Annotated in this window: 402 protein-coding genes, 1 tRNA gene, 1 pseudogene and 2 riboswitches (2 of these 406 running past the window's edge); of the genes and pseudogenes, 239 read left to right on the top strand and 165 right to left on the bottom strand. The window is 49.4% G+C overall.

All coding sequences use genetic code 11. From position 1 onward, the window contains the following. Window positions 1-1,013 carry the 3' portion of an alpha-L-fucosidase gene (locus ACQ4MZ_RS03640; RefSeq protein WP_430843048.1) on the top strand. It extends 451 nt beyond the left edge of the window, so 1,013 of the gene's 1,464 nt are visible here — the last part of the coding sequence; the start codon falls outside the window, past its left edge; the stop codon is at window positions 1,011-1,013. 182 nt (window positions 1,014-1,195) lie between these two features. Here ACQ4MZ_RS03640 and ACQ4MZ_RS03635 read toward each other — a convergent pair whose 3' ends face one another. Both ACQ4MZ_RS03635 and ACQ4MZ_RS03630 read right to left on the bottom strand, forming a co-directional pair. After that, on the bottom strand, window positions 1,196-1,441 hold the full coding sequence (locus ACQ4MZ_RS03635) for a hypothetical protein (RefSeq protein ID WP_430843046.1): 246 nt from the start codon (window positions 1,439-1,441) through the stop codon (window positions 1,196-1,198). A gap of 41 nt (window positions 1,442-1,482) precedes the next feature. Continuing rightward, window positions 1,483-2,559 carry a glycoside hydrolase family 76 protein gene (locus ACQ4MZ_RS03630; RefSeq protein WP_430843044.1) on the bottom strand — a complete coding sequence of 359 codons (1,077 nt, stop codon included), beginning with the start codon at window positions 2,557-2,559 and terminating at the stop codon, window positions 1,483-1,485. Window positions 2,560-2,775: 216 nt separating this feature from the next. Here ACQ4MZ_RS03630 and ACQ4MZ_RS03625 point away from each other — a divergent pair, with 216 nt between their 5' ends. The 5 genes from ACQ4MZ_RS03625 to ACQ4MZ_RS03605 all read left to right on the top strand — a co-directional run bounded on the left by ACQ4MZ_RS03625 (window position 2,776) and on the right by ACQ4MZ_RS03605 (window position 11,012). Beyond that, a complete protein-coding gene (locus ACQ4MZ_RS03625) occupies window positions 2,776-3,387 on the top strand; it encodes an RNA polymerase sigma factor (RefSeq protein ID WP_430843042.1) in 612 nt (203 codons plus the stop codon). A gap of 77 nt (window positions 3,388-3,464) precedes the next feature. After that, on the top strand, window positions 3,465-4,544 hold the full coding sequence (locus ACQ4MZ_RS03620) for a FecR family protein (protein WP_430843040.1): 1,080 nt from the start codon (window positions 3,465-3,467) through the stop codon (window positions 4,542-4,544). 184 nt (window positions 4,545-4,728) lie between these two features. Further along, window positions 4,729-8,307, top strand: a complete 3,579-nt coding sequence (locus ACQ4MZ_RS03615) for a SusC/RagA family TonB-linked outer membrane protein (protein WP_430843038.1) — start codon at window positions 4,729-4,731, stop codon at window positions 8,305-8,307. A 46-nt stretch (window positions 8,308-8,353) separates the two neighbouring features. Further along, a complete protein-coding gene (locus ACQ4MZ_RS03610; protein ID WP_430843036.1) occupies window positions 8,354-10,018 on the top strand; it encodes a RagB/SusD family nutrient uptake outer membrane protein in 1,665 nt (554 codons plus the stop codon). Window positions 10,019-10,061: 43 nt separating this feature from the next. Beyond that, on the top strand, window positions 10,062-11,012 hold the full coding sequence (locus ACQ4MZ_RS03605) for a sugar phosphate isomerase/epimerase family protein (protein WP_430843034.1): 951 nt from the start codon (window positions 10,062-10,064) through the stop codon (window positions 11,010-11,012). A gap of 139 nt (window positions 11,013-11,151) precedes the next feature. Here the strand turns inward: ACQ4MZ_RS03605 and ACQ4MZ_RS03600 are convergent, their stop codons facing one another. Then, complete coding sequence (locus ACQ4MZ_RS03600; protein ID WP_430843032.1) at window positions 11,152-12,318, bottom strand: substrate-binding domain-containing protein; 1,167 nt, start codon at window positions 12,316-12,318, stop codon at window positions 11,152-11,154. Between the two features lie 342 nt (window positions 12,319-12,660). Here ACQ4MZ_RS03600 and ACQ4MZ_RS03595 point away from each other — a divergent pair, with 342 nt between their 5' ends. The 18 genes from ACQ4MZ_RS03595 (at window position 12,661) to cobA (ending at window position 40,056) form a co-directional block, all read left to right on the top strand. After that, window positions 12,661-15,684, top strand: a complete 3,024-nt coding sequence (locus tag ACQ4MZ_RS03595; protein ID WP_430843030.1) for a SusC/RagA family TonB-linked outer membrane protein — start codon at window positions 12,661-12,663, stop codon at window positions 15,682-15,684. A gap of 41 nt (window positions 15,685-15,725) precedes the next feature. Further along, window positions 15,726-17,219, top strand: a complete 1,494-nt coding sequence (locus ACQ4MZ_RS03590; RefSeq protein WP_430843028.1) for a RagB/SusD family nutrient uptake outer membrane protein — start codon at window positions 15,726-15,728, stop codon at window positions 17,217-17,219. A 225-nt stretch (window positions 17,220-17,444) separates the two neighbouring features. Beyond that, the gene (locus tag ACQ4MZ_RS03585) at window positions 17,445-18,377 is read left to right on the top strand and encodes a hypothetical protein (protein ID WP_430843026.1); all 933 of its coding nucleotides are present in this window, start codon (window positions 17,445-17,447) and stop codon (window positions 18,375-18,377) included. A 179-nt stretch (window positions 18,378-18,556) separates the two neighbouring features. Then, on the top strand, window positions 18,557-20,308 hold the full coding sequence (locus ACQ4MZ_RS03580; RefSeq protein WP_430843800.1) for an FAD-dependent oxidoreductase: 1,752 nt from the start codon (window positions 18,557-18,559) through the stop codon (window positions 20,306-20,308). A 57-nt stretch (window positions 20,309-20,365) separates the two neighbouring features. Then, window positions 20,366-21,361 (top strand): FAD:protein FMN transferase, encoded by a 996-nt coding sequence (locus tag ACQ4MZ_RS03575; protein ID WP_430843024.1) that lies wholly within the window; start codon window positions 20,366-20,368, stop codon window positions 21,359-21,361. Further along, on the top strand, window positions 21,358-23,940 hold the full coding sequence (locus ACQ4MZ_RS03570; protein ID WP_430843022.1) for a glycerophosphoryl diester phosphodiesterase: 2,583 nt from the start codon (window positions 21,358-21,360) through the stop codon (window positions 23,938-23,940). The genes ACQ4MZ_RS03575 and ACQ4MZ_RS03570 overlap by 4 nt, the downstream gene beginning before the upstream one ends. A gap of 87 nt (window positions 23,941-24,027) precedes the next feature. Then, window positions 24,028-25,737: a sodium:solute symporter family protein gene (locus ACQ4MZ_RS03565; RefSeq protein WP_430843020.1), complete on the top strand. Its 1,710-nt coding sequence runs from the start codon at window positions 24,028-24,030 to the stop codon at window positions 25,735-25,737. 284 nt (window positions 25,738-26,021) lie between these two features. Then, complete coding sequence (locus tag ACQ4MZ_RS03560; RefSeq protein WP_430843018.1) at window positions 26,022-28,097, top strand: glycoside hydrolase family 2 protein; 2,076 nt, start codon at window positions 26,022-26,024, stop codon at window positions 28,095-28,097. Window positions 28,098-28,153: 56 nt separating this feature from the next. Continuing rightward, window positions 28,154-30,427, top strand: coding sequence for an FAD-dependent oxidoreductase (locus ACQ4MZ_RS03555; RefSeq protein WP_430843016.1), 2,274 nt, complete (start codon window positions 28,154-28,156; stop codon window positions 30,425-30,427). A 127-nt stretch (window positions 30,428-30,554) separates the two neighbouring features. After that, the gene (locus ACQ4MZ_RS03550; protein WP_430843014.1) at window positions 30,555-31,733 is read left to right on the top strand and encodes a TSUP family transporter; all 1,179 of its coding nucleotides are present in this window, start codon (window positions 30,555-30,557) and stop codon (window positions 31,731-31,733) included. An 81-nt stretch (window positions 31,734-31,814) separates the two neighbouring features. After that, the gene (locus ACQ4MZ_RS03545) at window positions 31,815-33,002 is read left to right on the top strand and encodes a trans-sulfuration enzyme family protein (RefSeq protein WP_430843012.1); all 1,188 of its coding nucleotides are present in this window, start codon (window positions 31,815-31,817) and stop codon (window positions 33,000-33,002) included. A gap of 26 nt (window positions 33,003-33,028) precedes the next feature. Next, window positions 33,029-33,256: a UPF0175 family protein gene (locus ACQ4MZ_RS03540; protein ID WP_430843010.1), complete on the top strand. Its 228-nt coding sequence runs from the start codon at window positions 33,029-33,031 to the stop codon at window positions 33,254-33,256. Window positions 33,257-33,547: 291 nt separating this feature from the next. Beyond that, window positions 33,548-33,712 (top strand): DUF3368 domain-containing protein, encoded by a 165-nt coding sequence (locus tag ACQ4MZ_RS03535; protein WP_430843008.1) that lies wholly within the window; start codon window positions 33,548-33,550, stop codon window positions 33,710-33,712. Then, window positions 33,709-34,410, top strand: coding sequence for a phosphoadenylyl-sulfate reductase (locus ACQ4MZ_RS03530; protein ID WP_430843006.1), 702 nt, complete (start codon window positions 33,709-33,711; stop codon window positions 34,408-34,410). The genes ACQ4MZ_RS03535 and ACQ4MZ_RS03530 overlap by 4 nt, the downstream gene beginning before the upstream one ends. Window positions 34,411-34,528: 118 nt before the next feature. Beyond that, entirely contained in the window at window positions 34,529-35,482 is a 954-nt protein-coding gene (gene cysD / locus ACQ4MZ_RS03525) for a sulfate adenylyltransferase subunit CysD (RefSeq protein ID WP_430843004.1), read from the top strand. A gap of 92 nt (window positions 35,483-35,574) precedes the next feature. Then, window positions 35,575-36,819, top strand: a complete 1,245-nt coding sequence (locus tag ACQ4MZ_RS03520; protein ID WP_430843002.1) for a sulfate adenylyltransferase subunit 1 — start codon at window positions 35,575-35,577, stop codon at window positions 36,817-36,819. Between the two features lie 136 nt (window positions 36,820-36,955). Further along, a complete protein-coding gene (locus ACQ4MZ_RS03515; RefSeq protein ID WP_430843000.1) occupies window positions 36,956-39,184 on the top strand; it encodes a nitrite reductase in 2,229 nt (742 codons plus the stop codon). 107 nt (window positions 39,185-39,291) lie between these two features. Further along, complete coding sequence (cobA, locus tag ACQ4MZ_RS03510; RefSeq protein ID WP_430842998.1) at window positions 39,292-40,056, top strand: uroporphyrinogen-III C-methyltransferase; 765 nt, start codon at window positions 39,292-39,294, stop codon at window positions 40,054-40,056. On the opposite strand, the gene ACQ4MZ_RS03505 is transcribed toward cobA, so the two are convergent. Next, a complete protein-coding gene (locus ACQ4MZ_RS03505; RefSeq protein ID WP_430842996.1) occupies window positions 40,053-40,394 on the bottom strand; it encodes a hypothetical protein in 342 nt (113 codons plus the stop codon). The genes cobA and ACQ4MZ_RS03505 overlap by 4 nt on opposite strands. Before the next feature lie 209 nt (window positions 40,395-40,603). Here ACQ4MZ_RS03505 and ACQ4MZ_RS03500 point away from each other — a divergent pair, with 209 nt between their 5' ends. The 10 genes from ACQ4MZ_RS03500 (at window position 40,604) to ACQ4MZ_RS03455 (ending at window position 53,774) form a co-directional block, all read left to right on the top strand. Further along, window positions 40,604-41,518, top strand: a complete 915-nt coding sequence (locus ACQ4MZ_RS03500) for a lysophospholipid acyltransferase family protein (protein ID WP_430842994.1) — start codon at window positions 40,604-40,606, stop codon at window positions 41,516-41,518. Then, on the top strand, window positions 41,511-42,500 hold the full coding sequence (locus ACQ4MZ_RS03495; protein WP_430842992.1) for a glycosyltransferase family 9 protein: 990 nt from the start codon (window positions 41,511-41,513) through the stop codon (window positions 42,498-42,500). Before ACQ4MZ_RS03500 ends, ACQ4MZ_RS03495 begins: the two co-directional genes overlap by 8 nt. A gap of 42 nt (window positions 42,501-42,542) precedes the next feature. Continuing rightward, window positions 42,543-43,457 (top strand): carbon-nitrogen hydrolase, encoded by a 915-nt coding sequence (locus ACQ4MZ_RS03490; protein ID WP_430842990.1) that lies wholly within the window; start codon window positions 42,543-42,545, stop codon window positions 43,455-43,457. Window positions 43,458-44,229: 772 nt separating this feature from the next. Beyond that, entirely contained in the window at window positions 44,230-47,385 is a 3,156-nt protein-coding gene (locus tag ACQ4MZ_RS03485; protein WP_430842988.1) for a SusC/RagA family TonB-linked outer membrane protein, read from the top strand. A gap of 39 nt (window positions 47,386-47,424) precedes the next feature. Further along, window positions 47,425-48,903 carry a SusD/RagB family nutrient-binding outer membrane lipoprotein gene (locus tag ACQ4MZ_RS03480; RefSeq protein ID WP_430842986.1) on the top strand — a complete coding sequence of 493 codons (1,479 nt, stop codon included), beginning with the start codon at window positions 47,425-47,427 and terminating at the stop codon, window positions 48,901-48,903. A 33-nt stretch (window positions 48,904-48,936) separates the two neighbouring features. Beyond that, a complete protein-coding gene (locus ACQ4MZ_RS03475; protein WP_430842984.1) occupies window positions 48,937-49,419 on the top strand; it encodes a hypothetical protein in 483 nt (160 codons plus the stop codon). A gap of 106 nt (window positions 49,420-49,525) precedes the next feature. After that, a complete protein-coding gene (locus ACQ4MZ_RS03470) occupies window positions 49,526-50,713 on the top strand; it encodes a pyridoxal phosphate-dependent aminotransferase (protein WP_430842982.1) in 1,188 nt (395 codons plus the stop codon). Window positions 50,714-50,893: 180 nt separating this feature from the next. Beyond that, the gene (locus tag ACQ4MZ_RS03465) at window positions 50,894-51,994 is read left to right on the top strand and encodes a hypothetical protein (RefSeq protein WP_430842980.1); all 1,101 of its coding nucleotides are present in this window, start codon (window positions 50,894-50,896) and stop codon (window positions 51,992-51,994) included. 12 nt (window positions 51,995-52,006) lie between these two features. Beyond that, on the top strand, window positions 52,007-52,591 hold the full coding sequence (locus ACQ4MZ_RS03460; protein ID WP_430842978.1) for a hypothetical protein: 585 nt from the start codon (window positions 52,007-52,009) through the stop codon (window positions 52,589-52,591). A gap of 124 nt (window positions 52,592-52,715) precedes the next feature. Beyond that, entirely contained in the window at window positions 52,716-53,774 is a 1,059-nt protein-coding gene (locus ACQ4MZ_RS03455; protein ID WP_430842976.1) for an agmatine deiminase family protein, read from the top strand. A 73-nt stretch (window positions 53,775-53,847) separates the two neighbouring features. On the opposite strand, the gene ACQ4MZ_RS03450 is transcribed toward ACQ4MZ_RS03455, so the two are convergent. The 3 genes from ACQ4MZ_RS03450 to ACQ4MZ_RS03440 form a co-directional block, all read right to left on the bottom strand. Then, window positions 53,848-54,195, bottom strand: a complete 348-nt coding sequence (locus tag ACQ4MZ_RS03450) for a hypothetical protein (protein WP_430842974.1) — start codon at window positions 54,193-54,195, stop codon at window positions 53,848-53,850. Window positions 54,196-54,309: 114 nt separating this feature from the next. Continuing rightward, window positions 54,310-54,729: a hypothetical protein gene (locus ACQ4MZ_RS03445; protein WP_430842972.1), complete on the bottom strand. Its 420-nt coding sequence runs from the start codon at window positions 54,727-54,729 to the stop codon at window positions 54,310-54,312. A gap of 57 nt (window positions 54,730-54,786) precedes the next feature. After that, entirely contained in the window at window positions 54,787-55,593 is an 807-nt protein-coding gene (locus ACQ4MZ_RS03440) for a glycoside hydrolase family 25 protein (protein WP_430842970.1), read from the bottom strand. A 157-nt stretch (window positions 55,594-55,750) separates the two neighbouring features. Here ACQ4MZ_RS03440 and ACQ4MZ_RS03435 point away from each other — a divergent pair, with 157 nt between their 5' ends. After that, window positions 55,751-56,131, top strand: coding sequence for a carboxypeptidase-like regulatory domain-containing protein (locus tag ACQ4MZ_RS03435; RefSeq protein WP_430842968.1), 381 nt, complete (start codon window positions 55,751-55,753; stop codon window positions 56,129-56,131). A 76-nt stretch (window positions 56,132-56,207) separates the two neighbouring features. Here the strand turns inward: ACQ4MZ_RS03435 and leuS are convergent, their stop codons facing one another. Next, window positions 56,208-59,015 carry a leucine--tRNA ligase gene (gene leuS, locus ACQ4MZ_RS03430; RefSeq protein ID WP_430842966.1) on the bottom strand — a complete coding sequence of 936 codons (2,808 nt, stop codon included), beginning with the start codon at window positions 59,013-59,015 and terminating at the stop codon, window positions 56,208-56,210. Window positions 59,016-59,295: 280 nt separating this feature from the next. Between leuS and ACQ4MZ_RS03425 the strand changes: the two genes are divergently transcribed. From ACQ4MZ_RS03425 to ACQ4MZ_RS03415, 3 genes are all read left to right on the top strand, one after another. Then, window positions 59,296-59,967 (top strand): porin family protein, encoded by a 672-nt coding sequence (locus tag ACQ4MZ_RS03425; protein WP_430842964.1) that lies wholly within the window; start codon window positions 59,296-59,298, stop codon window positions 59,965-59,967. Window positions 59,968-60,133: 166 nt separating this feature from the next. Next, window positions 60,134-61,624, top strand: coding sequence for a helix-turn-helix domain-containing protein (locus ACQ4MZ_RS03420; RefSeq protein WP_430842962.1), 1,491 nt, complete (start codon window positions 60,134-60,136; stop codon window positions 61,622-61,624). 189 nt (window positions 61,625-61,813) lie between these two features. Beyond that, window positions 61,814-62,812, top strand: coding sequence for a sterol desaturase family protein (locus ACQ4MZ_RS03415; RefSeq protein WP_430842960.1), 999 nt, complete (start codon window positions 61,814-61,816; stop codon window positions 62,810-62,812). On the opposite strand, the gene ACQ4MZ_RS03410 is transcribed toward ACQ4MZ_RS03415, so the two are convergent. From ACQ4MZ_RS03410 to ACQ4MZ_RS03400, 3 genes are all read right to left on the bottom strand, one after another. Beyond that, the gene (locus tag ACQ4MZ_RS03410) at window positions 62,805-63,968 is read right to left on the bottom strand and encodes an acyl-CoA dehydrogenase family protein (protein WP_430842958.1); all 1,164 of its coding nucleotides are present in this window, start codon (window positions 63,966-63,968) and stop codon (window positions 62,805-62,807) included. The two genes, ACQ4MZ_RS03415 and ACQ4MZ_RS03410, sit on opposite strands and share 8 nt — an antisense overlap. Window positions 63,969-63,975: 7 nt before the next feature. Next, on the bottom strand, window positions 63,976-64,188 hold the full coding sequence (locus ACQ4MZ_RS03405) for a type II toxin-antitoxin system HicB family antitoxin (RefSeq protein ID WP_430842956.1): 213 nt from the start codon (window positions 64,186-64,188) through the stop codon (window positions 63,976-63,978). Between the two features lie 280 nt (window positions 64,189-64,468). After that, the gene (locus ACQ4MZ_RS03400; RefSeq protein ID WP_430842954.1) at window positions 64,469-65,392 is read right to left on the bottom strand and encodes a sugar phosphate isomerase/epimerase family protein; all 924 of its coding nucleotides are present in this window, start codon (window positions 65,390-65,392) and stop codon (window positions 64,469-64,471) included. 240 nt (window positions 65,393-65,632) lie between these two features. Here ACQ4MZ_RS03400 and ACQ4MZ_RS03395 point away from each other — a divergent pair, with 240 nt between their 5' ends. The 7 genes from ACQ4MZ_RS03395 to ACQ4MZ_RS03365 all read left to right on the top strand — a co-directional run bounded on the left by ACQ4MZ_RS03395 (window position 65,633) and on the right by ACQ4MZ_RS03365 (window position 74,713). After that, the gene (locus ACQ4MZ_RS03395; protein WP_430842952.1) at window positions 65,633-67,216 is read left to right on the top strand and encodes an NAD(P)/FAD-dependent oxidoreductase; all 1,584 of its coding nucleotides are present in this window, start codon (window positions 65,633-65,635) and stop codon (window positions 67,214-67,216) included. Between the two features lie 72 nt (window positions 67,217-67,288). Further along, window positions 67,289-67,522 carry a DUF4160 domain-containing protein gene (locus ACQ4MZ_RS03390; protein WP_430842951.1) on the top strand — a complete coding sequence of 78 codons (234 nt, stop codon included), beginning with the start codon at window positions 67,289-67,291 and terminating at the stop codon, window positions 67,520-67,522. Beyond that, the gene (locus ACQ4MZ_RS03385) at window positions 67,512-67,787 is read left to right on the top strand and encodes a DUF2442 domain-containing protein (RefSeq protein ID WP_430842949.1); all 276 of its coding nucleotides are present in this window, start codon (window positions 67,512-67,514) and stop codon (window positions 67,785-67,787) included. The genes ACQ4MZ_RS03390 and ACQ4MZ_RS03385 overlap by 11 nt, the downstream gene beginning before the upstream one ends. 61 nt (window positions 67,788-67,848) lie before the next feature. Beyond that, window positions 67,849-68,490: an NUDIX hydrolase gene (locus tag ACQ4MZ_RS03380; protein ID WP_430842947.1), complete on the top strand. Its 642-nt coding sequence runs from the start codon at window positions 67,849-67,851 to the stop codon at window positions 68,488-68,490. A 165-nt stretch (window positions 68,491-68,655) separates the two neighbouring features. Next, complete coding sequence (locus ACQ4MZ_RS03375) at window positions 68,656-71,436, top strand: DNA gyrase/topoisomerase IV subunit A (protein ID WP_430842945.1); 2,781 nt, start codon at window positions 68,656-68,658, stop codon at window positions 71,434-71,436. A 155-nt stretch (window positions 71,437-71,591) separates the two neighbouring features. Then, the gene (locus ACQ4MZ_RS03370; protein ID WP_430842943.1) at window positions 71,592-72,197 is read left to right on the top strand and encodes a SanA/YdcF family protein; all 606 of its coding nucleotides are present in this window, start codon (window positions 71,592-71,594) and stop codon (window positions 72,195-72,197) included. Then, entirely contained in the window at window positions 72,194-74,713 is a 2,520-nt protein-coding gene (locus ACQ4MZ_RS03365) for a DUF5686 family protein (RefSeq protein ID WP_430842941.1), read from the top strand. Before ACQ4MZ_RS03370 ends, ACQ4MZ_RS03365 begins: the two co-directional genes overlap by 4 nt. Before the next feature lie 6 nt (window positions 74,714-74,719). Here the strand turns inward: ACQ4MZ_RS03365 and ACQ4MZ_RS03360 are convergent, their stop codons facing one another. Together ACQ4MZ_RS03360 and ACQ4MZ_RS03355 are read right to left on the bottom strand one after the other, a co-directional pair. Then, window positions 74,720-75,697 carry an ABC transporter ATP-binding protein gene (locus tag ACQ4MZ_RS03360; protein ID WP_430842939.1) on the bottom strand — a complete coding sequence of 326 codons (978 nt, stop codon included), beginning with the start codon at window positions 75,695-75,697 and terminating at the stop codon, window positions 74,720-74,722. Window positions 75,698-75,699: 2 nt separating this feature from the next. Then, window positions 75,700-76,278 (bottom strand): nitroreductase family protein, encoded by a 579-nt coding sequence (locus ACQ4MZ_RS03355; protein WP_430842937.1) that lies wholly within the window; start codon window positions 76,276-76,278, stop codon window positions 75,700-75,702. 171 nt (window positions 76,279-76,449) lie between these two features. Between ACQ4MZ_RS03355 and ACQ4MZ_RS03350 the strand changes: the two genes are divergently transcribed. After that, window positions 76,450-76,770, top strand: a complete 321-nt coding sequence (locus tag ACQ4MZ_RS03350; protein ID WP_430842935.1) for a heavy metal-binding domain-containing protein — start codon at window positions 76,450-76,452, stop codon at window positions 76,768-76,770. A 51-nt stretch (window positions 76,771-76,821) separates the two neighbouring features. On the opposite strand, the gene metF is transcribed toward ACQ4MZ_RS03350, so the two are convergent. Further along, window positions 76,822-77,778: a methylenetetrahydrofolate reductase [NAD(P)H] gene (gene metF, locus ACQ4MZ_RS03345; RefSeq protein ID WP_430842933.1), complete on the bottom strand. Its 957-nt coding sequence runs from the start codon at window positions 77,776-77,778 to the stop codon at window positions 76,822-76,824. Window positions 77,779-78,164: 386 nt separating this feature from the next. After that, window positions 78,165-78,623, bottom strand: a complete 459-nt coding sequence (locus ACQ4MZ_RS03340) for a GNAT family N-acetyltransferase (RefSeq protein ID WP_430842931.1) — start codon at window positions 78,621-78,623, stop codon at window positions 78,165-78,167. Window positions 78,624-78,739: 116 nt separating this feature from the next. Here ACQ4MZ_RS03340 and ACQ4MZ_RS03335 point away from each other — a divergent pair, with 116 nt between their 5' ends. After that, window positions 78,740-79,453: a YebC/PmpR family DNA-binding transcriptional regulator gene (locus ACQ4MZ_RS03335; protein ID WP_430842929.1), complete on the top strand. Its 714-nt coding sequence runs from the start codon at window positions 78,740-78,742 to the stop codon at window positions 79,451-79,453. Here the strand turns inward: ACQ4MZ_RS03335 and ACQ4MZ_RS03330 are convergent. After that, window positions 79,450-79,977: a transcription elongation factor gene (locus tag ACQ4MZ_RS03330; RefSeq protein WP_430842927.1), complete on the bottom strand. Its 528-nt coding sequence runs from the start codon at window positions 79,975-79,977 to the stop codon at window positions 79,450-79,452. The two genes, ACQ4MZ_RS03335 and ACQ4MZ_RS03330, sit on opposite strands and share 4 nt — an antisense overlap. 97 nt (window positions 79,978-80,074) lie before the next feature. Between ACQ4MZ_RS03330 and ACQ4MZ_RS03325 the strand changes: the two genes are divergently transcribed. Beyond that, window positions 80,075-80,995 (top strand): aspartate carbamoyltransferase catalytic subunit, encoded by a 921-nt coding sequence (locus ACQ4MZ_RS03325; protein ID WP_019940609.1) that lies wholly within the window; start codon window positions 80,075-80,077, stop codon window positions 80,993-80,995. Here ACQ4MZ_RS03325 and ACQ4MZ_RS03320 read toward each other — a convergent pair whose 3' ends face one another. Next, entirely contained in the window at window positions 80,996-81,706 is a 711-nt protein-coding gene (locus tag ACQ4MZ_RS03320) for a DNA alkylation repair protein (RefSeq protein WP_430842925.1), read from the bottom strand. Between the two features lie 84 nt (window positions 81,707-81,790). Between ACQ4MZ_RS03320 and ACQ4MZ_RS03315 the strand changes: the two genes are divergently transcribed. From ACQ4MZ_RS03315 to rlmB, 3 genes are all read left to right on the top strand, one after another. After that, window positions 81,791-82,681 (top strand): SDR family oxidoreductase, encoded by an 891-nt coding sequence (locus ACQ4MZ_RS03315; RefSeq protein ID WP_430842923.1) that lies wholly within the window; start codon window positions 81,791-81,793, stop codon window positions 82,679-82,681. 150 nt (window positions 82,682-82,831) lie between these two features. Then, a complete protein-coding gene (locus tag ACQ4MZ_RS03310) occupies window positions 82,832-84,046 on the top strand; it encodes a GWxTD domain-containing protein (protein ID WP_430842921.1) in 1,215 nt (404 codons plus the stop codon). Then, window positions 84,022-84,795, top strand: coding sequence for a 23S rRNA (guanosine(2251)-2'-O)-methyltransferase RlmB (rlmB, locus tag ACQ4MZ_RS03305; protein ID WP_430842919.1), 774 nt, complete (start codon window positions 84,022-84,024; stop codon window positions 84,793-84,795). The genes ACQ4MZ_RS03310 and rlmB overlap by 25 nt, the downstream gene beginning before the upstream one ends. A 93-nt stretch (window positions 84,796-84,888) precedes the next feature. Here rlmB and ACQ4MZ_RS03300 read toward each other — a convergent pair whose 3' ends face one another. The 4 genes from ACQ4MZ_RS03300 to ACQ4MZ_RS03285 all read right to left on the bottom strand — a co-directional run bounded on the left by ACQ4MZ_RS03300 (window position 84,889) and on the right by ACQ4MZ_RS03285 (window position 89,009). Further along, window positions 84,889-85,275 (bottom strand): hypothetical protein, encoded by a 387-nt coding sequence (locus tag ACQ4MZ_RS03300; RefSeq protein ID WP_430842917.1) that lies wholly within the window; start codon window positions 85,273-85,275, stop codon window positions 84,889-84,891. Between the two features lie 84 nt (window positions 85,276-85,359). Continuing rightward, a complete protein-coding gene (gene mnmA, locus ACQ4MZ_RS03295) occupies window positions 85,360-86,466 on the bottom strand; it encodes a tRNA 2-thiouridine(34) synthase MnmA (protein WP_430842915.1) in 1,107 nt (368 codons plus the stop codon). 122 nt (window positions 86,467-86,588) lie between these two features. After that, window positions 86,589-87,890 (bottom strand): T9SS type A sorting domain-containing protein, encoded by a 1,302-nt coding sequence (locus ACQ4MZ_RS03290; RefSeq protein ID WP_430842913.1) that lies wholly within the window; start codon window positions 87,888-87,890, stop codon window positions 86,589-86,591. Between the two features lie 75 nt (window positions 87,891-87,965). Next, the gene (locus tag ACQ4MZ_RS03285) at window positions 87,966-89,009 is read right to left on the bottom strand and encodes a hypothetical protein (RefSeq protein WP_430842911.1); all 1,044 of its coding nucleotides are present in this window, start codon (window positions 89,007-89,009) and stop codon (window positions 87,966-87,968) included. A 49-nt stretch (window positions 89,010-89,058) separates the two neighbouring features. Here ACQ4MZ_RS03285 and mobA point away from each other — a divergent pair, with 49 nt between their 5' ends. The 5 genes from mobA to ACQ4MZ_RS03260 all read left to right on the top strand — a co-directional run bounded on the left by mobA (window position 89,059) and on the right by ACQ4MZ_RS03260 (window position 94,053). Then, window positions 89,059-89,652 carry a molybdenum cofactor guanylyltransferase gene (gene mobA, locus ACQ4MZ_RS03280; protein ID WP_430842909.1) on the top strand — a complete coding sequence of 198 codons (594 nt, stop codon included), beginning with the start codon at window positions 89,059-89,061 and terminating at the stop codon, window positions 89,650-89,652. A 1-nt stretch (window position 89,653) separates the two neighbouring features. Continuing rightward, window positions 89,654-90,481 carry a formate dehydrogenase accessory sulfurtransferase FdhD gene (gene fdhD, locus ACQ4MZ_RS03275; RefSeq protein ID WP_430842907.1) on the top strand — a complete coding sequence of 276 codons (828 nt, stop codon included), beginning with the start codon at window positions 89,654-89,656 and terminating at the stop codon, window positions 90,479-90,481. A 2-nt stretch (window positions 90,482-90,483) separates the two neighbouring features. Continuing rightward, a complete protein-coding gene (locus tag ACQ4MZ_RS03270) occupies window positions 90,484-90,846 on the top strand; it encodes a DUF7009 family protein (RefSeq protein ID WP_430842905.1) in 363 nt (120 codons plus the stop codon). A gap of 3 nt (window positions 90,847-90,849) precedes the next feature. Continuing rightward, a complete protein-coding gene (locus tag ACQ4MZ_RS03265) occupies window positions 90,850-93,162 on the top strand; it encodes an FdhF/YdeP family oxidoreductase (RefSeq protein ID WP_430842903.1) in 2,313 nt (770 codons plus the stop codon). A gap of 120 nt (window positions 93,163-93,282) precedes the next feature. Then, window positions 93,283-94,053 (top strand): glycerophosphodiester phosphodiesterase, encoded by a 771-nt coding sequence (locus ACQ4MZ_RS03260; protein WP_430842901.1) that lies wholly within the window; start codon window positions 93,283-93,285, stop codon window positions 94,051-94,053. 96 nt (window positions 94,054-94,149) lie between these two features. On the opposite strand, the gene ACQ4MZ_RS03255 is transcribed toward ACQ4MZ_RS03260, so the two are convergent. After that, window positions 94,150-95,202: a homoserine O-acetyltransferase family protein gene (locus tag ACQ4MZ_RS03255; RefSeq protein ID WP_430843799.1), complete on the bottom strand. Its 1,053-nt coding sequence runs from the start codon at window positions 95,200-95,202 to the stop codon at window positions 94,150-94,152. A gap of 131 nt (window positions 95,203-95,333) precedes the next feature. Beyond that, window positions 95,334-95,442: riboswitch (SAM riboswitch) on the bottom strand. 148 nt (window positions 95,443-95,590) lie between these two features. Between ACQ4MZ_RS03255 and ACQ4MZ_RS03250 the strand changes: the two genes are divergently transcribed. The 3 genes from ACQ4MZ_RS03250 (at window position 95,591) to ACQ4MZ_RS03240 (ending at window position 99,045) form a co-directional block, all read left to right on the top strand. After that, entirely contained in the window at window positions 95,591-96,532 is a 942-nt protein-coding gene (locus tag ACQ4MZ_RS03250) for a M20/M25/M40 family metallo-hydrolase (protein WP_430842899.1), read from the top strand. A 45-nt stretch (window positions 96,533-96,577) separates the two neighbouring features. Then, window positions 96,578-98,128, top strand: a complete 1,551-nt coding sequence (gene treA, locus ACQ4MZ_RS03245) for an alpha,alpha-trehalase TreA (RefSeq protein ID WP_430842897.1) — start codon at window positions 96,578-96,580, stop codon at window positions 98,126-98,128. A gap of 128 nt (window positions 98,129-98,256) precedes the next feature. Continuing rightward, window positions 98,257-99,045 (top strand): PhzF family phenazine biosynthesis protein, encoded by a 789-nt coding sequence (locus ACQ4MZ_RS03240; protein WP_430842895.1) that lies wholly within the window; start codon window positions 98,257-98,259, stop codon window positions 99,043-99,045. A 51-nt stretch (window positions 99,046-99,096) separates the two neighbouring features. On the opposite strand, the gene ACQ4MZ_RS03235 is transcribed toward ACQ4MZ_RS03240, so the two are convergent. Further along, window positions 99,097-99,981: a DMT family transporter gene (locus ACQ4MZ_RS03235; protein ID WP_430842893.1), complete on the bottom strand. Its 885-nt coding sequence runs from the start codon at window positions 99,979-99,981 to the stop codon at window positions 99,097-99,099. A 73-nt stretch (window positions 99,982-100,054) separates the two neighbouring features. On the opposite strand from ACQ4MZ_RS03235, the gene ACQ4MZ_RS03230 reads away from it, so the two are divergent. Beyond that, entirely contained in the window at window positions 100,055-101,452 is a 1,398-nt protein-coding gene (locus ACQ4MZ_RS03230; RefSeq protein ID WP_430842891.1) for an OmpA family protein, read from the top strand. A 590-nt stretch (window positions 101,453-102,042) separates the two neighbouring features. On the opposite strand, the gene pth is transcribed toward ACQ4MZ_RS03230, so the two are convergent. Further along, a complete protein-coding gene (pth, locus tag ACQ4MZ_RS03225) occupies window positions 102,043-102,603 on the bottom strand; it encodes an aminoacyl-tRNA hydrolase (protein ID WP_430842889.1) in 561 nt (186 codons plus the stop codon). 63 nt (window positions 102,604-102,666) lie between these two features. Between pth and pyrR the strand changes: the two genes are divergently transcribed. Continuing rightward, a complete protein-coding gene (gene pyrR, locus ACQ4MZ_RS03220; protein WP_229211073.1) occupies window positions 102,667-103,209 on the top strand; it encodes a bifunctional pyr operon transcriptional regulator/uracil phosphoribosyltransferase PyrR in 543 nt (180 codons plus the stop codon). A 19-nt stretch (window positions 103,210-103,228) separates the two neighbouring features. On the opposite strand, the gene ACQ4MZ_RS03215 is transcribed toward pyrR, so the two are convergent. Beyond that, a complete protein-coding gene (locus ACQ4MZ_RS03215; protein WP_430843798.1) occupies window positions 103,229-104,749 on the bottom strand; it encodes a hypothetical protein in 1,521 nt (506 codons plus the stop codon). A 174-nt stretch (window positions 104,750-104,923) separates the two neighbouring features. On the opposite strand from ACQ4MZ_RS03215, the gene argS reads away from it, so the two are divergent. From argS to ACQ4MZ_RS03195, 4 genes are all read left to right on the top strand, one after another. Then, a complete protein-coding gene (gene argS / locus ACQ4MZ_RS03210; protein WP_430842887.1) occupies window positions 104,924-106,702 on the top strand; it encodes an arginine--tRNA ligase in 1,779 nt (592 codons plus the stop codon). A gap of 109 nt (window positions 106,703-106,811) precedes the next feature. Further along, window positions 106,812-107,396 carry a glutathione peroxidase gene (locus ACQ4MZ_RS03205; RefSeq protein ID WP_430842885.1) on the top strand — a complete coding sequence of 195 codons (585 nt, stop codon included), beginning with the start codon at window positions 106,812-106,814 and terminating at the stop codon, window positions 107,394-107,396. An 81-nt stretch (window positions 107,397-107,477) separates the two neighbouring features. Continuing rightward, the gene (locus ACQ4MZ_RS03200) at window positions 107,478-107,861 is read left to right on the top strand and encodes a DUF5618 family protein (protein ID WP_430842883.1); all 384 of its coding nucleotides are present in this window, start codon (window positions 107,478-107,480) and stop codon (window positions 107,859-107,861) included. Between the two features lie 26 nt (window positions 107,862-107,887). After that, window positions 107,888-108,781, top strand: a complete 894-nt coding sequence (locus ACQ4MZ_RS03195) for a 1,4-dihydroxy-2-naphthoate polyprenyltransferase (protein WP_430842881.1) — start codon at window positions 107,888-107,890, stop codon at window positions 108,779-108,781. A 3-nt stretch (window positions 108,782-108,784) separates the two neighbouring features. Here ACQ4MZ_RS03195 and ACQ4MZ_RS03190 read toward each other — a convergent pair whose 3' ends face one another. The 7 genes from ACQ4MZ_RS03190 to ACQ4MZ_RS03160 all read right to left on the bottom strand — a co-directional run bounded on the left by ACQ4MZ_RS03190 (window position 108,785) and on the right by ACQ4MZ_RS03160 (window position 117,710). Next, window positions 108,785-110,569 (bottom strand): SGNH/GDSL hydrolase family protein, encoded by a 1,785-nt coding sequence (locus ACQ4MZ_RS03190; protein ID WP_430842879.1) that lies wholly within the window; start codon window positions 110,567-110,569, stop codon window positions 108,785-108,787. Between the two features lie 73 nt (window positions 110,570-110,642). Then, the gene (locus ACQ4MZ_RS03185; protein WP_430842877.1) at window positions 110,643-111,086 is read right to left on the bottom strand and encodes a DUF4920 domain-containing protein; all 444 of its coding nucleotides are present in this window, start codon (window positions 111,084-111,086) and stop codon (window positions 110,643-110,645) included. A gap of 75 nt (window positions 111,087-111,161) precedes the next feature. Next, on the bottom strand, window positions 111,162-114,623 hold the full coding sequence (locus ACQ4MZ_RS03180; RefSeq protein WP_430842875.1) for a gliding motility-associated C-terminal domain-containing protein: 3,462 nt from the start codon (window positions 114,621-114,623) through the stop codon (window positions 111,162-111,164). A gap of 21 nt (window positions 114,624-114,644) precedes the next feature. Further along, window positions 114,645-115,265, bottom strand: a complete 621-nt coding sequence (locus ACQ4MZ_RS03175; RefSeq protein ID WP_430842873.1) for an ABC transporter ATP-binding protein — start codon at window positions 115,263-115,265, stop codon at window positions 114,645-114,647. Between the two features lie 24 nt (window positions 115,266-115,289). Continuing rightward, window positions 115,290-116,180, bottom strand: coding sequence for a class A beta-lactamase, subclass A2 (bla, locus tag ACQ4MZ_RS03170; RefSeq protein ID WP_430842871.1), 891 nt, complete (start codon window positions 116,178-116,180; stop codon window positions 115,290-115,292). A 28-nt stretch (window positions 116,181-116,208) separates the two neighbouring features. Beyond that, window positions 116,209-117,417, bottom strand: coding sequence for a hemolysin family protein (locus ACQ4MZ_RS03165; RefSeq protein WP_430842869.1), 1,209 nt, complete (start codon window positions 117,415-117,417; stop codon window positions 116,209-116,211). Further along, the gene (locus ACQ4MZ_RS03160; protein ID WP_430842867.1) at window positions 117,414-117,710 is read right to left on the bottom strand and encodes a hypothetical protein; all 297 of its coding nucleotides are present in this window, start codon (window positions 117,708-117,710) and stop codon (window positions 117,414-117,416) included. The genes ACQ4MZ_RS03165 and ACQ4MZ_RS03160 overlap by 4 nt, the downstream gene beginning before the upstream one ends. 239 nt (window positions 117,711-117,949) lie before the next feature. Between ACQ4MZ_RS03160 and fbaA the strand changes: the two genes are divergently transcribed. Then, window positions 117,950-119,029 carry a class II fructose-bisphosphate aldolase gene (gene fbaA / locus ACQ4MZ_RS03155; RefSeq protein ID WP_430842865.1) on the top strand — a complete coding sequence of 360 codons (1,080 nt, stop codon included), beginning with the start codon at window positions 117,950-117,952 and terminating at the stop codon, window positions 119,027-119,029. 70 nt (window positions 119,030-119,099) lie between these two features. Here the strand turns inward: fbaA and ACQ4MZ_RS03150 are convergent, their stop codons facing one another. Beyond that, window positions 119,100-119,465, bottom strand: coding sequence for a winged helix-turn-helix transcriptional regulator (locus tag ACQ4MZ_RS03150; RefSeq protein ID WP_430842863.1), 366 nt, complete (start codon window positions 119,463-119,465; stop codon window positions 119,100-119,102). Window positions 119,466-119,569: 104 nt separating this feature from the next. On the opposite strand from ACQ4MZ_RS03150, the gene ACQ4MZ_RS03145 reads away from it, so the two are divergent. The 3 genes from ACQ4MZ_RS03145 (at window position 119,570) to ACQ4MZ_RS03135 (ending at window position 123,923) form a co-directional block, all read left to right on the top strand. Next, window positions 119,570-120,205: an NAD(P)H-dependent oxidoreductase gene (locus ACQ4MZ_RS03145; protein WP_430842861.1), complete on the top strand. Its 636-nt coding sequence runs from the start codon at window positions 119,570-119,572 to the stop codon at window positions 120,203-120,205. A gap of 242 nt (window positions 120,206-120,447) precedes the next feature. Next, window positions 120,448-121,155, top strand: a complete 708-nt coding sequence (locus ACQ4MZ_RS03140) for a DsbA family oxidoreductase (RefSeq protein ID WP_430842859.1) — start codon at window positions 120,448-120,450, stop codon at window positions 121,153-121,155. Window positions 121,156-121,358: 203 nt separating this feature from the next. Next, window positions 121,359-123,923 carry a DUF5686 and carboxypeptidase regulatory-like domain-containing protein gene (locus ACQ4MZ_RS03135; protein WP_430842857.1) on the top strand — a complete coding sequence of 855 codons (2,565 nt, stop codon included), beginning with the start codon at window positions 121,359-121,361 and terminating at the stop codon, window positions 123,921-123,923. Here the strand turns inward: ACQ4MZ_RS03135 and ACQ4MZ_RS03130 are convergent, their stop codons facing one another. Beyond that, window positions 123,924-125,780: a M1 family metallopeptidase gene (locus ACQ4MZ_RS03130; RefSeq protein ID WP_430842855.1), complete on the bottom strand. Its 1,857-nt coding sequence runs from the start codon at window positions 125,778-125,780 to the stop codon at window positions 123,924-123,926. Between the two features lie 90 nt (window positions 125,781-125,870). Here ACQ4MZ_RS03130 and ACQ4MZ_RS03125 point away from each other — a divergent pair, with 90 nt between their 5' ends. Then, a complete protein-coding gene (locus ACQ4MZ_RS03125; RefSeq protein ID WP_430842853.1) occupies window positions 125,871-126,461 on the top strand; it encodes a Uma2 family endonuclease in 591 nt (196 codons plus the stop codon). Between the two features lie 144 nt (window positions 126,462-126,605). Next, window positions 126,606-126,770, top strand: a complete 165-nt coding sequence (locus ACQ4MZ_RS03120; RefSeq protein WP_019940565.1) for a DUF1328 family protein — start codon at window positions 126,606-126,608, stop codon at window positions 126,768-126,770. Between the two features lie 58 nt (window positions 126,771-126,828). On the opposite strand, the gene guaA is transcribed toward ACQ4MZ_RS03120, so the two are convergent. Then, a complete protein-coding gene (gene guaA / locus ACQ4MZ_RS03115) occupies window positions 126,829-128,358 on the bottom strand; it encodes a glutamine-hydrolyzing GMP synthase (RefSeq protein ID WP_430842851.1) in 1,530 nt (509 codons plus the stop codon). 311 nt (window positions 128,359-128,669) lie between these two features. Here guaA and ACQ4MZ_RS03110 point away from each other — a divergent pair, with 311 nt between their 5' ends. Then, a complete protein-coding gene (locus ACQ4MZ_RS03110) occupies window positions 128,670-131,111 on the top strand; it encodes an outer membrane beta-barrel protein (protein ID WP_430842849.1) in 2,442 nt (813 codons plus the stop codon). 123 nt (window positions 131,112-131,234) lie between these two features. Here ACQ4MZ_RS03110 and ACQ4MZ_RS03105 read toward each other — a convergent pair whose 3' ends face one another. Next, entirely contained in the window at window positions 131,235-132,425 is a 1,191-nt protein-coding gene (locus tag ACQ4MZ_RS03105; protein WP_430842847.1) for a phosphoglycerate kinase, read from the bottom strand. A 342-nt stretch (window positions 132,426-132,767) separates the two neighbouring features. Here ACQ4MZ_RS03105 and ACQ4MZ_RS03100 point away from each other — a divergent pair, with 342 nt between their 5' ends. Next, entirely contained in the window at window positions 132,768-134,495 is a 1,728-nt protein-coding gene (locus ACQ4MZ_RS03100) for a VRR-NUC domain-containing protein (protein WP_430842845.1), read from the top strand. Here the strand turns inward: ACQ4MZ_RS03100 and ACQ4MZ_RS03095 are convergent. Continuing rightward, the gene (locus ACQ4MZ_RS03095; RefSeq protein ID WP_430842843.1) at window positions 134,482-135,279 is read right to left on the bottom strand and encodes an endonuclease/exonuclease/phosphatase family protein; all 798 of its coding nucleotides are present in this window, start codon (window positions 135,277-135,279) and stop codon (window positions 134,482-134,484) included. The two genes, ACQ4MZ_RS03100 and ACQ4MZ_RS03095, sit on opposite strands and share 14 nt — an antisense overlap. A 159-nt stretch (window positions 135,280-135,438) precedes the next feature. Between ACQ4MZ_RS03095 and ACQ4MZ_RS03090 the strand changes: the two genes are divergently transcribed. The 3 genes from ACQ4MZ_RS03090 to ACQ4MZ_RS03080 are packed head-to-tail and all read left to right on the top strand — an operon-like array spanning window position 135,439 to window position 139,079. After that, on the top strand, window positions 135,439-136,761 hold the full coding sequence (locus ACQ4MZ_RS03090; protein WP_430842841.1) for a M16 family metallopeptidase: 1,323 nt from the start codon (window positions 135,439-135,441) through the stop codon (window positions 136,759-136,761). 23 nt (window positions 136,762-136,784) lie between these two features. Beyond that, entirely contained in the window at window positions 136,785-138,161 is a 1,377-nt protein-coding gene (locus ACQ4MZ_RS03085; protein ID WP_430842839.1) for a M16 family metallopeptidase, read from the top strand. A 60-nt stretch (window positions 138,162-138,221) separates the two neighbouring features. Next, window positions 138,222-139,079, top strand: coding sequence for a sugar phosphate isomerase/epimerase family protein (locus tag ACQ4MZ_RS03080; protein ID WP_309987079.1), 858 nt, complete (start codon window positions 138,222-138,224; stop codon window positions 139,077-139,079). 110 nt (window positions 139,080-139,189) lie between these two features. Here ACQ4MZ_RS03080 and ACQ4MZ_RS03075 read toward each other — a convergent pair whose 3' ends face one another. The 4 genes from ACQ4MZ_RS03075 to ACQ4MZ_RS03060 all read right to left on the bottom strand — a co-directional run bounded on the left by ACQ4MZ_RS03075 (window position 139,190) and on the right by ACQ4MZ_RS03060 (window position 146,583). Continuing rightward, window positions 139,190-141,085: a RagB/SusD family nutrient uptake outer membrane protein gene (locus ACQ4MZ_RS03075; protein WP_430842836.1), complete on the bottom strand. Its 1,896-nt coding sequence runs from the start codon at window positions 141,083-141,085 to the stop codon at window positions 139,190-139,192. Between the two features lie 15 nt (window positions 141,086-141,100). Then, complete coding sequence (locus ACQ4MZ_RS03070; protein ID WP_430842834.1) at window positions 141,101-144,598, bottom strand: TonB-dependent receptor; 3,498 nt, start codon at window positions 144,596-144,598, stop codon at window positions 141,101-141,103. Between the two features lie 164 nt (window positions 144,599-144,762). Continuing rightward, entirely contained in the window at window positions 144,763-145,902 is a 1,140-nt protein-coding gene (locus tag ACQ4MZ_RS03065; RefSeq protein WP_430842832.1) for a FecR family protein, read from the bottom strand. A gap of 93 nt (window positions 145,903-145,995) precedes the next feature. After that, on the bottom strand, window positions 145,996-146,583 hold the full coding sequence (locus ACQ4MZ_RS03060; RefSeq protein ID WP_430842830.1) for an RNA polymerase sigma factor: 588 nt from the start codon (window positions 146,581-146,583) through the stop codon (window positions 145,996-145,998). Window positions 146,584-146,801: 218 nt separating this feature from the next. On the opposite strand from ACQ4MZ_RS03060, the gene ACQ4MZ_RS03055 reads away from it, so the two are divergent. From ACQ4MZ_RS03055 to ACQ4MZ_RS03015, 9 genes are all read left to right on the top strand, one after another. Further along, entirely contained in the window at window positions 146,802-147,758 is a 957-nt protein-coding gene (locus ACQ4MZ_RS03055; protein WP_430842828.1) for an isopenicillin N synthase family dioxygenase, read from the top strand. Between the two features lie 57 nt (window positions 147,759-147,815). Beyond that, window positions 147,816-148,958, top strand: a complete 1,143-nt coding sequence (gene chrA / locus ACQ4MZ_RS03050) for a chromate efflux transporter (protein WP_430842826.1) — start codon at window positions 147,816-147,818, stop codon at window positions 148,956-148,958. A gap of 77 nt (window positions 148,959-149,035) precedes the next feature. Next, window positions 149,036-149,308 carry a UPF0175 family protein gene (locus ACQ4MZ_RS03045; protein ID WP_430842824.1) on the top strand — a complete coding sequence of 91 codons (273 nt, stop codon included), beginning with the start codon at window positions 149,036-149,038 and terminating at the stop codon, window positions 149,306-149,308. Window positions 149,309-149,333: 25 nt separating this feature from the next. Further along, entirely contained in the window at window positions 149,334-152,315 is a 2,982-nt protein-coding gene (locus tag ACQ4MZ_RS03040) for a glycoside hydrolase family 3 N-terminal domain-containing protein (RefSeq protein ID WP_430842822.1), read from the top strand. Between the two features lie 66 nt (window positions 152,316-152,381). Further along, window positions 152,382-152,702, top strand: a complete 321-nt coding sequence (locus ACQ4MZ_RS03035; RefSeq protein WP_430842820.1) for a DUF721 domain-containing protein — start codon at window positions 152,382-152,384, stop codon at window positions 152,700-152,702. Between the two features lie 55 nt (window positions 152,703-152,757). Next, window positions 152,758-152,976, top strand: coding sequence for a DUF2683 family protein (locus tag ACQ4MZ_RS03030; protein ID WP_430842818.1), 219 nt, complete (start codon window positions 152,758-152,760; stop codon window positions 152,974-152,976). A gap of 26 nt (window positions 152,977-153,002) precedes the next feature. Further along, a complete protein-coding gene (locus ACQ4MZ_RS03025) occupies window positions 153,003-153,272 on the top strand; it encodes a Txe/YoeB family addiction module toxin (protein ID WP_430842816.1) in 270 nt (89 codons plus the stop codon). A 5-nt stretch (window positions 153,273-153,277) separates the two neighbouring features. After that, the gene (locus tag ACQ4MZ_RS03020; RefSeq protein WP_430842814.1) at window positions 153,278-154,210 is read left to right on the top strand and encodes a S66 peptidase family protein; all 933 of its coding nucleotides are present in this window, start codon (window positions 153,278-153,280) and stop codon (window positions 154,208-154,210) included. 9 nt (window positions 154,211-154,219) lie between these two features. Continuing rightward, window positions 154,220-155,020, top strand: a complete 801-nt coding sequence (locus ACQ4MZ_RS03015; RefSeq protein WP_430842812.1) for an SDR family oxidoreductase — start codon at window positions 154,220-154,222, stop codon at window positions 155,018-155,020. A 1-nt stretch (window position 155,021) separates the two neighbouring features. Here the strand turns inward: ACQ4MZ_RS03015 and ACQ4MZ_RS03010 are convergent, their stop codons facing one another. From ACQ4MZ_RS03010 to ACQ4MZ_RS02990, 5 genes are all read right to left on the bottom strand, one after another. Next, window positions 155,022-156,365, bottom strand: a complete 1,344-nt coding sequence (locus ACQ4MZ_RS03010) for an amidohydrolase (RefSeq protein ID WP_430842810.1) — start codon at window positions 156,363-156,365, stop codon at window positions 155,022-155,024. A 114-nt stretch (window positions 156,366-156,479) separates the two neighbouring features. Then, entirely contained in the window at window positions 156,480-156,980 is a 501-nt protein-coding gene (locus ACQ4MZ_RS03005; protein WP_430842808.1) for a lipid-binding protein, read from the bottom strand. A gap of 11 nt (window positions 156,981-156,991) precedes the next feature. Beyond that, entirely contained in the window at window positions 156,992-157,600 is a 609-nt protein-coding gene (locus tag ACQ4MZ_RS03000; RefSeq protein ID WP_430842806.1) for a DUF5011 domain-containing protein, read from the bottom strand. 49 nt (window positions 157,601-157,649) lie between these two features. Then, window positions 157,650-159,128 (bottom strand): SusD/RagB family nutrient-binding outer membrane lipoprotein, encoded by a 1,479-nt coding sequence (locus ACQ4MZ_RS02995; protein ID WP_430842804.1) that lies wholly within the window; start codon window positions 159,126-159,128, stop codon window positions 157,650-157,652. Window positions 159,129-159,139: 11 nt separating this feature from the next. After that, window positions 159,140-162,346: a SusC/RagA family TonB-linked outer membrane protein gene (locus tag ACQ4MZ_RS02990; protein WP_430842802.1), complete on the bottom strand. Its 3,207-nt coding sequence runs from the start codon at window positions 162,344-162,346 to the stop codon at window positions 159,140-159,142. A gap of 777 nt (window positions 162,347-163,123) precedes the next feature. Here ACQ4MZ_RS02990 and ACQ4MZ_RS02985 point away from each other — a divergent pair. The 6 genes from ACQ4MZ_RS02985 (at window position 163,124) to ACQ4MZ_RS02960 (ending at window position 174,963) form a co-directional block, all read left to right on the top strand. Beyond that, window positions 163,124-166,378, top strand: a complete 3,255-nt coding sequence (locus tag ACQ4MZ_RS02985; RefSeq protein ID WP_430842800.1) for a SusC/RagA family TonB-linked outer membrane protein — start codon at window positions 163,124-163,126, stop codon at window positions 166,376-166,378. 5 nt (window positions 166,379-166,383) lie between these two features. Continuing rightward, complete coding sequence (locus tag ACQ4MZ_RS02980) at window positions 166,384-167,820, top strand: SusD/RagB family nutrient-binding outer membrane lipoprotein (protein ID WP_430842798.1); 1,437 nt, start codon at window positions 166,384-166,386, stop codon at window positions 167,818-167,820. Window positions 167,821-168,026: 206 nt separating this feature from the next. Then, window positions 168,027-171,245 (top strand): SusC/RagA family TonB-linked outer membrane protein, encoded by a 3,219-nt coding sequence (locus ACQ4MZ_RS02975; RefSeq protein WP_430842796.1) that lies wholly within the window; start codon window positions 168,027-168,029, stop codon window positions 171,243-171,245. Between the two features lie 28 nt (window positions 171,246-171,273). Continuing rightward, complete coding sequence (locus ACQ4MZ_RS02970) at window positions 171,274-172,722, top strand: SusD/RagB family nutrient-binding outer membrane lipoprotein (RefSeq protein WP_430842794.1); 1,449 nt, start codon at window positions 171,274-171,276, stop codon at window positions 172,720-172,722. A gap of 164 nt (window positions 172,723-172,886) precedes the next feature. After that, window positions 172,887-174,131, top strand: coding sequence for a pyridoxal phosphate-dependent aminotransferase (locus tag ACQ4MZ_RS02965; RefSeq protein ID WP_430842792.1), 1,245 nt, complete (start codon window positions 172,887-172,889; stop codon window positions 174,129-174,131). Window positions 174,132-174,174: 43 nt separating this feature from the next. Beyond that, window positions 174,175-174,963, top strand: coding sequence for a queuosine precursor transporter (locus ACQ4MZ_RS02960; protein ID WP_430842790.1), 789 nt, complete (start codon window positions 174,175-174,177; stop codon window positions 174,961-174,963). Between the two features lie 4 nt (window positions 174,964-174,967). On the opposite strand, the gene ACQ4MZ_RS02955 is transcribed toward ACQ4MZ_RS02960, so the two are convergent. Then, the gene (locus ACQ4MZ_RS02955; RefSeq protein WP_430842788.1) at window positions 174,968-175,729 is read right to left on the bottom strand and encodes a TrmH family RNA methyltransferase; all 762 of its coding nucleotides are present in this window, start codon (window positions 175,727-175,729) and stop codon (window positions 174,968-174,970) included. A gap of 32 nt (window positions 175,730-175,761) precedes the next feature. On the opposite strand from ACQ4MZ_RS02955, the gene ACQ4MZ_RS02950 reads away from it, so the two are divergent. The 6 genes from ACQ4MZ_RS02950 (at window position 175,762) to secG (ending at window position 182,865) form a co-directional block, all read left to right on the top strand. Further along, window positions 175,762-178,191, top strand: a complete 2,430-nt coding sequence (locus ACQ4MZ_RS02950; RefSeq protein ID WP_430842786.1) for a BamA/TamA family outer membrane protein — start codon at window positions 175,762-175,764, stop codon at window positions 178,189-178,191. Window positions 178,192-178,285: 94 nt separating this feature from the next. After that, the gene (gene miaB, locus ACQ4MZ_RS02945) at window positions 178,286-179,755 is read left to right on the top strand and encodes a tRNA (N6-isopentenyl adenosine(37)-C2)-methylthiotransferase MiaB (RefSeq protein ID WP_430842784.1); all 1,470 of its coding nucleotides are present in this window, start codon (window positions 178,286-178,288) and stop codon (window positions 179,753-179,755) included. A 75-nt stretch (window positions 179,756-179,830) separates the two neighbouring features. Next, window positions 179,831-181,126, top strand: coding sequence for a sigma-54 interaction domain-containing protein (locus ACQ4MZ_RS02940; protein WP_430842782.1), 1,296 nt, complete (start codon window positions 179,831-179,833; stop codon window positions 181,124-181,126). Continuing rightward, entirely contained in the window at window positions 181,116-181,628 is a 513-nt protein-coding gene (locus ACQ4MZ_RS02935; RefSeq protein ID WP_430842780.1) for an LptE family protein, read from the top strand. The genes ACQ4MZ_RS02940 and ACQ4MZ_RS02935 overlap by 11 nt, the downstream gene beginning before the upstream one ends. A gap of 60 nt (window positions 181,629-181,688) precedes the next feature. After that, window positions 181,689-182,342 carry a hypothetical protein gene (locus ACQ4MZ_RS02930; RefSeq protein ID WP_430842778.1) on the top strand — a complete coding sequence of 218 codons (654 nt, stop codon included), beginning with the start codon at window positions 181,689-181,691 and terminating at the stop codon, window positions 182,340-182,342. A gap of 112 nt (window positions 182,343-182,454) precedes the next feature. Then, a complete protein-coding gene (gene secG / locus ACQ4MZ_RS02925) occupies window positions 182,455-182,865 on the top strand; it encodes a preprotein translocase subunit SecG (RefSeq protein ID WP_430842776.1) in 411 nt (136 codons plus the stop codon). Between the two features lie 76 nt (window positions 182,866-182,941). On the opposite strand, the gene ACQ4MZ_RS02920 is transcribed toward secG, so the two are convergent. Beyond that, window positions 182,942-183,649: a hypothetical protein gene (locus ACQ4MZ_RS02920; protein WP_430842774.1), complete on the bottom strand. Its 708-nt coding sequence runs from the start codon at window positions 183,647-183,649 to the stop codon at window positions 182,942-182,944. Between the two features lie 228 nt (window positions 183,650-183,877). Between ACQ4MZ_RS02920 and ACQ4MZ_RS02915 the strand changes: the two genes are divergently transcribed. Together ACQ4MZ_RS02915 and groL are read left to right on the top strand one after the other, a co-directional pair. Further along, window positions 183,878-184,174: a co-chaperone GroES gene (locus tag ACQ4MZ_RS02915; protein WP_015812198.1), complete on the top strand. Its 297-nt coding sequence runs from the start codon at window positions 183,878-183,880 to the stop codon at window positions 184,172-184,174. A 53-nt stretch (window positions 184,175-184,227) separates the two neighbouring features. After that, entirely contained in the window at window positions 184,228-185,859 is a 1,632-nt protein-coding gene (gene groL, locus ACQ4MZ_RS02910) for a chaperonin GroEL (protein ID WP_430842771.1), read from the top strand. 79 nt (window positions 185,860-185,938) lie between these two features. Here the strand turns inward: groL and ACQ4MZ_RS02905 are convergent, their stop codons facing one another. Next, window positions 185,939-186,610, bottom strand: coding sequence for an ABC transporter ATP-binding protein (locus ACQ4MZ_RS02905; RefSeq protein WP_430842769.1), 672 nt, complete (start codon window positions 186,608-186,610; stop codon window positions 185,939-185,941). Between the two features lie 85 nt (window positions 186,611-186,695). Here ACQ4MZ_RS02905 and sucC point away from each other — a divergent pair, with 85 nt between their 5' ends. After that, window positions 186,696-187,919 (top strand): ADP-forming succinate--CoA ligase subunit beta, encoded by a 1,224-nt coding sequence (gene sucC / locus ACQ4MZ_RS02900; protein ID WP_430842767.1) that lies wholly within the window; start codon window positions 186,696-186,698, stop codon window positions 187,917-187,919. A gap of 684 nt (window positions 187,920-188,603) precedes the next feature. Here sucC and ACQ4MZ_RS02895 read toward each other — a convergent pair. The 3 genes from ACQ4MZ_RS02895 to ACQ4MZ_RS02885 form a co-directional block, all read right to left on the bottom strand. Further along, window positions 188,604-189,938 carry a GntP family permease gene (locus ACQ4MZ_RS02895; RefSeq protein WP_430842765.1) on the bottom strand — a complete coding sequence of 445 codons (1,335 nt, stop codon included), beginning with the start codon at window positions 189,936-189,938 and terminating at the stop codon, window positions 188,604-188,606. 2 nt (window positions 189,939-189,940) lie between these two features. Continuing rightward, a complete protein-coding gene (locus ACQ4MZ_RS02890) occupies window positions 189,941-191,092 on the bottom strand; it encodes an alpha/beta hydrolase family protein (protein ID WP_430842763.1) in 1,152 nt (383 codons plus the stop codon). Window positions 191,093-191,385: 293 nt separating this feature from the next. Then, on the bottom strand, window positions 191,386-192,282 hold the full coding sequence (locus tag ACQ4MZ_RS02885) for a diacylglycerol/lipid kinase family protein (protein WP_430842761.1): 897 nt from the start codon (window positions 192,280-192,282) through the stop codon (window positions 191,386-191,388). A gap of 45 nt (window positions 192,283-192,327) precedes the next feature. On the opposite strand from ACQ4MZ_RS02885, the gene ACQ4MZ_RS02880 reads away from it, so the two are divergent. The 6 genes from ACQ4MZ_RS02880 (at window position 192,328) to ACQ4MZ_RS02855 (ending at window position 201,340) form a co-directional block, all read left to right on the top strand. Further along, the gene (locus tag ACQ4MZ_RS02880) at window positions 192,328-193,365 is read left to right on the top strand and encodes an App1 family protein (protein ID WP_430842759.1); all 1,038 of its coding nucleotides are present in this window, start codon (window positions 192,328-192,330) and stop codon (window positions 193,363-193,365) included. An 87-nt stretch (window positions 193,366-193,452) separates the two neighbouring features. Then, window positions 193,453-194,139 (top strand): response regulator transcription factor, encoded by a 687-nt coding sequence (locus ACQ4MZ_RS02875; protein ID WP_430842757.1) that lies wholly within the window; start codon window positions 193,453-193,455, stop codon window positions 194,137-194,139. Window positions 194,140-194,145: 6 nt separating this feature from the next. Beyond that, window positions 194,146-195,513: an ATP-binding protein gene (locus ACQ4MZ_RS02870; protein ID WP_430842755.1), complete on the top strand. Its 1,368-nt coding sequence runs from the start codon at window positions 194,146-194,148 to the stop codon at window positions 195,511-195,513. 89 nt (window positions 195,514-195,602) lie between these two features. Continuing rightward, a complete protein-coding gene (locus tag ACQ4MZ_RS02865; RefSeq protein WP_430842753.1) occupies window positions 195,603-196,850 on the top strand; it encodes a TolC family protein in 1,248 nt (415 codons plus the stop codon). Between the two features lie 53 nt (window positions 196,851-196,903). Continuing rightward, window positions 196,904-197,992: an efflux RND transporter periplasmic adaptor subunit gene (locus tag ACQ4MZ_RS02860; protein WP_430842751.1), complete on the top strand. Its 1,089-nt coding sequence runs from the start codon at window positions 196,904-196,906 to the stop codon at window positions 197,990-197,992. 240 nt (window positions 197,993-198,232) lie between these two features. Continuing rightward, window positions 198,233-201,340, top strand: a complete 3,108-nt coding sequence (locus ACQ4MZ_RS02855; RefSeq protein ID WP_430842749.1) for an efflux RND transporter permease subunit — start codon at window positions 198,233-198,235, stop codon at window positions 201,338-201,340. Between the two features lie 129 nt (window positions 201,341-201,469). Here ACQ4MZ_RS02855 and ACQ4MZ_RS02850 read toward each other — a convergent pair whose 3' ends face one another. The 6 genes from ACQ4MZ_RS02850 to ACQ4MZ_RS02825 form a co-directional block, all read right to left on the bottom strand. Then, window positions 201,470-202,333 (bottom strand): hypothetical protein, encoded by an 864-nt coding sequence (locus ACQ4MZ_RS02850; RefSeq protein ID WP_430842747.1) that lies wholly within the window; start codon window positions 202,331-202,333, stop codon window positions 201,470-201,472. Window positions 202,334-202,416: 83 nt separating this feature from the next. Next, complete coding sequence (locus ACQ4MZ_RS02845; RefSeq protein WP_430842744.1) at window positions 202,417-203,847, bottom strand: ATP-binding protein; 1,431 nt, start codon at window positions 203,845-203,847, stop codon at window positions 202,417-202,419. Window positions 203,848-203,867: 20 nt separating this feature from the next. Further along, complete coding sequence (locus tag ACQ4MZ_RS02840; protein WP_430842742.1) at window positions 203,868-205,331, bottom strand: sigma-54-dependent transcriptional regulator; 1,464 nt, start codon at window positions 205,329-205,331, stop codon at window positions 203,868-203,870. Window positions 205,332-205,360: 29 nt separating this feature from the next. Continuing rightward, the gene (gene rpoN / locus ACQ4MZ_RS02835) at window positions 205,361-206,803 is read right to left on the bottom strand and encodes an RNA polymerase factor sigma-54 (protein ID WP_430842740.1); all 1,443 of its coding nucleotides are present in this window, start codon (window positions 206,801-206,803) and stop codon (window positions 205,361-205,363) included. A gap of 446 nt (window positions 206,804-207,249) precedes the next feature. Then, window positions 207,250-207,561, bottom strand: coding sequence for a hypothetical protein (locus ACQ4MZ_RS02830; protein WP_430842738.1), 312 nt, complete (start codon window positions 207,559-207,561; stop codon window positions 207,250-207,252). 11 nt (window positions 207,562-207,572) lie between these two features. Next, a complete protein-coding gene (locus tag ACQ4MZ_RS02825) occupies window positions 207,573-207,824 on the bottom strand; it encodes a YtxH domain-containing protein (RefSeq protein WP_430842736.1) in 252 nt (83 codons plus the stop codon). A 166-nt stretch (window positions 207,825-207,990) separates the two neighbouring features. Here ACQ4MZ_RS02825 and ACQ4MZ_RS02820 point away from each other — a divergent pair, with 166 nt between their 5' ends. After that, window positions 207,991-208,368, top strand: coding sequence for a response regulator (locus ACQ4MZ_RS02820; RefSeq protein ID WP_430842734.1), 378 nt, complete (start codon window positions 207,991-207,993; stop codon window positions 208,366-208,368). A 126-nt stretch (window positions 208,369-208,494) separates the two neighbouring features. On the opposite strand, the gene ACQ4MZ_RS02815 is transcribed toward ACQ4MZ_RS02820, so the two are convergent. The 3 genes from ACQ4MZ_RS02815 to pgmB all read right to left on the bottom strand — a co-directional run bounded on the left by ACQ4MZ_RS02815 (window position 208,495) and on the right by pgmB (window position 213,874). Continuing rightward, window positions 208,495-210,771 (bottom strand): tetratricopeptide repeat protein, encoded by a 2,277-nt coding sequence (locus ACQ4MZ_RS02815; RefSeq protein WP_430842732.1) that lies wholly within the window; start codon window positions 210,769-210,771, stop codon window positions 208,495-208,497. Between the two features lie 140 nt (window positions 210,772-210,911). Beyond that, window positions 210,912-213,227 (bottom strand): glycoside hydrolase family 65 protein, encoded by a 2,316-nt coding sequence (locus tag ACQ4MZ_RS02810; protein ID WP_430842730.1) that lies wholly within the window; start codon window positions 213,225-213,227, stop codon window positions 210,912-210,914. Beyond that, window positions 213,224-213,874, bottom strand: a complete 651-nt coding sequence (pgmB, locus tag ACQ4MZ_RS02805) for a beta-phosphoglucomutase (protein WP_430842728.1) — start codon at window positions 213,872-213,874, stop codon at window positions 213,224-213,226. Before pgmB ends, ACQ4MZ_RS02810 begins: the two co-directional genes overlap by 4 nt. Window positions 213,875-214,006: 132 nt before the next feature. Between pgmB and ACQ4MZ_RS02800 the strand changes: the two genes are divergently transcribed. The 3 genes from ACQ4MZ_RS02800 to ACQ4MZ_RS02790 all read left to right on the top strand — a co-directional run bounded on the left by ACQ4MZ_RS02800 (window position 214,007) and on the right by ACQ4MZ_RS02790 (window position 217,786). Next, window positions 214,007-215,746: an alpha-amylase family glycosyl hydrolase gene (locus tag ACQ4MZ_RS02800; protein WP_430842726.1), complete on the top strand. Its 1,740-nt coding sequence runs from the start codon at window positions 214,007-214,009 to the stop codon at window positions 215,744-215,746. 134 nt (window positions 215,747-215,880) lie between these two features. Then, the gene (locus ACQ4MZ_RS02795) at window positions 215,881-216,699 is read left to right on the top strand and encodes an N-acetylmuramoyl-L-alanine amidase-like domain-containing protein (protein ID WP_430842724.1); all 819 of its coding nucleotides are present in this window, start codon (window positions 215,881-215,883) and stop codon (window positions 216,697-216,699) included. Between the two features lie 7 nt (window positions 216,700-216,706). Beyond that, window positions 216,707-217,786: a mechanosensitive ion channel family protein gene (locus tag ACQ4MZ_RS02790; RefSeq protein WP_430842722.1), complete on the top strand. Its 1,080-nt coding sequence runs from the start codon at window positions 216,707-216,709 to the stop codon at window positions 217,784-217,786. A gap of 287 nt (window positions 217,787-218,073) precedes the next feature. On the opposite strand, the gene ACQ4MZ_RS02785 is transcribed toward ACQ4MZ_RS02790, so the two are convergent. From ACQ4MZ_RS02785 to ACQ4MZ_RS02775, 3 genes are all read right to left on the bottom strand, one after another. Continuing rightward, window positions 218,074-219,444, bottom strand: a complete 1,371-nt coding sequence (locus ACQ4MZ_RS02785) for a HAMP domain-containing sensor histidine kinase (protein WP_430842720.1) — start codon at window positions 219,442-219,444, stop codon at window positions 218,074-218,076. Then, window positions 219,441-220,118: a response regulator gene (locus ACQ4MZ_RS02780; RefSeq protein WP_090156860.1), complete on the bottom strand. Its 678-nt coding sequence runs from the start codon at window positions 220,116-220,118 to the stop codon at window positions 219,441-219,443. Before ACQ4MZ_RS02780 ends, ACQ4MZ_RS02785 begins: the two co-directional genes overlap by 4 nt. 211 nt (window positions 220,119-220,329) lie before the next feature. Continuing rightward, window positions 220,330-220,890, bottom strand: a complete 561-nt coding sequence (locus ACQ4MZ_RS02775) for a DinB family protein (protein ID WP_430842718.1) — start codon at window positions 220,888-220,890, stop codon at window positions 220,330-220,332. Window positions 220,891-221,214: 324 nt separating this feature from the next. Between ACQ4MZ_RS02775 and ACQ4MZ_RS02770 the strand changes: the two genes are divergently transcribed. From ACQ4MZ_RS02770 to ACQ4MZ_RS02760, 3 genes are read left to right on the top strand one after another with little or no spacing between them, the layout of a single operon-like run. Then, on the top strand, window positions 221,215-221,823 hold the full coding sequence (locus tag ACQ4MZ_RS02770) for a DUF4136 domain-containing protein (protein WP_430842716.1): 609 nt from the start codon (window positions 221,215-221,217) through the stop codon (window positions 221,821-221,823). A gap of 5 nt (window positions 221,824-221,828) precedes the next feature. Then, a complete protein-coding gene (locus ACQ4MZ_RS02765; RefSeq protein ID WP_430842715.1) occupies window positions 221,829-222,488 on the top strand; it encodes a hypothetical protein in 660 nt (219 codons plus the stop codon). Window positions 222,489-222,498: 10 nt separating this feature from the next. Continuing rightward, the gene (locus ACQ4MZ_RS02760) at window positions 222,499-224,667 is read left to right on the top strand and encodes a hypothetical protein (protein ID WP_430842713.1); all 2,169 of its coding nucleotides are present in this window, start codon (window positions 222,499-222,501) and stop codon (window positions 224,665-224,667) included. Between the two features lie 74 nt (window positions 224,668-224,741). Here ACQ4MZ_RS02760 and pheA read toward each other — a convergent pair whose 3' ends face one another. Further along, entirely contained in the window at window positions 224,742-225,815 is a 1,074-nt protein-coding gene (gene pheA, locus ACQ4MZ_RS02755) for a prephenate dehydratase (RefSeq protein ID WP_106597153.1), read from the bottom strand. Between the two features lie 154 nt (window positions 225,816-225,969). Further along, the gene (locus ACQ4MZ_RS02750; RefSeq protein WP_430842711.1) at window positions 225,970-227,841 is read right to left on the bottom strand and encodes a DNA topoisomerase IV subunit B; all 1,872 of its coding nucleotides are present in this window, start codon (window positions 227,839-227,841) and stop codon (window positions 225,970-225,972) included. A 275-nt stretch (window positions 227,842-228,116) separates the two neighbouring features. Here ACQ4MZ_RS02750 and ACQ4MZ_RS02745 point away from each other — a divergent pair, with 275 nt between their 5' ends. The 18 genes from ACQ4MZ_RS02745 (at window position 228,117) to nagA (ending at window position 247,797) form a co-directional block, all read left to right on the top strand. Then, window positions 228,117-230,657 carry an SLBB domain-containing protein gene (locus tag ACQ4MZ_RS02745; protein ID WP_430842708.1) on the top strand — a complete coding sequence of 847 codons (2,541 nt, stop codon included), beginning with the start codon at window positions 228,117-228,119 and terminating at the stop codon, window positions 230,655-230,657. 2 nt (window positions 230,658-230,659) lie between these two features. Then, window positions 230,660-231,751 carry a hypothetical protein gene (locus tag ACQ4MZ_RS02740; RefSeq protein ID WP_430842706.1) on the top strand — a complete coding sequence of 364 codons (1,092 nt, stop codon included), beginning with the start codon at window positions 230,660-230,662 and terminating at the stop codon, window positions 231,749-231,751. A 2-nt stretch (window positions 231,752-231,753) separates the two neighbouring features. Then, window positions 231,754-232,587 carry an ABC transporter permease gene (locus ACQ4MZ_RS02735; protein WP_106597149.1) on the top strand — a complete coding sequence of 278 codons (834 nt, stop codon included), beginning with the start codon at window positions 231,754-231,756 and terminating at the stop codon, window positions 232,585-232,587. Between the two features lie 17 nt (window positions 232,588-232,604). Then, window positions 232,605-233,861 (top strand): ABC transporter ATP-binding protein, encoded by a 1,257-nt coding sequence (locus ACQ4MZ_RS02730; protein WP_430842704.1) that lies wholly within the window; start codon window positions 232,605-232,607, stop codon window positions 233,859-233,861. After that, entirely contained in the window at window positions 233,854-234,936 is a 1,083-nt protein-coding gene (locus tag ACQ4MZ_RS02725; protein WP_430842702.1) for a DegT/DnrJ/EryC1/StrS family aminotransferase, read from the top strand. Before ACQ4MZ_RS02730 ends, ACQ4MZ_RS02725 begins: the two co-directional genes overlap by 8 nt. A gap of 4 nt (window positions 234,937-234,940) precedes the next feature. Next, window positions 234,941-236,998 carry an ArnT family glycosyltransferase gene (locus ACQ4MZ_RS02720; RefSeq protein ID WP_430842700.1) on the top strand — a complete coding sequence of 686 codons (2,058 nt, stop codon included), beginning with the start codon at window positions 234,941-234,943 and terminating at the stop codon, window positions 236,996-236,998. 8 nt (window positions 236,999-237,006) lie between these two features. Beyond that, on the top strand, window positions 237,007-237,705 hold the full coding sequence (locus tag ACQ4MZ_RS02715; RefSeq protein WP_430842698.1) for a WbqC family protein: 699 nt from the start codon (window positions 237,007-237,009) through the stop codon (window positions 237,703-237,705). Window positions 237,706-237,707: 2 nt separating this feature from the next. Continuing rightward, window positions 237,708-238,364 carry an acetyltransferase gene (locus tag ACQ4MZ_RS02710; RefSeq protein ID WP_430842696.1) on the top strand — a complete coding sequence of 219 codons (657 nt, stop codon included), beginning with the start codon at window positions 237,708-237,710 and terminating at the stop codon, window positions 238,362-238,364. 41 nt (window positions 238,365-238,405) lie between these two features. Then, window positions 238,406-239,629, top strand: coding sequence for a glycosyltransferase family 4 protein (locus tag ACQ4MZ_RS02705; protein ID WP_430842694.1), 1,224 nt, complete (start codon window positions 238,406-238,408; stop codon window positions 239,627-239,629). Beyond that, entirely contained in the window at window positions 239,626-240,609 is a 984-nt protein-coding gene (locus ACQ4MZ_RS02700) for a glycosyl transferase (protein WP_430842692.1), read from the top strand. Before ACQ4MZ_RS02705 ends, ACQ4MZ_RS02700 begins: the two co-directional genes overlap by 4 nt. Continuing rightward, window positions 240,609-241,361 carry a DUF5672 family protein gene (locus tag ACQ4MZ_RS02695; protein ID WP_430842690.1) on the top strand — a complete coding sequence of 251 codons (753 nt, stop codon included), beginning with the start codon at window positions 240,609-240,611 and terminating at the stop codon, window positions 241,359-241,361. The genes ACQ4MZ_RS02700 and ACQ4MZ_RS02695 overlap by 1 nt, the downstream gene beginning before the upstream one ends. Before the next feature lie 6 nt (window positions 241,362-241,367). Next, window positions 241,368-242,321: a hypothetical protein gene (locus ACQ4MZ_RS02690; RefSeq protein ID WP_430842688.1), complete on the top strand. Its 954-nt coding sequence runs from the start codon at window positions 241,368-241,370 to the stop codon at window positions 242,319-242,321. Between the two features lie 18 nt (window positions 242,322-242,339). After that, window positions 242,340-243,218, top strand: a complete 879-nt coding sequence (locus tag ACQ4MZ_RS02685) for a glycosyltransferase family 2 protein (RefSeq protein WP_430842686.1) — start codon at window positions 242,340-242,342, stop codon at window positions 243,216-243,218. Continuing rightward, window positions 243,215-244,561: a hypothetical protein gene (locus tag ACQ4MZ_RS02680; protein ID WP_430842684.1), complete on the top strand. Its 1,347-nt coding sequence runs from the start codon at window positions 243,215-243,217 to the stop codon at window positions 244,559-244,561. The genes ACQ4MZ_RS02685 and ACQ4MZ_RS02680 overlap by 4 nt, the downstream gene beginning before the upstream one ends. Window positions 244,562-244,612: 51 nt before the next feature. Further along, window positions 244,613-245,662: an acyltransferase family protein gene (locus tag ACQ4MZ_RS02675; protein WP_430842682.1), complete on the top strand. Its 1,050-nt coding sequence runs from the start codon at window positions 244,613-244,615 to the stop codon at window positions 245,660-245,662. Between the two features lie 90 nt (window positions 245,663-245,752). Further along, window positions 245,753-246,049 carry a thioredoxin gene (gene trxA / locus ACQ4MZ_RS02670; RefSeq protein ID WP_090375102.1) on the top strand — a complete coding sequence of 99 codons (297 nt, stop codon included), beginning with the start codon at window positions 245,753-245,755 and terminating at the stop codon, window positions 246,047-246,049. 15 nt (window positions 246,050-246,064) lie between these two features. After that, entirely contained in the window at window positions 246,065-246,628 is a 564-nt protein-coding gene (locus ACQ4MZ_RS02665; protein ID WP_430842679.1) for a pentapeptide repeat-containing protein, read from the top strand. Between the two features lie 59 nt (window positions 246,629-246,687). Then, on the top strand, window positions 246,688-247,797 hold the full coding sequence (gene nagA / locus ACQ4MZ_RS02660) for an N-acetylglucosamine-6-phosphate deacetylase (RefSeq protein ID WP_430842677.1): 1,110 nt from the start codon (window positions 246,688-246,690) through the stop codon (window positions 247,795-247,797). Window positions 247,798-247,800: 3 nt separating this feature from the next. On the opposite strand, the gene ACQ4MZ_RS02655 is transcribed toward nagA, so the two are convergent. Then, a complete protein-coding gene (locus ACQ4MZ_RS02655) occupies window positions 247,801-249,999 on the bottom strand; it encodes a B12-binding domain-containing radical SAM protein (protein ID WP_430842675.1) in 2,199 nt (732 codons plus the stop codon). Window positions 250,000-250,092: 93 nt separating this feature from the next. Between ACQ4MZ_RS02655 and ACQ4MZ_RS02650 the strand changes: the two genes are divergently transcribed. Then, window positions 250,093-250,866, top strand: coding sequence for a Fic family protein (locus ACQ4MZ_RS02650; RefSeq protein WP_430842673.1), 774 nt, complete (start codon window positions 250,093-250,095; stop codon window positions 250,864-250,866). Window positions 250,867-250,910: 44 nt separating this feature from the next. Further along, on the top strand, window positions 250,911-251,060 hold the full coding sequence (locus ACQ4MZ_RS02645; protein WP_430842671.1) for a hypothetical protein: 150 nt from the start codon (window positions 250,911-250,913) through the stop codon (window positions 251,058-251,060). Between the two features lie 31 nt (window positions 251,061-251,091). Here ACQ4MZ_RS02645 and ACQ4MZ_RS02640 read toward each other — a convergent pair whose 3' ends face one another. Continuing rightward, the gene (locus ACQ4MZ_RS02640) at window positions 251,092-252,342 is read right to left on the bottom strand and encodes a serine hydrolase domain-containing protein (RefSeq protein ID WP_430842670.1); all 1,251 of its coding nucleotides are present in this window, start codon (window positions 252,340-252,342) and stop codon (window positions 251,092-251,094) included. Window positions 252,343-252,438: 96 nt separating this feature from the next. Between ACQ4MZ_RS02640 and ACQ4MZ_RS02635 the strand changes: the two genes are divergently transcribed. Beyond that, window positions 252,439-253,842, top strand: a complete 1,404-nt coding sequence (locus tag ACQ4MZ_RS02635) for a metallophosphoesterase (protein WP_430842668.1) — start codon at window positions 252,439-252,441, stop codon at window positions 253,840-253,842. Between the two features lie 124 nt (window positions 253,843-253,966). Here the strand turns inward: ACQ4MZ_RS02635 and ACQ4MZ_RS02630 are convergent, their stop codons facing one another. Genes ACQ4MZ_RS02630 through ACQ4MZ_RS02620 form a run of 3 tightly spaced genes read right to left on the bottom strand, consistent with a single transcriptional unit; the run spans window position 253,967 to window position 259,648 of the window. Next, window positions 253,967-256,951 carry a glycosyl hydrolase family 28-related protein gene (locus ACQ4MZ_RS02630; RefSeq protein WP_430842666.1) on the bottom strand — a complete coding sequence of 995 codons (2,985 nt, stop codon included), beginning with the start codon at window positions 256,949-256,951 and terminating at the stop codon, window positions 253,967-253,969. 6 nt (window positions 256,952-256,957) lie between these two features. After that, the gene (locus ACQ4MZ_RS02625) at window positions 256,958-257,734 is read right to left on the bottom strand and encodes a ThuA domain-containing protein (protein ID WP_430842664.1); all 777 of its coding nucleotides are present in this window, start codon (window positions 257,732-257,734) and stop codon (window positions 256,958-256,960) included. Between the two features lie 42 nt (window positions 257,735-257,776). Further along, a complete protein-coding gene (locus tag ACQ4MZ_RS02620; protein WP_430842662.1) occupies window positions 257,777-259,648 on the bottom strand; it encodes a CocE/NonD family hydrolase in 1,872 nt (623 codons plus the stop codon). A gap of 123 nt (window positions 259,649-259,771) precedes the next feature. Between ACQ4MZ_RS02620 and ACQ4MZ_RS02615 the strand changes: the two genes are divergently transcribed. The 3 genes from ACQ4MZ_RS02615 to ACQ4MZ_RS02605 all read left to right on the top strand — a co-directional run bounded on the left by ACQ4MZ_RS02615 (window position 259,772) and on the right by ACQ4MZ_RS02605 (window position 261,761). Then, a complete protein-coding gene (locus ACQ4MZ_RS02615; RefSeq protein ID WP_430842660.1) occupies window positions 259,772-260,878 on the top strand; it encodes an MBL fold metallo-hydrolase in 1,107 nt (368 codons plus the stop codon). Between the two features lie 71 nt (window positions 260,879-260,949). Continuing rightward, window positions 260,950-261,144, top strand: coding sequence for a hypothetical protein (locus tag ACQ4MZ_RS02610; protein WP_430842658.1), 195 nt, complete (start codon window positions 260,950-260,952; stop codon window positions 261,142-261,144). Window positions 261,145-261,173: 29 nt separating this feature from the next. Further along, the gene (locus ACQ4MZ_RS02605; RefSeq protein WP_430842656.1) at window positions 261,174-261,761 is read left to right on the top strand and encodes a hypothetical protein; all 588 of its coding nucleotides are present in this window, start codon (window positions 261,174-261,176) and stop codon (window positions 261,759-261,761) included. A 65-nt stretch (window positions 261,762-261,826) separates the two neighbouring features. Here ACQ4MZ_RS02605 and ACQ4MZ_RS02600 read toward each other — a convergent pair whose 3' ends face one another. After that, the gene (locus tag ACQ4MZ_RS02600; RefSeq protein ID WP_430842654.1) at window positions 261,827-262,042 is read right to left on the bottom strand and encodes a hypothetical protein; all 216 of its coding nucleotides are present in this window, start codon (window positions 262,040-262,042) and stop codon (window positions 261,827-261,829) included. 69 nt (window positions 262,043-262,111) lie between these two features. Beyond that, window positions 262,112-262,465 (bottom strand): hypothetical protein, encoded by a 354-nt coding sequence (locus ACQ4MZ_RS02595; protein WP_223403888.1) that lies wholly within the window; start codon window positions 262,463-262,465, stop codon window positions 262,112-262,114. A 204-nt stretch (window positions 262,466-262,669) separates the two neighbouring features. On the opposite strand from ACQ4MZ_RS02595, the gene ACQ4MZ_RS02590 reads away from it, so the two are divergent. Further along, window positions 262,670-262,825 (top strand): hypothetical protein, encoded by a 156-nt coding sequence (locus tag ACQ4MZ_RS02590; protein ID WP_430842652.1) that lies wholly within the window; start codon window positions 262,670-262,672, stop codon window positions 262,823-262,825. Between the two features lie 69 nt (window positions 262,826-262,894). Here the strand turns inward: ACQ4MZ_RS02590 and ACQ4MZ_RS02585 are convergent, their stop codons facing one another. Together ACQ4MZ_RS02585 and ACQ4MZ_RS02580 are read right to left on the bottom strand one after the other, a co-directional pair. Next, a complete protein-coding gene (locus ACQ4MZ_RS02585) occupies window positions 262,895-265,075 on the bottom strand; it encodes a T9SS type A sorting domain-containing protein (RefSeq protein ID WP_430842650.1) in 2,181 nt (726 codons plus the stop codon). Window positions 265,076-265,607: 532 nt separating this feature from the next. After that, window positions 265,608-265,679: transfer RNA gene (locus ACQ4MZ_RS02580), tRNA-Glu, on the bottom strand. Between the two features lie 253 nt (window positions 265,680-265,932). On the opposite strand from ACQ4MZ_RS02580, the gene ACQ4MZ_RS02575 reads away from it, so the two are divergent. Next, on the top strand, window positions 265,933-268,419 hold the full coding sequence (locus tag ACQ4MZ_RS02575; RefSeq protein ID WP_430842648.1) for a M14 family zinc carboxypeptidase: 2,487 nt from the start codon (window positions 265,933-265,935) through the stop codon (window positions 268,417-268,419). A gap of 186 nt (window positions 268,420-268,605) precedes the next feature. Here ACQ4MZ_RS02575 and aroQ read toward each other — a convergent pair whose 3' ends face one another. Beyond that, entirely contained in the window at window positions 268,606-269,022 is a 417-nt protein-coding gene (gene aroQ, locus ACQ4MZ_RS02570) for a type II 3-dehydroquinate dehydratase (RefSeq protein WP_430842646.1), read from the bottom strand. Window positions 269,023-269,056: 34 nt separating this feature from the next. On the opposite strand from aroQ, the gene xerD reads away from it, so the two are divergent. Next, a complete protein-coding gene (xerD, locus tag ACQ4MZ_RS02565; RefSeq protein ID WP_430842644.1) occupies window positions 269,057-269,953 on the top strand; it encodes a site-specific tyrosine recombinase XerD in 897 nt (298 codons plus the stop codon). 4 nt (window positions 269,954-269,957) lie between these two features. On the opposite strand, the gene ACQ4MZ_RS02560 is transcribed toward xerD, so the two are convergent. Both ACQ4MZ_RS02560 and ACQ4MZ_RS02555 read right to left on the bottom strand, forming a co-directional pair. Beyond that, window positions 269,958-270,164, bottom strand: a complete 207-nt coding sequence (locus ACQ4MZ_RS02560) for a hypothetical protein (RefSeq protein WP_430842642.1) — start codon at window positions 270,162-270,164, stop codon at window positions 269,958-269,960. Beyond that, window positions 270,165-270,674 (bottom strand): SixA phosphatase family protein, encoded by a 510-nt coding sequence (locus ACQ4MZ_RS02555; RefSeq protein ID WP_430842640.1) that lies wholly within the window; start codon window positions 270,672-270,674, stop codon window positions 270,165-270,167. Window positions 270,675-270,874: 200 nt separating this feature from the next. On the opposite strand from ACQ4MZ_RS02555, the gene sppA reads away from it, so the two are divergent. Beyond that, entirely contained in the window at window positions 270,875-272,641 is a 1,767-nt protein-coding gene (gene sppA, locus ACQ4MZ_RS02550) for a signal peptide peptidase SppA (RefSeq protein ID WP_430842638.1), read from the top strand. A 63-nt stretch (window positions 272,642-272,704) separates the two neighbouring features. Here sppA and ACQ4MZ_RS02545 read toward each other — a convergent pair whose 3' ends face one another. The 4 genes from ACQ4MZ_RS02545 to metH all read right to left on the bottom strand — a co-directional run bounded on the left by ACQ4MZ_RS02545 (window position 272,705) and on the right by metH (window position 279,695). Beyond that, window positions 272,705-273,631 carry a YihY/virulence factor BrkB family protein gene (locus ACQ4MZ_RS02545; RefSeq protein ID WP_430842636.1) on the bottom strand — a complete coding sequence of 309 codons (927 nt, stop codon included), beginning with the start codon at window positions 273,629-273,631 and terminating at the stop codon, window positions 272,705-272,707. Between the two features lie 157 nt (window positions 273,632-273,788). Then, a complete protein-coding gene (locus tag ACQ4MZ_RS02540) occupies window positions 273,789-275,027 on the bottom strand; it encodes a NupC/NupG family nucleoside CNT transporter (protein ID WP_430842634.1) in 1,239 nt (412 codons plus the stop codon). Between the two features lie 95 nt (window positions 275,028-275,122). After that, entirely contained in the window at window positions 275,123-275,671 is a 549-nt protein-coding gene (locus ACQ4MZ_RS02535; RefSeq protein ID WP_430842632.1) for a nuclear transport factor 2 family protein, read from the bottom strand. A 199-nt stretch (window positions 275,672-275,870) separates the two neighbouring features. Then, the gene (gene metH, locus ACQ4MZ_RS02530; RefSeq protein WP_430842630.1) at window positions 275,871-279,695 is read right to left on the bottom strand and encodes a methionine synthase; all 3,825 of its coding nucleotides are present in this window, start codon (window positions 279,693-279,695) and stop codon (window positions 275,871-275,873) included. A 189-nt stretch (window positions 279,696-279,884) separates the two neighbouring features. Between metH and ACQ4MZ_RS02525 the strand changes: the two genes are divergently transcribed. After that, window positions 279,885-280,361, top strand: coding sequence for an Lrp/AsnC family transcriptional regulator (locus ACQ4MZ_RS02525; protein WP_106597110.1), 477 nt, complete (start codon window positions 279,885-279,887; stop codon window positions 280,359-280,361). A 75-nt stretch (window positions 280,362-280,436) separates the two neighbouring features. Here the strand turns inward: ACQ4MZ_RS02525 and ACQ4MZ_RS02520 are convergent, their stop codons facing one another. Then, a complete protein-coding gene (locus ACQ4MZ_RS02520; protein ID WP_430842627.1) occupies window positions 280,437-281,054 on the bottom strand; it encodes a PepSY-like domain-containing protein in 618 nt (205 codons plus the stop codon). A gap of 221 nt (window positions 281,055-281,275) precedes the next feature. On the opposite strand from ACQ4MZ_RS02520, the gene ACQ4MZ_RS02515 reads away from it, so the two are divergent. The 3 genes from ACQ4MZ_RS02515 (at window position 281,276) to ACQ4MZ_RS02505 (ending at window position 284,359) form a co-directional block, all read left to right on the top strand. Further along, window positions 281,276-281,890 carry an RNA polymerase sigma factor gene (locus tag ACQ4MZ_RS02515; protein ID WP_430842625.1) on the top strand — a complete coding sequence of 205 codons (615 nt, stop codon included), beginning with the start codon at window positions 281,276-281,278 and terminating at the stop codon, window positions 281,888-281,890. A 73-nt stretch (window positions 281,891-281,963) separates the two neighbouring features. Further along, the gene (locus tag ACQ4MZ_RS02510) at window positions 281,964-283,382 is read left to right on the top strand and encodes a hypothetical protein (protein ID WP_430842623.1); all 1,419 of its coding nucleotides are present in this window, start codon (window positions 281,964-281,966) and stop codon (window positions 283,380-283,382) included. 92 nt (window positions 283,383-283,474) lie between these two features. Next, complete coding sequence (locus ACQ4MZ_RS02505; protein WP_223403925.1) at window positions 283,475-284,359, top strand: Ppx/GppA phosphatase family protein; 885 nt, start codon at window positions 283,475-283,477, stop codon at window positions 284,357-284,359. 40 nt (window positions 284,360-284,399) lie between these two features. Here the strand turns inward: ACQ4MZ_RS02505 and ACQ4MZ_RS02500 are convergent, their stop codons facing one another. The 7 genes from ACQ4MZ_RS02500 to ACQ4MZ_RS02470 form a co-directional block, all read right to left on the bottom strand. After that, window positions 284,400-284,768 (bottom strand): SxtJ family membrane protein, encoded by a 369-nt coding sequence (locus ACQ4MZ_RS02500; RefSeq protein ID WP_430842621.1) that lies wholly within the window; start codon window positions 284,766-284,768, stop codon window positions 284,400-284,402. Window positions 284,769-284,868: 100 nt separating this feature from the next. Next, window positions 284,869-285,018 carry a DUF5989 family protein gene (locus tag ACQ4MZ_RS02495; RefSeq protein WP_015812275.1) on the bottom strand — a complete coding sequence of 50 codons (150 nt, stop codon included), beginning with the start codon at window positions 285,016-285,018 and terminating at the stop codon, window positions 284,869-284,871. A gap of 73 nt (window positions 285,019-285,091) precedes the next feature. Next, window positions 285,092-286,213 (bottom strand): SGNH/GDSL hydrolase family protein, encoded by a 1,122-nt coding sequence (locus tag ACQ4MZ_RS02490; RefSeq protein WP_430842618.1) that lies wholly within the window; start codon window positions 286,211-286,213, stop codon window positions 285,092-285,094. A 26-nt stretch (window positions 286,214-286,239) separates the two neighbouring features. Then, complete coding sequence (locus ACQ4MZ_RS02485) at window positions 286,240-288,105, bottom strand: carbamoyltransferase family protein (protein ID WP_430842616.1); 1,866 nt, start codon at window positions 288,103-288,105, stop codon at window positions 286,240-286,242. Window positions 288,106-288,425: 320 nt separating this feature from the next. Then, a complete protein-coding gene (locus ACQ4MZ_RS02480; protein ID WP_430842614.1) occupies window positions 288,426-288,809 on the bottom strand; it encodes an acyl-CoA thioesterase in 384 nt (127 codons plus the stop codon). 222 nt (window positions 288,810-289,031) lie between these two features. Beyond that, a complete protein-coding gene (gene metE / locus ACQ4MZ_RS02475; RefSeq protein WP_430842612.1) occupies window positions 289,032-291,353 on the bottom strand; it encodes a 5-methyltetrahydropteroyltriglutamate--homocysteine S-methyltransferase in 2,322 nt (773 codons plus the stop codon). A 221-nt stretch (window positions 291,354-291,574) separates the two neighbouring features. Continuing rightward, window positions 291,575-291,799, bottom strand: a riboswitch (cobalamin riboswitch). Window positions 291,800-291,954: 155 nt separating this feature from the next. Continuing rightward, window positions 291,955-292,686, bottom strand: coding sequence for a 6-phosphogluconolactonase (locus tag ACQ4MZ_RS02470; protein ID WP_430842610.1), 732 nt, complete (start codon window positions 292,684-292,686; stop codon window positions 291,955-291,957). A 147-nt stretch (window positions 292,687-292,833) separates the two neighbouring features. On the opposite strand from ACQ4MZ_RS02470, the gene fumC reads away from it, so the two are divergent. The 12 genes from fumC (at window position 292,834) to ACQ4MZ_RS02410 (ending at window position 302,379) form a co-directional block, all read left to right on the top strand. Further along, window positions 292,834-294,234: a class II fumarate hydratase gene (gene fumC / locus ACQ4MZ_RS02465; protein ID WP_430842608.1), complete on the top strand. Its 1,401-nt coding sequence runs from the start codon at window positions 292,834-292,836 to the stop codon at window positions 294,232-294,234. Between the two features lie 77 nt (window positions 294,235-294,311). Then, a complete protein-coding gene (locus ACQ4MZ_RS02460) occupies window positions 294,312-294,827 on the top strand; it encodes a hypothetical protein (protein WP_430842606.1) in 516 nt (171 codons plus the stop codon). 101 nt (window positions 294,828-294,928) lie between these two features. Further along, window positions 294,929-295,870, top strand: coding sequence for a D-2-hydroxyacid dehydrogenase (locus ACQ4MZ_RS02455; protein ID WP_430842604.1), 942 nt, complete (start codon window positions 294,929-294,931; stop codon window positions 295,868-295,870). Between the two features lie 16 nt (window positions 295,871-295,886). Further along, a complete protein-coding gene (locus ACQ4MZ_RS02450) occupies window positions 295,887-297,074 on the top strand; it encodes a galactokinase (RefSeq protein ID WP_430842602.1) in 1,188 nt (395 codons plus the stop codon). Window positions 297,075-297,108: 34 nt separating this feature from the next. Further along, window positions 297,109-298,251 carry an aldose epimerase family protein gene (locus ACQ4MZ_RS02445; protein ID WP_430842600.1) on the top strand — a complete coding sequence of 381 codons (1,143 nt, stop codon included), beginning with the start codon at window positions 297,109-297,111 and terminating at the stop codon, window positions 298,249-298,251. Between the two features lie 112 nt (window positions 298,252-298,363). Further along, window positions 298,364-298,666, top strand: coding sequence for a DUF4160 domain-containing protein (locus tag ACQ4MZ_RS02440; RefSeq protein WP_430842598.1), 303 nt, complete (start codon window positions 298,364-298,366; stop codon window positions 298,664-298,666). Further along, complete coding sequence (locus ACQ4MZ_RS02435) at window positions 298,663-298,908, top strand: DUF2442 domain-containing protein (RefSeq protein ID WP_430842596.1); 246 nt, start codon at window positions 298,663-298,665, stop codon at window positions 298,906-298,908. The genes ACQ4MZ_RS02440 and ACQ4MZ_RS02435 overlap by 4 nt, the downstream gene beginning before the upstream one ends. 36 nt (window positions 298,909-298,944) lie before the next feature. Further along, on the top strand, window positions 298,945-299,607 hold the full coding sequence (locus tag ACQ4MZ_RS02430; RefSeq protein WP_430842594.1) for a hypothetical protein: 663 nt from the start codon (window positions 298,945-298,947) through the stop codon (window positions 299,605-299,607). Window positions 299,608-299,745: 138 nt separating this feature from the next. Continuing rightward, window positions 299,746-300,369, top strand: coding sequence for a PspC domain-containing protein (locus ACQ4MZ_RS02425; protein WP_430842592.1), 624 nt, complete (start codon window positions 299,746-299,748; stop codon window positions 300,367-300,369). 32 nt (window positions 300,370-300,401) lie between these two features. Continuing rightward, on the top strand, window positions 300,402-300,587 hold the full coding sequence (locus tag ACQ4MZ_RS02420) for a LiaI-LiaF-like domain-containing protein (RefSeq protein WP_430842590.1): 186 nt from the start codon (window positions 300,402-300,404) through the stop codon (window positions 300,585-300,587). A 4-nt stretch (window positions 300,588-300,591) separates the two neighbouring features. Continuing rightward, window positions 300,592-301,623, top strand: coding sequence for a LiaF transmembrane domain-containing protein (locus ACQ4MZ_RS02415; RefSeq protein WP_430842588.1), 1,032 nt, complete (start codon window positions 300,592-300,594; stop codon window positions 301,621-301,623). Between the two features lie 60 nt (window positions 301,624-301,683). After that, a complete protein-coding gene (locus ACQ4MZ_RS02410) occupies window positions 301,684-302,379 on the top strand; it encodes a M15 family metallopeptidase (protein WP_430842586.1) in 696 nt (231 codons plus the stop codon). A 5-nt stretch (window positions 302,380-302,384) separates the two neighbouring features. Here the strand turns inward: ACQ4MZ_RS02410 and ACQ4MZ_RS02405 are convergent, their stop codons facing one another. Further along, entirely contained in the window at window positions 302,385-303,104 is a 720-nt protein-coding gene (locus ACQ4MZ_RS02405; protein ID WP_430842584.1) for a head GIN domain-containing protein, read from the bottom strand. Window positions 303,105-303,275: 171 nt separating this feature from the next. Here ACQ4MZ_RS02405 and ACQ4MZ_RS02400 point away from each other — a divergent pair, with 171 nt between their 5' ends. The 3 genes from ACQ4MZ_RS02400 to ACQ4MZ_RS02390 are packed head-to-tail and all read left to right on the top strand — an operon-like array spanning window position 303,276 to window position 306,804. Beyond that, window positions 303,276-303,896, top strand: a complete 621-nt coding sequence (locus ACQ4MZ_RS02400; protein WP_223404055.1) for an RNA polymerase sigma-70 factor — start codon at window positions 303,276-303,278, stop codon at window positions 303,894-303,896. A gap of 2 nt (window positions 303,897-303,898) precedes the next feature. Then, window positions 303,899-304,966 (top strand): FecR domain-containing protein, encoded by a 1,068-nt coding sequence (locus ACQ4MZ_RS02395; protein ID WP_430842582.1) that lies wholly within the window; start codon window positions 303,899-303,901, stop codon window positions 304,964-304,966. Between the two features lie 20 nt (window positions 304,967-304,986). After that, complete coding sequence (locus ACQ4MZ_RS02390; RefSeq protein WP_430842580.1) at window positions 304,987-306,804, top strand: hypothetical protein; 1,818 nt, start codon at window positions 304,987-304,989, stop codon at window positions 306,802-306,804. A gap of 2 nt (window positions 306,805-306,806) precedes the next feature. On the opposite strand, the gene ACQ4MZ_RS02385 is transcribed toward ACQ4MZ_RS02390, so the two are convergent. The 3 genes from ACQ4MZ_RS02385 to nadE are packed head-to-tail and all read right to left on the bottom strand — an operon-like array spanning window position 306,807 to window position 309,463. After that, on the bottom strand, window positions 306,807-307,142 hold the full coding sequence (locus tag ACQ4MZ_RS02385) for a type II toxin-antitoxin system RelE/ParE family toxin (RefSeq protein ID WP_430842578.1): 336 nt from the start codon (window positions 307,140-307,142) through the stop codon (window positions 306,807-306,809). After that, the gene (locus ACQ4MZ_RS02380; protein ID WP_430842576.1) at window positions 307,139-307,354 is read right to left on the bottom strand and encodes a hypothetical protein; all 216 of its coding nucleotides are present in this window, start codon (window positions 307,352-307,354) and stop codon (window positions 307,139-307,141) included. Before ACQ4MZ_RS02380 ends, ACQ4MZ_RS02385 begins: the two co-directional genes overlap by 4 nt. A gap of 48 nt (window positions 307,355-307,402) precedes the next feature. After that, window positions 307,403-309,463, bottom strand: a complete 2,061-nt coding sequence (nadE, locus tag ACQ4MZ_RS02375; protein WP_430842574.1) for an NAD(+) synthase — start codon at window positions 309,461-309,463, stop codon at window positions 307,403-307,405. A gap of 137 nt (window positions 309,464-309,600) precedes the next feature. Here nadE and ACQ4MZ_RS02370 point away from each other — a divergent pair, with 137 nt between their 5' ends. Beyond that, window positions 309,601-310,836: an ABC transporter permease gene (locus tag ACQ4MZ_RS02370; protein ID WP_430842572.1), complete on the top strand. Its 1,236-nt coding sequence runs from the start codon at window positions 309,601-309,603 to the stop codon at window positions 310,834-310,836. Here the strand turns inward: ACQ4MZ_RS02370 and ACQ4MZ_RS02365 are convergent. From ACQ4MZ_RS02365 to ACQ4MZ_RS02350, 4 genes are all read right to left on the bottom strand, one after another. Next, window positions 310,826-311,308, bottom strand: a complete 483-nt coding sequence (locus tag ACQ4MZ_RS02365; protein ID WP_430842570.1) for an RES family NAD+ phosphorylase — start codon at window positions 311,306-311,308, stop codon at window positions 310,826-310,828. The genes ACQ4MZ_RS02370 and ACQ4MZ_RS02365 overlap by 11 nt on opposite strands. Continuing rightward, window positions 311,305-311,739: a type II RES/Xre toxin-antitoxin system antitoxin gene (parS, locus tag ACQ4MZ_RS02360; RefSeq protein ID WP_430842568.1), complete on the bottom strand. Its 435-nt coding sequence runs from the start codon at window positions 311,737-311,739 to the stop codon at window positions 311,305-311,307. The genes ACQ4MZ_RS02365 and parS overlap by 4 nt, the downstream gene beginning before the upstream one ends. Window positions 311,740-311,814: 75 nt before the next feature. After that, on the bottom strand, window positions 311,815-312,975 hold the full coding sequence (locus tag ACQ4MZ_RS02355) for a methionine aminotransferase (RefSeq protein ID WP_430842566.1): 1,161 nt from the start codon (window positions 312,973-312,975) through the stop codon (window positions 311,815-311,817). 99 nt (window positions 312,976-313,074) lie between these two features. Further along, window positions 313,075-313,686, bottom strand: coding sequence for a peroxiredoxin family protein (locus tag ACQ4MZ_RS02350; protein WP_430842564.1), 612 nt, complete (start codon window positions 313,684-313,686; stop codon window positions 313,075-313,077). A gap of 121 nt (window positions 313,687-313,807) precedes the next feature. Here ACQ4MZ_RS02350 and ACQ4MZ_RS02345 point away from each other — a divergent pair, with 121 nt between their 5' ends. Continuing rightward, window positions 313,808-315,976, top strand: a complete 2,169-nt coding sequence (locus ACQ4MZ_RS02345) for a TIM-barrel domain-containing protein (RefSeq protein ID WP_430842562.1) — start codon at window positions 313,808-313,810, stop codon at window positions 315,974-315,976. Here ACQ4MZ_RS02345 and ACQ4MZ_RS02340 read toward each other — a convergent pair. After that, window positions 315,963-316,454: an NUDIX hydrolase gene (locus ACQ4MZ_RS02340; RefSeq protein WP_430842560.1), complete on the bottom strand. Its 492-nt coding sequence runs from the start codon at window positions 316,452-316,454 to the stop codon at window positions 315,963-315,965. The two genes, ACQ4MZ_RS02345 and ACQ4MZ_RS02340, sit on opposite strands and share 14 nt — an antisense overlap. Before the next feature lie 19 nt (window positions 316,455-316,473). Continuing rightward, window positions 316,474-317,508 carry a LacI family DNA-binding transcriptional regulator gene (locus ACQ4MZ_RS02335; RefSeq protein ID WP_430842558.1) on the bottom strand — a complete coding sequence of 345 codons (1,035 nt, stop codon included), beginning with the start codon at window positions 317,506-317,508 and terminating at the stop codon, window positions 316,474-316,476. A gap of 267 nt (window positions 317,509-317,775) precedes the next feature. Here ACQ4MZ_RS02335 and ACQ4MZ_RS02330 point away from each other — a divergent pair, with 267 nt between their 5' ends. From ACQ4MZ_RS02330 to ACQ4MZ_RS02305, 6 genes are all read left to right on the top strand, one after another. Beyond that, complete coding sequence (locus tag ACQ4MZ_RS02330) at window positions 317,776-318,546, top strand: SDR family oxidoreductase (RefSeq protein WP_430842556.1); 771 nt, start codon at window positions 317,776-317,778, stop codon at window positions 318,544-318,546. Window positions 318,547-318,586: 40 nt separating this feature from the next. Beyond that, window positions 318,587-319,417 (top strand): 5-dehydro-4-deoxy-D-glucuronate isomerase, encoded by an 831-nt coding sequence (gene kduI, locus ACQ4MZ_RS02325; protein ID WP_430842554.1) that lies wholly within the window; start codon window positions 318,587-318,589, stop codon window positions 319,415-319,417. Continuing rightward, on the top strand, window positions 319,417-319,773 hold the full coding sequence (locus tag ACQ4MZ_RS02320) for a cupin domain-containing protein (protein ID WP_430842552.1): 357 nt from the start codon (window positions 319,417-319,419) through the stop codon (window positions 319,771-319,773). Before kduI ends, ACQ4MZ_RS02320 begins: the two co-directional genes overlap by 1 nt. 357 nt (window positions 319,774-320,130) lie before the next feature. Next, a complete protein-coding gene (locus ACQ4MZ_RS02315; RefSeq protein ID WP_430842550.1) occupies window positions 320,131-321,666 on the top strand; it encodes a tagaturonate reductase in 1,536 nt (511 codons plus the stop codon). Then, a complete protein-coding gene (locus tag ACQ4MZ_RS02310; protein WP_430842548.1) occupies window positions 321,647-322,963 on the top strand; it encodes an MFS transporter in 1,317 nt (438 codons plus the stop codon). Before ACQ4MZ_RS02315 ends, ACQ4MZ_RS02310 begins: the two co-directional genes overlap by 20 nt. A gap of 100 nt (window positions 322,964-323,063) precedes the next feature. After that, window positions 323,064-323,498: a nuclear transport factor 2 family protein gene (locus ACQ4MZ_RS02305; RefSeq protein ID WP_430842546.1), complete on the top strand. Its 435-nt coding sequence runs from the start codon at window positions 323,064-323,066 to the stop codon at window positions 323,496-323,498. A 29-nt stretch (window positions 323,499-323,527) separates the two neighbouring features. Here ACQ4MZ_RS02305 and ACQ4MZ_RS02300 read toward each other — a convergent pair whose 3' ends face one another. Next, window positions 323,528-324,589 carry a PDDEXK nuclease domain-containing protein gene (locus tag ACQ4MZ_RS02300; RefSeq protein ID WP_430842544.1) on the bottom strand — a complete coding sequence of 354 codons (1,062 nt, stop codon included), beginning with the start codon at window positions 324,587-324,589 and terminating at the stop codon, window positions 323,528-323,530. 138 nt (window positions 324,590-324,727) lie between these two features. Here ACQ4MZ_RS02300 and ACQ4MZ_RS02295 point away from each other — a divergent pair, with 138 nt between their 5' ends. Beyond that, on the top strand, window positions 324,728-325,168 hold the full coding sequence (locus ACQ4MZ_RS02295) for an SRPBCC family protein (protein WP_430842542.1): 441 nt from the start codon (window positions 324,728-324,730) through the stop codon (window positions 325,166-325,168). Further along, the gene (locus tag ACQ4MZ_RS02290; protein ID WP_430842540.1) at window positions 325,165-325,497 is read left to right on the top strand and encodes an ArsR/SmtB family transcription factor; all 333 of its coding nucleotides are present in this window, start codon (window positions 325,165-325,167) and stop codon (window positions 325,495-325,497) included. Before ACQ4MZ_RS02295 ends, ACQ4MZ_RS02290 begins: the two co-directional genes overlap by 4 nt. A gap of 3 nt (window positions 325,498-325,500) precedes the next feature. Here the strand turns inward: ACQ4MZ_RS02290 and ACQ4MZ_RS02285 are convergent, their stop codons facing one another. The 3 genes from ACQ4MZ_RS02285 to ACQ4MZ_RS02275 all read right to left on the bottom strand — a co-directional run bounded on the left by ACQ4MZ_RS02285 (window position 325,501) and on the right by ACQ4MZ_RS02275 (window position 329,883). After that, the gene (locus ACQ4MZ_RS02285; protein WP_430842538.1) at window positions 325,501-326,715 is read right to left on the bottom strand and encodes an ATP-grasp domain-containing protein; all 1,215 of its coding nucleotides are present in this window, start codon (window positions 326,713-326,715) and stop codon (window positions 325,501-325,503) included. A gap of 138 nt (window positions 326,716-326,853) precedes the next feature. Further along, window positions 326,854-328,242, bottom strand: coding sequence for a leucyl aminopeptidase family protein (locus ACQ4MZ_RS02280; protein WP_430842536.1), 1,389 nt, complete (start codon window positions 328,240-328,242; stop codon window positions 326,854-326,856). 75 nt (window positions 328,243-328,317) lie between these two features. After that, complete coding sequence (locus ACQ4MZ_RS02275; RefSeq protein ID WP_430842534.1) at window positions 328,318-329,883, bottom strand: M20/M25/M40 family metallo-hydrolase; 1,566 nt, start codon at window positions 329,881-329,883, stop codon at window positions 328,318-328,320. Window positions 329,884-330,028: 145 nt separating this feature from the next. Between ACQ4MZ_RS02275 and ACQ4MZ_RS02270 the strand changes: the two genes are divergently transcribed. Then, window positions 330,029-330,952, top strand: coding sequence for a UbiA family prenyltransferase (locus ACQ4MZ_RS02270; RefSeq protein WP_430842532.1), 924 nt, complete (start codon window positions 330,029-330,031; stop codon window positions 330,950-330,952). Between the two features lie 2 nt (window positions 330,953-330,954). Then, a complete protein-coding gene (locus ACQ4MZ_RS02265; protein ID WP_430842530.1) occupies window positions 330,955-331,641 on the top strand; it encodes a class I SAM-dependent methyltransferase in 687 nt (228 codons plus the stop codon). On the opposite strand, the gene ACQ4MZ_RS02260 is transcribed toward ACQ4MZ_RS02265, so the two are convergent. After that, window positions 331,579-332,478, bottom strand: coding sequence for an EamA family transporter (locus ACQ4MZ_RS02260; protein WP_430842528.1), 900 nt, complete (start codon window positions 332,476-332,478; stop codon window positions 331,579-331,581). The two genes, ACQ4MZ_RS02265 and ACQ4MZ_RS02260, sit on opposite strands and share 63 nt — an antisense overlap. 174 nt (window positions 332,479-332,652) lie before the next feature. On the opposite strand from ACQ4MZ_RS02260, the gene ACQ4MZ_RS02255 reads away from it, so the two are divergent. After that, complete coding sequence (locus ACQ4MZ_RS02255; protein ID WP_430842526.1) at window positions 332,653-333,360, top strand: outer membrane beta-barrel protein; 708 nt, start codon at window positions 332,653-332,655, stop codon at window positions 333,358-333,360. A gap of 67 nt (window positions 333,361-333,427) precedes the next feature. Continuing rightward, window positions 333,428-334,225 carry an HAD family hydrolase gene (locus ACQ4MZ_RS02250; protein ID WP_430842524.1) on the top strand — a complete coding sequence of 266 codons (798 nt, stop codon included), beginning with the start codon at window positions 333,428-333,430 and terminating at the stop codon, window positions 334,223-334,225. A 9-nt stretch (window positions 334,226-334,234) separates the two neighbouring features. On the opposite strand, the gene fabF is transcribed toward ACQ4MZ_RS02250, so the two are convergent. The 9 genes from fabF to ACQ4MZ_RS02205 form a co-directional block, all read right to left on the bottom strand. Beyond that, window positions 334,235-335,485 carry a beta-ketoacyl-ACP synthase II gene (fabF, locus tag ACQ4MZ_RS02245; RefSeq protein WP_430842522.1) on the bottom strand — a complete coding sequence of 417 codons (1,251 nt, stop codon included), beginning with the start codon at window positions 335,483-335,485 and terminating at the stop codon, window positions 334,235-334,237. A gap of 36 nt (window positions 335,486-335,521) precedes the next feature. Beyond that, on the bottom strand, window positions 335,522-335,755 hold the full coding sequence (locus tag ACQ4MZ_RS02240) for a DUF2798 domain-containing protein (protein ID WP_430842520.1): 234 nt from the start codon (window positions 335,753-335,755) through the stop codon (window positions 335,522-335,524). A gap of 49 nt (window positions 335,756-335,804) precedes the next feature. Further along, a complete protein-coding gene (locus ACQ4MZ_RS02235; RefSeq protein WP_430842518.1) occupies window positions 335,805-336,566 on the bottom strand; it encodes an SDR family oxidoreductase in 762 nt (253 codons plus the stop codon). A 216-nt stretch (window positions 336,567-336,782) separates the two neighbouring features. Next, window positions 336,783-338,036 carry a PQQ-dependent sugar dehydrogenase gene (locus tag ACQ4MZ_RS02230; RefSeq protein ID WP_430842516.1) on the bottom strand — a complete coding sequence of 418 codons (1,254 nt, stop codon included), beginning with the start codon at window positions 338,034-338,036 and terminating at the stop codon, window positions 336,783-336,785. 83 nt (window positions 338,037-338,119) lie between these two features. Then, a complete protein-coding gene (locus ACQ4MZ_RS02225) occupies window positions 338,120-338,563 on the bottom strand; it encodes a hypothetical protein (RefSeq protein ID WP_430842514.1) in 444 nt (147 codons plus the stop codon). A 54-nt stretch (window positions 338,564-338,617) separates the two neighbouring features. Then, window positions 338,618-339,172, bottom strand: coding sequence for a DUF2911 domain-containing protein (locus ACQ4MZ_RS02220; RefSeq protein WP_430842512.1), 555 nt, complete (start codon window positions 339,170-339,172; stop codon window positions 338,618-338,620). A gap of 96 nt (window positions 339,173-339,268) precedes the next feature. After that, entirely contained in the window at window positions 339,269-339,811 is a 543-nt protein-coding gene (locus ACQ4MZ_RS02215; RefSeq protein ID WP_430842510.1) for a VOC family protein, read from the bottom strand. Between the two features lie 9 nt (window positions 339,812-339,820). Beyond that, the gene (locus tag ACQ4MZ_RS02210) at window positions 339,821-341,020 is read right to left on the bottom strand and encodes a C10 family peptidase (RefSeq protein ID WP_430842508.1); all 1,200 of its coding nucleotides are present in this window, start codon (window positions 341,018-341,020) and stop codon (window positions 339,821-339,823) included. Window positions 341,021-341,156: 136 nt separating this feature from the next. Continuing rightward, a complete protein-coding gene (locus ACQ4MZ_RS02205) occupies window positions 341,157-342,749 on the bottom strand; it encodes a serine hydrolase domain-containing protein (protein WP_430842506.1) in 1,593 nt (530 codons plus the stop codon). Between the two features lie 120 nt (window positions 342,750-342,869). Between ACQ4MZ_RS02205 and ACQ4MZ_RS02200 the strand changes: the two genes are divergently transcribed. Continuing rightward, on the top strand, window positions 342,870-344,027 hold the full coding sequence (locus ACQ4MZ_RS02200) for a DEAD/DEAH box helicase (RefSeq protein WP_430842504.1): 1,158 nt from the start codon (window positions 342,870-342,872) through the stop codon (window positions 344,025-344,027). A 3-nt stretch (window positions 344,028-344,030) separates the two neighbouring features. On the opposite strand, the gene ACQ4MZ_RS02195 is transcribed toward ACQ4MZ_RS02200, so the two are convergent. From ACQ4MZ_RS02195 to ACQ4MZ_RS02175, 5 genes are all read right to left on the bottom strand, one after another. Beyond that, the gene (locus tag ACQ4MZ_RS02195) at window positions 344,031-345,143 is read right to left on the bottom strand and encodes a sialidase family protein (protein ID WP_430842502.1); all 1,113 of its coding nucleotides are present in this window, start codon (window positions 345,141-345,143) and stop codon (window positions 344,031-344,033) included. A gap of 58 nt (window positions 345,144-345,201) precedes the next feature. Continuing rightward, complete coding sequence (locus ACQ4MZ_RS02190) at window positions 345,202-346,209, bottom strand: NAD(P)H-dependent glycerol-3-phosphate dehydrogenase (protein ID WP_430842500.1); 1,008 nt, start codon at window positions 346,207-346,209, stop codon at window positions 345,202-345,204. A 132-nt stretch (window positions 346,210-346,341) separates the two neighbouring features. Further along, the gene (locus tag ACQ4MZ_RS02185; RefSeq protein WP_430842498.1) at window positions 346,342-347,775 is read right to left on the bottom strand and encodes an efflux RND transporter periplasmic adaptor subunit; all 1,434 of its coding nucleotides are present in this window, start codon (window positions 347,773-347,775) and stop codon (window positions 346,342-346,344) included. A 51-nt stretch (window positions 347,776-347,826) separates the two neighbouring features. After that, window positions 347,827-349,311, bottom strand: coding sequence for a TolC family protein (locus ACQ4MZ_RS02180; protein ID WP_430842496.1), 1,485 nt, complete (start codon window positions 349,309-349,311; stop codon window positions 347,827-347,829). 116 nt (window positions 349,312-349,427) lie between these two features. Continuing rightward, window positions 349,428-350,663, bottom strand: a complete 1,236-nt coding sequence (locus ACQ4MZ_RS02175) for a nucleoside recognition domain-containing protein (protein ID WP_430842494.1) — start codon at window positions 350,661-350,663, stop codon at window positions 349,428-349,430. A gap of 135 nt (window positions 350,664-350,798) precedes the next feature. On the opposite strand from ACQ4MZ_RS02175, the gene ACQ4MZ_RS02170 reads away from it, so the two are divergent. After that, a complete protein-coding gene (locus tag ACQ4MZ_RS02170; protein WP_430842492.1) occupies window positions 350,799-351,278 on the top strand; it encodes a hypothetical protein in 480 nt (159 codons plus the stop codon). Between the two features lie 50 nt (window positions 351,279-351,328). Here ACQ4MZ_RS02170 and ACQ4MZ_RS02165 read toward each other — a convergent pair whose 3' ends face one another. The 9 genes and pseudogenes from ACQ4MZ_RS02165 to ACQ4MZ_RS02125 all read right to left on the bottom strand — a co-directional run bounded on the left by ACQ4MZ_RS02165 (window position 351,329) and on the right by ACQ4MZ_RS02125 (window position 358,524). Then, window positions 351,329-351,847, bottom strand: coding sequence for a hypothetical protein (locus ACQ4MZ_RS02165; protein WP_430842490.1), 519 nt, complete (start codon window positions 351,845-351,847; stop codon window positions 351,329-351,331). Between the two features lies 1 nt (window position 351,848). Next, window positions 351,849-352,403 (bottom strand): hypothetical protein, encoded by a 555-nt coding sequence (locus tag ACQ4MZ_RS02160; RefSeq protein WP_430842488.1) that lies wholly within the window; start codon window positions 352,401-352,403, stop codon window positions 351,849-351,851. 37 nt (window positions 352,404-352,440) lie between these two features. After that, window positions 352,441-352,908, bottom strand: a pseudogene (locus ACQ4MZ_RS02155) (Spi family protease inhibitor); the annotation flags it as partial. A gap of 410 nt (window positions 352,909-353,318) precedes the next feature. Further along, a complete protein-coding gene (locus ACQ4MZ_RS02150; protein ID WP_430843797.1) occupies window positions 353,319-353,597 on the bottom strand; it encodes a T9SS type A sorting domain-containing protein in 279 nt (92 codons plus the stop codon). Between the two features lie 102 nt (window positions 353,598-353,699). Further along, window positions 353,700-354,680, bottom strand: coding sequence for a hypothetical protein (locus tag ACQ4MZ_RS02145; protein WP_430842486.1), 981 nt, complete (start codon window positions 354,678-354,680; stop codon window positions 353,700-353,702). Window positions 354,681-354,852: 172 nt separating this feature from the next. Beyond that, the gene (locus tag ACQ4MZ_RS02140) at window positions 354,853-355,524 is read right to left on the bottom strand and encodes a hypothetical protein (protein WP_430842484.1); all 672 of its coding nucleotides are present in this window, start codon (window positions 355,522-355,524) and stop codon (window positions 354,853-354,855) included. Between the two features lie 90 nt (window positions 355,525-355,614). Continuing rightward, entirely contained in the window at window positions 355,615-356,196 is a 582-nt protein-coding gene (locus ACQ4MZ_RS02135; RefSeq protein ID WP_430842482.1) for a Crp/Fnr family transcriptional regulator, read from the bottom strand. Window positions 356,197-356,316: 120 nt separating this feature from the next. Further along, complete coding sequence (locus ACQ4MZ_RS02130) at window positions 356,317-357,225, bottom strand: sugar phosphate isomerase/epimerase family protein (RefSeq protein ID WP_430842480.1); 909 nt, start codon at window positions 357,223-357,225, stop codon at window positions 356,317-356,319. A gap of 39 nt (window positions 357,226-357,264) precedes the next feature. Then, a complete protein-coding gene (locus ACQ4MZ_RS02125; protein WP_409014504.1) occupies window positions 357,265-358,524 on the bottom strand; it encodes a Gfo/Idh/MocA family protein in 1,260 nt (419 codons plus the stop codon). Between the two features lie 256 nt (window positions 358,525-358,780). Between ACQ4MZ_RS02125 and ACQ4MZ_RS02120 the strand changes: the two genes are divergently transcribed. Next, complete coding sequence (locus ACQ4MZ_RS02120; protein WP_430842478.1) at window positions 358,781-360,376, top strand: Na+/H+ antiporter; 1,596 nt, start codon at window positions 358,781-358,783, stop codon at window positions 360,374-360,376. Here the strand turns inward: ACQ4MZ_RS02120 and ACQ4MZ_RS02115 are convergent, their stop codons facing one another. Then, entirely contained in the window at window positions 360,377-361,903 is a 1,527-nt protein-coding gene (locus ACQ4MZ_RS02115) for a S8 family serine peptidase (protein WP_430842476.1), read from the bottom strand. It lies immediately after the preceding gene. Window positions 361,904-362,068: 165 nt separating this feature from the next. Here ACQ4MZ_RS02115 and ACQ4MZ_RS02110 point away from each other — a divergent pair, with 165 nt between their 5' ends. The 10 genes from ACQ4MZ_RS02110 (at window position 362,069) to ACQ4MZ_RS02065 (ending at window position 372,862) form a co-directional block, all read left to right on the top strand. After that, window positions 362,069-363,361 carry an aminopeptidase P family protein gene (locus ACQ4MZ_RS02110; RefSeq protein WP_430842474.1) on the top strand — a complete coding sequence of 431 codons (1,293 nt, stop codon included), beginning with the start codon at window positions 362,069-362,071 and terminating at the stop codon, window positions 363,359-363,361. Window positions 363,362-363,415: 54 nt separating this feature from the next. Further along, complete coding sequence (locus ACQ4MZ_RS02105; protein ID WP_430842473.1) at window positions 363,416-363,814, top strand: DUF5618 family protein; 399 nt, start codon at window positions 363,416-363,418, stop codon at window positions 363,812-363,814. Between the two features lie 76 nt (window positions 363,815-363,890). Further along, the gene (locus tag ACQ4MZ_RS02100; RefSeq protein ID WP_430842471.1) at window positions 363,891-364,520 is read left to right on the top strand and encodes an MgtC/SapB family protein; all 630 of its coding nucleotides are present in this window, start codon (window positions 363,891-363,893) and stop codon (window positions 364,518-364,520) included. A gap of 199 nt (window positions 364,521-364,719) precedes the next feature. Continuing rightward, the gene (locus ACQ4MZ_RS02095) at window positions 364,720-365,568 is read left to right on the top strand and encodes an EboA domain-containing protein (protein WP_430842469.1); all 849 of its coding nucleotides are present in this window, start codon (window positions 364,720-364,722) and stop codon (window positions 365,566-365,568) included. Between the two features lie 4 nt (window positions 365,569-365,572). After that, window positions 365,573-366,601, top strand: a complete 1,029-nt coding sequence (locus tag ACQ4MZ_RS02090) for a TatD family hydrolase (RefSeq protein WP_430842467.1) — start codon at window positions 365,573-365,575, stop codon at window positions 366,599-366,601. Window position 366,602: 1 nt separating this feature from the next. Beyond that, window positions 366,603-367,472: a UbiA-like protein EboC gene (gene eboC / locus ACQ4MZ_RS02085; RefSeq protein WP_430842465.1), complete on the top strand. Its 870-nt coding sequence runs from the start codon at window positions 366,603-366,605 to the stop codon at window positions 367,470-367,472. Window positions 367,473-367,679: 207 nt separating this feature from the next. Further along, window positions 367,680-368,840, top strand: a complete 1,161-nt coding sequence (locus ACQ4MZ_RS02080) for a 3-dehydroquinate synthase (protein WP_430842463.1) — start codon at window positions 367,680-367,682, stop codon at window positions 368,838-368,840. Next, a complete protein-coding gene (eboE, locus tag ACQ4MZ_RS02075) occupies window positions 368,837-370,039 on the top strand; it encodes a metabolite traffic protein EboE (protein ID WP_430842461.1) in 1,203 nt (400 codons plus the stop codon). The genes ACQ4MZ_RS02080 and eboE overlap by 4 nt, the downstream gene beginning before the upstream one ends. Then, window positions 370,032-371,396: an alkaline phosphatase family protein gene (locus tag ACQ4MZ_RS02070; protein WP_430842459.1), complete on the top strand. Its 1,365-nt coding sequence runs from the start codon at window positions 370,032-370,034 to the stop codon at window positions 371,394-371,396. The genes eboE and ACQ4MZ_RS02070 overlap by 8 nt, the downstream gene beginning before the upstream one ends. A 209-nt stretch (window positions 371,397-371,605) precedes the next feature. Then, on the top strand, window positions 371,606-372,862 hold the full coding sequence (locus tag ACQ4MZ_RS02065; protein ID WP_430843796.1) for a saccharopine dehydrogenase C-terminal domain-containing protein: 1,257 nt from the start codon (window positions 371,606-371,608) through the stop codon (window positions 372,860-372,862). Between the two features lie 81 nt (window positions 372,863-372,943). Here the strand turns inward: ACQ4MZ_RS02065 and folB are convergent, their stop codons facing one another. From folB to ACQ4MZ_RS02050, 3 genes are all read right to left on the bottom strand, one after another. Next, window positions 372,944-373,294 carry a dihydroneopterin aldolase gene (gene folB / locus ACQ4MZ_RS02060; protein ID WP_019940367.1) on the bottom strand — a complete coding sequence of 117 codons (351 nt, stop codon included), beginning with the start codon at window positions 373,292-373,294 and terminating at the stop codon, window positions 372,944-372,946. 9 nt (window positions 373,295-373,303) lie between these two features. Then, complete coding sequence (locus ACQ4MZ_RS02055; protein ID WP_430842456.1) at window positions 373,304-374,362, bottom strand: DivIVA domain-containing protein; 1,059 nt, start codon at window positions 374,360-374,362, stop codon at window positions 373,304-373,306. 107 nt (window positions 374,363-374,469) lie between these two features. Next, entirely contained in the window at window positions 374,470-375,369 is a 900-nt protein-coding gene (locus ACQ4MZ_RS02050) for a WD40 repeat domain-containing protein (protein WP_430842454.1), read from the bottom strand. A 30-nt stretch (window positions 375,370-375,399) separates the two neighbouring features. Between ACQ4MZ_RS02050 and ACQ4MZ_RS02045 the strand changes: the two genes are divergently transcribed. Beyond that, on the top strand, window positions 375,400-376,029 hold the full coding sequence (locus ACQ4MZ_RS02045) for a 4'-phosphopantetheinyl transferase family protein (RefSeq protein ID WP_430842452.1): 630 nt from the start codon (window positions 375,400-375,402) through the stop codon (window positions 376,027-376,029). A 3-nt stretch (window positions 376,030-376,032) separates the two neighbouring features. On the opposite strand, the gene ACQ4MZ_RS02040 is transcribed toward ACQ4MZ_RS02045, so the two are convergent. Further along, window positions 376,033-376,881 (bottom strand): transglutaminase-like domain-containing protein, encoded by an 849-nt coding sequence (locus ACQ4MZ_RS02040; protein WP_430842450.1) that lies wholly within the window; start codon window positions 376,879-376,881, stop codon window positions 376,033-376,035. Window positions 376,882-377,038: 157 nt separating this feature from the next. Here ACQ4MZ_RS02040 and galE point away from each other — a divergent pair, with 157 nt between their 5' ends. Genes galE through ACQ4MZ_RS02005 form a run of 7 tightly spaced genes read left to right on the top strand, consistent with a single transcriptional unit; the run spans window position 377,039 to window position 384,186 of the window. Next, window positions 377,039-378,052 carry a UDP-glucose 4-epimerase GalE gene (gene galE, locus ACQ4MZ_RS02035; protein ID WP_430842448.1) on the top strand — a complete coding sequence of 338 codons (1,014 nt, stop codon included), beginning with the start codon at window positions 377,039-377,041 and terminating at the stop codon, window positions 378,050-378,052. A 3-nt stretch (window positions 378,053-378,055) separates the two neighbouring features. Continuing rightward, window positions 378,056-379,111, top strand: coding sequence for a dTDP-glucose 4,6-dehydratase (rfbB, locus tag ACQ4MZ_RS02030; protein ID WP_430842446.1), 1,056 nt, complete (start codon window positions 378,056-378,058; stop codon window positions 379,109-379,111). 35 nt (window positions 379,112-379,146) lie between these two features. Continuing rightward, window positions 379,147-380,013: a glucose-1-phosphate thymidylyltransferase RfbA gene (gene rfbA / locus ACQ4MZ_RS02025; RefSeq protein WP_430842444.1), complete on the top strand. Its 867-nt coding sequence runs from the start codon at window positions 379,147-379,149 to the stop codon at window positions 380,011-380,013. Window positions 380,014-380,051: 38 nt separating this feature from the next. Then, window positions 380,052-380,693, top strand: coding sequence for an O-methyltransferase (locus ACQ4MZ_RS02020; RefSeq protein ID WP_430842442.1), 642 nt, complete (start codon window positions 380,052-380,054; stop codon window positions 380,691-380,693). Between the two features lie 33 nt (window positions 380,694-380,726). Then, the gene (locus ACQ4MZ_RS02015; protein ID WP_430842440.1) at window positions 380,727-383,258 is read left to right on the top strand and encodes a LysM peptidoglycan-binding domain-containing protein; all 2,532 of its coding nucleotides are present in this window, start codon (window positions 380,727-380,729) and stop codon (window positions 383,256-383,258) included. Window positions 383,259-383,270: 12 nt separating this feature from the next. After that, a complete protein-coding gene (locus ACQ4MZ_RS02010) occupies window positions 383,271-383,870 on the top strand; it encodes a DUF3109 family protein (RefSeq protein ID WP_430842438.1) in 600 nt (199 codons plus the stop codon). After that, window positions 383,854-384,186, top strand: coding sequence for an MGMT family protein (locus ACQ4MZ_RS02005; protein WP_430842436.1), 333 nt, complete (start codon window positions 383,854-383,856; stop codon window positions 384,184-384,186). Before ACQ4MZ_RS02010 ends, ACQ4MZ_RS02005 begins: the two co-directional genes overlap by 17 nt. Window positions 384,187-384,239: 53 nt before the next feature. Here ACQ4MZ_RS02005 and ACQ4MZ_RS02000 read toward each other — a convergent pair whose 3' ends face one another. The 3 genes from ACQ4MZ_RS02000 to ACQ4MZ_RS01990 form a co-directional block, all read right to left on the bottom strand. Beyond that, complete coding sequence (locus ACQ4MZ_RS02000; protein ID WP_430842434.1) at window positions 384,240-384,638, bottom strand: hypothetical protein; 399 nt, start codon at window positions 384,636-384,638, stop codon at window positions 384,240-384,242. 252 nt (window positions 384,639-384,890) lie between these two features. Further along, window positions 384,891-385,463: a hypothetical protein gene (locus ACQ4MZ_RS01995; protein WP_430842432.1), complete on the bottom strand. Its 573-nt coding sequence runs from the start codon at window positions 385,461-385,463 to the stop codon at window positions 384,891-384,893. 199 nt (window positions 385,464-385,662) lie between these two features. Beyond that, entirely contained in the window at window positions 385,663-387,129 is a 1,467-nt protein-coding gene (locus ACQ4MZ_RS01990) for a sodium:solute symporter (protein ID WP_430842430.1), read from the bottom strand. A gap of 106 nt (window positions 387,130-387,235) precedes the next feature. Here ACQ4MZ_RS01990 and ACQ4MZ_RS01985 point away from each other — a divergent pair, with 106 nt between their 5' ends. The 3 genes from ACQ4MZ_RS01985 (at window position 387,236) to ACQ4MZ_RS01975 (ending at window position 388,946) form a co-directional block, all read left to right on the top strand. Beyond that, entirely contained in the window at window positions 387,236-387,511 is a 276-nt protein-coding gene (locus ACQ4MZ_RS01985; protein WP_430842428.1) for an ATP-dependent Clp protease adaptor ClpS, read from the top strand. An 80-nt stretch (window positions 387,512-387,591) separates the two neighbouring features. Beyond that, on the top strand, window positions 387,592-388,206 hold the full coding sequence (gene recR / locus ACQ4MZ_RS01980; protein ID WP_430842425.1) for a recombination mediator RecR: 615 nt from the start codon (window positions 387,592-387,594) through the stop codon (window positions 388,204-388,206). Between the two features lie 23 nt (window positions 388,207-388,229). Beyond that, window positions 388,230-388,946 (top strand): superoxide dismutase, encoded by a 717-nt coding sequence (locus ACQ4MZ_RS01975; RefSeq protein ID WP_430842423.1) that lies wholly within the window; start codon window positions 388,230-388,232, stop codon window positions 388,944-388,946. Window positions 388,947-389,085: 139 nt separating this feature from the next. On the opposite strand, the gene ACQ4MZ_RS01970 is transcribed toward ACQ4MZ_RS01975, so the two are convergent. Beyond that, on the bottom strand, window positions 389,086-390,429 hold the full coding sequence (locus tag ACQ4MZ_RS01970; protein ID WP_430842421.1) for a tetratricopeptide repeat protein: 1,344 nt from the start codon (window positions 390,427-390,429) through the stop codon (window positions 389,086-389,088). 139 nt (window positions 390,430-390,568) lie between these two features. On the opposite strand from ACQ4MZ_RS01970, the gene ACQ4MZ_RS01965 reads away from it, so the two are divergent. Further along, complete coding sequence (locus ACQ4MZ_RS01965; RefSeq protein WP_430842419.1) at window positions 390,569-391,102, top strand: TlpA family protein disulfide reductase; 534 nt, start codon at window positions 390,569-390,571, stop codon at window positions 391,100-391,102. Window positions 391,103-391,158: 56 nt separating this feature from the next. Here ACQ4MZ_RS01965 and azu read toward each other — a convergent pair whose 3' ends face one another. Further along, window positions 391,159-391,656 (bottom strand): azurin, encoded by a 498-nt coding sequence (gene azu, locus ACQ4MZ_RS01960; RefSeq protein WP_430842417.1) that lies wholly within the window; start codon window positions 391,654-391,656, stop codon window positions 391,159-391,161. Window positions 391,657-391,752: 96 nt separating this feature from the next. Further along, window positions 391,753-392,355, bottom strand: coding sequence for a hypothetical protein (locus tag ACQ4MZ_RS01955; RefSeq protein ID WP_430842415.1), 603 nt, complete (start codon window positions 392,353-392,355; stop codon window positions 391,753-391,755). Between the two features lie 103 nt (window positions 392,356-392,458). On the opposite strand from ACQ4MZ_RS01955, the gene sucD reads away from it, so the two are divergent. The 8 genes from sucD (at window position 392,459) to gldN (ending at window position 401,695) form a co-directional block, all read left to right on the top strand. Beyond that, entirely contained in the window at window positions 392,459-393,337 is an 879-nt protein-coding gene (gene sucD, locus ACQ4MZ_RS01950) for a succinate--CoA ligase subunit alpha (protein ID WP_106597013.1), read from the top strand. Between the two features lie 56 nt (window positions 393,338-393,393). Beyond that, window positions 393,394-394,575, top strand: a complete 1,182-nt coding sequence (locus ACQ4MZ_RS01945) for a DUF4271 domain-containing protein (protein ID WP_430842413.1) — start codon at window positions 393,394-393,396, stop codon at window positions 394,573-394,575. Window positions 394,576-394,616: 41 nt separating this feature from the next. Beyond that, window positions 394,617-395,399, top strand: coding sequence for a uroporphyrinogen-III synthase (locus ACQ4MZ_RS01940; protein WP_223400264.1), 783 nt, complete (start codon window positions 394,617-394,619; stop codon window positions 395,397-395,399). Window positions 395,400-395,538: 139 nt separating this feature from the next. Then, on the top strand, window positions 395,539-396,516 hold the full coding sequence (locus ACQ4MZ_RS01935; protein WP_430842411.1) for a PorP/SprF family type IX secretion system membrane protein: 978 nt from the start codon (window positions 395,539-395,541) through the stop codon (window positions 396,514-396,516). A 367-nt stretch (window positions 396,517-396,883) separates the two neighbouring features. Next, window positions 396,884-397,957 carry an SUMF1/EgtB/PvdO family nonheme iron enzyme gene (locus ACQ4MZ_RS01930; RefSeq protein WP_106597010.1) on the top strand — a complete coding sequence of 358 codons (1,074 nt, stop codon included), beginning with the start codon at window positions 396,884-396,886 and terminating at the stop codon, window positions 397,955-397,957. A 119-nt stretch (window positions 397,958-398,076) separates the two neighbouring features. Continuing rightward, window positions 398,077-398,892 (top strand): gliding motility protein GldL, encoded by an 816-nt coding sequence (gldL, locus tag ACQ4MZ_RS01925; RefSeq protein ID WP_430842408.1) that lies wholly within the window; start codon window positions 398,077-398,079, stop codon window positions 398,890-398,892. A gap of 110 nt (window positions 398,893-399,002) precedes the next feature. Then, window positions 399,003-400,595, top strand: coding sequence for a gliding motility protein GldM (gene gldM, locus ACQ4MZ_RS01920; RefSeq protein ID WP_430842406.1), 1,593 nt, complete (start codon window positions 399,003-399,005; stop codon window positions 400,593-400,595). 38 nt (window positions 400,596-400,633) lie between these two features. Further along, complete coding sequence (gene gldN, locus ACQ4MZ_RS01915) at window positions 400,634-401,695, top strand: gliding motility protein GldN (RefSeq protein WP_430842404.1); 1,062 nt, start codon at window positions 400,634-400,636, stop codon at window positions 401,693-401,695. Window positions 401,696-401,913: 218 nt separating this feature from the next. On the opposite strand, the gene ACQ4MZ_RS01910 is transcribed toward gldN, so the two are convergent. Further along, on the bottom strand, window positions 401,914-402,534 hold the full coding sequence (locus ACQ4MZ_RS01910; protein ID WP_430842402.1) for a hypothetical protein: 621 nt from the start codon (window positions 402,532-402,534) through the stop codon (window positions 401,914-401,916). A gap of 115 nt (window positions 402,535-402,649) precedes the next feature. Then, the gene (locus tag ACQ4MZ_RS01905) at window positions 402,650-403,318 is read right to left on the bottom strand and encodes a DUF4230 domain-containing protein (RefSeq protein WP_430842400.1); all 669 of its coding nucleotides are present in this window, start codon (window positions 403,316-403,318) and stop codon (window positions 402,650-402,652) included. A 44-nt stretch (window positions 403,319-403,362) separates the two neighbouring features. Here ACQ4MZ_RS01905 and miaA point away from each other — a divergent pair, with 44 nt between their 5' ends. After that, window positions 403,363-404,283, top strand: coding sequence for a tRNA (adenosine(37)-N6)-dimethylallyltransferase MiaA (gene miaA / locus ACQ4MZ_RS01900; protein WP_430842398.1), 921 nt, complete (start codon window positions 403,363-403,365; stop codon window positions 404,281-404,283). A 39-nt stretch (window positions 404,284-404,322) separates the two neighbouring features. On the opposite strand, the gene ACQ4MZ_RS01895 is transcribed toward miaA, so the two are convergent. The 4 genes from ACQ4MZ_RS01895 to ACQ4MZ_RS01880 form a co-directional block, all read right to left on the bottom strand. Beyond that, window positions 404,323-404,622: a rhodanese-like domain-containing protein gene (locus ACQ4MZ_RS01895; RefSeq protein WP_090374863.1), complete on the bottom strand. Its 300-nt coding sequence runs from the start codon at window positions 404,620-404,622 to the stop codon at window positions 404,323-404,325. A 26-nt stretch (window positions 404,623-404,648) separates the two neighbouring features. Continuing rightward, on the bottom strand, window positions 404,649-406,511 hold the full coding sequence (locus tag ACQ4MZ_RS01890) for a T9SS type A sorting domain-containing protein (protein ID WP_430842396.1): 1,863 nt from the start codon (window positions 406,509-406,511) through the stop codon (window positions 404,649-404,651). Further along, a complete protein-coding gene (locus ACQ4MZ_RS01885) occupies window positions 406,489-407,283 on the bottom strand; it encodes a PASTA domain-containing protein (protein ID WP_430842394.1) in 795 nt (264 codons plus the stop codon). Before ACQ4MZ_RS01885 ends, ACQ4MZ_RS01890 begins: the two co-directional genes overlap by 23 nt. Before the next feature lie 71 nt (window positions 407,284-407,354). Next, window positions 407,355-407,948 carry a riboflavin synthase gene (locus tag ACQ4MZ_RS01880; protein WP_430842392.1) on the bottom strand — a complete coding sequence of 198 codons (594 nt, stop codon included), beginning with the start codon at window positions 407,946-407,948 and terminating at the stop codon, window positions 407,355-407,357. 145 nt (window positions 407,949-408,093) lie between these two features. Between ACQ4MZ_RS01880 and hisB the strand changes: the two genes are divergently transcribed. From hisB to ACQ4MZ_RS01860, 4 genes are all read left to right on the top strand, one after another. Further along, window positions 408,094-409,218: a bifunctional histidinol-phosphatase/imidazoleglycerol-phosphate dehydratase HisB gene (hisB, locus tag ACQ4MZ_RS01875; RefSeq protein WP_430842390.1), complete on the top strand. Its 1,125-nt coding sequence runs from the start codon at window positions 408,094-408,096 to the stop codon at window positions 409,216-409,218. Window positions 409,219-409,551: 333 nt separating this feature from the next. Then, window positions 409,552-409,851, top strand: a complete 300-nt coding sequence (locus ACQ4MZ_RS01870; RefSeq protein ID WP_430842388.1) for a hypothetical protein — start codon at window positions 409,552-409,554, stop codon at window positions 409,849-409,851. Between the two features lie 115 nt (window positions 409,852-409,966). Then, a complete protein-coding gene (can, locus tag ACQ4MZ_RS01865) occupies window positions 409,967-410,614 on the top strand; it encodes a carbonate dehydratase (RefSeq protein WP_430842386.1) in 648 nt (215 codons plus the stop codon). A 55-nt stretch (window positions 410,615-410,669) separates the two neighbouring features. Next, on the top strand, window positions 410,670-412,247 hold the full coding sequence (locus ACQ4MZ_RS01860) for a SulP family inorganic anion transporter (protein ID WP_430842384.1): 1,578 nt from the start codon (window positions 410,670-410,672) through the stop codon (window positions 412,245-412,247). Between the two features lie 81 nt (window positions 412,248-412,328). Here the strand turns inward: ACQ4MZ_RS01860 and ACQ4MZ_RS01855 are convergent, their stop codons facing one another. The 8 genes from ACQ4MZ_RS01855 to ACQ4MZ_RS01820 all read right to left on the bottom strand — a co-directional run bounded on the left by ACQ4MZ_RS01855 (window position 412,329) and on the right by ACQ4MZ_RS01820 (window position 419,330). Then, the gene (locus tag ACQ4MZ_RS01855; RefSeq protein ID WP_430842382.1) at window positions 412,329-412,793 is read right to left on the bottom strand and encodes a hypothetical protein; all 465 of its coding nucleotides are present in this window, start codon (window positions 412,791-412,793) and stop codon (window positions 412,329-412,331) included. A gap of 18 nt (window positions 412,794-412,811) precedes the next feature. After that, on the bottom strand, window positions 412,812-413,252 hold the full coding sequence (locus ACQ4MZ_RS01850) for a hypothetical protein (RefSeq protein ID WP_430842380.1): 441 nt from the start codon (window positions 413,250-413,252) through the stop codon (window positions 412,812-412,814). Between the two features lie 54 nt (window positions 413,253-413,306). Then, entirely contained in the window at window positions 413,307-413,849 is a 543-nt protein-coding gene (locus tag ACQ4MZ_RS01845) for an RNA polymerase sigma factor (RefSeq protein ID WP_291196084.1), read from the bottom strand. Window positions 413,850-414,274: 425 nt separating this feature from the next. Next, entirely contained in the window at window positions 414,275-415,228 is a 954-nt protein-coding gene (locus ACQ4MZ_RS01840) for a transketolase family protein (protein ID WP_430842378.1), read from the bottom strand. 53 nt (window positions 415,229-415,281) lie between these two features. After that, the gene (locus ACQ4MZ_RS01835) at window positions 415,282-416,139 is read right to left on the bottom strand and encodes a transketolase (RefSeq protein ID WP_223400246.1); all 858 of its coding nucleotides are present in this window, start codon (window positions 416,137-416,139) and stop codon (window positions 415,282-415,284) included. A 105-nt stretch (window positions 416,140-416,244) separates the two neighbouring features. Then, window positions 416,245-416,703 carry a thioredoxin-dependent thiol peroxidase gene (gene bcp, locus ACQ4MZ_RS01830; protein ID WP_430842376.1) on the bottom strand — a complete coding sequence of 153 codons (459 nt, stop codon included), beginning with the start codon at window positions 416,701-416,703 and terminating at the stop codon, window positions 416,245-416,247. Window positions 416,704-416,706: 3 nt separating this feature from the next. Next, the gene (locus ACQ4MZ_RS01825) at window positions 416,707-418,665 is read right to left on the bottom strand and encodes a M23 family metallopeptidase (protein ID WP_430842374.1); all 1,959 of its coding nucleotides are present in this window, start codon (window positions 418,663-418,665) and stop codon (window positions 416,707-416,709) included. Window positions 418,666-418,718: 53 nt separating this feature from the next. Next, window positions 418,719-419,330, bottom strand: coding sequence for a fumarylacetoacetate hydrolase family protein (locus ACQ4MZ_RS01820; RefSeq protein WP_430842372.1), 612 nt, complete (start codon window positions 419,328-419,330; stop codon window positions 418,719-418,721). A 225-nt stretch (window positions 419,331-419,555) separates the two neighbouring features. Between ACQ4MZ_RS01820 and ACQ4MZ_RS01815 the strand changes: the two genes are divergently transcribed. The 3 genes from ACQ4MZ_RS01815 to ACQ4MZ_RS01805 all read left to right on the top strand — a co-directional run bounded on the left by ACQ4MZ_RS01815 (window position 419,556) and on the right by ACQ4MZ_RS01805 (window position 423,195). Further along, the gene (locus tag ACQ4MZ_RS01815; protein ID WP_430842370.1) at window positions 419,556-420,212 is read left to right on the top strand and encodes a C40 family peptidase; all 657 of its coding nucleotides are present in this window, start codon (window positions 419,556-419,558) and stop codon (window positions 420,210-420,212) included. 119 nt (window positions 420,213-420,331) lie between these two features. Beyond that, window positions 420,332-421,546 (top strand): hypothetical protein, encoded by a 1,215-nt coding sequence (locus ACQ4MZ_RS01810; RefSeq protein ID WP_430842368.1) that lies wholly within the window; start codon window positions 420,332-420,334, stop codon window positions 421,544-421,546. Then, complete coding sequence (locus ACQ4MZ_RS01805; RefSeq protein ID WP_430842366.1) at window positions 421,543-423,195, top strand: hypothetical protein; 1,653 nt, start codon at window positions 421,543-421,545, stop codon at window positions 423,193-423,195. The genes ACQ4MZ_RS01810 and ACQ4MZ_RS01805 overlap by 4 nt, the downstream gene beginning before the upstream one ends. 20 nt (window positions 423,196-423,215) lie before the next feature. Here ACQ4MZ_RS01805 and ACQ4MZ_RS01800 read toward each other — a convergent pair whose 3' ends face one another. Then, window positions 423,216-423,872: an HAD family hydrolase gene (locus ACQ4MZ_RS01800; RefSeq protein ID WP_430842364.1), complete on the bottom strand. Its 657-nt coding sequence runs from the start codon at window positions 423,870-423,872 to the stop codon at window positions 423,216-423,218. A gap of 247 nt (window positions 423,873-424,119) precedes the next feature. Between ACQ4MZ_RS01800 and ACQ4MZ_RS01795 the strand changes: the two genes are divergently transcribed. Together ACQ4MZ_RS01795 and ACQ4MZ_RS01790 are read left to right on the top strand one after the other, a co-directional pair. Beyond that, a complete protein-coding gene (locus tag ACQ4MZ_RS01795; RefSeq protein ID WP_430842362.1) occupies window positions 424,120-424,572 on the top strand; it encodes a hypothetical protein in 453 nt (150 codons plus the stop codon). Window positions 424,573-424,584: 12 nt separating this feature from the next. Further along, window positions 424,585-425,040, top strand: coding sequence for a hypothetical protein (locus ACQ4MZ_RS01790; RefSeq protein WP_430842360.1), 456 nt, complete (start codon window positions 424,585-424,587; stop codon window positions 425,038-425,040). Between the two features lie 73 nt (window positions 425,041-425,113). Here the strand turns inward: ACQ4MZ_RS01790 and ACQ4MZ_RS01785 are convergent, their stop codons facing one another. After that, window positions 425,114-425,584: a Dps family protein gene (locus tag ACQ4MZ_RS01785; RefSeq protein WP_106596983.1), complete on the bottom strand. Its 471-nt coding sequence runs from the start codon at window positions 425,582-425,584 to the stop codon at window positions 425,114-425,116. 205 nt (window positions 425,585-425,789) lie between these two features. On the opposite strand from ACQ4MZ_RS01785, the gene ACQ4MZ_RS01780 reads away from it, so the two are divergent. The 3 genes from ACQ4MZ_RS01780 to ACQ4MZ_RS01770 are packed head-to-tail and all read left to right on the top strand — an operon-like array spanning window position 425,790 to window position 427,921. Further along, window positions 425,790-426,230 (top strand): hypothetical protein, encoded by a 441-nt coding sequence (locus tag ACQ4MZ_RS01780; RefSeq protein WP_430842358.1) that lies wholly within the window; start codon window positions 425,790-425,792, stop codon window positions 426,228-426,230. Window positions 426,231-426,249: 19 nt separating this feature from the next. Beyond that, on the top strand, window positions 426,250-426,753 hold the full coding sequence (gene ispF, locus ACQ4MZ_RS01775; protein WP_430842356.1) for a 2-C-methyl-D-erythritol 2,4-cyclodiphosphate synthase: 504 nt from the start codon (window positions 426,250-426,252) through the stop codon (window positions 426,751-426,753). 28 nt (window positions 426,754-426,781) lie between these two features. Beyond that, entirely contained in the window at window positions 426,782-427,921 is a 1,140-nt protein-coding gene (locus ACQ4MZ_RS01770; protein ID WP_430842354.1) for an amidohydrolase family protein, read from the top strand. Between the two features lie 10 nt (window positions 427,922-427,931). Here ACQ4MZ_RS01770 and ACQ4MZ_RS01765 read toward each other — a convergent pair whose 3' ends face one another. Further along, complete coding sequence (locus ACQ4MZ_RS01765) at window positions 427,932-429,050, bottom strand: tetratricopeptide repeat protein (RefSeq protein ID WP_430842352.1); 1,119 nt, start codon at window positions 429,048-429,050, stop codon at window positions 427,932-427,934. 139 nt (window positions 429,051-429,189) lie between these two features. Here ACQ4MZ_RS01765 and ACQ4MZ_RS01760 point away from each other — a divergent pair, with 139 nt between their 5' ends. Then, window positions 429,190-430,431: a M16 family metallopeptidase gene (locus tag ACQ4MZ_RS01760; RefSeq protein ID WP_430842350.1), complete on the top strand. Its 1,242-nt coding sequence runs from the start codon at window positions 429,190-429,192 to the stop codon at window positions 430,429-430,431. 115 nt (window positions 430,432-430,546) lie between these two features. On the opposite strand, the gene ACQ4MZ_RS01755 is transcribed toward ACQ4MZ_RS01760, so the two are convergent. Next, window positions 430,547-431,839 carry a M16 family metallopeptidase gene (locus ACQ4MZ_RS01755; RefSeq protein WP_430842348.1) on the bottom strand — a complete coding sequence of 431 codons (1,293 nt, stop codon included), beginning with the start codon at window positions 431,837-431,839 and terminating at the stop codon, window positions 430,547-430,549. A 90-nt stretch (window positions 431,840-431,929) separates the two neighbouring features. Between ACQ4MZ_RS01755 and ACQ4MZ_RS01750 the strand changes: the two genes are divergently transcribed. Then, a complete protein-coding gene (locus ACQ4MZ_RS01750; RefSeq protein ID WP_430842346.1) occupies window positions 431,930-433,048 on the top strand; it encodes a glycosyltransferase family 4 protein in 1,119 nt (372 codons plus the stop codon). On the opposite strand, the gene ACQ4MZ_RS01745 is transcribed toward ACQ4MZ_RS01750, so the two are convergent. Next, window positions 433,049-434,455, bottom strand: a complete 1,407-nt coding sequence (locus ACQ4MZ_RS01745; protein ID WP_430842344.1) for a tetratricopeptide repeat protein — start codon at window positions 434,453-434,455, stop codon at window positions 433,049-433,051. It lies immediately after the preceding gene. A 76-nt stretch (window positions 434,456-434,531) separates the two neighbouring features. After that, window positions 434,532-435,530, bottom strand: coding sequence for an NAD-dependent epimerase/dehydratase family protein (locus tag ACQ4MZ_RS01740; protein WP_430842343.1), 999 nt, complete (start codon window positions 435,528-435,530; stop codon window positions 434,532-434,534). Between the two features lie 146 nt (window positions 435,531-435,676). On the opposite strand from ACQ4MZ_RS01740, the gene metG reads away from it, so the two are divergent. Then, a complete protein-coding gene (gene metG / locus ACQ4MZ_RS01735; RefSeq protein ID WP_430842341.1) occupies window positions 435,677-437,752 on the top strand; it encodes a methionine--tRNA ligase in 2,076 nt (691 codons plus the stop codon). Between the two features lie 46 nt (window positions 437,753-437,798). Here the strand turns inward: metG and ACQ4MZ_RS01730 are convergent, their stop codons facing one another. The 4 genes from ACQ4MZ_RS01730 to ACQ4MZ_RS01715 form a co-directional block, all read right to left on the bottom strand. Continuing rightward, a complete protein-coding gene (locus ACQ4MZ_RS01730; protein ID WP_430842339.1) occupies window positions 437,799-438,128 on the bottom strand; it encodes a hypothetical protein in 330 nt (109 codons plus the stop codon). A gap of 254 nt (window positions 438,129-438,382) precedes the next feature. Beyond that, the gene (locus ACQ4MZ_RS01725) at window positions 438,383-438,805 is read right to left on the bottom strand and encodes an Hsp20/alpha crystallin family protein (protein ID WP_223400226.1); all 423 of its coding nucleotides are present in this window, start codon (window positions 438,803-438,805) and stop codon (window positions 438,383-438,385) included. Window positions 438,806-439,063: 258 nt separating this feature from the next. Further along, window positions 439,064-439,339 (bottom strand): SelT/SelW/SelH family protein, encoded by a 276-nt coding sequence (locus ACQ4MZ_RS01720; protein WP_430842337.1) that lies wholly within the window; start codon window positions 439,337-439,339, stop codon window positions 439,064-439,066. Window positions 439,340-439,472: 133 nt separating this feature from the next. Beyond that, window positions 439,473-439,910: a hypothetical protein gene (locus ACQ4MZ_RS01715; protein ID WP_430842335.1), complete on the bottom strand. Its 438-nt coding sequence runs from the start codon at window positions 439,908-439,910 to the stop codon at window positions 439,473-439,475. Between the two features lie 487 nt (window positions 439,911-440,397). Here ACQ4MZ_RS01715 and ACQ4MZ_RS01710 point away from each other — a divergent pair, with 487 nt between their 5' ends. The 4 genes from ACQ4MZ_RS01710 (at window position 440,398) to ACQ4MZ_RS01695 (ending at window position 443,793) form a co-directional block, all read left to right on the top strand. After that, the gene (locus tag ACQ4MZ_RS01710) at window positions 440,398-440,799 is read left to right on the top strand and encodes a hypothetical protein (RefSeq protein ID WP_430842333.1); all 402 of its coding nucleotides are present in this window, start codon (window positions 440,398-440,400) and stop codon (window positions 440,797-440,799) included. A gap of 715 nt (window positions 440,800-441,514) precedes the next feature. Beyond that, a complete protein-coding gene (locus ACQ4MZ_RS01705) occupies window positions 441,515-442,378 on the top strand; it encodes a sensor histidine kinase (RefSeq protein WP_430842331.1) in 864 nt (287 codons plus the stop codon). Between the two features lie 4 nt (window positions 442,379-442,382). Next, the gene (locus ACQ4MZ_RS01700; protein WP_019940293.1) at window positions 442,383-443,042 is read left to right on the top strand and encodes a response regulator transcription factor; all 660 of its coding nucleotides are present in this window, start codon (window positions 442,383-442,385) and stop codon (window positions 443,040-443,042) included. 70 nt (window positions 443,043-443,112) lie between these two features. Then, window positions 443,113-443,793 carry a type 1 glutamine amidotransferase domain-containing protein gene (locus tag ACQ4MZ_RS01695; protein ID WP_430842329.1) on the top strand — a complete coding sequence of 227 codons (681 nt, stop codon included), beginning with the start codon at window positions 443,113-443,115 and terminating at the stop codon, window positions 443,791-443,793. A gap of 9 nt (window positions 443,794-443,802) precedes the next feature. Here ACQ4MZ_RS01695 and rfbC read toward each other — a convergent pair whose 3' ends face one another. After that, window positions 443,803-444,348, bottom strand: coding sequence for a dTDP-4-dehydrorhamnose 3,5-epimerase (rfbC, locus tag ACQ4MZ_RS01690; RefSeq protein ID WP_430842327.1), 546 nt, complete (start codon window positions 444,346-444,348; stop codon window positions 443,803-443,805). 98 nt (window positions 444,349-444,446) lie between these two features. Here rfbC and pyrF point away from each other — a divergent pair, with 98 nt between their 5' ends. From pyrF to ACQ4MZ_RS01655, 7 genes are all read left to right on the top strand, one after another. Continuing rightward, the gene (gene pyrF, locus ACQ4MZ_RS01685; RefSeq protein WP_430842325.1) at window positions 444,447-445,271 is read left to right on the top strand and encodes an orotidine-5'-phosphate decarboxylase; all 825 of its coding nucleotides are present in this window, start codon (window positions 444,447-444,449) and stop codon (window positions 445,269-445,271) included. A 39-nt stretch (window positions 445,272-445,310) separates the two neighbouring features. After that, window positions 445,311-446,540 (top strand): diaminopimelate decarboxylase, encoded by a 1,230-nt coding sequence (gene lysA, locus ACQ4MZ_RS01680; protein WP_430842323.1) that lies wholly within the window; start codon window positions 445,311-445,313, stop codon window positions 446,538-446,540. A 137-nt stretch (window positions 446,541-446,677) separates the two neighbouring features. Next, window positions 446,678-447,142, top strand: a complete 465-nt coding sequence (locus tag ACQ4MZ_RS01675; RefSeq protein ID WP_430842321.1) for a YciI family protein — start codon at window positions 446,678-446,680, stop codon at window positions 447,140-447,142. A 123-nt stretch (window positions 447,143-447,265) separates the two neighbouring features. Beyond that, the gene (gene clpB / locus ACQ4MZ_RS01670) at window positions 447,266-449,869 is read left to right on the top strand and encodes an ATP-dependent chaperone ClpB (protein WP_430842319.1); all 2,604 of its coding nucleotides are present in this window, start codon (window positions 447,266-447,268) and stop codon (window positions 449,867-449,869) included. 213 nt (window positions 449,870-450,082) lie between these two features. Continuing rightward, window positions 450,083-450,634: a type 1 glutamine amidotransferase domain-containing protein gene (locus tag ACQ4MZ_RS01665; RefSeq protein ID WP_430842317.1), complete on the top strand. Its 552-nt coding sequence runs from the start codon at window positions 450,083-450,085 to the stop codon at window positions 450,632-450,634. A 114-nt stretch (window positions 450,635-450,748) separates the two neighbouring features. Then, on the top strand, window positions 450,749-452,251 hold the full coding sequence (locus tag ACQ4MZ_RS01660; protein WP_430842315.1) for an ATP-binding cassette domain-containing protein: 1,503 nt from the start codon (window positions 450,749-450,751) through the stop codon (window positions 452,249-452,251). 62 nt (window positions 452,252-452,313) lie between these two features. After that, the gene (locus tag ACQ4MZ_RS01655) at window positions 452,314-452,841 is read left to right on the top strand and encodes a dihydrofolate reductase family protein (protein WP_430842313.1); all 528 of its coding nucleotides are present in this window, start codon (window positions 452,314-452,316) and stop codon (window positions 452,839-452,841) included. A 9-nt stretch (window positions 452,842-452,850) separates the two neighbouring features. On the opposite strand, the gene porQ is transcribed toward ACQ4MZ_RS01655, so the two are convergent. Further along, the gene (gene porQ / locus ACQ4MZ_RS01650; RefSeq protein WP_430842311.1) at window positions 452,851-453,942 is read right to left on the bottom strand and encodes a type IX secretion system protein PorQ; all 1,092 of its coding nucleotides are present in this window, start codon (window positions 453,940-453,942) and stop codon (window positions 452,851-452,853) included. Between the two features lie 79 nt (window positions 453,943-454,021). Here porQ and ACQ4MZ_RS01645 point away from each other — a divergent pair, with 79 nt between their 5' ends. The 5 genes from ACQ4MZ_RS01645 to ACQ4MZ_RS01625 form a co-directional block, all read left to right on the top strand. After that, a complete protein-coding gene (locus ACQ4MZ_RS01645; RefSeq protein WP_430842309.1) occupies window positions 454,022-455,581 on the top strand; it encodes an acyl-CoA carboxylase subunit beta in 1,560 nt (519 codons plus the stop codon). A 168-nt stretch (window positions 455,582-455,749) separates the two neighbouring features. Continuing rightward, window positions 455,750-457,027: a Gfo/Idh/MocA family oxidoreductase gene (locus tag ACQ4MZ_RS01640; protein ID WP_430842307.1), complete on the top strand. Its 1,278-nt coding sequence runs from the start codon at window positions 455,750-455,752 to the stop codon at window positions 457,025-457,027. A 53-nt stretch (window positions 457,028-457,080) separates the two neighbouring features. Further along, a complete protein-coding gene (locus tag ACQ4MZ_RS01635) occupies window positions 457,081-460,518 on the top strand; it encodes a family 16 glycoside hydrolase (protein ID WP_430842305.1) in 3,438 nt (1,145 codons plus the stop codon). Between the two features lie 235 nt (window positions 460,519-460,753). Beyond that, entirely contained in the window at window positions 460,754-460,885 is a 132-nt protein-coding gene (locus tag ACQ4MZ_RS01630; protein ID WP_430842303.1) for a hypothetical protein, read from the top strand. A gap of 167 nt (window positions 460,886-461,052) precedes the next feature. Then, window positions 461,053-461,373, top strand: partial view of an RNA recognition motif domain-containing protein gene (locus tag ACQ4MZ_RS01625; protein WP_430842301.1) — the 5' end (the start) only. Its footprint extends 348 nt past the window's final position; 321 of the gene's 669 nt are visible here — the first part of the coding sequence; its start codon is at window positions 461,053-461,055; its stop codon lies beyond the right edge, outside the window.

The following is a 461,373-nucleotide window of genomic DNA, read 5'->3' as shown; positions in this document are numbered from 1 at the left end:
AATACGGTACACCGGAATACATTAAAATTTACCGTGAACAGCTTCGCGAATTGTACACCAATTACGGCGAGCTATTTATGTCGTGGCACGACGGCGCGAATGGCGGCGACGGCTACTACGGCGGCGCGAGAGAAAAACGTTCGATCGATAATACCACCTACTACCAGTGGGATTCTACCTGGACCAACTACACCCGCAAACTGCAACCGAACGCGAATATTTTCAGCGACATCGGCTGGGACGTCCGCTGGGCAGGTAACGAGGATGGCAGCGTAAACCCGACTTCATGGGCGACATTAACACCAAAGCCCTCCGAAGGCCAGAATGTGGCCGTACCGGGCCAGGCTAATGCCACCGAGAACCCTGGCGGAACCCGCGGCGGCAAGTACTGGATCCCCGCTGAATGCGATGTTCCATTGCGCAAAGGCTGGTTCTATCACGCAAATGAGAAGCCGAAAACACCCGAAAAGCTGTTTGACCTTTACCTGAAAAGTGTAGGACGCGGCGCAGCGCTGGACCTTGGCCTTGCACCCGACACCCGCGGCCAACTGCATAACGACGACCTCGTAGCCCTCAAAACGTTCGGCGACCATGTCAAAAACACTTTCGCGACAAACCTCATCGGTCGTGCGTCGTCGAAAGCGGTGAATGTGCGTGGTTACAACTCCGTTTACAGCGCCAAAAACCTGCTCGACGGCAAACCGGACACCTATTGGGCAACCGACGACGATTTCAAAACGCCGGAAGTGGTAATCGAAATGAATCAGCCGATCGTGTTCGACATCATCAGTTTGCAGGAATACATTAAACTGGGCCAGCGGATTGAAGAATTCGCCGTTGATGCCTGGATAGGAAACGAATGGAAGGAGGTATACAAAGGTACCAGCGTGGGTGCAAAGCGCCTTGCGAAACTCGACGTACCCGTCACTTCCAATAAGGTACGTCTCCGCATCACCAAATCGCCGGTTAGTATCGCAATCAGCGAGTTTGGGGTTTATAAGGATACTGAGTAGCGCATGCAATTATACAAAAGCGCCGGTTGAAAAATCATCAACCGGCGCTTTTGCTTTTATAACAGTGTAATTCTCAAATTTGTAAATGACTTTATTCTGGATATACGCCCTGCCAGATCGTGCTTATCCAGATTTTGTTGTATCAAAAAATTAACAAAAACATCTGTATCGAGATAGCATACTTAAATAATTACATCATTGGAATCATCTGCTAGTCTGGACAAATCGATGTTCTCATCTACTTTAAGCGATGGGTATTGTCTCTGTAAAGCCTTCATTTGAAGATACACGTCGTGTTGGTTCTTAGAAGCGGCACCTTCAATCTCTTCCACTGTTACCCTGATTCTCTTTTGTCCAAACATCGACAGAACTCTCTTCCAGAAACCTTCTGCCCATTCTTCCGGACTTACTTCGAATGTCGTTTGCATAGCTCATCAGGATTGTTTTTATACAAAAATAATACTATATCCTATTCCTTCACAAGCCGCTCCAACCGCGCGTACATTTCCAGCATCGCGCCCTGGTCGATGAGCGTTTTTACCGGTTTGCGGCCCAAGAGGTTTTTGCTGTCGCGCTCATCTTTCCAGATCCGCTCGGCATCTGCGATGAAGATTTGATAGTCGCCGGCCTGTGGATCAATTTTGTGGAGTTCTTCAAAACCGCGCAGCAACACCACATTGAACCAATAGTTGTCCGGCAACTTGTTGTTCTTGTAAAAATGCCTCTTTGAACCTTCCGCTAATGCCCTGGCTTCGTCCAGGTATTCCTTTTTACCTGTGATATTGTGCAGCAAAACCGCCGATTGCAGCATGGTGCCTGTATTGTAGGAGTATTTGGCCGAATCTATTTTCAGTGACGGTACTTTGATGGCGTCATAATAGGTCCCATCGCTTGCGCGCAGGTTCTTTTTAGTCCAATCGTAGAGGCTGATCGCCGTTTTCAGGTATTCGGGATCCTTTTTGATCTGATATAACTGCAATGCCACCAGTATTCCGGGGCCATTCGAGCAGGTATTTTTCGTATTCTTTTCATCCTCCTTCCAATAAAGGCCTCCGCCCGCCTGGTCGTCGTAGCCGGTCATCATGAACCGGTAAATTTCTTCGGCGATGCTCAGGTAATCCTTTTCGCCTGTGCGGTTGTACGCGTCCAGGCACGCGATCGCGATCCATTGGTTGTCGTCGTAGAAACGGGAGTCCTTTTGCTCACTCGTCACATACGCCTGATAACCCGGGGCAGGTGCACTGGTATTGTAATATTGCCGTATGGCGCCCAAAACCGGCTTCATGTATTGCTTGCCCGGGCTTACGGCCTCCGATTCGGTCGCGGCCTGGAGCAATGCACAGAGCGGCCACAGATAAGAATGCGGCTTTTCATTCTTGCCATTGGTTTCAATGAAAAGGCCCGTCGCCGACTCGTAAAATACGCCTTCGATGTTGTGAAGAATCTGCCCGCGCCGCGATTTGTAGTCGGGCGCGGATTGGGATACGGCGAAGTCGAAGCGGGCCATGCCGAGCAAAATCAGCACCGTTGTGTACATACTTTTCATAAATAGTTTCGATTTTTTTGAGTAGAAGGAGGCTCTGAGAGGTTCTCTACTTGAAAGATCCTCCTTCAATCGCCGGCCCTAAAATCGCTACCAGCGGCATTTTATCAAAATAGAATAATAAAATTTGGTTATTCTAATAATATACAAAACACTATTTTATATCCAGTTCCCATCCCCTATTTTTGATTAAATCCCCCATTAACCTGGCTGATCTTCTTGACCGCATTGGACAAACATACCGACGATGCCTTGCTCTGGAATTCGTTCCGTGGTGGGGACGAGCACGCATATACGGAGCTCGCCAGGCGCTATTACCGGACGCTTTTCCAGTACGGCCAGCGGTTCACGCATAATATGCAGTTGATCGAAGATGTGATCCAGGACCTGCTGGTACATTTATGGCTGCACCGTACGACCATCAATGAGACGCCGTCAGTGAAGTTTTACCTTATGAAGGCATTCCGCCACCGAATGCTGAAAACCATTAAACCGTTGTCCGAAGAAACCGGACTGACCGACGAATGCGATAACCTGCTGTCCGAATTTTCCAGCGAAGAGGACTGGATTAGCCGGGAAAACGATCTGGTGCTGAAAAAACAAGTCCATACGGCGATCCACCAATTGCCGGCGCGACAGCAGGAAGTCATTTACCTGCGTTTTTTTCAAAACCTGATGCCCGAGGAAATCGGCGGGCTTCTGGCCATCAACGCACAGTCGGTCAGCAACATCATTCAGCGGGCATTATCCAACCTGCGCGGGCTCTGGCGCACGCCTCCCTCCATTTCGGTTGTCCTCTGCTCTTTTTGCCAAATTTCCTCCTTGTTCTGATTTAATTTAAAAAAATACAGCCTAACCGAGTATTCCGGCGGAATAAATGGATAATGTAAAAAAAACCGCATCACTCCATGCTTCACGACCGGTCCGATCATTTACTGCAATCACTGCTCGAAAATTCCGCATTCAGATGCTGGGCAGAGGGCAGATCTGCCGAAGATGGGGCCGTTTGGCAGAAATGGGCGGCGGAGCATGAACACGGGCATGCTATTCTCCGCCAGGCTGTCGAAATTGCGCGTGCGGTACCTGTACGCGACGAGCATCTGACAGACGAATACATCCAGCACAAGATCAATGACGCATTGCAAGCAGCGAAACGACAAGAGCAAGTGGGGAACAGCCGGAAAAAAGAATCGTTTTTCCCTGTTTTCCTCTCGGGATGGAACGTAGCGGCAAGCCTGCTGATCGTTGCCGGGCTTTGCTTGGCATTGTTCCGCATCTACTACGGACATCCTGCTCCAAAAGCGGCACATACAGTCTCATCTGCAAATGCCTTGAAAGAAGTAGCTAATACGGAACGACCGTTCAAATATGTGCAGCTTCCCGACGGCAGCTCCGTGGTACTGCACCGCAACAGCACGCTCAAATACCCCCCCGCATTCAAGGGCAAGAAACGGGAAGTATACCTTACAGGCGAGGCATTTTTTGAAGTGACCAAGAATCCCGAACAGCCGTTTTTTGTATATGCGGAAGAATTGGTCGCTAAAGTGCATGGTACCAGTTTTAGCATCAAGGCCATTGCCGATGAAAAGGAGATTACCGTTGCGGTCAAAACAGGTAAAGTCTCTGTTTTCAGCGAGCGGGCCTCTCCGCCCCTCCTTCTCACCTGCAACCAACAGGCCACATTCGAGCGAGCACATGCGAAGTTCGTACGATCGGCGCTTAAAAGCCCTGTCCTGCTGAATATCCCTATTGAAAACCAGGAATTTACTTATTCAGAAACACCTGCGGCAGCCGTTTTCGACGCGCTCGCCCAAGCTTATGGCGTGAACATGGTATTCGACCGGAACAGTCTAGCGAATTGCAGCATTACCGCAACACTCGGCGACGAGCCGCTCGAAAACAAGCTGAAATGGCTGTGCACCATCCTTGAAGCCAAATACACGATTACCGAAGACAGCATCACCATTACCGGAAACCCATGCAACTGATTATTCACTTCAAAACCCGACTATTTGGATAAAAACAACAAAAGGTGAACGATGCTACCAACATCATTCACCCGTACGAAATCCCCTCTTTCTGTGCTGGCGCTAAGAAGATCCCCCGACTGGAAGTCTGTGGGACACGGGAATTATTTTGCCGATTTTTTAAACCTACAAAACAGACAAAAGTATGAAAAAAACCTTTGACCGGCAGAGTTACCTGCTCAAAATTATGAGAATCAGCCTCATACAATTGTTCATCATCATCCAGTTCTCCGGGCTTGCCGTCGCCTTCGATGGCTTCGGGCAGGAGGTACTCAACCGTCGCCTGACAATCAACATCCGCGAACAGAAAATCGGTGCGGCCCTGGAACAGATCGGCAAGTTATCGGGCGTGCATTTCATGTACAGCCCGGAGCTCATCCGCTCGCAGCGCAAAGTCACTTTCAGCGCCCGCGAGGAGAAACTGGAATCCATCCTCGATAATTTCCTGACACCCTTGCAGGTTTCCTATGAAGTTTCGGGAAAACAAATTCTGTTGAAAAGGGCTCCTTCCAAGCCCGCCTCCAACTTGCCTGAAGGCACAGGTACGTCCATTAAAACGATCCAGTCCATTGATTTTCAGGTTAAGGGCACCGTAAAAGACGCTACGGGCGGCACGATTCCGGGCGCCACGGTCGTCCTTAAAGGCAGCTCATCCGTAGGTACCACCACCGATGCCGACGGCGGATTTTCCCTGAACGTGCCTGATGGCAGCACTACGCTGGTGGTTTCGTCCATCGGTTTCCTCACCCAGGAGATTGATATTGCCAACAAAACGATGGTGGAGGTTACGCTTCAATCTGACATCAAGTCGCTAAGCGAGGTGGTAGTAACGGGTTATTCGTCCCAATCGAAACGCGATATTACCGGCGCGGTGTCGACCGTTGACGCTACCGAGCTCACCAAGGTAGCTGCCCCGAACGTGGCGCAGCAATTGCAGGGACGTGTGGCGGGGGTAACCGTTACGTCCAACAACACGCCGGGAGGTGAGGCGACCGTCCGCATCCGCGGTTTTGGTACGATCAACAACAACGACCCGCTTTACGTCATCGACGGCGTGCCTACCAAAGGCGGCCTGAACAGCATTAACCCGAACAATATCGAGTCGATGCAAGTATTGAAGGATGCTTCTTCCGCTTCTATCTACGGTTCGCGCGCTGCCAATGGGGTGATTATCATTACTACTAAAAAAGGAAAAGTAGGCGCGCCCAGATTTACATTCAATTCCCGCGCAGGCTTCCAGACCGGCAAAGTAGACCTGGGCCTGATCAAAGACCCACAGCAATTCGGCGACCTCTTGTGGACGCAACGGAGAAATGCAGGCGTGCTGACGAACGGCAACCCCTCGCACCAGCAATATGGCAACGGCCCTACCGCCGTGGTACCTGATTACATTCTGGCAGGATCCAGCTACGGCCTTTTTGAAGGCGATCCAAAGACTGACCCTTCCCTTTACAACTACAACCGAACCGGATTTTACCAGATCGTAAAGGCCAACAAACAAGGCACCGACTGGCACAAGGAAATCCTGCGCCCGGCGGCCATTCAGGAATATAATATCGGTGCAAATGGTGGTACCGAGAATGGCCGCTATGCCATCGCGCTCAACTATTTCAAACAGGATGGTGTACTGATCCATACTTCGTTCGATCGCTACTCGATCCGCTCGAATACCGAATTTACTTTCAAAAAACGCATCCGCCTCGGGGAGAACCTGGAACTGAGCTACACTGAAAACAAAGGCTATTATAACGCGAACGGTACGGCCAGCACCACCAACAACCAGGACGGCAACCCGATCGGTAACGGTTACCGCATTCCTTCAATCATTCCGGTGTACGACATTATGGGCAATTTCGCTGCTACCCGTGCCGCCGGTCTGGGCCCAGCCACCAACCCCGTCGCGCAGCTATGGAGAAGCCGCAACAACCAGACCAACACGTTGCGCGCATTTGGTAATGCATACCTCGAAGTGGATATCCTGAAAGACCTGACCGCCAAATCCAGCATCGGTATCGACTTCATCAACGCTAACCGCGTGAGCTATACCCTGCTTGACCTTGAAGAAGCTGAAATCGAAGCAGCCAATGCGATGACGAACGGAAATGCTTACGACATCAACTGGACGTGGTCGAATACATTGAATTATACCAAAAACCTGGGCACGTCGCACAAAATCAGCGTACTGGCGGGTACTGAGGCCATTAAAGGTACCGGCCGCGACTTCTCTGGAACGCGGACTACGTTTTTCTCGGAAGACCCGTTATATATGTACCTCAACTCCGGCACCGCGGGCATTGCCAACACCGGCGCCGGATACAAGTGGGCCTTGTTCTCCATTTTCGGAAAAGCGAACTACTCATTCAAGGACCGCTACCTGTTAGAAGCTACGGTACGCCGCGATGGTTCCTCGCGCTTCGGGCAAAACAACCGCTATGGTACATTCCCGGCATTCAGCGCGGGATGGCGCTTGTCGGAAGAAAGTTTTATGAAAAGCATTCCCTGGCTGGATGATCTCAAACTACGTGCGGGCTGGGGACAGACCGGTAACCAGGAGATTGGAAACTACAATGGTTTCAGCACCTACCGTTCGAGCCTGAGCCAGTCGTCGTACGCGATCGACGGATCAAACAATGCGGTACAGCCGGGCTTCGATACCGAGGCTTTCGGTAACCAGAATGCGAAATGGGAAACCACGACGCAGACCAACGTGGGTATCGACGCGACTTTCCTGAAAGGGATGTTCGGTCTGAACCTCGATTTGTACAACCGTACTACTTCCGACATGCTTTACCAGGTGGCATTGCCTGCAACACAGGGGGTTGCAACGATTCCTTTCGTGAATGTGGGCGAAATGAACAACAAGGGTATCGACCTCGGCATCGACTTCCACAACAAAGCATTGAACGGCGACCTGACCTACTCCGTGGGCGTCAATTTCTCTACCTATAAAAACGAGGTCAAAAAGCTGAACAACAGTGCCACCGCTGTGCTCCTGGGGCCTTCGATCCGCAGTTACACCTGGACACGCTCGGTGGCTGGTATGCCATTGTACTCATTCTATGGCTTGCAGATCGACGGCATTTACCAGAACCAGGGCGAAGTGGACAACGGTCCGAAATATCCTGGCTATGCGGCTGTGGGTAAATACAAATACCACGATACTGACGGCGACGGCACCATTACCGACAACGACCGCAAGTTCCTCGGCAACCCGCACCCAGACTTCACTTACGGTATCAATCTGAATGTAGGCTACAAAAACTTCGACCTCTCGGCATTCTTCCAGGGCGTGAAGGGCAACCAGATTATCAACATGGTGAAACGCTGGGTAGATTTCAATAACCAGGCCGGTAACCGCAGCCTCCGCATGCTCAACGACTCCTGGACGCCTGAAAACCCGGACGCCGTATTACCGATCCTCGATGCGAACGACAGCCGCAGCCAACAGCCTTCGAGCTATTTCATCGAGGACGGCTCCTACCTCCGCATGAAAAACCTGACGCTTGGCTACACATTACCTGCCGGTGTGTTGTCCAAAATCGGTTTCGAGAGCGCACGCGTGTATTTGCAGGCGCAAAACCTTTTCACAATCACCAAATACAGCGGCATCGATCCCGAAGTTACCTCGGTAGGTTCTACCCCAGGCAGCACGGTTTTGGGCGTGGATCAGGGCAATTATCCCAATTCGAAGATGTATCAGATCGGTATCAATTTCGGGTTCTAGTTTGGTTTAATAAATCTTTAACACGGCATCATTCTCATTATTAAATATGAAAAAGAGCGTATTAGCATTAACAGCAATGGTCTGCGTGGGCGTACTCACCTCCTGCGGAGACAGTTTTCTCGAAACCACGCCGCTGGGGGTGGGCAACGAGGCCATGCTTGCGAATAAAACCGGCGTCAACGCCGTATTGATCGGCGCATACAGTTTGCTCGACGGCGTTGGTTCAGGACCGGTAAATACTTCGTCGGTCAGCAACTGGATTTACGGTTCCATCGCCTCCGACGATGCCTATAAAGGCAGTGACGTGGGCGACCAGGCGCAAATCACGACCATCGAACGCTACATTGCCCAAGCCGACATCGGGGCTTACAACGACAAATGGGTGTCCGTTTACGACGGCGTTTCGCGGTCTAACAACGTGATTAACCTGATCGCCAAGGCTACTGATATGACCGCGGCCGAAAAAGCGCAAGCCCTCGGCGAGGCCCGCTTTCTGCGTGCATGGTATCATTTCGAAGCGAAAAAGCTCTGGAATATGGTGCCTTACGTGGACGAAACCGTCACCGACTACATCAATCTGCCCAATGACAAGGATATCTGGCCGAACATTGAGGCGGATATTCAATTCGCAATCGACAATATGTCGGCGACGAAGGCGCAGGTAGGCCGTGCGAGCAAATGGACTGCCAAGGCGTTACTCGCCAAAGTCCATATGTACCAACGGGATTACCTCGCCGCCAAGCCTTTGCTCGACGACGTGATCAGCAATGGCCCGTTCTCGCTCGTGAACAGCTTTCATGACAACTTCCGTATTGCCACGGAGAACAACTCGGAATCCATTTTTGAAGTACAAATGTCTGTTGCCGATGGCGGCGCGGGCCAAAACGGAAGCTGGGGCGATAACTACAATTTCCCTTACGGCTCGGCTCCCGGCGGTTGCTGCGGGTTTTTCCAGCCTACCCAAAATCTTGTGAATGCATTCAAGACCGACGCCAGCGGGCTTCCATTGCTGGATACTTTCAATGATGTGGATGTGAAGAATGACGAAGGGCTTTCTTCTACCGATGCATTTACGCCGTATGAAGGCACCCTGGACCCGCGCCTTGATTGGACCGTGGGCCGTCGTGGACTGCCATTCCTGAACTGGGGCATTCACCCGGGTAAAAACTGGATCCGCGACCAGAGCTTTGGCGGGCCTTACACTTTCAAAAAGTTCTTCGCTTACAGCGGTGAAAATGCAGGCGCCGAGTCGCCCCGTGCCAATGCGAACAACTACCGCGCCATTCGCCTGGCCGACATTCTGCTGATGCGCGCCGAAGTGGCCGTGGAAGACAACGATCTCGCAACCGCATTGAAACTCGTGAATCAGATACGCACCCGCGCAGCCAACGTAGTGGTGCTCGATGCGGCGAACAAACCTGCCGCAAATTACCTTGTAAAACCTTACCCAGCATTTGCGAACCAGGAATACGCCCGGAAAGCGGTGCGTTTCGAGCGGCGCCTGGAACTCGCCATGGAGGGCCACCGGCATTTCGACCTGGTACGCTGGGGCAATGCGGATGTGGTGCTGAATGCCTACCTGACCAAGGAAAGCAAGAAACGAACCTATCTCGCCGGTGCCACTTTCGTGAAAGGTAAAAGCGAGTATTTCCCCATTCCCCAGGCGCAGATAGATATCATGGGTGCAAACGTTTTGAAGCAAAATCCATAAAAGTGACAAATTTTTAATATTATTATCCAAAAATTATCACTCAATGACGCCTCACGAACAGGATAATACTTCACGGCGCGATTGGCTTAAAACCATCGCACTCGGCGGCGCGGCGGCGATGACCGGCCACGTTGCACAAGCGGAAACAGCCCCGGCACCCGCTGCACGCAGGATTCCTATTGCCGTCTCAACCTACTCCTACTGGCACTTCCAGGAACAGAAGTACCCGATCGACAAAGTGATCGAGGACGCGGCCAGGCTTGGCTTCGACGGCGTGGAAATCCTGCACCGGCAAATGGATAACGAGACCATCCCCTACATGAACAAGCTGAAAAGGCTTGCATTCGATAATGGATTGGCGCTTCCGCTTCTCTCTATCCATCAGAGCTTTGTGCAGCCGAAGCCGGAAGATCGAAAAAAGGACATTGAACATACCTTAAAATGTATTAACCTTGCGACCCAAATGGGGATTCCGGCGATCCGGATGAACACGGGGAGCTGGCGGACGGTGAAGCGCGATGCCAACTATTACAAAGATGGCAAAGAGCCGCCGATCCAGGGTTTCACGGATCAGGACGCCATCAAATGGTGTATCGAATCGATGCAGGAATGCCTGGTGGCCGCCGAGAAAGCGGGGATCGTGCTTGCGATCGAAAACCACTGGGGGCTTTCGTCGAACATCGATTACCTGCTCGAAATCTATAAGCCGCTGGCCTCATCTCCGGCGATGGGTATGAATGTCGATACCGGTAATTTCGTAGGCGATCCCTATCCGCAGTTCGAACGCCTGGCGCCCTACGCGACGATCGTTCAGGCCAAGACCTATTACGGCGGAGGCCATTATTACGACCTCGATCTGGATTACAAACGGATCGCGGGCATTTTAAGGAAGGCGAATTTCAAAGGTTACGTATCGCTCGAAATGGAAGGGAAAGAAGACCCGGCCACAGCGGTGCCCAAAAGCCTGAAGGTATTAAGAGAGGCGCTGAGTTAGCCTTTTCAAGATTTTCATAATTATATTCTGTAGTTAATAAAGTGCTGCTTCTCTGGGGCCGCACTTTTTGTTTTTAATAATGCCACCAAGACACGAATAAACACGAATAGGATCTTCGTGTTTATTCGTGTCTTGGTGGCTAATTACATCGCCGCGAAGAACCTCTCACAATCAGCTCCGTATTCAAAACCCGCTTCTCATTGACGATAATTTCCTCCGCATCTACCAACTGCAAAATCCATTCTGCGGTAGTGCGACCGATTTGCATGGTGGGCTGGCGAACGGTAGTAAGGCCGGGGCCAATGTAAGCGGACTCCGCATTGTCGCTGAAACCTACTACGCCGAGTTCGTCGGGAATGGAAATACCTTTTTCCATGGCCATCAGCATGATTTCAATGGCCGAAGAATCGTTGACGGCGAAGATCGCGTCGGGGCGGTCGATGAGGTCGAGGAGGTACTGGCCGTAAATGCGGGCTTTCTGCTGCGTGAGCATGCCCTGAATGATCATATGGTCCTGAACGGGCTTTCCATATTTCTCCATCGCCGCCCGGTAACCGCGTAACCGCTCCTGGCTAACCTGCAGCGTAAGCGGCCCGCCGAGGTGCGCAATGCGTTCGTAGCCGTTCAAAATCAGATGCTCCACGGCTTTAAACGATGCTTCGAAATCGTTTACGACCACTTTCGGTACGTCGATCTGATCGCAGACGCGGTTGAACTGGATGAGCGGGATTCCGCGCTTGGCGAAAAGACTAAGATGATCGAAATTGTTGGTTTCCTGCGTAAGCGAAATAAGCAGTCCGTCGATCCGGTTCGCCAGCATTGCCTTCGTATTCGATATCTCGACCTGGTACGATTCATTACTCTGCATGATGGTCAGGTTATACCCGGCCCCGGTCAGCACTTCGTGGGCACCGATGATCACATTCGGAAAAAATTGGTTCTGAAATTCTGGAACGATCATTCCAATTGTATTCGTCCTGCTTTTGACAAGATTATACGCCAGCTGGTTAGGCTGGTAATCGAGTTGGGCGGCTTTGTCGAGTACAGCCTGGCGCGTCTCCGGGCTGATGTCCGCATGCCCGTGCAAGGCGCGCGAGACAGTCGAATTGGATACTCCCAGCGATTTGGCGATATCGATGATCGTCGTCTGGTGCCGTTTGCGTTTAACCAGCGACGCAATCGAATCGTCCTTCTCTGAATGCGTAAAATAGTAGTTGCACCATTTGCACAGGTACCGCTGCTTACCTCTCACATAGCCCGCCTTCATGATGCCATCTACCTGCGCGCACTTCACACACTGAATCATATAATCTTTGTACTTTTTAAATAAACCGCTCTTCGAATACTTTATCGGAATCTTCATCCGGCTCTCTTCGCAAAAATATGAAAATCTCCTATTAATCATCCGCAAAACCATATATCGGTATCGTTTCCGCAAACGTTACCGATACTTTTTGTTCAATTCCCGGAAATTTATGGGCTAAAACCCATTCGGCATCGCCTCATCGGGCGACTATATTTAGGTAAAAACCGCATTTCAGCAGGGGTATTCAAAAGTATAGTCCCCCACCGCTAACGCTGTTTCGATACAATAAAATTGTACTATTTCAATTTTACCACTTTGAATCAAACCCTAATTTTTACCTACATGAAGAAAAAAATACGTGACCTGTTCCTGCTCAGCCTCCTGTGTCTGGGCATTGCGCAGTCGCTGCTCGCACAGAATGTGACAGTGAAAGGCAAAGTGACCGACGAAAAGGGCGAAATGATTCCCGGTGCAAGCGTGACTGTAAAAGGTTCTCAGCAAGGAACATTGACAGACGCCGAAGGTATGTACTCCATCGACGTGGCAAGTAATGCGACGCTCGTGTTCTCATTCCTTGGCTATCTGAAAGAAGAAGTGGCCGTATCCAACCGCTCGACCATCGACGTTTCGCTCAAAGCTGACACCAAGGCGTTGGAAGAGGTAGTCGTAGTCGGTTACGGAACACAACGCAAGGTGGAAACCACCGGCTCGATCGCCTCGGTGAAGGCAGCGGACCTGGTACAGACACCGGTCGCGAATATCGCGCAGGGTTTGCAGGCACGTGTTGCGGGGGTACAGATCAACCAGAACTCTGGCTCACCGGGTGGTAACATCAGCGTGAGGATTCGTGGTACCAACTCCATCAATGGTTCTTCCGAACCGCTCTATGTTATAGATGGTATTCAGGTTTCAAATGGTGGTGGAATAACGAATGTAAGCCCGCTTTCAACGATTAACCCCAATGATATTGAGTCGGTTGAAGTATTGAAAGACGCTTCCGCTTCGGCTATTTATGGTGCCAGAGCTGCCAACGGCGTAATCCTGATTACTACCAAACGCGGTAAAAATGGCGGTACACGGGTAACATACGACGGTTACTACGGCTCGCAAAAGGTGAACAAAACGCTGGATGTCCTCAATGCTTCACAGTTTGCAGAACTGGAAAATGAGGTATTCAAAAATAACTACTATCCCGACCCAGCCTCACTCGGCGAAGGTGTTAACTGGCAAAAACTGATTTTCCGTAAGGCGCCAATCCAAAACCATCAGCTATCCATAAACGGTGGCAGTGAAAAGACGCAGCTAGCCATGTCACTTAACTATTTCGACCAGGACGGGACGCTGATCGGCTCGCAATTCCAGCGTTATTCCTACCGCCTGAACCTCGACCATCGCATCAGCAAAAATGTTAAAGTAGGCACGAGTATCCTGGGCAGCTATTCCATCGCGAACGGTATCCAAACGGGCGGCACCAACATTGGCGACGGCGGCGCGGTACTGTCGTCCGTTCTCGGAGCGGCTATCGGCGCCCCTCCGACTCTCCAACCTTACCGCGCCGACGGTAGTATTTTCCCCTTTGGCGAACAAGCCGGCGGCCAGTATCGCGAAGTTGTCAACCCATTGAATTTTTCGGCTGTCCTCAACAAACGTTCGATCAAACGGACGCTCGCTAACATTTACGGCGAAATCTCGCTTTTGAAAGGACTCACCTACCGCGCGTCATTCAATCTCGATCAGAAAGGCGAACTTTTTGATGGCTATTCGCCTCGCTCGATCGTTAACAAAAGCGACCTGAACGACAATTCCGGCTCCGGTACCAAAGCGAACTCCAATTATCTCGCATTGCTCCATGAAAGCATCCTGACGTACAGCACCACTTTTGCTAAAAACCATTCATTCAAGGCCACAGCCGTATTTGGTACCCAGCTTGAACAAGGCAATTCCAACACCATGAATGCCTCAGGCTTCCCGAACGACGCGACGAAAAACGAAGCCATGCAACTCGCATTGACCCGCACCATCAGCAGCGGCAGGAGCAGCCAGCGGCTCGATTCGTATATGGCGCGAGTAAATTATGGTTTCAAAGACAAGTTTTTCCTTGACATTACTGCCCGCGCCGATGGTTCGAGCAAGTTCGGGGCCAATCATAAATACGGGGTATTTCCAGCAGTATCAGCCGCGTACCGGATCATCGAGGAGCCATTCATGAAGGATATCAGTTGGCTTTCGGATTTCAAACTGCGCGGTAGTTACGGTATCACAGGGAACGCAGGGGGGATCGATCCTTACCAATCGCTGTCCACTGTGGCTTCCGGCAACAGCTACATGATTAACCACACCTATGTTACAGGCATTGAACCCACAGGCATCGCCAACCCGGACCTGCGCTGGGAACGGTCCAAACAGGCCAACATCGGGATCGATATCAGCCTGCTGAACAACCGCATCAGCGTTATCGCCGATGTGTACCACAAGAAAACGGATGACTTGCTCTATGTAAAAACGCTTCCATTGAGCTCCGGTTATGGCGCTATTACCGGGAACTTCGCCGCACTGCAAAACAAAGGGCTCGAACTGGCTGTCAACGCGCGTATCCTGGACGGCAAACTGAAATGGGATGTTTCAGCCAATACGACAATCAACCGCAACAAGGTGCTGGGTCTCGATGGCGGCATTACCACCGAGCGCTTCATGACAACCTACACCATTCTCAAAGTGGGACAGCCGCTGGGTATGTTCAAAACCTATGTTTTCGATGGGGTTAATCAAACCGGCGAAACCATTTTACCGGGATACGATGGTCGCGTGGGTGGTCATAAAGTAAAAGACGTAACCGGCGACGGCCAGATCACGGCAGCAGACCAGGTTATCGTGGGCAACCCGAATCCGAAATTCATCTATGGCTTTTCCACCAATTTATCCTACGCCGGATTCGACTTTGCGGCATTTATCTCAGGCTCGCAGGGCAACGATATCTACAACGCCAGCCGCCTGTCGTTTGAAAATCCGCTGGGACAGCGCAACCTGTTGGCGGGAGTGGCCAATCGCTGGTCACCTACCAATCCCAGCAATCAGTATGTCAGCGGCTTCCAGGGAGGCCGACTGCCTATCAGTAACTACGTGGTGGAAAACGGCTCCTACCTCCGCTGCAAAAACATTACGCTGGGCTACACGGTGCCGCGGTTCAAGGGTGTACAAGGCATTCGCCTGTACGTGAGTGCAAATAATCTTTTCACAATTACCAAATACAGCGGCTATGATCCAGAAGTGAATACCTACGCAGGCTCGAACACGATCATCGGGGTCGACAACTTCGTGTACCCGCAGTCCAAATCGTTCCTGGGCGGTATCCAGGTTACATTCTGATTCATGCAAAATCCTCTTGCCGACTTCGAGTCCCATTTGATATGAAAAAGCTACTGAAAATAACGACATACCTCAGCGCTGCCGGCGTAGCGCTGCTCACTCCTTCCTGCCAGCTGGACGAAACAATTTACTCAGCCATTTACACGGAAGATTTCTATAAAACCGCTGCCGACGCCGAAAAAGGGCTCGTTTCCGTTTACGGCGCATTGGGCGGCCTGGGAGGCGGCCCAGCGCTGACACTGGTTGCGGATTTCAGTGACGATCAGACCTACCCGCGCGGGGTTGTAGGCCGCAACACGCTAACGCTATTCACCTATGATGTGAATTATACGACGCAGAAAAGTAATGCCCGGACCAACGAATCGCCCCAGCAGATCTGGGCATCGTGCTACAATGGCATTGAAAAGGCCAACTGGGTAATTGCCAAAGTACCGGGCGCGAATATGGACGAAATCCGTAAGAAACAGATCCTCGGCGAGGCGTACTTCCTGAGAGCGTTTTACCATTGGCTCCTGAGTAAGAATTTCGGGGATGTTCCGGTTAAAATCACCCCGAGCTACACCGAAGAGGAAGCTTTGACCGCCAAAAGCCCGAAGGCTGACGTATACAAACAGATTTACGCCGATCTCGACCAGGCGTTGGCGGCAGGGTTGCCGTCGTACCCCAATGTCGATAAAGGTCGTGTTGCGAAGGAGGTCGTGAACGCATTGTACGCGAAAGCCGCACTTTATAATGAGGACTGGGCGAAGGCCTTGGAAAAGGCCAAAGAAGTGATCAACTCCGGCAAATATTCGCTGATGCCGGATGTTCGGGATGTTTACAAATATGACAAGGAAGATGCCGCACGCGTGGAAAATATGTGGGCGTACGAGGCCGATCCGGTCTCTCCCGGTCTCGGCCATCAATTGACAGGCCTCTGCGGCCCTCCGGGAAGTGCCGGGCCCGAATTTGCCCGCACTTCCTTCGGTTCCATGTTCGCGTACCAGGCTTTTTTCAACTCGTTTGATCCCACGGATAAACGTCGCACGTTGCTGGATACGAACTATGTAAATAAAGCAGGCGCTATTGTACCGCAAAAAAGCATTACGCCCATTACTACCAAAGGTGTGCTGATCAAGAAATATCAGGATCCGGTTTCGACTGTCGGTCTGATCCCAAACATTCCGATCTTCCGGCTCCCCGACATGTACCTCATTGCCGCCGAAGCAGAGGCAAGACTGAACGGCGCTACGACGGTTGCGTATGACTTCATCAATCCGGTCAGGAAACGTGCAGGCCTGGCTGACTTGAAAACCGGCCTCACCAAAGACGCATTCATTGAAGCAGTCTTACAGGAACGCGCCTGGGAATTCTTCGCTGAGGGCGACCGCTGGTACGACCTCACGCGCACTGGCAAGTTCCTGACGGTGATTCCGAAAGCGGTGAACGATGTTTACCCGACCCGTAACGTCACTGCTAAAAACAAATATTTCCCTATTCCGCAGGACGAAATCAACGCCAATCCCAAGCTGGAACAAAATCCGGATTGGAAATAGCAAGGGTGCAAAAGGAGGCTCGTCCGGAGCCGAAATAGGCTGAACGAACATGATTGCTATAAACAGGTTATCCCTACGGAATTTGGGAGTTCTGAAAAGATCAGGCGATACCCTATAAGGCATTGCAATGTCCCGACGGGACGTCCTGTTTATAGCAAACAGTTATTCATCTGATTAAACGAGCCCCGGAGGGGCCTCCTTCGGATAGCAAAAGGAATGTAAACGATGATTCAAGTAATGCTTTTGTTCTCGCTATGCTGTACTTCTCCGAACCGGGAAGAGCGCATTCGTGAATACAAAATCACCGAAAACGACACGCTCAGCTACACCCTGAAATTAGCATTTGACGAAAAAGGACAACCACAATACTTTTTCAGAAACATCTTCACACCGGTTTGCTACACCAACGAATGCAAACCGGTGTATATCAACTTCTATTGGGATTTGCTGGGCAACTATCAGCGCTACGACCTGCCCGAAGGCAAAGTGCTCACGAAAGTCGATCATGACGAGTTCAAAGAGGAGGATTACCAGAAATTACAAGACATCCTCGCCCAGAACAACTCCATTTTCGCAGACCTCAAAATGGAAGACCTGATCACGAAAGGCACTGATAACCTGACGGACTCCGTCGATGCGAAAGCCGGCGCGACGCTGAAAACCATTAAAAACCAGGTGATCGACGGAGCGGTTTATACCTGCTACACCCTCTGGCATATTGCATACGGCAAGGCGGTACCCGAAATGAAGAAAATCATCGAAACCTATTCGAGCGACGCATTGCTGCACCGGTTTCTGAAAAGCCAAAACCATCATTATCAATATTGGGCGATGGCAAAGGTGATGGACGAAAACGGAGGAATTAAAAAGCCTTTCGAAAAGGACATTGAGGCGATCATTGCGGGAAAGAACGGCTTCATCGCCAAATATGCCTTGCAGCAGGTTGGAAATGATTTTTTCAAAACGGAACAGCGACAAGACTGGCTTTGGGATACCTACCGGAAAACCGGTTATACCATGCAGATAGCCATATTGAAAAAGCTCGGTACAGGTACAATAAGCATCTCCAACGCCCTGGCTTCAAACCTGCAATCCAGCCTGTCCAATGCCAATGAAGAACAAACTCTATTAATCCAAAAAATCCTGCAAAAACAATGAACATCCTCCCCAACCCAAGGCTTAAGCCTTGGGCTCCCGACGCCAGGGGCACAGACATCCTGGCCACAGACGCCCGGGGCACGATCGCCCGGGGCTCGATGGCTCGGGGCACGATCGCCCGGAACCTCGCCGTCTGGGCCAGCGCCATTCTGGTCATAGCGCTCCTCGCCCTCCCTGCCATGGCTCAGAACCACCTCCTGATCGAGACAGAATCTTTCGAGGACAAGGGCGGCTGGGTGATCGACCAGCAATCTTTCGTGGTCATGAATTCGTCCTACATCATGGCGCATGGTATGGGCAGGCCTGTGAAGGATGCTACCACAACCGTCAAATTTCCGAAAACCGGCAAGTATCATTTATGGGTACGTACCAAAGACTGGGCGCCTTTTCCGAAAGGGCCGGGCAAATTTCAGGTGCTCGTCGATGGCAAATCCGTTGGTCAGACCTTCGGGGAAAGTGGCTCGGATGCCTGGAAATGGTACGACGGCGGTGTGATCGACATTAAGAATGCGACCACCAAACTTGCTTTGAAAGACCTTACGGGATTCAACGGTCGTTGCGATGCATTGCTTTTCACCGACGACCTGAAATTCAGCCCGCCGAATGAGCTGGAAGCGTTGACCACCTTCCGCAGGAAACTCCTGAACCTGACCGATAAACCCCAGGACGCTGGCCGGTATGACCTGGTGGTGGTAGGCGGCGGCATTGCGGGCACCTGCGCGGCCATTTCTGCGGCGCGAATGGGCCTTACCGTGGCATTAATCCAGGACCGTCCCGTGCTTGGCGGTAACAACAGCTCGGAAGTACGGGTGCATTTGATGGGTGATGTGGATAAAAACCATTATCCCAAACTCGGCCGCATCGTGCGTGAAATGGACAATGGCGACCCTGGCAACGGTAACCCGGACGCGAAAGAATATGGTGATGCCCGAAAAATCTCCATCGTGAAAGCCGAAAAGAACATTTCACTATTCCTGAACACCCACGTTTTTAAAGTAGAGAAAGAGAATGACATCATCACGGCGGTAGTCGGCCGTGACATTGCTACCAATCAGGAGCGCCGCTTTTCCGGCTCGTTCTTCTCGGATTGCACCGGCGATGGAACAGTTGGTTTCCTCGCGGGCGCGGAGTTCCGCATGGGCCGTGAGAGCAAAGCCGAAACCGGCGAATCGCTGGCGGCAGACCAGAGCGATGATTTTACATTAGGCACCTCTAATCTCTGGGCTTCCGTGGACCGCGACACTGTTTCCTCCTTCCCTGAAACGCCCTGGGCAATGCAATTTTCGGATGAATACCATATCGACGAACCGAAATCGGACTGGCAATGGGAAACCGGTTTCGGCAATTTCAACACCATTACCCAGGCCGAACAGATCCGCGACCATAACCTGCGCGCCATTTATGGCAACTGGTCGTATTTGAAAAATAACAAGGCGGCCAAATACGGCAAGAAAGAGCTGGCGTGGGTGGCCTACATCGGTGGAAAACGGGAATCGCGCCGCATTATCGGTGATTATGTTTTAAATCAAATGGATATTCAGGAAGGCAAGTTCTACCCCGACGGTTCGGTTACCGCCACCTGGACAATCGACCTGCATTTCCCCGATGCCAAGAACAGCAAGTATTTTGAAGGCCAGGAGTTTTTCGCGGGTACGAAGCACATCAAAGTGGCGCCCTACACGATTCCATACCGCTGCCTTTATTCTAAAAACATCCAAAACCTGTTCATGGCCGGCCGCAATATCAGCACCACTCACGTGGCGTTCGGGAGTACCCGCGTAATGCGCACGTGCGGGATGATGGGCGAGGTCGTGGGGTTTGCCTCGTACATCGCAAACAAATACAAAACCACCCCGCGCGGCGTGTACAAAGACCATTTGCCCGAGCTGACCAGTATCCTCAAAGGCGAAACACTTGCCCCACAACCCTGATTTTCATTGAATAAGCTTGTGACACATATTGCCGGAGTAATATCCACCCTCTTCTGCATGCTGCCGTTGGTAACAATGGCAGCAGCCGTTGAGAGGGATACGGCTATGATTTCAATCAGCGGAGAGGCACAGGGCACTACGTATCACATCCGCTATTTCGATGCTCAAAACCGTAATTTCAAGCATTCTATCGATTCTATACTCGTTGAATTCGACAAATGCCTGTCGCTCTACCGAACCGATTCGGAGTTGTCGGCATTCAATCGTACTTCGCGTCACACATTCCGGTCACAATGGTTTTACGATGTTTTAGCTAAATCAAAGGAAATCTATACAGCGACGGGCGGAGCTTTTGATCCTACCATCATGCCGCTTACGGAGGCTTATGGTTTTGGGAATAAAAAGAATGTGGATCCGGAAAATGTAAACGCGGATTCGCTGATACAATTTATTGGTTTTGAACAGATTGAATTCAATAACAAAGAAATCAAAACCCGTCCCGGCGTGAAATTGGATTTCAATGGAATCGCCCAGGGCTATTCCGTGGACATTGTCGGAGCGCTTCTGAAAAGCCGCGGCATTCATCGCTTTATGGTAGAAATCGGTGGCGAAGTCATTTGCTCGGGCACTAAAAACGGTGGTATCGCCTGGGTAACCGGCATTGAAAACCCATTGAAACCACAAGCACTGGCCGCCACGGTAGCACTCACCAACCGCGCCATGACCACCGCAGGCAATTACCATAACCACATTACCCGCAACGGCATTACCTATAACCATATCATAGACCCACGTTCCGGCGGCCGGCGTTCCGGCGGCCGGCGTACCGGGTCCATGGATCAAGCCCCGCTTCTGAGCGTGACCGTATTTGCCAAGGACGCCATCACCGCCGACGGCTACGATACTGCGTTCTTCGTAATGGGCCTCGAAGCGACCAAAACCTTTTTGAAAAACCGGAAAGATATCGACGTGTACATGCTTTACACCAATGAAGAAGGGCATTTAATGTCCTTCGCCACCGACGGTATCAAAGACCTTATCCAGGAAAAATGAAACGAATAACCTTTTTACTACCGATTTTACTCAGCGCTCTGACCGTTTTACAGGCCCGCGCCCAGCGAACTGTTGTGAAGTCGCTAAGTAACAACGCAATCCGCATTCAATGGCGCCAGGTCGACAGTGCATTAAAAATCGAAGAAGTATCCTTGAAGCAAAACGACCGCTGGACGAAGACCATTCCGCCTTCCGGCGAGTACACATTGCTGTATTCCGAAACCAGGCCTTCGACCGAATCGGCCGAAACGTTCGAAAAAATCACCGGCGGCAAATTCCCCGAGGACGCTTACCACTACCAGCAGACCCAATGGAAGGAGAGCACGACCGGCGTGGCGCTCAATACGGCCGGGCAAGCCTTTCACTTCTACCCGCAAACAGGTGAAGCAAAAAATCAGGGATTGGAATTTAAATCTGAAACCGATGTAGCTACCGTCACTTCGCATTGGAAGATCGATCCCCGCTTCCCGACTGATATCCTGGTGACGATGACCCTGAATGCCAAGAAAAAGGGCTTTTTCTCGCTTGCTACACCTACATTGGCCGCATTGCCGGTAGAGCAAATGAGCTGGGTATCGGTACCGGGGTATTTCCAGGGGAATTTTATGCAAAAGAACTTTGCGCTGGCCTATGCTTACGGCCACGGTATCCCCAACCGCCCGGTGGTGTACCGCGAGCGGTGCGCCTCTACCCTGAGCCCGCTGATGAGCAGCAAGGATGGATTTACGCTGTCGGTCGTTCCCGAGCCCGGCCTCGCGCGTGACCCGTGGGCGAAAGACCAGATCACGCAGGTCGACTGGCATTTGGGCCTTTCGCACATGAACCGCAAGGCCCAGCTTTCGCCTACCCTGTATTATCCGGTGCTGGGCGAAGAAAAATCGGAAATGGAGGCCGGACAGTCGGTTTCCTATTCTTTCCGTTACAGCCTCATCGCAGGCGACTGGTTCCAGGCGACCAAACATGCGGCTATCGACATTTACAAATTTCGCGAGACACTGGCACTGCGCCAGAGCAAGCAGGCATTGACCGACCGGATCGAAAAGATGCACCATTACCTCACCGACCCGAAGACCTCGCTCTGGAACATCGAAGAGTACAAAGGCAAGCAAATCGGGGCGCAGTCGTACCTCGGCGGTGTAGTGGGCTCGGATAAGGATGCGATGAAGAACTCGGATTACGGCGCCATGTGGATGCTCGCGAATGCCACCAAAGACCCCGAACTGACCCAAAAAGTGCTCCCGCCAGCCGAAAACTTCAAACTCGTACAGCAGCAAACCGACGAAGGGTTCTTCAAAGGGGCCGTCGAAGGCCAGTATTATTTAGCCAAAAAGAAGAAGTTCGTCGAAGAATGGGGCGAGGTGGTGGAACCTATTGCATTGACCTACTATGTGATGCTCGACATAGGTAATATGCTGCTCTTCGAACCGGATAATGCGGAACTGAAAGAGCGGCTGCGGATAGGAGCCGAAAAACTGTTGAGCTGGCAGCGCAAAGACGGCAGCTTTGCTGTGGCTTACGACCGTAAGACGGAGCAGGAGATTTTCAAGGATATTCAGGATGTGCGGCCTACATTCTACGGCCTCATTGTCGCGCATCGCATGCTTAAAGACGAAAAATACCTGAAAGCCGCCGAAAAAGGAGCCGAATGGTTCCTCAAAAACGCCGTGGAAACAGGTGCCTTCCTGGGTGTATGCGGGGACGCACGCTACGCACCCGACTTCGCTACCGGCCAATCGGCACAGGCGCTGCTGGATTTATTTGATTTAACCCAAAACAAAAAGTACCAGGATGCCGCCGTTACCTGCGCGAAAATTTATACCTCGTCCATTTACACACACCCTATTGCAGATCACAAACTCAAAACCGTGAATGGCACTGCCCGCGAGGATTGGGAGATCAGCCAAACCGGCCTCAGCTTCGAGCATGGCGGCATTTTCGGTTCGGCTACACGGCATGGGCCTATCCAGCTGGCGAGCCATGCAGGGATGTTTATCCGCATTTATCAGCTGACCGGCGAGCAGCTTTTCGCGGATATGGCACGCGCGGCGGCCATTGGTCGCGATGCATTTGTGGACAGCAAAACCAGTGTCGCTTCTTATTACTGGAATGCGATGAACCGCGGAGCCGGGCCGTACCCGCACCACGCCTGGTGGCAGATCGGCTGGATCACCGACTACCTACTTTCGGAAGCCGCATTGCGCTCCAATGGCAAGGTCAATTTCCCCCGGGGATTCGTGACGCCGAAAGTAGGCCCGCACCAGACTTACGGCTTTGCGCCAGGCGATGTTTTCGGCGACAAAGCTAACCTGATTATCAAAGAAGGTTTTGCGGTCGCGGACAGCCCGTCCATCGACCCTATTATCTCGAAATCCACCACCCAAAACACCTATTATGTGACGCTGCTGAATAACAGCCCGCAGCCCACCGCATTCAACCTGAAAATCGACAACAGCAAGATATCCGAAACCAACGCACCAGCTACCATGAAATGGGCCGAAACGAATCAGAAAGCGGCCATTACCAACATCAAACTGCCCGCATTCGGAAGTAGAACATTGGCTATAAGCTATAAGCCGTAGGCTTTAGGCTACAAACACCATAGAATCAAAAACACTAATCACCAAGCACATAGCTTAAAGCTTATAGCCTAAAGCTTACAGCATTTTATGAACAATACCACCGACACCATCGTCATTCTCGTATTCTCCGCATTCGTGATGGGCATTGGGATGCTTTTTGCCCGAACGGGGCGCAACCTTAAATCGTTTTTCGCGGGTGGCGAGGCCGTGCCCTGGTTTATCGGCGGACTCTCGCTGTTCATGAGCTTTTTCTCGGCCGGTACGTTCGTCGCATGGGGCTCCATTGCCTATAAACACGGTTGGGTAGCCATCACCATTCAATGGACGATGTGTATAGGTGCACTCATCACCGCCGTTTACCTCGCCCCGCGCTGGAAACGCACCGGCGCATTGACGGCCGCCGAGTTCATCCGCGAGCGGCTTGGACTAACAGTACAGAAAACCTATATATTCATTTTTACGCTGGTTTCGGTATTTATCAAAGGTTCGGTCCTGTATCCGGTGGCTAAGTTAGTGAGTGCATCTTTGGACTTGCCGCTGGTCCCCTGCACAATTGGCCTCGGGCTTTTCATGATCGCCTATACGGCCGTTGGCGGTCTTTGGGCGGTGATGGTGACCGATATCCTGCAATTTGTCGTGCTGTCGGCCGCGGTGTTCATTCTGCTGCCGCTTTCCTTCGGCAAAGTCGGAGGTTGGGAAGGGTTTAGGAACAACATTCCCGATGATTTTTTCAATCTGCTGAATGGGGAATATACCCTCGGCTTCGTAGCTGCATTCGTGATTTACCACATTTGCTACATTGGCGGCAACTGGACGATGGTGCAGCGCTACACGAGTGTCGACAGCGAGAAGTCTGCCAAAAAGGTAGCGTTCCTTTTTGCGGGTTTGTACCTGATCAGCCCGGTGATATGGATGTTCCCGCCGATGATTTACAAGGCTATTAACCCTGCACTTACCGGTCTGGATACCGAAAACGCCTACCTCATGATCTGCAAGCTCGTGTTACCTCCCGGCTTGCTCGGACTGATGCTCACGGGCATGTATTTCTCCACCTCCGCCAGCGCCAACACGGCATTGAACGTGGTCTCGGCCGTTTTTACCAATGACATTTATAAAGGGATGGTCAACCCGGCGGCCTCCGATAAGCAACTGATCCGCGTTGCGCGAGGCTCGTCGTGGTTTTTCGGGTTGGGTATGATCGGCATTGCGTTGCTCGTGCCGGCAGCGGGAGGCATTGTGGAGGTGGTACTCAGCATCTCGGCCATTTCCGGCGGCCCATTACTCGCACCCCCGCTTTGGGCATTGTTTTCCAAGAGACTGAATGGCAAAACAACACTTTGGATTACCGGTATCGGGCTGTGTGTCAATCTGTTTTTCAAGACACTCGCCCCGCCTCTGCTCGGCTTCAAGCTCTCGCGCGGCATGGAAACGATCGTCGGTGTGGGCCTGCCGTTGCTGCTTTTGCTCGCTTATGAGCTCTGGGCTCGTTCCAGGAATGTTATTGCCGATGAATACAACATTTACATGCTTTCAAAAGACCAGCGCAAGCAAGTTGCTGAGAATGTAGATACGGAAGAAGCATTCGAAATCAAAAAGCAAAACCGTTTTGGCCTGCAGGTGATCGCCGGGGCACTGCTGTTTACCGCTGTGATGCTCTACATTCTGAGTGTTTTGACGACCGATGGGTCGCTGGTAACGGCCGGGGTGGCTACCGTGGTGTTGATTTCGGCGGCGATACCATTTTCCGCGGCGAGGAAGGTAGTGTTGGTGAAGGACGAGCCACGGGTTGCAGCGTAGGTAGGCCTCAGCATTGTTGTTACATGCCTACGGCATTTTCGAACAGTCCGTTTGATCTGCCAATGTTACATTCCAGACGGGATTTTATGAAAGTAAATAACTGAATACAATCGTATTAACAGCAAAAACAAGTCCCGCCAGGGACGCAATATTGGTAGCAATATGGAATATATGAATATGGTACAAATGCCGTCAGGCATGAAACCGCAAAGCGAAAGACAATCCTGATCGCAAGCAAAAATCAACCTCCCAAAAACAAAACCGCAACTGAACGACATCACATAATGAAACGCCTAACCCTATTAGCTTCCTCCATATTACTGTCATTAACCTGCTTGCAACTCGTTGCCCAGCCGGGTGCGGCCCAGCCGGGTGCGGCCCAGCCGGGTTCGGCCTCTTATCACATCCGGCAGCCGAATGCGATTCCACTGCATGGCGAATGGTGGTTCCTACTCGATCCGGCGGGAGCGGGCATTGCCAACCAGTGGTACAGGGAAGATTATGCGAAAGAGAACCGCCAGGACAAGGTTACCGTACCGCATTGTTTTTCAACAGACCCGCGTTACGAGTTTTATACCGGTACTGCCTGGTACCGCAAGACTTTCGCCTGGAAAAAAAGCACCGACAAGCGCGTGATCCTGCATTTCGATGCAGTTTTTTACAAAACCGATTTGTGGTTAAACGGCCAGAAGATCGGGCAACATGAGGGCGGGTACACCCCGTTCAGCTTCGATGTGACGGGGCAGTTGCGGGACGGCAACAACCTGCTGGTAGTAGCCGTGAATAACGATACCTGGAAAACAAATACGATTCCCGGCCTCAAAGACGGCGGCAATATCAACGACGGCTACCCTGCCTGGGTGAATTACGGCGGCATTATCCGGCCGGTTTACCTGACGATCGAACCGGAGGTTTACACTGAAAATGTCAAAATCGAGGCCGTGCCTGACCTTTCGAAGGGTACCGCGGTAGTGAAGGCGAAAATCAGGGTGCGGAATGCTTCGGCCAATGCTGCTACCCCGAAAATCGATATGGCTGTTACGCAGGATAAAAAGCCTTTGGCTTTGAAATGGAAAACCAATAACACAAGCATTCCTGCCGGACAAACAGCGACAGTCGAAGCAGAGACGGCATTGACAGCAGTACAAGTGAAGCTTTGGGACCTGGACCAGCCTAATTTGTATGAACTGAAAACGATTGTCGGCACCGACACGCTGGCTTCGAATTTCGGGATCAGGAAAGTTGAAGTGAGCGGCGCGCAGATTCTATTGAACGGGAAACCAGTTAAAGCCGGTGGCGGCAACCGGGTAATCGATTATCCCGGCATGGGCTCGCTGGAACCGGATTGGCTGGTTGAGAAGGACTTCCGCTTGATGAAAGAAGCCGGGATGGAGTTTCAACGTCTCACGCATTACACGCCTTCCGAATACTTTTATGACCTCGCCGACCGCTATGGCATGCTCATTATCACCGAAGCCGGTAACTGGCAGCTCACACCCAGGCAAATGGACAATGATTCCATGCGCGTGAAGTTCCGCTCGCAGTTTCGCGAAATGGCCGAACGCGACTGGAACCACCCGAGCGTGATCGCATACAGTGTAGGGAATGAATACGGATCGACCACGGCCAGCGGCCAGCGTTGGACCAAAGATATGATCACCTACGCACGTGAGCTCGATCCTACCCGCTTGTACACGTTCGCGACCATGCTATTGAATACCCTACCCGAGAAACCGGAGGACGAAGCCAGCCAGTATGTCGATTTTGTTTCAACCAATACCTATGGCGGCCATGCCAAATCACTGGACCATATTCACAAGCTGTACCCTAACAAGCCTGTATTTATCAGCGAATGGGGCACGCGTTCCGACGGGAAGGGTGGTGAGGCCGGACAAGCACAACATTTGAGTGATGTGATGGCTGAAATACGCAAACGGCCGTTCGTGGTCGGTGCTTCATGGTGGACTTATAATGATTACCGCAGCAAACTATTCGGTACCAACGTGAATGGCTTCCGGCCATGGGGCATCGTCGGCCCGGACAGGTCACCGCGGCTGGCTTACCCGGTTCACCAAAAAGAGTTTTCGCCGGTTATTGTTGAAAAAACAGGCTTCAAAACCGGAGAGCAGGGTGTCCATCAGTTAACGCTCAAAATTACCTCCCGCGGCGACTTCCCGGCCCGGTCCCTTAAAGGCTACATTCTCAAAGCAGGCGATGCGAACATCGCATTACCCGACCTGAACCCGGGAGAGAGCAAGGATATGGTAATCCCGATCCTCGGGTTTGACAAACAAATCCACATCACGGTGGTCAAACCGACCGGTTTCATCACTACTCAAATTGACATCGACCTTAAATAACTACCTGCGGGGCCACGACAAGCCTTACCAACCACGACATTTAAAGACCTGACAAGATGATAATCGGAGAATCAACACACAAAAGAGAACCAAAAACCATTGCACTGGCAGCGGACCTTGTGATTACAGGAGGCGGATTGACCGGCACCTGCGCAGCCATTACCGCGGCGAGATCCGGGGTAAAAGTAATATTGGTACAAGACCGGCCGGTACTGGGCGGTAACTGTTCGAGCGAAGTCCGGCTATGGATCCTGGGCGCGACCTCGCATATGGGTAACAACAACCGCTGGGCACGCGAGGGCGGCGTGATCGATGAAATCATGCTTGAAAACGCCTACCGCAACCCCGACGGCAACCCGCTGATCTTCGATACCGTCTTACTGGAAAAGGTTACCCAAGAAACGAACATAACCCTGCTGCTGAACACGGCGGTTTACGATCTTGATAAAACACAAAATGGCGATAAGATCGAGACATTGCACGCGTTTTGCAGCCAGAACAGTACCAAATACACCCTGAGCGCGCCGCTGTTCTGTGACTCCTCGGGCGACGGGATCGTCGGGTTTCTGGCCGGTGCTGCATTCCGGATGGGCGCGGAGTCCATGGAGGAATTCGGGGAGAAATTTGCGCCGGACAAAGCTTATGGTGAGCTATTGGGGCATTCTATGTATTTCTACTCCAAAGATATGGGACGCCCCGTGAAATTTGTACCGCCTTCATTTGCTTTGCAGGATATTACGGAAATTCCGCGGTACAAAACGTTCAATCCCAAAGATTTCGGCTGCCGGTTGTGGTGGCTGGAATATGGCGGCAGAATGGACACCGTACACGACACCGAACAAATCAAATGGGAGCTTTGGAAAGTGGTCTACGGAGCCTGGAACTACATTAAAAACTCCGGCGAATTTCCGGAGGCCGAAAATATGACGCTCGAATGGGTGGGTACTATCCCCGGAAAACGTGAAAGCCGTCGTTTTGAAGGGGATTACCTGCTGAAACAGCAGGATGTTGTCGAACAAAAAGTCTTTCACGATACTGTGGCATTCGGCGGCTGGAGCCTCGACCTCCACCCGGCCGACGGCGTGTATTCCGATCAGGCTGGTTGCAACCAGTGGCACAGCAAGGGCGTTTACGGCATCCCCTATCGCTGCTTTTACAGCAAAAACATCGACAACCTGTTCATAGCAGGCCGCATTATCAGCGCTACGCACGTCGCGTTCGCGTCTACACGCGTGATGGCCACGAGCGCAACAGGCGGGCAGGCAGTTGCCGTTGCCGCCGCGGTCGCAAAAAAGTACAATTGCTCGCCACGGGAAGTCGGTGAGAAACATTTGACCGAACTGCAACTGGAGCTGTGGCGCTCGGGCCAGTACTTGCCGCAAACGGCGATTGTCGATCCCGAAAATCTGGTTAACAGCGCCAAAATCTGCGCCTCTACGACATTGGAATTGACAGCGCTCAGTGGCTCCGACCAATGGAAACCCATCGAGCATTCCGTGGCGCAAATGCTGCCCATCAAAGGCGATATGCCCTGGGTAACTGTTTGGGTGGAGGCAACCCGGGACACAGAACTGGTTGCAGAACTCCGCAAAAGCAGCAAGCCGTTCAATCATACGCCTGATGTGAATCTGGAAACCCGAAACTATCGTCTGATAGCCGGAAAACACGAACTGACGCTGGAATGGGGCAGCCATTTCCCCGAGGAATGTTATGCATTTGTATGCTTCCTGAAAAATGAGCACGTCAAAATCCAGTATAGCGAGCAACGCGTTACCGGACTGGTGACCGTTTTCAATGCGACCAATCCTGCTGTTTCCAATTACGGAAAACAGGAACCTACGGAAGATCTGGGCGTGGACACTTTCGAGTTCTGGTGTCCGCAGCGCCGCCCGGCCGGGTTGAACCTTGCATTTTCGTTAAACAAGCCCATTGCACTTTTTGAAACAGAAAACCTGAAAAACGGCTGGCACCGTCCGATTGCCGGGCCTAATGCCTGGATAGCGGCACCGGACGATCGCACTCCCGAGCTCCAACTGCAATGGAACGAAGATCAAAACATTTCCAAAATCGATTTCGTGTTCGATACCGATTTCGACCACCCGATGGAGAACGTGATTTACGTCCATCCGGAAACGGTAATGCCTTTTTGCGCACAGGATATCGAAGTACTGGACGATACAAACCAGGTAATCGGAACAATAACTGACAACCACCTGACTAAAAGAACTTTGGCGCTCACCAAACCGGTAACGACGCGTTCGTTGAAGATCAAGCTGCAAAACAGTCATGCGCATGTGCCGGTATCGCTTATAGAGGTACGTGTTTATTAACGCGGCTTCCGTTTTTATTCTTTGAAAACTAATAAATTGATCTTAAATTTGCCGTCCTGAAATAGCAAACGTTTGTTTGCTATTTTCTTGAAAGTTTACTCTATAATTATAGTATACTACATAGACTTTGAAGGAAGCCGCGGATTTTACACCCTCAACTGAAAGCAACGAGCAAAACTGGGAATCATTACAGGTTGCGTACATCGCAAGTGGTGATCCTGAGGAAGATCGGCGTTTAGCTGCGCTTGCGCGCGAGCAGGGAAAAGCGGTTTTTCTCCGCGATTTGCCGGAAGAATCCGACGAAATCTTCCAAATGGCGCCGGTTGCTGCCATAAATAACTCTTCGGGCAGCGCCGTTTCCAGAAATAATCCAAAAACACCGCTCACCTGGGAGACCATCCAGCAGAAGCTCTGGGCCGCTACGGTGCGTAAGCGAAGCCGCACTGAAATCGCGGTTAACATCTTCTCTGCGATTGCATTAATGGTGATCGGGCATCTGCTTTTCACCTTTTTCACCTACGACCGTCTGACACTCCTCTGGAACGAGCTCGAAGTGAGCGAAGGCTTTTTTTACTATATACTCGGCGGCTTTGTGGCCCAGATGATCGACGGCGCATTGGGCATGGCCTACGGCGTAACCGCTTCGACATTCCTGCTCACGGTGGGCGTGCCCCCTTCGGCCGTAAGCGCGAGCGTCCACACTTCGGAGATCTTTACCAGCGGCGTTTCGGGTTATATGCACCTGAAATTCGGGAATGTGAACAGCAAATTGTTCAAGAAGATCCTCTTTCCCGGCGTGCTGGGGGCCATCGTGGGCGCCTATGCGCTGTCGTCTCTTGAAAAGTACATTTACATCATTAAGCCATTGGTGGCAATTTATACGCTGATCCTGGGAATCCTTATTATTCAGAAAGCGTTAAAGAAACGAGTTGAAAAAAGGCCGATCAAGAAGATCGGCTGGCTGGCGATGGCAGGTGGAACGCTGGATTCCATTGGCGGTGGCGGCTGGGGGCCGATCGTAACTTCGACGCTCATTGCGCGCGGAAGGCATCCCAAGTATACCATCGGGTCCGTGAACCTCGCTGAATTTTTCGTATCGCTGGCAAGCTCCGTTACCTTCATCAGCATTATCGGATTTTCACACTGGCAAGTGGTGTTGGGCCTTATCCTTGGTGGTATGGTGTCCGCGCCCATCGCCGCCACACTATCCCGCCGCTTGCCGATCAAGACCATGATGATTATGGTAGGCACCATCGTCATCATCGTAAGCGTGAGGATTATTTATATGGTTTTAAGCAGTTTATAAAGCACCGGTACTTTCCGGATAGTCGTTAATTATAAATCAAAAAGCTGACCGCCGACAGCCGACAGCCGAAGTATTCACATCATGAAAAAACAAACCAAAGCGATACGCACTCAGACCAGTAAAACCAAATATCGCGAACATTCGACTCCCCTCTTCCTGACCAGCAGCTTCACATTCGAGAGCGCGGAACAAGGAAAGGCACTTTTTGAGGAAACCGAGGAAGGTAACATTTACAGCCGCTTCTCCAACCCGAGCGTACAGGAGTTTGTGGATAAGGTTTGCATGCTGGAAGGTCTGGAAGACGGAGTGGCAACCGCAACCGGTATGGCGGCGGTATTTGCGAGCATGGCGGCATTGCTGAAAAGCGGCGACCACATTCTGGCCTGTCGTGCATTGTTCGGCTCGGCACATCAGATCATCACACAGATATTGCCGAAATGGGGCATTACTTATACCTACCTGGATGCCGACGCGAGCGAGGCGGAATGGGAAGCAGCAGTGCAGCCCAATACCCGCATGATCTACCTCGAAACGCCTTCTAACCCCGGACTGGACCTGGTGGACCTCGCGATGATCGGCCGCATTACCAAGAAACACAACATTATTTTCAACGTAGATAACTGCTTTGCTTCACCCGCATTGCAAACCCCGGCCGATTTTGGTGCCGACCTGGTGTTGCATTCGGCCACCAAGTTCATGGATGGCCAGGGCCGCGTGCTGGGTGGTATCGTGGTAGGTAAAAAAGAATATATCAAGGAGTTGCGCTTTTTCTGCCGCCAGACAGGTCCGTCAATGTCGCCATTCAATGCCTGGGTATTAAGCAAAAGCCTTGAAACATTGAACCTTAGAATGGAGAAACATGCTTCCAACGCATTGGCACTGGCTACCGCATTGGAGAAGCACCCGGATGTAAAATCGGTGAAATACCCGTTCCTGGAATCACATCCGCAATACGAGCTGGCAAAACGGCAAATGAGCGCGGGCGGTTCAATCGTCACCATCGACCTCGAAGGCGGCTTCGAACGTGTAGCGGCATTTATGGATGCATTGGAGATCGCATCGCTGTCGTCCAACCTGGGCGACACGCGCACCATCGTTACCAATCCAAACACGACTACCCATGCCAAATTGAAACCGGAGGAGAAGGCAGCGCTGGGCATTACCGAAGGTTTAATCCGCATTTCAGTCGGTTTGGAAGATATTGAGGACCTGATTGAGGACTTCACCCACGCCGTGGAAGTGTCGGTGAAAAGTGATATATTGGAGTAGGGTAAAAATTTCAATATGATGTCGATATGAAAGCGCTGACCATCAACTTACCGGAGTCTCTGGATTCAGAAGAATTTGAAATCAAAATGCTTCTGGCCGGTCAGCTTTACGAGCGCGGCAAGGTAAGTGCAGGACAAGCTGCCGATATTGTCGGTATCAGCAAAAGGGCTTTCATCGAGATCATGGGAAGGTTTGGATTCACCCTGTTCGGCGAATCCGTGGAAGATTTGAAAAGTGATGTAGCCAATGCGTGATGCGCTTGTTATTGCGGATTCCAGTTGCCTGATTTTGTTAGCCAAAATCGAAGAGCTGGGAATCCTTAAAAGCATTTACAAGCAGATTTTTATAACGAAATAAATTGCAGGAGAATTTGGCAACGATCTGCCCGAGTGGGTCGAAGTTAGAGAAGTCGAAAACAAAACCCTGCAATCGCTGTTTGAAGAGATACTGGATCTCGGAGAAGCATCTGCATTAACCCTTGCATTTGAGACGCGGGACTGCACGGTAATTCTCGACGATCTGAAAGCCCGGAAAACGGTAGCAAAATGAATATTAGGGTAACCGGTACGATCGGGGTGATTGTGAAAGCCAAAACGGAAAACAAGATCCCATCGGCCAAAGCGGCTTTTGAAAAAATACTGGAAACTGATTTCCGGATCAGCGACCGCATATTAAAAGAGGCTATCCAATTAGCCGGAGAACAACCATGAACGAAACATTAGCATCTTTAAACTCCGCCATCGAGGGCAAAAGTGAGGTTGAATCGCTCGCGATTCTGGCGGATCTTTTTCCCGGGGAGGTCGTTTTTTCAACCAGCCTCGGATATGAGGATCAGGTGATTACCGACCTCATTTTAAAGAATAATATCAATATCGGCATCTTCACGCTCGATACGGGAAGGCTTTTCGCGGAGACTTATATGACTTTGCAAAAGACCAACAACCGCTTCGACACGAAAATAAAGGTATACTACCCGCAAACTGACGCGGTGGAGAACCTGGTGAGTACGAAAGGACCGCTGAGCTTCTACGAATCGATCGAAAACAGGAAGGAATGCTGCTTCATCCGCAAGGTCGAGCCGCTGAACCGCGCATTGAAAGGTGCGAAAGTCTGGGTGACGGGTATCCGGGCAGAACAGTCGGGGAACCGTCATGATATGCCGAGGCTGGAATGGGACGAGGCACACCAGCTTTTCAAGTTCCACCCTATCCTGGACTGGACATTTGAAGAAGTAAAACAATATGTAAAATCAAACGGCATTCCTTATAACCCATTGCACGACAAGGGCTTCGTGAGCATCGGCTGCGCACCTTGTACCCGTGCGATCCAGGAAGGCGAGGATTTCCGCGCCGGCCGCTGGTGGTGGGAAGACGAGTCGAAAAAAGAATGCGGGCTGCATGCGAAGTAGCTTTAAGCAGTAGGCTATAAGCTGTAAGCCTTATACTTGCAGTTAAGCCGCCGACCAGAGCTTACAGCATATAGCTTACAGCCTAAGGCCTTTAACTTTTAAATCAATAACCAATAATATGTCAATTTCAGTGAACGAGGCCTCCGAGATCCAACGGGAGATTAGTGAACGCAGCGCTCCGGATTACCTGGATCAGCTGGAAGCAGAGGCCATTTACATTATGCGTGAAGTAGCCGGCCAGTTTGAGCGCCCTGCCCTGTTGTTTTCAGGAGGTAAGGATTCGATCACATTGGTTCATTTGGCGAAAAAGGCATTCGCACCCGGCAAAATCCCCTTCCCGCTGGTGCACGTCGATACCGGTCACAACTTCATCGAGGCGATCCAGTACCGCGACGAGCTGGCTGAAAAAATCAATGCGAAACTGATCGTTCGCTATGTCGAGGATACTATCAAGGCGAAAGGATTGAAGGAGCAAACCGGCAAGAATGCAAGCCGCAACTGGTTGCAGACTTTCACTTTGCTGGATACCATCGAAGAATTTGAATTTGACGCATGCATTGGGGGCGCACGCCGCGACGAAGAGAAAGCACGCGCAAAAGAGCGAATCTTCTCGTTCCGCGACGAGTTTGGTCAGTGGGACCCTAAACGCCAGCGCCCGGAGCTTTGGAATTTGTTCAACGGCCGTATTCAGAAAGGCGAAAACGTACGCGTGTTCCCGATCTCAAACTGGACCGAGCTCGATGTTTGGGCTTACCTGAAAAGAGAAAATATTGCATTGCCTTCGATCTACTTCGCACACGAGCGCGAGCTGATCCTCCGTGACGGCAAACTACTGAACAATACGCCGGTAATCGAACCCGATCCGGAAGACCAGATCGTAACCCGCCAGGTGCGTTTCCGTACCGTGGGCGACATGACTTGTACCGCGGCAGTAGAATCATCCGCAGCAACCCTGGACGAAGTAATCGCGGAAATCACCATTTCACGCATCAGCGAACGCGGCGAAACCCGGATTGACGACCAGCAGACTGAGGCGGCGATGGAAGACCGGAAGAAAGGCGGATATTTTTAAGGAGTTTAAAGTTCATGAGTTTATGAGTTCAATTAAGACAACTCATAAACTGAACTCATAAACTCTAAACTCATAGACTTAAATTATTACCAGTGGATTTACTAAGATTTATAACAGCAGGCTCCGTGGACGATGGCAAAAGCACATTGATCGGGCGCTTGCTTTACGATACAAAAAACATCCTGGCCGATCAGATGGAGGCTATCGAGCGCGCCAGCAAAACCCGTAATGCCGGTGAAATCGACCTTGCATTACTGACGGACGGCCTTCGTTCCGAACGCGAGCAGGGCATTACCATCGACGTGGCCTACAAATACTTTCAGACGCCCAACCGCAAATTTATCAGCATCGATGCACCGGGGCACATCCAGTATACCCGCAACATGGTGACCGGCGCATCCAATGCGGATTTAGCCATTATCCTGGTTGATGCACGTCATGGCGTGGTGGAACAAACCCGCCGTCACTCGCTGATCGCTTCCATGCTGGGTATCCCCCACGTGATTGTGGCGGTAAACAAAATGGACTTGGTAGGAAATTCCGAGGATGCATTCCTTCAAATTGCCAAAAGTTATAAAGAGCTGGCTGAGAAACTTTCCATTAAGGACCTGACCATCATTCCCGTAAGCGCTTTGAACGGCGATAATATCGTGGAGCGTTCGGAAAGCATGAGCTGGTACACCGGCGAAACATTGCTTTCGGTACTGGAAAATGTGAATGTACTGAAAGACCAAAACGTGGAAGACGGCCGTTTCGCGGTACAATATGTGATCCGTCCTCAGACTGAGGAGCTACACGATTACCGTGGTTATGCCGGTCGTGTGCAAAGTGGTACTTTCAAAAAGGGGGATGCCATTAAGGTATTGCCTTCTGAAAGAGAGTCTAAAATCGCCAAAATCGAATTCGGCGGAAACGAAATAGCGCAAGCCTCTGTTCTTGAATCTGTAACGATATTACTCGAAGACGATATCGATATCAGCCGCGGCGATACGATCGTAACCGTAGACAACTCACCGATCGTGAGCCAGGATATCGAAGCACTGGTGTGTTGGATGGACGATAAGAAGACGTTGAAACCAGGAAACAAATACATTTTGCAACACGGCACGGCACGTTCACGCTGTTCGATCCGTGACATCGAATACCAAATCGACATCAACTCTTATGAAAAACTGGATGAGGTGGAGGCCTTAAAACTGAATGACGTGGCAAGAATCGTCCTTCGAACAGCCCAGCCCATCGCATACGACCCCTATCAGAAGAACCGCGCAAACGGCGCAGCGATCCTGATCGACGAAACGTCCAATGTGACGGTTGGGGCTTGTATGATCGAGTAACGCCCTCGCACAGGGCTTCGACTGCGCTCAGCCTGACACAACGACTGTCACCCTGAGCGTAGTCGAAGGGCAATGCATGGATGCCCACACTATTGAATAAAAATATACTATCCCGATAGACGATTAGAATATCATCATGAGCGATTTAATCATTTCTGACAGAGTATCCGCCGTTGCAAAGCGCGATATCATTGACCTGCAACAAAAGATCGGTGCATTCAACTCCGGCGAAACCCCGGAAGAGGCGTTCCGCAAATTCCGTCTGACACGCGGTGTGTATGGTCAGCGTCAGCCCGGCGTGCAGATGATCCGCATCAAATTGCCTTACGGCCGCATTACAGCTGATCAGCTGGTCCGTATTGCCGATACTTCCGACAAATATGCAACGGGAAACCTGCACGCGACCACGCGCCAGGACATTCAGCTGCACTTTGTAAAGCTTTCAGACTCGCCGCAATTGTGGGCCGACCTGGAAGATGCGGGCATCACGTTGAAAGAAGCTTGTGGTAATACTATCCGTAACGTTACGGCTTCGTCTGTCGCGGGTATCGATCCGGATGAACCGTTCGACGTAACGCCGATCACCCATTCGATTTTCTCCTACTTCCTCCGCAACCCGATCAATCAGGATATGGGCCGGAAGTTTAAAATCGCCGTTTCTTCTTCTGAAAAGGACAGCGCATTGGCATTCATCCACGATGTGGGCCTGATCGCGAAAATGGGCCAGAACGAAGCCGGTGAAACCGTTCGCGGTTTCAAAGTACTCATAGGCGGCGGCCTTGGAGCGCAGCCATTTTCCGCACAGACTGCATTTGAATTCCTGGAAGAAGAGAAAGTAATTCCATTCATCGAAGCATTGCTTCGCGTGTTCGACCGCTATGGCGAACGCGTACGTCGTCATAAGGCGCGTATGAAGTTCCTGCTCAATGATCTCGGCCTGGAAGGTATGATGGAGAAAGTGGAGGAAGAACGTAAAGCGGTTAAAAACAAGATATTCCAGATTCCGGAAGACCTTTTCGGTACCAACGAGTACGAGGCGATCAACCACGCTCCGCGTCCTTCGTTGTCCGAAGCGGAAATCCTGAAAATCGCTGCCGAAAGCATCGACACCGACAAGCTCGACATTTTCACCAAATGGCTGCGTACCAATACATTTGAACAAAAACAAAAAGGTTGGTATGCCGTGCAGCTGCGTGTTCTGCTGGGTGATATGAGCTCCGACACCGCCCGTAGTCTGGCCGATGTGGTGCGTAAATATGCTGCAGACGATATTCGCGTGACCGTGAACCAGGGCTATATCCTGCGCTTTGTGAAAGGCGAAGACCTCGTAGCTATTTACCACGAACTCGCGAAACTCGGCCTTGCTTCTCCCGGCTTCGACAGCACGATGGACATTACCACCTGCCCCGGAACCGATACTTGTAACCTCGCGATTTCGAGCAGCTATGGTATCACCCGTGTGCTGGAAGACGTCATGCGCGACGAATATCCTGAAATGATCTATAACCGGGATATTAAAATCAAGATCAGCGGCTGTATGAACGGCTGCGGCCAGCACAATGCGGCCAATATCGGTTTCCATGGCAGCTCGATCAAAAACGGCAAATTGGTATTGCCGGCATTGCAGGTATTGCTCGGTGGTGGTTTCTCCGGCGATGGTATCGGCCTGATCGGCGATAAGGTAATCAAAGTTCCTACCAAACGCGGACCGGAAGTGCTGCGTCTGCTTTTGAATGACTATGAAGCAAATGCAATGGATGGAGAATATTTCAACCAATACTATCTCCGCCAGACTAAAAACTACTTCTTCCAATTACTGAAACCGCTTGCAGACCTGACAACGGTACAAGACGACGACTACCGCGACTGGGATCACGACGAACTGTTCAAAACTGAAATCGGAGTCGGCGAATGTGCTTCCGTACTGGTTGACCTCGTGGCGACTACCATCATCGAAGGCCAGGAGAAGTTGAATCTTGCAAAAGAATCTTTCCAATCGGGTGTTTGGGCGGATGCGATTTACCACGCTTACAACGTGTTCATCACCGGCGCGAAAGGTTTGCTGATGTCGAAAGACGTGACTACCAACACGCAATACGGCATTGTCAACGATTTCGAAACACATTTCGGACAGGATTTCAAATATGACGTTCCTGCTGAGTTCGCAGTAGAAAATCAGACTGAAACGCCATTCAAATCACTGGTATTCAGCATCAATAAATTCGAACCAAGCGAAGCATTCGCAGAATATTTCATCAGCACCTCGGAGCGATTCCTGAACTTCGTTCGCGAGACCCGCGAGGCGCAATTAGTCGAAACCGGAGAGCCTGCATTGCAGGAGCTTTCGTTCGGAAAGGATAGTTAAATTGGCTGTCGGCTTTCGGCAATCGGCTGTCGGCTTTTTATTACTGATATTTTCAGAAATTAAAAAAAGCCGACAGCTGAAAGCCGAAAGCCGAAGTACTCTTCACCATGAAACTGACACTGATCGGTGCAGGCCCGGGGGATCCCGACCTGATCACCCTTAAAGGAATCAAGGCCCTGCAAAAAGCGCGGGTTGTGTTATATGATTCCCTTGCCCACCCCTCATTGCTGAATTACTGCCCGGAAGATTGCATCAAGATCCTCGTCGGCAAGCGCTTCGGCAAAACAAGCTGCGGCCAGGACGAGATCAACGACTTAATCGTTGAAAAGGCGCGTCAATATGGCGAAGTAGTGCGGCTGAAAGGCGGCGACTCCTTCATATTCGGCCGCGGGTATGAAGAAATCCTCTTTGCGGCTGAGCACGGTATTGAATCCGAAGTAATCCCTGGCATATCGAGTAGCTATGCGGCACCTGCATTAGCGGGCATTCCGCTTACTTCACGCGGCATGAGCGAGAGCTTTTGGGTCATTACCGGTACAACCAAAAATCACGCGCTTTCAAACGATGTACGGCTCGCTGCGCAGTCGACTGCTACTGTGGTCATTTTAATGGGTCTTCACAAATTGCAGGAAATCGTTTCCATTTATTCTGAGCTGGGCAAATTCGACGAATCCATTTCCATTATCCAAAACGGCACGCTGGAAAACCAGAAGGTAGTTACGGGCAAAATCGGTAATATCGTGCCGCTTGCGCAGGTTGCCGAAATGGCTTCTCCGGCGATCATCGTAATCGGGAAAGTAGCGGCATTACCGGATCTTTCGTACGAAAAAGTGCGGGAAATGATGCAGAATTCTCAATCGGTAGCCGATTAAAGCAGACCCAGCAGCCAGTCGAGATTGAAGCTGTTTTCGTGCCCTCTGAATTCGACGAAATAGATAATCCCTGCCAGAATTACATAGCTGATAAACAGCCATTTCTTCTTCACTTCATACTGGTCGCGGTGGTGGAAATAGTCGTACACCATCGACGCGCTGAAACCGAAAATCATCAGTACAAAACAGAGCATACCGCAATCCTGGCGGTAATGCCTATACACATGCAGCGCGGGCGCGCCGAGCACAAGATACATCAGCCACATGCCGAAACCGGCACGGTACAGGTAGACGCTCAGTCTGCGATCATTCTTGATATCAAATAATCCTTCCAGCATAGCATTAGTTCTACTGTTTGAAACAGTGAATATAAACAAAACGAAAGTCTGATCCTAGGTTCAGCGAACAGTTGTTGCCCCGCAACCACCTAATTTACAATGCTTCTAAGCGTCCGACCGCTGCCGTTCAGCGGGTTATTTCAGGTAAAATACAATCAAAGTTTTAACTTTGCAGCCTAATTACCGTTTTAGTACAAGATGTTCCTTCCATGAAAGCGTTCCCGACCCATTTGTTTCTGATGCTGCTCAATGCAGTTTCGAAGCTGTCCTGGGGAGCGCTCTACAAGCTTTCCGACATCGTTCGTTTCCTGATCTTCGACATTGGCCAGTACCGTAAAAAAGTGGTGTTGCAAAATATGCGCAACAGCTTTCCTGAGTTCAGTGAAACGAAAATTCACGAAATAGCTGCCAAATTTTACCGCAATTTCACAGACATTATCTTCGAAACCATTAAAATGAAGTCGGTTTCAAAGGAAGATCTGTTACAGCGCTTCGATCTGGAAACGCCTTTGCTGATGCATTATTTTGAAAAAAAGCAAAACGCCGTGGTGGTAGCAGGGCATTTGGGCAACTGGGAAATGCTCAATCTGTTCGCGTCGGCCAAATTGCCGCATCAAATTGTGGTCGTGTACCATGAGTTGCAGAACGATATTTTTGAAGACTGGTTCAAAAACGTGCGTACGCGCTTCGGTACTGAGATGGTGACAATGAAGGAGGCCATTTCCAAAGCATTTGAGCCGCGCGACAGGCCGTTTTTGTTTGTATTGATCAACGACCAGTCGGCCGTGCCGGAAAAGGCATTCTGGACCAGATTCCTGAACCAGGACACGGGTGTGTACCGCGGCGTGGAATTGATCGCCCGCCGGTTAAATGCACCGGTGCTTTATATGGGTATTCTCAAAAACGAGCTGCGCCGCGGTTTTTACAAAGCATATTTCCGCCCGATCACCGAAACGCCCAAGCAAGAACCTACCAACAGCATTTTGCAAAAGCAGATCGGCTTTCTGGAAGAAGATATCCGTCGCCAGCCCGACAACTGGCTCTGGACGCACAAACGCTGGAAGCACCCCCGCCCGGCGCATTTAAACCCGCTGCAACTTTTACAGGAGATTCCAAGTGAATAGACCGGTCAAATTCCTCATTCTGCGCTTTTCCTCTATCGGCGACATCGTGCTCACGACGCCCGTAGTGCGCTGCCTGAAAAAGCAGATGCCGGAGGCCGAAATCCACTATTTTACTAAAAGCAAGTTCGAATTCCTGCTGCGTGACAACCCCTATATCGACAAAGTGTGGCTTCTTGAAAAAGGTAATGCAAAAGAATTACTGGCATTGCTGAAAAAAGAAAAGTTCGACTACATCATCGATCTCCACCGCAACGTCCGCACGCTTCGCATTAAATGGACACTCGGTGTACCCGCATTCAGTTTCGAGAAGCTGAATGTGCAGAAGTGGCTTATGACGCAGTTTAAGGTCAATTACCTGCCGTCAGTACACATTGTGGACCGGTGTTTGGATACCTTAAAAACATTTAACATCCAAAACGACGGCGAAGGACTCGATTATTTCATTCCCTATAAAGACCAGGTAGAACTCGAATGGCTGCCGGAAACGCACCGCAAGAGCTATGTCGCGTACGCGATCGGTGGCCAGCATTTCACGAAGAAAATGCCTGCGCCAAGAATGATCGAGCTTTGCAGGAAAATCAACCATCCCGTCATTCTGCTAGGCGGACCAGAGGATTTCGAAGCAGGCGAAGCGATCCGCACTGCATTAGGCGACGCGCAGATCCTGAATGCCTGTGGTAAATACAATTTCAACCAATCGGCTTCCTTAATCCAAAAGGCATTGATCGTGTTTACACACGACACTGGGCTGATGCACGTTGCAGCCGCATTCCGAAAGAAGGTCTATTCGATCTGGGGCAATACCATTCCGGAATTTGGCATGTACCCCTACCGCACCACATTCGAAAAGCTGGAAGTAAAAGGCCTCGATTGCCGCCCATGTTCGAAGATCGGTTATAGCAAATGTCCGAAAGGCCATTTCAAATGCATGAACGATATTTCGTTCGATTTCCCGATTCCCGAACTCCCGCAGCATAAATAGTGTTGCATTTCCGTCCGTTATTCATCCACACAAACATCCAAAATGGCAAAAAAAGTAAACATTGGTCTGGTGCAAATGAGCTGCACTTCGGACGTTGATGCTAACTTTCAGAAGGCTACCGAAAAAATCCGTGAAGCTGCGCAAAAAGGCGCAAATATTATCTGTCTGCAAGAGCTCTTCAAATCGCTTTATTTCTGCGACGTCGAAGACCATGGCAATTTCAGCCTGGCCGAAGCAATCCCCGGCCCGTCTACCGAATCGCTGGGGGCATTGGCGAAGGAACTGGGCGTGGTGATCATCGCCTCACTGTTCGAGAAACGGGCGCATGGCTTGTACCATAATACCACCGCCGTCCTCGATGCCGACGGAGCTTATCTGGGCAAATACCGCAAAATGCATATTCCCGACGATCCGGGTTATTACGAGAAATTTTATTTCACACCGGGCGACGCCTCGCCGGGCGACGCTCCGGTAACCGAGCAGGATACCGACGGCTACCGGATATTCAATACCCAATTTGCCAAAATAGGTGTGCTCATTTGCTGGGACCAGTGGTACCCCGAAGCGGCCCGCATTACCAGCCTCATGGGCGCAGAGATTCTTTTCTACCCTACTGCTATCGGCTGGGATGTGAACGAAAAGGATCCGATTATCAATGAAGAACAATACGGGGCCTGGCAAACGGTACAGCGCGGGCATGCCGTCGCGAACGGTGTATATGTTGTATCCGTAAACCGCGTGGGCCGCGAAGCCGACCAGCAGTTCTGGGGCGGCTCGTTCATCGCTAACCCCCAGGGAAGGCTGCTCTACCTCGCGCCGCACGATGGTGAGGTGACGCACGTAGAAGAGCTAGACCTCGAAAAGCTCGATTTTTACCGTACAACCTGGCCCTTCCTCCGCGACCGTCGCGTGGACTCCTACCGTCCTATTTTGAAGCGGTTTATTGACCAGTCGTAATTCAAAAATATAATTATTTTAATATACACGAAAAGAGCGTCTTCTAACCCGGGGTGCTCTTTTTTGTTGCTTCACACGCTTGCAAATGCGCACGCGCGAAAAATACCTAGTAACCCAATGTTACAATTTTATAAGAATCAAATTCTGCTAAACGTCTATATTTTAGACAATTACGGACACAAAATTGGCACATTAATCTACAAAACCGATAGGAAGCGCTAAAAATCAGATTAGTAAAATTTATTATCAAATTATTACAATAATAGTCTGTAATAATTTTAAATGACCAATTTTTATTGCAAAAAACTTCAATTTTTAAATCTAATCTCTTGCATTATTTGACATTGTCAGTATATTTGAAAAGTCATTAAACGAATGACAGAACTTCTAAACCGAAGATATATTCCGGCCGCACATGAATATATCTGACCGTGTTGAGAGGGGCTTGCTGAAAGCCGGACGTACCGGAACACGGTCACCGGGCGAGTTACGCTCCAACACAATATAATTTTTTTAATAAAGGATTTTTAACACCGTGGACAAACACAACTTGTCGACGTCAGGCTCTTCTATGGCCTTTCTGAAACTGTTCAACCTGTTTGTCCTCGATTAAAGAGGGTATTGCTTTCCGGAAAAGCAGTGTTGCAAGCTTATGGCTGTGTTGTTCTGTCCACGCGAAAGTGTGTGCGGCGCACGGAAGTGTGGACGCCACACAGCCATAACTTTTTTCTCCTCCTACTACTACACCTAACAATTTTAACCCCTGATTCCCATGCGTAAAGTTCTACTCTTATTTATATGGGTTTGTCTGTGTTCCCCGGTAGCTTTCGCACAAGTGCGCCAGCTCACCGGAAAGGTAACAGCGGCCGAAGATGGTCTCGGACTTGCAGGCGCGTCAATCATTTACAAAGGCACCAATGTGGGTACAAATGCCGATGCTGACGGTAATTTCAGTTTTTCAGTTCCGGGTGACGGCGTGCTCGTCATCTCATATGTAGGTTTCCTGATCAAAGAAATGCCGATCGGCAACCAAACCAAATTTGACATCAAGCTGGACGCCGATACGCGACAGCTGGCCGAGGTGGTAGTAACCGCATTCGGTATCGAGCGTGAAAAAAAGGCGTTGGGATATACAGTACAAGAAGTGAAAGGCAGCGCGTTAACTGAGTCCCGTTCAACAAACGTGGCGAATGCGCTTTCAGGTAAAATCGCAGGTGTTCGCGTGCAGTCCAACGGCGGGCCGGGCAGCGGCTCTACGATCCAGATTCGTGGCTCTTCGTCCGTCTCCGGTAATAACCAACCCCTGATCGTCATCGACGGCGTGCCGATGGAGCAAACTGCTAGCAAAACCTGGGGCGGTGGTATTTCGGAGATCAACCCCGACAATATCAAGGAAATGTCCGTGCTCAAAGGACCCAATGCGGCTGCATTGTACGGTTCTCGTGCTGCCAACGGCGTTATCCTCATTACGACCAAAAACGGCCAGGGCACTAAAGGGCTGGGTGTGGATATCAATTCCAACATCAGCTTCGAACGCCCGTGGATCAAACCGAATTTCCAGAACACTTATGGGGGTGGTAATGGCTACCGCACCTGGTATACCGACGGTTGGAGCGGCAATATCACCGATCCGGCAGAAATTGCGCAATACCGCGCCGTTTACGACGCAAGATATCCGCTCGTGGGATCAGAAGGGACAGACGAAAGCTGGGGAGCTCCGATGGACGGGCGCCTGGTGAGACAGTGGTGGACTGGTGACGATGTTGCACCACTGACTCCTCAGCCCAACAACTGGGACGAGTACTGGAATACCGGTCGCACGGTGACGAACAGCATCGCGCTGAACGGCGGTAACGACAAAGGTTACTTCCGCCTCGGCCTGAGCCGCGTGGACCAGACGGGCATTATGTACTACAACGATTTCCACCGGAACAATTTCCGCATTAACTCGGGCTATAACCTGACCAAAAACCTGAGCATTACATTGTCGGGTGAGTACATCAAATCGGGTTCGGACAACAAGAGCTACGGCAGCGGACAGGAATTTATATGGTCGCACCGCCACGTGTCCTGGGAGCAGCTGCGGGATTATGAGAGCTATATCGGCGTGCACAACCAGCGCGGCAACGACACCGACCCGCCGAACTGGCAGCATACATTTTTTACTAATCCGTATTTCATGCAAAAGAAGCTTCCGCAAAGCAATGAGAAGGACCGCTTGCTGGGCAACATTGCATTGAACTACAAGATATTGCCTTCGCTGAGCCTGATGATTCGCAGCGGCACCGATTACTGGACCGACACGCGCATTAACGTATCCAACTTCCTGCGTGTACGTAATGGCGTACGCACGCCGGGACGCTACTCAGAGGAAGTACTCCGCAGCCAGGAAACCAACTCGGATTTCATGCTGACTTACAACAAGAATATCAATGCGGACTTCGGATTGAACGTGCAGTTCGGCGGCATTAAGCGTACCAATTATTACAAAAGGAACTATTTTTATGTAGGCGAGCTCGTGGTGGACGGCCTTTACAATGCAGGCAACTCGGTACCGAGCCAGAATACGATCGAATCGGAAATCCGCAAGTCGGAAACACAGAGCTTGTTCGGAACGGCTAACCTTTCGTGGAAGGACGCATTGTTCCTCGACCTGACTGCCCGTAACGACTGGTCGAGCACCCTGCCTGCCAATGCCCGTTCGTATTTCTATCCTTCGGCTTCATTGAGTGCCGTACTAACGGAGTTGTTCGATGTAAAAAGCAATGTGTTCACGTTCGGGAAGGTACGGGCAAGCTATGCCCAGGTGGGTAATGATGCCACGCCTTATCAACTGGCGCAAACCTACCTCGCGAGCGGCTCATGGAATGGTGCAGTGCCAAAATTCTCGGAAAACACCCAGATCGCCAATAGCGGCCTGAAACCTGAGATCACCACCGGCCTTGAATTGGGTGCAGACTTGCGGTTTTTGAAAGGCAAAATCGGTTTGGACGTGACTTACTATAACCAGACTACGAAAGACCAGATTCTGGGCGTGGAAATTTCCAAAGCGAGCGGCTATAACACCCGCATTCTGAACGCCGGTAAGATCACCAACAAAGGGGTGGAAATTTCAATCTCAGGAACGCCGGTAAAACTTCCGGGCGGATTCAGCTGGGACGTTTCGCTCAACTGGGCTCGCAACCGCAACAAAGTGGTGGAACTGGCCGAAGGTTTGACGACCTACACACTCGCAACACAGCGCGGTATGTCGTCGGAAGCACGCGTAGGCCAGCCTTACGGGACATTCTATGGTGTAGGTTTCCAGAAATACAATGGACAAATCATTTATGGCGCGAATGGTTTACCATTGACTGCGGCGGGACAAAAACTAGGCAACATCCAGCCCGACTGGATCGGCGGTATGCTGAACACGTTCAATTACAAAGGCTGGTCGCTGAGCGCCTTGGTAGACGTTCGCATGGGCGGCGACATTTATGACGAAGGCACAGGAACAGCCCGCTGGACAGGCCAGTATGCCGAAACCGCATTGGGCCGCGAAGAAGGTGTGATCGGGCAGGGTGTGCGTGAGGTGACCGCTGCCGATGGTTCGAAATCCTACGTTCCAAACGACATTATCGTCACAGCCAATCAGCTCTATGGCTATTCCAACCCTCGTAACTACCACGAGTCGGCGATCTTCGATGCGAGCTATGTAAAACTACGCGAAGTATCGCTCGGCTACTCTTTCAGCCCTGCATTGTTGAAAAAGGTTAAAATCCAGTCGGCCAAGATCTCGCTTGTAGGCCGGAACATATGGATGATCTTCAAAAATACCCCGCATATCGATCCGGAGATCGATGCCAAAGGGGGTAACCAGCAAGGATTCGGTTATGGCGAGCTTCCTAGCTCCCGCAGCATTGGCGCAAACCTCTCGCTGTCATTCTGATTCCCTCCAAATTATTTGAAGACCTAAAAGCATTACGAGATGAAAAGCATATTGACCCATAAAAACATCTGGATGACCGCCCTGGTAGGCGCTATGAGCATCACCAGCTGCACCAAGGATTTCGACAGCATGAACGTAAGCCCTAACAGCCCTACGGCTATCGGGCCACAATACCTGCTCCCTACCGGCATCGAAACATCTGTAGACCGCTATTGGGGCCACCGCGACCGCTTCGAGCGCATCAATATCGATGCGGCCGAATTGTACGTCCAGCATCTGACCCGTAATATTTACAGCAACGAGGGCGACGACTACACCGTTTCGCCCGCATTGCTGGCCAATAACTGGAAAGGGTTCTTCAACGACGGCCTGCTCAACTTCCAGCGGATCATTAACCAAACCAACGCCGAATCGGCCTCGCCTAACGCTAATTATGAGGGAGTTGCGCTGGTGATGCGCACCTGGGTATTCTCTCTCCTTACCGACATGTACGGATCGATTCCGTACACCGACGCCATCAAAGGCACTGCCAGTGAGGCCGTTTACACGCCAAAGTACGATTCAATGGAAACCATTTACGCAGGCTTGCTGAATGACCTGAAAATGGCTAATGAGAAGCTATCGGTAAGCGGCCCGGCTATCGCGGGTGATATTCTGTATGCAGGGGATATTTTGAAATGGAAAAAATTCGCCAACTCGCTGCGTCTGCGTCTGGCTAACCGTCAGGCTGCCAAGAAACCGGCGGAGTCGAAAGCGATTTTCGCGGAAATCCTCGGCGACGCAGCGAAATTCCCGATTTTCACCAGCAATGCAGATAATGCGGCATTAAAATGCACCGCTGTTCTCCCGAGCAACAATGAATGGAACCAGATCCTGATCCAGGGGGGACGTACCGACTGGAACATCAGCAAAACTCTGGCCGACAAGATGAATGCCCTGGGCGACACCCGCATTACGGTATATGCTAATCCAAACAAGGACGGGCTTTACCAGGGACATGCCAACGGTCTGCCCGACGCGATCGCCACCGGCTACCTTGCCACCAGCTCGACCATCGGAAAAGCATTCACCGACGCAGCTGCTCCCGAGGTAATCATGACCTACGCGGACCTGAACTTCATCCTCGCGGAAGCAGCCCTGGATGGCGACATTACGGGCGATGCGAAGAAGTATTTCGAGGAAGGCATTACCGCATCTTTCAGTCAATACGGCTTGACGCCTCCTGCGGGTTACATGACCAAGGCCGGACCGGTGAGCAAGGAAAAAGTGCTCGAACAAAAATGGATCTCCCTCTTCGGGCAAGGCGTCGAAGCATGGATCGAATGGCGCAGAACGGGCTTCCCGGTATTTCCCGCGCCGGACCCGCGGGCGGTGCTGAACAACGGCGGGATACTCCCTACCCGCTTCAACTATCCGGCATCCGAATATTCGCTCAATGCAACGTCGGTAGGTGACGGCGTGAAGCTTAACGGTGGTGCCGACGACATGAAAACCAAACTATGGTGGGCTGAAAAATAACGGTTTATTCCCAATTCCAAGACTTTGAAAATAATGAAAAATATCAAATCGCTTTTCCCTTCCGCGCTGGTTCTGCTGGCAGTCACCTTTGGCTTTGTATCGTGCAAAGAAGAGGATCCCTTCCTCGACCGCGATGTAGCTCCGGTGCTCGTTGACATCGTGGGAGCTCCATTCGGCGCACCCATTGCCAGCGAACCGACCGTAACTTACTCTGCTACCGCCGAAAAGCTGACGCTCTCCGCAAGACTGCTGGAACTCGACAAGACCAACATTCTCGACCATACCAAAGGCATTGACTCGATTCCCGTGCCAAACCTGGCGATCAAAATCACCCTTCGCACCGGCGCAGTGCTGGGTGAGGTCACTTCCGACGCTCAGGGTTTGGTTAAACTCGAAAAAACCTGGGCCGACCTGGGTGTGACAGCACCAAAAGCCGGCAGTATTACCAAGATATCCTGGTCGGGCAGCCACAAGGGGATCGCATTTACAAGATTTTCACAAATACAGGCTAACTAATTGAAAAACAAGGAACATACGATTCGCAGTTAACCTCCTGATTTTGTAACTTGAATTAAGATTTTTACTCCTAATATTTATCGTCACGTACTTAAACATTTGAACAATGAACCAAAAAATTGACCGTCGGAACCTGTTAAAATCCGGTTTAATGGCATTGGGCGGCATCGCCGTAGCACCACATCTTACTGCCGGCGCATTCGAAAACACACCATTGTCACTGGATCCTGAAAACCGCATTTACCGCAGCCCTATGGTGAGAGAACACTTCTTGCCAAATGATTTCAAGGCGCCAAAGATCGTTGCCAAACTAAGTGCGAACGAAAACCCTTACGGACCACCAATGTCGGCCCAGAAAGCGGTAGCAGAATCCGTGAAAAACGGTAACCGTTACGCATGGAAAGAAATGTACGACCTGGTGGATAAAATCGCCAAGAAAGAGGGCGTTACTTCCGATTATATTATGATGGGCCCCGGCTCTTCCGACCTGCTCGAAAAGGTAGCCCTGGTGACTTTCATGAAAGGCGGCAATATCGTTTCGGCCGACCCTTGCTATATGTCACTCGTGAGCGTAGCGAAATCAGTAGGCGCTACCTGGAAACCCGTCCCATGTACAGCCGACTGGTCACACGACCTGAAAGCCATGGAAGCGGCGATCGACAAGGATACCAAACTCGTTTACATTTGCAATCCGAACAACCCGACCGGCGCTATCACCAAAGGCCAGGACCTGCTCGACTTCTGCTCGCGCGTGTCCGAAAAAGTACCGGTGTTCGTGGATGAAGCTTATATCGAGCTCGCGGTAGGTGCCGATACCCAAAGCATGGTTTCGCTGCTGGCTCAGAAGAAAAACGTGATCATCGCACGTACCTTCTCCAAAATCATGGGTATGGCGGGTATCCGCGTGGGTTACATTGCTGCACAGCCGGAGTTCCTCGAAAGCATCAACAAGATTACCCGCGGCGGAATGGGCATTTCCTACACGTCGATCTTCGCGGCATCTGCCAGCCTCGACGACAAGGATTTCCAGGGCAATACCCGTAAACTGAACCACGAGGCCAAAACATATCTCTACGAAAACCTCGACAAGATGGGTTACAAATACATCCCGTCGTATACCAATTTCGTGCTCTTCCCGATCTCGATCCCAGGCAAAGAGCTGCTCACCAAGATGACCGCCAAAGGCATCGCCGTCCGTTCCTTCGACGTCATGAACAAACCATGGTGCCGCGTAAGCATCGGTACGATGGACGAGATGAAGGCGTTTGTGGGGGCATTGGGGGCGCTGAGCTAACATCTTGCATTTATCCTTCGACTTCGCTCAGGATGACATTTTGCAATTTGTCAGTCTGAGCGCAGTCGAAGACAGTCCCTACCAGATTTTCACTCCCGTTACCATACCTTATTACAACGTCCCGCGAAGGCAATACCCTCTTTAATCTTCGATACTCCTATTACTTAAATATTCCTGACCATGAGTGACGCATTGCAAAAAACCATCACGCTATTGTTACTAATTGCCTTGGGACTGTTGCTCAAAAGCAAGTTCAAGAACAAAGATCAAACCAACGGCATCAAGGAGATCATCCTCTCCGTGGCGCTGCCCTCAACGATATTTATCTCATTAATGAAGATCGACATCGACTCGTCGATGTTCGTGATTCCGCTCGTCACACTGGTTTTTAACTTCCTGATGTTCTTTTCCGCGCCGCTCGCATTTGCTTTGTTTGGAATAGAAAAGAACAGCCCTACCGGCCGTACGCTGATGATGCTCATTCCTTCACTGGCGCCGGGCTTGTCGTGCTTCCCGTTCATTGCCGAGTTTCTGGGAGAAAAAAGCCTTGCGATCGCCGCATTGGCCGATGTGGGCAACAAGTTTTTCGTGCTCATCTCGCTATACATTCTCGCGATGAATATGTTTTTGAAAAACAGCGAAGATAAGGAGATGAAAATGGGCGGCAAGCTGAAAAGCCTCTTCGCAAGCATGTTCCAGGAGCCCATCAACCTGCTGATCTTCATTGCCATCATCCTGTTGAGCCTCGGAATCAACTATAACTCATTACCGCCGCTGGTAGTGGATATTTTTGATAAAACCAGCGCGATGATGACACCGCTCGTATTGCTTTTTATCGGTCTGGCCGTGCAACTAAAAGAGGGTAAGAAGCGTATCGTTGCAAGTATATTGTTCTTCCGCGCGGGTATCACGATGCTCATCAGCGCGGGGATGATCTACGTCCTGAACATTACCGACCAGAATATGGTATTACTGTCGATTGTAATCCCATTGAGTGCCGCCAGTTTCTGGCCGCTCGCCCACATTTCCGCGTTCAACCTGCGGGAGGACGCGAAAGGCATGGCCAAAGAGAAAAGAACATTTGATCTGGAACTGGCTGTGTTGTTACTTGCATTTTCTTTACCATTCTCAACGATATTAATTTTATCCATTTTGTCTTCCGGTTCATTCTTTGCACATACGTCCACGCTCATTACTTCCGGGCTGATCCTGATCTGCCTGGGTGCCGTACCGAATGTGCTTAGCAAGGTATTTGTCAAAATGTCGAAGGCATCTTCCTAATTTAAACACCGCATGAAATTTCTGACCACCAGTATTTTTTCACTCCTGTCACTCACCATCTTTGCCCAAACCGAAATAGCCGCCGTCAGCAGCATCCAGTCGCAGGCGACGATCCGGATTTCGAAAAGTACCAAGCGGTGCAAGTATTTCTCGGCGAATGCGCCGGTGACCATGGCGGATGGCAGCATCAAATCCATCGCGGAGGTGCGTGTGGGCGAGCATGTGAAGACGTGTAAAGACGGCAAAACGACGATCACGCAGGTGAAGCAGATCGACGTTTTCAACCAGCCTACTTCGCCTTTGACCGCGGTGTATCTGCGCCCGGCGGAGGAAAATACGTCCGGATCGCCGATCGTACCTGCATTGCTGCTGGAAGCCACGCCACACCACTACGTGCAGACCAACCATGGAAGAAAACGGATGAAAAGGCTCTCGAAAAAGGATATTCTCTATCATTACGAGCCTTCCACCGGCATTGTGTCATCATGGAAAGTGGGCGCGGTACAGGAAAATGCGCGGCGCGTGAGCAAAGCATACAACCTGGAAACAGTGGAAGGAACTTACCTGGTCGACAATGTGATGGTCGCCAACAACTGATCTTATTATTTACTCGACAATCCGGTAAGGCCCCGTTCGCGGGGCTTTATTTTTTGGTCTGCTTCAAAACCTTTTACGACCTTTGCACTTCATTTTTGAGCAGAACCAATACATTTAGGATACTTTGGCAGCAAATACCGCTTCATCGACACCCCGCGAACTGGGTTTTACGTTTCCGGCCGAATGGGCCCCGCACCGCGCTACCTGGCTTACTTTCCCCCATAACGAGGCCTCCTGGCAGGGCGACAAGCTGGCCAAAATGCGGCCGCAATACCTGGCATTCATCAAAGCGATCAGCAAGGGAGAGAACGTCGGCATTATCGCCCACGACGAAGCATTGAAGCAGTTCATCATCAGCGAACTCACGAAAACGGGGGTCGATCTTACCAAAATCGAATTTATAGTAAAACCCACCAATGATGCCTGGTGCCGCGATCATGGCCCCTCTTTTGTCGTAAATCCTGAAACGGGCGAGAAAATGATCGTCGACTGGGGCCACAATGCCTGGGGCGGCAAATATCCGCCTTACGACGACGATAACCGCACTCCGCGCGCCGTGGCCGAATACCTGAACCTCCCGGTTGTAAATCCGGGGATCATTATGGAAGGCGGTTCGGTGGAATTCAATGGCGCCGGCAGCCTGTTGACCAGCAAATCGTGCCTGCTGAACCCAAACCGCAACCCGCAATTGAACCAGGGGCAAATCGAACAGATATTATGTGATTACTACGGCATCGAGCAGGTTCTTTGGGTAGAAGACGGCATTGTAGGTGACGATACTGACGGCCACATCGACGATACCACGCGCTTTGTGAATGAAGACACCATTGTTGCCTGCGTAGAAACCGATCGCAACGACGAGAATTTCGCGGTGTTGAATACCAACTTACAAATGCTGAAAGAAATGCGACTGCTGAACGGGAAGCAGCCGAATATCATCGAACTGCCTATGCCGAAAGCCGTCATTATCGACGATTTCCGAACGCCCGGCTCCTACGCCAATTTCCTGATCTGCAATGCGGGTGTGATTGTGCCGGTATTCAATAACCCGCACGACCAGATTGCGATTGATATTCTGGAAAAAGCATTCAATGGAAAGAAAATTATCCCGCTTTTAGCTACGGAGATCATCTGGGGACAAGGCAGTTTCCATTGCCTGAGCCAGCAGGAACCTCTGGTTTGATGTGCAATGCCGGAAAGTAGTCAAAATTACTTTCCGGCATATTCATTATTTCGGGCTGGTTACGCCCCCCCGGTCATTGCTTGACAAATGGAATAGCATCACTCGCGAAACCAGTGTCAATTTTGTAGAAATCGCTGGTTACGAAAAGCTTGCCCTGATACAGTGTACCTTCAACATCTATCGGGTAACTTTTATCCTTTTGCAAAGAGAATTTCAGCAAATGCGTACTGACTATTTTAACATCCGCGACAGAGTCTTGCGAAACCAACTTCGTTCCCTGGCGCCATGGCGTATCAATACGAGTCATACGCACTTTAACTGTATTTACCGACTTTTTCTCTACGACCCATTCATAATTTCTTTCATCGCCCAGATTCGTAACGTATTGCAGGCGATAGGTTCCGACAAGGAATCGGGTCATGTCCTCGGGTACAGGTTCAGTCTTACTGCAAGCCATCGCGGTAAGAAGCATTAGTAATATAGAAAGTCCCTTCATAGCCGATTTACATTTATAGGTGTGAAAACATAGCTTATACTATTGTTTGTCAAATTCGTACCATGCTACATGGGTAGCGTCATCTCCCTGCAAAGCCGAACTCGTCATTGTCAGTTTCTTTGGAGCTGCCAGCAAAGTGACCTGTATTAACCGGCGGTTTTTATCGGTGTATGAAAAATGAAGCCTTTTTTCATCTTTAACCTCGATTTCCGTCGCCGTGTCACGACTGGAAATCTCTGACCCATCCCCTCTCACAACGACTTTTTGCATATCGAAGTCCAATACATTGGCCGAGCGCCGCGTAACTACCCAGGTATATTTGGAAACAAATCCCAGTGGCGAAGCAATAGCATATTTATAAGTACCCGTAAAATTTCCTGTGGCATCTCCACGCACGGGATCGTGCTGGGAGCATCGGGTAAAAAACAACACAGTCAGGACGAGGATAACGTTTTTCACAGCAGTAGGTCAGTTAAGGATGTAACTGATACTAATACGTAAGTCACTCAGAATAAATTATTCAGCCTCCGCCAAATTTTCCCAGTCGGTGCGTTCGTGCAGGAATACGTTGTAATCCACGAAACCCCGGATGCCGTCTACCCAACCTTTTTCGCTGTGCTGCCAGAATAACACGTGGGCATTCGCAGCAAGGTCGTTCAGGTGCGTGCGAGAGTAGCCTGCAAGCCAGAGCGGATAATCGTCGAAGTTTCCGGCGATGTATTTTTTGTAATAATGCTCATTGACGTAAATGATGGGCTTCACGCCATAATGCGCCTCAATAAGCGTAAGCCAGTTGCGTACGCCTTTAATGATAATATCGTCCGGCTTGCCGCCATTCACTTCCAGGTCCAGCACGGGCGGCAAATCCCCCGCTTCCATTCTCACCTGACCAATGAAATTATCGACTTGGCGATCCGACATGACCCGCGGGTTGTAAAAATGATATGCGCCGCGCTTCATCCCTACCCTTTTCGCTTCGGCCCAGTTTCGTTTAAACTGCCGGTCGAGGTGCGTGGCGCCCTCGGTCGCTTTGATGTACACGAAATCGATGCTCACATTTTCGGAACGGGCGTTCTTGAGCTTGTCCCAATTGATTTTCGCATTATGGTGGGAAACGTCGATCCCATGGACTGCGTAACGCAGCGGCAGCTTAATCCCGAATTTACTGATGAACTCCCACTGGTTTTCGTCCGTCCGGTCGTTCCACCAGATCAGCCCGCCAATCACCACTACAATGGCCCCGATAATAGCCCAACCCTTCGCCGGGAGCGGTTTCAGGTATTTTACTTTATTGAACGAGGTGCGGGTCTTCTTCTTTGCCATACTGTGCAAAATTAAGAAAGATCGCTATTCCCGGCATATCGCCATTCATTTTCCATAATTACCACTCGTGTACTATGTAATGCATAGTACCTGACATAGCCCATATATTTGAATCAACAAAACGGAATTATTAGCCATCACTTAAAAGAACATAGCCATGAAACCTTCAATTAAATCCATCGCATTGACAATGGTAATCGCTGCCACCTTCGCATTCAATGCCTTCGCCGAAGATAAAGAAAGCAAAAAAGCAGCAACGTTCGGGACCGGTATTTTCGCTTCCAACAGCGGTAAGATCCACGTTAACGTCGACAAGTACACCGACAGCAGAGCAGTGGTATTGATCACCAACAAAAGCGGACAGATCATGTACCGCGAAACGATAGACCGCGACACCGATAAGTTCAGAAAGACCTTTAATGTGAATGAATTGCCAGCCGGCACTTACAGCATCGAGGTTTCCGCCAACGGTCAGAAAACCGAAAAGAGCTTCGAAGTGTCCGAGATCCGCACCGAACGCCAGGTTTCCATCAAGTAACCAGCCCTATCTGTAAACAAAATGGCCAGCTCCGACACCGGGCTGGCCATTTTGCATTTGTATTTCAATCGCGGGATCAGATCACCACGTTCACGATGCGCTTTGGCACGACGACTACCTTCTTCGCCGGCTTGCCCTCCATCCATTTTTGAACGGTTGCGTCCGCCAAAACTTCCTTCTCGATTTCAGCAGAAGGCGTATCCAGCGGGAAAGTCAGCGAAGCGCGAACTTTTCCATTGATCTGCACGGGATATTCGAATACCGATTCCTTCACATATTTCGCTTCAAATACGGGAAATGCGGCTTTGGAAACACCACCTGCTTCGTTACCCAATGCTGCCCACAATTCTTCTGAGATATGCGGCGCATAAGGCGAAAGCAGAATTACCAGTTGTTCCAAAACTTCCTTGCTCTGGCACTTCTGGCTGCCCAGTTCATTCACACACACCATAAATGCACTCACAGCCGTGTTGAATGAGAAGTTTTCGATATCCTCCCCGATCTTTTTAATCGTTTTATGTAAAATCTTCAACTCCTCAGGCTTCGCTGGAACGTCTTTCACCTGCCACTGGCCGGTTTCGGTGTAAAACAAGCGCCACAGCTTACGGATGAAGCGGTAAGTTCCGTCGATGCCGTTGGTATTCCACGGTTTCGCCTGATCCAATGGTCCCAGGAACATTTCGTACAAACGCAGGGTATCCGCCCCGTAACGCTCCACGATGTCGTCCGGGTTCACGACGTTGAATTTCGACTTCGACATTTTTTCCACTTCCACGCCGCAAATGTATTTGCCGTCTTCGAGGATGAATTCCGCATTTTCGCCCGCGATGTCCGGGCGCGTAACTTTAAATTTCTCCACATCCAGCACGTCGTTTTCGACGATATTCACATCCACATGCAATGCGGAAACCTCATATTGTGATTTCAAACCTGCACTCACGAATACCGGCCTGCTGTAATCTTCACCCTTAACCCGGTACACAAAATTGCTGCGTCCCTGGATCATCCCCTGGTTGATCAGCTTCTTGAACGGCTCTTCTTCCTGCACAAAGCCGCGGTCTTTCATGAATTTGTTCCAGAAACGGCTGTACAGCAAGTGGCCGGTCGCGTGCTCGGTTCCACCGATGTACAAATCCACATCTTTCCAATAGCTGATCGCTTCTTTCGATGCAAATTCGTTTTCGTTTTTCGGGTCCATGTAGCGGTACCAGTACCAGCTGCTGCCCGCCCAACCCGGCATAGTGCTCAGCTCGTAGCCATTGCCCGAGCCGTGTTCCCAGCCTTGCGCGCGGCCCAGCGGCGGCTCACCATTTTCCGTCGGCAGGTATTTGTCCACCTCCGGCAGGTTCAACGGCAGCTCGCTCAGGTCTAGCAAATAGGGTACCGGCTGGCCTTCGCTGTCATTTTTGTAATATACAGGAACCGGCTCGCCCCAGTAACGCTGGCGGCTGAACACGGCATCCCGGAGACGATAGTTGATCTTGCCTTTACCTAATCCTTTTTCTTCCAGCCAGCTGATCAGCTTGTCGGTCGCTTCCTTATAGCTCAACCCATTGATAATACCTGAATTGATGTATTTCCCTTCCTTCGTCGCGTCGGCCTGTATTTCGATGTCCTTTTGTGCATCGAGGATGGGGATAATGGGTAAATTGAAATGCTTCGCGAAGTTCCAGTCGCGCTGATCGCCGGATGGCACGGCCATTACCGCGCCGGTACCGTAGCCTGCCAATACATAGTCGGCAATGTAAACCGGCACTTTCTCTCCATTCAACGGATTGAGCACATACGCACCCGTGAATGCGCCCGAAACAGTTTTCACGTCCGACATCCGGTCGCGCTCCGACTTCTTCTGCGTCATGGCAATGTACGCGTCGATTTCCGCACGCTGCTCCGGTGTCGTGATCACATCCACCAACTCATGCTCCGGCGCGATTACCATGAAGGTAACGCCGTAAATCGTATCGACACGGGTCGTAAATACCTCAATATTAGCATCAACATCGTCCACTGCAAACTTCACCAACGCGCCGACCGACCGTCCGATCCAGTTGCGCTGCTGCTCTTTCAGTGACTCCGTCCAATCCACCGTATCCAACCCGTCGATCAAACGTTGTGCATATGCGGTGATCCGCATCATCCACTGGCGCATCAGTTTCTGGATCACGGGGAAGCCGCCGCGTTCCGAAACACCGTCTTTTACTTCGTCGTTCGACAATACCGATCCCAACCCCGGGCACCAGTTTACAGTGGCATCGGCGACATAGGTCAAGCGGTATTTCAATGTCATCTTATATTGTGCTTCTTCCGACCATGCATTCCACTCCTCGGCAGTAAATGCGGGGGTATCTTCGTCGCAAGGCGCGTTTACTTTGGCATTACCTTCCTGCGCAAACTTCGCGGTCAGTGTTTCGATAGGCTCAGCCTTGTCGGTATCGTTGTTGTACCAGCTATTGAACAGTTCGGAGAAAATCCACTGCGTCCATTTGTAATAGCCCGGATCGGAAGTCCGCACTTCGCGGTTCCAGTCATAGCTCAATCCCAGGTTCTTCAGCTGTTCGATGTAACGGGTAATGTTCTGCTCCGTCGTAATCGCCGGGTGCTGGCCGGTTTGGATCGCATATTGTTCGGCCGGTAAACCGAAGCTATCGAACCCCATCGGGTGCAGCACATTGAAGCCTTTCAGCCTTTTGTAGCGGGAATAGATGTCCGAGGCAATATACCCCAGCGGATGACCCACATGCAAGCCCGCTCCCGAAGGATAGGGAAACATGTCCAACACATAATACTTAGGCAGCTCCGACGTGTTCGACACGCTGAACGTACCGTTTTGCTGCCAGTAGTCCTGCCATTTTTTTTCTATTTCCCGATGACTGTACTCACTCATATCCTGTTAGTTGTTATGCTTTTCCCGGGTTCTCGGTGTGTATACCCGCCCAAAATACTGATTATCAGAAGGTAAAGCTTTTGTTTGTTTTCTATTTTCTCAAATAAACCGCAAAAATAGCGTTTTTTGATCGGATTCAGGTGGTCCGGTATATTATTACGCCATCATCATGCGGACAGGCACGACGGTGGCGCAGGAGGGCCCTCCGGAGCTATGCAATCCGGCACAAGATTTTACCGTTATGCAGCAGTTATTCATCTTACCCCAATTTTCAAATGCTATGAGAAACGTGACGATTGCACTGTTTGCATTATTGATCAGCTACTCCGCCTCCGCTCAGTACGACCCCGGTTTCCGCTTCGGTATCAAGGCAGGTGCCAATTTATCGAACATCAATGGCAGCAATGACCTCACCCTCGCGCCGGGCGGCAATGCATTCAACTTTAAAGACAATTCGAACCGTTCGCTGGGGTTTGCCGGCGGGGTTTTCTTCCGTTTTGGAAAAACGTTCTACATACAACCTGAGTTACTGTTGTCCCAGAAAGGGGGTAAATTCAACGTTTATAAAGACGGCCTGACTAATTCGGAAGGAAAAGTCGATGTACGGTTCAGCAACTTGGATGTTCCGGTGCTCTTCGGTTTCCGTGTCGCGAAATTTTTTCGGGTCAATGTAGGACCGATGGCCTCGCTGCGATTATCCAGCAACGGCAAGCTTGGGGATTCATTCGATGATTTCACCGGCGACAATTCGGATGTGACCTTCAAAAACCGGCTGGCTTATGGTTATCAGGCCGGCGTCGGCTTCGATTTCGGACGCATGAGCCTCGATGTACGTTACGAAGGCAACTTCACGGAGATTGTGAAAGTGAATTTCAACAATGCAACTACCGCTTCCCAGTTTGGCAAAAAGGGTAACCTTTTCCAGGCCACGCTCGGTTTCGCGATTTTTTAAAAGTGGGTAAAATCAGAGCCAAAACCTGAAACGGAATCTGTGTAAACGGTTCCGTTTTTTTTATTGCTCATGAAGGCCGAATGCGGGGCTATTTCTACTTTTGTGTTTCATTCGTTAAATTGCCTGTAAGCGAAATCGCACAAAATCAGGCCCATATATCGGTACAGTGGCTATTAATCAAGATAATGTAAGACTGGTTTTCGGACTCAAACTCAAACAGCTCCGGCTCGACAAAGGAATGTCGCTCAGCGAACTTTCCCAGAAATCGGGGTTGTCGATTTCCTATATCAATGAAATTGAAAAAGGGAAAAAGTATCCGAAATCCGACAAAATCCTTGCATTGGCGAGTGCCATTGAGGTCGATTATGACACGCTGGTTTCATTAAAACTGAGCAAAAGGCTGGAACCGATCTCTGACCTGCTCAGCTCGAATATCCTCACAGAGCTTCCCCTCGAACTGTTCGGCATCGACCCGGCCAACCTCCTCGAAATCCTTTCCGACGCGCCCACCAAGATCAGTGCGTTCGTAGGAACGCTCATCGAAATCGCCCGGAATTACAACATGTCGATCGAGAAATTCTATTTCTCGGCATTACGGACGTACCAGGAAATGCACGACAATTATTTCGAAGATATCGAAGAGGAAGCCGAGCGCTTTCTGGCGGAGCAAAATGTGGAGGCATCACGCCTCCTGGACGAGCAGCAGCTCGAAAGCATTCTGAAAGACCAGTACGGCTATACGATCGAGCCTATTAACGAACGCAACAATCCCGAGTTTGCGACGGTCCGGTCGCTTACGATCCCCAATGCAGCCGGTACGCGTCTTTTGATCAATGCGCATTTATCCTCCGTGCAGCGGGCGTTTATCTATGGGCGGGAAATCGGGTATTTGTATTTAAACCTGAAAAACCGCCTGCATACGACCGCATTAGTCGAAGCGGAGTCGTTTGAGCAATTGCTCAACAACTTCAAGGCATCCTATTTTGCCAGTGCTATTATCATCAAAAGAAGTTTGCTGGTACCGGCCATTGCCGATTTTTTTGCACAAAAAACCTGGCAGCCCGAGAAGCTGATCCAGCTCATCCACGATTTTAATACCACGCCGGAATCGTTTTGTTACCGGCTCAGCAATATCCTGCCGCGGTATTTCGGCATTAACCAGATCTTCTTTTCGCGTTTCAATAACTTCGTCGGACAGAACCTGTTCCATATGACGAAGGAAATGCACATTTCAAGAAAGCATTACCCGCATACCGTTCGCGACGAGCATTACTGCCGCCGCTGGGTGGCGCTCACCATCCTGAACGATCTGGGCGATATTATCCAGGCCAAGCAGCCGCCCCGCATTTTGTGCAAAGCCCAGAAATCGACGTATATCGATACACAGGATCAATATCTCGTAGTGAGTTTCGCCCAACCGATGTCGCCCACTCCCAACCTGAACGTGAGCGTGTCGATGGGCATTTACCTCGACGAGCAAACACGGGAGAAACTGGCATTCCTGGACGACCCTTCCCTGGCGGCCAGGGACGTGAACCAAACCTGCGAGCGCTGTTCGCTGTTCGACTGCCGGGAGCGCATTGCGGCGCCGGTAATCCTGCAAAAACGGCACAAAAACGAGGAATTAAGGAAAGCACTGAAACGGATGATTAACTGATCATTTCCGGTTACTTAGTATATTTAAAACGTAAACCCGGGAAATTTGAACCTTGAATGGGGGTTTCCTGTCAAATAAATGTCTGATAAGTACCCTGTCGGTTGCTATTAAAAAAATCTTAGAAATAGGCAGGCCAAAACTTACAGTTCTCTTCTCAACTATCTTTGTTTATTATTTGAAGAAATTGCTATGCCCGGCACTTATGATTTTGAGGATCTCATTCTAAAACTATCGACTCCTTTTTATATCTGTCTGATCGGTCTTGAGATCTTTTTAACATACAATACACCACACGAGGAACTGGCCAGACGTCCGGCCTATTCTGTGAAAGATACATTGATGAACGCGGTGCTGATGCTGCTCAATGGCGGCATCGATTTGCTGTTCCGCGCGGCTTACGTAAGCGTACTGATCTGGTTTTACAATTTCTCCTTCTTTGAACCGATCGCTAATCCTTACTGGTACTGGCTTGCATTGTTCCTCGCCGAGGACCTGGCGTTCTATACGCTGCATTATGTCGATCATCACTGCCGGCTGTTCTGGGCCGTGCATGTGACGCACCATTCCTCGGAGCATTTCAACCTGACTACGGGCTTCCGGTCATCGGTATTCCAGCCGCTCTACCGGTTCATTTATTTCATTCCGCTTGCATTGGTAGGATTCAACCCGGCTGATATCATCGTGATGTATTCCATTACGCAGATTTACGGCATTATCGTCCACACCGAATACGTAGGTAAGCTGGGCTGGCTGGAATACATTTTCGTAACCCCTTCGCACCACCGCGTCCACCATGCAAGCAACATCCAGTACCTGGATAAAAACATGGGTATGTGCCTGATCATCTGGGACCGCCTTTTTGGCACCTTTCAGGAAGAACTGCCCAGTGAGCCCCCGCGCTACGGACTCACCAAATCCCTCGAACAACAGGGATTAGCCCAAACCGTATTCCACGAATGGAAGGCGATCGGAGAAGATTTCGCACAGCCGATCGACTTTAAAACGAAGTTGAAATATCTCTTCAAAGCACCGGGATGGTCTCCCGACGGCTCGCGCGAGACGAGTAAGGACTTACAGCGAAAACTGGCGAATGCAACTTCGGCCATCGGCTATCAGCCATCGGACGAAGTAACAAGCAAATTTGACAGCCGACAGCCGACAGCCGACAGCCGAAGTACTATTATTTAAACGCCTGCATCCCCGTAATCTCCGCACCAAGGATCAGCAAATGGATATCATGCGTCCCCTCGTACGTAATCACCGATTCCAGGTTCATCATGTGGCGCATAATGGGGTATTCGCCGGTAATGCCCATTGCGCCGAGGACCTGGCGGGCTTCACGGGCGGTATGCAATGCCATTTCTACATTATTTCTTTTCGCCATGGAGATCTGAACGGTGGTAGCTTCGCCTGCGTCCATCAATTTGCCCAGGCGCCACGCGAGTAGTTGTGCCTTCGTTATCTCAGTCAGCATTTCGGCCAGTTTCTTTTGCGTTAGCTGGAAAGCGCCGATCGGTTTATCAAACTGTATACGCTCCGCAGAATACTTGACAGCTGTTTCGTAGCAATCGATCGCCGCACCTACTGCTCCCCAGGCAATGCCATACCTCGCTTTATCGAGGCATTGCAATGGAGCTTTCAGCCCCTCTGCACGCGGAAGGATATGGGTGTCAGGAATAAATACATTGTCGAAGACCAGTTCGCCTGTCGCGCTCGCCCGCAGCGACCATTTGTGATGGATTTCAGGTGTTGAAAAACCCTCCATTCCTCGTTCCACAATCACGCCCTGCACCCGCCCCGCTTCATTCCGGGCCCATACCACGCCTACGTGCGCAAAGGGTGCGTTGGAAATCCACATTTTGGAGCCGTTAAGCACATAACCACCCTCGGCTTTCGTCAAATGCGTCTTCATTCCACCAGGGTTGGAACCGTAGTCGGGCTCGGTGAGACCGAAACATCCCAGCCATTCGCCGGTCGCGAGCTTGGGCAGGTATTTACGTTTTTGCTCTTCCGAACCGAATGCAAAGATCGGCCACATCACGAGCGAGCTCTGCACCGAAACCGTCGACCGCATACCCGAATCGCCTCTTTCGATCTCCTGGCACATTAGCCCGTAACTGGTATAATCCAGCCCGCCCCCGCCATATTCCGCCGGAATCGTCGGTCCGAAAACGCCCAGCTCCCCGAACTTGGGTATCAAATGCAATGGAAACTCGGCCTTTTGCGCACAATCTTCGATAATGGGTTTGATTTCCCTGTCTGAAAAATCGCGCACCGCCTGCTGAATGAGGCGTTGCTCTTCGGTCAGAAGGTCGGAGATGTTGAAGAAGTCTGTTTGAGTCATTGTGGAATCAGGCGTACATCAGTTTGCCCTTAGCTTTGGGGATCTCCCGACCCAGTTCTTTTGCCGTCGAAATCCATTCGTCGATCACTTTTTGGGCGTTCGCTAATGCCTCGCTTTGCGTCGCGCCATCTGCCATACATCCCGGGAGTTCAGGGACTTCAACAATAAAGGATTGATCTTCCTCGCTCCAATACATGATCAATTCATATTTGCTATTCATAGCTGAATAATTTGTATTTAAGTACAATCACCCTCACCTGCTTAATCTGATAGGGTCTTGCCTTGCTACCGAGCGGCTGGATATTTACAATTTCGGAAATATTCTCCTTATAAAAAATTCTGTGACTGCCCCCGCCCATTTTCTCGATGAACCCGAGATTCAATAAAATCATACGTAATTCTTCAAAACTAAAATTGTTATCTGAAGAACCTGACAACAATTTCATCATCAATTTTTCAAATTTGTGCCAATGTGTTGACTGTTGGATTTCCGTATTTTCTTAAACCCCAAACACCTCCTTCACATAAACCAAATCCTCCTTATGTGCTTGAACCCCATCCATGGTCTTCGGAGAGGTTTTTTCGAGGCATTGTTCCAAAACCAAATGCGGCTTTACACCCAGGCCGTCCAGCATTTGTACCAATCTTGGGTAATCTATATCCCCTTCTGTGAAAGTCTCCTGCCAAATGCCGCCTTTTGATTGCCGCAAATGCAGTTCGGCAATGCGCTTTCCATACAATTTCACAATATCGAACAAGGCAACCTGCGAATTGCCCGAACCGCGGTAAACCCAATGCACATCCAGGCACAGCGACACATTTTTAGGGTCCGTGGCGAGCAGCATATGATGGAACTCCCGCGCAGCCGCGCGCAGCTCCACGTCGTGCGTGTGATAGGCGAGGGTCATGCCGCGCTTTTTGAGCTCGGCACCGAGTTTATCGAGGTTTTGAGCCTGCCGGGTAAGTTGTTCGTCGGATTTGTTCTTGTCGCTTCCCCATTGAATAGGGCTGGGATTTGTCACAATGATTTTAGTATCCACCGGTTTGAGTGCGTCGGCAATGGAAAGCACGGATTCAATGGATTTGAGCCCTTCCTCCGCCTCGTGTAACGCAGTATTGACGTAAACGGAGGGCATTGCCAGCCGGTGTTTTTTGAGTACAGGAAGTAGCTTCGACACCTCGCCGGCATTGTTGAACGCTGGCTCGTAGGCCTTCAAACCCGTGGAAGCAAACTCGGCCAGCGAGGCGTCCGGATCCTTGCCCCAATCTTTCCCGTCGCGGGCGTAGAAGGTTATCCAGGAATATTGATTGCAGGATAATGGAAATGGCGCGGCGCTTTGTTCGGCCCGGGCAACTTCCGAAAGTACTGCTACTCCGGCCGAAACAGCCAGGGTGTTCAGGAATTGGCGGCGGTTTTGCGACATGATTTGATCGGTTTGGATGGTGTTTGATGATCGTCATGCATTAAAGTAATGCCGCACGGTTTGCTACCCGGGTGTGCGGCCAGGCGTAGTCGGTTGTGGTCATGTATTGTCACGAATGGTCGGGGATGGTCATGTGTAGTCAGGAGTTGTCAAGGATTGTCACGAATTGTGCGGGGTTGCGTGCTGTGAAAGTATCCGTACCTTTGTGGCATTAAAGGATAAATCCCTTTCCAAAATAATATGCAGCATACGCTCCAATTAACGCTGGCGCCCGAGGTCGCACTGGACGAAGACAATTTCCGTCGCTTTGTAATTCAAAAACTTCGCCTGCGCGAAAGCGACAACCCATTTATCCGCAAGACACGCCAATCGATCGATGCCCGCAGCCGGCAGGTGAAAATCAATGTGCAGGCCGAAGTTTACGTGGGCGAAACGCCGCCCGCATTGGCAGGTACGCGCATTGTATACCCGGATGTGAGCAAGCGCCCGCAGGCGTTGATCGTCGGTTGCGGACCGGCGGGCATGTTTGCCGCATTGCGGTTGATCGAACTGGGGATTAAGCCGGTTTTGTTTGAAAGAGGTAAGGATGTACGCACCAGACGGCGTGATCTGGCGGCTATTAATAAGGGCCACCACGTCAACCCCGAATCCAATTATTGCTTCGGCGAGGGCGGTGCCGGGACCTATTCGGACGGCAAATTGTACACACGTTCCAACAAGCGGGGCGATATTCGCAGGGTACTTGAAATATTCGTCGCACATAGCGCCAGCGAACAAATTCTAATCGATAGCCATCCCCATATTGGCACCAACAAACTGCCGGTAGTAGTTGCGGAAATGCGCGAGAGCATTCTCAAAGCCGGCGGTGAGATCCATTTTGATACCAAGGTCACAGACCTCATAGTTCGCGACGGCCGCATGACCGGCGTGGTCACCAATGACAAAGACGAGCACACCGGAATCGGCGTGATACTCGCAACAGGCCATTCTGCCAGAGATATTTATGAATTGCTGCATACCAAAAACATCCTGATCGAAACCAAGTCCTTCGCGATGGGCGTTCGGATTGAACATCCGCAGAATACGATTGACAAAATACAATACCACTGTGAAATCGATCGCGGCCCATACCTACCGGCCGCTTCTTACAGCCTGGTCACCCAAACCCGCTACAAAGGCGTGCAACGGGGCGTTTTCTCCTTTTGTATGTGCCCGGGCGGCTTTATCGTGCCGGCAGCAACGGCTTCCGGCGAAGTGGTCGTCAACGGCATGTCGCCTTCGAGGCGGGATTCGCCGTACGCCAACTCGGGCATGGTGGTAACCATCGAAGAGGCTGATCTGGCCCCCTACAAAGAATTCGGTCCGATGGCCGGCCTGCAATTGCAACGCGAACTGGAACAAGCCGCCTGCCAACTCGCAGGGGCCACGCAAACAGCACCGGCGCAGCTCGCGGTTGATTTTGTAAAAGGCCGTACTTCTGCCCATTTGCGGGATACATCCTATCAGCCCGGTTTGCAATCCGTCGACCTGTACGATGTGCTTCCGGGCCACATCGCATTCCCATTACGCGATGCATTGTCGGATTTTGGCCGCAAAATGCGGGGTTACCTCTCCAACGACGCCCAGTTGATCGGCGTCGAGAGCCGCACCTCCTCGCCCGTACGCATCCCTCGCGAGCGCGAGACCTGCGAGCATCCTGAAATAAAAGGTTTGTTCCCTTGCGGCGAAGGGGCTGGTTATGCAGGGGGCATTATGTCCGCTGCCATGGATGGAGAAAGATGTGCAGAGCAACTGGCGAAGTTGTATGCCGGAGCGCTGGTTTAGCGCATTTACAATCGGTATAAGTAATTGTTATATTTGTGTATATCGATTGTAAACATTTATCACACACTAGTTATGCCTGAAATTTTCCGGATGTTCGGGATGAAATTTTTCTTTTACAGTCTTGAACATTTACCCATTCACATCCACGTCAGAAATGCCGATGGCACGGCCAAGTTTGAAGTAAATCCGGTAAGATTGGTGGAAAGTCATGGAATCAAACCGAAAGACCTGATGCTCGCCGAGGCGTTGGTTGAACAGCATTCGGAGCTGATCATTAAAAAATGGCACGAATTTCATGGTGAATGATTTTAATACACAAAAAGCAGAAGCAATGAAGATCAACAAAGTTTGGTTTGACGAAACCAATATATACCTGGTGCTCGACAGTGGCCACACTATCGGTAATCCGCTGTCTTGGTTTAAACGGCTGGAAAACGCCACTGCGGAACAGCGGCTTCTATTTGAACTCGGCCCTTTAGGCGACAGCATTCACTGGGAAGAATTGGACGAAGATTTGAGTCTCGAGAGCTTTTTTGACTTCAAAAGAGAGCTCAACTACGCGAAGATTTAGGTTTCCTACATTAACTTAGGCGTAATCTTCTGCCACCTAACGCTTCAACAACTCAGCCAACATGGCCGCACTGGAATCATTTTCCGCTTTTACCGAACAACTCGCACATAAACTGAAATTCCCGCTCCCCGGCGAGACGGCCCACCGGGTAATGCAGGCTTCTTCCCGCCTTCGCCTGACTTTTAAACCTAATCACCGCACACGCCGGAGCGCTGTGCTGATCCTTTTTTATCCTTACCAGGACGAAATCTACTTCCCGTTGATCCTACGCCCCGCTTACGACGGCGTCCACAGCGGCCAGGTGGCATTTCCGGGCGGACGATACGAGTTGAGCGATGAAAACCTGATCCGCACCGCTTTGCGCGAGGCGCAGGAGGAAATCGGGCTGCGGCTGACGGATGTCAAAATATTGGGGGCATTAACGGAGCTCTTCATTCCTGCGAGCAATTTTCACGTGCTGCCGGTGGTAGCTGCCATGCCCTACCGCCCCGATTTCTATCCCGATCCACGAGAGGTGGAAGATATTTTCGAGATCAAACTGGAAGAGATTTCTGATATTAATATTATCGGATCAAGTGATATACAAGTACGTGGGGAACAGGTACATGCGCCGCATTACATGGTACAGGGTTATAAAATATGGGGGGCCACCGCGATGATGATCAGTGAGCTGCTGGCCGTGCTGAATGCACCAGACAACTGAGTTTTATCGCTTATTTTGCTATATTAGCAGTTAATTCAACCTGATCTTCCGGTAAACTTCACCCTGTTTCTTTCTTTTTGAATGAGCCAGTCCCCTATGAAGACCGGGAAACGGATGGCTGATCAACTATTTCTGAATACTTAAAACCTGGTTCCTCCTGCATTTATGGACGAAAACGGAGCTGCGCCCGACGCAGAAGATAGCGGATTACATGATAAACTGCCCATTTCGGGCTTATATGAAAACTGGTTTCTTGATTATGCCTCTTATGTAATTCTGGAACGTGCCGTTCCGGCGATCGAAGACGGTCTGAAACCCGTTCAGCGGCGCATTATGCATGCGCTCAACGAAATGGACGACGGCCGCTTCAACAAGGTGGCCAACGTGGTCGGCTCTTCCATGCAGTACCACCCGCATGGCGACGCGTCCATCTATGACGCGATCGTCAACATCGGCCAAAAAGAGCTGCTATTCGATACACAGGGTAACTGGGGCGATATCCGTACAGGCGACGGCGCCGCAGCGGCACGTTACATCGAGGTGCGGCTTTCTCGGTTTGGGAAAGATGTCGTTTTCAACGACGACACCACCGAATGGCAGCTATCCTACGATGGCCGCAAGCGCGAACCGATCACATTGCCTGTCAAATTCCCATTGCTGCTCACGCTGGGTGTGGAGGGGATTGCAGTAGGTTTGTCGACCAAAATACTTCCGCACAACTTCTGCGAGCTCATTGAGGCGTCGATCGGCATCCTGCAAGGTAAGGAAGTCACGATTTACCCGGATTTTCTCACGGGCGGCCTGGTGGACGTCTCCAACTACAACGACGGCCAGCGGGGCGGCAAAGTACGGGTACGTGCCAAAATCGAGGAAGAGGATAAAAAGATGCTCGTCATCCGCGACATTCCTTTTGGCACCACCACTACTTCGCTCATCGAGTCGATTATCAAGGCCAACGATGCGGGTAAGATCAAGATCAAAAAGGTCGTAGATAATACCGCCGCGGATGTGGAAATTCAGGTGCATCTGGCTCCCGGCGTTTCACCCGACATTACCATGGACGCTTTGTACGCGTTCACGGAATGCGAGGTGTCCATTTCGCCGAACGCGTGTATCATCATTGCTGAAAAACCGCATTTTGTCGGCGTAACCGACATTTTAAAATACAATACCCAGCAAACCGTCCACCTATTACAACGGGAGCTGGAAATCAAGCGGCTGGCTTTACTGGAAAAGATCCTGTACGGCTCGCTCGAAAAGATATTCATCGAAAACCGCATTTACCGCGACATCGAGGAATGCGAGACTTTCGAGGCCGTGATCCGCACGATCGACAAAGGCCTGGAACCTTATAAACCGCAATTTTACCGTGAAATCACCGACGACGACATTGTCGAACTGACCGAAATCCGCATTAAACGTATCTCGAAATACGACAGTTTCAAAGCCGACGAACTAATGCGCAAATGGGAAGAAGACCTCGCGGAAACCGAGGATAACCTGGCGCACATCACACGTTTCGCAATCGAGTATTTCAGGGAACTGTTGAAAAAATATGGCAAAGGAAGAGGAAGAAGGACCGAAATCCGCGCATTCAACCAGATCGCCGCAAATATCGTGGCTGCCAATAACCAGAAGCTCTATGTTAACCGGGCGGAGGGTTTCATTGGTTATGGTTTGAAAAAAGATGAATACGTGATGGACTGCTCGGATATCGACGACATTATCGTATTTCGTGCCGACGGCCGCTGCGTGGTGACTAAGGTGCAGGATAAGGTGTTTGTTGGCAAAGACATTATCCACTGCGCCGTTTTCGTTAAAAACGATGAGCGGAAGGTCTACAACCTGGTATATGTCGATGGCAAAACCGGCGTTTCCTACGCGAAGCGCTTCCAGGTGACGGCGGTCACGCGCGACCGCGAGTACGACCTTACGCAAGGCACCCCCAAATCGAAGATTACTTATTTCACGGCGAACGACAATGGCGAGGCCGAGATCATTACGGTGAACCTTCAAGCCCAGAGCAAGGCCAAAGTCAAGCAGTTTGACTACAACTTTGCCGAACTCCTGATCAAAAACCGGAGCGCAATGGGTAATATCCTCACGAAATATCCGGTCCGGAAAATTACGTTGAAATCCGCCGGACGCTCTACGCTCGGTGGTGTGGATATGTGGTTCGACCCGATTATCGGCCGCCTCAACCGCGACGAGCGCGGCGAGTACCTGGGGAACTTCGGCCCGAGCGACAATATCGTGGTCATTTACAAAGACGGTAGCTACGAGCTCACCAACTTCGACCTGACCAATCATTACGAGCCTCACGAAGTATTGCTGGTCAAAAAATTCGATACCAAGCTCCCTATTACCGCCATTTATTTTGATGGCGGCCAGAAGCAGCATTTTATCAAAAGGTTCAACATCGAGACGTCTTCGCTCGACAAGAAATTCCTTTTCATCAGTGACGCTAAAAACAGCAAGCTGATCCTCGCCAGCACGGATATCCGCCCGAGGCTGGAAATCGTTTATCCTAAAACGGCACAGAAAGAACAGACTACCGAGGAATACCTGGTTGAAGATATGGTCGATATCCGCGGGTGGCGCGCACAGGGCAACCGCATCCCGAACGACAAGTTCAAGGACATCCGCTGGCTCGAACCGCTCCCAGTGCCTGTGGAAGAACCTGTCGGGGAAGTTACCGACGAACCCGTGACCGGCGAAGCAGGTGAAGAAGTCGACGGAACTACTGCCGGATCGGAGGCCGACGACGACCGGGAGAATGCTTTAATCGAAAATTCTGTTAATCGGGAAGATGACGGAGATAGCGGGGAAGATGACGGCAGTGCTGGGGAAGCGGATAGCAGCGACCAGCTAAAAAACGAGTCAAAACCGAAAAAAGAAAGCAAAAAAGGCTCGGATCCCAGGAGTCAGCTAGGGTTATTTGAATAGGCCCGGCAACAAAAACGCCCGTCTATCGCGTATATCAGCTTTAAACGCCGATATACGCGATCCGGCAGAATTTCCAGGAACTGAAAATTCAACAGGCAACGTGTGCACAGGTGAAAAAATTGATCAAAATCATATTAGCCTTATTATTTGCCTGCATGGTTTTCATCTTGCTTTGTAATTTCTGGGTGGTTTACTGTACACGCCAGTATTCCTATTTTTCGATCGAAAGCCTGCCGCCTAACGACGTGGCACTGGTGCTTGGTACCAGTAAGAAGTCGGAAAGAGGCACCGAAAACCTGTTTTTCAAATACCGGATGGAGGCCACTGCACGGCTCTTCAAAGAGGGGAAGATCAAATACATCATCCTCAGCGGCAACAACGATTCGCAGTATTACAATGAACCGCTGGATATGCAGCGGGCGCTGCTAAACCTCGGCGTCCCCGAGAATGTGATGACGCTTGATTACGCAGGCTTCCGCACATTCGATTCGGTCGTTCGTTGCAAGAAGGTTTTCAATCAGGACAATTTCACGATCATTTCGCAGAACTTTCACAACGCCAGGGCATTATATATCGCTCATAACGAGGGACTTAATGCCATCTCATTCGCCGCACAGGACGTCCCCAATGGCTATTCGTTCCGGACCCTCGTGCGCGAGTATCTTGCCCGCCCGAAGGCCGTGCTCGACGTCCATATCCTGCGCCCGGCAGCGGACGTGACTTCCAATATTCAAATTGGTAAAAATGAGCATGACGAATGAAGCTGCGACGGAACATTACCGCCCTGCTTCTGCTTGTTAGCCTTATTGGTACAAAAGGCTTTTCGCAAACCAGTTATATCATCAAAGGCCGCATTACCGACGCCACCACGGGCGATCCCATTCCTTTTGCCAACATCGGCATCCGTGGGCAGCTCGGCGGCACCACTACCAATTTCGATGGTATTTATGAGCTCAGATTCAACCCGCCGGCCGACTCGGTCACTGTAACGTACGTCGGCTACACGAGCCGGAGCAAGGTCATAGTCCCCAATCGGAGCGAACAGGTCATCGACGTCCAGCTTTCGCCCGGCACTACCCAGCTCCGTGAGGTGAAAATACTAGCGGGTGAAAACCCTGCCTATGCGATAATACGCAAGATTGTGGCCCACAAGAAAGCTAACAATGCCGACGAGCTCTCAGCTTATGAATATGAGGCGTATAACAAAATCCAGATCGACATTGACAATCTTTCGAACGGGTTCAGGGATCGGAAAGCGGTCAGGAAAATGACCCACGTCCTCGAAAAGTTCGATGAAGTAAAAGGCGAAAATGGCGAAACGATCATCCCGATCTTCATTTCCGAGTCGGTTTCAGATGTTTTCTACCGGCGTGATCCCCAGAAAAAGAAGGAGGTCATCAACAAAACAAAAATGTCCGGTGTGGGCCTTACCGACGGCAGTGTGGTTTCGCAGTTGATCGGCTCTACCTTCCAGCAATATAATTTTTACAACAACTGGCTGAATATCCTCCAAAAGGACTTCGTATCGCCCATTTCCGATAGCTGGAAACTCTACTACGAGTACTATCTGGCCGATAGTGTGTACAATGGTACCAGTTACGATTACCACATCGATTTCGAGCCAAGGCAGAAGCAGGATCTCGCATTCGCGGGAACAATGTGGGTCGACGGACAGACATTTGCATTGACACAAATTGATGTGAGCGTGGACAAGCAGGCGAACCTCAATTACATCGACCGCATTAAAATCCAGCAGTCGTATGAGTTGTCAGACGATGAAAAGACCTGGCTCCCACACAAGACGCGCGTATTGATCGACGTCGATGAACCTACCCCTCAGGCTGCGGGAATGCTTCTGAAATTCTATTCAGCCCAGTCCAAATACCAACTCAATGCACCGCGCGAACCCCGCTTTTACGACACCGCCATTGAGCTGGCAGAAGACTACCGCGACCATGACTCCACTTTCTGGGCCCAAAGCCGCCCCGAAGATCTCAGCCCTACAGAAAAACTGACTTTCGAACTAATCGACTCGCTGAAAGCCCTACCGGTAGTGAAAACCTATACCGAGTTGCTCAATATCTTTGTAAACGGCTACAAAAGGATCGATAAATGGAACATCGACCTGGGGCCCTACCTGTTTTTGTATGCCAATAATAAAGTAGAAGGGCACCGGTTCCGCCTCGGCTTCCGGACTGATCCGGGTTTCAGCAAAAAATGGATTTTCAGCGGTTATGGCGCATATGGCACCCGAGACCAGGAGTTCAAGTATGGCGGCGGGCTCGACTATATCATCAGCCGGAAACCCTGGACAATGGCCGGCATCTCCTATTCCAAAGACCTTGAAAGACTGGGGCTTTCTCCCGAGGCCATCGGCCCCAGCACTATTTTCGGCGCATTGTCGCGGTTCGGGGCATTCCGGCGACCTTATTGGCAACAGGACATTTCGGCTTATTTCAAACGAGAAGTTGTGAAAGGCCTTACCGGCAGTGTGCAGGTCCGGCACCGTACCTTCGATCCGCTGTTTGACTTCACTTACCGCACCAACCCCGCGGCGGGTGAGAATTCTCCTGTAAAGCGTGCATTCGACATTACGGAAGTCAATTTCGAGGCGCGGCTGGCACAAAAAGAGACATTCCTGTTGAACGACAACGAACGTATCAGCATGGGTAATGGCAACTCACCGGCATTCACGCTGCGCTATACGCATGGTTTCAAGCACTTGCTAGGCGGTGATTTCAACTACAACAAGTTTTCTTTCAACATCCGGCAGAGTTTTCGCGCGGGCGTGATCGGGCGCACCTATTATCATGTTACGCTCGGCTATATTCCTTCCACCCTGCCCTACCCGCTACTCTACACGCCGCTAGGCAACGAATCATTCTTTTATGTGGAGAATGCATTTAACCTGATGCGTTATTTCGAGTTTATCAGCGACCGTTATTTCGCATTGCGTATGGAGCACAATTTTGAAGGATTTATACTAAACCGCATTCCCGCGATCCGGCGGCTGAAACTGCGGATGCTGGCTACGGGAAGATTGTTCTATGGCAATATCAGCGAAGCCAACGAGAAGCTTACCACTACTACCAATGAATCGGGCAAACAGGTTCTTGCATTCAACAGTCTGAATTCAAAACCTTATATCGAACTTGGCTACGGAATTGATAATATCTTCCGCACGGGCCGCGTCGATTTTATTCACCGGCTCACCTATTTGGACAGCCCGAACGTGACACCTTTTGCGGTGAAGATTTCCTTCTGGTTTAAATTGTAGGGATTACTAAATGCTTTTGAGGTCTTTGGAAGCGTAGGTCAAATGCACTTCCTGCCCGATTTCAAGATCGGGTTTGTTCCGGTAAAAGGATAGCTGCTCCTTTCCCTTCACACAACGGATTTCCCAATGGTTGCCATGAAAACGCATGGCTTCTACCTTGCCTATCCAACGGCTTTTCTCCGGGTTACGCGTCGGCTTGATCTTTTCAGGCCGGATATAGAACTGCTTTTTGTGCTTGTCCCCGGCGATCCAGTTGATATCACCCGTCAGCTCAGCTACATAGCTGTTTGCGGGATTGTTGTAGACTTCCTGCGGCGTCCCAATCTGGATAATCCGTCCGTCGCGCAGCACCGCAATCCTGTCCGACCAGGCCAATGCATCAGCCGCTTCGTGCGTGACGAATATGCAGCTCATTTTCTGTTGCTTGCGTAGGCGTTCGATCGCGTCTGCGAGCACGCGACGGTTATGGTTATCCAAATGCGCGAAAGGTTCGTCGAGCAAAAGTACGTCCGGGAGTTCCGCAATCGCTTTGGCAATAGCCGTACGTTGTTTTTCGCCACCGGAAAGCAATTTGGCCTTGCGGTCTTTGACATTTTTCAATGCGGTCGTTTCCAAAAGCTCGGCCACTTTTTCGAGCCGGTAATCGGGCTCGTAAAAGCGCAACGAATAAGCGATATTCTCCTCGACCGTCTGGTTAGGAAACAACTCGAACTCCTGGTGAATGAGCCGTATCGCCTCGTGGCCGGGCATGAGCTCGCTCGCCACGGGTTTCAGTAATTGTCCTTTGAAAAAAACATCACCTTGCTCCGCATCCAGGAAGCGCCCCAGAATGCGCAGCAAGGTGCTTTTCCCCGACCCGCTTTCGCCCAGAATACCCAGCCATTCGCCCGGCGCAAGGTCAATATCAACGCCGGTAAGGACCGTGTCGGTGCCAAATGTCTTGGTGATCTGCTGCGCACGCAGAGTCGGTCGGGACTGTTTCATGCTCAGGCCCAGGTAATTTTTTCTTCGATGGTGCTATTACGGCGTACCGGCGTTTCGGGTGCGTTGTGGTAGCCGAGGTAATAGAGGCCGAGGCATTTCTGTCCTTCGGGCAGGCCCAGGTACTCGCCCAACTCTTTCAATACCGCGGGGCTGCTCCAATACGAGCCGATACCGTAAGCCGTGGCTGTAAGCCACATATTTTGTACTGCGCAAGCCACCGCTGCGGTTTCTTCCCATTCGGGCAGGTCGTTCGGGTGGAGCTGCGCATTGATCGCGATCACGCAGGCCGATTTCAGGATCTTTTCGCCAGCAGCCTCGTAACGCGCCTGCGAGAAAGATTCCGCGGGCGTATTGTTGCGGTAACGTTCCATGAAAAAGCTGGCCAGATGCTGCAATTTTTCCTGTCCTCTGAACACGATGAAACGCCACGGCTCGGTACGCTTGTGGGTGGGCGCATAGTTGGCGTTTTCAAGAATATTCTCAATGATCTCCTGCGGAATCTCTTTCTGGATGTAGTTCGGTGGGAAAATAGCCCGGCGTGTGCGGATGATATGGTTAATGGTTTCTACTGTCTGTTCCATTACTGATTGTTTTACTACTCGGATTTGGTCAAGCAGCAAAACTAACGATTATACCCAAAATTTACCCAGAACTCGTGCTACTTTGCCGTTAAACCATTATTTTCAGCCTCCTCTTTGGCAAAACCCGTAATTTGGCCGGCCAAAATCAACACCAATCAAACCTGAAATCGCATGCTTGTTACTACTACCCCGAATATCGAAGGTAAAAGAATCACTAAGTATATCGGACTGGTGAATGGTGAAGCCATTATCGGGGCCAACTTCTTCAAAGACTTTCTTGCAGGTGTACGCGACGTTGTAGGCGGGCGCTCGGGCTCGTACGAGCAAGGGTTGCGCGAGGCCAAAAGCATTGCCATCCGTGAAATGATGGAGCAGGCCCAGCGACTGGGTGCCAATGCGGTGATCGGCGTAGATATTGACCTCGAAACGATTGGAAACAGCAGCTCGATGCTCATGGTGAGCGCCAACGGCACTGCGGTGTGCTATGAGTAATGGCTGAGGCCGCTTGCTATGCACCGGGCCATAGCAAGCGGCAAGCGGTTCTTAGAATACGCCGCGGGCGATCTGTGACACGTTGTCGGATTTGCCCATCGTATAAAAGTGCAACACAGGCACGCCGTAAGCCAGCAGCTCCTTGCATTGCTGAATGCCCCATTCGATACCTACCTGGCGCACTTCCTTGTCGTTGGCGCATTTTTCCACTTCTTTTACCAGATCCTGCGGGAATTCCAGGTGGAAAATGTCCGCCAGGACGGTCAGTTGTCTCCGGGTCGATAGTGGTTTCAAACCAGGAATGATGGGAACGGTAATTCCTTCGGCCCGGCAGCGTTCTACAAAACTGAAATACTTCTGGTTATCGAAGAACATTTGCGTTACGATATAATTAGCGCCCAGCTCGATCTTCTTTTTCAAGGCCGCGAAATCCGAATCGAACGATGCCGCATCGAAATGCTTTTCGGGGTAGCCGGCTACGCCAATGCAGAAGTCGGTAGGCGACATTTCAGTCTCCGCGTGGAGCAGGATTCCCTTGTTCATATTATCTACCTGTGTAACGAGCTCCGAAGCGTAGGTATGCCCACCAGGCTTCGGCCGGAAAACACCCGCCGACTTCTCGGGGTCGCCACGGAGCACCAGTACGTTATCGATGCCCAGGTAATGCAGGTCGATGAGCACATCTTCGGTCTCGTCTTTCGTGAAGCCTCCGCAAATCACATGGGGCACTGCATCTACCTTGAAGCGTTCCATCAGGCGGGCACAAATGCCGACGGTGCCAGGGCGTTTGCGGATCGGGATTCGCTCGATGCTGCCATCCGGACCGACCCTGTCGATCAGCTCTTCGCGATGATACGTCACATCTACAAATGGAGGATTGAACTCCATCAAAGGTTCAATAGAATTCAGCAGCTCATTGATATTCTGACCTTTCAGCGGGGGAATGATTTCGATAGAAAATAGGGTCTTTCCCTCCGCGCGGCGAATGTACTCGGTAACTTTGGTCATCTGGAAATGATGTGGTGTGTTGTAAACGAGTACAAAGAAAGCAAAAAAAATGGCCTACCGCATTACAGTAGGCCATTCCACGTAAACCCTCCTCTATCAGTGTTCGTCAAAAATGTTAATTGGGTTGCTGACAGGGCGTCAGTCCCAAAGCAACAATTTGCTTGACTGAATACTAATAACTAAAATTCTGTGCCAAATTAGGAAAGAAAGCGTTTACGAACAATTTATATCAAACTTTTTTTATGCAAATGTAGATTAGTTACTACAATTTTCTCCAAATATCCTGTTTCAACCCGGTTTTAACACATTTTGCGGTTACATGCAGTGTTTACTATTTCAACACTTTTGGGAAACGATTCCCCAAAAGGTTACACATTTTGTAACTTCTACTGATTTGGCCTCGTCATTTCAATATGTTCGATCTCATCTTCGAGGTAAACCTCTCCTGACTGCCTGAAACCGAACGATTCATAGAACCTTTTGAGGTACAGCTGCGCGCCGATGCGGATCGGGACGTTGCCATACAACGCTTCCAGTTTTTGAATTGAAACATTGAGCAACTCCACACCGTACCCTGCCCCGCGTGCCTTCCGGGAGACGACGATCCGCCCGATCGCCGGATATTCGTACGACAGACCGGGTGGAACTATGCGCGAGAAGGCCATGAGCTCGCCGTCGCGGTAACCTGAAAGGTGATGGCTGCGCTGATCTTTGTTGTCCGCATCGAGATAACAGCAACGTTGTTCGAGTACGAAAACCTCGCTGCGTAGTCGTAGTATGCCGTAGAGCTCGGTTGTAGTCAGTTCGTCGAATGTTTGAAAGCGCCAGTCGAGTTGATAATCCATGAAAATTGGGGATGAAAGAATTTATTTTACCTGATATTGACCGTTTTTATAAATTTGCGGCACAATTGACAATACCAAGGTACCAACATTAAAATAACTAATAATACATTATAAGTATGGGAAGGGCTTTTGAATACAGAAAGGCGCGGATGTTCAAGCGGTGGGACAAGATGGCCAAGACTTTCACCCGGATTGGCAAGGAGATCGTTCTTGCGGTGAAAAACGGGACTGCCGATCCGGCCACCAATTCTAAACTCCGGGTGCTGCTGCAAAACGCCAAAGCGGTGAACATGCCCAAAGAAACAGTTGAAAGGGCAATTAAACGTGCCACCTCGAAGGATCAGGAAGATTATAAGGAAATGGTATACGAAGGCTACGGCCCGCACGGGATTGCGATCCTCGTGGAAAGTACCACCGACAACCCCACCCGCACCGTTGCGAACGTAAGGAGCTACTTCAACAAACTGGGAGGCAGCCTTGGCACCATGGGCATGCTCGACTTCATCTTCGACCGCAAATGCATCTTCAAAATCAAGAACACCGGCAAGGATATCGAAGAGCTCGAATTTGAACTGATCGACGTAGGCGGAGAAGAGGTGTTCCTTGACGAAGAGACCAATCTGATCAACGTTTATGGAGAGTTCCCTGCTTTCGGTGCATTACAGCACTATTTCGAGGAAAATGGCTACGAAATCGTCGAAGCGGACTTCGAGCGCATTCCGAATGATACCAAGACATTGAGCGACGAGCAGGTTGCAGAAGTCGAGAAATTGATCGAGAAAATTGAAGAGGATGACGATGTAGTGCGCGTTTACCACAATATGGCTTAATGCAGCGCCACGATCCGGTGTTGCGTCTTCATAAATTCAAAAAAAGTCCCGGGCTCTTTGCCTAACAGCGAAGCGCCCACGGGCGACGAAGATGAGACTGCTATGACGGTCTCATTTTCTATTTTCACGGCGCCCAGGCTCACCGCGATAAGGAACCAGCCAGCTGTAGTTTCCAGCAGCGACCCCACAGCACTGCGGGCTGGCACCTCACCTTCACCGATCTTTTCGAGGATCAGCCGTTCCTGTCGCGCCTGCTCGTACTGGCGCGCGTGCATGTTGCGATCGAGCTGGCCCATCGAGCGCGAGGTTTCATATTTATCCCCCATCGAGCTTTTCCCCTGATCGTTCGCCGATTCCTGCGCCGCTTCCATCGCAGCCCACGCTACCTGCATGCGCTCATCGAGGAGTGATTTCACATGAGCGATCACCTTTGCTTTATCCATTTCCAAAAAGTAGTTGCGGCCGGCGAAAGTTGCCGGAAGATTGCAAATATAATGAGGTACCGGGCTATTTCCCCTGTTCATCGCTCCGGCTCCAGTTTTGAATCCGACAAAATTGCGCCCGGATTTTCGCATTGACCGCTTCCTTATTATCTTTGCCAAACTTTCTTGAATACAAACAATGACACAACTTTCGGTCCGGCACTTACTTGGAATCAAAAACCTGAACGAGAACGACATTCAAACTATCTTAGATACAGCGACTCAGTTCAAAGAAGTCATTAACCGGCCCATCAAGAAAGTCCCCTCCCTTCGCGACATTACCATTGCCAACGTTTTTTTCGAAAATTCCACCCGCACCAGGCTTTCTTTTGAGTTGGCGGAAAAAAGGCTTTCTGCCGATGTGGTCAATTTTTCGGCTTCCGGCAGTTCTGTTAAAAAAGGAGAAACATTGCTCGACACGGTCAATAATATCCTCGCCATGAAGGTGGATATGATCGTAATGCGTCACAGCAGTCCGGGCGCGCCGCATTACCTCTCGACTCGCATCCCTGCGAACGTCGTGAACGCAGGCGACGGAACGCACGAGCACCCGACACAGGCATTGCTCGATGCGTTTTCAATGCGTGAAAAACTGGGTGACCTGGCGGGCAAAAAAATTGCGATCATCGGCGACATTACGCACTCGCGCGTAGCATTGTCAAACATATTCTGTTTGCAAAAGCTGGGCGCAGAAGTAATGGTATGCGGCCCTTCAACCTTGATACCTAAGCATTTGGGAGAGCTGGGCGTGAAGATCGGGCATAATGTAAAAGAGGCACTGCAGTGGTGCGACGTGGCCAACGTGCTGCGTATACAGCTGGAACGGCAGCAGATCAAATACTTCCCGTCGCTGCGTGAGTATTCGTTGTATTACGGCATTAATAAAGCCATGCTCGATGAACTGGACAAGGAAATCGTGCTCATGCACCCCGGCCCTATTAATCGCGGCGTAGAACTTTCTTCCGATGCAGCGGATTCACAACATTCCATTATTTTAAACCAGGTAGAAAACGGGGTAGCTGTGAGAATGGCCGTGCTTTACCTGCTGGCGCAGCAATAATCAGCACCTTACTTCTTTTCGTTTCCGTCCAAGAAGACCTTTGTCCCACACTTTCTGAATATAATCGGGCGAATAAGGGACTTTGCATTCGGTATTGCCCATATTGACTTTCACTTTCCCAATCCTTTTGCCCACTTCCATTGCTTTCTCCGCCAAGGGCGCGTAATACGAACCCACAGCGATCACGAAGCCATTCATAACGTACCGAACCTGGTTTAGTGCCGTGTGTATTTCTCGCTCCACGCGATCGAGCAGCTGGTCAATTTCTTGTTGATCGAGCTGATCGTCCGGTGTCAATGCCAGAATATATCCCCAGGTCGCCCATCCGGCATCCGCGGTGAGCTCACGGTCGGATTCGATCCATTTTCGCGCCATTTCAAATTTGTAGGGGCTTTCAGCAGCATTCCAGGCCACGGTGTACTCGCTAATCATATGCCATGAAGCACCTTTGATCCATTCGTCGAGCACCTCCGGGGTCATCAATGCAGGTTTCGACATCAGTCCTGCTAGGTACATCGCCTCGGAATTACCAGTCTTGAACAATTCAAGCGCCAGTTCGTGGTTATTTTTATGCCTTTTAAGGATGGGTTTCATGTCTCCTATCCGCACACCGTAGATGGGCTCTGCCGCGCCATGGTTCCGCATCGTTTTGAGTGTTTGCTCCGTGGCCAGCATGGCTAGCTCGTTCATGATTTCCTTCACCTGCTCCATTTCCCGGCGATTTGTTTTTCATTCAAAATATAATGTTTTTAAAGAAAAATTTACTTTTCATCCCATTCTAAAAATACATCCATCATGACTTACAACGAAGGCATGCTGCGCGACGGCGCGCTCGAAAACAGGACAATCATCGTCACCGGAGGCGGCACCGGGCTCGGAAAATCGATGGCAGCTTACTTCCTCCGCCTCGGCGCAAATGTGGTCATTTGCAGCAGGAAAGAAGACGTTCTCCAAAAAACAGCATCAGAACTTGGCCAGAGCATAGGCGGCAAGATTCTATACGTTGCATGCGATGTAAGAAAGACCGAGCAAATCGAAAATGTTATCTCGAAAGCCGTTGAAGCATTCGGGCAGGTAGATGGATTAGTTAATAACTCCGCAGGGAATTTCATTAGCCCCACGGAACGACTCTCCTACAAAGCCGTCGACACGGTCGTCGACATTGTACTGCGCGGCACCTACTACTTCACCCTGGCTTTGGGCAAGTACTGGATTCAAAACCATACCAAAGGCTCGGTCCTCAATATCGTAACCACCTACGCCACTACCGGCTCGGGCTGGGTAGTCCCCTCGGCCATGGCCAAGGCAGGCGTACTCACAATGACCAAGTCGCTCGCATTCGAATGGGGACGGCATGGCATACGCCTCAATGCGATCGCGCCCGGCCCGTTTCCGACAAAGGGAGCCTGGGACCGCCTGTTTCCGGAGGAACTCGCCACGAAATTCGCATTCGAAAACCGCATTCCCCTCGCGCGCACGGGCGAACACCAGGAACTGGCTAATCTCGCCGCCTATCTGATTTCGGATTTTTCAGCCTATATGACCGGCGAAGTCATCACACTCGACGGCGGTGAAGTACTCACCGGCGGCCAATTCAATTTCTTGAAAGAAATCACTGACAGTCAATGGGATGCCATCGAGGAACAGATCAAATCGGCCACCCGCGGCAGTAAGGGCCCGGAATAAAAATTTTATTACCGTTTTATTGGGTAATTTTGCCCGTTCATTCGTTATTTGACAAACGATGAATACACGTACATGAGAACAAATCTTCGCTTTTGTATCCATATAATGTCTGTTTTGGTGATGGCTGGTTGCGCATCATCGAATAAGCCTATGAAGCAGATTCCCGAGGCGCAGGTACGGCCGACGGAGCAACAGCAGGCACCGGCGCCGGTGAACGAGGAACTCACCCTGGTGGCCATTCAAAGCAAATATTTGTTGAAAGACACGACGCAGGCGTCTGTTTTCCTGTATGTGGATGCTTTCAAAGGGAAAAATCCGATCAGCGTCGCAGATTTTGTAAAGCTGTATAATCTCAATTACGTCATTTATTCCGATTACGGAACACGCGAACGGCTTGGCTACGGCAATGTGAAACTCGATTCGACGAACGTTTCGCGCATGGGCGACAAGATCGTGATTTCCTATGAGCTTAAAAGCCCCAACCGCGACTACGGCGTATTGCTTAGCGAAATCAGTCAGACCGGGACGCTGAAAAAGGTACTGAACGACCTCACGATCCGCTTCAAAAAGCTGGCCGTAAACCAGACATATGGCGTCTACCTGGGCAACTCCACTCAGCCACTGCAAAGGCACTATGTAAGTTCCAATGAACAGTTTACGATCAGGAAAGCAGGAGAAAGTGCCGATCAGCTGCACGTTTATTACTACAATCACGAGTTTGAGCCGGCGGGGTCACCGATGAATATCGCGCCGAAAACCGGCAACAAATCACTCGAAGTGGACAGTACCTTCACGATCCTTGCCAATCAGCCCCTGCAATTCGCGAAGGAAGGTCTTTACAATATTTTCGCAGACACCACCCAGTCGGAAGGCCTTGGTATCCTGGTGGTAAATGAGCGTTTTCCGAAGGTTACCCGCCCTCAGTTGCTCCTTGGCCCATTACTTTATATGAGTACCAATAACGAGATCAACGAGATCAAGAAGGCGGAGGATTACAAAAAGGCTTTGGATAAATACTGGCTGACGCTCATGAATGGTAACGCACCACTTGCTCAGCAATCGATCCGCTCGTTCTACGGGCGCGTCGAAGAAGCCAACCAGCTTTTCACCACCTACAAAGAAGGCTGGAAAACCGATAAAGGAATGATTTACATCATATTGGGCCCGCCGGACAAAGTGCAGCGCAGTAAAGACCGGGAGGTGTGGACATACGATCACAGAGGCAATGCGCAAAACGTCAATTTTACATTTAACAGAAGAAACAATCAATTTGTGGATGATCATTATGAACTGGTTCGCTATGCCGAATACCAGCCGATTTGGTATCCAGTAGTAGAAGCATGGAGAAACGGAAGTATACGGTAAGAAAACCAGCCCCCAGACAGTCCCAGGCCGATATGGTTTTTGGTACGCAGTCGGTACTTGAAACCCTTCGCTCGGGCAAAGAAATCGAACGGTTATTTATTCAGCGCGAATTCGGGCTCGCGGAGATTGAAAAACTCGCCAAAGAACTAGGTGTTCCCTACCAGCGTGTGCCGGTTGAAAAATTGAACCGGGTAACCCGCAAAAACCACCAGGGTGTCATCGCATTTGTGTCACCCATTCAATACATGCCGTTGCACAATGTGCTTACGCAAGTGTATGAGGATGGCAAAACCCCGCTCCTGCTCCTGCTCGACCGCGTTACCGACGTCCGCAACTTCGGTGCGATCGCGCGTACAGCGGAATGTGCAGGTGTGCAGGCGATCATCGTTCCCACCAAAGGCGGTGCGCAAATCAATGCGGATGCGATGAAAACATCCTCCGGTGCATTGAACTTCCTGCCCATTTGCCGCGAGCCTAATCTCTACGAAACGCTGACTTACCTTCGCAACAGCGGATTGCAAATTATCGCCTGTACTGAAAAAACCGACAAATCGCTCTACGATATCGATTTCACCGTTCCTACGGTAATCATCATGGGCTCGGAGGAAGATGGTATTTCCAAAGAGTTCATCGACCTCGCCGATAGCGGTGCGAGAATCCCGCTTGCCGGACAGGTAGAGTCGCTGAACGTGTCCGTTGCGAGTTCTATCATTCTGTACGAGGCTGTAAGGCAGAGAATAAAGATCTGACAATAAGACTTGTTTTTCAGATAAAAGTCTTATATTTGTGTAACACCTGAACCGGCATTGGATTGCAACTCCTCTAAGCACGTCAGGTGTTTTTTATTCTGACGGGTCCCAGTGCAATGTTTCCGTGATAGAGTAAAGAAAATGTTGCTTTTGAACGGTTACCTGAATATTGAAATAGGCGGTGCTCCCGCCTATTTCTGTTTCTAGATAATGATATCCTAAGACGTGCTCCTTCGGGTGTGTCTGGTAGGTTGTAAAACCGATGTAAGTAGCAGTAGCAAGTGCTTCTTCCAACCCGTCCATAATCAGATTGATCTTGTCCAAATAGGGATTGAAAGGCTGATTAATACATTCCTTTATACCAGCCATATTAAACTTGATCTCGGCATCAAGCTCCTCGCGATATATCCCGGTATTGGTCACTACTAACTTCTCTTTCGCTCGTTTTTTGGCCAATCGCCGAAGGGTTTTAAAATCCATCTGTAAGTTTGTCGATGATGAAACTTTACAGAGGAACTATTTGAGTAGATAATGAGAAGCTAATTTAGAAATAATTCACCGCTCTCACTCCTGCTTAAAACTCTTCATAATCCAGCCGCCACCGACCACATCATCGCCTTCATAAAAAACAGCCGCTTGTCCAGGGGCTATACCGTTCACGCCATCGTGAAAGCGGGCCACTATTTGATCCGGGCCGGTCTGTTCGATGATTGCCGGCGTACCGTCATGTTTGTAGCGTACTTTGGTGACGGTTTCCAGCGGTTTTTCAATCGACGCGTATTTTTGCAAGTTTAATTTACTCACATTCATACCGTCGCGGAAAAGATCGGGCATGTCGCCGAGCACTACTTCGTTGGTGTCTTTTCTAATTTCAGTCACAAAAACGGGGCGGCCTAACGCGATACCAAGCCCTTTGCGTTGACCGACGGTGTAGAATGGGTAACCTTCGTGTTTACCTACCACGGTACCATCCGCGTAGATGAAATTACCACCTGCCACTTCGGCTTCCAGTCCGGGAATGCGCCTTTTCAGGAAACCGCGGTAGTCGTTATCCGGAACGAAGCAGATTTCATAGCTTTCAGATTTATTCACCAGATCAATAAACCCTCTTTCACGCGCCATCTCACGGATTTCAGTTTTATGCAAATAGCCTAACGGCAGCTTGGTACGGGCAAGGCTTTCCTGCGACACGCCCCAAAGCACATAGCTCTGATCTTTCCAGGCATCAATACCTTTGGACACATAATGGCGACCGTTGTTGAACTGCATATTGGCATAATGCCCGGTAGCAATGAACTCGCAATCGAGCCTGTCGGCGCGACGCAGCAATGCATCCCATTTGATGTGCGTATTGCAAAGCACGCACGGGTTGGGTGTACGGCCTTCGAGGTATTCACCTGTGAAATGGTCGATCACATAATCGCCAAACTCGGCGCGGATATCGAGAATATAATGCGGGAAACCCAGTTCCACTGCGATATTGCGCGCGTCGTTGATGGAATCCAGCGAACAACAGCCGGTTTCTTTCTTGGTACCGCCACTGCTGGCATAGTCCCAGGTTTTCATGGTCATACCAATGACCTCATAACCTTGTTCGTGGAGAAGGACAGCTGCGAGCGAGCTGTCGATGCCGCCGCTCATAGCGACAAGAATGCGTCCGTGTTTACTCATGGTAGTAATCTGGCGAAGGTTGAATGCCTTCCGATTTTAATAGTTTTGAAAAGGGAGCAACAGAACTATTCGGCCAATTGTTCCAAAATGCAAAGATAAGACATAAAACGGATCATCCCGATCTATTTGTTCTTTACAACGACTTTAAAGGATTCCTCGCCAACTTTCAGCATGTAAAGGTCGTCGGGCAGATGACTTACGTCTAACTTCTCCAATGGCAACACCGCCGATTCCATTACCACAAATCCGTGCCTGTTAATCAAGGCAAAATTCCTGTTGAGACCTTTCTGGTCGATATGCAAATATCCCCGGGCAGGATTAGGATAGACCTTCGTCAAGTTGGAAGCAGACTTAACCACGATTATTTTAGAATAATGAGAAGCACCGTCCCAATCGATCTGTTTCAGGCGGTAGTAGGCCGTTCCCTGGGTACCCATGTCCGTAAAAATGTAATCCTTGTTGCTCTTCGAATCTCCCGAGCCAGCTACGAAACCGATCTCCTCGAAAGCAATTGCATTGATGCTGCGTTCGATAGCAAAGCCCTTATTACCGGCTTCCCAGCTTGTACGCCACAGCAACTTGTTCCCCTCCGGCGAAACCATTCCAGTGAAAGAAATTAACTCCACCGGAAATACAACCAAACACCCTGGCGACGACAAAATCGCTTGCCTAGTATTACAGGCTGCCGCATTGTTTTGCAGGTTGGCCGCTCCGTTTTGACTCAGCCACATACAAACACTTTTTACGCCACAATTTTGCAGCGCACCAGAACCCGTGATAGCTATTCCTTTGGATAATTTTACATTTTCAAGTCCTTCCAAACTAGTCATCACCGACATATTCAGCAAATTGAGTGTACCCAGTTTCTTGACTTTCTCCAACCCCTTAAAATTTTCAACTGACGGAGTATTCAACTCAATTGTGCCGATGCTATCCAGCGAATCGAATCCGTCGAAGGAAGTATTGTATGCATACGGAGCAGGATAATTACCTTGCATGAAGATTTTGCCGATCACTTTGACGGACCCCAAACCCCTGAAATCGTGCAGGGGAGTCCTGATGTACAACGTATGTCCGATTGTATCGAGAGCCGTCAGACCTAGCAGGCTTTTGACCCCTCCGTCCGTCACTTGAAGGGTTTCGACCTTTTTTAATGCACTTAAACCGGTAAGATCTTGCAGTTGCGGGTTATTGCTCATGGCTATCCGCCCGATGTAGGTAATATGCGAAAGCCCGTTCAGATTTGTGACGTTCGTGCCATGCATGTCGATTCCGTTCAACTCGGTGCATCCCGGGTATTTGGCTGCCAGATTATCAACATCCGCCTGGCTGGTCAGGCTCACGCTAGGATACCCGCATGGCTGAGCAAATAGCCAACGAGCTGGCAAAAGCACTAATAGCACAAAGAGGAAACGTGTTTTCATCAGTTCAGGATTTAGGTGGCAACACTTTTACTCTAAGTTACAAACTTATCCTAAAACAAGAGCTATTTGTAACTTTCACGCAATCACCATCCTGATCACATTCTTAATATTCAATTCAATAATCTCCGTCATGGTCTCGCATTTGTGGTAATGGGCATCGGAATAATGCGCTGCAAGACTTTCGCGTAGCTGATGAATGTTATCAGCGGTTGATATTTTGTCCTTGATACACACGTCGCGCAGATCGCGAAGACGATAACGCTCTGCTTTGGCCTGGTACATGATCGACGACTGCTCTTCCTGCTGATATTGCACCACCGTTTTGTCGGTCAGGTGTTCCATAGCGAGTTGCACATAGGGCAGATTTTCTTTAAAAAACTGCGGCATATATACTTTCAGATTGCCTTCGTAAAACTGCTGGTCGAAGTCGATAGCGCGCAGGCGGAACTGGAAATCGTCGAAGTCCGGGGTAATCTGCATGACAAAGTTGTAGGAGCGCATATCGCCCAGCAGCGTGATTTTGCAGCGCTCATTGAACTTCACAAATTCCTTCGCGATCCGGATCGGGTTGTAGTCGGGATCGCGCATACGCGTACGGGCAAATTCGTCGCCTGGAATACCCGCAATATGCTCCTCGATCAGCGTCTCGCCGTCGACGATGTAGTTAACCTGGTTGGGGGAGAAGATTTCTTCCAGTTCCAGCCCGTAGATGCGGGAAGAATCGGCTTTTTTGACGTAGAAATAATCGTAAATATCATTCAGCCGGTTCACGATTTTAATGCGGAACGGGTTGGAGTTGCCAAACTTGCAATAATCGATGCGATCGATGTATTTGTGTTCTACAATGCGCAAGTTGCCCGAAGCTTTGAGCATTGCATACACCTTTTTCAGCCCGGCATGCAAGCGTTCTAGTTCGTGCGGCGGATACAGCGGGCTTTCCCAAAGCGTATCCTTCCCGTTTTTATCGATGACCGGAAACGATTCGTAGAAATTCAGCAGATCGTGGTAAGCCACCGGCAGCCGGGCGTCGCGCTGGTAAAAACGCAGGTATTTGCGCAGCTCGGAACTCACCGGATAAATCGGTTTTTTCTTTAATATTTTAACATCACCCATTTCCATACAAGGAAGTTACGCATATTTGACCGATTAAAACCATTGACCTGACCCAATGAGCTTATATGGATTGGTAATTTGCGGCGGTGAAAGCACGAGGATGGGGACGGACAAAAGTCTGCTGGTGTATTATAAAAAGCCTCAGCACGAACACGTTGCCGATTTGCTCGCATCCCTATGTGAGCGCGTGATCCTCTGCTGCAATACGGAACAATACAAAACATTCCGAACTTCCTACCCAAAACTGTCTGACCTTCCGAAATACGGTGGCGCCGGCCCCATGAGCGGATTGCTCACAGCATTTGAGACATTTCCGGGAAATGACTTCCTCGTGGCAGGCTGCGACTATCCTTACCTGACGACCGACGAGCTGGCCAATTTTCTGCATAATACTGATAAGGATTTGCCCGCCGCGGCCTTTTATAATGCAAGCGGATTTTACGAGCCGCTGCTCGGATGGTACTCGCGATCGGCTGGCAATGCATTGCGTGAGACTTTTGAAAACGGCTCGCGCTCGTTGCAGCATTTTCTAATAGCGGAAAATGCAGGGAAATACCGGCCATTGTCGGAAAAAACAATGCTAAGCGTAGACACGACGGCTGATTTCCAAGCCATAAAACGGGCACTCGAAGCGGAAAATGACTTTTAAAATGGAGACCAGTTCAATAACCAGCCATAAAATCGTCCGCATAAACGGACATACCGCCGAAGAGCTCGACGACCAGCTCGCCGTGGAAGAGCCGCTTGAAATACAGATTGCCTTTCAGTCGGAAGGGCGAAAAGAGCGCAAAAACATTTCGGTAACAATGCGGACACCAGGAAACGATCCTGAACTTGCGGCCGGATTTCTGTTCACGGAGGGCATTATCCATTCCAAAAGCCAGATCGACGGCATTGCGCATTCACCTTTCGACGAAAATCGGGTGGTAGTAACTTTCTCCGCCGGTTTCGAGCCAAAATTAGGTTCACTGGAACGTAACTTCTACACGACGTCCAGCTGCGGCGTTTGCGGCAAGGCGAGTATCGATGCGATCAAAACACGTTCGGCTTACGTGAATGCAAATGAAGGTTTGATTGTGAAAAAAGAGCTGCTATACCGGCTCGTGGAGCAGATCGTTCAGCATCAGAATACATTTGAAACCACCGGCGGGTTGCATGCTTCGGCGCTTTTCGATATTTCAGGGCAATTTTTGATGCTGCGCGAAGACGTAGGGAGACATAATGCACTGGATAAACTCATCGGCGCAGCATTACTGGCGGAGCAACTGGCACTCGACAAACACATTCTCCTTCTCAGCGGCCGGGCGAGTTTTGAACTTATTCAAAAAGCCGCCATGGCGGGAATTCAAATGGCGGCGGCGATAGGAGCCCCTTCGAGCCTGGCTGTGCAATTGGCAGAAGAAAGTGGCATTACGCTGGTAGGGTTTCTGAAAAAAGACAAATTCAACATTTACACCGGCCATCACCGGATCCAATGACTATGAAAATCCGCATTCACGGAAACTCCGTACGTTTCAGGCTTTCGAAAACGGAAGTTGCCAGACTTGAAAATGAAGGGTACCTCCAAGAAACGACCGACTTCGGCCCGGCGCAATTTAGTTATGCCGTGCAAAAATCGGCGATAAGCGAGCTGCAAGCGCGATTTGAAGATAACAAAATCACCCTGGAAGTGCCGGAGAAGCTCCTTACCGGCTGGGCTGCGAACAATACCGTCGGGTTTGAGGGGAATAAGCCGCTGGCCGATGGCAGTTCCTTACTCATGCTGATTGAAAAAGATTTCAAATGCCTGGACAACGTCAATGAAGACCAGTCCGACAACTACGACAATCCCAAAACTTGCTGAAAAATGTCCGAAAACCCACTTCCGATACCGGGCGCTGAAAACCCGGAAAAACTGACCGGTTTGAAACAAGGCCCGATCAAAAAAGTGGCCGCAGGCATTCCCGCGGTGGTTTCCGCATTGGAAATGACCATTAGCGAAGCCGGTTTTGAACGAGGGATGAAAGCGCTTTTCAATCTCAATCAGAAAGGCGGCTTCGATTGCCCCAGTTGCGCCTGGCCCGACCCCGACGACGAGCGCTCCGGCATTGCCGAATATTGCGAGAATGGCGCCAGGGCCGTAGCAGAAGAAGCTACCGCTAAAAAACTGACCGCGGAGTTCTTCTCGCAGCATTCCGTGCAGGAGTTGGGTAAACTTTCGGACTACGAGATAGGCGGCAAAGGCCGCATTGCCGAGCCGATGTTCCTGCCCCCAGGCGGCACGCATTACCAGCCCATCACCTGGAATGCTGCATTTGAAAAAATAGGAACCGAACTGAACCGCCTCGCCTCGCCCGACGAAGCGGTATTTTACACCTCCGGCCGTACCAGCAATGAAGCCGCATTCCTGTACCAGCTTTTTGTACGGGAGTACGGCACCAATAACCTGCCCGATTGCAGCAATATGTGCCACGAGAGCAGTGGCACGGCATTAGGCGAGTCGCTGGGCATCGGTAAAGGCTCCGTGACCCTGAACGACTTTTACCAGGCCGAGGTGATCATGATCCTCGGGCAGAACCCGGGTACCAATCACCCGCGGATGCTCACCGCATTGCAAAAAGCCAAGGCCAACGGCGCGAAGATCATCTCCATTAATCCGTTGCCCGAAACCGGCCTGATGGGTTTCAACAATCCGCAAACTGTGGTGGGTGTGCTGGGTTACAAACCGGGGCTGACCGATATTTTCCTTCAAGTGAAGATCAATGGCGACATGGCCTTGCTCAAAGCCATTGAAGTACTTTTGCTGGAAGCGGAACAAAAGGCCCCAGGCAGCGTTTTTGACCAGCATTTTATCCACGAAAACACACAGGGCTACGCCGATTTCCTGCAAGACTTGAAACAGTATGACGCTGCAGAACTCGCCGCGCAGGCGGGCGTACCTTATACACAGGTGCAGGAGGTTGCGCGCGTGCTCGCAGGAAAAAGCAAGATCATCGCCTGCTGGGCAATGGGGCTGACGCAGCATAAGAATGCAGTGGCGACTATTAAGGAAGTCGTGAATTTATTGTTGCTGAAAGGCAGCATCGGTAAACCCGGCGCAGGGACATGCCCAGTGCGCGGGCATAGTAATGTACAGGGTGACCGTACGATGGGCATTTTCGAGCGCCCTGGCGCCAAGCTGCTGGATGCGATCGAGCACAACTTCCATTTCGCTCCGCCTCGGAAACACGGTTATGATGTGGTGGAATGCATTAAGGCCATGCATGCCGGCGAAGCGAAAGTGTTTTTTGCGATGGGCGGCAATTTCCTCTCTGCCACGCCCGACACGCGTTTCACCGCAGAAGCCTTGCAGAAATGCAAACTGACTGTCCACGTATCTACCAAACTGAACCGTAGCCACCTCGTTCACGGTCAGGAAGCATTGATACTACCTTGTCTCGGCCGGAGCGACAAGGATATGCGTAACGGAGAGAACCGCTTTGTATCGTGCGAAAATTCGATGGGCGTGATCCAATCGTCGCGGGGCGTGCTTCAACCTGTTTCGGAACATCTCCTGAGTGAGCCGGAAATCGTGTGCAGGCTTGCGAAAGCCACACTGGGCGAGCGCAGCAAAGTAAGCTGGGATAAATATATAGAAGACTACGACCTCATCCGCACCGACATTGAGCGTACCATTCCGGGTTTTGCGGATTATAACGAACGGGTACGGCAACCCGGCGGCTTCTATTTGCCCAACTGCAACCGCGCCGGTGACTTCGACACCCCTAGCCGCAAAGCGCATTTCCACATTGCGGCGCCAGAAAAACAGCATTTGAAAGAAGGCGAGCTCATGATGATGACCATTCGCAGCCACGACCAGTTCAATACCACCGTGTACGGCCTGAACGACCGCTACCGGGGCATTTATAACGAGCGGCGTGTGATCCTGATGAATGCAAAGGATATGCGGGACCGCAACCTGAAAAACGGCGATCTGGTGGATTTGCACAACGATCATGGCGGCGTAGCGCGCGTAGCTCATAAATTTGTGGTCGTGGAATACCCGATTCCCGAGCAGTGCACAGCCACATACTTCCCCGAAACGAACGTACTGGTACCCATCACGAGCGTCGCGGAAAAGAGCAATACGCCTACGTCTAAAATGGTGGTTCTAACGGTTACACCGCACCAGGGTTTTTAGGATAACTTAATATTGACCTAACAGACACCCGCCCAAGTTGCCGTAATTTCGCCGCTGTTTGACCGAATGGGGGTAAAATGCGCGAAAAGTGTCTTTTTAAAGAAGTTTAAATTGAATACAATGAAAAAAGGATTTTTAATGCTTGCAATCGGGCTGATGAGCCTGGTGTCGATGGATGGTATGTCTCAAAAGAAAAACAAGGTGATCGCACACCGCGGTGCCTGGAAAAATACCGGTGCTACTGAAAACTCGATCGGCGCATTGGAACACGCGATTAAGCTGGGCTGCTATGGCAGCGAGTTCGATGTGCATATGTCGGCTGACTCGGTTCTGTACGTGCTGCACGACCATTCCATTCAGGGAACCAATATCGAAACGACTAATTCAGCCGAGCTTTCGAAGATCAAACTGGCTAACGGCGAGTCGCTGCCGACTCTGGAGGCCTATCTGAAGGCGGGTGGCAAGCAGAAAAAGACGCGTTTGATCCTGGAAATCAAAACTTCCAAAATCAGCAAGGAACGCTCATTGGCATTAGCTGCGAAATGCGTGGAATTGGTAAAGAAAATGAAGGTGGAGAAAATCACCGACTACATTGCATTCGACTGGGATGTGTGCCTGAAGGTGAAGCAACTCGCCCCGAAAGCACACGTGGAATACCTGAACGGCGACAAAACGCCTGACGAAATCCAGGCTGCCGGCCTCGACGGGATCGACTACCATTTCAGCGTTTTGAAAAAACATGAGGATTACATTCCCGCCATGCGCCAGAAAAAACTTACTACCAACGTGTGGACAGTCAATAGCGAAGCAGATTTGAAGTACTTCCTCGAAAAAGATGCTGATTACATCACTACCAACGAGCCTGAGCTGTTGCTAAGCCTTTCGAAGTAATTTTTGAAATACATTTAAAAGCGAAACTCCCGATCGGTAACCGGTCGGGAGTTTCGCTTTTTGTATTTATATATAATGCTTGAAATCCTGAATGCCTCAACGAATGCGCGCCATTTGCAACTGCCCGTTGGTTTCCTGCCATGCGCGGATCACTTGTGTAAGCTGCTTGTATTCGATCAGGAAGCCGTCATGGCCATAAAGCGAATCGATCTCCTGAAATGCGGCGTCGGGAATATGCCGGGCCAGGAACTGCTGCTCCGAAAGCGGGAATAGTAAATCGGATTTGATACCCAGTACCAGCGTCTTCGCCTTCACGAGCCCGAGCGCATGTACAATCCCCCCGCGGTTGCGGCCCACATTATGCGAGTCCATGATCTTGGACAGCGCCCAGTACGAGAATGCATTAAAACGTTTCACAAACTTGTCGCCCTGGTACTGCTGGTATGACGACGCCCTGAAATCATCGATCTGATCCGGATTATCGCGGGCTTGCGTAAAGTTGTAGGTATCATAATTGCGGTAAGAGAGCAAGGCGATTGACCGGGCCGCACGCATACCCATAGCGCCGGCTTCCGGGCTATCTTCGGCATAGGTCGGATCCGCCTGGATCGCCATCCGCTGTGATTCGTTGAACGCGATACCCCACGGCGAATGCAATGCATTGGAAGCGATCAGGATCAGTTCTTCAAACAAATCCGGCTTTTCAACGGCCCATTCCAGTGCCTGCTGGCCGCCCAGCGAGCCCCCAATGCAGATCTTAATCTTGCTTATCGCCAGCTCCTGACGTAAAAGGTCAAGCGTTCCCACCACGTCCCGGACGGTAAGCGTGGGAAAACTATGGTAATAAGGCTGGTTTGTCCTCGGATTGATCGACAGCGGCCCCGTAGATCCGTAAGCTGACCCGATCACGTTCACACAAACAATGAAATGCTGGTCCGGATTGAAATATTTACCCTCTCCTACCAGTCCGTCCCACCAGTCGTGGGCATTGGAGCTGCCGGTGAGCGCGTGGCAAATCCAGACGATATTCGTGTCGTTGGCGTTTCGTTCTCCGTAAGTAGTGTATGCGAGTTCAAATCCTGGCAGTTCACCCCCCATTTCGAGGGCGTAGGGATAAGGGTACTTAAATGTCTTCTGGTCCGCTTGCATAAGAGCCACAGCACGTGGTTAAATTCAACACATGGTAAAATCGACAGCCGAAATAATTCATTTCGGATGTAGCTGCGAGACTAAAGCCAATCGGCTTACGGAAATTTCTAACTGTAAGAGCACACGAATTGATTTTATATCTCCTAATAAACTTAGGTGGGAATTAGCACCTTTCTCCGTCGCGGTAGTAGGTTGCCAGAGGTTCATAGAGCCCATTCTCTCGCCTCTTCTTTATAAATCAACCGCCGCATAAGGGAAGCAATTGATTGATGGTGCAATATTAAGCCCGGATGCCTGAAAATACAAGCAAATACAAAAATTCTGTCCTTCCGCGAGGCCCGCTCGTGCCGCTGCGGCTTATCTTTGCCGGTCAACCATTTTTAGTAGAATGAGAATCTTTTTTCACAGTCTGCTGCTCGTTTTCGGCGCTGCACAGGCATTCGGACAATCTGTTTCACCCTCACCGGAAAACATCCGCAAACACATTTCGTACCTGGCCTCCGACAAAATGAAGGGCCGGGGCACAGGAAGTAAAGAGAATGAGAAAGCCGCGAAGTATGTGGCGAAGCAATTCAAAAAATACCACCTTTTACCCAAAGGAACCGAAGGTTATTACCAGCCTTTTACAGCCAAAATCAGGCGTGTGGTGGTGCCCGACAGCATCCGCGAGGCAAGAAATGTGATTGGATTTCTCGACAACGGGGCCCCCTATACCATCGTCATAGGTGCTCATTTCGACCACCTCGGCCTGGGCCTCCAGGGAAGCTCCAAGGCCGAAAAGCCAGAAGGACAGATTCACAACGGAGCCGATGATAACGCATCGGGGGTGGCCGGACTGCTCGAACTGGCGCGGTATTTTTCGGGGAATGACAAAAAGGAACCTTATAACTTCCTTTTTATCGCATTCGGGGCAGAAGAACTGGGGCTTGTGGGCTCCCGTTTCTTTGTGAACAACCCGACATTGCCGTTGGCCGATATCAACTTCATGTCGAACATGGATATGATCGGTCGATACGACCCGAACCGGGGCGTCGGCATTGGCGGGTACGGCACCAGCGCCGAATGGCCTGCGATTTTCAAGGATGTGAAAAGCGATACAAAGTTTTTTACGGATAATGCGGGAAGCGGCGGCTCGGACCACGGTTCATTTTACGCCAAGCAAGTCCCGGTGTTGTTCTTCCATACCGGCGGCCACGACGATTACCACAAGCCGACCGATGATGCGGAAAAGATCGATGCCAATGCCGAAGCCGGTATTCTGGGTATTCAAATTAAACTCATTGAGAATGCGATGTTATTACCAAAACTTAAATTCACAGAAGTCAAGTAAGTTATTGTCCACCATTCGGGGGAGAACCCCTAAAATCAGTTTGTTTTGTACGGTTTTGTTGCTCCATCATTCACTTACGGCCAGGCACACATCTCTCCCGAAGAGTTGTACGGAACGCTATTCCGTGACGTGCAATGCAGCCACATTTTCTCCGATTCAAAAACTTTCGCCGATGCAATCCCGCTGGAAGACCCGGTACTGATCATAGAGCGGTACCACCAGGAAAAAGACCGCCCGGGCTTTGATATGGAAACATTCGTCCGGGGGTATTTCAGAATGCCGGCTCAAATTGCGTCGGGATTCGTTTCGGACAAGAATGACTCAGTTTCCGAACATGTTGGTAAGCTCTGGTCGATACTTACGCGCCAGCCCGAAAACCAGGAACGGGGCGGGTCGCTCATCCCCCTGCCCCACCCTTACGTGGTGCCGGGGGGACGTTTCAGGGAAATATATTATTGGGACAGCTACTTTACGATGCTGGGGCTCAAAGAATCGGGTCGCGTGGAGTTGATCCGGAATATGCTCAACAACTTCGCCTATCTGATCGACACGCTGGGTTTCATCCCCACCGCCAATCGGACCTATTATCTGAGCCGCTCCCAGCCCCCATTTTTTTCATTAATGGTGAAACTGTTTAGTGAAATGGAAGGCAAAAAGGTCTTGAAAAAGTACCTGCCACAGTTGCAAAAGGAGTACGACTACTGGATGGATGGCTGCCTGGAGCCTTGCGAGCCTTTCACAGCCCACCGGCGCCTCGTTTATCTCCCCGACGGCGTGCTACTGAACCGCTATTGGGACGACAAGGCCACTCCGCGCCCGGAATCGTACAGCGAAGACACAGAGCTGGCCCGGGAAGCGAACGAGAAGTACGGCACGCCCCCCGAAGAGCTCTACCGCCATATCCGGGCCGCCGCGGAATCGGGATGGGATTTCAGCAGCCGGTGGTTTGCCAACGAAACCGATTTTGCATCGATCCACACGACGGACATACTGCCCCTCGACCTGAACTGCCTGCTTTACCACCTCGAAAAAACCATCGCGGAAGCGTATTTGCTTTGTGACAACCGACGAATGCACTTGCTCTACGAGGAAAAGGCACGGCAGCGGAGCATCGCTATTCAGACCTATTTCTGGGATGAATCCAGGAATTACTACATGGATTATGATTTCCGGAAAAGGGATTTCTCTAAAGCTATCACCATTGCGGGCGCATTCCCCCTGTTTTTTAAGCTCGCGCCTAAGCCGCACTCCCATTATGTGCGTGCATACATAAGGCTCAATTTCCTCAAATCGGGCGGATTGCTGACCACTATGGTGCGAACAGGGCAGCAATGGGACGCCCCCAATGGCTGGGCCCCGCTGCAATGGATCGTCTACAAGGGATTGCGCAATTACAATTTTCACCGGACCGCCAACGAGCTCAGCGACGAATGGCTGGGACTGATCGAGAAGGAGTTCAGGCATTCGGGTAAGATGCTCGAAAAGTACAATGTATCGGACACCAACCTGATCGCCGGAGGAGGTGAATATGAGATTCAAGAAGGGTTTGGCTGGACCAACGCCGTCTATCTCCGAATGAAAAACCGTAAGCGATAGTCGTATTTTCGACGAAATACGCTTTGATTTCTTATCCGTTTCCAATAAATTATATTAAAAATTGGTAAGAAAATCTTCCCGTAGCGGATATTTTTAATACCTTGCTGTTATCAAGCCCATTTGACTTCATGAAACTTCCTATATACCAAATCGATGCTTTTACTGACAAGTTGTTTGGTGGAAACCCTGCCGCAGTAGTTCCTCTGGAGCAATGGCTGCCGGAAGAAACGATGCTCGCCATCGCCGCCGAAAACAACCTCGCCGAAACCGCGTTCTATGTCCCGACTGAAAATGGCTTCCATATCCGCTGGTTTACACCGACGGTGGAAGTGGATCTCTGCGGACACGCAACACTCGCCGCAGCATACGTCATTTTCAATGTCCAGAAATACGAAGGGCAATCCATCAGCTTTGATTCGCGAAGCGGCGTACTGACCGTCGATTGCAAGGAAGATTGGCTTACATTGAATTTCCCTGTGGACCAATACCACATTGCCGTACCGCCTCCGGGACTCGTTGAAAGCCTGAAAAACACGACGCTACTGGAAGTTTACAAAGGCAAAACTGACTACCTGGTTGTGCTCGAATCGGAAGCCGTGGTAAGAGATCTTGATTTTGACATTATCATCCTGTCGACCATCCCGGCACGCGGCGTCATCGTAACTGCCGCTGGCGACGAGGTGGATTTTGTCTCCCGTTTCTTCGCTCCCCAGTCGGGCATTGACGAAGATCCGGTAACAGGCTCCGCGCATACCACTTTGATTCCCTACTGGGCCGACAAGCTTTCCAAAACACAACTGAATGCGCGCCAGCTATCGCGCCGGGGCGGCTTTCTGAAATGTGAATTGCAGGGCGACCGCGTTTACATCGGCGGCCAGGCGAAGTTGTATCTCAAAGGTGAAATTCTGGTAGACTAGGCGTCCCCGACTAGGCGTCCCCGACTAGGCGCCCCCGACTGGGCGTCTCCACTAGCTCCTTTTATTTCCCGCAAATTTCGTGCGTTGCCCGGCATACAAGCCAGTAACCACCAGCACCGTACCAACAACGGTGTATAGCGTCACTGGCTCGCCCATAAGCCACCAGGCGAAGAAAAACCCGAAAAGCGGGCAAAGGAATAACCAGAGCGAGGCTTTCACAGTATCGATCCGGAGCAGGTAAAACCAGCATATCAATCCCACGATTGAAACTGCAAGGCTAAGCCACAGTACCGAGCCCCAAAAGACGGGGTCCCACCGGGTAGCACCAAAATCGGCCATACCCAATGTGAATGGTGATAGGAAAACTCCACCGAGAAAAACCTGCCAGCCATTAATGAGTAAATTAGGCAACTCCCATTTTACAGTGGCGTAGTAAACGCTCGCAGCCGATACAGCCACCATGCTGATAAGCAGCAATGTGATGCCTCCGATGGTGGTGTAACTATCGGCCAGCAACGGGTAAGTTGCTACCGCCACGCCTCCCATTCCCAAAATTATCCCCGCCCACTCTTCCGCTTTCGGCTTTCTCTTCAACCACCACGACGATAACAGCACGATAATCAGCGGATTCGTAGACACGGCCAGACTGCCGATACCCGCTGCGGTATACTTCATCGCATACACGTACAGGCCCAGGTAAAGCGTTGTATTCAGGAACCCAAACAGTGCAAGTTGCTGCCATTCTTTTTTCGTGGGCAGCCGGTAGGCTTTATCTTTGATGAACACGTAGGAAAATGATAGCAGCAAGATACCAGCTATAAAGAACCGAACGTTTGCCAGTATCAAAGGAGCCGCCGATTGCACACCAAACTTCGTTGCCACGGAGGCCGACGACCAGAGAATGGAAAAGAGAAGACCGATACCGATGTTTTTCACACGCAGGAATAATAACGATCCAAAATTACAAGTTGTACTTCGGCTTCCGCCCCCACTTTTTATATTTTTGGGTATGATTAACAAAAAAAATGCGCTGCGGGCGGTGCTGATGGTCCTGCTTTGTGCCCCGGCGCTGCATGTTCACGCCCAGAACCAGTGGACTTACGACTTCAACAACGGCTTCCTGCCCATTGAAAATGGTGGCCCGGCATTAAAACCGCTGGGGCGTCCCGGGCAAATCATCAAAGAACAGATTCCCGGCTCCGATGACCTTTCAAGGTCTATTTATGTTTTTGAGAAAAACAGTGGCCTCCAATTCAACAGCGGGGAAGCGAAGGGATTTCTGAATAAATCATTCACGGTAGAGATCTATTTCAAACTCGATTCGCTCGATATCTGGAAACGCGTACTCGATTTCAAGAACCGCAAGAGCGACTATGGCACCTATATTTATCATGGCAAACTCAATTTTTTCAATTTTGCCATGAGTGAAAAGGCCGCGGTACGCGCGAAGCAGTGGGTACATTATGTGTACTCGCGCGACTATGAGACGAAAGTTATCCGAATGTATATCAATGGCATTCTTAAACTGGATTTCAAGGATCCGGGTACCGAAGGAGTGCTCGACGCCGACCAGGTACTGAATATCTTCCAGGACGACCTCATCGCCGGCAACGAATCCAGCTCAGGAACCGTGGCGCTGATCCGCATTTACGACCGGGTGATGACACCGGTATTTGTGCGCAGGAGTTACCAGTCGATCGCCAAAACATTTAAAGAGCCGGTCGCGAAAAAAGAGGAACCTAAAGAAGAACCCAAACCGACGCAAGAAAAGCCCGAACCCATCCGAAACAAGAATCTCGCAATGGTGACAGGGCGCGTTTACGACGGCGGCAATCTGAAACCCGTCAACGACGCGGAGGTACACGTGCGCAAATCGGCCAACGATTCCCTGGTGGCGCATACCAGAACCGTCGACGGCGTTTACAACGTAGAATTACCCCCGCACCAGACATACCGCATTACCGCACAGGCCGACGGTTTTCAGTCTAAAAGTGTGATCATCCGCACCAACAACCGATTCGAGGAAGTGAAGGCGCTGATGAATATGACCCCAGAGACGCATTCCACGCCACTTTCGACACTCTATTTCAGCCAGGGAACCGAGGTCCTGGAAGACAGCGCCCTCGCCGATCTCGACTCTATCGTAAATTATTTCCAAAAGCGGCAGGATTTGCGGCTGGTACTGAAAGGGCATACCGACAACACGGGAAGTTTCGAAAAGAACCTCGAACTCTCCAACAAGCGCGTGGAAACCGTGAAAGCCTATCTGATCGGCAAGGGTATTATCGCCAGCAGGATCGAGGGTTCGGGCTATGGGTCGGCGCAACCGAACCAGGTCAACCGGACCGAGGCAACGAAAAAATCAAACAGAAGGGTGGAAGTTTGGGCAGAGCCGGTAAAAAGATAAAGCCATCTCATGGAGATGGCTTTATACTGACTATTCCTAAACCCTTAACCTTTTCTTATCTTTTATATCTTTTAGCTTCTCAGCTGTTTGTCCATTTCTTGTTAACGTCGGGTTTCCCGATCGCTTCATTGTTTTTGTAAAGCAAGAAATACTATCAATAATACTCCAATTTTTCTTCTTTACAAAATTCAGAGAACTTAACCAATATACGCTATTAATTATTCTCCAGATCTGACGAAATCTTGCTGTTTCGCCCTTTTTATTCCTCTTCGGCACACCTTATTTCGCCGGATTGCAACCCTGAAATTCCATTGTTATGCAAAGATAACAGCATTTCAATTGGCTTCCTTGATTTATTCTATTTCACTTCCGCCTTATTGCACTACAAATGTCGGGATTAATTTTGAAATTACAAATTGAATAAAAACCGCCAATCAAAATATTCTTTGGAATTTTATCGCAATCTCGACACCTCAAAACCTATTTTATATTAACAATCAGCAATTAACTTTTATTAAATTTTGAAAAAACAACCAAAAACCAAATAAATACAATTCTTGAAATATTTATATTTTCTTTAAAAAGTACAATCATTGGTTATAATTGTTCATTGTCGATTGTATCCCCAAAGTGCAAAACGATGTAACCATATCGCCTGCTCTGTCCAAAATGACCGGTAGCTCCGCCATTTCCTCATTGGAAAAAGGTTTTAACACGTAATCTACTTGCCTACCACGCGGAAAATTATTTCCGATCCCGAAACGCAGTCTGGGGTATTCTGTGGTGCCCAATAATTCCTCAATATTCTTCAAACCGTTGTGCCCACCGTGACTGCCTTTAGGCTTGATCCGCAAAGTACCGAAGGGCAATTGCAGCTCATCCACAATGGTTAACGTATTTTCCGCAGCCACTTTGTACTGGTCCATATAATACCGGATCGACTTTCCACTTAAATTCATATAAGTAGTAGGCTTTATAAAATAAATATGCCTGCCCTTGTATTTCCATTCTGCCACGAAAGCCAGTTTTTCAAAAGAAAACTTAAAACCGTGCTGTGCGGCGAGGCGGTCGAGCACCATAAAACCGGCATTATGCCGGGTAAAAGCATACTCCGGACCAATATTCCCCAGCCCGGCAATCAGATATTTCATTGAATAAAAGTTTTAATTTCGTCTTAGAGCACTTTAATTTAGGCTAAAATTCAGGGAAATTTCATGATACCCCAAAAACGATTAGTACTTAGCAGCCCCCTTCTGGAAATAATGATCAGCCGGCTTTGTCAGCAACTGATTGAAAATCACCAGGATTTTTCGAACACGGTTGTCATGGGTTTGCAGCCCAGGGGAATACACTTTGCCGAACGCATTGTGAAGGAGCTCCGCGAAATCACCGGACAGAATATCCTCCTCGGACATTTGGATGCTACGTTCTATCGTGACGACTTCCGCCGCCGCGAATCTCCACTCGTGCCGAATAAAACCAATGTACCGTTCCTGATCGAAGGTAAAAAAGTGATCCTGATCGACGACGTCCTCGCCAGCGGGCGTATGGTACGCGCAGCGCTCGATGCTATGACTGCATTCGGCCGCCCCAAAGTGGTGGAATTGCTGGTACTGATCGACCGCCGCTATAACCGCGAACTACCCATCGATCCCGATTACGTGGGAATGCAGGTAAGCACGGTGGAAACACAGCGGGTGCAGGTGGAATGGACAGAGCAGGGCTTTGACGCCGACCACATCTGGCTCGTCGACTAGCCCTGTGCTAAATAATGTGTTAAGGCTGATGACCGGGTCGGGAAGTTTCTTCTTTGGCCTCCATCTTACCAATATCGTCGGTCTTGTAAGTCAGCTTGTTAACGTAAAACACTTCGCGCCCCTGCACAATCGAAGAAGTACCAATCCGCTGCATGCCGTAAGCGAGGAAATATTGACCGTACCATGGTGAAAGATAGCCGTCTTCATTGTTCAGTACCTTTTCTTTCTCCGATTTGGGATTGATTTTAAATTTCTCCGTTTCTACCACCACTTTATTACGACTGATCACTTCGGTGTGGATTTCTCCTTCCTGCGGATAAGCCAGTACAAAATAGTCGTCGACGGGTGTTACCTGCACCATTTCCTGCAAATCGAAGCTTGTGAGGTCTTTAATCGTAATGGTGTTGTCCCACATGAGCTTGCCGCTGCGGTCGAACCCGCACACGATCGCGTGCGTGTACCGGTAGCCTTCGAGTGCACGCGCTACGTATGGGCGCGAAATCCCGCCGGAAATGATTGGACTCGTGGAGCGCTGATTGGGATAATACACTTCCGCTACCAGCACAATTTCCTTCTCCGTCTGAATCAGCTGATGTACCAGCAGCCGATAACGAAACCGGTTTTCCTTACCCAGGCTCTTCCGCTTGCCGATCTTTTCCAACACCCGGGCGCGCCGCTTGGGCTTCATATAATTGAAGAAATTCTGCAATTCCGAAAACTCGATAAACTGTGGCTCTTCCGGCGTATCGTCGGAAACATGCGTCACGTAAAGGCCTTGCGAATATTGGGTACAACCTACAGAATAGTTGCCGATCAGATAGGAATCATCCGCATTGAGCGGCACAATCTGCCCTGAAATGAAGCTGTAACGCGGGTCACTCAAACTAGTCCTTTTCAATAGCTTGCCATCGTAATTGTAAGTTTTTATTTCAAAAACACAATTTTTCTTGCGATAGGCATAAGTGATCACATTAATGTATCCGTCGATCTCGTTGATGTCGACATTATTCAGTTCGGTATTCTTTTCAAAAAGGCCGGGTAGTACGCGGGTCGTGTGATCGAAAAACGAATGCACGATCACGATCGGCCGTGACCGGTAATAGCCCGACACCAATGCCTTGCTGCCGATCACCTTGAAATGCTGGACATCGACGCCCGAAAGCAGATTACCTTTATAGGTATCAATGGAACCGTCCTGGAAATTCAGTTGCAGGAACAGGAATTTGTCGGTATCAGGCTCAGCAAACAGCCAGTATCCGCTTTCTTCAGCTTTGTAAGCCATCACCGGAATGTACCGGAAATCGAGTTTATAGGAAGTCCGCCAGAGCGCTTTCAGGGTTGTGTCGTATTTTACAAACTCCCATTGCTCGTTGCGGTTTGAAAATTCATTCCCCCGTATTACAGACAAAATCCCCTTCTCACCCAGACTAAAAACCTCGAATTGCTCGGAAGAAGATGAACTGGTCGGGATTTCGAGGCGATCGGATTGCTGCAACTGTGCCAGCACCCCGCAAAGCGGCGCGAAGATCAATAGCAGCATTAATTTCAACCCGGAATAGTTTATAGAACGGTTATGCATAACTTCTTCCTTCAGGGGTGTGACACAGATCAATAATTAGCCTAATTTTGCATCCTGCAAGGCTCACATTGCTATTAATATTAGAAATAATTTCATTTAAATAAAAACTTGCGGGAATGTAATCCCCGATTTTTCATGACAATTGAAGCAATACTCAAGGAGGATATTCAAAAAGCCGTCCAAAAACATTTTCAGCTGGACAACCAGGAAATCATCCTGCAACCTACCAAGAAAGAATTTGAAGGATTTTACACATTTGTCACTTTTCCTTTGACCAAAGCGGCTCGCAAGGCACCAGCCGAGATCGGGCAGATCATTGGCGATGAGCTAATTATGTCGTCATCGCTTGTTGCAGGCTTTAATGTCGTGCAAGGTTTCCTCAACATCAGCCTGAAAGACAGCACCTGGCTGGATTTGTTCGGCAAGATTGCTTCCGACGAGACATTCGGTTCGCTGCCTTCTAACGGGAAATCGGTGATGGTCGAATTTTCCTCCCCTAACACCAATAAACCGCTTCACCTGGGGCATTTGCGCAACAACTTCCTGGGCGATTCACTTTCGAAAATCCTGAAAGCGAGCGGCTATGACGTGGTAAAAACGTGCCTGGTCAACGATCGCGGCATCCATATCTGCAAATCCATGCTGGCCTATCGGGAACTGGGCAATGGCGAAACGCCCGAATCGAGCGGTATCAAGGGCGACCACCTGGCAGGCAAATATTACGTTCTGTTTGATATTGAGTACAAAAAGCAGATCAAAGCACTGGTAGAACAAGGCCTGAGCGAGGAAGAAGCTGCTAAAAAGGCCCCGTGGATCATGGAAGCGCAGCAATTGCTCCTGCTTTGGGAAAATAACGATCCTGAAACGGTAGCGCTCTGGCAAAAAATGAACAACTGGGTTTATGAAGGATTTGCAGAAACTTACCAAAAAATCGGTGTAAGCTTCGACAAAACCTATTATGAATCAAATACATACCTACTAGGAAAGGATATCATCGAAGAGGGTCTTCAAAAAGGTATATTCTTCAAAAAGCCGGATAATTCGGTCTGGATCGACCTGACCGAAGAAGGACTTGATGAAAAGTTGGTACTTCGCGGTGACGGAACATCCGTGTACATCACTCAGGACCTGGGCACAACCGAATTGAAAAACAGCGATTTCGGCAACGACCGCTATCTATGGGTAGTGGGGAATGAGCAGGATTACCATTTTAAAGTACTGTTCGCGATCCTGAAACGCCTTGGCCGCACCTACGCCGACGGCTGTTATCACATCAGCTATGGTATGGTGGATTTGCCTTCGGGTAAAATGAAGTCGCGCGAAGGTACTGTCGTCGATGCGGACGATCTTGTAGGCCAGATGGTGCAGACGGCATCCGACCGCACGCAGGAGCTGGGCAAAATCGATGATTTTAACAGCGAGGAAGCCAAACAGCTTTATAACCGGCTGGCATTGGGCGCATTGAAATACTTCCTGCTGAAAGTAGATCCTAAAAAGCGAATGCTCTTCAATCCCGAGGAATCCATTGACTTCCAGGGACATACAGGGCCATTCATTCAATACACCTACGCACGTATCCGTTCGATCATGCGCAAGGCCGAGCAGGCAGGCATTCCGGCAGAAATACCGGGCGACAGCTATGCCATGCACCAGGCCGAACGCGAGTTGGTGTTTGCACTGTCGCAATACCCTGTGAAGGTTCTGGCGGCTGCCAACGAGTTCGCACCGTCGCTCATTTCGCAGTACGCATTTGACCTTGCAAAGGTTTATAACCAGTTCTATGCGGAGGTTTCCATCTTCTCCGATCCGGATCCGGAAGCAGTGAAATTGCGCGTCGCATTATCCGGCGCCGTTGCGGAAACGATTCGCAAGGCTTTGGGGTTATTGGGCATAGATGTCCCCGAACGGATGTAAGCAACTTTTTTGAAAATCGGGCCGTATAGTGTTTTGGAGAGTTAACCCGATGATCCCTGCATGCAAATCACTTTCTAACTATATGTAATAACCATAACCAAAACCTATTATGAGCTTAATAAAGACACTTTTCATTATGATTACTTCATTGATTACCGGACTTTTCGTTGACAAATCCGAAATAGCGACCCGTCCGGAGAATGCTCCTGTTGCCAAACAAACGCTTTATGACTTCAAGGTAAAATCGCTGGTAGGCGGCAAAACCGTTGATTTGAGCAAATACAAAGGTAAAAAGGTCGTGATCCTGAATGTGGCTTCCAAGTGCGGTTATACCAAGCAATATGCCGACTGGGAGAAATTCTACAAAGATCATGGCGACAAAGTGGTGGTACTCGGATTTCCCGCTAACAACTTCGGCGGCCAGGAGCCAGGCACCAGCGAAGAAATCGCGACTTTCTGTTCTGCAACCTATGGCGTAACGTTTCCGATGTTCGAGAAGGTATCTGTACTGGGCGACGACCAGGCGCCGATCTACAAATGGCTAAGCAACAAAGACCTGAACGGCTGGAATGACAAAGTTCCTACCTGGAACTTCTGCAAATACGTAATCAATGAAAAAGGCGAACTGACGCACTTCTTCGCTTCGAAAGTATTGCCTACTGACGAAGAGTTTACGAAGGCGGTAGGAATTTAAGTATATTCACTGTCGGAGGCAGCCTTTGGTTATTCCGAAGGCTCTTCCGACAGTTTTTTAATACATCAACTATACGCAACTATGAAAAACATCAGTACTATTGAAGAAGCACGTCGTTACCTCTCCAATGCCAAACAAATTCTTCGCGAAAAGGCAATCAAAGAAGATGAGTTGTACAAAGACAAAAAGTATGTAAAAATGGCCGGACATACCGCCTACATAGGTGTTCTGGAAGCATTGGATGTTGTTTTTAGAGATAAGAAAAAAGGAAGGAAGAGTATCGACTGGTATAGGGAAGAATTATCCGCGGTAGACAAAAAGATGCTCGCATTATTCATAGAAGCCTACAATACGCTTCATCTTGCAATGAGCTATGATGGAAATCGTATTGTGTCGGTTTCCAACGGAGGCCTCGATGTCGCTGAAAAAATCTTAAACTGGGCTGAGCAAAAAACAGCAGCCTGAAATACCCGAATTAACAATACCCAACAATGAATCCCTGGATTGAAGCCGCACGTCCCCGCACATTACCTCTCGCATTGTCTTGTATTTTAATGGGCTGCTTTCTGGCTGCGGCTTCGGGGCAGTTCAGCTGGCCGGTGGCTGGTTTAAGCGTACTGACGACCATTCTCCTGCAAGTACTTTCCAACTTTGCCAATGACTATGGCGATGCGGTCAACGGCAAGGATACCGATCTGCGCGAAGGACCACGCCGGGCTGTGCATTCAGGACATATCACTGCTGCGAAAATGCTGCGGGCCATTGTTCTTTTCTCGGTACTGGCATTGATTTCAGGCATTACCTTGCTTACGATCGCATTGAAAGATGCGCCAGCTAATACATTCTGGGTGTTTCTCGGCATTGGTATTGCCTGCATTATCGCGGCCATTACCTACACTGCGGGTAAGCGGCCATACGGCTACGTAGGCCTGGGCGACCTTTCCGTACTGATCTTTTTCGGATGGGTGGGTGTGCTTGGCAGCAACTTTTTACACACCCACGTTTGGAACTGGGGTTTGCTCCTGCCAGCAACCAGTTGCGGCCTCTTTGCAGTAGGCGTATTGAATATCAACAACATCCGCGACATTGACTCCGACCGTGCAACCGGAAAGAACTCCATTCCCGTGCGAATCGGGCGCGAGAAAGCCATTGTCTATCACTGGTGCATTCTGCTCGTCGGTATGCTCTGCGTAACGGTTTATACGGCTCAGCACTTTTCCAGCTATACGAGCCTGATCTTTTTCCTCAGCTTCCCACTGTTTGTCAAAAACGGACTTGCTATTTCGCGGCTGACCAAAGCCAGCGAGCTTGATCCCTATCTGAAACAAATGGCGCTTTCTACCTTGCTTTTCGTGATCCTTTTTGGGATTGGTATTGTCCTTTAATGCCTATTGCACAAAGGGTTTGATTGCATTACCCAGCAAGCTGTAACCTTTTTCATTAGGATGCAGGCCGTCGGAAAATAGCGACTCATCGATCTTGCCATCGTCTTTCAGGAACACTTTTCCCGGGTTCACGAACAGCACATCGGCTTCACCTGTGATTTGCACCAGTTTATTATTTAATCCGGCCACACGTTGCTCCTGCTCGCGGCGCGGGTAAATTCCCATCATGACGATCTGTGCCAGCGGTTGCCGGTATTTAATCGCGTCGATAAGCTGTTTCCAACCCGCCACAATTTCCTCGTCGCTGTTCAAACCTAGATTATTCGTACCGATGTTGACAAAAATCTGTTTCGGCTTGAAACCGTCCAGTTCTCCGTGATAAATGCGCCACAGCACATTCTCGACGCGATCCCAGCCATAGCCGATATTCACGGAATTTTTCCCGAATGTGTTACTCCACGACGATTCACCAACGGCTCTCGGTCCTTTGGGCAAGCCGCCCCAGAAATGCGTGATGGAGTTGCCGATCACAACGACTGTCGGCGAGGTTTTCCGGTTGAGTTCGAGAATTTCCGAATGTCGTTTTTCCCAATCATAATTGTGCAACTCGCGCATCTGGGTTACCGGGCGGGTGGTTGAGAACTCGCCTGACGGCTCGTGAAAAATACTTCTTAAATGCTTTTCGTAGCCATCGGCATATTGCAGCATGCCCAGGTCCGTCTGGTGCGTGCCGTCCACCGTCGATTCGTAGGTTTGCCCGAAATCTTCTTTCGGGATCAGGTAAATGTTCTGAAAACCCTGCGTTTTTAATGTAGCGAACGCGTCTTTCAACACGCCGTTGATCTCTGCATAATAATGTTTACTTTGCGGGTTAATGTCCTCTTCGGCATATCCCGCATGTTCCGCAAGCGCTATCGGCACGTCGGGGCGCTTTTGGCGCAATGCCATTACGGTGTTGATTACCCGCTTCTTCACTTCTTCGGCCGTCAGTCCGAGCTTGGAATCGGGGCGAATGGTAAGGTTAGGGAGACAGTCGAGCACATAAATTTTCGCATCGATCTCGCCGATCAGATCCACCACTTCCTTTTCCAATCTCCCATTTCCCGAAAAACCCAGGTTGATGAGCGGCCGGTCCATTTTCCGGCTTAAGATCGATGTCCAGGCCATACCCGGCCGCGACGCACACGCCCCCTGTGCGATTGACGTACCATAAATAACGATCGGTTTATCAGGCCGCACGGCCAACGGAGTAAATTCCGTTCCCTGCGGCGTACCTATTTCCAACCATTTCACGCTGTTATAAAGCGGCAGGAACAGTCGGTATTCGCGTCCGTGCTTGTGGTAATTATCGTTCGGAGACAGGTTTTTAAAATCGTAGGTAATGGTGTCTCCAAACGCGTATTTACCTGCGCACCAGCGCCATTCGCCATCATTGCTTAGGGCATATAAGTCCACGCCGCTCACGCCTGTTGCAGGCATATGCGGGAGCGCGTGCTTGCCGCCCACTGCGTAACGAATTTTTATATCGGAAGCATTGGCACGGAAACGGATCATCAGCCCCGCGGATTGATTGGACAAGTTCCAAACCACATCACGTACCTGCTTTTCGGCCCGCGCCGGCAGGCGGTCATAGGGACTTTTCAATTCCTTCGTAGGCCAGGCCTGCCCTTCTACAACAGGAAAAGCAGCCGTTTGAGGATTCCACCAGACATACTGGCTACTTTGCGCTAAAACCTGAATGCTCAGCAACAGGCCTACGCACACATTTGAAATTGATCTGAAAAGCATAAAAAAGTAAAACGGACACCAATGTATCGCTACAAAAGTGCCCGTAAGGCTATTTCTCCCGTTTGGGAAAAGATTATTTCACAATCACGCCATCGGCAATAAATGTCAGTTCATCCTTCGGCTCAGTGATCTTCGCAATTTCCTCCTTGCTCTTGCCAGCATCCTGCGCATAATGCTTCAAATGCTCCACCGGAACCAGCGTCTTCCTGGCTTCTCCTTCGAAAACGACGGTTTTGCCTGCAATGTCTTTCGGTACGAAAAACGCGTAGTCCTTGAAAACTACCCGCATAGTTTCGCCATTATCCAGGTTGACCTTCATCCAGCATCCCTTCGCCTGGCAAACGGATTCCACTGTACCCATCACCTTGGCCTGTATTTCGTTTTTATCACCCATTTGCGCCGGAAGTGCCGTCGCCGCAATCGCCTCCTTATCATCAATTTGCTTGCCAAAGTTGCTTTGAGCTTTGGCGAAAGAGACGGTTAGTATGACCAGGAGTATTAACAGGAGTCTTTTCATGATTATAGTATTTAGAAGTGTGTTTCAATAGATCAACATAAAGTTAACACCTCCCGCAATACAATCAAAACCATCCTATTCCAACACTTCAACCCATCCCTTACAGTGGTTCCCTCGCGGGGTATCGACAACGTAGAGGTACGTACCGTTGGCAATGCCCTTCCCCCAATTGTTTTTATAATCCGCTGACTTAAAGATGGATTTCCCCCATCGATTGAAGATTTCCAACGAGGATGAAGCGACGGGGACGATGAAAAAATCGTTCTTCCCGTCGCCGTTCGGGGTGATGACATTACTTAGTGTGAAGGCAGGCTCCGCGCTGATCTTTTTGGAGGCCGTAAGCGAGCAGCCTGCCGCATTGTAGGCCGTGAGCGTGACCGTATATTCGCCCGGAACTTCATAAACGTAGTTTTTCACTTCCGGGTCGGCCACCGGATTACCCGTACCCATATTCCATTCGTAGCGCTGCGCTTTGCCTATTTTGTTGCTTAATGAGTAGGAAAATGGCTCATTACATGCCCCGCCCGATTGCACTATCTCAAAATCCGGCGTATAGGACTGGTCGATTTTCACCGTAATTTCACGAAGCGGGCGACAGCCGTCTTCATACAAACCTTCGATTACGTAAATTGTGGTCTGTGTCGGCTTCACAGTCACCAATTTCCCGATGGTTTCGTCCAGACCCGTTGTCGCATGCCATTTGTATTGCGGCGCACTACCTGAAACGGTCAGCGTTACGGTGGCACCCTGGCATACTTCGGTGTCAGGCATATCTACGAAATCGGTCTTTTTCTCGACATCCAGTTTTACCTTTTCCGTTACTTTGCAGCCCAGATTGTTGCTGATTTCAACCGTGTATTCCGTCGTTTCTCTCACTGTAGCAACCGGCGTGGCACTATTCGCATTGTCCAGCCCCGTTGCCGGCGACCACTTATATTGGGTACCGCCGCTGGCGCTCAGTTTCACGATGCTGTTCTCGCAAACCGTGGTATCGCCCGTTACTTTTGTAGTTAATGTTTCAACAATAACCTTCTTCTCAGCCACGTCCATTCGCTTGCAACTCAACCGGTTGTAGGCCGTAAGTGTGACCGTGTATTCGCCCGGCTTGGTAAATGTATATTCCGATTGTCCTTCGTCCCTCGAAATCGTACTCCCGTTGACCTCCCATATGTAATCCACCCCGCCTTCACTGGTGTTCACGAATGTCAGTTCCAGGGGCGCGCAGCCGCGAAGTACGTCTTTGGTTTGGCCCTTATAGACGTCGAAATCCGCCTTCAACCGGTCGATATCAATCTTGAAAGCCGCGTTGTTGCAGTTATCGCTATTATTGGTTTCCGACCAGGCCTGGGGCGTTGTCGGGAAATGGCTGCCTCCGCAGGCGCAGGTCGCGTGATAAATCATTCCATTTTTATCAAACCGGCTCGTTCCTCCATCCACGTGATCACCCTGCAGGCGGGTATCACGCGCGAGGCTCCCGAAAAATGTCGCGTAGAGCAGAGACTTTGCTCCTTGTTCCAGAATGGCGATGTAAAAGTTGTTTCCATTGGTAGTAGGCTGAATGGCATCTTCGGTGACAGGCAAGCCGGTGGTACTGCTGGCTACGTTATTATTGGTACCGCTATTGACATTTCCTCCCCAGCCTGCCAGATAAATATTCCCGCATTCGCTTACCAGAAAGGCCGTTGGCGAAATATCCGGCGTGCCGCGGCCGGAACCGATAATGGTCGAAAACAATGTCTGAGTTAAGGAGGCATTCAATGCGTGCACGAACTGGCCGCTTTTTGCATTATGATACACCCCCTGACTCACCGGATAATTGCCTGTCGTGAGTCCGTAGACATATACCCGATTGCTCGCGTCGAGATCCAGCAAGTAAGCACCGTCCTCCTTGTCGGTCCCGAGGTAAGTCAGTGCCGATAGCTGGTCATTTGCAAAACGTGCCACGAAACCATCCTCCGCTCCTTTCAATGCCGATTGATAAACTCCCGCTTTGGTCTGCAAATTGCCGCTTTGGGATATTCCTGCAGCATATACTTCGCCATTGGCGGCGACTTTCAACGAATACGCTGCATCCCATTTATCGCCGCCCAGATAGGTTGACCACAGCAGTTGGTCCAGCCCCACTGAAAGTTTCAAAACCACACCGTCCTGGCCGCCCGCCAACTTGTTTTGCGCAGGATTTTTCAAGGGGAAATTCGTCGAATTAGTGGATGAAACCACATACACCTGGTCGTTTTTATCCACTCCTATTTCACCCCGGAAACTGTCTCCGTAGTTCCGGATCGTCACGTTATTGGTTACACTCACCCCATCATTACCACTCCCGCCAACGAATGTAGAACCCGTCAGATGATTACCTGCAGTATTAAGTTTCGCTACAAAAAGGTCGCTGCCATTGGTCATCCCGATTCCTGAAATCGGCTCTATGCCGGTTCCACCGCCAAAAGCGCGCTGAAATGCATTGTCTGTGGTTGGAAAATTTTTGGAAGACGTCGTCCCGAGAATCAGCAGCTCTTTCCGGCTGTTCACGATCAGGCTCGTGGGAACATCGCCATTGTTACCTCCGAGAAAAGTCGCATACAACAAGTCAGAACCATCGGGATTGAATTTCATGATCGAAACATCAACTAACCCACCAAATTTGACTTGAAAAGCCCCGGTTGACGCCGGAAAATTGGCCCCGAACACGGTACCACCGGAATAGAGGTTCCCCTCATCATCATACGTCGCGGTATGGCCCCAATTATCGGCCACGGAACCCGAGTAAGTTGAAAAAATCAGTTCCGGGTCGATTGTGAGCGGCAATGATTTGTCGTAACCGGAAGGCAATTCAAAATGCGCGATATTCTCGCCCGAAATGCGGAATGCCGAAGGGACTTCAATCGTGCGTGCATTGCTGCCCGACTGAAACGAATACGGCTGTGCTTCCCTGATATCCCCCACCGAAGTCTTGATTACGATCTGCCCCGATTCATTTAAAGATACTTTCTCGGCACCTTTATACTGGAAACTGATCCGCGAAGCATCCGCGCCGGGTTTAACCATGAATTCATATTTGAGCTTCGCCTGGTTGAGATAAATGCGGAGATCGATATCGGGGTAAATGTCCTCGTAAATTACCTCCTCAAAACCGTTCACGCCACTCGCCCAGGTGCTGGCGTCATTTCCCAGAAAGTAGTTGAAACGTCCTTTACCTACCTTCAATGGTTGATGTCGCAAAGTTGGAGACGCATTGAGAAACGTTACTTCCACGCCATGCGCGCGCAGGCCTGACGTACTCATGTCCTCTCGTGCGCCCGAGGCCTCTGTATGCCCCTTCGCATGCATGGCGGAGACTTTCGTGCCATCGTAAAGCACATAAAGCAGCGAATGCGACTTCAAAAACAGAAAACCGCCAGGGATAGCGGCGCGGAAGCGGACATCGCTGTCCCATTGCCCCTTGTTTTCGATGAAATAGGCCGACGCAGCCCGGGAATGGTCGGCTGTGCGGACAATAATCAGAAACGATATGAAGAGTAGCCGTAAAGTTTTCTGCATAGTCCGCGCGGCAAAGTTTTTCTATTTGAACGCAGAAACCGAGATGATATTTTTACAAAATTCGTATTCCTGCTGCACATTTGAACCCAGTAAAACCAACTGATTCTGTGTATTATCCATTACGTGATCGAGGTACCAATTGATGCCTTGCACATCCAGATTTGTTGTTGGCTCATCAAGAAAAACCACTGGCACATCCGATAAAAACGCCAGCCCCAATTTCACCCGTTGCTTCATCCCCGACGAAAAATGCCGGATAATTTTCCCGCTGGCATGCGGAAGCTGAATAAAATCCTCAAAATCCTTCGCCGAAACGCCATTTTTGAATGGTTTGAACTTGCTATGAAACTCGATTTGCTCGCGCAACGTGAACTCCTCTATGAGTTCCAGGTACGGAGCGGCAATCACAATATGCTTATACCAATGGTCCGTTTCTATTTCCTTCCCGTTCCGGTCGGCGTAAGTGATTTTACCTTCGGAAACAGGTATCATACCCGTCAGCAGTTGCAGTAACGTCGATTTACCGCTGCCATTCGGCCCTACAAATACATACTTCTCTCCTGCTGCGAGTTCGAAGCTGGCATTTCTGACAATCCACTCTTTGATGAACTTCTTCCCTATTTTATCGACTGTAATCCGCACTGCTCTCTGTTAATGTAATCCTGATTATTGGCCGCTATAATAATCGGCAGCCGCCTTCGCGATCTGGGCGATCACCAGTTCGCGCGTATCTATTTTCGCAGTGGCGTCCGAAACGAACACTACCACGGCAATATCTCTTTTATTTTTTAACTTAATAATTCCCACATCATTCGTCGCAGCAGCCACTCCTTTATCATTGGTGCCAGAAGTACCTGTTTTATGTGCCACCACCGTACCTTCGGGCAACAACCCTTTGATCCTTTTCAAGCCCGTAGGACCTTCAACCAAAATTTTCCAAAGGAAATCGTGACTGGACTTAGAAAGCGTCTTTCCCTTATAAACAATGTCCAGCAATTGAAGATACGCCGAAGGGTGGGCAAAATTGGTGTATTGTACATGCCAGCCAACCTTCATTTCTTTCTCCGTCGCCACAATCGCGATGTCTTTCACGCCCAGGGAATGAATGTAGTCATTCACTTTTTTAGTACCGCCCGCCAGTTCAAAAAGAATATCGCATGCATTGTTATCGCTTTCCGAAACCGAGTAGCTCAGCAATTCGCCAATCGTAATGTCAAAATCTTCCCTGGGGTGTTTATCGCGCATCGGACTGTGCGTCTTCTGATCAAGCTGCGCCTGGGTGACGTGTATTTTCTGATCCAGTTTCAATTTCCCTTTGTCCACCAGGTCCAGAACGGCCATCGCCAGTGGAAATTTGAAGGTGCTTTGCATTGGAAACTTGTGATCCTGATTAATCAGCAAAGTTTCCTTTGTCTTCAAATCCATCACCCCCACGCCTACGATACCGTTTGCCTGTTTGCTGATGTTCTCAATTTCAGATTTGAGCTTCGCTTGTTGGGCAAATGCAATAATTGGGAATAGTACTATTAAAACTGAAATCCGGGCGAATCTGGTCATGGATGTTCTGAGGCTTGATAATCGTGGTCTAACTATGGCCGTTCCGCTCTGCTTTCCGGTCTTCTATGGTCAGTTTGACGAGTTCGATGCGGGTATCCTGGACGGAAACGATCTGGAAAGAATAAGGCGGGATGTCCACCACTTCATTCTCGTCGGGTAAGTCGCCGCAGAAATGGATCAGCATGCCGGCTATTGTATCGTAATCCCCTTCGGGAAGCTCCCAGCCGTATTTTTCATTCAAATAATCGAGCTCATGGCGCGCACTGAGCATGTACGTATGATCGTCGAGTTGCCGTTCCGTCCAATCTTCCGTGGTATCGTATTCATCCTGGATCTCCCCAAAAATCTGCTCCACTACGTCCTCAACACTCACCAAACCCGATGTTCCACCGAATTCATCCACTACCAATGCAATGCTGCGACGTTCTTCGAGAAAGCGTAGCATAAGGTCGCGTGCGGGCATAGCTTCCGGCACGATCAGGATGGGCGTGATAATACTGCTGATTTCTTTCGGCTTTTTAAACAACGACAATGCATGACAATAGCCCAGCACCTCATCGACTGATTCCCGATGCACAATGATTTTGGAATGGCCGCTTGTAAGAAATGCCGTGCGCAAATCCTCGATACTCGCATTCACATTCACCGCCGAAATCTCTGTTCTCGGGATCATACAATCTCGGATCCGCAAATCTTTGAAATCCAATGCATTGATAAACATCTTCTCTTCAATACTGTGATCGTCAAAATCGGGATCGTCGGCCGAGACAATGTCGTCGCGCAACGATGGCGAGAGAATATTTTCCTTTACAAACGGCTCGATCACCCAGTAAAGCGGCGTCATCAGCCATTCGCCGAAACGTACCGGGAATGCTTTCAAATCCAGCACCTTTGGAAAGCTCCGCCCAATTTTCACCCAGCTCGAATAGCTACCCATCCACAAAACCGCCAAAGTCCCGAACAATGCGATGATCAGCAGCCAGTTTTGCATGCCCGTATTCAGCTCAAACAAAGGAAATACCGTGACTACCCCCATAAAGCAGCCCAATGCTACGGACAGCAGGCGGATCATCCGGAGAATACGGCGCCAGTAGAGCGTCTGCTCCACCTGCTCGCTCTTCTCGTGACGGAACGAATACCGGTCTATCCACACATCCAGCAACACCGATCGCACGGCGCCGTAATAGCCCGCCAGCATGAAAAAAACGATCGTCGTAACCAGGAATATCAGGTTCATTTCTTGGCTTTTTTACCGGATTGGATATTAACCGCCGACCGCTGCCTACCAACCGCTGTCGGCCGACGGCCGACAGCCGATGTCTTATTCGGTGCTGCCCCGGGTTCACCTGCCTGTTTGGCAAGCGTAGCAGCTTTCAAACGGCTGAATTGGAATAGCAAGAAGCAAACAATGCACAACAGTAAAAGCCAGTAGCTTTCTAAAAGCCCGGCGCGGCGGAATTCGAGCACCCAAAGCACTAGAAAGCCGAATGCAAGGGCCAGGAAAATCGTCCGGATCAGTTTGGAATTCATTAATGAAGAATCTGCTTAAACATGCAGGGTCGCAGCCCTGTTTTCTCAATGATTTTCAAAGATACCACAGATTGCGCCAAAACGGTCATCGATGCATTAATCTTCGTTTCAATGCATAATAAACCATACATAACTCGGTCATTTCACCCTAAAATAGCTAACTTGCAGGGATTGCCGTACAATTCAGGGCCGACACTTGAATTGTAAAATTAATTCTTGAAAAAATATCCTTTATTACTATGAGCGAAACGACAAAACGCTTTGCACCCGGTGTTGTAACCGGCGATGGAGTTAGTGAAATTTTCCGCCACGCCAACGAAAACAACTACGCCCTTCCGGCCGTGAACGTGGTAGGAACCAATTCGGTGAATGCGGTCCTGGAAACAGCCAAAGCGGTTAACAGCCCTGTCATTGTACAGTTTTCAAATGGCGGAGCTATATTTTATGCGGGAAAAAGCCTTTCCAATGCCAACCAGCAGGCGGCTATTGCAGGCGGCATCTCGGGTGCGATGCACGTACACCAGATGGCGGCATTATACGAAGTGCCTGTAATCCTCCACACCGACCACTGCGCGAAGAAACTCCTTCCGTGGATCGACGGTTTGCTGGATGCCGGCGAGCGTTATTTCGATCAATACGGTAAGCCATTGTACAGCTCGCACATGCTCGACCTCTCGGAAGAGCCTTTGCATGAAAACATCGAGATCTGCGCTAAATATTTCGAGCGCATGGCGAAGCTGGGCATGACCCTGGAAATCGAACTTGGTGTGACCGGCGGCGAGGAAGACGGTGTGGATAACTCGGACGTTGACAGCTCGAAACTGTACACTCAGCCTGAGGAAGTGGCATTCGCTTACGAAGAACTTTCAAAAATCTCCCCTAATTTCACCATTGCAGCTGCATTCGGTAATGTTCACGGGGTATACAAGCCAGGTAATGTGAAATTGGAGCCGAAAATCCTCCGCAACTCACAAAACTATATCAAAGAGAAATTCGGAACCGGCGACCTGCCTGTTAACTTCGTATTCCACGGAGGCTCAGGCTCATCCCGCGAAGAAATCCGCGAAGCGATCGAGTACGGTGCAATTAAAATGAACATCGATACCGACATGCAGTGGGCAACCTGGGAAGGTGTTCTCAACTATTACAAATCGAAAGAAGGCTACCTGCAATCGCAACTCGGCAACCCCGAAGGCGCAGATTCGCCAAACAAAAAATACTACGACCCACGCGTATGGCTGCGCAAAGGCGAAGAGAGTATGATCTCCCGTCTGAAAGTGGCGTTTGAAGATTTGAATTGCATTAACCAGCTGGGGTAATTTGCTCAGCTGATATGTTAAGAGAAAAGCAACCTGTGAGGGTTGCTTTTTTTGTTCTTGCGAGATTTTTCTACCCCTCCACCATCATCCGCTTCCGATGCGCCACGCCCCAGTCGCGGAGCGTCTTGATCACAATCTCCAGTGAATGTCCGTATTCGGTGAGAGAATATTCAACCACCACGGGAATGGAGTCATAAACCGTCCGTTTCACAAGGTCGTTGCTTTCCAGCTCCCGCAGTTCCTTGGAAAGCATTTTGTCGGTAATGCCGGGCACTTCTTTCGCGATTTGCGAGAAGCGTTTGTTGCCGAACATGAGGGATATGATAATGGGCAACTTCCATTTGCCGCTGAGTACTTCCAATGCGTCGCGCACGGGCAGGATGCTTTTGGTGCATTCGTCCCAGGTGTGCGGCTTTGCTTGCTTCGTTTTTTCCATAGCTGATATTTTCACTATACTTTTGTATACTACTTACAAATGTATAGTAAATTTAATTAAGTTTGCATGCCTATTAATCAACGGCGTACCAAACTTAGATAAAAATGAGCGAGTTAATAAAAAAATTGAACTGGCGTTACGCCACCAAACGTATGAACGGTCAAACCGTTCCCCGGGAAAAACTGGACAATATCCTCGAAGCCATCAAACTAGCGCCTTCCTCGGTGGGTTTGCAACCCTACAAAGTGATTGTAGTGGAGGATAAGGCTTTGAAAGATAAAATTTTCAGCGAGGCGGCCCCACGGCAGTTGCAGATTCCCGATGCCTCGCATTTACTGGTATTCGCGGCGTGGGAAAGGATCACGGCCGAGCAGGTGGACGATTTCATCAAGCTCATCGCCACCACACGGAATGTGAGCCTGGAATCGCTGGCAGGCTACCATAGCAGTATTAACGGCGGTATTTTGAGCCGCAGCGAGGAAGTTAATTTCGACTGGGCAGCACGGCAGGCTTACATTGCTTTGGGGCACGGACTGGTAGCTGCCGCCACGGAAGAAGTGGATGCTACCCCGATGGAAGGTTTTGATTCTGCTAAGCTGGATGAGATCCTCGGTTTACGCGAGAAAGGACTTAGCAGCGTCGTGATCCTGACATTGGGCTACCGCGATGCAGAAAAAGACCCATATGTGAATGCCAAGAAAGTGCGCCGGGCGCATGAAGAACTTTTTATTTCCATCTGACATTTCTTTTAAACGGGAGGTGGAATAGTCAGGAGGTGGTCAGGAATGGTCAAGGGTAGTCTGGGATCGTCAAGGGTTGTCAGGAATGGTCATGCGTAGTCACGAATTGTTACAGGTAATAATGACAACACATGACTACAAATGACAACACCTGACTAATAATGACAATACCTGACAACAAATGACAACATCTGACCAAAAATGACTCTCCCCAAATCTCCCAGCACACAAACAACGAAACTATGAAAGTTGAAATATGGAGTGATGTAATGTGCCCGTTTTGCTATATCGGCAAAAGGCGCTTTGAGAGTGCGCTGGCGGAGTTTCCGCAGCGTGATCAGATTCAGGTGGAATGGAAGAGTTTCCAGTTGAACCCGCAGATGAAAACCGAACCGGGTCGTAGTATTAATGATTACCTGGCCGAAACCAAAGGCTGGACGCCGGAATATGCGCAGCAAATGAACGACTACGTCACGAATATGGCTGCCGAAGTAGGCCTGGAATACAATATGGATAAGGCCGTTCTGGCCAATTCGTTCGATGCGCACCGGTTTTTACAATTTGCCAAAACAAAGGGACTCGGCGACGCTGCGGAGGAACAACTGTTCAAAGCCTATTTTACAGATGGCAAGAATACCGCCGATCACACCACGCTGATCGACTTGGGCAATGCCATTGGCCTGGACTCCGCTGAATTGAAGGCCGTTCTCAACGGCACGCGTTTCAGCGAAGATGTACGTCGCGATATTTACGAGGCGCAGCAGGTAGGCGCACGCGGAGTGCCGTTTTTTGTGCTCGATCGCAAATATGCGGTTTCAGGGGCGCAACACACCGAAACTTTCCTGAATGCATTGCAGCAGTCGTTTGGCGAATGGGAAAAAGCCAATCCCAAACCACTGGTAAGCCTGGCCGACGGTGTTAACTGCACGGTCGACGGAGAATGCAACTAGGCTGAAATATTCTTAGTAAAAAGGGGTACGCCGATCATCCGGTGTGCCCTTTTTTATTTGAGAAGGCATCACTGGTACGGTTCTATAAGTAAAGTCGATAGCGCGGGTCTGGAATGTCGGGTAATTTGTGCTAATTGCGCTAATTTGTTGCACAAAATATCACACCTCCAACTACCGCTGTCAGCAACTTTACACCCGACTTTATGCGCTTTCTGGCATTATTGCTGCTCTTTCTGACCATGCAACAGTTCTCCCGGGCGGGTGGGATCAGGGGACGCATTACCACAAAAAACGGAGAGTCCCTCCCCTATGCCGGCATCGCGGTAAAGGGAACGAGCAACGGTACCATGGCCAATGAAGAGGGGGAATATGAGTTCAGCCTCGCGCCTGGTAACTACGAGATCATTTTTCAATACCTGGGTTTTAAGAGTGTTTCCAGAACCGTTACAATCGGTAGCGATTTTACCGAGTTAAATGTAACAATGGAAGAGCAGGCGCTGAGCCTGCAAGAAGCCACAGTAGGCAAGAGCAAAGAGGATCCCGCATACACGATCATGCGTCGCGCAATCGCGAAAGCCCGTTTTCACCAGTTGCAGGTACGGGGGTACACGGCCAAAGTGTATTCAAGAAGCACCGGCGTAGCTACCAAAATTCCTTTTTTGCTGCAAAAAAGACTAAAAAAAGAGGGCGTCCAGCAAGGTAAGGCCATTCTGAACGAGAGCGTCGCGGAGATCAGGTACCGCCGTCCTAACAATTACAGCCAGCGCATTATTTCCACGCGCAACAGCCTCGATAACAGCATTCCATCACCGAATGAGTACATTCTGGCCAGCTTATACAGCCCTGAAATCGCAGGTACCATTTCGCCATTATCGCCCAAATCATTTGCCTATTACAAATTTGAATATGAAGGCTATTTCGAGGAGCGCGGCGAGATAGTGAATAAAATAAGGGTCATTCCAAAAGCTTATGGCGAAGGCGTTTTCAAAGGAAGCCTATTTATCCTCGAAGACCGCTGGGCGATCCACAGCTACGATTTGCAAACTACCACCAGCGGTTTGAACATTGCCGCAAAGCAGATTTTCAGCCCGGTACAAGGCGTATGGATCCCCGTCAATCAGCAGTTCCGGCTGAATGGTAGTTACCTCGGTTTTGCGGGGGAGTTCCGTTACCTGGTTTCCCTTACGTACGATAACCTTGACGTCGATCCAGGTTTACGCGAAGACATCGTCATTGCAGATCATAAAAAAGAAGACGCACCCAAAGTAAAAGGTGGCAAAGACCTCGAAAACCTGATCCAGGCACAGAAAGAGTTTTCTACCAAAAATTTCAGAAAACTCACCAAACAATACGAAAAACAGCAGAAAAAGGAACAAAAAGAAGAGCTCGGCAACGACCGGCTAGTACGGCAGGACTCCATCGTGATCGATTCGATGGCCAACAAACGCGATACCACCTACTGGCAAGCACTACGTCCTATTCCACTTACCCGATCAGAGGTTTCGAGTTATGTCAGTCAGGACAGCATCAAGGTCGTCAAGGACTCTATCCGGGTAAAAACCAAGCCTGATTCCACGCATTTCAAGCCTATTCACCTGCTTTTGGGTAATACTTATGCATTGGGTAACCGCAATACTTTTTATTTCAGAAGCCCTTTCCTGTCGGTCAGCTATAACTCGGTGGAGGGTAATGCGGTCAATTTCATCACCGAATGGCAGAAGCGCTGGGGGAAATCCTCATACCTGAGTATGCGCCCGCTTGTGCGCTACTCGTTTGGGCGTAAGCAGCTGTACGGGAACCTGGAAACCAACGTAGGCAGCAAAAACTGGAACCTGGCATTGGCAGGCGGCAAAATGGCGACGCAGATCAACAGCCGTGAGCCGATCCCGCCGCTGCCGAACAGCGTCGCGGCGCGCTTTTTCGATCGCAGCCTGATGAAGTTGTACCAAAAACAGTTCGGCCATATTCAATACACGCTCCGCAACATCGGCGACATTCTCAGCATCAATACAAGTCTGGACTTTGAGCACCGTGTGGAGCTGCTCAACCAGGAAAGTGCGCGGCCCATTATCTTTTGGAGCCAGTTTGGTTTTACGCCCAACCGGCCAGTTAACCGCGAGCTAGCTAATACCGGTTTTAAAGACCACAATGCCTGGATTTTCGACATTACAGCCACATTGCGCCCGTGGAGAAGGTATCTGATCCGGAACGGCGAAAAACGCTATTTGAGAAGCCGTGGCCCCGCATTTAGTGCTAATTATAAAAGCGGACTGGGCTTTTGGGGAGATGTGGATTATTCACTCCTGCAAGGAACGATCCGCCAGAATATGAGCCTGGGACCGCGCAGTAACCTCGAATACCTGGTGAATGCGGGCGGTTTTTTAAGCACCAAAAAAATGTACTTTCCAGATTACCAGCACTTTATGGGGAATGAATTCTTCTTCCAGTATGTCTACCCACCCGATCAGTTCCGAATGCTGCCCTACTACCGTTACAGCACTGCAAAGTGGTTTTTCCAGACGCATTTGACGTGGTCGATGCAGCATTTCCTGCTCACACGCGTGCAGTCGTTACGCGTGACGGGCATTTCAGAGACGTTGCAGCTGCATTACCTGCGTGTGCCATCGATCCGGAATTACACTGAGGCCGTTTATGGAATTGATAACATTATGCGGATTGTCCGGTTGGAGGCCGTCGCGCAATTCCATGGCTCGCATTTTCAAGGCATGGGGTGGCGCGTCGGGGCCTCCTTTCGATTCGGACGGTAATTATTTCACTTTCGTAGCCTTGAAACGCGGCGCGGCTTTGTGGGCTGCCGGCCACACGTTATTGTCGGGATCAATATCGGCCATACGCTGGCTCGGATCGATTGCAATGGCTTGAATATCTGAAATGCTGCGGTCGATAGTGAACGAATATTCTGGATAAGTCCAGCCCCAATCCGCCAATTGCGTAGTTTTGGAATACAACTTCTCGTTCTTTTCGCCCCGCATGATTTCCAGTGGAATGTAAAAATTCTCCTGGGTACCGTCTTTGTAGCTTACCACCACATCCAACGGCATCGGCATTTGACCGATTCTTTCGAGCACTACGTCCGTCTTACCAGCATCAGCAACCACTTCCCGGATGTCGTAATCGATCGTTTTGGTGGTACCCACGAAATTCTCCCAGAACCAATCCAGTTCCAACCCCGATTCCTTTTCCATAATGCGTTTCAAATCGGTCGGGTTCGGGTGCTTGAACTTCCACTCATTGAAATACCGTTTCATTCCGCGCTCAAAGGTTTCCTTACCCATGATATAGTTGAGCTGGTTTAGGAATACGGCACCTTTATTGTAGCTCGCAATGCTGTACGCCTTATTGGTATTATAATGATCGGCGTGGGTCGTGAGCGGCTCTTCCGTTCCAGACTTCACCAGGCTGCGGTAGCTGGTGGTAGCGCTGCGCTGCGCGTCGCCTTTGGCAGGGAAAAGCTCGTTCATCACGATATTCTGCGCGTAGGTCGTAAAACCTTCGTCCATCCACGGATATTTGGATTCGTTGGTGCCCAAAATCCCCTGGAACCAGCTGTGAATGGATTCGTGGACGGTAACGCTCGTCAGCGCATGGAGGTTCAGGCGCCCGGTGATGAGGGTTGCCATCGGATATTCCATGCCTCCGTCGCCGCCCTGGATAATTGAATATTGCTTGTAAGGATAGCGCCCGAACTGCTCGTTCATGATCTTGAACGAACGCACAGCCAGCGGCTCCATTTGCTTCCACACATTAGCCAGTGTATCGGTTTGGTAGAAGAAATGCAGGTCCAGCTTATCATCGACTTTCACGACGTCGTGCTGGTAATCACGGTCGGCGGCCCACATAAAATCGTGCACTTCCGGTGCTATGAAATGCCAGGTAAGGCGGTCACCGGGTTTGTGGGTTACATTTTTGTTAGAATATCCGTGACCTATTTTATCAGGATTCTGCAAATAGCCCGTCCCTGCGATCGTGTAAGCCGCATCCATTGTGATTTTTACATCAAAATCACCCCAGATCCCATAAAATTCACGACCGATATAAGGATTGGCATGCCAGCCTTCATAATCGTATTCCGACATTTTCGGATACCATTGCGCCATCGAATAATCGATACCTTCATTGTTGTTGCGGCCTGTACGGCGGATCTGCAATGGTACCTGCGCTTCAAACTCCATGTCGAAAGTATGCTGTGATTTCGGCAGGATCTTCTCATTCAGCGTCACTTCGAGAATGGTACCTTCTACCTCATATTTCAGCGGTTTCCCATTCTGTTTCAGGGATAACACCTTTTCATAACCGATTTCAGAAGGCGACAATTTGGAAATGCGGTCCTTTACACGTGAGTCGGGGTCGCTGATCGAGCGTGAGCGGACGTCCATCTGGCTGCCGGGCTGGAATGCGTTCAGGTATAAATGATAAAATACCTTTTGAAGAGTGTCGGGAGAATTGTTGGTATAAACGAGCTTTTGGGTGCCCTTGTACTGGTGTTTGACAGCGTCAAAATCAATTTCCATCTGGTACTTCACGCGCTGCTGCCAACGGTCATTTTGTGCTGAGACCCGGAACGCCAGCGCGACCAGTAAGAGCACGGAAAAGTTAAACTTCATTATAAGGTTAGTAATTTGATTAAACCGCAAATTAACGGAATTGTCTGGTTTATAGGGAGAAAATTATATATTTGAGAAAAACTCACTACTATGCAACGCTCCATCGAAATACCAAAAGCACTTATTTACGAGGAGTTTGACGGGCACCCAGTTTACCGTAAGGGATACCGCGATTATCTCGTGGGAACCAAAACGGTAGAAGAATTAATGGGTACCAGTAAATTACAGTGGTTTATCGTCACAGCCATATTGAGAAAAATTCTTGAATTGTTTCAACCTGGCGAATATCTCGTCGGAACTAATGAACCGGGCGTACATCTCAAACGCGGCACCAACCTTGCGAACGATATAGCCATTTATCGTAAAGGGCAACTTAAAATCGGATTAAACTCTATTAACTATGCCGAGATTCCCCCGGTAGTAGCCATTGAAGTAGACGTACAGGCTGATTGCTCCGATATTTTCTCAAATGAGTTCGAATATATGGAAGCAAAAAGCAAAAGACTGCTGGATTTTGGCGCTCAAAAGATTATCTGGATAGGCTCCGTCTCCAAAAAAGTTTCTATTATTTCGTCAGACCGTCGATGGGAAATCATTGATTGGGATTTGCCGTTCGAAGTTCTTGACGGAAAGTATGTCAATGTTTGGGACTTGATGTTGAAAAATGGTTTTGAAGCATAAACTGTGCATCATTCTCCACAAAAAACCTCATTTTAAAGCATTTGCAGCAGTTTAGGGCGTTTGATGTGCGTTTGCGCTTCTGGCATAGTGTTGGTAATTATTAGATGAGAAATCAATAATTAAGAACCTAAATATTTGTCACTCATGCTTAGATGGACCGTAATATTTCTGATCATCGCTATCGTGGCCGGAATCCTCGGATTCGGTGGTATAGCAGCAGGCGCAGCCGGAATTGCTAAAATTCTTTTCTTCGTATTCCTCGTTCTATTCGTGCTAAGCTTATTAAGCCGCGGTGTCGGGCGATCCTGACGACTTTCGGAGATACAATAAATGAAAAAAGCGGACATGTCCGCTTTTTTCGTATTCCTTATTCCCATTCGATGGTAGCCGGTGGCTTTGAAGAAATGTCGTAAACGACCCTGTTCACCCCTTTTACCTTGTTAATAATATCGTTGGAAACTTCTGCGAGAAAATCGTACGGCAAATGCGCCCAATCGGCAGTCATACCATCGACAGAAGTTACCGCGCGTAGCGCTACCACGCGCTCGTAGGTGCGCTCGTCGCCCATTACGCCTACGCTCTGCACGGGAAGTAGCATTGCACCCGCCTGCCAAACGTCTTTATAAAGATCCCATTTACGTAAGCCACCGATGAAGATCGCATCCACTTCTTGCAGGATAGCCACTTTTTCAGGAGTGATTTCACCCAAAATACGAATTGCAAGGCCTGGTCCCGGGAACGGGTGGCGGCTTAGGATCTTCTCATCGATGCCCAGCGTACGTCCAACCGCCCTCACCTCGTCTTTGAACAGCGTGTTCAGCGGCTCGACTACTTTCAGTTTCATGAAATCGGGCAAGCCACCCACGTTGTGGTGCGATTTGATGGTGGCAGAAGGGCCTTTTACCGAAACGGATTCGATCACGTCAGGGTAAATAGTTCCCTGCCCGAGCCATTTCACGTCTTCGATCAAATGCGCTTCCTGGTCGAAAATGTCGATGAACGACTTTCCGATCGCCTTGCGTTTCGCTTCGGGATCGCTCAGGCCGTCGAGCGATTGGTAAAAGTGTGATTTGGAATCCACACCTTTGATATTAAGGCCCATATCCTGGTAAGAATGCAGCACTTGTTCGAACTCATCCTTACGTAGCAGACCATTATCTACGAAAATGCAATAGAGGTTTTTACCGATCGCGTGGTGTACCAGCGTAGCAGCGACCGTAGAATCCACGCCGCCGGACAATGCCATTACGACCTTGTCGTTGCCCAGCTTCTGGCGAAGTTGCTCGATAGTATGCTCCACGAACGATTCCGAAGTCCAGTCCTGCCTGCAACCGCAGATATTCACGACAAAGTTGTGTAGCAGCTTTTTACCCTCGGTAGTGTGCGTCACCTCGGGGTGAAACTGGATACCATATGTGAGTTCATCCTCGACTTTAAATGCGGCCACCTTCACTGATTCCGTCGAAGCGATCACGTGGAAGTTCTGCGGTGCGCGTACGATCGTGTCACCGTGCGACATCCACACCTGCGACGATTCCGACAGACCTGCCAGCAGCGACGAATCAGAATCATCAATTTCCAGTCGTGCACGGCCATATTCCCGGTGTTGCGAAGGCTGAACTTCGCCACCCAGCTCCTGCGCGAGCAGTTGTGCGCCATAGCAAACACCCAAAAGGGGTAATGTCTTGCGGAATTTGTTGAGATCGACCCGGGGAGAATCCTCGTCCCTTACCGAACAGGGGCTACCTGAGAGAATTACACCTTTGACGTTGGGAGTGAGTTCGGGGAAGTTGTTGTATGGGTGGATTTCACAATAAACGTTCAGTTCGCGAACTCTGCGTGCAATTAACTGGGTGTACTGTGAGCCAAAATCTAAAATCAGAATTTGTTCGGTCATATATATGCTATCTAAAACGCAAAGGTAGGGAGATTGGGTGAAAAGCAAAAAACGAAGTTGAAACTTCGCCACTTTGGACGTTCAAATAGCTATTTAACCGTTTAAACTTTTTTCCCGCCAATATGCAACTTCGTTTTATCCCTTTGTATCTATAAGCCGAAAGATAGACACACACCACTTATACAACATACACGCCTTTTATGTAATCAAAGGTTCTATGTTATACCAAGTACCTATCTTTGCAGTGTACCTAATGGAACAACTCACTCCCCGGTACGCTGAACTTTTAACTATTAGCCATGAAAATCTTAATGAACCTAACTGCAGCACTGCTGCTGGGCAGTGGATTTGTGCACGCACAAGCTCCCCAGCCACTTACCGGAAAAGGGAAAATTACCGGCGCGGTGCTTGATGAAAAGTCACAACCGTTCCCGTTTGTGAACATTTTGCTGTTGCAAGCCAAAGACTCGGTGCTTGTAAAAGGACTTGCTGCCGACGAGCAGGGTAAATATGCATTCGACCAGGTAGCGGCAGGCAAATACCTTACGCTGATCTCGATGGTAGGTTACCAAAAAGCTTACAGCGAACCATTTAACGTGAAAGATACTCCCGTAAACCTCCCCACTGTCAGTCTGAAATCGGATATCAAATCACTGAGTGAAGTGACAGTCGTAGCGAAAAAGCCATTCATTGAGCAGGAAATCGACCGGACGGTAGTGAATGTGGAAAACAGTATTGTTTCTGCGGGTGCAACAGCGTTGGAAGTGCTCGAGCGAGCTCCCGGCGTGACGGTCGACCAGCAGAACGAGCAATTGAAACTGCGTGGTAAGGAAGGGGTAATTGTGCAGATCGACGGCAAACAGACTTTTTTATCCCAACAAGAACTCATTACCCTCCTACGCAATACGCCGAGCGACAACATTGAGAAAATTGAATTGATCACGAACCCTTCGGCCAAATACGATGCGGCCGGAAACTCGGGGATCATCAATATCAAAATGAAGCGTAATAAGAACTATGGCACCAACGGGAACATCAACCTGGGTGGCGCGTGGGCGAAATACGGTCGTGCGAATGCAACCGCGACACTCAACCACCGGGCCGGAAAAATCAGCACATTTATCAGCGGCGGCGCTTTTTATAACAAGGGATTTAATAACAACGACATTTACCGTACCATTCCTTATGACGGCAAGGTAACGATCTTCGATCAGCACACCGAGCGCATCAACCGATCGGAATACTATAACGTACGTGCAGGCCTCGACTACTTTGCAACGGACAAAACCACTGTGGGCGTATTGGTTTCCGGCTTCTACAATGATTGGAGCAACCCCTTCGGGCAAACCAACACCCGGATCCTGAACGAAGACCTGACTCTTCAACGGACATTCCGAACCAACGTTTTCAATGGCGGCAAGATGAATAACATCAGTTCCAACCTGAACCTGAAACACCAATTCAACGATAAAGGCAAGGAACTCACATTCGATCTGGACTACGTGCATTACGGCGGCAAAAAGAAAAGCGACCTGGATACCCGCTATTTCAAGGCGGACGGTACGCCGGACGAAGCTGCTACCGAAATGGTGCGTAACGATATGCCCTCGGACATCAACATTGCCATGGCGAAACTGGATTACACGCAGACGATCGGCAAAGGAAAATTCGAAACCGGTTTGAAATCGAGCTATGTGACATCGGATAACGATATGGTGTTCGAAACGTTCATCGACAGCTGGCAGTTTGACCCGAAACGCTCCAACCGTTTCAAATACACTGAAAACGTGAATGCAGCTTATGCGAACTACGCCGGCGCAATTTCGAAAAAGATCAAGTACCAGTTGGGCGTCCGTGCGGAACACACGCATTCGATCGGCAATTCGATCACGCTGAACCAGAAACGCGACAGAAACTATATCAATTTTTTCCCTAGCGTATTCTTATCGAACCAGTTGGACACCAATAACGTGATCAACCTCTCGTACAGCCGCCGGATCGACCGTCCGAACTATCAGTCGCTGAACCCATTCGAGTTTTACCTCGACCCGTACACATTCCAGCGCGGTAACCCGAACCTGCGGCCACAGTACACGCATTCATTCCAGTTGGTACACGTTTACAAGAATGCATTGAACACGACGTTGGCTTACAGCCGCATCAAGGATATGATCGCGGATGAACTGCCTCAGCAGATCGCTTCGGAGAATAAAACTTTCGTGACTTCGGATAACCTTGATAATCAGGACAACGTCAGCCTGACCGTCTCATTCCCGATTCCAGTCACTAAATGGTGGCAAGTGCAGGCGAACTTTACGGGTGTGTACAACCATTACAAGTCATATTACCTGGAACAGCAGCTGGAAATCAAGCAGACATCCTGGAATATGTATGCCAGCAACCAATTTACGATTGGCAAAGGATGGTCCGCCGAGCTCTCGGGATGGTATAATAGCAGACAGTTCTATGGCTTGTACGCAGCCCGTCCGATGGGGATGATCAATGCAGGTTTGCAAAAGAATATCCTGAACAAAAAAGGAACGATCCGTTTCAATGTGAACGACATCTTCTGGACCAACCGCTTCAACGGTACCGCGGTGTACAAGGATATCAATTTCAAGGTACGTTCCGAATGGCCTAGCCGCCAGTTCAGACTGACCTTCACTTACAACTTCGGTAATCAGAATGTGAAGGGTGCTCGCCAGCGCAACACCGGGTCGGATGATTTGCAGAAACGCGCAGGAGGCAATTAAAAGTGGAATTCCGGCCGAACGAGGCCAGTGTTCATAAATTAGTTAGGTTTGTTATGCAGAAAATCCATCCCGCGATGTGCGGGATGGATTTCTTTTTGCATATAAACCTAATAAGTGAAATGTTTATGCTTGCAGCGCCGCAACACCCGGAAGCACTTTACCTTCCATGTATTCGAGCAATGCACCGCCACCGGTTGAAACGTAGCTTACACGGTCGCCGTAGCCCGCATTGTTGATCGCAGACGCAGAATCGCCACCACCGATCAATGAGAATGCGTCGTTGTCTTCGGTTACCGCCACTACCGCCTCAGCGATCGCGTTGGTTCCTTTCGCGAAATTCGGGAATTCGAATACGCCCATCGGGCCGTTCCAGAGCACGGTTTTTGATTTTTTAATGATATCAGAGAAAATCTCAGCAGTTTTCGGACCGATGTCGAGACCTTCCCATTCGTCAGGGATATTACCTGCTTCCACTACTTTACGATCGGCGTCGTTCGAGAATTTATCGGCGATTACTGTATCCACCGGCAATACCAGGTTGATGCCTTTCGCCTTTGCTTTCTCGATCAGTTCAAGCGTCAGATCCTGCTTGTCGGCTTCGAGCAGCGACTTACCGATGTTTCCACCTTGTGCCTTGGAGAATGTGTAGGACATACCGCCGCCGATAATGAGGTTGTCTACCTTATCGAGAAGGCGCTCAATGATCAGGATTTTGTCGGAAATTTTCGCACCGCCCATGATCGCCGTGAAAGGTCTTTCCGAGTGTTCGAGCAGACGTTCCGCGTTGTCGAGCTCAGCTTGCATTACATATCCGCAAACTTTGTCCTTAAAAAACTTACCGATTACGGCTGTGGAAGCGTGCGCGCGGTGTGCGGTACCGAATGCGTCCATTACCCACACGTCACCGAGTTTCGAAAGTTTCTCAGCGAACTCTTCGTTACCTTTTTCTTCTTCTTTATAAAAACGCAGGTTTTCGAGCAACAGAACTTCTCCCGGTTGCAATGCAGCGGCCAGCTCAGTAGCGCTTGCCCCAATGCAATCGTCGGCAAACTTCACGGTCTTTCCGAGGATCAGCGACAATGGGTTTACAAGGTGTTTCAGGGAGTACTTTTCGACAGGACCGTCCTTGGGGCGACCAAGGTGTGACATTAAAATGACGGAACCGCCGTCATTAAGAATCTTGCTGATTGTAGGAATGGTCGCACGGATACGGGTATCGTCCGTGATCTCAAATTTTTCATTAAGCGGGACATTGAAATCCACGCGAACCAGGGCCTTTTTCCCTGAAAAATCATAAGAATCTAATGTTGTCATGGGCAGGTAAAATTGTTTTCCATAGAGAGCAAATGTAAATCAATTTCTTAATTATATACTACGCTTTTCAGAAAAGGCGGCGCTCATAATAACTATAATCCTATTTTTACCTTTCATCTTTCTATAAAAACAGTATTTAACCAAATTTTAATATAAACCATCCCGGACATGCCGGCACCGCTCTTTTCACCAGTCGAAACCTCCATTCACGCATTCAAAATTGAACATTCAGTCATTCCCCGTTCCACGGCGGCTCATTCAATCATTCAATCATTCGGTCATTCGGTCATTTCTTTTAATTTCGGTAACTTTATTTCTTCATCAACTAAAAAAGTAACCGTTTTGTCCGCCGAGTTAACCGATCCGTTCGCCCAGGAACAAGTGTTCCCCACGGATTTACCGCCCAAATACTATCTCGAATATTTCAATTACGTGCTCGCCTTCGTTCGCAAGCGATATGAGCACATCCTGCACGAGAGCGAGCTGGAATTCCTGGACAATTACGAGTCGCTTTCCGAAGATGCGCAATGCCTGTTCATCCGTTTCAGCAACCGCAGTAAATCGTTTTTCCGTACCAATAGCCTCTCTTACGCCGAAATCGAGGATATGCCCGCGGTGCTCACCGAACTGCTCGAACGCGATTTCATCGAAACGCTTTGCGAAGCGCACGAAAGCCGGTTCGGAGAGGTCATCGACCTTTTCACCAAACCCGAGTTGCTCGAAGTCACCAAGCTGCTTGAACCGGACGTAATGCCTTCCAAAAGCATCAAAAAGCCTGATCTGGTGCGCTGGCTGCTGCATGAGTACGATTTTGCCGTGCTTTGCGAGGTGATCGGAGAATTGGAGCCGGTGGTAAAAGTATCATTCGAGGCGGAGGTAATGCTAATGAAATTCCTCTTCTTCGGCAACCGCTATGCCGATATGACCGAGTTTGTCGTCCGCGACCTCGGGCACGTGCGGTTTCAGTCGTTCGACGAACAGTACCTTTCCATTCAGTTTGATACGCGCAAGGATGCGGATGATACATTGATGGTGTCGTTGATGAAAGAAACCTTCGATATCATCAAACAGGACTTGCCGCCTGAGGAGATTTACGACTGGTTTATGAATTGGCAGGCTGCAAGCGGCACCGGGCTCAGTCCTAAGGCTTTACCCTCATTCAATTCATTCATATTAAAGGTAAGTGCCTGGTTGGAACGTAAGAAAATGCTTTCCCAGGCCCTGACCATTTACCAGCTTACCAACGACGCCCCAGCCCGCGAGCGGCGCGTGAGATTGCTTTATAACCTGGGCGAGGTCGACGAAGCATTGGCATTATGTCAAGAGATTTCCGAAAGCCCGCAGAATGCCGACGAGCGCTTTTTCAGCCTCGATTTTTATGAAAAGATCAAAAACAAAAAAGCCCGGACCGTCAAAAGGACGACCCAGGCTTTGAAGGCTGCCGAAGCGATTGAAGTACCGATTTCCTATCGTTTCCGCGTGGAATTCGGGGCAATCACTTACTACCAGTCGCAGGGTTATAATGCATTTTTCAGCGAAAACGAACCGTGGCGTGCATTGTTCGGGCTGCTGTTCTGGGATATTATTTATGACACCAATGTGCAGACGATCCATAATCCGCTGCAACGCATTCCGTCGGACTTCTTTCTGCCCGACTTCTATTTCAAGCGGTCGGAGCAATTGAAGGAACGGCTCGCCGCTGCGCATTCGCGCCAGATTATCGACGAGCTCGTTACGCAGACATTTACAGACAAATATGGCATTACCAACGTGCTCGTGCCGTGGTATGACGGCGCATTGGAAAAGGTACTGACATTAACTTCCCTTCTGAGCCCCGAAAAGATCCACAAGATCATGCTCGAAATGGCGCTGAACCTCCGCGAAAATACCCGCGGTTTCCCCGACCTGCTCGTTTGGAACGACGACGATTATGCATTCATCGAAATCAAATCGCCAACCGACCACCTTTCGTCGCGGCAGCTGCATTGGCAGCATTTCTTTGCTGAGCATGGCGTGCAAAGCCGGATCGTCCGGGTGAACTGGATCAAGGAGGATATTAGTCTAATGTAAACTCGGCTGTTACCGGCAGGTGGTCCGATGCATATTTCTCGTCGATCACCTTGGTGTTGGCACTTTTGAGTTTGCTGCCCTGCTTGTGCATGATGAAATCGATGGTTTTTTTCGGTACTTCCACAGGAATCGTCGGCTTGCAATCGGAACAGGAGCGGGTAAAATACTTATCAAAATAGGCGATTACCGGGCTTTCAGGTGTTGCATTGAAATCGCCGCCGAGGATCATCGGCAACTGCGAGTCTCCGAAATGCTTCACAATGGTTTCGGCTTGCAGCAGACGGTTGGGCTCTTTCAATCCCAAATGCGTACTGGCGAAAATCAGCTTGCGGTTATCCGGCAGCTTCACCGTCACCGCGGCGATCGTGCGATCTTCTTCTTTCAATTCAGGGCGGATCGGCAATGCGAACTTCGCCGAATCCACAATCGGAAATTTGGTCAGAACCGCCACGCCGTAATCGCCGCCCTGGTGGTCGATTGCTTTGGAAAAATAGAATTTCATGCCCGTCAGCGCGGCCAGCTGCTGGGCCTGGTTCTTGCCTTTGCCGGAACGCTCGGTATTCACGTCCACCTCCTGCAATGCCACGAAATCAGGCTTTTCGGCATTGATAACCTTTGCAATTGCCTCTACATCAATTTTATCCCCGGCCGATGGCGGGTTACAATGGTGGATATTGTAGGTCATCACTTTGAAGCGCTGCTTCTTGGCGGGCTGGTCGAGCAACGTACCGGCTATTACGTTGACGGACAGGAGCATGAACAGGGGGAAGAAATACTTTTTCATCGGTGGTACGAAGATTAAGGTTAATAATGCGCCAAAAATAGTGGTTGAAAACCAGAAATAATCCCGCCTGCTAACCCGTTTGGGTTTATCGTCCCATCAAATCTCGACCCGAAGGGCATTTTTCACTATCATTACACATTCATTAACAATCCTCGCTTCATGAAGCTAAGAAAACTCCTATTCGCTGCGGCCGCGTTCACGGGCCTCGGCGTCGCGCATGCGCAAACCAGGCCGGAGGATGTGAAAAATTTCACGCTCGCCAACGGCATGAAATTCCTCGTTCTGGAAGACCATTCGATCCCTACCGCGAACATGTACCTTTTCTGGAAGGTCGGCTCGCGAAATGAGGTGCACGGCATCACCGGCCTCTCCCACTTCTTCGAACACATGATGTTTAACGGTTCCAAAAACTATGGTCCGAAGCAGTTCGACCGTGTGATGGAAGCCAACGGCGGTTCCAACAATGCGTATACGACCGAAAATGTGACCGTATACACCGACTGGTTCCAGAAAGATGCATTGGAAACGATCTTCAAACTCGAATCCGACCGCATTGGCCATCTCACCATCGACCCTAAAATGGTGGAAAGCGAGCGCGGCGTAGTGCTTTCCGAACGCAGTACCGGGCTGGAAAACAGCAATTACCGGCTCATAGGTGAGCAGGTACAGTCCGTCGCATTCCAGGAACACCCGTATATGTTCCCGGTAATCGGCTTTGAGTCCGACATCAAAAGCTGGACGCAATCCGATTTGGAAAACTATTTCAAAACTTATTACTCGCCTAACAATGCGACCGTGGTGGTGGTAGGAGATATTCAATTTGATGAAGTAAAAAAACTGGCCGATCAGTACATGGCTCCGCTTCCTGCCCGCGGCCTGCCTCCGAAGATCCGTACCGTAGAGCCGCCGCAGAATGGCGAGCGCCGTGTTACGACCTACAAGGACATTACTACGCCAAACCTGCTCCTGGCCTACCACGTTCCCGAAACTGCCCATGCCGACTATTACGCGCTGGACCTGTTCAGCAGCCTGCTCAGCTCGGGTAACTCTTCGCGGCTGGTCAAATCACTGGTCATGGACACCACCATCGCTTCCAGCGTTTCGACCGGGCTCGATAATGGCTTTGATCCGACATTGTTTGCCGTTTTTGCAGTAGCCGCCGACAATGTTTCAGCGGCAGACCTCGAAAAAGCCATTGAAAAACAAATCGACATGATCATACAGAATGGCGTAACCGACGCGGAATTGCAGAAAGTGAAGAACCAGAAGCTGATGGAGTTCTACCACACGCTCGAAACTATCAATGGAAAAGCCAACAGTCTCGGGACTTACGAGGTGTTTTTTGGTGATTATAAAAAGATGTTCGAAGCTCCCGAAAACTATAAGAAGGTCACCGTGGACGATATCAAACGCGTCGCAGCGCAGTATTTCACGGAGCGCAACCGCACCGTAGGGTACCTGCTTCCTGAAAAATCGAAATAACAGCCATTCAAATTCAAACTGGAATGAAAAATATCCTGATTCTGGCACTCGCCCTGTGCGCATTCGCAGCCAAGGCGCAGAACAATTTCAAAGTACCTCCTTACGAGACATTCAAACTTAAAAACGGGCTGACGGTGTACCTGATGGAGCAGCATGAAGTACCGCTGATCAACGTTTCGGCCGTGTTCGATGCCGGTGCGATCAACGATGGCGAACGTTACGGCCTTGCAAGTCTGACGGCCGATGCATTGCTGTTCGGGACGCAGAAATACACCAAAGCGCAGATCGAAGAAATGACCGATTACGTCGGTGCAAGCCTTTCCACTTATGCTTCGAAGGATAATGCAGGCCTCGCGGCTTCATTTGCGGTGAAAGACCAGGACAAGCTTTTTGAACTGATCCAGCAAGTGCTCATCCACCCGGTTTTCGATGCCACCGAATTTGACAAACACAAACAGCGGACGCTGCTCGAACTCGCCCAGGCGAAGGAAAGCCCGCGCTCCGTGATTGGTAACTATTACAATGCATTCCTGTTCGGCCAATTCCCTTATGCCACGCCGACAACGGGCAGCAAATCCACTGTTGAGAAAATCAATGTCGAGGCGGTGAAAGCATTTTACCAAAGCAACTACACCACAGGCAAGGGAGCTATTGCAGTGGTGGGTGACTTCAAAATTGCGGATATGAAAAAGAAGGTAACCGCGTTGTTCGGTGAGTGGAAAACCGCGCCCGCCAGAATGGTGAAACGCGTGGCGCCCAATCTGGAATTCGACAAGGCCCGTGTGCTCCTCGTCAACAAGGACGACGCCCGTGAGACCACATTCATGATCGGCGGCAAGGGTATCGACTATAATTCACCGGACTACGTGCCTGTGGTTGTGATCAACACCATTCTCGGCGGCAGGTTTACTTCCTGGTTGAATGACGCACTGCGTGTCAATTCGGGCCTCACCTACGGCGCAGGAAGCCGTTTTACCCGCTACAAGTATGCAGGCACATTCGGTATCAGCACATTTACCAAGAACTCCACGACCGTTCCGGCAATCGACATGGCGCTGAGCGTGCTCGACAGCCTTCACCAACACGGCATTAATGAGGAAATCCTCGCGTCCGCGAAGGCGTACGTGAAGGGCGATTTCCCGCCGGATTACGAGTCGGCCGGCGCATTAGCGAGGCTACTTACGGATATGTACACCTATAATTTCGATGAAAGTTTTATCAATACATTCCAGTCCAAAGTGGATGGCCTGACTGTCGCGAAGGCGAAAGACATTATTGCGACCTATTTCCCGAAAGACAAGTTACAATTCGTGCTGGTGGGCAAGGCGTCGGAGATTAAGGAGCAGGTTAAAAAGTACGGTGAGCTGAGTGAAAAGCAGATCAAGGCCGACGGGTTTTAGTATATCAAACACAGACGCTGCTTTAAAGAATACCTATCTAAAACAATCAACGAAATGACAATGAAAAAACTAATCGGTCTGGGCTGTCTGGCGGCTGCATTGCTGGGCGGAAGCGACCTTTTTGCACAGGGCAAGCCGGTGTACACCGCGCCGATCGGCTTGCAGGCATATACTTTCCGTGGCAGTTGGGGCAAAGGCATTGAAGCTACGCTGGATACCATCAAATCCCTCGGCGTTACTGAAATGGAAGGTGGCCCGATCGCCGGCATGACCACCGAGGAGCTCCGCAAGCAGCTCGATAAACGCGGTATTGCCATGCGTTCCATCGGTGCCGACTACAAGAAGCTCAGCGAAAGCACCGCACAAACCATTAAAGACGCCAAAATCCTCGGCGCCAAATATGTAATGGTCGCCTGGATTCCTCACGAAAAAGGCAACTTCAACCTCGAAACTGCGAAAAAAGCAGTCGCTGATTTCAACAAAGCCGGTAAGGAGCTCAAAGAAGCAGGCATTTCGCTCACTTACCATAATCACGGCTACGAGTTTGTCCCTTACGAGGATGGTACGTTGTTTGATTACATTGTCAAAAACACGAATCCGGAATACGTCAACTTCGAAATGGACGTCCTTTGGACCGCATTCCCGGGACAAGATCCGGCGAAGCTGCTTTTGAAATACCCGACAAGATGGAAGCTCATGCACCTCAAAGACCTTAAAAAAGGGGTGAAAGGCGATCTCTCAGGCGGTACACCTACTACCAACGACGTGGCGCTGGGAACCGGCCAAATCGACATCCCGGCGACATTGAAGGCTGCCAAGAAGGTGGGAATCAAGCATTACTTTATCGAGGACGAGAGTCCTTCCTATCTGAAACAGATTCCGCAAACTATTGCCTATATCAAGAGTATTAAGGAATAGGCGCAACAACACCTTACCAAACCTGACAACACCTGACTATTCATGACTTCTTTGTCATTTATGGTCAGATGTTGTCATTTGTTGTCAGTTATTGTTAGCCGTGGTCGCGGTTACCAGCCCGGATTCTGCTTCAACGTCGGAGTGCGCTGCAGCTCGTCCTGCATGATCGGGAAGAGATAATGCCTTGGCGTTACGAACACGCGGCTTTCTACGAAATAACGCTGCATCCGGTATTTTTTACCATCTACTTCAATTTTCCCGTTCGGATCTTCCACCGGCTTCATACCATTGATCATCCGCTGTGTTTTCGGATAAGGCCAGTAGGATTGCGAGCGCTGCTCGTTGGTTGCGCCTGCGCTTTGCCACGCCTGCTCGCGCGCGAGCTCTTTTTGGGAACTTGCTTCCAGGTATAGCCTGGACGACCAGATACGGTTGTTTTCATAAAACAGCTCCACCCGCCTTTCGCGTTTGATATACTCGTCCATCAATGCCTTGCTGGTTTGTGCTTCTGGCGGGATGGGGGCCATGAATGAACGCTTTCTCACATCGTTCAGCATTTGGTAAATCTCCGCATTCGGGCCGGCTGATTCATTCACTGCTTCTGCATAAATATAAATGAACTCCGGCAAGCGCCACACCGGCGGGCCGCTGATCGCGAAACTCTTGTCGCGGTTCCACGATTCGCGCAGGATTTTGCGGAGGAAATAACCGGTAGTAGAAGAGTTGGAAGCCCCGATCTTGTCCGGACCGGTAGCTGTATTGATCACTTTCCCCTTGAATGTGGAACCGTGGTATACGATATCACGGTAAAAACGCGGGTCTCTTTTCACACTTTCATAGGGATTGCCGTCGTCGTAGCCATCGGTTTTAGCGCGGGTACCGTACACCGGATAGCCAAATCCATTCGGTGCGATGTATTCATATTCATCCACCTGCTCCTGAACCGGCATTTGGCGGGAGCTTCCGCCCCAGCTCGGAGGGTAAATATCGCCCTGCCAGTTATTGTCCTTATCGCGGGTGACGAAGAAAACGGCCTCGTTCTGGAATGCCTGCATATCGTGATACAAGTCCCAGAGCCGCGCAGGTACTTTCGAATTATTGTTGTTGTTTCCGGCGTCGTCGCGGAAATCGGATGCATCGTGGCCCTGGTAAAGGCTGTAACGCTGGCGGCCATCCACTTTGAAATCAATGACCGCCTTTGCTGCCTCCTTCGCCTTTACCCAGCGATCGACATTGTAAGTGTATTCCGAAGCAAACTGACGCGTATCATTAGGAAATGTACCACCATTCCACATCGGTGTGGCAGCCATCCAGGAAATCATCGCTTTCAATCCCAGGCAAGCTCCTTTATCCACCCGGCCAAAGTCCGCCCCACCCCAGCTCCCTGGGACACGTGCAAATGCGGAGTCACAATCCTGTTTGATCTTCTCTGCAATAGCATGGAAAGACTCCTGCTTGAAATCCATCGGATCGCTGGGCTGGATGGTGTGCGTCACATACACCACCTCCCCGTACATACGCGCGGCCAGGTAATGGAAGTAGGCGCGCATGAAGTAGGTTTCGCCGATGCGTTTATCGAGGTCACCGGCTTGCAGCGGATTATCGGGCGTATTGTATTTCCTTACACCTTCCAGGATCACATTGGCCTTGCGGATGCGGGCATACAGATCCCACCAGTACTGCCCGCGACTGCTCCGGTCGGGCATGGCATTGGGGTTCCAGTCTCCGGTATTGAACTTGTTGGTCAGGCTTCCTTCCGCCGTCGAGCCCTCGGCCTCATCGGTCACAGGAGCCGATGAAAAGTGCGAGAAAAACACCAGCGGGCTGTTGGAACCTTTGGCATTGTCGTACAGGTCGGTTACCAACTGGTTCATTTTATTATATCGGGTAAAAACCTGCTCGGCATCTACCTGATCGTCCGGTTTGCGGTCGAGGAAATCCTGCTGGCAGCCCGATAATACTACAAGACCGAATGTTATGCTCGTCAATATTTTTGTGGTATTCATAAAAATCAGGTTAAATCAGAATGAAATGTCGACGCCAAAATTCACCACCTTCTGGATAGGGTACCAGTCGCCCGACCCCTCGCGGGTTTCGGGATCCATATCCACATCTTTGAGTCCGTCCCAGGTAAGGAGGTTCATGCCCTGCACATAAATGCGGAAGTTATCGATCCCGATCTTCTTGATCGTCGTTTTGGGCAGATTGTAGCCTACTTCTACCGTTTTCAGACGGATGTATTTCGAATCATACAAAAACAAGCTGCTATTGTTATTCTTGTTGTTGCTATGATCGCCGAAATGCAATGCCGGATACGTTGCGGTGGCAGCAGTTTCAGGTGTCCAGCGTTTCAGGTGCATCGGTTTCACCTTGCCGTATTTGTCCTGGGCAAAAAGCGGGAAATCGTAAACTGCCGCGCCGGATAGCTGCACTGATGCCCGAGACGCACCCTGGAACAATGCGCTGAAATCGAAGTTTTTGAAACGACCTCCCACCGGCAAACCGAACATCAGCTCCGGGTTACGCGGGTTACCCACGGCGGTACGGTCGCCCAGGTCGTCGATCTTGCCGTCGTTGTTCAGATCCTTGTACACGACATCCCCCGGCCGCAGCGTACCGAATGACTGGAAGCCGCTGCCGTTGTTCATCGCATTCAGCTGATTGGCCTCTTCCTGGTTCGCCACGAAGCGATCGAAAAGGTAGTCAAAATGCTCGTCGATACGCTTGCCGGTGTTAGCCCTTCCGGGCGAAGCATAAGGAATCTCATTCATGAAAATGATCTTGTTGCGGGCAAAAGTCATATTCGGACGAACGAAATACGTGAAATCCTTGCCAATGCTGCCGGTCCAGCCTATCTCGAAATCGAAACCTTTGTTGTTCACGATCCCCGAGTTCAGGAACGGGGCATCTTTGCCGACGATGTCAGGGAAGCCGAGCTTGTTACCACCGCCCATGTTGGTAATGATGTCATAGCGGTGTTCGCGGAAGATATCGAGCGTCAATGTAAGGCGTTTCAGGAATGTCGCGTCGATACCGATGTTGGTTTTGCGGGCCTTTTCCCAGGTCAGGTTCGGATTGGCCAGGTCACCCTCCGACAGGAAGCCGCCGGCACCCGAGCCGAAATTATCCGTACCAAAATTGTAATCGCCATCGCGCCGTCCGAAATATTGCAGATAAATGAAACGCTTGTAGTCAGGAATCTTGTCGCTTCCTACCAATCCAAACGAGCCGCGGATTTTCAGATTATTAAGCCAGTTTTGGGTATTGGTCATGAAACGCTCTTTCGTGAGGACCCAGCCGGCTGCTACCGACGGGAAAAAGCCGTACCGCTTCCCCTTCGCGAAATTTTCAGAGCCATTATAAGCCGCATTCACTTCCAGCAAATAACGGTCATCATAGCCGTAGGTAGCGCGGGCCGTAACGCCCTGATAGCTGAACGGCACCTGGTTGTTGATAACCCGCTTCGACCGGTTGAAAAGCACCATGCCTGTCACATCATGCAATCCAAAATTCCGCATATAGTCGAGCTTGGCCTGGAAATAGGCGCGGCTTTCATTGTTATTGTTGCTATACCCGTTCCCGATCGTTTGGTCGATATTGTATTTGTTCCCCGACTTGTACGCACCCGTGTAATGCCCCGGTGTACGATAAATGTCGCTTCCCACAGTAGGAACAAATGTGGCATAACCCGGATATTCGCGGTAACCTTCCGAATAGGTACCCACTTTGCGATCGATCCAGCCGCCGTCGTTGGCGTCGTAAGAGAACATTCCCTCAATGGCCAGACCTTTTGTAATAAAATTCAGCTTATGTCCCAGCGAGAATGAACCATTGAGATACGTATTCTTCTCATTCAAAAAACCGGTACGGCTGAGCTCTCCGAGAATGTTGAAGCGGTAAATCTGGTCGCCATACAGCATTCCTAGTGGGTTATTAGCCTGGAACACCTTGTTGGCGGGGTCGTCGTTCGGTTCCACGATGATCGGCAGGTACGAAGGCTGGGTATTGGCCAGCTCCACAATGCGGGCGGCGGTTGTGCCCGGCGCGTTACGGTCGGTAATGCGGGCACCGAGGTCCAGTTTAGCGTAAAAATTGTCCGTAATGTCGATATCGATGTTCGAGCGGAAATTGTAACGCTTGAACACGGCCTGCGTGCTATTCGCCGCCAGATCGGTGTGTCGGTAGTTACCATCCTGCTGGAAGTAGTTGGCCAGGACGAAATACCTGGCCCTCAACGATCCACCGCTAATAGACAAACTGTAATCATGCTGCACACCCGGCTTGAACGCATAATCGAAGTAATTCCAATTATAGCCCAGGCCATCGGAGTTATCCCCTTTTGCCTTGCGGAAATCGGCAATAGCCTGATCCGAGAACAGGTTCAGCGTTGCCGGGTCGGCATCAGGATTATCATTTCTTCTCGCTTCATTGTAAAGCATGGCATAGTCCGCCGAACCGAGGTAGGTCGGGAATTTCACCGGTTTGTTGATACCGACCGACGCTTTGAAGTTCACAGTCGCCTTATCCTGCACTTTTCCGCGTCGGGTTGTGATCAGGATTACACCATTCGCCCCACGCACACCATAAGGCGCTGTGGCCGAAGCATCTTTCAGGATTGTAAACGTCTCGATCTCCGAAGGTGCGAGGTAATCCATGCTCCGTTCGAGGCCGTCGATGATCACGATCGGCGCTTTATTTCCGTAAGTAGCGGTACCTCGGATGAAAATATCGCTGCGGTCTACGCCCGGCTCGCCACCACTGAACTGGTTCGCGAACAATCCGGGTAGCCTTCCCGCCAATGCGTTGGTAATGCTGGCAGTCGGGCTTTGCTTCAAATCTTCGGTAGTAATGGTCGCGATCGAGCCAGTGATGGTCGCTTTACGTTGAGAGCCGTACCCTACGATCACAATTTCTTCCAGTCCGTTCAGATCTTCTTCCAGCTGGATGCTCACCGTTGTTTGCGAGCCAACTGTCTGTTCTTTTTTGAGATACCCAATAAAAGAAACCACCAGCACATCGCCCGCTTCGGCTTCCACCGTGAACTTCCCGCTCGCATCCGCCGACGTTCCTTTATCGGTTCCTTTTACAATCACCGTCGCACCCGGCAGCGGATTCCCCTTCGCATCGGCGACGGTTCCGGTAATTTCCCGGATAACCACCTCGGGCACTGCCGGCACATTAATGTTCCGCACGGGGCCGGCCCCGTCGTGCTCCTCCTTTTTGTAGATCGCGATTTGCTTACCTATTACCTTATACGTCAGGTCTGTTCCTTTGAGCGCGGCATTCAGGATAGCCGGCACGGTTTCATTTTTCAGGTCCAGATTAATATTGATTTCCTGTCTTCCCGAAAAAAGATCATCCCTGTAAAATATGCGATAACTGGTTTGTTCCTGAATTTGCCTGAACAGTGTGCCCAGATTTCCGTTCCGGATTTTGACATCCATCCTGCTTTTCTGAGAATACCCCGTTGCATGCACGCTCATCATCCCGATCCATAACAGCATAACTGTCAGTTTCATGATTCTCAGCAGTTTTGATGGGTGCAATTTTCCCAAAGGGCAATACCCTTTCTGGTCAAATTTTTTCATAAATTTGATTTGACTTTTGTTAATACAATGGTTTAAGGATCACTTGCTTGCCGGCAAGTGTGAAGATTCGGGAAACGTTGCCGCGTTTCCCGTTTTTATGGTTTGATAGCGCTTTCCTCCAATACGTACCTCCTTTCGTTAGGTTGTTGTTTGTAATTAAGCCCGGTGGTCAGCGCGAGCACTTTCAATACGTCGCGGACGTCGTCTTGCAGAATCAGGTCTCCTCCGAATTTGACACCCGCGAGTTTCGGTTGTTTTAGTTCAATATCTACCCGGTAATACCTTGATAGCTTTTTAATAATTTCAGACAACGGCGCGACATTCAGGGCCAGATAGCCATCCTTCCAGGAAATATATTGCTGGACGTTCACCTGATGCGTTTGCAGCACCGCCTGATCCTGATCGAAGACGGCCCGCGTCCCCGGTGAGATCTTTGTCTTTTTCGACCCGAAGAGTGTCTGCCGCTGCGTCGTGAGCTCTACGCTGCCCTTGGTGAGCACAGTGGCCGTGTAAGGATCGTCGTCATAAGCACTTACGTCGAATTCCGTGCCCAGCACTTTTACCTCCATATCTTTGGTATGTACATAAAAAGGCGCGTTTTCCTCGTGGGTGACTGAGAAATACGCCTGCCCTTCGAGGTACACCTCGCGCAGTCTTTTATCGAAATGCGACGGATAAACCAGCTTTGAGCCGGAGTTCAGCCAAATACGCGTCCCGTCGGCAAGCGTCAGCACCGACCGCTTGCCATAAGGCACGACTAATGTATTAAACTGCTGATCCCCGGCCACCTGCTGATCTATTGTCGATGAAGAGTCAACCTGAATGAGCGCACCGTTGTCTTTGTATTCCAGGCTCGAATTATCTTTCCGCAAGCTAATCACCCGTTTATCGCCGAGGATCAGTTGGGTTTCGTCCGGTTCGTTCACGCCGCGGGCGGCAACCTCCTGCATGGTACGGGCGGAATCTTTGTAAAACACGAGATAGCCCACGCCCGCCAGCAACAGCAAAGTCACCGAAGCCGCCGCGGCAATCCAGAATGTGTTGAATGATCTTTGTTTCCTCTGCGAGATAGTTTCGCCTACCTGGTTCCAGAGTGCATCCTTTTCATCAGGTGAAAAGGTTTCGTTACGGAGGGTTTTGAACAGCAGCTTCGCCCGCTCGCCGGCCACTCTTTCCTCTTCGGTCAGGTGCTCGGGACCTGGTATCGGCTCCTGCTTGTTGCGTTTTCTTTTCATGGAAGTGCGCTTGTTTAAACTACAAGAGCGCAGCATGCCACTGATATAGACTTCTGAGAGGATTTATTTTAACAAAAAATAGAAAATATTTTCTTAACAGCACATTATCAACAAGATAACCCCGAATTCAAGTTTACCGCGCAGTTGTTTGAGAGCGCGGTATACGAAAGTGCGGCAGGTAGGGACGGAAATCTGCATGATCGCAGCGATTTCATCATAATCGAGATCCTGATGGAAACGCAGGTACAATATCTCCCGTTGGCGGTCGGGAAGCAGGTTGATCTCGGCGGCAAGGTGTTGCAAGGTTTCCCGCTCCTTTTCACTGACAACCAGCTCTTCTTCAATACTGAAACTGAATGTATTGATCGCCAGTGAATCTTCGGTATCCCAACGGTCAAATCGCAGCATCGACGATTTCCGGTGTGCGAGGTGCAACTTCCTGCGGAGTGATTTGAGCAGGTAGAATTTTACATTGGCATCCCGGGCCAGATTTTTCCGGTAACCATGCAAATCAATGAAAAGGTCGTGAATACAATCTTTTACCAGTTCCCGGTCTGTGCTGTACCGCATACCGAACGCGTACAGCACGCTGGCATACTGGTCATAAAGGTCGCTAAACGCATCGGGATCGCCGGAAATGAAGCGTAGCCAGGTATCATGATCCGGGTCTGAATGTGTCATAGCGCAAAGTTCAATGCATATTTCCTTAAAAACGTTTCTCTGAAACGTTTTTCCCAAACAGGGTTCTCCAAACGGGGATTAAATTTAATGAGTATCTATGAAAGTTATTAAATATCTCCTGTTTCTTCTCCCTATTTTTATACCAATGCATTTGGTGCCACCGGCATGCTTGCCAAGTGCGCAGATACTTTTTACTTTGCATCAAAAAAGCAATCAACATGGAACCAGCACTATTGAATGAAGTCCCGTCGCTCGATTTGGCCGATTTTACATCGGGAGATGCCCAGCGGAAGCAGCAGTTTGTCGAAGACCTCGGCGCGGCATTTACCAACATCGGTTTTGTAGCCATTAAAAATCACGGATTAAGCGATACGCTGCGCAATGATCTTTACGAAAGTGTAAAGCAATTCTTTTCGCAGCCGGACGACATCAAGAAAAAGTACGAGTTCCCCGAGTTGTTCGGCCAGCGCGGTTATATCGGCAAAGGCAAAGAAACGGCAAAAGGTTTCAAAGTAGCCGATTTGAAGGAATTTTACCACGTAGGCCAGCCTGAACCCATCGGACAAATGCCGTCCAATATCTTTCCCGAGGAATTTCCCGATTTCAAAAAATATACCCTCGAAGTTTACCGTACTTTCGAAAATACCGGCAAAATGCTGCTGCGCGCCATTGCCATTTACCTCGGCCTACCGGAAGATTATTTTGAGGACAAGGTCAAAAACGGCGACAGCCTGCTTCGCGCATTACATTACTTCCCTATTCCTAATCCCGAATTGGTACCGGAAGGTGCTGTAAGGGCCGCAGCACACGGAGATATCAACCTCATTACCTTGCTGATGGGCGCCAGCGCGGAAGGCCTCGAAGTGCTACGCCGTGACGGTGAGTGGATCCCTATTACCGCATTACCCGATCAGATCGTTGTGAATGTAGGCGACATGCTCGACCGGCTCACGAACCACAAGCTCAAATCGACCATTCACCGCGTAGTGAACCCGCCGCGGGAGAAAATGGGCACTTCCAGGTATTCGATTCCGTTTTTCATGCACCCGCGCGCCGATATGGACCTGACCAGCCTTGAAAGCTGTATTACCGTCGAACAACCGAAGTTGTACACCGACATGACTGCCGGGGAGTTTCTTGATGAACGTTTGCGGGAGCTCGGTTTGAAAAAATAAAGTACCCTCAGCTTGTCTTACCCACCTATCCGTCGATTTCGTTACATCATTTACTTGATGGACATCCTCCTGCTGTCGCTCACGGCATTCGGGGGACCGCAGGTACACCTGATGATGATGATCGAGCGGCTGGTACATAAGCGAAGGTATGTAACAGAAGAAGAACTACTTGAATTACAGGCGCTTTGCTCGATATTACCAGGCCCTAGCTCCACGCAGACGGTCACGGCGATAGGCCTGAAAATAGGCGGGCAACCGCTAGCCTATCTGACGTTGCTCGTATGGTCGCTACCGGCGATGATCCTCATGACGCTGGCAGCAATAGGCATTCATTACCTCGAACGGAATGCGATTTCACTGGACTTTACGCGGTTTGTGGGTCCCATGGCAGTCGCGTTCCTGATGTATGGCGCCTCCTCCATTGCCCGAAAAGTGATCCACAATACACAAGGTTGGACACTGCTGGTAATCTCGACGATCCTCGCTTATACGTACCCATCTCCATATATGACGCCCGTGCTGATCGTCTGCGGAGGTGTAGCGGCTTCACTCAATTTCAAGAAGCACGAGAAAATGGAGAAGGCTGAGATCCGCATCAAATGGCGGCCTATTATCTTCTGGATTTCCGTGCTGATTACCGCGGCCATTATCGGTAAAATCACGAATTCATTGCCGGTAAGGCTTTTCGAAAACTTCTACCGGAACGGAAGCCTGGTTTTCGGCGGCGGGCAGGTACTAATCCCCATTTTGTACAACGAATTTGTGGAGTTCAAGCACTACCTGACCGAGCAGGAATTCCTCGCCGGGATGGCGCTCACCCAGGTGGTACCCGGGCCTGTATTCTCCATCGCCACGTTTGTCGGAAGCGTATCGCTGCAATCCAACGGCTGGTTCGGCCAGATTGTCGGAGGAATTGTGGCTACGGCCGGGATCTTTCTGCCGGGCACTTTCTTCATCTTTTTCGCCTACCCTTTCTGGGACCAGCTGAAACGTTACCGCGGCATCCGCGCTTCCCTTGAAGGCATCCACGCCGCCAGCTGCGGTCTCACCATCGCCGCGGCGATCTCGCTCTTTCAGCCAATGATGACCAGCATTCAGCCAATGGCAACCGTTATCGCTACATTGATTGTTGTTGCATTTGGCAAGGTTCCTTCGTATCTGATCATTCTGGCCGGGTTGTTGCTGGGGCTGGTGTTTTGATGGGCATTTTAGCCAGAGAACGGGAAAGATTATGTATATTTACTTAGACTTCATTCAATAACTTAATACGGTAGTATATGCTTTTGGAACTCAATGATAATGTAATCAAAAGTACCGGGCTCTCCGAGCAGGAGTTGAGGATCGAACTGGCGGTGCGGCTGTATGAAGATGGTAAAATTACTGTCGGTCAAGGCGGAACCATGACCGGACTGGGTAGCATTCGCTTTCAGCAGGAACTCGGAAAACGTAAAATTGCCTGGCACTACGATGTTGAAGATTTACACGCCGATCTAGAAACGTTAAAAAAATTATCCCAAAAAGGAGCTTCAAAAAATGTGAATGAATTATAGTACCAGCATAAGTTTCCCAAACCCAATGACCAGACACCACCTAGCCCTAGTTACACTCCTTTTCATAACAGCATTTACCAGTACAAAAGCCCAAATCAGCTCTCCACCGGGCTTTTTACAGAAAAACAACACGAACGCGTCCCGGCAATGGGTTGATTCCGTTTTTGCGACGCTGACACCCGATGAGCGTATTGCGCAGCTGATCATGGTTGCGGCTGTGTCCGATACCAAACGGGCACTCATCGATCCAAAAACCAGCAATCCAGCCGCAGTGGAGAAGCTGATCCGTGAAAATAAGGTCGGTGGAATCGTATTTTTTCAAGGTGGACCGGTGCCTCAGGCACAGCTGACCAACTACTATCAGTCGATTTCCAAAGTGCCATTGCTCGTGGCGATGGACGCCGAGTTTGGGCTGGCGATGCGGATTGACAGTACTGTTCGTTATCCTTATCAAATGACTTTGGGGGCCATCCAAGGTAATAATGACCTGATTTACCAAATGGGCGCACAACTTGCGAAACAAGCGCGGCGACTGGGCATGCATATTAACTTCGCACCGGTGGCCGACGTGAATAATAATCCCAATAACCCGGTGATCAGCTTCCGGTCTTTTGGCGAGAACAAATACAAAGTCGCTGAAAAAGCTGTTGCCTACATGCGTGGAATGCAGGATAATGGTCTTTTAACCAGCGCAAAGCACTTCCCTGGTCATGGCGACACCGGCACCGACTCGCATTACGATCTGCCATTGATTTCGCATTCTGTCCAACGCATTGATTCACTGGAACTTTACCCCTTCCGTGCGCTGATCGATAATGGATTGAGCGGTATGATGATTGCGCATTTGAGCATTCCGGCGCTGGATAAAACACCGAACCTGCCTTCTACCCTTTCCAAACCGATTGTAAGCAAGCTGCTTCGCGACCAACTGGGATTTGAAGGGCTGATCTACTCCGACGCCATGAATATGAAAGGCGTTACCAAATTCTTTCCTGACGGCAGGGCCGATGCCATGGGTCTCGAAGCGGGCATGGACTTGCTGGAATTCACCGAAGATGTAAACAAATCCATCACCGAAATCAAAAAGAGCATTGCCGAAGGCAAAATCACCCAGGCGGAGATCGACTACCGCTGCCGGAAAGTGCTGGAAGCAAAAGCATGGGCAGGGCTGAACCATTATAAGCCGGTTGATCTTAATAACCTCTACGAAGACCTGAATCCCAAGGCAGCCGAGCTCACCAATCGACTGCTTACTGAAAAAGCCCTTACGGTACTTAAAAACGACAATAGCATTCTGCCGCTCCGCGGGCTGGATACGCTGAAAATCGCTTCCATTTCGGTGGGAGCTGATACGGTCACTACTTTCCAGAATACGCTGGGACTTTACACCACGGTCGATCATTATTATATTCCTGCCAAAGCTACGGCAGAGCAAATAGACGCCCTGCGGTCTAAACTGAATGTTTACAATCTCTTGCTGGTAGGCGTGCATTTGGGCAGCATTTCTCCACGCACGAGTTATGGCCTTACCGAGCCGATGAGCACGGTTTTGCAGGAACTGATCGCTACCAAAAAGGCCGTGGTTTCTGTTTTCGGCAATCCCTATGCCTTGAATAAAATGCCTAAAACCGATGACGCGAAAGCACTGGTAATGGCTTACCAGCTTACACCGTATACCCAGGATTTATCGGCACAACTCATCTTCGGGGCTATTCCGGCATTGGGCAAGCTGCCAGTGACGGTGAATGCCCAATACCCTTACAATGCGGGAATCGAAACCCCGGCGCTGGGTAGATTGAAATACACCATTCCCGAAGAACTTGGGCTGGATTCGAAAGTGATTACGGTTAAAATAGACTCTATTGCTAATGCCGCGGTAACGCAAAAGGCCACGCCCGGCTGCGTCGTGCAACTGGCCAAGGATGGGAAAGTGTTCTTCCGCAAAGCTTACGGCAAACATACCTATGAAGGCAATCATCCGGTAAAACTGACGGATTTGTATGACCTGGCTTCGGTAACCAAAATCACGGCATCCACCCTCGCATTGATGAGTCTTTGGGATGCGAAAAAGTTTGACCTGGACGCTACTATGAAGGATTATTTGCCCGACTTTGAAGGCTCCAACAAAGCCGACCTGCAATGGCGCCGAGTGCTCACGCATAGCGCACGCTTGAAAGCATTTATTGTGCTGTGGAAAGAAGCCCAAAAAGCGGACGGCAGTTGGAAAAAGAAGACATTCAGTACCAAGCAGTCCAAGCGTTACCCTACTTCGGTGGTGGACGACAGTTTGTTTATTTTCAAGAATTACGACAAAACGATTTTCAAATCTATCCGCAACTCGCCTTTAAATGAAAAGGAAGGTTACGTTTACAGCGACCTTTCATTTATACTTTATCCTCAAATCGTAAAACGATTGAGCGGTGAGGATTTTGAAGATTATATCAAAAACCACTACTATCACAAGCTCGGCGCCAATACACTCACTTTCAACCCGAAACGCTTTTATAAACTGGACGACATTGTGCCTACGGAGCGCGACACGTTCTTCCGCATGACACAGCTGCACGGCCAGGTACACGACGAGGCGGCGGCCATGCTGGGCGGACTTAGCGGCCATGCCGGGCTTTTCGGCACTTCCAATGATGTGATGAAAGTATGGCAAATGTATTTGCAGGATGGCTATTACGGCGGCCAGCAGTTGCTGAGCAAAGATGCATTGATTGAGTTTACACGTTACCAATATCCTGAGGAAGGGAGCCGGCGCGGTATCGGATTCGACAAGCCTACATTCAAATACACAGGAAATGCACCGAAGTATGCAAGCCCGTCGAGTTTCGGACATACCGGCTACACGGGTATTATGACCTGGGCTGATCCGGCCTGGGGACTGAATTACGTTTTCTTGTCGAATCGTGTGTATCCGACTCGTGAGAACAACAAAATCTCGACGCTGAACATCCGAACGTCGATCATGGACGTGGTTTACGAACAGCTTTTAAAAAAGTAACCGCGGTTACCCGCACCGAACCCTGAACTTGCTACCTTTGTAACTCTCACGAATAAGATTACCATCATGTACTATCGGTTTGATAAAGAAAAAGCGTCCCGACGGCCTGGAATCACGCCGTTGAAGGAGGCTATCGATCAAATGCTCGATAGGTACAAGCTGCGTAGCCGTTTCGACCAATCCTATGTGGTCGCGCATTGGGACAAGATCATGGGTTCGGCCATTGCCACCCGTACCCAAAAAGTGTATATCAAAGACAACATCCTTTTCCTGCAAATCGAATCCGCTCCGCTTCGCAACGAACTTTTCCGCGCGAAAGGCAAGATCATCGAGCTGATTAACCGGGAAATGGGCAGTGCGCTCGTGGAGGATGTGATCTTTGTCTGATTTCTTCCCACGCAAAAAATTTGTAATTTCAATCCGCAATAACCATATGAAGGGTATGACTACGCTGACGATTAAAACCGAGAAAGAGGAAGTAATTGAGGCTGTGAAAGCACTTTTGCGGGGATTTAAAGTGGCATTCGAAGAAAGGGAGGAAAAACCATACGATCCGGAATTCGTGGCCATGATCAAGGAAAGCGAGCAACAAATCAAGGAGGGCAAAACCGTTAAATACGAACCCGGTACTAATCTATGGGATCTGGTAAATTCAAAATAACATTTACCGAATAAGCGATCACACACTTGTCATTCTGGCATAAATCCGGCAACAAGATCATCATCAAGAAAATAGAACAGCTTATCGAAGCCATCGCTGATACACCAACGGAAGGAATCGGAAAACCTGAACTTTTGAAATATGAACTGGCTGAAAAGTATTTCAGAAGGATCAGCCATGAACATCGTATTGTGTACGAGATCGTTGACCAAACCATATATATTCTTTCTCTGAAAGGCCTACTAGTCCCTATCTTTGCCTTCCAAATAAAAGCAATCGGAGGCATTGCGTGTTAATCTGAATGAATCCAATCCTATTTCCTGCATTTCTGAAACCTGGCGACCGCGTTGGGGTTTTGGCTCCGGCCAGTATTGTGAAGTATGAAGATGTTATGCCTGGTATCGGGCTGCTTAACGGGCAGTGGGGGCTTGAAGTAGTGGAAGGAAAAACGCTGAGGACGGCATTCAATCAGTTTTCGGCTTCCGACGGAGACCGGCTGGCGGATATGCAGCAAATGCTCGACGATCCTTCCATTAAAGCCATTATTGCCGCCCGCGGCGGCTACGGCTGTTCCCGGATCGTGGACAAGCTCAATTTTGACAAATTCCTCCAAAGCCCTAAGTGGATCGTCGGTTTCAGCGACCTGACGGCCTTTCTTTCGAGAACTTTCCAGCTGGGTTATGCGAGCATTCATGCGCCGATGGCCAAAACGATTACGTGTGCGGGCGCAGAAGTGGCAGCGGAATCCCTGAGACAGATGCTTTTCGGAGAAATGCCTGCATATGAGGTAGCCCCACATGCATTAAATCGTACCGGTAATGCCGTCGCGCAAGTAGTGGGAGGCAATCTTTGCCTGCTGGCGCATATGATCGGGTCGGAAACGGAGATCGATACCGAAGGTAAAATCCTTTTTATCGAGGATATCAATGAATATCTGTACAACCACGACCGGATGATGATTCAGCTCAAACGCTCAGGCAAGCTGGATAAGCTGGCCGGGCTTGTCGTGGGACAGTTTACCGATATGAAGGACAACAATAGCCCTACGTTTGGCAAGGACGCATATGAAATTATAGCAGAGCATGTGGCTGAGTTCGATTATCCGGTCTGCTACGATTTCCCGGTGGGCCATGTCGGCGACAACCGTGCCATGGGTGTCGGCATGCAGGCGGCATTCAACGTATCGGAGCAGGCCGTAGAGCTCCGCTTTCTTTTAAATTCCACAGCTGTTTAGTTTAGAGATATGACAAATTTCAAGGACAAGGTTGTCTGGATTACCGGGGCATCGTCGGGTATCGGCGAGGCGTTGACGATGGCCTTTGCCAAAGAAGGGGCGAAACTCGTGCTTACTGCTCGCCGCCGTGAGGAGTTGGAAAGAGTAAAGCAACAAACCGCATTACCCGACGCAGATGTGCTGGTACTCCCTTTGGATGTTACCCAATTCGAGCAGGCGAAACCTGCTGCAGAACAGGCAATTGCCCGTTTCGGACAGATCGACGTGATGGTGCATAATGCAGGTGTTAGCCAACGCTCCTACATCAACGATACCGACCTGGAAGTTTATCAAAGCCTGATGAATGTCAATTTTTTCAGCACGGTAGCACTTACCAAAGCCGTGTTACCGCATATGATCGCCCGGCAGTCGGGGCATTTCATTGTGATGAGCAGTGTTGCCGGGAAAATTGGCACCATCATGCGCTCAGGCTACAATGCGGCCAAACATGCATTGCAAGGCTTCTACGATTCGCTGCGCGCCGAAGGTTATCAGCACAATATCAAGGTTACGACCATTTGTCCAGGCTACATCCGCACGAATATCTCTTTGAATGCATTGAATGCATCGGGCGATAAATTCGGCAAAATGGACAGCAACCAGGCCAAAGGCATTCCGGCGGATGTTTGCGCCGAAAAGATCCTCGACGCTGTCAAAAAAGATAAAAAGGAAATCTATATTGGCGGATTTAAAGAGGTAGCTGCTATTTATCTCAAAAGGTTCTTCCCGAACCTGCTGTTTGATCAGGTCAGGAAGAACATTCCGGAATAACCTATTTGGCTTTCGCTTTTTCGAGGTAGTCGGTGGCCAGGCGGGCAATGGAACGCACGCCCAGTACGAGACTACCTTCATCTACATAAAAATCGGGCGTGTGGTGCGGTGCCGCTTCCGCAACACTTTTACCCTTTGGCATACCTCCTAAAAAGAAGAAGAAGCCTGGTACTTTTTGTTGGTAAAAAGCGAAATCTTCAGCCCCGGTTTTGACCGGGATCACATTTACATTCTCCTTCCCGGCTACATTCTCCAGCGTCCCGATCATTTTGGCGGTCAACGCCTCGTCATTGTGTGTAACAGGGTACATTACATCAATATCGACCGTAGCCGTGGCTCCTGCACTTTCGGCGATGTTGGTTGAAATATCATTCAGGCGCTTATGCACGTACGAATGCATGTTTTCGTCGAAAGTCCGGATGGTACCGATCATTTTAACCGATTCAGGGATGATATTCTGCCGCACGCCGCCATGGATTGCGCCAATAGTCACGACCGCGGGTGCGTGGGTGAGGTCCAGGTTACGGCTGACGATCGTCTGTAATGCAGTCACTATCTGCGAAGAGGTTACAATCGGATCGACTCCCGACCACGGGTAAGCGCCGTGCGTTTGTTTTCCTTTTACGTCAATACTAAAAAAATCCACGGCAGCCATCGTCGCGCCAGGGCGGTAAGAAATCTTTCCCACTTCGATCTGCGAGTCGATATGCAGGCCAAAAATCGCATCGACTTTCGGATTTTCGAGCACTCCTTCTTTCACCATCAGTTCCGCACCTCCCTCCTCGCCTTCCGGCGCCCCTTCTTCGGCCGGCTGGAATATAAACTTAACGGTACCGGGAAGGTCGTTTTTCATCGATGCCAGCACCTCAGCCACGCCCATGAGTATCGCAATATGCGTGTCATGCCCACATGCGTGCATGACGCCCGTAGTCTGCCCTTTGTATTCCGTCGTTACTTTCGATTTAAAAGGAACGTCCGCCCGTTCAGCCACCGGCAGACCATCCATATCAGCCCTCAGCGCCACCACAGGCCCCGGCTTGCCGCCTTTCAGGATTCCTACCACGCCGGTATGCGCAACGCCGGTTGTCACCTCGATGCCTAGTTGCTTCAGGTGGTTGGCGACCTTCTCGGCCGTCTTGAACTCTCGGTTGCCCAGCTCCGGATTTTGGTGAAAATCACGCCGCCACGCCACTAGTTTCTTTTCCAATGCGGGTGCTTTCAGGTCGATCGATTTCGCTAATGGTGACTGCGCAGATGCCGGTTGTCCGGCGATAACAGCGATCAGTACCGCAGCAGACACCCTGCTGAATTTGTTAAAAATTTTGTCTGTAAAAGGAGTTGTCATAGGAAGATGTTAAAGAATCAGGTTTTTCAAGATCGGAAAGAAATTCTTTCGTTCCAAAACAAAAAAGGCCTTACCCGTAATGGATAAGGCCTTGAACTTGCAAATATTTACCAATTAATGCTCGTCTTCGAGGAAACCTGTGCGGCGATAGCCGGCATATATCCACTGCGTTGTAGGGTCTTTTTCAAAAGTAAACTTCACGTAAATGGAATCTGTTTTGTTTCCACCCGTCGAAGTTGCGGCACCTTTGAGAATTTTACCTTCGATAATCGAAATGGCGGACTTTCCGGCTTCCATATTTGGCAGCTTATCCGCCTTGTCAAAAGTCATCGCGGGCAAATTTACCTTGGCAACAACGGCCACAGGGTCCGCATCAGGCGTGAGCAACTCGTGATCGTTGATGATCAGGTCGGTTTCGTTGTTGGCCGCAGTGTTCGAAGTGGTAATAAGGAAGCGTCCGCCATCTCCTATATCCTCTCCGTTGGCAAAAACGCCTATGTACCATTCACCACACATCGCCTGTAATTTGGTCCCTTCGATGGTTGGCTCGCTGCCCAGATCACAGGACAACAGGCCGAACACCAATAATATCAGAGAATACTTTATATATTTCATAAACCACAATTTTAAAGTTTTACAAAAGTACGAAGCGCTGTACCGTAGCCCGGATTGATCACAACCCAGCTGTAAGACACCCCTTCCTTGATGGATGCATTGATACATTCGAATGCATTACCGGAAGTGAGTTGGTAAGGAACACCTATTTTGCCTTTATCAAAGTAATAGAACAAAACAGCGTCTCCCGGTGCCGGTACTGCAACACCGCCAACATTATCGGCCTTGTACAGGTTGCCACTTACCTTCGTCACTTTTGAAATACCGTTCGCACCACCATTTCTCTGATAGCTCCCCGTAATGTCGGCCGTCGCCGCAGCAGAGATCACTCCTATGTAACGATACTCTGTCGACGAGTATCCATCCTTGTTCACGGCATCGTAAGTGAGCACATAAACACCTGGTGTTTTTGTATCCACTGTTCCGGATACCTTCACCTGAATCTCCGTATCTCCTTCCTTAGCAGTTGCGCCGGGGTCTGTAAAAGTGCCTCCCACCGCTACCTGATTCCATTGCTCACCTTTCAATGTGATAACGGGGTAATAGGTAATTTTCGAGATACCTTCTGTCACCTTATCCTCTTCGCACGAAAATGTGGCAAACAGGGTCAGGGCTATCATTATCAGTTTTATTCCTCTTTTCATAGTTTCTGTTATCAATGACCTGTGTTTACTTCATCCACCAAACTTTGGCCGTAATAGGCACGGCAGCAGGTGCATTAATGTTACCATCGCGCGAAGCGGAAGTGTAAGGGAGTCGTTTAGGCAACTCGTTTCCGATTACAGATTCCTCAGACACCGTCCATTGACCCGGCACGTAATTGTTTGCCGTTGAACGTACAGGCGATTTCTCAGGATAACCGGTACGCGCCTGGTCCAGATAAGACTCGTATCCCTGACGGAACATCGCTACCCATTTCTGGTAGATGATCGCTTTCAGCTTTGCCTCCATAGTTCCGGTTGATGGGTATTCGTAAACACCACCTTTGGCAATCTTCTTGGCGTCAAATGCAACGTTGAATTTCGCGTAAGCCGCAGGAACAGCTTTTTCGTAAAACTCCTTCGCTTTCGCGTCATTGCCAATGCGCAGGTATGCCTCCGATAACAGGAAGTATACTTCGTCGATACTGAAAAAATAGAATGGGTCAGTAGCTGTCATTCTTGCTACGCTAGGGGTCGCGGGTGCGATGACAGTGTTATTGAAATCGCCTTGTTCCAGACCGCTCTGCCCGGTGGGACCCGGTGTAAAGTAAGCAGCGAGACGCGCATCGTCGTTGTTGGCCTGCAAATAGGTCATCAATGTGCGGCTAAGGCGCAGGTTGGTTCCCGTGTTCAGCTGACGGACGTTGGTCTCATACAATGGATTACTGCGGTTGGGTTCGTCCACAAATTTGGTCAATGCTGCATGGTCTTCCAGGAAAGGCGTCTTCGAATCCAGCATGGACTTGATAGCTGTAATCGCCTGAGCCGAGTTAGGGCTTGCAGTTTGGCGCAGGTACAATTTCAGTTTCAACGTGTTCACAAAGCGTTTCCAATGATCGATTTGATTGTCGGCGCTCATGCCGCCGAAAATCAGGTCGGAAGCTACCGCCGTGGATTTTCCGTTGTTGAAGTCGAGCGCGAGAGCGGCGTCGAGTCTTTTCAGCAACTCCGCGTATACCGCAGGGCCGTCGTCGTATTTGGGTGCCTTAATGGTTTCCACCTGTAGAGCTTCCGTCAAAGGAATCTTGTCAAAAAAGTCAGCCAACATCTGGTAACCGAAGGATTGAACGGCTACTGCCTGCAATACCATATTGTTATTACCCGCAGCGGTGGCTTTGATTTTAACATCCTCGAGGTCGTTCAACCCACCCGCGTAAAACTCCGTCCACATGTTGTTGTAGTCCGACGGGTTAAGATCGTAAGAGTCGATATTGCGGTACTGGGAACTTGCATTGGACTGTGTCCAGTGCTGCGACCAAAGCCCTCCGATAATGGCCATATCACTTCCGACAGAAGCCACGATTGACGCCTGTGCAGCCGGCAACACAAACTCCGGCGCCACATTGGTCGGGTTGTTCGGGTCTTCGTTTACATCGAGCCAATCGTTGCAGGAGCCTAGTGAAAGTGCTGCAAGCAGCAAAACACTATTTTTTATAATACCTTTCATTTGAAGCCTAATTAGAATGATAGATTTAACTGAACACCATACGTTGCAGTAGAAGGGCCTGCCGCGAATTCACCATAGAGGTTTTTCAGGCTGGTTCCAAACGTATTGGCTTCCGGGTCAACGACGTGATTGGCCTTAGGTGTCCACAGCACCAGGTTACGGCCAAATACACCCACAGATGCACCTCTTACCGGCAGCTTTGCCAACGCCTTCTTAGGCACTGAATAGGTGAGTGACACGTTTCTCAGTTTGAAGAATGTTTTCGGCAGCACGTGGTTATATTCGTTCGCCGAGGTTGATCCGCCGTAGTAAGTGAACACATCCGCACGGGATACCGGAGTGGTATTAGGTGCATAGCTGTCCTCGCCTACTTTTACAACGGAACCTGGTACAACAAACGGTTCACGGTCGTTATACTGTGTCATATATGCATTTCCGTTGAAGTAATTCAAACGGGCGGTGTAAGAGTAGAACACGCCACCATTACGGTAGTCACCATTCGCGCTGAATTTGAAGCCTTTGTAATCCAGGTAAGTAGATACCCCCAAAGTATAATTCGGATTGATTGAGCCTCTGTATGTTTCTTCGGAGCTTACAAGCGGCAATCCGTTTGTCGGGTTCACAATGACGTTTCCGTTTGGATCACGCTGCACATCCGGCGAGTAAATAGCACCCAGCGGCTTGCCTACTACGGCGCGCAGTTTTACATTGTAGCTGCTATTCAGCAGGATATTTCCTGAACCGCCTTCCAGACCGAGTGATTCCACCTCATTCCAGATCTTATTATAATTCACTGTTACCCCCCATTCGAGTTTCTCTGTACGAACGGGGATCAGGTTCAATGCCAATTCAACCCCTTTGTTTCGTACGCTACCCAGGTTCACAGTTTGCGTAGTAGCACCTGTTGCAGGTTCGAGAGCAAGGCTGATGATCTGGTTTTTGGTCAGTTTGTTATAGTAGCTCAGGTCTAGTCCCACACGTCTTCCGAAGAAACCCAGTTCAAGACCTCCCTCGTATTCGGTGGAAATCTCCGGCTTCAGATTCTGGTTTCCAAGGTTGTTGGAAACTTCATATGCATTCAGACCACCGAATGGGAAGTTGATATTACCAAACCCACCCGCGCGAACAGAGCCCGGCACGTATACGGAATAAACCTGATAAGGGTCTGCGTCGTTACCCGCCGATGCCGCCGCGAAACGCACTTTCACGAAAGGAATCTCCGCCGGCAATTTGAATACATCCGATAACACGGCGCTGATGCTCGCGCTTGGATAGAAGTAGGAGTTTTTACCTTTTGGCAGTGTACTGGTCCAGTCGTTACGTGCACCCACTGTGAGGTACAACCAGTTGTCGAAGCCGAATACAGCCTGACCATAGATACCCACAAGACGCCGTTTGCTCGTGGTAGCGAACGTGGTAGGTGTTATGGAGCTGTTCGAAAGGCTATAAAACCCTGGAAGGTCGAGGTTGGTAACTTTTGCAAAGTTGGTTTGCGCAGTTCTTTCGTTGAGGTTGTGCCCCAAAAATGCCTGTACGTCGAAACGCGATCCGAAATTGTGTTTGAAATTAAAGATCAGGTCGCTATTGAACTGACGGTTCTGACGCGCAAGTTGCGACACACCACCGAAAACGTCGTTCGCTGTGCTGTTAGGGGCACTATCCGAGATTTTACCGACGTTACCCCAGTCTTTCTGGAATGCATCGGAATAGTCACCACCCACCCGGTATTTCACATCGAGGTTTTTCAGCAGTTGGTAGCCAAATTCGATGTTACCGAAAATCCGGTCCTCGTCGTAATTGTTTCCCTGGTTGTACAATGTCCAGTAAGGGTTCTGTGCGTATGGCGTAAAATAATTATCCAACGTCATGAACTTGTAGTAGGGACTATTAGGATCCAGCAATGCTTTTGAATCCACGATCGAGTGGTCACGAGGGATCTGAATGATCTCCTGCCATACTACTTTACCGCCACCTGCATCGTCGCCCTGGCCGGTCGCAACCACTTTCTGGTTTTTGTGAACGTAGTTAATGTTGGAGTTCACGGAGAATTTATCCAGCTTCAGACCTCCGTTCAGACTCAACGTGTTACGTTTGTAAGAGTCGGCATTGGTAGGAACGACCCCGTCGGCTGTCGCATTGGAATAAGCCACACGATAATTGGCAGTTTCGGTGCCGCCCGATACCGCAATGCTATTGTTCCATTCGTAACCTTTGTCGAAGAAATCTTTCAGGTTGTCTTCCTGCGCCGAGAAAGGTTTCAGCATTTGAGAGTTATCTACCACATTACCCCAGAGGCGTGTTTTGCCATCGAGTTTAGGTCCCCACGACCCGTTTTCAATGCGGTCGAACAAACCGCTCCATCCCTGGCCGTATGTATTTTGCAGGTGAGGAACGCGCAATACCTGTGACCTCGCAAACGAGGACGAAATGTCAACCTGCGTTTTGCCGGACTTCCCTCTTTTGGTGGTGATCAGGATCGCACCGTTAGCCGCGCGGCTACCGTATAACGCGGATGCCGAAATACCTTTCAGTACCGTAACGCTTTCAATCTCGTTAGGGTTGATATCGTTCATCTGGTTACCAAAGTCCATCGAACGGTTGAAATCATCATTGCCATTTTGCGCGTTGGTTGACGAAGTGTTACCGCGGTTGTTCATCGGCACACCGTCGATAACGAACAGCGGCTGGTTATTACCGGTCACAGAGTTGAAACCGCGGATGTTCAGGACGGTCGACGCTCCCGGTGCTCCCGATGCGGTGTTCACAGACAGACCCGGCACACGCGCGTTGAGCGCATCGAGCGGGCTGGTGTTGCGAGCTTCTGTGATGGATGTATTGGCAATGGTAGCGGTACTGTAACCGAGCGACTTACGTTCGCGCGAAATACCGAGTGCAGTTACGACCACCTCGCCGAGTTGCTGGGCATCCGCCACGAGCGTTACGTTAATCGTCGATTTTGAACCGACCACAATGCTCTGGCTAAGATAACCGACAAATGAGAACACAAGCGTTCCGGAAGAGGGGGCTGTAATGGTGTACTTACCGTCGATATCGGAAGTGATACCTCTGGTTGTACCTTTCAGGGTGATGTTTACACCGGGGAGCACGCTTCCGTCGTCGGCGGTCACAACTCCCGATACTTGTTTATCCTGGGCGAACGCCTGCCAGCCAGGAATCAATAAGCACCCTAAGAATAGAAACAGTAGAGTCTTTCTCATACTAAGGATTTAAAGTTTGTTTAAATAGGATATTAATTGCGTCAAGGTTACAAAACTAATTCTTGTTTCAATCAATTACAATGCCCTCCAAATCAATGCCCAGAATATAATTTGGTACAAACCGGCTTTCATTGTCAGTTTGTTAGCAGGAATAACAAAAACACCTCGATAAACGTATTTGTTAGAACTTCATGCTTTCCGCATATTCGCAATCAAAATTGCAACGCCTTCTCCCTTTTCTTAGATGATTTTCAAACAATTCAAATATTTGCTAAAAGTAGCGTACTGTGGAGGGTGTAGTTTCTGGGCCGCAAATGGCCCATTTCTGGGGCTCAAAAATTTATATTAAGCTACAAACAATATTAAAAAAATGCAAATATTTATCAAAAAACCGTCGATGGCGGGACATTGCTAATCCTTACGCTTTTTCAGAATCACTTTATTTAGATTCATTCTTCAATTTTATTACGTATACAGTCACCGTAATTAAAGCATCCACATTTTCACCATTGGGGATCTTTTCCCCAATAAATGTAAATTCCTCAAAAAAAGACATCTATTGTTAACAATTAGTTAAAATCAAGCCTGTTTTTGAAAATTTCACATATTTGAAAAAATTGCAAAAAATCACGACTTCTGCATAGAAAATTCTCCATATCCCGCAGTCAAGCCAAAGTAAATTTTGAAAATTCGCAATGAAAAGGTTGTACTGGTTAAACTAATAGTTATTTTTGCAACAGTATGTTTACATAACAAACCTAACTTTAAACTTAATTTATGAGGAAGACTTTATGCTCCTTAATGGGTTGTTTGCTGCTATTTCTGACGCAGCTTCACGCCCAGGATCTCGCCGTGACCGGCAAGGTCACCGCCGACGATGGCTCGACACTTCCGGGTGTTAACATTTCTTTGAAAGGTACTACTCGCGGTACCACCACCGACACCCAGGGCCAGTACACAATTTCCACCTCAGCCGGTGCTACGCTTGTTTTCAGTTTTATCGGTTTTCAAACACAGGAAGTGATCGTTGGAAACCAGTCCGTCATCAACGTCACACTTAAAAGTGATGTCAGCCAGCTTCAGGAAGTTGTGGTAACGGCCCTCGGACAAGAGCGTAAGAGAAATGAGCTTGTCTACGCGGCCCAGCAGATCAACAACGAGCAGATCGTACAGGCCCGTAACCCGAACGTCATGAATGCGCTCGCAGGTAAAATCGCCGGTCTTGATATCAAAACCAACAATAACATGGGTGGTTCGACCAGCGCGGTCATCCGTGGTTACAAATCCATTACCGGTAACAACCAGGCATTGTGGGTAATCGACGGTGTACCTGTTACCAATGCCAACACCAACTCTACCGATCAGCAGACAGGTCGCGCCGGTACCGACTACGGTAATGCCGCTTCCGATATCAACCCGGACAACATCGCGTCCGTCAACGTACTGAAAGGTGCTGCGGCTACCGCACTTTATGGTTCGCGTGCTTCCAACGGGGTAATCCTCGTGACTACCAAGCAAGGTCGTAAAAACAGCTTCGATGTAACTGTGAACAGCGGTGTTACATGGGGCAAGATCGACAAAAGCACTTATGTGAAGTACCAGAAGGAATATGGTGCAGGTTATGGCGGCGACGGAGCGAAAGACCAGTTCTACCGCGGCAACCTCGGCTCAGGTGAGGGCGACATTGCCGTATTCGATGCCGATGCTTCTTTCGGAGCAAAATTTGATCCTAACAGACTGGTGTACCAATGGGATGCGATCGACCCAAGCTCCCCTACCTATGGCAAAATGACTCCATGGGTAGCTGCTAAAAACGGGCCGGATGCATTCTTCGAAACAGCCGTGACATCCAACCAGAGCGTAAGCATCCTGGGTGGTGGCGAAAACACGACATTTAAAGTAGGCTACACGCGCAGCGACGAAAAAGGTGTGCTTCCCAACAGTAAACTGGGGAAAAACCTTTTCAACTTCTCGGCTTCATTTGACCTGACCAAGAAACTGACGATCTCTGCCAATGCCAACTACTCTCAAGTGAAAGGTGTGGGACGTTACGGAACAGGTTATGACGGCAAAAACCCTAACCAGCAGTTCAGACAGTGGTTCCAGACTAACGTTGACCTGCTCGAACAAAAAGCGGCCTATTTCAGAAACAGACAAGATGTAACCTGGAACTGGGGAGACCCAACGGCTCCATTCGAGGATAACGGTCCGATTTACTCGGAAAACCCGTACTTCTCACGTTACGAAAACTTCTCGAATGACTCTCGCGATAACTTCTTCGGTTACGCAGCAGCAGTTTACAAAATCGCTCCATGGGTCGACCTGACTACCCGTTTTGCCTACAACGGAACTCAGGATATGCAGGAAGAGCGCATCGCATTCGGCAGCTCCGACCCTGCACAGTACAAGCGCTATAACAGAGGTTTCAACGAGACCAACCTGGATGTAATTTTCAACTTCCGTAAAGCCATTACGAAGGATATTAACTTCTCCGGTTTGGCAGGTGGAAGCATGCGCCGTTCAACTGAAAACTCGATCCGCGCGCAAACAAACGGCGGTATGGTTGTTCCAGGCCTGTTCTCGCTTTCGAACTCAGCTAACCCGATCGAAGCGCCTACCGAAACATACAGAAGAATCGGTGTGGATGGTCTTTACGCGCAGGCTTCATTTGGCTACAAAGACCTCGTAAACCTTGATCTTACCGCAAGACAGGACAAATCGACGACTTTGGTCAAAGGTCAGAACACGTACTTCTATCCTGCCATTGGTGCCAACTTCAACATTTCCAACCTCGAAGGATTGAAAAGACTCAGCTGGCTGACCATGGCGAAATTGAGCGCCAACTACGCAGAAGTAGGTAACGACGCGCCATGGGGTAGTACCATCGACGTGTATGACAAACCAACCGGACTGGGTAGTATTCCCTATTTCACACTAAGAAATACCAAAAACAATCGCGAGCTGAAACCAGAGAGAACGAAAAACTATGAATTCGGTCTTGAAAGTGCATTCCTGAATGACCGAGTAGGTTTCAACTTTACCTACTATCGTTCATCGACCCTCGATCAGATCCTTCCTGTGTCAATCACTGCCGCAACCGGTTATGCATTTCGTTATGTAAACTCGGGTGAAGTACAGAACAAGGGTATCGAAATCTCTGCATACGTAACGCCGATCAAAGTTCAGGACTTCTCGTGGACCCTGAATGTGAACTTTGCGAGAAACCGTAACAAGGTGATCAGCCTTTACGGAGAAGGTGCTACCAGAGTAACCAACGTACAGATCGCGAGTCTTCAGGGAGGTGTTTCGATCAATGCTGCGGAAGGCCAGCCATTTGGTGTGATCCGTGGAACCAACTTCGTATACCACGAAGGAACCGGCCAGAAAGTGGTTAAAACCAACGGTATTTACGCCGCAACCGCCAGCTCTTCAGAAATCATTGGTAACCCCAATCCAGACTGGATCGGTGGCGTAAGCAACACACTGAAATACAAAACATTGTCACTGAGCTTCCTGCTTGATATCCGTCATGGCGGAGATGTGTGGTCGTTGGATCAATGGTATGGCGAAGGAACCGGTCTTTACCCGATCACGGCAGGTCTGAACGAATTGGGTAATCCTAAAAGATCCCCTGTTTCGCAAGGTGGTGGCGTATTGTTCCCGGGTGTGCAAGCCGACGGAACGCCTAACACTATTCGTGCCGCGAACGTAGACGGAAACGGTGCTACCGCATACGGTTACCCTGGCAACCCGCCAAGAGCGATGTACATCTACGATGCGAGCTACATCAAACTGCGAGAAGTCGCACTTACTTACGCACTTCCGCAGGCGATCGTAAGCAAACTGCGTGCATTCAAAGAGATCGACATCTCGTTGATCGGACGTAACCTTTGGATCATTCACAAGAACATGGAGTTCCAGGATCCCGAAGAAGGTCTGGGCTCAGGTTTGCTGAATGGCGCGGGCGGTTACCAAAGCGGTGCTTACCCGGCTGTAAGAAACTATGGTTTCAATGTTAAATTCCGTTTCTAAGCGATATGAAAAAATTAATCATTCTTTTCCTCCCGTTCCTGATGTTGACGGCATGTGTCGACAGCCTGGACGACTATAATGTGGACACCAAGCGTCCGTCTACGGCACCGCCCGTTACCTTCTTCTCGAATGCATTGAAAGGCCTGGCCGATACACTCACCAGCCCGAACGTCAATGTAAATAACTACCGCCTGTACGTTCAACACTGGACAACGACCACTTACCTGGACGAGCCACGTTACAACGTTACGGCACGTATCATCCCGGAATCATTCTGGCGTGGATTGTACAAAGGCGTTATCTCCGATTTGAATGAATCGAGAAGACTCATCAACGCGGACGCCCTTCTGGCACAGGCTACCAAGGACGTGCAGCTTGCACAGATCGAAATTGTAGAAATCATGACCTGGGCTGCATTAGTGAACACTTTCGGTAACATCCCTTATTCCGAGGCGATGAACCCGGAAAACCCGCTGCCTAAGTACGATGATGCGAAGACAATATACGACGCACTCCTGGTTCGACTGGATGCAGCCCTGCCAAAACTGGAGTCGAAAGGAACACCCTTCAGCGGCGGCGACCTGCTTTACAAAGGGAATATCCCGCAATGGGTGAAATTCGGTAACTCACTGAAACTGAAATTGGCGATGATCATCGCTGACAGCGACCCTGACAAAGCGAAAAAAATGGTAGCCGAAGCAGCGCCGAAAGTATTTACCAGCAATGCTGACAAGGCGGCTTTCCCTTATATTTCGACACCGCCGAACTATAACCCGATCGCCCAGAACATGAACTCGCTTTACACGAGCCGTCAGGATTTCATACCTTCGGCAACCATCGTGACCCCAATGAACGAGTTGAATGATCCAAGAAGGCCTTTCTTCTTCACAACCATCAACGATAAATACGTAGGTGGACAATACGGTTTTTTGAATACCTATTCTGCCTTCTCACACGTGAGTGACAAGATCATCGATCCTGCCTTTGAAGGTCTGTTGCTAGACTACTCGGAAGTGGAGTTCCTGCTTGCGGAAGCTGTTGAAAGAGGTTTCATTACCGGTTCAGCTGCGGACCACTATAACAAGGCTGTTACAGCGTCGATTACCTACTGGGGCGGTACTGCGGCGGAAGCTGCGGCATACCTGGCACAACCCAAAGTTGCCTACGCCACAGCTGCTCCGACCTGGAAAGAAAAAATCGGCTTCCAGAAATGGATTGCCCTTTATAACAGAGGCTGGGAATCGTGGGTTGAGTGGAGAAGACTTGATTACCCTAAACTATCCCCTCCGTCAGGCGGAAACGTACCGGCTGGTCTGGCAATCCCAGTACGTATGATATACCCAATCGTAGAGCAAACCCTCAACGGTGCGAACCGCGAAGCAGCGGCAAGCGCGATCGGTGGCGACCTCGCTTCGACCAAATTGTGGTGGGATAAATTCTGATATCCAAACCAAGGATATGCAGAGAGGCGGGCTTCGGTCCGCCTCTCTTTTTTTTGTGATAATCACAATCCGTTCGAAGATAGTATACCGATTAAAAACCCAACCCCGCCGGACGCTGGATGCATTCCCGAAATGCGCTTTTGATCATTGTAAATTCAGAGTCATAAGGTTTTTCGAAAGCCCTTCCACCTACAAACCTGACTTTGATGAAATCACTGCTACTCATGATCGGAGCCGGTATACTCGTGCTCTTTCTTACCACAGCCCATGCGCAAACGCACGAACTGACCGGCAAGGTTACAGCCGAAGACGGATCAGCGCTACCCGGTGTCAATATATCGTTGAAGAATACGACAAAAGGCACTATCACGGATGACAAAGGCCAATACGTTATCGCGGCCGAACCGGGCTCTATCCTCGTATTCAGTTTTATCGGTTTCAAAAACAAGGAAGCGCCAGTCGGAAACCAGACAAGGCTGGATATTATCCTGACCAACGATGAAACACAACTTCAGGAAATAGTCGTCACCTCACTCGGCATTGCCCGCGAAAAGAAAGCGCTAGGTTATGCCGTACAGGAAATCAAGGCCGACAAACTCACGCTCGCCCGTGACCCGAATATTGGCAATGCACTCGCCGGTAAAATTGCCGGTGTGCAGGTGCTGGGCCAGTCGGCGGCTAAATTTGGTACACCCAGCATTCGAATCCGGGGGATCAACTCACTGACCGGCAGCGACCCGCTTTATGTGGTAGACGGAACGCCGACAGATATCAGCATGGTAAACATGGATGATGTGGAGTCGCTAACTGTTTTGAAAGGTCCCTCTGCCACAGCACTATATGGCAATCGCGCGTCCGCAGGCGTGGTGGTAGTCACTACTAAAAGAGGAAAGTCAGGTGAAACTTCTTTGACCCTCAATCATAGTATGACCGTCGATCAGGTATCGCTACTACCCAAATATCAGAATGAATACGGCGGTGGTTACTCCCAGGAATGGGAAACGTTCAAATTTGATCCTAAAATACATCCGGCCGCTTGGGCTTCGTACGAGGGCCAGCGTATTCTGGATTATTCGGCAGATGAAAGCTGGGGACCGAAACTGGATGGGTCCATGCACCGTTCGGCATTCTCATGGCAACCGGGAGAAGGTTTTGGAAAAGAAACGCCCTACGTCGCGCACCCGAACAATGTCCGTGATTTCTTCGAAAAGCCTTTGAGCTACAATTCAAATATCGCGTTTTCCAAAGCAGGTGACGGCTACTCTTCCCGTATTTCCTACACACATATTGTCAATAACGGCATCGTCCCGAACAGCCGGCAGATCCGCGACTACATCAGCGCAAAAACGGCCGTCACCTTTGCCAAAAGGCTTACGGCAGAACTGAATGTAAGTTACACGGGGACTAAAACAGACAATACGCCCGCCGACCGCTATGGCAGCTCGGGTGGTACCGGCCCGGGAACGAACCTTTTCAATACCAGTAATTCCACATTGAACGGCTACAACCAGACCACCGGCTCATTTAACCAATGGTTTCAGCGACAGTTGGATATCAAGGACCTGAAAAACTACAAAAACCCCGATGGTACTTTCCGAAGCTGGAACATTGGAAGCCCTACGGATGCACGGCCAAAATATTGGGATAGCCCCTACACACAGGTATACGAGAACACCAACGTCAACCGTCAGCAGCGCATTTTCGGTGACGCAGGGCTCATTTATCAGGTTACCGACTATTTGAAAATCACCGGCAAATTCCGCCGCGATTACGGGACCTACTTCATGGACGGGCGTGTCGCGTCCGGAACTTTAAACGCCGGGGGATTGGGCGCATATGCTTACCTGAGCGGAGCAATCCTCGAAAACAATTATGAGAGCATTGCGAGCTTCAACAAGGAAATCCACAAGATATCGATACTTGTGAATGCCGGTGGTAACATACGCTACAACCGCACCGAAGGGACACTCCAAGGTACCGCCGGGGGGCTTACTACACCTGGCTACTACAATATAGCCGCATCAAAAGATAGGCCGGTAACGGCAAACTACTTGTTCGAAAGAAAGACAAACAGCTTGTTCGCTAACGCTAGTCTCGGATATGGAGATTTTCTGTTTATCGAAGGTTCGATACGAAACGATTGGTCCTCTACACTCCCACCATCCAACAACTCCTACCTGTACCCGTCCGTCTCCACAAGTCTGGTATTTTCTGAATTTATTCCAAACAATGGGATATTATCATTCGGCAAACTGAGAGCCGGCTATGCACAAGTTGGCACAGACCTTGGAGCTTACCAAACGGCCCTGAGTTATAGTGTAGGCGTCCCGTATGGCACTAGCCCCGTAATGACACTCCCCAACACGCTGCCTAATTCAGTTCTGAAACCTGGTATGTCATCCTCCTATGAAGGCGGAATCGATCTTCAATTTTTCGGAAACCGTATCGGGTTCGAATTCACGGCGTACAAGAACAACAACAGTAACCAGATCATACCATTAGCGGTAGCATCTACAAGCGGTTACAACAACGCCGTCGTCAATGCGGGCTTAATTACTACCAAAGGGCTTGAACTCCACCTCTCAGCCCAGCCGGTTAAGACCGAGGCATTCACCTGGGAGCTGGACATCAATGCCGACCGCAACCAGTCCAAGGTGGTCGAGCTGACAGAACAAAGTAACAATTACCGTATTGATGGCCCGCAATGGCGAGCACTTACGCTTAATGCACGCGTGAAAGAGGATTGGGGAATGTTAGAAGGCGTGGGTATTAAAAAGGATGCAAATGGCAGGAAGATTGTCTACGCTCCTACCCCTGAAAATATCAAAGCGGGAAAAGCGGGTTTGTATATAAAAGAGAATAATGTCAATCTCGGCAATGTACTACCCAAGTTCAAAGGCGGAATGATCAATGCATTTCAATACAAAGGCTTGACATTGCAGGCCAGCACGGATTTCGTCGTAGGCGGAAAGTTCTTCTCCGTAACCCGAATGTTCAATGCAGGATCGGGCCTGGCAGCGGAAACTGCCGGCAATAATGAGTTAGGTAACCCAAAACGCGATGATCCCGATAAAGGTGGTGGCGTGCTGCTGGATGCAGTTACAGAAGATGGCCAACCAAACACGTACCGCGTAGACACTCAAAACCTGTACGAAAACTGGCTTTTTGCGCTCAACGAGCAATGGATTTACGACAAAACCTACGTAAAACTCCGGGAGGTATCGCTGGGCTACAAAATCCCAAAAAGATATTTGGGTAAATATCTTAAGTCCGCAAGTGTATCGCTGATCGGACGCAACTTACTGCTCATTTACAGCGCCATCGGCGGCGGGATCGACATTTCAGAAACTGAAACGCTTTGGTATGAAGGCGGACAATTACCTCCTGTAAGATCCATAGGCGCGACGCTTAAAGTCGGTTTTTAGATACACATCCACCTCAATTCGCATCATCATGAAAAAATACTGGCAATCAGCTGTCCTGGCACTCCTCCTGCTTACAATAGCACCGGGATGCAGCGACTTTGGAGATATCAATGTTAACCCTAACAATCCGTCCACGCCGAGCACAGCGGGCCTGCTCACAGGCGCGCTGCGCAATGTGGGCACTATCAATGCACAAGTTGGCCCGGGCGGGGCGAACATCGTCCCCGCGATGTATGTGCAGCAATTCGGAGATGTGATTTACATTGAGGATTCGAAATACAAGACGATCAATTTCAATTACAATGGCTGGTACGCCGGTCCACTGATTAACCTGCAACATATCATCGAGCTTAATACCGATGAAAAAACCAGGGTTAATGCATCCACATTTGGCTCCAATGCCAATCAAATCGCGATTGCACGAATCCTTAAAGCCTACTTTTTCCAATGGATCACCGACCGGTGGGGCGATATTCCTTATTCAGAGGCATTAAAAGGCGATGCGGATTTCACACCAGCATTCGATAAACAGGAAGCCATCTACACAGACCTGTTCAAGGAATGGAAAGAGGCCGCCGCGCAATTCGACGAAGGTAAAGCAGTTCAGGGTGATATTCTTTTGGGCGGGAATACCTCCAAGTGGAAGAAGTTCGCCAATTCACTCCGCCTTATCGCCGCATTGCGACTTTCGAAGGTCAAGCCGGATTTAGGTAAAAAGGAGTTTCAGGCAGCATTGGACGACGGAGTTATTAGCTCCGCGGCCGACAATGTTCAATACAAATTTCTCGCAGAATCGACCAATGAAAATCCTATTTACACCAACTATGTGGTGAGTAATAGAAAGGACTATGCGCTCAGTGACGTGCTTGTCAACTATTTAAAGAAAACAGCAGACCCCAGGCTTCCCTATCTGGCTGCCAAAAACATCTCTGGTGAATACGTCGGTGTCCCCTATGCTATCGGAGGGGCGAAGGCACAAGATTTGTCATTAATTGGCCCCGCGCTTTCACAGCAAAATTCGGCGGTAAACATCATTACTTACGCACAAATGCTTTTCGCGCAAGCCGAGGCTGCTGCATTGGGCTGGACCAACGGGAACGCGAAAGCACTCTATGAATCAGCCGTTGAGGCTTCGTTACAGCAATGGATGGGCACTAACTACACTGAAAGTGCTTTTAAAACCTACCTCGCGCAGCCTGACGTGGCGTATTCAGCCAACATGGCTATCGAACGCATCAGCACGCAGCGGTGGATCGCGCTCTTTTTTCAAGGCACCGAGGCTTGGTCGGAGTGGCGGCGAACAGGGTTTCCCGTACTGAAACCAGCCGCAAGCACCCTTAATGGCGGTACCGAAATCCCTCGTCGGCTTGCTTATCCTGTAACTGAAAACACGCTCAATCACGATAATTACCAGGCCGTTATAAGCAGCCAGGGCAAAGACGACCACTACACAAGAGTATGGTGGGACAAACCTTGACCAAGATAAATTACAAGTTTCCCAATAGTACATTTTCAGCCACGTGCTTCACGTGGCTGAACTTTTTTAGCAAAAAATCCACACAAAGTCTTCAAAACAGTGCCATTGTAGCATTGCGTCATTTGATTTTCTTTAACTTTGAGGGTTATCCAACTCTTGAAAAAATGGAATTTCTAAAAAGCGACCGCCTGAATCATCTGAAATACGAGATCCGCGGTGCTACCTACCAAAAAGCGTTAGAGCTTGAAAGTCAGGGCTACAAAATCCATAACCTGAACATCGGTAACCCCGCACCGTTCGGTTTCGATTCGCCCGACGAGATCGTCCACGACATTATCATGAACATCCGCAATGCGCAAGGCTATTCGGATTCTCGTGGCTTGTTCGCGGCGCGTAAGGCGATCATGCATTATACGCAGACAATTGGTATTCAAGATGTTGAAATCAACGACATTTTCATCGGAAATGGTGTCAGCGAACTGATCCTGCTTTCGATGCAGGCATTACTCAATCCTGGCGACGAAATATTGGTCCCTTCTCCGGATTATCCATTGTGGACGGCCGCGATCTCGCTCAGCGGTGGCACACCGGTACATTATATATGTGATGAAGAAGCCGATTGGAACCCGGATCTGGACGATTTGGAAAAGAAAATCACTTCACGTACCAAAGGTATTGTGATCATCAACCCCAACAATCCGACGGGTGCTGTTTATGACAAGGAAGTGCTCGCACGCATCGCACGGATTGCGGAAGAGCACGGTCTGATCGTTTTCTCCGATGAGATTTACGATAAGATCCTTTACGACGGAGCGGTGCACCATCCGATGGGCTCGTTTGTAAACGATACGCTTTGTGTGTCTTACGGCGGTTTGTCGAAAAACTACCGCTCGGCTGGCTTCCGCGGTGGGTGGATGATCCTCAGCGGCGCTAAGCAAAAAGCCAAATCTTACGCGGAAGGCCTGCTACTCCTCGCAAGCATGCGCCTGTGCGCGAATGTACCCACGCAATACGCGATCCAGACGGCATTGGGCGGTTACCAGAGTATCAAGGAACACGTGGTACCGACGGGCCGGTTGTACAAGCAAATGAATCTCGTCTACGACAGACTGACTTCTATTCCGGGTATTACTTGCGTGAAACCCAAAGGTTCATTGTACGTTTTCCCTAAAATCGACCTGAAAAAATTCGGTTTCAAGACGGACGACCAGTTCGTGTACGAGCTGCTTTCCGACCAGAAAGTGCTGGTAGTGGCTGGTACGGGTTTCAACTATCACCTCGATCCGCATTTCCGCATTGTATTCCTGCCGACCATCGACGAGCTGAACCAGGCAATGGACAAGCTGGAATTTTTCCTGACCAACCGCCGCGTAATGTCGACGCGTACCGTTGAAGACATTATCGCATAAGTAATTATTAACCCGAACCTCCACTGATAGTATATATCGCCCGATGACCTTATCCGACAGAACCATTCAGGAGGCCAAACGCCAACGGTTATTCCTCCTCCTTTGCGGTATCTTTCTCACCAACGCGCTCATTGCGGAAATCATCGGCGGTAAAATATTTTCAGTGGAGACACTTTTAGGCATTGCCCCGGCTCAGTTGCCGATCGGCGGTCAGAAGCTGGATTTCAACATGACGGCGGGAGTGATCAGCTGGCCAATCGTCTTCATCACGTCTGATATTATCAACGAGTATTTCGGTCGAAAAGGCGTCAAAAGAATCTCTTATGTCACCTCCGCGCTGATCGTCTACACGTTCCTGATTATTTACGTGGCGACCAAGGTGCCGCCAGCTCAGTTCTGGCTAGACCTCAACAACACCGACAGCCACGGCAACACATTCAATATCAACGACGCATTCTCTAAAATTTTCAACCAGGGCCTGGGCATCATGATCGGCTCGATCACAGCCTTTTTATTGGGGCAGTTGCTTGATATCCTCGTATTCTCCTGGCTCCGCCGCAAAACCGGCGGCCGTTTCATCTGGCTACGCGCCACCGGCTCTACCATGTTCTCACAGCTAATCGACAGCTTCGTCGTGATTGGGATTGCGTTTTATGTTTTTGGGAACTGGGATTTGAAACTCGTCTTTTCCGTAGGCACCATCAACTACCTTTACAAAGGCATGGTGGCAATCCTATTGACGCCGCTTTTGTACATAGCGCATTATTTTATTGACAATTATCTTGGCAAGGAGTATGCGGAAGAACTTTCGCATCACGCCGCGCACGAGTAACGGCTTAAAGCGGTACCTGTCTCCTCATATTGTCCAGCATTACGGCAGTTGCGATACCGACATTCAATGACTCGGCCTCTCCGAAGCGCGGTATCATGATCTTGTTGGTCACGAATCGCTCGACCTGCTCACTAATTCCATTGGATTCATTGCCCATGACAATGATTCCTCCGTTGGCGGGATATTCAAAATCATACAGCGAACTTCCTCCGAGAAATGCGCCGATGACCTGCTGTCTTACATCTTTCACCTTTTCAAAATACTGGGTCAGATCGGTGTAATAGAGCTTTACGCGTGTAAACGATCCTTTGGCTGCGGCAATCACTTTGGGATTGTAGACATCGGTCGTATCGCGCGAGCAGACGACCTTGGTAATGCCGTACCAGTCGGCGACGCGGATTATGGTGCCCAGGTTGCCCGGATCGCGCACGTCGTCGAGCACGAGCATATATTCTCCCCGCGCGGGAGACAAGAATGAATTTTCCTTCGTTTTAGCCACAGCAAGGCACGAATCGTTGGTTTGAAACGATCCCAGCCCTTCCAGTTCCTGCGCAGTAACCGTTTCGAGGATTACGTTATGGCGGGTTAAAATACTTGAGTATTTTTGCTGAAATTCCTGTGTTACCAGTACAAACTCGATCTCAAAGTCGGAATCCAGTAATTCCAGTACACTTTTGGCACCTTCTATCACAAAGGCCTCGTGGAGCTGCCGGTACTTTTTGATTTTAAGCGAGTTAATATACTTGATACGATTTTTTGACAACATTGAATATTAATTGTAGGACGATATACGGCTGGTTGATTTTCCTGATTCTAACGGGACTGTTTTCCTGCGCACCCAAACCCACTTCCAAAGGTTACTTGCTTGGCAACTCCTCCATCAAGGGCAATCGCGTGATCGGCGATTCGGAACTGGATGCATTGATCCCGCAAAAACCAAACCGAAGGTTGCTCGGCTTTCCTATATTTCCTTACGTTGGCCTTTACCGGTTTGGCGAGTTGTTTTACAACCGCGAGGAAAAGCAGCGCAGGGTGATCGAGGTAACGCAAAATTACCAGAAAGAATCCCAGGAACACGCAGGTTCCCCTCGAAAGCTTGAAAGAATCAACACCAGATATGCCAAAAAACTCGAAAAAGCACAAATACGAGCTACACAGGGCAACTTCTGGATGCGGGTACTGGGTGAAGCGCCGGTGTATTATAGCCAGGCTGACGTGGCACTGAATGCCGAAAAAATGCAGAAATATCTGTATAACAACGGCTTTTTCGATGCAAAAGTGACCTTTGACCCCGATACAATTTTTAAGAGAATCCGGGTCAATTACCTCGTGACCGAAAACCGGGCGACGATGATTCGCAATATTCATTATCAGATTAGCGATGAGCTGGCCGACAGCCTGATCAGGGCCGACTTGAAGAATGCCGCATTGCTACCCCACAAGCGCTATGACGGCGACGCGTTCGAAGAAGAACGTATACGCATCGAGACGCTGCTTCGAAACGAAGGTTATATGGGCTTTTCGCGGCAAAACGTGAGTTATATCGTCAACGATACGATCACTAACCGGCCGACTGATAGCCTTTTCAAATCGGTGGATGTGCGGGTGAGAGTGGATATGCCTGCACCCGCCAACAAGCGTTACTCGGTCAGTTCGGTCAATTTTGAGGTACTTCCCCCTTCCGGTGTGCCGGATTCGATTTTCAGGAAGGATACCAGCATGTTTGAGGGGATCAAATATGTGTTTTCAGACAAAAAATTCTCGCGGAAAGCGCTCGATACCAAAATGCAGGTGCGCCCGCACACCTGGTACAGCCAAAAACGGGAGCGCGATACCCAGCAACAATTGTCGCTGACCGACCAATTCCGGTTTGTCAACTACAATTACACGCTCGATTCGACCGGACGGGGCATTAACAGCTATTTCAAAGCGATCCCGCTCGATAAATACCAGATTTCTACTGACCTCGGTCTTAATGTAATTCAGTTACAAGGAACACCCGGGCCCTTTGCGAACCTGTCTTACAAAATCCGGAATGTTTTCAATGGCATGGAAAACTTTGAAGCCAACATCCGGGGAGGCATTGAACTCGTGCCGAACTTTGTCGGAAACCAGGAGATCTATAAGAGCGAAGAAGTTGCAGTTAGTACCTCGCTTACATTCCCGCGGCTGCTTACCCCACAGAATTTATTTAAAAGGCAAACTGCGAACAACAACCCGCGGACCCAGCTATCATTAGGTTACAACTATGTAAACCGGCCCGAATATACCCGTACAAATGTTAAGATTAACACCAACTATTCCTGGCAGCCTACCCGGACGACACTCATAAATGTCTCTCTCGTAGACCTCAACATCATTAACAACACTTATCTCCGCGACGACTTCCGCATTCTTCTGGACACGTTGCAGCTCCGAGGTAACAACCTTATTTACAGTTTCAAATCTGCATTCGTATCTGATTTAAATGCCAATTTTGTCTACAACACGAACACGCTCATGGGACCGCAAAAGAAGGCCCATTACTTTCGGATTGCGGTAGAATCGGGGGGCACGACGCTGAACTTCCTGCCCCGGCAGCGCGATGTGATCAAAAACGTATTTGGCGACAGTCTTCAATTTTATAAATACATCCGTTGGAATGCCGACTATCGTCGTTACTGGCCCGCCGGAAGAAAATCTGCATTTGTTGCCCGGGTGAATACGGGCGCTATTTACAGCTATGGCGATTATAAAGTCCCCCCATATGAGAAATATTTCTTCGCGGGCGGTTCCAACAGCGTCCGCGCGTGGTTGCCGAGGAGGCTCGGGCCAGGTTCAGCCAAGCCGGTTACATATAATAACTTGTCGATCGAATCCCCTGGCGAGTTCCTGTTGGAAGGCAACCTCGAATGGCGGGGATTTCTGGCCAAATTCCTGGGTGATATCAATTATGCATTGTTCATAGACGCTGGGAACGTATGGAGGCTGGGCAGCAATGCCACCAGCGACGATCAGAAGTTCAAAGCCGATAAACTTCTGCGTGAGATCGCAGTGGGGACCGGGTTCGGGATCCGCTATGACCTATCATTTTTCATTCTCCGCTTCGATTTCGGGGTGAAAGTCTATGATCCGTCGCAGGACCGCGGAGAACGCTTCGTGCTGGATGACCTGAAATTTAAACGCCTTTTCAGGCGCACAGAGGCCAATTCACTGAATATCAATCTCGGCGTAGGCTACCCGTTCTGATCAAGCTCTGGCCATTGCGGACGTATGACAGTTTGTCAGTTTTCTTCCAAATTTTCCTATATTTGTGGTTTGAGCGTTTAAGAATTTCCTTCTCATGGAGCATAGAATTGCAGATTCACTAAAAATATTGACAGAGGCGGACAAGGAAGCCTGTGAAACAGTGCGGGTTTCGGAAAACGAACCGCTTTCAGGAAAGAAAAGACTATTTATTGAAAGCTACGGCTGCCAGATGAACTTCTCGGACAGTGAAATCGTGGCTTCGGTCATGCGTGACGCAGGTTTCGCAACCACTTCGGATGTAAATGATGCGGACCTGATTTTTCTCAACACCTGCGCCATCCGCGACAATGCAGAACAAAAGGTGCGGAATCGCCTGAAACAGCTCAATTTTATCAAGAAGAATAAGCCCGGCATGCTGATCGGCGTATTAGGCTGTATGGCCGAACGCCTTAAAACCAAATTCCTGGAAGAGGAAAAAATGGTCGATATCGTAACCGGGCCGGATGCATACCGCGATTTACCCCGACTGGTGGATGAAGCAGAAACTGGCCAGAAAGGCGTCAATGTATTCCTTTCGAGAGAAGAGACTTACGCTGACATATCGCCTATACGACTGAATTCCAATGGTGTAACCGCATTCATTTCGATCATGCGCGGCTGCGACAATATGTGCAGCTTCTGCGTCGTGCCTTTCACACGCGGACGCGAGCGCAGCCGTGACCCGTACTCGATCGTGAAGGAGGCAGAAGGCCTGTTCCGCGACGGCTACCGCGAGGTAACGCTGCTCGGACAGAATGTCGACAGCTACAAATGGAAACCCGAGGTGAATACTGAAGGTGAAATTTCCGGTGAAATGGTCGTCAACTTCGCAAACCTGCTCGAAATGGTAGCCAAGGTGAGCCCTGAACTCCGCATCCGTTTCAGCACATCGCATCCGAAAGACATTACCGACGAGGTGTTGTATACCATGAAAAAGTATGACAACATCTGCAAATACATTCACCTGCCTGCGCAGAGCGGGAATACGCGCGTGCTGGAACTGATGAACCGCACCTATACCCGCGAATGGTACATGGAGCGCATTGACGCTATCCGCCGCATTCTCGGTGATGATTGCGGGATTTCGCACGATATGATCGCAGGTTTCTGCACCGAAACCGAAGAAGAGCACCAGGATTCACTTTCACTACTGACTTATGCCAACTTCGACTTCGGCTATATGTTTGCCTATTCGGAACGACCGGGAACATTGGCGGCGAAAAAATTCAAGGACGATATCCCCGAGGATGTCAAGAAAAGAAGGCTTTCAGAAATCATCGAAGTGCAGCGCGCTATCTCATTGGAACGCAACCAGCGGCTGGTAGGTACCGTACAGCGCGTGCTGATCGAAGGTCCTTCTAAAAAATCGGAGAACGACCTCAGCGGTCGGAACGACCAGAATAAAATGGTGGTATTCCCTCGCGAAAACTTTGAAAAGGGCCAATATGTCAACGTGCTGATCACCGAATGCACCGCCGCCACCCTTCTGGGACGTGTGTTGCAGCCCGAGCCTGTATTGGGATAATGGCCCGACTTATTCTTTGAGACCGTTTTGACCTTTAACTAAGGCTTCCGGCAGCCGGAAGCCGTCAGATACTTCATGGATTCATCGGAAATACAAGCAATAAAGAACCGCTTTGGGATCATCGGCAACTCGTCGGGGCTGAACCACGCGATCAATGTGGCCGTGCAGGTCGCAGCGACGGACCTCACGGTTTTGATCACCGGTGAAAGCGGCAGCGGAAAAGAATCATTTTCCAAAATCATCCATAGCCTCAGCGCACGCAAGCATGGGCCGTTTATCGCCATCAACTGCGGCGCAATCCCCGAAGGAACGATCGATTCAGAACTGTTCGGGCATGAAAAAGGCGCATTTACCGGCGCATTGGATGCCAGAAAAGGATATTTTGAAACGACCAACAGCGGGACGATTTTCCTTGATGAAGTAGGCGAAATGCCGCTTGGCACACAGGCAAGACTACTTCGTGTCTTGGAAAACGGAGAATACATCCGCGTAGGCTCGTCCAAAGTTTTGAAGACAAATGTCCGTGTAGTTGCGGCCACCAATGTCAATTTGCTCGATGCAGTCAACAATGGGAAATTCCGGGAAGATTTATATTACCGTTTGAACACGGTCCCCATTTACGTACCGCCTTTACGTGACCGGGGCGAGGATATTCTGTTGCTTTTCAGGAAGTTTACCAATGACTTCTCCGAGCGATACCGTACCAAACCTGTAAGACTCGATAACCAAGCACGTGACCTTCTGCTTCAATATACCTTCCCCGGGAACATCCGCCAGTTGAAAAACATCGCGGAGCAGATTACCATTCTGGAGACCGATAAAGAGCTGCCGATCAGCATTGAAACACTTAACCACTATCTGAACCCCGTGCAGCCGTCGAGCCGCAAGGCACTGGTTCCGCTGCGTTCCGGCGATAATGATGGCACATCGTTTTCGGAAAGAGAACTTCTATACAAAGTACTTTTCGATATGCGGCGTGACATGACGGAACTGAAAAAGCTCGTCAGAAATGTGCTTGAAAATGAAAAATATGGCGGTGAAATCCTGAAAGACCATCAGGAGCTGTTCAGTTCCCTGAACAATACCGACCCCATTATCACCACGCCCACCATCGAACCGGCCCGCCTGCTATCGCCGCCGCCTTCACGCACGGTGGACCTCGACCGCTACTCCGACGAGCGCGACGAGATCGAGGACGTGATGCACGTCACCGCCGAGGAAGAATCGCTCTCTCTGGAAGACAAGGAGAAAGAAATGATCATCAAGGCGCTTCGCAAAAACAATAACAAGCGAAAATACGCAGCTAACGCATTGGGCATTTCCGAGCGTACGTTATACAGGAAGATCAAACAATACGACATTGAAGAATAAAGTTAAGATATGGGCTCTGGTCTTTATGATTTGCCCGGTTTTCATGTCTGGATGTGGGGTGTATTCATTTACAGGGACCAATCTTTCTCCCGACATCAAGACATTCAGCGTGTTGAACTTCACCATGGGGACCGCCGGTGGACCTAGCGATTTGCCACAGCGACTGACGGAAGATTTGAAAGAATATTTCCAGAGAAACACCAGCCTCATAAGCCAACCTGGCGGCGGCGACCTGGTACTGGAAGGTTCCATTACCGGCTATGACGTGACCCCCGCGGCACCGACAGCAAATGACCAGGCAGGCCTGAACCGGCTGAACGTGACTGTGCAAGTGCGTTATACCAACGCGAAGGACGAGACCAAGAACTTTGATCAGTCGTTTACGTATTACGCAGATTTCCCTCAGGATCAGACACTTAATCAAAACGAAGCGCGATTACTGCCGACCATTCGTGAAAACCTTGTGCAGCAAATCTTTAATAAATCGGCAGCCGACTGGTAGGAAAAGCCTTGCCGCAACTTTCAATTTCAACAACTCAATTTTTTCAATACAACCCGGAATATGGCGCTCATCGATAAGGAAACATTTGATCAACTGGTGAAAAACCCAGGCTTGATTACGGCAGATGTGATCCCGCAGCTGGAAGCCACGATCAAGGCATTTCCGTATTGCCAGATCCCCTACTCGATGCTCGCCAAGGCATCTAGCCTCGCCGGTACCGAAAAGCTGGAAGAAACCCGCCCCCGCGCCGCCGCCTACGCACTCAGCCGCGTGGCCTTGCAGCAACTCGTGGAGAGCGACAATGAGCGCTATGACGCTACTGTGGACGTTGACGACATTCTTGAACCCCAGGTAACGCCCGAACCACTCGATAGCGACGACATTTTAATTAGTACTGTTGAGCAGCAGGCTTCTGCCGAATTGCAGCGCACCGAAGAGCAGCGCCGCCAGCAGCAGATCATCCAGGGTTTCATGAAAAAGAATCCGCGCATTACCCGCCAGGACAACAATCTGGAACCTATCAATATAGATCTCAGCAGCCGGTTAGCCGGTGGAACAGAAGGAAGCATTGAAACCGAAGCGTTTGCCAACATCCTCATCCGGCAGGGCAAAATTGAAAGGGCAATAGATGTCTATCAAAAATTGATTTTGAAAAAACCGGAAAAAAGGAATTACTTTGCGAAAAAATTGAGTGAATTATACGCCCGGTCTTAGTGAGTTCAAAGTCATTAGGTCAGGAAGTCATTAGGTCAGGTAGTAGTTCATTGATTGCACATTCACACACATTCAGTCATTCAAAATTCAGTCATTCAAAATTCTTTAAAACATGTATTTGGGTTTAATTATTCTGGTTGCCATTGTTGCAGTATTGTTGATTTTGGTCGTTTTGGTCCAAAATTCAAAAGGTGGAGGGCTTTCAAGCGAATTTAGCGGCGCAGGAACTACCCAAATGTTTGGTGTTAAAAAAACTACCGATCTACTCGAACAAATCACGTGGGGTCTGGCAAGCGCGGTGATCATCATTTCACTGGCTTCTTATATTATGGTGGGCGGTTCTAACGCCGGCGCCGGTATCAACAGTGTGAACGTGGAAAGAGCTCAGAATGCAGTAGTACCAGGCGGTAAAATCGCTCCGGCACCGGCTGCAACGGAAGGCGCCGCACCCACGGCAGGCGAGGCTGTTCCTGCCGGCACTAAAACACCAGCTGCTACACCTGCCGACACTGCTAAGAAATAAGCGGGCATGGCCTGAAAAGAAAATCCTGCGACGAACATCGCAGGATTTTTTTTTGCTCCCTTGTTTAAAGGCACATTTAAGCAACATTAATCTCCCGCAGCATCAGCCGCTCCGCCACTGGCAACAGCGTTTCCTGCAAAGGATAGTCGTATTTGGATTCCACTACGTACGTCGCCGGGTTCGGCATCTCCCGATTCCTTTTCGTAAGGTCGACCTTAATTTGAGAGACCGTGTTTCCGATGCCAATGCGGACGGTGTCGACGTAGACAGTTTTCAGGTAACGCTCCTTCAGTGCATTGTACAATGCGAGCTGATACTGAAAAATACTCACCAGCGGCTGAAACGTATGCAAAAACAGCAGGTAACCTTCCTGCAGGTGCAGCGGCACAATGCCTACGGGCGAAACTTTCACATTCTCTTCGACTTCTGAAAAGCGTTCCGAGCCCTCTTCAATGGATTTGGAAAAACGCGGAATGGCGAAATCGAGGATATAATTCAGGTCGGACATGAATGAATCGTCCTGGTGCGTCTCCTCGTACTGCAACTGCCAGGTCTTGACGTCGATACCTGTCAGATTTTTGGGTAAACTGGTCCTGATCCTGCTTTTATTATTCTGGATGCTGACACAAGTATCAAGGTGCAGCTTCAATTCTGGCAGACAAGGATGCAACCGGTTGTGTGTGAACTGGTCCCGAACGTGCTGGAAGTACGCCATCAGCACATATTTCTTGTATTCAAAATCAAAAATTCCTTCGGTAAGCCAGTTTTTATCAAGTTCTGACATAGGGTTTTTCAATTTGGTGTCGATAAAATTTAGTGAATTCCCTCGCTGAAAGCAAGATTTCAGCATTTCTGACACACAAATGACATTATAGTACTATAACGCCACCCAGGAGTACAAATTTGTCACACTACCCGGAAAAAATGTCAGAGCAGGGACACCTGGCATAGATTGTGCTATCCGGGATGGAGTCTAATCATTACTGACAATTAAAATAAACGTTTAATATTTATGTCAACTTTAGCAGAAATACAAGTGAATGTACAACCGCTAGCTGACCGCGTTCTGATCGAACCTGCCCCAGCCGAAGAAAAAACAGCATTTGGTATCATTATCCCTGATACTGCAAAAGAAAAGCCGCAGCGTGGTACCGTACTGGCAGTAGGCCCCGGTAAAAAAGACGAGCCGCTTACAGTAAAAGTTGGAGATACCGTTTTGTACGGTAAGTATTCAGGCACTGAATTGGCATATGAAGGAAAAGACGTCCTGATTATGCGCGAGTCGGATATCTACGCCATCGTAGGTTAATCTAAAACACTCAGATTCAATAGTTTCTCTTAAAGTTCAAATTATTAACAATTATGTCTAAGAAAATATTTTTTGACACAGAAGCACGCGATAAAGTAAAGCGCGGTGTGGACACCCTGGCTGACGCCGTTAAGGTTACATTGGGCCCACGTGGCCGTAACGTGGTAATCGACAAGAAGTTCGGTTCTCCAAGCATCACAAAGGATGGTGTTACTGTTGCCAAAGAAATCGACCTGAAAGATCCTATCGAAAACATGGGAGCTCAGCTGGTGAAAGAAGTAGCATCGAAAACTGCTGATTCAGCGGGTGATGGTACTACTACTGCTACTGTATTGGCACAGGCGATCTACTCGATCGGTGTGAAAAACGTAGCTGCTGGCGCTAATCCAATGGATTTGAAACGTGGTATCGACAAAGCCGTTGCTACTATCGTGAAAGATCTGGAAGGCCAAAAGAAAAACATCTCTACTTCCAAAGAAATCGCTCAGGTTGCAACTATCTCTGCCAACCATGACGAGGAGATCGGTAACATGATCGCCGAAGCGATGGAAAAAGTAGGTAAAGAAGGCGTTATCACCGTTGAAGAGGCTCGCGGAACTGAAACAGAAGTTAAAACTGTGGAAGGTATGCAGTTCGACCGTGGTTACCTGTCTCCATACTTCGTAACCAACACCGAGAAAATGGAAGCTGAACTGGAACGTCCGTTCATCCTGATCTCTGAGAAGAAAGTTTCTTCTATGAAAGAACTTCTTCCTGTGTTGGAAGCAGTTGCACAAACCGGCCGTCCTTTGCTGATCCTTGCAGAAGACGTTGATGGAGAAGCACTGGCTACATTGGTAGTAAACAAAATCCGTGGTGCATTGAAAGTAGCAGCTGTTAAAGCTCCTGGTTTCGGTGACCGTCGTAAGGCAATGCTGGAAGATATCGCTATCATTACCGGCGGTACCGTTATCAGCGAAGAGCGTGGTTTCAAACTGGAAAACGCTACTTTGGATTACCTCGGTACTTGCGAAAAAGCGATTATCGACAAAGACAACACCACTTTGGTTAACGGAAGCGGCGCATCTGAAGACATCCAGGCACGTGTTAACCAAATCAAAGCGCAGATCGAAAACACTACATCTGACTACGATCGCGAAAAACTTCAGGAGCGTCTCGCCAAATTGTCTGGCGGCGTAGCTATCCTTTACATCGGTGCTGCTACCGAGGTTGAAATGAAAGAGAAAAAAGACCGCGTTGATGACGCCCTTCACGCAACACGCGCTGCGGTGGAAGAAGGTATCGTTGCAGGTGGTGGTGTAGCGTTCATCCGCGCAACTGCTTCTCTTGACAATCTGAAAGGTTCAAACGAAGATGAAACAACCGGTATTAACATCATCCGCACGGCGCTTGAAGCTCCATTGCGTACGATCGTTTCTAACGCGGGTGGCGAGCCTTCAGTTGTGATCAACAAAGTGAAAGATGGTTCAGGTGCCTTCGGTTACAACGCGAAAGACAACACCTACCAGGATCTTTTGGAAGCTGGTATCATCGATCCTAAGAAAGTATCTCGTCTGGCACTCGAAAACGCAGCATCTATCGCTGGTCTGTTGTTGACAACAGAATGCGTTATCGCCGACGAACCAGAAGAAGCTCCTGCAGCAGGTGGCCACAGCCACGGCGGCGGAATGGGCGGCATGATGTAATCGACCTCCGTTTCTTCGGAACATATAAAAACCGGCTGTCAGGTAACTGGCAGCCGGTTTTTTGTGGTATTGAAATGATTTATGCCAAATGCTGGACCATTAACCCGTCCTGCATGACCAATCTCCTATCCGCCATTTCGGCCAGCTCTTCGTTGTGCGTCACAATGACAAAAGTCTGCCCCGTTTCGTCCCGCAGTTTGAAAAACAACTGATGCAAATCCAATGCATTATGCGAATCGAGGTTACCGCTTGGCTCGTCCGCTAGCACAATGGCCGGCCGGTTCAACAATGCACGGGCGACAGCAACGCGCTGCTGTTCACCTCCGGAGAGCTGGGAAGGCAAATGGTCCATCCGTCCGCCAAGGCCCAGCAGTTCCAGCAACTCTTTCGCGCGGGCCTGAATGTCCTTTTCATTGACATTACCATTGATATAACCCGGCATACAAACGTTTTCCAAAGCCGTGAATTCCGCAAGCAGGTTATGGAATTGGAAAATGAAACCGATCTTCTCGTTGCGGAAGCGCGCGAGCTCTTTATCCTTCTGTGTAAACACGTTAATACCTTCAATAAACACTTCGCCATGTTCCGGCCGGTCGAGCGTTCCGAGGATGTGAAGGAAGGTGCTTTTGCCTGCACCCGACGGCCCGACAATGGCTACTACCTCTCCTTTTTTCACTTCCAGATCAATGCCTTTTAAAACCTGCAATGAACCGTAAGTACGCCTGATCCCGCTCGCCCGAAGTAGCTCCATATTGAAAAGATAATTGCGCCGAAAACTCGCCCGTTTTGATTAAATGCTTAATTTGCCGTGAAAATACCAATTTACTTTTATACTCATGAATATTCACGAATATCAAGGCAAAAGCGTTCTTAAAAAATACGGTGTGCGTATTCAGGAAGGCCTCGTAGCCGACACTCCGGATAAGGCGGTAGAAGTTGCACGTGAGCTCAGCCAGCAGACAGGCACCAAGTGGTATGTTGTAAAATCCCAGATCCACGCAGGTGGCCGTGGCAAAGGCCGTATCGTCGGCAGCGAGCAGCGCGGTGTGGCGTTGGCTAAGTCGGTTGAAGATGTCAGGACCATCTCCAACAACATCCTGGGTAAAGTATTGGTAACGCACCAAACCGGTGCAGAAGGCAAGCGAGTAAACAAAGTCCTGATTGCAGAAGACGTATACTACCCAGGCCCTACCGAGCCGAAAGAATATTACCTGTCGATCCTGTTGGATCGCGGCAGAAACTGCAACGTGATCATGGCCAGCACCGAAGGCGGTATGGACATCGAAGAAGTGGCAGAACACACCCCTGAGAAAATCATCAAAGAATGGATCGATCCTAAGGTTGGATTGCAGCCGTTCCAGGCACGTAAAGTGGCATTTGCCCTGGGTCTGGAAGGTGATGCATTCAAAGAAATGGTGAAATTCATTTCCGCATTATACAAAGCTTACGTGGAAAGCGACTCGTCGATGTTCGAAATCAACCCGGTTTTGAAAACATCCGATAACAAAATCCTCGCCGTAGATGCCAAGGTGGATCTGGACGACAATGCATTGTACCGTCACCCTGAACTGGCCGAAATGCGCGACACCAACGAAGAAGATCCTTTGGAAGTAGAAGCCGGTGCCAACAACCTGAACTACGTGAAACTGGACGGAAACGTAGGCTGTATGGTAAACGGAGCCGGTCTTGCAATGGCCACCATGGACTTGATTAAACTTTCGGGCGGTGAGCCTGCCAACTTCCTCGACGTAGGCGGCGGCGCAAACGCACGTACCGTAGAAGCAGGTTTCCGTATCATCCTCAAAGACCCGAACGTAAAAGCGATCCTGATCAACATCTTCGGCGGTATCGTTCGCTGCGACCGTGTTGCTGCGGGTGTGGTTGAGGCTTACAAAGCCATCGGCGAAATCCCTGTGCCTATCATCGTTCGTCTGCAAGGAACCAACGCAGAAGAAGGCGCACGCATCATCAACGAATCCGGTCTGAAAGTATATTCAGCGATCGAATTCAAAGAAGCTGCTGCTAAGGTTTCTGAGGTGTTGGCTGAGCTGGGTGTTTAGGAAACTGCCTCAGGGCTGACGTAATATTAAAACGTTAATGTCACCCTGAGCGCCATCGATGGGTAAATGCGTGATGCAAATACCCTTCGGCTGCGCTCAGGGTGACATTCGTTTTATCTGCCTGGTCAACTATGGAAATATGCGGGTACGTTCCGTACAAACCTTTCCATGCTTATCTACAAATCTACAAATCTTACGGTGCGCTGCACCTTTACGTCTACGCTTTAATATACCACGCCCAATCTTGCAAATATTGCGGCATTCTGGCCTTTGCTAATTAAATTGAAAGGCGCAGCACCGCAAGATTTGTAATGCTGGGTATGTTCCGACAAACCTTTCCATGCTTATCTACAAACCTACAAATCTTACGGTGCGCTGCACCTTTACGTTTACGCTTTAATATATCACGTCCAATCTTGCAAATATTGCGACGCACTCCGCCCTTTGCTAATTAAATCGAAAGGTGTAGCACAGCGTAGTATTTGTAGCTGACCGAATGAGGTATATGGAAGCGCCAAGGTGCAGAGCACCGTAAGATTTGTAGAACTAACAATCGTTAATTAATCGCCCCAAGGTGCAGAGCACCGCAAGATTTGTAATACAGAGCACGGGCAGAGTTGTCAACGTCGAAAGAAAAACAATATCTGACAATACCTGACCGCCTGACAATATCTGACGCCTCCCCTACCCGATAAGGAAATACAAAACCATTGTCGCCGCAAAACTCGCAACGCCCTGCAAGCCTGTCAGAATCGTATGCGTACGGTAGGTATCCTTAGCCGAAATGCCGGTAAACTGCGATACGACCCAGAACCAGGCATCGTTCGTATGTGAAACGATCATCGCGCCGCTGCCTACTGCCATTACTACCAATGTTATTTGAACGGGCGTTACAAAACCGAGCGATGCCAGTAATGGCGCCAGGATGCTCGTGGTAAGTACCATGGCTGAGGTCGTCGAGCCCTGGGCAGTTTTGAAAAAAACGGCGATCAGAAAGGCGATCACCAACAGGTACCCTCCCGACATTTCATTGTGCAACAGCCATTCGCTCACCATATCCTTCAAAGAAGTTTCCTTCAAAATCGCACCGAATGCACCTCCCGCGCCCACAAGCACGAGCGTGGTGCCGCAATGCTCGATACCACTTTTGAAGCAAGCCATCATGCGTTGTGAGGCATTTTCGGGAAACAGCGAATAGCTGAAAAATATCGCCAGCAGGAACGAAACCAGCGGGCTGCCGAGAAAGCTCAGCCAGCGCGTAAATTCTTCCGGGAAATGCAGGATTTTGGCAAACGAGGCCAGGGTAATGAGTAATATCGGCAGCACAATGGGCGTAAATGCCTTCCACGCGGGAGGTAGCAGCTGCTCCTGGATCATTTGCGGCTCTTCCACGGCTGCGTCTTCAATCAGTTTTACATTTTTAGCGTATTTCCCGGCAAACCAGGTGGATAAGAACAGACTGGGAATGGACACAGTGAGTCCAATGATAATGACTAGTCCGATAGAATCCGGAATGCCGAGATTACCGGCGGCGGACAATGGACCGGGCGTTGGCGGGACTAATGTATGCGTCGCAAAAAGCCCGCCGGAGAGTGATAATGCAATAGTTGCAAGCGGCTTACCGGTTCTCTTCGCGACGATCTGATTAAGTTTATGCAAAATAATAAACCCCGAGTCGCAAAAAACCGGTATGCCTACGATCCCGCCAATCACCGACATCGCAAATGCGGGCCGCTTTTCTCCGAACAATTTCAAAATCACATCCGCCACTTTAATGGCCGCACCGGATTTGTCGAGAATGGCGCCTATCACGCAGCCGAGGATCACCATCAATCCTATTTTGGACATTAGTTCTCCAAAGCCTTTACCAATCGTCTCAGCCAGTTTATCAATTGGCAAGCCTGCGAAAACACCGACGCCCAGCGCCGCCAGCAGCAACCCAACGAGTGGATGCATTTTCAATACCGTGGAACTCAGAACAATAAACGCAATGGCAGCCAGTACGATGACGAATATCATGCTTACAGAAGTTTAAGCACCGCTTCGTCGCCCATTACCGCATTGGCCGGGCGTGGATGGCTGGCGTCGAAAACGGCCAGGTCTTTCTGTTCGAGTACTTTGGCCGGTTCCTCGTCAATTTGGCCGTCTTTATTCGTCACAGCTTTCAAATCGAGTTTCAGATGTTTGGCCATGAACGCATACATTGCTTTTCGCTTGGATGGACCATAGTCGTGTTTTTCATTAGCCAAATGCACGGCATCGAGGTTATCTTTTTTGTTATAAAGCGAATAGATTTTTTGCATGAAGGGATATTCTACTTCCGGCGTATTCTTCGTCCAATCGCCGCCATCCGAGATCATGATCATCGGGCGTGGGGCTGCTAATGCGGCTATTTCTACATTATTGGTTTGATATTCACCCTTTTTGTGGATAGGCAGACCACTTTCGCACACGCAGCCACCGAAGAAATAGGCGGAAACCATCACCACAGGTACTGACACCTTCACACGGTTATCCAATGCCGTGAGCAGGAACGTCTGTGTTCCCCCACCCGATTCACCCGTGCACGCCACGCGATTCGGATCCACGCCGGGAAGGGATAGCAGGAAATCCAGCGAGCGGATGCTGTTGATCGTCTGCAATTTCAGTGCTTTGGCCATTTTGTGCTCACATTGTCTGGCATCACCCTGCCCAATCATGTCCCACACGAACACGATCGCGCCCATACGTGCGAGCGTGGCGCAGCGCTTCTGCGTTTGCTCGCGGAAGCGCCCATGCGGGTTCTCCCCATGCCCGTGCGGCGCGAGGATGGCAGCGTAGGATTTCTGCTGCTTCAATGGTCTGTATAAATTTCCCGTTATGTAGATGCCGGGCATACTTTCGAATGCGACATTTTCGATGGTATAGCCATCCATTTGCTTTTTGGAATGAATGATGGGTTTCGAGCCCGGCTTTTCCGGCAATGTCTGCAAATCCATGCCGTTGCGGATCTGCTGGCGGATTTGCGCGGCGCGGGCTTCCCATTCTACCCGGGAAGTCGGGACATGTTTTTCGAGGAATTCCTTCCCTTGTTCTTCGGTAAAATAGGCGCCCTGGCAGAGTTCGGTTTGTTGCGCCTGCACGGCCGATGTGAAACCGAGAATGCTGAAAAGAATGGTATATGCGATTTTCATAGGAATGCAGTTTGGTCAGAAAAGCATGTCATGCGAAGAGAATACTGTTACAATACGCCCATAATTGGCCCGGAGGGCCGCCCTGTTTATAGCAAAATAGCATATTATAAATATTTACACCCCAGCGGGGTGTCCTGTATGTTCCCATAGCATTGCTAAACCAGGAGGCCCCGGCGGGGCCAAAACCTGCTATATAATCGTGGTTGCTATAAACAGGGAGCCCCTCCGGAGCTGCGTTTTCATCGCGAAGTACCGTTATTCGAGCTTCACCGTATACCGTCAAAAATTGCCCCTCAAACCTCCTCCCTCAACCCAACCGGAATCGCGACCTTGACATACTCCTTCAATATCACCGCTTCCAAATCTTTCACAAGCCCCTTATATTCCCCGTCGATCTGGAAATGTGCTGCTTTCTGCACGCATTCGATCTTCGCCTTTTCTACGGAAATGACTTTCATGATCTCAGGGTTGAAGTCGGTGCTGCCGGCGAGGATTTTAGCGGTTTCAATGAAATCCAGCTTTTTAGCAATCACCAGCTCGAAAAAACCGTCGCACATATCCCCTATCGGATTGATACTCACACCTGTGCCGTACTTCTTAGCATTGGCAATGATTACGATCAAAGCTTCGGTTTCAAGGACTTCATCGCCGGTTGTAATTCTTACATCGAAGTTTTCGTGCTCGCTCAGCGTGCGCAGCATTTCCCGGGCGTAGCCGAGTTTGCCTCGGGTGTCGCTGTCCTCATAGTTTTTAACCAGCAATGCATTTAACCCGATATCTGCCAGATGCAGACTGATTTCGCCATTAATTGATACAGCATCTATCGTAGAAACTGTACCTCCGAATGCCACTTCCAACGCCTGATCAATGGAGCCGGATAGGCCGAAATCCACGGAAAGGCCATTAGCAGAACCGGCCGGGATAATGCATAGAATCGCATCGGTACCGTGTAGTGCCTGAGCGACCATGGAAATAGTACCGTCGCCGCCTGCTACCAGCACACGCTCCGGCCTGATATTTTCAACCATTTCACGGATGGTCTGCTGATCGTCGTCGCCGGTGGTGGTGTAAATGCGCAAATCATAGCCCTCGGCTTCCGATTTTTCAATAACCCTTTCAAAAATTACGTCCTTGTTCACGTCCCCGGAAATGGGATTTACTACCAGCAAAACTTTCGGTTGTGAAGACATATTCGATAAATTAGGGACCTGATGTCGTGGAGGATAAAGATAGTTATGAAACGTTGTGACTTAAAATTATACCGTGGCTATGCCAACAAAAAGGAACTCGTTGTGTTTGGTCATGTGGTAAAAAAATACCCTTCCGGTGACCGGAAATATACCCGACGTGGCTTTCGCTACGCCAAAACCATCATCGAGCTCTTCTCCATTAAAACTATTCCGTTTTTGAAGATTATCCTGCATTTGGGAGAAAAGACCTTTGAAACGACCGCCGAAGCCGACGGCTATTTCCGCTTCCAGGTGCCGCTTGATGCCGAAATGCCGGGCGGCTGGCATACCTACCGTGTAACGCTGGACGACGAAATGAATGGCAAAAAGTACCACGCCGAGAGCTCGGAGGAGTTTTTCATGCCTTACAAAAGCTCTTACGGCATCATTTCTGACATCGATGACACATTCCTGATCTCGCATAGTCGCCGTTCCTTCAAGAAGTTATTTGTTTTACTATCCAAAAACGTGCAGGCGCGCAAGCCCTTCGACGACGTGGTGAAGCATTACCAGCTGCTTTCGTTCGCGAGCCGCACGCACCCGCATAAGGATAGCAACATCTTCTTTTATGTGTCGAGCAGTGAGTGGAATTTGTATGACATGATTGTCCGGTTCGCGGAGCTCAATGGGCTGCCCAAAGCTGTTTTAAAACTAAAAAAAATCAAATCGGGCCTGGACGACTTTGTGATGACGGGCAGCGGATCCCATGAGCACAAGTTGCGGAAAATCCACAATATCATCAATTTTTACCCCGAATTGCAGTTCATATTACTGGGCGACGATTCCCAGAAAGACCCGGAGATTTACGAAGAAATTTGCCGCACATTCCCGCAAAGCATCCGCGCGGTGTACATGCGCCAGACGCGCCGGCGGGCTAAGCCCGACGCCACGGCATTGCTGAAAAACATCCAGGACTTAGGTATCGATACCTGCTACTTCGCACACAGCAACAAGGCGATTATGCATTCCCTCGATCACGGCATCGTTTTCCAGTCGCCCGCCGAACCGGAAGTGAAGGAAATTGTGGAAAAAGCCGTTTCCTGACATTTCAGGGCTTCAGATTATCTGCCGGTTGTTTTTGGCGTTTTTCAGCACTTTCGTAACTTGACCTCTCCCTTTTTTGGAATAAACATGAAAAAAATCCTGATCGTTGAGGATGACCGCAGGATCGCGCAGAATATTTTCCGCGGACTGGCCGCCGAGAATTTCGAGGCGGAGATTGCTTATGACGGCATTACGGGCAAGCAAATGGCCCTAGAAAAGAAGTTTGACCTGGTGTTGCTGGACGTAAATCTGCCAGGTATGAAGGGCTACGACGTTTGTCAGCAGATCAGGATCTACAAACCGTCGCTGCCCATTATCATGCTGACGGCTTTCGGGGAAATCGAGGATAAGGTGGAAGGGCTGAACAGCGGCGCGGACGATTACATTGTGAAACCATTCGACTTCAGGGAGTTACTCGCCAGGGTGAATGCGGCATTACGCGTGTCCGACCTTTTGAATCCCGAAACTTCCGACAAAATTCTGCGCATCGCCGACCTGGAAATGAACCTCGGCACTAAGCAGGTGAAGCGGGGAGGCAACATCATAGACCTCACAGCCAAGGAATTTGCATTGCTGGAATATTTCCTGCTGCACCGCGGACGCGTGGTTTCCAAAATGGACCTGGCCGAACACGTATGGCACCTCAATTTCGACCCCGGGACTAATGTGGTGGAGGTGTATATCAATTATTTGCGAAAAAAAGTCGACAAGGACTTTCCTACCAAGCTCATCCACACCCGACCGGGCATGGGTTACATTATGAAAGAAGAATAACCTCCCATGAAGATTAAAGACCGCATCGCCCTCCAATTCACGCTCCTGGTAGCGGGGGTGCTGCTGTTGTTCTCCATTGCCATTTACAGTGTCTCTGAACATTACCGCCAGGAAGAATTTTACGATCGCCTGCGCAGCCGTGCTCGTACGACCTGCCGCCTGCTCGTGAAGGTGAAAGGGATTGATAAGGACCTGCTCAAAGCCATCGACCAGAACACGCTTTCGGAAATGCTGGACGAAAAAGTGCTGATTTTCGATCCCAGAAACGAGCTGATCTATTCCAGCGTCGACGACAAGCTACTTACTTACCACACATCGCTGCTGAATGAAGTGCGCGAGAAACAGTACATGGAGTTTCACCAGGGCGAGAACGAGGTGATCGGGCTGCTCTACCAGGAAGGCGATGAACCGCTGGTAGTACTAGCGTCGGCTTACGATACTTTCGGGCATAGCAAGCTGCAAAATCTGAGAAGCACACTGGGCTGGGGGTTGCTGGCGGGAATCGCGGTGACGATCGGACTGGGAATTTATTTTGCGGGCAATGCATTGAAACCCATTAGTCGGATCAATGCACAGGTATCGCTCATTACGGCCCAGAATTTGTCCCAAAAGCTCGACGAGGGGAACCGAAAGGATGAAATCGCTCAGCTTGCGATTAACTTTAATACAGTACTTTACCGGCTCAACAAGGCATTTGAGCAACAAAAAAGCTTCGTATCCCACGCCTCTCATGAGCTCCGGACGCCGTTAGCGGCTTTGAAATCCGAAATCCAGCTCGGACAGCGGTTCAACAAGGATAATCCTGAAATTGAAGAGGTCTTTGCGAACCTGTTTTCGGATACAGAGCGACTGATCAGCATTACCAACAACCTGCTTTTCCTCGCGCGCTCGTACGAGAATATGGGCAACATGAAAATGACGCATATCCATATCGAGGATCTCGCGTTTCTGGCCAAAGAGGAGTTGCTCTCTTCCCACCCCGATTACAATGTGGTAATCGACTACGAGACCATTCCCGAGAATGAAAATCAAACCGTGATCGAAGGCAATGAGGAATTGCTCAAAAGAGTGCTCACTAACCTGCTCGACAATGCCTGCAAGTACTCGTCCGACCATAGCGCGCAGATACTGATCTCCTCCGACGATAAATCATGCATTGTAAAAGTCCGCGACCGAGGCATAGGGATCAGTGAAGAGGACCTTCCGCATATTTTCAATCCGTTTTTCAGGTCGTCCAATGCGACTGAACTTCCCGGATTCGGGATCGGGCTTTCCATTTGCCAGCGGATCGTGGAGTTGCACCATGGCACCATTTCCGTAACCAGCGAGGTCGGCAACGGCAGCGAATTTCAGGTCCAGCTGCACCACATCTGACGCGCCGGTCATTCTAATTTTTTTCTAAGGTTATTTTAAGGCTGGTGTAATACCGGTGTCGGAATATCGCACATTCTAACACGGAAATTATGCGAACCTACCTCACCGGGCTCTTAGTACTCTTGACAACCGCCTTACACGCACAAGATACGCTGCGGCTCTCGATCCGGCAGGCCGACAGCCTGTTTTTGCAAAACAATCTTGAAATCCTGGCCGAAAAGTACCAGATCGACATTGCGAAGTCGATCGAAATCCAGGATAAGCTTTGGAACAACCCCACTTTCGGCGTCGAAATCAGTGCCTATAATCCTTCGCGCGGCGCGCTCGACGTGGGCAGGAACGGCCAGAAAGCATTCACGATCCAGCAGCTTATCACACGCGCGGGCAAGCGCAACAAGCAGGTGGCGCTGGACATGGAGTCGACCCGTAAAACCGAATTTCAGTTCTACAACCTCATCCGCACATTGAAATTCGAGCTGCGGCAAATCTTCTTCGAATCGTATTACCTCGAACGGACGATCGCACTGTACGACAATCAGATCGGAACGCTTACCACGACCGTCAATGCATTCGACAAAGAATATAACCGCAAGAATATCTCGCTTAAAGAAGTGGTACGCCTCAAAGCGCTGCTCTTCGAGTTGACCAATGAGCGGGCCAATATCCTTTTTGAATTGCAGGAAAACCAGCGCGATCTCCGCACTTTGCTGAGCACCGACCGGCCCGTTAAATCGCTCGTCGACAGCACCGAAATCCAGCGCTATCACCTCGATCGCTACAATGTGGCTGCATTGAAAGAAAAGGCATTGCAAAGCAGGGCGGATTTGAAAGTGGCGCAATCGGAGACGAAGCAGGCAGAATTGAATTACACATTACAAAAAGCTTTGGCCAAACCGGATGTGCAGGTAGGCGCCGTGTACGACCAGGCCAGCAATTACCAGAACAACTACTTCGGCTTGAATGCGTCCATTGCGTTGCCCTTCTTTAACCGAAACCAGGGTAATATCCGCGCAGCAAAAAGCAGCATCAGCTACTATAAAACGGCCGAAAATGCCAAACAGAATGCGGTAAGCAACGAAGTCGATGCCGCCGTTCAAAAAGTAGGTATTGCCGATAAGGCTTTCCAAAGTGTCGAAGGCCAGTTCACCGACCAGTTCCAGCTCCTGAGCAACGGTATTTACGACAACTTTCAGAAAAGGAACATCTCGCTGCTGGAATTCATCGACTTCATCGAGACCTACAACGAGAGCATCAAGGAATATAACCGCCTCCAAGCCGACCGCATCAAGGTCTACGAGGAGCTGAACTACGTCGTTGGCGAAGAGCTATTCAACTAACCATTCAAACTGAACATAACTTATTCACGGCATTGCCATTAATGCATTTCCCAATGAAAAATTCACTGTATGTTGTCGTGCTGGCCGCTCTGGCCGTGTGGCTGACCTCCTGCGAAAAAAAGAAGACCGAAAACGACGAGTCGAAGGCATTTATGCTTTCAGATACGATGATGAGCCGCATTAAAATCGATACGGTGCGCACCGAGCCGGTCCGTAACGAGCTCACGCTGGTGGGTAAAGTAGTCCCTGACGAAAATCAGGTCATTAAAGTGTATCCGCTGGTAGGTGGCAATGTGGATGAAGTAGATGTGGAGCTCGGCGATAATGTCCGTAAAGGCCAAAAACTGGCCACGATCCGTTCCGGCGAAGTGGCCGATTTCGAGCGACAGATGATCCAGGCGCAGTCCGATTTGCTCATTGCGCAGAAAAACCTGTCCTCGACCGAAGATTTGTTCGAAAGCAAACTGGTACCGGAACGGGACGTGATCTCTGCGCGTCAGATCGTAGACAAAGCACAGGCAGAGCTGAACCGTATGAAAGAGGTTTTCTCGATCTATGGTTTAGGTAAATCCACCAACTATACGGTAAAATCGCCGATCAATGGCTTCATTATCGACAAAAACGTGAACCGCGGCATGCAGCTCCGCTCGGATAACTCCGAAAGCCTGTTCACAGTCGGCCAGATCGCCGATGTGTGGGTCATGGCCAATGTGAATGAGAGCGACATCCCGCGTGTGAAGCTGGGTATGCCTGCGGAAGTGCGCACGATCAGCTTTTCGGACGAGGTATTCAAAGGGAAGGTCGATAAGATCTACAATGTCCTGGACCCTGATACCAAGGCCATGAAAATCCGCATACAGTTGCAGAATGTAGGTTTCAAACTCAAACCGGAAATGCACGCGACCGTCACGCTCAACTTCGAGGAAGGCGAGCAAATGCAGGCGATCCCATCGCAAGCGGTCATTTTCGACCGCAGCAAGAACTGGGTAATGGTCTACCACAGCCGCACCAAAATCGAAACGCGCCCCGTGGACGTCTACCGTTCCCTCGCGAACACGACGTACGTACGCGATGGTTTGAAGCCCGGCGAAGCGATTATTTCGAAAAATCAATTGCTGGTTTATGACGCGTTGAATGATTGAATTTTGAATGATTGAATGACTGAATGACCGAATAATTGATTTAATGACCGAATGAATGAATGGCTGAATAGGGACATGTGCTTGCCTGAGGACATCTTTCATTCTTAGATTTTATTCGCTCAATCATTCAGCTATCGCTAGTATCCTTGATCATTCACTTATTCAATCATTCAGTCATTCACACATTCAATCATTCAGTCATTCAATCATTCAGTCATTCAGTCATTCAATCATTGACTCATGAACAAATTCATCCGAGGCATCGTGGGCTTTTCGCTCAAGAACCGGTTCTTCATATTCTTCATGACAGGCCTGCTCATCATTTCGGGCATTGTCAGCTACCAGAACACCCCTTTGGAAGCGTTCCCGGACGTGACCAACACGCAGATCATCATCGTCACGCAATGGAACGGGCGCAGTGCCGAGGAAATAGAGCGTTTCGTAACGGTACCGATCGAAGTTGCGATGAATTCCGTACAGCAAAAAACCAATGTGCGGAGCACGACCATGTTCGGTTTGAGCATTGTCAAAATCATTTTCGACGATGGCGTCGAGGATTTTTTTGCACGACAGCAGGTTAACAACCAGCTTCGCACCGTGTCGCTGCCCGATGGCGTGGAGCCCGACGTGCAGCCGCCTTACGGCCCAACCGGCGAGATTTTCAGGTTCACATTACAAAGCAAGGACCGCGACAGCCGCGAACTGCTTACCCTCCACAAATGGGTGATCGACCGCCAGCTCCGCAGCGTGCCCGGCGTGGCCGATGTAGTTGCATTCGGAGGCCGCGACAAGATTTACGAGGTGCAGGTAAACCCTACCAAACTCGTGAAATATAACATAACCCCGCTGGAAGTGTACCAGGCTGTTACGAAAAGCAATATCAATGTCGGCGGGGACGTGATTGAGAAGAATGGGCAGGCATACGTAGTACGCGGAATCGGGCTGCTGAACTCCATTCCCGACATTCAGAACATAATTGTAGAATATGTGAAGGATAACCCGGTCCTGGTGAAGGATGTGGCCGATGTGAAGGAATCGGACATGCCTCGCGTGGGTCAGGTGGGACTCGATGGCAATGACGACGTTGTGGAAGGGATTGTGGTTCAAAGAAAAGGCGAAAACCCGAGCGAAGTACTGGCGCGGGTGAAGGAAAAAATTGAAGAATTGAATACCAAAATCCTTCCTCCCGACGTCAAAATGGTCACATTCTACGACCGCGACAACCTCATCGAGTTCTGTGCGCACACCGTGAAGCATAACCTCGTGGAAGGGATCGTGCTCGTGACCGTGATCGTGTTCATTTTTATGGCCGACTGGCGCACGACCGTCATTGTGTCGATTATCATTCCGCTTGCTTTGCTATTCGCATTTATGTGTTTGAAATTGAAGGGCATGTCGGCTAACCTGCTCTCCATGGGTGCGATCGACTTCGGGATCATCATCGACGGCGCCGTGGTCATGGTAGAGGGAATATTCGTGGCCCTTGATCACCTGGCGCACAGGAACGGCATGGACCGGTTCAACAAGCTATCGAAACTCGGGCTTATCAAACGCACCGGCGGCGAGCTGGGGAAAGCCATTTTCTTCTCCAAGCTCATCATTATCACCGCATTGATACCCATTTTCAGTTTTCAGAAAGTGGAAGGCAAAATGTTTACGCCACTGGCCTACACACTTGGTTTTGCATTGCTGGGGGCATTGCTTTACACGCTTACCCTGGTGCCGGTGCTATGCTCAATTTTGCTGAAAAAGAATGTGCGTGAAAAGAGCAATCCGGTCGTCCGCTTTTTCGACAACACAGTGACCAGGGGATTTGAATGGTGCTATGCGCGCAAAAAACTGAGCGTTATCTTCGCATTTGCATTCCTGGGCGTCACACTCTTCTCCGCCAAATTCCTCGGTACCGAGTTCCTCCCAACGCTCAACGAAGGCGCTTTGTGGGTGGAAGCCAAAATGCCGATGAGCAGCTCCCTGGCCGAAACCACCAAAATGGTGACCACCCTTCGGGCCAAACTGAACGAATTCCCGGAAGTGAATGGGGTATTATCCCAAACCGGCCGCTCCAATGACGGTACCGATCCGTCGGGTTTCTATTATGTGCAAATGCAGGTGAATTTGAAACCGAAAGAAGAATGGAAACGTAAGATCAGCCAGGATGACCTGATCGAGGAAATGGACGCTAAGTTGAAACAGTTCCAGGGCATTAACTACAACTATTCGCAACCGATTATCGACAACGTGGCCGAGGCAGTGGCAGGTATGAATGCAAGTAATGCGGTCAAAATTTACGGTGACGACCTCGAAACCTTGAACAACAAAGCCAACCAGGTGCTGGAAGCGATCAAGAACGTGCCGGGGATCAAAGACGTGGGTATTCTGCGGAATATCGGCCAGCCGGAGATCAGCGTGATCCTGCACGACCACAAAATGGCGCAGTACGGCGTAAGCATTGCCGACGCGCAAGCGGTGATCGAAATGGCGATTGGGGGTAAAACGGCGTCTATTCTGTACGAAGGTGAGCGGAAATTCGACATTCGTCTGCGCTATGAGCAGCAATACCGCCGCACCGTTGACGATATTCAGCAACTGATGGTACCGACGCTCACAGGAGGTAAAATTCCTTTGAAAGAGATCTCAACGATCCGCACCGTTACCGGTCCCGCATTCGTGTATCGTGACAACAATAAGCGCTTTATCGGCGTAAAATTCTCCGTCCGGGAGCGCGACCTCGGCAGTACCATCGCCGAAGCGCAATCGAAGGTGAAGCCTCTGCTTTCTAGTTTGCCGAAGGGTTACTCCGTAAGCTGGTCGGGTGAGTTCGAAAACCAGGTACGGGCTACGGCGCGGTTAGGGCAAGTGGTACCGATCAGCCTGGTAGGGATATTCATTTTGCTGTTCATCATGTTCAGCAATGCCAAAGATGCCGGGCTGGTGCTGATCAACGTGCCCTTCGCACTGATAGGTGGTATCCTCGCTCTGCACGTCACGCATATGAACTTCGGTATCTCCGCGGGGGTAGGTTTTATAGCCCTTTTCGGCCTCTGCGTTCAGAACGGGGTGATATTGATTTCCGTATTCAACAAAAACCTTGCTGCACGAATGACGCTGGACGAGGCGATCAGGGAAGGGGTAAAATCGCGCATCAGGCCGGTGATCATGACGGCGTTGATGGCGGCCATTGGTTTGCTACCCGCGGCAGTTTCCACAGGCATTGGTTCCGAAACCCAGAAACCGTTGGCAATCGTGGTAATCGGCGGATTGATCACCGCCACCGTGCTCACGCTATTAGTTTTCCCGATCATTTACGGCTTCTTCAACCGGAAAATCAAGGTTTCAAAATATACATGATCTTTCAGCCTGAGTAGACCGGGCCGCCGGACGGTCGAAGTGCATAACGATCGTTGGAACGACCACGTTCGAACACGCTATTTGCAGGCCTCTGGCCGGTCTCGACCATCCGACCGGCCAGAGGCCTGCTCATATTTTCCCACTACCCTGGTTCAGATTGGAGAAATCATAGCCGATGTGGAACACATAGCGGAGTGAAATCCCGAAGTTCCAGCCGGAACCATCGCCTTCAATCCGCGCACGCTCCGTTTCCACGCCGTTCACTTTGTATATCAGGTCGGTAGTGAGAGAATTACCCATCCCCCATTGTTTACGGGCAAAAAGCGACATATCGATCGATTTCGCTACCTTGATCACATACTCGGCCGACGCTTCCACAAGGCCTGTCATGGATTTGGCAATGCGTGTGTCACTCGACATGAACAGGGTGTCCACTCCCTGCCGGCGTCCCTTTTCGCGGTAGCCCGAGAATTCCATGTAATCTTTTGATTTACCCGAATTAGGTACCAGCCCCGCGCCTGCGCTGATCCAGAATGCCGATTTACGAACACAAGGTCTCCCCCAAAGCAGCCGCATTTTTCCGCGTACAATCAGGCTGTTTTTATCGTTTTCCATCTGATATTTCAGGGGATTATCTCCGTAGATCATCAACACATTATGAATAGCCGAGCGATCGTATTCCAGCTCTACATTCCATTGTTCTTTGAAAACCCACCCAGCGGTCACACCCCAAGCCGAAACCGTCGGTGACTCGGTACCTATCAATTCGTCAAAATCGTTGTCGATCGTGTTTTTATCGTTCCGTACAAAACCACTCACGCCCACATACCAGCGGTCATGGACCTTCACATCGCCAAATTTCTTGAGAAACGATTCGGTATTATAGGGCTTGGCACCAATAGGCCTCGTGTAGCTTTTGCGATAGTAATCCGCATCCTGGGCCCGGGTCTGGAGAAATGCGGCAAAGAAGAGGATCGTAAAAATGGATTTCATAGAAGTGCTCCTTTTTTCTCTCCTTACGCGCGCTCAGGCCCGATCGTTGCATGAAAATGCTCCACTAATGAAGCTGAAAGCAATTACTTGCCAGTCTGGAAACTGATGGTAAAAGTAGTGCCCACGCCCAGCTGTGACTGCACTTCGATGCGTCCGTGGTGTGCATGGATAATGCTCATAGTCGTGGATAACCCGATGCCCATTCCATTATTTTTTCCGGTAAAATAGGGTTCGAATATCTTGTCCATATGCTCCTCGCTAATCCCCGAGCCATTGTCGACAAATATTACCTGAATGTGGTCTCCATGGTTTCTCGTTGCGATCCGGAGTATGCCCCGGTCCTCTTCCATGGCCTCGATAGCATTGGTAATGAGGTTCAGGAAAGCCATTTGCAGCGAAACCCGGTCGAGCGGTAATGCGAGCTCTTCATCAGCAAACTCGTTGACGATCTGAATCCTCTTGAGCTGTACGCGGTCGAGCGCGGCACTGATGGCCTGGCTCAACACCGAATGTACCGAACTTTCTACCAGTTCGATATCCTCCGAAGAGGACGGCTGCAGCAACTGGGTAATGAGGTCATTAATGCGCGTGCAGTTTCGCTTGATAATCTGTGTGTAGAATTTGTGATCCTCGTCGGCGAGCTCCATTTCCAGCTGCTCGGCCGAAAGGTTCACGTTCGTGAGCGGGTTACGTACCTCATGTGCGAGCATGCGCACGAGCCTGCCGGTCACAGCCATTTTTTCAGAAAACAGTCTTTCCTTTTCCGACTGCTTCCGGGCGGTCATATCGTGCAACCGGCCCTGGATATAGGGATGGTCGTCATCCACTTCCACCGATGCGGAAAACAGACAGTACTTCTTATCGGCGTCTTTGGTCAGCAAGCGCACTTCATGGTCATGAATAGGCTGGTCGGCAATGTCTTTCCAGCGCGCTGCAAACAGGAGATCATCTACCAGTTCAGTAATTTTCTTCTCCCTCAACTGCTCGCCCGAATAGCCGGTGAGAATGCTCGCAGCTTCATTGAAATCAATGATATTACCTTCAAGATCGCTGATAAACAAGAAATCATTTGATTCTTCGAACACCCGGCGGTAGCGCCGTTCGCTATGGCGCAGCGCTTTCAAAACCGAAGTACGTTCCAATGCATACCGGATACTTCGTTCCAGTTTCTCGGCGTCCAGTTCGCTCTTGATCAGGTAGTCTGCCGCTCCAAGGCGTAATGCTTCGACGGCAATCTTCGTATCACCTTTACCCGTGAGCAGGATAATCGGCTCCTCGCATTCAAAATTGCAGGCGAGCTCGATCAGGTCGATACCCGTATTCTCTCCGAGGAGGTAATCGAACAGGTAAAGGTCGAATTTGTTATTTCTGATCTGGATTTCCGCCTCTTTGAACGTCGCACACCAGGTGATATCGAATTTCCAGTTGACCAGATCCTGAAAATATTCACGGGTCAGGAAATAATCATCCTCGTCGTCATCCACCAACAATACCCTGATCAGTTTGCTATTCATCCCTAGTTCCTGTTACGCTGTCAGATGTCGAATTGTTTCATTTTGTTATAAAGCGTCTTCCGGTCGATATTCAGTAAACGCGCCGCCTTGCTTTTATTGAAATTGACGTCCCGCAGCACCTGCATGATCATGTCGTATTCCGCCTCATTGGCTACGGTTTTAAGGCTTGGCTTGGCGTCATCGCCGTCCACATTATCGGACAGCAGTGATGCCGCCACCGAACTTGCCGCCGGGGCAGGCTCGTCATCCAGGTCTTTCAGGCGTTTGTAATTCACAATCTCGAACGGCAACGCCTTCTCCTCGATCAGTTCGCCATCCGAAAGCAGGGTCGCACGCTTGATCACATTTTTGAGCTCACGCAGGTTCCCCGGCCACGAGTAGTTCAGGAAATCATTTTTAACTTCTTCCGAAAACCCCTTGACATTCTTACCGAGCTCCACATTGGTTGTTTCGAGGAATGCACTGGCAAAAAGCATCAGATCATCTTTACGGTTCCGCAGTGCGGGAACTTCGATCGTGAATTCATTGAACCGGTAGTAAAGGTCTTCCCGGAACTTGCCGTTACGCGCCGAATCGAGCAGCCGCTCGTTACTCGCCACGATAATACGGACGTCCAGATCGATCTCTTTTGAACCACCAATGCGGCGCATTTTACGCTCCTGCACCACACGCAGCAGTGCTACCTGTATTTCATAGGACAGGTTGGATACCTCATCGAGGAACAGCGTACCGCCGTTCGCGAGCTCGAAATGACCAATTTTGGTCTGTAATGCACCTGTAAACGAGCCTTTTTCGTGCCCAAACAACTCGCTGCCGGCCAGCTCCTTTGAAATGGCCCCGCAGTCCATCGCCACAAACGGCATGTCCTTACGTTTCGACCGGTTATGGATTTCCTGGGCGATAGCTTCCTTTCCGGAGCCGCTTTCGCCATAGATAATCACGCTGAAATTTGTTGGAGCCACCAGATCCACCTGGCGGAAAAGGTTATCCGAAATATCGCTGTTGCCCATCACATAGCCCGCTCTTGTCCGTGGCTGACTCTTGCGCGCGGGTTTCGCTGACTCGCCATTGCCGTCGGACGACGCCGGGGCTACATATTGCTGCTCCTCGTTTTGGGAAGCCTCCGCGTCGGCAATGGCCTTCTTTACTGTAACCAAAATTTCGTCGGGGAACAGTGGCTTGGTGATGTAGTCGTATGCGCCCAGCTTCATCACATTCACCGCCACTTTAATATCCGAATAACCGGTAATGATCAGGACGGGCACATTGGGCCTTTTGGACTTAATGGTCGTCAGCAATTCGGTCCCGGTAATATCTCCGAGTCTGAAATCGGTCATGACGAGGTCGGGCGAAATGGATTCTATCAATGCGAGCCCGTCTTTGCCATTCTGGGCTGTTTCTACTATAAAATCATTTTTTGACAAAAAACGCTTCAAAAGGAAGCAAATATCCGCTTCATCATCAACAACAACTATTTTTTTCATGCCGGGTATCAGGGCTTAACTTGTTTGCTTTAAATAGTAACTCTCAACCTCGCGGTAGGTATATTTAATTGCTCGCGGTACTTGGCCACCGTTCTTCTGGCAACGGAATAGCCTTTTTCGGCAAGCATATCTGTAATTTGTTGGTCATTATATGGGTGGCGCTTGTCCTCCTCACTCACAATCTCCCGGATAGCCTCCTGGATCTCCCGGTTCGAAACCTCCGTACCATCCTCATTTGTAACACCTTCTGTAAATAGGTCTTTCAGCAGCACAATCCCGAACGGCGTCTGCACGTATTTATTGGTCGTTACACGAGATACGGTCGAAATATCCATGTCGATGATCTCGGCCACGTCTTTGAGGATCATCGGCCGGAGCTTCTTGATATCGCCAGTTTGGAAATAATCGTATTGCAGCTTCACGATCGCTTTCAGTGTATTCAGCATCGTATTCTCCCGCTGCTTGATGGCATCAATGAACCATTTCGCCGAGTTCATCTTGTTTTTGAGGAACTGGTTGGTAGCCTTATCCTGCTTCTGCTCCGCCATTTGGGTAAAAACCTTGTTCAGTTTCAACGCAGGGCTATTTCCCCAGGTTAGCTGTACTTCAATCTCCCCATCCTCGGTGTACCAGAGCATGAAATCAGGCTTGATGCTTTCATTCACAATGGAATCGTTGCGTAATCCCGACGCCGGCTTCGGATTGAGCGTGGTAATCAGCTGAATAGCCTTTTTCAGGGACTCTTCGTCCAGCCCGGTGATCCGCATGATTTTGTCATAATTCCGTGAACCTAGCTCATCGAAAGCATCCGTAACAATCTTGCAAGCCCATTTCCAGGTCTCGTTCTGGTTCTCCATGCGGTTGAGCTGGATAAGCAGGCATTCCCGCAAATCGCTGGCCGCTATCCCGGGTGGGTCGAGCTGTTGGATGATTTTCAGCATTGTGTTCACTTCGTCGGTATCGATAAACATGCTGTTCGCAAATGAAATATCGTCCGCAATCACATCGCTTTCCCTCCTCAGAAAACCGTCCTCGTCGAGCGAATCGAGGATGAAGTCGGCGATTAATTGCTGGCGTTCATCCAGTTGCAGAAAGTGTACCTGCTGTTTGAGGTCGTCCCTGAACGAGATGGCCTCCACCATCGGGCGGGTATATAATTCGTTGTCAGCCGACTGGTTGTTTGCATACGTTTTATAGTCCGGAATGTCGTCGTCGCGAAACTCATCCCAGTCGTAATAATCTTGGACGGAATTATCTTCATTACCCGACGAATTATCCGATTCGTCGAATTCTTCCGGCGCATCTTCCGACGTACTCTCTTCCTTCCCCTCTTCCAGTATAGGGTTTTCTTCCAGTTCTTCCTTAATTCTTTGTTCAAGCTCCATTGTAGTCAGGTGCAGTAAATTCAGCATCTGAATTTGCAAGGGAGAGTATTTTAAAGTCTGTCTCTGCGTCTGCGTCTGTCTTTGCATATAGCAACTAAGGGTAAAATTTACATTCTCTTGATGCTTTAAATTTACGACTCTTTATCCAATCTTGCCTCAACAGAGAAGTGCGTTACCGAAGATTGCGTAGTTATTTCCACATACTGAGTATTATAATTCAGAATGTAGAGCTAATCCCCATTCAAAAACGCCTCCGCGGCCACTCCAGCCAGCTTTTGAAGTCTCGCAATAGTAAGGCAGAATATCTGGTGCACATCCGGCAGTACCTGCTCACCATCTGCTTCATCTGGCTGAAAATCAAAAGATATCGTATCTTCAAATGGGTTCCGGTTTTCGTTTCCCCGATATTACACTGCCGTCGGTACGAGGCCTAACATACGAAAACCACAAAATACAGAATGCAAAACCCTTGCCTACTTCTATAAACGACGAGACCCTCCGCCGGGGAGGGTCTCCTATCTGGTGCGGCCCGGTCATGCCGGCTGCAAAGGTTTTTCGTCGGTCGCACTCTTGACCCAGTACAAGCCTTTGAGCAACAATTCACGTCCTTGCTCCACGCCATGCTTCATAATCACTTTTTCGATCAGCAGCGGCGCGAGCAGATTGAACGGCATAGGAAGCCGCCTTAATGCGGTTCTTCCCAACAAGGCACCTAATCCCACTTCCACGCCCCGGCCTGCAATGCCGTCGGGGCCGGCTGCCATCAGGTCCTTGAAATAGTCGACCGTCTGGGAAGCGGTTCCCTTTTTCTTTTGCGACTTTGTCAGATCACCCTTTGGTTCCATAGCTATTCCGGTCAAATGTTTCCTACCTGTTCACGGGCGACGTCTGCATATGCCTCCCCTTCCTTTTTCAACTGGTCGGCGGCATCGGCAGCTTTCGCCTTACTTTTTTCCAATGCCGCTATCAGATCGCCCGCCAGCTCATTGGTTTTCTTTTTCAATTTTTTGATTGTTTTCTTACTATCCTCCGGTGCCAGCAATAAGCCGATAACGGCACCGGCCACTGCCGCTGTTACTATCCCAAAAATGATTTTGTTCGTTGACATAACACACTTGTTTTAATGTGGATCATTTCGTTTCACCCAGAACCGCCGCAAATCCTGTACCAATCAGAATGACCCGTGCGGTCCGTGGATGGCAGGATTATTGCTTTTACTACCCGAAAATACCTCCGCTACCAATGGCTGAAATTTTTACTTCTCACACAGCGCTATGAAAATTGTTATTATTGAAGATGAACGGGATCTGGGAGTGTTGATGCGCAATTTTCTAGTCAGGCAATTGAATATTAAAACCCCCGACGGCAACGTCAGGGTGGTGGCTTCATTGATGGAAGGCATTGATTGTATCCGGGACATGCGTCCCGATTGGATATTCATAGACAACAACTTACCCGACGGAAAGGGTATACAGGCAATCCGGCAAATACGGGACGTACACCCGGGCAAACGTGCAAAAGTGGTGATGATGAGCGCCATGACGAACCTAAAAGAAGAAGCATTTAGGAACGGCGCGGACTTTTTCCTCGATAAACCCATAAGCTTTGTAGAAGTCAAGAATATCTTCACAAAACCTGCAAACGAAATCTGAGCTTTACGGCGCCTGGCATCACAACAAATCGTGGAAATACTTGCCTCAATTGGGGACTTACCCTGGTTGTCCGTAGAAAATATTGCTCAAAGCGGCCTTTTCGTACTGTTCAATCGTAGTTAACTTCTAAAACAGCACAGGACATTTTGTTCCTGACCTACCCTTACGGCCCGGCATTTTCACCTTCTGACTGCGGTAGCGCACATGCTTCTTCCTCTCGGTATCTATTTTCTTTTTCTCGTAGGGAACGAGCTTGAAATCATATTCAGGGATGAAATAATCTTCCTTATACTCCGCCACAGGCAAAGGCATATAGTGGCGTCCCGGGAAACTTAGTACGTCGTATTCATAGTCGTACAGATAGATGGTCACGAAACCGTCACGACTATATTTGATGCCGATGTCGGAAAAAGGACTGTTTTCATCCGAAGAAGCAACGAGCCGCATTATTTCCTTCTGCTTACCTTTCATGAGCACCGACATATTGTACTGGAAAACGCGGTGCAGCGAGTCGATCTGAATGGCGATACCGAGATAGTACTTCGCATCTTTGAGCCGCTCCTGGCCTGCATACATTACGGCTGTATTGTTCAGTGCACTCTTGTCCTGGTAAGTCTGGTAGCTCAGTTTCGCGTCGTCGTATCGTTCCATATACCGGTACACATTCCCCTGGTTCACATTATAGAACTTTCGGCCAGGTGCGGCCGCCATAGCAAGTTTGAAGTCTTCGAATGCGCCATCGTACCGGGCGTTCGCTTCATTTACCTGGTGTTTCTGAGAATGCCGGTTACCAATGTAGGCCTGCACAATCCCGTGATTGTTGTGCAGGAACGGTAACTCCGGCTTTTCGCGAACAAGGCTATCGAATAAGGCCATCGATTTATCAAGCTGATCGTTTTCCAGCAGCACGATCCCCCAGCCGTTTTGTGCATTCACATTCGACCGGTTTAGTGAAATGGCCTTTTTAAATACCTGATAACCTTTTTTGTACATATCAAAATGCAGCAGCAAGTTGCCATAGTTGCTCCACATCAGGTCGTAACCCTGTTCATACTGCAATGCTTTCGCCAGATACTGGCCTGCGTCAGAAAACCGTTTCTGGTCGATCATGATGCTGCTTAATCCTGCCAGGGCCTCGTAACGTATTGGATCGAGCTTAATCGCCTTCTGAAAGTCCTCCTGCGCCTCAGCGCTCTTTTTCAGGTAGTATTCCGAAAAAGCTTTTGTAACAAAAAGGTCTGCGAAGAACTTGTTGCCCTCATTCAATGCCTTTTCCCCTTTCTTGAAGTCCTTTAATGCGAGATCATACTTCTTTTGCCCGTAATGGGCCACCGCGCGGCCCAGGTAAGCAGGCAAATAGGTCGAGTCCTTCTTGATCGCCCTGTCGAAAAGGCTGAATGCGGTCTGATATTCATGCTTGCTAAGATGGGTATTCGCGATGCCGGACAGTAAAGAAGGCGTCTCGCGTTTCAAAGTCGATGCAAGTTTGTAGTACCGCTGTGCTTCGCTGGTCTGTTGCAGACCGTAGCACGCATGCGCCATTCCGAGATAGGCATCGCCGCGAAATGTGCGGTCGTCGGTTTCGAGGTACTTTTCAAAAACGGCCTTCGCCATTCCGAACTGATTGAGTGAAAGCAGCGCGTTCGCGTAGCGTATCTGCGCTTTCGGGTGTGTACGCGCTACTTTCTCGAAATCCTTCACCGCCCGTTTCTCGTTGCCCGTGCGCATGAGGATATCGCCCCGTTGCAGGCGGTAAGCCATTTCGTCCTTCTGGCGAATCGCCGCCGTGAGCTCATCTACCGCCTCTTCCATCCGGCCGCCGTACTTATGCACCATGCCCAGGTTGAAATTCCATTTACCGCCTGTGCTTTTCGCGGAATTATCGGTGGCGTACCTTGCCGCCTCGTTGTATCGTTTCTGCTTACCGAGCGCGACGAGAGTATTCACAGTAGCCGCGGTGCCGCCGGGAGCGTCGAAGAAATCTTTACGCGCCGCATCGTATTTACCCGATAGCATCGCAAAAAGGCCGCGGTTATAATGCAGATGCGGATCGAGCTCGGCCAAATCCAGCGCTTCCATAATGTGTAATGCTTTTTGGTAATTGCCGGAAAGCGCAAGGATCACCGCCTCGTTGTTCATGCGCTGCACGGAATCGGAGGGTTGAAAGGCTTGCTTGTGGTAGGCAGCATAAGCGGCCTGCAAATTGCGCACACCGCGTTGGTATTCCTCGCCGCGCAATAACGCAGGATTATTTTCTTCGAATGACTTGTTAAAAATAGGTAGAAGTTCTTTGACAAGTCCTTGGCACTCACTAAAATCCTGCGCTGAGACCTGCCGCGGCGCTAACACCGTCAACATCAGCAACATACCTGTCATTACAAGTAGGTGGATTTTCTGTACCATAGGGGTGCTTAATGGTTCAAAAGCCCCTAACCTACAAGTAATCAGGGAAAATTACAATTATTGCTTAGACCGTTTGATAAATTTCGGTTAAAATATAATTTTTTAAATAAATAACATCATTTTAAGTAAACTACTGGTGATTAAAGTTGCACGGAAGCCAGAGCGTCGATAAACACCTTTTTATCGTTAACCAAAACCGTCAGAGCACGTTCCGAAAGGTTTTCAATGAAGACCGCCTGTTTCGAGACAGATACTTTCAGCAAAATACCCCTGAAACCGATCCGGAACGAATATTCTTTCCATTGCTCTGGAATGTAGGGTTTGAACGACAGCAGGCCGTCAGTCACCCGTTGTCCGGCAAAGCCTTTTACTATGCTCATCCACGTGCCGGCCATCGAAGTAATATGCAGACCGTCCTCAGTGTCGTTGTTGTAATCGTCCAAATCCAGGCGAGCGGTACGCAAGTACATCTCATACGCCTTTTCGCGCAAGCCTAACCCCGCCGCGAGGATCGAATGGACGCACGGCGATAATGACGATTCATGGACGGTCATCGGCTCATAGAACTCGAAGTTGCGGCGAATGGTGGCGGCGTCGAATTCATGTTCGAAGAAATAAAGGCCCTGCAAAACATCAGCCTGCTTGATAAAACATGACCGTAGGATCCTGTCCCACGACCACCGCTGGTTAATGGGGCGCTGGTCGGCAATGTCGGCGACGGTCAGTAGTTCCTTATCCAGGAAACCCTGCTGCTGCAAATACACCTGCCTGTTTTCATCAAACGGATAATGCATATTGTCGACGATGTGCTTCCAGTCCGCAAGTTCCGTGTTAAGTTGCAAGTTGGTTTTGAAAATCAGCTCATTCAGCTTGCGGGAATCTTCTTTCCATAGCTTGTCGATGACTTCCAGCGTGTAGCGCAGCGTCCAGCAAGCGATGTAGTTGGTATACCAGTTGTTATTGACATTGTTTTCATACTCGTTCGGCCCGGTTACGCCCAGCATCACATACTGTCCCTTATCCTCCGACCAGTTGATCCGCTGCTTCCAGAACCTCGAAATCCCGATCAGCACTTCCAGGCCCCATTCTTTGACATAGCTTTCATCCCCCGTGTAGCGGGTATAATCGTAAATGGCATACGCAATGGCGCCGTTCCGGTGAATTTCCTCAAACGTGATCTCCCATTCGTTATGGCATTCCTCCCCGTTCATAGTCACCATCGGATAAAGCGCGGCGCCGTCGGTGAAACCCAACTTTCCGGCATTCTCGATCGCTTTTTCCAAATGCTTGTAACGGTAAATGAGCAGGTTACGCGCCACTTTTTCGTCCGCCGTAGAAAGGTAGAACGGAATACAATAGGCCTCGGTGTCCCAGTAAGTACTACCGCCATATTTCTCCCCGGTAAAGCCTTTGGGCCCGATGTTCAGACGCTCGTCCTCACCGGTATAAGTTTGTCCCAAATGGAAAATATTGAACCGGATACCCTGCTGGGCGGCCACATCGCCGGCAATGGTGATGTCGTTCTTCTCCCATTTGCCCGCCCACACCTGCACTTGCTCCGCGTACATGCGATCGAATCCCTTTTCGGCAATGCGGGCAACGTAGGCTTTCGCTTTCGGTACGAGTTCATCGTGCGGGTAGTTGGCCGATGAGAGGTTTACGGCATATTTATAAACAGTAACCTCCTGTCCTTCCCGCACTTCTAGCTGCACGGTACCCGCCACATATTTTTCCCTTGAAGCGAGTTGAACGGTACCGGTTACAGGCATACCATTCCGTTTTACATCAAACTTCATCCCAGTCGCGACGCGGAACTGCTCCACCTGGTAAGGATTGCTTTTCGTTTCGAGCACGAGATAACCTTCCTGCCCGTACGCCTCATGCGCGATGCCGTTCCAGAACGATTCATCATAGTTGGAATCCCGGTTGCGGATGTGGCCGTCGAGGAATGGAGTAATACTAAAATAATCGGTAAAATTGAGCGGCACCATGCTGTAACTAATGGCGCCGGCCTCGTCGTCGGCCATGCTGCAAAAGCGTTTGGAATGAATGCGCAGCTTCCTTCCGCCCGACAGCGTCACCGTCGCGGTACGTTCCAGCACACCTTCTTTCATATTGAGCACACGACGGAATTCGTCGATTTTGCAGGTATTCAAATCGAGCAATTCTGTACCGACGCGAATCTCGATGCCCGTCCAGTTGCAGGCATTGAGTACTTTGGCAAAATAGTTGGGATAACCGTTCTTCCACCAGCCTACCCTGGTTTTATCGGGAAAATAAACGCCCGCGACGTAGTTTCCGAGCAGTGTTTTGCCTGAATACCCTTCTTCTAAATTACCCCGCTGACCCATCCGGCCATTGCCGAGGCTCATAAGGCTTTCCGTAATTTCGTTGTGTTCGGGGTGAAAACCTTCTTCTACAATGCACCATTCATCGTGCGTGATGTAATTCTTCATATGTTTTCCAATTGAGGCAAACCAAAATTTTCAAAACCGGCGATCACGATATCGGCTTCGGTCAGTACCGATGCTTCCCCCACGCCCACAGCGAGCATACCGGCCGCTTTCGCGGATTCGATACCCGCAACGGCGTCCTCGAACACCGCACAATACGCGGGTGACACATTCAGATCGGCCGCACCCATCAAAAACACCTGCGGATCCGGCTTGCCTTTGGTGATACGGTTGCCATCGACGATCGTATCGAAATAATGCAGCATATCAATCCTTTCGAGAATGACCTTTGCATTCTTGCTGGCCGAGCCGAGGCCGCTGGGGATACCATTCCGTTTCAACTCTTCCAGAAAATGGCGCACGCCGGGTAACGCATCGTCTGGCGTCATTTGCATGCAAAGTTCCAGGTAACGCGCATTTTTGGCAGTGGCTCTGCGAAGCTTCTCTTCGTCGGACAATGTAACTCCGCCGATCGACAGCACGATTTCGAGCGATTCCATGCGGCTGATGCCTTTCAGGCGTTCGTTTTCTTCACGCGTAAGGTCGAAACCGAGGTCCTGCGCCATTTCGCGCCAGGCGATGTAATGGAATTGGGCGGTGTCAACGATTACCCCGTCGAGATCAAAAAGGCAAGCTTGTATTGAGGGCATATCATTTCAAATTTAATATCTTGCAAAATAGTAAAAATTAGCAATTTGCTGCGTCAGGGCCGAAATACGGGCTATCCGGTGTCACCACGCCGCGCTGCAAGCTTTCCCAGAACATTTAGAACCCCCAAAAAAATGCCCGCCGTCAACAAGGACAAATTCATTATATACCAGCTACTTACACGCCTCTTTGGCAATCAGAACACAACCAACAAGGTCTACGGGACGATCGAGGAGAACGGGTGCGGGAAGTTTAATGACATCGACGACACTGCGCTGGCCGCATTGAAGGATTTCGGTGTGACCCATCTCTGGTACACCGGCGTGCTCGAACATGCCACGCTCACCGATTATTCGGAATACGGCATTAATCCCGATCATCCGCTGATCGTGAAAGGCATTGCCGGCTCTCCTTATGCAGTGAAGGATTACTATGATGTGGATCCCGACCTCGCCGTGGATGTGCCCAAGCGGATGCAGGAGTTCGAAAACCTTATTATCCGCACGCACGCGCACGGGCTGAAAGCGATTATTGATTTCGTCCCCAACCACGTTGCGCGCCAGTACCATTCGGATGTGCGGCCTGAGGGTGTGAAGGATTTCGGTGAGGACGACGACAATACAGTCACTTTTAGTCCTTCCAATAACTTTTATTATATTCCAAACCACGATTTCGTCGTACCGGAAGGCCACCAGCCGCCGCTGCCGGTAACGACTCCCTACCACGAACGGCCCGCCAAAGCGACGGGCAACGATGTTTTCCAGGCCCAACCCAGCCAGTTCGACTGGTACGAGACCGTCAAGCTAAACTACGGCGTCGATTACCTCAACGGCCGGTCGCTCCATTTTGACCCTATTCCTTCCACCTGGCTTAAAATGCGCGACATTCTTATTTTCTGGACGCGCAAAGGCGTGGACGGTTTCCGGTGCGATATGGCCGAAATGGTGCCTGTCGAGTTTTGGGGCTGGGTGATTCCGGAAGTGAAAAAGGAAAACCCCTCGGTCATTTTCATTGCCGAGATCTATAATCCATTCGAATACCGCAATTACATTTATACAGGTCAGTTCGATTACCTATATGACAAAGTTGGGCTGTACAATTCGCTGCGGCGGATGATCGAGGGGCATGGAAGCGCTTCGGATATTACACGCATCTGGCAGCACGAATCGGGCGATTTCAGTGAGCATATGCTCCGCTTCCTCGAAAACCACGACGAACAGCGCATTGCATCCCGGTATTTTGCGGGAAACCCATGGACCGCATTGCCCGCGATGGTACTGAGCGCCACGCTCCACACAGGCCCGCTGATGCTCTATTTCGGACAGGAACTCGGCGTGGACCCTACCCAGCAGGAAGGTTTCCAGGGCGAGGACGGCCGCACGACTATTTTCGACTACTGGGGTGTACCCGAAGTCCAGCAATGGGTCAATGGCGGCCAGTTCAACGAAGAGCTCCTTACCACCGAGCAAAAGACGTTGCGTCGGTTTTACAGTAACCTCAATGCATTTGTGCTTAAAAACGAGGCGGTATATGCAGGCGGATTCTATGATTTGCAATATGTAAATATCAACGGACAGTCGTTCAACTACGACGGGAATATCATTTTCAGCTATCTGCGGCATACCGACGATCAAAAAATGTTGTTCGTATACAATTTTCACGAGTCTCTTACCGTAGAAACGCTGATCAAAGTGCCGCAGGATGTATGGACGAACGTGCTGAAACTGGGCAATACCGGCGATTATAAATTGAAGCCCGTGTTCCCGGTTGAAGTGCCTCTGGTACAGCTGCGCACAGCCGACATTACTTCTACGGGAGTGCACATCGAACTTCCCCCGATTTCGGCATTTGCGTTCGAGATCGTGCCGAAGTAACCCCATTGCAAGCCCTTCTGCCGTTGCAAAAGGGGCTTTTGATCATTAATTTTACATTATCCACGAATTTGTGGCTATTCTATCGTGGCAAGTTTTTTGTCTTTAACGTACCCTGGTTTTAAAGAAATTCAAGTATGATCCGATTTGTAGTGCTTTCCATTTTGTTGCTGGGTTCTGTTGCCTCTTTCGGGCAGGCCAGCCTGCAAAAGACTTTTGTGCAGAAAATGGAGCTGCCCGCCAGTCCGGATATCGGCACGCAGGTCCTGCGCATGAGCGAGTCGTTCCTGGGCACGCCTTATGTCGCCGGCAGCCTGGAAGGCAACCCTACCGAACGGCTGGTATGCAAGTTCGACGGGCTGGATTGTACGACATTGGTAGAGAGCGTGATCGCGCTGGCCGTTGCCAAAACCGAAAATGCGACTTTTGACGAATATAAAAATGAGCTGACACGCCTCCGGTACCGCGACGGCGTAATCGACGGATATCCTTCGCGGCTGCATTACATCCTCGACTGGCTGTATGAAAACCAGAAACGCGGCCGCCTCGAAGACATTACTTCCAAGGTGGGCGGGGTACCTTTCAACAAGGAAATCAATTTCATGACTACCCATGCCAATTTGTACCCGTCGCTAGCTGCCAGTGAAGTGTACGAAAAACTGAAAGAACAGGAGGCGGTGATCAACTCCAGAGAGCACAGCTACATTCCCAAAAGCGCGATTCAAAAAGCCGAACCCATGCTGCACGATGGCGACATTGTTGCATTCACGTCGTCGGTGGAAGGACTGGATGTGAACCATATGGGCATTATTTCGAAAGTGGGCAGCCGCGCTTACCTGATCCACGCGTCGCTCACGGGCAAAAAGGTGATCATGACGAATGTTCCGCTGGCCGAATACGTGGCATCCGTCCCGAAACATACGGGTATGATCGTGGCCCGTCTCAACGATATCTGAACCGTGAATGGATTTAACCGAACTGATTAACTACCGGAATTCACCCTGGCTGTTGCTTTTGCTGGCGGGCACCATTGGATTGGTCATCAGCATTATCATCATCAGTCTGATTAAAATAACCGCATCCAGGAAAGAGTGGACCGTGGTGCACGCAATCCGTGAAAATCTCACCAGCGTGCTGCATTTCTTCGTACCGATCGTACTCATTACGGCGGCGGCCAAAACCTATTCCTACTCCAACCCGCAATACGACTGGGTTTTCGCATTGAGCAAAACCGCGCTCATTGGCATCACGACCTGGCTCATGGCCCGGATTGTGATCATCGTCGAAAAAATCCTGATCGCCAAGCTCGATTTCAATACGCCCGACAACAACCAGGCGCGGCGGCTTTTTACCAAAATCAAGTTTATCAAGCGTATTGTGGTGATCATGGTGGTGACCATTGGCGTTTCGATACTGTTGCTCAGCTTCGACAGCGTGCGGCAATATGGCGTCGGGATCCTTACGTCGGCCGGTATTGCGTCGGTAATCATCGGTTTCGCGGCGCAAAAGTCGCTGGCAAACCTGATGGCGGGAATTCAGATCGCATTCACACAGCCAATCAAAATCGATGACGTAGTGATCGTGGAAGGCGAATGGGGCCGCATCGAGGAGATCAATCTGACCTACGTGGTGGTCAATATCTGGGATTTAAGGCGCATTGTACTGCCCATTACCTATTTCATCGAAACGCCCTTCCAGAACTGGACGCGTAATGAAAGTGCACTGACCGGTGCAGCATTTTTTTACCTCAATTACCACACCCCCGTTGACAAGCTTCGGACGAAATTGAAAGAAATCCTGGAAGCTACCCCGCTTTGGGATGGTCGCGCGTGGGCATTGCAGGTGACGGACACGCAGGGACAACTGATGGTGGTGCGGGCGCTGATGTCGGCACGTAATTCCAGCGAGACCTTCGATTTACGCTGCCTGGTACGCGAAAAATTGATAGAATATATCGTACAGGAACATCCCGAGGCATTACCCGCAACCCGCGTGGAAGAGACTACGCAGACGAAATTCAAAGTCTCCGAAACGGGCATATAAAAATTGGCCTCCGGAAGATCCGAAGGCCAGTCTTTTCTTACTACTCACCTAACTCAATTTAACTCAATACAGTTTTTCTTCGATATTTTGATCCGTTCGTTTCCGCATCGTAACAGGCACCGCTTCGGGATTCAAAAAGGGAAATCACAGCCTGCAAGAAACGGGGAATACCAACGAGTGAAAGCTATTGAAATGCCTGATGGCACGCATAAATCAGAACGTGCGATTTACATTACAAAAGAGCTTTTCCGTTGTTAAAGAGGCATTAACGCTGAATTAAAAACGAATTAAAAAGGCGGGAATTTCAAAATGAAGGTCGTGCCGGTGCCTAGTGCAGACTCCACTTCGATGGTCGCGCCCTGCATGTTGATAATGCGCTTGGTGAGTGCAAGACCAATGCCATAGCCTGCTTTACTGATCGTGGATTGACTGCGATAGAAGGTATCGAAAATATAAGGTAGCTCTTCCCGGGCGATGCCGATGCCCATATCACGGAAATAGACGATTATCAGCCGGTTTTTGATTTCTAAAAAAACATTGCAGGTCTTGTCCGGCGAGTACTTGCAGGCATTGTCCATCAGATTCAGGAACGCCGTCCTCAGCAGACTCTCATCCCCGAAACGCTTCAATTGCTCCTCGTCGTCGGGGATTTTATCATAATGAATATGCACCTGATAGCCCGGGTTTTTCTGCTGTACCGAGCCTTTTGCCTGCCATAGTACCTCGTCGATCCTGATCTTCGAAAATGTTACCCTAAATGCATTCTCCTCGGTCCGTGCGAGTTCGAGGAGGCGGCTTACGAGCTCGTTCATTTCCTTCGCTTCGGACCAGATACCTTTCAACGCATCCTGGTAATCGGCCGGCGAGCGCTCTTTCATCAAACTCAGCTCGGCCTCGCTCATGATGAGCGCCAGGGGCGTACGCAGCTCATGCGAAGCGTGTGAGACAAAGTTTTTCTGGGCGACGAAAGCGATTTCGAGCCGGGTAAGCATCTGGTTGAACGTTTCGGCCAGCAATGCCAGCTCGTCCTTCTCCCGCCCTACCCGCACTTTTTCATGCAGATTTCCTGCTGAAATATTATTCACCTGATCGATAATGTCGGCCACGGGCTTGATGGCATCATTGGAAAATTGCCATCCGGCAACGCCGACGAGCACCATCGACAACAGCCAGCCTACCAGCAGGATTTCGCGGAGGCGGTTGAGCTGGTTCATGCCCAGGTAATCGTTCGCGATCACCGCCACGACCCACGGCTTCCGGTGGTCCTGCAAAATGTGCCGGATGATGATTACCTCCTTCTTCTGATGCTTCGTATGGATCTCCTTCCCGGCGCGCGCCTCGGTAAGCATCGGCTTGGAAAGCCTGAAATGCTCCTTCCCGCTGACAAATATGACCGAATCGGAGCCATCGTAAATCGTGATTTCTTCGTCGAGCAGGATGGTTTTGTTCTCCTTCTCGATCTTTTCGATGTCCGCTTTGCTGATACCGTGGCTGGCCTCCACGAGCTGGGCGATCGTCTGGCCGCGCTCGTTCAGGAAGGAGTAGAACTGTGTTTCGCGGTATTGGTCGTAGAAAAAGTAAATAGCAACACAAAACAGCGCCATAATGGAGCCTACCAGCAAGGTAAACAGCAGCGTCAGGCGCGATTTGATGTTCATTCTTCCTTGAAAATGTAACCCATGCCGACTACCGTGTGAATCAGCTTGGTAGGATAGTCTTTATCAACCTTTTTGCGCAGGAAATTGATGTATACATCGATCACATTCGTACCTGTATCGAACCGGATGTCCCACACCTGCTCGGCGATGTCCACACGCGAGACCACGCGCCCACGGTTACGCATGAGGTATTCGAGCAATGCGAACTCTTTGGCGGTGAGATCGATCCGGTTGCCGCCGCGCCTGGCCACCTTTTCGTCGAGATTCAGTTCGAGATCTGCGAGGGTAAGTACCTGACTGGATTGCTCACGGGCGCTGTTGCGTTGCGAAAGCACCTTGATCCGCGCAATCAATTCGCGGAACTCGAAAGGTTTCACCAAATAATCGTCGCCACCGGCTTCGAAACCATCGAGTTTGTCATCGATCGTGCCCAATGCGGTCAGAAACAGGATCGGGGTCGTGAGGCCGTCGGCGCGGAGCTGCTTGGCGAGGTCGTAGCCGTTGAGCAGCGGCAGGTTTACATCCAGAATGATCACATCGAACCGGTAGTTGGAAGCCATTTTCTTACCGACTTGTCCGTCATAAGCCAGTTCCACTTCCCACGACTGCTCTTCCAGGCCCCTTTTCAGAAAGCCTGCGAGTTTCGGTTCGTCTTCAACGATTAGTATTTTCATAGAATGATCAAGCGGTTTAAAGTGCCAAATGTTGCACAGATTTTTGCTTAAAAAAAGGCTGCCCGAAATATCGGACAGCCTTTTTGTCTATATCCACACCATTGGAACGTTGGCATTTCTCAACATCCCACGTTCCATTATAATGCAAAATATAAAATTTAAATTATAAACAATAGGTAGTTGCCTATTTTTGCAAAATTTCATGTAAGTATCAGTAATAGTCTGCGGAATTGTCATAATCCGAACGGTCGCCATATGCGCCGTAATCATCATCTTCTTCCAGACGCATGGCCTTTGCTGCTTTTTTAATGAGTCCGATCTGGCCCGCGTGGTAAACGTCGTGCTGGATTACGCCGTGGATTAATGTATAGTAAGAGTAATCACGGCCCGGTACAAATTCTTCCAGGAAGCTGTCGTCTTCGATCTTTTCGAGTTCCGACACCAGTTCTTCTTGTGAAAGGCTCAATTCCATCTGGATTGCCTCCCATTCAAACTCGTCGACCACCGGAAATTTCTTCCAGTCCTTATCCTGCGTTTTAATATCGAACTCCGCATCGCCCTGCAACTTCCGGACCGCAAAAATGCGCCAGGTGGTCATGTGATACACGATTTCGGCGATAGAATGCGTATTGGCGCTCAGACGCGCCTCCGCGATTTTCGGGGTAACGTCGCGCAACGCTTCTACTACCGACGGTCCATACCACGCCTCTTCGCTTTCGTAGGTGTCGTTAAGTACATCTATAATTCTTAAAATCTCTTCTTTTGCTTCCATATGATTAGATTAAACAGCTGCAAATTTACGGGGATTCGGATGAAGATTGTCCAATTGTGTTTTCAATATTAAAGAGACATTTTACCGGCTTCCATACTCTCCTGATCGTCTGCGGGAAACGGCAGCGTTCCAACCAATCGCGGCGCGATACCGTCACCAAGTAGTTGATGAGTTTAGAGTATATGAGTTTAAAGTATGCTGTTCGGCAGCACCATCGAACTGAGATTCATGGACTCACAAACTTTAAACTCATGAACTCATAGGCTCATAAACTTTAAGCATTTCAATTTTCGTTTATTTAACAAATTTTAAAATACAACTCAAATGTTCAAGAAAGCCTCTTTCCTTTTACTGATCGTCGGCCTTGGATTGATGTCGTGTTCGAAAGATCCGATCAGCGATCTTTCCAATGAGGAGTCGTTGGTATACATAACAAATCACGATAAATCCGCCAATTTCACGCAGTATAAGACATTCAGCATTGTAGACTCGGTGCTGATCGTCGAAAATGACCGCGCCGGCACTTCCCTGGACGACATCGACCGCGCCATGCTCCAGCGCCTGATCACCAATATGGAAGCAATGGGTTACAGACACGTTGGTCGCAAGGAAAATCCGGATTTAGGTATCAACGTGTCGTGGATCACCAATACCTACTTAAATGTTTATCAACCGCTTTCCTCCTATTATGGCGGTTACTGGGGCGGATTTGGTTATGGCTACCCTAGCTATTACAATTACTACGAAACCCGTGAGAGTTCCTGGCTGATATCGATGCTCGATTTCAAAAACCCGAAGACGACGGCATCAGGGAAAACTTTCAACGCGGTTTGGGAAGCGCAGATCCGCGGCGCAGCCATCGGCGACCAGAAACTCGTAGACAAAATGGCGGATTCCATTTTCGGCCAATCCGGTTATCTTAAAATCAAGTAACAAAAATGAAACGCATCATCATTATTGCCCTTTTTCTTGGGAATATCCTGCCCGCATTGGCACAGGAAAAACCCAAGTTATATACCATTGCCTCCCCGTTTGAACGTTACACCCATTACCTGGCTACCGCCCGCTTCATGGGTGCCGTACCAATGGGTTCTTTCAAGGATAATTATATTGATAAAACCTCATTCCAAAATTTCTCGCTCTCCATTGAGTGGGTCCTGAGAAACTCCCCGCTTTCCGTGGGAGGTGAAATCGGTTCTACTTATTTCGAAAAACGCGTACCCCGGGCGCTGTACGAAGGTTCGGAAGGCACCATTTCAGCAGTACAGACGCGCACCGTTTCGCAATATCCTGTCGAGCTGTTCGCTAACTACCACTTCCTGCCCCGCAATTCGCAGGTGCAGCCTTATGTGCAGATCAGCGCCGGTGCCAGCATTCTCGACTATACCGTTTATTATGGCACATTATCGTCGCAGGACCAGAAAGTACGCTTTAAATACGGCATTGGGGCCGGTTCCAAATTTTTATTTAAAAAAGACGGGACGCTGGGCCTTGATGTGCGTGTCAAGTATGATGGCACGGCCTATAAATATGACTACATCGACAAAGGCATATCATCCGTGAACGGCTCGATAGGCCTATTCTATCGTTGGTGGTAAACAACGTATCGTGACACATAAAAAGAAGGTTTTGACCAAAACATCGCTTCTCTGGCTTAGTGGCATTCTCGCATTCCTGATCGGTTCCGGGCTCTGGGCCTGGAACCGTTTTGGTCCCAGCGCCCACAAATCCTACGCCCAGATTACAGAAAGTTTCCCCATGGCGCGGACGCTCGACTCAGCGTCTAACGCCTGTGACCTCACCATACGCCGGTACCGTCAGATCGGCCGCGAAATGCAGTTCGAACTCGCAGCCAATGCCGGCGGACTTTCGCCTTATGACGTAAAAATCACCCAAAACGGTCATACACAAACCTTCCAGGCCGTGCCGCATCGGTACGGCACCTGGCTCACGATCCCCGATGTGCAGGTCAAAGGTGGCGAAGCGCAAATCCACGTTACGAGCCTCGGCCAGCAGGGTTGCCAGACAACCGCTGCATTCAACTTCGAAGGTGCTGTGGCCAATGAGGTGATCGACGCCAAAGAATGGATCCGGCAGGGAAGCAAGGACAACTGGCTCGACGTGCGACCAATCCGGAGGGACGACAAGCTCTACCTGCGTGATTTTGCCAACTACAACGACAGCCGAACCAAAGTGGTCATGATCGACGGCATTGTGGTGCAAGGGCTGGAAAATGGCATTCAGGTAAAACCGGGTTATTTGTACTCCGTAACGGCCCGGTGGATAGACGCCCCCTACAACGACTGGTGGAATGCTGCCAAAAACCGCAGCGTCCGCCAGCAGAACATCTACATCGCTGGCAAGCCCGACGGGGCAGCAACCCAGGCATTAACGCGCATCAGCATTCCCGACTGGTTTTCCCCCTCACGCACCATTAATGTCGATTTCGACACCAAGTTCCCTGAATTTGAACCTATCAAAGGTAAGCTGGTGATGCAATACCGGCTAAACAATTATGTTCCTTCCGATAATTACTACAAACGCGGAATCGGCTATTTGTCCAACACTGAAAAAGAATACCCTGCGGAAAAGCTGCATTATACGGCTACTCCCAATTATTTCGGGGATAAAGACGAAAAGTGGTTTGGAAGTCTTTCCAAAGAACAGGTGGAAGCATTGGCAGGCGTACCAGGATTCGGAGTGTATGCTTACGATTTTGAGTTTTGGAACCAGCATTATTCCAAAGAAGTCATTCAACGACTGATATGGTTTTCGAAAGTGGTCAAAAAGAACCACCCGAATATGCATTTGATGGATTACTGGGGCGGTGGGGCTTATACCAATCCGCATATTAATACCGTCGGGGGAGCAAATCCGAAAGATTTTATCAAAGAATATAGCGACCCAAAATCCAATAATCCAAACTTCGACCCGTTGCCGAATGGCGACAGCTTCCGGGACGTATTCAATACCGTGCCGATAGATGTGTATCCCAAACCGATGTTCGCGATCGATAATGCCGGTAATTCGCCCAACAACTTCGTATTGCTCTCAGCAATCCATTCGCTGCGCATCAACAAGCTCCTGCCCTATCAGAAAGACAACAAGTTCATTTTCTACGGCTGGAACCGGTATATGCCGTTGTACAAAGACCCCATCGTTCCCTGGAATTACCAACTCACCGATCCGAAGGGTGAGCTCATCATGAACCAGCTCGAAATGATGCCCGCCAGCCAGGCATTGAGTTTCTCGCTGTTCTCATTAATCCTTTTCGATGGTTATTACCTTTGGCACGACGGCGCGCCCAGCGCGAAAAACCCAAATGCCTATAAATTATCGAAAGACATGTGGGGTTGGGGCTATGAATGGTACGCGGCCGACGGCAAAACGCCTGAAAGCGAAGTGGGCCGTAACACCTCCGGCGGAACGGCCGCCCCTTACTGGGACTTCCCAACGGAATATTACGCTTTGGGTAACTGGATGGCCAAGCAAGTCGAGGATGTGATTGTAGGCGGCCAAAACCAGGACCTGGCATTTCAACTGAACGGGCAGTGGGTCCAACCCAAAAAAGAACAGGCGTTGCTGGCGATCGACGGCAAGCAGCCATTTGTTACATCTATTGTAAAAGGAAACCAGATAGTCGTATTAGCAGTCGATTCCTTTCAACAGCCCTCGGCACAACGGAAAATGAAGGTTCGCCTGCCCGACGGCGTGGAAACTGAAATCGAGTTGTACGGCAACTGGCCGTCGCTGTACCGCGGAACGTTGAGGAAATAGTTTTGAGATACCTCGTAATAGCAGAAAGCTCGCCGATGAAGCGAGCTTTCTGCTATTTATGCAAAAAACGTATGCTAAGCCACTCTCACGTAGCTTCCAAGCCATTTCAAATGCGTTCCGTACTTGTGCATGATCTCCTGCACTTGCGGGTCGTCCATATGCCCGAGGAATTCAACGAGGAACCATGCCCGGAACGATGCCTCGCCACGCAACGGCCGGCTTTCGATTTTGGTCAGGTTAATGCCGCGGTCGTTGAAATCTTTCAGGAATTCGTACAAAACGCCCGGGCGGTTGGTATTCGGCAGATTGGCGATGATCGTCGTTTTGTCATCGGCACTTCTCATATTCGTAAAATCCTTCGCCAGGATGAGAAAGCGCGTCTGGTTCTGATCGCTGTCTTCGATATTGTCGAACAGAATAGGTACCCCAAACAGCCTCGCTGAAATCGACGAGCATATCGCCGCTGCATCCGGTTCTTCGGACGCCAGTTTGGCCGCTTTCGAAGTGGAGTCTACTGCAATCAGTTCGATGCCCATTCCTTCGAGGTATTCACCGATAAACTTCCCGCATTGCCGGAATGCAATGTCTTTCGAATAAATTCTTTTGATCGATTTCAGGTTGTCGGACTGCGATGCGAAAGTAAAGTGTACTTTCAGGAGCATTTCAGCCACGATGGACAAGTTCTTTTCGCGCAGGAAGTCGGCAGTTTCGACTACGATACCTTCCTGGTTGTTCTCGATAGGTACCACACCGAACTTGGCACGACCCGTTTCCACACTTTCAAATACAGAATGGATCGTGGGTAGCACAAGGTATTCGCTCATCGCACCGAAACGACCTTCGGCCGCCTGGTGCGTAAAACTTCCTTCCGGCCCCAGGTAAGATACCCTCTCGGGCAGTTCCAGGTTGCGGGAAACCGCAAATATTTCGAAGAAAATGGCGTCGATCGCCTGACGGGTGAGTAAGCCGTTGTTATGTTTCGCCAGCCGGTCGAGGATTTGTTTCTCTCTTTCCGGACGGTAGATAATCGACTGGGAAGACCGTTTCAGCTCACCTACCTTCTTCACAAGCTCCATGCGCTCGTTCAAAATGCTCAGCAGCTGATCGTCCAGCCCATCGATCCTGTTTCTTAAATCCTGTAATTCCACAAAAACACTTTAAATAAGGTTATTCAAACCGGGAGGTGCATTTACACTTTTAAATAAAGGCCTTCCCGGTCCTATATTACTTGGCCACGCCAAAGATAATGCGCGGCATGCAATGCACGGCATGTAATGCGCGGGCATGCAATGCACGGCGAACCTAGCCCGCGAGCGCGAGCTCTTCAACGTTCTTCTCAATTTTAAGGTTATCGATGATAAACCGCTGTCTTTCAGGTGTATTCTTCCCCATAAAATAACTCAGCAGTTTTTGAATGGACGTCTCTTTTTGCAAGATCACCGGTTCTACACGCATATCTTCCCCGATAAATTTACCGAATTCCTCCGGAGAAATCTCTCCCAGCCCTTTGAAACGGGTGATTTCCGGCTTGCTGCCCAGCTTCTCGATAGCTGCCTGCTTTTCCTCTTCGCTGTAACAGTAAATGGTTTCTTTTTTGTTGCGAACGCGGAACAGAGGTGTTTCGAGCACAAACAAGTGCCCGTTCCGAACAAGATCCGGAAAGAATTGCAGGAAGAAGGTCATCAACAGCAAGCGGATGTGCATACCGTCCACATCGGCGTCGGTAGCAATGATAATGCGGTTGAAACGTAGGTTTTCCACACCATTCTCCACATCCAAAGCATGTTGGAGCAGGTTAAACTCCTCATTTTCGTAAACAATCTTCTTCGTGAGCCCGAACGAGTTCAATGGCTTACCCCGTAAGCTGAATACCGCCTGGGTTTGAATATCCCGCGATTTCGTGATCGAACCGCTTGCCGAATCTCCTTCCGTAATGAAAAGTGTCGTTTCGTAACGCTGCTCGCTTTTCAGGTCGGTCAGGTGCAGACGGCAGTCCCGGAGTTTTTTATTATGCAAATTGGCTTTTTTCGCGCGGTCGTTGGCAAGCTTTTTGATGCCCGCCAATTCTTTCCGCTCCCGCTCCGATTGCTCAATGCGCTTTTTCAATGCGTCGCGCGATTCGGGGTTCATGTGCAGGAAATTATCGAGTCTTTCTTTCACGAAATCATTCACAAACGTCCGCACCGTGGTGCTATTCGGGTCGGGTGTGATGGTATTGGAACCCAATTTCGTTTTGGTTTGCGACTCAAAAACCGGCTCCTGAACACGGATTGCAATGGCGCCGATAATAGAAGAACGAATGTCTTCCGGCGCGTAATCTTTCCCGAAATGCTCGCGCACTGCTTTAACAACTGCTTCCCTGAATGCAGCGAGATGGGTGCCTCCTTGTGTCGTATACTGACCATTCACAAAAGAGTAGTATTCTTCACCATATTGGTTGCCATGAGTCATAGCCAGTTCAATGTCGTCACCCTTCAAATGAATGATCGGATAACGCAGCGATTCCGGGTCGGATTTACTTTTCAGAAGGTCGAGCAGACCGTTCTGCGAGAAGTATTTCTGCCCGTTGAAATTGATCGTCAACCCCGCATTCAGATAGCAGTAGTTCCAGATCATATTATCCAGGTATTGCGGGATGTACCGGAAGTTTTTGAAAATAGTATTGTCCGGCTCAAACGCCACGTAAGTTCCGTTGCGCTGGCTGGTCGTTCCTTCTTCCGATTCGTTCAGCAGCGTCCCCTGATGAAACTCCGCAGATTTGGTTTTGCCGTCGCGGTACGATTGTACCTTGAAATGGTTCGAAAGGGCATTCACCGCCTTGGTACCTACGCCATTCAAACCGACCGACTTCTGAAACGCACCCGAATCGTACTTCCCGCCGGTATTGATCTTCGAAACGCAGTCCACGACTTTGCCCAAAGGAATACCGCGGCCGTAATCGCGCACTTCCACGCGGTGCTCGGATATCTTAATCTCGATCGTTTTACCATTACCCATCATGTGTTCGTCGATCGAGTTATCCACAACTTCTTTCACGAGCACATAAATTCCATCGTCCACCGACGAGCCGTCGCCGAGCTTTCCGATGTACATCCCGGGCCTGAGGCGGATATGTTCTTTCCAGTCAAGCGACCGGATACTGCTCTCGTCGTACTGAACATTTGTACTTTCCATATTTATAACTATTCTTTTAGGAGTATTATCGCTTTTGGAGGCGGTATTTTAATAATTTGAATCTTTTGTCGTTACCCTGTTATAACTTTGCGGGGCTTCCCGACGGGGGCCCCCGATTAATAGAAATTCTTTAAAAATAGGAAAAATCTAATTTACTTTGCCATGATATACACTACCACAACATTGCGTGTACTCGAATCCCAAATTCAAAAATACTAGTCTTATACATAGTTTTAATGAATTTTCAGACTTTCAATAGTACAATAATTCTTCTTATGAACAGATCCAGGTTGGCTAAAAGTTATAAATCTGTACTTCCCTATTTCCTGAGTTTCATCATTTCGTTACCCGCTTTTTCACAGGTTACTGCTCCGACAGCCCCTTCCGGGACTGCCCCGACGTCCACCGGCGCCCAGGGTACACCGCAGTCGGGTCCGAGAGGTAATAGCGGCACCACGGGCGGTAACACACAATCGGGTGCGGGCAATCCGCAAGGCGCTACCCAGCAGGGCGGAGCCCAGCAGGGAGGCAACCCGCAATCAGGGAATCCGCAGCAGGGAAACGACGGTCAGGGCGGTGACAAAGGGAAAAATGCTGCTAATCAGAACGGTCAGAATGCCGAAGGCGGTGACCAGAGCAAGATTAATACCAGCACCAGCACCAAGTTGACTCCCGAAGAACAAGCGAAAGAAGCATTTCGTCAGAAAATCTACGGATATTCAATTTTCGCAGACAAAAACCTGGGGTTAATACCTGATTTACAGATCGTTACACCAACCACCTACGTCGTTGGCCCCGGTGACGAATTGAAGATTTATCTGTATAACTACGCAGAAAGCACTTACGAAACGGTTGTCAACAAGGATGGCTTCATCAGTATTCCCCGCGTAGGAAACGTGATGGTTGCAGGCCGTACGATCGAAGAAATTAAGAAAATCCTGATCGACAAATTTGCCAAATTCGTACCGGGAATGATCGGTACGGGTGGTGAAGGGGCCCGGACAAAACTGATGGTTACACTTGGAGAAGTTCGTTCTGTAAAAGTTTTTGTAACGGGGGAAGTGATTAATCCAGGGACTTACACAGTGTCCTCCCTGTCGTCTGCATTCAATGCATTGTACCAGGCCGGCGGACCTAATGAAATTGGATCTTTCCGTGAAGTGCGCGTTGTTCGCCAGGGCAAGGTTGTATCTAAACTGGACATCTACGACTATCTTGTAAACGGTAAAATCGACGGCGATATCCGCGTACAGGAAAACGACAACGTGGTGGTAGGCTACTACCTGAAACGCGCCGAAATCGCTGGCATGGTGAAACGTCCGGGAATTTATGAGCTGACGCCGGAAGAGAAACTGAGTGATGTGCTCCGTTACGCGGGCGGTTTCAGCGACAAGGCCTACCGTGCCAGACTAAAAATTCAACGCATTACTTCCAAAGAACGTAAGATCCTGGATGTGCCGGAAGAGCAATACGACAGCTTCGAAATGGCAACCGGCGACTCGATCAACGTAGAAACTGTCCTGGACCGCTTCGAGAACATTGTCACTGTGGAAGGTGCGGTAATGCGCCCGGGCGAATACTCGCTCGATAACAGCCCTACCCTGAAAAAGCTGATTGAGAATGCACAGGGAATGCGTGAAGACGCATTTGTGGGCCGCCTGAACGTGCTGCGTACCCGCGAGGATCTGACCATTCAGACCATCCCCATCAACTTTACCGATGTATTGAACGGCGTAACACCTGATCTCGTACTGACGCGCCTCGACCAGATCATCGTCCCATCGAGATTCGAAATGGCAGAAACGGCATTTGTGAGCGTTGAAGGAGAAGTAAACAATACTAAAATCGGCGAGAACGAGGGTAAATTCCCATACACGACCGATATGACGCTTGAAGACGTGCTGGTTCAGGCTGGCGGTCTGAAAGAATCAGCCTATACTTCGGAGATTGAGGTTGTCAGAAGAAAAAGAAATTCGGTAGCCGGGGCAGCAAATGCGCAGATCTCGGAGGTCTATAAGTTCAATGTAAACCGCGACCTGTCATTGAATTCCAAAGCGACGAACTTCGTATTGTTCCCATTCGACCAGGTGATCGTTCGTAAGTCGCCCAATTATGTAGAGCAGCAAACGGTTTTCGTGGAGGGCGAAGTGTTGGTAACAGGTCCTTATACGATCGTCAATAAGAACGACAAGATCAGCGACATTATCAAAAGAGCGGGTGGCCTAACCGAGCTTGCTTATCCGGAAGGGGCAACACTCTTGCGTCGTACAATCGTGAAAAACCTCGACGAAGCGGTGGACTACACAGAAGTTCAGCAAACGGAGAAGCAAATCAAACAAGGAACCCTTACCGGTGACCTGCCGAACGTAAAAGAAGAGAAAATCGGTATTGTGCTGAAAAACATTCTGAAAAACCCGGGTTCATTCGAAGACCTCGTGGTGCAGGAAGGTGATATCATACGCATTCCAAAGCGTCTGGAAACCGTTCAGGTGACAGGCTCCGTACTTTACCCTACAACCGTGAAATATGGCAAGGGGATGAACTTCTCGGATTACATTTCACAATCGGGAGGTTTCACGGTGCAATCGCTCAGAAAGAGCTCTTATATCAAATATCCTAACGGTAATATCGATCGTACGAGAAGATTCCTGTTCTTCAATGTATATCCGAAAGTACAGCCGGGATCAGAGATCTTCGTTCCGACAAGAAATGCGCCGGCTCTGAATACACAGCAAAGCATTCAAACAGCTACAACCTTGTTGAGCTCAATTATGGGATTGATTGTAACAGTATTGGCATTCCGTTCACTTAAATAACTATGGCGACAACGACCACACAACAAATCCCGGACGACGAGTTATCTCCCAAGGAAGTCGTCGAGAAAATATTGGTAGTCAAAAATGCATTGATCCGTAACTGGCAATGGCTTTTGCTCCTGCCAGCCGTAGGTTTCGGTATCGGATATGCCATGGATACCTACCAGAATAAGCCGCCTACCTATGAAGCGACCGTCGTGTTCAACCTCGGTGCTGCGGGCGCAAGCTCAGGCTTCGGCGACGTAGCAGGCCTGCTCGGTATCGGCGCGCAGCCGGACGCGAATATCTTTACCGGAGAGAACTTCTTCTATTTTGTGAAGTCCCGCCCGGTATTGGAACGGAACTTGCTGAAAGAAGTTGAAATCAATGGGAAGAAGCAACTTCTTGCCAACTTCTATATTGACTCAAGCGGTATCAAGACCTCCGACTGGGCAGATTATCCCGACTTACAGAAATTCCATTTTACGACCAACGACGTCAAGAAAATGGACCTCAATTCCCGTATCAACCTCAATACCATCGTGAAGCGTGCAGCTGAGGCGACGGAGATTGCATCCCTCGACCGAAAGTCGTCGTTCACGCAGCTCTCCACCAAAATGGAGAACGAACGCCTCGCGGGTTTGTGGGTAACCACCCTTCTGGAAACGGTAGAAGAAATGTACACCGAAAACCAGACGCAGAAAACACGTAAAACACTCCGTCTCCTCAACCAGCGCGCCGATTCACTCGCCAGGGTGTTGGGAATTGCGGAACATAAGCTGGCCAAACAGCTCGATTACAGCGCCCAGATTATGATGCCGGAAGTAAAAGTATCAGCCAACAGTATGGAAAGGAAATCCTCATTCCTGCAACAGCTGTATTACGAAGCCATGGCCAATGCCGAAAAAATGCGCATTTCCCTCGTAAAAGAAGCCCCTTTGTTCACAGAAATCGAAGGTATCAAGGTGCCTCTGGATGTAAAATATGAAGATAAGCGTAATGCCAAAATCGGGGCATTGGCGGGTTTGATGATCGCACTGATCTTTGTTTATTTCAGAACAGTGTTTTCTACACCTACCACTACAATCGTGCGTAAGGAGGCGGTAACGGCGTAACCATGGCAACTCAACACTCTATTACAATCAAAGCCGGCGGGTCTGAAAAGGATTATTGGAAAGACCTTTGGCTCAATAAGCAACTACTCTGGATCCTTTCAAAAAGAGATCTTTCCGTTAGATATAAACAGACACTCCTTGGCGTCGCGTGGAGCGTATTGCGCCCCCTCATGACCATGACTGTCATGGTCTTTGTTTACAGTTATGTGGCCAAAATAAAAGCGGATCCCGGTATTCCGTACCCACTCATGGTACTTGGAGGGCTTACAATCTGGACTTTCTTTGCCAACACTTTCACCCAGATCAGCAACAGTATCCTGATCAACCACAACCTGGTGTCTAAGGTATACTTCCCACGGTTGCTCATGCCGCTGAGCTCGGTTGCCGTTGGTTTTGTGGATTTCCTCATCACTTTCGGTATTTATTTACTGGTGACGGCGTTCTTCCAAACGCCCATTAGCTGGCAGATCATATTTCTTCCTTGCTTCATTTTGCTTACATTTATTACATCGATGGGCTTCGGCCTGTTTTTTGCTGTGCTGAATGTACGTTTCCGGGACATCGGACAGTTGATTCCCTTTATGGTACAGGTGGGCATGTATGTATGTCCAGTGGCTTATCCCAGTAGCCTCGTTAAGGGCACCTGGTATGAGAAATACTATAACCTGAACCCCCTCGTAGGGATTATCGACGGTTTCCGCTGGTGCCTTTTGGGAAGCAAATCCTATTTCAACCCGCAGAGTTTGTATTCAACGGTTATTACATCATCGATCATTTTGGTTATTTCGCTGATCTATTTCCGTAAAAAAGAGAATACTTTCGTAGACCATATCTGAAATAACTACTCTTGGGCATGCCTGTAATTGTAGCTGAAAATATCAGCAAAAAATATATCATCGACCATCAGCGTAAAAATGGGTCATCCGGCCTGCGTGACATTGTTTCCGATACGGTTGACAAATGGTTCCGCAAGCAGGAAAAGAACGGTTTCGCCGAGAAAGAGGAGTTCTGGGCGTTGCAGGATGTGAATTTTAGTATTGATAAAGGAGACCGAATTGGTATTGTAGGCCATAATGGTGCCGGTAAATCGACGCTCCTGAAAATCATGAGCCGCATTACCGAGCCTACCACCGGCCAGATTAAAATCGACGGCCGCATCGCCAGCTTGCTGGAAGTAGGTACGGGCTTTCACCCCGAATTGACAGGCCGTGAGAATATTTTCCTCAACGGCGCTATTCTTGGTATGTCGAAGGCTGAAATCCGTGAGTCATTTGACGCGATCGTAGATTTTGCAGGGGTTGAAAAATTCCTGGATACGCCTGTTAAGAGATATTCGTCGGGGATGTACGTCCGCCTGGGTTTTGCAATTGCAGCGCACCTTAACCCGGAAATTCTTATTGTAGATGAAGTACTCGCCGTGGGTGATACCGAGTTTCAGAAGAAATGCCTGGGTAAAATGAGGGATGTTTCTGAAAGTGGCCGCACGCTGCTATTTGTAAGCCATAACCTTACCGCCATTCAGGCACTTTGTAACAAGTCATTCTATTTTGAAAAAGGCCGGCTGATAGACCAGGGCGACACGACGCACATTGTAACCAACTATCTCAGCAAGGTTTCACATAAATCGCTGGAAAAGCACTGGGACAATATCGACTCCGCTCCCGGGAACGACCAGGTACGCGTGAAGAGTTTCAAACTTTTCCCGGAATATCAGGACGATCTGAACCACATCGACGTCCGTACGCCGATCAACTTTCAGTTCGAGTTCTGGAACCTGGTAGAAGGTGCTTCGCTGAACCTGAGCATGCACCTGTACACATTCACCGGCGAGTGTATTTTCAATGTAGGCACGCAAGCGGAGACCTTCTCCAAAGGTCTTGTGAGCGGGACTTGTGAAATTCCCGGCAACTTCCTGAATGACGGCTCGTATGTGGTTTCGATGATGATTGTGAAAGACACAAGCACCGTGCTTTATAATATGGAGGAAGCCCTTGTTTTTGATATTGAGGATTACCGTGAAAATGTGACCTGGTATGGCAAATGGCCCGGATACATTCGCCCTCAACTCAATTTTTCCATTCGCCAATCTGAACACGTAGTGAATGATTAACGTCACTAAAACCTTTCTACCTGACCAGGAAGAATATCTGCAATATGTCCGTGGAATCTGGGAGCGTGGTTATCTGACCAACAACGGTCCTCTTTTACAAAAGCTCGAAGGACAACTTAAAGAATATCTGAAAGTCGATCATCTTTACTTCTGCAGTAATGGAACGATCGTTCTGCAAATAGCTATCAAAGCGCTGGAACTGAAAGGCGAGATCATTACGACGCCGTTCTCCTACGTGGCGACGTCCAATGCGATCTTGTGGGAAAACTGCACGCCGGTTTTCGTGGACATCGATCCAGCCACCTTCAATATCAATCCGGAATTGATCGAAGCGGCCATTACGCCGGCCACATCGGCGATCCTCGCTACGCATGTGTATGGCAACCCTTGCGATATCGAGGCAATCGAGGCCATTGCTCAAAAACATAACCTCAAAGTCATTTACGACGCCGCGCATGCATTTGGCGTTACCTATAAAGGAAAATCACTGCTTTCATACGGTGACCTGAGCACTTGCAGCTTTCATGCCACGAAAGTGTTCCATACCATTGAAGGCGGAGCGTTGGTTTCCAATCACCCGGAACTCGACCGCAAACTGCATTTGTTGCGTGCCTTTGGCCACCAGGGAGACGAGCATTATGAATTTGCCGGGATTAATGGAAAAAATTCGGAATTCCATGCAGCAATGGGGCTCGTAAACCTCCCGCAAGTACCCGCAATTATACAGGCGCGCAAGGAAGTTTTTGCCGCTTACGACAACCTGCTCAACTGGGATATTTTGTTTAAACCCACATTGAGTGCTGATATTGAATACAACTATGCTTATTACCCTGTGGTGTTTCCCTCGGAGACGGTCATGTTCAAGGTAATGGATGCATTGAGAGTGGAAGAAATTATTCCGAGGAGATATTTTTACCCGTCGCTTAACACCCTTTCTTTCATGCCAAGGCAAATTGCCTGCCCTGTTTCCGAGGATATCGCGGCAAGAGTGTTAAGTTTGCCATTATATGTTGGGCTTCCTTACGAAGATATCGAGAGGATTTCCCGCATTATCAACGGTCATTTATCACCATAATCGCATGGTCATTTTTTATTGGCTAACTTTTTTCCTGTTTTTATACGGTATCAGCTTTGTTGCAAAAAAAATTGCTCAACCTTCACTCACAGAGCTGATTATTACCTTCTTCATCCTTTTTGTCGGTAGCATTATCCCTACCGGCTTTGTTTTGTCGGCGCTGAACCTCACCGCTAATGTCTTGGCGTGGATCGGCGGTACCTACGTGGTGCTTGCATTACAATATCTACTCTGGACAAGGCTCGTACCGCAGCAAATGCCGTATTCCATTCGCGGACTGATCGCCAACCGCCTGGGCACATTCCGGCTTTGGACCCGGGAACTTTCCGCGTACCTGAAAGTGATTTTCGGTGCGCTGTTCCTGACACTGGCGGTGATCGGAATTACCAACCTGATACTCGTGCTCTTTACCGCGCCGAACGAATGGGACAGTATGACCGGGCACCTCAACCGCGCAATCCGTTACATTCAGCGAGGCACAATGGAGCATTTCGGTGGAGCCAACTGGAATATGGATACCTATCCGAAGAGCCTTACTACGATTCATATTTACACATACCTGATCAGCGGGAATATTGAGAATGCCTTCAAACTCATTCACCAAATGGCATATTATGTCACGCTGGTGTCTGTTTTTGGTATTGCTCAAAGGATTGGAAGGAACTTGTCAGCGAGTTTCTTTTGCGCACTGGCATACAGCTTGTTCCTCGACTTCCTGATGCAGGCCGTTACAACGGAAACTGACATTGTACTAACGGCTTACTTGAGTTGCCTGCTGTATTTCCTGTTTACCTATTACACCAGCCGCGACAATCGCTATCTCTATCTCGCAGGAATTACCTTTGCGATCGTCACAGGTCATAAGGCGACATTCGCATTACTCATGCCGTCGGTGTTCGTAATCATGATCTACACCGTTTTCCTTGCGCCAAGTTTTAAGGTATTCTTCGAAAGGACGTTAAGGCTCGGACTGGCGATCGCTTTTTTCGCATTGATTTATACCATACCGACGGGCTATATCCGCAATATCCAGGTTTTCGGGCACCCCATCGGCCCTCCAACGGCACGTTACCACCAATCCTACGAGCGCGCGGGCGGCGCGGCCAACCTGTTTGAGCAAGGAAGCCGCAATGTGATCCGATATATTTACGATTTCTGCAACCTCGACGGCATCCGGAATGCGCAATGGGGTTACGATCTGAATACCGCCATCCGGAAACCGCTGGTGCTATTGGAGAATAAATTGAAAATGCGCCTCGACGAAGAGAAAGACTTCACCATCGTTCCATTCTCTTTCCAGCGTGGGTTTTACTATTACAATGCGAACCCGTACTGGGGTGTGCTGGGATTTGCGTTAATCCTGCCGCTGATGTTCCTCGTATTGATACGGGTTTTCAGGTCGCGGGTGCATTTTTTCCTGGTGATCGCATTCTGCCTTAACCTGGCGACGATCTCCTATTCGGCGGCTTATGATCCGTTCAAAGGCCGGTATTTTATGGAAGCCGGGCTTTTCGGCGTGCTTTTCCTGTTGCTGCTCTTCTCCCACCATCGCTTGTCAATCATCAAACCGCGCAGGAATGTCTGGAAAGGCTACATTATGCTCGTTGTAGGGCTTGCCTGCATATCCGGCGTTATGGCTGTTTACCTCAATATCCGATGCCTTCCGCTGCCAGCATATGGAATGGAGTCGGCATTAACGATGGACCGTATTCCTTACCAGACGTTTGCAAGACCTGATATCACCCAAGCTTACGTCCGTTTCGACTCCATCGTGCCTGAAAATGCCACTGTGGCACTCGCAACTGTAAACAGCGATTTTGAATACCCGCTTTACGGCAAGAACCTCACGCGGAGGCTGATTTCTATCAACCCGTTTGAAGAAGGCCTTCGCCCGATCCCTAAAGACGCCGATTACCTGTTCTATGCCCGGAAGGTGGTGAACGATACCAGCAAGATCCGCGCATTACCGACTGACATCCGCCTGGGCTCCGACACCACTTTGTATCGCCGGATGTTCCTGAGCGAGCGCGGGGAAGATTATTATCTGAGAAAACTCAAATAGCCCAAGCCATGACTATTGCTATCATGCAGCCGTATATTTTTCCATATATCGGCTATTTTCAGCTGATCAATGCCGTGGACAAGTTCATTATTTACGACGATGTGAACTTCATCAACAAGGGCTGGATCAACCGAAACAACCTGCTCGTTGGGGGAAAGGCGCACCTTTTTACCATTCCGCTGAAAGATGCGAGCCAGAATAAACTGATCCGGGAAGTGGAACTTGCCCGACATGAACAGTGGCAGAAAAAATTATTGAAAACCATTCAGCAGTCATATCAGAAGGCTCCCTGTTATCAAAAGGTTTTTGAACTGATAGAAGAAATCGTAAATTTAGAAGTTGATTCAATCAACGAGCTATGTATATACGCTTTGCAAAAAACCTGCGCGTACATGGGCATAGGCACGGAGATTGTTCCCTCTTCAACGATATATAATAATAAACACCTGAAAGGACAGGACCGGATTCTGGATATCTGTAAGCAGGAGCAAGCAAACCACTACATCAATCCGATTGGCGGGGTGGAATTGTACGATAAAGGGAAATTTGAAAACGAGGGAATAAGACTGGACTTCATAAAAAGTATATCTAGCCCGTACCCCCAATTTAAAAATGCTTTCGTACCTTGGTTGTCTGTTATAGACATTCTGATGTTTAACGGTCTCGACGATATCAGGAAACAATTAGAGGCATACGAACTGATTTAGTAATGGCGAAGGTTATCGTTTTTGGAGTACTCGACACAGCAGAATTAGCGCACTATTATTTGACCCATGACTCTGATCATGAGGTTGTTGCATTCACCGTCAATCGCCAATACATCGAGCACGATAATTTTCACGGCCTGCCTGTGGTGGCGTTCGAGGAGGTGGAAACCATTTTCCCCCCTTCGGAATATAAATTCTTTGCGCCGATGACCGGGCGTAATATGAACCGCAACCGCGAGGCGATTTACAACCACGCCAAAGCGAAGGGTTATCAGTTTATCTCCTATATCAGTTCCCGTGCGACGCTCTTCGGTAATGAGATCGGCGAGAACTGCTTTATTCTGGAAGACAATACTATCCAGCCGTTCACGACTATTGGCAACAACGTCGTGTTGTGGAGCGGCAACCATATCGGCCACCATGGCCAGATCAAAGACCACGTTTTCTTTACTTCGCATGTGGTACTTTCGGGGCATTGTGTGGTAGAATCGTACTCTTTCTTCGGGGTGAATGCCACCATTCGCGACTACACGACGATCGCGCAAGGTACGCTGGTAGGAATGGCGTCGGCCATCATGAAAGAAACCGAAGAATGGGGTGTCTATGTAGGAAACCCTGCGAAAAAAGTACCCGGAAAGTTGAGCTACGAAGCTTATTGAGTCGATCCGGTTACGAGATTTTGAGCTAGCTAATATCGGTAATGGAGCAGAAGAAAATACTTTTTGTAAGTCACGATGCTAACAGGGCAGGGAGTCAGTTGCTGCTACTGCAGTTATTGCGGCTATTGAAAGAACGGGGCGTTCCGATGCACCTGCTGCTCTGTAACGGAGGGGAACTGGAAGCGGAATTCGAGGAAGTAGTGGGCGTTACGCGTCTTTTTCAAACCAAAAAGATTACCACTCCCCCATTTACCGGCAAATTGCTGCGCAAAACCAACCTGCTGAAATTCTACGAAGAGCACTCACAGCATAAAGGAAACGAAAGGGTCCTGGCGGAACTCGAACAACAGAATATCGGCCTCATTTTCATCAATTCCATTGCCAATGCGGAAGTTTATTACGACTTCCTGAAATCCTTTCACGATTTGCCTCTTGTGCTTTTTGTACACGAGCTGGCCATGTCTGTCAAGATTTATACACAGGAAGAGCAACTCTCTTTCCTGCTCAAAAAGACGGATCACCTGATCGCCGTTTCGAACGCCGTCGCTGACCACTATATCCGTAAATACGATTTCCCCGCTGCACACGTCAGCACTTTTACGCTGATCGACCACGAGCATATCGATCAACGGCTGGCCGACGTTCAGCACGACATTCTTGAAAAAACCTATAAAATCCCCAAAGACGCGATTGTAATCGGTGGTTGCGGAAATGCCGAATGGCGCAAGGGGAATGATATATTTAACTGGATCGCCAGCCGGGTTATCCGGAAGACACAGCCATTGCCGGTTTACTTCGTGTGGGTGGGCGCAGGCCCGCAGCATGAGATCTACCAGCTGATCGAAAACGATATCCGGCTTATGGGATTAGGCGACAAAATCATCCTCATTCCGCCAACGCCGCGTGCATTGGACTATATCAACCGATTCGACGTGCTGCTCCTCAGCTCCCGCGAGGACCCTTATCCACTGGTGGTTATGGAAGCTGCATTGCAGGAAATTCCGGTGGTATGTTTTGAAGGCGCAGGCGGCGCGCCGGAACTCATCGAGGGCGATGCGGGGTTTGTAGTACCGTATATGGACATTTCGGCGGCCTCGGATGCGATCATCCAGCTGATCCTCGACCCATCATTGCGGAACACCCTGGGTCAGAATGCACGTAAAAAAGTATTGGAAAGGCATAACACAGACAAAAGCGTAGCCAGCGTCGAAGCCATTATTCAGAAGTATTTACCTTTGCAGGTTTCGGAACAGCACAATCAATGACCATTGCCTTTACCATTTGCTCCATCAATTACCTCGCGCAAGCCCGGACATTAGGAGATTCGCTCAAAGCCACCAACCCGGATATCCGGTTTTTCATTGGCCTGGTCGATACGCTTCACGGAGTTGCATTTGAAGATTCATACGCACCCTCCTACCCGATGATCGAGATCGACAAGATCGAAATCAGCGATTTTCAGGAAATGTGCGCTCGCTACAATATCACCGAGCTGAACACAGCGGTAAAGCCCTTCTATTTTACCTATTTTTTCAAACATTACCCCGAGGCGAAAAATGTCATTTATTTCGATCCGGATATCATTGTTTTTCAGCCGCTAACCGAACTTAAAAACTCGCTGGCAAAGCACAATGCCGTGCTCACGCCGCATATCAATACGCCGGTCGACGACCAGTTGACCCCCAACGAGCTGCATCACCTCAATACCGGTGTTTATAACCTTGGTTTTGTGGCGTTCAGCCGTTCGGATGAAAACAACCGGTTCATCGCATGGTGGGAAGAAAAACTGCGCTATGAATGTCTGATCGATCTTTGCAACGGGCTTTTCGTGGATCAGAACTGGATGAATTTCCTGCCGGTTTTTGTCCCCAATACACATATTGAAAGAAGTCCGGGTTACAATGCGGCTTACTGGAACTTGCACGAGCGGAAATTCTCGCAGCGCGAGGGCCATTGGTATGTGAATGAAGAAAGTCCCCTGATCTTCTTCCATTATAGCGGCTACGATCCTGCCAGGCCGGATATCCTGTCGAAATACCAGGACCGTTTCGAGCTGAGTGCCCGCACCGACCTGACTGCACTTTTCGCATTGTACAAAAACAGCCTGATCGACAACGGGAACGCTTATTACCGTAAATTCCCTTGCGCATACATTAAGCCCGCGCCTGCTCGCCGGTACCTGCGCGTGAGGAAATATTTGAAAATGCCTTTCAACTACCTGATCGGCAAGCTGCAAACGATCTGATGAAAGAGCTGGTTACCGTTATCGTTCCTATTCTCGAACCTCAGATCAATCCAACGGAGGAGAAATTGCTCCATCACGCGCTGGAAATCCTTGCCGACTATCCGATCATTTTCGTCGCCGGCGAAGGTGCCGATCTTTCGGTTGTACGCGAACATGCGGAGAATATCGATGTCGTGCATTTCCCCAAACGCTTTTTCGAATCGCGGCAGCATCTGGGGCAGCTTTTGCTGATGCCGGATTTTTACGATCGTTTCAACTGGTGCGACTTTTTATTGATTCATGAGCTAAATAGCTGGGTGATCAAAGACGAGCTGCATTACTGGTGTAAGCAAGGTTACGATTACCTCAAAGCCGGCCCTGTATTGACAGATGCCCATGCTGCACCCGGCTTTTTGAAGCGCATCACCGGGCTATCGGAGGAGGAAAAACGGTTATTCGGGATGGGTTATGCGGACAACGGACTTTACCTTTGCCGCATTGAGCGGATGACGGCCGCTTTGAAAGGCAAACGAAGTGTGGCTCATCAATACCGCCACAATCCAAACCTCCCTAATGCCGACTCGGTATTCTGGGAGCTTGAAGCGAACAGGTTTTTGCCGCATTTGAGAAAGCCTACCGACATAGTACGCAGCCATTTTGCGCAATTTGGTGTCCAATATCAAAATACCACTTTGCCTTTTGCCCTGACAGGTATTTCGAGGGACAACATCCACGAAATGCCCTACTTTAAAACTTTGCCTGAAACGGAATAATCGTTCATGAATATTATATACACAGTTTGTAACCGAACCAACCTGGCACATGCACTGGCACTGGCGGATTCTGTGTTACAACACCAGCCTGAAAGTACGCTTTACATCGGATTGGTTGATTCCCTCAGTATTGAAAAGCTTCCGGAGCATGTAAAGCTGCTTCCGGTTTCGGAGTTCGCCATTCCTGATTTTAACAGGATGGCCGCTGAATATTACGATTTCGAGCTTCTACCCGCTACTCGTCCCTGGTTTGCTTTATGTTTATTAAAAAAACATCCAGAATGCACACAATTGACATTCCTGAGTCCCACAATATGGCTCAAAAACGCATTCCACAGCTTGCTCGAAGCGGGGCCTGAAATATTTTTGACACCCAACATTTCAGCACCATTAAAAAAATCGGCCATTCTGGACGACAAACGCATTCTTAATGCCGGGATGTACCATTCGGGGAGCTGGACCTTGCGGCCTTCCAACAAAACAACGGCAGCACTGGAATGGTGGGCGCACCGGACAATCGACCGCGCGTATTTTGACCTTTGCAACGGCATGAATACGGATCAGCTGTGGCTGAATTACATTCCGGTGTGGGTTCCTGCAACAAAAACAATCCATAACGCAGGTTGGCATTATGGATTGAATGCGGTTTTGAATAAAAACCTTGTCAGTCAAAACGGCACGTACGAAGTCGATGGCCAACCATTGGTTTCGCTTGATTTCGCCGGGCTTGGGTATTTCGATCCGATCTGGTCGGATCATGCCCCGCTTGTGACCGAGAACAAGGCGTTTCAGACATTGTTTATGCAGTATCAACGCATTGTCATCCGAAAGAAGCAGGAACTGAAAATTAGTGGTGAACCGGCGTTTGGAAAGTATGCCAATATCCTTCCTAACCGGCTCATGCGAAAAGGCATTGCGGCCAAATTGAAGGAATTAACCAACTATATCGATCAGTTTTAACCAGCGAAACAGGATTCCATGCATTTTTTAGAACAAACCACACAGGACCTGCGGAACTTCGTATCAGCACTGAAACCGGCCCAGACTTCCGGCAATGCGCAACGATACCCGAAACTGACGGTCATTACCCCTTCCTACAACCAGGCATCCTTTCTCGAAAGGACGATCCTGAGCGTGCTCAACCAGGGCTACCCGAATCTCGAATACATTATCGTCGACGGCGGCTCGAATGACGGGAGCGTCGAGGTGATTAAAAAATATGAAAAATACCTGTCATGGTGGGTTTCCGAGAAGGATCGCGGGCAGGTACATGCCATCAACAAGGCGCTGGAGCGAGCAACAGGCGAATATATCAGCTTCCAAAACTCCGACGATGTATATTTTCCCGGCACGTTCAGTCGTTTTGGAGAAGCAGCATTGAAATATCCGGTCGATATCCTTTATGGCGACCTGTACATGATCACTACCGACGACGAAGTGACCGAAATACTCAAAACGACTTCTTACAACTTCGATTGTCAGATCCTGGAAGGGATGCAAATCCATAACCAGTCGCTTTTCTTCAGGCGTTCGCTGGTGGAAAAGTACGGGATGTTCGACGAGTCGTTCCGTTTTGCATTCGATTACGACTTTATTACCCGGTACACTTCGCATAAATCGACGACTACGAAAAAGATCGACGGCCTCGGGGGCGCGCTGCGGGTACACGCAGAAGCGAAGTCATCGACCATCGCCACGACGATCGGCCGGGAGGAGCATGCGAGGGTACAAAAATTGTACATTTCAACGAACACCGTACTCAACAAAATCAAGTATCTTTGGTGCCGTGTCCGTAAAATCGCCTATTTCATTCTGCGGTTCGATATTCAGTACATCAGATTCCGGCTTTCCAGATGAATTGGAGCTTATTTAATGTAGTCAATAATTTTAACTATCTCCGGTATTCCGTGGGCATCGCGATGATGTTCAACGGATTTCCGCTGATATTTTTTATACGCGACACACTTGGTATAGGCCCCGCGAGCAGCGTTTTTACAGCTATTTTTTTCTCGCTGGCGCTATTATTAATGGTGCCGCCTACGCTTTTCAAGCGACTTTACAAACCGAATATCATCCTGATCAACCTCGGGCTCGGTTTTCTGCTACTGACGCTCTGGTATTTCATGTTCATGAACCATCAGGGGAAATCCATTGCTGACATCGGTAACTTCGTGTTCACATTCGGATTTATCGCATTGCTGATGCACGTCCCCAACGATGTGAAAGACACGCTGATACAAGTTCTTTTCCTGTTTTCCTTTTTTACCAACATTACCCTCGTTTACTCGCTCATCACCGATCCCAACTGGACGCCGGGTATGCGGGCTGCCGTCAATTTTGCCAACGAAGGTGCCCAACCCGGAGGTAACCCGCACATCACGGCCCGTAACGGGGTTATTACCTTACTTTCCGCCCTGGTTTTGCTGGGGAACACCAAACACCTGTTAACCAGGCTATTCCTGTTTTTTTCAGTACTGTTTGGAATGGGTGTGGTGGTATTGTCGCTCGCGAAATCCAGCTATCTCGGCTTGGGAATTGCTTTTGGAGCCTATTTTTTGTTTCATTTCAAATTTTCGAACATCACCACCGGCATCGCCAATGCATTCAAGTTCAGGAATATGGTGTTTATCATACTCATATTGGTGGCGATCAACTATTTTCTTTCGCGCTACGGTAACATCCTGAACCTGTTACTAGGTTATTGGGACATTTTCCAGGACCGGATCATGAACGTGATCTTTACGTCGACCGGGGTGAGGCTTTCGGAAGAAGCTGACGTCGATTACTCCGCTATGGGACGTGTAAGCGGTTTTGGCGAGTTTTTAGAAACCCTGTATTCGTGGGATATCTTTCTTGGCAGAGGTTATAAGAATGACTATCTCGACGTTCCTCTGCTGGAATCATGGGTAAATCACGGGATTTTTGGTTTTGTCTTTTTCGCAAGCTTTAACTTCTTCCTGTTCCTTTACGTGATCCGTGAAGTGCGCCGCCATACCAACCCTCTAACGACGTTTCTGGCCTATTTTTTTCTGTCGATGATGGTGCTGCTGTTCACCGGTGGCCGTCCCTACGATATTGCATTCTGGTTTCCGTATTCGGTTATGATCCGTTTCCTGGGTATCAAATACCTGGACGCTATCCCGAGATTTAGAAAGGTTTCAAGGCCCCGCCCGCAACCCGTAAGCACCGTAACCACCTGATACGCTCCCCCGAGCCGTGGGAGCTTCTGAGAGGTTCCCTGCATTCCGCGCATGAAGAACAGAGTTGAACAACTGGATGGGTTAAGGGGCATATTCGCCGTCCTGGTCATTGCCCATCACCACAACGCATTCAAAGAGTCGATCCTTTACAACAACTTTTTCGTGATCAACGCGAGCCTGTTTGTCGACTTTTTCTTCGTGCTGAGCGGCTTCGTCATTGCACTCAACTATGTCGACCGCATTCACAGCACCGGCGACTTCCTGACTTTCCTGAAAAAGCGTTTCATCAGATTATACCCGCTACTGTTTTACACCGAAGTCGTTTTTGTAGCAGCCAACCTGCTCGGCGAGCACAGCGCCTTGAAAAATGTGGCCGGAATGGGTCTGAGTTATTATTTGTACACATCTCTCGACGCCCTGACATTCATGGGTTCCAGCACGGTGTTCGGCGGGTGGATCAGCAATAACTATCCCTCATGGTCGATTTCGGCTGAAATGATTTCCTATGTGGTATTCGGACTGGTGGTTTTGATATTACCCCGGTTTAAATACGCAGCGTTTGCGCTCATAGGACTATTGTCGGGCATTTTCATCTATTCCCGGGGCGAATACCTGCTTGCCTACGACTACGGTTATGTCCGCGGGCTTCTCTGCTTCTCGCTGGGCATATTCACACACCGGCTGTTAAGGCAAAAAACATTTCAGCTTTCTGCGTTCGAAATACCTTTCCTGCTATTCATGATCGCGGCCATGTATTTTGTACACCATTGGGAACTGAACCTGTGGAAGCTCGTTTTCCCATTCATTTTCTCGTTCGGCATCGTCATTTTTGCGAGCTCTACCGGCATCGTTACGCAAATGCTGAGCAGCAAGCCCTTCCAGTATCTGGGCAAAATCTCCTACTCTATTTACCTGAACCACGCGATCGTGCTGATATTTGTCAACATCATTTTGTTCAGGTTTTTAAAATTACCCGAAAACGAGGGAATGTTCGCGATTTCCCTGCTCAGTTCCATCGGGTTAACTATCCTGTATTCGCATTTCACCTACGAATGGGTGGAGAAACGTGTGGGTAAATTCCTGAGAGACAACTGGAATTAATGGCATGATCTTTACTCCAGCTTTTCTGTGGCTCTGACTAAACCTTTCGGGGCCGGGATGGGTTATCATTAAAGACAAAACAGTAGTGTTATGGCAACATTCTCAGAATTGATCAACAGCGATAAACCAGTTTTGGTGGATTTCTCGGCCGAATGGTGCGGCCCATGTAAAATGATGAAGCCGATCCTCGAAAAAGTAAAAGCCGATTTGGGTGACTCGGCGACGATCATTAAAGTCGATGTGGATAAAAACCAGTCGGCGGCGCAGGCGTACCGCATCCAGGGCGTTCCTACGCTGATCGTCTTCAAAAACGGCAAGCCGCTCTGGCGCCAATCGGGCGTAGTACAGGCCGATCAGCTCAAATCCGTTATCAAGCAATACATTTAATGTTTCCCTGGTTCAATGCGTAATACCCGCGGCTTCGACACGATTGAAAATAAAGATTTTAGCATTGAGCCATTGCTGGAAAGCAGCTACGAGCAGGTCCGGTTTGTGCATTGCAGCATCCCGGACCTGGCCGGCATCGACTTCATCGACTGCGTATTCGAGGAATGCAACCTGAGCAATGCATCGGTTAAGAATTGTAAGATTTCCGATATTGAATTCGTCCACTGCAAACTTACCGGCGTCAACTTTTCGGAGGCCAAAGACTTTGCATTCGCTGCCGTTTTCGAAAACTGCATTCTCGATTACGCGGTATTCGAGCGGAAAAAGCTGAACAAAACCGTTTTCAGCAACTGCAAGATCCACAATGCGGATTTTACCCAAACCGACCTATCGAAATGCAAAGTGCATAACTGCGACTTCTGGGACGCGGTTTTCGACGGTACCAACCTCGGCGGCGTCGATTTTTCAACCAGTAAAAACTTCACAATCGACCCAACAGCCAACAATATCCGCAAGGCGAAGTTTCTCTCATCGGACCTTGCGGGCCTTTTAACCAAGTTTGACATAATTATCAAATAGTGCTTTGAACCGCTCCGCGTTTTTTGTTTCTTGGACGCTTCTAAACCAAGCCTTTGATTATGTCCACCCAGTTTTTCGCAGAGAGAGTTTTTACAGGGAAAGAAATCCTATTTAACCAGATTATCATTGCCGAAAACGGTCGTATCCGAAGCGTAGAAAGCGGTACACCCAAAACCGGCATGCCTCAGGTGACCAACCTCGCTCCCGGGCTGTTCGATAGCCATATTAACGGAGGCGAGCAGTTCTACTTCACCGAGCGCGCCGACGAGGAGACGATCGACGACATTTACCAGGCGAGCGCACGAACCGGCACCGCCTATGTACTCCCTACCCTCATTACCTCTCCGCACGACAATATCCTGAAAGGCATTGAGGCCACACGCAGCTACATGGCCAAAAATCCGGATTCCGGCGTTTTGGGAATGCATTTGGAGGGCCCGTTCCTGAATCCGATCAAACGTGGTGCGCATTTGGCGTCGTTTGTCCGCAAACCCACCAATCCAGAGCTGGAAGAGATCATCCATTACGGCAAAGACGTGATCCGCCTGATCACCATCGCCCCGGAAATGTTCACCGAAGACCAGCTGCAAATGCTGCTCGAATCGGGCATTACTGTTTCGGCGGGACATTCCAATGCTACCTACGCAGAGGCTATGACCGCATTCGACCAGGGGATTCAGCTGGTGACGCATCTGTACAATGCCATGTCGGCATTCGGCCATCGCGCTCCCGGGCTGGTAGGCGCTACTTTCGACACCGATTCCGTTTACGCGCCGATCATTATCGATGGTACCCATTGCGATTTTGGGGCTGCCAGCGTGGCCTACAAAATCAAGCGCGACAAGCTCTTCCTGATTTCGGACGCTTTATTTTTAGGACAAAAAGTTACCCAGTTTAAATGGGGGGAATTTGATGCAAGCCTGAAAGACGGGAAATACATCAATTCGGATGGCAACCTCGCGGGCGCTACCATTTCGCTTGGCGACGCCGTACGGAACGCGGTTGAGATTATTGGAATACCCGTTCAGGAAGCGATAGAAATGGCAACCATTCGTCCGGCAACCGCCTTGGGTGTCCAGGACAAGATCGGTAGCATTGCACCGGGCTACCCGGCTGTTTTCACCACATTCGACGATAATCTCGAAACCTTCGAAGTGCTGCGCGGCTAAACTTTACAGTACCAGCATACCGCCATTCTTCAACTCCTGCCACGTGCGGGAGTTAAGAAATGCCTCAAACGAGCCTATTTCGGCTCTTTCAAAGTCGGTTTTAAACTGCTCAAAAGCATATGGCTCCGGGTTGGTGATCAGCAGTCTGGGTAGCATTTCGTTGAGCCACTCCCCCACTTCTACCTCCGCTTCCACGGCCCATTCTTTTTTCTTGTTATAAAAAACGAGTTCGGCTATTTCCCTTACCTTCTTGCCTCGTTTCTCTTCAAAAACAGCCATTTCCGGCAAACTTCCCGTCCAGACGATCACTGCGTTCGGCCGTGCGGCGAGGTCCGCGGGCTCGTGAATACTCTTTTCAAGGTAATTCGGCGGAATGGAAGTCGGCGGCGTTTTGAAATCAAACCATTTGGATAACGGAAAATCGAGGCACACACCATGCATATAGTTGAAAAGCGACTTGCGCAAGCCTTCTGCAAACCGATCGTGATCGGTTCCCAACGGATCGTCATGTTCCAGGTCGTTATTGGCAAACTTACCCGTGTCAGGCCCGAGCCGCATGACGTCGAATTCCTCGGGATATAGGCCCACCGGGCTATGCGCCGTCATCGCAAACCGGTGCCAGAAGCCCGACTGCACAATACCTAACTGAAACATCTGCCGCACCATTTCCAGCGAATCGATCGTCTCCTGTGCCGTTTGGGTCGGGAACCCGTACATCAGGTACGCATGCACCATAATGCCCGCCTGCGTGAAGGCATCCGCCACGCGCGCTACCTGCGCGACGGTGACACCTTTTTTCATACGGTCGAGCAAGCGATCAGACGCTACTTCGAGACCGCCGGAAATGGCAATGCAGCCCGACGCTTTCAGTAGCAAGCACAAGTCGTGCGTGAAATTCTTCTCGAAGCGGATATTAGTCCACCATACAACAGTTAGCTTCCGCCGGATAATTTCCAGCGCCAGGTCGCGCAACAAGGCCGGCGGCGCGGCTTCATCCACAAAATGGAAGCCATTCTGCTGCGTCTGCCCGATTATTTCTTCAATGCGGTCGCAAAGCAACGAGGCAGTCATCGGCTCGTAGCGGCGGATATAATCCAGCGAAATGTCGCAAAACGAGCACTTCCCCCAGTAACAGCCGTGTGCAAGTGTCAGCTTGTTCCAGCGGCCATCGCTCCATAAACGGTGCATAGGGTTCACGATCTCGATCACCGAGAGATAATCGTGCAAAGGTAAATCGCTGTAATCCGGCGTACCCGTTTCGCGCTGCGGGACGTCCTTTTCCTTTGCGCCATTATGGTATACCACTTTTCCATCGACCCGCGAATACACGCGTTTCAGGCTGGCCAGCTCGCGCCCGCCATCCAGATATTCCAAAAGCGATTGCAGCGGCGCCTCACCGTCGTCGAGGCACACAAAATCGATGTAATTGAAAACTCTCGGCTCTTCGAGCGAACGCAATTCCGTATTGGGAAAGCCCCCTCCCATTACGATTTTGATATGCGGGTAATGCGTTTTCAGATACTGTCCGCATTTGAAACCACCATACAAATTACCCGGGAAGGGCACCGAAATGCATACTATATCGGGCTGGAACAACTTCACTTTTTGTTCCAGAACGTCCTTCAAAGTCTGCGAAAGCAAGGTATCCGGCGCTTCGAGTGCAGCTTCCATTTCATCGAAACTCGTTGCCGAACGGCCGAGGCGCTCGGCATACCGACTGAAACCGAAATGCGGGTCGATTGCCTCCTGGATCAGATCCCCAAGGTCTTCGAGGTATAATGTAGCCAGATGCCGGGCTTTGTCATGAATGCCCATGGTGCCGAATGCCCAGTCGAGGTCTTCGAGCTGCTGGAAACGGCTTGCTTCCGGCAAATAGCTGCGGTCGCAAATGCTATGGGCTAGCGTGGGATTACTGTTTTTAAGAAAGCGTATCACCGGATCGATCGTCGAAATATACTCGTCCCGAAGCGCATAAATGCGGAAACTATTGTCCGTCAGCTCGATATCCGACGCTTCGAGCATCGCAAAAAGCTTTTTAAGCCCTTTGGACGAAAACAGTTCCAGGATCACGTCAATCCCCAGATCAGCCTGATAGGATTCCCTTTCCAAAGTGTTCAGAAACCCTTTGAGGTAAGCAGTAGCAGGATAAGGCGTGTTGAGTTGGGTAAATGGTGGGGTAACCAGGAGTGTCTTCTTTTTCACGGATGCACGTTTTCTACCATGCAAAGGTAGGGGTTTTGGATTTGAAAGAATACTGGTAACTTGGCTGGTTGCCGAACATGCGTCGTTTTGCCCATGAAGATCCTGTCCGATGCCTTACTGGAAAGTTACCGGAACCAACCCGGGATCGACATTCAAACCGCGTTACAGCAATTGGATGAAACATTTGTCAGGTCGGACTCCTTTAACTTCTATACCTCTATTGCCGTCATCACTTCTTCCAAAATCGAAGGCGAACCAATGGAGGTCGACAGTTATATCAAACACAAAATCCAGCAGATAGAATATCTGCCGGAGCTTACCCAAAAGCCCAACGATCTTTTCCAGGCCTACATTTATGCAAAAGAAAACCGTCTTACCAAAGAGCATTTCTCGCAAGCCCATCAGATACTCACCGAGCATCTTTTACCCGAACATTGGCGGGGCATTTACCGGCAAAATGCAATGGTAGTCATGGAGCACAATACCGGCCGCATTCAATTCGAAGCGGCACCCGCCCATTTGGTACAAGGGGAAATGGACAAGTTATGGGACGACATTGACAAGCTCCTGCGGTGTGATCTCTCAGTGGAAGAAACCTTCTATTATGCCTCGTTCATCCATTTGATATTTGTGTGCATCCACCCATTCAACGACGGTAACGGCCGGGCCGGGCGATTGCTAGAAAAGTGGTTTCTCTCCGATAAGCTGGGCACGATGGCGTGGTACATTCAATCGGAGCGGCATTATTACCAGCATGTCGATGCCTACTATCGAAATCTCAACAGGCTGGGCATATTTTACGAGCAGCTGGATTTCACCAAAGCCGAGCCGTTTTTGAAAATGCTGCCGAGGGCGTTGGATAATTGAAATGTGATTTCAACATTGAAACTTCCGACATTCATCGTGAACTCATGAAAACGAAAGAACGTAAAGTAAAGGAATTTGATACCGTGAAGACTTTTCGCAAAATCAAAACCAAGATTTCTAAGGAAATCAAGGATATGAATTTGGAGCAATTGCAAAAGTACTTTGAAGAGCACAGGCTCAGACCCAAGGCTTAAAGATAATTTGACTGCAAGGGCGCACGGTTAATCAATGCGGCTCCGGATGTTCCAGGTACCCATGGAAATCAACCTGCCGCATGCGCTTGCCTTTGGCCGGGTCCTTATATTTGGAAAATGCCCAAAGTACGTAGGAGGTGATGTCCTGATAAAAATCCGAGCGGATCGGAAACAGGCCGTCGCCGTTGCGTAATGCATTGGTAAACAGGACGACGGTAATATCCTCAGGGCAATGCATCCACACGCTCCTGAAACCCTTCGGATTGGCGATTCCAAGCCCAGAATACCACCAGCCGTCATGATAGCTGAATTTTCCCTCCGGCATTACGGCACTGTAACTACCCAAACCATTGTTCACAATTTCGTCTCGGATATCCTGTGTGATGACAGCATTATTGTCGGGTGAGAAAAGTGCGGCGTATAACTTCACACCCTGGTTAGCCGTAAGATAGATACCATAGCCGCCGGTAGTCGAGCTGAAATCGCCCGGATCGAAACCGTATTCTCCCGAGTACGGAAAGTCATAGCCAAATGTAGGCACGGGCAAGCCGTTTGAAAAAGGTGTTTCCACCACTACTCCCGCCTTTTCAAAAATGTTTTTCCGGATAAATTCCTCGTATCCGTTCAATGCGGAAACGGCATCATTGTTGTCATTACCCGTAAATTCCAACCCGTTGATCGCTGGTATCAATACCCTGAAAAGCCCGAAGTTGGCATTCTGGTAACAGCTCGACCCGTGGTTTTCTTTTTTAATACCATTTTCAATGAGCAATTTCAATCCATACCAGACATTCTCGGTGAATGCACCATTCCTACAACTTTCGGTCATGCCCACAATCCCGCTCGTGTGCGTGAGCAGGTCTTTGAACGTAATGAGCTCGATGTTGGGACCTTTTACCCAGGTTTCAGGCAGGTAGCCGATGATTTTATCGGTGGTTTTGATCCCCTTTTGTTTGGCCAATATCAGGAAAGCGGCCGAAGTAATAGTCTTCGTCATGCTGGCAATCTGCATCTTGGTATCCGGAGTTACAGCCTTATCCTCTTGTATTTCTGTCTTTCTGGCATAAAAACCACCAACTCCGGTACCGATCAACTGATCCTTTTTGTACACTGCAAAACTGTAACCGAACCCTTTTCCTTTCAGCGAGTCATCAAGGATTTCAACAAACTTCTTCGCCGGCTCCTCCTCGACAACCGGATCCGGGTTTTTATCCTTTTTACAGGCCAGAATAGTCGCAATGAAAAGGCAGAAGGTATAAATCAGTCGTAAATGTCGGTTCATAGTTCGCAATATTATGAAAATGTAAAATGAAGATAGCAACTAGTCCGATTGCTTTCCAAACGGGTATTATTGTGACCAAAATCGCCACAGTTCAACATGCAATCTTTCAATCATTTATACTCCAAATTCCTCCTTACGGGAATTCTACTAAGTGCCAGTTTCGCAACGGGCTATGCACAGCAAAACAAAACCTACCCACCTTCATCCTTCCCGGACCGGGTCATATTGGGTTATAAGGGAAATCCGGCTGTATCCCAGGCTGTCAACTGGCGCACAGACTCGACCGTGACAACTGCCATTGCGGCGATCCACGAAGCAGACCCCTCGCCCGACTTCCCGTCCAAGGCACGCACCGTGCAAGCGGCCACGCACCAGGTAGTGATCGACGGCAAGACGATCCATTATCACGAGGCGAATTTCGGGGATCTGAAACCCTCCACGCAATATGTGTACCGCGTCGGCGACGGTAAGGCGTGGAGTGAATGGTTCCATTTCAAAACGGCGTCCGACAAGCAGGAGCCGGTTTCGTTCCTCTACTTTGGCGATGCGCAAAATGATATTCGTTCGTTATGGTCCCGGGCGGTGCGCGGAGCATTCGCGAATATGCCCAAAGCCAATCTGATGATCCACGCGGGTGACCTGATCAACAACTCCAATGCGGATTACCAATGGGGTGAATGGTTTGAGGCAGGCGGCTGGATCAACGGCATGGTACCCAACCTCGCTACGCCCGGCAACCACGAGTATTATCGCGATGAAAAGCGTAACCTCTTCGTTTCGAAACACTGGAAACCGCAGTTTGCATTGCCGGAAAACGGCCCGGAAGGCCTTTCGGAAACCGCATATTATGTCGATTACCAGGGCGTCCGCTTTATTTCACTGGATTCCCAGGCTGCGATCCTCGATTCGACCACCATGAAAAAGCAGGCTGCCTGGTTCGAGCAGGTTACCACCAATAATCCGAATCGCTGGACGATCGTAGTGCATCACCACCCCATTTATTCCACCAAAAATGGGCGCGACAACGACGAGTGGCGAAATACCATGGAGCCATTGTACAAAAAGCATAAGGTGGACATCGTGCTGCAAGGCCACGACCACACTTACGGACGAGGGCTGAACATTCCGATAGGGCAGAGCCGCAAAAAGCCCGACGGACCCATTTACGTAGTATCAGTAAGCGGTCCGAAGATGTATGACATCGGCTTGCAGAACTGGATGGACCGTGCCGCTTCGAATACGCAATTGTATCAGGCCATTACCGTTGACCAGAACAAACTTGCCTTCAAGGCATTTACCGTCAGTGGCGACTTGTACGACGCATTTGATCTGAATAAAGATAAAAACGGCGTCAATACCCTGGTGGAGCTTTCGAATACTCTAAAAATGCAGGAGCGGCTCGATCTGCCTGAGCATTACATGAAAACTTTCAAGGAAGAAGAGTTGAAAGAATATAACCAACGCTATCAGGAATATAAAAAACGCAAAGGCATTAAGTAGTCCCAAAAAGAGCCGAATCGCATTAATTGTCACGCTGAGCGTAGACGAAGCGTTACAGTAATGCGCTTCGACCACGCTCAGCGTGACGTTTTAATTATATTCGATACAATCTCTTTTTGCTTTCTTATTTCAGTTTAACCGCATACAACGCATTACGACCGGTCATGAAAAGCGTATTGCCTGCCACGATCACGGTGGAAGGTCTTTCCGGCGTTTCGATCACATTAATTTCCTTCCCGGAAGGATCGAATACATACACCTGTCCATCCGCAATATAAACGTTACCTTCACGGTCCACCGCAGAACTGAATTCCCCTTTTTCAGCAAATAATCGAGGCTCCATCAAATGCCCCTGCGGGCCTACTTTGAACCGAACCGTCCTTTTCAAATACTCGTCGGCGCCGTACAGTACCTTTCCGGGATGCCCCTCCACCAACGCATTCGAACGGGCCAGGTCATACACCGCCGGCACGATCGTCACACCATCCGGTGCAAGCCAGCATTCCTTGAACGGGTTGGTACTTACCTTCAAAAAATCGCCCGAATCGCGGCGACGGTTGGAAGGATTAAGTGTTTTGACAATGCCCGTCACACTTTCGATAGCTACTTTTCGAAGCAAGTGTATTGATTCTTCCGGCTGATTGGGATTAATAGCATACACCAATGTGCCAAAGCCGCTGTTACCCCAACCGCTGAAAGAGGTGCCTGCTGCATCGGGCGGATTGGGGAACGTTTCAGGTTTACCATCGATCAGGTAACCGGGTTTGGGAACATATTTGAATACCACTATCAGATTATCCTTCGTATCGACGCCAAGTGAAAGCGGCTCCCAGGGAAAGTCGGCCACAAGGCTTAATGCATTCGTGCTGGCCGACCATTTATAGATCCTCCGCGCCCGCGATTCGCTGAAATACACATTCCCCTGGCTGTCATGACAAATACCATCTGCAAACTCGAAACCCTTTGCCAGTTGCACAGCTTTCCCAACCTGTAAATCAATCACGCGGGGTTTAGGGTTATCAATTACCAGCCGGTTAAACTCCCACGGACGTACTTCTATGCCCGAATTAACATCATATAGGGGCACTGTCGACGGGTACTTGGTCTGACTATAATTATGCACATTCAAAAATTCCAGCTTGCGATTGTTCCAGGAGCGGATTGAATGCGGAAAGGGTGTATTTACGCGGATAACCCGAAACATATACAGGTTCGCAAACAGCATATTATCACACGATTCGATTTCCAGCGGCTGGCACCCCGAACTTTCCTTACTCTCCTCTTCGAGCTGCAATGCGTAAACTTTCCAGTTGGATACATTTCTGAATCGCACCTCATTCCGCACATGGTGCTCTACCGACATCGCATATACGCGCCCGGGTGTAGATGTATTCGACACGTATGTGCCCGCAGATGCGAAGGTATTCGCGGTCCAGATGTTCTTAAATGTGCCACCGCCGCCATTAGTTATCCAAAGGCTCCAATACTGCGTGTCCCAATGCTGCTCATTGCCCACATGCGAAGCATTGTTCAGCCCCTCCTGCCCAGGGCGTTTGCGGGTGATGTTACCATGGCCGCCCAGAAATTTCACATCATTCACATAGGAATTGGCACCCGCCATCCATTTCAGACCCACGGCCCGTGTATTGCTCGCTGCGGTCGAAATGCCAATGCCGGTGACGATATTGCTCCCGCCCAGCGACGACTCCACCATCGGTTTCGGCGGCCCGAAACTTCCGAATGCATGAGTGTTGTCCTGTAAAATGAATTGCGTAGAAACGGGGTTTAGGCCTATTAATACTGTCCTTTCTTTCAATTTCAAGGTTTCGGTAATGCGGTACCAGCCTTGCGGAACGTAGATCGCCCCGTACTGGTCAATGGCCGCCTGAATGGCTCTGGTATCATCCGTAACGCCGTCGCCCTTGGCGCCCAGTGTTTTGAGATTTACCCAGGTACTGACCTCAGGGAAAATTGGAATGTCCTTCGCGACAAACGCGGGTTCAGCTTTAAGCATTTCGATTTCATGTGTGGTAGTATGCACCGGCTTTGCATCGATAGCGGCCATTTGCAAGCCGTGGTTCAGGCTCTTCACCCGATACATTTCGCCTTGTCCCGCAATCTGCTTTCCGCTGACACGAAAATGGGCTAGCACCGGCACTTTTTTGCATGCTATATTCCGCAAACTGACCTGGGTATACGCATTATTTTCATTGCTGATTATCAATGCCGGCCCGCTCACGTTTTCGAAGCGACTGTCTTCTATAAACAACTTTTCATAGAAGTTGGGATTGATTTCCAAAACTGTCGGCACATTTTTCACTGTCATTCGTACGATTGTCAGCCCCGATTCCTGTGATCGTATTGCTGCTTTCCGCTGTCCCTCAAACCAGGTATCGACCATCATAAACTGCCAACCCGGCGATGGTTTGAAAGTATAAATACCATATTCTCCTCCGAAAAAGCGTACGTCTTCCATTTCATTCCCCACGTCGAACATCCCCGCCTTACCCGTACCTGCGTGAATATCCACGTGAGAAATGAAACTATGCTGCGCAAAATGTGTCCGCAAGGCCACCGCCGACGGGTTACCCGCGCCAATTCGCAAATCCACGTTCGACATGGCGCTGTAAAACGTACTGGCGCCGGCGTCCGGCACGGGCTGCCCCTCCTTCGGAATGGAAGATGTGAACCAGAACATATATTTGGCATTGCCTTTGTCCTGCGGGTATTCCTCCTGAAAACCCGGTGCATTGTCGGCCAGGACGATCAGTGGCCTCTTTTTTCCATAACCGATCACACGCACGGCGGTGGGAATGTAAATCGTCTTACTGATCCTGTACGTGCCCTCTGGAATGAACACGATCCCAAAATTGTAATTGGTTTTCACCTCATTGATAGCGCGCTGCAATTCGTCTGAGATGTCGGTTTTCCCGTCATTGGTGATTTTGAAATTTTCAGAGGTGAAATAAACCGCGTCTTCGTCATTCAGCCGCGCCTGGTAAAACGATTTGCTTTCAAGCACAAGATTAACCTTCGGCTTCTTCTTTTGCGCAAAGCCGATTTGCTGCGCCAAAACCATCAGCGTGAGCATTAAAATTCTATTCAGCATATCCGTCTATTTTTGCGATGCCCAGAGAATGGCGTTTTTGAAAATGGTTTTGTACACGGCACTCTCGAACAGCACCGGCGAATGGCCCATGAAGATGTACACATTCTTCGCCTTCTTTCCGGGGTTAGACCATATGACCGGGTGATCACCCATTTTGACCTTTGAATCGGGCTGATAGGTCGATTCGTCGACGCTCGCGATCACATCCACATTGGGCCGCGGGCTTTTATCATAGATATACCACTCCTCTTTTTGCACCGGAAACGATGCCGGTACGCCCTTCATGACGGGATGCTTGCCATTTTCCACTTTCACCGTCGCCGCCGCAAAATCGGCGATGTAGTTCTGATAGCGGATACCGCCCATAAAATCCGAAAACCAGGGCCAGATTTTATAGCCGTCAAATTCACCCAGCAAGGTAGCATGGTGAAAACCGATCCAGCCCCCCCTGCCTTCGTCGATATATTGTTCAAACGCCGCAACTGCCTCGGGTTTCCAGGCATAAGGCACATAATCTAACTGGATAATGAGTTGATATTGGCTCAAAAAAGTCTCGTTAACCGATTCCGTTTTATCAATATAGTCGATGCTGAAACGCTCTTTGGCAGCCAGTGAATCCAGCCATGGGCGCGCTGCTTTGGAATACGCAATGTGATGGCCGCCGGGCTCGGCCATCGCCAGAACGCGAAACCTGAGCTTGGGTTGTGCCCAGGCGACCGTCGTGCCGGTGACAAGCCACAGCACGACGCAACAAACCGGGATTTTCCGGAATACATTTTTCATTGATTTAGGATTTAGGGATTTAGGATTTAAAGACATTATTTTTCAGCGCATTACCGGCAAAGTAATGCTACTGGGATGATCTGCATCGTGATGAATTGAAATCCGCGATTTCTGAAAATCCGATTCGGATGCTTCGAAAATATTCATGAATTTCTGCGGGTTACGGTCTACCAGCGGGAACCAGCTGCTTTGTATTTGAACCATCACGCGGTGGCCTTTTTTGAATGTATGCGCCACTTCGTTCAGCTTCACAGTTACCTTTTCGATTTTGTCTTTTACAAAAGGCTCCGGCTTCGAGAAGCTGTTCCGGAATTTTCCCCGCAGCACTTCCGCACGCACCATTTGCTGGTAACCATCCATCATTACAGGTTTGCCACCTTCTTGCGCAGCAGGTAAGGTCGAGCCGGCAGGCCAGACGTCTATTACTTTTACGATGAAATCCGCATCCGAGCCGGTCATGGAAACCATCAGGTTGGCTACGATTTCACCGGTTAATGTCAAATCCTCCGTTAAAGTGTCCGTTTGGAAGCTGACAACATCGGGCCGTCGCGATGCAAACCGCTGATCTTCCGCCATGTACTCGTTGTTGCGGTGTCCGCTGATCACGTTGGTGTACGGCACTGGCTTGGCAGGGTCACTTTCATAGGTAGTCGAACTAGGCTCCGATAGCAGTTTTGCCACAGCCATTCCTCCATTTTTAGCGAAATAATAAGTCGTAGGTTGACTGTTTTTCGGCGGCCACACTTCATAGTTCCGCCATTGATTGGAGCCGGTTTCAAAAACAGTTACTTCCGACTGCTCGAATGCACCTTTTCCTTTGAGATAAAAGTTGAAAAACTTAGTCTCGATCTCCTCCTGGTAATATTTGTTCACATCGGCACCAAACTGGTATTGCGCGAAGCTTTTCCAGGCCGGCGCCGCCCAGCCTCCATGCGTCCAGGGACCCATTACCAGCTGGTTGTTATTCCCCGGACTCTGCCTTTCGATCGCCGCGTAAGTCTTTAATGCGCCGTACAAATCCTCGGCGTCAAACCAGCCCCCTACGACGAGTACCGCCGGTTTAATGTTTTTCAAATGTTTTTTGATATTTCGCGACTGCCAAAACTCGTCATACACAGGATGCGCCGTCGTCTGCCGCCAAATGCTGTTCGGATCGGCGAAATAGGGGGCCGCATTGCTCTTTTTCAATGGCCCGAAATCAAGGAAATACTTGTAAGCATCATTGTATTCCGCGTTGAAATGACTCTGGTAATTGGTGCCGTCCTTGCTTTTGGGACCGTCGAAACCGCTGTAAAAGCCAAAGTTATCCATCAGAAAGAATGCGCCGTTGTGGTAGCAATCGTCGCCGATAAACTCATCGGACATGGGTGCCTGCGGTGAAACAGCGGCCATGGCAGGGTGCGCATTCGGCAATCCCGCGGAAGAATAGTAGCCCGGAAACGAAATGCCCCATTGCCCTACTTTTCCATTATTTTTAGTGTTTTTTAAAAGCCATTCGACCGTGTCGTAAGTGTCGCTCGATTCGTCCACATCTTTATTACTCTTCTTGTTTTCAATCGCCGGTGTCATCTCCCGGAAGTTGCCTTCGCTTTTGTAGCGGCCTCGCGCATCCTGGTACACAAAAATGTATTTCTCGCGCATCAAATGCACATTAGGTCCAAGCGTGCGACGGTAGTTATTCTCTCCATAGGGCCGCACCGAATACGGCGTACGCTGCATAATGATCGGGTAGGTCTGCGAATCGTCTTTGGGAGTGTAAATGGCGGTGAAGAGTTTTACCCCATCCCGCATGGTAATGTATTGCTCGGTTTTGGTGTAGTTGGCTTTGACCCAGCTCGTATCCGGGGCTGATTGCTGGGCGACGGCTACCCACGATAAAAAGCATAATAAATACAGCAATACATTTCTCTTCATGACCGTTTGGTTTTGTTTGGATTAGTAAATTCAAAAATACGTAAGAAACCGTACATTCGTCCAGTTTAAACTTTCACCACTCCTCCACATGCTATGCGTAAACGGGTCATTAAATTTTCTTTCATGATATTCTTCATCTTTCTGGCGGTGATCGCCATTGGCGTGTATGTTTTCATGCAGCAGCCATTATTCGGAAGACATCCTTCGGGCGCACGGCTCGAAAGAATCCAAAAATCGCCACACTACCGCGACGGGCAGTTTCAAAACGAGAGTTTCACCCCCGATCTCACCGAAGGCAACAGCTATTTAAAGGTTTTCACGAAGTTTTTTTTCGGCAAAAGCAAATACAATATTCCTGGCGCATTGATCCCCTCTCAAAAGACAGACCTACTGCATTTAAAACCCGAAGAGAATGTACTGGTTTGGTTCGGGCATTCGTCCTATTTCATGCAGGTCGACGGCAAAACCATCCTCGTCGACCCGGTTTTCAGCGGCAGCGCGTCGCCCCTCAAATTCACGACACCGAGCTTTAAGGGTAGTGATATCTATCAAGTGGAAGATTTGCCAGCCATCGACTACCTCTTCATTTCACACGACCACTGGGACCACCTCGACTACGAAACCATCCTGAAACTCAAAACGAAGGTTGGAAAGGTCATAACCGGCCTCGGTACGGGCGAACACCTGGAATATTGGGGTTACGACGTGGCCAACATCATCGAAAAAGACTGGAACGAAAGCGCCGACCTCGGCGATGGCTTTAAGGTGAATGTAACGCCCGGGAGGCATTTTTCCGGCCGCGATTTCAAGCGGAACCGCGCATTGTGGGTATCATTCGTTTTGCAGACGCCGACATTAAGAATCTTCATCGGCGGGGATTCGGGCTATGACAATCATTTCAAAAGGATCGGTGCCCAATTTGGCCCATTCGACCTCGCATTGCTGGAATGCGGCCAGTATAACGAAGCTTGGAAATACATCCACATGATGCCCGAAGAAACCGTCACCGCCGCCCGCGAACTCGGTGCCAAAAAGCTGATGCCCGTTCACTGGGCCAAATTCGCCCTCTCTATCCACGACTGGAACGAACCCATCCTCCGCGCCAGCACCGAAGCCCAAAAGCAAGGCATGCCGCTCGTAACCCCGCTCATCGGGCAAAAGGTAGAATTGAAAGGGGATCAAACATTTACGCAATGGTGGAAAGAAGCGCGGTTGCAGCCGGAGGGGTAGGAAAAGCGCCGGGAATTTTTGAACTTTGGTTATCTGATAACCGGGATAATATCCCCTAACACACTACTAAAATGACACAGGAACTGGTTGACAAAGTGCGGGCTTATGTGGCCGAGCGCAAAAGAGAACTGGAAACGTCGCCCAATGCTGAAAACCTAGCCCGAAAGCGGCTTCAAGAATTGGGCTATCTGGACGAAAATGGAGAGATAGCGGAACCGTACCGACAAGGTATTCCCAAAGAGAGGAAGCCGGTTGGTTGTCCATAATTAATTCAACAATTCACACACTACTTTTCATGCATCCCTTCTCCTACTGTGACATCACGGTCTACGGCTTTCATGGCTGTAACCAAGACATTAAACAACGGCTCATTAACAAAGAAATTCGTTTTGAATGCAGTACCAACAGATATGACTGGCTGGGTTCGGGCATCTATTTCTGGGAGAATGACTTTCCGCGCGCACATTACTGGGCAGAGCAATCACACGGTGACAATGGGGCTGTGATCGGTGCAAAAATCCGCTTGGGAAAATGCTTTGACCTTTCCAATTCTTTTGCCAAAGAGCTCCTTATTCTCTCCTACAACGATTTATGTGTTGAATGGAAGAAGGCGAATACAATCCCCATTGAAAATGCCCCACATCCACGTGGTATCGGTAACCCTTCTGATATGATTCTCCGATACCTCGACAAATTGGTGATCGAAAACGCCATTTTACTCGCCAGCTTACAAGAACCTGACATTATTTATGATACTGTACGCGCTCCATTTCAAGAAGGTTTCCCCGTCTACCCAGGCAGCGCATTTCGCGAGCATGACCATATTCACCTCTGTGTAAGAAATCCCGATTTACTAACGGAGCTTTTTGATCCTGGTCAATAGAAGCTGGGCTATGATCTACTCAATCGGAAGGGGATCCCCAAACGCAGAAAGCCGGAAAGCTGTTCTTAGGCATATTCGAATTCTATATCGGATGCTTTCAATGTTTTCCAGTCCTCGTAAACACTTCCTTCATTGTTAACATAATCATCCAGCAAGTCACGCAAGTTTCGCTCGATTTCGCCGAAGTTCTTGCCGCAAGTTACAGACAGATAATCGGGGACATGCTCGATCCGTCCCCATAGCTCGCCTTCGCCTTTTTCGATGATGATAGTCAGCTTCATACGAAATCTGATAGTGTGTAAAAGAATAAAGGTCGCATTTCCGCGACCTTTTTGCAATATCAAATGCTGTTACTTCCTCCCTAACTCCCGTTCTAACGCCGCTATCCGGTCATCCTGGTTTTGCAAAGCCTTCCGCTGCAAATCAATGTATTCATTTTTGGATAAAGTTACGGTCTCCTCAGAGGTGAGGGATTCGCTGTTAACATTACCTTCTTTCAGCATTGCCCCAGCGCCCGCTACTAACCATTCAAGGTTCACTTTTGGATATTCATTGAAAATTTTCTCCAATACTTCTACCCCAACTGTTTTCCCGTTCTTGATAGGCTTCGCCAGCGCACCTTTTGAAACACCGATCTTTGCTTCAAATGCAGTTATTGAAGTACCAAGGTGGTCAATAAAAGCCTTTAAACGGTTTGAAAACATTTTTGAATAAAATTTTCTCCAAATTATTGTTTTGAGTAAAATTTTCTCCGTACATTTACTCACCACAATCTGTTAACCGCAAATTACACATTATGCACATCGAAACAAGTTTGACCGATCCGGCGATGATGCCGATCAAGCAGCGGCCTTTACAGCGGTTCGCGAAAGCCAAGGAAATGGCCTAAATGGCGGGAAAAACTGGCGATGAACGACCCCTTTTTCGATACCCTCACGGGCGAGGCGTACATGCGCTCGGTCGCGCAGGCGTTTTCCGACCCGAGCCGCGGGCAAGTCGACCGCATTGAGCAGGTCACGTTGGCGCTGGAAAGAATGGCCGGGATCAGATCCCATCCTATTTAAAACAGGTGCACAAAAAACGGCCGGGCTTGAACAACCCGGCCGTTTGGCATATGAATGCTATCTGATGGATCAATCAGCCTTAATAAAGCGCAGCTTCGTAGCTTCGCCGCCATGGTTGATCTTCATAAAGTAATGTCCGCCGCCCAGTTTCTTCACATTCAAGCGATGGCTGTTTTTGCCTTCCGTGATGCGAATCGATGCATTGCTCACCGGCTGGCCGGCCAGGTTGTAGATCGTTACATCCGAAGTTCCGGCCGTGCGGGATGAGAACTGAATGTTCACATAATCCTGGGCAGGGTTTGGCGCGATAACCGTGCCTGAGATAAGACCCGGATTGACCGCAACGATTTTACTTTTGGTGAAAGTACCGTCGATATCGATCTGCTTCAATTGGTAGTAGTTTGTACCCAACAGCGGATTTTCATCCAGGAAGCTGTATTTACCGATCCGCTGATCTGTAAGTGCTACTTTACCAAGTACTTCTTCGTTCGACATACGGCTGTCGAAACGCAGCACTTCAAACTCTTTTCCGTCTTGCTCTGCAACCACATTCCAGGTCAGCTCTACACCTTTCTCAACGGCTTCGCCTTCAAAATTTGAAATGTAGATGGGAAGCGGAACGTTCACACCAAATGCGATAGTTGAAGGCGTAGATTTACAGTTTCCACCCTGAATTTCGAGGGTATATGCACCGGTTGCCAATGTATTGTAGCTGATACTCGGTGTATTGCTCGTTGGCGCAACGCTGTTCTGGCGAAGAAGAACGCCGTCTTTTTTGATCTTCCAGTCGATGGCAAATACGTTATCCCCATCAAAAAGGAATTGCAGGCCGGTTTCACCAGAGGATACGATCTGCTGCAAACTAGGTCCCCGTGTACAGGCAGTGCGCGTGTCGGTTGCTGAAATACTGAAACTTTTTGTAACCACCGATGCCGCTTTACAATCCTCGGCCTTCAACTCGAAAGTATAAGTTCCATTTTGCAGATAGCTGAATTTCAGGTTGGCTGTGTTGGATGTAAGTGTACCCGTTTTACCGCTTCCGACTGCGAAATTGCTGCCGTCCAGGATTCTCCAAGAGAACACATGCAAGTTGGTACCGCCGTAGTTGATCGTCGCGCTGCTTGGCGTGATAGACGTAATGCTGGTTACCGACGGTCCGTTCTGGCAGTCGGGGATAGTTACCACAGGTTCGTTGATTGTGAATGCGCGGCTGCTTACTGCCGAAGCGCAGTTGTTTCCTTCGATTTCCAACGTATAATTACCCGGGGCCAGCGAAGAGTACGATATGTTCGTCGAAGTAGCGGTGCCGAAATCGTTTGTCGTGCCCGATCTCACTGCAGTGCCACCCGATTTGATCCGCCATTTCAGGCTGGTTACGCCGGAACCGGTAAAAGAAACCGTCAAAGCCGTTTGGCTGATGTTGCTTACGTTGCTAATGGCCGGGCCAGATGCGCAGTTATTATCAGGTAGCGGTGTAGCGGTTTTAGGCGCGTTAGGCCAAAAACAGCCTGTAACCATTGCCGTAGTCAGTACACCTCTCCATTGTGGATCGAGGTAGCTTCCATTGTTCCCGGTAACCGTCTCGGAAAGCAATCCCATGTAATAGTTGTCCTCACGGGTATCGTTCTCTCCCTGCTTGATCTTTACGCGTAACAGGCCATCTACATACTTAATAAACTGGTATGTATTACCCGTGCTTCCTACAAACACACCCAGACGGTCGCCATCCGGCATCGTGACGCCATTACAGGTAATCTGCCCGCTGCCGTTGGTACCCAGCATATTCACGGGTGCTGTGCTCGGGTCAACCGGGTTGATACAGCCGAGAATCAATGCATCATTCTCGGCACTTGGCTGGAAAGTGCCCTCTTGCAGGTGGTAAAGAATAAACAGGTTGTCCGCAATGGTCCCGGCCCAGTTGAGGTATATCCGGTTTTCCTTAAGGAGAATATTCACTGCCTTGCCATCACCTGTTCTTCCGAGGTATTCCCCGTCGGTCCAGGTACGACCACCGCACGAAACGCGGGAAGCCAAAGGTGCAGCCGTTCTGGCCGCGATGGTGAAAGATTCGTCTGCAGACTTTGCGTAAGGATTCTTGATCTCGTAAGAACCGTTCAGGTCATTTGCAATACTGCTTTCCAGATTTAAGCCGTCCACAGGCGTACCTGTGCTCCCGGCGTCGTTGTTTGGAGCCGCTGCCACCGAGCTTATCACTCCTCCCGCAAAAACAAGTTTCAGTAAAAATTTCATAGAGCGTAAAAAATAAGTGGGCGATGCGAACGAAATAATCGAATGTTATACAATTTGAAACCAACGCTTTCGTTCGTTCCAAATATACTACAAAGACCTAGAAAAGATTTTATACTTGTAGAATAATATTGCTCACTGAATTATTGAAACGATCCGTTCCGTAAGCAATAGATCGACATAATCGCCCCTGGCGTATTGCCAGACACAATTTTTGTGACAAGCTCCGCTAAAATTTAATGAGAAAAATAAAAGTTAAAAAAATGCAAAAATTCATAAACAACTGAGTCTAAGCGACAACTAGCTCGCTAACGGAGTGAATTAGTTGGCAGATTCAGGTCGAACGGGAAGTAGATCTTATGCGCTCCACAAGTTTTGGCATTGAGCCCAAGTTTCGAGACTGATCCGTTTTCGGACTGATCCGCCCTGATCCCTCGATCCACGAGTAATCCGAATACAAGAAAAAAAGCCAGTCAGATTATTACATCCAACTGGCTTCCAAAGTGTTAGCTGAAAGTGCTACTGCACGGTTTTGTGACCCATAGGGGAATCGAACCCCTGTTTCAACCGTGAAAGGGTCGTGTCCTAACCGCTAGACGAATGGGCCGACTGGTCTCCTACTTCGTGCGTTTTTGTTTCACTTTCTTTCACTTTTCGTTTCCCTGTTCCGAAAACGTGGTGCAAAGATGCAGGGTTGGATTTTAAAAAGCAATACCTGACCGCAAATAAAAATCAATTAATTTTTAGTTAACTCATTCTCAACACCATTTAATACAAACTTTTTTTATCACTTTTCCAGTGGTTGTAATTCCGGTAACTTTTTAACTTTGGGTTTACCCACTTACGCCGTTTCACTCCCTATGACCAAACTGATCTGCTTCCTTTTCATTTTGCTTTCGATTCAAACTGCATTTGCACAAACTCAGACACCGGATCAATTCCTGGGCTTCCCGCTTGGTTCCAGATTTGCGTACCACCATCTGATCGTCGATTATTTCAAATCCGTTCAGTCCCAAAATACGGACAGGATGAAACTCGTCCAGTATGGTACCACCAACGAAGGGCGACCGTTGATGCTCGCATTCGTTTCTTCGCCGGAAAACATCGCGAAACTCGAAACAATCCGTACCAATCACCTGAAAAGTATCGGCCTGCTCCCGGGTAAAGCCGATGCTACCGTCCCTCCGATCGTTTGGTTGAGCTACAACGTGCATGGCAACGAGTCGGTGTCTGCCAATACGAGTATGAAAGTGCTCTACGAACTGCTCAACAAAGGCAATGCTCTTACGCAGGATTTTCTTAAAAACATGGTAATCCTCGTCGACCCGTGCATTAACCCCGACGGTTACGAGCGCTACACACAATGGTACAACCGCGTGCAGAATGTCACGCCGGACGTTACACCATTTGCACTCGAACATGACGAACCCTGGCCCGGCGGACGTTTCAACCACTATCTTTTCGATCTCAACCGCGACTGGGCCTGGCAAACGCAGAAGGAAACGCGGGAGCGCATCGCACTATACAACCAATGGATGCCGCATTTCCATGCTGATTTTCATGAAATGGGCGCTGCAAGAAGCTACTACTTCCCGCCGGCCGCTAAGCCCTACAACAAGGACGTAACGGCCTGGCAACGGCAGTTCAACGAGCTCGTGGGCGAATATTGCCGCAAGTATTTCGACAAAAACAACTGGGCATATTTCACCCGGAACGACTACGACCTCTTTTACCCCAGCTACGGCGACACCTGGCCCACCGCCAATGGCGCCATCGGCGTCACGTACGAGCAAGGCGGGGGCGGGCGGGCGGGGCTCGCGCTCGAACGTGTGAACGAACACGATACGCTTACCCTCAACAACCGTATTGCGCACCATTATGCCACCAGTCTGGCCACTTTGGAAGCCGTAATGTCACAAAAAGAGAAAGTGGTAACCGAGTTTATCCGGTTTCATCAGGACGCCGCCAATACCCCGGCAGGAAATTTCAAAACTTATGTTGTCAAAGCAGGCGGCAGTGAAAATACGCTGGCATTCAGCAAATGGCTCGACCGCCAGGGATTCAATTACGGTATCGCAAGTAAATCGTCTTCTGCCAAAGGCACGGAGCTTACTACTCTAACCGAGCAGACAGTTAAAATAGACGGTAACGACCTCCTGATCAGCGCCTATCAACCCAAATCCAATTTGTTGCGTATCCTGTTTGATCCTAAGCCGGCGCTCGAAGATTCTGTGACGTACGACGTTACCAGCTGGGGCCTCGCATATATTTTCGGGTTGAAGGCCTACGGTTTGAAAGAAAAACTGACTCCTGCTGCCATTCAGGCAGTTGCACCTGAAAATACGATTCCAGTCTCTGCACCGTATGCATATCTAGCCGGTTGGTCGAATGCCGGAGATGCCGCATTCCTGGCCGAGCTTTTGAAGGGCGGCGTGCTGGTCAAAACCTCCAATACGTCGTTTGAAATGGACAAAAACAGCTACCCGGCCGGCACATTGATCATCACCAGAAATGGCAATGAACGTATTTCGTTTGATAACCTGGTCACGTCGCTTGCCAACAAACACGGCGTGAAGCTCACGCCTGTCAAAACCGGCTTCGTGAGCACAGGTCCCGATTTCGGAAATGACAATGTCGTTGCGCTCAAAGCGCCGAAGGTGGTCGCCATTGCTGGCGAAGGCGTTTCTGCAACCGCATTTGGCGCCGTCTGGCATTATTTCGAACAGCAGATCAAATACCCGGTAACGATTGTCAATGCTGCTAAACTAGCCGCCCTGCCCTGGAACGAAATCGACGTCCTGATCCTGCCGGATGGCCGCTATGGCGACATCATCCAGGACAAGCAACTCGAAGCGCTTCAAAGCTGGATTAAAAACGGGGGCAAACTGATAGCTATGGAGCATGCGACCGATGCGTTCGTCAATAAAATGGGCTTTGGTTTAACCAAGAAATCCTCAGAAAAAAGAAAGGATGACGGTACTTTCAAAAAATACGGCGAACAGCAGCGTGAAGACGCGAGCGACTCCTCGCCGGGCAGTATGTTCCAGATCACGATGGATCGCACTCACCCACTTGCTTTCGGATGCGGCGATGCCTATTTCACGATCGTCCGCGACGCCTACGAGCGTGACTACCTCAGAGACGGCTGGAATGTGGGCTATTTAAAAGAGGATAATTACAAAGCCGGATTTGTCGGCACCAAAATGGCCGGCAAGCTGAAAAATACGCTCATTATCGGGTCACAGGAAATGGGTCGCGGCCAGGTGATCTACCTAATGGACGACCCGGTTTTCCGTGCGATGTTGGAGAAGGGCAAAGTGCTGTTCGGCAATGCGGTGTTTAGGTAATTTTGAATGAGTAAATGAGTAAATGAGTAAATGAGTGAATGATTGAATGATTGAATAAATAGTCAAGTATTGTCAGATGTGGCCAGGTATTGTTTTGAATATCTAATCAATTTAATTAGGCAACTCCTGACCACGAATGACTTCCTGACTAATTCCATTCACTCATTCAGTCATTCACTCATTCAATCATTGAAAATACCGCACCGCCAACTCATATCCTCTAAGCCCCAAGCCCGCTATAATGCCTTTACAACGCGACGTCAGATAACTGTGGTGGCGGAACGACTCCCGTGCGTGGATATTTGAAATATGCACCTCAACGGCCGGCGTGGGAACGGACGACAGCGCATCCGCGAGGGCGATGGAAGTATGCGTATAACCGCCTGCATTGATTACGATCCCATCAAATGAGAAACCTACTTCATGTATTTTATCGATCAGCGCACCCTCGTGGTTCGATTGGAAATAATGCAGCTCCACATCAGAAAAAACCGCTTTCAATGTTTCAAAATAATCTTCGAATGACTGATTTCCGTATACACCAGGCTCTCTTTTGCCCAAAAGATTCAGGTTCGGGCCGTTCAGGATCAATATCTTTTTCATTTGCTTTGTAGCATTCATAAATTCTTTTTTCGCTATGTGGCAAAGCTACATCAAACATTTTAAAAATTATCTCCGCCTCGAACGCTCCCTTTCCGGAAACTCGGTAGAAGCGTACGTGCGGGATGTTGAAAAGCTGGAAGAGTTTCTGGAACTGAGTAAAATCGACCTTGCACCTGCCCGCGTACAGGAAGAACACCTTTCGGCATTCCTTAAATACATTGCCGAGCTTGGGCTCGCCGCGCATTCGCAGGCACGCATGCTCTCGGGAATCAAAGCATTTTTCAAATATCTTTTGCTGGAAAACGAGATCACGGAAGACCCGACCGAACTGCTCGAATCCCCCCGCCTGCCACGCAAACTACCCGATGTGCTTTCCTATGAAGAGATTGAGACCATGCTCAATGCGATCGACCATTCTACGCCCGAAGGCACACGAAACCGCGCAATTATGGAGGTATTGTATAGTTCGGGATTACGCGTTTCGGAGCTCACGGACCTCCAACTGACCAACTGCCATTTCGATATCGGCTTCCTGCGCGTTATCGGAAAAGGCGACAAAATGCGGCTGGTGCCCATTGGCCGGGAGGCCATTAAATACACGCAAATCTACCTCGACCACGTAAGGGGCGATATTGCGCCTCAAAAAGGCAGCGAAGACATTGTCTTTCTGAACCGCCGCGGCGGCCAGCTTTCACGGGTGATGATCTTCCTGATGATCAAAGATACAGCGGAAAAGGCCGGGATCGATAAAAACGTGAGCCCGCATACGTTCCGGCATTCGTTCGCGACGCACCTCATCGAAGGAGGAGCGAGCTTGCGTGCCGTGCAGGAAATGCTGGGGCACGAGTCGATTACCACTACCGAGATTTACACCCACCTCGACCGGGATTACCTCCGACAGATCATTACCGAGTTTCACCCCAGAAGCTGAGCGGCTAGTCTTCGACTTCTTTCAGCAGCGAATCCAGTTTCAGAGAATCGGAGTCGGGTGTGGCACCCGGTAATGCCCGTTTCAGCTGCTTGGGTTTATTCCATGGCGCTGTGGTACGGCTCGACATATCGTATGAAATGTAGGCAAACAGCGCTACGAATGCGATAAAGACGAAAATGAATATTTTCCTGTTACGATTTGACTGTTCCATTTACTCTTCCTCTTCTCTTACCTGCTTGGGCGTCTTGTAAAGCATCAGATCACCGGTTTTGGCAGATATTTCTTCCCATTTCTGATTTTTAAACTCAATAAACGCGGCACTTCCCTTCTTCATGGAACCGATACTCGCCCCGGACAGGTATTCCGCGAAATAGGTAATGTCGGGATTGTGACCGAATAACATCAGCGTCGAATACTGTTCTGAAGTACTGTTCACCGCTTGCAAGTATGCCCTGGGGCCTCCGTCGTAGATCCCTTCCTGTTTCTGGATCTCGTCAACAGACACTTTGAACTGCCCTGCGATGATCTCGGCCGTCTTGAATGCGCGTGATGCCGGGCTCGATACAAAAACATCGGGCTTCACCTCTTCCTGAACCAGCCATTTCCCCATCGCAAGCGACTCCGACAAACCCTTACTGTTCAGATTTCTGTCAAAGTCCTTGATTCTGAAACTCTGGTCTTCTGCGGTCGCGTGCCGGACTAAAATGAGGGTCTTTTTCATGTGCTGGTTTTTTCTCCAAAAGTAAATAATCTGCTTTTGTAAAACTGCCGGTTCAGGCCGAAAAATTGGAACGGTTATTTTCAACCACTTAATATGGATAAACTACCTTTTGACATTATTTCATCCACAAACCGCGACAATTAATATGTAATTTTGTTCCTTGATCAACTTATAGAGAAGAAATCCATTTGCAATAGATTATGTTACAGTTCCTTAAATATGTCCTGGCTACTTTCGTGGGCATTATCCTCTTCGTGTTCCTCTCCTTTGTGATCCTGGGCAGCATCGGTGCGATGTTCTCTTCGGACGAAAAAGTGACGATTTCAGAAAAATCCGTACTCAAACTCGATCTGAACCAGCCCATCAGGGAAGTAGGTGTCGACAACCCGTTGTCGGAATTTGGGCTCCCCTTCACCGGAGAAGAAACCGTGGTAGGATTAAAGGACATCCTCGAAGCATTGAAAAGCGCTCAGAACGATGACAAAATCAAAGGGATTTACCTGAAAACAGAAGGTCCCGAAGCCGGTTGGGCGACATTGGAGGAAATCCGGAACCAGCTTTTGGAATTCAAAAAATCGAAGAAATTCATCGTAACCTACGGCGAAAGCTATTCGGAAAAAGGTTACTACATCGCTTCCGTAGCCGACAAGATCTACCTCAACCCGGCGGGCGGCATTGAATGGAACGGACTCTCGGCGGAATACAGTTTCTTCAAAGGCACATTTGATAAGCTTGAAATCAAGCCATTGGTATTCAGGGTAGGCGAATTCAAAAGTGCCATTGAAATGTTCTCGCGGCAGGATATGAGCGAGGCGAGCAAAAAACAGTCTATTGAACTGATTGGCGCCATTAATAACAACTTCCTGAAAAACATTTCGGCCTCCCGAGGCGTCCCGGCGGATCAGCTCAAAAACCTCGCCGATTCCCTGGCCGTCGAAAACCCGAAATCTGCATTGAAATACAAATTTGTTACCCACCTTGGCTACCAGGATGAGCTGGAAACGGCGTTGAAGAAGGAATTGAAAGTCGATGCGGATAAACCTATTTCGTACCTCGGCGTGAGCAAATACCTCGACGGCGCCAGTACACCGGAGAAAGGTGATTTCAACAAACGTATCGGCGTATTGGTAGCCGAGGGTGAAATTACCAGCGGCGACGGTGGTGATGAGAATATCGGCTCCGACAAGTTCGTCAAAGAACTGAAAGAAATCCGCGAAAACGACAAAATCAAAGCGGTTGTGATCCGCATTAACTCGCCCGGCGGCAGTGCATTGGCTTCGGACGTCATGTGGCGCGAGATTCAGATTACGGCTAAAAAGAAACCGGTCATTGCATCGATGTCCGACGTAGCCGCTTCCGGCGGTTACTATATGGCCATGGGTTGCGATACCATTGTTGCCCAGCCTAATACAATTACCGGGTCCATCGGTATTTTCGGGTTGATCTTCAATGTAACCGACTTTATGAACAACAAGCTTGGTATTACCTTCGATGGCGTCGGTACCAGCCCGCATGCCGACTGGCCAACCGCTACCCGCGAAATGACCGAGTTCGAAAAGTCGATGATTCAGAAAAGCGTGAATGAAGGCTACGAAACATTTACGCGTAAAGCAGCCGAAGGCCGTAAAATGCCGGTCGAAAAGCTGAAAAGCCTCGCACAGGGCCGGGTATGGTCGGGCGTAGAGGCTAAACAGAACGGTCTTGTAGACGTGTTGGGCGGCGTAGACGATGCGATCAAAATTGCCGCGAAAGCGGCCAAACTGAACGAAGGTGATTACCGTGTACGTTACTATCCCGAGAAAAAACGCCCATTGGACGAAATGATCGACAAGTTCCTGGGTAGCAATGAGGAAAAAGCTACAAACAAGGCATTAGGAGACCTTGCTCCGTATGTCAAAATGTACCAGAAACTGATGAATATGGGTGGTATGCAAACCCGCATGCCCTTCGAACTGGTGATCCGCTAAGTTACCAGTAGATATTATCAGTTTGAAAGGCCCGCATTTGTGGGCCGCGGGCGGCCAGCTTTTTTAGTCAGTCACATCGACACCGGTTTTCTTATCGAGCTCCTTCCTTACAATCAACACTGCGTGTTTGTTTGGCGCTATTGCCACGCCATCCAGACGCGCATACACTTTGGTAAACTCTGCTCCGAAATAGAGGATGATAGATGAATAATAAATCCAGGTCAGCAGAATCACAATCGACGCCGACGCGCCGTAAGCCGCCCCGAGGTCGGATTGCCCGAGGTAAAAACTAATAACAAATTTGCCGACCAGGAATAAAACGGCCGTAAATGCGGCCCCGACAAGGCATTCTTTCCAACGCAGGTCTCCATCCGGCAACACTTTGAATATCACGGTAAACAGCGCTGTAATAATCGAAAGCACCAATGCGAGGTTAACGATATAAAAAACGACTACCGACGCTTCCGAAAACAACGCTTCCAACCGCGAACTCAACAGGTCTACCAGCGCGCTGGCTCCCAAAGATACCACCAGCAAAAAACCCAGCGTGAGGATTAACGAAAAAGAAATCAGCCTGTTCTTCAGGTATTGCAGCCAGCCCTTTTTCGGCTTAGCCTTAATAGCCCATATAAAGTTGATCGAATCCTGCATCTCGGCAAACACCCCGGTAGCACCCACCAGCAATGTGCCGATACCTATCGCAGCTGCCAATCCCGACTTGTTCGACAGTTCAGCATTTTTCAGGATTTCCTGCAACTGCGAAGCAGCCGAAGCGCCTACCAACCCGCTGATTTGCCCAAACAACTCGCCCTGTATCGCATCTCTTCCGAAAAAGATACTGAACACCGAAATAATCACGAGCAACATCGGTGCCAGGGAAAATATGGTGTAATACGAAAGTGCAGCACTCAGCTTCATACCATTGTCGTTGAGGAATTCATTGAAGCTGTCTTGGAGCAACGACCAGAAGAGTTTGATACGTTTCATCATATAATGCGTTGGTATGGTTCTTCGAATGCAGATAGCTTGCTGGTAAAAACTATTATGCCACGGGGCCTGTAACCTTTTTATGAAGTTCCGCTAAAAGCAGAAAAGAGCAACCAAGGTGCTCTTTCCACATTCAATCAATATTACTTTACAATCAAGTCTACAAAAGCAATCCGGCAAGGGTAGCGGACATATAAGACGCCAGCGTGCCGGAAATCAACGCCTTAAAACCCAGTCGCGCTAAGTCTGCCCGCCGCGAAGGTGCCAGCTCACCGATCCCTCCCACCTGGATGGCAATGGAGCTGAAATTGGCGAAGCCGCACAGTGCGAAACTGGTAATCACAATAGTCTTATGGTCGAGCGTGTCTCTCAATTTCACCATATCAAGGTAAGCTACAAATTCGTTGATCACCATTTTGGTGCCCATCAACGAGCCGGCTGCCTCTATATCCTTGGCCGGGACGCCCATTGCCCATGCAAAAACAGAGAATATTTTACCCAGGATAAAGTTGAAACTCAATTGTGGAAATGCAAAAATGCCGCCAATATAGCCCAGTAAATAATCTAGCAATGCAACAAGCGCAATAAAGCCGATCAACATGGCAATCACATTGAAACCTACTTTGAGACCTTCTCCCGCTCCCGCGGCAATCGCGTCCAGGAGATTGGCATGCGTTTTCTGGATTTCCAGTTTTACCATTCCCTTTGTGTCCGACTTATCGGTTTCAGGAAATACAATTTTTGAAATAACCAATGCACCCGGGGCAGCCATCAAGCTGGCGGCAATCAGATAAGGTGCCGGTACTCCTAACGAAATGTATACAGCCATTACGCCACCGGCAATACAGGCGAAACTTCCGGTCATGGAGGCCATGAGCTCGGAGTTGGTCATGTTTTTCAGGTAGGGTTTGATCATAATCTGTGCTTCAACCTGCCCTACAAACGTACTCGCGACATTTGAGAGCGCTTCGGCACCGCTCACGCCCATGAGCCAGTACACCGCCCGCGCGATGACCGACACGACGCGCTGCATAATGCCCAAATGGTAGAGCATATTCACCAGCACAGCCACAAAAATAATCGTCGGAATAACCTTGAAGAAAAAAACGAAGTCGTTGCCGGGGCCAAATGCACGTTGCATCAGATCTGGCCGCACCAATGTACCGAAAACGAAATCGGCACCTTTATCGGAGAAGGAGAGCAACTTCTGGACCTTTTCACCCAGCCACTGAAAGATTCGCTGGCCAATGTCGGTACGGAGGATAAAGACTGCGAGCCCGAATTGCAGGCCCAGGCCGACGGCGACTGTGCGGTAATTAATGGCCTTTCTGTTGTTCGACATCGCAAATGCGATGCCCAGGATCAATACGATACCCAACAATCCTGTAAATCTCTCCATGCGTAGTTTGTTGTCACTTTTTAACCAAAGGTGCAAAATAACAACAAATTAGTCGCATGGTCGCAACTAACTCAAAATATCAGGAAGAGAGGCAATTATTTAGAAGTTTTGTCTGATTTTATATCAGTTGGAAGAGAGTCGGCCTGGCGGTGTGCGATTTTCCAGACATTATTTTCTTTCCGGAACAGGATTGTGACATGAAGATCGGCCTTGCGCCCATCGGCGAACCGGTAATGTTCTTTTTGAATGAGGTAACCTTGTGCACTGCCTTCCTGGCTCGCGACCTTTTCGTAAGTGTACGTCACGTCTTTTGCAGGAATCGATCCGGTATTGTTCAAACTTGCTTCCACCGCCTTCCATCCTTTTGAATCCAGATTTTCGGAACCTCCGAATAAAGTAACGTCATCCTGGTGCGACCATAACGACTTAATGAATGCCGGATTGCCTTTCGCCATTTCAAGATTGGCCTTGTGAAGGTCGGCGATTGCAGCGTCCAGAGAGGGCGCTACAACAGCCTTGGGTGATTGTTTACTCTCGTAACCCGCCGTAATAATTGGCAAAGTGTTTTCTCTTGTCATGCTCCTGTATTTAAAGGACGATGCCAGCAGGATTAGAAGAATGAAAACTGAGATATTTCTTTTCATGGCTAACAAACTATTAAGTTCTCACTTAAGTCATGCAAATATCAGACGGTTAACTACAAAAAAATAGCGTATAAATACCTGATTACTACACGGCATACCACCTAATTACGCCCTTTTGTAGAAATTAGTATGTTTTGGGCACAAAAAAAGAGAATAGTAACCTACTATTCTCTTTTTGCATTTTTTAAATAATACTATCTTAATATGCAAGCACCGGCGAAAGCCATTTCTCGATTTCCTCTACCGGCATGTTTTTGCGCCGCGCATAATCCTCGACCTGATCTTTATGAATCTTGCCGACCGGGAAATACCGGCTCTCAGGATGCGAGAAGTACCAGCCGCTGACGCTGCTTGCAGGGTACATCGCAAAACTTTCCGTAAGCGTAATGCCCAGCTTTTCAGCACCCAGCAAGTCGAATAAATGGCGTTTTTCGGTATGGTCCGGGCAAGCAGGATAACCTGGCGCCGGGCGGATGCCGATATATTCTTCTTTGATCAATTCTTCATTGGTGAAGTTTTCCGCTTTGGCATAACCCCACAACTCTTTGCGCACTTTCTCATGCATTAGCTCGGCCAATGCTTCCACCAGACGGTCGGCCAATGCCTTGATCATGATGCTGTTGTAATCATCGTGATCCTTTTCATACTTTTCCAGCAATGCTTCGATACCTACACCGGCTGTCACCGCAAAACCGCCGATATAGTCGGTATGGCCCGATTCGAGCGGCGCTACGAAGTCCGACAAGCAGTAGTTCGGCAAGTTAGCCGCTTTCTGGCTTTGCTGACGCAAATGGTGCAATACCGCAGCGGTATCCGCTACCAGCTCACCGGCATTCAGGTTTTCGACGCCCTGCTGGCTGATTTTGTATTCAATATGCTGGTGCGAGCCATGACGTTCGCAAGGCACTTCCTTCGTTTCCTCCTCGAAATGATGCAGCACAATATCGTCCTCGATTGAGTTGGCAGGCCAGAAACCTACCACCGCACGTGCTTTCAGAGATTTATCCCGAATGATTTCGCCCAACAGCACTGCAGCGTCTTCGTAAAGCTTCATGGCTTCCTTACCTACGACTGCATCATCGAAGATCTTCGGGTATTTCCCATGCAACTGCCAGGTCTGGAAGAACGGCGTCCAGTCGATGTATTTGGCAATATCGGCCAGATCGTAATCATCGTACACGCGTGTGCCCAGGAACTGCGGTTTCACGGCCTGGAAGTTGCTCCAATCGATTTTGGCTTTGTTATCTCTCGCCTTACCTATTGCTACGTGGGCTTTTTCACCGCCGCGTTTCGAGTGGTCATCGCGCAGTTTTGCATATTCAGCCTTAATATCCGCCAACACTTCGGCCTGGCTTTGCTCACTCTGGATCAGTTTTCCGGCCACAGGTACCGAGCGCGACGCATCGAGGACGTGGATTACCGGTCCTGAGTAGTTTGGATCGATCTTCACAGCTGTGTGAATGCGCGAGGTAGTGGCACCGCCGATCAGAAGCGGCATTTTCATACTGCGGCGCTCCATTTCTTTCGCTACGCCCACCATTTCGTCCAGCGACGGCGTGATAAGGCCAGAGAGGCCGATGATGTCTACATTATGCTCCTGTGCAGCGGCCAGGATCTTGTCTGTCGGCACCATTACACCGAGGTCGATGATCTCGTAATTGTTACAGCCGAGCACCACGCCTACAATGTTCTTACCAATATCGTGCACATCTCCTTTTACGGTAGCAAGCAGGATTTTACCCGCCGAAGAACCGCCTTCCTGCTTTTCAGCCTCAATAAATGGCTGCAAATAGGCCACGGCTTTCTTCATCACTCGCGCCGATTTCACGACCTGCGGCAGGAACATTTTACCTTCACCAAACAAGTCGCCAACGATGCTCATACCATCCATCAACGGTCCCTCGATCACTTCGAGCGGACGATCGAACAGCAGGCGGCATTCTTCAATATCTTCGTCAACATAATCGGCAATACCTTTTACCAATGCGTGCGAAATGCGTTCCTTCACGGGAAGTTGTCTCCATGAAAGGTCGGGACCGGTTTGTGTTTTGCCCTTATCCTTTACGGTTTCCGCATAACTTACCAAACGTTCAGTGGCGTCGGGACGACGATTAAGCAACACATCCTCAACCAGTTCCAGAACATCTTTCGGAATTTCATCATAAATACCGATCTGACCGGCATTCACAATACCCATATCCATTCCTGCCTTGATCGCGTGGTAAAGGAATGCGGTGTGAATCGCCTCGCGCACCGGCTCATTTCCACGGAAACTGAAAGACACGTTGGAGACACCACCCGAAACTTTCGCATGCGGAAGGTTTTCCTTTATCCATTTCACACTGTTGATAAAATCGACAGCGTAGTTATTATGTTCTTCCATTCCCGTCGCGACGGTCAGGATGTTCGGGTCAAAAATGATGTCCTCTGCCGGGAAACCGACTTCATCCACCAGAATGCGGTAAGCGCGTTCACAGATTTCAATGCGGCGCTCATAGTTATCAGCCTGTCCTTTTTCGTCAAAAGCCATCACCACAGCAGCCGCACCATAGCGAAGTACCGTCCGCGCCGATTCCTTGAACTTCTCCTCACCCTCTTTCAGAGAAATCGAGTTCACGATGGATTTTCCCTGCACACATTTCAAACCGGATTCAATCACCTCCCATTTCGAAGAGTCGATCATCAGAGGCACCTTGGAAATATCGGGCTCGGATGCGATCAGGTTCACAAATGTCTTCATCGCCTCCACACCATCGATCATCCCTTCATCGAGGTTAATGTCGATCACTTGCGCGCCGCTTTCCACCTGCTCGCGCGCGATGGTCAGCGCCTCGTCGTATTTGCCTTCGCGGATCAGGCGGGCGAATTTCTTCGAACCGGTCACGTTACAGCGCTCGCCGATATTCACGAAATTGGTCAGCGCATTGATTTTCACTGGTTCCAGGCCCGAAAGTTTCATCACTGTTTCAGAAGCCGGCAATGGCCGCGGGCTGTGTTTCCCGGCAATATCCGCGATTACGCGAATGTGGTCAGGCGTCGTTCCGCAGCAGCCGCCGATGATATTGACCAGGTTATCCCTCAAAAACCCGTCAATAATCTCGCCCATTTGCTCCGGCGTCTGGTCGTACTCACCCATTTCGTTCGGCAAGCCCGCATTCGGGTGTGCAGAGGTGTAAAATGGCGACTCTTTGGCCATGATCTGCACGTAAGGACGCATCAAATCCGCTCCTAATGCACAGTTCAAACCCACTGATAGTAATGGCAAATGCGATACTGACGTCAGGAATGCCTCGGTAGTTTGTCCCGAAAGGGTACGTCCCGAAGCATCGGTGATCGTTCCCGAAATCATAATCGGCAGCGCCTGCCCCGGCTCTATCCGCCACGATTCCAAATGCTCGACTTTCCCAACTTTCGCGTCCACAAAGAACTGGTCGATCGCGAAAAGCGCAGCCTTTGCATTGAGAGTATCAAAAATCGTTTCCACGAGCAGCACATCGCAGCCGCCGTCGGTGAGGCCTTTTACCTGCTCGTAATAGGCTTCCACCAGTTGGTCGAAGCTGATCGCGCGGAAACCGGGGTTGTTCACGTCCGGCGAAAGCGATGCGGTACGGTTGGTCGGGCCTATTGAACCTGCCACAAAACGGGGCTTGTGCGGTTCCCGCGCTGTAAATTCATCTGCTACTTCACGTGCCAGCCGAGCCGACTCGTAGTTGAGCTCGTACACGATTTCCTCCATGCCGTAGTCGGCCATGGCGATGGTCGTGCCTGAAAATGTATTGGTTTCGGCAATGTCTGCCCCGGCCGCGAAATAGGCGGCGTGAATTTCTTTGATAATGTCCGGACGTGTCAGTGAAAGCAGATCATTGTTGCCCTTCACATCGTGCGGCCAGTCTGCAAACCGTTCTCCCCGGTAGTCGTGATCCTGCAATTTGTACCGCTGGATCATCGTACCCATAGCGCCATCCAGTACCAGAATGCGGTTTTTAAGAATTTCGCGGATATCTGCTTTTTGAGTTGCTACCATAAGTGTTTTAAATGTATGATTATCATTTCGCCGGAAAAGCATAGAGCTTCTGAACTGACAAATTTAAGCCAATAGATGTTTTGTTCAATAAAATCAAAAAATTCAGATTAAAAGTCTGGTAACTTGATTTAACTTAAATTATTTATCTATATTCGAAGCCTTCTAGGAGTGAATAAAGATATTCTATCTATGCATAATCTGGACGATATTGACGCCAAAATCCTGCATTTGCTGCAACAGGACGCTACTTTGAAAACACGCGAGCTCTCGGAAAAGTTGAACCTCTCCTACACCCCCGTGTACGAACGTGTGCGAAGGCTCGAAAAGGAAGGGATCATTAAAAAATACGTCGCGCTGGTCGACAGGGAGAAGGTAGGCAAGAAACTGATGGCCTTCTGCAACATTGCATTGAAGGAGCATTCAAAAGTAATGGGTGAAAAATTTGTGAAAGCCGTTTCGGCGATGGGCGAGGTAATGGAGTGCTTCAATATCTCGGGCGACTATGATTTTTTGCTGAAAGTGGTCGTGGATGATATGTCGCAGTATCAGCAGTTCTTAATGCAAAAACTGGGTTCGCTGGAAAACATCGGCAGCACCCACAGCTTGTTTGTCATGGGGGAAATTAAAAACTCGTCGGCGCTGGAAATGCTGCCGTCCAAAAAATAAATACGGCACCGGAAAATCCAGCACCGTATTCCAACTCACCCCTAACAAAATATTTTGACGATCGGTAATGATCGGTTAATGTCTCTTATGTCCGCGCCCGAAAGCCGGTTTTTCCAGTTCCTTATTGAATGATCCGTCCACATTGAACAGCAGGATTTTCACTTTACTGTCGACGAGAATACCCACATAGTATTCGCCGGCATCGTTGGTTGCCGCCAGCTTGATCTCGGCTCCTGTGTAATTGGAAGTAATGTAGGACGTAACGGTAGCCGGCAATGCACTTACTTCGATTTTCGTGAGTTTCGCTTTCTTCACGTGCTGTTTCAGCTCCGCTTTAAATGTTCCGTCCGCATCGAAAAGCAGGCCTTTTACCGAGCCATCGGCAAGGGTAATAGCCACTACGATTTTTCCTGATAGATCTTTTGCAGCGTATTTGATCTCCGAACCGGCATAGGCACTGTCAATGTAGGCCGTCACCGCCGCGGGCAAATCGGCCGTCGCCACTTCCGTAAGTTTTCCTTTACATCTGCCCAACGTCACCGAGTCCGATTCCACAGCAAGCCTTGCGGCCGATTCAACCACACTTTCGAAATCGCTCGCCTCGGTTTCAGGGCCCAACGGCTCGCTATTTTTCTGACAGCCTGTGAACCAGGTGCCTGCCAGTATCACCAGTAAAAGAGAAACTTTTTTCATGATATACCCACGGGTTTTTGTGAAAGTATCAAACTGTTTTCTGCCTTTACGCCCCCTCCAATGCCCGTGTTGCATGGCTGACGCAATTTTTTGTGATTTTTTTCAAAGGCATTTCTATTTCCGAAGCAGCAAAACTTTTCGTATTTTTTTGCAACAGAATAGACGCCAGGGACGTATTCGAATGTGAGAAATTCTATCCCTGACAATTTGATACCCTGACTTTGCTTTTTAGAAGAAAAATATCTTTTAACGAAAACGACTTTGAGTCGGTGGTAGCGGCATGTATTGCCGGGGATAACCAGGCACAGAGGTATTTGTATAAACAGTTCTTCGGCTATTCAAAAAGCATTTGCCTGCGGTATACATCGTCTGCGGAAGAGGCGGAAGAGGTTTTAAATGAAGGTTTTTTAAAAGTATTTAACAATCTGGGAAAGTACGACGCCAACCACCCTTTCAAGGCATGGTTGCGTACAATCATGGTGAACACGGCGATCAGCTACTACCGTAAGCACAAGAAGCACACGGAGGATGTGATCGCCCTGGAAGACGCCCCTTATCCCAAATTCGACGAAGATGTAATAGGCCAGATCACTGCTGAGGAAATACTGGAACTGATCCAACAGATCAAACCGGTTTATAAGAATGTATTTTTGTTATACGTGGTGGATGGTTACAATCATCGTGAGATAGCAGACCTGCTGCAAATCAACGAGGCAACGGTAAGATCGCATTATGTGCGTGCCCGGGCTCGTTTGCAGCATTTGATCAAACAATATTACCCACATCTCTTCCCAAGTGATTGGGCTGTCAAGTCATTCAGAGGCAATGAAAACTAATAGATTTGAAAATACTATACGCCGAAAATTAGAAAGTATTGAGCCGGACTTTCAAGAGCAGGACTGGGTCCGTATGCAAAATTATATGCAGACGCACACGCCCCCGTCCTTCCTGCAACAATACGGTTCATGGATCGGGTACGCCGCCGCCGCATCAGTGACGTCGGTGATGGCATATATGTACGTCAACCAGCTCTCGCAGAATGATCATCTGGTACGGGACGTAAAAAATCTCCAGAGCCAGATCGAGCTGATCCGTAACCAGCCTGCGCAGGCAGCGAAGGCCGATACGGTTTACGTGCTGCAAACCGCACCGGATGGACAGAGCCTTCAAGCTACATTGCAGCCGCGCGATTACAGTCAAATTTCGGCACAAAACAGCGTGCAACAGGATGGGCAACAAAGGCTGGCTGATGCCAGGTCGCTGCACCCGAATGCCTTGCAAGATCCGGAAACTGTTGAAATCGATCATAATTCGGTAACTTCCACTGGTTCGGAGCCTAACATTACACATCAGCCTCGCGAAAAAGCTGCGGAACCGCTGGTAGCGACCGTGCCCTCCAACGAAACGGCTGTCGCAGAATCGAATATGCCGAGTAATGCAAATACGGTAAATCCACAGGGTAATCAACTACCGAAAGCACCTTCAAACTCAGCCGGCGGCAGGACTTTCGGTGATGAATTCAGCATTGCGGCTATCAATACTCCGGTGGAAATGCATACCGGCATGTCGTCCCAACGGAAAATGCATTATGAACTAACCAGCAGGCTCTCCGCACGTCAGGTGCAAAAAGCATTGATTTCCAACAATATGCTGGCGACTAAAGCGCCAGCGAATACGAAAAAGGCCGAGCAGGTTGCGCAGGCCGAAAGTATCATCCCAAAACTGCCTTTGAAAACGCCTTACCGCTTTGGTGCCGGATACCAGATCGAAGGCAATGGCCAGGGTAAAACGGTGCTGGGAGAGGTGATTATCAAAAAGAAATTCTCGATTTCTGCGGGTATTACCTGGCTGAAAGTAAAACCAGCGGAATTCTTCACGGAAACAGTTTTCAGAGCTAAGGCCCGTTCGGATTTCAAGGAAACACACCCGGGACAGGTCCCGCTCATTTTTGAATTGTATAATATCAAAATTGACCAGAATGTGGTTCAAATTCCGCTTACGCTGGCGTTCCGCAATACGATAAAAGACGATTGGGCCTACTATGCGAGCCTGGGTACGAACTTCAAGGTGTCTTCCAAAGAAACTATTTCGTATGACTGCCGCGGACCTAAAAACGAGTTTTTTAGCCAGAGCTTCACCAAAAAAGGCGACGTGTCCCCTATCACTTCGATGAACTTCGCGGTAGGAATCGAGAAATCATGGCACCCGATTGTGGTGCAGGCCGAAGGCTACTGGGTCAATTATTTCAGACCGCTTTCACCGCTCAGGCAAAGTGCCGGACCAGGAGTAAAAGTAAAGCTACTATATCAGATAGGCCGTCAAATGTAGCTTTTGCACATGAAGTTTCGCGGGCAGGGTATTGAAACTTGTCCGCGAAATTCTATTTTTGGCCTTTATTAACTCCCCTACTAGACGAGCTTTTGAAATTCGCAGCCATAGATATCGGTTCCAATGGTGCCCGTATGCAGATCTCATCCGTCTTGCATGACGAAGGCATTTCCCGTTTCAAGAAAGTCGAATATGTCCGGTTCCCGCTTCGCCTCGGACATGACGTTTTTACACAAGGGCGCATTACCCCGCAAAGTGAGGACCGCATGATGAAGCTCATGTTGGCTTACCAGTTGCTGATGGAACTCCATGAGGTCGATGACTTTATGGCCTGCTCCACGTCGGCCATGCGCGAAGCAGCCAACGGGCAGGAAGTCCGTGACCACATCGAGAACCGCACCGGCATCCATATCCAGATCATCGACGGACAGAAAGAAGCCGAACTGGTCAACAACGTGGTGGTGCAATCGCTCGGCGACGGCCAATATATCCACATTGATGTGGGCGGTGGCAGTACCGAGCTGAACTTATATCAGGACAGGCAGAAGATTAAGGCCAAATCCTTCAAACTGGGTTCTGTGCGCCTTCTGGAAGGAAAAGAATCCAAAAATGCCTGGTTGAAAATCAAGGAATGGATCAACCAGAACGTCGATTACAGCCAGCCTATTCAAGCGGTGGGGACGGGTGGTAATATCAATAAACTCTTCGATCTTTCTTCCAAACTCACCGAAAGCTCCACCAGCCTCGAAGAAATTCAGCGGATGCGCGATTATATTGATCAGTTCTCCCTCGCGGACCGTATTAACAAACTGCAACTCAACCCCGACCGCGCGGACGTAATCGTACCGGCGGGCGACATCTATACTTCCGCTATGCGCTGGGCAGGCGCAGACGTCATTCACGTACCCGACCTGGGCCTGAAAGACGGTATGCTCCAACTGCTCTACGAACGCGCATGCCGCAAAAAAAAGGCCTGATACCAGGCCTTTTTACATTTTAATATTTCACGCTCCGGCATTACCAGACCTGCTCCAGATCCTTCGCCGAGTATTTGTGGTTTCTTTCCGTAAATACGGTATCGGTGTCCTCTTTCTTCAAATGAAGCGGGTTTTTCTTGGTCAACTTGGCAATGATCGCCACGGGGAATAATACGACGAAGAATACCAGCGACAAAAGGATTTTACCATTAATAGCTCCAAGAACTTCCGCGATCTTATACCAGCCTCTCACCACCAGGTCACCAAAAACCGGGATAGCCAGACTGCAAACACCGATTACGGCGGCTGCGATCAGGAAATAGGGATATTGCGATTTAAAAATAAAGTATAGCACCACAAGCCCGGTGACGATCACCAGCTGCGCTTTGACTTTTTCTGATTCACTCATTTTAATAAAGTAGTATGTTATTGGCAGCAATGCGTTGTGCATTGCTGCCAGGCGAAGTTTCAGACAAGAACGGTATTGATCTGCGTTGTGCTGAAAGAAATCAGAACAAAGTGTAGATGAAAGGCGCAACAGCCGAACCGCCACCAATCACGATAAGCACACCAATCAGAAGCAGAACGATGATTACAGGAGCAAGCCACCACTTCTTACGCTCCTTCATAAATGCGAATAAATCTGTTAAAAAATCCATCTTATATAGTGTTTAAAAATTCAAATTTAGAACTTAATTACTTTTTTGCCACTTCTAACCCGTTAATTCTGAGTTATCGTTTGCCGATTGCCTGGTAAAGCCTCTCGGCTATCAGCTGGTTGAGCGCCGCACTGCCGTGGCCGTCGTTCTTCCCTACAACGCGCTCTTTTTCCGGAATTTTTACCACACCGTCGTTAATCCCCACTACGGTCACATTGTTCGCTTTCAGATAATCTTCCACCGGCTTGGTGTAGCCTGCACTTTTATCGACCTGAAACAGGAAAGGAATAAAAACGGCGTACATCTGGGCTTTGGTACTATCGCGATAAGCAAGCATTCCCGAAAGGTCCCTCAAATGCGCATTTAGCACCGTGGTATCCGTGTATGCGGTTTGTACAAACTTCTCAAAAGTGCTGAAACCGGTATGCGGCAATTGCCAGTAAATGAAATTCGGCAGATAAAAGCGCTTTACAATCGTCGCCATCGGGCCTTTGAGATCGGCATAAGGTTCGGCACCGGTGAGGGTGAGACCTTTTTCGCGACCTACCTTCTCGATATCATTAGGGAAATATTCCAGAATGATAATATCGGGTTTTACAGGAAAATCCTGCAATCGTTTCACCTCGTCACGCGTGTCTGCGCCCGACATTCCGAGGTTGTAAATTGTGTATTTGTCTGTTCCAAGTTTGGCTTCGAGCATATTCGAAAAACGCTCGTTGACATCTTTCAAACCATGTCCTGCGGCAAATGAGTCTCCGATCACGAGGACTTTCTTCTTTCCGGGTTCGTTCTGAACTTCCTTGTCGTGGTAACCCAGCGCATTCACCGGATGCCAGTATTTTTCCCACCATATCTGCGACGCTTTCGAAAGCACGCCTTCATGGCTTTGCGGAATGTACATAAACACGATTTCAAGGAAAATCAACACGACGACCAGTGGGGTGATGATCGTTACGATATTGGCTACCAGCCCTTTGGCTTTGCTTTTCACCACACCATAATAGAAAATGCGCAGGATCTCGATGATCAGCAGAAACCAGAATGCAAATTTGGCCAGACGTACATGCCAGCTGTCGCTCTGAGGGTATCCCGGATAATCGAACTTGATGTGAAATTTGTCCGGGTAGAACAGGAACATAAACAGCAATCCCAGGAACAGGATGCGGATGATGCTGGTAACAATTTTAGATGCCATCAGTTTGGGTGCTCAATGAAAATGGATTAGTCAAGAACGAATTCTTCCTTCCAGTTATCTTTTTCCAGCCATTCGGGCTGCTGCTTTTTGTCAAAAATATAGTTCCCTACTACGAGGTAATCCATTTCCGTCCGCATGAAGCAGCGATATGCGTCATTCGGCGTGCAAACGATCGGCTCCCCGCGAACGTTGAAACTCGTATTCACGATCACGGCATAGCCCGTCAATGACTTAAACGAGTCGATCAGCTCGTAGTAACGCGGGTTAGTTTCCTTGTGTACTGTTTGAATACGTGCCGAGTAGTCGATGTGGGTGATCGAAGGCAGATCGGAACGCTCGAAGTAGAGTTTTTCGCGGAGATCCAGCGAGCCATAATTTGCCGGTACCGGTTTCCTGCGGCTTTCCGCAACCGGATGCACGAGTAGCATATAAGGCGAAATACCGTCGTAATCGAAATAGTCCTGGCAATCCTCTGCCAGTACCGAGGGCGCAAAAGGCCGGAACGATTCACGGTACTTGATCTTCAAGTTCAGTTTTTTCTGCATTTCGGCATTCCGGGGATCGCCCAAAATGCTTCGGCCCCCCAATGCACGCGGCCCGAACTCCATCCGGCCCTGCACCCAGCCTACCACATTCCCTTCCGACAATAGCCTTGCCGCTTCCTGTGTCAGGTCTTTAAAATTCTCGTAATGGGTATAAACCGCCTTGTATTTCTTAGCCGTAAGTGCCACATCGAGATCAGAGAACGTTGGTCCGAGGTAAGACCCGCGCATAGCGTCGGCCTTCCAGGTAATCTTTCTGTCCTGACCAAAATAGATATGATATGCAGCTTGTGCCGCACCCAGCGCACCTCCCGCGTCGCCGGCAGCCGGCTGAATGAAGATGTCTTTAAAAACATTCGCCTTTTGCAGTTTGCCGTTTGATACACAATTCAATGCAACGCCGCCGGCCATACAAAGGTAATCGGCACCGGTCAGACGTTTGGCTTCTTTGGCCATTCTCACCACCGCTTCTTCGGTGATATTCTGGATCGCGAGGCCAAGGTTACAATGCACGGCCTCGAGCGCATCTTCCGGTCGGCGGGTTTTGAACCCGAACAATGCCTCCCATTTGTGCTCATTCACCATTTTCAGGCCGGTAGCATAATCGAAATAGTCTTGGTTGAGCCAAACCGAGCCGTCTTCTTTCAGATCGATAAGTTCTTTGAGGATAATGTCTTCGTAGCGCTTAATATCCGGCGACGACGGATCACCATAGGGCGCGAGGCCCATCAGCTTGTATTCTCCCGAGTTCACACGGAAGCCCAGGAAGTAAGTAAATGCGGAATAAAGCAACCCGAGTGAATGCGGGAAACGCAGTTCTTTGAGGATGCTGATATCTTTTCCTTCACCCAGGCAGATCGACGCTGTCGCCCATTCACCTACACCATCAATCGTCAGGATAGCCGATTTTTCGTAAGGCGAAGGGTAATATGCGCTGGCAGCGTGCGAGAGGTGGTGCTCGGGAAAGAGCATTTTCACCTTTTTCTTCTTTTTATCGTAGCCTAATTTTTCCAGCTCTTCATTGATGAGCCGTTTCAGGAACATCTTTTCCTTGATCCACACTGGCATCGCGGTCAAAAACGACCGCACGCCTTTGGGCGCAAATGCGTAGTAAGTTTCGAGGAGCCTTTCAAATTTGAGTAAGGGCTTGTCATAAAAAACGATTGCATCAAGCTCGTTAATGGACAAACCACCGTATTCAAGACAAAATGCTACTGCATTGGAGGGAAAACCGGGGTCGTGCTTCTTGCGTGTAAAACGCTCTTCCTGTGCTGCGGCAACAATTTCGCCATTATCTATAAGAGCCGCGGCCGAATCATGATAGAAAGCCGAGATACCTAAAATTTTCATTAACGCGTGATTAGAATAATGTGTACAGTCTGGTGCTAAACCGTTCAAAAGGCGTGCAAGATAAGCATTTTGGACAAGGCTGCAACTTGGCGCCGTCGGCTAATTACACGTATAATGTTATTAAACGGTTCGGAATCAAGCAAATAAACAGTCCGGATAACGAAATGATAACAGCTTACATTACCGGCGAGCATTTAAATGATTAATTATGAACCATTTCGAATGCGTGATTGGTCCGCGGCACAATTCGGTGCCGTATGATAAATTCTACAATTTCGTCCTCGAATCTCCGCCCGCCCGGATCGCCTAACGCGGTTATATTACAGAATTTTGGTAGGCTTATGATTCTCATCGAGCGCCACGAATGTGAAGATCCCGGTCACGGCCTTCTCCCGACTTACCTCGTACATCTTCTCCACAAAAATATCGACGCGAACCTTCATGCTGGTATTTCCAACAGTCTCGACGCGCCCTACCAGCTCGATAATGGTCCCTGCAGGAATGGGGTGCGTAAAATCAATACGGTCGGACGATACCGTTACGCATCGCAACCTTGAGAACCGTGTGGCAGCGATAAATGCAACCTCGTCCATCATCGACAGCGCCGTGCCGCCGAAAAGGGTATCGTAATGATTGGTGTTATTAGGGAAAACGGTTTTAAAAACACGGGTTTCCGAAGCGGAAATTCTATCTTCTAATGTCAAAATATAACGGTTTACTGGTGTCGTAACGGGAATGAAGTTCGGCGTATTTGTAGTCAGGGATGGTCAGGTGTTGTCATGAGTAGTCAAGTGTTGTCAAGAATGGTTAGGTGGTGTCATAAGTAGTCAAGGGTAGTCAAGTGCTGTCAGGGGCGATCACATCTCTCTATTTCTGACCATATCTGACTACACATGACAACAAATGACTATAAACGACCGCCGTCGCTATCCAGTAACCGCGACCGATTCACGCAGCAAGTTAGCCGCAGAAATCATGTTACGCAAAGCGGCTTCGGTTTCCGGCCATTTGCGGGTCTTCAATCCGCAGTCGGGGTTCACCCACAAATTCCGCGCCGGAATTACCTTCAATGCCTTTTCGAGCAAAAGGATCATCTCGTCCACCGTCGGTACGCGGGGCGAGTGGATGTCGTACACACCGGGACCAATCTCGTTCGGGTAATTGAATTGTGCGAACGCGTCGAGCAGCTCCATTTGCGAACGCGACGTCTCGATCGTGATCACGTCGGCATCCATGGCAGCAATGGAATCGATAATATCGTTAAACTCCGAGTAGCACATGTGCGTGTGGATCTGCGTCTGATCGGCTACTCCCGCGGCGCTCAGGCGGAATGCGTCCACAGCCCATTTCAGATAGCTTTGCCAGGCGCGTTTCCGTAATGGCAGGCCTTCGCGGATCGCCGGTTCGTCGATTTGAATCACTTTAATACCTGCCTTTTCCAAATCCACTACTTCGTCGCGTATGGCGAGCGCAATCTGGAATGTGGTATCCTTCCTCGGCTGGTCATCCCGCACGAACGACCATTGCAGGATCGTTACCGGGCCGGTAAGCATGCCTTTGACCAGCTTTTCGGAGTTAGCTTGTGCAAATGCAGACCATTTCACCGTCATAGGCTGTTCTCTTTCCACATCCCCATAAATGATCGGCGGCTTCACGCACCGGCTGCCGTAGCTCTGCACCCAACCATTTTGGGTAAATACAAAACCTGAAAGCTGCTCGCCGAAATACTCCACCATATCGTTCCGCTCGAATTCGCCGTGTACCAGCACATCGATCCCAAGCTCCTCCTGCCAGCGCAGCGAATCCACGATTTCCGCCCGAATGCGGGTTTCATACTCGTCTAGTGTCAATGCACCTTTTTTGAACTGCGCCCGGAGCTGCCGTACCTCATCCGTTTGCGGAAAGGAACCGATCGTTGTCGATGGGAACAATGGCAATTTCAGCTTTTCTAACTGAATACCCTGCCGGATGGCAAATGCATTCTGCCGGTCGAAATCCCGTTCACGCACTTCACTAACCCGCGCTTTCACTGCCGGTTTGTGGATCAATACGGAAGCACGGCGGCTTTCAATCGCCTTTTGATTGTCCAGAAATGCGCTATCATTCGCATAGTCTGCCGCTGCAAGCCTTGCCAATGTAGTCACCTCATTCAGTTTCTGTTTTGCAAACGCCAGCCAGTTTTTAATCTCCGCTGTCAGTACTGCCTCATTCTTCTCCAAATCCAGATCATAAGGACTATGCAGCAACGACGACGACGGTGCCACCAAAATCCGCTCGTCTCCCAGGACATTTACAGCTGTTTGAATCCATTCTAACGATTTTTGATAATCGTTTTTCCAGATATTCCGGCCGTCGACAACGCCCAGCGAGAGCTTTTTGGTGGAAGAGACAAATGCTTCGTCGGCAAGGATCTGTGGTAACGTCTCCGCACCGCGTGTCAGGTCTAAATGCAATGCATCCACCGGTAATGCAGTCGCAATTGCCAGATTATCGTCTAGCGGCCCGAAATAGGTTGTTACCAGAATGCGCAGCTTCGGAAGCGCCTCTCTGATCTGATTGTAAGCGCTTAGAAATGCGAGCTTTTCCTTTTCATTCAAATCCAATACTAATGCCGGCTCATCGAGCTGCACCCATTCGGCACCTCTTGCAGCAAGTTCTTTTAATATGGATATATAAACAGGTAAAAGGCTGTCCAGTAGGTCAATGCGATCGAAGCCACTTTCCTTTTCTTTACCCAAAAGCAAATAGGTAACCGGCCCCAGCAGTACCGGTTTGGTTTGAATGCCTTTTTGCAATGCATCTTCAAATTCCAGCAAAACCTTCTCCGAATACCGCTTGAATTTCTGGTCCTTCACAAACTCGGGAACGAGGTAGTGGTAGTTGGTATCAAACCATTTCGTCATCTCCATCGCATTGATATCCAGCCCGTTCTTCTGGTAACCGCGGGCCATTGCGAAATAGAGGTCGAGCTCTTTGTTCGATTTCCCGTCGACCAACTGGTGGTAACGCTCGGGAATGGCGCCTACCATCAGCGAGGTATCGAGAACATGGTCGTAAAGCGAAAAATCATTGGAAGGAATGAGGCTGATGCCTGCAATCTGCTGCGTTTCCCAGTTCTGGTGGCGGATCTTCCGGGCGGCTTTCTGCAATGCATCGCGATCGATCGTTCCAGCCCAGAATTGTTCGTTGGCTTTTTTGAGCTCGCGGAGGCTTCCCACGCGCGGGTAGCCAAGGTTGTGTGACAACATACTTTTTGTGTTTAAAGAGTTAATAAAACCCTGTGAAAACACCCTCCCATCCCGACAAAACGCCTGTTGCGGACGGTCGCCGGTACTTCATTCCATCGCGGCAACACGTAGCTACCCTGCGAAACGAACAGATACAGTTTCCCCAAAACAGCCGGGTAGCCTGTGATACTGCAATAAAATGTGGTAAATCAATGCTTGACTACTCCCCACCCGTGAGGGAAAAGCCATTGAGGATGACGGCAAGTCTCCTGGCTTGTATCATTTTTACCGCCCTTCTCGCGCGCCGGGGCGCTGCAATGGGACGCGAGGGTAAAAATTGGCCCTGAATGCTCAGAGCGGATACTTACAGTAGCACGACTGCCCGTGAATTGCACACGGTTCCTTTTTGTTTTGCTATGTTTTGGCTGAGGGATCCAAAAGCAAAAACCATCACCCCGATTGACGGGCGTTCACAAAGAACTGCGTCAAATTTAGGCGGAAGGCGCATTCGGCCGTAAATGGTCGGCCAATTTCAGTGAAGTGAGTAGAAATTAGCCTTTCGGCAGGATAAAATATCTTATTTGGAGTAAAATAAATGGCGATAAAAGTGATTTCGTATTAGCTAAAAAATCGTCCCGGCCGCATCCGCATCCAATATAAACTCCGCATTCAAATGATTCTGCAAAACCGTCGCCGGGAAATCCTTTGAAACGGGGAATGCGAGGGCGCGCCGGATTACCGGGGCTTTGGCTGCTCCCGAGGCAAGCAAAATGGCGGCGCGCGCTTCCAGAATGTGCCGGATACCAACGGTAATGCCCCGGGTAAGCATGGTGGGTTGTTTGAAATACTTCTGACCTACTTCCACTGTGACGGTATCGAGTTCGGAAATGTGGGCGTAGGTATCCCAGGAGGTACCTGGCTCGTTGAGGGCGAGGTGGCCGTTCATGCCTACGCCCAATATAATAAGGTCGAGACCACCCAGGCTTTCCACGACTTTGTTGATGCGGTCGCATTCCGCTTGCGGATCAAAGGCCTTGCCGTCGAAGAAGACAATTTGATCCGGCCGGAGGCCGACGGGTTTCAGAAAATCGCGGTCGAGGAGGTCACGACAACTGCCGTCGTCGCCGGCACCAAGGCCTATCCATTCGTCGAGGCCGATGAAAGTGCATTGGGAGAAATCGACACGGCCGTTCTGGTTGGCCGCTACCAACGCATCGAACATTCCCTTGGGGCTACTGCCGGACGGGAAGCAAATAACCGATGTGGGTTTGTGGTTCATCAGGTCGATTACTCGCTCAGCTGCGGCGGAACTCATGAGCGTATAGTCGGGATAAATGCTGATCTTGGGTATCATGAAAAGTGGGGTTTAGGTTCTCGGCGCGTCAATCTAAACATTCTTTTTTCAGACGTGAACATTTATCCATAAAAAACTCCAGAAACTGCAAGTCCGGGCCTAACTTTACCGCACATTGTTCAATTACATTATCATTCTACTTCAAAAATGGAATACCGTATAGAAAAAGACACGATGGGCGAAGTGCAGGTGCCTGCACACGTATACTGGGGCGCCCAGACGCAACGCTCGATCCAGAACTTTCCTATCGCACAGGATATCAATAAAATGCCGAAGGAGATTATCAAGGCCTTCGCATACCTGAAAAAAGCTGCCGCTATCACCAACTTCGAAGCCGGCATACTTCCTCAGGAAAAAAGCGAGCTCATCGGCAAAGTTTGCGACGAGATCCTTACCGGCCAGCTCGACGACCAGTTTCCGCTGGTGGTGTGGCAAACCGGTTCCGGAACGCAGTCGAATATGAACTGTAACGAGGTGATCGCCTACCGCGGGCACGTACTGCAAGGCGGTGATTTGGCTGACAAAACGAAGTTTTTGCACCCGAATGACGATGTGAACAAGTCTCAGTCGTCAAACGACACCTACCCTACCGCAATGCACATTGCGGCCTACAAAATCCTGGTGGACGTTACGATCCCGGGCATTACCAAGCTGCGTGACACGCTGAAAGCGAAATCCGAAGCATTTAAGAATGTAGTTAAAATCGGTCGTACGCACTTTATGGACGCTACACCGCTGACTCTGGGCCAGGAATTTTCGGGCTACGTTTCGCAGCTTGACCATGGTTTGAGAGCCATTAACAACACATTGGCACACCTTTCTGAACTCGCATTGGGTGGTACCGCGGTGGGAACGGGTATTAATACGCCTCCAGGATACTCCGAAAATGTAGCACGGCACATCGCAGCATTGACAGGCCTGCCATTCGTTACTGCTGAAAACAAATTTGAGGCATTAGCGGCACACGACGCGATCGTAGAGGCGCATGGCGCATTGAAGACCGTTGCTGTAAGCCTGATGAAGATCGGGAATGATATTCGGATGTTGTCGTCGGGCCCGCGTTCGGGTATCGGCGAGATCCACATTCCGGATAACGAGCCTGGAAGCTCCATCATGCCGGGAAAAGTAAACCCAACCCAATGCGAAGCCATGACCATGGTAGCGGCACAGGTAATGGGTAACGACGTGGCGATCGGCATCGGTGGTTCCAATGGGCATTTCGAACTGAACGTTTTCAAACCATTGATGGCTTACAACTTCCTGCATTCTGCCCGTTTGATTGGCGATGTGTGTGTTTCGTTCAACGATAACTGCGCGGTGGGTATCGAGCCTTTGCATGAGAATATCAAGAAGCACGTGAACAACTCGCTGATGCTGGTAACTGCTTTGAATACTAAAATCGGGTATTACAAGGCTGCCGAAATCGCACAAACCGCTCATAAAAACGGCTCTACGCTGAAAGAAACGGCTGTGGCATTGGGTTACCTCACGCCGGAAGAGTTCGACGCATGGGTAAAACCGGAAGACATGGTGGGCGAGATCAGGTAATTGGACCGAACCCAAAAGTAATGTCTGCGAATGCCCTGCCGAAACGTGGGGCATTTGCATTTAGATCTTTCAAAATCATGAATATCAAAGAAGAATTGCTGGCCGACCCTTACCAGTCGAAGCGGAAAGCTACGGAAGTGGCCAGGTACGCCTGTACTTCAGAAGATGCATTCAGGCACCTGATGCATTGCTTCGAATCCGACGAGTACCGCCTCGCGCAACGCGCTGCGTACAGCGTGAGCATCGCCACACACGAGCGCCCGGAGCTCATCCGCCCGTACATAGGCGTGCTCGTGAGTCAGCTAAAACGCACCGATATTCATGACGCCGTGATCCGCAACAGTGCGCGCATTTTGCAGGATATCAGCATTCCCGATGAATTTCACGGCGAGCTGATGGACGCGGCGTTCAGCATTATCGCGAACCGTCAGCTAGCCATTGCGATCCGCACGTTTTGTCTCACCATCCTGTTTAACCTATCCAAAATTTATCCGGAGATCCAGAAAGAACTGCGGGTATTCCTGGAAGAATCGGTTGAATACGAGCCTGCGGCGTTCCAGTCGAGGGCCCGAAAAATCCTGAAAAAGATCTGAAAATGCCCTCATCGTGGAGGATAGAGGCCTATTTCACCGTCTGATAAGCAGATATTACAGGTAAATCATTTTACCTTGCTTCTTTAAAACAAAAACAATAGATGATCATATACTGCCACGCCATACTCGACGGCTCGCTTAATGCTAAATTGAGCGAAGCCCTTACCCCGCAGCATCAGATCCATTTCCGCACCGAATCGGCCAGCAATGAGGAGCTTAAATCCTGGTTTGCCAGCGCCGATTACATCCTCGGCAACCCGCCGGTAGCCTGGTTCGGAAACATTCCTGCCAATCTGAAATTCTGGCAACTCGATTCCGCCGGGTTCGATCAATACGCGTCTGTGGCCGTTCCCGATCACGTCAAAACGGCGAATATGGGCGACTGGTTCGCACGCCCGTGCGCCGAGTCGATCGTAGGCGGTGTGCTGGCATTGTACCGCGGTATCGATAAGCTGACGCTCTTGAAACAGAAAACAGAATGGATCGGAACGCCGCTCCGCGCCGAGTTGAAGATTTTGTATAAACAGACCGTGATCGTTCTTGGCGCCGGGACGATTGGGCAATCGGTGAACGCCATTTTGAAAGGGTTAGGTTGCACCACGCATTTAATGGCACGGACCTCGCAGGAGGCCGATATCCGTAGCAAGGAAGATCTTTTCAATGCGCTACCGCACGCCGACGTGGTAATTAATACTTTGCCCGGAACCGCGCAGCATTTTGTGAATGCGGAGTTCATTTCGGCCATGAAAGACCAGAGCGTTTACGCAAGTGTGGGGCGCGGCAGTACGACCGATGAGAATGCACTGATCGATGCATTGAAGTCAGGCAAACTGGACGGCGCCGTACTCGACGTGACGGAGATCGAACCACTCCCTGCCGACAGTCCGCTTTGGCAAATGGACAATGTGATCCTGACCCAGCATACCGGCGGCGGGCACAAAAATGAGCATATGGGGAAAGTAGATTTATTTTTGAATAACATTTTTGCAATACAAAGCGGCACCGCAATCGCCAATGAAATAACCCTTGTAAAAGGATATTAAACCGACCGAAACTGAAATGCTACTGACAGAAACCGATATCGCAGAAGGTATCCAGGATAAATATTTTTTGAAATTCGGGACAGCCACGCGCGAAACCGTGCGCGTGTTCCGCTCACCAGGCCGCATTAACCTCATCGGCGAGCATACCGATTATAACAATGGCTTCGTACTCCCCGCAAGTGTGGATAAGGCCGTATATTTCGTGATTGCCCCACGCGAAGACGATCAGGTAATCCTCTACGCAGCAGACCTCGACCAGACCTATTCATTTTCACTGGACGATCTTTCCAAGCCGGAAAAGTCGTGGCCGCATTACCAGATCGGTATTGTGGAGCAAATTCAGAAGAAGGGCTTGAAAATCGGCGGTTTTCAGGCGGCATTCGGCGGTAATGTACCGGTAGGTGCCGGACTCTCGTCATCGGCGGCGTTGGAATGCTGCCTTTTGTTTGCGTTGAATGAAATCTACGGGCTGAACCTCGACCGTTTCAGCATTGTGAAAATGTCGCAGAAAGCGGAGAATGAGTATGTAGGTGTCCAGTGCGGCATTATGGACCAGTTTGCTTCGGCATTCGGCAAGGAAGAATCCGTAATCCGCCTCGACTGCCGTTCGCTCGAATACGAGTACTTCCCGTTCCCGATGGACGATTACCTGATCGTGCTTTGCGATACGATGGTGAAACACTCTTTAGCCAGCTCGGAATACAATACCCGCCGGCAGGAATGCGAAAAGGCAACCGCCATTTTGCAGCAATATGATCCGAAAGTACTGAGCCTGCGCGACGCGACACCCGCATTGGTGGAAGCACATAAAGAGGAAATGGGTGACGTGGTGTACCGCCGTGCCAAATTCATGACCGAAGAAATCCAGCGCGTGCAGGATGCCTGCGATCTGCTCGTACAAGGCAATCTGCCCGATTTTGGCAAAAAAATGTATGCTACCCACTTCGGGCTCCAAAATGAATATGAGGTAAGCTGCGCTGAGCTTGACTTCCTGGTGGCTCAGACATTGGACGACGACACCGTACTCGGCGCTCGGATGATGGGCGGCGGTTTCGGAGGTTGCACCATTAATCTGGTGAAAAAAGAGAGTGTTGATGCTTTTGAAGCCAAAATGAAGCAAGCCTATTTTGAAAAATACAAAATCGACCTGCCCTGCTATCGTGTGAAAATCACCGATGGCACGGAGGAAGTTGCCCTCGGATAATCTGACCATTTACGCAAACTCTTAACCTTTGACCATGAGAAGAATCCCTTTTTTACTCACTGCGCTGGTTGGCCTTGCCATTTTCAGTTGCTCAAAAACCAAGAATGAAGAAAAAATGATCAGTACTATTTCCAAAGAGGCTTTCGGCCAGCTCCCCGACGGCCAGCAGGCTGACCTGTACACACTGACCAACGCCAACGGTATGACCGTCAACATCACCAACTACGGCGGGATCATCACCAAACTCACCGCGCCGGACAAAAACGGTCAATGGGCGGATGTGGTGCTGGGCTTCGACTCGCTGGCGCCTTACCTGAGCGGGCACCCGTTCTTCGGTGCGTTGGTCGGCCGCTATGGCAACCGTATCGCGAAGGGTAAATTCAAATTGAATGGTCAGGAATACTCTCTGGCGATCAACAATGGTCCGAATGCATTGCACGGAGGGACAAAAGGCTTCGATAAGGTGATCTGGAAAGCGACCGAAATCAAGCAGGATTCAGTGGTAGGTTTACAACTGGAATATACCAGCAAGGATATGGAAGAAGGCTACCCCGGTAACCTGACCGTGAAAGTGGTTTACACGCTCGACAACGAGAATGCATTGACGATCGACTACACGGCGACCACCGACAAACCGACCGTCGTGAACCTGACCAACCACTCGTATTTCAACCTAACCGGCCTGAAACGCGACATTCTCGACCACGAAGTGACCATCGCATCGGATAGCATCGTTCCAGTAGACACCACCCTCATCCCGACCGGCAAACTCCGCGCTGTGGAAGGCACACCATTTGATTTCCGCAAGGCTACCAAAGTGGGTGCAGGCATTGATAAAATCGAAGACGAGCAGATCAAAGCCGGCGGCGGCTACGACCACTGCTGGGTGTTGAAACGCAGCGGCGGCGGCCTGGAAAAATTTGCTACCGTCAAAGATCCTGAAAGCGGCCGTGTGATGGAAGTTTACACCACCGAACCAGGCGTTCAGTTCTACACCGGCAACTTCCTCGACGGCAAACTGACCGGCAAAGGCGCCACCTATTCAAAACGTTTCGGCCTCTGCCTCGAAACCGAGCATTACCCTGACTCCCCGAACCAGCCTCAGTTCCCGACGACGACATTGAACCCGGGCGAGACTTATAAAACCACTACGAAGTACAAGTTTTCGGCGCAGTAACATTCGTCCGACCGTTTTGATATGACGGGCATTGCCGGCTGCTCATTGCCGGCAATGCCCGTTATTTTATGTTCCGTTTTGGCTAGATTTGGATACACTTATCACACAGACTATGCCAAAAATTATCGAATATTTCGGAATGATATTTTACTTTTATTCTAATGAGCACTTACCTATCCACATACACGTTTCCTACAATCAGTATGAGAGTATTTTCGAAATATTCTTTGAGGACGGAGCTTTAAAGGAAGTGTTGTTACGGAAATCGAGCGGACAGGAACCTCTTCCGACAGCTCAGCTTAAAGAAGCGCAAAAAGTGGTCGAGCATTATGCGCAAGACATTGTGAATAAATGGACTGATTTCTTTGTTCTCAAAAAGAAAGTCAAGAGTTTAAAGATTACCAGAAGGTTATGACAAAGATCGTTGGCGCGGAATATTTGGCAGATTACAAAATCCGGATCAGCTTTTCTGACTTGACTCAGCAGATTGTCGACTTCGGCCCCTTTTTAACGGATCATCCACATCCGCAATACGACAAGTACAAAAATCCAGTTCATTTCAAGAAATTCAAGATTGAACGGGGTAATATCGTCTGGGGGAAAGACTGGGACCTCATCTTCCCCATTGATCAACTGCATTCGGGAAAGATTGACTGACTTTTACCGGTTTTACCTAATTTTGCGGTATCACTTTTGATCAACCGGACGACGATCCGCATTTGCACATTCACAATGCTTACTAAAACCGTAAAAATCAGCAATGTTACCAACCTCTCCGACGCGCGCTATTGTGCGGGTATGGGCGTTGAAATGCTTGGTTTTTCCATTGACGAAGATTCTCCCAATTACATTTCTCCTAAAAAATTCGAGGATATCTGCTCCTGGCTCGCGGGCGTGACGCTCGTCGCCGAGACTTCCAAAACCGATCCGGAAGCGATCGTAAGCGCGCTGAACGACTATCCCGTGCACGCCGTGCAAGTGAATGACCCGGGCTTGCTTAATTACCTCCGTACCGAACTGGGCTTGCCGCTGATGTTGCGGGTAAGCGTCGATCTCTTCGAGGCTGGCGAAATTGTTCCTATTCTGAGCCGCTACGAAGGCGAAGTGACCCATTTCTTGTTAGAAAGCGACAATGAAGCGGAACTGTCCGAGTCCTGGATGCAGGTCTTAGGTACAGTCGAGGCGGATTATCCTGTATTGGTAGGCTTTGGGCTCGATAACGAGTTTACGGTGAGCGCGCTTACCGAACTGCTTCCGAACATCGGTATTGCACTGCGCGGCAGCGACGAAATCCGTCCGGGGTATAAGGATTTTGGCTCAATGATGGACATTCTTGAAGCGCTCGAAGAGCAATAAGGCCGTTTTTCATCCATTTAAAACACATTCTCACTAAAAACATCCGCTTAACACGCCCTTTCGCCGATAATAATTTTCCGGTTTACAGTATCTTGCATTACCTACTACCTTTGATTACAAATAAATACTAAACTAATCATGGAAAAGAAATTGCATCGCATACCTGACCAGGCTGTTTTCGGAGGAGTTTGTGCGGGAATCGCTCAGTATCTGCAAATTGACGTCGTAATCGTCCGCGTGATCTTCGTCGTCATGGCGCTGCCGATACTGCCTCCCGGATTTGGAATGACCGGACTGCTTTATATTATCCTATGGGCGGTACTGCCAACCGGCCCCGCCGGAGAAGTGTACACCACTCACACGGCATTCGGTTCGGAACCTTCCAAACCATCCGATCCGCTGGCGGACAAAAAGAGGTCTGATCAGACGATGATGATACTGGGCGGCGTGCTGATCTTTTTCGGTGGATTAATGCTGGTAGACGACCTGCCGTTCTGGTTCTCGTTTAAAAAATACTTCTGGCCTATCGTACTGATTGCCGTAGGTGCATTCCTTATCCTCCGCCAGCGCGATAAAGAGGCTGAAAACAAATCGACTGTATATCCTACAACACCTCCGCCGGTTGAACCGGTAGATCCCGGTCCCGATCCACAGCCTTACACGCCGTTTTCTCCAAGCTCTTCGCCGGAAACGCATTTTCCGGAAGATCCTGAATTGAAAAAGCCTGACAATGGTGACGATGATGTCATCAAAGTCAACTAACCTTCCTGAATCGTACCATAAACCATAAAGCCATGAATTTCAAAAACATTTTCTGGGGTGTAATGCTCATTGTCATCGGGTCGCTGTTCCTGGTGGAAGAGCTCACCGCTTTCGACTTCGGCCGTTTCTTCTGGCCCATTATTCTGATCGTGACCGGCGGATTGCTGCTGTTGCGCAACTACCTGAATACCGACAGTACTAACCGATCAAACATATAAGATCATGAAAAACTCACGTGGCATTGTTTGGGGCGGCTTACTGATCATTTTCGGGGTGATCTGGCTGCTCCGAAGCATGAATTTACTGAATATCGATTGGGACCTGGTATTACCTTACTGGCCGGTACTGCTGATTATCGCCGGCGCCATTCTGATAGCGGCCGGCCGGGAACGCGGGTCGGGCGGTATTGTGGCATTGCTTATTACACTGGCCGTTTTCGGAGGTGTGGTGAACAAAACGCACCAGGCGTTTGATGACCATGACAACAACTGGCATTTCGGTTGGGACGATGACGACGACGATCATGAATACGGCTACCACCACTACGACGACAATAATGACGACGACGGGGACGAAAAAGACGAAGATTACCGCAGAGAGCATTGGAAAGAAGGCGACCGGCCCATCAACGGCACGTACAATTACGAAATGGAAGACTTTATCCAGAAAGCCAATTTCAACCTGGAAGGCGGCGCAGGCTCCTTTTCGCTGAATGGTAATACCGCCAAGTTGTTCGAAGCGGCCACTACCAGTACAGTTGTTGGTTTCCGGTCCAATACATCGGTAAACAAGGTGAACAACTCCGCTTCGGTTACCTTAAAAATGGAAGAAGGCAATGTGAAGATCAAAAACGGGGAAATATCGAATCGAGCCAAAATTCAGCTGAACGAAAAACCAGTCTGGAATATCGACCTGGGTATCGGTGCCGGAAAAGGGGATTTCGATTTCAGTAACTATAAAGTTGAAAAACTGAAAGTGAGCACCGGCGTGGCTGATATGGACATCCGCCTGGGCGACAAAATGCCTGCTGCCAATGTTGATATCGAGGCGGGGGTAGCATCGGTGACACTCGAAATCCCTGAATCCGTCGGCTGCGAAATGCGTATGGACGGGGCTCTGAATGCCAAAAACATGGACGGATTAAGCAAAATCGGCGACGGCCTCTACCGCACCGCGAATTTCGACACCGCAACGAAGAAAGTCATTGTACATTACGAAGGCGGGCTTACCAGCATCAATATCAAACGGTACTAGCCTACACTTCCCAATTCAGCAAAAAGAATATCTTTGCAGCCTTTGCAAGGATATTTTTTTATGCTCAAAACTGCATTTTCCCTACTGCTAACAAGCTTCGCTGCTCTCCAGACCTTTGCCCAGTCATCGAAATCACTGCCTGCTATCGAGCAAAAAATGGTCGACCGGGGCCTTGTCGATATTCAAAAAGTGGATCCCGAAATTCTGGTTGAACTGAAATATTCGACCACCGACAACTTCATCGGACGCGATGTGTACGGCGACCTCACCCGCGCCTATCTGCAACCCGAAATGGCTAAACGGCTTGCCAAAGCCAGCACATTGCTGAAAAAAGAAAAGCCGGGATACCGGTTGCTGGTTTATGATGCGGCACGCCCTAACTCGGCCCAATACGATCTTTGGAATGCATTGGATCATTTAAAAATCCCCGCACGAAGCAAAACCCAATACGTGGCCGATCCCAAAATCGGTTCGAACCACAACTTCGGGTGTGCCATCGACCTTACCGTTGTCGATGAAAACGGCAAACCACTCGATATGGGCACTAAATTCGACTTTTTTGGCCCTTTGGCATATCCACGCTCCGAGCAGGAAATGCTGGAAAAAGGAAAGCTGACGGCCAGGCAAATCGAGAACCGCCAGCTTTTGCGAAAAGTCATGACCCAGGTGGGATTCAAGGTCAATACCACGGAATGGTGGCATTTCGACGGTATGTCGAAAGCACAGGCCCGGGTTAAATATGGAATGATCCCCTGAAAATTCTAATCAGCGCGGACACTACTCCCACCAGTTACTTCCTTTTCGACTTTCGGGTTGCCGCGGTAACGCACGTTGCTCGCGCCGGTGGCTTTCACGTCCAGCAAACGGGTAACCCATACTTTGGCATTACTCGCGCCCGAAACATCCAGATCAGATTCTTCCGTTTCCAGTTGGAATGCATTGAGTTGCGACGCCCCGGAAGCTTCGCCGTCAACGAACTTCATTTTACCAAAAGCATTCAGCTGCGAGGCCCCGTTGAGGTCGAACTTTAATGTGGTACCACTTCCTTCGAAATCGCATTGAGAAGCGCCGGATAGCTCAATTTCAATGCTGGGCAGGTTTTCAAAATCATTGATCTCCGCATCTACCGCGCCCGAAAAATCCACGCCGCTGAGATCGGGCATTGTAATGTCGATATCCATTCTCTGCCGTTTCCTCCATGAATTATTGTAACGCGCAGTGAGCTTCCCGTCCTGAACGAAAATGTTAAGGTCGTCGAGGTCGTTGCGTTCGCCGGTAGCTTCAACGCTGAACGACGTGCCTGCGATCACATGAACGCGGATTGCGTCGCTTACTTCCAGCTCATCGAAATTGCGAAAATCATACGTGCGTGTGGCTTCGCCCCTCGGCGGAATGTCCTCATCCTTATTGATATAAACGCAGGATTGAAAAACAGAAACGATACTAAGGGCAAGCGATAGTTTAAGAAAAGTTTGTTTCATGGCTAAAAGACGTTGTTTACGATAGGACAACTGCCCCCTTGAATCCCCCTATTCAAAAAAATAAATTTTGTTATAGGGGTATGCGGCGGGTAAGTTGTCACATTCCAAAGGACATCCATAATGACCGCTCTTCTATATCAGGAACCGCTAATCGAAAGAGATTATCTATTTTTGACCGAAAATCAAAAACAGATAACGGTGCACTCTTCCGACCCAGAAATAGTCAGCGCGATACGGCGGGGCGATGAACAGGCCTTTGAGCAGACCTTCCGGACCTATTATCCAAGGCTGTGCAACTATGCATGTACGATGCTCAAAGATGAAGAAGAGTCGGAAGAAGTCGTTCAGACGGTATTTCTGACGATCTGGGAGAAGCGCGAAGACCTCGAAATCACACTTTCACTAAAATCCTACTTGTATCGGGCAGTGCACAACCATTGCCTCAACCGCTTCAAGCACGCGAATGTGCGGGAAGCGCATAAGGATTATACCATGTATGTTTCGAGTGGGTCGTACGACTCGGTGACGGAGGTAATCCACGCCAGCGAGCTGGAAGAACGCATCGAGCGGGCAGTGAGCACATTGCCCGAGCAGTGCCAGAAAGCATTCAGGCTAAGCCGTTTTGAGGAATTGAAATATCAGGAAATAGCAGATCAGTTGGGAATATCCATTAAAACGGTGGAAAATCAGATAGGGAAAGCATTGAAAATTCTGCGCGCGGAACTGGCAGACTACCTGCCCGTCACGCTTTGGTTGTGTGGTAGCATTGTTGAACAGTTAATCAGATCGTAACCATGAACTCATCTCATGCAAACATATCGGAGGAACTGCTCGCACGTTACCTGGCCGACACCGCTTCGGAATCCGAAAGAAATGATGTGGAAGCTTGGCTCGCCGAATCGGAAGCCAATGCACGGGAGCTGGCTACTTACCGGCTGATCTGGGACCATACGTCTGCCATGAAAAAGAGCAGCGTTGGGGTGGATACGGATGCCGCCTGGAATAAAATGAAGAGTAAAATAGCTGCGGGGAAGACTGCTGACCCATCGTCCAAATTGCCTGGGAAGGAAGTGCCTACCCCGGAAGCACCGACCAGGGAGGCAAAAACAATCGAATTCCGGCCCGAAATACGGAAACGCCGGTTGCCGGTAACGATGTGGGCGGCTGCGGTGATTGCTATTCTGGTCACAGCTTTCGGATGGTTCTTCCTTATTTCGGAAAAAACGCCGGAATCGCTTCACGTAGCCACAACCGACAATACGAAGGAGCAACTCCTTCCCGATGGAACGAAGGTTTTTCTCAATTACAACTCTAAACTCACCTATCCTGAAAACTTCAAAGGCGATTTGCGGACGGTTTCACTGCAGGGAGAAGCGTTTTTTGATGTGAAAGCGGATGCCGCACACCCGTTCGTCATTCAAGCTAACGGCACGGAGATTCGGGTATTGGGAACGTCTTTTAATGTAAAAGCTTACCATGAAGCACCTGTGCGGGTGGATGTCGCGACCGGGAAAGTACGTGTAAGCAAAAACTCCCACCGCGTCGAACTGGTGAAAGGGCAAAGTGCGGAAGTGCTCAAAGACTCGATCCGTAGCCTGCAAGCCAATATGAACCTGATGGGTTATCGCACACAGATTTACGAATTCAATGCCGCCGATCTGCAAGATGTCGTTACGTCGATCCGCGACGGCTATCACGTGGACGTGCGGCTGTCCAATGACAAGATCGCGCAATGCAGGCTCACGATCCGTTTCGAAAAAGAACCGGTGGACGCCACATTGTCCGTCATCGCCGAAACCCTCGACCTCAGTCTCCGGAAAGAAGGAAAGGTTTACTGGCTCGACGGAAACGGTTGCCAATAGAAACTACAAGTTATCCTGCTTTGAAACTACTTTACAGAATTACTCTCTGCTGTGCCTGCATTTGCCTGCTTCCCGGCTACATTTCGGCCCAGGAATTGCTGGAAAAGCGCATTAATTTGAAAGTAACGAACCAACCGCTCGACGAGACGCTACGAAAAATCGGCAATGCGGGCGGTTTCAGTTTCTCGTACAGCCCCGACATGATCGACGTCAAAAGTCGTGTATCGATGCAGGCTGAAAACCGGAGCGTACGGGAAATATTGGTAGCCATTTTTAAAGACAAGGTCACATTCAAGGAGCGTCGCCACTATATCATCCTTCAAAAGAAACCAGAAACCGAAAAGCCAGAGGAGCCCCAAAACTTCGACCTGAATGGCTACATTATCGACAATAAAACCGGCAAAAAACTGGCTAACGCAAGTATTTACGAGCCGGTGACGCTGGCTTCGGCAGTAAGCAACCAATATGGTTATTACAAAATACGTCTCCCGGCCGCCCGCTCCTCACTCCGGCTCGAAATCCGGAAAGAGGATTATATCGGCAAATCCATCCCCATTCCGACGCGCAAAGATACCTACCTGCAGATTTCGCTTACGCCCGACACGCTGAAACCGATTTCCGGAAAGATCGCTACGCCCACACCCGTGCAGGTGGACTCGCTGCATACCAAAGTGACTGTCCCGCAATTTGAAGTGGCGAAAACGGAATTACCGCGCGATACCATTTTTATCGATAGCTCGGCCAGCGGCAAAGCTATTACCTGGGCCGATTATGAGTCGTTGCGCAAGAAGTACCGGCGCGTTCAGAACAAGTTTGTCAGCGCATTCGCATCGGCCAAGCAAGCCATACACACCCGTAATATCGAGGATACGCTGTATGCGCCCTTCCAGGCCTCTATTTTGCCATTCCTGGGCACGAACCACGGGCTGAGCGGGAATATTGTAAATGAATATTCCATCAACCTCATCGCCGGGTACTCGCTGGGGGTGTCCAAATTCGAAATCGGCAGTTTGATCAACGTCGTGAGAGGTAATGTCAGGGGTTTCCAGTTTGCGGGGGTAAGTAATATAGTCGGTAACGATGTAGTAGGCTTTCAATATGCTAATGCACTGAACATGACGCTGGGCAATTTCACCGGCTTCCAGGGAACGCATTTACTGAACTACATAGGCCGAAATTTCACTGGTTTCCAGGTGGCCGGCGTGGGTAATGTAATTGTAGGTGAATTGCATGGTTACCAGTTCTCGGCTGTTTATAATTATGCCCACACGGTCAAAAGCGGCCATCAGATCGGCGCTGTGAACTACGCCGACTCGACGGCGACCGTTCCGTTCGGGCTTTTCAGCTGGGTGCATAGCAATGGTTACCGCCGCTACGAGTTCTCCACCGACGAGTTCAACTATTTCAATACCGCATTCAAAACGGGGGTAAGTCGCTTTTACAATATTTTCAACCTCGGTTTCAGCGGCTTGGCAAAAGACAAACCGCTCTTTACCATAGGTTACGGTTTCGGGACGGCCCAAAAACTGGGCAGAGGTTGGAGCGCTAATGCGGATTTGACGGGAAGCTTGGTACTGCTTGAACATAATATCGACGATGACATCAGTCAGGGGCTTGTCAAATTTGCATTAGGTGTCGAGAAGAAAATCGGTTCGCGGTTCGCGCTATTTGTGGGCCCATCAATCAACACCTTCTTTGCCAAACACTCCGGTTTAATCAACGCAGAAGGCAAAAAAGGGTTTCCATCCGTTTGGCTAGGGGAAAAGCCGGACGCTTCCAGCAAAGTTTACGGCTGGATCGGCTTCCAGGCCGGTATCCGGTTTTTGAATAAGATCTGAGGCTACTGTTTGTTGGGGATTTCTAGTAGTAGCCGGTTCAACTCGTCGTCGGAAATGTCCGATTGTTCCGATTTGTCGTAAATCGAAACCAGAAATACTTTATTCTTAACCACTTTAACATAAGTAATCACGCGCGCACCACCTCGCTTGCCTTTGCCCTTTGACTTTATCGCAAGCCTTATTTTGTAGAAACCGCCTCTTAGTGCTGTTCCAATAAAAGGGTCTGTTTCGAGTTGTTCGATTAAATGAAGTAAGTCACTTGGAAGAGATATAAACTTTTTTCGGAGCCTTCTGGCTTCCCTTTCAAAGTTTGGAAGGGTTTCAACCTCGAACCTCATAGTTCATTAAGAAACTCACGTGCAGAACGGGTTTTCAGCTTACCTCCTTCCACCAAAGACAATTCGCGAATCCCCTCCCTGACATTTGCACGAACAGCCTCGTCAGAATCCTCTTCGACGTCTTCGCTGATTTTCACGAAAGGAAATTTCATCAAAAGCGCTCGCAGAAAGTCAAGTTCTGTATCCTCTACTTCAACGGTTATTGTAGCCATGACAGCAAATTTTATTTCAGTAAAGATAACGAAATACGGCCGCTATTGCTAAAACCCGATCCGCTTGCGCCCGTTCTGCACAGCCGCGCCTTGTACATATGCGCGCAGCTCGGCTAATTCTTTCTCAAACCCGCCGGACAATATCGGGAAGCGACACCAGGAGCGCGGGTCGAGGTTTCGGTCGTCGAGGTGGAAGGATGGCGCGTAACGCTCCCGCTTCCACTGGTTGCGGCTCCATAACTTAAAGAAACGTTCTGTCCAACCGAGGAGCTGTTCCACGCTATAAGTTCCTTTGTAACGCACATAAAGGTTTTTGTAAGACTCCAATGGTGACTTTTTATCCCTGATAGCCAGTCCTTCCAGGTCATTTAAAAACTCATAAGGCATTAAATCGGCCTCGTCTGTCTGCGTCTGTGCGAGTGGTCGTAGTTCGGCGGTGGGTTGCAGGCTATTTACTTTCTTTAAACCTTCAATCCGGATGTGCTTGCCTTTCACTTCACATCCCACCGTTTCGAGCCAGCGGAGCCATTGGCGCAGGTAATGCTTGTCGATCCCCGCTAACGGACTAATGCTGCCGGAGGTATCACCATCCATAGTGGCATATCCGACGGCCGCCTCCGAGCGGTTCGACGTCGCGAGTAAGAGGTGGTTCGAGAGATTGGTCAACAGCCACACTCCCGGGGCACGGACCCTCGCCTGGATGTTCTGCAACGCGATATCATCCTGCTCCCAGTTCAGCTTCCGGCCAATCTGGCTTTCAATCAGGTCTTTATAAGTCTCGACCAGTCCATTGATATTCACATTATAAAATGTAGAACCAATCGACTCCGCCAATGACTGTGCGGATTCGAGCGTATCGGAAGAGCTGTTTTCAGTCCCCTGGTAAATATTATGGATCAAAACTTTGGCAAGGTCTTCCTCTGTTTGGGCAGATTGAATATCCTTGATGTAAGATAGCTTCTGCTTGAAGCGGTCCATACCGATACTTTCATCGGCCAGGCGGATCATCAGCCCACACAATGCAGTACAGGCACAGGAATCGGCCCCGCCCGAAAGTGATATGGTGAAACCGTTGGAACGGCTCTTTCTCAGATAGTCGAACAATGCAAGACACTCGGCCCGCGCGAATTCCTCCTCCTTTAATGCCCCACCTTTTTCAAATGGCTCTATATCCGGAACCTGTGGTAATACCGGCTCGATATCCGGAAAATCGAACCTTGCAGCAACGCGCCAGGTCCGTTCTTTCTCCGCAGTAGCAATTTTGCTCTGAACCTGACTTAAACGGGTGTATTCCGTATCAATAACTGCCGTTGTGATCACATAATCCTCGTAGCTGAATCGCGGACTAGATGCAAGCAGGTCGCCATTCGAGGCGATCATCGCATCCCCATCGTACACAGCCCTCCCCGCCTCGTTACCCAGGAGATTAGTATAAATATAACTACATGAGAATGAGCGCGAAGCATCCACCACAAGCTTTTCACGCACCATAAACTTGTTGAATGCAAAATGACTTGCGCTGGGGTTCAGGATAATGTCCACACCCCGCTCGTAATGCCTGCGAGCGGGACGATTGGCCACCCAGCCATCCTCGCAAATCTCGAACGCAATCTTCACTCCGTGTGAACCGCCCAGGATACGACCCGAAGCCACGTCAAAAATGAGGTCCCCGATTGGGTAAAACATCTGATTGACCTCAATGCTCTCTACTACCCCAGGCTGCCACGGCCTGAACCATCGCGCCTCGTAGTGAATACCGTTGTTGGCCAGGTTTTGCTTGCAGTAAAAACCGGCGATCTGTTTGTTGGAAATCAGGCAGGCCGCATTGTACAAACTTCCGTTGTGCCGCAACGGCAAACCGACCGCCACGATCATCCCTGCCGTTTCTTCTGCTATTTCTAGCAAACAACGCTGCGCTTGTTCCGCCATGTCCGGCGCAAAAAAATAATCATCGCAGCCGTAACCTGAAATGCATAATTCGGGCAGGCAGAGCAGGCTTACATCCTGCTTCCTGGCTTCCCTGATCGCATCGACGATATTTTGGGTGTTGGCCTCCCAGGCGATGGGTGTCTGGTTTACTACTCCGGAAGCAACTTTGATTAATGGCATGGACCGTGGTATGTTTTTCGATTCGGTATGTCTTTGGGCTAAAAAGAGGCTGGAAACTTAATAAAAAAATGCCTTTTTCGAACCGCTAAGGTTTTTTCCTATTTTTGTCAACAACTAATTTAAAGAACAGATTCCTCTTGCAATTCCCCTCATTCATCGCCAAACGAATACGCCATAACGAAGCAGGATCATTTTCTGCCACAGTTTCGCGAATCGGCGTGGCCAGTATCGCCATTGGTATTGCGGTTGGAATCATCGCTTTTGCAGTGCTGCTGGGCTTCAAGCAAACCATCCAGCAAAAAATATTCCTTTTCAGCGCACATATCAATGTAAATGCCTTTTCGCAGGGCAATACTTATGAAGAGGCGCCGCTCCCAGTCAAAAATGCGGTGTCGGATATACTACCAACAATTCCCGAAATCAAGCGCTGGCAAGCCGTAGCGCATAAATCGGGCATTCTGAAGACGCCAGACGAAATCAAAGGAATAATTCTGAAAGGCGTAGGCAAGGACTACGACTGGGAAACTTTCAAACCCAACCTCAAAGAAGGGAAACTAATCACCCGCACCGATTCTTCCTCCATTAAATACGGTTATTCTTCACAAATCCTGATCAGCCGGAAAATCGCTGCGCAAATGCGGCTGAAAACCGGCGACGATGTAATCATGTATTCGCTTCAAAATCCGCCCAGGCCCCGTAAGCTGATGGTCGCCGGTATTTATGAAACGGAAATGGAAGAGTTTGATAACAACCTGATTATCGGGGATATCGGACTTGTACAGCGGCTGAATGGCTGGGGCGCAGATTCTGTCGGGACTTATGAAATTTACCTCAAAGACTTTCACAACCTCGACCAGGTCACCCACAAGCTCCGTCGCGAACTTCCGCCGGGTTTATTTCTGCAAAAAGTTACCAGCCTCTTTCCGCAAATCTTCGACTGGCTCGTTCTGCTCGACCGCAATACAGCCGTTTTCCTGGTGCTTATCCTCTTTGTAGCTTGTTTTAACATGATCTCAATATTGCTCGTGATCATTATGGAAAGAACACCGCTCATTGGATTGCTCAAAACACTCGGAAGCCCAAACCGGCAAATCCGGATGATCTTTTTCCAGGTCGGCCTCGACATGCTTCGCAAAGGGATCATTATTGGCAACGTGACCGCGCTCTTGTTATGCTGGCTTCAATACCAGTTCAAATTGATCCCGCTCGACCCGGTCAATTATTACATGGACACCGTCCCTATCGTATTCGATTGGGGAATTTTCGCGTTGGTCAACGTAGTCGCGGTCATTATCACGGCGGCGATCCTGCTCATTCCAACGCTCATCATCACGCGGATTCAGCCGATCAAGGCATTGTTGTTCAAGAAGTAGTTTTTTGGGCTAAGAGCTTTGCAAGCAGACGTAAGTCTGTTGAGAAGTCAACTGCGGGCATAAACTGAATATCGCCGAATCTTTTGGCGAATGGATTCAATATCACATTTCTTTCCGAAGGTACAATCGCCGATGGCGCCGTAAATGCGATGATTTCAGGGTCGGTCAGGATCTGTTCGCCAATCCACTGAGAATAGGAAATATCGTTCATCCAATTCTTCTTCAACTGCTGGTCGTCGACATGAAAAACCAGGTTATCATCGTCGGGAATAGTGATTTGGAGTAAGGCGAGCCGCTCCATACATTCCCGGAATTCGGCATGGACGTATTTCTCAAGTAATGCGAGTGAAAGGTTCTGGCTGGCATAAATGCAAGGGCATCCCGCCGGATTCCAGCGCCCTCCAAACAACTTGGCTCCTGAACCCGATAGGTCATCAATATACGCCCTCGCAGCAAGGCGGTACGCGATCATATGTACACGCCATGTTCCATGCGCCCGAGCTCATTGCAAATCAGTTTCACACCCCAGAATGAGCGCAACGTCGAAAAATCCTGCGTTTCACCGAGAACTTCCCTCGGCGTACGAAGCCATCTTTCAAAGGCTTTCGCATCCCCAAATACTTCCAGGCCAAGATCGGCCATATTTTCAAGCTGGTACAAATGCTCCGCATACAACCCTTCGAAAGGCTTATCGTCTTTCAGATACCTGTGCAGCGTTCTATCGCTTACATGCAGTATCTCGGCCCATTCCATTTGGGTGAAAAGCAACTTCTGAGAAAGCGCCTGAAAGCGCCCGACAGGAAACATATCGATCGTTTGCCGGGCAACATACAACACTTCGGGCTCCTCAGCTATCCGCAACGGAGCGACTTCATCGTATTTTTGATATTGTATCGTTTTCATACGTCCGAAATTTGTCAGATTAAGTTACGACTTTTTTCGAATTTGTGGATAACAAGCCACTCTCCTACAATCTTTTTACCAACGTGCGGCGTTCAACAAGCCTGCGGCTTTCAGCAAGGTTTCGTCATGCTTGGCAAAGCAAAATCTAAGCGTTTTGAAGTCCGTTGCTCTTCCATAGAATGCCGACACCGGTATAGAAGCAACCCCAACCTCCCTGGTGAGCCGTTCGGCTAATGCAAGATCGTTTTCATCTGACAAGTTGGCATAGGAAACATTCTGAAAAAAGCTGCCCTCTGAGGGTTTAAGCACAAAACCAATGTCCTGGATTGCCTCATTAAACAGATCCCGTTTACGCTCGTAAAATGCAGAGAGTGACAGATAATGCTCAGGTTCGTTCAGATATTCGGCTACGGCAAATTGCAATGGCGTTACCACGCTGAACACCAGGAATTGGTGAATTTTCCTGAACTCGGCAGTAAGATGGGCCGGAGCAAGACAGTAGCCCAATTTCCAGCCGGTTGTGTGAAATGTCTTCCCGAAGGACCCGCAGACAAAGCTCCGCCCGGCGAGCGACGGAATGGATGCCACCGAAATATGCTCCCGCCCGTCAAAAACAATGTATTCATAAACTTCGTCACTGATTACGATCAGATCGTGCTCCTCCGCGAGGGAAGCCAGCGCCCGTAAATCAGCAGCCTCCCAAACTTTTCCGGTCGGGTTATGCGGTGTGTTAATGATAATCGCACGTGTTTTTTCGCTAATGAGCGACTTTACGACCTCCCAGTTAATCGAATCGTATTGTGGGTCAAGCGTTACGAAAACCGGGATGCCGCCGCTAAGCCCGATAGCGGGTACATAACTGTCGTAGGCAGGTTCGAAGACGATTACTTCGTCGCCGGGATGCACTACTGTGCTGATTGCCACGAATAGTGCCTCGGTGGCGCCGCTGGTAATGGTAATGTCCGTCACAGGATGATATTCGTGACCGGAGGCTTCAAAAGCCTTTCGTGCGATTGCCTCTCGCAACGGCAATACGCCCGTCATGGGCGCATACTGGTTTTTACCTGACCGTACATACTTGTCGACCAGCCACTGTAAATCAGGTGAACAATCGAATTCGGGGAAACCCTGCGCCAGGTTCAGCGCCTTGTGCTCTTCGGCCAGCGCCGACATTTTAGTAAAAATGGTAGTCCCGACATTGGGGAGCTTCGATTGCAACCTGTTTTTCAATAACATATCCAAAAATCGTATTAAACAAATACCGTGTCAGCGGCGAAACCAAAGATAATGCATGGTTGCCTGGCTGACACGGTATGAATGTCAAATATGCAATTTCTATTGCCGGCCGTCGTAAACCGCTTTCAAAACACTTTTGACGTCAGGCGTATTGTCAAAGTTTTCATCTACAAATGTGTAACCCACCCGGCGGTTGCGGCCCAGGACAAACAGCGAAGGCGTGAAAACCTCCTCCGAAATCCCTGCAATGCGGTCCCAGATCGGGGAGGTTTCAGAAAACACGCCATAGGAACGTGCTACGTTGTAATTTTTATCATGGTAAATCAACGCTGCCGTATCCAGCTTTCTGGCAATGCGCCCTATTTCCTTTTGGGATTCATTCGTCAATATCAACAGTTGTCCCCCCAAAGCCTCTACCTGCGGCGCGAGCGCCTTCAAGACTTCCAGGTGTTTGGGCGCGTAACTTCCCCAGCAATTGCAATAGAAACTGAGTACAAGCGGCTTGAAACGCACCAGATCGAGCACCGATCGTAAGTCGCTGTCCGACGGAGCGCCCGCCAGCGATGTGACCGGAAATCCTTCCTCGTTCCGTAGATAGAACAGCGGAGCCAGCTCATCCTTCTTGGGCGGCTCAATCTGCTCTTCCGCGATCCGTTGTTTAAGTTGTAAGGTGGACACGTTGCCCAGTTCGTCTTCAATTTCGTAGTACATAATGCCAAGGGTCTTCTAATTTCGAAGCTCGAAGTTAACATTAATCTATTTATCCTACAAATTTAATAGACTTATTTTACCACCGCCATTTCTTAGTATAAAAAACCAATAACCACTTATAATGTTGATCCACGAGCCACTGAACACGATGCGCCAACTCAACCTAAGCCTTTCTACGTTATTTTTAATCTTCATTCCATCCCTGCTTTTCGGGCAAGCTATCACCTGGAAAGAGATTCATCCGGGCGTCTGGAAGGGTACCGCAGGCAAGCCCGATGCCTACGATCTGTTGAAAGCAGCGGAAAGCACCGCCTCTCCTGCGCTTTCCAAACTATCCAGACAGGAGTTTCCGCTCGACAAATCGGCCATCGCATTTCAATTGAATAATGGCAAGTCGTACCTACGCCTGCCGTTGCAAAGGAATGAGCAGCTGTATGGTTTCGGGCTGAATTTCCAGACTATCCATCAGCGCGGCCGCATTATGCAGCTCCACGCCGATCATTACGGCAAAACCGACAACGGCCGCACACACGCCCCGGTGCCATTTTATGTATCGTCGCTGGGTTATGGTGTCTTCGTCAATTCTGCCAAATACATCGATGTATACGCGGGCTCGGGCGTACGCAAGGACAGTAAAAATCCGCCGAAAGTGATGGATCGCAACACCGACAAGAACTGGGAAGCGCACCCTTATTCCGACGCAGTTGAAATGCTGATTCCGGCCGAAGGCATTGAAATCTACGTTTTCGCCGGCCCCAAACCTGTTAATACGATCGAGCGTTTCAATTTGCTGAGCGGCGGAGGCTGCCTGCCGCCACGCTGGGGGCTTGGCTTTACACAGCGCGTCCACCGGCTCTACACGGCCGATCAGGTGAAACAGGAGGCGAAAGCATTTGAAGAAAAAGGCTTCCCGCTCGATTTCATCGGTCTCGAACCCGGCTGGCAAACCAAGTCCTACCCTTGTACATTCGAATGGGACCGCTCACGCTTCCCGGATCCGGCAAGTTTTGTAAAGGATCTGGATCAAATGGGTGTCAAAATCAACCTCTGGACAAACCCGTACGTCTCGCCCGATGCCTCCATTTACAAGGCAATAGCGCCCTACACCGGTTCACACACAGTTTGGAATGGTGTAGTACCAGACCTTTCGATGCCCCAGGCGCGCAAAATTCTCTTTGATCAGTTTGAAAAAGAGCATGTCAAAATCGGTGTCAGTGGCTATAAGATCGATGAAGTAGATGGCTTCGATTCCTACCTCTGGCCGGATGTGGCCACATTTCCTTCGGGCCGTTCATCTGAGCAAATCCGCCAGACTTACGGGCTGCTCGTTCAGAAACACAGCTTCGAAATGTTCCGTCGCAACAATATGCGCACATATGGGCTCGTTCGTGCGTCCAACGCGGGTGGGGCGCCGTTTCCTTATGTGATTTATAATGACAATTACAGCCATGAAGATTTCATTACCGCGCTCATCAACAGCGGCTACGTCGGCGTGCTGTGGACTCCGGAGGTACGTGCGTCGAAAACCGCCGAAGAATGGCTCCGGCGCTTTCAGACAGTATGCTTCTCTCCTATGGCGATGATCAACGCGTGGTCGAGCAGCATGCAGCCTTGGACATTCCCCGAGGTGGCGCCGCAGATCAAGGCATTGGCTGAACTCCGGATGCGCATGATGCCTTACTGGTACTCTGAATTTGCGAAATACCATTACAACGGCACGCCGCCATTCCGTGGGATGAACCTGGAAGAGGGTTTTGGCATAAACATGAAAAAGGAAAAAACGGCAACCAATCTCGAAGAAAATCCTTATGAAGAAGCGGTTACCCATGAAGTGAAAGACCAATATATGGCTGGTGAATACCTGTTGGTAGCACCATTGTTTACCGGACAAACTTCCCGAAAAGTGATTTTGCCCAAAGGAAAATGGTATGATTTCTACACCGGCCAGTTCGCAGGCAACGGCGAGGTGATCACCATCAGCCCGAGAATGGATCAAATTCCGGTTTTTGTGAAAGACGGAGGTATTATTCCCATGATGCCGGCCCTGCTCCATGCACCGCGGTCGGGAGCCAAAACGGATATCGAAATCCGGCATTACGGAGAAAAGAACGGCAGCTATAACCTTTACGATGACGACGGTGAGACATTTGCTTACGAAAAAGGGGCATTCTCGTGGCGTACCATTAAAGTGGAACGGCAGGGCGGCCAACTGAAAGGCAGCATTTCAGCCGCTGAAACTGGCAAGCCTGACACAATCGGTAATATTACCTGGCGGTTTATGACGGAATAGCGCCCACGGAGTCGAGATCAAGATAACCCGAGTTATAATGTCCTTTTTCCAGAGGTTTCTTCGCAAGTGCGTCCGTGAGGAATTCAGGGTAGACACGAATCGAATGCAAATCAGTCACATCGTGCCAATGGAAAAGCAATTCATCCTGCCCTTCCACACCGAGAAAATCATCCTGGTTGGGCAGGTTTTTAATCTGCATTTCAAAATAGAAACCTATTTCGTGGTATTTATCGCCATTATAGAGGAAGAAATTTTCGGAAACCCAAAGCATTGCGCCGGCTTCGGCGTCCAGCCCGGTTTCTTCCTGCATTTCACGCTGCAAAGTATCTTTTGAAAATTCGAACAACTCGCAGCGCCCGCCGGGAAGCGTCCAGAAATTATCTGAAGGGGTTTTATGCAGGAGCACCTTGCCATTCAGCACCGCCACACCGGCGACCCTGTAATTGAACAATGCTCCATCAATGCGAAGGCTAATCATCCGTGACGCGTCTTTTCCGCTAAACTACCGTTTTTCCCACAGACGATTCCCTGATCGTCATGACAGTTTTAAGTGAGCGCGTTTCAAATTTGTCGGTTTTTTGCGGATGCTCGATCAGCCTGATCAAGAGCTCTACGGCCTGCTGACCCATTTCCATCGCAGGTTGCATGACGGTCGTCAACGGCGGATTGAGCAAATTTGCCACGCTTATATTGGTGAAGCCGACGATCGCCACCTCATCCGGCACCCGGATACCTTTCCTTTGGAATACCGACATACACCCGGTTGTAAGCCGGTCGCTGGCTGTGAATATGGCATCGGGCGGCTCCGGCAATGAGAGCAGATCTTCTATTGCGGCTTCGTTCTCAGCCTCTATTTTGCCGCCGTAAAGGCAATATTTGACATACGACTCATCAAATGGAATGCCGTAATCTTCCAGTGCCTTTTTATAACCCGCGAGTCGCTCGGTGGTGATCGACAGGTAAATAGGGCTCGTGAGATGCGCAATGCGCCGGCGCCCCGAAAGGATTAAATGCTCGGTAGCCTCGTAACTGCCTGTAAAATTGTCGGCTACGACCTTATGCGTCTCGATATCATTAGGTACCCGGTCGAGAAACACGATCGGCAGCCCTTTTTCCATCAATTCCTGAAAATGTACGAGATTGGTTGTCAAGCTCGCCAGCGAAACCAGCAGCCCATCCACACGCCTCGAGACCAAATAGTTGGTATTCGCTACTTCCCTTTCATAGGAATCATGGCTTTGGAAAATCACCACGTGATAACCCAGGTTATAAGCAATGGATTCGATGCCATTGATAAGCTGTGAGAAAAAGTGGTTTGCAATTTCAGGGATAATGACGCCTATCGACTTGCTTTTGCTATCCTTCAAACTGAGCGCAATGGGATTCGGGCGGTAGTTCATCCGCTCGGCGTACTCCATCACCAGCTTCTTGGTTTCGGGGTTAATCTCATAGCTATTTCTCAATGCACGTGAGACTGTCGAGGTCGACAGGCTCAGTGCCTTTGCGATATCCTTGATGGTGATGGTTTCCAATGCCAGAAAATTGGTTTATTCCAACTTATTATTCGATTCAAAATATCCCACACTCCTGTGCTCCTCTCAGCCGGACTGCCAATTTATCCTAAAATTTACAATCATCCGGCTCAACTGACAACGTTCCCGATAACGATTGCACAAAAAAAGACAATTCGTTATTTGATTTTTCTGATTATTCAATCTAACATCGTTTGGTTCGGGTCTATTTAGTATCGACGCTAAATTTATCGGATACCCCGAAAAAGACAAATTATAAACCCATTCATGAATACCGTTAATTTATTTGACCTTTCCGGAAAAACTGCATTGGTAACCGGCTGCAATCGCGGCATTGGAAAAGCCATGGCGGAGGCGCTCGCTGAGGCCGGTGCAGATATTATCGGGGTCACTTCTTCGGAGTTTGAGAAAGGCAGCGAAACGGAACGTGCTATCCGACAGACAGGAAGGAGCTTCTACCCCTATCAGGCCGACCTCGGTGAACGGGAAAAGCTCTATCAATTCATCCATCAGGTAAAAAAAGACCACCCTGTCATCGACATTCTTGTAAACAACGCTGGTATTATCCTTCGTGAACCAGTTGCCGGGCACTCCGATGAGTATTGGGACAAAGTACTGAGTATCAATCTCGACGCACCTTACATTCTCGCACGCGAGCTCGGTAAGGAAATGATCTCGCGCGGCTCGGGCAAGATCATTTTTACTGCGTCGCTGCTCACATTTCAGGGAGGTATCAATGTACCGGGATACACGGCTTCAAAAAGTGCTATCGGCGGTTTGGTGAAAGCATTGGCCAATGAATGGGCGGGTAAAGGTGTGAATGTGAACGCCATTGCACCGGGTTACGTCAATACCGACAATACCAAGGCATTACGCAACGACCCGGTACGCAGCAAATCCATCCTCGACCGCATACCGGCTGGGCGCTGGGGACTACCGGAAGATTTCAAAGGGCCAACCCTCTTCCTGGCTTCGGAAGCCGCGAGTTATGTCCATGGCACCATACTGACCGTCGACGGCGGCTGGATGGGCCGCTAGTCAAACTAATTATAAAAAATTCAACAAGTTGCCGCAGCAAATGCAGATCAGATTTGAAAGCAGCCGGAAAGAAGTAGCGCAAATGGATACCGATATCCTGCGCGACAATTTCCTTGTCAAAGATATTTTCCGGGATGGTGAGATCCATTTCGTATACAGCCACTACGACCGCGTAATCATCGGCGGTGCCATTCCGCTTGCCACACCGTTGGCAATCCCGGTTTTCGATGCCCTGAAGGCCTCCTATTTCCTCGAACGGCGAGAAATAGGCATTATCAATATCGGCGGCGACGGCGAAGTTATTGCCAACGGCACGCATTTCGCGGTCAGTAAGCTGGGTTGTGTATATGTAGGGAAAGGCACAAAAGAAGTATTGTTAACCAGCAAAAACCCTTCAGAACCAGCCGCTTACTATTTACTCTCCTCGCCTGCACATCACACGTACCCGACGCGACTTTTTAACAAGGAAGACGCGACGCCGGCGACCGTGGGAAGCATGGAAACGTCAAACCACCGAACGATTTACAAATACATCCATCTGGACGGCATTCAGAGCTGCCAGCTGGTTATGGGCCTTACGGTACTACAAACGGGCAGCGTTTGGAATACGATGCCTTCCCACGTTCACGACCGGCGCATGGAAGCGTACTGCTATTTCGATATACCTGAGAATCAAAGGGTATTACATTTAATGGGCGAGCCTTCCGAAACCCGTCATTTGTGGGTGGCCAACCGTCAGGCGGTGATCTCGCCACCGTGGTCGATCCACTCGGGCTGCGGGACTTCCAATTACTCTTTCATTTGGGGAATGGCGGGTGAAAATAAGGATTATACAGATATGGACCCGGTATTGATCGGCGATCTCAGATAATGGAAGCACTCAGAGAAAAAGAATTCGTGTCCGACAGCGAAATCCCCTGGGAAGACCTCGGAGGCGGCCTGAAACGCAAGGTCATGGCCTATGACGACACCCTGATGATGGTGAAAGTGGCATTTGAAAAAGGCGGTATCGGTACGCTGCACAGCCATTTTCATACTCAAATGAGCTATGTCGAAAGCGGCGAATTCGAGATCACGATTGGTGAACGGAAGCAGGTTTTGCGGCAGGGCGATGTGTATTACATCCCGCCGCATCTCGTGCATGGTGCATTGTGCCTTTCGGCCGGCATGCTGGTCGATATTTTTACTCCCATGCGGGAGGATTTTATTAATGTTCCGAAGGCATAACCCGTTCTATATGGCCCTTTTTCTACGCCGTTTACACTCCTTTCCGCTCTGGATCACTTTTGTCGTGACAACCGCTCCTTCGCGCAGGAAATACCGCTATCGCGGCAAATGGCAGATTCTTTCATGACTAACCATAAAGATTCGATCCTTGTCGGCACGACCAGGGATTAGTAATGAAGGCTATTCTTGGAATTTCTAAATATGGTAAGGGTACAGTATTCGCCGTCGGCGATCCGTGAATTTGCAATGAATATGTTGACGGCAGGAGAATCGATACCAGCTTCGGAAATTTCAAAGCGGGCAAATACCTCACCGGTCGATTGTTGAACAGGTTATTAAAAAATAATTCTCACTGCTATGGGCTATCTTTTCCGCGAGAACCTTCGCCAGCTCAGAAGTCAGCCCGGCGTAGTCGTGGCCGATGATTCCGTGTTCCAGTTGCCGGAAAAAGTGCTGCAATTCGGCACCGGAGCATTCCTGCGCGGCCTGGCCGATTATTTTATAGACAAAGCCAACCGGCAGGGAATCTTCAACGGCCGGATCGTGGTCGTGAAATCCACGGACCAGGGCGACACCAAGGCATTCGAACGACAGGATAACCTGTACACCATTTGCTCCCGCGGCATTCAGGATGGCGAAGCCAAGGAGGAAAATATCATTTCATCGGCCATTAGCAGGGTACTTTCGGCGAAAACGCAATGGTCGCTCGTGCTGGACCTGGCCAAAAACCCGGCTGTAAGCATTGTGATATCCAATACCACGGAGACCGGCATTCAGCTTGTGCAAGACGATATTTACCAGTGGCCACCGGTGTCGTTCCCCGGCAAATTGCTGGCTTTTTTGTATGCGCGTTACGTGGCATTCGGCGGCAATCCCGATTTTGGAGTAGTGATTATCCCGACAGAATTGATCGCAGATAATGGTAAAAAACTCGAATCCATTATCCTCGAACTCGCTCACCGCAATGGTCTGGAGGGCGCGTTCATCGACTGGATCGAACAAAACAATTTTTTCTGCAACTCGCTCGTCGACCGCATTGTTCCCGGCAAACCCGACGAAACGCGGCTGAAAGAACTGGAAGAAGAACTAGGTTACCGCGACGAGCTGCTCATCACCACCGAGCATTATCATTTGTGGGCTATCGAAGGCGACGAGCGTATCCGTCAAAAAATTGGCTTTTACGGCATTGATAAAGGCCTGATTATCGAGCCGGACATTGAACAGTTCCGTGAACTGAAACTGCGGCTGCTGAACGGCCCTCACACGCTCGGGGGTGGGCTCGCGCATTTGTGCGGTTTCAAAACGGTCGTCGATGCGATGAACGACCCGTTCTTTTCGGCATTCATTAGGCATTTAATGGAAAGCGAAATCGCGACCGCGATCCCTTACGACGTCCGCCCGGACGTAGCCCTCACATTCAGTCGACAAGTTGCCGACCGTTTCCGAAACCCCCATATTTTACATAAGTGGCTTAATATCAATCAGAATTACTCCGCCAAAATCCTTTCGAGGGTCATCCCGACTTATTTGAATTACGAAGCAAAGAATGGTTACCTACCCGAATACATGACTTTCGGGCTTGCGGTTTTTATCTATTTTATGAAAGCTGTGAAGAGAGAGGGAGACCATTATTATGGTCGACTCGACGGTGTTCCTTACCTGATCCAGGATCCGAAAGCGCCGTTCTTTTATCAGAAATGGCAAATGACCTCGCTGCCAGATATGGTGCAGGCGATACTGAAAGAACAATCGATATGGGGCCGTGACATGAATAAAATCGATTCTGTACATAGCTCCATCGTCAGATATCTCCAATCCATTGCCCAAAATGGTATTACTGAAACACTCAAAACGCTTTTAGAAAGAACGGAATATGCTATCTCACAATCCTGAACCCGCAGAGCTTCAATCGGAGGCCAAAAGGACCAGTTATCGCTGGCGCGTTGTCGCGCTCCTGTTCTGCGCAACGACTATCAATTACCTCGACCGCCAGGTGCTGGGATTGCTCAAACCGACCCTGGAAGCCGACTTCGGCTGGTCGGAATCCGATTTCAGCCACATTGTAATGGCATTTCAGGCTGCATATGCATTTTCCCTGATCGGTTTCGGAGCTATTATTGATAAAATCGGCACCAAAATTGGTTACGTGATCTCGGTGGTTGTGTGGAGCATCGCGGCCATGTTGCATGCTGTCGCGACGGGCACATTCAGTTTTGGGTTCATGCGGGCCGTTCTGGGGCTTGGTGAAGCCGGCAACTTTCCGGTGGCGATCAAGGCAACCGCCGAGTGGTTTCCTAAAAAAGAGCGGGCGTTGGCCACGGGCATCTTCAATTCCGGGGCTAATATCGGCGCAGTTGTAGCGCCCGTCATGGTCCCCTGGATTCTGGGCGCCTATGGCTGGCAGGAGGCATTTCTGATCACCGGTGCCCTCGGTTTTGTGTGGCTGATATTCTGGTGGCGGTACTATGAGCTTCCCGCAAAGCAAACGCGCATCAACCAGGTCGAATATGACTACATTCACAGTGACAACGAAGCTGATACGAGCAAAGAAGCACCGGTTAAATGGCTTCAACTTTTCAAAATCCGCCAAACCTGGGCATTTGTTTTTGGTAAAATGCTCACCGACCCGATCTGGTGGTTCTTTCTCTACTGGCTGCCTTCCTATTTCGCCGAAGCATTTAAACTCAATCTTTCCAAACCGAGCCCGGAACTCGTGATCGTGTACACGGCAACCACGGTAGGCAGTATCGGCGGCGGGTATTTGTCGGGGTATTTTATCAAAAAGGGCTGGCCGGTGTTTCGCGCCAGAAAGACCTCAATGCTGATTTTCGCATTCCTGGTAATGCCTATTATGGCGGCCCAATACACGACTAACATTTGGCAGGCCGTCGTGCTGATCAGTCTGGCGGCAGCGGCGCACCAGGCTTGGAGCGCAAATATTTTTACGACGGCCTCGGATATGTTTCCTAAAAAGGCTGTAAGTTCGGTCGTCGGTATCGGTGGTATGGCCGGATCAGTAGGAGGCATCCTTTTTCCTCTTTTGGTAGGGATCATTCTCGACAACTACAAGGCTGCCGGGAATATCGGCGGAGGGTATAACGTCATTTTCATCATCTGCGGGTTCGCGTACCTGCTCGCTTGGGGAGTAATGCACGTGTTTTCGCCGAAAATGGAGAGGGTGGATATATAGTACTTCGGCTTTCGGCCGTCGGCTGTCATACCTGACCGTTTCAGAAAACAAAAGTCCGATAGCCGACAGCCGAAGTTAAGTCCTAATTCCTTATTAATCGATGAAAAAAACACTTTTGCTCCTTGCATTCCTTTTGGTAGGCAATGCATTTGTATTCGCCCAAAGCGCCGACGAAAAAGCCGTTGCAGCAACTGTCGAAAAGCTGAAAACTGCCATTATCAGCGCTAACGAGGCCGATCTGAAAAAACTGACCTCTCCCTCCCTCTCCTATGGCCATTCCAATGGTCTGCTGGAAGACCAGAAGGAGTTCATCCGCGCGCTGGTTAGCACGGAATCTAAATTCACCAAAATTGAACTTAGTGAACAAACTATCACCATCTCGGGCGATGTTGCTTTGGTCCGCCACAAGCTGTTTGGCGATACACATAACAAGGGCAAAGAACCAGCGCAGGTGAAACTCGGAGTATTGATGGTATTCCAAAAAGTAAAAGGAAACTGGGTACTGCTGGGCCGCCAGGCATTCAAGCTGGTTTAATCTCTTTCAAAATATTCAAAAAGGGTCTGTTAATCACTTTGGCAGACCCTTTTGGCATTTGAGAAATCGCGTTGCTCCATTTTCTGTCGAGCGATCTCTACTGCCTTGTGTAACTTCTCCTGCAAAATTTGCTGAGACGGCAATGCCGTGAGGTAATCCGCGACGCGGATGTTACTATTACTCAGCTGCATTAATTCAATGTGTTCGCTGCTTTTCCCAGAGCATAAGATCAACCCGATCGGGTCATTTTCACCTTCCATCATCTCGTATTTTTCCAAAAACCGCAAATAAAGCTCCATTTGCCCTTTAAAACCAGCTTCGAATTCCCCCATTTTTAAGTCCACTACAACCAGGCATTTCAGCCGCCGGTGATAGAATAGCAAGTCGATGAAATAATCCCTGTGATCGATAGTAATGCGCTTCTGTCGCGCCATGAATGCGAAATCGGTACCCATTTCAATAATGAAACGCTGCAATTCCACGATAATCGAGGCTTCAAGGTCCTTTTCGGAATAGGCATCTTTCAATCCCAGAAAGTCGAGGAAATATGGGTCTTTGAAAACCAAATCGGGGTTCAGTTTCTGCTCGCTTCTCAGCAGTTTCAGGTCGTTAATGATCACGTCCTCGGGTTTTTTACTGATGGCAGTTCGCTCGTAGAGCATGGATTGAATGCGTTCCCTGAACGTCCGCACACTCCATTTTTCGTGGATGCACATTTGGATATAGAATTCTCTTTTGACGAGCTCCTGAATGGGCAATACCTCCTTGATGTGCGACCAACTCAATTGTCGTATCAGTGATACGACAATTTGTTCGTCAGGAAAGAGCTCTGCAAATTGAGTCATTCTACGCAAATGCTTTTCGGAAAATGATGTCCCGTATTCCCCTTCCAATTGTCGCGACAGTGTAGCGACAATTTGCTTTCCGTATTCAGCCCGCTCCTGTTTCAGGATTTCCTGCCGGATTACCGTTCCGATTTTCCAGTACAACAGGCTCATTTCTGCATTCACCGAAACGGCAATATACTGCCTACTAGCCTGTATCAGATCTTTTACCGCGTTGAAAAGTGAACTTTTTGTGATGTTGTCCATAGTGAATGTGATTAAGTCCACCCATTTAGACGTTCGCCTCCCACTTTGGTAACGCACTTCTACAAAAAACTTTTTCACCCAAAAATTGCGTAACAAAAAAGTTACATATAAATTCGTGTAACTAAAAAGTTACGCATTATGAAACGCGACATCAAGCTCAAATGGTTTTATCCGTACCCACCTGAAATGATATGGGAATGCCTTACCAATCCCGAAATCCTCACCAAATGGAGCCCGATGAAAGACTTCAAGCCCGAAATAGGTTTTGAATGCCAAACCCAGCAAAAGCCGAGGCCTGCACAGAATTGGGATGGAATTATGTACCACAAAATACTGGAAATCGAGCCGTTGAAAAGGCTCTCTTATAGTTTCAAAGGGGGACCCAAGCCGGGTGTTACCACACTGGATACGGTCGTGACCTGGATTTTGGAACCCAAGGACGGAGGCACTGAGCTGCGACTGGAACATACCGGGTTTACCGGCGCGAAAAACATGCTAACGAGCTTCATCATGGAAATGGGTTGGAAGAAAATCGTTAATAAATCACTCAAAAAGGCTTTCGAAGCACATTTCTTATGAGCACGGAGACGGTGGATGCCTTCCAGGCCCTGGCGGACCGGGGGCGACGGGAAATATTGATGATGGTTGCCAAAGAAAAACGCTCGATCAATGCGATCGCGGAGAATTTCGATATCAGCCGACCAGCCGTTTCAAAACATATCAAAATCCTCCAAAATGCGGGATTTATCAATATAGAGGAGAAAGGTCGTGAGCGATATTGCGTGCTGAGCCAGACCGGCTTCAGCGAAGTCCAGCAATGGATCAACATGTTCGAGGAATACTGGACAGCACAATTCAGAAGCCTGGAAAATTACCTGGCCGCCCATGCGCCCGCCTCCAAAAAATAACCGTCAATGCGCCGGTTTCTTCGGGGCCGGCGCGGAAGCATGGTATTTTTTCTGGACAATGGCAGCATACTTATCCATCAGTTCCAACACCTTTTCGCGGGATTTGGACCTTACGACCAGCCCTACATGGTGCGGTTCGTTCATACGCCATACCACCTCCGGGTCGTTGAAAACCGACAGGTCGGGCCACTCCTGGCGTGCCAGAGAGATGATAATGCCGGAATACTCTTTCCGCACAGGCGGCAGTTTGTAGTTTTCGCCCTTGGCCTCAGCGGTTTCCATCCTCGCCCATTCTTTCCAGAGGTTAATACCCGACGACGCTTCCACCATCTCGGAAAGGTGCGCGCCGCCGACGCGCGACGATGTTTCGAGGAAATAATATTTACCGTCGTCATAGCAACGGATCACCTCCGTATGCGAAGCGCTGTGTTTCAGTCCGAATGCTTTCAGCAAATCCACGGCGAGCGTTTGCAATGCATGCTCTTCGGAAGAATCGAAGGGCACCGTAACCGAGCGGAATATCCCCCCGCCATGGGCCACATCGAAAGGTGGAGCAAGGTATTTGCTATTCCAGGAAAATATAACAATACCGTTGTACGATATCGAATCTACATGATAGACGTCGCCCGGCTTGTACTGCTCCACCAAATAGGCGTGGCGTTTGTCGCCCAGTTCGTGAATGGTGTTCCAGAGCTCCTCGGCGGTACTCAGCTTCTGAATGCCCAAAGCCGAAGCCTCCGAACGTGGTTTGATCATCCACGGGCCCGGGTATCTCTCAATAAAACGGTTGATCTCATCATCATTAAATAGCGCCGAAAAACCCGGGACAAGAATGCCCGATTCCAATGCTTTTGTACGCATTGCCAGCTTGTCGCGGAAATAGCGGCCGGTAGTTTGCCCCATGCCGGGGATGCGGAAATACTCGCGGATGTGCGCCGCTTTCTCCACATCGAAATCATCGAGTGCTACCACGCGGTCGATCGGGCGCGTGCGCATCACATACGCAAGGCCGGTGATGATCTCGTTCATGTTATAAGTACCATCTTCGCCCTCCTCGACATAGAAAAACTCATCCACGGCATCCCTGACCCAAGGCTTATCTTCCAGCTTTTTCGCGGTGATCAAAAAAACCTTATTACCAGCATCTTTCAGCGCCTGCAAAAAATCGTTGCCTTTGAAATAGGTGGAAATGCAGAGAAAAGTCAGAGTTCGGGTCATAAAATGTGATTTGGTGGACGGTAGCGGCATTTAACGAATGAGCCATGCCATAAAGCATATATTCTCAAATCTAGCAAAAAGAACCATTTTGGCAAGAAAAGGCCCCGTTAAATTTCCGTTATAACCGGGCCATTGAAATTAACCCGCGAGTTTCGAGAGGTAAGCGATCAATAACTTCACGCCGTAGGCGGTTCCGGCACGGCCTGGCGCAAATTCGGTATCTCCGAATGCCATTCCGGCAATGTCGAGATGTGCCCACGCCGGATGCCCGGCAGTAAATACTTCCAGAAACTTGGCCGCCACAATGGCGCCCGCCAGGGGTTTACCGTGATAGTTCTTTACGTCCGCGATATCGGAGTTGATCTCTTCTTTGTATTCGTCCCAAACCGGTAGTCGCCACAGGCGCTCGCCGGTCTCGTCGGCTGCGCTAATGAGCTCTGCCGCGAGATCGTCGTTGGGCGTAAAAAGACCTGCCGCTTCGTAACCGAGCGTCTGGATAACACTTCCGGTGAGCGTTGCAAGGTCGATAAGCACATCCGGCTCATAATGTTTGACGGCATAATGCAGGCCATCGGCAAGGATCAGCCGGCCTTCCGCATCGGTATCGATCACCTCGATCGTTTTCCCTGCATAGGAACCGATCACATCCCCGGGTTTCATACCCGAACCATCCACCGAGTTTTCAGTGGAAGGAAGCACACCGATAATGCGGACTGGTAATTTCAACTGTGCCGCCAGTTCAATTGTGCCCAAAACAGCGGCTGCTCCACCCATGTCGCTTTTCATCAAATGCATATTGGCCGACGGTTTGATCGAAATACCACCGGTATCGAAGGTGACTCCCTTTCCAACAAGCGCAATCGTTCGAGTGTAATGTGCCGGTTTATATTCGGAAACAATCATCACAGGCGGCTCGTCACTTCCCTTGCTCACAGCCAGCAATGCATGCATACCTTGTTCTTCCAACTGCTTTTTTTCCAATATCTGAACCGAATAGCCATTCTTGGCGCCCGATTTTACTGCCCAGTCGGCCAGCGTAGCAGGCTTTTTATAATTAGAAGGCGCATTCATCAAGTCCATGACGCGGATTTGTACCAGAGCAGTTTTCAATGCATTGCTCGCTGATTGCTCCATATCCAAACCTTCGGTCAAAATCGACAAGATACCCGATTTGAAAAATTCACTCACCGCTTTCGGCTCCGTTTTATAAAGCTGCAGGTCGTAACCGCCCAAAACAATACCATTCACCGCACTCCCGATCCATTCGGCCCCATGTCCGCGTCCGTCAAGTATGATGTGCGCGGGCCAGCGGTCTTTTCGTTTGAAAAAAAGCGAGCGGAAAATTTTGGCAACAGCCGGGAGCTTAGGTGCTTTTCCCAGCCCCAACCACAACTCTTTCGACGAATACCACCATGTTTCCCCTTTCTCCGCTTTAAACATTTCCTGGTTAGCGGGTTCGGCACCCTGCTCGAACGGGCGGACAATCAGCACGTCTTCGATAGGCTCCTGTATGATCTCTATTTGCATTGGATTCAAAATTCGGTTAATAAAAAAAGCAAAGACAATATATGCCTTTGCTTTCAAAAATGGGTTATGCGGACATTAATCCAATCCGCCGCGGCGGGTAGGCTTGCGCGGCTCAGGCCATGCGCCCGGTACACCTTTGGCATCGAGGGGCAAAATGCTTTTGTCACGCGAGGTTTTGGCAGGATCTTCGCTTGCCTGATAGGCCAGAATTGCCGCCAGTATCGCATTGCTGCGAACGTCGTCGAATACGATCTTGTCGTAGGTATCCCGGTTGGTGTGCCACGTGTAAGTGCCGTACGACCAGTTCAATGAGCTCAATGAAAATGCCGGAGCACCCGCTGCTACGAATGAGGCGAAATCGGACCCGCCGGTTCCGGGGGCACCGGGAAATGAGGTTTGGATAGGTGTACGGATCGGCTCGGGAACTTTGGTCAGCCAGCGGGTTAGGTATTCATAAGCATTCAAAAAGCCCTGACCTGACAGGTTCACGACCCGGCCCGTGCCATTGTCCTGGTTGAACACCGCCTGAATATTCTGCACGATCTCCGGATGGTCTTCCACAAATGCGCGCGAGCCGTTCAGCCCCTGCTCTTCGCTTCCCCAATGCCCGACCAGGATCGTTCGCTTGGGATTGGGATATACCTTTTTGAGAATGCGCATGGCCTCCATCATCACAAGTGTACCGGTCCCGTTGTCAGTAGCGCCGGTGCCGCCATCCCAGGAGTCAAAATGCGCTGAGAGGATTACATATTCATTAGGCTTTTCAGTGCCTTTGATCTCCCCTACAGTGTTAAAAGTCTGGCTTATACCGGTTTCTTTCGCGTCGGCACGCACGCTGATTTTCGGCGTATGCCCCGATTCCGCCAGGCGGTATAACAGGCCGTAATCTTCGAGTGAAATATCTACCGTTGGGATGGCTTTCGTGTAAGCACCGAAAATCTTATTTGCCCCAAAACCCTTTGACCAGTAAGACATCACCACGCCCGCCGCACCCGCTTTCTCCAATGCAAGCGGCAATGTGCGGGAAGTGTAGCCGGTCTTTTTCAGACGATTTGCCCATCCCTCGGTCTGCGCATCCCGGTCCTTTTTCATCTTTTCAAACGATTCTTTCGTGGCAAACTCCTGCCAGTTATAATCAGGGCGGCCTGTGGGTTGGTTCATACTAATCAGCACGAACTTGCCTTTGGCAGAAGGAAGCCATTTCTGAAAGGCTACCGAATCGGCCACATCGGGCAGTATCACCACATCCGCGGTTACCGTTTTACCATTCGTGCCGGGGCTCCATGCGAGCTGCATTCCTTCGAGCGACTTCACGCGCGGCGCCACCATGTCTATATGCGACACGCCGCGCTCCCAACCACGCCACTCACCCCATTTTTCATTTTTTGCGCTGATACCCCAACCTTTGTATTTAGCCACCGCCCAGTCGTGTGCCTGCTGCATTTGAGGCGAGCCTACGAGCCGGGGGCCGATCACGTCCATCAGTTCATGGCCGAGTTTTTCCAACTGCGAGTTTTCAGTAGCCTCCTTTACAATGTTTTCAACCACTGGGTCTTTCGCGACCGCGTCTTTACTTTGTGCAAAAACAAAACCGGCCTGACTCGAAAGACAAAGGGTCAGGAACAAATAGATTTTTTTCATGGAATTGGTGGTTTAAGAAATATCGTGACCCAATGTAGGAAATCGCTATGACGCTTTCCTTGCCCTCTTAAAAAATTCTAAATTGATATTTTAATTATATTATTCCAGTAAGAGCCATGGATGGCACACTGGTTCACAGGCAGATATGTTAAACCGGATTATCGCATTTGTATTTTTCGCCAACTACTTCGTCGGAATCCTGGCGGTGGCATTATCCCTGGAAACTGCCTTTCAGCTTAACATCCCGCTCAATTCACTCTCCTATTACATTCTCCTTTTCTGCACAACCGTATTCTACTACACGATCGCCTATTCGGGACCGGTTATCCCGAAAGTTTCCGCCAATCCCCGCACCGAATGGTACCGGCAGCATTACCGTTTTGTACGGATGAGCCAGGTGTCCCTTTTCAGTATTTGCACGCTGCTGGGGGCCTGGTACCTGATTGAAAACTTCCATGCGATCGTACATTTGCCGCTTTATTACTGGCTGGTTTTATCAATTGTGCCGCTTGCCGCGATCCTGTATTATGGTTTACTGCCCAAATCCCTCATTTCATTTAACCTACGTCACACCGGCTGGCTGAAAGCATTCGTGATCGGCTTTGTGTGGGCTGGATGCGTCAATCTTTTTCCAGTCGCGGCCCTGCGGATCGAACGGGGCATAGCCGTTGCGGAGCCCCTGCTGATGCTCTGGCTTTTTACCAAAAACTGGATGTTCTGCACGGTCAACGCCATTATGTTCGATATGAAGGACTATGAGGACGATGCGAATATCGAATTGAAAACATTTGCTGTGAGAATGGGACTTCGGAGGACCATCTACGCCGTGCTTGTACCGCTTTTGCTCGTCGGCCTCGTTTCTTTTCTGGCATTTGCTATTTACCAGGATTTCGGCATTCCGACGATATTGTTCAATATGGTACCCTTTGTGTGCCTGCTGGTGGTCGCGTTTTCGCTTCAAAAACGGCAAAGCATTTTGTTCTACCTGATCGTGATCGACGGACTACTACTGGTTAAAGCACTATGCGGGATCGCAGGGAGCTTTTTTGCGCACCAAAATCTGCATTAACTATGCTGAACAACTATGACCGCATTGCTGCGAACTATGACAGGCTCAGCAGGCTGATTTTCGGAAAATCGATCATCCGCGCGCAGCAGGCATTGCTGCCATTTATAACCTCTCCCGCTCGCGTGCTCATCGTAGGCGGGGGAACGGGTTGGATATTGGAGGAAATTGCGAGGCTATACCCCTCAGGATTAGCCATCGACTATGTTGAAATCTCGTCCAATATGCTTGATCTCGCCAGGAAAAGAGATTTCAAGGGCAATCAGGTCAAATTCATTCATGCCAGCATCGAAGACTATGTGACACAGGTTCAATATAATATCGTCATGACGCCGTTTCTTTTCGATAATTTCAGTCACGAACGCGCCCATGTAGTTTTCGGAAAGCTGGATAGAATGCTCAAAAACGCCGCATTATGGCTTTTTACAGACTTTCACATTGATAAAAGCCTCAACCGGATCTGGCAAAAAGCCCTGCTGAGGTCCATGTATATTTTCTTCAAAAGTATCAGTCACGTGGAAGCCGACCAACTCCCTGATATGCCGCAGCATTTTGCCAATAATGGCTATTACCTGACATTTGAAACCTTCTACTTTGGTCGGTTCATCCGTTCAGCCGCGTACCGCAAATCAGGCGACCGCAGTGCGGTCCCGGCCAAAAATAAACCGCTCGTTGAAAATGAGGATCGATAGCAGGATCAATGCGTAAGCAGTGATCTGCACCGAATTAATCGGCTCATGAAAGTAAAACAACGCGATCGCGAAGTTCATCAATGGATTGATATACAACAGAATGCCCATTGTCGAGGAGGTCACCCCCTGCAACGCATACAGGTTCATGAAGAGCGGAATGATGGTGAAAACGACGGCTATCAGCGTGATCAGGACGTAAAATAAACCTTCTGTTGGCAGCGCTGCGCTGTATTTCGGGTAAAAAGGAAGCAGCAGCAATGCAGAGAACACGATCTGGATCGTGAGCACCAGGAACTTGTCGATACCCGTATTCTTGCGCTGGCTTACGAGATAGAATGCGTACGAAGCCGCGACAATCAGGCTGTACAGAATATCCGATATATTATTGAATGACAACAAAATACAACTCAGAACACTGAGCATTACCGCTGTCCACTGCCATTTGCTGAGCTTTTCATCCAGTACGAAAAAGGCGATTACGGTGGTCATGATCGGGCAGACGAGATAGGCAAACGAAGCGGCCTTCACACTGATGTGGTTCATCACGTAAATGAAGAAAAACCAGTTGGCGGTCAGCAATACCCCGCCGATCAATGTCAGGAATGCAACCTGACGTTTCCGCCCCGCAGGCATTGCCCTGAAAGCAGCGACACTCTCTTTCAGCACTTTCACCCGCACAAACAGACTGATTACCGCCATCACCGCCGCGCACATGAACACGCGGTAAAAAAGGATGTCGAGCGACGGATATCCTTTCAATGGTTTGAGGGCAAGGCTGAAAAAGCCCCAGATCAGAAATGAAACAAATGCGGTGAGGTAGTACTTTGAAAATTTCATCAGGCTGTTGATGTGGTGTGGACCGTATTCCCGAAACAGCAAAAAATGCAGCCGGGTTCGTGCAGGTTCGTCGTGAAGGGATATTTCCAATTGAAATTTAACCGTTTCACTATGCAACCGTTGGTTAATCTATCGTGTCAACCAGACAGTTTCCATTCCCAAAAGCCCAGATCCATGAAAATTCTCTCCATCCTTCCTTTCCTGTTCATCTGCCAGATCGGCCTCGCCCAGCATACTACATTTTCCGTTGGGCTCAATTCAGGCATTTCACGCTTTGCGGGCGCGAGCGCAGAAAAGACGACCACTTCCGGCACCGGAGGCCCTTTTTGTGGCTGCCTTCTTCGGGAGGCTAGTTACCTCGGTGATGTACCTGCAATTACTTACGGCGCAAACCTCGCGGTGCAACACGAGTTTAAAAACCATTTCCTCGTCGGCCTGGAAACCGGTTACGAAAACCTCCGCACTCGCATTAATGTTGAACAATATCAGCTCGACGACATGATCTTTAAAACCGACAATGGCTACGGTATTACCCGTAACCACTTCATCAACATTTTCCCCAGCGCTGGATATAACTTTTCATTAGCAGAAAATCTGGATCTCTCGCTCCGCGGTGGCGCCGATTTTGGCATCGGCCTCAGCAGTTCGAGTCGCCTGGTTATCAAAGATGTATTTGAAGACGACCAATATACCGATCGCGACGGCCTCACCCCCGGCCTCGATTTCCGCCCCAGAATGGAAGCAAAAATATCCGGTAAGCGGCTCGGGTTGGCAGTAAGTTACGCGCACGGGGTGACGAACTGGCTCAACGACTGGGCAGGCGGCCCTACCGACCTTCATATGCGTGTGTGGCGCATTGGTGTCCAGTACCGAATATTCTAAAAAAGCAGTAAAAGCGGAACCATAGTCGGCTTATTTGACTTGATTGGTAAGGCAATATTAATCAAGTATGACATTTTCCGACATCCGGCTGGTGGCTACCGATATGGACGGTACGCTTTTGAATTCCAAACACGAAATCCACGAATCTTTTTTCCCTGTTTTCAGGAAACTTAAAAATCACGGAATCATTTTCGTCGCAGCCAGTGGTCGTCAATATTTCAACCTCGCCAAAACCCTCGATGCCGTCAAGGATGAGATCATCTTCGCTGCCGAGAATGGCAGTTATGTAGTTTTCAAAGACGAAGAAATCCACATTCAGGCAATCGACCCGGAGATTACCCGCGAGTTGATCTTGATTTCAAGAAAGATCAAAAATACCTACCCGATCATTTGCGGGAAGAAAAAGGCTTACGTCGAGAATGACGACGAAGAGTTCATCAATCACCTCAAACTGTATTTTGAAAGATACGAGGTTGTGCCTGACCTGCTCGAAATCACCGACGATCAATTTCTCAAATTCACATTATGCGACCTGGCAGGCTCTGAAGTAAACAGCTACCCGTATTACAAGAAATACGAGCACGACCTGCAGGTGAAAGTCTCCGGGCCGATCTGGCTGGATATTTCGCATAAAAAAGCCAACAAAGGCCGTGCAATGGAGGTCTTGCAGGAAAAATTCAACGTTACAGCCGAACAAACAATGGTTTTCGGGGACTATCTGAACGACCTCGAAATGCTCGAAAAGGCGCATTATTCCTATGCAATGGCGAATGCGCACCCGGATATTAAAAAAATAGCCCGTTTCATCGCCAAAAGCAACGATGAAAACGGGGTTGTAGAAGTCCTTTCGGAAATCGCGGAGTAAGGCAATGCCCTACTCCGTATATTTTTTGAATATGGAAGTCGCTGTATGCCCTCCGAAACCGAAGGTATTGTTCAGCGCGTAATTCACAGTCTGATTCAGCGATTTGCCCAGCACGATGTTCATGCCTTCGGGAATCGCCTCGTCCAGGTTTTGTGTATTAATGGTCGCCGGAATAATATCGTTTTTAACTGCCAATGCACAAACGATACTTTCGAGCGCTCCCGCCGCACCCAGCAAATGGCCGGTCATCGACTTTGTGGCGCTGATCGCCACCGGGTGGTCACCAAATACGGTTTTCATCCCTTGCAGTTCGCTCATATCGCCTAGCCCGGTGGATGTTGCGTGCGCATTCACGTAGTCGATCTTGTCGGGTGTAATGCCGGCTTCGGCCAGAGCTTTTCTCATACCCAATGCTGCACCCATACCATCCGGAGGTGTACCGGTGAGGTGGTAAGCATCCGCAGCCATTCCGCCGCCGACGATTTCAGCATAGATTTTGGCTCCTCTCGCTTTGGCATATTCCAAATCTTCGAGGATCAATGCCGCAGCACCCTCGCCCATTACAAAACCATCACGGTCTTTATCGAATGGTCTTGAAGCCGTTGCAGGATCGTCATTCCGCTTCGAAAGTGCCTGAGCCGCGCTGAAACCGCCCAATGCCGAGTAGATAATCGCTGCCTCGGAACCACCGGCTACCATCAGCTTGGCCTTACCCATGCGGATTGTGTCAAATGCGCTGATCAATGCAGTATTCGAAGACGCACAGGCCGAAACGGTACAGTAGTTAGGTCCGTGCAGTTTGTGGCGGATCGAAATTACACCTGCTGCAATATCCACAATCATTTTTGGAATAAAGAACGGGCTGAAACGCGGTACCCCGCCTGATGCGTGGAATTCCAGTAACTGGTCCTCAAATGTACCCATACCACCGTTTCCGGTTGCCCAGATCACCCCCATGTCCTGGCGGTCTTCCAAGTCGATATTCGCAAAGTCTAGCCCTGCATCCTTGATCGCCGTATCCGACGCCGCAATCGCATATTGAGTATGCAAGTCATACTTTTTGAGCTCCTTCTTTTCGATATAATCTTCGGGATGGAAGTCCTTCACTTCGCAACCGAATTGAGTTTTGAATTTGGAAACATCCATTTTAGTGATGGTAGCAGCACCGCTTTTACCATCTACAATATTTTGCCAGAATTCTTCCACGGAATTCCCCAGCGGAGAAATAACCCCCAGGCCGGTAACTACAACTCTTTTCATACAGTTTAATTATTTGATCCAGGACATCAGGAGCGGTTAGTCAACCTCCTGAGTCAGTGTATCTTTGAAGATATCGTCGACCAGTTTCTGCACCTTCGGACCAATCAACAGGATTGCCGGGATGACGATCAGATACGACATGCTCCAAGATTTGAGCCAAATCACCAAAAAATTGGCAACAAATCCAATATTTAGGGAGATCAAAGCGAAGGAAATTATCCCCGTCGTAACGATCCCCATGATCATGGCAAAAGCGATTTTCTGTCTCATAACGGCAGTGATTTTTGTGTATTGAAGGTTACTTTCTGTGACGTCCTTTTCAGGCAGTTTGGAGGTCAACGCCGGGGTTCATCGCCTGCAAAGCGGCCGCCGGGTTACTCAAAAAGAGGCTAAACACATCGGCAGTACGCCCTGTGAGAATTTCATAGGTATTGTTTTCAAATGCTTCCACGAGTTCGTCCGCTACCTGTTTGGCGGGGATCCCATTCGTAGCGCCACCGATTTCAGCTGAAAACTCCGTATCCACCAGCGGAGGGAGGATCTCGAACACTTTGATATTGGTGGATTTGCCCAGCGCAATACGCAGAGATTGCGTGTAAGAGTGCAATGCGGCCTTACTTGCGGCGTAGGTTGGCAGGAAGTGGTTCGGCACCAGGCCAGCGATGCTGGAAACGGTTACGATTGCGCCTTCGTTCGCCTTTTTGAGCAGCGGCAGCAATTTCTGGTTCAGACGGATAATGGCCAGGTAATTGGTGGTAATCTCCTCTTCGGCCAATGTTGCAGCGTCCCGATCACCGTCCAGATGATAGTAAGCGGCCTTACCGGCATTGTTAATGACCACATTCAGGGTAGGAAATTCATTTTCGAGGCGGGCAACGAGCTCGTCTGTCGCCTGCTTGTCAACCACATCGTAGACGATCGGCGTTACGTTATCCAGCTGCGCCGCCGCTTTTTGCAAACGCTCTTCATTCCGACCGGTGATGATTACATGATTACCTTTTGCAACAAATGCTTTGGCGAATTCGAGACCAATACCGGCACTTCCGCCGGTAATGAGGATTGTATTTCCAGTAGTTTTCATCGTTTCTTTATTTAAAATATACCAATTGGTATATTATTTGAGAAAATAAAAGCCGGGTATTCATCCGGTTCCTTTGGCGAATTAAAATTCACATGACAAAAATATACCGATCAGTATATTTTTGCAAGAAAAAACGAAAAAATTTTTGCCTTATACACAAAAAACGGCCCGGTTGGCCACCGGGCCGCTATTGTACTTCCCATAGCCCATAATTTCTTACTTTGCGCTTACGCGCCAGATAATATTGGCGGAGTCGTCGTTCACTAGCAGCGAACCATCATTCATTACCGTCACTCCCACGGGCCGGCCATACACCTTCTTTTCGCTTTCCACAAAACCGGTGAGAAAATCTTCCGGCTTGCCCGAGGGCTTCCCATTTTGAAATGGTACAAAGACCACCTTATACCCCGAAAGCTTCGAGCGATTCCATGAGCCATGCAGGCCTACGAATGCGCCATTGTGGTATTTCGCAGGAAATTTGGTTTTGTTATAGAATGCCAGTCCCAGCGCTGCCGTGTGTGAACCGACGGGAACATCCGGCACGATCGTCTTTGCAACCAGGTCGGGGCGCTCCCCTTTTCTTCGCGGGTCTTCGTTTTGCCCGAAATACGCGTAAGGCCAACCATAGAAGCCTCCCTCCTTCACACCCGTAATGTAATCGGGCACGAGGTCATCGCCCAATTTATCGCGCTCGTTCACAGCTGTCCAAAGCACATTCGAACCCGGAGCCCAGTCCATTCCCACGGGATTCCGCAGCCCGCTCGCGTATATGCGCTCGCCCGAGCCATCGGGGTTTATTTCCAGGATATTGGCTCTCCGCTTTTCTTCATCGATACCGTGGTCAGCCACATTACTCGCAGATCCGACCGAAATGTAAATTTTACTTCCGCTTGCATTCGCCAGCAGGTTTCTCGTCCAGTGATTGTTGTAGCCGCCTGCGGGCAAGTCCACAATCTTTTCGCCTTTGGAAGTGATTTTAGTTTCGCCGTCTTTGTAAGGATAGCGGTAAAGGCCATTGGTGTTGGCCACGTAGAAGTAGCCGTTCAGCACGAGCATTCCGAAAGGCTTGTTAAGTTTTTCAAGAAAAATTTCGCGCATTTCGGGCGTCCCGTCCTTGTTCACATCTCGAAGGAGCGTGATCCTATCTGCACTTTTACGTGTAGCCGATTCGGCTACGAAAATGTCGCCATTCGGTGCGATATAAGTCCAGCGCGGACTATCGAGTTTATCGGCAAATTTGGTTACTACGAAGCCTGCGGGCGCCACGGGTGTTTGGCCATCGGGCCAGCCAGCCTCTTCCGGCCTGTTCTCCACAGATTCGGTCGCGAATGGAGCAGGCAATGTGAGACTGTCGGTCGCAGTTGCCACGGAGTCGGGTCCGCTTTGCGCCGCTTCTTCCTTTTCCTTCTTACTATTGCAGCCCCAGGCGAACACCAGAGCCAGCAGACAGATCATTTGACACTTCTTCATCTTGATGAATGTTAATGCAAAAAGCTGGGCAGAAACATTGCGTTTCCGACCAGCTTTTACAATAATAATGCCAGTATCCCCCTCTACACCAAGCCCCTTTCTTTCAGGACGGCCTGTTCATCACCGGTGATGTAGGCAAACACTTTCAACGTCCCGTTCAGATGCTGCAACAGGTAAATCACACTGAATTCGATGGAACCCGGCTGACCGCCCTTTTCATAAAACGATTCCCAGTACACTTCTACCATATAATGCAGCTCGTTCAGCTCTGTAATATCCAGCTGCCTGATCTCCATTTTGGTAATACCGATGGAGCGGTAGAAATTATAGCCTTCCGGCACACGTTCCCAAAACTCCTGGTCATTCTTCCCGCCGATAATTCCGTTCGGACTCGCTTCGACGAAGAAATCTGCAAATGCCGCCGCTGTTTCTTCCGCTACCGCATTCCCGGCAAGCCCTTCGGCAAACCGCTTCTCATATGCGTCAAAAAACTGCTCGATCTGATCGTGGATATCTGCCATTGTCATAAATTCATTGGTTCAGACAGCGGTCCGAGAAAGAACCGTGCCATTTCAGCAACCTCAGAACGACACAGGCACTTCCACAATGGTCGTTTCCCATCCCAGATACATCTTCGCGGCTTTGTCGGAAACCTTTTCAAATACTATTGAGAAGTTCTCGATCGGTGCATCTGCTTTTTTTACCGGCGCCGTCACGCGTAACACATCATTAGCCTCCTTGTATTTGTAGGCACCCCAGTAATCTACGTCGCTGCTCAAAATGATTGTCCATTCTTTCTCGTTTGGAATTGCAAACATCGAGTAGGTGCCTGCCTTCACTTTTTTGCCTCCAAAAGTGGCGTCTTCATAGAATCTGATTTCCGTTGATTCATCCGCGCCCAGGCGCCACACTTTGCCATATGGTTCTTTTTTACCGAAAATTTCACGCCCATTCAAAAAAGGACGGCTGTACGACACCTTCACCAATGCTTTCTCTCCATCCTTGCGGTCATGTGCAAAGTGATCCGGGAAATATGCGATATCGCGCGGGCTTTTATCCAGTCCTCTGAATTTCTGCGCATTCACCCCGAACGCAATCACCATCATCAAAAGGGCCAGGAAAATGTTCTTTTTCATGTTTGTGGTTTTTGTTAAAGATTTGAAGGCTAATGATAAGAAAAACAGCCGGGATTGTGAATCACGGCTGTGTTAAGTTTTAGGAGAATGGTATTTTCACTTTGTTATTACGTATGTGGGCAAGTCTCCGTTATCCCTCGCGAGATCCCAACCCAGTGCTTCGTTGTAGAAAGCCTTTGCAATAGCAACAAAGCCAGGTTTAATCGTGTATTGGGCCCTTATTGTATCGGTGCTCCCATCTTCGAATTCGAGATAAGTAGTCGTCCACTTATTATCGTTGACCGCGTCCCACGGGGGTGAGTCAAGCAAAACTCTGACATGATAAGCCGACTCGAATGGGTATTTGTCAAATGAATAACCGCCCGAACGGGACATCATAGGATCAAAGTAAAGTTGTTTGGCACCATCTTTTAAGTAATACACTTTAAATTTCCTGAAAGAGTTTGGAAGATCCGGATCCAACAAATCTCTCCCGGATTCATTTCGCACGCTTATTGTCACACTTGTCGACACATACATTCCGAGTGGCTGCTCTTTGACCACTTCATCGCTTCCGTCTGTACAACTCAAAACGGCCACACTAATGGCTGTAATGGTACACAGCGTAGTTGTTCTTAAACAAATCATTATGTTCTTCATAGCCGGTTACTAAGGTTTTTTAATCGTTGTTACCATTGCCAGATTCGTATAAAAGCCACCGACCTTGCGCGGATCAGCCGCCGTCGGAACATAAAATCCGTTGTAGTCGCCATCCCAACCCCAATTCATACCAAACAAAGGCACATTCGAAGAAGTACATGATATGTATTTGTAATATCCATCACAAACCCAGGCGTGTCCCCCGCCATTTACACCACCTAAAATCACAGGTCTGCTAAAATTAAGTATCTCACTTTCCAACGTATTCGCATTAAATGAATTTGACCAGGTTGCTGATGAAGAATAGCCAAATGTATTTTTCAAAGCTGATGGTATTGAAGATAAAAATGCCCATGAGCCGGTGCAATCGTACATCATATTTACGCTATTGGCCGCAGATCGCATAAGGAAAGCAGCGTCTTGAGTGTAAGGAGCCATATTAGCCCATTGAAAATTATTCGGATGCTTATGATAGTTCATCACTTCTGCCATGGCAGTCGCAACGCAGCCGGTGAACATGCGGCCATTCGGCATATTGGAACAACTATACTGCAATTGCTGCGGCATATTGGCATTCCATGCCGCTGCCTGACCCCATTTGGCCGTATTCAGATTCACAAGGATCTGAGAATCCTGGCATCCCGGATCGACGGGTTGGTCCAAAACCCGTCCTCCGGCATTTTTGCTGCGCTCGATGAGCTTTGTTATCTCGGTAGTATTTTCCAGCCTTTTCCATTCAGCGACGATATTCGAATCGGGGGCCGCATTTGTCGACCGCAACTCTTGTATCGATTCCGCATAACTACGCATAAATTCTTTAACACCAGCAGGGAGTTCCTGATCAAGTGGAAATTCACTTGTATTTGAAAATGCTAGAATAGGACGGGCCCTTTTCTCGGCGGACACAACGATAAAGCCGCCACCATCGTAGGTAATTACATAATACAATGCATTTTGCTGTGAATCTCTGAATGTTTTTACTCTCTTGACATTCTTTTCACCAGCATCTGTTCTTGCATTAGCATTCGCCACATTACTATTATTGCTAATACCCACCAGCTCGGAGAAGTTGCTGGATATTAACAAAGCATCGTCCTCTCTTACCTCAGTTTTCGAGGCTACATTTTTAGCAGAATCTACATTTTCCGGCTTTTGACAAGAAATAGCAAGCAGGAAAACAATTAACAATATCCAATTAGCTTTTCTCATAAGGTGAATTAATTTGGTTTAAGAATTCGCAATGATACCTAAACCAAATTGTTAACCTCACATCAAAAAAAGCCCAATGAGTACATGGCTATTACTATTAAATTAACGGTCGGATTTTAAGGACGAAATTTTGAAATTAAACAATCGCCTTACCATTCAGCACCGGCCGCGGATCTTTCGTGTTGCCGATAATCGCAAGGCTCCTTTTGAATTCAACTTGCAGATTATCGCCTTCAAACTTACACCGCACAGTTTCATAATGCGCGGTTTCGATGAAGCGCCAGGTCATTTCGAAGGTAGTATCGTCAATCCAGGCGCCATTGGCGGCAATTTTCGTTTTCTTTTCGCCAGGGACGGGGGTTAGGACGAGTTTGAGCGGCATGGTCGATAAGTCGGTAAGGCCAATTTTCCAGTTGCCCAAACCATTTACCACAAGGTGTTCGCCCTTATCGTCGGTTACGCGGAAGAGACACCAGCCCTTATCAAATTCGAAGGATATTTTGCTAATTTTCAACTCATTACTCGCCAGCTTGAATGCTCTCCCGTTCATTTTCGCGGCGAGTTCAGAAGCCGGCTTTCCTTGAGTAAGAGGCAATGCGAGTGAGCCCAGTTTCTTCTGCATCTCCGATTGCACACCTTTGTCGGCAGGAACACCGGTGGCCTTCACAGTCGGCAGGATATGGTTCCAAACGTGGTTCAGAATGGCCTGCATATCTCCGGTTTCACTGGTAATGGCTACTACCATGTCTTCCTTCGGCATTACAATACAATACTGCCCGAATGCGCCATCTCCGCGGTAGGCACCGTTCCGGCAACGCCAAAACTGATAGCCATAACCTTGCTGCCAGTCGTCGTCCTCAGGTTTCCTGTTACTTCCTTTCGACATAATATGCGAGCGTGTAGCCTCTTCGATCCAGGCAGCCGGCAGAATGCGTTTACCATTGTACTCCCCTTTTTGCAAATACAACTGGCCGAATTTGGCAATATCCTCTGTTTTGACCCGCAACCCCCAACCGCCGGTATTAATGCCCTTAGGATCCACTTCCCAATCCACATCTTCGATCACCAATGGCTGGAAAAGGCGCGGTTTGAGGTATTCAAGCAAGGTTTGGCCGGTTAGTTTCTGAATAATGGCCGACAGCATGTACGTGGCGCCGCTATTGTACACAAAGAATGTACCGGGTTCGTGCTCCACAGGCTGCGCCAGAAACGATTTCACCCAGTTATCACTCCCCGATTCCCGCAGTTTCCCTGTCGTATCCTTATCATGGCCGGTCGACATGCTGAGCAAGTCGCGTACGCGCATTGCTGCGAGATTGGCGCTTACAGTCGCAGGTTTATCCTCCGGGAAAAAGGAAATGACTTTATCGTCCACTTTCAACTTGCCTTCCGCAACGGCAAAGCCTATCGCGCTGGAAGTAAAACTTTTACTGAGAGAATATAAAGTATGCTTCAAATCGGGTGCATAGGGAGCCCACCAGCCCTCGGCAACTACTTTTCCCTGCCGCAGAACCATCAAACTATGCAGGTTTAGCCGATCGGTTTCGACGGCATTGGCAAAATCCAGAATGCCTTTGGCCGACATTCCCTGCGCTTCCGGCGAGCTGCGCGGCAACTGTCCGTAGCTAAGCGACGACGCCCACGCCGACGCTGGAATGGCGCTGATTACACCCAATTGAAGGGCTCCAAACCCTAGTTTTTGAAGAAACTCCCTGCGGTTGTACGACATAATGATTATAAATGCTGGTGATGGAAAATTTCTGCGCACCGGCGGACCGGCTCGCGGGCGGACAGGTAGCATTTGCGCAGGGAGCGCTATCTTTGCATCAATCACGAAACAAATGACCGCATGCCGGAGAACGCAACTTCCTTCCAATCGCTTGGATTGTCCGAACCATTACTAAAAACCATCGCTGAACAGAATTATACTCAACCCTATCCGATTCAGCGGGCCGCAATTCCAGCCATTTTGAAGGGAAATGACGTGCTCGGCATCGCCAAAACAGGCTCGGGAAAAACGGCAAGCTTTGTGTTGCCTATTCTGGAATCCTTTCAAAACAGGCCTCCGGCGAAAAACCGGCATATTACTGCATTGGTATTGGTGCCTACCCGCGAGCTGGCGGTGCAGATCGGCACGGTTTTCCAGACGTTCGGCGAAAGGCTTCCGCGTAAGGTGAAAACGCTTGCGGTTTTTGGTGGGGTATCCATTAACCCGCAAATGATCGCATTGCAGCATGTGGAAATCCTGGTTGCCACGCCCGGCCGATTGCTCGAACTGCTCTCTTACAAAGCGCTGAACTTGTCTGAAACGCGCATTCTGGTGCTGGACGAGGCTGACAAAATGCTGAATATGGGCTTCGCCGATGAAATGCGGGATATTTTCTTCCTCCTTCCCAAAAGCCGCCAGAGCATTCTCTTCTCGGCTACATTAGGCGATGAAGTGGATAAAATCAATAAGAATCAGCTGAAAAACCCGATCCGGATAGAGATCGAAGAGGAAGAGCAGAACCTCGACCTGATCAAGCAAACCGGCTACTTCGTCGATCCTGACCGAAAGGGGCCGCTATTGAGATATTTGATCAAATCGCAACAAATGAAGCAGGTGCTGGTGTTCGTTTCGGCGACACGAACCGCGGATAACCTCGTTGAAAAGCTGAAAAAGAACGGTATCGACGCCATGGCCATGCATAGCAAAAAAAGCCAGGGTGCGCGCACCGAGGCTTTGAATAAGTTTAAATCGGGAAAATTGAATGTACTAGTGGCGACCGACCTCGCGTCGCGCGGGATCGATATCCAGTTTCTGCCTTATGTGATCAATTTCGAATTACCGCGCTCTCCGAAAGATTACGTGCACCGCATTGGCCGGACAGGGCGGGCCGAAAACCCGGGAGAGGCTATTTCGCTGATCTGCCCCGAAGACGTCCATCATTTCAAAATCATCCAGAAAAAGATGGGTAAGCGCGTCGAAATGATGGAGTCTTACGATATCGAACTGCGGGGCTATTAAATACTATTTCTTCTTGGCCGCCAAGTCTACAATATCCTTCTTGCTGCCTGTCCAAAATGCGATTTTCCGGCGGTTATAAGTGTAAGTAACCGCCACCGAATCGCCCCAGCTGATCACGGCGGGATAGGAATATTCGTCTTCCTTCTTGCCAGTCGCGATGTCGATCTTATCGGTCCAGTTCTGGCCATCGTCGTACGAAAGGATGAGCGAAAGCGGCGAGCGGGAGCCCCAGTTGTGGTCGTCGGGGTTGTAGGCGAGTACCAATGTGCCGTCGGCTAATTTGGCAAGATCAATGCCGCTGTTCGGGTTGGGCAGTGAGGTCTTTTTAATAGTTGACCAGGTTTTGCCGTAGTCCTTCGAATCGCTGCGCCCGATCACGCCACCGGTCGTACGCACGAGCATATGCACTTGTCCGGGCTCGGATTCCCACAATGTAGGCTGAATGGCGCCTTTTCCTTTTATTTCTGTCGTATCGATTTTTAAATATGGGCTGGCCGTCCAGGTTTTGCCCTTATCCGTGCTGCGGTCTACGAAAACCTCCCAGCGATTCACTTCATTGGAAGCGCCGGCGAGCCAGTCGCCGTTCGACAGCTCGATCAGCTTGTCTTTCACAGGGCCCCGGCCGCCTTTGTCACCCTTTACGAGTTCATAGGCTTCCGACCACGTTGCACCATTGTCCGAAGAAGTCTTTACCCACGTTTCCCACTGGGCGATCTCCTTCCCTACTTTGAAATACAAAATCACTTTTCCGTCGGCTGTTTTCTGCAAAACCGGGTTCCAATGCGCATCCTCGCGGATTTTGGCGACCTCGACCGGAGCGCTCCAATGGCCGGGACGACCTTTCGATAGCCAGATACCCACGTCCGGGTTCTTTTCTTCCGTGCCGCCAAACCATGCTACGAGAAACTGCCCGTCATCGAGTCGCACGAGCGTGGAAGCGTGGCATTGCGGAAAGGGACGCTGATCGCCGAAAACGAATTCTTTGTCATTTGCGAGCGAATCCAGTTTTTTGTCCTCTGCTGTTTCGGTCTGTTTCGAGCCGCAGGATGTCATCACAATGGAGCCCAGCAGCAAAGTAGCCGCCAGCCACTTAGATTGCTTTTTGTATTGTAGCATGGATTGAAAGATAGGTTAAACGTTTTGCAGAATACCCTGCCAAACCGAAAAGAGGCTATTATTTGAGCAACTTCTTCAATTCGTTCATGACCGCGGCGGGCGCCTGCTCCTCGTAAAGAATGCTGTAAACCGCGTTGGTGATAGGTAAATTAACGTGATAAGTTTTGTTGAGCTCCTGGATACTCCTGGTGGCATAATAACCTTCCGCGATCATCTTCATTTCAAGCTGCGCAGCTTTGACACTATACCCCCGGCCGATCATATTACCAAACAACCGGTTGCGGCTGAATTGCGAATAGGCCGTCACGAGCAAATCGCCCAGGTAGGCTGACGAACTCAGGTTCCGTTCACGCGGGTCGAGAGCTGTAACCAGGCTACCAATTTCCTGCATCGCATTCGATACAAGTACAGCCTGGAAATTGTCGCCGTACCCGAGCCCGTGCGTGATCCCGCACGCGAGCGCGATGATGTTTTTCATCACCGCCGCATATTCGACGCCATAAAGGTCGTCGAGCGCATTGGCGGTGACGTAACGGCAGGTCATCAGCTCCGCAAAATCTTCTGCCGCCGGACATTCTGTGGAAGCGATAGTCAGGTAGGATTGCTTTTCCAACGCCACTTCCTCTGCATGGCACGGGCCGGCAATGACGCAGGTATCCTTCATTTCAATACCAAAAGCATCGGCAGCCCAATCGGTAACGAGGGCGTTCTGGCCGGGAACCATGCCTTTAATGGCTGAAACGATGCGCTTACCCTGCAAATGTTTGGGCGATAAATGCTGCAATGACTCCTGAATGAATGCGGCGGGGACCGCCAGGATAATGTAATCCGCTCCTTTGACAGCGTCGGTGGTTTTTTCAAAAACCTTCACCTTCTTGGGTGAAAGCACGACGTCACTGAGGTAACTCGGATTGTGATTGAACCTCCGGATATGGTCGATGTCCTTCTGGTTCCGGAGCCACCAGCGGATTTGAACGTGATTTTGTTCGCAGAGGATCTTGATCAGGGCAGTCGCCCAGCTGCCCCCACCTATCACGGCAATTTTAGTATGATTTAAAAAACTCATCCGGCTGGATTGTCAGAATTTGGCTGAAATATTGGCCAAAATAGCTGAAAATAAAAAATCCTTGCAGCAAAGCCGCAAGGATTTTCCTTTTTAACCTAAACTAAATCGAACTTATTACTTTTTTACAACGCATCAGTTCGGGTTTTCATTTGATTTTTTTCCATCTTTTTTCGGATCTTCCTTCTTTTTTTCAACCAGGTCACCGTTATTGAGGTTTTTGGACACTGCAATGTAGGGTCCGGAGATAATTTTGTCGCCCGGTTTCAGGCCCGAAAGGATTTCGATATTCTCAAAATCGCTGATACCCGTCTTCACTTCCTTCATTTCCGCCTTGCCATTCACATCGACAAATACCACTTCCTTAATCACTTCCTGCTTCCTAGGTTTCTTCTCGTCTTCCTCGGCTGGCTGCGCATTATTATTCGACCCGTCGCCTGAGCCCGGGATCACCTGTGGAGTGCCTCCCCGCGTAGTAACCGCCGCGATGGGCACCGAAACCACGCCATTTTTACGTTCGGTAATGATCTCTACCGATGCTGTCATACCCGGTTTGAAAGGATAAGATTTTTTCGACCGGGCGGTCATCAGGTCTTTGAAAGATTCATTCAGGATTTTCACTTTCACCTGAAATTCCGTTACGGCATCGGCGGAGGTGCTTGCAGCGGCCGTTGATGTCGACGATAGCGATGCAAGTCCCGCAGCCGTATTGGCGATTTCCTTCACCACCCCCTTAAACTTGCGGCCCGACGAACTGTAAGCATCCACGTCGATTTCAGCGGTATCACCAATCGATACTCGTACAATGTCGTTCTCATTCACATTCACGCGCACTTCCATATCGGCCAGGTTGGCAATGCGCATCATTTCGGTACCCGCCATTTGTGACGTACCTACCACACGTTCGCCAGCCTCCACATTCAGCAGCGATACAATACCGCTCACCGGCGCGAAAATGCTGGTTTTACGCAGGTTTTCCGCCGCGTCGCGCATGCTGGCTTCCGCACTTTTAATATTGAAAAGCGCCGCCGCTACATTCGCTTTTGCTGATTCCACGTCCTGCTGGGCAACTCCATAGCTGGACGCAAATCCTTCGAAATCCGCCGAAGAAATCACTTTATCAGCAAAAAGCTTCTTATTCCGCTCATAATTGGCCTTTGCCTGGACAAGCCTTGCCTCTGCCTGCGCTACCAGTGCCTTGGTTTGCTCATAGTTAGCCTTGCTCGAATTGACCGCAGCTTGTGCCCTGGCCATTAATGATTCGTAGTTATCCGGACGGATCTTCAAAAGCAACTGCCCTTTCACGACGGAATCCCCTTCCGCCACATTCAATGCGATGATCTCACCAGAAACGTCCGGACTGAGCTTTACTTCCACTTCCGGCTGCACTTTCCCCGACGCACTCACACGTTCGATGATATCCGATTTTTTGACGATTGCGTATTCTACCTCCGTGGTTTTAGGCTTACCGATGTAGCCGGCCTGTTTGGCCCCAAACAAACCACCGATGAGTAGCACCACGACACCTCCCGTTATCCACCAGATCTGTTTCGAAGATTTACGTGCCATATTTTTTTGATTACAAATTTTTGAAGATAGGTTGCTGATAGTACGGGAATTCTAGAAATCAGAGAGCGGGCGGTTCATATAAAAATCCAGGATTTTAGTCCTGAAAACGTAGTCATACTTGGTCTGAACGAGGTTACCATTCGCTCTGTCGAGGTTGGCTTTCGCAATGTTGTACTCTACCGAGTTGATCGCCCCGACATCGAAACGCACCTGCGCTACGCGGAAAGTTTCCTGTAATGCACGGACCTGGTTTGCGGTTGCGGAGTAACGTTTGGCCGCATTCGTCATATCGATATAGGCCTGTTCCACATTCTTGCGGATCGTCAGTTGCACCTGCTGCGCCTGGTATTCGTAGGTCTTTTGCTGCAATTTGGCATTGGCCACATTGTATTTCGTCCGGAAATTGTTGAAGATCGGAATCGAAAGGTTCAGGTTGATCGCCGAGTTACGGTTAAAGTCGAGCTGGTTGAAATAACGGAAGTTCTGGATAGAACCATTCGGTGCCGTAACGCGCTGGATGATCGGCACTTGCTTGTTATCTATCATCACATAATCCGTCGTCGAGGGGACATCAATCGTCGTATTTCCCGTTCCGTCTCCTACAAACCGCTGTTTGGGCGCCGCACTCGAATAAGCGGTGTAAATACCGCCGTTCAGCGTCAGTGTGGGCATACCGGCCCCTTTTGCCAGATCGATGTTAATTTTTGAAGCTTCAATCCGCATATTGGCAGCCTTCATTTGCGGCAAGTTGTTCAATGCGGTTTCATAAATCTCCTGAATGGAAGCATCATACGCCTGCATTGTCGGATCTTTTACGGGTATTTTCACCACGTTGATCACCTCGCTGCCCGGCATGTTCATGTATTGTTTTAAATTTAGCTTCGCGCTTTCCAGGTTATTTTGGGCATTTACAAGTGAAAGTTCGTCGTTGGCCAGTTGTGATTTCAGGTCAAAGAGATTACTTTCCGCAAGCGTACCTGCCTCTACAAGTTTGGCTGTACGTTCTACCTGCAATTGGGATGCATCTACCTGCCGCTGCGCAACCATAATGAGCTCCTCGTTGGTCACCACCTGCAAATACGACAACGCCACATTGAGCATGATATCGTTACGGGTCGCTTCCAGGTCCTTGGCACTTGCCTGGTAATTGGCATTGTTGAATTTGATGTTATTACTGATTTGAAAACCGCTGAAGAGCGTCACCTGGCCGCCGAGCTGATAGTTGTTGGAGCTGACGTTCTGCTGAACGAACTGGTTGGTGAATGGGTCGATGTTACGTCCTGAACGGAAACCCTGGCTGGCACTGAAGCTGATGCTTGGCCACCGCTGCCATTTCGACTGCTCGTAGGTGTTGCCATTAGTTTGCACCGTAATTTCCGATTGCTTTACCTGCGGGTTGGTTTCCAGGGCAATCCGGATGCAATCTTCCAGCGAATACGTATTGGCCGGCTGACTTACATTTTGCTGCGCCTGCGACACCGTCATTCCACCAAACAATGCCAAAACCAGCGCGGAATAGCGTAAAGAATGAAACATAAGAGGTTTAGAGTTAGATGATCAATATTAGTGCTTACCGGAAAATGCAACCATCCATTTGGTACGGACGGTTGCATTTCCGTGGTAAAGGGCGATTTATCGCGGATGCTTCGGGCTCAATGGAAAAACAGGTAACCGAGCCAAATTCCGGCGACTACGCCGATGAAATCTGCGATGAGGCCCGCCACAATAGCATATCTCGTGTTTTTGATCCCGACGGAACCGAAGTAAAGCGCAACAATATATAGGGTGGTGTCGGCCGATCCCTGGAAAATACACACCAGCCTTCCCACAAAAGAATCCGGGCCGAATTCCTTCATAGCGTCGATCATGAGCGCACGCGCGCCGCTTCCGCTAAGAGGTTTCATGAGTGCTACCGGCAATGCGTCGGTAAAGTCGGTATTCATACCCGTTGAGGCAAACATCCATTTCAAACCGTCGATCATGTAGTCCATCGCCCCGCAGCTCCGAAATGCGCTGATCGCAACCAACAGACCCACCAGATACGGAATGATCGTGACCGAAGTGGTGAACCCGCCCTTTGCACCTTCGATGAAAGCTTCAAAAACATTAACCTTTTTAAACATTCCCCAACCCAGGAACGCCGCTACCACGAAAAGCAGCACTGAATTACCAGCCAGGATCGAAATGGTTTCGATTTGCTCTTTGGGCAAACCGGATAAATACCACAATACCAATGCGATCATCGCTGTCACACTACCAAGCCCGAGCATCACCGTGCGATTGAAAAGATTGATCTTTTGCCAGGTGGCCGTAATGATCATGCTCACAACCGTAGTTACGTACGTACCCACCACGCACGGAATGAACACGTCTGACGGACTTTCGGCGCCCAAAATGGCGCGTTGGGCGATGATAGAAAGCGGGATAATCTGCAAGCCGGAAGTATGGAGTACCAGGAACATGATCTGCGCATTCGATGCAGTATCCTTGCTGGGATTGAGTTCTTGCAGGCTTTGCATGGCCTTTAAACCGAATGGTGTAGCCGCATTATCGAGCCCGAGAAAGTTAGCGGAGAAGTTCATAATCATCTGCCCGTTTGCCGGGTGATCCTTTGGAACTTCGGGAAAAAGTTTATTGAAAAACGGACCTATAAAGCGGGCGATCACATGGATAATTCCTGCTCTTTCACCCACATTGAGAATACCCAAAAAGAATGTCATAACACCCGTAAGCGGCAAAGCAATATCCATAACAGCCGTTTCAGCCATTTTGAGCATCCCTTCCGTAATGGCTTTGAAGGTTTGCACATCGCCTGTAAAAATGAATTGCAGGAACGCTATCAGAAAGGCAATGACGAAAAAAGCTACGAAAATGTAATTTAAAGCCATATCAGGTTCAGGAGTGCCAAGGTGGGATTAGTAATGATTTGTTTATAATGCATTGAGTAAAATATTTCTTTTAATGCAAATAACAAAGGTATATTGCAAACAGGTAGACCTATCAACAAACCTCAACGATTTTCCATGAAGCATTACAGCTTTTTACTCCTTTTAGCACTATTGTGCTGCAACAAACCCAAAAACAACGACGAAACCGCAACGGCAAACAGCGGCGAACCCACCAAAGCCATCAACGACACCATCCCGCTCACCCGCGACAAAGTAGAAAACAGCCCGATCGCGAGTTACAGCGAAAAGGTGAGGGACGAACTCAACGACTGGCGCCTGGCCGTGGATATTTACGAAACAAAAGAGACCTTCAAATTTCTGATGAAGATCGAATATATGGTCCAGGAAGCGGAAGACACGCTGACTATCCCCAATTTCGGTATCATGCCCAAAGTGGAAATCCGCAAAGGCCCTCAGAAAGAGTCGTGCGTTGTTGGGTTTCTGGATAAGAAAGGGGAATTTAAGGAGTATAAATTGATTGCTTTGAAGGACAAGCAATTGAAAATTTCAACTCTGAAGTATTACGCGAGGGCGCGGTATAAGGTGAGTAAGTGATTTTTCGGAAGCCCGGCAACGACCTGGCTTCCGAAAATGAATCATTTGAACTACTTAAATTTGGGACGATAGATATATCTGACCGTATCCAGCTCCGCCTGATAGGTAGCGCTGTTCATCACATTACTGATCATTAGGCGGGTGGTAACTCCCCGTGAGTAATCCTGTTCTAAAACGACCAATATTCCTGTACTGTCATTTAGTATCAGCCACTGACGTTCCTGAGAATATTTGTCGTCCATTTCCACGCTCACTCGTGCTGCTTGTAACGATGAGGTTTCATCATCATTCAAATCATAGAATTTGAATCGGAAGAAATACCCTTTGTCTAAAAAAACGCTATCAGTGTTATTGACAGATTTTGATGGAATCCATTTGACCTGCAACTGTTGTTTCTCGGGCGCTCCCGTGACCGGCAGGGATCTCCCCTCCGTAATATTTATCAATCCCGTCAGAATGTAACGTCCATCTGCATTATTCAACTCGAAATTACTATATCCGCGTTCCGCTCCAGGCTCACATCTTTGCATCAACAGCAGGCAGATATAAAAAAGGGCATGTGTTTTCATATCAGTTAGGTATAATAATATAAGCCTTCATATTGGAACTGTTGTACAGCGTGCCATCACCTACGATGTTATCATAAGCGAACCAGGTATTGTTTTGGGAAGTATCTACCCATCCCCAGTTCATTTGATAATAGTGGGTAGAATATTCGTAGCAATATCCAGCTTGGTCCTGGTAAATAGCATGCAAGTCTTGAATGCCATCAATAACCCATACATGCATATTAGGCAAACACACGCTACAATTCGAGCCATATACAATTACCGGTCTTTGTGAAAGCAACTGATTTTTAATTGTGATCTGATTAGCTGAATTAAAAAAGTCGAGGTCATAGGATGTAAATCCACGAGCTGCAAAAAAATCGTCAGTCTTCCCCGGCTGACTCCATGTTTGACATCCCGATCCAGACATTGGGATACCTAGGGCTGGCACCACGGTGTTGTAAGTTGCTCCAACAGCAATTCCAATATCTCTAAGCAGATGAGAAAGGTTTCCGTTGCCAGTATTATCAAGTGGAGCGCAACTCCCTGAATGAGACTGCGGCATTCCTGTAAACATGGCGGAAGTGTAGTTATTCCCTTCAATACTTACTGACTTATGATGATACCGTAGCACTTCGCCGATCGCCAACGGACCAACCTACCGGAGCCTTGTTACATGCAAAGGTTCCGGACTTGTTGCAATTTGGGAATACAATTCCGTCAGGACAATGCGCGTTGTACCCTGTCCGTTGATTCCATCCGGCTAAGCTAAATGTCAAATGCTGGATTATCACATTCTGCGGAATTGAATGGGTCACAAAGTATTCACAACTTGCCTCGGGAGTCCAGACAGGCTGATCCGTTCTTCGGAAACTTGCACCTTGTCCTGCTTCAAATTGCCGCCATTCGTTGATAATATTGATGTGTGCTTCGGTGTTTTGCCTTACTCCTGCCGCGGTTTCGGCGATCAAATCTTTCCAAAGCTGAATGCCTGGATTGTCTGCTCCTAGGTCAAATGTACCGATATCGGCAAAGGCTAAAACAGGCTTCATTCGCTTATCGGCAGAAAGCACCAGAAAGCCCTCATTGTTTTGTAACTGATTACGTAGAAAATCGCTCTTCCCTGTCTGTCTGCGAAGGTTTTCAACTCATCAACTTCCTTTGGAATCGTTTCCGTCGTTCTTGCCGTTCGTTGCGATTTCCCTACTAATGCAAGGGCCTCCTTTTTTGTAATCAAAAATTTGTCTTGTACCGATTTCTGAGAGACTTCCGATTTACCGGGTAATTCATTCTTCCTCATAATAGTGTGACCATTTTGTTAGAAATTTATTTATACTTTTTTGTACAAATAAAACAAGAACAGACCACACCCATTCTGGGAAAAGGAAGGATCGGAACTACAAAAAGGAAGAAAATTCAGGTGGTATGCCAGGGAGCGGTATAAGGTGAGTAAGTGAGGAACGTCAGGGATTACGGCATTGTGGGGCAATGATTATTCTAAAACAAGACGCACATTTTCCGAAGTGCCATCCCGATTGACAAGTCGTAAATAGTAGGTACCTCTTGGCAAATCGCCGACTGATATTACAATAGTCCGGTCTTGATTAAAAGCCGCTGTTGCGTAATGTTCCGTCGCCTCGATTACTCGTACTTCTTTTCCGCCAACCTCGCTGTATAACCTGATTATCTGCGGAAGTCGCTCAGCAGCTTGTGCATCATCGAATTGAATTCTCACCTGGTCTTTCGCCGGATTGGGGAATACTTTGTAGATCGGTGTTCCCTTTGCACAGTTGTCGACACAAATGGTGATCCCTTTCTGAACCGAGCCGAAACAGTTGCTAACGGTAATGTCTATGCCATAGCAATTGTTGAACTAGGAATTGAAATAAGCGGATCCTCCATTGGAATTAAGAATCGTATTAGCCGGATCACTACAAGTCCATATCCCAAACTGCGTTCCGGGCTCAGCAGTATAGGCATTGAGCATCACGCCCGCACCGTTGCACATGAAATCGGGAGAACCACCGCCATTGGCAGTTACTAGCAGGGAAGCTGGCTGCGGGGCACTTCGTTTGACGTTGATAGGTGTACTAAATGCCGACGTTACTCCGCAAACGGACGACGTAGCCGAGACTTTCACGGTACCGTCCGAAATACCGGTTATTTGCGCGGAGTTGGTATTGCCGGGAGAATTGGCGGTAATGCCGCCGGTGGCCACCCAGTTGTAGCTTGTCGCGTTGCTGGCTGTTGCGGTGATCGTTTTGGGATTACAAAGTAGAATATCAGGTGAATTAATAACCGGTTTTGTAGGAACCGGTCTTGTAATCGTCAGCTGAGAAGACGTGGTCAGACCAGGCACGTCATTTCTGGAAGTCGTGACTTTGATCACGCCACCCGAGCCGGCATTCGGCGTAAGCGTAACGATATTCCCGCTTCCTGAAAGCGTCCAGCCAGCCGGGTAAGTCCAAACGTAATTGGTTGCATTCGCCACTGGATCAACCGATACGTTGATCGGTGCCGTACCACAATTGACTTGGTAACTTCCGCTCTGCGCGACACCGTTGATTTTGATGTTGCCGGGCGTGCCAAGATAACGGATTGGGATGGTTTTGGTTTGCGTCAGGCCTACCGGACATTGATCACACTCAGCGGTCGACGGATTGGGCTTCCCAGTGGAAGTCACCTTTACTATTCCATTTCCATTAGTATTGTTCCAAATGACTGTAATCTGATTCTTACCGCTTGCTTCAAGTATGGAAGGATTGTCAGTTGAGCCGCTAACTATAACACCATTAGTCACTTCCCATTTGTATTTGCAGCCTGCACCTTTATTACAAATTGAGAATGAATTCATTACAACAGAGTAGTCATGTGACACATTATTGGGAAGTGCATAAGAACAAGTGTTATTAGGAACTCCACAATTTAGGGTCAACGACTGCCCATCAGCATTTACTAATAAGCCAAAGCAATAAAATACAAATGCAATCAAACCGCCTATTTTTTTAGTTTTCATAGTGCTGTATTTAAAAGTGAAAAGTAAAGTTTAACCTGCTAATGTAATTTGGCTCTATTCCAATATGCCGGTCCCGGTAATTATACCCGCCGCTCTGATTTCTGGACTTTTGCCATTGATAAGAGAAAGCCATGCAAGTTTCCACAGATGCAGAAAATCGCTTGTTGATTTGATATTTATAACCGCAAAATGGCCCCAGGCTCAGATCAACAATTGTCGTCCAGGTCTCCGGAGACGAATATTGGTAGTTATTATTCCAATAAAGCCAGGCGTCCACTCCGTAGAGCAGTTGACCTAATTTGAGATTTCGTCTGAACTCATAACCAAAGGATGTAACGACGTTAAAAACTCGTCGATGAAGCCAGAACTCAGCATCGGGGGGCAAAATCCCGCTCGAATCAGCACCTCTGGCATCTTTTTCACTTAACCATGAAATGTCCCCAATTGACCACCGAAAAGCACCTCTCGGATTAGGGGCATATCTTAGCGTAAAAAACGGGTTCATGCCGGAGGCACCTTTAAGCCGATACGCGTCCAAACTGATATCCCACCGATAGTCTGTACTAGCGTGATTACTGCGAATCCCTTCCGGAGGCTTCTTTTGCTCCTGACAATGAGCACTTTGCATTAAACTAACAAGCCCCAAAAAGGCCATCACAACTAGGTAGCATGCTCTCTTCATATTATTTATAATTTTTGTACAAATAAAATGAGAACAAACCACACCCATTCTGGGAAAAGGAAGGATCGGACCTACAAAAAGGAAGAAAATTCAGGGCCTGGATTTGAGCTTGCTCACATAGTTTTCGGATATACCCAGGTACGAGGCAATGTACTTCTGGGGAACACGATTGAAGAGTTCCCGCGAGCGTGCGCGGAACGATTCCAGCTTCTCGGGCGCGGAAAGCGTGCGCATGTCGCGGAGCAGGTCCTGATGCGTCAGTAAAAGGCGCTCGGCGATGATACGGCCAATGCAGCAGGCCTGGGGATGGTTCATATATAGCTCGTAGAGGTCAGCCCTTGTAATGTAAATGAGTACAGAGGCTTCCAGGGTCTCGATGTATTCGCGGGATGGGAGCTGTTTTGAGAAACTGTCGGCGGCATGGAAAAAGTCGCCCTCGCTGGCAAACCAGTCGGTAACGTCGCGGAAGTTGCCCTGGCCGTCGGCTGCGAAATGGTAACCACGCACAAGGCCCGATTGCAGGTACCAGAGTTTATCACATGTTTCGCCGTCCGAGAGTAGCACGCGTCCCTTCGGAACCTTCACGATTTTTAATCTCTGCTGAAACAGTGACCGGGTTTGGTCTTCAACGGGCAGGATTTCACTCAGGGAGGATATGAATTCGCAATACATATGATATAGTGTGTTGATATAACCGCAAGTTGAAAATTTTCAACCATATTTCTATACTACAACAAGGCACAAAAAAAGGCCCGGTTTCCCGGGCCTTTTCTGCATTTGTAAGAAGTGTAATTATGCGTTAAATACGAGATCCATCTTCTCACGGATAGTCAATAAACGTTTGCGGTCACCGCCGGAAACTTCCGCGGAAGCCCAGCCCGAGTAGCCAATCTTTTGCAATGCCTTGTTCACTTCGGACCAATTGCAATCGCCTTCCATAAACTCCACGTCGAAGCCTTTCCAGAGCCCCAGGTCGTTTTGTTTTTTGAAGCTGAATTCTTTCAAATCCAGTTTGAGAATGCGCTTGTTCAATGCTTCGATCCACGAAACCGGCCAGCTGTAACGGAGCACGTTGCCTACATCGAAATACCAGCCTACCATCGGGTGTTTGAACTCGTCCACATAGCGGGCAGCTTCTAGTGGACTCAGCAAGAACTGGTTCCAAACGTTTTCGAACGCGATCTTAACACCTGTTTTTTCACATACCGGCAGCAGCTTGCGGATTTCCGCCTGCGAGCGCTCGTATGCTTCCGCGTACGTCACATTCGCATTCACAACGCCCGGTACTACCAGCACCGTAGTCCCGCCGTATTGCTTGGTGTCGTACAATGCCTTTTCGATAGACTTGACGCATTCTTCACGTTTTTTGGGATCCGGATCTGACAATGGGAGTTTCCAGTGCATCGAGTTCACGGTTCCAGGCAGTTCGAGGCCGGTTTTGTCGCGCGCGGCAAGCACCTCCTTCATATCCAGCTTGTCGGGCGAATCGAGTTCGACGCCGTCGTAGCCGAGGTCTTTCAGGAGTTTGAATTTGTCCATAATCGACAAATCCTCTTTCACCATACCCCATTTAAGACTTTTCTTCACCATCGGGCGTGCGGCAGGCGATCCTGCGGCAGGCGACCCTGCGGCACGCATAGCAGCATTTGCTTCGGCGCTCGCCAGCACCGAAGAGCCCACCGCCACAGCAGATGCTGCCATGGCGGTGTTTTTTAAGAAATCTCTTCTTTGCATAAGGTATCAGGAGAATGCAGTGATACCTGGTTTTGCCACCTCTACAACCGGTGGTTTCATGTCAAAGCTATAAGTATCAGGGCCCAGCTTCTCGGTAGAGTTCAATGCCTCGTTCCAGGTAATGCGCTTGCCGGTGTAGGCAGCCATTCTACCCATGATGGCGGTCAATGTGCTGTGTGCCATGAACTCGCCGTCGTTGATCAGCTTACCGCTACGGATAGACGCAAACAGCTCGTTATGCTCTGTCTGGTACATATCGTTTTGTACGCCTTCGTATTTCCATGGGTTAGCACCTGTGATTTCGTGTACGTTACGTGCACAGTTCACCATCGCTGATCCTTTGGTACCGAGCGTTTGTACAAGGTAGCTGTTTTCGCAGTTCGCCTGCTGGCGTGAGTGGTGGAAGCCCTTCACACCGTTATCGTAATCGTAAACAACCGAGAAGTGGTCGAAGATATTACCGAACAACGAGTCGGTACGAACCTGACGGCCGCCTGTACCTACCGCCGAAACCGGCAGCTTGCCACCCATTGCCCACGCCATCATGTCGATGCTGTGAACGGCCTGCTCCACAATGTGGTCACCGGCGAGCCAGGTGTAGTAAGTCCAGTTACGCAGTACGTATTCAGCGTCTGTCCAGCCCGAAACACGTGGGAACGACCACAGTGTACCGGTGTCGTAAGTGTTATAGATAGCCGTAATGTCGCCCACTGCGCCATCGAGGATTCGCGCGAAACTCGCACGTTTCGGCTCGTGGTAACGCCAGCAGAAGCCCGACATCAGGGACACATTCTTTTGTTTTGCCAATTTCGCTGCGTCCAGCACTTTACGTACACCAGGAGCATCGACTGCCACTGGTTTTTCGCAGAACACGTGCTTACCTGCATTGATCGCGGCAGTGAGGTGCTCGGGACGGAAATGAGGAGGCGTAGCGAGCAGCACTACATCCACACCTGAGTCCAGCACTTTTTTGAAAGCGTCGAAACCAATGAATTTACGACCTTCATCCACTTTCACTTTCGGACCGTGCACTTTGGTAAGGTTTTCAAGCGACGCGTCCATTTTGTCTTTGAAAATGTCGCCCATTGCCCACAACACCACATTCGGGTCGGCTTTCAAAGCCTGGTTGGCAGCACCGGAGCCGCGGCCGCCGCAACCGATCAGACCTACTTTGAGGGTATCGGCATTTACGCCTGCAAAAGCGCGATTGGGGTTCAGAATCGCAAAGGTCGGCAATGTGCTACCTGCCAATGCAACTCCCGCCATTTTCAAAACATCTCTCCGAGAAGTACTCATTGTCAATTAAGGATTAGGTGATGGAATGACTGTTTTTATTGAATTTTCTGTTGATTATGCCAGTGATACAGGATCTTAAAGGCATTAAAGTTAATGCAAAACCGTAATATTTCCTGCTAATATAAACCAAAATTTCCATTTGCGTGCTCGACCACACACAAAAGTTATTAGATGTTAATGATACAATTTATATAGTTTTATATCCCCGAACTTCCGTTTCCTGAATATGGTCCTTGAGAATTTGCTGCTCATTATATCCCTCCTTTTTGTGGTTTCGATGCTCACGATGCTGAGCGAAAAAATAGGCATTTCATACCCGATCTTCCTGGTCATCGCGGGCTTGCTGATCGGTGTTGTTCCCGGAATGCCCCATATCCAGCTTGAACCTGACTGGGTTTTCCTGATCTTCCTGCCGCCATTGCTTTATGAAGCGGCCTGGAATACCTCCTGGAAAGATTTCTGGGCATCCCGGCGGGCAATCGGGCTGTTATCTATCGGTCTGGTGGTATTTACGGCCACCGCCATTGCCTATATCAGCCACGCGCTTATTCCGGGTTTCACACTGGCGATGGGCTTTGTGCTTGGCGGCATTATTTCTCCCCCCGATGCCGTGGCAGCAACTTCCGTTCTGCATGGATTGAAGGTTCCAAAGCGCGTCGTCACAATTCTAGAAGGAGAGAGTCTTGTCAACGATGCCTCTTCGCTGATCGTGTTCCGCGTGGCGCTCGCGACGATCGAAACGGGCAACTTTGTGCTCTGGAAAGCAGGGGCAGACTTCCTGATGGTGGCCATTATGGGTATCCTCATCGGATTAGCCATCGCGCATGTGCTGTACGTAGTACATCGTTTTTTCCCGACTACTCCGAGTATCGACACGGCGCTCACATTCATTTCACCCTATTTGATGTACATCGCGGCTGAGCATTTCCACTATTCGGGCGTACTGGCGGTAGTGAGCGGCGGACTGTTCCTGAGCTTCCGCGCACACGAGCTGTTTACTTATCAATCGAGAATGCAAACCAATTATGTCTGGCAAACGGTCGTTTTCCTTTTAAATGGCATTGTGTTCATTCTAATAGGTCTGCAACTACCTGAGGTGATGAAGGGATTGCATGAGTACACCGTCACCGAGGTAGTGACTTACGCTGTCATTATCAGCATTGTTACCATTCTGATCCGCATTATCTGGGTTTTTCCCAGTACTTACATTCCCCGGATTCTTTTCAAATCCATTCGCAAAAAAGAGGCAAGGCCTGGCTGGCAGCCCGTGTTCATCGTCGCCTGGAGTGGGATGCGCGGCGTGGTTTCGCTGGCATCTGCATTGGCTATCCCACTTTTAATGAATGGCAAGGCATTTCCGCATCGCGACCTCTTCTTATTTATCACATTCGTCGTGATCCTCTTCACACTGGTATTTCAAGGGCTCAGCCTGCCTTACCTCATCAAGTGGTTGAAAATTGAAGATGATGGCGACAGCCTGGAAAAGGAGAATGCATTGATAAACTCCCGACTGGCAACAGTGAGCCTCGATTACATGAAATCCAATTATGAAGGTGAGATACAGGATTTCGAGCCATTCCGGCTATTGAAAGACCGATATGAGAAAATCGTCGAAATGGCTGATTATAAACTGCTTCATTCCGAAGACAGCAAGTCAGTGAGCCACGTGCGCAAATACAGAAAGATGCTATTGGAAATTATTGAAGTAAAACGGGAGGAAATCCTGAAACTGAGACAGGAGAGAACTTGCTCCAACGAGCTCATCAAGACCAAAGAGCATGAACTCGATCTCGAAGAAGCAAGACTCCGAAGGTCACCCTAATTAATTCCACTCCACCTCCACCACGTAATCCCGAAGGTCAATGGTGGTGAATTTCTCGTTATTCTGGCGTTTGAGCGACACTTTACCGTTTTGAACCTTCGCTACCTGCTGCGCGATCACGTCTTTTTCGTTTTTCTTGCGGTAAATAGCGACCATCGGATCCTGGCTGGTTACATCTACCTCGCAAGTACGCCCTTTGGCGGTTATCAGTTTGGAGTTATTAGGCAAATACGGGGCCTTCGCCAGCGCGAGCGCGCGGGAAGCCTGGGGCACGCCGTACCCTACAAAATTGTTACCATAAGGATACAAATGCGATGATTTCTCGATTAATGAGATCAGTTCTTTGTTTGAAAGCTGCGGATTGGCTTGTAACAAACAGGCCGCAAAACCGGTAATCACAGGCGCGGAAAGCGATGTTCCGTACAAGGAAAAGCACGAAACATTCGGTTTCACATAAGACAAAAACTCCGGCCCGACGCTGCTGTAACCAATGCGGTTCCAAAGCTTGCCATTGGTAGCGCCGACTGAAAGTACACCTTTTGCATCCGCCGGGGCAGAAACGATCCCCCAGCTTTTATCGTCGCCCTCATTACCGGCGGAAACGATAATCATAATGCCTTTTTTATCGGAGGCAATCTGTGCCGCTTTGCTGATAGCGCTCGTTTTGCCATCCATTTGCGATGGCTGATAGTTTTCTTTCGGGTCGGAGAAGCCTTTGGCATAACCCAATGAAGTGTTGATCAAACGCACGCCCAGGCTGTCCATCCATTCCATCGCCGCGATCCAGTTATCCTCTTCACCGCGGTATTCGCGCATCGAATAGTCGGTGCGAGCGAGGTAGAACTTCGCATTGGTAGCCATGCCATATTGCACCTGATCCTGGTAATCGATGCCCGAGATCGCGGCAAGTACCTCGGTACCATGCATGTCGGAAAACGACTCGGCAGTGCTGAACAGCAGATCGCCCGGGCGGCCTGGCTTCACATAATCCCGGATGCCTAATATTCTTTTATTGGAAAAAACCTGTGAAAGCGAAAGGGAAGAATCCGCACCGTAGAAACCGGCGTCGATCACACCGATCGTCACGTCTTTAGCGGTAATGTTTTCTTTCAAAAATGCATTAGCCTGTACCTGCGACATAACTGGCGCCATTTGCGCCTTTTCGATCGGCTGCGTGCGTGCAATGTAAAAACCGGGATCGATCATCACCACATCGGCCACGAAATCTAACTCCCTTACTTTCATCGCCTGCTCGCTGGTAAGGTTGGCCGAAACAGCATTCAACCATTTGGAGCGGTTGATGATATTAACCGACTGCTGCCGAAGCGCTGCCTCATATTCCTTTTTTACTGGCAAATCGGTTTCGTCCGAAAGTACCAGGCCTAGTTTCTGCCGGTTTTCCAATGTCAGCGCCGACACCGCAGGGCTCGAAGTCAGATCTTTATTTTTCAGATAAATCCAATATTTCGGGCTTGCTGACAACACCAACGGCACAAATACAAACGCAAGCAAAAGCAATCTTCTCATCAACGGCATTAGTTAGGTATTCTTAATCAATTTGGTATAATAACACTTTAAAAACTGTATTTGCACAGCCGCAAACCATTCCGTGCGGCGGCAAATGTTTAGAATTTTTGAACAAGATAAACGTAATTTTACAAATTAAATTACCGGATCCGAAAAAATACAGACATGCGATATTCCCCGATCGACCAAAAACTATTTGTTGAAAACAGACGCCGTTTGACAACTTTGCTCAAACCGAAATCACTGGCCATTCTCAATGCCAACGACATTATGCCTACCAATGCGGACGGCACAATGGGTTTCAAACAAAACAGCGATTTGTTTTATCTCACCGGTGTCGACCAGGAGGAAACCATCCTGCTCATTTTCCCGGACCACCCTGATCCCAAGTTCCGCGAGGTACTTTTCCTCCGCGAAACGAACGAAACCATTGCCGTTTGGGAAGGTGAAAAGCTCACCAAAGAACAAGCCCAAGCCACCACCGGCATTCAGAGTATTTACTGGACGCACCAGTACGAAACCGTGTTCGGCAACATCGTTTTCGAAGCTGAGTATGTGTATCTGAACACCAACGAGCACACCCGTAACGACTCGTACGTGCAGTCGCGCGACGCGAGGTTTATCGCGGATTTCAAAAACCGGTATCCATTGCACAACCTCATGCGCCTGGCCCCACTCATGCACCAGCTGCGCGCGGTGAAGCAGCCGGAGGAAATCGCATTGCTCCAAAAAGCCTGCGACATTACCAAGCAAGGTTTTGAAAGGGTATTGAAATTCGTCAAACCGGGCGTCCATGAATTCGAAATCGAGGCCGAGCTGCTGCATGAGTTCGTCCGTAACCGATCAAAAGGCTTTTCATACCAGCCGATTATTGCTTCCGGCGCGAATGCCTGCGTGCTGCATTATATCCAAAACGACCGGATTTGCAAGGAGGGCGACATGCTTCTACTGGACGTAGCCGCCGAATACGCCAACTACGGTGCCGACCTTACCCGCAGCATTCCGGTAAACGGCCGCTTCACGAAGCGCCAGCGCGATGTATACGACGCGGTCCTGCGCGTTTTCAAAGCCGCCAAAGGCCTCCTCGTCCCTGGCAATATCTGGGATGAATACCATCAGGAAATAGGCCGGATTATGGAAAGTGAACTCATCGGTCTCGGACTTATTACCAAAGAGGATATCGCAAACCAGGACCCGGACTGGCCTGCCTACAAAAAATACTTCCCCCACGGCACCTCCCACTTCCTTGGGCTCGACATCCATGACGTAGGCAACAAATACCGCCGCTTCGAGGCCGGGATGGTTCTTACCTGTGAGCCGGGGATTTACATTCGCGAAGAGGGATTGGGCATTCGTTTGGAAAACGACATTCTGATCACGGAGGACGGGAATGTGGATTTAATGGCGGATATTCCGTTGGAGGCCGAGGAAATCGAGGAGTGGATGAATGGTAGGTGATTCTTTGTAAATTTGGGTAGTTTTATTATTCACCAAATTACATACACTTAAAATATGGCCAGAAAAGAACTCTCCGCACAGGAAGCCGTAACCGAGGCGAAGCGCTATTTGAACAATGCAAAAGAAATCCTGCGCGAAAAAGGCGCCAAGGAAGATGGCTTTTACCAAGATTCCAAGTATGTAAAAATGGCAGGGCATACTGCTTATTCCGGTGTTCTTTTGGCGCTAGACCATTATTTCGGCAAGAAAACCAAGGGACGGAAGGATGTGGATTGGTACAAAGCCAACCTGTCCCAGCAGGATAAAAAGATATTGCAAACGTTCGTATCCGTTTATGAACTATTACACCTCGTGATGGCGTACGATGGCGTGGGAGATGCCGAGGTCGTAAAGCTCGGCTTTCAACGCGCTGAAATAATCATAGATTGGGTAGAGTTACGTTCGGCAGCCTGAGCCATAACATTGCAACATTGCGAGCCGGGAGATTCCGCATCTGCCCGGCTTTATTTATGAATACAAAACACATTGAATGGAACTCCTTCCCGAAGACATTTACAAATTATTGATCTCATTCGCCCTCGGCGCAATCATCGGCGCGGAGCGCGAATACCGGAGTAAATCGGCCGGTTTGCGGACGCTGATATTGATCGCAATGGGATCGACGCTTTTTACGATACTTTCCATTAAAATCAGTTCGGACGCAGGACGGATCGCTGCTAATATCGTGACCGGGATCGGTTTTATTGGTGCTGGGATCATCTTCCGGGAAAATAACCGGGTGGTCGGAATTACGACGGCGGCGATCGTGTGGGTGACTGCAGCGGTGGGGATGGGTATCGGGGCCGGGTTTTACGAGGTGACCATCTGTTGTTTCGTGATTTCGGGGATGACGCTGGTCATTTTGTCGCCCGTGCAGAAGTTTATCCGTCGGAAAAGCCAGATCCGCAACTACCGCATCATGTGCGTGTACCAGCGCAAGACATTGAAAACCTATGAAAATCTCTTCAAGGAATATGATTTGAAAATTCTGCGCGGCGAGCAAAGCCGCGTCGGCACTCATATTACCGGCAGTTGGACGTTGCAGGGTTCAGAAAGAAAGCACGAAAAACTGACGCACCACCTGCTCAACGACGCCGATATTCTTGAATTTGACTTTTAAACATCAGTTACAAATGATATTAGTTTTTCATTAAAACTGATATCTATCATGCCCGAAAACGAGCCAAAAATAGCCCTTGATACGTTATAAATAGCCGACCGGAAACTTTATACCAGCAAACAGGCATTATAGCAATAACCCACGTCCTCAAAAGATTTACACGGCGTAAACCGGTAAACAGGATCCACAGACAATAGACATGTCCGATATTATTAAACAAAAGATCTGGCAGATCATCGCTTCGAACACTTCGGCCGAAGAGGCTGAATGGTTGCAGCAGAAGGCAGTCTCCGCCCCCATTGACCTGATGACCGCCTTCGTGGCAACTCCCAGGTTTCTGTCCAAAAAAATCATTCATACCTCCGACGCCGAAAAGGCCGCACTACACCTTGAAATACCGGGTTTTTCGGTCGAGGGCTGGTCGCTCGTGAGGCTCAGCCGCGTTTGGCTGCTCACGCAACTCGACCCTTCGGACAAGGACGAATATGTTAGAAACATTGAAACACTATTCGATACGGCGGAAATGAACGAGCTGGTAGCGCTGTATTCGGCATTACCGCTGCTTTCCTATCCCGATCAATGGCTTTTCCGCGCGACGGACGCCGTGCGGTCGAACATGGGTTTTGTGTTTGATGCGATTGCATTGCATAATCCCTACCCTGAGAAATATTTCAGCGAACTCGCATGGAACCAGCTGGTGCTCAAAACGATATTCAACGACAAGCCTATTCATTTCATAGAAGGCCTGCAAAACCGCGCGAACGAAAAGCTTGCAGTGACGCTGTCGGATTTCGCGCACGAGCGCTGGGCGGCAGGGCGCAGCGTCCCTGCGCAGGTGTGGCGGCTTACCGGAAAATATTTGACCCCGGCGCTTTTGGCCGATATGCAGCATTTGTTTGATTCTGAAAAAGAAGAAGACCGTAAAGCGGCTGCACTGGCTTGCGGTGAAGCGACGCTGCCAGCTGCCAATTACCTTTTGGCGAAATATACCGATCTGGAAAAATCAGTAAAATCCGGCGCATTGACCTGGGCCGATCTTGAACATTGACATTATGTGCGCTAATCATACAGAAATAACCCCTAACCCTTCGCATTTCGAAGATAGCGAAGAAGCCAACCAGGCTCCCGCGCACCGCGACATTGCCTGGAACGATTACAAGGACCTCATCAAAGGAATGCGGTTTTTCGACCCGCATATCCACATGGTTTCCCGCACGACCGACGATTACCAGGCGATGAACCAGGCCGGTATCGTGGCGCTCATCGAGCCCGCATTCTGGGTAGGCCAGCCGCGTACGGGTTTATCGACATTCAAGGACTATTATAGCAGTCTGGTAGGATGGGAAAGATTTAGATCCTCGCAGTTTGGTATCAAACATTACTGCACCATGGGTTTGAACTCGCGTGAGGCCAACAATGAGCCTCTGGCAGAACAGGTAATGGAAATTTTACCACTCTACATTTATAAAGAAGGCGTAGTAGGTGTCGGCGAGATCGGTTTCGACGACCAGACGCCCGCCGAAGAAAAGTATTACCGCCTGCAACTCGAACTCGCCAAAGAAGCAAAACTGCCTGTACAAATCCACACGCCGCACCGCGACAAGAAGAAAGGTACCGAGCGCAGCATGGCCATTGCATTGGAACACGGCATCGACCCGTCGTGGGTGATTGTGGACCATAACAATGAAGAAACCGTAAAGAGCGTGCTAGACCAGGGTTTCTGGGCGGCATTTACCATTTATCCGTTTACAAAAATGGGTAATGAAAGGATGGTGAAAGTGGTGGAACAATACGGTCCCGAACGTATTATGATCAACTCCGCCGCCGACTGGGGTATTTCCGACCCGCTGGCGATTCCGAAAACAGCTGCATTGATGAAAATGCGTGGTATTTCGGATGAAACAATTCGCCTCGTGACTTACCAGAATGCGATCGACGCATTCGGCAAAAGCGGGCAGATCGATGTGAGCGACTTTGAATCGGGCTACGCCGTCGATCAGACGGAGAAATTCCATGGCAACAGCATTCTGAGAGGCGGTCAGCAGCCGGCTCCGGTGAAAGATTTTTTAGTGATCAATTAAAGTGAGCAGCCTCAAACCCTATTTGCAGCTGACGCGCCCGGCCAACCTTGTTACCGCTATCGCGGACATTCTGGCCGGTATGGCGATCGCGCAGTTTACCTTCTCGGATTTCTCGCCCGCATTACTTGTAGTTTCAACGCTTGGTCTTTACGGCGGCGGCGTGGTGATGAATGATGTTTTCGATGCCAAACTCGATGCCGTAGAGCGGCCCGAGCGCCCAATTCCCAGCGGCAAAGTACCACTTGCACAGGCTGCAACGATGGGCATTTCGCTATTGCTGCTCGGCATCATCGCTGCGGGAGCGTTCAGTTTACAGAGCGGAATGATTGCCGTGGTGGTTGCGATGCTCACCATTTTATACAACCGCTTTGCCAAACATCACGTATTCTTCGGTCCGCTCGTGATGGGCATGTGCCGGGGCGGGAACCTCATCCTCGGCATGAGTGTATTGCCCGAATCGTTTCAGCAATGGGCATTCATCGCCGTTTTCCCGATTATGTACATCGGCGCGATCACGCTCATCAGCCAGGACGAAGTGCATGGAGGCAAGAAACGCACCTTATATATTGCCGCATTTCTTTACCTCGCGGTACTTGCCGCACAGCTGACGATCGCGCAGGGCAAGGGTAATCTTTTGTTTACCATTCCATTTGTATTGCTGCACGCATGGTTCATTTTCCGCCCGCTCTGGAATGCTATGCAGAATCCCATCGGCCCGCTGATTGGTAAGGCGGTGAAAGCAGGGGTTATCTCGCTGATTGTCATGAATGCTTCCTGGTGCGCAGCATTTGGCTTACTGCCGATTGCTATTGCGGTGCTCGCATTGTTACCGCTTTCGATGTATTTGGCGAAGGCATTTGCGGTCACTTAATTCAAAGGAGGAAAGGGAGGAAGGAGGATGGACGGCTTGTGTAGTTAGTACGTGGTTTCTGCCTGATAAATTAATTGGACGATGACGGAACGGGGAAAACCTGTTAATTTTAGTCTTTATATCAATGATTTTGAGCTGCGTTTGAACGGATCGTGTTTTCAAACGTTTTAATGTTAAATACCCATTTTGCGTGTAATGCCAGATTCAATGCAAACCATAAAACAACGTTTCCAGGTGGAATACAACTACGCCGTATTCTTCACCCAACACCTTTTTGACTTCCAGAACCCATTACTGAAAGATTTTTTTCAAGAATATACCGAACAGGGCTTTCAACGCAAGGCCCTGGTGATCGTGGACGAGGGGTTTGAACAGACACAGCCGGATTTGAAAAACAACATCCGCGCCTATTTCGCACAAAATGTGAAGCATATCCAGCTCGCTCCCGAAATCATTTCAGTGCCGGGTGGTGAGGCTTGCAAAAATGATCCGTCACAATTTGATAGGCTCGTGGAAGCTGTCGATGTTTTCGGAATCGACCGCCACTCATTTGTAATAGGTATTGGCGGCGGCGCCGTACTGGATCTCGTGGGATATGCGGCCGCGGTTTCTCATCGGGGTATCAAGCTGATCCGCATTCCGACGACCGTTTTGGCACAAAACGATTCAGGCGTTGGTGTTAAAAACAGCATTAATTTCCACGGCAAAAAGAACTTCCTCGGCACATTCGCACCACCGGTGGCTGTTTTCAACGACCTCACCTTCCTGCGTACGCTCGACGACCGCGACTGGCGCGGGGGACTCGCAGAAGCCGTGAAAGTGGCATTGATTAAAGACCAGGCGTTTTTCGAATGGATCGAAGAGCACGCAACGGCGCTTGCTAACCGGGACGAGGAGGCCATGGCCTACCTTATCCACCGCTGCGCTGAAATGCATACCGACCATATTGCCGGCGGAGATCCGTTTGAATTCGGCTCTTCGCGTCCGCTGGACTTCGGCCACTGGGCAGCGCATAAGCTCGAATTTTTGACCAATTTCGAAGTTCGTCACGGCGAAGCGGTGGCCATCGGCATTGCGTTGGATTGTGTATATGCTAATAAAATCGGGATGCTCGCCGAGAGTGATTTACACCGCATTATAGACGTATTGACCAAAGTCGGTTTTGAACTATATCATTCCAAACTGGCTGAAAACGATAAAATCAACCTCCGCAACGGCTTGCAGGAATTCCGTGAGCACCTGGGCGGCAGGCTGACTATCATGCTGTTGGAAAGGATTGGAAAAGGAGTGGAAGTGCATGAACTCGATGCCGACATTATCGCTCAGTCGGTGGATTACCTCGAAAGTTCCAAAATTATCCCTGCATGATCACGCCTTACGGACACCTTACCTATTGTAGTAACATCCATCCCGGTGAAAAGTGGGACGACCATTTCCGGTCGCTGCGAGAAAGCATTCCTTACATCCGCGAGCAACTGGCGCCCGGCAAGCCTTTTGGCCTTGGCCTGCGTGTCGCAAACGAAGCTTCGATCGAGCTGAGCAAGCCGGAAGTGCTGACCGAGTTCAAAAATTGGCTTGATGAGCAAGATGTATATGTGTTTGTGATCAATGGCTTCCCTTACGGCGGCTTTCACAATACCCGCGTAAAGGACGACGTGCATACGCCCGACTGGACGACCACCGACCGTCTCGCCTATACCAAAAGACTTTTCAACATCCTGGCCGCATTGCTGCCAGCCGAAATGCACGGTGGCGTTTCTACCCCGCCTCTATCCTACCGACTCTGGTGGAAAACCGAAGTCGACAAGCTCCAAGCTACCGAAAGGGCGACCGATCACATCCTCGAACTCCTCGATGAACTGATCCGCATTGAAAAGAAAACCGGCAAGTTCCTGCATTTGGACATCGAGCCCGAACCGGACGGAATTCTCGACAATACCGAGGATTTCATAACCTGGTATACCAATCTGCTGCTTCCGAAAGGCACTATTTATCTGGTGGAAAAATACGGAATAGAAGGTGAAGCGGCGCAGGCGCTCATCCTGAAACATATTCAACTGTGCTATGACATCTGCCACGCGGCAGTAGGTTTCGAAAAGCCGGAAGACATTCTCGATTCATTGAATGAATACGGCATTCAGGTCGGCCGCATTCAGGTGAGCTCGGCTTTGAAAGTGAATTACACCAGTGAGCGGGAAGTGAAGCGCAAAGCCATCGAGACCTTCGACGAGCCGGTATACCTTCACCAGGTAGTAGCCCGCCACGACGACGGCCATTTCACCCACTACCCCGATCTTAAAGAGGCGTTGACCGACTGGGACGGAACCCATGAAGAATGGCGTGTACATTTCCACGTTCCGCTGTTTGTGAATACCTACGGCGTGCTCGATTCAACGCAGGGAGACATTGTACAGACATTGACATTGCAAAAAGAAGCACCGTTCTCGGCATATCTGGAAGTGGAAACCTACACCTGGGGCGTGCTGCCGGAGGATATGCAGAAGCCGATCGGCGAATCGATCGTGCGCGAGCTCGAATGGGTGAAGAAAGTTTTGAATTATGAATAAAACCGTAGTTATAGATATTGTAGGACTAAGCGCCAACCTGATCGGCGAGCATACGCCATTTTTGGATGCTTATATCAAAAAGCGGCATTTAACCCCCATTAAGCCGGTTTTACCCGCTGTTACTACTACCTCACAGAGCACTTATGTAACAGGCAAATGGCCTGCGGAGAACGGGATCGTCGGCAATGGCTGGTATGACCGCGAGGATTCGGAAGTGAAGTTTTGGAAGCAGTCGAACAAGCTCGTGCAAGGCGACAAGATCTGGGATAATGCAAGAAAGGTTGATCCGAACTTTACGGTTTCGAAAATGTTCTGGTGGTATAATATGTACTCCACCGCCGACTGGTCGGTAACGCCGCGCCCGCAATACCATGCCGATGGCGTGAAAGCGCCCGACTGCTATTCCTATCCGCCCGAATTGCGCGACGAGCTGCAAGCCGAACTCGGCCAGTTTCCGCTTTTCAACTTCTGGGGGCCGAATGCGAATATCAAATCCACCCGCTGGATCGCTGATGCGTCCATGTCGGTCGAAAGAAAGCATAACCCCACACTGACGCTTATTTACCTGCCCCATCTGGACTATTGCCTGCAAAAATTCGGGCCGGATTTTTCCAAGATCAGCAAGGAGCTGAACGAGATCGATGACGTGGTAAAAGACCTCATTCAGTTTTATGAAGCGCGCAATGCGAAGATTATTCTGCTTTCGGAATATGGTATCAATGCAGTCCATAACCCGATCCATATCAACCGCATTCTCCGCAATGAAGGACTGATTTCGGTGCGCAACGAACGCTGGTATGAGCTGCTGGATGCGGGTGTTTCCAAAGCATTCGCCGTTTCCGATCACCAGATTGCACATGTTTACCTCAATGACCCTTCTGTAAAAGAACAAGTAATGCAGGTTTTGAAAAAGACACCCGGCGTCGACCTCGTCCTCGATAAAGAAGCTCAAAAGGAATACCATATCGATCACCAACGCTCGGGAGACATTGTAGTCGTGGCGAAACCGGATAGTTGGTTTACCTACTACTACTGGCTCGACGACGCCAAAGCGCCGGATTATGCGCATTTGGTGGACATTCACCGCAAGCCGGGTTACGATCCCGTGGAGATGTTCATGGATCCGAAAAATCCATTGATTAAGCTCCGCGCTGGTTACAAACTGGCCCGAAAACTGCTTGGCTTCAGATACCTGATGGATGTAATTCCGCTCGATGCCACATTAGTAAAGGGTTCACACGGAGGTATTAACATTCCCAAAGAATACTACCCCATTATCATCACCGATCAGCCCGCTGAAAAGTCCGAACTGGAAGCAGTAGACGTGTATGACGTAATCTGGAAACACCTGATTTAAAGTCATTTCCAAAAACAAATAGGCTTTCATGGCGCTGCCTTAGAAACTTACTGCTACGACCTCATGAAAGCCATCCTTTGCCTGACGCTCATTCCGTTAGCCATCGCTGTGCAGTTTTGGCCCGCACGGATATTGAGGGCGAAGTGTACTATTTGAACTAGGGCACGGGCGAAGTGATGAAGGTGGTTAACGGAAATTTAAATTGAAAAATTAACCGCTCGTCCTATCTTTGCCGGAAATTTAAAACTACTAAAATGTCCAAGGTTCTTATCATTGGCGCAGGTGGTGTCGGTAGTGTTGTGGCACACAAATGCGCATTGAACAGCAATGTTTTCACCGAAATAATGCTCGCCAGCCGCACCAAGGCGAAATGTGATAAAATAGCAGCCGAAATCAAGGAAATGCACGGAGTAACCATCCAAACCGCACAGGTGGATGCCGATATCGTGGCCGAAACGGTGTTGCTCATCAAACGTTTTCAGCCCAAAGTGCTCATTAACGTGGCGCTGCCTTACCAGGATCTGACGATCATGGAGGCTTGCCTCGAAACCGGCGTGCATTACCTCGATACCGCCAATTACGAACCTAAAGACGTTGCGAAATTCGAATACAGCTGGCAATGGGCTTACCAGGAGCGCTTTAAAGAGGCTGGCCTGATGGCCGTACTCGGCTGTGGTTTCGACCCCGGCGCTACGCAGGTTTTTACTGCCTATGCTGCCAAGCACCATTTCGATGAAATGCATTACCTGGACATTATCGACTGTAATGCAGGCGACCACGGTAAGGCATTCGCCACCAACTTCAACCCCGAAATCAACATCCGCGAGATCACCCAACCTGGCCGCTATTGGGAAAACGGCGAGTGGGTCGAAATCCCCGCGATGTCTATCCATAAACCGATCGATTACCCGGGCATCGGACCGAAAGAGAGTTACGTGTTGTACCACGAAGAACTCGAATCATTGGTTAAGAACTTCCCTACCCTGAAACGCGCGCGTTTCTGGATGACTTTCGGACAGGCTTATATTACGCATTTGAATGTGCTGGAAAACGTGGGTATGACGAGCATCAAGCCGATCAAATTCAACGGTATCGACATTGTCCCGTTGGAATTCCTGAAAGCGGTGTTGCCCGCTCCTGATACTTTGGGTGAAAACTACTCTGGCCAGACGTCCATCGGCTGCCAGATCAAGGGTATCAAAAATGGCGAGGAAAAAACTTACTACGTTTGGAACAACTGCGACCACGCCGAATGCTACCGCGAGGTACGCGCGCAGGCGGTGAGCTACACCACGGGCGTTCCCGCGATGATCGGAGCCATGCTAATGCTCACGAACGACGAATGGATGAAGCCGGGCGTTTATAATGTAGAAGAACTGAATCCGGATCCTTTCATGGAGCTGCTGAATATCCATGGCTTGCCGTGGCATGAAGCGGTGAACATCGAACTTCCCCACGAATATTGATATGTCACGCTGAGCGAAGTCGAAGCGCATGTACGATGATAACCGTATGGCCTGCCTTCGACTCCGTTCAGGCTGACACCCCTATCCTTCCATCGTAATCACCGCCCGGGTGCAAACCCCTCCTATCGGCGGATTGAATTTCGAGACTTTCACAGTCACCTTTTCGACCGTCGGGTAATGCTCCCTTATTTTTTCAATTACATTAAAACCAATGTGTTCCAAAAGCTTGGCAGGCTCTTTCATCACCTTGGCTGTGAGCTGGTAAATGGTTTCGTAATTGACGGTCTCACTCAGCTTATCGTGCTGCGCGGCACGAAAAAAATCGGTAGTAATGGTAATATCCAGGGCATATTTGTTTCCGATACGTTGTTCTTCGGGGTAATAGCCGTGGTATGCAAAAAATTCGAGTCCTTCGAGACTGATCGTTCCCAATGGTGGTTATTAGATTTGGTCAAAAAATGAACCGCCGCCTGATTTCTTCGGCGGGCTGCTTTCTCTCGGCCGGTTGATACCCGCCGAAGAATCCCTGGCCTTCTCTGCCACCTTATGCATTTCCGCCAACACCTCTTCGGCTTCGTCGGCCGCAGTCCGCTGGGTTTGTCTCGGTCTGTTGTAAGCAACCGGCTCTTCACGCACAGGCTCAGGCTCAGAAATTGCCGCTGGTTCGGGCTGAGGTTCCGGAACTGCCGTAACGACTGGCGCGACAGCCTGGGTATCCTGTTCCGGCTCAACCACTCCGGGGAGTTCAGTATCCACCTCCAAAACCGGCTCCGGCTCAGGCGCTTGTTCCTCCGCTATTTCGAACACCACTTCCGGCTTATCGTCCTGCAATACAACTTCTACTTCCGGCTCGGCTGCCGGCACTGCCGGCGTTTCTTCCACTTCGATCCTCACCGGCGCCTGATACAACGGCTTCTTCGGAATTTCGATCTCCGCGATATGCTTTTTAATGTCCTCCATTTTGTTGAGGACCGATTCTTTATCGTATTTCTGCTCGAAACGTTCGACGGTTTCGAGCGCGCTGTTGGCCAGCGAACTAAGCTGGACGATCAGGTTATCGCGGAAGTTTTCGATCGCCCGGAAATCACGTTCCTGGATCTTCACTTCCTGTGCAAATTCCTCCTTGAATTTCGCCAGTCTCTCCTCCGTCTGTTTGATAATCTGGCTGGTGCGCTGCTCTGCTTCCGCTACCAGATCATTCGCCGCGACGCGCGATTCTTCTATTCTTTTTTCCGCATTTTCGTTGGCTTCTTTCTCGATTAACTTGCTGGTATCTTCGGCCGCTTTTAAGGTTCTGAATAAGGTTGATTCGATATCTTTCAACTTCGCCAACTCCTTCTCCGCGTATTCCAGCTGCATCTTCAGCAAGTTGTTTTCGCTTGAATACCGCTCCCATTCCTGAGACAAAGAGTTCAGGAAAGCATCTACTTCGTCCGGGTCATAACCTCTGAAAATCTTTTCAAAAGTGTGCTTGCGTATCTCAATAGCGGATATTTTCATGATGCATTCTATGCTTTGATGCCTAGTTAAAAACGGTCGTGTAAGTTAAAGATATATGATTCATTTTTCAAAGTATTTACCAACATTACCATATTATAAGTATTGCCTTATGCGACCTCCCAAACCGATATCATGCGGTCGTCGCTGCATGAAATCAGTTGATTCTCATAACTCGTCCAGAGCAGTTTATTCACAGACGTTCCATGCCCTGCATGACGTGCCCGGTCGATAATTTTTTTCAGCTTAAATGTGGCTGCGTCCCACAATTTGATGGACTTGTCCATACTGCAAGTAGCGAAGAGGGCGCGATCGGGACTGAATGTGATGTCGTTGATCGCGTACATATGCGCGGGAATGTCGGAGACGATGCCGTATGCATCATTGACGTCCCATATTTTCAGGTGCGCGTCCCGGCCGGTGGTGAACAGGTATTTACCGTCCGGTGAATACTTAACGGAAAATACGGAGTTTGTATGTGCTTGTATGGTCTTTTTTAATTTGAAGCCATCGAGATCGAAGATATGGACGTTGCAATCACTATCCCCGGTGGCAAATTCATTGGTCTCGACATTGACCGCAATGCTGCGAATGCTTCTTCCTGCTATTTTAATGTGCTTCTGAACAGCGAAACCCGGAACGTCCATCACTACCACCACACCGTCCCCTAGTGCGATGAGAGCCTTATCTCCCGCAAAACGGATGTCGAAAATAGCCGAGGTTGTGATTTTGGAAGTCCTTTCAATCGCATTCCCTTTCTTATTCAACACCTGAATGCCTTCGAAATTCTGCCCGATCCACAACGAATCGCTGCTTTCATGCAATGCGAGCGCGTATACGGAAGTACCCGCGCGGGCAACGAGTTTTCCCAGATCCGGCTTTTGCAGGTTCCATTGAATTACAAAGCCATCGGCACCCGCCGAATAAAAGCCGTGGTCCGTTCCGTCAGAAATAATTGTATAAACACTGTCCCTATGACCGGAAAAAGTATCTACTTTGCGAATATTCATCTTGATAGTTTTGTAGCAAACAGTATTACCATGCCCCTCGTTCATTCCGAAAAGATACAAGACAGCAGTACATTACTGCTCTGGAAACTGACGGAAACCGAAGCGGAACTTCAAACGGCTCTGGGTAACGGCTTTAACCAGGAAGAGCTCGACAAAATATCTCATCCGCAAAAAAAACGCGAGTGGCTTGCCAGCCGGATGCTAATCAAGACGTTGGCTGAGCAGTTTGGCATCAACTACGTGGGCATTCACAAGGACGAGCACGGCAAGGCATTCCTCATCGACAACGATTCGCACATTTCCATTACCCACACCGCCGAATTCGTAGCCGTGGCCATTAATCCGACCGCTGCCGTGGGCATCGACATGGAAAAGACCGATCCGAAATTACAGCGTACTTCCAAAAAATACCTTTCCCCGCCCGAGTACGATCATGCGCAGGACCAGATGGACCGCCTGTGCATGTACTGGTGCGCGAAAGAAGCTTTGTATAAACTCTACGGAAAGAAAAAGATCAGTTTCAGGGATTCTATTTTTATCAGTCCCTTCGAAAACGCCGACATTCTCCTGCGCGGACAGCTCACCGATGAAGACCTCGTAGTTTCCTCCAATATATATGTACGCTGGTTCGACGGCCATTGCCTGGCCATCGCGCTCTGATTATCAGCTTTCGGGCAGCTCGTCGAGCGTCGATTTCAGTATTTTCTCGATTTCGCGGATCTTGTCCTGCTCGCTTGTTTTTTCGTAGGACAGGATCAGGTTACGCAATACACGCTGCACAATTTCCAGGTTCGTGCATGGCTGGTAAAATATATCTTTGGATTTGATATTCAACTGTGCGATGTAATGGTCAATGTCCGTTTTAGAGAAAATAATCCCGCGGTTGAAAACATTGATATAAAACTGCGTTTTATCGCTTTTGTAGGTCAATACAAACAGGTTAGGCAAATTCACGCCGTACACGGGCATTCCCAGCTTTCTCGCAATCAGCAAATAGATTACACATAAGGTAATAGGGTTACCGCGGCGGCTTTCCAGCACCGAGTTGATCATCGAGTTGGTCGGCGAATGGAAGTTCTTGGTGTTGGCCGCGAAGTTCATCACACCGAAGAAAATGCTATTAATCCGCTTCACCTGGTCTACCGCATTCATTTCCTCCTGAAACTGGATCCAGATGTCGTAATAAAGCTGTTCAATGGTGGTTTTCAACTTTTCAATCGACAAATCGGGGTAATGGTAAGTGGCGATGATCCACATGCCTTCGAGGAGATCGAGCCCGCCGCCGTTTTTCCACGCCTGTAACCGTTCGATCATAATGCTGAGCTGCAATTCGTGGATCAATTCCTCGATTTTACGCTGGACGATCGGGTTGAAACTCTCCTCCCATTCGGTCTCCAGAAAAGGTATCACTGTCCCTCCCAACGACAATATCTTCCCTTCAACATGCTGACTCACTTCATGATCTTCATCATCAAGCAAGGATATCAGTGCCTTGATTTCTTTCTGGTTCATTTTCCTCAAATCTGCGTTTTACAACCAACGGATAAATAAAAACATTTTTTTTTAATGGACGTCAAATTTTCTACTTTTGCCCGGAAAAAAAGCGGGTTAGCGCCCGTTTTGAAGACCATCTATACCACCATATTTCTATAAAAAACGCGCATAACGCATGAAAATTCTCGTTACCGGAGGGGCCGGTTTTATCGGTTCCCATACCGTTGTAGAGTTGCACAATGCAGGGTTCGAACCGGTCATTATCGACAACCTGTACAACTCCAATCTCAACGTTTTAGAAGGAATCAAAAAGATCACCGGCAAAGAGTTTCCATTCTACGAAATCGATTGCAATGATGCCGACAAAGTAAGGGCTCTGTTTGAAAAGGAAAAGTTCGATGGCGTAATCCATTTCGCAGCCTACAAGGCTGTGGGTGAATCGGTTGAAAAACCTTTGAACTATTACGAAAACAACCTCATTTCCCTCCTGGTACTGCTTCGCGCCGCCCAGGAATTCAATGTAGATAAATTTGTATTTTCCTCGTCGTGTACGGTGTATGGCCAACCCGAAAAGCTGCCAGTGACCGAAAGTACGCCTCGCCTGCCGGCCAATTCGCCTTACGGCAACACCAAGGCGATCGCCGAGGACATTATCCGTGACCACGTGCATTCACGCCCCGGCCTGAAAGCCATTTCACTGCGTTATTTCAACCCGATCGGCGCGCATGAAACGTCGCTCATCGGAGAGTTACCGAATGGTGTTCCAAGCAACCTGGTACCATTCATTACACAAACCGCCGCCGGCCTCCGCAAGTCGCTTACCGTTTTCGGCAACGACTACGATACGCCGGACGGGACCTGTATCCGCGACTTCATTCACGTGGTCGATCTCGCGAAAGCGCACGTGAAAGCGCTCGACCTGCTCGAATCGCAAACGGATACTAACTATTATGATGTATTTAATGTAGGAACGGGCGAAGGTTATACCGTTTTGCAATTGATTAATACTTTTGAGGAAGTAAACGGCGTGAAACTCAACTACACCATCGGGCCTCGCCGGGAAGGGGATGTGGAGAAAATTTACGCGCAATCCGACAAAGTAAATAATGTAATGAAATGGCGTGCCGAGAAAACCATGGCGGAAGCTTTACGCGATGCATGGAACTGGCAACTAAAACTCAAAAGCTGAAAAATGAAAAAAATCTTGATTACGGGAGGAGCGGGTTTTATCGGCTCACATGTGGTTCGCCGGTTTGTCAACTTTCACCCGGAATATCATATCTACAATCTCGACGCGCTTACATACGCCGGTAACCTCGAAAACCTGCGCGATATTGAACATGCGCCGAATTACACATTCGTAAAAGGCGATATCGTCGATGCGGCGTTTATCGACAAGCTCTTTACCGAAAACGATTTCCACGGTGTGGTACACCTCGCAGCGGAAAGCCACGTCGACCGTTCGATCACTGACCCCATGTCGTTTGTAATGACGAACGTGGTAGGTACCGTTAACCTTTTGAATGCTGCAAAAAAGGCATGGAAAGATGATTTCAGCGGCCGCCGCTTCTATCATGTCTCTACCGACGAAGTTTACGGTGAACTCCACGATCCGGGCACATTTTTCGTGGAAACAACCAAATATGACCCGCGTTCGCCTTATTCGGCTTCCAAAGCATCGTCCGATCACTTTGTAAGGGCTTATCACAATACTTACAAATTGCCGGTTGTTATTTCAAACTGTTCGAACAACTACGGCCCAAACCATTTCCCTGAGAAGCTGATCCCACTGATGATCCACAACATCATTCAGCAAAAACCGCTTCCGGTTTATGGAAAAGGCGAAAACATCCGCGACTGGTTGTTCGTGGAAGACCACGCGATCGCGATCGACGTGATTTTCCATAAAGGCACCAATGGCGATACCTACAATATCGGCGGCCATAACGAGTGGAAGAACATCGACCTCGTGCATTTGCTTTGCAGCATTATGGACCGCAAGCTCGGCCGCGGCGAAGGCGAAAGCGCCAAGCTAATCACCTACGTGACCGACCGCGCGGGACACGACCTACGCTACGCGATCGACGCTACCAAATTGTCGGAAGAGCTGGGCTGGAAACCTTCATTGCAGTTTGCAGAAGGCCTGGAAAGAACCGTTGACTGGTACCTGGCCAATCAGGACTGGCTGAACAACGTTACCTCCGGCAACTACCAGAAATATTATGACGAAATGTACCAGGATCGTTAATCCGGCCATTTCTTTACTCAATTGAAACTCTATTTATGAAAGGCATTATTCTGGCCGGCGGTTCCGGTACGAGATTACACCCGCTTACACTGGCGGTAAGCAAGCAGCTCATGCCGGTTTACGACAAGCCGATGATATATTACCCGCTGTCGATCCTGATGCTCGCTGGCATCCGCGAAATCCTGATCATTTCAACCCCGCACGACCTGCCGCATTTCGAGAAACTTCTCGGCGACGGAAGCCGCCTCGGCTGTCAGTTCAGCTACGCAGTGCAACCGAGCCCGGATGGGCTCGCGCAGGCATTCATTATCGGTGAAGAGTTTATTGGCGACGACAAAGTTGCATTGATCCTGGGCGATAATATTTTCTACGGATCGGGCCTTTCGAGCCTGCTCCAATCCAACAATGACCCCGACGGCGGTGTGATCTTTGCCTACCAGGTACACGATCCGGAGCGTTATGGCGTTGTAGAATTTGATAAATCCAACAATGTGATTTCCATTGAGGAGAAACCGGCTGAACCAAAATCCAACTATGCGGTTCCCGGCTTGTACTTCTACGATAACGATGTTGTGGAGATCGCAAAAACGATCCCTCCTTCCCCACGCGGCGAGCTCGAAATCACGGACGTAAACCGGGTTTACCTCGAACGCGGTAAATTGAAAGTAGGTGTCCTCAACCGCGGCACCGCATGGCTCGACACGGGCACGTTCCAGTCGCTTATGCAAGCCGGGCAGTTCGTTCAGGTAATCGAAGAGCGCCAGGGCTTAAAAGTAGGCTGCATTGAGGAGATCGCGTACCGCATGGGCTTTATTAATGCAGAACAATTGCGTGAAATCGCCCGCCCTCTTTTAAAGAGCGGCTACGGCACTTATCTGGAACGCATTGTAGCCAACGCCTGACAGGCTGCGGCATCGGGATTAGCACATATTATATTCGAATGAAGTTTTTGGTAGAGGAAATCGAAGAATATTCCGCGGCCCACACGGAAGAAGAGAATGCGTTGCTGAAATCCCTGAACAGGGAAACCCACGCCAACGTTCTCAGCCCCCGCATGCTCTCCGGGCACATGCAGGGAAGGTTCCTTTCGATGATTTCCAGGATGATCCGGCCCGACCGCATCCTGGAAATTGGCACGTATACGGGTTACTCCGGCATTTGCCTTTGCGAAGGGCTCAATCCCGGCGGCAAACTCATCACCATCGATGTGAACGAGGAGCTTGAAAGTTTCACCAGGCGCTATTTCGACCAGACGCCTTTCAAAGATCAGATCGACTATCGTATCGGTAATGCATTGGATATTATCCCCACGCTCACCGATACGTTCGACATCGTCTTCATTGATGCGGATAAAATCAATTATTCTTCTTATTTTAACCTCTGTCTCGACAAAACCCGCACAGGGGGCTTCCTGATAGCCGACAATGTGCTTTGGAGTGGCAAAGTCGTGCAGCAGTTGAAAAAGATTGACAAAGACACGCAGGCATTGCTGGATTTCAACCGGATGGTACACGAAGATACACGGGTTTCCAACATGCTGCTACCAATCCGCGACGGATTGATGATTCTTCAGAAATTATAGTACTCAATAGTCAGGCGACCATTTACCTTTTTTATGGCCAGAACTTCCATTAACAACATCATCTCTTTTGTTATCGTCCTGCTGCTGACCGGCAATGCAGTTTTTGCACAGGCTCCCGAAATCCCGTCCAGCGTTTCCTTCGGCGGTATCACCGTCAAATTCGACCGAAGTGCGCAGAATATTATCGAGGAGGACATCAAAAGTCTGATGTCGAACAGAAAGTTCTGGGAAGAAAAGATGGACCGTGCCATTATGCACTTCCCGATCGTGGAAGGCATTCTCATGGATGAAGAAGTACCTATCGACTTCAAATACCTGGCCGTTCAGGAAAGCTCTTTCCGTCCGGATGTCGTTTCGAGCTCCAATGCGGTGGGTTACTGGCAATTCAAACCGGAAACTGCACGTGAGCTCAACCTTCGTGTGGATAAGGATGTAGATGAAAGGAAGAACATCAGCTCTTCCACGCATGCTGCTGCATGGTATCTGAAAAAGAACAACCAGCAATTCAACAACTGGGTGACGACTTTGTATTCCTACTACCAGGGTGCGGGCGGTGTAAAAAAGGTGGTTCCTGCAAACTGGGCGTACGCTCGTGAGGTCACGCTTACCGGTAAAACGGATCGCTATATGCTCCGCTTTTTCGCCCATAAAATCGCATTGGAATCCGGTATTGAGCGGTATAAATCGCCTAATGCCTATGTTTTGATGGAATCCGACTACGGCAAGGGACAATCGCTTGATGACATCGCCAGATCCCTGGGTGTTCCTGCTGCAGAACTGAAAAATCATAACAAATGGCTCAACGACGACAAAGTACCCGACGACCGTGAATACCTCATTACCTTGCCGGTTCCAGTTGATCAGGTTGCTTCCGTTCGCGAAAAGCTCTCACTGCCGCCACGCCAGACGGCGGTTGCTTCCGTTTATGAAGACACCGGTTATCCCGTGTTGAAGAAATCCGCTGTTCAGCTGAAAGAGCCTAATTCACCCACACTTTACGAAATCAACGGCCTCCCGGGTATCGAAGCACGTGTAGGCGACAAGCCCAAAACACTGGCCAAAGCCGCAGGTATCCGCACGCCGCGCTTCATGCGTTACAACGACCTGCTCGCAGACATGCCGCTTGTTCCAGGCCAGGTATATTACCTCTCGCGCAAGCACAAGAAGGCAAGCGCGCCATCGCACGTAGCCCGTCCCGGCGATACATGGCTGAGTGTATCACAGCAATATGGTATCCGCCTGGTAAACCTTTTGAAATTCAACCGTACTACCAGCCGCAACTACCCTATCCAGACCGGCCAGGTGCTTTTCCTGAACAAAAAACGCCCACGTAAACAGCCAATCGAGATTATCGCTCCACCGCAACCTACCGCACCTGCCAAAAAGGATTCGATCATTGCGGCCGCAGGCACATCGGTTGTGCCTCAAAAGGCGCCAGCGTCGGCTTCGACGTCACCAGCGGCCTCAAACAGTAATATTCCAAGCAATGCGTCGGGACGTAAAAAATACACGCCGGTTCTGGTAGAAAAGAATGAAAGCGGCGCCACAAAAGAAACCGAACCAGTGGCTGCAGCACCTTCCGCTACGACTTCATCAGCCGGTAAAACTGCCGAAACTGCTGGCAATTTGTATAAACCTTCCGGCAAAACACCATCCGGAACTGCAGCGAATGCACCGGCAACAACACCATCTACGGCGAATATTAACGACCGCGTTGTGATCATCACACAGGACGACACCAACAGCACATTCAAATCGGCTGAAGAGGAAAAACCGGCTGGCAAATCCAGTACGCCCGGGAAGGTTGTAACGCCGAACACGACGCGTACGACGGCATCATCCGGCTCTGTATACACCCGTATGCGTGCGGAACGCGCAGCGGAAGGAGAAAACGAAGCTCCGGCGAAAAAAGAAACGGAACCGGCGCGTTGGAACAGCAACGAAGAAAAGAATGCGGCTACCGCCTCCTCGGCGCCAGCATACCATACCGTACAGCCAGGTGACACGTATTTCGGCATTGCAAGCAAGTACAACCTTTCGTTGCGTGAATTGCTGACAATCAACAACCGCTCTGCGCAAAGCCGCCTCGTATCAGGCCAGCGGCTACTGGTGTCCAAATCCGGTGAAGAAGCTGCACCGGCCAAAGTTGCAGTGGAACGCCCTGCTCCCGCTTCGACTTTCAAAACACCGGAGGAGATCAAGGAAGAAACCAGGCTCGCCGCTACACCCGGTAGTGAATTTCACACGGTTCAGAGCGGACAAACCTATTACAGTATTTCCAAAGCTTACGGAATCTCCATTAAGGAACTCCTCGACTTGAATAACTTAAATGATTCTGATCGTCTGAAATCAGGCCAGAAACTACGCGTAAAACGAGGTGAAGGTGGCGAATCGGAGGCTGTGAGCCAGCCATCAGGCTCCCAGACGCACACCGTTGCACCAGGCGAAACCCTCTTCCGCATTGCCCAAACGTACCATACCAGTGTGGATGATATCAAGAAATTAAACAATATGTCCGGAAACAGTGTTATGGTGGGACAAAAACTTAAAATACCTCAGCAATAAGCTGTTCCCATTATGATACTCATTGAAAATACGTGCATTAGCGACGACATCGAAGACCAGGAATTTGTCTGTAATCTGGACAAATGCAAGGGCGCATGTTGTGTAGAAGGGGACTCCGGTGCCCCGCTGGATGAGGATGAGCTCGCGATTCTCGATGAGATCTATCCCGAGGTAGAACCTTACCTGACCGAAGCCGGCAAAAAAGTAATCGCTACCGAGGGTACCTGGACCAAAGATTGGGACGGTGACTACGTAACACCGATCATCAACGGCCGCGAATGCGCTTACGCCATTTACGACCAGAAAGGCATTCTCAAATGCGGCATCGAAGAGGCATACAACGATGGCAAGATCAGCTATAAGAAACCGCTTTCCTGCCATTTGTATCCGATCAGGGTAACGAAATACGAGCAATACCACGCGCTTAATTACGACCGCTGGGAAATTTGCAGCCCGGCTTGCAGCCTGGGTCAGCAATTAAAAGTCCCGGTTTACAAATTCCTCAAGGACCCGCTCATCCGAGCTTACGGGGAGGATTGGTACCGCCAGCTTTCCGAAGAAATCGACGAGAGACAACAAGCCCGCGCCAACGAACATGAAAAAGGGAAATGACTTTTTCAATGACGTTTACGATGTGGTGAGGCAAATCCCGAAGGGGCGAGCGACTTCCTATGGAGCGATAGCTGCCTACCTCGGTAACAAACGCGGTGCAAGAATGGTCGGCTGGGCAATGGGTAACAGCTACCACGAGCAGGGCATTCCCGCCCACCGTGTAGTGAACAAAGCCGGGGAACTCAGTGCAAGCCAGCTTTTTGAAACACCTACTACGATGCAGGAAAGGCTCGAAAGTGAGGGCGTAAAAGTAGAAAATAACCGGATCGTCAATTGGGAGCAGTGTTTCTGGGACCCCGAAAAGGAACTGCATTGACATAAAAAATCCCGGTCTGGTGCGCCAAACCGGGATTTTTATGGGTTCCGTGCTCATTGCAGCGAGATCATTTTGGAACTGGTGCTTTCGATATTCACTTCCTTTACTTTTTTGTCCTTCTTGTGGGACAATTCGAAATAGTAAGTTCCATCGCTCATTTCGTCGAGGTTGAACACGCGACGATATTTGGTGTCACGTTGGTTGAACATTTCCGAGTAATAGATCTTACCGGCTTTGTCTTTCAGCACCACACGCAGTCTTTCGTTGGCATTTTTATCAACCGACAACCGTACTTTGTTAGTATCACCAATTTTGTACAATGCTGCGTCAAAAGCGACCACGCTTGCGGTTTCTTTTTCTTCTTTGTTTTTCTTTTTGTCTGCCGCAAAAGATGTGAAAGACAAGGTGAGCGCGAAAGCGCTGGTCAGGATGGAAACAATGGAGATTTTCATGGCTATAAGTATTTTAAAGTTTGGTACTGTACGATCGCACAGTTGACTTTAAAAAAAAAAAGGATGTGCCAAACCCGGTTTTCAACAACCAAAGCCTGACACATCCAGCTTTCAACACACTGATGATGAGTAGCTTACATTTATTTTCAAAAATTTTACAGCTACTTCGTATCCCTTAACAGGTTGTTCAGAACCGAACATTTGTGCCTGAAACCGAACGCATTAAAGCGGCACGCGGACGTGTGCACCGGGTCAAATTTTTCCTCTGCTTTCATTCGCGATTTTCTGGATCATCGGCAGCCTGCTGGCGGGTATCGGGTGGCGATAATCCCAGAATGCCGACACGCACACGATTTTCCATTCTCCATTGATCTTTTCGAGCAGCCTCACCTCTTTACTGTGGTGAAAATTCTTTTCGGATTTGTCGCTGTTGAACTGGTCCCAGGTAAGATAGGCCACGTCATCATCGTAAAACTTGAAAATCATATTTTTCCGCTCCACGATCGGGTGGCTGGATACCGGTTCGGGATTAGCGGCAATATACTTACCGACCTGCTTGTTGATATCCGCCCAACCTACGTTGGAATCGAAAGTACCGTCATCGTTACTCCAAGCCTGGAAGGCATAATCTGTTTGTGCATAATTCGATTTCCAGGCATTGTAGTCCCGGGCGAAAAATGACTTTGTTTCATTCTCTATGACTGCTTTAATGGCTTGCTTTTCCTTTTCGAGGTTAGCCTGACGGGCAGCTTCCTCTTCTGCGGCTTTATCCTTGCAGGAAACACAAAGGACAATGCCTAGTAAAATAACTGACAGTGTTTTCATACTGCAAAAGTTTAGTTTGTTAAATAAATAACCGAACTCAATCTTTCAACAAAACATCCATCAGGTGGCATGAATTACACGCCTGATTTTATCAGAAAGTTAAGATTTTTTTGAATATATGCAAGAAAAAACCCTGGAATTGTATAACCTTTCCCAGGGTTTTTGAATATCAGATCAGCATCAAACATTCACCGCACACTTATGCTTGTGGCACATAGCGTTTCCCGGCGCGATCATGCAAAAGCCAGAGGCCCATAAAAGTAATTAAGCCATTGATAATGAGTCGTTCAAATCCAAATTTATAACCATTAAACCATTCGGCGGAATGGTCGTTAATGATGTAAGTCAATATCGGAGACAGAATACACACGAACGGCACGAAGCGATCTTTCACGGGCCGTTTCAGGAACGCGCCAAAAGAGAACAAACCCAGCAACGGCCCATAGGTATAACCGGCAAGGTCGAATACGGCCGTGATTACCTCTTTGTTGTTCATCCTGTTGAATATGAGGATTACCAGGTAGAATATCACCGAGAAGCCCACGTGTACCCAGAATTTGATCGACGCACGCTTTTCTTCCGGGCGCTTCTCTATGTTCATGAAATCAATGCAGAATGCGGTCGTCAATGCGGTAAGTGCCGAATCGGAGCTGGCGTAGGTAGCAGCCGTGATCCCCAGGAGGAACGTCACCCCGACCACCAGCCCCAGGTGGTTCAACGCGAGCATCGGATAGAAATCGTCTGTCTTTGAAGTCGTAGGTATGCCTTGCGCCTCAGCATATACGTAAAGTAATGCACCGAGCGACAGAAAAAGGAAATTGACGATCACGAGTACCACCACAAACCAGAACATATTCTTCTGCGCTTCCCCGATGTTTTTACAAGTCAGGTTCTTCTGCATGAGGTCCTGGTCGAGGCCGGTCATAACGATCGCAATGAACACACCGGCAAAGAACTGCTTGAAGAAGTTCTTGGGATCGTTGGTATCCCAGTAAAAGATTTGCGAATACCCGCTTTTCTGTACTGTCGTCCAGATATCGCCTATCCCATTGAGATTCAGCTCGCCGGAAACCAGTACGATCGTCAGAACGACAGCGGTAATGAGGAAAAAGGTTTGCAGTGTGTCCGTGACGATGATCGTTTTAACGCCGCCTTTAAATGTATAAATCCAAATCAGGAATATCGTAATCGCTACCGCCACTTCAAACGGGACGCCCAGCGGCTTGAACAATGCGAGTTGCAATACCTGCGCAGCCACGTACAGACGTACAGCCGACCCTACCGTGCGCGAGAGCAGGAAAAAGCCCGAACCCGTTTTGTAAGACCAGAATCCGAAGCGTTGTTCGAGGTAGGAATAGATTGAAATAAGGTTCAACCGGTAGTAGAGCGGCATCAGCACCGTACCGATCACGAAATAACCCAGAATATACCCGATCACCACCTGGAAATAGGAAAACTGGATATTCGCGACCGCGCCCGGCACAGACACAAACGTAACGCCCGACAGCGAAGTACCGATCATACCAAATGCCACCAGATACCACGGCGACTGCCGGTTGGCGGTAAAAAAAGTATTGGTATCCGCGCCTCTGGAAGTAAAAATGGACACCATGATCAGCATTCCAAAATAAACTACCAGTATCAGCAGGGAAATATAAGGGTTCATTAAAGTGGGTATTTGGGGATTCAGGAGTGGATTAAAAGGCGCTTAAAAGCTTCGGATAGTCTCCGTTTTTAATTAGATTTGCTAATCAAACAGAAATTTGGTTGTTATGCAAGCGCTCACAGAAACAGAGCTGGAAATTCTGGAAGAAACCGTAGATACGGACATTAAAAAGCTGATTATCTACAATGACGACGTGAATACCTTCGATTGGGTGATCGATACGCTGATGGAAGTTTGTGGTCACAGCAACGAGCAGGCCGAACAATGCACGATTATTATCCATTATAAAGGAAAATGCTCCGTTAAGGAAGGTTCTTTTGAAGAGCTGGCCGGGATGCGCAACGAAATATGCCGGAGGGGTATTTCAGCAGAGGTGCATTGAACCTCTTACTCGCTATCACACTGCCAGCATCAACAAACGGGTTTTGATATCCATTCAGGCCCATCACTCAGCATCTTCTCATGAACTATCCCTCACGTCTTATTGAGGAAGCCGTCGCCGAAATTTCCCGCTTACCGGGAATAGGCAAAAAAACCGCACTACGCCTGGCATTGCATTTGCTGAAAAGGGATGAAGAGCAAACCCGCTCGTTGTCCGATGCTTTGCTGAGAATGCGTACCAAAACCACCTATTGCGCCCGCTGCCACAATATCGCCGACGACGTACTTTGCAATATTTGCAGCAATAACAAGCGCGACCAGACGACCATTTGTGTCGTGGTGGACACGCGCGACGTACTTGCTATCGAGTCGACGAATCAGTACCGGGGGCTTTATCATGTGCTGGGCGGCATCATTTCTCCCCTCGAAGGCGTCGGACCATCGGATTTGGAAATCGACTCGCTGATGTCGAGGATTGGAAGCCAGGAAGGCGATGAGGCGGTTCAGGAAGTCATATTGGCATTGAGCCCCACGATGGAGGGCGATACGACAGCTTTTTATCTGCAAAAAAAGCTGAAAGCCACAGGCATTAAGATAAGCACTATCGCAAGAGGTATCCCCATTGGAGGAGACCTGGAATATGCGGACGAGATTACGCTTGGCCGCAGCATTGTAAGCCGGGTGGCTTATGATTAACACTAAACACTTAATGTACTATTATGAATAGAACAGACTTTTTGCGGACACTGGCCGGCAGTGCACTCACTGTTGGCGCATTGGCTGACCAATCATTTGCAGCAGGAGGAACTTCCAATACCCTACCGGCCGAAACCGCTCCTTTCAAACAAACGCCGCTTCCTTACGACTTCGGCGCATTGGAGCCAAGCATCGACAAACTGACGATGGAAATCCACTATGGCAAGCACCATGCGGCATATGTCAAAAATCTCAACGACGCTGTAAAAGGAACCGAATGGGAGAAAAAATCCCTTGAAGATATCATCAAATCAGTGAGCAAAGCGCCTGCTGCCATCCGCAACAACGGCGGGGGGCACTGGAACCACACTTTCTTCTGGGAAGTAATGGGGCCTAAAAAGAGTGCAGCTCCAACCGGTGCCATAGCCGACGCGATCAATGGCCAGTTTGGCTCATTCGATAAGTTCAAAGAAGAATTCGGTAAGGCTGCAACCACCCGTTTCGGTTCGGGCTGGGCGTGGCTTGTTGCCAAAGGCGGAAAACTCGCGGTAGGCTCTACCCCCAACCAGGATAACCCACTAATGGACGTTTCCGATTTTAAAGGAACACCGATCCTTGGCATCGACGTTTGGGAGCACGCCTATTACCTGCATTACCAAAACAAGCGCCCGGATTATATCAAAGCGTTCTGGGATGTGGTGAACTGGGATAAAGTGGCCGAGAATTTGAAAAAAGCTTAATAAATGGCGCGAAGGGCTTCCTTCGTGACTAACTATTCGAAGGCCTCCGGCCGGGCAGTATTGCAAAACGACTTTGCGGTACGGTCCGGCCGGAGGCCTTCATATATTATGTGCAAATCAGGAGATTTGCACCAGCCTACTAGTTACAATACGCCGCAATCACCTTATAAGCTTGCTGATACCCCAGCTCACCCGCTTTGCTTAAATCCAGGCAGCCGTCGTTGATTTCTCCCAGGCTGTTTTTAACAATGCCTCTCAAATAATAGGCTTCCGGATAATCGGAGCGGAGCTTTATCGAACTGGTAAAATCCAGTACCGCCCCCATTTGATCGCCCGATGCAGAACGGATCACCGCGCGTGAGAAATAGGCGTTCGAATAGGTAGGATTGAGTTCTACCGCAGTAGTGAGATCGGACAGGGCTCCTTTTAGTTCCCCTACTTTCGACTTCGCGATCGCGCGTACGTAATAGGCCTCCGCGCGCTCGTTCGTAAGGTTTTCAATCTTTAGGTGCGTCTGTACCTGGTCGCGCAGCTCGTCGAGTTTCTCTTTGTTGATTTTTCCGGTGAATGCATTCTTCTTAGGATCGCCGGTGTAGGCATTCTTCACTTCAATGGCTTTGGTAAGGTCCACAATGGCGCCGCGCGGATCGTTCAGTTTTCCTTTGGCAAATCCGCGACCGTAATAGGCATTATAATTTTCAGGATCGAGCTGAATGGTTTTGTCAAAATCGATAACAGCTCCCTGGAAATCGTCCATTTTATTCTTGGCAAATCCGCGGTTACTGTAATATTCGCTCTCGTTGGGACTTAATTCAATAGCACGAGTGAAATCGGCGGCGGCCCCCTGGTAATCGCCGAGTTCGAGTTTCGCCAGCCCTCTGCCCGCGTAGGCACCCGTACGCTTGGGACTGAGCTCGATCACACGTGTGAAATCGGCGAGACTTCCGGCATATTCCTGCAAGTCCTGTTTGCAATTTCCTCTCGCATACAATGCCGCAAGTTCGTCCGGGTTCAGCGCCAATGCGCGGTCGAGGTCGACCAAAGCATTCCGGTGATTTTTCAATTTGGCATAACTCACACCACGATTATAGTAGGCCTTGGGCTCTTCCGGGTTGAGTTCGATGGATTTGGAATAATCTTCAATGGCTGAGCGGTAGTCCTCCTGCAGGCTTTTGCTCACGCCGCGGCTCTGGTAATAAAGAGCTTCTTTGGGATTCAGCTCGATAGCCTTGTCATAATCCTGCATCGCTCCGCGGTAGTCTTTGAGGTTGGCTTTGGCGAGCCCCCGGTTGAAATAGCTCGGTGCATGGTCGGGATTCATGGAAATTACCGTGGTATAGGCCTGCATTGCACCATTGAAATCACCCGTACCGGCTTTGGTATTACCGTCTTCGAAATATTCGGCAGCTGAACGTTGGGCGGAGGCGGGGCAATAAAAGGCAAGCGCAAGGAGAAATGAAATGCCAGTAAATTGAAGTCTCATGAATGTAAACCTTTTCCTCAAATCGATGTTTTTTAAATAGTGTATAAAAGTATTCAAAATCCGAATCAGCATCAAAAAAAGAAAAGCCCTATTTTTGAATGGTTCGTATCCACATCCAGTCACCAGAACTACACCAGTTATGTCATCAACCACCAAAAAATTGTCGCTCCTTTTGCTCCTGATAATGGCTGGGGCGGCTGTCTATTTTGTGTTTTTCAAATCTCCGGCGCAGGAAGGGAACGTCGTCGCGGAAGCACCCGTCGTACAGGAATCGGTGTATCTGCCGCTCACCGACCTCACAGGAAAGGAAGTGGCGATGGACGAAAACAAAATCGCCTTTGTGAATGTGTGGGCAACCTGGTGCGGGCCTTGCAACATGGAAATGCCCGGCATTCAGACACTTTATAACAAATACAAAGACCACAGCAAAATCGCATTTTACATCATCTCCGATGAAGACGCAGAAACTGTAAACCCGTTCATCGCCCGTAAAGGCTACAACTTGCCGTTTTACCAATATGCCGGCCCTTACCCTTCCCAGCTCGATGGCAATGCAATTCCACGGACGTACATTATATATAAAGGAAAAATCCTCGCACAGGAAGTAGGCGCTTCGCAATGGGACAGGCCGGAAGTGATCGAACTCATCGAGAAGCAACTCGCCGAGATATAAAACTAAAAAGGCGTCACACCAATGCGTGACGCCTTTTATATAAATTTCAGGTTCGTTTATTCAACGATGAAGCTACCTTTCATCAGCGCGTAGTGGCCTGGGAAGCTGCAAATGTAGGTATAAGTGCCTTTTGCAGGAGCTGTGAACTCGATCGTGTCGCTTTCGCCACCGCCTACCAGTTTGGTGTGCGCGATAATGCTCGCCTTCTCAGCAGCAGGGATATAATCTGTTTCTCTTGCAGCAGCAGCTTTTGAACCGAATGCAGCTACATCAGTACCTGGTTTCAACAGAACCCAGTTGTGGCCCATAGCAGCTTTGGCAAGTTTACCTGAGTGAGTCAGCGTAAGTTTCACTTTTTGTCCAGCCTTCACTTTGATCTCTTTCAGGTCGAACTGCATTGCATCACTTCCTTTGATCACGATCGTCTTAGCTTGCTTCACATCGCTTGCTACCTCTTTGGCAGGAGATGTTTTAGCCGAAACAGGGTTCAATGTAACTGCTCCGAAAGCCAAAACCGAGGCAAGAAGCATTACGCCATACTTGGTCCTTTTCATATTCTGAGTATTAGTAAACTTGTGTTGGTTAAGATTAACAGGCGCAAGTTACGACACGTGTGCTGAAAAATGCAATGCATTAACAATTGTTTGAACTTAAAAGAGGATCTTATACTGGTCCCGCACAGCCCTTCCGACGCAAATGACCGATAACACCATCATATAGTGGTTGATATCCACCGGGTCCATCGGCAACGGCAACTTCCCCGACTTGGTCGATAGCGCCAGCAGCATCATCGAAAACAACGTCCATAATGCGCTCTTCTGGCGGTTTGCCAGGCCCACGCAAGAGATGAGCAATGTAACCAGAATGCAAAATGCTTTGATGATCAGCCCCACATATTCGACCCGGAACCAGGTAATGCAGTAAAACAGCAGTGCACCCAGCCCAACCGTGGAATAGAACAGGAAAGAGCCGCTTTCATACCGCATTATGAGGCACCACGAGGCCGTCACGAGGCACAGCGCACCGAGCGTCATTTCCCCCGCTTCGAATATTTCATGAGCCATCCCGAGCCCTTCGACGCCGGCGTAAAACAGCAGATCGGTAAATGCTACGAGTGAAATACTCGTGAAGAAAATGCCCCAAAGCCACCTGATCAGAACGGGCTGCTGCCTGAAATACCGGAAGAAGACAAATAAACTGGTGATCGCCAAAACGAGGTTAGAAAATATATGCGGATTCAGAAATAGGTTCATAAACAGCCATCATGATGTCAAAAAAGCAATTTACAAATTATGCCTACATTTTGCTACTTCGTGCTTTTCGTCCTACTTTTACCGAAAAAACTGATTTACCAACATGAGCGTTTTAGTTAATAAAAACTCCAAGATTATAGTTCAGGGATTTACCGGTTCGGAGGGCTCGTTCCATGCCCAGCAAATGATTGAATACGGTACGAATGTCGTAGGTGGTGTTACGCCTGGCAAAGGTGGGCTTTCTCATTTGGAAAGACCTGTTTTTAATACAGTTGACCTTGCCGTACGCGCTACCGGTGCAGACGTTTCGATCATTTTTGTTCCACCGGCTTTCGCTGCCGACGCGATCATGGAAGCTGCTGATGCTGGTATCGGCGTTATTGTTTGTATTACCGAAGGTATCCCAACCAAGGACATGATGCAGGCGAAAGAGTATATCAAAGGCAAAAACTGCCGCCTGATAGGCCCTAACTGCCCGGGTATCATCACCGCCGAAGAATGTAAAGTAGGTATCATGCCTGGATTTATCTTCAAAAAAGGAACGATCGGTCTGGTTTCTAAATCCGGAACGCTTACTTATGAAGCGGTAGATCAGCTTTCTCGTGCCGGATTAGGCCAAACTACGGCCATCGGTATCGGAGGTGACCCTATCATCGGTACTACTACCAAAGAAGCAGTTGAGCTCCTGATGAACGACGATGAGACTGAGGCGATCGTGATGATCGGTGAAATCGGCGGAAGCATGGAAGCAGATGCTGCTGCATACATCAGATCTACCGGCAACAAGAAGCCTGTTGTAGGGTTCATCGCCGGCCAGACAGCTCCGAAAGGACGCCGCATGGGGCACGCGGGCGCGATCATCGGCGGAGCCGACGATACAGCGGAAGCGAAAATCAGAATTATGAAAGAGTCGGGCATCTTCGTAGCAGAATCACCTGCATTGATCGGCGAAACGATGCTTCTCGCACTTGGAAAGAAATAATCATTGCTCACTGACTTTGATCAAAGGGCTGGGGAAACCCAGCCTTTTTTGTACCAATGAAGTCCATATTTTCGGCTGTTTTTTGGGCTTTTTTTACGGCAGTAACCCTATTGGGCTCACTGGCACAGGGCGCGGCAAAAGTAAACCCGCCGGGTCAGTTCTTCCCGGTTTATAATTACCAGGATGACTGGCTTGTGTATAACGAGCAGTACAAGAATTACGTACCCTTTTCTCAGGGCGTCAATGAAGGCACGCGCTTTGCGAGCCTTTACATTGACCTGGTAAAAAACAGAAGGTATTCCCTCCTCGTTCATTCCGAAAACGAGAGCTATCTGTTCCTTGAAGGCGCATTGCAAAACCGCATCGCAGCTGGCAAATGGCAGGAACTCAGCCTCGACAGCCTTTATCGCCTTTATCACAAAGATGAGCTGTTGCTGACCTTGTACGGCAGCCCCGGTATTGCCGACAAAACGGTGATCATTTGCAACAAAAAAAAGCAAACCGATTCCGAGGCCATCGGGCCCGCACGATCGGGCTTCATCAATATCAAGCCGATTGCTTTCACACCTTTCGGCACATTTGCCGGAATTGCATTGATTATTATCCTGGTATTAAATGCGTGGATCTTCAATCTGAACCCGCTTTCTTTTATCCGTTTAATAAATCCCATTGAGTTTTTCAACAACGACCCGCGCGACCAACTTTCGAAGATTAACAAGCCTTACAGCAATACGGTAATCTTCTTTGTCGCGATCAGTTCGATGATGATGGGCTTTACGGTGATTTATTTATCAATCAATCGGCTCAACCTATTCTCTGTCAGTACGATACTTTCCGACAAAGTAAATACAGCACAAATCCTGGGCGACTTCTGCATCCTGTCGGTAATCTTCTTTTTACTGATCTACGCAAAGTACATTTTTATGGTGCTGGCGGGGAATATGCTCAATCTGGACAAGCAGGTCGACATTATTTTCATCAAAATAGTACAATCCTCCTACCTATTTTATGCACTGGTGTTTCTGGCCATTTTCGGCTTGTACTCCAACCACATCAATTGGCTGGAAGCAAGCAGGCCATACATCCTTCTGCCATTCCTTTTTTTCTATATCGCCCGGTTCGTCGCACTATATGTTGTAGCCAAGCCGGCCGGCTCGTTGATTAATCTCTATTTATTTTCTTACCTTTGTGTCATCGAAATAATCCCGCTCATTGTGAGTATGAAGTTTGCTTTGTAGTCAGGAAACATGAGTTGGGAATAAACTAATGAGGATTATACATGAGTGATACCATCAATTTTGATCAGGACAGGCTTAAAAAAGTAACCAGTCTTTTGGTAAGTCAATCCCGACCAGCAGACGAGAATTCACCTTATTACGAGTTAGCCAGAAAGTATAATATCAAGGTGGACTTCCGGCCTTTCATTCAGGTCGACGGAGTTTCCTACAAAGACTTTCGCAAGCAAAAAGTTAACATCCTGGACCATACGGCCGTCATTTTCACAAGCCGTAACGCCATCGACCATTTCTTCCGTATTTGCAACGAAGGCCGGATTGAAGTACCAGCTACGATGAAATATTTCTGTATTTCAGAGCAAACTGCCAATTACCTTCAGAAATACATCGTAATCCGGAAGAGAAAGATATTTACAGGCACCAAAACCGCTGCTGAGTTGATCGAACTCATGCGCAAACACAAAAAGGAGAAGTTCCTCTATCCTTGCTCAGACGTCAGAAAGAACGACATTCCTGAATTCGCGGATACCGAGGAATTCCACTTCACGGAAGCGACGATGTACCAGACGGTTTCGTCCGACCTGTCCGATCTGGAAGACGTATACTACGATATTATCGCATTTTTCAGCCCGTCGGGGATCAAGTCACTATTTGACAACTTCCCGGACTTCAAGCAGAACAACACCCGCATTGCGGCATTCGGCCCTACCACTGCGAAGGCAGTAGAAGACGCCGGGCTTTTCCTGGACATCCAGGCTCCGCTCCCGAATGCACCTTCGATGACAGGCGCGCTCGACCTGTACATCCGCAAAGCGAACAACGTATAAAAAGCTTTACAAAAAGCACGAAAAGCCCCGGAAAAAATCCGGGGCTTTTTCATGTATATGTCAATTTTTTTAAGCAATATGCGTTATCAATCTAAATCCGAAAGCATATCAGCGTGATCCTTAAATCTATTCCTGCGGCATGACTTTGACCTTTACTCTTCGAAGTACCAGATATATCCGGCCCTTTGCGTTATTGCTTTTCCTACCGCTCTGTGCCATTGCCCAAAAAGACGCGCAGTTCAGTTTGTTCTCGCTGAACCAGCTTTACCTGAACCCGGCTGCGGCGGGCGCCGACGGACTGACCAAGTTCCAACTCACGCACCGGACACAATATGCAGGTTATCAGGGGACTAACATTGATGATGCGGGAGGCGCCCTTTCAACACAACTGTTTTCGTTCAGCATGCCAGTCAAAAACTTCGGCATCGGCTTTTATGCATTGAACGACAAAAGTGGCCCCAGGACAGATCAGGATTTCAAGCTTACTGCTGCATACCATATACCGCTAGGTAGTGGCAAATTAGGAGTAGGCGTTAGTGCGGGCCTATTCCGCCAGGCCATTGACTACGGCAAGCTCCGCGCCCGCGATCCGGATGACCCTTTGATCCAGACCGGTACCATCGCCGAAATCAATCCCGACTTCTCCGTTGGTGCACGTTATGAGAACGAGACATTCTACGCAGGTCTGTCGCTGAACCATTTCTTGAAGCCTAAATATCAGCTCGGCTCCGAAACCGGCACGAATCCACTGCCGCGTACATTGTATTTCAATGCCGGTGTAAATCTCGAACTCGGCTATTTGCTGGATATCCAACCGATCGTCCTGGTCAAATCGGACATTAACACCGTTTCGGTGGAAGGTGGAGCTACACTGACGTACAATAAACGTTACTGGATAGGCGGTACTTACCGACAACAGGACACGTACTTCATCATCATGGGGGGCATTTACCTGCTCGCTGATCAATCTCTGCGACTCTCAGGCGCGTATGATATGGTGGTCGGCGGTAATAAAACAAAGTCACCTTCTTCTTTCGAGGTAATGCTTTCGTACGCCCTGCCTTCGCCTAAATTTGGCAAAAAGGCGCCTATCCGTACGCCGCGGTTCCGTTTTTAATGAATTCGCCTAAACGCTATCGGATATACCATCGGATATAGTAATATTTTATCATCAAATTATTAAAAATCCAAGATTTGGATGTCAAATCAACGCTTTTTGCAAACCTCTTGGTAACTCGTGTGAATCAGTTTGCGAAACTTTGATTTATATTTGTAAAATGTTCGGCTTCCATACCAATTGCATTATTCTTACGTTAAGTCGATAAACACCTGATTTAGTAGTCGATCCGTGAAGATTTCGGCACCGAAATCCAACAGCTCTTATTCTGACAGATGTGCACATTTTGTTTTAATTCAAGTATACTAGATATCATTCGTTGACGTTTTTAGGCTAGCATTTTATTATCAAAATTTACAAAACCACTATGAATGTGAAAGTGTTCTATCGGGATGGAGTCAAAAGCCTGCTTCTGGTAGCCGCATTAATGCTCTTGCAAAGCTGCGGTTTTCTTAAGAGCAAGTTTGGCAAGGGAGGAAAAGAAGAAAGCGGTATTCAAAACGGTGAAATCACTGCTACGGCCCGCAAGGGATTCAAGCAGACAACACCAGCCGGGATGGTCGTGATCCCCTCGGGTTCTTTTGTGATGGGCCAGGCTGACGAAGACATCGCTTCCTCCATGAACAACATGAACCGCCGGGTGACTATCAGTTCATTTTTCATGGATGACACTGAAATCACCAACAACGAGTATCGTCAGTTCGTGAACGCGTTGCTGGTTGACTCCGTATCCGTACTCGGTGAGGAGGAAATCATGGCCAAGTACTACCCTGATACAACCGTTTGGAAAAAAGACTTTGCTTATTCGAACGGAGATCCATTCGTAGAATACTATTATCAGCACCCTGGTTTTGATACCTACCCTGTGGTAGGCGTAAGCTGGATTGCTGCAACTTACTTCTCGAAATGGCGCACCAACCTGCTTCACGATTTCCAAAACAAGGAGGGCCAGTTCAACTCAACGGGTTTCCGTCTGCCGACAGAGGCCGAATGGGAATGGGCTGCAAGAGGTGGACGTGCCGTGGCGAAATATCCCTGGGGTAACCCGTACACCATGAATGCCAAAGGATGCTTTCTGGCAAACTTCAAGCCTCAGCGTGGTAACTACGATGCTGACGGATATCCTTACACCGGCCCTGCAAATGCTTACAACCCTAACGACTTCGGGTTGTACAACATGGCTGGAAACGTAGCGGAATGGACTTCAGATGCCTACACAGACAATGCGACGGCGATTGTATGGGATATGAACCCACAATACAACGACCCTAACGAGCCACGCAAAGTGGTAAAAGGAGGTTCCTGGAAAGATATCGCTTACTACCTGCAGACCGGTACCCGTACCTACGAGTTTGAAACAGAAACCCGTGCATTCATCGGCTTCCGTTGTGTAATGGATAATGTAAACGACCGCGGAGGAGCCCGTGCCCGTCGTCGCTAAAAAACACTTTCAATTTAAAAGAAGCAGCGTTTTTACTCTGCTTCTTTTTTACGATCAGACCGAATCAATCCAACACTTTACTTACTATAATTTTTTCACTGTAACCGATTTCAATTCACATGGCTAAGAGTAGCGGACCTAATTTTTTTTGGGATAAACTAGTACCAACAATATACAGTGCGGGTGCTGCCGTCGTAATTTTAGGAGCTTTGTTCAAAATCCAGCACTGGGACGGAGGTGGCCCGATGCTAACGGCAGGTCTTGGAACCGAGGTTCTGATCTTCTTGCTTTATGCATTGCAAACGCTTACCCAATCGGTTGATAAAGAGCCGGATTGGACCCGTGTGTATCCCGAACTCGCCGACGATTATTCAGGCCCAGCCATTTCAAGAAGCTCAGCCCCGAGCAGTAACATCACCGCCAAACTGGATAATATGCTGGACAATGCGAAAATCTCCCCCGAGATTTTCGACAGCCTCGGCAAAGGTTTTAGAAACTTGTCTGAAACGGTTAGTAAAATCACCGACCTTACCGACGCGACAGTTGCTACAAATGACTACGCGAAAAATGTGAAGACTGCCTCAACCGCAATCAGTGATATGAACAAGTCTTACGGCGTAGCGATCAACGCGATGTCTTCGATGGCCGATGCCACTAAAGACGCGCAGTCATACCGCGATCAATTCCAGCAAATCACTAAGAACATGGGTGCGTTGAACGCCGTATACGAGCTGGAATTGCAAGACACTACCAAACACCTGAAAGCGATGAACGCTTTCTATGGTAACCTGACAGCCGCTATGGAGAACATGGCTGACGCCACGAAGGAGTCGCAAGTGTTCAAGAGCGAAATGGCGAGACTAACCAACAATATCTCTTCATTGAATGGCATTTACGGCAATATGCTGACCGCAATGCGAGGTGGCAATGCGTAACAGCGCCCAGGCGATGACTCTGTGATTTCCCTTTGGGACTCCCCGTCCGGGTTACAGAGTCATTGTTGTTAGTTAAATAATTTGATCACTGAAACTGATTACACAACAATATGGCAGGTGGAAAAGAAACACCCCGTCAAAAGATGATTGGAATGATGTATCTGGTTCTTACGGCAATGCTCGCATTGCAGGTAAGTTCAGCTATCATCGAAAAATTCCTCCTTCTGAACAATTCGTTGAAACTATCCTCTGATGCGGCAGGTAAAATCAATCAAGAAACAGTATTGAAGATCAAGGCCGCCGTCGAGAAATCCGGAAACCGCGCTGCGGACCTAGCGGTCATCAAAGAGGCCGAACAGGTGCGCAAGCTATCTTCGGATATGTCGAACGAACTGAACGCATTGAAAGATGAGATTATCAAAGATGCAGGCTCCGGTTATAACGAAGAAGGAGCGATCAAAAATCCACAGGAAGAAACCAAAGTGGCCGAATTGATGATCGGCGTTCGCAAGAATGGTAAGGCGTATGCATTGAAGCAAAAATTGAACGCCTTCACTGCAGAGCTTAACAAATTTTCTCCCAACAAATTTAAAAATCTGGCCCAGGATGGTCGTGAAGACGATCTTGCAAAAAACAACAAAGACCAGCGCAACAAAGACTTTGCAGAGCTTAACTTCGAATCTACCCCCGTTGCTGCTGCGTTGGCCGTGTTGAGCCAAAAGCAAACCGACATCCGCCGTATGGAAGGTGAGGTGTTGAATTACCTGGCCAGCAAAGTAGGTGCTGCGGATATCAAATTCGACCGCATACTGGCAATGGTAAGTGCCGACGCGAAAACCGTAGTAGCGGGTACCAAATTCAAAGGACAAATGTTCATCGCGGCTTCCGCTTCCGGTATCACCCCGCGTATGAGCTTGAATGGATCGCCTGTTAAAGTTGAAAACGGTGTGGGTATCATCGAATTTACAGCACAAGGTGGTGGATACAATGCGGAAGGTCTTGCTAAAAGAGAGCTTCGCGGACAGATCACGATCCCTACCCCATCCGGCAAAGACACTACTTACACAATGACTCAGGAATACTTCGTAGTTAAGCCTTCCTACCAGATCGAAACGGGAACATTGCCTCCATTGTATTTGGGCTGTGCCAACAAGCTGAGCATCCAAAGCCCTGCACTCGGGCCACTTTGGGCACCCAACTTTTCGACGGATGGTGGAGAAATCATTCCTAGCGGTCAAAAAGGTAAATTCACAATTGTTCCTAACAAAGCAAGCCTGAATATTACGGTAAGCAATGCTGGTAACGTGTTAGGCTCTGAGCCTTTCCGCGTGAACCGTGTTCCCAAGCCTTCTTTGGAAATACGTGTAAACGGTGCCGCATTTGACGAACGTCGTGGCGCCCCTGCTTCCGGTACCAGAAGCATTCAGGTAATAGCGGTTCCCGACGAGAGCTTCAAAAACTTCTCGCCAGAGGACGCCAAATTCCGTGTGTCGCAAGTTGAAATCTCCCTGGCCCGTGGTGCAAGAAGAATCAATGGCGTAACATTGAATGGCGGAGGCGGCTCAATTTCCTCTTTGGCATCGCAAGCGCAGCCTGGCGACCGTTATGTGATCTCGATCCTGAAAGTAGAGCGTCAGAATTTTAAAGGTGCTGTGAGCGAGGTAGAAATGGGTAACCAAACTCGTACTGTACCGCTATACTAATCCACCGCATTTAGTCGTTGATTGGACAATACAACTTTATGTATGATATGAGAAGAATGAACGGAAAAACGATTGCATGGTCTTTGCTGTCGCTGTCTCTTGCAAGTACTGCCGCATTTGCGCAGGAGAAAGAGGATTCGACTGCGAATCAGTTCTCGTCGCGCCCCATCGCCGATGGCGACGTGATGATGAAAAGAACGCTCTGGAGACGGGTCGATTTGAAAGAAAAGCAGAACATTTCCATGTTCTCTAAAAACAATGAGATCACACGCTACTTGTTGGATGCGGCGAAAGCAGGGTTGATCGATGCTTATACAAACGACTCCTGCGCAACTAAAATCACGGGTGACGAACTTCACAAACGTGTTTTAATCCCTAACCAGACTGCCGGTCTTTCGGCCGAGGAAATCGCGGCAGGTTTCGGAGAACCCGCCAAAGCAGACGGTTGGGATACGAAAGCCAAAACAGACCCTAGCAAACAAGCCGCTAACGCCGACGATGGCTGGGGTGCCAAAAAGGATACAAAAAAAGAAGCTGAGCCGGTAGACGACGGTTGGGGACCTCCTAAGAAAAAGTCATCCAAAAAAGGCGCTAAAACTGAGGTTGCCAAGGAAGAACCAAAAGTGGAAGCTCCAAAGCCGGATACCACTTCTTTCGAAACTCAGCAAGTTGCTGCGTCAGAAGAAGAATATTTCCCCGATCAGTTGAGTATCCTGGAAGTGAAGGAAGACTGGATTTTCGACAAGAAACGTTCACGCCTGTATACCGACATCCAAACGCTGACGATCGTTCTCCCTGCTGACCAGACTGCAACAGGACTTGAATTGCCAGTAGCCTCTTTCCGTTGGAAAGATGTTGAAAGACTTTTCAGAAGCGATCCTAAGAAATATATCTGGTATAATACCCACAATACCGCCCAAAACAAGAACCTGGCAGATGCCTTCGACCTTCGTTTGTTCTATGGACGGATTACCAAGTTCTCTAACGCCAACGATAAGGCATTCCTCGACATCTACAATGGAGAAAAAGAGGCCCTGATCAAATCCCTAAACTATGAGCAGGAGCTGATGGAACTGGAACACGGTCTTTGGGAATACTAAGAATAACAGATATCAAAATACGAAAGAGCTTCCACTTGGAAGCTCTTTTTGTTTGTGCTATATCGCCGCACGACAGCTCATGCGCTTTCATCTCGCTTATGCCGTTCACCTTTCAAAAGCCTTTCATGGCAATAAAAAAGGTCAGCTATAACGGGATTATCCGTTCCAACTGACCTTTCTTATTAATTGATAGATTTCTCGTTAACGTGCTGAATTGATTATTTTCTTTTCAGGTTCAATTTCAATTTGGTCGCCATTCTCACTTGTGTATCCGTCAACCCGAGTGCTGCGATTGTTTTGTTGTAATCTTTCAGTGTTTCAGCATTTAAACGTCCTCCTGCGTTTACGACACTCCCCGGAACAATGACGATTCGAATATCCTGGAAAGTTCTTTTAGGAGCCTCGTCCTGATCTTCACTCCAGTTGGTAGGCAACAACTCAACAAAAAATGTCTTATTCTGAACAGCATGCACAAAGGTATACGAGCTATACTTGTTGCCAGCGAAAAGGACGAGGCCAGGCATCGGCCAGTAAACATTTTGAGATTTCAGGTAGACCAATACAACAGATTTGCTCAAAGCCGAATCTTCTTCGGCAGTAAGATTGTCCTGACCTATTATAAACCCGCCCGTACTGTCTGTATCGACCTGACCCGTTGAAAGGATTATTGCCGAACTGCCGGCTCCGTCTTCTCCATCCTTACCTGCAGGTCCAGCCGGCCCAGCCGGCCCCTGGGGTCCCGTCGCACCTGCCGGACCGACAGCTCCGTCGTCCCCCTTGCAACTTACCATAGCGATCATCAACACCACAGAGGCGAATAGTAATAATTTTTTGAGCATAACTGTTAAAGTTTAGAAAGTGATTAATTGAAAAACTGTATGAGTCAATACGCAGACGAAGCCTGTTCTGACGAGGACAGAGGCGTATAACGCATAAATTATATAAAAAAATTAACTATTCCTTTTGGGCATCCAAAGAATCAATTTGTGCTTCCAGTGTACGGTAGTGTGTAAACTCACGCAACATTGCCACATTACCATCCGGAAGTTTCATTTCAACTGACCAGTTCATAGAGGCGGCCAACTGAAAGATCATGAGTTGTACCTGATTACCGGCAATGCGAGGCAAGTCACTTTCCATCGCTTTGTCGTTCATTGTTTGCTTGGCTTCATTCAAAATGGCTGTATAATCGTCGCTGTGAAAACGATTGAGCCAGCCTTGCTCGATGTCATAAAACTTGTAATCAGTATCAATAGAAAGGATTTCCGGAGCGGGGAAGAAATCAATTACCAATTTGCGCTCACCATCGGGTCGGTGGAATTTCATTTTGCTAAAATCATATCCCACCAGCACTTTGGCCTTCGCGATAATCAAGGCTTTCTTTTTATCATTAATGAGATTCCAAATGTTTTTGTCATTCTGGTAATTATAAATCTCCGTAAAATAGCCTTCGGCCATTACTACTTTAAATACCTTCTCGATACGTTCGATCAATACGGAAGCTTCCTGTGTAGACACATATTTCTTCGACTTCCTGCCCTGCAACCAGGTATTGAGTGCAGCTCCGGCCAGGCCACCGGCAATGAGGGTAATGATCAAAAAAAATAGTGTAGTGGAGTCCATATCTCTATTTTTGTACCGATTAAAATTCAAATAAAAACGGCACAATGCCAAATAGCCCACAGAAATATCTGGTAACCGTAGCGGGACCCACAGCGGTAGGAAAGACAGCACTGGCGATCAGGCTTGCGCGGGACCTCGGTACTGAAATCATATCCGCCGACTCGCGTCAGTTCTTCCGCGAACTGAGTATTGGCACAGCAAAGCCTACGCCCGAAGAATTGATGCAGGCGAAGCACCATTTTGTCGATTCTCATTCTATTTCGGAAGCATACAGTGCAGGAGATTTCGAACGCGATGCATTAGCCCTTCTCGAAGTGCTTTTCCGGGATTATGATATAGTGGTTATGACAGGCGGCTCGGGCTTTTATGTCAAAGCAGTACTGGAAGGCCTCGACGACCTGCCCGCCCCTCTCCCGGGGCTACGGGAATCGCTTATGCAGAAGCTGAACGATAACGGGCTTTCCACGCTGCAAGAGGAAATCCGCCGGATCGACCCCGATTTCGCCGCCACCACAGAGCTAGCCAATCCTCAGCGCGTCGTTCGCGCACTGGAGGTGTTTTATACCTCCGGCACGCCTATCAGTCAATTTAAACTAAATAATACCCGAAACAGGCCATTTTTACCTGTTAATATCGCTTTGGACCGCGACCGGACTGAACTCTATCAGAGAATCGACCAACGAATGGACGTAATGCTGCAAGAGGGACTAATGGAAGAAGCAAAAAGTGTGATCGCATATCGTGAACACCACGCGCTCAAAACTGTCGGATACCGTGAAGTTTACAGCTATCTGGATGGCGAGTATGATGAAAAGGAAATGGTGCGCCTTTTAAAGCAGAACTCACGAAGATATGCCAAACGACAGCTTACGTGGTTCAGACATCAGGGGAATTTCGAGTGGTTTCACCCCGACAAATACGACCGCATTCTGGAATATGTGCGGCAACAGACAGGTTTGCAATAGGCATTTGACGGAGCCGATGCTCCGTCAAATGAAGAAGTCTTAATCTTCCAGCTCGCGGTAAGCAAGAATGCCTCCCAGTACGTTGCGTACATTAGAGAAACCCTGCGATTCCAGGTAGCGTGCCGCTTTACCGCTACGAGCACCCGAACGGCAGTGAATGATGATTTCCTCATCCTTCAACGGCTCCAGCTCATCCAGGTGATCGGGCAGTTCGCCAAGAGGGATCAGTATCGCGCCGAGGTTATCCTCTTCGTATTCGTGCTCTTCGCGAACGTCGTAAAAGTGCAAATCTTCGCCCTTTTCAAGACGCTCCTTCAATTCTTCAACGGTAATATCCATATTTTCAAAATTTGTGACGACTGGGTCTATTGAGAGATTAACATTTTTTGTACGAAAGAACGTTTCCCATCGGTAGCCTTAAAGATATAAATACCCTGACTCAGATGGTTAACAAGTGCTGATTGTTGATCGCGCGCAGGCACCAGAGAATGTACCAGCTTTCCACCAGTGCTGTAAATTTCGATCTTTTTGAGCGATTTGCTATCCCAGCTCACCTCGCCCCTAGCCGGGTTGGGATAAAAAATAGCATTGATTTGATCGGCTGGCTCATTGCCTGTAATAATTCCCTGCGCCTTTTTGCCCAGGTATGGCCGGATCATGATCGAGCCTTTCAGCGATGTCTCCTTCGCCCATTCAGTTCCCAGATTATAATACACTACATTCCTGCCCAAAAGCGAATTCCGGTCGAAACCTACCGTCACCGGCTGATCGTTTATCTGCAACCAGCCTACATAAAAAGTATCCGATACAGCGATCGGAGTCGCGAATGCATAGTCGATGAAACCATCACGCACAGCCGGGTAGCGTACCGCAACCGACCGCTGGGCGATCACTTGATCCGGCTTGCCGCCTTTGCTGCTATAAATTTGAATCGTGAAGCCCTGTCCTGAAATATCCTTGTTGAATGAAACCATCGACATCCGTACCCCGCCGATCGTATCTGCCTTGGCAAGCACATATTGCACAGCAACACGTCCGAGTTTCTGATTCACCTGCACCCCGTATTCGGCACTACCATCGTCGTAGGCGAAGTAATCTGTCAATGCGGCTTTTGCGGTGATGGTGTCATTCGTTTTGAGGTTCGCCCCGGGAATCGTGTCGGTTGTGGCGATAAAGAATTTACTGATCAAATGCAGGCTGTCGATCTGAGCGGCTGGGTTAACGGGGGCTATTTTAGCCCGCAACACCTGCGACTTCAATGACTCAACAACAATCGAGCGCTGCACATTGCGGACGAACTCCGTCCCGCGCTGCGCGTCCGTGAGCGTGTAGGTGCTCGTGAGGACGTTGAAGTTGTTGAAATGATTGACAATATCGGTTTTGACAGAATCCGCCGTTGCTGCCGCCGGGTTGATGCGATATTGACGCAGGGGCATCGCCGTGTATTTTTTCAGGATATTCGAGACTGCCTTTCGCATGGCCACATCGAAAAGGTACGGCTGTTTGACCGACCGTTTTGAATTCAAATAGACATAATCCAGATGCCAGGTGTCATAAGGACCTGAGCTCCGGCCGTAAGAGCGGAACCGGAACCGGAACGCATCATGCAGATAGCTCGCATCTTTAATAGCCACAAATTGCTGGTGAAACAGCGTATCCACCTCATACCCGAGCTGCCGCCAGACGGACACCCATTCACCTGCTTTGCTGAAAAATTCCAACTGCAAAAAGTCGCTGGAATCAGGCAGCTCCCCCAGACCTTTCGCTGCCCAGTAAAAACTGAGGTAAACGGAATCGGCGGCGACTTTGCCATTGAGATTAACCGGCTGAGAAGTTAGCGTGTCGGTATACCCTTGAACTAACGGGTTCACAAGATTATAAGGTATACCATTGGCATTCAAACCGTCGAATGTAGCCACATTGACCGACGGGTGCGAGCTGGTGAGCGTGTTATTGATATAAACCCCGCTACCCGGCATCCAGTATTTGCTATTGGGCGCCAAGGTTTTGGTAGTCGAAAAATCATCGAAAAAAGGCAGGTTCAATGAAGCCTGCGTACGGAGGTTCTGCGCCTCCGGCTCATCGTCTCCATGGCTGTACCGGGCCTGATCGATCGGCACGATGCGTAATTGCGCGCGCGCAACCTGGCTCTGCGCCATGGCCAGCACACAAACCCAAATAAAAATCCTGTGTGTGAAGAATTTTCTACTGCTCCGGTTGATTCTCATTATCCGTCGATTCAGCCGCCTGCGGCGTGACCCACAAGTCGATTACGTCCCCTATTCTTACCTTATTGCCCGCATCGGGGTTCTGCCGCACAATCGAGCCGGCCGCCTGGCCTTCCTCGGCTGGCACTTCCATTACCTGTCCCACTTTCAACCCTGCCCCCACGATCGCTATTTTCGCTTCATCCAATGGCATTCCAATCACAGACGGTGCTTCAAACTGTGCCGTACCCAGCCCTTCACCCAATTCCAGGTCGATTTTTGAACCCTTTGCAATCGGCTGACCCGGCAGGATTTCCTTGCCGTTATACATCTGCCTCAAAACCGCATTCTGCGCCATATCAGGCACATAAGAGATATTTCCTTCTTCCAGTCCCACACTTTTCAGCAACATCTGTGCGCTGCGGTGCGTCATATCCGTCAGCTTCGGCATTTTGATCAGTGGCGCGGTGCGGGAAACTACCGTTACATAGATTTTCCGGCCTTCTTTCACCTTCGACCCCGGCAATGGATATTGAGAAATGATGGTCAATGGCGGTACGTTGGTCACAAAAGTACAGTCGACCTCATAGCGCAGGTCACGGTCACCGAGAAAATCGTCCAGATCCGCTACGCTCTTCTTTTTCAGGTCCGGCACGGTAATGGCTTCACCATGATTGGTTGTAAAAGGGAGGTAAACGAAGAAAAACCCCAGAAAGAGGACCAAAAGCAGCGAGACAATGATTCCGATGTGTATAAAAAGATCAGTTCTGGATTGTGTACTTATTTTGGCCATGAATGTATTGAATGGGCTTTTGGTATTATAAACGGGTAAAAATAAACGTAATATTCCAAGATGCCAATATGCTAAACTGCATACGAACCGAGAATTCTCTTGATGTATTTACCCAGAATATCAAATTCGAGGTTCACCGTGTCTCCCGCTTTTAACGAATGGAAATTGGTAAAGTTATAGGTGTAAGGAATAATCGCAACCCGGAATGTATTTTCTCCGGAATTAAAAACCGTGAGACTCACACCGTTAATGCAAATCGATCCCTTTTCGACAGTAATATTGCCGGTAGAAGCATCATACTCAAAGTCAAACAGCCAGCTTCCGTCGCGCTCCTGCACCTGCGTACACGTCGCAGTCTGGTCCACGTGCCCCTGTACGATATGACCGTCGAAACGGCCGTTGGCAGGCATACAGCGTTCAAGGTTTACTTTGCTGCCCGGCGTGAGGTTACCCAGATTGGTCTTCAAAAGTGTTTCTTCGATGGCGGTTACTTTGTATTGGTCGCCGTCCGTTGCCACCACCGTGAGGCAAACCCCGTTATGACTTACGCTCTGATCTATTTTAAACTCGTTGGCAATGACTGATCGGAAAGTGAAAGTTTTGTTAGTCCCTTCCGTGTCGACATTCACCACTTCCGCGATGGCTTCTACGATTCCTGTGAACATTTTAATATCGGATTATAATGCAAAGTTACAATTTCCTAACTGCTCTCCTACCGCACAAAATTCCCGCGCGTACCATTATTCGTGCCCAACTGCTTTTCAATTAGGCTTTCTTTGCGAACTTTGCGGGAAAATAAGCATTGCTTTAATGAAAAAAGTCCTATTTATCGATCGCGACGGTACGATCATTGTTGAGCCTCCTACCGATTTTCAGGTAGATTCCCTGGAAAAGCTCGAATTCCTACCCAAAGCCATTTCTGCATTACGCAAAATCGCGGATGAAACCGACTATGAGCTGGTCATGGTGACCAACCAGGACGGCCTGGGCACCGACTCTTTCCCCGAAAACACTTTCTGGCCCGCTCAGAACAAGATGGTCAAAACCCTGGAAGGTGAAGACGTCCGTTTCGCGAATGTGCATATCGACCGCAGCTTTCCGGAAGATAATCTTCCTACCCGTAAACCGGGCATCGGAATGCTCACTGCTTATTTCTCAAATGAATATGATCTGGCCAACAGCTACGTGATAGGGGATCGACTGACCGACGTGCAACTGGCCGTGAACCTGGGCGCGAAAGCCATCCTTTTCCGTTCGGAACTGCCGGAAGAAGGTATTACCGACCAGATGAACGAAACCACCGCATTGGTTACCAGCGACTGGGACGCTATTTACGAGCATTTGAAACTGCCTTCCCGCAAAGCATTTGTGGAAAGAAATACAAAGGAAACACAGATCAAGGTGGAGCTGAACCTAGACGGAAGCGGCCGTTCCGACATTCATACAGGCCTCGGCTTTTTCGACCACATGCTCGACCAGCTTGCCCGCCATTCAGGCGCCGATTTGTCGATCCACGTAGAAGGCGACTTGCACATCGATGAGCACCATACCATTGAAGATACTGCGCTCGCATTGGGCGAAGCTTACCGTCAGGCGATTGGTGACAAACGCGGAATCAGCCGCTATGGCTTCCTTTTACCAATGGACGAAGCATTGGCACAGGTAGCGATCGATTTCTCCGGCCGCCCATGGATCGTTTGGGATGCCGAGTTCAAAAGAGAAAAAATCGGGGAGATGCCGACGGAGATGTTTTTCCACTTCTTCAAGTCATTTTCAGATACTTCACTATCGAACCTGAATATCAAAGTGGAAGGCGACAATGAGCACCACAAGATCGAGTCGATTTTCAAAGCATTTGCCAAGGCGATCAAAATGGCGGTAAAACGCGACCTTAAAGCGCTGGATTTCATGCCTTCGACCAAAGGGGTACTTTAATTTTTTGTTGAACAGCGAGTCTATATAGCATTTTTTAGCTATTTTTGCTCATCCTACATTGCATTATAATCGAGTACAACTATGATGATGACCATTGTTATGATTGCGTTTTATGTAGTTCTACTGACCTCAGCGTTCCTGGTTGGGCGTTGGTTGGAGAACAATGAAAGGCAATGGAAAGCGAATAAATAAGGGTTGTTAATACGACCCTTTTTTTGTTTATTTTAATCCGAGCTCTAACAAAAATTCATTCCCAGATTACACTAAAAAGTGCCATACTGAACGTTTTAGTGGCGTTAAGTGTTATTTTGGTTCTCAAAAAACTATTTTCCCGTGTTCAGAACACTTTGTCTCATACTGCTTACGGCCTTTCTCATCTGTAAAGCCACAGATGTTGCCAGTCTGCTGCTGGCCAAGGAAAAGGCATCTGTGGTTTGTGATTCAGGAACCTGCGACAACGAGGAAAAAACAGAGGTCGAAAAGCTGAACGACGACCAGGTCCTGACTTCACATAACGTCCATTTTGACCGTTCGGTGACACTTATCCCGGTCAAAAGCTCATTCTTCTATACTGCGAATTTCGATAACGAGATTTACCGCAATCTGCTCTCTCCGCCTCCGGAGTTAATCTGATTTCTTTCATCCAAACTTTTTAGGGTTCATTGCCATCGCGACGTGATGTTGTATTTCCGCGTCTCTACGGGCATGTTCCTCTTATTATTCATTCCATTATTCTAATCAAGAAATCATGATAAGGGCTTATAATCAGTTATTTGAAAACAATAAGAAGTGGGCAGAAGAAACAACTAAGGAAAATCCTGATTTCTTCTCCAACCTGGCGAAAGGACAATCCCCGAAATTCCTATGGATTGGTTGCTCCGACAGCCGCGTACCCGCCAACCAGCTTACCGGCACCCAGCCCGGCGACATTTTCGTGCACCGTAACATCGCCAACATGGTGATCCACACGGACATCAGCATGCTCAGCGTACTCGACTATTCGGTGAACGTACTCGACGTGGAGCATATCCTCGTATGCGGTCATTACGGCTGCGGCGGGGTTATCACCGCAATGGGCAACAAGCAGGTAGGTCTGATCGACAACTGGTTGCGCCACATCAAAGACGTGTACCGCCTGCACGCACAGGAACTGAATGCCATTGAAGACCCGAAAGAACGGGCCGATCGTTTCGTTGAGGTCAACGTACAGGAGCAAGTACGCGACCTTGCCAAAACAACCATCGTACAAACCGCCTGGGCGAATGGTAAAAGGCTGCAACTGCACGGCATGGTGTACGATATCAGCAATGGCATTCTGAAAGATCTGGACGTAACCATCGATGCCAGCAACTTTGCCGACGACGTATACCGTCTCGAAATACCGCAGCTTGTCTGACTAGCGGTTCTGCATTCCGAGTAGTCCAATTTTTGATCCTTATTGAATCAATCGTATGTCATTGAATAATAAAAGTTTGTTCGCCAATATCAAATACGATTTACCTGCCGGGCTTGTCGTATCCCTGGTAGCGCTGCCGTTATGCCTCGGTATTGCGCTAGCCTCGACCGGGCGCTCCGATCTTCTTTTTTCGGGTGTTATTGCCGGTATTGTAGGCGGAATCGTAGTAGGCTCGCTGAGCGGCTCCTCCCTGGGTGTGGCAGGTCCGGCAGCGGGTCTGGTTGTGATTGTACTCAACGCGCTCGATACTCTGGGGAGCTTCGAGGCATTTTTGCTTGCGGTAGTGCTTGCGGGTGCTCTGCAAATAATCGCCGGTTTCCTCAAAGCCGGTATTATCGGTTACTATTTCCCTTCGTCGGTGATCAAGGGAATGCTTGCAGCCATTGGTATTACGCTTATTTTAAAGGAGATACCGCACGCATTCGGCTACGACGCCGATTTCATGGGGGACGAAGCCTTTGCACAGAAGGACGGCCGCAATACCTTCACGGAGGTTTGGTATTCATTCAGATATAACAGCACGGGAGCAATCATCATTTCAGCAATTTCGCTCGCGATGCTGATCCTGTTCGATAAGCCGTTCATGAAGCGCATTCAGCTTTTCCGGTATATTCCGGGTGCTTTATTCGTCGTCATGACAGGGGTGATCCTGAACCTCGTATTTGGTTCGGTAGCACCGCAATGGGTACTGAGCGGCGAGCATATGGTGCAGCTTCCGGTTGCTTCGAGTGCCCAGGAGTTTTTTAGTTTCTTTAAAACACCTGATTTCTCCGCATTCAGCAAGCCTGAGGTTTACACCGTGGCATTGACGTTGGCTATCGTTGCGAGCCTTGAGACGCTGCTTTCCGTGGAAGCGACCGACCGCCTCGACCCATTCAAGCGTACCACGCCTACCAACCGCGAGTTGATCGCACAAGGTACAGGTAACATGGTTTCAGGCTTGCTGGGCGGGTTGCCGGTAACGCAGGTAATCGTCCGCAGCTCCGCCAACATCGATTCGGGTGGCAGAACGAGACTGAGTACCATCATTCACGGTACGATCCTCCTTATTTCGGCAGTTTTTATTGCAAAATACCTCAACTACATCCCACTCGCATCGTTGGCGGCAATATTGCTGATGGTCGGTTATAAACTGGCCAAATTTGAACTGTTTAAAGGAATGTACAAGCTTGGTCTGGAACAATTCATTCCATTTGTAGTGACGATTATTGCAATTCTGAGCACCGATTTGCTTAAAGGTATCGGAATAGGAATGGTAGTGGCGATCTATTTCATCCTGAAAAAGAACCACAAACATTCTTACCACTATATCAAAGAAGAGCACCGCGACGGCGATCTGATTACGCTTTTGCTTTCTGAGGAAGTCACGTTCCTCAACAAGGGAAGCATCAGCGCCACGCTGGATAATCTGCCTGATGGCGCTACCGTGGTGATCGACGGCTCCAAATCAATGAATATCGACTACGACGTTCTCGAAATCATTCAGGACTTCAAAAAACACCAGGCGCCGCTGCGCAATATTGTCGTGGAAACACGTGGTATCGGCGAAGTGGAAGCTGTGGGAGCTCATTAGCATAACCTGTTTCATAATGAAGGCCCGCCTCCCTACGGAAGCGGGCCTTTCTGTTTGTAATAAGTTGACAAGCAGATTAACTTAATTCTTTTGCTTCAACCGCTGGATCAGCATGTCGTTGAATGTACGTTCAGCTTTATACAATTCGATCACCTGACTGGCTGTAATTACTTTCAAAAACCTGTTTTGGTATTCCTTTTCGAGGTCTAGCTCCTTTTGGCGGAGTTCCTGTACCTCTTTGAGGTTATTCAGCACCGATTCGTCGTTTTGGCCTTCAGCTTTTTTGTCATTAATAATTTTTCGTTGCGAACGGTGTATTTCACGCCTCTTTTGCGAGTACTCATTATACATCGGCCAGAAATCGGTGGACTGTTCCGGCGTCAGGTTAAGGCGATTCGTGATGATCGCTACCTTGGCGTCCTGGATCTTCTTTATTTCTTCTTCGGAACGGCGCTGGGCCTGGGCCGCCGTAGACGCAACCCCGATGAATAGGAGTAAAAGAGCAAAAGTGTTCCGATACCGTTTCAATTCAATTTGTAAATTCATTTCGATTGTTCGTTATGGTCAAATCTTCTCTTGGCCAACCATAGCTTCCTCCAACTGCTGGCGAAGAATATCGTCTTCCAGGCCGTCCAGGTAATTCAGCACGGTCGAATCGGATTCGAATGCTTTCTGGACCACCTTGTGCTCGCTTAAATCGTAATAACTGATGTCCTGGTCTTCCAGGTAACTGATGATAGAGGCGTTACTGATATCGCTCAAAGGCTCCTGGCCCAGCGATCCCTGGCGTTCTGGTACCGTCACCCACACGAGTACGAGAATCAATGCTGACGCTGCCGCCAATCCGAGGGAGCGTTGCCACGACCAGCTAACGAGGGGTTTACGGACGGGCTCCGCGGGGATCCGCCCCTGGATCATTTGCGGCAGCTTGTCAAAATAACCTTCCGGCACGGAAAAGGGCGTTTCCCTTTTCAGATCATCCAGCCGTATACGTTTTTTGTCCATGATTATTTATATTTCCTGTCTTGTGAAGGTTTGACCAATGTGAATGCAAATAGTTTAATCTGTCTCGTTCAAAAAATCCTCAATTTTTTTGGAAGCCCAATGATATGAGGCTTTTAGCGCCCCTACCGATGTTCCCGTGATTTCCGAGATCTCTTCATAGGGTAAATCTTCAAAATATTTCAGGTTAAATACCAAACGCTGCTTTTCTGGTAATTTTAATAATGCCTTCTGCAATTTCAACTGAATGGCATCGCCGCTTACGTCGGGGTCGGCTTCCAGTTTTTCGCTCAGTTCATTTTCTACATCGTAAATCGGGATAAAATATTTCCGCCGCTTTTTATTGAGAAAGTTAATGGCTTCGTTGCTCGCGATGCGGTACAGCCAGGTATACAGCTTGGCATCGCCGCGGAAGTTTTCCAGCGCACTCCATGCTTTGATAAAAACATCCTGGGTAATGTCATTGGCATCATCATGATCGACCACCATCTTCCTTACCAGCCAATATACTTTTTGCTGGTACTTCCGCACCAGCTGATTGAAAGCGTTCCTCCGCGTTTCGGGATTTTCAAATAGGGATAGTAATTCTTCGTCGGACATTTAATCAGTATTAACCTGATCGTTTTTTACAGGGGAAATCCGCGTGACCAATAATTGTACCGGAGCCCGAAGTCAACGCCGATCAATAATAGTTTATTTTTTTGTGCAGGACAAATAAAAGAGCTCTGAGAATGCAAAAATGGCATTTTGCACTCCCAGAGCTCAATTTGATCTAATCTATTGATTAATCTGATTTGATGAATATTCAGATTTGATCAATCTTATCTATTCTCTAATCAATTCCCGTCGACTTAAGTCGACGGCAAGGCGATGCATTCTTTTTGTGAGATGTCTTGATGACATTCGGCACTCAATAATGCAACATGCTTTTTAATCCGATTCCGTCGACTTGAGTCGACGAGAAAAGCGATGCATTTTTTTGCAGGATGACACGATGCGATCCGGCACAATGACAATGCAGGATGTTATTTTCTTGCGATCGCGCGTTTGGCGGCTTCAACGATGTGTTTCGCGTCGAGACCGTATTTTTGGAGCAATTGCGCTGGCGTACCGCTTTCTCCGAAGCTGTCGTTTACAGCTACGTATTCCTGCGGAACGAGTTTGTTTTTAACCAAAACCTGCGCCACGCTGTCACCCAAACCACCAATGCGGTTGTGCTCCTCAGCTGTCACCACGCAACCTGTTTTCTCAACCGATTTCAGGATCGCTTCTTCATCCAGCGGCTTAATGGTGTGAATATTGATGATCTCCGCATTAATACCCTCCGCTTCAAGGATTTCGCCAGCCTGAATCGCTTCCCATACCATGTGCCCGGTAGCGATGATACTCACGTCGGTACCTTCGTTTACCATCCATGCCTTACCGATTTCGAATTTCTGGTCGGCATCGGTGAAAACAGGGATTACCGGACGACCAAAACGCAGATAAACTGGTCCGTCATGGTCGGCAATCGCGATGGTAGCCGCTTTGGTCTGGTTGTAATCGCAAGGGTTGATAACGGTCATGCCCGGAAGCATTTTCATCATACCGATATCTTCGAGGATCTGGTGGGTAGCACCGTCTTCACCCAAAGTAAGACCTGCGTGCGAAGCACAGATTTTCACATTTTTACCTGAATAAGCTACGCTCTGACGGATCTGGTCGTACACACGGCCTGTCGCGAAGTTGGCGAAAGTAGTAGCAAAAGGGATTTTGCCTCCGATAGTCAAACCGGCGGAAACACCGATCATGTTAGCCTCGGAAATACCGCATTGGATAAAACGTTCAGGGTTTTCTTTGATGAACGGTTCAAGTTTCAAAGAACCAACGAGGTCGGCGCAGAGCGCTACGACGTTGGGATTTTGCTGCCCCAGCACGTGCATTCCGGCACCAAAGCCCGAACGCGTATCTTTCTTCTCAGTGAAGGTGTATTTTTTCATTTTGGATATGTCTGTTTTGTGAAACCGCACGCATTAATGTGCTGGTCCGGATATTAATAATCTCCCAAAGTTTCGTCAAGCTGAGCCAGTGCCGCCGCCAATTGCTCGTCGTTAGGCGCTACACCGTGCCATTTGTGGCTGCCCATCATGAAGTCGACGCCGTAGCCCATGCCGGTGTGGAGCAACACCATGATCGGTCTGCCATGTCCCAAACGGCCTTTGGCTTCGTACAGGCCTTTCGTCACTGCCGCCATGTCGTTTCCTTCTTCGATAGAGATCACTTCCCATCCGAATGCTTCATATTTGGCACCCAGATCACGGTTGTTCATTACCTTGACAGTCGGGCCATCGATTTGCTGGCCGTTCAGGTCAATGAATGCGATCAGGTTATCCACCTGGTGGTGCGGCGCAAAAGTAGCGGCTTCCCAAACCTGACCTTCCTGCTGCTCGCCGTCGCCCATCAGTACATATACGATTCCTTTGTCGTTATTCAATTTCTTAGCTGTTGCCGCGCCCAGTGCTACCGACAATCCCTGGCCCAGCGAACCCGACGCGATACGGATACCTTCGAGGTGCTCATGCGTGGTAGGGTGTCCCTGCAGACGGGAATCCAGCTTGCGGAAAGTAGCCAGTTCCGATACGGGGAAATACCCTCTGCGCGCCAACACGCTGTACCATACCGGGGAAATGTGGCCGTTCGAAAGGAAGAAAAGGTCTTCGTCCTTGCCATCCATGTCGAATACAACCTTTCCATCGTTTTCTTTAAGCTTCATACGCTCAAAGTACAATGCTACCAACAATTCGGTGCAACCCAGCGACCCGCCAGGGTGTCCCGACTGACAACCATGTACCATTCGTACGATGTCCCTGCGAACCTGGGATGCTACTTTTTCTAATTGTTCAATTTCCATTTTCATTTATTTTCTATTGGACTGTCCTTAATCGGGTTACCCGAGTGCGGGACGATTTAGGCGGCGTAAATGTCCTGCTATTCGGAATGGTAAAATGACTGATTATTATTCAGTTTTTCCAAGAATTTGATCAGTGTGTTTCGACGATTCCACTTTGGAAATAATCTCTTCAATGATCCCTTTTTTGTTGATGACGAAAGTTGTGCGCAGTACGCCCATATAAGTGCGCCCGAACATTGTTTTTTCTCCCCAGACGCCGTAAGCTTCTACCATTTGATGCTCCGTATCGGCCAGCAGGGGAAATGGGAGGTTATATTTTTTGATAAACCGCTGGTGCGATTTTTCGCTGTCGGGACTCACCCCGAATACCTTGTAACCCTTTTTCAGCAGCGCTCCGTAGTTATCACGGATATTGCAGGCCTGATTGGTGCAGGTAGGTGTGTTATCTTTGGGATAAAAGTACAAAACAACTTTCTCCCCCTTCAAATCCGACAGCTTTACTTGGTTTCCATCCTGATCTTTTACTGAAAATGCGGGTGCGGGGTCACCGACTTGTAGTCCCATAATCTATCTTCTACGTTTTCTGGTTTTCTTAGGTTTAACAACCAGGTCTACCAATTCTGTTCGCAAGATAGTACTATTTCCTGCCCTATCCGTCACTTCCAACACGAGTTCTCCTTCAAATGGCTGGCTATCATCCAGTTTTTCCGACCATATATAGCCCTTTTTAAAATCGTAATTCAGTAAAACCCATTCACCATTCACCATTGCCTTGGCATTCGCGATCCCCGACATGCCATCACCCACATACCCGCGTATGCGGTGCTTGCTATGCTCGACCAGGCGCGCCCGCGGCGGAACGGTATCCTCCTGGATTACAAACGTACCCAGCTCACGGGTGTCGAAACGGATCTGGTCGCCCTCCCATTTACCGCCCAGAAATCGGTAATCGCCGTTCAGATAACGGTACACATAAGTGCGCGACTTGTCTTCAGGCGCTTTTTCAGGCGTGAAGGTGACGTGAATGTAGTCGTTCAATGCCGTGCCGCGGTTATTAATGGTCAATGCATTGAAATTCCGCTGGCCCATTAAAAACAGCGTATCGAAAAGACTGGTGTTATCCAGGTCAACCGACCATTTCGCGTCCTTGAATGACGACGCAACACCGGGCAGCACCTGACTGCGCAGGAAGGTCTTTACGGTAGTAGTGCCCACTTTCACCGAATCAGGCATTTCTTTTCTTAAATCGGTCAAAAAAACCGCTGATTCACCTGCATACAGGTTAGGGACTTTCTTCTCTTCTTTTCCTTTAATATAAAATATCGCGAACGGGTCCTGGCTTCGGTAGTACTTCGCTTTCACCACGAGCGTATTCTCCCGGATTTCGGTTTGTACATATTCCGGGTTTACTTCCGTATTAAACACAGGAAGCTGCGGGTTCTGAGGCTCTCCTTTAATTGTGAATATCAGCTCAGAAAAGTTTTCGTAAGAGTCCGAGATACGAACCTTCACCTCATGACTCAGAGTATCCGCGATATTCAGCTTGCCGTTAATCGCATTCGTTTTATATAAATTGAATTGATTCCCGTCCGGAACGTAGCATTTCAGAAAACGCTGGCCAGTTGCCTGCTCGGTTTCGTAGTCGATGAGGTTGTTATAATCACGGGTCGAAGCATTGGGAAATACCTCAATATTATAGGAAAACACTTCCTGCCCGTCCATTTTGATTTCAATGCATTGCAAACCATAGCGAAAACCGGTCCCGGTCATCTGGTCAAATGCAACCAGGTCAAGGCCGACGATGCCTGTCGCGGAAACCGGCTCAGTCAATCGCCACGTGCCATCTTTGAGTTTCACCGGCGTATAGACCCGGCGATCAAATTGCCCGTTCACCCGGCCGTTAATGTCCATCGGCCGGATCGCCAGGTTTACGAACTTAGGAGGTGTAACATCCTTGATTTCATTAAACCCAAAATACAGCGGGTTCAGATAGTTATCCTTCGAATCGCGCACTTCGAAATGCAAATGCGGCCCGGCCGAACCGCCTGTATTTCCCGACAATGCGATTACCTCGCCTTTCTTGAAGGTAAACTGGCCCGCCCCGGGAAAAAGGTCAATTTCAAATGTCTGCTTTTTATATTGCTCCCGCCGCACCCATGTCGCCAGAGGATCACTGAATTTCAGCAAATGGCCATACACTGTCGTTTGCCCGTTCGGGTGGCGGAGATAAATTACATTACCATAACCCGTGCGCTGAACCGCCACTTTGTACACATAACCTTCCGCAGCCGCGTACACAGGCAAGCCCTCGCGCTGCTGCGTGCGGATATCCAGGCCCGCATGGAAGTGGTTGCTCCGCAAATCGCCCAGGCCACCGGCCAGCGAGTTGGGTAAACCCGGACGAATCGGGAACTGGTAATAACCTTTCGGATAGGATTGTTTTTGAGCCAATGCTCCCCCCGCAATACCTGCTAACCCCAATACAAACAATCCTGAACGGACAAATGCCCGAAAATAATGACGCATGAAAAAGTGCTTGAATAGTCGGTACGACGACCGGGTGATATGACGAGTATGGTTTACTTAACGAACAGTTCGAGCATCTTCTTGCCTTCGATCGAGGCCGTCAGCTTGTCGCCGATCTTTACCGGGCCCACGCCTTTCGGAGTGCCTGTAAAGATGAGATCGCCCGTTTTGAGCATAAAATATTTCGAAACAAAGGAGATCAGGTAATTGATGCGGTAGATCATCATCGACGAGTTCCCGTTCTGGCGCATCTCGCCATTCACATCCAGGCTGAAATTGATATCCTGGACATCCGCAAAATCCGAAACCGGCACGAAGTCCGACACCGGAGCCGACCCATTGAATGCTTTGGCAAGCTCCCACGGCAACCCTTTTGCTTTCAGCTCGGATTGCAGGTCCCGGGCAGTAAAGTCCACCCCTATCCCTATTTCATTGTAATATTTATGAGCGAATTTCTCTTCGATGTTTTTCCCCGCCCGGTTGATTTTCACCACCAGTTCGACTTCGTAATGAACGTCTTTTGAAAATTCGGGATAATAAAAATCCTCGCCTGTGCGAAGCTGTGCGGTTTCAGGTTTCAGAAATATAACCGGGGAATCGGGTGTCTGGTTGTTCAGTTCGGCGATATGCTCTGCGTAATTCCGGCCTACACAAATAATTTTCATCAGGGGTCAAATGCTAATTTAAAAGGAATGAACGTCAGGGACAAAGCTACTTACAAAGCGGGGGCCTCACAATATTTGTCACAATTTTTCGGCCCTAATGCAGTTAAAATAGTACGACGGTGCCGACGTCTCGTCGGTGCAGGCCATTAACCAGCGTCCCGCTGGCGAACACAACACATTAATTACTATTTTTGAACCGAGTAGTCAGGCCAATTTCGCTTACGCATGAAGAAGTACCTTTCCCAATCCCTTTCCTGTACGATTTTCATCCTCCTGATCACCACATTGCTTTCCTGCGAAGTATTCCGGACGACGCCCGAAAGAAACACCTCTTCCCGAGGATCTTCGTCCCGCGGGCGCACGTCAGCTACCCGCCGCCCGCCTGCCCGCAAGCCCGTAGCGAAGGCGCCTGTGAGAAGACCGTCCAGCAGCAAACCCGCGCCCGCGCGGACAGCTACGACTTACTCCCGCCCTGGTGACGCCAACACCGAGAACGTCCCGCAGGTGGTGCAAATCGCCCGGACCTACACCGGCACGCCTTACCGCTCCGGCGGCAATGATAAACAAGGCATCGACTGTTCCGGCCTCATTTGCCAGGTCTATTCCGAAATGGGCGTGAAAGTCCCCCGCATTTCATGGCAGCAGTCGGAGTTCGGCCAGGAAGTGGGCAGTGTGGAAGAAATCAAGCCTGGCGACTGGTTGTTTTTCGTACCCGAGGCAGGCAAGGAAGGGTATGTGTCACACGCCGGCATTGTTACGGACGTACGCGGGCGTGACGAGATCATATTCATCCACGCTTCAACATCCCGCGGTGTACGCGAAGACAATCTGTTTTCGACCTATTTCAAAGGGCGTTTCGTGAAAGCCATGCGTCCTTTCTAAGCGTACTAACCGCTTACGAATCTTTACTGATTAAAATAAACAACTATCGTAGGGGTAGTGCGGAATCCGGTTGTCCTTTTCGAAATTTGTAGTCGTAACTCCATTTTCCTCTCCGCCCCATGCAAGACACCGCAGCCCCTCCGCCGCTAACCGGCGACCGGACATTGGCCATACAGGCCAGTCCGGGCATCCCTGTTTACATTTTCGCCACCGTTTTCGCATCTTTTTGTGTGATTACCGGGCTCATCTGGGATATTTGCTGGCATTTGAGCATCGGTCGTGACGGCCTGTTGTCCCCCCCGCACCTGGTCATTTACCTGGGTGCCGTAGTAGCCGGTTTGTTTTCAGGCTATGAGATTTTGAGAAAGACATTCTGGGGAAATGACGTTGAGAAAGCGGCCAGCGTCAAAATCTGGGGCTTTTTTTACAGTTCGCTGGGCTCTTTGTTCTGCGTTTGGGGCGCATTATCAATGCTTACCTCAGCCCCTTTCGACGACTGGTGGCATAATACCTATGGATTGGATGTAACGATCCTTTCTCCTCCGCATACTGTATTAATCCTGGGCATTATCGGCATTCAGTTCGGTGCCATGATCAGCGTCATTGCAGTGAAGAACCAGATGAAACTTTTCGGTGGTTTTGAAAGGGCGAAAGCATTGGACAAAACACTATTCTTGTTATTTGCGCTTTCAGCAGGATTTCTGTTAACCATCTGGTTTACATTAATATCCGAGGAACTCGGGAGAATGCGGATGCACCGGTCGAGCTTCTACATATTTGCCGGCGCCGCGTTTCCGCTTCTTTTGGTAGCGGCTGGCAGGGCCGTTTCGCATAAATGGGCCGTTACCGCCATGACAGGTGTTTACACGGCCCTCATGCTTGGTACGCTATGGGTCATTCCGCTTTTCCCCGCCGAGCCTAAACTCGGACCCATCCTGAACCACATTACCCATTACCAGGGCTTCCATTTCCCGCTTTTGCTGATCGCCCCGGCCATTGCGATGGACATCCTGCGCTACCGCTTTGCGCATTGGAATGACTGGAAACTCACTGTCCTGCTCGGCGGGACTTTCCTGATCGTGTTTTTTGTCGTGCAGTGGTTTTTTGGCGGATTCCTGATGGAGTCACCGTATGCGCGTAACTGGTTTTTCGGAAGTCATTACTGGTATTTCGGAAATGATCCCAACTGGCAGTACCGCTACAAATTCGGCCCCTGGATGGTCGAGGAAACGCCCCAGCTGCTTAAAGGGCTGGGCATTGCATTGGTTTTAACATTAATATCAACCCGCATCGGACTGGCGTGGGGTAACTGGATGCACCGGATTCAACGATGAAAAAATATCTGTATTTCTTTCTCCTATTGCTGCAAAGCATAGCCTCATATGCGCACGTAGGAAGTGCAGGCGTGCAAATGCAGGCACAGGCCGGCGCGTACAAATTGCTTGTGAATGTGACCCCGCCGGATGTCATTCCGGGAACGGCGCAGGTTACCGTTTTTATCGAATATGGCGAGGCCCGCAAAGTGACGGTACGGCCGATCTACTTTTACTCGGGTGACAAGGGCGCGCCTACCGCCGATCCCCTGACACCCGTGCCGGGACAAAAAGGCCAGTTCCAGGGAGCGGTTTGGCTTATGGAGCCGGGCTCGTCCAGTGCGCAGATTGCCATTGAAGGCGTCCAGGGCGATGCGGAGTTGATTATCCCCGTGGTGGCCGTCTCAACGGCAGAGCGGGATATGCCGAAAGGACTTGGTATTGGCCTCAGCATTGTCGGATTGTTGCTTTTCCTACTGATGATCACGACCATCGGCGCGAGTGTGAGCGACGGTCTTTTAAAGCCCGGCCAAAGTCTTGCCGCAGCTCAAAAACGGAAACGATGGATCAATATGGGCATTGCTACCGCCGTATGTTCGCTGATTTTGTATGGCGGAAGCAGTTGGTGGGATAGCTGGGCTGCGGAGTACAAGCAATGGTTGTACAAACCTCTGAATGCCAAAACAGCGATCATCGAAGCTGACTCACAGCGCGTGTTTCAATTAAAGATAGATACCACCAACTGGGATCACAGGAAGAAGAGTAGCATTCTCAGCACATTGATACCCGACCACGGTAAGATCATGCATACTTTCCTAGTGCGGATGCCGGGGCTCGACGCATTTGCGCACGTCCATCCCGACCGCAGGGATAGCCTCACATTTGAGGCTGATTTACCCGATTTACCTGCCGGCCAATACTTGGTTTACTCAGATATTGTGCAGTACTCTGGCTTTGCCGAAACGATCGTCGACACGTTGACGATCCACGAGAAACCGACCGCTCACGCCGCCAAAGCAATATCAGAGGACGACACCTACATCATTACCGACCCGCTTGATACGCCCGGCAGGGTGCCTATGGGCGAAAATGTGGTCATTTGCGGGAAACCCGGCACCAAAACTGTTTTCAAGGATGGCTCCTACGCTATTTGGGAAGGCAAGCCCGACAAGGCACTCGAAGCGGGGAAACCCTATCAGCTTAATTTTGAAATATACAACCCGGACAATAGCCCGTGCTTCCCGGAGCCGTACCTGGGCATGCTCGGCCACGCCGTTGTCATGCGTTCCGATGGCTCGGTTTACATTCACCTGCACCCGAACGGTTCTTACTCGATGGCTGCCGGGCAATCATTTGAAAATCGCATATCGGATACAGCTCATGTAGCTAAATGGCCCAGGCCCGATGTTTTCCGCGACAGTATTGACCGGCATTTAGCCCATCTCAAAGCCATGCCGACCATCGACCGCGAGTTGTTCCTCATGAAGGAAATGGGCATGTACAATGCCACCGAAGGCGGTATGACCGGCATGGAGCACGGTACACGCATTTCGTTTCCGTATGCTTTTCCTAAAGGCGGCCAGTACCGGATATTCCTTCAGATTAAAAGAAATGAAAAGGTGCTGACGGGCGCATTCGATGTTAGGGTCAACGATCCGGTTACCTTATAGCAATTCAGAAGTTCAAATACCTAAAAGAGCGCAGCGATTTTCTCGAAGGAGAGGTCGCTGTAATCGTTGATATACAAGTTACACGGCGGCAATTCCTCGCGGGTATGTGAGCTCAGCACGCCCACTACACGCATACCGGCATTAAGCGCGGCCGAGACGCCCGAGAATGAGTCTTCAAATACAACGCATTGCCCAGGTTCAACGCCCAGGTTCTTTGCTGAACTGAGATAAACTTCGGGATCGGGTTTGTGCTTTTTTACATCCTCACTGGCCAGAATCGAACCCAGCATTTCCTGAACAGGGACCTTGCTCAGGATCAGATCGAGATTCGCCCGAGGCGCGGAGGTGGCCACCCCTAGAACTGCCTCATTTACTTTCAAATCGTGCATGAATTCTACGATCCCTTTGATCGGCTCCACATAGGGCGCATACAATTCACGGAATAGTCCTTCCTTTTCCTCCTCCATTTGCAGCAATTCTTCCCCTTCAACTACACGTTGCAAAAAATGGCTTAATATATAACTATTGCTTTTACCATACATGTGTTGGGCAAATTCCTCTTCGGTTGGCGAAAGGTTCCGTTTTGAAAAGAACTCGCGGAATGCGCGGGAGTGATAAGGATTGGTATGGACAATCACGCCGTCCATATCAAAAATGATTGCTAATTTTTCTTTCATCCTACAAAGTTAACCATCGAAATTCCTTCCCGGAAATGAAATACCGAACTAAAAAGTGGCACATCACTTGAAATAATTTGACAATTTTAATTCAAACTTTTTACACGCAACTGACCTTTTTATGGAGCATTCTATTAAATTTACCCACAACGCCTCACACTATTTACTCAAAACTCCCTTGAATTCAGCATCATACTAAAAGCTTCCAGATTTACCCGACCCAATATCCGATCAATTAATTGCTTATATGAATGAACTAGAACGAGCTGGCAATGGAGTCGATGGTCACGCACTTTCGAAGCCCAAAACGCTCACTTCCCTTGAAGTGTATGACCAGTACGGTGCCATGGCATATGGTATTATATTACAAATCCTGCCGCAGGTACACCTGGCGCAAGAAGTCCTGGTAAGTGTATTCTCCTCCCCGCAATTGCAATCTTGTAATAGTTATCCTTTTACCTTTGCAGCTTGTGTGATTAAGCTGGCGCGGGCCAAAGCCGTGGAGGCCAAACGTAAACTGACCGCCCTCGCACCCGCAGGAACTGAATATGCCCAGGGAGACACTTCCCCGCAAAGCATTTTCGACCTTGCATTCAGGCAGGGTTTCACGCCGGAAGAGGTCGCAGGCAAATTGAATATATCCAAAAAGGAAGTACTTCGTTCGTTTCACGAGTTTTTTAAATCATATCGCAACGCGTAAATTTTACACCCATTGAGCAAACAGGAATTTATCGAGAGCGGCATTCTCGAGTCACATTTAATGGGGCTGGCCAGCGAAGAAGAGCAGGCACAGGTCGCGGAAATGATGCTGGCAGACAGTGAAATGGCCGAGTACGTAAATGATCTCGAATACGACATCAAACGTTACTTTGCAGAGGGTTCTGTACGGCCGCCGGAAGCCATACGGGAAATTATATTGCTGAGGAGCATCCGCGAGAAAAAAGGTCGGAGCAACCAGGAAGAACCCGTCGATGCGAAGCAATACCTCAATGTGGAGGTGAACGACACACATATGAAAGTGCATAAGCTGTGGCGCCCTGCATTCATTGCTGTTTTTATCCTGTCAAAAATCTTCCTGATCGCGGGTTTATATTTCTATTTCAAATCCGTGGCACAGCAGGAGGAAATTGAAAAGATGAAGACTGAGACACAAGCGAACAACAAGTAAAAATATCTACCTGTACACACGAAAGCCGGCGGACATTGCGATCCGACCGGCTTTTTATGTTCGTTACAGAATCTTATTTCAGGAATGCGCGGAGCATCCAGGCCATTTTCTCATGCTCTCTAAGCAGGCCGGTCACGTAGTCGCTTGATCCCAGGTCTTTGTAAGTATCTGCAAATTCGGTTACCAGAGGACGCAGGAGACGAATGATCGTTTCATGGTCATCCAGCAAATTCTGCAGTTGCGTCTTCGGTTCGGTGGTGTACTCCGGTTCGAGGAGGTCGGTCAGTTTCAGAATATCCGCCAGGCGTGCTTCCGAATAGTGGCCGATAGCGCGGATACGCTCTGCGATATCGTCGAGAATCACTTGCAGCTGCTCGTATTGGCCTTCAAAAAGCTTATGCAGTTCGAAGAAATTCATGCCTCCGATATTCCAGTGATAGTTGCGGGTTTTGGTATAAAGTACAAATTCATTGGCGAGCAACTTGTTCAACTGGTAGGCAACGGCCTGGCTATGCTCGTCAGATATTCCGATGTTGGTTTTCATGCGTCTCTGTATTTGATGTGTTGATTGTGTTTGATTCATAAAGGTAACCAAAGCTAGTCGCTAAAAAGTTGCCCTGCAACGTCAAAAAAAGCGATTTTAATCACTTTTTTCACCGCAGGAAAATTGCTGCCCGATATATCGTTACCAAAGCCCTGTTGTTCCGTATAGGTAGGAAAGAATTGTTATATTTGTTAACCTATCTTTTATGAAAGACAGCGAAAGAATCAGTAACCTCGAAGAGATGACGGCAGATATCTATCTTATCCTTGACAGAATTGACAACGATCTCAAAAAGATACGGTTGCTCGACATTAACATGGCAAACGACATACGGTCCGTAGCTTCCATGGCTGCTCGGACGAAGCGTCAACAGCAAATCTATGAGATGAAACATGCAAAATTGCACAGAACACTCCTGGATGTATTTGCCATCGCCCGAAAAAACGCCATTAATATCGAGAACTACGCACGAAACACGCTCGGGAAGGACGACCTTTCGCTATTGTACGAATACATGATGAAAAAATTCGATCTGGCGAAAGAGCATACCGATCGGCTGGAAACAGCATTGAGGAAACATAGAGGCAAAACCAAAAGGCTTGATGATAGTATTGAAGCTATTAAAAAAAAGTTAGACAACCTATAATACCCCGATTACACTTATTATGTTCCCATTCCGCGTAGGCCAGGGCTACGATGTTCACCAGTTAGTAGAAGGCCAGCCCTTTTGGCTCGGCGGCATTTTAATACCTCATACACATGGTGCCAAAGGACACTCCGATGCCGACGTGGTTTGTCATGTGATATGCGACGCGCTCCTGGGCGCCGCCAATATGCGTAATATCGGTTACCATTTTTCCGACAAAGACCCGCAATGGAAGGGCGTCGATAGCAAGATCCTTTTGGCCAAAGTACTGGAAATGATCCGCGAAAAAGGTTATGAAGTGGGCAATGTGGATGTCACTGTCGTATTGCAGACCCCGAAGCTTAACCCGCACATTCCGGCCATGAAAACCTGTCTGGCAGAGGTGACAGGCATTTCAGAAGAAGATATTTCGATCAAAGCGACCACCTCCGAGCACCTGGGATTTATAGGAAGGGAGGAGGGTATTGCCGCGCATTGTGTTGCATTGATCTATAACCCCGGAGCCTTTCCGGAAAATGCATAGCTAACGTTCCTGTATAAAATAGATTTGCATGAAAAAAGTAATACTATTTCTCTCCCTTTCCACGGGCGTGACTTTCAGCGCATGCGCCCAGCAGTCATCTGCGCCACCCACTGAACAACCGCTCGGTTTTGAAGAGTACGACCCTATTTCCACGCTGAAAGTGGAAGAGCACCCGGTGAAAAGAGCAAAATTTCCATTTATCGACGTGCACAACCACCAATATCAGATGCCATCACAGGACCTGAAAGCATTGGTAAAAGAAATGGATGCACTGAATATGGGTATTATGGTGAACCTCAGTGGGCGCGGCTGGACACAGGAATGGGCTGAGGGCACAGCTACTTTGAAAGGTTCGCTGGAGAATGTGGCTAAAAACGAACCGAAGCGCATTGCTGTCTTCACAAACCTTCAATTCAAGGGTTTCGGTGAAAAAGACTGGTCTGCAAAGGCGGTGAAGCAATTGGAGGAAGATGTAAAAATGGGTGCGAAAGGTTTGAAAATTTATAAAAGCCTGGGTTTCGCAGGCATCAAAGACGACAAAGGCAACCGTGTGCCGGTGAGCGATCCTCGTTTGCAGCCGGTTTGGCAGAAATGCGGCGAGCTGGGTATTCCCGTACTGATCCACACCGCCGATGTGCCGTCTTTCTGGGACCCGATGGATCGGTATAATGAACGCTGGCTGGAACTGAAAACGCATCCTGGCCGCAAACGCGGGCCTAACGACCCCATTCCATTCGACTCGCTGATCGCCGAGCAGCACCACATTTTCAAGATGAACCCGAAAACGACGTTTATCAATGCGCATATGGGCTGGTATCCCAATAACCTCAGAAAGCTCGACAGCCTGATGATCGCCTTCCCAAACATGTATGTGGAAATAGGCGCGGTGATAGCCGAATTGGGGCGCCAGCCACGCACGGCCAAGAAGTTTTTTGATAAATACCAGGACCGTGTGCTGTTTGGTAAAGACAGCTGGGTGCCTGCCGAATATGCGACGTATTTCCGCGTGCTGGAAACCGAGGACGAGTATTTCCCCTACCATAAAAAATACCACGCGTTCTGGCGCATGTACGGGATGGGCCTATCTGATGAAGTTTTAAAAAAGCTTTACTACAAAAATGCACTGAAAATCATCCCGGGACTCGACAAAAGCCAGTTCCCTGACTAACTTTCAAGCATCATTTGAATGCCTTGGCCTCCCGGACAATCGAACGATATTCGGCTTTGCCAAGGCATTTTTTGTAATACTCCCTGGCTTTTGCCTTGTTGCCCGCCCGCGCAGAAATGCGCGCGAGTCCGGCATAGGCAAATGCATGATATTCTTTCGTGTATTGATCGTCGTGAGGCGTTTTGAGGGCTGCCAGATACTCCTTTTGCGCGGCGGCGTCGTTTTTGCGGTCTTTTTCTTCCAAAATCCCCTGAAATGTCCGCCAGGCAACCGGGTAAAAACCAGTACCTTGTTTCCGAAGCAGCTGCAAGCCTTCATATGCCTCGTCGTATTTGCCTGAGAGCAGTTGCGCTTCCAAATGCTTCATCAGGTAAATAGGGTTTCGCGGGTACATATTCACCAGCTTTTCCATATAAAAAGCGGCCTTCTCAGGCTTTGATTCGTATTTCAGGTAAATGTGAGAGATGTAATAGCATGATTCTGCTTTCGTAATCGTCCCGACTTTTGTAGCTGTATCTACCTGTTTCAGCCCCAGCGCTTTGTCTCCATTTTTGAAAAACACCAGTAAAGGCTTGACGATCGGATGTTCTTCCGGATACACTTCCACATAATAATTATACATCCCGGATGTGAAGTAAAATTCCGGGTTCTTATGCATCAGTTTGAATCCTTCCACAAATGCATTATAGGCCTTTTTACCCTCACCCGCCGCAGCCATCATCTCCCCGCGGTAATTGTACATCATCGCCATATAACCGCGCGCTACCATCGTGTAAAACACAGCTTCGGGATCGGTACTGTTCTTTCCGTACCGCTTATTAATCGCTTCCAGACACTGATCAAGTTTCTGGATATACTCTTTGGATTTGGCCGGATTATCTTTGATCGGCAGGTATTTCCAATAGAGGATGAATGAGTCCAGGATGTAGGAAACCGGATGGTTGGGATACTTTTTCTCTACCTGATCGATGAACTGGACTGCCTCATCGAATTCGTAATTGTAAATCTTGTCAAGGCTATTCTGGATGTTTTTTAATGAGGCGGGGTCATTCAGCAATTGGGCATTGGCCTGGATAGAACAAAGGGCAAGTAAAATCCCCAGGCACAAGGAACGAAGTGTAATTTGCATGGCTTTCAACTCAAATTGGTTTGGTGGTATCCCAGCTGAACAGTAGCTTTGTTTATAACCCATAATTGAATGCGCGGGTTTCGGCCCCCGGTTTTATTTTGGGCATATACTCTCTATTCAACTTCCTTTTTGATAAAATATGATTCGCTACAAGCAGTTTACTTTGGGTAACGGCCTTCGGGTATTTGTCCACGAAGACTTTTCAACACCCATGGCTGCGGTAAATATCCTGTATAATGTGGGCTCGCGGGACGAGGACGAAGAACGCACCGGTTTTGCCCATTTGTTTGAGCATTTGATGTTCGGCGGCTCCAAAAACATTCCCAGTTACGACATCCCTGTTCAGAACGTTGGCGGCGAGAATAATGCTTTTACGTCCCCGGATATTACCAACTACTACATCACATTGCCGGCAGATAATGTAGAAACGGCATTCTGGCTGGAATCGGACCGGATGTTAAGCCTTTCTTTCGACCCGAATGTGCTCGAAGTCCAGCGCAAGGTCGTGATCGAGGAATTCAAACAGCGGTATCTGAATCAGCCGTATGGCGATATATGGCTGAAATTACGGCCATTAGCCTACAAAACACACCCCTATCGCTGGGCGACGATCGGGAAGGACATCGGTCACATCGAACGCGCTACCATGGATGATGTGCAGGACTTCTTCTTCCGTTTCTACCGCCCCAACAATGCAGTAATGGTCGTTGCAGGTGCCGTGTCATTCGAAAAAGTGCAGAGATTAGCCGAAAAATGGTTTGGCGGGATCCCGGCCGGCCCAGCTTACGTCCGCAATCTGCCTGCGGAACCGGTGCAAACCGAAGCCCGTTTCCTCGAAACTTCCGCCAATGTGCCGCTTAATTCGCTGATCAAGGTTTTCCACATGCCTGGACGGTATGATGATGGTTTTTACGCAGGCGATTTGCTTAGTGACGTTTTGGGAAGAGGAAAATCTTCACGCCTGTATCAGAAATTGCTGAAAGAACGCGCACTGTTCAACAGTGTGAGCGGCAGCATTATCTCTTCGCTGGATCCGGGACTGCTAATGATTAAAGGAAACCTGAATCCCGGTGTTACATTGGAAGAAGCAGACGCTGCAGTGACCGAAATTTTGCAGGAAATCGTTGAAAACGGTGCGTCGGAAGAAGAAGTAACCAAAGTAAAAAACCAATCGGAGGCGTCCCTGGCCTTCTCGGAAGTAGAATTGCTCAACCGGGCAATGAACCTCGCATTTGCCGCCAACGCCGGCAATGTAGATTGGGCCAATGCCGATGCTGACATCATCCGAGCGCTCACTCCGGATGATATTAACAATGCAGCGAAAACTATTCTAAGGCCTGAGAATACGTCAACAATGTATTACCGCGCCGAAGCGAAATAGGATGAGATATAAGCAAAAAGAGAATGTATTAAATATGATTAAGCTGTCAGCGAAGTCGAAGGGCATTTGCATCACGCATTTGCCCTTCGACTTCGCGTGACAGCGAGGTATAATTTCATTCCTCTGGCAGAAATGTCAGATAACTGAAATTCTGCTCGTTGAATAGCTCCATCGCGATTTCCTGTAACTGGGCGGCGGTGATCTGTTCGATCTCCCCGAAAATCTCCGGCAGCGAATCGACCTTACCGGTGTCGAGAATACTTTTTGCCATCATGAGCATAAAACTCATATTGCTTTCCTCCGACATGGCTAACTGCCCCATGAGCTGCACTTTGGTTTGATGCAGTTGAAGCGTGGTCAAAGGCACTTCCCGAATGCGTTTCAATTCTTTGTTAATCAGAGAAATGCTCTTATTCAGCTGTTTCTTCTCCGTGCCGAAGAAGATACCCATAAATCCGGTGTCGAGGTAAGGCGTATAATTTGCCTCGATTGAATACACAAAACCATACTTTTCACGCAACGACAGGTTGAACCGCGAGTTCATTCCGGGCCCTCCGAGCAAATTCACCAGCATAAAAAACGGCAAACGGCGCTCATCGAGCAATGCGTAGGCAGGCTGGCCCATCGCCACTTGTGCCTGCTGGATCGGACGCTCGCGTTCCTGACGCACAGGCGTGTAAATCAACGGCGCCTTACGTTCCCTGCTGGTCGTGCGATGCGGCACGCCGCCCAGGTACTTTTCGGCAATGCGGACTACTTTCGAAAACGGCAACCGGCTCACCGACGACACTACAATGCGCTCGGTGTCGATATTATGGTTGATAAATTCGTATAACTGCTCCCGGCCAAACGAATTAACCGTCTCGGCCGTACCCAATATATTAGCACCCAACGCATGGTCCGGAAAAATCAGCTGATCGAAATCATCCTGAATGGCGTCCTCGGGCGAATCGACGTACATCGACATTTCTTCCAAAATCACATTTCGCTCCCGCTCGATCTGCTTATCGGGAAACACGGAGTGAAAAGTAATATCGGCCAGCAAATCCATCGCCTTCTCGAAATGATCGTCGAGTACTGAGGCGTGAAAGCAGATTTTCTCTTTGGTAGTATAGGCATTCAGCTCGCCGCCGACGTTTTCAAGCCGGTTGATCACGTGGTAGGAACTTCGCTTTTCAGTGCCCTTGAAAGCCATGTGCTCCCAGAAGTGGGCAAGGCCTTGCTGATGAGGTAATTCATCGCGGCTGCCGATATCCAGCATAATGCCGCAATGCGCTATTTGCGTGTAAGGAACCTGCTTATGTGCAATGCGGATCCCGTTGGCCAGCGTGTGTATCTGATATTCTTCGGCTGTTGAAAGGGAGGATGCTTTGGGGTTAGCCCGTTTGCGGACATTGTTTCTCTTCATTCCTTTGTAACACAAAATAGCCACCAATAATTTTCGGTGGTATCCGCAAAAATACAGACTTTTGCCCGGAAAGCCTTGTAGTTACACATTATGCGCATCGGATTCGACGCTAAAAGAGCGTTTGCCAATAAAACAGGTCTGGGAAATTACAGCCGCTTCGTCCTCGACGCATTAAGGGGGCATGAACCCGGCCACGAATACCTCGCCTATACCCCGAAAAATAACCGGCACTTGTTCGACGGATTTCCCAGCGGCTCAATCCGTTACCCGAAAGGTATCATTGATCAAAAGCTCTCCGCGTATTGGCGTTATGCACTCATGACACGCCAGCTGCGCGATGATCGTATCGGCATTTACCACGGCCTGAGCAACGAAATCCCCCAAGGCCTCCAATCCGCTGGCATACGATCGGTGGTTACCATCCACGACCTCATTTTTGAGAGGTTACCGCATTTATTCAAACCCATCGACCGTGCCATTTACCGGCACAAGTTTAAGTCCGCCTGCCAGCGCACCGACTCGGTGGTGGCCGTGAGCGATCAGACGCGCCGCGACTTGATCGAGCTGTACGGTGTGGATAATGCTAAAATCAAAGTCATCTACCAGGATTGCAATCCGGTATTTCAACAACAGCTCGCATTAGCGGAACGCAACCACATTTGTGCTGATTATGGCATAAAAGGGCCGTTTATACTCTGCGTAGGCACGCTGGAAGAACGCAAAAACCAGCACCGGCTGATAGAAGCGTTTGCCCAATTGAAAGACCATGATTTCAAACTGGTATTGGTAGGAAAACCAACCGGCTATTTGTCAAAAATCAAAGAGACGATCCAGCGATTGAAGCTCGAAGATCGTGTGCTACTATTGCATAACGTGTCCACACCGCATCTGCCAGCCTTATACCAGGCGGCGGAGGTGTTTGCCTACATTTCGATATATGAAGGTTTTGGTATCCCCATTGTGGAGGCTCTGCACAGCGGGACCGCAGTATTAGCCGCAAAAGGCTCCTGCCTGGAAGAAGCGGGTGGACCGGGTGGTCTTTATGCAGATCCCTATCAAATAGAAAACATCAGCGAGCAGTTACAAAAACTGGTCACTGATGTTCATCTTCGGAATACCCTATCAGAAGCTGGCCGGGAGCATGTTCAACAATTTTCGGGTAAACACATTGCCCGGCAGCTTGTCCAGCTTTACGAAAGCCTTAACTGATTATTTCTCGCGATACTGTTCGATAATGCGGTACAATGCTTTCTGTTTTTCCAGGTCCGGGAAGAAGTCAAAAAGCTGTTCGTGGCCGTCGTAGTCCAATGTCAAACCGATTTCGAGATTCACCAACGCTTCACGGTACTGTCCCGCATGGATCTGATAAACGGCCATTCGGTAATACAAATCCGCCTCTTCGGACATTTCATCGATCGCCGCTTGCAGCAAATCACAAGCCCGGGCATAGTTGCCTTGCTCGAACAGCACATACGACCATTTGAGCCAGATATCAGGATTGGAAGGCTCTATTTCCGCCGCTTTTTCAAATGCTTCAAATGCCGAAACGACATTACCGACTTTGAATTCGGTTTCTGCCAGCGCCAACCAATAATCGGGGTTCAGTTCGGTGATCTGGATTGCTTTCCGGAGAAAACCGACCGCTTCATACCAACGGCCCAGCTCGCTGAAACAGATACCGAGACCATACCAGCCATCATCCCACTGGCTGTCGAGTTTGACGGTTTGGCGGTAGTATTTAATGGCCGTTTCAAATTCGCCCAACTTCTCATAGCAGGTCCCCAGGCAGCAGCATGTCTCCGGCTGGTCGCCTTCCAGCTCAATGGCACGCAGGTATTGGATTTTGGCGTCCTCGTACTTTTCCAGGTTCATATAAGAGTTACCCAACTGGAAGAATGCAGAAGCAAAATCATCCTTAATGAGCGTCGCGTACTCATAGGCGTGCACGGCATCCTCATGGCGTTCCAGCTTGCTGAATGCAATCCCGAGGTTATACCACGCATGATGCGAGAACGGATCACGATCGACGAGGTCGTTATAATATCCCAAATGGCTTTCCAGCTGGCCTACCAGGTCAAGGCAATGAGCCAGTTCGTAAAGCGCATTCTCGTTATTCAGATTATTGCGAAGCGACCGTTTATAGTATTTGATCGCATCTTCATACTTGCCCCAATTCTGGTAGGTCTGCCCGATCTGGAAATAGATCTCATCCCTGTCCTCTACCCTGCCAAGCAAGATTTCGAGGATTTCGATCGCCTCTTCATATTCTCCCATCATGTTGGCTACCGCCACCTGCATGAAAGAAATCTCGATATCGCCGGGGTGAAAGAGTGATGCACGCTCCAATATTTCGAGGGCTAATTCATGCTCGCCGCGGTTGGCGTGCAGTTGAACCATGCTTAGTAGCAGGTCGAGCGAATAGGGGTAATCCGACAGGCCCATTTCACAAGCTTTGAAAGCTTTTTCCCAATCCCCCTTTTCTATGTAATGTACTGTAACCTTTTCGTAAGTGTCCAAATCAAAAAAGACCGGCTCGCTGGTTTTCAGCATTCTTTCGAACCTGAGCAGTGTCTCCTTCATATAATCCTTCCTTTCACCAAAATTTTTCTCCATCATACGAACCGCTAGGTTAGAATCGAGGGCAAATGCACCACTGTTAATGAAAGAAAGTTATAAAATAATTCCCCGGATTTCAAATCCTCCTGATCAAACTTTCACTAATGCGGGACACCGTTTCCTCAATCGACTTAAATTGAAAATCCAATGCTTTCCTGATTTTGCCATTGTCATAGTTGAATTTTCTGGCGGCTGATTGCGCCGTTTCCCTGGTAATCAATGGCTTCGTACCCAACAGCCAGGTCCGCACCGCTTCCACACGCCATATCACTCCTGCCAACCCGGCACCAACCTTAAACGACGGTCTTTTACGGTGCATTTTATCTGCCATCATATTGAACAAATTATGGTAGGAAATACTCCCCGCGTTGAGCAGAAAGCGCTCGCCGGTAATGTCGGAGCCGGCCAGGCGGTACACGATTTCGGCCACATCCACTACGTCCACGACGTTCGCGATGCCCTCGGTATAAAATGGCTTTTCTCTATATACGTATCTAAAAAGCTGCGTACTGCTCTTCTCCCAATCACCCTCGCCGAGGATAATAGTGGGGTTCACGATCACGGCATGGAGACCTTCGGCAATGCCACGCCACACTTCGAGCTCGGCCATATGTTTGGTTTTGGCATATTCCGAATTTTCAGGTGAATCCTCCCAGCGTTGCTCCTCGCTTAGAACCACATCTTCGCCGGTTGCCTGTTTGCGCGGATCAGGGCGGCCGATGGCGGCAATGCTGCTCACATGCACCAGTTTTCGTGTCCGGTATTTCAAACACACATTCACCACATTGGCGGTCCCTTCCGCATTCACTTTATACATCATTTTCCGGTCGCGTGGCACAAAGGACACCACAGCAGCAGTGTGGACCACGTAATCCATCGCCTCGATGGCTTTTTCGAGGGAAAGTAAATCAAGAATGTCACCTTCCACCCACGTTAGTCTAGGTTGTGCGTCCGCGAGCAGGCGCTTGTCCGCTCCAGGACGCACCAGCGCGAATACTTCATGATTTTCCGACAAGAACTTTCTGGCTGCTGCACTGCCCACCAAGCCCGTCGCACCGGTAATGAGTACTTTCATGTAAGCAAAACAAATTGTTTGGGTCAAAGTTCGCAGTAAAAAAGTAGTTTGTCACACCATTGCAAGCCTTTTTACTAATTTTACACCCCGGCCACACCGGGGAGCCAGGCCAGGCTCCAATGATTGAACCAAATCCCTGAATTCAAATGCCGATTTCAAATCCCCAAAGATATACCGTCACAGCAGCGTTGATCTACGCCAATGGGCCGATCCACATCGGCCACCTGGCGGGCTGTTATGTACCTGCCGATATATACGTTCGCTACCTGCGCTCCTCCGGTAAGGAAGTGGCGTTTATCAGCGGTACCGACGAGCATGGTGTACCTATTACCATCCGCGCAAAAAAAGAAGGCCTCACACCCCAGCAGGTAGTCGATAAATATTACGAGCAGATCGACGCCTCGTTCAAATCGCTGGGTATTTCGTTCGACATCTATTCGCGCACCAGCAAGCCTGTTCACCACGAAACTTCCCGCGAAATTTTCAGGGATCTGTATGACAAAAAGGTGTTCATCGAGGAAACGACCGAGCAATACTATGATGAAACCGCGCAACAGTTCCTCGCCGACCGGTACATTGTAGGAACCTGCCCTGTTTGTGCAAACCCCAATGCCTACGGCGATCAATGCGAGCGCTGCGGTTCTACATTAAGCCCGTTGGAACTGAAAGACCCGCGCTCGACGCTCTCAGGCGCTAAGCCAGTTTTGAAAGCAACCAAAAACTGGTATTTGCCGCTCGACAAAATGCAGCCGGATATCGAGGCGTATGTCAACAGTCATTCCGAATGGAAAACGAACGTTTTCGGGCAATGCCAGTCATGGCTGAAAGACGGTTTGAAACCCCGCGCGATGACCCGCGACCTCGACTGGGGCATTAAGGTACCCGTGGAAGATACCGAGGGCAAAGTACTTTATGTGTGGTTCGAAGCGCCTATCGGCTATATTTCTGCCACCAAAGACTGGTTAATCCAAAAGAATGGCACCGACGAAGGCTGGCAAAAATGGTGGCAGCCGGCTAAGGATGCGTCGGAGGGTGAAACCAAGCTTGTGCATTTCATCGGGAAAGACAATATCGTTTTCCACTGCATTATCTTCCCGGCTATGCTGATGGCCGAAGGTAATTACATCCTGGCTGATAATGTTCCCGCCAACGAGTTCATGAATCTCGAAGGCGACAAAATTTCGACTTCGCGCAACTGGGCCGTGTGGCTGCACGAGTACCTGGAAGAACTTCCCGATAAGCAGGATGTCTTACGTTACGTGCTTACCGCGAATGCGCCCGAAACCAAAGACAGCGAATTCACCTGGAAAGATTTCCAAACCCGCAATAACAGTGAGCTCGTGGGCATTTACGGGAATTTCATTAACCGCGCCGTGGTGCTTACTCAGAAGTTCTGCGAAGGCAAAGTGCCTCAACGCGACGAGTTGCAGGACATCGACCGCGCCGCGCTCGACGAACTGGCCGCATTCCCGGCGAGGATAGCCGATTCGATGGAAAATTACCGTTTCCGCGAAGCGCTCTCATTGATCATGGACCTCGCCCGTACAGGAAACAAATACCTGGCAGATACCCAGCCATGGCACGCGATCAAAACCGATCCGGAGCGTGTGAATACGATTTTAAATATCGCATTGCAGATTTCAGCAACGCTGTCGATCGTTTCCGAGCCGGTATTGCCATTTACCTCGGCTAAAATTCAGGAGCAGCTGGGCCTATCGGGCAAAAACTGGCAGGATGCAGGTAATGCGGATCTTCTGACCATAGGCCAACCTGTTTTGGAAGGCAAACTGCTTTTCGAAAAAATAGAAGACAGCGTGATCGAAAAACAGGTGCAGAAGCTTCACGATGCCAAACGCCAGAATGAGCTGGAAGGCAAAACTGTACTTCCTGTCAAACCTGAAATCCAATATGATGATTTCACTAAAATGGATATCCGTATAGCGACCATCCTCGAGGCCGAGAATGTCCCTAAAAGCAAGAAGCTATTGAAACTGCTGGTCGACATAGGTGCGGAGCAACGCACCGTTTTAAGTGGAATTTCCGAGCATTTCAAAGCTGAAGAGATTGTCGGCAAAAAGGTGTTATACCTGGCCAACCTCGCCCCGAGAAAGATGATGGGAATGGAAAGCCACGGAATGATCCTGATGGCCGAAGACCGCGACGGCAGCCTCGCATTCGTCCAACCGGGCAAAGATGTCTGGAACGGCGGGACCGTCAACTAACAATACAACGGCCCTGCATCGGCGGAGTACCATGCAGGGCCCTTTTTTACTGAAACTCTTTTCTCACCGAGTCGTAGATCGAGTTAACCCGCTCAACCAGCGACAAACACTCCTTGTCGGTCAGGTGGTCGATCGTGTTGCTCACGGCATTCGACACCACACGGCCCTCTTCATTCACTTTGGCACCTTTCTGCTTGATTACGCTGAGAATGCTTTCCCACTCCCCAACCAATCCTTCTGAAAAATACCGCGGTTCGATAATATTGAAGTAGGCTGACTGCGATTTCAGCTTCTGCCTTAGTTTGGACTGGTCAACTTTGAGTTCTTCGACCAACTTGGTAAGCTCAATAAAAGCGAAAATATTAGACTTTTTCATAACGTTGAGATTGACGAGCACTAAGGGAATTAATAGTGCAAGATACAGATATGTAATTCCTTTTTTGAAAAAGTGTGGAATCTTTACTCAATCTTAATGCATTCTATTGGAAGCGTACAACCACTACCCGGATTAATACTAAATACCACCACTATTTACTTCGTAGAATTTGTCGAAAAAGCGCACGGACGGGCTCCTGAGCAACAAAAAAGCCCGGTTAATTGGCCAGGCTTCTTTATAATCTGTCGATATTTTTACCAACGTTCGATATCTACCTTGCGGTGATAATCGCCCTGTTCATCTCCGAAAGGAAGGAACAGAACCAACTGACGACGACCGTCGTCGTACCTTGCTGATATATTGTCTATATCTACTCCGTCGGGGATGACGAAGGTATTGATGAAACGGATTGTCTTCCACTGCTCTTCGTCGGGCAAATTTTCCTGTGAAAATATGGGCAGCAAGTGGAAAAGCTTTAAGTTATTTGAGTTCCTCTTGCCTTTTACAACCTCCAATTGAAGATCCTCAACCTCGATGCCTGGAATTTTCACAACTACTTCGAAACCGTCCGACCCTTTGTCAAGCTTAATAGAGGGCTCACTCATTCCACCGTTTACTGTGTTGATAAAATCTATATTCATCAACATCTCCCGGGGTATTTTTAGTTTGCTTTCCATAGCTATCGCGTTTTAGGTTCACAAGTTTTACTTATTAACGAAAAACTGCGTGCCAAAGATCGTTTTCGGACAAAAATGTGATGGACGGTGAGGTGTGGAAACGTCTCTTATTTGCTTATAACCAGCTATTGAGGCAAATCGGTGCACTTTACCTCCCCGTTCTTTCTCCGCGATATTAGAGCAGAGAAAAGAATGCCAAAATAACAGCCTCGGCTACACAACTGCGCCAAAATGACACCCTTCAATGCCAATATCCGGTCAGCGGTCGCTGTGCCCAAGGCTACGATCGGGCGCAATAATATCCCTCACCAGCTGTTTGATTTCCTTCGGTTCAGGGAAGTGGCCTTCCCGCTTTCTATCCCAAACCAGCTCTTCGCCGAGCATGATGGTGTACCGCCCCGCGACCTCCGAGGGCCGTAGTTGCACGGCATGTAAATCATCGCTGAAAGTGGTCAACAGCTCCTGGGCCATCCAGGCCGCCCTCAACAGCCAGCCGCATTTGGGGCAGTATTCGATTTCTATGGTTGGTTTCATATCTTCCTTTGCTACAAACACCAAAAATCGGCATTGCAGGCAAAGAATCAAAAAAAGCCGCGAGGGACATTCCCTCGCGGCTACAACAAAATATCAACTGTGTATGAAGTAAATTTGACCTTATCACCAGTGGTTAGCACAGCCTAGGACAAATAGGCCCCTCTCCCGCCGTTTGCGTCGGATCTTCTTGTGTTTTCGCGTTTGCAGGGGCGGTGATATCTTTCCCATTTTTATCCACTCCGATAAAAACCAGAGTTTGCTTCCCATTCTTATCTTTTGCAAAGTAAAATCGAATGCCCACGCATCCTTTCTGTGATAACACCTTCTCCAAAACGGTTTTGCCATAGGAAACAGCTCTTGTCTCTTCCGGTCCGACATCTTTTTGAAACCTCTCCTTCATTTTTTCGAATTCCGAAAGCGGTATCATAGCTCCCATTCGATCCGCGACTAGTTGTTCCTCGGCGGTTAACATTGTACTCTTTTTGCCATTAGGGGCTACCTTTTCATCCTCTTTCTGGCAAGCCCAGGTCAAGGTTACCACACAGATAGCTGAGATAAGAAATCTTTTCATCGATAAAATTGATTAAATGAATAGATAGTTTTGCGTTGATAAACAGCCGTTTACCATACACATAATAACTCACTCTACTAGCACAACCCAAAACAAATAGCCCATCAACCCATTTCAATTATCTGACGGCAAAAAAAGCCGCGAAGGACACCCCTCGCGGCTTTCGAATATAACCTAACCCTTTAATCTTGATGAGAAAGCTTTGAAAAGTCTTCCCTAACGCTTTACAAATGTACAGCACTGCATACAAGCATTTTAGCGCAAAAATCCTCGATTTCAAACATGGGTAAGCTTACAAATATGACACCGTATTAATGCCCGAATCCGGTACGTAAATTTACGTGATTTTCAGAACTCAAGAACAAATTGAATTGATTTACAATTAGTTACAAACTGACCGTTAAATCAATTGCAAATGGTTGGCTTGCCCTTCGCTGCCTCTCTATTTACATTTACATTGATTAATTGTTATACTTTAATTAAAACTATGGACAGCAAGAGATTTACAGGTCGGGAGGGTCGACTGATTTCAGCGTCAGAAGCCCAGGAGCTTACCATTCCACATCAAAAGAGGGAACGTTACTTCACCGACAAAGGCGAAAACTACGTGAAGGCCGAATTCTTCGGCATTCACACATTCAACGAGCTGATTAAACTGCATGGTGACAACTGTGTGGGATTCAGAGTATATTACGGATTGCGAGACGAGGAAGAGGACGGCGACACAAAAACAAACAAATCAAAAAAACCAACCCCAAGACTTGTTCTGGTTCCTGTCGATGCTGAGGGCAAGGACATTATCCGGACTGCACAACTGGGCGGCTTGAAAGATATGCCAACGGGTGGCGAGGCCATGACAGGCGGCCCACTTTGCCCGCGCCAATGTTAGGAACAGGAAAGTTCGAAAATCGATTAATGTATGTTCGATAACCACTTTGCATATATTGTCAATAATCCTATTTCTTCTATTGCAGTATTTGTCACAGTATTACCATTAACACTCACTATAACCAGAAAAGCGTACGTGGACAAATCTTTGCGGTTGCTTTTCTGCTATCTGATATGCAAGCTGATCATCGACGTAGTCATGCTTCACCTGGCTTCCACCAGAACGAACAATCTGATACTATACAACATTAGCATCCCGCTTTTTTACGCATTATTGGGCGGGATGTTCTATTTCCAGTTTACAGGAAAGGCTCAGAAGGGGTTCGTTCTGACCTCCATCTTAGGCGTGTTCCTATTTAGTATTTGGGATATATTTAATTCCAATGAAAATTTGGGCAATCTGAACGAGCACAGACTAGTCCTATATGCTAAGACAGTCGAAGGCGTTTTGATGATTTCACTCATTCTACTTTATTTCTATGAGATCATTAAATCACTGCAAATACCTAACTTGTTGACATTCCCATTCTTCTGGGTATGTTCAGGACTGCTACTTTACTATTCGAGTTTGATATTCTTAGCACCAGTCCTGCATTATGTATACACATGGAACAACCACACTGACCTTGGGATAACTGAAGTGATCCCAAGTATTTTTGAAATTCTATGCGCCTTGCTTTTCAGCGTAGGCATTTATAATTTTTCATCAAGGAATTATGCAAAATAGCGAAGAACTAAAGTGGGCACTTTTGATAGCCTCCATGGCTATGCTGGCCATGGCGTTTTGCATGATCGCATTTGTGATGTACTACCAGAAAAAAAGGTTCGAGGAAGAAAAACGTATCAGCGAGATCGAGAAAAACTACAACCGCCTGCTCCTTGATACCGCGCTGAACTCCGAAGAAACAGAACGACGAAGGATTGCGCAGGATTTGCATGACGACATCGGCACGATGCTATCGTTGACAAAGTTAAGTCTCAATCAGTTGAGTAAGCTGGTAGCCAACTCGGGCGATGAGAAGGAGGAAAGCATTATGAAGAAGTCGCAGTCGCTTGTGGAAGAGACGATCCTGCACGTGCGGCGCATTACGCGCGACCTGGTACCGACGACACTGGAACGGTTCGGGCTGATGGAGGCGATCGAGGAGTTTATCCATAAGCTCGAAGAGGATAATAATCTGATCATTGCTTTTCAGTCAAATACGGAGGAATTTCCGCGTCAGGGCCAGAAACTGGAACTGACGCTTTACCGCATTATGCAGGAGCTGGTCAACAATGCTATTAAGCACGCGAGCTGCACAAAAATCGATATTGTGCTGGAAATCGACGAAGAAATGATAGGTTTGCGGGTAACTGACAACGGCGTTGGTTTCGACCCGGAAAAAATAAAGGAAAGCAACCTGGCCGGGCTGGGTTTGCTTGGAATCGAAAGCCGGTTGGCTATTGTGAATGGAACAGTCCAGTACGAACAGCCGGCCAAGGGCGGTTCCAGCGCCATCGCGAGGATTCCGGTAAACCCGGCATCCGGTAATAAACCTGAACCATTACATCCATTCCGCCGGGAACGAGTGAATATTTAATGCTATGAGCACCCTTAAACTAGGAATCGCCGACGATCACGAACTATTCAGAAAGGGGTTTATCTCCATGCTGAGCGGCATTCCCGACTTCGAATTCGTACTGGAAGCCGGCAACGGCCAGGAACTCCTGGACCGCCTGCCCGCCAACACGCCTGACATCGTTTTCATGGACCTGCAAATGCCTGTTATGGATGGCATTCAGGCTACCGAAGCTGCTTTCGAACGCTTTCCGAACATCAAAATCATCGTCGTTTCGATGTACAACGAGGATCGTTTCGTGATACACATGCTCGAAAAGGGCGTGCAAGGTTATTTGCTGAAAGATACCAGCCCCGATGAAGTCGAAAAAGCGATCAGAAGGGTGCATGAAGAAGGCTTTTACTACAACGACTTCGTTTCCAAGGCCATGCACCGCAAAATGGTGAACCGGCAGGTCAACAAGCATCCATTCTTCCCGAATGCGTGTAATGTGGCGCTTTCCTCCCGCGAGAAAGAAGTATTGCAATTGATCTGCGACGGACTCTCCACGACGGAAATCGGCGACAAACTGTTCATCAGCGTGCGCACGGTCGAAGGGCACCGGTTGCGGGTTTTGGAAAAAACCGGAACAAAAAGTACCGCAGCCGCAGTGGCATTCGCCTACAAAAACCAGCTGCTAAGCTAAGCCTAACGCTTTCATGGTGAAAACTTCCGGGGTTTATATTATATTTCCCGGAGCCATTCTATGTATAGCTATGAAAGTCCTGATCGTTTGCACCAACCACGACTCATATCCGACCAAAACCTCTAAAACAGGTCTCTGGCTGAATGAACTGACGCACTTTTACGACTTAATGGCAAAAAGGCGCATTCTGATGGACATCGTGAGCCCCTTGGGCGGCGGCATCCCTGTGGATGAAAGAAGCCTCGATCTGAAAGACGAATGCAATGCGCGGTATTGGGAAGATGCCTCTTTCCGTGCGAGGCTTCAGGATTCTCTTAAACCATCGGATATTAACCCCAGCGACTACCGGCTGATCTATTTCGCAGGCGGCCACGGCGCGATGTCGGATTTTACTGATAATACCGAACTGCAAAACATCGCGAAAGCTATTTATGAGCGAAATGGCATGGTCACGGCCGTTGCGCACGGCGTTTGCGGGTTGCTCAACGTCCGGCTATCCGACGGCACATTACTCATCCAGGACAAATATGTGACCGGCTACTCCAACGTCGAAGAGGCGCTGGTGAGCTTTGTAAGCGAAGTACCTTTTTACCTCGAAGACAAATTGAAGGAACGCGGCGCGCATTACACCAAAGCGATGATCCCTTTTGTGGAATTCATTGAAATGGATGAACGGCTCATTACCGGGCAAAATTCACATTCAGCCCGGAAAGTAGCGTCGAAAGCGCTCGAAGAACTTTTTGAAAAATAGATGCCGGATTTACTTGATCAACTCACCGAAAAGTGAACGGAAAGTCGGCAGAATGAGATCTTTTTCCGAAACGATCGGGTCGAAAACTCCCCAGTCGATATTCAAATCGGGGTCGTTCCAGAGAATGCCCGACTCGGATTCCTTATTATAAAGGTTGGTGCATTTGTAGCTGAAAATAGAATCTTCCAAAGCTGCGAACCCGTGCGCGAAACCTTCGGGAATATAAGCGATATTGTTTTGCTCCCCGCTCAGTTCAAATACTTCATGCTTGCCGAATGTCGGGGAATCCGGACGGATGTCCACAGCCACATCCAGTACCCTGCCCGAGATCACACGAACAAGTTTGCCTTGCGCAAAAGGCGCGTTTTGGAAGTGCAAACCTCTTACCACACCCTTTTTGGAGAACGACTGATTATCCTGAACAAAGTTTACGGGCAGACCGAGTTTTTTAAATGTCTCCTCATTATACGATTCAAAGAATACCCCACGGTCGTCACCGAAGACCCTTGGGAATATTTCAACTAGACCGGCAATGGAAGTTTCTCTAATCTGCATATTGTGGTTATGTCTTGGTTGGAGCAAAGTTTAATGTTGGGGCAAATTTATGAATCTATTGGAAGAGGTTGTAATTTCGCCGCAATATTTACAAAATCATGACTTATCAAGAGCTCTTCCAGCAAATTTCGACCAAAAAGTCCTATTTGTGTGTGGGTTTGGACACCGATATCCAGAAAATCCCGGCGCATTTGTTGAAAACCGACGATCCGATTTTTGAATTCAATAAGCAGATCATCGACGCCACCGCCGACTATTGCGTTTCCTACAAACCCAACATCGCATTTTACGAAGCGCTGGGACCAAAAGGTTGGGAGAGCCTTCAAAAGACGGTCGAGTACATTCCTAAAAGCCATTTTACCATTGCCGATGCCAAACGCGGTGATATCGGTAACACGTCGGGCCTGTATGCCCGCGCGTTTTTCGACAAATCCTCTTCCGGCCTCGAATTCGATTCCATCACCGTGGCTCCCTACATGGGCAGCGATTCGGTGACGCCGTTCCTTGCATTCCAAGACAAATGGGTGATTTTGCTCGCATTGACCTCCAACCCCGGCAGTGCCGATTTCCAACGGCTCGACGTCGAAGGCGATACATTATATGAAAACGTGCTTCGTACATCGCAGACCTGGGCAGGCGCGGAGCGCATGATGTACGTGGTAGGCGCCACGCATCCGTCTGATTTCCAGAAAATACGCGCTATTGTACCTGATCATTTCCTGCTCGTACCCGGCGTAGGCGCGCAAGGCGGCAACCTGGAAGAGGTTTCAAAGTTTGGCATGAACAAGAGTTGCGGATTGCTCGTGAACGCATCGCGCAGCATTATCTATGCCGGCAATGGTACCGATTTCGCCGAAAAAGCGAAGCACGAAGCAGCAGCGCTGCAACAGGAAATGGCCATTTATCTCGACAAATATTTGTAATCCAATCATTCCGGCACGTCACTACCGCCATATCACAAAATGCAACTTTCTGACCATTACCCCTATTCTATCCAGGGAATCGACCCTGTCCAGCTCATTAACCAGTACGGAAGCCCCCTTTATGTATACGACGGAGCGACCATCCGCAGAAAGGCGGCCGAGCTGCAACATGCATTTGCCGGAGTGAATATGAAGATCAAATATGCCTGCAAGGCCAATACCAACCTGGCTGTGCTGCGACTGATGCGCGAAATCGGGGTGGAACTGGATGTGGTGTCACCGGGCGAATTTGAAATGGGGAAAATGGCAGGCTACGATGCCGGCCAAATCACTTTTACGCCCAGCGGTGTGGACTTCGAAGAAGTACGCGAGGCGGTGGAAGCCGGCGCCATTGTAAACGTCGACAGCATCCCGCTGCTCGAATGGTTTGGACAAACTTATGGCAATACCAAACCTTGCATGATCCGTATTAAGCCCAATGTGGCTGCGGGCGGGCATACCAAGATCATGACGGCTCATGCCGACTCCAAATTCGGCATTTCGGTGCTGCTCCTGGATCAGATTTTGGAAGTGATCAAAAAATACGATATTAAAGTAATCGGCCTGCACCAGCACACCGGTTCGGACATTAAAGACGCTGAGCCGTTCCTGAAAGTGGCCGATATCCTTTTCGAAACCGCGAAACATTTCCCGGACCTCCAAGTGGTAGACCTGGGTGGCGGTTTCAAAGTTTCCTATCTGCCAGGCGACGCCATTACCGATATGGATTTACTGGGTAAAAAGATCTCGAAACGATTCCAGACCTTCTGCCAGGAATATGGTCGCGAGTTGCAACTCTGGTTTGAACCGGGCAAGTTTCTGGTGAGCGAATCGGGCTTTCTTTTTGTAACGACCAACGTGGTAAAAGAAGACCCGGCGCGTAACTTCGTACATGTCGATTCGGGCTTGAACCACCTGATCCGGCCGATGATGTACGGTTCTTACCACCACATTCTCAATATTTCAAATCCGAAAGGCGAGTTGAAGCATTATAATGTGGTAGGCTATATCTGCGAAACCGATACATTCGCGACCGATCGTGAGCTTCCGGAAGTCCGTAAGGGCGATGTGCTGGCGTTCCTGAATGCGGGCGCCTATGGCCTGACGATGAGTTCAAACTACAACGCCCGCTTCCGTCCGGCCGAAGTGCTGATCGACAACGGCCTGGCGAAGTTGGTGCGCCGCCGCGAAACGATGGAGGATTTGTTGAGAACGCAAACCGACCTTTAAGAATTAGCTACAAATACATCGATGGAAGCTGCACAAAAGTACCTGTGCAGCTTCTTGTTTTTGGTACCGACGTGCATTCCTTTTCAGTCAAAATTTCAATACATTTAGTCATTAACCTATACTTAAACAGATGACGAATGAAAACACTGTACGCCACACTCCTCCTGACTTGCCTCTCGGCCATTTCCCATGATGGCATTGCCCAGTCCGCCAACTCCGCCTACGATTCCACGCTGGCCAAAAAGCTCAATGCGGATGAATATGGTATGAAAAAGTATGTGATGGTTTTCCTCAAAACCGGCAGCGCGACAAACGTTCCCAAAAGCAGATCGGACAGTGCCTTTGCAGGGCATATGCAGAACATCAACCGCCTGGCCGAGACCGGAAAGCTTGTGGTAGCAGGCCCGTTCTTCAAAAATGATAAGTACCGCGGCATTTTCATCCTCAATGCAGACTCTATCGAGGAAGGCCGGAAACTTGTTGAAACCGACCCGGCCGTGCAAGCGAAACTGCTCGATATGGATTTACTGATGTGGTATGGCTCCGCCGCCCTGTCCGAAACGCTCGAAATCCACAAGAAGATCGAGAAGAAAACCCATTGATTTCTTGCCATTTTGTCCGAAACAATCGCACTACGTCACTTCTTTGAGACAAAATTTCCGATTTAATCCGTCGGCACACCATTTTTCAGTTTCGGTTGTACCATTAATAAAGCGATCAACGCCATGAACTTTAACCAATATACTATCAAGGCGCAGGAGGTTATCCAGCACGCCGCCCAAATGGCCCAGGGCAACCAGCAGCAGGCCATTGAAACGGGGCACGTGTTGAAATCCATTTTGGAAGAGGATCCGAATACGTCACAATTTCTACTTAACAAACTCAATATCAGTGCAGACGTACTCAACAACCGTTTGCAAAAGATATTGGATGGATACCCGCGTGTCAGCGGGGGACAGCCCTACCTGGGCAACGATATGGCCGCTGCCAGTGGCAAGGCTCAGAATTATCTGAAAGAATTCGGAGACGAATTCATCAGCATCGAGCTGCTGATTCTGGGTATACTCAGCGGAAAAGATTCCACAGCCACCATGATGAAGGAGCTGGGATTCAAGGAAAAGGAACTGATCAATGCAATCAAAGAACTTAGAGGAAAGAATAACCCTGTGAAAGATCAAAACGCAGAAGCCAAATACCGCTCCCTGGAACGGTACAGCAAAAATTTGAATGAATTGGCCAAAGCCGGTAAAATTGACCCGGTGATAGGCCGTGATGAAGAGATCAGGCGAGTATTACAGATATTGAGCCGCCGTACCAAAAATAACCCGATCCTGCTCGGTGAACCGGGTGTGGGTAAAACCGCGATCGTGGAAGGATTGGCCCAACGTATCGTGCAGGGCGACGTTCCCGAAAACCTGAAATCGAAGACGATCGTATCGCTTGATATGGGTTTGCTTATTGCGGGTGCGAAATACAAAGGTGAATTTGAAGAAAGGCTGAAAGCCGTTATCAAAGAGGTAACCGATTCGGAAGGCGAGATTGTACTTTTCATTGACGAGATCCACACGCTGATCGGTGCGGGTGGCGGTGGCGAAAGCGCCATGGATGCTGCCAACTTGCTGAAACCGGCATTGGCACGCGGAGAATTGCACGCGATCGGTGCTACAACGCTGAAAGAATACCAGAAATATGTCGAAAAAGACAAGGCTTTGGAACGTCGTTTCCAGGCTGTGATGGTAGATGAGCCCAATATTTCCGATGCGATCAGCATTCTGCGGGGTATTAAGGAAAAATATGAATTGCACCACGGTGTCCGCATCCAGGACGACGCAGTGATTGCTGCCGTGGAGCTTTCGAACCGCTACATCAGCGACCGTTTCCTGCCCGATAAGGCGATCGACTTAATGGACGAAGCCGCTTCCAAGCTCCGGCTGGAAATGGATAGCGTCCCCGAGGAACTCGACGAGCTGAACCGCCGCATCATGCAGCTCGAAATTGAGCGCGAAGCGATCCGTCGTGAAAATAATAAGGATAAAGAAACTGTCCTTAACAAAGAAATCGCCGACCTCAGCGAGCAACGCAATACCCTGAAAGCCCAATGGGAAAACGAGAAGGGTAAGGTAAACGAGGTGCGTGCATTGAAAGAACAAAGCGAGCAGCTGCGCCTTGAAGCCGAACAGGCCGAACGTTCGGGCGATTTCGGTAAGGTTGCTGAGATCCGCTACGGCCGCATTCCCGAGGTCCAGGCCAAACTGGAAGAACTTCAAAAATCGGAGCATGCGGAAAGCCTGATGCAGGAAGAAATTACGCCGGAAGATATTGCCGAAGTAGTGGCTAAATGGACCGGTATACCTATCAGCAAAATGCTGCAAAGCGACCGCGAAAAGCTGCTGCAACTCGAAGAGCATTTGCACCAGCGTGTAGCTGGCCAGAATGAGGCTATTGAAGTGGTATCCGATGCCGTACGCCGCAGCCGCGCAGGTTTGCAGGATGCGAAACGGCCTATCGGCAGCTTCCTCTTCCTCGGCCCGACAGGTGTAGGTAAAACCGAATTGGCGAAAACGCTGGCCGAGTACCTGTTCAACGACGAGAATGCCATGGTGCGGATCGATATGAGCGAGTACCAGGAACGCCACGCCGTAAGCCGCCTCGTGGGCGCGCCTCCGGGATACGTGGGCTACGATGAAGGCGGCCAGCTTACCGAAGCCGTGCGTCGCAAACCTTATAGCGTAATCCTGCTCGACGAGATCGAAAAGGCGCACCCGGATGTGTGGAATATCCTGCTCCAGGTGCTCGACGAAGGTCGTTTGACCGATAATAAGGGTCGCGTGGCGAATTTCAAGAACACGATCATTATCATGACGTCGAACATCGGCAGCCACATTATCCAGGAGAAATTCGCGGAGGACGAAGGTTGGAACCATACGCTGATCATCGAGGAAGCCAAGCAGGCCGTACTCGATTTGCTGAAAGCGTCGGTGAGACCCGAGTTCCTGAACCGTATCGACGAGATCGTACTCTTCGAACCATTGACGCTGAAAAACATTCGCAAAATCGTGGATATCCAGTTCAAAGGCATTCAGCACATGCTGAAAGAGCAGGGTATTACGCTCGATGCGACCGACGAGGCGCTTACCAAGCTCGGTGAAGACGGTTTCGACCCGGCATTCGGTGCACGTCCGCTGAAAAGGGTACTTCAAAGAAGAATCCTGAATGAATTGTCGAAAGGCATTTTGAGCGGACAGGTTGCGAAAGATTCGGTGATCATGATGGAGCTCGACTCGAAAGGCGACCTGGTCTTCGAAAACGTCGGAGGCGTAGAAATATAATCATGGAATAATGCTAATATAGGGAGCGGCAGCGATGCCGCTCTTTTTATTTTCCCCAAATCGGGATTTACCACAGGCCCCATTCCCACGTTGTGGAAGCTACGCACCGCCTCTCTGCCGCGTGCTCGACCCAAAAACAAGCCAACAAATTGGCATAGTTTTTGTACAATTATTTATTCTTATAGTCTAACCTTTTAATCCACACCTAAATCCATGGAACAATCACTGAATTCAATCAAAGTCGCGATACTGGTTGCCGATGGATTTGAGCAGGTTGAAATGACCTGCCCCAGAAAAGTCCTAAACCAACGCGGCGCGACCACCCACGTTATTTCGCCCAGCAAAGACGTTGTGAAAGGATGGAGCCATTTGGACTGGGGCGAAAACCACCGGGTCGACGTCCCGCTTGAAATGGCACGTGCCGAATACTACGACGCGCTGCTGCTTCCTGGCGGGGTTATGGGCCTGGATGCACTAAGGATCAACCAAAAGGCGGTCGACTTTGTGCGGTCGTTTTTTATCGCGGGAAAACCGGTGGCGGCGATCTGTCACGGTCCCCAAATCCTGATCGACGCCGACGTGGTACTGGGCCGCACGCTTACCTCGTATGCCGCCATCCGCCATGATCTCGAAAATGCCGGCGCAATATGGCTGGACCAGGAGGTGGTAACCAATAACGGGCTCGTCACCAGCCGCACTACCGACGATCTTTCGGCGTTCGTCAGTACGATGATCCGGGAGTTCAATATGGAATTCCATCATTAACTGCATTAGTCACAGATTCAAACGCTTAGCAGGAGCATCCCGTAACGGATGCTCTTTTTGTTTCCATTTAAAGCCAAAATTGTGGTATTTGCTCTTTCATTACCTGGTTTTCGCATGACACTCATTTCGCTCCAAAACGTCTCCGTCCGCAAATACGAATCAACGGTCCTTTCTGAAATTAACTGGAATATTGAACAGGGAAAAAACTGGGCGATCATTGGCCCGAACGGCTCGGGTAAGTCGGTCCTGCTGGAAGTGATCGCGGGGAAATGGCCTGTGCTGAGCGGCAAAATCGTCTACGACTGGACTACACCGGTCCGCGAAAATATAGAGCTTGCTTCGAACGACTACTCGTTCAACCGCATTGTAAGTGCCGGTGCCGAGTATTACCAGCAGCGCTTTCACGCATACGAGTCCGAGCGCGCGCCCAGCGTGCGTGCGATCCTGACCGACCAATTGAAACCGGTAGGAACGGTCGACGATAAATCGGTAACATTAGCCCCTTCCAAAGTAAGTGATGAAGAACTGGATCGCGTGGCAGGCTTGCTATCCATTACCCATTTGCTCGACCACCCGTTTGTGACGCTTTCCAACGGCGAAACGAGGAGAATGCTTTTAGCCAAGTCGCTGCTGAAAAAGCCGAAAGTGCTCATGCTCGACAATGCATTCAGCGGCCTTGATGTGCATTCACGCGAGGTGCTCCGTAATGCATTAACCGAACTGACCAAACAAGGGGTGACCATCATTATGGCCACTACGGCTGCCGAAATCCCCCCATGCATTACGGATGTACTCGAACTGGAAGCCGGCCAAATTGAAGCGCAAAAACCCGTAGTGCAATTTCGGTCGGCAGCCAGCCATACCCATCAATTTCCGCAGCCCGATCCGCAAAAACTGGCGCATTTCGGTCATCCTGAATTTACCAGCTTTCAACACGCGCTCGATTTGAGAAATATCCGTGTCAAATACGGAGAAGATCAGATTCTCGACGGCGTAAACTGGAAGATCGCGAAGGGAGAAAAATGGGCATTATCCGGACCGAATGGCTCCGGCAAATCGACTTTGCTGAGCATCATTACGGCTGATAATCCACAGCGTTTCGCAAATGACTATGATTTGTTCGATCAAAAACGCGGTGGTGCAGGCGCATCCATCTGGGATATCAAACAAAAGATCGGCCATGTTTCGCCCGAACTCCACTTGTATTTCCCCAGAAATACCACCGTTTTCAAAACCATAGCATCCGGCTTTTTCGATGCGACAGGTGTTTTCTTCAAAAAACTCACCGAAACGCAAATTGAGCGTGTACATGAAGTGGCCGAACTCCTGCATGTGCATGAACTGATCGAAAAGGATTTTTCACAGCTCTCCAAAGGCCAGCAAAGAATGGTACTGCTCGCGCGGGCATTGGTCAAAAACCCGCCGTTGCTCATCCTCGACGAGCCCTGCCAGGGACTGGACACCGACGCGATCGACTATTTTAAGTCGGTTGTAAATGCCATTTGTGATACCGATGAGCGTACTCTGATCTATGTTTCGCATTATCCAAACGAGATTCCGAGCTGTGTAGAGCATTATTTGAAACTGGAAAAAGGAAAAGTGATAGAATCGCGTTAACGATTCCAACTTTTAGTGAAAAACGGAAATCCTCTTTTTCTGTATTAATCAAATCACCAGCTATGACCAGAAAAGTATTTGTTTACATTGCCGCCAGCCTCGACGGCTACATTGCCAAGCACGACGACGACCTGACCTTTCTTTCCCTCGTGGAACAAGAGGGTGAAGATTACGGCTATGGCGAGTTCATCGACACGATTGACACCGTAATCATCGGCCGTAAAACGTATGACAAGGTGCAGGCGATGGGCATCGAATACCTTCGTGCAGATAAGGAATATTACATCATGACGCGCACCCCGCGTGCACAGGAAGGCAATGTCCGATTCCACACCGGCGACCTGAAGGCGCTGATCGACGAGCTGAAACAAAAAGAAGGGAAACATATTTTCGTAGATGGCGGGGCAGAAGTCGTAAACCAGCTCATACGACTCGACCTGATTGACGAGTATATTGTTTCACTGATTCCCATTTTGTTGGGCGATGGCATCCGACTGTTCAAGGATGGCAGACCGGAGCAGAACCTTACTTTCGTGAGCAGTAAGTCTTTTGAAAAAGGTCTGGTACAACTGCATTACATGCGCAGGTAACGCATTGCGCTAGCGGACGGGCCTGGCTTTCACCGGCTCGTCCCATTTGTTTCGAACAAACCCGTTTTTAAGGTTCATCACAATCGAAATGGAGCTGCTGCCAAAACCCGGTACATATTGCGCCCGGCCATAGCCGACTTCGAACCTTTTAATGCGCAGCCACGTGCCGAAGGAAAATCCAGCCAGTGCGCCGCGATTTGTCAAACGAAGCTCCTGCCTTTTCAAATGGTCATAGCCGAGCAGAATGCGGAAGTTGGAATGCGCCAATATTTCCGCGCCCAGCGACAAATGCCTGCCTAGTTTTTCTGCCACCCCCACTTTTTTGGGCAGCTTAGTACCATTGATATCGTAAGTATAAAACAAGTTCGGGTCGTTATAAACCATATCGAAGCGGTTTAAATGATGGGCAGTCAACGACACACGGACCGGCATATATTTGGGTTTGAAGGTTACCCCTATCCGCATATCCAGTGGCAATACCGGCGTCAATGCACCATTGTAGTTCTGCTTTAAAAAGCCGAAGTTTTTGGCCACGAAACCGATTGTAAGGTCCTCCTGCGGATGCCGGAATGTAGCGCCCCAGTCGAATGCCATCCCCCAGGTCTGGTAACTTTCGATGGACGCGCCCACGAACTTGGCCGTCGCGCCTAACGTGAAAGCACCTAGCGTGTGCCCGTAACCCGCTGAAAGGCCATAATCCGCCGCGCGGAACTCCCCTACCACATTTCCGATGTCGTCCGTTTCCTGCATCGTACCATAGTTCAGGTATTGCAGCCCAACCGCCCAAATGCTGCCTGTTTTGCGGACGCGGTTGGCATAACCCATATTCACAAACTTGGTATTCGCCAGGTAAGGCATCAGGTTCAGCGATACGTTATTAATCTTCGCCGAATCGAGCAATGCGGGGTTTTGAAGAAATAATGCGGGGTCGTTACCTTGCGCGGCAATGTGGTTGGAACCCAACGCGGTACTGCGTGCCTGAGCAGGTAATTGGAGAAAATCCAGGCGCGTACGGCCGCCCGTCACCTGGGCGAAAGCGGCATTCCACGGCGAGCAAAGCCACGTGATAAGGAAAAGCAAACCACAGCCTGTCGACCTCATAAACGTCCTATAATTTCCCGAATCATTAAAATGCAGCTATATTTATAACCCAACAAATGTAACCATATCCCCGCATTACATGGAATCCCGATCAGCCGCTGTTTCAAAAAAAGAACTTTTAGATCAAAAAAATGCTGAGGCTGAACTGGGCGGCGGTGAAAACAGGATCCAGGCGCAACATGCCAAGGGCAAGCTCACCGCCCGTGAACGCATTTCCATTCTGCTCGACAAAGGTTCTTTTGAGGAAATAGGGCGGTTTGTGATGCACCGCAGCAAGGATTTCGGGCTGGATAAGGAGCATTACCTTGGCGACGGTGTAGTTACGGGTTATGGCAAAGTCAATGGCCGGCTGGTGTACGTTTTCGCGCAGGATTTCACGGTTTTCGGCGGTTCGCTCTCAGAAACACATGCAGAAAAGATCTGTAAACTGATGGACCTCGCTATGAAAAACGGCGCACCGATCATCGGTCTGAACGATTCCGGTGGCGCCCGCATTCAGGAAGGGGTGCTTTCGCTCGCGGGTTACGCGGATATTTTCTATAAAAACACCCTGGCTTCCGGGGTCATACCGCAAATTTCGGCTGTGATGGGTCCATGCGCCGGCGGCGCGGTTTATTCCCCCGCGATTACGGATTTCATTTTAATGGTTGAAAACACGAGCTATATGTTCGTAACCGGTCCCAATGTGGTCAAAACTGTAACACACGAGGAAGTAACATCAGAAGAACTTGGTGGTGCGATGACGCACGCAACGAAATCGGGTGTGACGCATTTTGTGTCCGCCAATGAGGTCGAATGCCTGCAATCGATCAAAAAGCTGCTGAGCTATATGCCGCAAAACTGCGAGGACGACGCACCGCGGTATCCCTACACGCCCGGCGACGAGCTGCGTCCTGCATTGAATACGCTCATTCCCGAGAACGCCAACCAGCCTTACGATATGCGGGAAGTCATTACCGAGCTTTCTGATGCCGACAGTTTTTTTGAAGTACATGAAAATTTTGCGGAGAATATCGTGGTAGGCTTCTCTCGCATTGCCGGGCGCAGCATCGGCATTGTCGCCAACCAACCCGCCGTGCTTGCAGGTGTGCTCGACATTCATGCCAGCCAAAAGGCGGCCCGTTTCGTCCGGTTTTGTGATTGTTTCAATATTCCATTACTGGTTCTCGAAGATGTCCCCGGCTTCCTGCCAGGCACCGATCAGGAATGGAATGCGATCATCAGCAACGGCGCAAAGCTATTGTATGCATTCTGCGAAGCCACCGTCCCGCGCATCACCGTGATCACGCGCAAGGCGTACGGGGGCGCATATGATGTGATGAACTCCAAGCACATCGGCGCGGATATGAACTTCGCCTGGCCTTCCGCCGAAATCGCCGTAATGGGAGCAAGCGGCGCGGCTGAAATTATTTTCAAACGCGAGATCGCGCAGGCCGGGGATCCCGCGAAGAAATTGCAGGAGAAAATCGACGATTATACCCACAAATTCGCCAACCCTTACCGTGCCGCGCACCGCGGTTATATCGATGAGGTGATCTACCCCGACCAGACCCGCGCGAAGCTGATCCGTGCTTTCGAAATGCTCGAAAACAAGGTGGATGTGCTACCCAAAAAGAAGCACGGCAACATTCCGTTGTAACGAGCACGCAGCGCGTATTGCCCATTTTTCAAAATTTTACAGCCTATTCCCTGGCCTTATCCCATTAATATCGGGTAATGCCCGGGAATACTTTGGCACATTCCTGATATTGTCCTAATTTCACAAGCACTAAACAATCTCAATTACTTCCTAAAAGAACCTTAACGAATGAAAGAAGAGAAAGGACTTTCCGCGTCCTCACGCAGGAGCTTTATCAAAGGCTCACTGGCGACGCTGGCAACGTTTTCGATCGTTCCCCGCCATGTGCTGGGAAAGGGTTACCTCGCCCCGAGCGACACACTCACCAAAGCCATTGTCGGCACCGGCTCCATGGGCCGCGGCCACATCCCTTATGCAGGCACCAAAGTGGTTGCATTGTGTGACGTGGACAAAAGGCATCTCGACATCGCGGTCAATATGGTCGACAAGGGCGTCAAAACCTTCTCCGACTACCGTGAGCTGATCCAGCTTCCCGAAGTCGACATCGTCCACGTGGCTACCCCGCCGCATTGGCATGGCATTATCGCCGCCGACGCCGCCCGCGCGGGCAAGGACGTGTGGTGCGAGAAACCGATGACGCGCACAATAGGCGAAGGCAAACGTCTGGTGGAAGCCGTTCAGCAGCACGGGAGAGTGTTCCGACTCAACACCTGGTTTCGTTTCGAAAGCAATTTCTACGGAATGAATACTACTGTTAAACCCATTAAAAAGCTCGTTCAGAGCGGCTTGCTCGGCTGGCCATTGAAAGTAACCGTCAGCAAGCATACCGGTTTCGACTGGAAGTTTTATTGGGTAGGTAAAACAAACAATGCCCCTCAACCGGTACCTGCCGAGCTCGACTATGATATGTGGCTTGGACCAGCGCCGTACAAACCATACAGCGAACACCGTGTGCACCAAACCTTCCGCGGCTACTGGGATTACGATGGTGGGGGCCTGGGCGACATGGGCCAGCATTACATCGACCCAATTCAATATTTCCTTGGCAAGGACGATACCAGCCCGGTGAGCGTGGAAGTGGACGCCCCTCAGCAGCACACCGAAGCCGTAGGTACCTGGCGCCGCATTACCTACACCTATGCCGATGGCTGCCAGATCGTGCTCGACGGCGAAGCCAAAGATGACAAAGTAGCGTACATCGAAGGCCCGAAAGGCAAGCTGTACCCAAATTTCAAATCGGATATTCCGGACCTGGAAAAGAAACTCGCCGCATTCCCCGATCCCGAGCCGCAGGTTACTGACTTCGTGGACGCTGTGAAGAACCGCAAGAAGTTCGCATTGAACGAGGAAAACGGTCATCGCTCGTGCACGATCGTGAACATGGGCCTTATTGCATTGCGCCTGGGCCGCTCATTGAAATTCGATCCGGACAAACAGGAATTTATCGACGACGAAGGCGCAAACAGGCTGATCGATCAGCCCATGCGTGCTCCCTGGACCATTTAAGAACTTAAAAGCTAAACTGACAGGCCTTCCGGCTTGCAGCACCGGCATATCCGATGAAAAAAAGACTTTACCCTATTATGGCCTTCTGCCTGGCTTCCTCGCAGCTCATGGCCCAAAACGACAACTCGCTCGACGCCAAAGTGAAGGCGGTGTTGTCGAAACTCCCTTCCCAGAATGAGGCGGCATTGAAGAAAAACATGGAAGAACTCGCCCAGCTCGGCAAGCCAGGCCTGGTTCAGATCGCCTCTATGCTCACGCCCCTCGGCAAAGGAGATAATACTAAGATACAATATGCTTTAGGTGGTTTCACCTATTATGCTTCTCAGGCAGGCAAAGAGGCCTTGCGCAAAGACGCTGCGGAAGCCTACGGCGAAGCATTATCAAAAGTGAATGATCCTGACAGCAAAAACTTCCTCATTTACCAGCTTCAAACCGTTGGAAAAGATGAGTCGGTAGATGTTTTGAAAGGGTATCTCAAAGACGAAAGACTTTCACAACCTGCCGCGCGGACATTGGCGCGCATAGGCTCGCCATCTGCGGGCGCCGCTTTACTGGAAGCATTGGGTAATGCCAGCGGAAGCGCACAGCTCGCGATTACCGAGGCATTGGGCGGCAGCCATAACAAAAGTGCCGCTGCGGTCATCGAAAAAACCGCTGCCAGTTCCGATATCAAGTTGCGCAAGGTTAGCCTTTATGCACTATCGGAAATCGGCTCACCTTCTTCGGAAAGTATTCTGGCGGGCGCTGCACAGAAAGCCGCCTACGGCTACGACGAAGCCGACGCGACGGCTGTTTACCTCAAATACCTCGCAAATCTGGCCGCCAATGGCCATGCCGCGTCTGCTGAAAAGGCGGCGCTCGCATTGATCAAAGCTACGCCGGATGTAAAGCAATCCGCAACTCGCTCTTCTGCATTGAAGATTTATTCGGATGTTAAAAAGAGAGAATCTGTACCCGTTCTGGTAAGCGCATTACAGAGTACCGACGCTCAATACCGTGCCGCCGCATTGAAATTAGGCCAGAAATACCTGATGGCCGACGGCACTACCCCATGGTTGAATGCATTCAAAAAAGCCAACCCTACCGTACAGGCAGAGATTATTACCATGCTGGGCCGTGCGGAATCGAAAGATGCATTACCGGTGGTTTTGAAGGCATTGACTTCGAAAGATAGCAAAGTAAAAACGGCTGCGATCTGGGCCGCTGGACGAATCGGACAGGAAAGCAGCGTTGCCAAGCTGATCCCGGTTTTGAAAACGGCCAATGCGGATGAAATCGCGGCGATTAAAAGCAGCTTGATGACGATCAAAGGCGCTTCACTCGTGGATCAGGTCGCAACGGCCGTTCCTACCCTTCCCGCACCAGCACAATCGGCGCTGATTGATGTGCTGGCCGCCCGTGCAGCCAGTTCGAAATTGCCGGTTGTTTCAGCGCAGTTGAAGAGCACGAATCCCGAAGTACGGAAATCGGCTTTCAATGCATTGAAATCGCTGGCTACCGGCAACGATCTGCCACAACTGTATGCATTATTGAATAGCGTTTCCAATGCTGACGAGATTGCGGCTACACAAAGCGCTATCAACGCGGCGATTAAGGAAAGCGGCGACGCAGACAGCCAGACCGACGCTGTTTTGAAACAAATGCAAGCTGCCCCGGCTGATAAACAAGGTAATTACCTTGCAGTATTGGCTGGTATTGGTGGTAAAAAGGCTTTGAAATCGGTGGTGGAAGCATACGGAAACGGGGATGCTACGAAGAAGAAGTCGGCTATCGCGGCACTTTCCGCCTGGGTCGACGCGAGCGCTGCCAAAGAATTGCTCAACATTGCACGCAGCACCAGTGATTCCGAGGATTTCAATGCTGCATTGACAGGCTATGTTGCTGCCACGGCAAAATCGAGCAAAACAGCTGCCAACAAAGTGATTATGCTCCGCGAAGCATTGGCGATTGCCAAAACCGACGCGCAGAAGGAAGCGATTATCAAGGAACTGGGAAGAAACAGAACCTTTAATTCACTACTGCTGGCCGGCAAATACCTGGATAATGCAGGTACGCAGCAAGCTGCGGCGCAGGCTGTTATGAACATTGCATTGAGTAACAAAAACCTGTACAGCGCCGAAATCCGTGAGCTCCTTACCAAAGCCGGCCCACTTTTGAAAGGCCAGGACGCCGATTACCAAAGGGAATCGATCCGCAAGCATCTGGCTGAGTTACCTGCCGGTGAGGGATTTGTATCGCTATTTAATGGCAAAGACCTCTCGGGATGGAAAGGTTTGGTACAAAACCCGATCGCACGCCGCAAAATGAGCGCTGATTCGCTGGCCTTCAAACAGAAAAAAGCGGATGAAGCGGCATTCAAGGATTGGTTTGCCAAAGACGGTGAACTCGTCTTCTCCGGCCATGGCGATAACCTTTGCACCGTGAAGCAATACGGCGATTTTGAAATGTACGTCGACTGGAAAATTCAGAAAGATGGCGACGCGGGCATTTACCTCCGGGGTACGCCGCAGGTACAGATCTGGGACACCTCACGTGTGAGCGTAGGCGCGCAAGTGGGCTCGGGAGGGCTCTATAATAACCAGAAAAACCCGAGCAAGCCTTCGAAAGTAGCCGATAATGCGATTGGCGAATGGAATACCTTCCATATCACGATGATCGGAGATCGCGTATCAGTGGATCTGAACGGGGAAAATGTGGTGGATAATGTGGTGCTCGAAAACTATTGGGACCGCAACTTGCCGATTTTCGCGAAAGAACAGCTCGAACTGCAGGCGCATGGCAACGAGATCCACTACCGCGACATTTACGTTCGCGAAATCCCTCGCCCGGAATTCACATTACCCGAAGCCGAGCAGAAGGAGGGTTTCAAAGTGCTCTTCGATGGTACCAATATGTTTGAATGGGTGGGCAACAAGACCGACTATTTCATCCAGAACGGCGAGCTCGTTGTCGATCCTAAAAAAGGCGGGAAAGGCAATCTGTACACCAAAGACGAATACAGCGATTTCGATTTCCGTTTCGAATTCCAGCTTACGCCGGGCGCGAACAACGGCCTGGGTATCCGCACGCCGATGGAAGGCGATGCAGCCTACGTAGGAACCGAAATCCAGATCCTGGACAACGATGCAGATATTTACAAAGATTTGCACGAATATCAGTACCACGGTTCAGCATACGGCATTATTCCTGCCAAAAGGGGCTATCTGAAACCGGTTGGGGAATGGAACTACGAAGAGGTACGCGTGCAAGGCTCCAAAATCAAGGTAACCCTTAACGGCACCGTAATCCTTGATGGCGACCTTGCCGAAGCCAGCAAAAACGGCACAGCCGACCATAAAGATCACCCGGGCCTGAAAAGGACCAGCGGTCACCTCGGATTCCTCGGCCACGGTTCCGAACTCAAATTCAGGAATATCCGCATCAAAGACCTGAGCAAAGCGACACCTGAACCGGTGGAGACAGGAAAGAAAAAGAGTAAGAAGAAAAAGTAATTTGAAGATGCCCTGCAATTTGCGGGGCATTTCTATTTCCGTGGCTTTACCGGAATACACGGCTAATGTCAACATAGATGATATTCCACGAGCACTGAGTATCACCGCATTGAAACAGATCCTGCCTACATTTTAGACTTGCCTATCAGCGCCTTGCCGGGTGATTTGAAACTGCCCCTGCACCCGCCTCGACCAAAGATTTTGGCACCAACTTATTCCGAAAGCCGATTACGGGATGATCAAAATCCCTTCCGCGATCATGGACGATGAATTCAACTACCTTCGCAAGCCGCTATTTTGCAAGGCGGTAATCTATTCCATCCGGTCGGTCCGCGATTTTGTCTATGACGTCAGGCTTAAATTATAGAAAAAAATTAAAAAATGCCCTCTTGGATCACTTTGGGCAATTTTATTTAGCTTTGATATAATAATCAGAAAATCAAGATCAAAAAAGTAAATAAGCTGTGTTTGGCTCTTGAGTTGATAAAATAAATATATTTATTCCATCTAAATCAATAAAAAACAAGGCGTTTCATGGACATTTTTGTTGGTAGTCTTTCTTTTAAGTTAAAGGAAAGCGAGCTGCGTGAAGCTTTCGAAAAGTATGGTAAAGTGAGCTCAGCGAAAATCATCATTGACAAAATTACACGTCAAAGCAAAGGGTTCGGGTTTGTGGAAATGCCTGATGAAACAGAGGCCAGAACCGCCATTAATGCATTGAACGGGGCCGATATGTATGGCAGGCCATTGGTTGTGAACGAATCACAGAAGAGAGAACCAAGAGGCGACGGCGGTGGTGCGCCCCGCCCCGATACACGCAGTCGGGAGGGCTTTAACCGGCCACGACCGGCGGGA

This window comes from Dyadobacter sp. BHUBP1 (assembly GCF_050587785.1).
In the GTDB taxonomy this organism is placed as follows: Bacteria; Bacteroidota; Bacteroidia; order Cytophagales; family Spirosomataceae; genus Dyadobacter.
Note: the sequence above shows the minus strand (reverse complement) of the source record. Positions and strands in the feature narration are given on the sequence as shown.

Excerpts from the sequence above, each read along its gene's own strand:
- ACQ4MZ_RS02620 (WP_430842662.1), bottom strand. The coding sequence starts at position 259,648 with ATGAAGAGAAATGTATTGCTGTATTTATTATGCTTTTTATCGTGGGTA.
- ACQ4MZ_RS02005 (WP_430842436.1), top strand. The coding sequence starts at position 383,854 with ATGAAAAAGGGAAATGACTTTTTCAATGACGTTTACGATGTGGTGAGG.
- ACQ4MZ_RS03375 (WP_430842945.1), top strand. The coding sequence starts at position 68,656 with ATGGACGAAAACGGAGCTGCGCCCGACGCAGAAGATAGCGGATTACAT.
- ACQ4MZ_RS03055 (WP_430842828.1), top strand. The coding sequence starts at position 146,802 with ATGGAACCAGCACTATTGAATGAAGTCCCGTCGCTCGATTTGGCCGAT.
- mobA (WP_430842909.1), top strand. The coding sequence starts at position 89,059 with ATGAGCTTATATGGATTGGTAATTTGCGGCGGTGAAAGCACGAGGATG.
- ACQ4MZ_RS01825 (WP_430842374.1), bottom strand. The coding sequence starts at position 418,665 with ATGCGTCATTATTTTCGGGCATTTGTCCGTTCAGGATTGTTTGTATTG.
- ACQ4MZ_RS02115 (WP_430842476.1), bottom strand. The coding sequence starts at position 361,903 with ATGAGAAGATTGCTTTTGCTTGCGTTTGTATTTGTGCCGTTGGTGTTG.
- ACQ4MZ_RS03395 (WP_430842952.1), top strand. The coding sequence starts at position 65,633 with ATGCAGCATACGCTCCAATTAACGCTGGCGCCCGAGGTCGCACTGGAC.
- ACQ4MZ_RS03405 (WP_430842956.1), bottom strand. The coding sequence starts at position 64,188 with ATGAATAGCAAATATGAATTGATCATGTATTGGAGCGAGGAAGATCAA.
- gldL (WP_430842408.1), top strand. The coding sequence starts at position 398,077 with ATGGCTAAGAGTAGCGGACCTAATTTTTTTTGGGATAAACTAGTACCA.
- ACQ4MZ_RS02415 (WP_430842588.1), top strand. The coding sequence starts at position 300,592 with ATGAAAAACTCACGTGGCATTGTTTGGGGCGGCTTACTGATCATTTTC.
- fdhD (WP_430842907.1), top strand. The coding sequence starts at position 89,654 with ATGGAGACCAGTTCAATAACCAGCCATAAAATCGTCCGCATAAACGGA.
- ACQ4MZ_RS03085 (WP_430842839.1), top strand. The coding sequence starts at position 136,785 with ATGAAAAATATCCTGATTCTGGCACTCGCCCTGTGCGCATTCGCAGCC.
- ACQ4MZ_RS03450 (WP_430842974.1), bottom strand. The coding sequence starts at position 54,195 with ATGACCCGATTCCTTGTCGGAACCTATCGCCTGCAATACGTTACGAAT.
- ACQ4MZ_RS02785 (WP_430842720.1), bottom strand. The coding sequence starts at position 219,444 with ATGAACATCAAATCGCGCCTGACGCTGCTGTTTACCTTGCTGGTAGGC.
- ACQ4MZ_RS02630 (WP_430842666.1), bottom strand. The coding sequence starts at position 256,951 with ATGCTGAATAGAATTTTAATGCTCACGCTGATGGTTTTGGCGCAGCAA.
- ACQ4MZ_RS03460 (WP_430842978.1), top strand. The coding sequence starts at position 52,007 with ATGAAATTTCTGACCACCAGTATTTTTTCACTCCTGTCACTCACCATC.
- ACQ4MZ_RS02090 (WP_430842467.1), top strand. The coding sequence starts at position 365,573 with ATGTGCGCTAATCATACAGAAATAACCCCTAACCCTTCGCATTTCGAA.
- sppA (WP_430842638.1), top strand. The coding sequence starts at position 270,875 with ATGTTACAGTTCCTTAAATATGTCCTGGCTACTTTCGTGGGCATTATC.
- ACQ4MZ_RS03185 (WP_430842877.1), bottom strand. The coding sequence starts at position 111,086 with ATGAAAAGACTCCTGTTAATACTCCTGGTCATACTAACCGTCTCTTTC.
- porQ (WP_430842311.1), bottom strand. The coding sequence starts at position 453,942 with ATGAGGTCGACAGGCTGTGGTTTGCTTTTCCTTATCACGTGGCTTTGC.
- ACQ4MZ_RS02080 (WP_430842463.1), top strand. The coding sequence starts at position 367,680 with ATGCAAACCATAAAACAACGTTTCCAGGTGGAATACAACTACGCCGTA.
- rlmB (WP_430842919.1), top strand. The coding sequence starts at position 84,022 with ATGGAGAAACGGAAGTATACGGTAAGAAAACCAGCCCCCAGACAGTCC.
- ACQ4MZ_RS03385 (WP_430842949.1), top strand. The coding sequence starts at position 67,512 with ATGGTGAATGATTTTAATACACAAAAAGCAGAAGCAATGAAGATCAAC.
- ACQ4MZ_RS03250 (WP_430842899.1), top strand. The coding sequence starts at position 95,591 with ATGAGAATCTTTTTTCACAGTCTGCTGCTCGTTTTCGGCGCTGCACAG.
- ACQ4MZ_RS01770 (WP_430842354.1), top strand. The coding sequence starts at position 426,782 with ATGAAAAAAGTAATACTATTTCTCTCCCTTTCCACGGGCGTGACTTTC.
- ACQ4MZ_RS02865 (WP_430842753.1), top strand. The coding sequence starts at position 195,603 with ATGCGAACCTACCTCACCGGGCTCTTAGTACTCTTGACAACCGCCTTA.
- ACQ4MZ_RS03435 (WP_430842968.1), top strand. The coding sequence starts at position 55,751 with ATGAAACCTTCAATTAAATCCATCGCATTGACAATGGTAATCGCTGCC.
- ACQ4MZ_RS01755 (WP_430842348.1), bottom strand. The coding sequence starts at position 431,839 with ATGAAGAGAAACAATGTCCGCAAACGGGCTAACCCCAAAGCATCCTCC.
- ACQ4MZ_RS02845 (WP_430842744.1), bottom strand. The coding sequence starts at position 203,847 with ATGAATAGCAAACTGATCAGGGTATTGTTGGTGGATGACGACGAGGAT.
- ACQ4MZ_RS02710 (WP_430842696.1), top strand. The coding sequence starts at position 237,708 with ATGGCGAAGGTTATCGTTTTTGGAGTACTCGACACAGCAGAATTAGCG.
- ACQ4MZ_RS03290 (WP_430842913.1), bottom strand. The coding sequence starts at position 87,890 with ATGAAAACACGTTTCCTCTTTGTGCTATTAGTGCTTTTGCCAGCTCGT.
- ACQ4MZ_RS02980 (WP_430842798.1), top strand. The coding sequence starts at position 166,384 with ATGAAAAAATTAATCATTCTTTTCCTCCCGTTCCTGATGTTGACGGCA.
- ACQ4MZ_RS02240 (WP_430842520.1), bottom strand. The coding sequence starts at position 335,755 with ATGAGACAGAAAATCGCTTTTGCCATGATCATGGGGATCGTTACGACG.
- ACQ4MZ_RS02250 (WP_430842524.1), top strand. The coding sequence starts at position 333,428 with ATGACATTTTCCGACATCCGGCTGGTGGCTACCGATATGGACGGTACG.
- ACQ4MZ_RS01995 (WP_430842432.1), bottom strand. The coding sequence starts at position 385,463 with ATGAAAACACTGTCAGTTATTTTACTAGGCATTGTCCTTTGTGTTTCC.
- ACQ4MZ_RS03615 (WP_430843038.1), top strand. The coding sequence starts at position 4,729 with ATGAAAAAAACCTTTGACCGGCAGAGTTACCTGCTCAAAATTATGAGA.
- fumC (WP_430842608.1), top strand. The coding sequence starts at position 292,834 with ATGGAATACCGTATAGAAAAAGACACGATGGGCGAAGTGCAGGTGCCT.
- nadE (WP_430842574.1), bottom strand. The coding sequence starts at position 309,463 with ATGCCATTAATCAAAGTTGCTTCCGGAGTAGTAAACCAGACACCCATC.
- ACQ4MZ_RS01850 (WP_430842380.1), bottom strand. The coding sequence starts at position 413,252 with ATGGACAAAAAACGTATACGGCTGGATGATCTGAAAAGGGAAACGCCC.
- ACQ4MZ_RS02775 (WP_430842718.1), bottom strand. The coding sequence starts at position 220,890 with ATGGAAGCAAAAGAAGAGATTTTAAGAATTATAGATGTACTTAACGAC.
- cysD (WP_430843004.1), top strand. The coding sequence starts at position 34,529 with ATGTCAATTTCAGTGAACGAGGCCTCCGAGATCCAACGGGAGATTAGT.
- ACQ4MZ_RS03165 (WP_430842869.1), bottom strand. The coding sequence starts at position 117,417 with ATGAACCTGATATTCCTGGTTACGACGATCGTTTTTTTCATGCTGGCG.
- ACQ4MZ_RS02230 (WP_430842516.1), bottom strand. The coding sequence starts at position 338,036 with ATGAAGAAGTGTCAAATGATCTGTCTGCTGGCTCTGGTGTTCGCCTGG.
- ACQ4MZ_RS03575 (WP_430843024.1), top strand. The coding sequence starts at position 20,366 with ATGCTGCCGTTGGTAACAATGGCAGCAGCCGTTGAGAGGGATACGGCT.
- ACQ4MZ_RS02170 (WP_430842492.1), top strand. The coding sequence starts at position 350,799 with ATGAAGCATTACAGCTTTTTACTCCTTTTAGCACTATTGTGCTGCAAC.
- ACQ4MZ_RS02920 (WP_430842774.1), bottom strand. The coding sequence starts at position 183,649 with ATGTCAGAACTTGATAAAAACTGGCTTACCGAAGGAATTTTTGATTTT.
- ACQ4MZ_RS03410 (WP_430842958.1), bottom strand. The coding sequence starts at position 63,968 with ATGACTCAAACAGACTTCTTCAACATCTCCGACCTTCTGACCGAAGAG.
- ACQ4MZ_RS01970 (WP_430842421.1), bottom strand. The coding sequence starts at position 390,429 with ATGAGACTTCAATTTACTGGCATTTCATTTCTCCTTGCGCTTGCCTTT.
- ACQ4MZ_RS02445 (WP_430842600.1), top strand. The coding sequence starts at position 297,109 with ATGAGAAGAATCCCTTTTTTACTCACTGCGCTGGTTGGCCTTGCCATT.
- ACQ4MZ_RS02955 (WP_430842788.1), bottom strand. The coding sequence starts at position 175,729 with ATGTTGTCAAAAAATCGTATCAAGTATATTAACTCGCTTAAAATCAAA.
- ACQ4MZ_RS02180 (WP_430842496.1), bottom strand. The coding sequence starts at position 349,311 with ATGTTTCATTCTTTACGCTATTCCGCGCTGGTTTTGGCATTGTTTGGT.
- miaB (WP_430842784.1), top strand. The coding sequence starts at position 178,286 with ATGGAGCATAGAATTGCAGATTCACTAAAAATATTGACAGAGGCGGAC.
- ACQ4MZ_RS03600 (WP_430843032.1), bottom strand. The coding sequence starts at position 12,318 with ATGATTCAGTGTGTGAAGTGCGCGCAGGTAGATGGCATCATGAAGGCG.
- ACQ4MZ_RS03205 (WP_430842885.1), top strand. The coding sequence starts at position 106,812 with ATGAGCTTAATAAAGACACTTTTCATTATGATTACTTCATTGATTACC.
- sucC (WP_430842767.1), top strand. The coding sequence starts at position 186,696 with ATGAATATTCACGAATATCAAGGCAAAAGCGTTCTTAAAAAATACGGT.
- ACQ4MZ_RS02720 (WP_430842700.1), top strand. The coding sequence starts at position 234,941 with ATGGTCATTTTTTATTGGCTAACTTTTTTCCTGTTTTTATACGGTATC.
- pgmB (WP_430842728.1), bottom strand. The coding sequence starts at position 213,874 with ATGCCCTCAATACAAGCTTGCCTTTTTGATCTCGACGGGGTAATCGTT.
- ACQ4MZ_RS02965 (WP_430842792.1), top strand. The coding sequence starts at position 172,887 with ATGGAATTTCTAAAAAGCGACCGCCTGAATCATCTGAAATACGAGATC.
- ACQ4MZ_RS02690 (WP_430842688.1), top strand. The coding sequence starts at position 241,368 with ATGAATATTATATACACAGTTTGTAACCGAACCAACCTGGCACATGCA.
- ACQ4MZ_RS02895 (WP_430842765.1), bottom strand. The coding sequence starts at position 189,938 with ATGATATTCGTCATCGTACTGGCTGCCATTGCGTTTATTGTTCTGAGT.
- ACQ4MZ_RS02305 (WP_430842546.1), top strand. The coding sequence starts at position 323,064 with ATGAAAAAAACACTTTTGCTCCTTGCATTCCTTTTGGTAGGCAATGCA.
- ACQ4MZ_RS03340 (WP_430842931.1), bottom strand. The coding sequence starts at position 78,623 with ATGGATTATCAACTCGACTGGCGCTTTCAAACATTCGACGAACTGACT.
- ACQ4MZ_RS01730 (WP_430842339.1), bottom strand. The coding sequence starts at position 438,128 with ATGAAAAAGTCTAATATTTTCGCTTTTATTGAGCTTACCAAGTTGGTC.
- ACQ4MZ_RS03355 (WP_430842937.1), bottom strand. The coding sequence starts at position 76,278 with ATGGAACAGACAGTAGAAACCATTAACCATATCATCCGCACACGCCGG.
- ACQ4MZ_RS03530 (WP_430843006.1), top strand. The coding sequence starts at position 33,709 with ATGAACGAAACATTAGCATCTTTAAACTCCGCCATCGAGGGCAAAAGT.
- ACQ4MZ_RS01895 (WP_090374863.1), bottom strand. The coding sequence starts at position 404,622 with ATGGATATTACCGTTGAAGAATTGAAGGAGCGTCTTGAAAAGGGCGAA.
- ACQ4MZ_RS02225 (WP_430842514.1), bottom strand. The coding sequence starts at position 338,563 with ATGACAATGGCAGATATCCACGATCAGATCGAGCAGTTTTTTGACGCA.
- can (WP_430842386.1), top strand. The coding sequence starts at position 409,967 with ATGATAAGGGCTTATAATCAGTTATTTGAAAACAATAAGAAGTGGGCA.
- ACQ4MZ_RS03425 (WP_430842964.1), top strand. The coding sequence starts at position 59,296 with ATGAGAAACGTGACGATTGCACTGTTTGCATTATTGATCAGCTACTCC.
- ACQ4MZ_RS01640 (WP_430842307.1), top strand. The coding sequence starts at position 455,750 with ATGAAAGAAGAGAAAGGACTTTCCGCGTCCTCACGCAGGAGCTTTATC.
- ACQ4MZ_RS01855 (WP_430842382.1), bottom strand. The coding sequence starts at position 412,793 with ATGAATTTACAAATTGAATTGAAACGGTATCGGAACACTTTTGCTCTT.
- ACQ4MZ_RS02395 (WP_430842582.1), top strand. The coding sequence starts at position 303,899 with ATGAACTCATCTCATGCAAACATATCGGAGGAACTGCTCGCACGTTAC.
- ACQ4MZ_RS01905 (WP_430842400.1), bottom strand. The coding sequence starts at position 403,318 with ATGGACTCCACTACACTATTTTTTTTGATCATTACCCTCATTGCCGGT.
- ACQ4MZ_RS02875 (WP_430842757.1), top strand. The coding sequence starts at position 193,453 with ATGAAAAAAATCCTGATCGTTGAGGATGACCGCAGGATCGCGCAGAAT.
- ACQ4MZ_RS03595 (WP_430843030.1), top strand. The coding sequence starts at position 12,661 with ATGAAGAAAAAAATACGTGACCTGTTCCTGCTCAGCCTCCTGTGTCTG.
- ACQ4MZ_RS03400 (WP_430842954.1), bottom strand. The coding sequence starts at position 65,392 with ATGTCGCAAAACCGCCGCCAATTCCTGAACACCCTGGCTGTTTCGGCC.
- ACQ4MZ_RS01885 (WP_430842394.1), bottom strand. The coding sequence starts at position 407,283 with ATGGCCAAAATAAGTACACAATCCAGAACTGATCTTTTTATACACATC.
- ACQ4MZ_RS02210 (WP_430842508.1), bottom strand. The coding sequence starts at position 341,020 with ATGAGAAAAGCTAATTGGATATTGTTAATTGTTTTCCTGCTTGCTATT.
- ACQ4MZ_RS02995 (WP_430842804.1), bottom strand. The coding sequence starts at position 159,128 with ATGAAAGGTATTATAAAAAATAGTGTTTTGCTGCTTGCAGCACTTTCA.
- ACQ4MZ_RS02365 (WP_430842570.1), bottom strand. The coding sequence starts at position 311,308 with ATGATCGCGTACCGCCTTGCTGCGAGGGCGTATATTGATGACCTATCG.
- ACQ4MZ_RS02235 (WP_430842518.1), bottom strand. The coding sequence starts at position 336,566 with ATGAAAACTACTGGAAATACAATCCTCATTACCGGCGGAAGTGCCGGT.
- pyrR (WP_229211073.1), top strand. The coding sequence starts at position 102,667 with ATGATACCCCAAAAACGATTAGTACTTAGCAGCCCCCTTCTGGAAATA.
- parS (WP_430842568.1), bottom strand. The coding sequence starts at position 311,739 with ATGAAAACGATACAATATCAAAAATACGATGAAGTCGCTCCGTTGCGG.
- recR (WP_430842425.1), top strand. The coding sequence starts at position 387,592 with ATGAACTATCCCTCACGTCTTATTGAGGAAGCCGTCGCCGAAATTTCC.
- ACQ4MZ_RS02355 (WP_430842566.1), bottom strand. The coding sequence starts at position 312,975 with ATGTTATTGAAAAACAGGTTGCAATCGAAGCTCCCCAATGTCGGGACT.
- ACQ4MZ_RS01760 (WP_430842350.1), top strand. The coding sequence starts at position 429,190 with ATGATTCGCTACAAGCAGTTTACTTTGGGTAACGGCCTTCGGGTATTT.
- ACQ4MZ_RS03475 (WP_430842984.1), top strand. The coding sequence starts at position 48,937 with ATGAAAAATATCAAATCGCTTTTCCCTTCCGCGCTGGTTCTGCTGGCA.
- ACQ4MZ_RS01890 (WP_430842396.1), bottom strand. The coding sequence starts at position 406,511 with ATGAGAATCAACCGGAGCAGTAGAAAATTCTTCACACACAGGATTTTT.
- pyrF (WP_430842325.1), top strand. The coding sequence starts at position 444,447 with ATGACTTATCAAGAGCTCTTCCAGCAAATTTCGACCAAAAAGTCCTAT.
- ACQ4MZ_RS03135 (WP_430842857.1), top strand. The coding sequence starts at position 121,359 with ATGCGCTTTCTGGCATTATTGCTGCTCTTTCTGACCATGCAACAGTTC.
- ACQ4MZ_RS02105 (WP_430842473.1), top strand. The coding sequence starts at position 363,416 with ATGGCCAGAAAAGAACTCTCCGCACAGGAAGCCGTAACCGAGGCGAAG.
- ACQ4MZ_RS03585 (WP_430843026.1), top strand. The coding sequence starts at position 17,445 with ATGATTCAAGTAATGCTTTTGTTCTCGCTATGCTGTACTTCTCCGAAC.
- ACQ4MZ_RS02165 (WP_430842490.1), bottom strand. The coding sequence starts at position 351,847 with ATGAAAACACATGCCCTTTTTTATATCTGCCTGCTGTTGATGCAAAGA.
- ACQ4MZ_RS01740 (WP_430842343.1), bottom strand. The coding sequence starts at position 435,530 with ATGAAAGTACTCATTACCGGTGCGACGGGCTTGGTGGGCAGTGCAGCA.
- ACQ4MZ_RS02880 (WP_430842759.1), top strand. The coding sequence starts at position 192,328 with ATGAAACGTTGTGACTTAAAATTATACCGTGGCTATGCCAACAAAAAG.
- ACQ4MZ_RS01985 (WP_430842428.1), top strand. The coding sequence starts at position 387,236 with ATGCAAGCGCTCACAGAAACAGAGCTGGAAATTCTGGAAGAAACCGTA.
- ACQ4MZ_RS03505 (WP_430842996.1), bottom strand. The coding sequence starts at position 40,394 with ATGCTGGAAGGATTATTTGATATCAAGAATGATCGCAGACTGAGCGTC.
- ACQ4MZ_RS02915 (WP_015812198.1), top strand. The coding sequence starts at position 183,878 with ATGTCAACTTTAGCAGAAATACAAGTGAATGTACAACCGCTAGCTGAC.
- ACQ4MZ_RS02700 (WP_430842692.1), top strand. The coding sequence starts at position 239,626 with ATGACCATTGCCTTTACCATTTGCTCCATCAATTACCTCGCGCAAGCC.
- ACQ4MZ_RS02810 (WP_430842730.1), bottom strand. The coding sequence starts at position 213,227 with ATGAAGAATTACATCACGCACGATGAATGGTGCATTGTAGAAGAAGGT.
- ACQ4MZ_RS01810 (WP_430842368.1), top strand. The coding sequence starts at position 420,332 with ATGCAAGACACCGCAGCCCCTCCGCCGCTAACCGGCGACCGGACATTG.
- ACQ4MZ_RS01720 (WP_430842337.1), bottom strand. The coding sequence starts at position 439,339 with ATGAAACCAACCATAGAAATCGAATACTGCCCCAAATGCGGCTGGCTG.
- ACQ4MZ_RS01655 (WP_430842313.1), top strand. The coding sequence starts at position 452,314 with ATGACCAGAAAAGTATTTGTTTACATTGCCGCCAGCCTCGACGGCTAC.
- ACQ4MZ_RS02770 (WP_430842716.1), top strand. The coding sequence starts at position 221,215 with ATGTTCAAGAAAGCCTCTTTCCTTTTACTGATCGTCGGCCTTGGATTG.
- ACQ4MZ_RS01725 (WP_223400226.1), bottom strand. The coding sequence starts at position 438,805 with ATGGAAAGCAAACTAAAAATACCCCGGGAGATGTTGATGAATATAGAT.
- ACQ4MZ_RS02520 (WP_430842627.1), bottom strand. The coding sequence starts at position 281,054 with ATGAAAAAAGTTTCTCTTTTACTGGTGATACTGGCAGGCACCTGGTTC.
- ACQ4MZ_RS03500 (WP_430842994.1), top strand. The coding sequence starts at position 40,604 with ATGAAAGCGTTCCCGACCCATTTGTTTCTGATGCTGCTCAATGCAGTT.
- ACQ4MZ_RS02735 (WP_106597149.1), top strand. The coding sequence starts at position 231,754 with ATGGCAACTCAACACTCTATTACAATCAAAGCCGGCGGGTCTGAAAAG.
- ACQ4MZ_RS03465 (WP_430842980.1), top strand. The coding sequence starts at position 50,894 with ATGAGTGACGCATTGCAAAAAACCATCACGCTATTGTTACTAATTGCC.
- ACQ4MZ_RS02930 (WP_430842778.1), top strand. The coding sequence starts at position 181,689 with ATGGCGCTCATCGATAAGGAAACATTTGATCAACTGGTGAAAAACCCA.
- ACQ4MZ_RS03315 (WP_430842923.1), top strand. The coding sequence starts at position 81,791 with ATGACTTACAACGAAGGCATGCTGCGCGACGGCGCGCTCGAAAACAGG.
- ACQ4MZ_RS02350 (WP_430842564.1), bottom strand. The coding sequence starts at position 313,686 with ATGTACTACGAAATTGAAGACGAACTGGGCAACGTGTCCACCTTACAA.
- ACQ4MZ_RS02555 (WP_430842640.1), bottom strand. The coding sequence starts at position 270,674 with ATGAAAAAGACCCTCATTTTAGTCCGGCACGCGACCGCAGAAGACCAG.
- ACQ4MZ_RS03610 (WP_430843036.1), top strand. The coding sequence starts at position 8,354 with ATGAAAAAGAGCGTATTAGCATTAACAGCAATGGTCTGCGTGGGCGTA.
- ACQ4MZ_RS03035 (WP_430842820.1), top strand. The coding sequence starts at position 152,382 with ATGTACTATCGGTTTGATAAAGAAAAAGCGTCCCGACGGCCTGGAATC.
- ispF (WP_430842356.1), top strand. The coding sequence starts at position 426,250 with ATGTTCCCATTCCGCGTAGGCCAGGGCTACGATGTTCACCAGTTAGTA.
- ACQ4MZ_RS03180 (WP_430842875.1), bottom strand. The coding sequence starts at position 114,623 with ATGCAGAAAACTTTACGGCTACTCTTCATATCGTTTCTGATTATTGTC.
- ACQ4MZ_RS02455 (WP_430842604.1), top strand. The coding sequence starts at position 294,929 with ATGATCATATACTGCCACGCCATACTCGACGGCTCGCTTAATGCTAAA.
- ACQ4MZ_RS01635 (WP_430842305.1), top strand. The coding sequence starts at position 457,081 with ATGAAAAAAAGACTTTACCCTATTATGGCCTTCTGCCTGGCTTCCTCG.
- ACQ4MZ_RS03545 (WP_430843012.1), top strand. The coding sequence starts at position 31,815 with ATGAAAAAACAAACCAAAGCGATACGCACTCAGACCAGTAAAACCAAA.
- ACQ4MZ_RS02285 (WP_430842538.1), bottom strand. The coding sequence starts at position 326,715 with ATGACCCGAACTCTGACTTTTCTCTGCATTTCCACCTATTTCAAAGGC.
- ACQ4MZ_RS03140 (WP_430842859.1), top strand. The coding sequence starts at position 120,448 with ATGAAAGTTGAAATATGGAGTGATGTAATGTGCCCGTTTTGCTATATC.
- ACQ4MZ_RS02635 (WP_430842668.1), top strand. The coding sequence starts at position 252,439 with ATGCAATCTTTCAATCATTTATACTCCAAATTCCTCCTTACGGGAATT.
- ACQ4MZ_RS02275 (WP_430842534.1), bottom strand. The coding sequence starts at position 329,883 with ATGAAAAAAATCTATTTGTTCCTGACCCTTTGTCTTTCGAGTCAGGCC.
- ACQ4MZ_RS01880 (WP_430842392.1), bottom strand. The coding sequence starts at position 407,948 with ATGTTCACAGGAATCGTAGAAGCCATCGCGGAAGTGGTGAATGTCGAC.
- ACQ4MZ_RS01965 (WP_430842419.1), top strand. The coding sequence starts at position 390,569 with ATGTCATCAACCACCAAAAAATTGTCGCTCCTTTTGCTCCTGATAATG.
- ACQ4MZ_RS03470 (WP_430842982.1), top strand. The coding sequence starts at position 49,526 with ATGAACCAAAAAATTGACCGTCGGAACCTGTTAAAATCCGGTTTAATG.
- ACQ4MZ_RS02840 (WP_430842742.1), bottom strand. The coding sequence starts at position 205,331 with ATGAAAAAAATAGTTGTTGTTGATGATGAAGCGGATATTTGCTTCCTT.
- ACQ4MZ_RS03000 (WP_430842806.1), bottom strand. The coding sequence starts at position 157,600 with ATGATAGCCCTGACCCTGTTTGCCACATTTTCGTGCGAAGAGGATAAG.
- ACQ4MZ_RS02470 (WP_430842610.1), bottom strand. The coding sequence starts at position 292,686 with ATGATACCCAAGATCAGCATTTATCCCGACTATACGCTCATGAGTTCC.
- ACQ4MZ_RS03125 (WP_430842853.1), top strand. The coding sequence starts at position 125,871 with ATGCAACGCTCCATCGAAATACCAAAAGCACTTATTTACGAGGAGTTT.
- ACQ4MZ_RS02740 (WP_430842706.1), top strand. The coding sequence starts at position 230,660 with ATGGCGACAACGACCACACAACAAATCCCGGACGACGAGTTATCTCCC.
- ACQ4MZ_RS03335 (WP_430842929.1), top strand. The coding sequence starts at position 78,740 with ATGGGAAGGGCTTTTGAATACAGAAAGGCGCGGATGTTCAAGCGGTGG.
- ACQ4MZ_RS01930 (WP_106597010.1), top strand. The coding sequence starts at position 396,884 with ATGAATGTGAAAGTGTTCTATCGGGATGGAGTCAAAAGCCTGCTTCTG.
- ACQ4MZ_RS03070 (WP_430842834.1), bottom strand. The coding sequence starts at position 144,598 with ATGAAACTGACAGTTATGCTGTTATGGATCGGGATGATGAGCGTGCAT.
- ACQ4MZ_RS01910 (WP_430842402.1), bottom strand. The coding sequence starts at position 402,534 with ATGCTCAAAAAATTATTACTATTCGCCTCTGTGGTGTTGATGATCGCT.
- ACQ4MZ_RS03540 (WP_430843010.1), top strand. The coding sequence starts at position 33,029 with ATGAAAGCGCTGACCATCAACTTACCGGAGTCTCTGGATTCAGAAGAA.
- ACQ4MZ_RS01665 (WP_430842317.1), top strand. The coding sequence starts at position 450,083 with ATGGAACAATCACTGAATTCAATCAAAGTCGCGATACTGGTTGCCGAT.
- ACQ4MZ_RS03515 (WP_430843000.1), top strand. The coding sequence starts at position 36,956 with ATGAGCGATTTAATCATTTCTGACAGAGTATCCGCCGTTGCAAAGCGC.
- ACQ4MZ_RS02860 (WP_430842751.1), top strand. The coding sequence starts at position 196,904 with ATGAAAAATTCACTGTATGTTGTCGTGCTGGCCGCTCTGGCCGTGTGG.
- metE (WP_430842612.1), bottom strand. The coding sequence starts at position 291,353 with ATGTTGTCACACAACCTTGGCTACCCGCGCGTGGGAAGCCTCCGCGAG.
- ACQ4MZ_RS03370 (WP_430842943.1), top strand. The coding sequence starts at position 71,592 with ATGGTTTTCATCTTGCTTTGTAATTTCTGGGTGGTTTACTGTACACGC.
- ACQ4MZ_RS02270 (WP_430842532.1), top strand. The coding sequence starts at position 330,029 with ATGTTAAACCGGATTATCGCATTTGTATTTTTCGCCAACTACTTCGTC.
- ACQ4MZ_RS03365 (WP_430842941.1), top strand. The coding sequence starts at position 72,194 with ATGAAGCTGCGACGGAACATTACCGCCCTGCTTCTGCTTGTTAGCCTT.
- ACQ4MZ_RS02680 (WP_430842684.1), top strand. The coding sequence starts at position 243,215 with ATGAATTGGAGCTTATTTAATGTAGTCAATAATTTTAACTATCTCCGG.
- ACQ4MZ_RS01835 (WP_223400246.1), bottom strand. The coding sequence starts at position 416,139 with ATGGAAATTGAACAATTAGAAAAAGTAGCATCCCAGGTTCGCAGGGAC.
- xerD (WP_430842644.1), top strand. The coding sequence starts at position 269,057 with ATGTGGCAAAGCTACATCAAACATTTTAAAAATTATCTCCGCCTCGAA.
- ACQ4MZ_RS02545 (WP_430842636.1), bottom strand. The coding sequence starts at position 273,631 with ATGATGAAACGTATCAAACTCTTCTGGTCGTTGCTCCAAGACAGCTTC.
- ACQ4MZ_RS02905 (WP_430842769.1), bottom strand. The coding sequence starts at position 186,610 with ATGGAGCTACTTCGGGCGAGCGGGATCAGGCGTACTTACGGTTCATTG.
- ACQ4MZ_RS01715 (WP_430842335.1), bottom strand. The coding sequence starts at position 439,910 with ATGAAAAGATTTCTTATCTCAGCTATCTGTGTGGTAACCTTGACCTGG.
- ACQ4MZ_RS03255 (WP_430843799.1), bottom strand. The coding sequence starts at position 95,202 with ATGCAAGCGGACCAGAAGACATTTAAGTACCCTTATCCCTACGCCCTC.
- ACQ4MZ_RS03320 (WP_430842925.1), bottom strand. The coding sequence starts at position 81,706 with ATGGAGCAGGTGAAGGAAATCATGAACGAGCTAGCCATGCTGGCCACG.
- ACQ4MZ_RS02300 (WP_430842544.1), bottom strand. The coding sequence starts at position 324,589 with ATGGACAACATCACAAAAAGTTCACTTTTCAACGCGGTAAAAGATCTG.
- ACQ4MZ_RS02595 (WP_223403888.1), bottom strand. The coding sequence starts at position 262,465 with ATGTTTTCAAACCGTTTAAAGGCTTTTATTGACCACCTTGGTACTTCA.
- metG (WP_430842341.1), top strand. The coding sequence starts at position 435,677 with ATGCCGATTTCAAATCCCCAAAGATATACCGTCACAGCAGCGTTGATC.
- ACQ4MZ_RS02610 (WP_430842658.1), top strand. The coding sequence starts at position 260,950 with ATGACACAGGAACTGGTTGACAAAGTGCGGGCTTATGTGGCCGAGCGC.
- ACQ4MZ_RS02585 (WP_430842650.1), bottom strand. The coding sequence starts at position 265,075 with ATGAAATTTTTACTGAAACTTGTTTTTGCGGGAGGAGTGATAAGCTCG.
- kduI (WP_430842554.1), top strand. The coding sequence starts at position 318,587 with ATGCAGATCAGATTTGAAAGCAGCCGGAAAGAAGTAGCGCAAATGGAT.
- ACQ4MZ_RS03265 (WP_430842903.1), top strand. The coding sequence starts at position 90,850 with ATGTCCGAAAACCCACTTCCGATACCGGGCGCTGAAAACCCGGAAAAA.
- ACQ4MZ_RS02870 (WP_430842755.1), top strand. The coding sequence starts at position 194,146 with ATGAAGATTAAAGACCGCATCGCCCTCCAATTCACGCTCCTGGTAGCG.
- ACQ4MZ_RS02600 (WP_430842654.1), bottom strand. The coding sequence starts at position 262,042 with ATGAAGCTGACTATCATCATCGAAAAAGGCGAAGGCGAGCTATGGGGA.
- ACQ4MZ_RS01795 (WP_430842362.1), top strand. The coding sequence starts at position 424,120 with ATGAATGAACTAGAACGAGCTGGCAATGGAGTCGATGGTCACGCACTT.
- ACQ4MZ_RS02130 (WP_430842480.1), bottom strand. The coding sequence starts at position 357,225 with ATGGCAGCATCTGCTGTGGCGGTGGGCTCTTCGGTGCTGGCGAGCGCC.
- ACQ4MZ_RS02420 (WP_430842590.1), top strand. The coding sequence starts at position 300,402 with ATGAATTTCAAAAACATTTTCTGGGGTGTAATGCTCATTGTCATCGGG.
- ACQ4MZ_RS02855 (WP_430842749.1), top strand. The coding sequence starts at position 198,233 with ATGAACAAATTCATCCGAGGCATCGTGGGCTTTTCGCTCAAGAACCGG.
- ACQ4MZ_RS02540 (WP_430842634.1), bottom strand. The coding sequence starts at position 275,027 with ATGGAGAGATTTACAGGATTGTTGGGTATCGTATTGATCCTGGGCATC.
- ACQ4MZ_RS02040 (WP_430842450.1), bottom strand. The coding sequence starts at position 376,881 with ATGAACCAGAAAGAAATCAAGGCACTGATATCCTTGCTTGATGATGAA.
- ACQ4MZ_RS02765 (WP_430842715.1), top strand. The coding sequence starts at position 221,829 with ATGAAACGCATCATCATTATTGCCCTTTTTCTTGGGAATATCCTGCCC.
- ACQ4MZ_RS02975 (WP_430842796.1), top strand. The coding sequence starts at position 168,027 with ATGAAATCACTGCTACTCATGATCGGAGCCGGTATACTCGTGCTCTTT.
- ACQ4MZ_RS03075 (WP_430842836.1), bottom strand. The coding sequence starts at position 141,085 with ATGAATACCACAAAAATATTGACGAGCATAACATTCGGTCTTGTAGTA.
- ACQ4MZ_RS01860 (WP_430842384.1), top strand. The coding sequence starts at position 410,670 with ATGTCATTGAATAATAAAAGTTTGTTCGCCAATATCAAATACGATTTA.
- aroQ (WP_430842646.1), bottom strand. The coding sequence starts at position 269,022 with ATGAAAAAGATATTGATCCTGAACGGCCCGAACCTGAATCTTTTGGGC.
- ACQ4MZ_RS02970 (WP_430842794.1), top strand. The coding sequence starts at position 171,274 with ATGAAAAAATACTGGCAATCAGCTGTCCTGGCACTCCTCCTGCTTACA.
- ACQ4MZ_RS02200 (WP_430842504.1), top strand. The coding sequence starts at position 342,870 with ATGCCGGAGAACGCAACTTCCTTCCAATCGCTTGGATTGTCCGAACCA.
- ACQ4MZ_RS02205 (WP_430842506.1), bottom strand. The coding sequence starts at position 342,749 with ATGTCGTACAACCGCAGGGAGTTTCTTCAAAAACTAGGGTTTGGAGCC.
- ACQ4MZ_RS02290 (WP_430842540.1), top strand. The coding sequence starts at position 325,165 with ATGAGCACGGAGACGGTGGATGCCTTCCAGGCCCTGGCGGACCGGGGG.
- ACQ4MZ_RS01800 (WP_430842364.1), bottom strand. The coding sequence starts at position 423,872 with ATGAAAGAAAAATTAGCAATCATTTTTGATATGGACGGCGTGATTGTC.
- ACQ4MZ_RS03350 (WP_430842935.1), top strand. The coding sequence starts at position 76,450 with ATGCTTGTTACTACTACCCCGAATATCGAAGGTAAAAGAATCACTAAG.
- bla (WP_430842871.1), bottom strand. The coding sequence starts at position 116,180 with ATGACCAGATTCGCCCGGATTTCAGTTTTAATAGTACTATTCCCAATT.
- ACQ4MZ_RS02830 (WP_430842738.1), bottom strand. The coding sequence starts at position 207,561 with ATGGAACCAAAGGGTGATCTGACAAAGTCGCAAAAGAAAAAGGGAACC.
- ACQ4MZ_RS02440 (WP_430842598.1), top strand. The coding sequence starts at position 298,364 with ATGCCAAAAATTATCGAATATTTCGGAATGATATTTTACTTTTATTCT.
- ACQ4MZ_RS01710 (WP_430842333.1), top strand. The coding sequence starts at position 440,398 with ATGGACAGCAAGAGATTTACAGGTCGGGAGGGTCGACTGATTTCAGCG.
- ACQ4MZ_RS02295 (WP_430842542.1), top strand. The coding sequence starts at position 324,728 with ATGAAACGCGACATCAAGCTCAAATGGTTTTATCCGTACCCACCTGAA.
- ACQ4MZ_RS03120 (WP_019940565.1), top strand. The coding sequence starts at position 126,606 with ATGCTTAGATGGACCGTAATATTTCTGATCATCGCTATCGTGGCCGGA.
- ACQ4MZ_RS02605 (WP_430842656.1), top strand. The coding sequence starts at position 261,174 with ATGCATCCCTTCTCCTACTGTGACATCACGGTCTACGGCTTTCATGGC.
- ACQ4MZ_RS03030 (WP_430842818.1), top strand. The coding sequence starts at position 152,758 with ATGACTACGCTGACGATTAAAACCGAGAAAGAGGAAGTAATTGAGGCT.
- ACQ4MZ_RS01700 (WP_019940293.1), top strand. The coding sequence starts at position 442,383 with ATGAGCACCCTTAAACTAGGAATCGCCGACGATCACGAACTATTCAGA.
- ACQ4MZ_RS02575 (WP_430842648.1), top strand. The coding sequence starts at position 265,933 with ATGACCAAACTGATCTGCTTCCTTTTCATTTTGCTTTCGATTCAAACT.
- ACQ4MZ_RS03020 (WP_430842814.1), top strand. The coding sequence starts at position 153,278 with ATGAATCCAATCCTATTTCCTGCATTTCTGAAACCTGGCGACCGCGTT.
- ACQ4MZ_RS02485 (WP_430842616.1), bottom strand. The coding sequence starts at position 288,105 with ATGAAAATTTTAGGTATCTCGGCTTTCTATCATGATTCGGCCGCGGCT.
- ACQ4MZ_RS02745 (WP_430842708.1), top strand. The coding sequence starts at position 228,117 with ATGAACAGATCCAGGTTGGCTAAAAGTTATAAATCTGTACTTCCCTAT.
- nagA (WP_430842677.1), top strand. The coding sequence starts at position 246,688 with ATGTCCACCCAGTTTTTCGCAGAGAGAGTTTTTACAGGGAAAGAAATC.
- ACQ4MZ_RS03570 (WP_430843022.1), top strand. The coding sequence starts at position 21,358 with ATGAAACGAATAACCTTTTTACTACCGATTTTACTCAGCGCTCTGACC.
- ACQ4MZ_RS03325 (WP_019940609.1), top strand. The coding sequence starts at position 80,075 with ATGACACAACTTTCGGTCCGGCACTTACTTGGAATCAAAAACCTGAAC.
- ACQ4MZ_RS02790 (WP_430842722.1), top strand. The coding sequence starts at position 216,707 with ATGGATTTAACCGAACTGATTAACTACCGGAATTCACCCTGGCTGTTG.
- bcp (WP_430842376.1), bottom strand. The coding sequence starts at position 416,703 with ATGGGACTACAAGTCGGTGACCCCGCACCCGCATTTTCAGTAAAAGAT.
- ACQ4MZ_RS03040 (WP_430842822.1), top strand. The coding sequence starts at position 149,334 with ATGACCAGACACCACCTAGCCCTAGTTACACTCCTTTTCATAACAGCA.
- ACQ4MZ_RS02940 (WP_430842782.1), top strand. The coding sequence starts at position 179,831 with ATGGATTCATCGGAAATACAAGCAATAAAGAACCGCTTTGGGATCATC.
- ACQ4MZ_RS01705 (WP_430842331.1), top strand. The coding sequence starts at position 441,515 with ATGCAAAATAGCGAAGAACTAAAGTGGGCACTTTTGATAGCCTCCATG.
- ACQ4MZ_RS03190 (WP_430842879.1), bottom strand. The coding sequence starts at position 110,569 with ATGCTTTTCAGATCAATTTCAAATGTGTGCGTAGGCCTGTTGCTGAGC.
- ACQ4MZ_RS02985 (WP_430842800.1), top strand. The coding sequence starts at position 163,124 with ATGAGGAAGACTTTATGCTCCTTAATGGGTTGTTTGCTGCTATTTCTG.
- ACQ4MZ_RS01745 (WP_430842344.1), bottom strand. The coding sequence starts at position 434,455 with ATGATGGAGAAAAATTTTGGTGAAAGGAAGGATTATATGAAGGAGACA.
- ACQ4MZ_RS01695 (WP_430842329.1), top strand. The coding sequence starts at position 443,113 with ATGAAAGTCCTGATCGTTTGCACCAACCACGACTCATATCCGACCAAA.
- secG (WP_430842776.1), top strand. The coding sequence starts at position 182,455 with ATGTATTTGGGTTTAATTATTCTGGTTGCCATTGTTGCAGTATTGTTG.
- ACQ4MZ_RS02495 (WP_015812275.1), bottom strand. The coding sequence starts at position 285,018 with ATGGATTTTTTAACAGATTTATTCGCATTTATGAAGGAGCGTAAGAAG.
- ACQ4MZ_RS02340 (WP_430842560.1), bottom strand. The coding sequence starts at position 316,454 with ATGATTAGCCTTCGCATTGATGGAGCATTGTTCAATTACAGGGTCGCC.
- ACQ4MZ_RS02185 (WP_430842498.1), bottom strand. The coding sequence starts at position 347,775 with ATGGCACGTAAATCTTCGAAACAGATCTGGTGGATAACGGGAGGTGTC.
- ACQ4MZ_RS02055 (WP_430842456.1), bottom strand. The coding sequence starts at position 374,362 with ATGAAAATATCCGCTATTGAGATACGCAAGCACACTTTTGAAAAGATT.
- ACQ4MZ_RS02315 (WP_430842550.1), top strand. The coding sequence starts at position 320,131 with ATGGGCTATCTTTTCCGCGAGAACCTTCGCCAGCTCAGAAGTCAGCCC.
- ACQ4MZ_RS02990 (WP_430842802.1), bottom strand. The coding sequence starts at position 162,346 with ATGAGAAAGACTCTACTGTTTCTATTCTTAGGGTGCTTATTGATTCCT.
- ACQ4MZ_RS02425 (WP_430842592.1), top strand. The coding sequence starts at position 299,746 with ATGGAAAAGAAATTGCATCGCATACCTGACCAGGCTGTTTTCGGAGGA.
- ACQ4MZ_RS02890 (WP_430842763.1), bottom strand. The coding sequence starts at position 191,092 with ATGAAAATCGCATATACCATTCTTTTCAGCATTCTCGGTTTCACATCG.
- ACQ4MZ_RS02190 (WP_430842500.1), bottom strand. The coding sequence starts at position 346,209 with ATGAGTTTTTTAAATCATACTAAAATTGCCGTGATAGGTGGGGGCAGC.
- ACQ4MZ_RS03240 (WP_430842895.1), top strand. The coding sequence starts at position 98,257 with ATGAAACTTCCTATATACCAAATCGATGCTTTTACTGACAAGTTGTTT.
- ACQ4MZ_RS02320 (WP_430842552.1), top strand. The coding sequence starts at position 319,417 with ATGGAAGCACTCAGAGAAAAAGAATTCGTGTCCGACAGCGAAATCCCC.
- ACQ4MZ_RS03565 (WP_430843020.1), top strand. The coding sequence starts at position 24,028 with ATGAACAATACCACCGACACCATCGTCATTCTCGTATTCTCCGCATTC.
- ACQ4MZ_RS02725 (WP_430842702.1), top strand. The coding sequence starts at position 233,854 with ATGATTAACGTCACTAAAACCTTTCTACCTGACCAGGAAGAATATCTG.
- ACQ4MZ_RS03110 (WP_430842849.1), top strand. The coding sequence starts at position 128,670 with ATGAACCTAACTGCAGCACTGCTGCTGGGCAGTGGATTTGTGCACGCA.
- ACQ4MZ_RS01780 (WP_430842358.1), top strand. The coding sequence starts at position 425,790 with ATGAAAGACAGCGAAAGAATCAGTAACCTCGAAGAGATGACGGCAGAT.
- ACQ4MZ_RS01660 (WP_430842315.1), top strand. The coding sequence starts at position 450,749 with ATGACACTCATTTCGCTCCAAAACGTCTCCGTCCGCAAATACGAATCA.
- ACQ4MZ_RS03300 (WP_430842917.1), bottom strand. The coding sequence starts at position 85,275 with ATGGATTTTAAAACCCTTCGGCGATTGGCCAAAAAACGAGCGAAAGAG.
- rpoN (WP_430842740.1), bottom strand. The coding sequence starts at position 206,803 with ATGCAAAGACAGACGCAGACGCAGAGACAGACTTTAAAATACTCTCCC.
- ACQ4MZ_RS03380 (WP_430842947.1), top strand. The coding sequence starts at position 67,849 with ATGGCCGCACTGGAATCATTTTCCGCTTTTACCGAACAACTCGCACAT.
- ACQ4MZ_RS02110 (WP_430842474.1), top strand. The coding sequence starts at position 362,069 with ATGCGATATTCCCCGATCGACCAAAAACTATTTGTTGAAAACAGACGC.
- ACQ4MZ_RS03560 (WP_430843018.1), top strand. The coding sequence starts at position 26,022 with ATGAAACGCCTAACCCTATTAGCTTCCTCCATATTACTGTCATTAACC.
- ACQ4MZ_RS03090 (WP_430842841.1), top strand. The coding sequence starts at position 135,439 with ATGAAGCTAAGAAAACTCCTATTCGCTGCGGCCGCGTTCACGGGCCTC.
- ACQ4MZ_RS03015 (WP_430842812.1), top strand. The coding sequence starts at position 154,220 with ATGACAAATTTCAAGGACAAGGTTGTCTGGATTACCGGGGCATCGTCG.
- ACQ4MZ_RS02215 (WP_430842510.1), bottom strand. The coding sequence starts at position 339,811 with ATGAAGAACATAATGATTTGTTTAAGAACAACTACGCTGTGTACCATT.
- ACQ4MZ_RS02730 (WP_430842704.1), top strand. The coding sequence starts at position 232,605 with ATGCCTGTAATTGTAGCTGAAAATATCAGCAAAAAATATATCATCGAC.
- ACQ4MZ_RS02590 (WP_430842652.1), top strand. The coding sequence starts at position 262,670 with ATGAACGACCCCTTTTTCGATACCCTCACGGGCGAGGCGTACATGCGC.
- ACQ4MZ_RS01940 (WP_223400264.1), top strand. The coding sequence starts at position 394,617 with ATGAGTGATACCATCAATTTTGATCAGGACAGGCTTAAAAAAGTAACC.
- ACQ4MZ_RS01935 (WP_430842411.1), top strand. The coding sequence starts at position 395,539 with ATGACTTTGACCTTTACTCTTCGAAGTACCAGATATATCCGGCCCTTT.
- ACQ4MZ_RS02750 (WP_430842711.1), bottom strand. The coding sequence starts at position 227,841 with ATGGAAAGTACAAATGTTCAGTACGACGAGAGCAGTATCCGGTCGCTT.
- mnmA (WP_430842915.1), bottom strand. The coding sequence starts at position 86,466 with ATGAGTAAACACGGACGCATTCTTGTCGCTATGAGCGGCGGCATCGAC.
- ACQ4MZ_RS03065 (WP_430842832.1), bottom strand. The coding sequence starts at position 145,902 with ATGAAAAGAAAACGCAACAAGCAGGAGCCGATACCAGGTCCCGAGCAC.
- leuS (WP_430842966.1), bottom strand. The coding sequence starts at position 59,015 with ATGAGTGAGTACAGTCATCGGGAAATAGAAAAAAAATGGCAGGACTAC.
- ACQ4MZ_RS02045 (WP_430842452.1), top strand. The coding sequence starts at position 375,400 with ATGCCCCTCGTTCATTCCGAAAAGATACAAGACAGCAGTACATTACTG.
- ACQ4MZ_RS02460 (WP_430842606.1), top strand. The coding sequence starts at position 294,312 with ATGAATATCAAAGAAGAATTGCTGGCCGACCCTTACCAGTCGAAGCGG.
- clpB (WP_430842319.1), top strand. The coding sequence starts at position 447,266 with ATGAACTTTAACCAATATACTATCAAGGCGCAGGAGGTTATCCAGCAC.
- ACQ4MZ_RS01765 (WP_430842352.1), bottom strand. The coding sequence starts at position 429,050 with ATGCAAATTACACTTCGTTCCTTGTGCCTGGGGATTTTACTTGCCCTT.
- fbaA (WP_430842865.1), top strand. The coding sequence starts at position 117,950 with ATGAGCGAAACGACAAAACGCTTTGCACCCGGTGTTGTAACCGGCGAT.
- ACQ4MZ_RS03270 (WP_430842905.1), top strand. The coding sequence starts at position 90,484 with ATGAAAATCCGCATTCACGGAAACTCCGTACGTTTCAGGCTTTCGAAA.
- ACQ4MZ_RS02380 (WP_430842576.1), bottom strand. The coding sequence starts at position 307,354 with ATGGCTACAATAACCGTTGAAGTAGAGGATACAGAACTTGACTTTCTG.
- ACQ4MZ_RS02795 (WP_430842724.1), top strand. The coding sequence starts at position 215,881 with ATGATCCGATTTGTAGTGCTTTCCATTTTGTTGCTGGGTTCTGTTGCC.
- ACQ4MZ_RS02525 (WP_106597110.1), top strand. The coding sequence starts at position 279,885 with ATGCATAATCTGGACGATATTGACGCCAAAATCCTGCATTTGCTGCAA.
- ACQ4MZ_RS03195 (WP_430842881.1), top strand. The coding sequence starts at position 107,888 with ATGAATCCCTGGATTGAAGCCGCACGTCCCCGCACATTACCTCTCGCA.
- ACQ4MZ_RS03330 (WP_430842927.1), bottom strand. The coding sequence starts at position 79,977 with ATGAACAGGGGAAATAGCCCGGTACCTCATTATATTTGCAATCTTCCG.
- ACQ4MZ_RS02640 (WP_430842670.1), bottom strand. The coding sequence starts at position 252,342 with ATGAACCGACATTTACGACTGATTTATACCTTCTGCCTTTTCATTGCG.
- ACQ4MZ_RS01645 (WP_430842309.1), top strand. The coding sequence starts at position 454,022 with ATGGAATCCCGATCAGCCGCTGTTTCAAAAAAAGAACTTTTAGATCAA.
- fabF (WP_430842522.1), bottom strand. The coding sequence starts at position 335,485 with ATGAAAAGAGTTGTAGTTACCGGCCTGGGGGTTATTTCTCCGCTGGGG.
- ACQ4MZ_RS03630 (WP_430843044.1), bottom strand. The coding sequence starts at position 2,559 with ATGAAAAGTATGTACACAACGGTGCTGATTTTGCTCGGCATGGCCCGC.
- groL (WP_430842771.1), top strand. The coding sequence starts at position 184,228 with ATGTCTAAGAAAATATTTTTTGACACAGAAGCACGCGATAAAGTAAAG.
- ACQ4MZ_RS03555 (WP_430843016.1), top strand. The coding sequence starts at position 28,154 with ATGATAATCGGAGAATCAACACACAAAAGAGAACCAAAAACCATTGCA.
- ACQ4MZ_RS02255 (WP_430842526.1), top strand. The coding sequence starts at position 332,653 with ATGAAAATTCTCTCCATCCTTCCTTTCCTGTTCATCTGCCAGATCGGC.
- ACQ4MZ_RS03440 (WP_430842970.1), bottom strand. The coding sequence starts at position 55,593 with ATGGCAAAGAAGAAGACCCGCACCTCGTTCAATAAAGTAAAATACCTG.
- ACQ4MZ_RS03635 (WP_430843046.1), bottom strand. The coding sequence starts at position 1,441 with ATGCAAACGACATTCGAAGTAAGTCCGGAAGAATGGGCAGAAGGTTTC.
- ACQ4MZ_RS02800 (WP_430842726.1), top strand. The coding sequence starts at position 214,007 with ATGCCCGCCGTCAACAAGGACAAATTCATTATATACCAGCTACTTACA.
- ACQ4MZ_RS03260 (WP_430842901.1), top strand. The coding sequence starts at position 93,283 with ATGAAAAAAGGATTTTTAATGCTTGCAATCGGGCTGATGAGCCTGGTG.
- ACQ4MZ_RS02100 (WP_430842471.1), top strand. The coding sequence starts at position 363,891 with ATGGAACTCCTTCCCGAAGACATTTACAAATTATTGATCTCATTCGCC.
- ACQ4MZ_RS02050 (WP_430842454.1), bottom strand. The coding sequence starts at position 375,369 with ATGAATATTCGCAAAGTAGATACTTTTTCCGGTCATAGGGACAGTGTT.
- ACQ4MZ_RS01945 (WP_430842413.1), top strand. The coding sequence starts at position 393,394 with ATGAAGTCCATATTTTCGGCTGTTTTTTGGGCTTTTTTTACGGCAGTA.
- ACQ4MZ_RS01815 (WP_430842370.1), top strand. The coding sequence starts at position 419,556 with ATGAAGAAGTACCTTTCCCAATCCCTTTCCTGTACGATTTTCATCCTC.
- ACQ4MZ_RS02095 (WP_430842469.1), top strand. The coding sequence starts at position 364,720 with ATGTCCGATATTATTAAACAAAAGATCTGGCAGATCATCGCTTCGAAC.
- guaA (WP_430842851.1), bottom strand. The coding sequence starts at position 128,358 with ATGACCGAACAAATTCTGATTTTAGATTTTGGCTCACAGTACACCCAG.
- ACQ4MZ_RS03150 (WP_430842863.1), bottom strand. The coding sequence starts at position 119,465 with ATGGAAAAAACGAAGCAAGCAAAGCCGCACACCTGGGACGAATGCACC.
- ACQ4MZ_RS02685 (WP_430842686.1), top strand. The coding sequence starts at position 242,340 with ATGCATTTTTTAGAACAAACCACACAGGACCTGCGGAACTTCGTATCA.
- ACQ4MZ_RS02715 (WP_430842698.1), top strand. The coding sequence starts at position 237,007 with ATGACTATTGCTATCATGCAGCCGTATATTTTTCCATATATCGGCTAT.
- ACQ4MZ_RS02645 (WP_430842671.1), top strand. The coding sequence starts at position 250,911 with ATGAAAACGAAAGAACGTAAAGTAAAGGAATTTGATACCGTGAAGACT.
- lysA (WP_430842323.1), top strand. The coding sequence starts at position 445,311 with ATGCAACTTTCTGACCATTACCCCTATTCTATCCAGGGAATCGACCCT.
- ACQ4MZ_RS03490 (WP_430842990.1), top strand. The coding sequence starts at position 42,543 with ATGGCAAAAAAAGTAAACATTGGTCTGGTGCAAATGAGCTGCACTTCG.
- pth (WP_430842889.1), bottom strand. The coding sequence starts at position 102,603 with ATGAAATATCTGATTGCCGGGCTGGGGAATATTGGTCCGGAGTATGCT.
- ACQ4MZ_RS01675 (WP_430842321.1), top strand. The coding sequence starts at position 446,678 with ATGAAAACACTGTACGCCACACTCCTCCTGACTTGCCTCTCGGCCATT.
- ACQ4MZ_RS02020 (WP_430842442.1), top strand. The coding sequence starts at position 380,052 with ATGAAGTTTTTGGTAGAGGAAATCGAAGAATATTCCGCGGCCCACACG.
- ACQ4MZ_RS03200 (WP_430842883.1), top strand. The coding sequence starts at position 107,478 with ATGAAAAACATCAGTACTATTGAAGAAGCACGTCGTTACCTCTCCAAT.
- ACQ4MZ_RS03105 (WP_430842847.1), bottom strand. The coding sequence starts at position 132,425 with ATGACAACATTAGATTCTTATGATTTTTCAGGGAAAAAGGCCCTGGTT.
- ACQ4MZ_RS02070 (WP_430842459.1), top strand. The coding sequence starts at position 370,032 with ATGAATAAAACCGTAGTTATAGATATTGTAGGACTAAGCGCCAACCTG.
- ACQ4MZ_RS01955 (WP_430842415.1), bottom strand. The coding sequence starts at position 392,355 with ATGAACCTATTTCTGAATCCGCATATATTTTCTAACCTCGTTTTGGCG.
- ACQ4MZ_RS03605 (WP_430843034.1), top strand. The coding sequence starts at position 10,062 with ATGACGCCTCACGAACAGGATAATACTTCACGGCGCGATTGGCTTAAA.
- ACQ4MZ_RS02330 (WP_430842556.1), top strand. The coding sequence starts at position 317,776 with ATGAATACCGTTAATTTATTTGACCTTTCCGGAAAAACTGCATTGGTA.
- ACQ4MZ_RS03620 (WP_430843040.1), top strand. The coding sequence starts at position 3,465 with ATGCTTCACGACCGGTCCGATCATTTACTGCAATCACTGCTCGAAAAT.
- ACQ4MZ_RS03390 (WP_430842951.1), top strand. The coding sequence starts at position 67,289 with ATGCCTGAAATTTTCCGGATGTTCGGGATGAAATTTTTCTTTTACAGT.
- ACQ4MZ_RS03215 (WP_430843798.1), bottom strand. The coding sequence starts at position 104,749 with ATGCTGCTATTGATCTTCGCGCCGCTTTGCGGGGTGCTGGCACAGTTG.
- ACQ4MZ_RS02220 (WP_430842512.1), bottom strand. The coding sequence starts at position 339,172 with ATGAAAAAGAACATTTTCCTGGCCCTTTTGATGATGGTGATTGCGTTC.
- ACQ4MZ_RS02705 (WP_430842694.1), top strand. The coding sequence starts at position 238,406 with ATGGAGCAGAAGAAAATACTTTTTGTAAGTCACGATGCTAACAGGGCA.
- ACQ4MZ_RS02160 (WP_430842488.1), bottom strand. The coding sequence starts at position 352,403 with ATGTTTACAGGAATGCCGCAGTCTCATTCAGGGAGTTGCGCTCCACTT.
- ACQ4MZ_RS02010 (WP_430842438.1), top strand. The coding sequence starts at position 383,271 with ATGATACTCATTGAAAATACGTGCATTAGCGACGACATCGAAGACCAG.
- ACQ4MZ_RS02385 (WP_430842578.1), bottom strand. The coding sequence starts at position 307,142 with ATGAGGTTCGAGGTTGAAACCCTTCCAAACTTTGAAAGGGAAGCCAGA.
- ACQ4MZ_RS02195 (WP_430842502.1), bottom strand. The coding sequence starts at position 345,143 with ATGCTACAATACAAAAAGCAATCTAAGTGGCTGGCGGCTACTTTGCTG.
- rfbC (WP_430842327.1), bottom strand. The coding sequence starts at position 444,348 with ATGCAGATTAGAGAAACTTCCATTGCCGGTCTAGTTGAAATATTCCCA.
- ACQ4MZ_RS02140 (WP_430842484.1), bottom strand. The coding sequence starts at position 355,524 with ATGAAGAGAGCATGCTACCTAGTTGTGATGGCCTTTTTGGGGCTTGTT.
- ACQ4MZ_RS01630 (WP_430842303.1), top strand. The coding sequence starts at position 460,754 with ATGATCAAAATCCCTTCCGCGATCATGGACGATGAATTCAACTACCTT.
- ACQ4MZ_RS02665 (WP_430842679.1), top strand. The coding sequence starts at position 246,065 with ATGCGTAATACCCGCGGCTTCGACACGATTGAAAATAAAGATTTTAGC.
- ACQ4MZ_RS02490 (WP_430842618.1), bottom strand. The coding sequence starts at position 286,213 with ATGGCATCTAAAATTGTTACCAGCATCATCCGCATCCTGTTCCTGGGA.
- ACQ4MZ_RS01990 (WP_430842430.1), bottom strand. The coding sequence starts at position 387,129 with ATGAACCCTTATATTTCCCTGCTGATACTGGTAGTTTATTTTGGAATG.
- ACQ4MZ_RS02120 (WP_430842478.1), top strand. The coding sequence starts at position 358,781 with ATGGTCCTTGAGAATTTGCTGCTCATTATATCCCTCCTTTTTGTGGTT.
- ACQ4MZ_RS01975 (WP_430842423.1), top strand. The coding sequence starts at position 388,230 with ATGAATAGAACAGACTTTTTGCGGACACTGGCCGGCAGTGCACTCACT.
- metH (WP_430842630.1), bottom strand. The coding sequence starts at position 279,695 with ATGGTAGCAACTCAAAAAGCAGATATCCGCGAAATTCTTAAAAACCGC.
- ACQ4MZ_RS03415 (WP_430842960.1), top strand. The coding sequence starts at position 61,814 with ATGCCCGGCACTTATGATTTTGAGGATCTCATTCTAAAACTATCGACT.
- gldN (WP_430842404.1), top strand. The coding sequence starts at position 400,634 with ATGTATGATATGAGAAGAATGAACGGAAAAACGATTGCATGGTCTTTG.
- ACQ4MZ_RS02850 (WP_430842747.1), bottom strand. The coding sequence starts at position 202,333 with ATGAAATCCATTTTTACGATCCTCTTCTTTGCCGCATTTCTCCAGACC.
- azu (WP_430842417.1), bottom strand. The coding sequence starts at position 391,656 with ATGAAAAGGACCAAGTATGGCGTAATGCTTCTTGCCTCGGTTTTGGCT.
- ACQ4MZ_RS02260 (WP_430842528.1), bottom strand. The coding sequence starts at position 332,478 with ATGAAATTTTCAAAGTACTACCTCACCGCATTTGTTTCATTTCTGATC.
- ACQ4MZ_RS02000 (WP_430842434.1), bottom strand. The coding sequence starts at position 384,638 with ATGAAAATCTCCATTGTTTCCATCCTGACCAGCGCTTTCGCGCTCACC.
- ACQ4MZ_RS02695 (WP_430842690.1), top strand. The coding sequence starts at position 240,609 with ATGAAAGAGCTGGTTACCGTTATCGTTCCTATTCTCGAACCTCAGATC.
- ACQ4MZ_RS03230 (WP_430842891.1), top strand. The coding sequence starts at position 100,055 with ATGATTAACAAAAAAAATGCGCTGCGGGCGGTGCTGATGGTCCTGCTT.
- ACQ4MZ_RS03145 (WP_430842861.1), top strand. The coding sequence starts at position 119,570 with ATGAGCGAGTTAATAAAAAAATTGAACTGGCGTTACGCCACCAAACGT.
- ACQ4MZ_RS02280 (WP_430842536.1), bottom strand. The coding sequence starts at position 328,242 with ATGCAAATAGAGATCATACAGGAGCCTATCGAAGACGTGCTGATTGTC.
- ACQ4MZ_RS02310 (WP_430842548.1), top strand. The coding sequence starts at position 321,647 with ATGCTATCTCACAATCCTGAACCCGCAGAGCTTCAATCGGAGGCCAAA.
- ACQ4MZ_RS02825 (WP_430842736.1), bottom strand. The coding sequence starts at position 207,824 with ATGTCAACGAACAAAATCATTTTTGGGATAGTAACAGCGGCAGTGGCC.
- ACQ4MZ_RS03590 (WP_430843028.1), top strand. The coding sequence starts at position 15,726 with ATGAAAAAGCTACTGAAAATAACGACATACCTCAGCGCTGCCGGCGTA.
- ACQ4MZ_RS02405 (WP_430842584.1), bottom strand. The coding sequence starts at position 303,104 with ATGAAACAAACTTTTCTTAAACTATCGCTTGCCCTTAGTATCGTTTCT.
- ACQ4MZ_RS02625 (WP_430842664.1), bottom strand. The coding sequence starts at position 257,734 with ATGAAAAATGTATTCCGGAAAATCCCGGTTTGTTGCGTCGTGCTGTGG.
- galE (WP_430842448.1), top strand. The coding sequence starts at position 377,039 with ATGAAAATTCTCGTTACCGGAGGGGCCGGTTTTATCGGTTCCCATACC.
- ACQ4MZ_RS01750 (WP_430842346.1), top strand. The coding sequence starts at position 431,930 with ATGCGCATCGGATTCGACGCTAAAAGAGCGTTTGCCAATAAAACAGGT.
- ACQ4MZ_RS02820 (WP_430842734.1), top strand. The coding sequence starts at position 207,991 with ATGAAAATTGTTATTATTGAAGATGAACGGGATCTGGGAGTGTTGATG.
- ACQ4MZ_RS02500 (WP_430842621.1), bottom strand. The coding sequence starts at position 284,768 with ATGAGTGAATCAGAAAAAGTCAAAGCGCAGCTGGTGATCGTCACCGGG.
- ACQ4MZ_RS02780 (WP_090156860.1), bottom strand. The coding sequence starts at position 220,118 with ATGAAAATACTAATCGTTGAAGACGAACCGAAACTCGCAGGCTTTCTG.
- argS (WP_430842887.1), top strand. The coding sequence starts at position 104,924 with ATGACAATTGAAGCAATACTCAAGGAGGATATTCAAAAAGCCGTCCAA.
- ACQ4MZ_RS03580 (WP_430843800.1), top strand. The coding sequence starts at position 18,557 with ATGGCTCAGAACCACCTCCTGATCGAGACAGAATCTTTCGAGGACAAG.
- ACQ4MZ_RS03095 (WP_430842843.1), bottom strand. The coding sequence starts at position 135,279 with ATGAAAAAGTATTTCTTCCCCCTGTTCATGCTCCTGTCCGTCAACGTA.
- ACQ4MZ_RS02265 (WP_430842530.1), top strand. The coding sequence starts at position 330,955 with ATGCTGAACAACTATGACCGCATTGCTGCGAACTATGACAGGCTCAGC.
- ACQ4MZ_RS02650 (WP_430842673.1), top strand. The coding sequence starts at position 250,093 with ATGAAGATCCTGTCCGATGCCTTACTGGAAAGTTACCGGAACCAACCC.
- ACQ4MZ_RS02815 (WP_430842732.1), bottom strand. The coding sequence starts at position 210,771 with ATGGTACAGAAAATCCACCTACTTGTAATGACAGGTATGTTGCTGATG.
- ACQ4MZ_RS02535 (WP_430842632.1), bottom strand. The coding sequence starts at position 275,671 with ATGAAAAGAAATATCTCAGTTTTCATTCTTCTAATCCTGCTGGCATCG.
- ACQ4MZ_RS03010 (WP_430842810.1), bottom strand. The coding sequence starts at position 156,365 with ATGACAACTCCTTTTACAGACAAAATTTTTAACAAATTCAGCAGGGTG.
- ACQ4MZ_RS03485 (WP_430842988.1), top strand. The coding sequence starts at position 44,230 with ATGCGTAAAGTTCTACTCTTATTTATATGGGTTTGTCTGTGTTCCCCG.
- ACQ4MZ_RS02345 (WP_430842562.1), top strand. The coding sequence starts at position 313,808 with ATGTTGATCCACGAGCCACTGAACACGATGCGCCAACTCAACCTAAGC.
- ACQ4MZ_RS01805 (WP_430842366.1), top strand. The coding sequence starts at position 421,543 with ATGAAAAAATATCTGTATTTCTTTCTCCTATTGCTGCAAAGCATAGCC.
- rfbA (WP_430842444.1), top strand. The coding sequence starts at position 379,147 with ATGAAAGGCATTATTCTGGCCGGCGGTTCCGGTACGAGATTACACCCG.
- ACQ4MZ_RS03360 (WP_430842939.1), bottom strand. The coding sequence starts at position 75,697 with ATGAAACAGTCCCGACCGACTCTGCGTGCGCAGCAGATCACCAAGACA.
- ACQ4MZ_RS03480 (WP_430842986.1), top strand. The coding sequence starts at position 47,425 with ATGAAAAGCATATTGACCCATAAAAACATCTGGATGACCGCCCTGGTA.
- ACQ4MZ_RS02435 (WP_430842596.1), top strand. The coding sequence starts at position 298,663 with ATGACAAAGATCGTTGGCGCGGAATATTTGGCAGATTACAAAATCCGG.
- ACQ4MZ_RS02560 (WP_430842642.1), bottom strand. The coding sequence starts at position 270,164 with ATGGAACAGTCAAATCGTAACAGGAAAATATTCATTTTCGTCTTTATC.
- ACQ4MZ_RS02960 (WP_430842790.1), top strand. The coding sequence starts at position 174,175 with ATGACCTTATCCGACAGAACCATTCAGGAGGCCAAACGCCAACGGTTA.
- gldM (WP_430842406.1), top strand. The coding sequence starts at position 399,003 with ATGGCAGGTGGAAAAGAAACACCCCGTCAAAAGATGATTGGAATGATG.
- ACQ4MZ_RS03310 (WP_430842921.1), top strand. The coding sequence starts at position 82,832 with ATGAAGCAGATTCCCGAGGCGCAGGTACGGCCGACGGAGCAACAGCAG.
- miaA (WP_430842398.1), top strand. The coding sequence starts at position 403,363 with ATGCCAAATAGCCCACAGAAATATCTGGTAACCGTAGCGGGACCCACA.
- ACQ4MZ_RS03080 (WP_309987079.1), top strand. The coding sequence starts at position 138,222 with ATGAAAAAACTAATCGGTCTGGGCTGTCTGGCGGCTGCATTGCTGGGC.
- ACQ4MZ_RS02885 (WP_430842761.1), bottom strand. The coding sequence starts at position 192,282 with ATGTCTTCACAACCGAAAGTTTTGCTGGTAGTAAATCCCATTTCCGGG.
- ACQ4MZ_RS02175 (WP_430842494.1), bottom strand. The coding sequence starts at position 350,663 with ATGGCTTTAAATTACATTTTCGTAGCTTTTTTCGTCATTGCCTTTCTG.
- ACQ4MZ_RS03005 (WP_430842808.1), bottom strand. The coding sequence starts at position 156,980 with ATGAAATATATAAAGTATTCTCTGATATTATTGGTGTTCGGCCTGTTG.
- ACQ4MZ_RS03130 (WP_430842855.1), bottom strand. The coding sequence starts at position 125,780 with ATGAAGTTTAACTTTTCCGTGCTCTTACTGGTCGCGCTGGCGTTCCGG.
- ACQ4MZ_RS02615 (WP_430842660.1), top strand. The coding sequence starts at position 259,772 with ATGATATTCTTCATCTTTCTGGCGGTGATCGCCATTGGCGTGTATGTT.
- ACQ4MZ_RS02450 (WP_430842602.1), top strand. The coding sequence starts at position 295,887 with ATGCTACTGACAGAAACCGATATCGCAGAAGGTATCCAGGATAAATAT.
- metF (WP_430842933.1), bottom strand. The coding sequence starts at position 77,778 with ATGACCAAAGTTACCGAGTACATTCGCCGCGCGGAGGGAAAGACCCTA.
- ACQ4MZ_RS02125 (WP_409014504.1), bottom strand. The coding sequence starts at position 358,524 with ATGGCGGGAGTTGCATTGGCAGGTAGCACATTGCCGACCTTTGCGATT.
- ACQ4MZ_RS01840 (WP_430842378.1), bottom strand. The coding sequence starts at position 415,228 with ATGAAAAAATACACCTTCACTGAGAAGAAAGATACGCGTTCGGGCTTT.
- ACQ4MZ_RS01845 (WP_291196084.1), bottom strand. The coding sequence starts at position 413,849 with ATGTCCGACGAAGAATTACTATCCCTATTTGAAAATCCCGAAACGCGG.
- ACQ4MZ_RS02675 (WP_430842682.1), top strand. The coding sequence starts at position 244,613 with ATGAAGAACAGAGTTGAACAACTGGATGGGTTAAGGGGCATATTCGCC.
- chrA (WP_430842826.1), top strand. The coding sequence starts at position 147,816 with ATGGACATCCTCCTGCTGTCGCTCACGGCATTCGGGGGACCGCAGGTA.
- ACQ4MZ_RS01820 (WP_430842372.1), bottom strand. The coding sequence starts at position 419,330 with ATGAAAATTATTTGTGTAGGCCGGAATTACGCAGAGCATATCGCCGAA.
- ACQ4MZ_RS03535 (WP_430843008.1), top strand. The coding sequence starts at position 33,548 with ATGAATATTAGGGTAACCGGTACGATCGGGGTGATTGTGAAAGCCAAA.
- ACQ4MZ_RS03285 (WP_430842911.1), bottom strand. The coding sequence starts at position 89,009 with ATGGAAATGGGTGATGTTAAAATATTAAAGAAAAAACCGATTTATCCG.
- eboE (WP_430842461.1), top strand. The coding sequence starts at position 368,837 with ATGATCACGCCTTACGGACACCTTACCTATTGTAGTAACATCCATCCC.
- ACQ4MZ_RS03160 (WP_430842867.1), bottom strand. The coding sequence starts at position 117,710 with ATGAATTCCAAACTGATCCGGACGATTTTCCTGGCCCTTGCATTCGGC.
- hisB (WP_430842390.1), top strand. The coding sequence starts at position 408,094 with ATGAAAAAAGTCCTATTTATCGATCGCGACGGTACGATCATTGTTGAG.
- ACQ4MZ_RS02510 (WP_430842623.1), top strand. The coding sequence starts at position 281,964 with ATGCAAAATTATATGCAGACGCACACGCCCCCGTCCTTCCTGCAACAA.
- ACQ4MZ_RS02410 (WP_430842586.1), top strand. The coding sequence starts at position 301,684 with ATGCTCAAAACTGCATTTTCCCTACTGCTAACAAGCTTCGCTGCTCTC.
- rfbB (WP_430842446.1), top strand. The coding sequence starts at position 378,056 with ATGAAAAAAATCTTGATTACGGGAGGAGCGGGTTTTATCGGCTCACAT.
- ACQ4MZ_RS03060 (WP_430842830.1), bottom strand. The coding sequence starts at position 146,583 with ATGACACATTCAGACCCGGATCATGATACCTGGCTACGCTTCATTTCC.
- ACQ4MZ_RS02135 (WP_430842482.1), bottom strand. The coding sequence starts at position 356,196 with ATGTATTGCGAATTCATATCCTCCCTGAGTGAAATCCTGCCCGTTGAA.
- trxA (WP_090375102.1), top strand. The coding sequence starts at position 245,753 with ATGGCAACATTCTCAGAATTGATCAACAGCGATAAACCAGTTTTGGTG.
- sucD (WP_106597013.1), top strand. The coding sequence starts at position 392,459 with ATGAGCGTTTTAGTTAATAAAAACTCCAAGATTATAGTTCAGGGATTT.
- cobA (WP_430842998.1), top strand. The coding sequence starts at position 39,292 with ATGAAACTGACACTGATCGGTGCAGGCCCGGGGGATCCCGACCTGATC.
- ACQ4MZ_RS02015 (WP_430842440.1), top strand. The coding sequence starts at position 380,727 with ATGGCCAGAACTTCCATTAACAACATCATCTCTTTTGTTATCGTCCTG.
- ACQ4MZ_RS03045 (WP_430842824.1), top strand. The coding sequence starts at position 149,036 with ATGCTTTTGGAACTCAATGATAATGTAATCAAAAGTACCGGGCTCTCC.
- ACQ4MZ_RS01785 (WP_106596983.1), bottom strand. The coding sequence starts at position 425,584 with ATGAAAACCAACATCGGAATATCTGACGAGCATAGCCAGGCCGTTGCC.
- ACQ4MZ_RS02145 (WP_430842486.1), bottom strand. The coding sequence starts at position 354,680 with ATGAATTCATTCTCAATTTGTAATAAAGGTGCAGGCTGCAAATACAAA.